The organism is Citrobacter sp. Cpo065 (assembly GCF_030332805.1).
In the GTDB taxonomy this organism is placed as follows: Bacteria; Pseudomonadota; Gammaproteobacteria; order Enterobacterales; family Enterobacteriaceae; genus Citrobacter; species Citrobacter portucalensis.
The window spans coordinates 57,389-476,439 of record NZ_JAOWHC010000019.1 but is presented as its reverse complement, the minus strand read 5'-3'; the positions used below and the strand labels follow the sequence as shown (position 1 = coordinate 476,439).

The 419,051-nt window shown below is 52.6% G+C and carries 379 protein-coding genes, 4 tRNA genes, 5 pseudogenes, 1 riboswitch and 1 other annotated feature (1 of these 390 cut by a window edge); of the genes and pseudogenes, 155 read left to right on the top strand and 233 right to left on the bottom strand.

Annotated elements, in window-relative coordinates; translation table 11 throughout:
- Nucleotides 1–109 precede the first annotated feature (109 nt).
- The 4 genes from tnpA to OGY68_RS02850 all read right to left on the bottom strand — a co-directional run bounded on the left by tnpA (nt 110) and on the right by OGY68_RS02850 (nt 2,445).
- Nucleotides 110–568: an IS200/IS605 family transposase gene (gene tnpA, locus OGY68_RS02865; protein WP_057069660.1), complete on the bottom strand. Its 459-nt coding sequence runs from the start codon at nt 566–568 to the stop codon at nt 110–112.
- Nucleotides 569–751: 183 nt separating this feature from the next.
- Nucleotides 752–1,450: an envelope stress response activation lipoprotein NlpE gene (nlpE, locus tag OGY68_RS02860; protein WP_286616824.1), complete on the bottom strand. Its 699-nt coding sequence runs from the start codon at nt 1,448–1,450 to the stop codon at nt 752–754.
- A gap of 30 nt (nt 1,451–1,480) precedes the next feature.
- Nucleotides 1,481–1,903: an alternative ribosome rescue aminoacyl-tRNA hydrolase ArfB gene (arfB, locus tag OGY68_RS02855; RefSeq protein ID WP_032942412.1), complete on the bottom strand. Its 423-nt coding sequence runs from the start codon at nt 1,901–1,903 to the stop codon at nt 1,481–1,483.
- Entirely contained in the window at nt 1,900–2,445 is a 546-nt protein-coding gene (locus OGY68_RS02850; protein ID WP_003018497.1) for a YaeQ family protein, read from the bottom strand. The genes arfB and OGY68_RS02850 overlap by 4 nt, the downstream gene beginning before the upstream one ends.
- A 188-nt stretch (nt 2,446–2,633) precedes the next feature.
- On the opposite strand from OGY68_RS02850, the gene OGY68_RS02845 reads away from it, so the two are divergent.
- Together OGY68_RS02845 and rof are read left to right on the top strand one after the other, a co-directional pair.
- A complete protein-coding gene (locus OGY68_RS02845; RefSeq protein WP_003018499.1) occupies nt 2,634–2,834 on the top strand; it encodes a YaeP family protein in 201 nt (66 codons plus the stop codon).
- Nucleotides 2,821–3,081: a Rho-binding antiterminator gene (rof, locus tag OGY68_RS02840; RefSeq protein WP_003018503.1), complete on the top strand. Its 261-nt coding sequence runs from the start codon at nt 2,821–2,823 to the stop codon at nt 3,079–3,081. Before OGY68_RS02845 ends, rof begins: the two co-directional genes overlap by 14 nt.
- A gap of 42 nt (nt 3,082–3,123) precedes the next feature.
- On the opposite strand, the gene tilS is transcribed toward rof, so the two are convergent.
- The 20 genes from tilS to rpsB form a co-directional block, all read right to left on the bottom strand.
- Nucleotides 3,124–4,419: a tRNA lysidine(34) synthetase TilS gene (gene tilS, locus OGY68_RS02835; protein WP_057067888.1), complete on the bottom strand. Its 1,296-nt coding sequence runs from the start codon at nt 4,417–4,419 to the stop codon at nt 3,124–3,126.
- Nucleotides 4,420–4,480: 61 nt separating this feature from the next.
- Nucleotides 4,481–4,870, bottom strand: coding sequence for a VOC family protein (locus OGY68_RS02830; protein ID WP_003829160.1), 390 nt, complete (start codon nt 4,868–4,870; stop codon nt 4,481–4,483).
- 66 nt (nt 4,871–4,936) lie between these two features.
- Nucleotides 4,937–7,075 (bottom strand): lysine decarboxylase LdcC, encoded by a 2,139-nt coding sequence (gene ldcC, locus OGY68_RS02825; RefSeq protein WP_057067890.1) that lies wholly within the window; start codon nt 7,073–7,075, stop codon nt 4,937–4,939.
- A 99-nt stretch (nt 7,076–7,174) separates the two neighbouring features.
- Nucleotides 7,175–8,134 (bottom strand): acetyl-CoA carboxylase carboxyl transferase subunit alpha, encoded by a 960-nt coding sequence (accA, locus tag OGY68_RS02820; protein ID WP_003829164.1) that lies wholly within the window; start codon nt 8,132–8,134, stop codon nt 7,175–7,177.
- A 12-nt stretch (nt 8,135–8,146) separates the two neighbouring features.
- Complete coding sequence (dnaE, locus tag OGY68_RS02815; protein ID WP_008786271.1) at nt 8,147–11,629, bottom strand: DNA polymerase III subunit alpha; 3,483 nt, start codon at nt 11,627–11,629, stop codon at nt 8,147–8,149.
- A 24-nt stretch (nt 11,630–11,653) separates the two neighbouring features.
- Nucleotides 11,654–12,250 (bottom strand): ribonuclease HII, encoded by a 597-nt coding sequence (gene rnhB / locus OGY68_RS02810; protein ID WP_003018518.1) that lies wholly within the window; start codon nt 12,248–12,250, stop codon nt 11,654–11,656.
- Entirely contained in the window at nt 12,247–13,395 is a 1,149-nt protein-coding gene (gene lpxB, locus OGY68_RS02805) for a lipid-A-disaccharide synthase (protein ID WP_003829168.1), read from the bottom strand. Before lpxB ends, rnhB begins: the two co-directional genes overlap by 4 nt.
- Nucleotides 13,395–14,183: an acyl-ACP--UDP-N-acetylglucosamine O-acyltransferase gene (gene lpxA, locus OGY68_RS02800; RefSeq protein ID WP_003018525.1), complete on the bottom strand. Its 789-nt coding sequence runs from the start codon at nt 14,181–14,183 to the stop codon at nt 13,395–13,397. Before lpxA ends, lpxB begins: the two co-directional genes overlap by 1 nt.
- Before the next feature lie 3 nt (nt 14,184–14,186).
- Nucleotides 14,187–14,642: a 3-hydroxyacyl-ACP dehydratase FabZ gene (gene fabZ, locus OGY68_RS02795; protein ID WP_003018528.1), complete on the bottom strand. Its 456-nt coding sequence runs from the start codon at nt 14,640–14,642 to the stop codon at nt 14,187–14,189.
- A 103-nt stretch (nt 14,643–14,745) separates the two neighbouring features.
- Nucleotides 14,746–15,771, bottom strand: coding sequence for a UDP-3-O-(3-hydroxymyristoyl)glucosamine N-acyltransferase (gene lpxD, locus OGY68_RS02790; RefSeq protein WP_003018531.1), 1,026 nt, complete (start codon nt 15,769–15,771; stop codon nt 14,746–14,748).
- 3 nt (nt 15,772–15,774) lie between these two features.
- Complete coding sequence (gene skp / locus OGY68_RS02785; RefSeq protein ID WP_016151765.1) at nt 15,775–16,260, bottom strand: molecular chaperone Skp; 486 nt, start codon at nt 16,258–16,260, stop codon at nt 15,775–15,777.
- A 122-nt stretch (nt 16,261–16,382) separates the two neighbouring features.
- Nucleotides 16,383–18,794, bottom strand: a complete 2,412-nt coding sequence (bamA, locus tag OGY68_RS02780; protein WP_057095094.1) for an outer membrane protein assembly factor BamA — start codon at nt 18,792–18,794, stop codon at nt 16,383–16,385.
- Between the two features lie 29 nt (nt 18,795–18,823).
- Nucleotides 18,824–20,176 carry a sigma E protease regulator RseP gene (rseP, locus tag OGY68_RS02775; protein ID WP_003829173.1) on the bottom strand — a complete coding sequence of 451 codons (1,353 nt, stop codon included), beginning with the start codon at nt 20,174–20,176 and terminating at the stop codon, nt 18,824–18,826.
- Nucleotides 20,177–20,187: 11 nt separating this feature from the next.
- Entirely contained in the window at nt 20,188–21,045 is an 858-nt protein-coding gene (cdsA, locus tag OGY68_RS02770; protein WP_008786267.1) for a phosphatidate cytidylyltransferase, read from the bottom strand.
- A 12-nt stretch (nt 21,046–21,057) separates the two neighbouring features.
- Nucleotides 21,058–21,816: a (2E,6E)-farnesyl-diphosphate-specific ditrans,polycis-undecaprenyl-diphosphate synthase gene (gene ispU / locus OGY68_RS02765; RefSeq protein ID WP_008786266.1), complete on the bottom strand. Its 759-nt coding sequence runs from the start codon at nt 21,814–21,816 to the stop codon at nt 21,058–21,060.
- A 187-nt stretch (nt 21,817–22,003) separates the two neighbouring features.
- On the bottom strand, nt 22,004–23,200 hold the full coding sequence (ispC, locus tag OGY68_RS02760) for a 1-deoxy-D-xylulose-5-phosphate reductoisomerase (RefSeq protein WP_048227063.1): 1,197 nt from the start codon (nt 23,198–23,200) through the stop codon (nt 22,004–22,006).
- A 183-nt stretch (nt 23,201–23,383) separates the two neighbouring features.
- Nucleotides 23,384–23,941, bottom strand: coding sequence for a ribosome recycling factor (gene frr, locus OGY68_RS02755; RefSeq protein WP_003018547.1), 558 nt, complete (start codon nt 23,939–23,941; stop codon nt 23,384–23,386).
- A gap of 139 nt (nt 23,942–24,080) precedes the next feature.
- Nucleotides 24,081–24,806 (bottom strand): UMP kinase, encoded by a 726-nt coding sequence (gene pyrH, locus OGY68_RS02750; RefSeq protein WP_003018549.1) that lies wholly within the window; start codon nt 24,804–24,806, stop codon nt 24,081–24,083.
- Between the two features lie 145 nt (nt 24,807–24,951).
- Nucleotides 24,952–25,803: a translation elongation factor Ts gene (gene tsf / locus OGY68_RS02745; protein ID WP_003018551.1), complete on the bottom strand. Its 852-nt coding sequence runs from the start codon at nt 25,801–25,803 to the stop codon at nt 24,952–24,954.
- Nucleotides 25,804–26,067: 264 nt separating this feature from the next.
- The gene (gene rpsB, locus OGY68_RS02740) at nt 26,068–26,793 is read right to left on the bottom strand and encodes a 30S ribosomal protein S2 (protein WP_003018553.1); all 726 of its coding nucleotides are present in this window, start codon (nt 26,791–26,793) and stop codon (nt 26,068–26,070) included.
- Between the two features lie 449 nt (nt 26,794–27,242).
- On the opposite strand from rpsB, the gene map reads away from it, so the two are divergent.
- From map to OGY68_RS02720, 4 genes are all read left to right on the top strand, one after another.
- A complete protein-coding gene (gene map, locus OGY68_RS02735) occupies nt 27,243–28,037 on the top strand; it encodes a type I methionyl aminopeptidase (RefSeq protein ID WP_057068237.1) in 795 nt (264 codons plus the stop codon).
- A 113-nt stretch (nt 28,038–28,150) separates the two neighbouring features.
- On the top strand, nt 28,151–30,823 hold the full coding sequence (glnD, locus tag OGY68_RS02730) for a bifunctional uridylyltransferase/uridylyl-removing protein GlnD (RefSeq protein ID WP_003829184.1): 2,673 nt from the start codon (nt 28,151–28,153) through the stop codon (nt 30,821–30,823).
- A 31-nt stretch (nt 30,824–30,854) separates the two neighbouring features.
- Entirely contained in the window at nt 30,855–31,679 is an 825-nt protein-coding gene (gene dapD / locus OGY68_RS02725; protein WP_003829186.1) for a 2,3,4,5-tetrahydropyridine-2,6-dicarboxylate N-succinyltransferase, read from the top strand.
- 109 nt (nt 31,680–31,788) lie between these two features.
- Nucleotides 31,789–32,175 (top strand): DUF3461 family protein, encoded by a 387-nt coding sequence (locus OGY68_RS02720; protein ID WP_005132126.1) that lies wholly within the window; start codon nt 31,789–31,791, stop codon nt 32,173–32,175.
- 94 nt (nt 32,176–32,269) lie between these two features.
- On the opposite strand, the gene cdaR is transcribed toward OGY68_RS02720, so the two are convergent.
- The 3 genes from cdaR to dgt all read right to left on the bottom strand — a co-directional run bounded on the left by cdaR (nt 32,270) and on the right by dgt (nt 36,656).
- Nucleotides 32,270–33,427: a DNA-binding transcriptional regulator CdaR gene (cdaR, locus tag OGY68_RS02715; protein ID WP_003829189.1), complete on the bottom strand. Its 1,158-nt coding sequence runs from the start codon at nt 33,425–33,427 to the stop codon at nt 32,270–32,272.
- A gap of 148 nt (nt 33,428–33,575) precedes the next feature.
- Nucleotides 33,576–35,009: a serine endoprotease DegP gene (gene degP, locus OGY68_RS02710; RefSeq protein ID WP_003829191.1), complete on the bottom strand. Its 1,434-nt coding sequence runs from the start codon at nt 35,007–35,009 to the stop codon at nt 33,576–33,578.
- A gap of 129 nt (nt 35,010–35,138) precedes the next feature.
- The gene (dgt, locus tag OGY68_RS02705; RefSeq protein ID WP_057068240.1) at nt 35,139–36,656 is read right to left on the bottom strand and encodes a dGTPase; all 1,518 of its coding nucleotides are present in this window, start codon (nt 36,654–36,656) and stop codon (nt 35,139–35,141) included.
- An 83-nt stretch (nt 36,657–36,739) separates the two neighbouring features.
- On the opposite strand from dgt, the gene mtnN reads away from it, so the two are divergent.
- Genes mtnN through OGY68_RS02690 form a run of 3 tightly spaced genes read left to right on the top strand, consistent with a single transcriptional unit; the run spans nt 36,740 to nt 38,892 of the window.
- Nucleotides 36,740–37,438, top strand: a complete 699-nt coding sequence (gene mtnN, locus OGY68_RS02700; RefSeq protein WP_003829195.1) for a 5'-methylthioadenosine/S-adenosylhomocysteine nucleosidase — start codon at nt 36,740–36,742, stop codon at nt 37,436–37,438.
- Nucleotides 37,431–38,231, top strand: a complete 801-nt coding sequence (btuF, locus tag OGY68_RS02695; RefSeq protein ID WP_003829197.1) for a vitamin B12 ABC transporter substrate-binding protein BtuF — start codon at nt 37,431–37,433, stop codon at nt 38,229–38,231. Before mtnN ends, btuF begins: the two co-directional genes overlap by 8 nt.
- 37 nt (nt 38,232–38,268) lie before the next feature.
- Nucleotides 38,269–38,892: a TRIC cation channel family protein gene (locus tag OGY68_RS02690; RefSeq protein ID WP_003829199.1), complete on the top strand. Its 624-nt coding sequence runs from the start codon at nt 38,269–38,271 to the stop codon at nt 38,890–38,892.
- Between the two features lie 119 nt (nt 38,893–39,011).
- Here the strand turns inward: OGY68_RS02690 and erpA are convergent, their stop codons facing one another.
- The 3 genes from erpA to clcA are packed head-to-tail and all read right to left on the bottom strand — an operon-like array spanning nt 39,012 to nt 40,859.
- Nucleotides 39,012–39,356, bottom strand: coding sequence for an iron-sulfur cluster insertion protein ErpA (gene erpA, locus OGY68_RS02685; RefSeq protein WP_032942401.1), 345 nt, complete (start codon nt 39,354–39,356; stop codon nt 39,012–39,014).
- Entirely contained in the window at nt 39,349–39,414 is a 66-nt protein-coding gene (gene yadW / locus OGY68_RS02680; protein ID WP_122973801.1) for a small protein YadW, read from the bottom strand. Before yadW ends, erpA begins: the two co-directional genes overlap by 8 nt.
- Before the next feature lie 23 nt (nt 39,415–39,437).
- Nucleotides 39,438–40,859, bottom strand: a complete 1,422-nt coding sequence (clcA, locus tag OGY68_RS02675) for a H(+)/Cl(-) exchange transporter ClcA (RefSeq protein WP_008786259.1) — start codon at nt 40,857–40,859, stop codon at nt 39,438–39,440.
- A 168-nt stretch (nt 40,860–41,027) separates the two neighbouring features.
- Here clcA and hemL point away from each other — a divergent pair, with 168 nt between their 5' ends.
- The gene (hemL, locus tag OGY68_RS02670) at nt 41,028–42,308 is read left to right on the top strand and encodes a glutamate-1-semialdehyde 2,1-aminomutase (RefSeq protein ID WP_057068242.1); all 1,281 of its coding nucleotides are present in this window, start codon (nt 41,028–41,030) and stop codon (nt 42,306–42,308) included.
- Nucleotides 42,309–42,421: 113 nt separating this feature from the next.
- On the opposite strand, the gene fhuB is transcribed toward hemL, so the two are convergent.
- The 10 genes from fhuB to hrpB form a co-directional block, all read right to left on the bottom strand.
- The gene (gene fhuB / locus OGY68_RS02665) at nt 42,422–44,461 is read right to left on the bottom strand and encodes a Fe(3+)-hydroxamate ABC transporter permease FhuB (RefSeq protein WP_100247232.1); all 2,040 of its coding nucleotides are present in this window, start codon (nt 44,459–44,461) and stop codon (nt 42,422–42,424) included.
- A 14-nt stretch (nt 44,462–44,475) separates the two neighbouring features.
- Nucleotides 44,476–45,366: a Fe(3+)-hydroxamate ABC transporter substrate-binding protein FhuD gene (gene fhuD, locus OGY68_RS02660; RefSeq protein WP_008786256.1), complete on the bottom strand. Its 891-nt coding sequence runs from the start codon at nt 45,364–45,366 to the stop codon at nt 44,476–44,478.
- Nucleotides 45,366–46,163, bottom strand: a complete 798-nt coding sequence (gene fhuC, locus OGY68_RS02655; RefSeq protein ID WP_057068246.1) for a Fe3+-hydroxamate ABC transporter ATP-binding protein FhuC — start codon at nt 46,161–46,163, stop codon at nt 45,366–45,368. Before fhuC ends, fhuD begins: the two co-directional genes overlap by 1 nt.
- 47 nt (nt 46,164–46,210) lie before the next feature.
- Complete coding sequence (gene fhuA / locus OGY68_RS02650; protein ID WP_048227070.1) at nt 46,211–48,460, bottom strand: ferrichrome porin FhuA; 2,250 nt, start codon at nt 48,458–48,460, stop codon at nt 46,211–46,213.
- Nucleotides 48,461–48,670: 210 nt separating this feature from the next.
- Nucleotides 48,671–49,669, bottom strand: a complete 999-nt coding sequence (locus tag OGY68_RS02645; protein ID WP_239693058.1) for a fimbrial protein — start codon at nt 49,667–49,669, stop codon at nt 48,671–48,673.
- 34 nt (nt 49,670–49,703) lie between these two features.
- On the bottom strand, nt 49,704–52,190 hold the full coding sequence (locus tag OGY68_RS02640; RefSeq protein ID WP_057066636.1) for a fimbria/pilus outer membrane usher protein: 2,487 nt from the start codon (nt 52,188–52,190) through the stop codon (nt 49,704–49,706).
- Between the two features lie 43 nt (nt 52,191–52,233).
- Entirely contained in the window at nt 52,234–52,947 is a 714-nt protein-coding gene (locus OGY68_RS02635; RefSeq protein WP_057066634.1) for a fimbrial biogenesis chaperone, read from the bottom strand.
- Between the two features lie 47 nt (nt 52,948–52,994).
- A complete protein-coding gene (locus OGY68_RS02630; protein ID WP_286616819.1) occupies nt 52,995–53,561 on the bottom strand; it encodes a fimbrial protein in 567 nt (188 codons plus the stop codon).
- Nucleotides 53,562–53,967: 406 nt separating this feature from the next.
- The gene (gene mrcB / locus OGY68_RS02625; protein WP_008786249.1) at nt 53,968–56,508 is read right to left on the bottom strand and encodes a bifunctional glycosyl transferase/transpeptidase; all 2,541 of its coding nucleotides are present in this window, start codon (nt 56,506–56,508) and stop codon (nt 53,968–53,970) included.
- A 135-nt stretch (nt 56,509–56,643) separates the two neighbouring features.
- Nucleotides 56,644–59,073, bottom strand: coding sequence for an ATP-dependent helicase HrpB (gene hrpB, locus OGY68_RS02620; RefSeq protein WP_057066632.1), 2,430 nt, complete (start codon nt 59,071–59,073; stop codon nt 56,644–56,646).
- A 73-nt stretch (nt 59,074–59,146) separates the two neighbouring features.
- Here hrpB and thpR point away from each other — a divergent pair, with 73 nt between their 5' ends.
- From thpR to OGY68_RS02540, 17 genes and pseudogenes are all read left to right on the top strand, one after another.
- Entirely contained in the window at nt 59,147–59,677 is a 531-nt protein-coding gene (gene thpR / locus OGY68_RS02615) for an RNA 2',3'-cyclic phosphodiesterase (RefSeq protein WP_057066631.1), read from the top strand.
- A 15-nt stretch (nt 59,678–59,692) separates the two neighbouring features.
- Nucleotides 59,693–60,397 (top strand): DNA/RNA nuclease SfsA, encoded by a 705-nt coding sequence (sfsA, locus tag OGY68_RS02610; protein WP_048214903.1) that lies wholly within the window; start codon nt 59,693–59,695, stop codon nt 60,395–60,397.
- A gap of 177 nt (nt 60,398–60,574) precedes the next feature.
- Nucleotides 60,575–61,030 carry an RNA polymerase-binding protein DksA gene (dksA, locus tag OGY68_RS02605; protein ID WP_003829221.1) on the top strand — a complete coding sequence of 152 codons (456 nt, stop codon included), beginning with the start codon at nt 60,575–60,577 and terminating at the stop codon, nt 61,028–61,030.
- Nucleotides 61,031–61,100: 70 nt separating this feature from the next.
- Entirely contained in the window at nt 61,101–61,997 is an 897-nt protein-coding gene (gene gluQRS, locus OGY68_RS02600; RefSeq protein ID WP_057066630.1) for a tRNA glutamyl-Q(34) synthetase GluQRS, read from the top strand.
- A 71-nt stretch (nt 61,998–62,068) separates the two neighbouring features.
- Nucleotides 62,069–63,466 (top strand): polynucleotide adenylyltransferase PcnB, encoded by a 1,398-nt coding sequence (gene pcnB / locus OGY68_RS02595; protein ID WP_204192014.1) that lies wholly within the window; start codon nt 62,069–62,071, stop codon nt 63,464–63,466.
- A gap of 51 nt (nt 63,467–63,517) precedes the next feature.
- The gene (gene folK / locus OGY68_RS02590) at nt 63,518–64,009 is read left to right on the top strand and encodes a 2-amino-4-hydroxy-6-hydroxymethyldihydropteridine diphosphokinase (protein ID WP_003829228.1); all 492 of its coding nucleotides are present in this window, start codon (nt 63,518–63,520) and stop codon (nt 64,007–64,009) included.
- A gap of 120 nt (nt 64,010–64,129) precedes the next feature.
- Nucleotides 64,130–64,921: a 3-methyl-2-oxobutanoate hydroxymethyltransferase gene (gene panB, locus OGY68_RS02585; protein ID WP_057066628.1), complete on the top strand. Its 792-nt coding sequence runs from the start codon at nt 64,130–64,132 to the stop codon at nt 64,919–64,921.
- A gap of 78 nt (nt 64,922–64,999) precedes the next feature.
- Nucleotides 65,000–65,854 carry a pantoate--beta-alanine ligase gene (panC, locus tag OGY68_RS02580; protein WP_008786233.1) on the top strand — a complete coding sequence of 285 codons (855 nt, stop codon included), beginning with the start codon at nt 65,000–65,002 and terminating at the stop codon, nt 65,852–65,854.
- A gap of 95 nt (nt 65,855–65,949) precedes the next feature.
- Complete coding sequence (gene panD, locus OGY68_RS02575; RefSeq protein WP_000621526.1) at nt 65,950–66,330, top strand: aspartate 1-decarboxylase; 381 nt, start codon at nt 65,950–65,952, stop codon at nt 66,328–66,330.
- Between the two features lie 271 nt (nt 66,331–66,601).
- On the top strand, nt 66,602–67,207 hold the full coding sequence (locus OGY68_RS02570; protein ID WP_057067429.1) for a fimbrial protein: 606 nt from the start codon (nt 66,602–66,604) through the stop codon (nt 67,205–67,207).
- 79 nt (nt 67,208–67,286) lie between these two features.
- Entirely contained in the window at nt 67,287–68,039 is a 753-nt protein-coding gene (locus OGY68_RS02565; protein ID WP_057067428.1) for a fimbrial chaperone, read from the top strand.
- Between the two features lie 23 nt (nt 68,040–68,062).
- Nucleotides 68,063–68,143, top strand: a pseudogene (locus OGY68_RS22900) (hypothetical protein); the annotation flags it as partial.
- A pseudogene (locus OGY68_RS02560) lies at nt 68,119–70,701 on the top strand (outer membrane usher protein); the annotation flags it as partial. The pseudogenes OGY68_RS22900 and OGY68_RS02560, both read left to right, overlap by 25 nt.
- A 34-nt stretch (nt 70,702–70,735) precedes the next feature.
- Nucleotides 70,736–71,317 (top strand): fimbrial protein, encoded by a 582-nt coding sequence (locus OGY68_RS02555; RefSeq protein ID WP_057067426.1) that lies wholly within the window; start codon nt 70,736–70,738, stop codon nt 71,315–71,317.
- A gap of 26 nt (nt 71,318–71,343) precedes the next feature.
- Complete coding sequence (locus OGY68_RS02550; RefSeq protein ID WP_057067425.1) at nt 71,344–71,907, top strand: fimbrial protein; 564 nt, start codon at nt 71,344–71,346, stop codon at nt 71,905–71,907.
- A 14-nt stretch (nt 71,908–71,921) separates the two neighbouring features.
- Nucleotides 71,922–72,521, top strand: coding sequence for a fimbrial-like protein (locus OGY68_RS02545; RefSeq protein ID WP_057067424.1), 600 nt, complete (start codon nt 71,922–71,924; stop codon nt 72,519–72,521).
- A gap of 8 nt (nt 72,522–72,529) precedes the next feature.
- Complete coding sequence (locus OGY68_RS02540; RefSeq protein ID WP_267445251.1) at nt 72,530–73,594, top strand: fimbrial protein StkG; 1,065 nt, start codon at nt 72,530–72,532, stop codon at nt 73,592–73,594.
- 1 nt (nt 73,595) lies between these two features.
- Here OGY68_RS02540 and OGY68_RS02535 read toward each other — a convergent pair whose 3' ends face one another.
- The 4 genes from OGY68_RS02535 to OGY68_RS02520 form a co-directional block, all read right to left on the bottom strand.
- Nucleotides 73,596–74,825 carry a polysaccharide deacetylase family protein gene (locus tag OGY68_RS02535; protein ID WP_048236119.1) on the bottom strand — a complete coding sequence of 410 codons (1,230 nt, stop codon included), beginning with the start codon at nt 74,823–74,825 and terminating at the stop codon, nt 73,596–73,598.
- Nucleotides 74,826–74,886: 61 nt separating this feature from the next.
- Nucleotides 74,887–75,327, bottom strand: coding sequence for a PTS sugar transporter subunit IIA (locus OGY68_RS02530; protein WP_057067422.1), 441 nt, complete (start codon nt 75,325–75,327; stop codon nt 74,887–74,889).
- A gap of 103 nt (nt 75,328–75,430) precedes the next feature.
- Nucleotides 75,431–76,201 carry an ABC transporter permease gene (locus tag OGY68_RS02525; protein ID WP_003829467.1) on the bottom strand — a complete coding sequence of 257 codons (771 nt, stop codon included), beginning with the start codon at nt 76,199–76,201 and terminating at the stop codon, nt 75,431–75,433.
- Nucleotides 76,198–77,124, bottom strand: coding sequence for an ABC transporter ATP-binding protein (locus OGY68_RS02520; RefSeq protein ID WP_003829469.1), 927 nt, complete (start codon nt 77,122–77,124; stop codon nt 76,198–76,200). The genes OGY68_RS02525 and OGY68_RS02520 overlap by 4 nt, the downstream gene beginning before the upstream one ends.
- Nucleotides 77,125–77,232: 108 nt before the next feature.
- Here OGY68_RS02520 and can point away from each other — a divergent pair, with 108 nt between their 5' ends.
- Nucleotides 77,233–77,895: a carbonate dehydratase gene (gene can, locus OGY68_RS02515; RefSeq protein WP_008786227.1), complete on the top strand. Its 663-nt coding sequence runs from the start codon at nt 77,233–77,235 to the stop codon at nt 77,893–77,895.
- A gap of 70 nt (nt 77,896–77,965) precedes the next feature.
- On the opposite strand, the gene hpt is transcribed toward can, so the two are convergent.
- The 3 genes from hpt to cueO all read right to left on the bottom strand — a co-directional run bounded on the left by hpt (nt 77,966) and on the right by cueO (nt 82,209).
- Nucleotides 77,966–78,502 (bottom strand): hypoxanthine phosphoribosyltransferase, encoded by a 537-nt coding sequence (gene hpt / locus OGY68_RS02510; protein ID WP_003018658.1) that lies wholly within the window; start codon nt 78,500–78,502, stop codon nt 77,966–77,968.
- Between the two features lie 251 nt (nt 78,503–78,753).
- Entirely contained in the window at nt 78,754–80,409 is a 1,656-nt protein-coding gene (tcp, locus tag OGY68_RS02505; protein WP_057067421.1) for a methyl-accepting chemotaxis citrate transducer, read from the bottom strand.
- A gap of 183 nt (nt 80,410–80,592) precedes the next feature.
- Entirely contained in the window at nt 80,593–82,209 is a 1,617-nt protein-coding gene (gene cueO, locus OGY68_RS02500; protein ID WP_057067420.1) for a multicopper oxidase CueO, read from the bottom strand.
- Between the two features lie 153 nt (nt 82,210–82,362).
- Here cueO and OGY68_RS02495 point away from each other — a divergent pair, with 153 nt between their 5' ends.
- Nucleotides 82,363–82,710, top strand: a complete 348-nt coding sequence (locus OGY68_RS02495; protein ID WP_032941691.1) for a YacC family pilotin-like protein — start codon at nt 82,363–82,365, stop codon at nt 82,708–82,710.
- 30 nt (nt 82,711–82,740) lie between these two features.
- Here OGY68_RS02495 and OGY68_RS02490 read toward each other — a convergent pair whose 3' ends face one another.
- The 6 genes from OGY68_RS02490 to acnB all read right to left on the bottom strand — a co-directional run bounded on the left by OGY68_RS02490 (nt 82,741) and on the right by acnB (nt 90,026).
- Nucleotides 82,741–83,508 (bottom strand): DeoR/GlpR family DNA-binding transcription regulator, encoded by a 768-nt coding sequence (locus OGY68_RS02490; protein ID WP_032942381.1) that lies wholly within the window; start codon nt 83,506–83,508, stop codon nt 82,741–82,743.
- Between the two features lie 9 nt (nt 83,509–83,517).
- A complete protein-coding gene (locus OGY68_RS02485) occupies nt 83,518–84,501 on the bottom strand; it encodes a D-threonate 4-phosphate dehydrogenase (protein WP_008786220.1) in 984 nt (327 codons plus the stop codon).
- The gene (dtnK, locus tag OGY68_RS02480; RefSeq protein WP_057067419.1) at nt 84,491–85,762 is read right to left on the bottom strand and encodes a D-threonate kinase; all 1,272 of its coding nucleotides are present in this window, start codon (nt 85,760–85,762) and stop codon (nt 84,491–84,493) included. The genes OGY68_RS02485 and dtnK overlap by 11 nt, the downstream gene beginning before the upstream one ends.
- Entirely contained in the window at nt 85,759–86,712 is a 954-nt protein-coding gene (locus tag OGY68_RS02475; protein WP_048214928.1) for a 2-keto-3-deoxygluconate permease 1, read from the bottom strand. The genes dtnK and OGY68_RS02475 overlap by 4 nt, the downstream gene beginning before the upstream one ends.
- Before the next feature lie 180 nt (nt 86,713–86,892).
- Entirely contained in the window at nt 86,893–87,255 is a 363-nt protein-coding gene (yacL, locus tag OGY68_RS02470) for a protein YacL (RefSeq protein ID WP_020996227.1), read from the bottom strand.
- A gap of 173 nt (nt 87,256–87,428) precedes the next feature.
- Nucleotides 87,429–90,026, bottom strand: coding sequence for a bifunctional aconitate hydratase 2/2-methylisocitrate dehydratase (gene acnB, locus OGY68_RS02465; RefSeq protein ID WP_057067418.1), 2,598 nt, complete (start codon nt 90,024–90,026; stop codon nt 87,429–87,431).
- A gap of 448 nt (nt 90,027–90,474) precedes the next feature.
- Here acnB and OGY68_RS02460 point away from each other — a divergent pair, with 448 nt between their 5' ends.
- Both OGY68_RS02460 and OGY68_RS02455 read left to right on the top strand, forming a co-directional pair.
- The gene (locus OGY68_RS02460; RefSeq protein ID WP_057067417.1) at nt 90,475–92,061 is read left to right on the top strand and encodes a DUF3300 domain-containing protein; all 1,587 of its coding nucleotides are present in this window, start codon (nt 90,475–90,477) and stop codon (nt 92,059–92,061) included.
- A 10-nt stretch (nt 92,062–92,071) separates the two neighbouring features.
- The gene (locus OGY68_RS02455; RefSeq protein WP_057067416.1) at nt 92,072–92,866 is read left to right on the top strand and encodes a DUF2950 family protein; all 795 of its coding nucleotides are present in this window, start codon (nt 92,072–92,074) and stop codon (nt 92,864–92,866) included.
- Nucleotides 92,867–92,929: 63 nt separating this feature from the next.
- Here OGY68_RS02455 and traT read toward each other — a convergent pair.
- The 6 genes and pseudogenes from traT to pdhR all read right to left on the bottom strand — a co-directional run.
- Nucleotides 92,930–93,292 (bottom strand): annotated as a pseudogene (gene traT, locus OGY68_RS02450) (complement resistance protein TraT); the annotation flags it as partial.
- A 59-nt stretch (nt 93,293–93,351) separates the two neighbouring features.
- The gene (locus OGY68_RS02445; protein ID WP_032942376.1) at nt 93,352–93,636 is read right to left on the bottom strand and encodes a hypothetical protein; all 285 of its coding nucleotides are present in this window, start codon (nt 93,634–93,636) and stop codon (nt 93,352–93,354) included.
- A 270-nt stretch (nt 93,637–93,906) separates the two neighbouring features.
- Nucleotides 93,907–95,331, bottom strand: coding sequence for a dihydrolipoyl dehydrogenase (gene lpdA / locus OGY68_RS02440; RefSeq protein ID WP_003829486.1), 1,425 nt, complete (start codon nt 95,329–95,331; stop codon nt 93,907–93,909).
- 175 nt (nt 95,332–95,506) lie between these two features.
- Nucleotides 95,507–97,396, bottom strand: coding sequence for a pyruvate dehydrogenase complex dihydrolipoyllysine-residue acetyltransferase (gene aceF / locus OGY68_RS02435; RefSeq protein WP_048236128.1), 1,890 nt, complete (start codon nt 97,394–97,396; stop codon nt 95,507–95,509).
- A 14-nt stretch (nt 97,397–97,410) separates the two neighbouring features.
- Complete coding sequence (aceE, locus tag OGY68_RS02430; protein WP_048236129.1) at nt 97,411–100,074, bottom strand: pyruvate dehydrogenase (acetyl-transferring), homodimeric type; 2,664 nt, start codon at nt 100,072–100,074, stop codon at nt 97,411–97,413.
- 163 nt (nt 100,075–100,237) lie between these two features.
- Complete coding sequence (gene pdhR / locus OGY68_RS02425; RefSeq protein ID WP_003018699.1) at nt 100,238–101,002, bottom strand: pyruvate dehydrogenase complex transcriptional repressor PdhR; 765 nt, start codon at nt 101,000–101,002, stop codon at nt 100,238–100,240.
- Between the two features lie 564 nt (nt 101,003–101,566).
- Between pdhR and aroP the strand changes: the two genes are divergently transcribed.
- From aroP to OGY68_RS02410, 3 genes are all read left to right on the top strand, one after another.
- Complete coding sequence (aroP, locus tag OGY68_RS02420) at nt 101,567–102,940, top strand: aromatic amino acid transporter AroP (protein ID WP_008786209.1); 1,374 nt, start codon at nt 101,567–101,569, stop codon at nt 102,938–102,940.
- A 159-nt stretch (nt 102,941–103,099) separates the two neighbouring features.
- Nucleotides 103,100–104,506: a glycoside-pentoside-hexuronide (GPH):cation symporter gene (locus OGY68_RS02415; RefSeq protein WP_003829494.1), complete on the top strand. Its 1,407-nt coding sequence runs from the start codon at nt 103,100–103,102 to the stop codon at nt 104,504–104,506.
- Nucleotides 104,506–105,456 carry a glycoside hydrolase family 43 protein gene (locus OGY68_RS02410; RefSeq protein ID WP_008786208.1) on the top strand — a complete coding sequence of 317 codons (951 nt, stop codon included), beginning with the start codon at nt 104,506–104,508 and terminating at the stop codon, nt 105,454–105,456. Before OGY68_RS02415 ends, OGY68_RS02410 begins: the two co-directional genes overlap by 1 nt.
- 91 nt (nt 105,457–105,547) lie before the next feature.
- Here the strand turns inward: OGY68_RS02410 and ampE are convergent, their stop codons facing one another.
- Together ampE and ampD are read right to left on the bottom strand one after the other, a co-directional pair.
- Nucleotides 105,548–106,402, bottom strand: coding sequence for a beta-lactamase regulator AmpE (gene ampE, locus OGY68_RS02405; protein WP_003829498.1), 855 nt, complete (start codon nt 106,400–106,402; stop codon nt 105,548–105,550).
- Nucleotides 106,399–106,962: a 1,6-anhydro-N-acetylmuramyl-L-alanine amidase AmpD gene (ampD, locus tag OGY68_RS02400; RefSeq protein WP_008786207.1), complete on the bottom strand. Its 564-nt coding sequence runs from the start codon at nt 106,960–106,962 to the stop codon at nt 106,399–106,401. The genes ampE and ampD overlap by 4 nt, the downstream gene beginning before the upstream one ends.
- Before the next feature lie 87 nt (nt 106,963–107,049).
- Between ampD and nadC the strand changes: the two genes are divergently transcribed.
- The 4 genes from nadC to hofC all read left to right on the top strand — a co-directional run bounded on the left by nadC (nt 107,050) and on the right by hofC (nt 111,211).
- Nucleotides 107,050–107,943, top strand: a complete 894-nt coding sequence (nadC, locus tag OGY68_RS02395) for a carboxylating nicotinate-nucleotide diphosphorylase (protein WP_003837454.1) — start codon at nt 107,050–107,052, stop codon at nt 107,941–107,943.
- Nucleotides 107,944–108,186: 243 nt separating this feature from the next.
- Nucleotides 108,187–108,624: a prepilin peptidase-dependent pilin gene (gene ppdD / locus OGY68_RS02390; RefSeq protein WP_003829506.1), complete on the top strand. Its 438-nt coding sequence runs from the start codon at nt 108,187–108,189 to the stop codon at nt 108,622–108,624.
- Nucleotides 108,625–108,633: 9 nt separating this feature from the next.
- Nucleotides 108,634–110,019 (top strand): type II secretion system protein GspE, encoded by a 1,386-nt coding sequence (gspE, locus tag OGY68_RS02385; protein ID WP_057067414.1) that lies wholly within the window; start codon nt 108,634–108,636, stop codon nt 110,017–110,019.
- Nucleotides 110,009–111,211, top strand: a complete 1,203-nt coding sequence (gene hofC / locus OGY68_RS02380) for a protein transport protein HofC (RefSeq protein ID WP_057067413.1) — start codon at nt 110,009–110,011, stop codon at nt 111,209–111,211. Before gspE ends, hofC begins: the two co-directional genes overlap by 11 nt.
- 57 nt (nt 111,212–111,268) lie before the next feature.
- Here hofC and OGY68_RS02375 read toward each other — a convergent pair whose 3' ends face one another.
- A complete protein-coding gene (locus tag OGY68_RS02375) occupies nt 111,269–112,312 on the bottom strand; it encodes a GMP reductase (RefSeq protein WP_003829510.1) in 1,044 nt (347 codons plus the stop codon).
- Between the two features lie 225 nt (nt 112,313–112,537).
- On the opposite strand from OGY68_RS02375, the gene coaE reads away from it, so the two are divergent.
- The 3 genes from coaE to yacG are packed head-to-tail and all read left to right on the top strand — an operon-like array spanning nt 112,538 to nt 114,105.
- The gene (gene coaE / locus OGY68_RS02370; RefSeq protein ID WP_003829511.1) at nt 112,538–113,158 is read left to right on the top strand and encodes a dephospho-CoA kinase; all 621 of its coding nucleotides are present in this window, start codon (nt 112,538–112,540) and stop codon (nt 113,156–113,158) included.
- Complete coding sequence (gene zapD, locus OGY68_RS02365) at nt 113,158–113,901, top strand: cell division protein ZapD (RefSeq protein WP_003829513.1); 744 nt, start codon at nt 113,158–113,160, stop codon at nt 113,899–113,901. Before coaE ends, zapD begins: the two co-directional genes overlap by 1 nt.
- Nucleotides 113,902–113,910: 9 nt before the next feature.
- Nucleotides 113,911–114,105, top strand: coding sequence for a DNA gyrase inhibitor YacG (yacG, locus tag OGY68_RS02360; RefSeq protein WP_003018740.1), 195 nt, complete (start codon nt 113,911–113,913; stop codon nt 114,103–114,105).
- A gap of 172 nt (nt 114,106–114,277) precedes the next feature.
- Here the strand turns inward: yacG and mutT are convergent, their stop codons facing one another.
- The 23 genes from mutT to leuO all read right to left on the bottom strand — a co-directional run bounded on the left by mutT (nt 114,278) and on the right by leuO (nt 141,489).
- Entirely contained in the window at nt 114,278–114,667 is a 390-nt protein-coding gene (mutT, locus tag OGY68_RS02355) for an 8-oxo-dGTP diphosphatase MutT (RefSeq protein WP_057067412.1), read from the bottom strand.
- 56 nt (nt 114,668–114,723) lie between these two features.
- Nucleotides 114,724–117,429, bottom strand: coding sequence for a preprotein translocase subunit SecA (secA, locus tag OGY68_RS02350; protein ID WP_008786199.1), 2,706 nt, complete (start codon nt 117,427–117,429; stop codon nt 114,724–114,726).
- A gap of 60 nt (nt 117,430–117,489) precedes the next feature.
- Nucleotides 117,490–117,996, bottom strand: a complete 507-nt coding sequence (gene secM / locus OGY68_RS02345; RefSeq protein WP_003829520.1) for a secA translation cis-regulator SecM — start codon at nt 117,994–117,996, stop codon at nt 117,490–117,492.
- A gap of 283 nt (nt 117,997–118,279) precedes the next feature.
- Nucleotides 118,280–119,197 carry a UDP-3-O-acyl-N-acetylglucosamine deacetylase gene (lpxC, locus tag OGY68_RS02340; protein WP_006686706.1) on the bottom strand — a complete coding sequence of 306 codons (918 nt, stop codon included), beginning with the start codon at nt 119,195–119,197 and terminating at the stop codon, nt 118,280–118,282.
- 100 nt (nt 119,198–119,297) lie between these two features.
- Nucleotides 119,298–120,449: a cell division protein FtsZ gene (ftsZ, locus tag OGY68_RS02335; protein ID WP_003018753.1), complete on the bottom strand. Its 1,152-nt coding sequence runs from the start codon at nt 120,447–120,449 to the stop codon at nt 119,298–119,300.
- A gap of 62 nt (nt 120,450–120,511) precedes the next feature.
- Nucleotides 120,512–121,774, bottom strand: a complete 1,263-nt coding sequence (gene ftsA, locus OGY68_RS02330) for a cell division protein FtsA (RefSeq protein WP_003018755.1) — start codon at nt 121,772–121,774, stop codon at nt 120,512–120,514.
- Complete coding sequence (ftsQ, locus tag OGY68_RS02325) at nt 121,771–122,604, bottom strand: cell division protein FtsQ (protein ID WP_003018758.1); 834 nt, start codon at nt 122,602–122,604, stop codon at nt 121,771–121,773. The genes ftsA and ftsQ overlap by 4 nt, the downstream gene beginning before the upstream one ends.
- 1 nt (nt 122,605) lies before the next feature.
- A complete protein-coding gene (locus OGY68_RS02320) occupies nt 122,606–123,526 on the bottom strand; it encodes a D-alanine--D-alanine ligase (RefSeq protein ID WP_008786198.1) in 921 nt (306 codons plus the stop codon).
- Nucleotides 123,519–124,994, bottom strand: a complete 1,476-nt coding sequence (murC, locus tag OGY68_RS02315; protein WP_048236139.1) for a UDP-N-acetylmuramate--L-alanine ligase — start codon at nt 124,992–124,994, stop codon at nt 123,519–123,521. The genes OGY68_RS02320 and murC overlap by 8 nt, the downstream gene beginning before the upstream one ends.
- A 51-nt stretch (nt 124,995–125,045) precedes the next feature.
- Nucleotides 125,046–126,113 carry an undecaprenyldiphospho-muramoylpentapeptide beta-N-acetylglucosaminyltransferase gene (gene murG, locus OGY68_RS02310; protein ID WP_003829528.1) on the bottom strand — a complete coding sequence of 356 codons (1,068 nt, stop codon included), beginning with the start codon at nt 126,111–126,113 and terminating at the stop codon, nt 125,046–125,048.
- Entirely contained in the window at nt 126,110–127,354 is a 1,245-nt protein-coding gene (gene ftsW / locus OGY68_RS02305) for a cell division protein FtsW (RefSeq protein ID WP_003829529.1), read from the bottom strand. The genes murG and ftsW overlap by 4 nt, the downstream gene beginning before the upstream one ends.
- Complete coding sequence (gene murD, locus OGY68_RS02300; protein ID WP_048214941.1) at nt 127,354–128,670, bottom strand: UDP-N-acetylmuramoyl-L-alanine--D-glutamate ligase; 1,317 nt, start codon at nt 128,668–128,670, stop codon at nt 127,354–127,356. Before murD ends, ftsW begins: the two co-directional genes overlap by 1 nt.
- A 2-nt stretch (nt 128,671–128,672) precedes the next feature.
- Nucleotides 128,673–129,755, bottom strand: coding sequence for a phospho-N-acetylmuramoyl-pentapeptide-transferase (gene mraY / locus OGY68_RS02295; RefSeq protein ID WP_003018774.1), 1,083 nt, complete (start codon nt 129,753–129,755; stop codon nt 128,673–128,675).
- On the bottom strand, nt 129,749–131,107 hold the full coding sequence (gene murF, locus OGY68_RS02290; protein ID WP_057067409.1) for a UDP-N-acetylmuramoyl-tripeptide--D-alanyl-D-alanine ligase: 1,359 nt from the start codon (nt 131,105–131,107) through the stop codon (nt 129,749–129,751). Before murF ends, mraY begins: the two co-directional genes overlap by 7 nt.
- Nucleotides 131,104–132,591 carry a UDP-N-acetylmuramoyl-L-alanyl-D-glutamate--2,6-diaminopimelate ligase gene (murE, locus tag OGY68_RS02285; protein WP_057067408.1) on the bottom strand — a complete coding sequence of 496 codons (1,488 nt, stop codon included), beginning with the start codon at nt 132,589–132,591 and terminating at the stop codon, nt 131,104–131,106. The genes murF and murE overlap by 4 nt, the downstream gene beginning before the upstream one ends.
- Nucleotides 132,578–134,344: a peptidoglycan glycosyltransferase FtsI gene (ftsI, locus tag OGY68_RS02280; RefSeq protein WP_057067407.1), complete on the bottom strand. Its 1,767-nt coding sequence runs from the start codon at nt 134,342–134,344 to the stop codon at nt 132,578–132,580. Before ftsI ends, murE begins: the two co-directional genes overlap by 14 nt.
- Before the next feature lie 15 nt (nt 134,345–134,359).
- Entirely contained in the window at nt 134,360–134,725 is a 366-nt protein-coding gene (gene ftsL, locus OGY68_RS02275; protein ID WP_000625651.1) for a cell division protein FtsL, read from the bottom strand.
- A complete protein-coding gene (gene rsmH / locus OGY68_RS02270; protein ID WP_003018789.1) occupies nt 134,722–135,663 on the bottom strand; it encodes a 16S rRNA (cytosine(1402)-N(4))-methyltransferase RsmH in 942 nt (313 codons plus the stop codon). The genes ftsL and rsmH overlap by 4 nt, the downstream gene beginning before the upstream one ends.
- Nucleotide 135,664: 1 nt before the next feature.
- Nucleotides 135,665–136,123 (bottom strand): division/cell wall cluster transcriptional repressor MraZ, encoded by a 459-nt coding sequence (gene mraZ, locus OGY68_RS02265; RefSeq protein ID WP_057067430.1) that lies wholly within the window; start codon nt 136,121–136,123, stop codon nt 135,665–135,667.
- Nucleotides 136,124–136,735: 612 nt separating this feature from the next.
- Nucleotides 136,736–137,740 carry a catabolite repressor/activator gene (cra, locus tag OGY68_RS02260; RefSeq protein WP_003018794.1) on the bottom strand — a complete coding sequence of 335 codons (1,005 nt, stop codon included), beginning with the start codon at nt 137,738–137,740 and terminating at the stop codon, nt 136,736–136,738.
- A 264-nt stretch (nt 137,741–138,004) separates the two neighbouring features.
- Nucleotides 138,005–138,496 (bottom strand): acetolactate synthase small subunit, encoded by a 492-nt coding sequence (ilvN, locus tag OGY68_RS02255; protein WP_003829566.1) that lies wholly within the window; start codon nt 138,494–138,496, stop codon nt 138,005–138,007.
- Between the two features lie 2 nt (nt 138,497–138,498).
- The gene (gene ilvI, locus OGY68_RS02250) at nt 138,499–140,223 is read right to left on the bottom strand and encodes an acetolactate synthase 3 large subunit (RefSeq protein WP_020996230.1); all 1,725 of its coding nucleotides are present in this window, start codon (nt 140,221–140,223) and stop codon (nt 138,499–138,501) included.
- Between the two features lie 318 nt (nt 140,224–140,541).
- The gene (leuO, locus tag OGY68_RS02245) at nt 140,542–141,489 is read right to left on the bottom strand and encodes a transcriptional regulator LeuO (protein WP_020996231.1); all 948 of its coding nucleotides are present in this window, start codon (nt 141,487–141,489) and stop codon (nt 140,542–140,544) included.
- A 654-nt stretch (nt 141,490–142,143) separates the two neighbouring features.
- Here leuO and leuL point away from each other — a divergent pair.
- The 5 genes from leuL (at nt 142,144) to leuD (ending at nt 147,002) form a co-directional block, all read left to right on the top strand.
- Nucleotides 142,144–142,230, top strand: coding sequence for a leu operon leader peptide (leuL, locus tag OGY68_RS02240; protein WP_048998978.1), 87 nt, complete (start codon nt 142,144–142,146; stop codon nt 142,228–142,230).
- A 90-nt stretch (nt 142,231–142,320) separates the two neighbouring features.
- A complete protein-coding gene (gene leuA / locus OGY68_RS02235) occupies nt 142,321–143,892 on the top strand; it encodes a 2-isopropylmalate synthase (protein WP_008786191.1) in 1,572 nt (523 codons plus the stop codon).
- Nucleotides 143,892–144,983, top strand: a complete 1,092-nt coding sequence (gene leuB / locus OGY68_RS02230; RefSeq protein ID WP_003829570.1) for a 3-isopropylmalate dehydrogenase — start codon at nt 143,892–143,894, stop codon at nt 144,981–144,983. The genes leuA and leuB overlap by 1 nt, the downstream gene beginning before the upstream one ends.
- Before the next feature lie 2 nt (nt 144,984–144,985).
- A complete protein-coding gene (gene leuC, locus OGY68_RS02225; protein WP_057067385.1) occupies nt 144,986–146,386 on the top strand; it encodes a 3-isopropylmalate dehydratase large subunit in 1,401 nt (466 codons plus the stop codon).
- A 10-nt stretch (nt 146,387–146,396) separates the two neighbouring features.
- Nucleotides 146,397–147,002: a 3-isopropylmalate dehydratase small subunit gene (gene leuD / locus OGY68_RS02220; protein ID WP_003829572.1), complete on the top strand. Its 606-nt coding sequence runs from the start codon at nt 146,397–146,399 to the stop codon at nt 147,000–147,002.
- Between the two features lie 45 nt (nt 147,003–147,047).
- On the opposite strand, the gene idnR is transcribed toward leuD, so the two are convergent.
- The 5 genes from idnR to sgrT all read right to left on the bottom strand — a co-directional run bounded on the left by idnR (nt 147,048) and on the right by sgrT (nt 151,923).
- The gene (idnR, locus tag OGY68_RS02215; RefSeq protein WP_286616812.1) at nt 147,048–148,040 is read right to left on the bottom strand and encodes a DNA-binding transcriptional regulator IdnR; all 993 of its coding nucleotides are present in this window, start codon (nt 148,038–148,040) and stop codon (nt 147,048–147,050) included.
- A gap of 82 nt (nt 148,041–148,122) precedes the next feature.
- A complete protein-coding gene (locus tag OGY68_RS02210) occupies nt 148,123–149,406 on the bottom strand; it encodes an MFS transporter (protein WP_057067386.1) in 1,284 nt (427 codons plus the stop codon).
- Between the two features lie 58 nt (nt 149,407–149,464).
- Nucleotides 149,465–150,229 carry a gluconate 5-dehydrogenase gene (gene idnO, locus OGY68_RS02205; protein ID WP_057067387.1) on the bottom strand — a complete coding sequence of 255 codons (765 nt, stop codon included), beginning with the start codon at nt 150,227–150,229 and terminating at the stop codon, nt 149,465–149,467.
- A gap of 278 nt (nt 150,230–150,507) precedes the next feature.
- A complete protein-coding gene (locus tag OGY68_RS02200) occupies nt 150,508–151,686 on the bottom strand; it encodes a sugar efflux transporter (protein ID WP_003829576.1) in 1,179 nt (392 codons plus the stop codon).
- Between the two features lie 108 nt (nt 151,687–151,794).
- Complete coding sequence (sgrT, locus tag OGY68_RS02195; protein ID WP_020996233.1) at nt 151,795–151,923, bottom strand: glucose uptake inhibitor SgrT; 129 nt, start codon at nt 151,921–151,923, stop codon at nt 151,795–151,797.
- 99 nt (nt 151,924–152,022) lie between these two features.
- Here sgrT and sgrR point away from each other — a divergent pair, with 99 nt between their 5' ends.
- The 4 genes from sgrR (at nt 152,023) to thiQ (ending at nt 157,131) form a co-directional block, all read left to right on the top strand.
- Nucleotides 152,023–153,678 (top strand): HTH-type transcriptional regulator SgrR, encoded by a 1,656-nt coding sequence (gene sgrR, locus OGY68_RS02190; RefSeq protein WP_057067388.1) that lies wholly within the window; start codon nt 152,023–152,025, stop codon nt 153,676–153,678.
- A gap of 47 nt (nt 153,679–153,725) precedes the next feature.
- Nucleotides 153,726–153,849: riboswitch (TPP riboswitch) on the top strand.
- A 30-nt stretch (nt 153,850–153,879) separates the two neighbouring features.
- Entirely contained in the window at nt 153,880–154,863 is a 984-nt protein-coding gene (gene thiB / locus OGY68_RS02185) for a thiamine ABC transporter substrate binding subunit (RefSeq protein ID WP_057067389.1), read from the top strand.
- Entirely contained in the window at nt 154,839–156,449 is a 1,611-nt protein-coding gene (gene thiP, locus OGY68_RS02180) for a thiamine/thiamine pyrophosphate ABC transporter permease ThiP (RefSeq protein ID WP_057067390.1), read from the top strand. Before thiB ends, thiP begins: the two co-directional genes overlap by 25 nt.
- Nucleotides 156,433–157,131 carry a thiamine ABC transporter ATP-binding protein ThiQ gene (gene thiQ, locus OGY68_RS02175; protein ID WP_032942352.1) on the top strand — a complete coding sequence of 233 codons (699 nt, stop codon included), beginning with the start codon at nt 156,433–156,435 and terminating at the stop codon, nt 157,129–157,131. The genes thiP and thiQ overlap by 17 nt, the downstream gene beginning before the upstream one ends.
- 29 nt (nt 157,132–157,160) lie before the next feature.
- On the opposite strand, the gene OGY68_RS02170 is transcribed toward thiQ, so the two are convergent.
- Nucleotides 157,161–157,928 (bottom strand): DedA family protein, encoded by a 768-nt coding sequence (locus OGY68_RS02170; RefSeq protein ID WP_003829584.1) that lies wholly within the window; start codon nt 157,926–157,928, stop codon nt 157,161–157,163.
- A gap of 119 nt (nt 157,929–158,047) precedes the next feature.
- Nucleotides 158,048–158,893, bottom strand: a complete 846-nt coding sequence (gene araC, locus OGY68_RS02165; protein WP_003829586.1) for an arabinose operon transcriptional regulator AraC — start codon at nt 158,891–158,893, stop codon at nt 158,048–158,050.
- 339 nt (nt 158,894–159,232) lie between these two features.
- Between araC and araB the strand changes: the two genes are divergently transcribed.
- From araB to araD, 3 genes are all read left to right on the top strand, one after another.
- A complete protein-coding gene (gene araB, locus OGY68_RS02160) occupies nt 159,233–160,942 on the top strand; it encodes a ribulokinase (protein WP_057067391.1) in 1,710 nt (569 codons plus the stop codon).
- 10 nt (nt 160,943–160,952) lie between these two features.
- A complete protein-coding gene (araA, locus tag OGY68_RS02155; RefSeq protein ID WP_003829590.1) occupies nt 160,953–162,455 on the top strand; it encodes an L-arabinose isomerase in 1,503 nt (500 codons plus the stop codon).
- Between the two features lie 105 nt (nt 162,456–162,560).
- Complete coding sequence (araD, locus tag OGY68_RS02150) at nt 162,561–163,256, top strand: L-ribulose-5-phosphate 4-epimerase (RefSeq protein WP_042312376.1); 696 nt, start codon at nt 162,561–162,563, stop codon at nt 163,254–163,256.
- Between the two features lie 40 nt (nt 163,257–163,296).
- Here the strand turns inward: araD and OGY68_RS02145 are convergent, their stop codons facing one another.
- Nucleotides 163,297–163,683, bottom strand: coding sequence for a DUF4751 family protein (locus OGY68_RS02145; protein ID WP_069683768.1), 387 nt, complete (start codon nt 163,681–163,683; stop codon nt 163,297–163,299).
- Nucleotides 163,684–164,257: 574 nt separating this feature from the next.
- Between OGY68_RS02145 and polB the strand changes: the two genes are divergently transcribed.
- The 3 genes from polB to rluA all read left to right on the top strand — a co-directional run bounded on the left by polB (nt 164,258) and on the right by rluA (nt 170,364).
- Nucleotides 164,258–166,609, top strand: a complete 2,352-nt coding sequence (gene polB, locus OGY68_RS02140) for a DNA polymerase II (protein ID WP_057068721.1) — start codon at nt 164,258–164,260, stop codon at nt 166,607–166,609.
- Nucleotides 166,610–166,786: 177 nt separating this feature from the next.
- The gene (rapA, locus tag OGY68_RS02135; protein ID WP_048236149.1) at nt 166,787–169,693 is read left to right on the top strand and encodes an RNA polymerase-associated protein RapA; all 2,907 of its coding nucleotides are present in this window, start codon (nt 166,787–166,789) and stop codon (nt 169,691–169,693) included.
- Nucleotides 169,694–169,704: 11 nt separating this feature from the next.
- Nucleotides 169,705–170,364 carry a bifunctional tRNA pseudouridine(32) synthase/23S rRNA pseudouridine(746) synthase RluA gene (rluA, locus tag OGY68_RS02130; protein ID WP_003018849.1) on the top strand — a complete coding sequence of 220 codons (660 nt, stop codon included), beginning with the start codon at nt 169,705–169,707 and terminating at the stop codon, nt 170,362–170,364.
- A 95-nt stretch (nt 170,365–170,459) separates the two neighbouring features.
- On the opposite strand, the gene djlA is transcribed toward rluA, so the two are convergent.
- Nucleotides 170,460–171,275, bottom strand: a complete 816-nt coding sequence (gene djlA / locus OGY68_RS02125; protein WP_008786173.1) for a co-chaperone DjlA — start codon at nt 171,273–171,275, stop codon at nt 170,460–170,462.
- Nucleotides 171,276–171,654: 379 nt separating this feature from the next.
- Between djlA and lptD the strand changes: the two genes are divergently transcribed.
- The 6 genes from lptD to apaH are packed head-to-tail and all read left to right on the top strand — an operon-like array spanning nt 171,655 to nt 178,394.
- A complete protein-coding gene (gene lptD / locus OGY68_RS02120; RefSeq protein ID WP_286616810.1) occupies nt 171,655–174,009 on the top strand; it encodes an LPS assembly protein LptD in 2,355 nt (784 codons plus the stop codon).
- A gap of 53 nt (nt 174,010–174,062) precedes the next feature.
- Nucleotides 174,063–175,349 carry a peptidylprolyl isomerase SurA gene (surA, locus tag OGY68_RS02115; RefSeq protein ID WP_003829603.1) on the top strand — a complete coding sequence of 429 codons (1,287 nt, stop codon included), beginning with the start codon at nt 174,063–174,065 and terminating at the stop codon, nt 175,347–175,349.
- Complete coding sequence (pdxA, locus tag OGY68_RS02110; RefSeq protein WP_008786171.1) at nt 175,349–176,341, top strand: 4-hydroxythreonine-4-phosphate dehydrogenase PdxA; 993 nt, start codon at nt 175,349–175,351, stop codon at nt 176,339–176,341. Before surA ends, pdxA begins: the two co-directional genes overlap by 1 nt.
- A complete protein-coding gene (gene rsmA, locus OGY68_RS02105; RefSeq protein WP_003829609.1) occupies nt 176,334–177,155 on the top strand; it encodes a 16S rRNA (adenine(1518)-N(6)/adenine(1519)-N(6))-dimethyltransferase RsmA in 822 nt (273 codons plus the stop codon). The genes pdxA and rsmA overlap by 8 nt, the downstream gene beginning before the upstream one ends.
- Before the next feature lie 2 nt (nt 177,156–177,157).
- Complete coding sequence (gene apaG, locus OGY68_RS02100) at nt 177,158–177,535, top strand: Co2+/Mg2+ efflux facilitator ApaG/CorD (RefSeq protein WP_003018867.1); 378 nt, start codon at nt 177,158–177,160, stop codon at nt 177,533–177,535.
- A gap of 10 nt (nt 177,536–177,545) precedes the next feature.
- Nucleotides 177,546–178,394, top strand: a complete 849-nt coding sequence (apaH, locus tag OGY68_RS02095; protein ID WP_003829612.1) for a bis(5'-nucleosyl)-tetraphosphatase (symmetrical) ApaH — start codon at nt 177,546–177,548, stop codon at nt 178,392–178,394.
- A gap of 90 nt (nt 178,395–178,484) precedes the next feature.
- Here apaH and folA read toward each other — a convergent pair whose 3' ends face one another.
- From folA to OGY68_RS02050, 9 genes are all read right to left on the bottom strand, one after another.
- The gene (folA, locus tag OGY68_RS02090; RefSeq protein ID WP_003018873.1) at nt 178,485–178,964 is read right to left on the bottom strand and encodes a type 3 dihydrofolate reductase; all 480 of its coding nucleotides are present in this window, start codon (nt 178,962–178,964) and stop codon (nt 178,485–178,487) included.
- Between the two features lie 198 nt (nt 178,965–179,162).
- Nucleotides 179,163–181,025: a glutathione-regulated potassium-efflux system protein KefC gene (gene kefC / locus OGY68_RS02085; RefSeq protein ID WP_003829616.1), complete on the bottom strand. Its 1,863-nt coding sequence runs from the start codon at nt 181,023–181,025 to the stop codon at nt 179,163–179,165.
- Nucleotides 181,018–181,548 carry a glutathione-regulated potassium-efflux system oxidoreductase KefF gene (gene kefF, locus OGY68_RS02080; protein ID WP_057068715.1) on the bottom strand — a complete coding sequence of 177 codons (531 nt, stop codon included), beginning with the start codon at nt 181,546–181,548 and terminating at the stop codon, nt 181,018–181,020. The genes kefC and kefF overlap by 8 nt, the downstream gene beginning before the upstream one ends.
- A gap of 103 nt (nt 181,549–181,651) precedes the next feature.
- Entirely contained in the window at nt 181,652–181,885 is a 234-nt protein-coding gene (locus OGY68_RS02075; RefSeq protein WP_003018880.1) for a YgdI/YgdR family lipoprotein, read from the bottom strand.
- A gap of 91 nt (nt 181,886–181,976) precedes the next feature.
- The gene (locus OGY68_RS02070) at nt 181,977–183,320 is read right to left on the bottom strand and encodes an MFS transporter (protein ID WP_020996234.1); all 1,344 of its coding nucleotides are present in this window, start codon (nt 183,318–183,320) and stop codon (nt 181,977–181,979) included.
- A gap of 147 nt (nt 183,321–183,467) precedes the next feature.
- The gene (fixX, locus tag OGY68_RS02065; RefSeq protein WP_000203736.1) at nt 183,468–183,755 is read right to left on the bottom strand and encodes a ferredoxin-like protein FixX; all 288 of its coding nucleotides are present in this window, start codon (nt 183,753–183,755) and stop codon (nt 183,468–183,470) included.
- Nucleotides 183,752–185,038 carry an FAD-dependent oxidoreductase gene (locus OGY68_RS02060; RefSeq protein WP_286616808.1) on the bottom strand — a complete coding sequence of 429 codons (1,287 nt, stop codon included), beginning with the start codon at nt 185,036–185,038 and terminating at the stop codon, nt 183,752–183,754. The genes fixX and OGY68_RS02060 overlap by 4 nt, the downstream gene beginning before the upstream one ends.
- A 48-nt stretch (nt 185,039–185,086) precedes the next feature.
- Nucleotides 185,087–186,028: an electron transfer flavoprotein subunit alpha/FixB family protein gene (locus OGY68_RS02055; protein WP_057069059.1), complete on the bottom strand. Its 942-nt coding sequence runs from the start codon at nt 186,026–186,028 to the stop codon at nt 185,087–185,089.
- A gap of 15 nt (nt 186,029–186,043) precedes the next feature.
- A complete protein-coding gene (locus OGY68_RS02050; RefSeq protein WP_032942343.1) occupies nt 186,044–186,814 on the bottom strand; it encodes an electron transfer flavoprotein FixA in 771 nt (256 codons plus the stop codon).
- 479 nt (nt 186,815–187,293) lie between these two features.
- Between OGY68_RS02050 and caiT the strand changes: the two genes are divergently transcribed.
- The 6 genes from caiT to caiE all read left to right on the top strand — a co-directional run bounded on the left by caiT (nt 187,294) and on the right by caiE (nt 194,436).
- Nucleotides 187,294–188,811, top strand: a complete 1,518-nt coding sequence (gene caiT / locus OGY68_RS02045) for an L-carnitine/gamma-butyrobetaine antiporter (protein WP_003829695.1) — start codon at nt 187,294–187,296, stop codon at nt 188,809–188,811.
- A 34-nt stretch (nt 188,812–188,845) separates the two neighbouring features.
- Nucleotides 188,846–189,988 (top strand): crotonobetainyl-CoA dehydrogenase, encoded by a 1,143-nt coding sequence (gene caiA, locus OGY68_RS02040; protein WP_057066985.1) that lies wholly within the window; start codon nt 188,846–188,848, stop codon nt 189,986–189,988.
- 123 nt (nt 189,989–190,111) lie between these two features.
- The gene (gene caiB / locus OGY68_RS02035) at nt 190,112–191,329 is read left to right on the top strand and encodes an L-carnitine CoA-transferase (RefSeq protein ID WP_003018901.1); all 1,218 of its coding nucleotides are present in this window, start codon (nt 190,112–190,114) and stop codon (nt 191,327–191,329) included.
- Nucleotides 191,330–191,390: 61 nt separating this feature from the next.
- Nucleotides 191,391–192,944 carry a crotonobetaine/carnitine-CoA ligase gene (gene caiC / locus OGY68_RS02030; protein ID WP_048214963.1) on the top strand — a complete coding sequence of 518 codons (1,554 nt, stop codon included), beginning with the start codon at nt 191,391–191,393 and terminating at the stop codon, nt 192,942–192,944.
- A 54-nt stretch (nt 192,945–192,998) separates the two neighbouring features.
- Complete coding sequence (gene caiD, locus OGY68_RS02025) at nt 192,999–193,784, top strand: crotonobetainyl-CoA hydratase (protein ID WP_008786162.1); 786 nt, start codon at nt 192,999–193,001, stop codon at nt 193,782–193,784.
- 55 nt (nt 193,785–193,839) lie between these two features.
- Nucleotides 193,840–194,436, top strand: coding sequence for a carnitine operon protein CaiE (gene caiE / locus OGY68_RS02020; RefSeq protein ID WP_008786161.1), 597 nt, complete (start codon nt 193,840–193,842; stop codon nt 194,434–194,436).
- A gap of 76 nt (nt 194,437–194,512) precedes the next feature.
- On the opposite strand, the gene caiF is transcribed toward caiE, so the two are convergent.
- The 5 genes from caiF to OGY68_RS01995 all read right to left on the bottom strand — a co-directional run bounded on the left by caiF (nt 194,513) and on the right by OGY68_RS01995 (nt 201,754).
- Nucleotides 194,513–194,908, bottom strand: a complete 396-nt coding sequence (gene caiF / locus OGY68_RS02015; RefSeq protein WP_003829705.1) for a carnitine metabolism transcriptional regulator CaiF — start codon at nt 194,906–194,908, stop codon at nt 194,513–194,515.
- Between the two features lie 277 nt (nt 194,909–195,185).
- Nucleotides 195,186–198,410, bottom strand: coding sequence for a carbamoyl-phosphate synthase large subunit (gene carB / locus OGY68_RS02010; RefSeq protein WP_003829707.1), 3,225 nt, complete (start codon nt 198,408–198,410; stop codon nt 195,186–195,188).
- A 17-nt stretch (nt 198,411–198,427) separates the two neighbouring features.
- Nucleotides 198,428–199,576 (bottom strand): glutamine-hydrolyzing carbamoyl-phosphate synthase small subunit, encoded by a 1,149-nt coding sequence (gene carA / locus OGY68_RS02005; RefSeq protein ID WP_003829709.1) that lies wholly within the window; start codon nt 199,574–199,576, stop codon nt 198,428–198,430.
- A 455-nt stretch (nt 199,577–200,031) separates the two neighbouring features.
- Nucleotides 200,032–200,853: a 4-hydroxy-tetrahydrodipicolinate reductase gene (gene dapB, locus OGY68_RS02000; protein ID WP_048227117.1), complete on the bottom strand. Its 822-nt coding sequence runs from the start codon at nt 200,851–200,853 to the stop codon at nt 200,032–200,034.
- Nucleotides 200,854–201,121: 268 nt separating this feature from the next.
- Nucleotides 201,122–201,754, bottom strand: a complete 633-nt coding sequence (locus OGY68_RS01995; protein WP_286616805.1) for an alanyl-tRNA editing protein — start codon at nt 201,752–201,754, stop codon at nt 201,122–201,124.
- A gap of 92 nt (nt 201,755–201,846) precedes the next feature.
- On the opposite strand from OGY68_RS01995, the gene OGY68_RS01990 reads away from it, so the two are divergent.
- Nucleotides 201,847–202,755, top strand: a complete 909-nt coding sequence (locus OGY68_RS01990) for a LysR family transcriptional regulator (protein WP_057066988.1) — start codon at nt 201,847–201,849, stop codon at nt 202,753–202,755.
- Here the strand turns inward: OGY68_RS01990 and rihC are convergent, their stop codons facing one another.
- From rihC to OGY68_RS01955, 7 genes and pseudogenes are all read right to left on the bottom strand, one after another.
- On the bottom strand, nt 202,756–203,670 hold the full coding sequence (gene rihC, locus OGY68_RS01985) for a ribonucleoside hydrolase RihC (RefSeq protein ID WP_219987412.1): 915 nt from the start codon (nt 203,668–203,670) through the stop codon (nt 202,756–202,758).
- A gap of 65 nt (nt 203,671–203,735) precedes the next feature.
- Nucleotides 203,736–204,686 (bottom strand): 4-hydroxy-3-methylbut-2-enyl diphosphate reductase, encoded by a 951-nt coding sequence (ispH, locus tag OGY68_RS01980; RefSeq protein WP_003018925.1) that lies wholly within the window; start codon nt 204,684–204,686, stop codon nt 203,736–203,738.
- Between the two features lies 1 nt (nt 204,687).
- On the bottom strand, nt 204,688–205,137 hold the full coding sequence (gene fkpB, locus OGY68_RS01975) for an FKBP-type peptidyl-prolyl cis-trans isomerase (protein WP_003018929.1): 450 nt from the start codon (nt 205,135–205,137) through the stop codon (nt 204,688–204,690).
- A 117-nt stretch (nt 205,138–205,254) separates the two neighbouring features.
- Nucleotides 205,255–205,752: a signal peptidase II gene (lspA, locus tag OGY68_RS01970; protein WP_003018932.1), complete on the bottom strand. Its 498-nt coding sequence runs from the start codon at nt 205,750–205,752 to the stop codon at nt 205,255–205,257.
- Nucleotides 205,752–208,568, bottom strand: a complete 2,817-nt coding sequence (gene ileS / locus OGY68_RS01965) for an isoleucine--tRNA ligase (protein WP_048236161.1) — start codon at nt 208,566–208,568, stop codon at nt 205,752–205,754. Before ileS ends, lspA begins: the two co-directional genes overlap by 1 nt.
- A 37-nt stretch (nt 208,569–208,605) precedes the next feature.
- Nucleotides 208,606–209,544: a bifunctional riboflavin kinase/FAD synthetase gene (ribF, locus tag OGY68_RS01960; protein WP_003829725.1), complete on the bottom strand. Its 939-nt coding sequence runs from the start codon at nt 209,542–209,544 to the stop codon at nt 208,606–208,608.
- A 7-nt stretch (nt 209,545–209,551) separates the two neighbouring features.
- Nucleotides 209,552–209,767: pseudogene (locus OGY68_RS01955) on the bottom strand (DUF2575 domain-containing protein).
- Nucleotides 209,768–209,872: 105 nt separating this feature from the next.
- Between OGY68_RS01955 and rpsT the strand changes: the two are divergent.
- The 3 genes and pseudogenes from rpsT (at nt 209,873) to OGY68_RS01940 (ending at nt 214,045) form a co-directional block, all read left to right on the top strand.
- Nucleotides 209,873–210,136 carry a 30S ribosomal protein S20 gene (gene rpsT / locus OGY68_RS01950; RefSeq protein WP_003018940.1) on the top strand — a complete coding sequence of 88 codons (264 nt, stop codon included), beginning with the start codon at nt 209,873–209,875 and terminating at the stop codon, nt 210,134–210,136.
- A gap of 459 nt (nt 210,137–210,595) precedes the next feature.
- A pseudogene (locus OGY68_RS01945) lies at nt 210,596–211,962 on the top strand (MFS transporter).
- A 43-nt stretch (nt 211,963–212,005) separates the two neighbouring features.
- Complete coding sequence (locus tag OGY68_RS01940) at nt 212,006–214,045, top strand: glycoside hydrolase family 31 protein (RefSeq protein ID WP_275148250.1); 2,040 nt, start codon at nt 212,006–212,008, stop codon at nt 214,043–214,045.
- A gap of 54 nt (nt 214,046–214,099) precedes the next feature.
- Here the strand turns inward: OGY68_RS01940 and nhaR are convergent, their stop codons facing one another.
- The 4 genes from nhaR to dnaK all read right to left on the bottom strand — a co-directional run bounded on the left by nhaR (nt 214,100) and on the right by dnaK (nt 219,546).
- Nucleotides 214,100–214,993: a transcriptional activator NhaR gene (nhaR, locus tag OGY68_RS01935; RefSeq protein WP_032942332.1), complete on the bottom strand. Its 894-nt coding sequence runs from the start codon at nt 214,991–214,993 to the stop codon at nt 214,100–214,102.
- 38 nt (nt 214,994–215,031) lie between these two features.
- The gene (gene nhaA / locus OGY68_RS01930) at nt 215,032–216,198 is read right to left on the bottom strand and encodes a Na+/H+ antiporter NhaA (RefSeq protein ID WP_008786152.1); all 1,167 of its coding nucleotides are present in this window, start codon (nt 216,196–216,198) and stop codon (nt 215,032–215,034) included.
- A 206-nt stretch (nt 216,199–216,404) separates the two neighbouring features.
- On the bottom strand, nt 216,405–217,538 hold the full coding sequence (gene dnaJ / locus OGY68_RS01925) for a molecular chaperone DnaJ (RefSeq protein WP_003829737.1): 1,134 nt from the start codon (nt 217,536–217,538) through the stop codon (nt 216,405–216,407).
- Between the two features lie 85 nt (nt 217,539–217,623).
- Complete coding sequence (gene dnaK / locus OGY68_RS01920) at nt 217,624–219,546, bottom strand: molecular chaperone DnaK (protein WP_003829739.1); 1,923 nt, start codon at nt 219,544–219,546, stop codon at nt 217,624–217,626.
- Nucleotides 219,547–219,930: 384 nt separating this feature from the next.
- On the opposite strand from dnaK, the gene OGY68_RS01915 reads away from it, so the two are divergent.
- Both OGY68_RS01915 and satP read left to right on the top strand, forming a co-directional pair.
- The gene (locus tag OGY68_RS01915) at nt 219,931–220,335 is read left to right on the top strand and encodes a DUF2541 family protein (RefSeq protein WP_057066993.1); all 405 of its coding nucleotides are present in this window, start codon (nt 219,931–219,933) and stop codon (nt 220,333–220,335) included.
- Between the two features lie 364 nt (nt 220,336–220,699).
- Complete coding sequence (satP, locus tag OGY68_RS01910) at nt 220,700–221,266, top strand: acetate uptake transporter (protein ID WP_003829744.1); 567 nt, start codon at nt 220,700–220,702, stop codon at nt 221,264–221,266.
- A 34-nt stretch (nt 221,267–221,300) separates the two neighbouring features.
- Here the strand turns inward: satP and OGY68_RS01905 are convergent, their stop codons facing one another.
- The 3 genes from OGY68_RS01905 to tal all read right to left on the bottom strand — a co-directional run bounded on the left by OGY68_RS01905 (nt 221,301) and on the right by tal (nt 224,384).
- Nucleotides 221,301–222,608: an MFS transporter gene (locus tag OGY68_RS01905; RefSeq protein WP_003829746.1), complete on the bottom strand. Its 1,308-nt coding sequence runs from the start codon at nt 222,606–222,608 to the stop codon at nt 221,301–221,303.
- A 124-nt stretch (nt 222,609–222,732) separates the two neighbouring features.
- Complete coding sequence (mog, locus tag OGY68_RS01900; RefSeq protein ID WP_003018973.1) at nt 222,733–223,320, bottom strand: molybdopterin adenylyltransferase; 588 nt, start codon at nt 223,318–223,320, stop codon at nt 222,733–222,735.
- Nucleotides 223,321–223,430: 110 nt separating this feature from the next.
- A complete protein-coding gene (gene tal / locus OGY68_RS01895; protein WP_003829752.1) occupies nt 223,431–224,384 on the bottom strand; it encodes a transaldolase in 954 nt (317 codons plus the stop codon).
- Between the two features lie 273 nt (nt 224,385–224,657).
- Here tal and OGY68_RS01890 point away from each other — a divergent pair, with 273 nt between their 5' ends.
- On the top strand, nt 224,658–226,088 hold the full coding sequence (locus OGY68_RS01890) for an alanine/glycine:cation symporter family protein (protein WP_057066996.1): 1,431 nt from the start codon (nt 224,658–224,660) through the stop codon (nt 226,086–226,088).
- Nucleotides 226,089–226,165: 77 nt separating this feature from the next.
- On the top strand, nt 226,166–226,939 hold the full coding sequence (yaaA, locus tag OGY68_RS01885; protein WP_032942329.1) for a peroxide stress protein YaaA: 774 nt from the start codon (nt 226,166–226,168) through the stop codon (nt 226,937–226,939).
- Nucleotides 226,940–227,023: 84 nt separating this feature from the next.
- Here yaaA and thrC read toward each other — a convergent pair whose 3' ends face one another.
- The 6 genes from thrC to yjjY all read right to left on the bottom strand — a co-directional run bounded on the left by thrC (nt 227,024) and on the right by yjjY (nt 233,290).
- Nucleotides 227,024–228,310: a threonine synthase gene (gene thrC, locus OGY68_RS01880; RefSeq protein WP_057066997.1), complete on the bottom strand. Its 1,287-nt coding sequence runs from the start codon at nt 228,308–228,310 to the stop codon at nt 227,024–227,026.
- A gap of 3 nt (nt 228,311–228,313) precedes the next feature.
- Nucleotides 228,314–229,243 carry a homoserine kinase gene (thrB, locus tag OGY68_RS01875; RefSeq protein ID WP_057067000.1) on the bottom strand — a complete coding sequence of 310 codons (930 nt, stop codon included), beginning with the start codon at nt 229,241–229,243 and terminating at the stop codon, nt 228,314–228,316.
- A 1-nt stretch (nt 229,244) separates the two neighbouring features.
- Nucleotides 229,245–231,707 (bottom strand): bifunctional aspartate kinase/homoserine dehydrogenase I, encoded by a 2,463-nt coding sequence (gene thrA, locus OGY68_RS01870; protein ID WP_057067002.1) that lies wholly within the window; start codon nt 231,705–231,707, stop codon nt 229,245–229,247.
- Between the two features lie 23 nt (nt 231,708–231,730).
- Nucleotides 231,731–231,857 (bottom strand) — a sequence feature (Thr leader region).
- A complete protein-coding gene (thrL, locus tag OGY68_RS01865; RefSeq protein ID WP_032337689.1) occupies nt 231,787–231,852 on the bottom strand; it encodes a thr operon leader peptide in 66 nt (21 codons plus the stop codon). Its footprint overlaps the feature before it by 66 nt.
- Nucleotides 231,858–232,063: 206 nt before the next feature.
- A complete protein-coding gene (locus OGY68_RS01860) occupies nt 232,064–232,750 on the bottom strand; it encodes a tRNA/rRNA methyltransferase (RefSeq protein WP_003829762.1) in 687 nt (228 codons plus the stop codon).
- Nucleotides 232,751–233,149: 399 nt separating this feature from the next.
- A complete protein-coding gene (gene yjjY, locus OGY68_RS01855; RefSeq protein WP_042998021.1) occupies nt 233,150–233,290 on the bottom strand; it encodes a YjjY family protein in 141 nt (46 codons plus the stop codon).
- A 95-nt stretch (nt 233,291–233,385) separates the two neighbouring features.
- On the opposite strand from yjjY, the gene arcA reads away from it, so the two are divergent.
- Nucleotides 233,386–234,102, top strand: a complete 717-nt coding sequence (gene arcA / locus OGY68_RS01850) for a two-component system response regulator ArcA (protein WP_001194359.1) — start codon at nt 233,386–233,388, stop codon at nt 234,100–234,102.
- 60 nt (nt 234,103–234,162) lie between these two features.
- On the opposite strand, the gene creD is transcribed toward arcA, so the two are convergent.
- From creD to creA, 4 genes are read right to left on the bottom strand one after another with little or no spacing between them, the layout of a single operon-like run.
- On the bottom strand, nt 234,163–235,524 hold the full coding sequence (creD, locus tag OGY68_RS01845; protein WP_057067003.1) for a cell envelope integrity protein CreD: 1,362 nt from the start codon (nt 235,522–235,524) through the stop codon (nt 234,163–234,165).
- Between the two features lie 57 nt (nt 235,525–235,581).
- Nucleotides 235,582–237,006 (bottom strand): two-component system sensor histidine kinase CreC, encoded by a 1,425-nt coding sequence (gene creC, locus OGY68_RS01840; RefSeq protein WP_048214983.1) that lies wholly within the window; start codon nt 237,004–237,006, stop codon nt 235,582–235,584.
- On the bottom strand, nt 237,006–237,695 hold the full coding sequence (creB, locus tag OGY68_RS01835) for a two-component system response regulator CreB (protein ID WP_008786140.1): 690 nt from the start codon (nt 237,693–237,695) through the stop codon (nt 237,006–237,008). The genes creC and creB overlap by 1 nt, the downstream gene beginning before the upstream one ends.
- A 12-nt stretch (nt 237,696–237,707) precedes the next feature.
- Entirely contained in the window at nt 237,708–238,181 is a 474-nt protein-coding gene (gene creA, locus OGY68_RS01830; protein ID WP_003018998.1) for a protein CreA, read from the bottom strand.
- A gap of 211 nt (nt 238,182–238,392) precedes the next feature.
- Between creA and robA the strand changes: the two genes are divergently transcribed.
- The gene (robA, locus tag OGY68_RS01825) at nt 238,393–239,262 is read left to right on the top strand and encodes an MDR efflux pump AcrAB transcriptional activator RobA (RefSeq protein ID WP_003829933.1); all 870 of its coding nucleotides are present in this window, start codon (nt 238,393–238,395) and stop codon (nt 239,260–239,262) included.
- Here robA and gpmB read toward each other — a convergent pair.
- A complete protein-coding gene (gene gpmB, locus OGY68_RS01820) occupies nt 239,259–239,906 on the bottom strand; it encodes a 2,3-diphosphoglycerate-dependent phosphoglycerate mutase GpmB (protein WP_003019006.1) in 648 nt (215 codons plus the stop codon). The two genes, robA and gpmB, sit on opposite strands and share 4 nt — an antisense overlap.
- A 52-nt stretch (nt 239,907–239,958) precedes the next feature.
- On the opposite strand from gpmB, the gene yjjX reads away from it, so the two are divergent.
- Complete coding sequence (gene yjjX, locus OGY68_RS01815) at nt 239,959–240,483, top strand: inosine/xanthosine triphosphatase (protein WP_057067005.1); 525 nt, start codon at nt 239,959–239,961, stop codon at nt 240,481–240,483.
- 89 nt (nt 240,484–240,572) lie between these two features.
- Here yjjX and trpR read toward each other — a convergent pair whose 3' ends face one another.
- Nucleotides 240,573–240,899 (bottom strand): trp operon repressor, encoded by a 327-nt coding sequence (gene trpR, locus OGY68_RS01810; RefSeq protein WP_032934222.1) that lies wholly within the window; start codon nt 240,897–240,899, stop codon nt 240,573–240,575.
- An 89-nt stretch (nt 240,900–240,988) separates the two neighbouring features.
- Complete coding sequence (sltY, locus tag OGY68_RS01805; RefSeq protein ID WP_057067007.1) at nt 240,989–242,926, bottom strand: murein transglycosylase; 1,938 nt, start codon at nt 242,924–242,926, stop codon at nt 240,989–240,991.
- A gap of 331 nt (nt 242,927–243,257) precedes the next feature.
- On the opposite strand from sltY, the gene ettA reads away from it, so the two are divergent.
- Entirely contained in the window at nt 243,258–244,925 is a 1,668-nt protein-coding gene (ettA, locus tag OGY68_RS01800; RefSeq protein WP_003829940.1) for an energy-dependent translational throttle protein EttA, read from the top strand.
- 199 nt (nt 244,926–245,124) lie between these two features.
- On the opposite strand, the gene nadR is transcribed toward ettA, so the two are convergent.
- From nadR to serB, 3 genes are all read right to left on the bottom strand, one after another.
- A complete protein-coding gene (gene nadR / locus OGY68_RS01795; protein ID WP_003829942.1) occupies nt 245,125–246,354 on the bottom strand; it encodes a multifunctional transcriptional regulator/nicotinamide-nucleotide adenylyltransferase/ribosylnicotinamide kinase NadR in 1,230 nt (409 codons plus the stop codon).
- Nucleotides 246,355–246,442: 88 nt separating this feature from the next.
- Nucleotides 246,443–247,825 (bottom strand): DNA repair protein RadA, encoded by a 1,383-nt coding sequence (radA, locus tag OGY68_RS01790; protein WP_003829944.1) that lies wholly within the window; start codon nt 247,823–247,825, stop codon nt 246,443–246,445.
- A gap of 83 nt (nt 247,826–247,908) precedes the next feature.
- Entirely contained in the window at nt 247,909–248,877 is a 969-nt protein-coding gene (gene serB / locus OGY68_RS01785) for a phosphoserine phosphatase (protein WP_003829946.1), read from the bottom strand.
- Nucleotides 248,878–248,992: 115 nt separating this feature from the next.
- On the opposite strand from serB, the gene OGY68_RS01780 reads away from it, so the two are divergent.
- Nucleotides 248,993–249,634, top strand: coding sequence for a YtjB family periplasmic protein (locus tag OGY68_RS01780; RefSeq protein ID WP_057067010.1), 642 nt, complete (start codon nt 248,993–248,995; stop codon nt 249,632–249,634).
- Nucleotides 249,635–249,671: 37 nt separating this feature from the next.
- Nucleotides 249,672–250,688 carry a lipoate--protein ligase gene (gene lplA / locus OGY68_RS01775; protein ID WP_057067012.1) on the top strand — a complete coding sequence of 339 codons (1,017 nt, stop codon included), beginning with the start codon at nt 249,672–249,674 and terminating at the stop codon, nt 250,686–250,688.
- Between the two features lie 150 nt (nt 250,689–250,838).
- Here lplA and deoD read toward each other — a convergent pair whose 3' ends face one another.
- The 4 genes from deoD to deoC form a co-directional block, all read right to left on the bottom strand.
- Entirely contained in the window at nt 250,839–251,558 is a 720-nt protein-coding gene (deoD, locus tag OGY68_RS01770) for a purine-nucleoside phosphorylase (protein WP_000224864.1), read from the bottom strand.
- A 204-nt stretch (nt 251,559–251,762) separates the two neighbouring features.
- Nucleotides 251,763–252,986: a phosphopentomutase gene (gene deoB / locus OGY68_RS01765; RefSeq protein ID WP_003019037.1), complete on the bottom strand. Its 1,224-nt coding sequence runs from the start codon at nt 252,984–252,986 to the stop codon at nt 251,763–251,765.
- 51 nt (nt 252,987–253,037) lie between these two features.
- Nucleotides 253,038–254,360: a thymidine phosphorylase gene (gene deoA, locus OGY68_RS01760; protein WP_003845626.1), complete on the bottom strand. Its 1,323-nt coding sequence runs from the start codon at nt 254,358–254,360 to the stop codon at nt 253,038–253,040.
- A gap of 135 nt (nt 254,361–254,495) precedes the next feature.
- Nucleotides 254,496–255,275 (bottom strand): deoxyribose-phosphate aldolase, encoded by a 780-nt coding sequence (gene deoC / locus OGY68_RS01755; RefSeq protein WP_003019042.1) that lies wholly within the window; start codon nt 255,273–255,275, stop codon nt 254,496–254,498.
- A gap of 261 nt (nt 255,276–255,536) precedes the next feature.
- Here deoC and OGY68_RS01750 point away from each other — a divergent pair, with 261 nt between their 5' ends.
- Together OGY68_RS01750 and OGY68_RS01745 are read left to right on the top strand one after the other, a co-directional pair.
- On the top strand, nt 255,537–257,087 hold the full coding sequence (locus OGY68_RS01750; RefSeq protein WP_057067014.1) for a YjjI family glycine radical enzyme: 1,551 nt from the start codon (nt 255,537–255,539) through the stop codon (nt 257,085–257,087).
- Nucleotides 257,059–257,922 carry a YjjW family glycine radical enzyme activase gene (locus OGY68_RS01745; RefSeq protein ID WP_032942315.1) on the top strand — a complete coding sequence of 288 codons (864 nt, stop codon included), beginning with the start codon at nt 257,059–257,061 and terminating at the stop codon, nt 257,920–257,922. The genes OGY68_RS01750 and OGY68_RS01745 overlap by 29 nt, the downstream gene beginning before the upstream one ends.
- A 130-nt stretch (nt 257,923–258,052) precedes the next feature.
- On the opposite strand, the gene OGY68_RS01740 is transcribed toward OGY68_RS01745, so the two are convergent.
- From OGY68_RS01740 to holD, 8 genes are all read right to left on the bottom strand, one after another.
- Entirely contained in the window at nt 258,053–258,829 is a 777-nt protein-coding gene (locus OGY68_RS01740) for a metal-dependent hydrolase (protein ID WP_057067017.1), read from the bottom strand.
- A complete protein-coding gene (locus tag OGY68_RS01735; protein WP_008786128.1) occupies nt 258,826–259,899 on the bottom strand; it encodes a patatin-like phospholipase family protein in 1,074 nt (357 codons plus the stop codon). Before OGY68_RS01735 ends, OGY68_RS01740 begins: the two co-directional genes overlap by 4 nt.
- Before the next feature lie 121 nt (nt 259,900–260,020).
- Nucleotides 260,021–260,182 carry a DUF1328 domain-containing protein gene (locus OGY68_RS01730; protein WP_003019081.1) on the bottom strand — a complete coding sequence of 54 codons (162 nt, stop codon included), beginning with the start codon at nt 260,180–260,182 and terminating at the stop codon, nt 260,021–260,023.
- 127 nt (nt 260,183–260,309) lie between these two features.
- Nucleotides 260,310–260,927, bottom strand: coding sequence for a molecular chaperone OsmY (osmY, locus tag OGY68_RS01725; RefSeq protein ID WP_003829980.1), 618 nt, complete (start codon nt 260,925–260,927; stop codon nt 260,310–260,312).
- Between the two features lie 308 nt (nt 260,928–261,235).
- Nucleotides 261,236–262,825: a peptide chain release factor 3 gene (gene prfC, locus OGY68_RS01720; protein ID WP_003829982.1), complete on the bottom strand. Its 1,590-nt coding sequence runs from the start codon at nt 262,823–262,825 to the stop codon at nt 261,236–261,238.
- A 92-nt stretch (nt 262,826–262,917) separates the two neighbouring features.
- Nucleotides 262,918–263,598 carry a pyrimidine 5'-nucleotidase gene (gene yjjG / locus OGY68_RS01715; protein ID WP_008786125.1) on the bottom strand — a complete coding sequence of 227 codons (681 nt, stop codon included), beginning with the start codon at nt 263,596–263,598 and terminating at the stop codon, nt 262,918–262,920.
- 14 nt (nt 263,599–263,612) lie between these two features.
- The gene (rimI, locus tag OGY68_RS01710) at nt 263,613–264,059 is read right to left on the bottom strand and encodes a ribosomal protein S18-alanine N-acetyltransferase (protein WP_057067019.1); all 447 of its coding nucleotides are present in this window, start codon (nt 264,057–264,059) and stop codon (nt 263,613–263,615) included.
- The gene (gene holD / locus OGY68_RS01705; RefSeq protein ID WP_057067021.1) at nt 264,028–264,441 is read right to left on the bottom strand and encodes a DNA polymerase III subunit psi; all 414 of its coding nucleotides are present in this window, start codon (nt 264,439–264,441) and stop codon (nt 264,028–264,030) included. The genes rimI and holD overlap by 32 nt, the downstream gene beginning before the upstream one ends.
- Before the next feature lie 103 nt (nt 264,442–264,544).
- On the opposite strand from holD, the gene rsmC reads away from it, so the two are divergent.
- The 4 genes from rsmC to OGY68_RS01685 all read left to right on the top strand — a co-directional run bounded on the left by rsmC (nt 264,545) and on the right by OGY68_RS01685 (nt 266,117).
- On the top strand, nt 264,545–265,576 hold the full coding sequence (gene rsmC / locus OGY68_RS01700) for a 16S rRNA (guanine(1207)-N(2))-methyltransferase RsmC (protein ID WP_048236179.1): 1,032 nt from the start codon (nt 264,545–264,547) through the stop codon (nt 265,574–265,576).
- Nucleotides 265,577–265,798: 222 nt separating this feature from the next.
- A tRNA-Leu gene (locus OGY68_RS01695) sits at nt 265,799–265,885 on the top strand.
- A gap of 28 nt (nt 265,886–265,913) precedes the next feature.
- A tRNA-Leu gene (locus tag OGY68_RS01690) sits at nt 265,914–265,999 on the top strand.
- Nucleotides 266,000–266,031: 32 nt separating this feature from the next.
- Nucleotides 266,032–266,117: transfer RNA gene (locus OGY68_RS01685), tRNA-Leu, on the top strand.
- Between the two features lie 39 nt (nt 266,118–266,156).
- On the opposite strand, the gene OGY68_RS01680 is transcribed toward OGY68_RS01685, so the two are convergent.
- On the bottom strand, nt 266,157–266,393 hold the full coding sequence (locus tag OGY68_RS01680) for a DUF1435 domain-containing protein (RefSeq protein WP_003019100.1): 237 nt from the start codon (nt 266,391–266,393) through the stop codon (nt 266,157–266,159).
- A 255-nt stretch (nt 266,394–266,648) separates the two neighbouring features.
- On the opposite strand from OGY68_RS01680, the gene OGY68_RS01675 reads away from it, so the two are divergent.
- Nucleotides 266,649–267,725, top strand: a complete 1,077-nt coding sequence (locus OGY68_RS01675) for a GGDEF domain-containing protein (protein WP_003829994.1) — start codon at nt 266,649–266,651, stop codon at nt 267,723–267,725.
- Between the two features lie 108 nt (nt 267,726–267,833).
- Nucleotides 267,834–268,622: a siderophore-iron reductase FhuF gene (fhuF, locus tag OGY68_RS01670; protein WP_057067023.1), complete on the top strand. Its 789-nt coding sequence runs from the start codon at nt 267,834–267,836 to the stop codon at nt 268,620–268,622.
- A gap of 29 nt (nt 268,623–268,651) precedes the next feature.
- Here fhuF and OGY68_RS01665 read toward each other — a convergent pair whose 3' ends face one another.
- Together OGY68_RS01665 and OGY68_RS01660 are read right to left on the bottom strand one after the other, a co-directional pair.
- Complete coding sequence (locus OGY68_RS01665) at nt 268,652–269,995, bottom strand: PTS sugar transporter subunit IIC (RefSeq protein WP_057067024.1); 1,344 nt, start codon at nt 269,993–269,995, stop codon at nt 268,652–268,654.
- The gene (locus tag OGY68_RS01660; protein WP_020996240.1) at nt 269,985–270,128 is read right to left on the bottom strand and encodes a hypothetical protein; all 144 of its coding nucleotides are present in this window, start codon (nt 270,126–270,128) and stop codon (nt 269,985–269,987) included. Before OGY68_RS01660 ends, OGY68_RS01665 begins: the two co-directional genes overlap by 11 nt.
- 235 nt (nt 270,129–270,363) lie before the next feature.
- Here OGY68_RS01660 and OGY68_RS01655 point away from each other — a divergent pair, with 235 nt between their 5' ends.
- Complete coding sequence (locus tag OGY68_RS01655; protein WP_003830001.1) at nt 270,364–270,822, top strand: YbaK/EbsC family protein; 459 nt, start codon at nt 270,364–270,366, stop codon at nt 270,820–270,822.
- 57 nt (nt 270,823–270,879) lie between these two features.
- On the opposite strand, the gene bglJ is transcribed toward OGY68_RS01655, so the two are convergent.
- Nucleotides 270,880–271,557 carry a DNA-binding transcriptional activator BglJ gene (gene bglJ, locus OGY68_RS01650; RefSeq protein WP_008786120.1) on the bottom strand — a complete coding sequence of 226 codons (678 nt, stop codon included), beginning with the start codon at nt 271,555–271,557 and terminating at the stop codon, nt 270,880–270,882.
- Nucleotides 271,518–272,243, bottom strand: a complete 726-nt coding sequence (locus OGY68_RS01645) for a helix-turn-helix transcriptional regulator (RefSeq protein WP_008786119.1) — start codon at nt 272,241–272,243, stop codon at nt 271,518–271,520. Before OGY68_RS01645 ends, bglJ begins: the two co-directional genes overlap by 40 nt.
- Nucleotides 272,244–272,701: 458 nt before the next feature.
- Here OGY68_RS01645 and OGY68_RS01640 point away from each other — a divergent pair, with 458 nt between their 5' ends.
- From OGY68_RS01640 to opgB, 6 genes are all read left to right on the top strand, one after another.
- On the top strand, nt 272,702–273,478 hold the full coding sequence (locus tag OGY68_RS01640; protein ID WP_032942309.1) for a threonine/serine exporter family protein: 777 nt from the start codon (nt 272,702–272,704) through the stop codon (nt 273,476–273,478).
- Nucleotides 273,469–273,942: a threonine/serine exporter gene (locus OGY68_RS01635; RefSeq protein WP_057067025.1), complete on the top strand. Its 474-nt coding sequence runs from the start codon at nt 273,469–273,471 to the stop codon at nt 273,940–273,942. The genes OGY68_RS01640 and OGY68_RS01635 overlap by 10 nt, the downstream gene beginning before the upstream one ends.
- A gap of 124 nt (nt 273,943–274,066) precedes the next feature.
- Nucleotides 274,067–274,606 carry a primosomal protein DnaT gene (gene dnaT / locus OGY68_RS01630; RefSeq protein ID WP_008786116.1) on the top strand — a complete coding sequence of 180 codons (540 nt, stop codon included), beginning with the start codon at nt 274,067–274,069 and terminating at the stop codon, nt 274,604–274,606.
- A gap of 2 nt (nt 274,607–274,608) precedes the next feature.
- Complete coding sequence (gene dnaC / locus OGY68_RS01625) at nt 274,609–275,346, top strand: replicative helicase loader DnaC (RefSeq protein WP_003019133.1); 738 nt, start codon at nt 274,609–274,611, stop codon at nt 275,344–275,346.
- Nucleotides 275,347–275,416: 70 nt separating this feature from the next.
- Entirely contained in the window at nt 275,417–275,908 is a 492-nt protein-coding gene (locus OGY68_RS01620) for a YjjA family protein (RefSeq protein ID WP_057067027.1), read from the top strand.
- Nucleotides 275,909–276,138: 230 nt separating this feature from the next.
- Entirely contained in the window at nt 276,139–278,430 is a 2,292-nt protein-coding gene (gene opgB / locus OGY68_RS01615; protein WP_008786114.1) for a phosphatidylglycerol--membrane-oligosaccharide glycerophosphotransferase, read from the top strand.
- A 105-nt stretch (nt 278,431–278,535) separates the two neighbouring features.
- Here the strand turns inward: opgB and OGY68_RS01610 are convergent, their stop codons facing one another.
- Nucleotides 278,536–279,981: a tagaturonate reductase gene (locus OGY68_RS01610; protein WP_128611301.1), complete on the bottom strand. Its 1,446-nt coding sequence runs from the start codon at nt 279,979–279,981 to the stop codon at nt 278,536–278,538.
- A gap of 13 nt (nt 279,982–279,994) precedes the next feature.
- Nucleotides 279,995–281,017, bottom strand: a complete 1,023-nt coding sequence (locus tag OGY68_RS01605) for a zinc-binding alcohol dehydrogenase family protein (protein ID WP_057067031.1) — start codon at nt 281,015–281,017, stop codon at nt 279,995–279,997.
- 137 nt (nt 281,018–281,154) lie between these two features.
- On the opposite strand from OGY68_RS01605, the gene OGY68_RS01600 reads away from it, so the two are divergent.
- The 3 genes from OGY68_RS01600 (at nt 281,155) to OGY68_RS01590 (ending at nt 284,212) form a co-directional block, all read left to right on the top strand.
- A complete protein-coding gene (locus tag OGY68_RS01600; protein WP_003830023.1) occupies nt 281,155–282,069 on the top strand; it encodes a GntR family transcriptional regulator in 915 nt (304 codons plus the stop codon).
- A gap of 213 nt (nt 282,070–282,282) precedes the next feature.
- A complete protein-coding gene (locus OGY68_RS01595) occupies nt 282,283–283,644 on the top strand; it encodes an MFS transporter (RefSeq protein WP_003845612.1) in 1,362 nt (453 codons plus the stop codon).
- Between the two features lie 52 nt (nt 283,645–283,696).
- On the top strand, nt 283,697–284,212 hold the full coding sequence (locus OGY68_RS01590; RefSeq protein ID WP_057067033.1) for a GNAT family N-acetyltransferase: 516 nt from the start codon (nt 283,697–283,699) through the stop codon (nt 284,210–284,212).
- Between the two features lie 30 nt (nt 284,213–284,242).
- On the opposite strand, the gene OGY68_RS01585 is transcribed toward OGY68_RS01590, so the two are convergent.
- Both OGY68_RS01585 and tsr read right to left on the bottom strand, forming a co-directional pair.
- Entirely contained in the window at nt 284,243–284,539 is a 297-nt protein-coding gene (locus OGY68_RS01585; RefSeq protein WP_286581152.1) for a hypothetical protein, read from the bottom strand.
- The gene (gene tsr / locus OGY68_RS01580; protein WP_057067035.1) at nt 284,511–286,172 is read right to left on the bottom strand and encodes a methyl-accepting chemotaxis protein; all 1,662 of its coding nucleotides are present in this window, start codon (nt 286,170–286,172) and stop codon (nt 284,511–284,513) included. The genes OGY68_RS01585 and tsr overlap by 29 nt, the downstream gene beginning before the upstream one ends.
- A gap of 191 nt (nt 286,173–286,363) precedes the next feature.
- Here tsr and OGY68_RS01575 point away from each other — a divergent pair, with 191 nt between their 5' ends.
- From OGY68_RS01575 to yjiA, 4 genes are all read left to right on the top strand, one after another.
- Nucleotides 286,364–286,906, top strand: a complete 543-nt coding sequence (locus tag OGY68_RS01575; protein ID WP_003830032.1) for a hypothetical protein — start codon at nt 286,364–286,366, stop codon at nt 286,904–286,906.
- Nucleotides 286,907–287,319: 413 nt separating this feature from the next.
- A complete protein-coding gene (gene btsT, locus OGY68_RS01570) occupies nt 287,320–289,470 on the top strand; it encodes a pyruvate/proton symporter BtsT (RefSeq protein WP_032942303.1) in 2,151 nt (716 codons plus the stop codon).
- A 50-nt stretch (nt 289,471–289,520) separates the two neighbouring features.
- The gene (locus OGY68_RS01565; RefSeq protein WP_003830038.1) at nt 289,521–289,715 is read left to right on the top strand and encodes a YbdD/YjiX family protein; all 195 of its coding nucleotides are present in this window, start codon (nt 289,521–289,523) and stop codon (nt 289,713–289,715) included.
- Between the two features lie 12 nt (nt 289,716–289,727).
- Complete coding sequence (yjiA, locus tag OGY68_RS01560; protein ID WP_057067037.1) at nt 289,728–290,684, top strand: GTPase; 957 nt, start codon at nt 289,728–289,730, stop codon at nt 290,682–290,684.
- 103 nt (nt 290,685–290,787) lie between these two features.
- On the opposite strand, the gene OGY68_RS01555 is transcribed toward yjiA, so the two are convergent.
- The 4 genes from OGY68_RS01555 to OGY68_RS01540 form a co-directional block, all read right to left on the bottom strand.
- Nucleotides 290,788–291,852: a DUF2955 domain-containing protein gene (locus tag OGY68_RS01555; protein WP_057067040.1), complete on the bottom strand. Its 1,065-nt coding sequence runs from the start codon at nt 291,850–291,852 to the stop codon at nt 290,788–290,790.
- On the bottom strand, nt 291,842–292,909 hold the full coding sequence (locus tag OGY68_RS01550) for an HlyD family secretion protein (protein WP_008786107.1): 1,068 nt from the start codon (nt 292,907–292,909) through the stop codon (nt 291,842–291,844). The genes OGY68_RS01555 and OGY68_RS01550 overlap by 11 nt, the downstream gene beginning before the upstream one ends.
- Nucleotides 292,910–292,915: 6 nt before the next feature.
- On the bottom strand, nt 292,916–293,380 hold the full coding sequence (locus OGY68_RS01545) for a MarR family winged helix-turn-helix transcriptional regulator (RefSeq protein ID WP_048215013.1): 465 nt from the start codon (nt 293,378–293,380) through the stop codon (nt 292,916–292,918).
- A 147-nt stretch (nt 293,381–293,527) separates the two neighbouring features.
- Nucleotides 293,528–293,692 carry a DUF1127 domain-containing protein gene (locus tag OGY68_RS01540; RefSeq protein ID WP_003019180.1) on the bottom strand — a complete coding sequence of 55 codons (165 nt, stop codon included), beginning with the start codon at nt 293,690–293,692 and terminating at the stop codon, nt 293,528–293,530.
- A gap of 177 nt (nt 293,693–293,869) precedes the next feature.
- Between OGY68_RS01540 and OGY68_RS01535 the strand changes: the two genes are divergently transcribed.
- The gene (locus tag OGY68_RS01535) at nt 293,870–295,282 is read left to right on the top strand and encodes an aminotransferase-like domain-containing protein (protein WP_057067041.1); all 1,413 of its coding nucleotides are present in this window, start codon (nt 293,870–293,872) and stop codon (nt 295,280–295,282) included.
- 51 nt (nt 295,283–295,333) lie between these two features.
- Here OGY68_RS01535 and OGY68_RS01530 read toward each other — a convergent pair whose 3' ends face one another.
- Nucleotides 295,334–296,320, bottom strand: a complete 987-nt coding sequence (locus OGY68_RS01530) for an Rpn family recombination-promoting nuclease/putative transposase (RefSeq protein WP_057067043.1) — start codon at nt 296,318–296,320, stop codon at nt 295,334–295,336.
- Between the two features lie 230 nt (nt 296,321–296,550).
- On the opposite strand from OGY68_RS01530, the gene OGY68_RS01525 reads away from it, so the two are divergent.
- The 3 genes from OGY68_RS01525 (at nt 296,551) to mdtM (ending at nt 299,632) form a co-directional block, all read left to right on the top strand.
- Entirely contained in the window at nt 296,551–297,366 is an 816-nt protein-coding gene (locus OGY68_RS01525; RefSeq protein WP_057067045.1) for an AraC family transcriptional regulator, read from the top strand.
- 48 nt (nt 297,367–297,414) lie between these two features.
- Nucleotides 297,415–298,065, top strand: coding sequence for a LysE family translocator (locus OGY68_RS01520; protein ID WP_057067047.1), 651 nt, complete (start codon nt 297,415–297,417; stop codon nt 298,063–298,065).
- Nucleotides 298,066–298,390: 325 nt separating this feature from the next.
- Nucleotides 298,391–299,632, top strand: coding sequence for a multidrug efflux MFS transporter MdtM (gene mdtM / locus OGY68_RS01515; protein WP_057067049.1), 1,242 nt, complete (start codon nt 298,391–298,393; stop codon nt 299,630–299,632).
- Between the two features lie 80 nt (nt 299,633–299,712).
- Here the strand turns inward: mdtM and metC are convergent, their stop codons facing one another.
- Both metC and OGY68_RS01505 read right to left on the bottom strand, forming a co-directional pair.
- Nucleotides 299,713–300,903 (bottom strand): cystathionine beta-lyase, encoded by a 1,191-nt coding sequence (gene metC, locus OGY68_RS01510; RefSeq protein ID WP_057067051.1) that lies wholly within the window; start codon nt 300,901–300,903, stop codon nt 299,713–299,715.
- A 30-nt stretch (nt 300,904–300,933) separates the two neighbouring features.
- A complete protein-coding gene (locus OGY68_RS01505; RefSeq protein ID WP_057067053.1) occupies nt 300,934–302,166 on the bottom strand; it encodes a dicarboxylate/amino acid:cation symporter in 1,233 nt (410 codons plus the stop codon).
- Between the two features lie 219 nt (nt 302,167–302,385).
- On the opposite strand from OGY68_RS01505, the gene OGY68_RS01500 reads away from it, so the two are divergent.
- From OGY68_RS01500 to OGY68_RS01465, 8 genes are all read left to right on the top strand, one after another.
- Nucleotides 302,386–303,312, top strand: coding sequence for a LysR family transcriptional regulator (locus tag OGY68_RS01500; RefSeq protein WP_057067055.1), 927 nt, complete (start codon nt 302,386–302,388; stop codon nt 303,310–303,312).
- Between the two features lie 75 nt (nt 303,313–303,387).
- Complete coding sequence (locus OGY68_RS01495; protein WP_032942292.1) at nt 303,388–304,668, top strand: DUF445 domain-containing protein; 1,281 nt, start codon at nt 303,388–303,390, stop codon at nt 304,666–304,668.
- Between the two features lie 13 nt (nt 304,669–304,681).
- Entirely contained in the window at nt 304,682–305,146 is a 465-nt protein-coding gene (locus tag OGY68_RS01490) for a GNAT family N-acetyltransferase (RefSeq protein WP_020996242.1), read from the top strand.
- Between the two features lie 95 nt (nt 305,147–305,241).
- A complete protein-coding gene (locus tag OGY68_RS01485) occupies nt 305,242–306,393 on the top strand; it encodes a double-cubane-cluster-containing anaerobic reductase (RefSeq protein WP_057067056.1) in 1,152 nt (383 codons plus the stop codon).
- Between the two features lie 9 nt (nt 306,394–306,402).
- Entirely contained in the window at nt 306,403–307,170 is a 768-nt protein-coding gene (gene yjiL / locus OGY68_RS01480) for a putative 2-hydroxyacyl-CoA dehydratase activator YjiL (RefSeq protein WP_057067058.1), read from the top strand.
- Nucleotides 307,167–307,418, top strand: coding sequence for a putative Se/S carrier protein (locus tag OGY68_RS01475; RefSeq protein WP_057067059.1), 252 nt, complete (start codon nt 307,167–307,169; stop codon nt 307,416–307,418). The genes yjiL and OGY68_RS01475 overlap by 4 nt, the downstream gene beginning before the upstream one ends.
- A 94-nt stretch (nt 307,419–307,512) precedes the next feature.
- Nucleotides 307,513–308,700 (top strand): MFS transporter, encoded by a 1,188-nt coding sequence (locus OGY68_RS01470; RefSeq protein ID WP_057067061.1) that lies wholly within the window; start codon nt 307,513–307,515, stop codon nt 308,698–308,700.
- A 191-nt stretch (nt 308,701–308,891) separates the two neighbouring features.
- Entirely contained in the window at nt 308,892–309,293 is a 402-nt protein-coding gene (locus OGY68_RS01465) for a hypothetical protein (protein ID WP_032942287.1), read from the top strand.
- 62 nt (nt 309,294–309,355) lie between these two features.
- Here OGY68_RS01465 and OGY68_RS01460 read toward each other — a convergent pair whose 3' ends face one another.
- From OGY68_RS01460 to uxuA, 4 genes are all read right to left on the bottom strand, one after another.
- Nucleotides 309,356–310,363, bottom strand: a complete 1,008-nt coding sequence (locus tag OGY68_RS01460) for a porin (protein WP_048227160.1) — start codon at nt 310,361–310,363, stop codon at nt 309,356–309,358.
- A 1,022-nt stretch (nt 310,364–311,385) separates the two neighbouring features.
- Nucleotides 311,386–312,159, bottom strand: a complete 774-nt coding sequence (gene uxuR / locus OGY68_RS01455; RefSeq protein ID WP_008786090.1) for a Uxu operon transcriptional regulator — start codon at nt 312,157–312,159, stop codon at nt 311,386–311,388.
- Nucleotides 312,160–312,334: 175 nt separating this feature from the next.
- A complete protein-coding gene (locus OGY68_RS01450; protein ID WP_057067063.1) occupies nt 312,335–313,810 on the bottom strand; it encodes a fructuronate reductase in 1,476 nt (491 codons plus the stop codon).
- Between the two features lie 80 nt (nt 313,811–313,890).
- Nucleotides 313,891–315,075, bottom strand: coding sequence for a mannonate dehydratase (gene uxuA / locus OGY68_RS01445; RefSeq protein ID WP_008786088.1), 1,185 nt, complete (start codon nt 315,073–315,075; stop codon nt 313,891–313,893).
- A gap of 261 nt (nt 315,076–315,336) precedes the next feature.
- On the opposite strand from uxuA, the gene gntP reads away from it, so the two are divergent.
- Entirely contained in the window at nt 315,337–316,680 is a 1,344-nt protein-coding gene (gene gntP / locus OGY68_RS01440) for a gluconate permease GntP (protein WP_003033260.1), read from the top strand.
- Nucleotides 316,681–316,729: 49 nt separating this feature from the next.
- Here the strand turns inward: gntP and OGY68_RS01435 are convergent, their stop codons facing one another.
- The 3 genes from OGY68_RS01435 to OGY68_RS01425 are packed head-to-tail and all read right to left on the bottom strand — an operon-like array spanning nt 316,730 to nt 319,575.
- Nucleotides 316,730–317,425 (bottom strand): LutC/YkgG family protein, encoded by a 696-nt coding sequence (locus tag OGY68_RS01435; RefSeq protein WP_057067064.1) that lies wholly within the window; start codon nt 317,423–317,425, stop codon nt 316,730–316,732.
- A complete protein-coding gene (locus OGY68_RS01430) occupies nt 317,418–318,845 on the bottom strand; it encodes a LutB/LldF family L-lactate oxidation iron-sulfur protein (protein WP_008786085.1) in 1,428 nt (475 codons plus the stop codon). Before OGY68_RS01430 ends, OGY68_RS01435 begins: the two co-directional genes overlap by 8 nt.
- Before the next feature lie 10 nt (nt 318,846–318,855).
- Nucleotides 318,856–319,575 carry a (Fe-S)-binding protein gene (locus OGY68_RS01425; protein WP_001102107.1) on the bottom strand — a complete coding sequence of 240 codons (720 nt, stop codon included), beginning with the start codon at nt 319,573–319,575 and terminating at the stop codon, nt 318,856–318,858.
- A 581-nt stretch (nt 319,576–320,156) separates the two neighbouring features.
- On the opposite strand from OGY68_RS01425, the gene OGY68_RS01420 reads away from it, so the two are divergent.
- Nucleotides 320,157–321,710 carry an L-lactate permease gene (locus tag OGY68_RS01420; RefSeq protein WP_057068974.1) on the top strand — a complete coding sequence of 518 codons (1,554 nt, stop codon included), beginning with the start codon at nt 320,157–320,159 and terminating at the stop codon, nt 321,708–321,710.
- Between the two features lie 500 nt (nt 321,711–322,210).
- Here OGY68_RS01420 and pdxY read toward each other — a convergent pair whose 3' ends face one another.
- The 8 genes from pdxY to OGY68_RS01380 all read right to left on the bottom strand — a co-directional run bounded on the left by pdxY (nt 322,211) and on the right by OGY68_RS01380 (nt 332,847).
- The gene (gene pdxY, locus OGY68_RS01415; RefSeq protein WP_057068977.1) at nt 322,211–323,068 is read right to left on the bottom strand and encodes a pyridoxal kinase PdxY; all 858 of its coding nucleotides are present in this window, start codon (nt 323,066–323,068) and stop codon (nt 322,211–322,213) included.
- An 11-nt stretch (nt 323,069–323,079) separates the two neighbouring features.
- The gene (locus tag OGY68_RS01410) at nt 323,080–324,345 is read right to left on the bottom strand and encodes an aromatic amino acid transporter (RefSeq protein ID WP_032942280.1); all 1,266 of its coding nucleotides are present in this window, start codon (nt 324,343–324,345) and stop codon (nt 323,080–323,082) included.
- A gap of 189 nt (nt 324,346–324,534) precedes the next feature.
- The gene (locus tag OGY68_RS01405; protein WP_016155590.1) at nt 324,535–325,905 is read right to left on the bottom strand and encodes a tyrosine phenol-lyase; all 1,371 of its coding nucleotides are present in this window, start codon (nt 325,903–325,905) and stop codon (nt 324,535–324,537) included.
- 810 nt (nt 325,906–326,715) lie between these two features.
- Nucleotides 326,716–327,726 carry an Ldh family oxidoreductase gene (locus OGY68_RS01400; protein ID WP_057095063.1) on the bottom strand — a complete coding sequence of 337 codons (1,011 nt, stop codon included), beginning with the start codon at nt 327,724–327,726 and terminating at the stop codon, nt 326,716–326,718.
- 11 nt (nt 327,727–327,737) lie between these two features.
- Nucleotides 327,738–329,339 carry an APC family permease gene (locus OGY68_RS01395; protein WP_048227169.1) on the bottom strand — a complete coding sequence of 534 codons (1,602 nt, stop codon included), beginning with the start codon at nt 329,337–329,339 and terminating at the stop codon, nt 327,738–327,740.
- An 11-nt stretch (nt 329,340–329,350) separates the two neighbouring features.
- The gene (locus tag OGY68_RS01390; RefSeq protein ID WP_057068527.1) at nt 329,351–330,958 is read right to left on the bottom strand and encodes an aldehyde dehydrogenase (NADP(+)); all 1,608 of its coding nucleotides are present in this window, start codon (nt 330,956–330,958) and stop codon (nt 329,351–329,353) included.
- Nucleotides 330,959–330,972: 14 nt separating this feature from the next.
- Nucleotides 330,973–331,893 (bottom strand): dihydrodipicolinate synthase family protein, encoded by a 921-nt coding sequence (locus OGY68_RS01385; RefSeq protein WP_003830108.1) that lies wholly within the window; start codon nt 331,891–331,893, stop codon nt 330,973–330,975.
- A gap of 138 nt (nt 331,894–332,031) precedes the next feature.
- Nucleotides 332,032–332,847, bottom strand: coding sequence for an AraC family transcriptional regulator (locus OGY68_RS01380; RefSeq protein ID WP_008786078.1), 816 nt, complete (start codon nt 332,845–332,847; stop codon nt 332,032–332,034).
- A 308-nt stretch (nt 332,848–333,155) separates the two neighbouring features.
- Between OGY68_RS01380 and OGY68_RS01375 the strand changes: the two genes are divergently transcribed.
- From OGY68_RS01375 to OGY68_RS01360, 4 genes are read left to right on the top strand one after another with little or no spacing between them, the layout of a single operon-like run.
- On the top strand, nt 333,156–334,097 hold the full coding sequence (locus tag OGY68_RS01375) for a 4-hydroxyproline epimerase (protein WP_008786076.1): 942 nt from the start codon (nt 333,156–333,158) through the stop codon (nt 334,095–334,097).
- Entirely contained in the window at nt 334,094–335,197 is a 1,104-nt protein-coding gene (locus OGY68_RS01370; RefSeq protein WP_057068531.1) for an NAD(P)/FAD-dependent oxidoreductase, read from the top strand. Before OGY68_RS01375 ends, OGY68_RS01370 begins: the two co-directional genes overlap by 4 nt.
- Nucleotides 335,194–335,448, top strand: a complete 255-nt coding sequence (locus OGY68_RS01365; RefSeq protein ID WP_057068533.1) for a (2Fe-2S)-binding protein — start codon at nt 335,194–335,196, stop codon at nt 335,446–335,448. Before OGY68_RS01370 ends, OGY68_RS01365 begins: the two co-directional genes overlap by 4 nt.
- The gene (locus OGY68_RS01360; RefSeq protein ID WP_057068535.1) at nt 335,435–336,691 is read left to right on the top strand and encodes an NAD(P)/FAD-dependent oxidoreductase; all 1,257 of its coding nucleotides are present in this window, start codon (nt 335,435–335,437) and stop codon (nt 336,689–336,691) included. Before OGY68_RS01365 ends, OGY68_RS01360 begins: the two co-directional genes overlap by 14 nt.
- A 96-nt stretch (nt 336,692–336,787) precedes the next feature.
- On the opposite strand, the gene OGY68_RS01355 is transcribed toward OGY68_RS01360, so the two are convergent.
- From OGY68_RS01355 to OGY68_RS01335, 5 genes are read right to left on the bottom strand one after another with little or no spacing between them, the layout of a single operon-like run.
- Nucleotides 336,788–337,384: an HvfX family Cu-binding RiPP maturation protein gene (locus tag OGY68_RS01355; RefSeq protein ID WP_057068537.1), complete on the bottom strand. Its 597-nt coding sequence runs from the start codon at nt 337,382–337,384 to the stop codon at nt 336,788–336,790.
- 4 nt (nt 337,385–337,388) lie between these two features.
- A complete protein-coding gene (locus OGY68_RS01350; RefSeq protein WP_081305654.1) occupies nt 337,389–338,120 on the bottom strand; it encodes an HvfC/BufC family peptide modification chaperone in 732 nt (243 codons plus the stop codon).
- The gene (locus OGY68_RS01345) at nt 338,083–338,946 is read right to left on the bottom strand and encodes an MbnB/TglH/ChrH family RiPP precursor modification enzyme (RefSeq protein WP_286616799.1); all 864 of its coding nucleotides are present in this window, start codon (nt 338,944–338,946) and stop codon (nt 338,083–338,085) included. The genes OGY68_RS01350 and OGY68_RS01345 overlap by 38 nt, the downstream gene beginning before the upstream one ends.
- A complete protein-coding gene (locus OGY68_RS01340; protein ID WP_057068544.1) occupies nt 338,934–339,254 on the bottom strand; it encodes a hypothetical protein in 321 nt (106 codons plus the stop codon). The genes OGY68_RS01345 and OGY68_RS01340 overlap by 13 nt, the downstream gene beginning before the upstream one ends.
- Nucleotides 339,255–339,257: 3 nt before the next feature.
- Nucleotides 339,258–340,223, bottom strand: coding sequence for an MBL fold metallo-hydrolase (locus OGY68_RS01335; protein WP_081305653.1), 966 nt, complete (start codon nt 340,221–340,223; stop codon nt 339,258–339,260).
- 407 nt (nt 340,224–340,630) lie between these two features.
- Between OGY68_RS01335 and OGY68_RS01330 the strand changes: the two genes are divergently transcribed.
- Nucleotides 340,631–341,503, top strand: coding sequence for a phosphorothioated DNA-binding restriction endonuclease (locus OGY68_RS01330; protein ID WP_057068546.1), 873 nt, complete (start codon nt 340,631–340,633; stop codon nt 341,501–341,503).
- A 181-nt stretch (nt 341,504–341,684) separates the two neighbouring features.
- Here OGY68_RS01330 and OGY68_RS01325 read toward each other — a convergent pair whose 3' ends face one another.
- The 13 genes from OGY68_RS01325 to OGY68_RS01265 form a co-directional block, all read right to left on the bottom strand.
- Nucleotides 341,685–342,674, bottom strand: coding sequence for a restriction endonuclease (locus OGY68_RS01325; RefSeq protein WP_490493735.1), 990 nt, complete (start codon nt 342,672–342,674; stop codon nt 341,685–341,687).
- Nucleotides 342,675–342,956: 282 nt separating this feature from the next.
- On the bottom strand, nt 342,957–343,298 hold the full coding sequence (locus OGY68_RS01320; protein WP_102014656.1) for a TA system toxin CbtA family protein: 342 nt from the start codon (nt 343,296–343,298) through the stop codon (nt 342,957–342,959).
- A 20-nt stretch (nt 343,299–343,318) separates the two neighbouring features.
- Nucleotides 343,319–343,660 (bottom strand): type IV toxin-antitoxin system YeeU family antitoxin, encoded by a 342-nt coding sequence (locus OGY68_RS01315; protein ID WP_114670187.1) that lies wholly within the window; start codon nt 343,658–343,660, stop codon nt 343,319–343,321.
- Between the two features lie 10 nt (nt 343,661–343,670).
- On the bottom strand, nt 343,671–344,213 hold the full coding sequence (gene radC / locus OGY68_RS01310; protein WP_286616796.1) for a RadC family protein: 543 nt from the start codon (nt 344,211–344,213) through the stop codon (nt 343,671–343,673).
- A 12-nt stretch (nt 344,214–344,225) separates the two neighbouring features.
- On the bottom strand, nt 344,226–344,666 hold the full coding sequence (locus OGY68_RS01305) for an antirestriction protein (protein ID WP_114670185.1): 441 nt from the start codon (nt 344,664–344,666) through the stop codon (nt 344,226–344,228).
- A 30-nt stretch (nt 344,667–344,696) separates the two neighbouring features.
- Nucleotides 344,697–345,518: a DUF932 domain-containing protein gene (locus tag OGY68_RS01300; RefSeq protein WP_049190336.1), complete on the bottom strand. Its 822-nt coding sequence runs from the start codon at nt 345,516–345,518 to the stop codon at nt 344,697–344,699.
- Nucleotides 345,519–345,616: 98 nt separating this feature from the next.
- Nucleotides 345,617–345,847, bottom strand: a complete 231-nt coding sequence (locus OGY68_RS01295) for a DUF905 domain-containing protein (RefSeq protein ID WP_112777522.1) — start codon at nt 345,845–345,847, stop codon at nt 345,617–345,619.
- 71 nt (nt 345,848–345,918) lie between these two features.
- A complete protein-coding gene (locus OGY68_RS01290) occupies nt 345,919–346,368 on the bottom strand; it encodes an IrmA family protein (RefSeq protein ID WP_014226752.1) in 450 nt (149 codons plus the stop codon).
- A complete protein-coding gene (locus OGY68_RS01285) occupies nt 346,365–346,817 on the bottom strand; it encodes a YfjS/YafY family lipoprotein (protein ID WP_049190329.1) in 453 nt (150 codons plus the stop codon). Before OGY68_RS01285 ends, OGY68_RS01290 begins: the two co-directional genes overlap by 4 nt.
- A gap of 36 nt (nt 346,818–346,853) precedes the next feature.
- Nucleotides 346,854–347,423 (bottom strand): hypothetical protein, encoded by a 570-nt coding sequence (locus tag OGY68_RS01280; RefSeq protein WP_286616823.1) that lies wholly within the window; start codon nt 347,421–347,423, stop codon nt 346,854–346,856.
- Nucleotides 347,423–348,127 carry a WYL domain-containing protein gene (locus tag OGY68_RS01275; protein ID WP_049190322.1) on the bottom strand — a complete coding sequence of 235 codons (705 nt, stop codon included), beginning with the start codon at nt 348,125–348,127 and terminating at the stop codon, nt 347,423–347,425. Before OGY68_RS01275 ends, OGY68_RS01280 begins: the two co-directional genes overlap by 1 nt.
- Nucleotides 348,128–348,327: 200 nt before the next feature.
- Nucleotides 348,328–349,203 (bottom strand): GTPase family protein, encoded by an 876-nt coding sequence (locus OGY68_RS01270; RefSeq protein WP_102014663.1) that lies wholly within the window; start codon nt 349,201–349,203, stop codon nt 348,328–348,330.
- Between the two features lie 100 nt (nt 349,204–349,303).
- Nucleotides 349,304–350,218: a hypothetical protein gene (locus OGY68_RS01265; RefSeq protein ID WP_286616784.1), complete on the bottom strand. Its 915-nt coding sequence runs from the start codon at nt 350,216–350,218 to the stop codon at nt 349,304–349,306.
- Nucleotides 350,219–350,720: 502 nt separating this feature from the next.
- On the opposite strand from OGY68_RS01265, the gene OGY68_RS01260 reads away from it, so the two are divergent.
- The 10 genes from OGY68_RS01260 (at nt 350,721) to OGY68_RS01215 (ending at nt 364,187) form a co-directional block, all read left to right on the top strand.
- On the top strand, nt 350,721–350,927 hold the full coding sequence (locus OGY68_RS01260) for a helix-turn-helix transcriptional regulator (RefSeq protein WP_286616782.1): 207 nt from the start codon (nt 350,721–350,723) through the stop codon (nt 350,925–350,927).
- Nucleotides 350,928–351,024: 97 nt separating this feature from the next.
- Entirely contained in the window at nt 351,025–351,624 is a 600-nt protein-coding gene (locus OGY68_RS01255) for a hypothetical protein (protein ID WP_073511312.1), read from the top strand.
- 216 nt (nt 351,625–351,840) lie between these two features.
- On the top strand, nt 351,841–352,413 hold the full coding sequence (locus OGY68_RS01250; protein ID WP_286616778.1) for a hypothetical protein: 573 nt from the start codon (nt 351,841–351,843) through the stop codon (nt 352,411–352,413).
- A gap of 149 nt (nt 352,414–352,562) precedes the next feature.
- The gene (locus OGY68_RS01245) at nt 352,563–352,952 is read left to right on the top strand and encodes a putative zinc ribbon protein (protein WP_286616776.1); all 390 of its coding nucleotides are present in this window, start codon (nt 352,563–352,565) and stop codon (nt 352,950–352,952) included.
- Nucleotides 352,953–353,129: 177 nt separating this feature from the next.
- Nucleotides 353,130–355,583: a type I restriction-modification system subunit M gene (locus OGY68_RS01240; RefSeq protein ID WP_286616774.1), complete on the top strand. Its 2,454-nt coding sequence runs from the start codon at nt 353,130–353,132 to the stop codon at nt 355,581–355,583.
- A gap of 8 nt (nt 355,584–355,591) precedes the next feature.
- Nucleotides 355,592–356,935, top strand: a complete 1,344-nt coding sequence (locus tag OGY68_RS01235; RefSeq protein WP_286616771.1) for a restriction endonuclease subunit S — start codon at nt 355,592–355,594, stop codon at nt 356,933–356,935.
- Nucleotides 356,932–358,365, top strand: coding sequence for a DUF262 domain-containing protein (locus tag OGY68_RS01230; RefSeq protein ID WP_286616767.1), 1,434 nt, complete (start codon nt 356,932–356,934; stop codon nt 358,363–358,365). Before OGY68_RS01235 ends, OGY68_RS01230 begins: the two co-directional genes overlap by 4 nt.
- Nucleotides 358,358–360,382, top strand: coding sequence for a DUF262 domain-containing protein (locus tag OGY68_RS01225; RefSeq protein ID WP_286616764.1), 2,025 nt, complete (start codon nt 358,358–358,360; stop codon nt 360,380–360,382). Before OGY68_RS01230 ends, OGY68_RS01225 begins: the two co-directional genes overlap by 8 nt.
- Nucleotides 360,379–363,474 (top strand): type I restriction endonuclease subunit R, encoded by a 3,096-nt coding sequence (locus tag OGY68_RS01220; RefSeq protein ID WP_286616762.1) that lies wholly within the window; start codon nt 360,379–360,381, stop codon nt 363,472–363,474. The genes OGY68_RS01225 and OGY68_RS01220 overlap by 4 nt, the downstream gene beginning before the upstream one ends.
- The gene (locus tag OGY68_RS01215) at nt 363,474–364,187 is read left to right on the top strand and encodes a M48 family metallopeptidase (RefSeq protein ID WP_097404700.1); all 714 of its coding nucleotides are present in this window, start codon (nt 363,474–363,476) and stop codon (nt 364,185–364,187) included. Before OGY68_RS01220 ends, OGY68_RS01215 begins: the two co-directional genes overlap by 1 nt.
- A 45-nt stretch (nt 364,188–364,232) precedes the next feature.
- On the opposite strand, the gene OGY68_RS01210 is transcribed toward OGY68_RS01215, so the two are convergent.
- The 5 genes from OGY68_RS01210 to OGY68_RS01190 all read right to left on the bottom strand — a co-directional run bounded on the left by OGY68_RS01210 (nt 364,233) and on the right by OGY68_RS01190 (nt 368,307).
- A complete protein-coding gene (locus OGY68_RS01210) occupies nt 364,233–365,714 on the bottom strand; it encodes an N-6 DNA methylase (protein ID WP_179373404.1) in 1,482 nt (493 codons plus the stop codon).
- Nucleotides 365,707–366,309, bottom strand: coding sequence for a restriction endonuclease subunit S (locus OGY68_RS01205; protein ID WP_102014686.1), 603 nt, complete (start codon nt 366,307–366,309; stop codon nt 365,707–365,709). The genes OGY68_RS01210 and OGY68_RS01205 overlap by 8 nt, the downstream gene beginning before the upstream one ends.
- A gap of 16 nt (nt 366,310–366,325) precedes the next feature.
- Nucleotides 366,326–366,514 carry a hypothetical protein gene (locus tag OGY68_RS01200; RefSeq protein WP_001003202.1) on the bottom strand — a complete coding sequence of 63 codons (189 nt, stop codon included), beginning with the start codon at nt 366,512–366,514 and terminating at the stop codon, nt 366,326–366,328.
- Between the two features lie 262 nt (nt 366,515–366,776).
- Nucleotides 366,777–368,024 carry a tyrosine-type recombinase/integrase gene (locus OGY68_RS01195; RefSeq protein ID WP_286616755.1) on the bottom strand — a complete coding sequence of 416 codons (1,248 nt, stop codon included), beginning with the start codon at nt 368,022–368,024 and terminating at the stop codon, nt 366,777–366,779.
- 198 nt (nt 368,025–368,222) lie between these two features.
- Nucleotides 368,223–368,307 (bottom strand) — tRNA-Leu (locus tag OGY68_RS01190).
- 220 nt (nt 368,308–368,527) lie between these two features.
- Here OGY68_RS01190 and ahr point away from each other — a divergent pair.
- Entirely contained in the window at nt 368,528–369,547 is a 1,020-nt protein-coding gene (ahr, locus tag OGY68_RS01185; protein ID WP_048236253.1) for an NADPH-dependent aldehyde reductase Ahr, read from the top strand.
- A 147-nt stretch (nt 369,548–369,694) separates the two neighbouring features.
- Nucleotides 369,695–371,197 carry a helicase HerA-like C-terminal domain-containing protein gene (locus tag OGY68_RS01180; protein ID WP_057066618.1) on the top strand — a complete coding sequence of 501 codons (1,503 nt, stop codon included), beginning with the start codon at nt 369,695–369,697 and terminating at the stop codon, nt 371,195–371,197.
- A gap of 103 nt (nt 371,198–371,300) precedes the next feature.
- Here the strand turns inward: OGY68_RS01180 and lptG are convergent, their stop codons facing one another.
- From lptG to OGY68_RS01165, 3 genes are all read right to left on the bottom strand, one after another.
- Nucleotides 371,301–372,383, bottom strand: coding sequence for an LPS export ABC transporter permease LptG (gene lptG, locus OGY68_RS01175; RefSeq protein WP_008786067.1), 1,083 nt, complete (start codon nt 372,381–372,383; stop codon nt 371,301–371,303).
- A complete protein-coding gene (gene lptF, locus OGY68_RS01170) occupies nt 372,383–373,483 on the bottom strand; it encodes an LPS export ABC transporter permease LptF (RefSeq protein WP_032942200.1) in 1,101 nt (366 codons plus the stop codon). Before lptF ends, lptG begins: the two co-directional genes overlap by 1 nt.
- 62 nt (nt 373,484–373,545) lie before the next feature.
- The gene (locus OGY68_RS01165; protein ID WP_212723231.1) at nt 373,546–373,596 is read right to left on the bottom strand and encodes a hypothetical protein; all 51 of its coding nucleotides are present in this window, start codon (nt 373,594–373,596) and stop codon (nt 373,546–373,548) included.
- Between the two features lie 153 nt (nt 373,597–373,749).
- Here OGY68_RS01165 and pepA point away from each other — a divergent pair, with 153 nt between their 5' ends.
- The 4 genes from pepA to OGY68_RS01145 all read left to right on the top strand — a co-directional run bounded on the left by pepA (nt 373,750) and on the right by OGY68_RS01145 (nt 379,389).
- A complete protein-coding gene (gene pepA, locus OGY68_RS01160) occupies nt 373,750–375,261 on the top strand; it encodes a leucyl aminopeptidase (RefSeq protein WP_003025870.1) in 1,512 nt (503 codons plus the stop codon).
- 119 nt (nt 375,262–375,380) lie between these two features.
- Nucleotides 375,381–375,824, top strand: coding sequence for a DNA polymerase III subunit chi (gene holC / locus OGY68_RS01155; protein WP_003830256.1), 444 nt, complete (start codon nt 375,381–375,383; stop codon nt 375,822–375,824).
- Nucleotides 375,824–378,679 (top strand): valine--tRNA ligase, encoded by a 2,856-nt coding sequence (locus OGY68_RS01150; RefSeq protein ID WP_008786064.1) that lies wholly within the window; start codon nt 375,824–375,826, stop codon nt 378,677–378,679. The genes holC and OGY68_RS01150 overlap by 1 nt, the downstream gene beginning before the upstream one ends.
- A gap of 206 nt (nt 378,680–378,885) precedes the next feature.
- Nucleotides 378,886–379,389 carry a GNAT family N-acetyltransferase gene (locus tag OGY68_RS01145; RefSeq protein WP_003025856.1) on the top strand — a complete coding sequence of 168 codons (504 nt, stop codon included), beginning with the start codon at nt 378,886–378,888 and terminating at the stop codon, nt 379,387–379,389.
- A gap of 26 nt (nt 379,390–379,415) precedes the next feature.
- On the opposite strand, the gene OGY68_RS01140 is transcribed toward OGY68_RS01145, so the two are convergent.
- The 3 genes from OGY68_RS01140 to rraB all read right to left on the bottom strand — a co-directional run bounded on the left by OGY68_RS01140 (nt 379,416) and on the right by rraB (nt 381,647).
- A complete protein-coding gene (locus OGY68_RS01140) occupies nt 379,416–380,246 on the bottom strand; it encodes a hypothetical protein (protein WP_032942198.1) in 831 nt (276 codons plus the stop codon).
- 165 nt (nt 380,247–380,411) lie between these two features.
- On the bottom strand, nt 380,412–381,170 hold the full coding sequence (gene miaE / locus OGY68_RS01135) for a tRNA isopentenyl-2-thiomethyl-A-37 hydroxylase MiaE (protein WP_057066547.1): 759 nt from the start codon (nt 381,168–381,170) through the stop codon (nt 380,412–380,414).
- A 51-nt stretch (nt 381,171–381,221) separates the two neighbouring features.
- On the bottom strand, nt 381,222–381,647 hold the full coding sequence (gene rraB, locus OGY68_RS01130; protein ID WP_057066548.1) for a ribonuclease E inhibitor RraB: 426 nt from the start codon (nt 381,645–381,647) through the stop codon (nt 381,222–381,224).
- Nucleotides 381,648–381,745: 98 nt separating this feature from the next.
- On the opposite strand from rraB, the gene argL reads away from it, so the two are divergent.
- A complete protein-coding gene (gene argL / locus OGY68_RS22940; RefSeq protein ID WP_373371225.1) occupies nt 381,746–381,841 on the top strand; it encodes a putative translational regulatory protein ArgL in 96 nt (31 codons plus the stop codon).
- Nucleotides 381,811–382,815 (top strand): ornithine carbamoyltransferase, encoded by a 1,005-nt coding sequence (argF, locus tag OGY68_RS01125; protein WP_057066549.1) that lies wholly within the window; start codon nt 381,811–381,813, stop codon nt 382,813–382,815. The genes argL and argF overlap by 31 nt, the downstream gene beginning before the upstream one ends.
- Before the next feature lie 106 nt (nt 382,816–382,921).
- On the opposite strand, the gene OGY68_RS01120 is transcribed toward argF, so the two are convergent.
- Nucleotides 382,922–383,374, bottom strand: coding sequence for a YhcH/YjgK/YiaL family protein (locus OGY68_RS01120; RefSeq protein WP_008786059.1), 453 nt, complete (start codon nt 383,372–383,374; stop codon nt 382,922–382,924).
- Nucleotides 383,375–383,612: 238 nt separating this feature from the next.
- Here OGY68_RS01120 and pyrL point away from each other — a divergent pair, with 238 nt between their 5' ends.
- From pyrL to OGY68_RS01095, 6 genes are all read left to right on the top strand, one after another.
- A complete protein-coding gene (gene pyrL, locus OGY68_RS01115; protein ID WP_003025819.1) occupies nt 383,613–383,714 on the top strand; it encodes a pyr operon leader peptide in 102 nt (33 codons plus the stop codon).
- Nucleotides 383,695–383,748 carry a pyrBI operon leader peptide gene (locus OGY68_RS22890; protein WP_106875647.1) on the top strand — a complete coding sequence of 18 codons (54 nt, stop codon included), beginning with the start codon at nt 383,695–383,697 and terminating at the stop codon, nt 383,746–383,748. Before pyrL ends, OGY68_RS22890 begins: the two co-directional genes overlap by 20 nt.
- A 2-nt stretch (nt 383,749–383,750) precedes the next feature.
- Entirely contained in the window at nt 383,751–384,686 is a 936-nt protein-coding gene (gene pyrB / locus OGY68_RS01110; RefSeq protein WP_057066550.1) for an aspartate carbamoyltransferase, read from the top strand.
- 13 nt (nt 384,687–384,699) lie between these two features.
- The gene (gene pyrI / locus OGY68_RS01105; RefSeq protein WP_003025816.1) at nt 384,700–385,161 is read left to right on the top strand and encodes an aspartate carbamoyltransferase regulatory subunit; all 462 of its coding nucleotides are present in this window, start codon (nt 384,700–384,702) and stop codon (nt 385,159–385,161) included.
- 76 nt (nt 385,162–385,237) lie between these two features.
- Nucleotides 385,238–385,624, top strand: a complete 387-nt coding sequence (ridA, locus tag OGY68_RS01100; RefSeq protein WP_000047544.1) for a 2-iminobutanoate/2-iminopropanoate deaminase — start codon at nt 385,238–385,240, stop codon at nt 385,622–385,624.
- A 72-nt stretch (nt 385,625–385,696) separates the two neighbouring features.
- Nucleotides 385,697–386,149: a transposase gene (locus OGY68_RS01095; protein ID WP_008786057.1), complete on the top strand. Its 453-nt coding sequence runs from the start codon at nt 385,697–385,699 to the stop codon at nt 386,147–386,149.
- 65 nt (nt 386,150–386,214) lie between these two features.
- Here the strand turns inward: OGY68_RS01095 and OGY68_RS01090 are convergent, their stop codons facing one another.
- The 5 genes from OGY68_RS01090 to mgtL all read right to left on the bottom strand — a co-directional run bounded on the left by OGY68_RS01090 (nt 386,215) and on the right by mgtL (nt 392,363).
- Nucleotides 386,215–387,501 (bottom strand): TRAP transporter large permease, encoded by a 1,287-nt coding sequence (locus tag OGY68_RS01090; RefSeq protein ID WP_057066551.1) that lies wholly within the window; start codon nt 387,499–387,501, stop codon nt 386,215–386,217.
- A gap of 30 nt (nt 387,502–387,531) precedes the next feature.
- Entirely contained in the window at nt 387,532–388,041 is a 510-nt protein-coding gene (locus OGY68_RS01085; protein WP_057066552.1) for a TRAP transporter small permease, read from the bottom strand.
- Between the two features lie 62 nt (nt 388,042–388,103).
- Nucleotides 388,104–389,081, bottom strand: a complete 978-nt coding sequence (locus OGY68_RS01080) for a TRAP transporter substrate-binding protein (protein WP_008786055.1) — start codon at nt 389,079–389,081, stop codon at nt 388,104–388,106.
- Between the two features lie 375 nt (nt 389,082–389,456).
- Nucleotides 389,457–392,165 carry a magnesium-translocating P-type ATPase gene (gene mgtA, locus OGY68_RS01075; RefSeq protein WP_032942195.1) on the bottom strand — a complete coding sequence of 903 codons (2,709 nt, stop codon included), beginning with the start codon at nt 392,163–392,165 and terminating at the stop codon, nt 389,457–389,459.
- Nucleotides 392,166–392,309: 144 nt separating this feature from the next.
- Complete coding sequence (mgtL, locus tag OGY68_RS22885; protein ID WP_223240846.1) at nt 392,310–392,363, bottom strand: mgtA regulatory leader peptide MgtL; 54 nt, start codon at nt 392,361–392,363, stop codon at nt 392,310–392,312.
- Between the two features lie 191 nt (nt 392,364–392,554).
- Here mgtL and treR point away from each other — a divergent pair, with 191 nt between their 5' ends.
- The 5 genes from treR (at nt 392,555) to nrdG (ending at nt 399,912) form a co-directional block, all read left to right on the top strand.
- Nucleotides 392,555–393,502 (top strand): trehalose operon repressor TreR, encoded by a 948-nt coding sequence (gene treR, locus OGY68_RS01070; protein WP_057066553.1) that lies wholly within the window; start codon nt 392,555–392,557, stop codon nt 393,500–393,502.
- A gap of 157 nt (nt 393,503–393,659) precedes the next feature.
- A complete protein-coding gene (treB, locus tag OGY68_RS01065; RefSeq protein ID WP_286616752.1) occupies nt 393,660–395,078 on the top strand; it encodes a PTS trehalose transporter subunit IIBC in 1,419 nt (472 codons plus the stop codon).
- Between the two features lie 49 nt (nt 395,079–395,127).
- Nucleotides 395,128–396,780 (top strand): alpha,alpha-phosphotrehalase, encoded by a 1,653-nt coding sequence (treC, locus tag OGY68_RS01060; protein WP_057066554.1) that lies wholly within the window; start codon nt 395,128–395,130, stop codon nt 396,778–396,780.
- A 408-nt stretch (nt 396,781–397,188) separates the two neighbouring features.
- Nucleotides 397,189–399,327, top strand: coding sequence for an anaerobic ribonucleoside-triphosphate reductase (nrdD, locus tag OGY68_RS01055; RefSeq protein ID WP_003830363.1), 2,139 nt, complete (start codon nt 397,189–397,191; stop codon nt 399,325–399,327).
- A gap of 120 nt (nt 399,328–399,447) precedes the next feature.
- Complete coding sequence (gene nrdG / locus OGY68_RS01050; protein ID WP_008786048.1) at nt 399,448–399,912, top strand: anaerobic ribonucleoside-triphosphate reductase-activating protein; 465 nt, start codon at nt 399,448–399,450, stop codon at nt 399,910–399,912.
- A gap of 33 nt (nt 399,913–399,945) precedes the next feature.
- On the opposite strand, the gene OGY68_RS01045 is transcribed toward nrdG, so the two are convergent.
- From OGY68_RS01045 to pmbA, 11 genes are all read right to left on the bottom strand, one after another.
- On the bottom strand, nt 399,946–401,859 hold the full coding sequence (locus tag OGY68_RS01045; protein WP_286616750.1) for a BglG family transcription antiterminator: 1,914 nt from the start codon (nt 401,857–401,859) through the stop codon (nt 399,946–399,948).
- A gap of 21 nt (nt 401,860–401,880) precedes the next feature.
- Nucleotides 401,881–402,621, bottom strand: coding sequence for a 2-dehydro-3-deoxy-phosphogluconate aldolase (dagF, locus tag OGY68_RS01040; protein ID WP_048215061.1), 741 nt, complete (start codon nt 402,619–402,621; stop codon nt 401,881–401,883).
- Entirely contained in the window at nt 402,618–403,736 is a 1,119-nt protein-coding gene (locus OGY68_RS01035) for a DgaE family pyridoxal phosphate-dependent ammonia lyase (protein WP_057066556.1), read from the bottom strand. Before OGY68_RS01035 ends, dagF begins: the two co-directional genes overlap by 4 nt.
- Nucleotides 403,720–404,853, bottom strand: a complete 1,134-nt coding sequence (locus OGY68_RS01030) for an amidohydrolase/deacetylase family metallohydrolase (protein WP_057066557.1) — start codon at nt 404,851–404,853, stop codon at nt 403,720–403,722. The genes OGY68_RS01035 and OGY68_RS01030 overlap by 17 nt, the downstream gene beginning before the upstream one ends.
- 113 nt (nt 404,854–404,966) lie before the next feature.
- Nucleotides 404,967–405,611 carry a DUF4310 family protein gene (locus OGY68_RS01025; RefSeq protein ID WP_003830379.1) on the bottom strand — a complete coding sequence of 215 codons (645 nt, stop codon included), beginning with the start codon at nt 405,609–405,611 and terminating at the stop codon, nt 404,967–404,969.
- A gap of 11 nt (nt 405,612–405,622) precedes the next feature.
- Nucleotides 405,623–406,399, bottom strand: coding sequence for a DUF4311 domain-containing protein (locus OGY68_RS01020; RefSeq protein WP_003025764.1), 777 nt, complete (start codon nt 406,397–406,399; stop codon nt 405,623–405,625).
- Between the two features lie 23 nt (nt 406,400–406,422).
- Nucleotides 406,423–406,722: a DUF4312 family protein gene (locus tag OGY68_RS01015; RefSeq protein WP_003025762.1), complete on the bottom strand. Its 300-nt coding sequence runs from the start codon at nt 406,720–406,722 to the stop codon at nt 406,423–406,425.
- Between the two features lie 2 nt (nt 406,723–406,724).
- Nucleotides 406,725–407,087, bottom strand: a complete 363-nt coding sequence (locus tag OGY68_RS01010; protein WP_003830384.1) for an SFCGS family glycine-rich protein — start codon at nt 407,085–407,087, stop codon at nt 406,725–406,727.
- A gap of 10 nt (nt 407,088–407,097) precedes the next feature.
- A complete protein-coding gene (locus OGY68_RS01005; RefSeq protein ID WP_003025758.1) occupies nt 407,098–407,406 on the bottom strand; it encodes a glycine dehydrogenase in 309 nt (102 codons plus the stop codon).
- Between the two features lie 332 nt (nt 407,407–407,738).
- Nucleotides 407,739–408,125 carry a cytochrome b562 gene (gene cybC, locus OGY68_RS01000; RefSeq protein WP_003025756.1) on the bottom strand — a complete coding sequence of 129 codons (387 nt, stop codon included), beginning with the start codon at nt 408,123–408,125 and terminating at the stop codon, nt 407,739–407,741.
- Nucleotides 408,126–408,211: 86 nt separating this feature from the next.
- Nucleotides 408,212–409,564 carry a metalloprotease PmbA gene (gene pmbA / locus OGY68_RS00995; RefSeq protein ID WP_003830385.1) on the bottom strand — a complete coding sequence of 451 codons (1,353 nt, stop codon included), beginning with the start codon at nt 409,562–409,564 and terminating at the stop codon, nt 408,212–408,214.
- 95 nt (nt 409,565–409,659) lie between these two features.
- Between pmbA and yjgA the strand changes: the two genes are divergently transcribed.
- Entirely contained in the window at nt 409,660–410,211 is a 552-nt protein-coding gene (gene yjgA / locus OGY68_RS00990) for a ribosome biogenesis factor YjgA (protein ID WP_008786039.1), read from the top strand.
- 99 nt (nt 410,212–410,310) lie between these two features.
- Here the strand turns inward: yjgA and mpl are convergent, their stop codons facing one another.
- On the bottom strand, nt 410,311–411,687 hold the full coding sequence (gene mpl, locus OGY68_RS00985; protein ID WP_003830388.1) for a UDP-N-acetylmuramate:L-alanyl-gamma-D-glutamyl-meso-diaminopimelate ligase: 1,377 nt from the start codon (nt 411,685–411,687) through the stop codon (nt 410,311–410,313).
- Between the two features lie 175 nt (nt 411,688–411,862).
- Here mpl and fbp point away from each other — a divergent pair, with 175 nt between their 5' ends.
- Nucleotides 411,863–412,861 (top strand): class 1 fructose-bisphosphatase, encoded by a 999-nt coding sequence (gene fbp, locus OGY68_RS00980; RefSeq protein WP_057066559.1) that lies wholly within the window; start codon nt 411,863–411,865, stop codon nt 412,859–412,861.
- A 76-nt stretch (nt 412,862–412,937) separates the two neighbouring features.
- On the opposite strand, the gene OGY68_RS00975 is transcribed toward fbp, so the two are convergent.
- The 5 genes from OGY68_RS00975 to ytfQ form a co-directional block, all read right to left on the bottom strand.
- Nucleotides 412,938–414,050: a methyl-accepting chemotaxis protein gene (locus OGY68_RS00975; protein WP_074439548.1), complete on the bottom strand. Its 1,113-nt coding sequence runs from the start codon at nt 414,048–414,050 to the stop codon at nt 412,938–412,940.
- Nucleotides 414,051–414,153: 103 nt separating this feature from the next.
- The gene (gene yjfF, locus OGY68_RS00970) at nt 414,154–415,155 is read right to left on the bottom strand and encodes a galactofuranose ABC transporter, permease protein YjfF (protein WP_286616747.1); all 1,002 of its coding nucleotides are present in this window, start codon (nt 415,153–415,155) and stop codon (nt 414,154–414,156) included.
- Nucleotides 415,142–416,164, bottom strand: a complete 1,023-nt coding sequence (ytfT, locus tag OGY68_RS00965) for a galactofuranose ABC transporter, ATP-binding protein YtfT (RefSeq protein ID WP_286616744.1) — start codon at nt 416,162–416,164, stop codon at nt 415,142–415,144. Before ytfT ends, yjfF begins: the two co-directional genes overlap by 14 nt.
- A gap of 13 nt (nt 416,165–416,177) precedes the next feature.
- Nucleotides 416,178–417,680, bottom strand: a complete 1,503-nt coding sequence (gene ytfR, locus OGY68_RS00960) for a galactofuranose ABC transporter, ATP-binding protein YtfR (protein WP_057066561.1) — start codon at nt 417,678–417,680, stop codon at nt 416,178–416,180.
- A 103-nt stretch (nt 417,681–417,783) separates the two neighbouring features.
- Nucleotides 417,784–418,740, bottom strand: a complete 957-nt coding sequence (gene ytfQ, locus OGY68_RS00955) for a galactofuranose ABC transporter substrate-binding protein YtfQ (RefSeq protein WP_008786033.1) — start codon at nt 418,738–418,740, stop codon at nt 417,784–417,786.
- 309 nt (nt 418,741–419,049) lie between these two features.
- Here ytfQ and ppa point away from each other — a divergent pair, with 309 nt between their 5' ends.
- Nucleotides 419,050–419,051, top strand: a 2-nt sliver of a protein-coding gene (ppa, locus tag OGY68_RS00950) for an inorganic diphosphatase (protein WP_003025726.1). The gene runs 526 nt beyond the window's last position; just 2 of its 528 coding nucleotides fall inside the window; its start codon straddles the right edge of the window (only 2 of its three bases are visible, at nt 419,050–419,051); the stop codon falls past the right edge of the window.

The window sequence follows — 419,051 nt, the reverse complement described above, 5'->3', positions numbered from 1 at the left end:
AATAAATATCCTCCGGCATAGCCGGAGGTTTTTCTGATGCGCCTATAAGGCTCTGTTACCAGCCGCGCCCTAACAGGCGCATACGATCTGACATTTGCATCAGACTTCGTTACTTACGGCCCGTAAACGGGCTACCCGGATAAGGGATCGATAACTGCTCGCCCATTTTATCCTCTGCAAGCTGGTGCTTTATGTATTCCTGTATCCTTGCTGTGTTCTTACCCACCGTATCTACGTAATACCCACGACACCAGAACTCCCTGTTCCTGTATTTAAACTTCATATCACCAAACTGCTCATACAACATCAGACTGCTTTTACCTTTCAGATAACCCATAAAACCGGATACGCTCATTTTGGGCGGGATTTCCACAAGCATATGGATATGATCTGCACAGCATTCCGCTTCCAGGATCCGCACGTTTTTCCACTCACACAGCTTTCTTAAGATGCTGCCTATCGCCCTACGTTTCTCCCCGTAGAATGCTTGTCTTCGGTATTTGGGCGCAAAAACTATGTGATATTTACAGTTCCATCGGGTGTGCGCTAAGCTCTTTTCGTCCCCCATTGGGACCCCCTTTTGATTTCTTGTTTAACCCTTGCAGTTGCCAGACCGCAAGGTGTTTTAACAAATCAAAAGGGGTTTTAATAACTGGCCCAAAGCTGAAAGCTTTCCGGAACCCCCAGCCTAGCTGGGGGTTTTCTGTGCACAACAAAAAGGCCCTGATTATCAGGGCCTTTTTTCTATCGATTAATTACACGCTTTACCAGGGATAAATTTCGCGTCTTTATCCGCCATCAACGTTTTCACTTTCTCACCCGTATCCGGGTTTGACTCCAGCGTGAAATGCGCCTCAAGCATCAACAGTACGGACTGTCCGTTTTCCGCACGAGCGGCTAAATAGTCGCGTTCAAGCTGAGCGTTATTCGCCACCGGCATCCGTTTACCCGTTGCGCAGTCGGTAAAGATTGCCGCGTCAGCCATATAGAAATACATGCCTCGCATCGGCATTGGCGTCACCGGTAAGCTGGCGGAAACCGGCTGGAGCGTGTAGTTAAACTGTGACTCAATCGGGTTACCTTCACGATCGAGCATTTCCAGCGCCTCGCCTTTAGCCCGGTAGTACGATTTTTCACCTTTGCTGTCGGTCAGCACCAGTTTGTCGGCTGTACGCGCCCATGTGCCATAAGAGGCAAATGAAGACGGTTCATCCCGCACGCCCTGATAGCGTTCGTTCATCACCCATGTACCGTCTTTTTCCAGAAACAGAGAGGTTTCAATCCCTTCGCAGTCCGCGCAAGGTAAGATGCCACGCCAGCTTTGCTGCATCGGTTTTAATTCTGCCGCCCGCGTCGGCTGTAGTACTTCAACTTCAGTACGGTTATTACAGCCGATCAAGGAAAAAAGCGTGCATGCAGCGACCACGGACAATATTGCTGTTTTCACTATCAATTCCTTATTAATTTTTATTCCCGCTCGTCAGTCTTGCGTTCGACGAACTCTCCCGCGCAGTGCTTTCACTGTGGATTTTTGCGCCTTCGATGACAACCTGCGCTCTTTCGAGGCGCGCGTAGGGCGAGTTGCCTGTCGGCTTTTTTGCACTGCGGTTAATTCTTTTATCACCGCCACCAGTCGGGAGATTGCCGCTTCCCGATTGAGCTCCTGGCTACGGTATTCCTGCGCCTTAATGATAATAATGCCATCGCCGCTAATCAGATGATGGCTGGCGGCCAGCAGGCGTTCCTTGTAATACTCTGGCAGGCTCGAGGCCCGAATGTCAAAGCGCAAATGGATAGCCGTCGAGGTCTTGTTAACGTGCTGACCACCCGCGCCTTGTGCCCGAATCGCCGTGATTTCCAGCTCATTATCAGGGATAGAGACGTTTCGGGAGAGAACAATCATGAACGCGGCTGCCACGCTGTCAGATGAATTTCCAGATTGTTCTGAGAGTCGGACAGCCAAATAGCGCCGTCCTGAATAGTCGCCTGCAGCGCCATTGTACGACCAGCAAAATCACTCAGTTGCGCCAGCTGTTCATCATCCAGATACCACACGGTGAGATTTTTAAACTGCGCACATTTGTTCTGGTTTTGCTGCCACCAGATCTGAGCCGCACGGCTGTTGTAGGCAAACAGAGCAACCTCACCAGACTGGGTACAGGCTTTCTTGATACGGCGCTCATCCGGCAGACCCAGCTCAATCCAAAGATCGATGCCCAGATGGTCGTTACGCAGCCATGCTTCAGGCTCGTCTTCCGCACTCAGGCCACGCGTGAACTGCAGCCGTTCATCGGCATATTTAATCCAGGCCAGCAGGCGCAGCATCATGCGCTCCTGGGTTTCAGAGGGGTGACGCGCCAGCGTCAAGGCCGCGTCAAGAAACTGGTTGCGGTCAAGATCCGCTACGTTGACGACGGCTTTATAAATTGTCGCTTTAAGCGCCATGGGAGAACTCCTTTCGAATCAGGCGCACATTGTAGCGAAAACTGCGGCAAAAGGCTGCTAACTGCTCATCTATCAAGGCGCTGATATTGCTTGAATGAGTATGGTATAGTCACCTTGCTAAACAGAGTTTATCTTCGTAGGCTTAGACTTGCATCCACGGTTAAGTCAGAGTGCTGACAGGAGGGCATGTGGAAAAATATTGTGAGTTAATACGCAAGCGGTACGCGGAAATCGCCAGCGGAGACTTAGGGTATATCCCGGATGCGCTGGGTTGCGTATTGAAGGTGCTTAATGAAGTGGCGGCAGACAGCGCCCTTCCAGAGTCGGTCAGGGAAAAAGCGGCCTATGCTGCCGCGAACTTACTGGTGAGCGATTATGTCAATGAATGAAACGTATCAACCCATCAATTGCGATGATTACGACAATCTTGAACTCGCCTGCCAGCACCATTTGTTACTGACGCTGGCGTTAAAAGATGGCGAAGTTTTGCAGGCGAAAGCGAACGACCTGGTTTCACGCAAAAACGTGGAGTATCTGGTCGCAGATGTCGCAGGTGAAACCCGGGAGCTTCGCCTCGACAAAATTGCCAGCTTCAGCCACCCGCAGATCGGTACCGTGGTGGTCAGCGAATCCTGATTATTTTGGTGCCGGATGACGGTGCAAAGCACCTTATCCGGCCTACTTTCCACGCCAAACCAGACTCACGCCTTCTTCATCTTCCGCCGCTCCCTCACGCGTCACGAAAACACCAGCAGCCGCAATCAACGTTTCGCCGTAAAACAGCAGCGGTGTGGTATCTCGTCGCCAGGGCGGGATCCCCTGCTCCTGCCAGATTTTCTTTAATTTCCGTCCACCGTTACGCCCGACAATATGCAATAACCCTGGTGCTTTGAAACGAATGCTGACGGCTTCATCCGCTTGCGGCATGCGCAATTCACCCGCAGAAATTAACTGAACCGAACCCAATCCGGCAGGCAGCGCCAACGGTGTTTTCCACTCTAACCATGGGATAACGGTTTCGCTTTGCCCATCGACTGACTTCACCCACCACAGCTGTGACTGATAACGACGGACCTCGTACTCCCCGAGGCGAAAACAGGGTGAGGCATCTTCCCGCGCCAGCGCCACTTCCTGCCAGATTCGTTCCAGTCCATCACGAGAAGGCATCGGCGCATTTAACCCCGCAAGCCAGCGACGAAGCAGCGCGGCACGACGCACGTCGCTCATCATCATTAACGGTACCAGTAGCAGTGTGCCGTGGGCTGTGATGCAATCGGCTAAATCGCTGGCCAGCAGTTCATCCAGTAAACTCTCCTGCTCAGCACACAGCGCGGCGCTGCGGGCTACGGCTTGCGCGAAGTGCGGCCAGCGCTGTTGCAGCAATGGGGTAACGCGCAATCTGAGGAAATTGCGATCGTAGGTATCATCCTGATTGCTTTCATCTTCAATCCAGCATAATTCATGCTGCCGCGCCCATGCTTCAAGCGCCTCACGCGTTTGCGCCAGCAGCGGTCGAATCAGCTGAGTTCCGGCGAACGGTGAACATTCCCCCATGGCGGAAAGTCCGGCAGGGCCGCTGCCGCGCTTAAGCGCCAGCAGAAAGGTTTCACACTGGTCATCGAGATGCTGGGCAGTCATTAGCACCTCGCCCGGTAGTAAGGTCTGCGCAAATGCCTGATAGCGCGCGCGTCGTGCCTGAGCTTCGATGCCCAGACCATCATCCTCAAGGTGTACCCGCTCAACCACCAGCGGCACCTGCCACTGCATACATACTGACTCACAGTGCTGCACCCAACTGTCTGCATGTGAGCTTAATCCGTGATGAATATGGATTGCGCGTAAAGCGACCTCAGGATGCTGCACTCGCCACTGCACCAGTTGATGCAGGAGTACGGTTGAGTCCAGCCCGCCGCTAAAGGCGACCAAAATCGATTGAGAATTCAGCAGTGAAGTGTTCAGCGTGAGTGTCGTCATGATGGTTACTTACAATGGCATTGCCCGGCACGTTACCGGGCTAACGCCACAATGACAAGCCTTACAGCTCGTACAGTTCGAGGGGCAATCCGTCCGGATCGTTGAAAAACGTAAAGCGTTTACCGGTAAATGGATCGATACGTATGGATTCACACTTCACGTGGTGTGCTTCCAGATGCGCGATCGACTTTTCCACATCCTCCACGCTGAACGCCAGATGACGCAAACCGCAGGCTTCCGGTCGGCTCGGACGGCAAGGTGGAAACGGGAAAGAAAAAAGCTCAATCACATACTGGCCGTTCAATGCCAGATCGCCTTTCCACGAATCTCTCTCTTCCCGATAGGCTTCGCTCATCAGTGTAAAGCCAAGCACATCGCAGTAAAATGCCTTACTTGCCGCGTAGTCCGTCGCAATAATGGCAATATGGTGAACCTGTTTTAATCCCAGCATAGCGTCATCGCCTCTTTCATTTTTCTGTCAGCACGTTACTCGTACGCCTTAGGGTCAGGCAAGTCGTTATGCCATTTTTAAGACTCTCACGCGATACACACCATCCTCGCCCAGTTTAGCGCCATGGATATCGGTTTCAAATCCCGGGTAGCGCTGCCCCACTGAACACAGCATCAGAAGAAAATCGAGGACAGCCCGGCTTTTGGCAGTGATCATTTCCCCGGGCATCAAGAGCGGCACGCCTGGAGGATAAGGCAGGATCATATTGGCGGACACGCGTCCTACCAGTTGATCAAGCGCCACGGTTTCCACCTCACCTTTGATCTGCCGCTGCCAGGCCTGGTGCGGTGTCATTTTCATTTCCGGCAAGGTATCAAATGCCCGCAGCATCAGTCCGGAGAGATCGTGCTGGCGGATCAGCTTATGGATCCCCTGTGCCAGATCCTGAATACGCATATTGCGATAGAAATCGGGATCTTCAGCATACAGATCCGGCAGCATATTTTTCACGCGTAAATTCAGATCGTACGAGCGCTTAAATTCCGTCAGGCCACGTAGCAGCCCCATCGCCCGGGTCTTATCTATGCCAATACTGAACAGGAACAACAGGTTATACGGTCCCGTTTTTTCGACGACGACGCCGCGTTCATCAAGGAATTTCGCCACCAGCGCCGCGGGGATCCCCTCTTCGCTCATATTTCCCTGTTCATCCATTCCCGGCGTCAGAATCGTGACCTTCACCGGGTCGAGGAACATGTGGTCGGCATCAGCATCAACAAATCCGTGCCAGTCTTCACCTGGCGCTACCGGCCAACATTCTGCTTCATCGACCTTTTCCGGCTGCCAGATATCAAAGAACCAGCCATCCGACTCTTCGCGCAGACGCTGCACTTCTTTACGGAAATGCAGCGCCCGTTCCACCGAACGATTGATTAACCGCTTGCCGGAATTGCCACGCAGCATTGCCGCCGCCGTTTCTATCGACGCCACAATCGGATAGCTCGGAGACGTGGAGGTGTGCATCATAAAGGCTTCGTTGAACGTGTCTTCATCATAGTCACCCTTAATGTGGATCAGCGAAGCCTGTGACAACGCCGCCAGCATCTTGTGGGTGGACTGGGTTTCAAATATCACCTTTCCCGGTACCCGTTCGCCGCTCATCCCGCTTTTCCCCTGATAGATCGGATGAAAATGGGTATACGGCACCCAGGCTGAATCAAAATGGATGGAGGGCACATCCAGGGTTTGCTTGATCCAGTTGGTGTTATAAAGCAGCCCGTCATAGGTGGAGTTGGTGATCACCGCGTGTACCGGCCATTGCGCCTGAGTCGTCTCTTCTACCTTGCGTTCAATACTTGCATGGGTAAATTCCCGACGGGGTATACCGCCGAGGATCCCCAACGCGTTACGCGTAGGCTTCAACCAGATTGGCACCACATCGCTCATCATCAGCAAATGCGCCAGCGACTTATGGCAGTTGCGGTCAATCAGTAGCGTACTTCCTGCAGGCGCAGCATACATACCGACAATCTTGTTCGATGTCGAGGTGCCGTTAGTCACCATATAGCTCTGTTCGGCACCAAAGGTGCGAGCGATGTACTCCTCCGCGTCGAGATGTGGTCCGGTATGATCAAGCAATGAGCCCAGTTCGGTTACGGAAATGGACACGTCGGCTTTCAGCGTATTGCCGCCAAAGAAATCATAGAACAGGCAGCCGACCGGGCTTTTCTGGTACGCCGTCCCCGCCATGTGCCCGGGCGTACAGAAGGTATACTTTCCTTCCTTCACATAGGTAAACAGCGCCTTGGTGAACGGAGGCGTGATGTTATCGAGGTATTCGCTGGTGTACTGGCGAATGCGGGTGGCAATGTCTTCAGACTGACCCAGCGCATACTCAAAAAACCACAGCGCCATGCGCAGGTCGTGCGCACTGACATCCATCGTCGAATGGGTATTAATAAAGGCGTAGAGCGGGAGATACTCGTTGAGCTGGTTGATGTCACTGCACAGCTCCAGGCTATATTCATCCCAGTCAAAAATGACGCCGCAAATTCGCGGGTTGTGTTCGATAAACTTCAGCAGGTCGACACTATTCTGCGGCCAGATAATCTGAAATCCCTGCTGTTGCAGCGCACGCTCAAGTTCCTTGATGGGCTCATCTTTATAAAAGACGCCATGCGGTCCCATGATGGCAATGATATTCATGCGTTCCTCCTGGAAAAACCTTAGTTAATCATAGCCTGGTCAAACCGCAGGTAAAAAAAAGGGCCACAACGTAGTGGCCCTTTTCAGAATAAATGCAGTTTACGCGTAACCGTAGCTCATCAGACGCTGGTAACGACGGTTTTTCAGATCGTCTTTGCTTAACACGTCGAGATCGGCGAGATCGGCCAGCAGCTGTGCTTTCAGGGACGCAGCCATCACTTCCGGATTGCGGTGTGCACCGCCTAACGGTTCCGGAATGATAGAGTCGATAAGCTTCAGCTCTTTCAGACGCGGGGCAACAATTCCCATCGCTTCTGCGGCCAGCGGTGCTTTGTCGGCGCTTTTCCACAGAATGGAAGCACAACCTTCCGGGGAGATAACGGAATAGGTGCTGTATTGCAGCATATTCACTTTATCGCCTACACCGATCGCCAGCGCGCCACCGGAACCACCTTCACCGATAACGGTGCAGATTACCGGTACGCTCAGACGCGACATTTCACGCAGGTTGCGCGCGATCGCTTCTGACTGACCACGCTCTTCCGCGCCCACGCCCGGGTAAGCCCCTGGGGTGTCGATGAAGGTAATGATCGGCATGTTGAAACGCTCGGCCATTTCCATCAGACGCAGCGCTTTGCGATAGCCTTCCGGCGCTGGCATGCCGAAATTACGGCGAATCTTTTCTTTGGTCTCACGGCCTTTCTGATGACCAATGATCATCACCGGACGGCCATCCAGACGCGCGATACCGCCGACAATAGCTTTATCATCCGCATAGGCACGATCGCCCGCCAGCTCATCAAATTCATCAAACGCCAGGCGGACATAATCCAGGGTGTACGGACGCTGTGGATGGCGCGCCAGTTGGGCTACCTGCCATGCGCCAAGATCGGCGAAGATTTTACGCGTCAGTTCTACGCTTTTTTCACGCAGACGATGCACTTCTTCATCGATGTTAATATCCAGTTTCTCATCCTGACGGCTAACCGCAGTCAAAGAATCGATTTTTGCTTCCAGCTCTGCAATCGGCTGTTCAAAATCAAGGAAATTCAGACTCATAGTATTCCTGTATTAGTCAAACTCCAGTTCCACCTGCTCCGAACCAATAAGGCCACGGAGATCGTTTAGCAAACGATCGCTCGGAGAGACACGCCACGTCGCGCCAAAACGCAACCGCGCACGTGCATCCGCCCTCTGATAGTAGAGATGTACTGGAATTGTCCCCGAGCGGTGGGGTTCCAGAGACTGACGGAGTCGGTTTAAAAGCTGGTCATCAATTTGCCTGTCCGTCAGCGAGATAGCAAGCCCGCGAGCATATTTTTCCCGGGCTTCGTCAATATCCATGACTTCACGGGCCATCATTTTAAGCCCGCCGCTGAAGTCATCAAAGCTGACCTGTCCGCTGACGATAAGTATGCGGTCTTTTTCCAGCAATTGCTGGTATTTATCCAGAGCATCGGTAAACAACATAACTTCCAGACGTCCGGAACGGTCATCCAGTGTACAGATGCCGATACGATTGCCGCGCTTGGTGACCATTACCCGCGCAGCAATGACGAGCCCCGCAGCCGTGGTGACTTTACCACGTTCTGTCGGATGCATGTCTTTCAGCCTGTAGCCTCCGACATAGCGCTCAATTTCTTTTAAATACTGGTTGATGGGGTGCCCCGTCAGGTAAAGCCCCAACGTTTCACGCTCACCATCTAATACCACCTGCTCCGGCCACGGTTGGCAACTGGCATAGGATTGTTCAATTTGCTCCGGTTCTTCCGCCAGCACGCCAAACATATCGGCCTGACCGATAGCTTCGGCTTTTGCATGCTGATCGGCGGCTTTTAGCGCATCGTTGAGCGAATTCATCAACGCCGCCCGATGCGGGCCAAGGCGATCAAACGCCCCGGACATAATTAGCTTTTCCAACACCCGGCGGTTAAGTTTTTTGATATCCGTGCGCGCGCAGAGATCAAACAGCTCACGGAAGTAACCGCCTTCGTTACGCGCCTCAATAATAGCTTCAATTGGTCCTTCACCCACGCCTTTTATCGCGCCGATGCCATAAACAATCTCGCCATCATCATTCACGTGAAAATGGTAAAGCCCGGAGTTGATATCCGGCGGCAGGATTTTGAGTCCCATACGCCAGCATTCATCTACCAGCCCGACCACTTTTTCAGTGTTATCCATATCGGCGGTCATTACCGCCGCCATAAACTCAGCAGGATAATGCGCCTTCAGCCACAGCGTCTGGTAAGAGACAAGCGCATAGGCTGCGGAGTGCGATTTGTTAAATCCGTAACCGGCGAATTTCTCCACCAGGTCAAAGATTTTCATCGCCAGTTCGCCGTCTACGCCGCGCTTTTTCGCCCCTTCTTCAAAGGTGCCGCGCTGCTTAGCCATCTCTTCCGGCTTTTTCTTACCCATCGCACGACGCAGCATATCCGCGCCGCCAAGGGTGTACCCGGACAACTCCTGGGCAATCTGCATAACCTGTTCCTGATACAGGATAATGCCGTAGGTCGGCTCCAGTACCGGTTTCAGACACTCATGCTGCCATTGTACGTCCGGGTAGGAAATCTCTTCGCGACCATGCTTACGGTCGATAAAGTTATCTACCATCCCCGACTGTAGCGGACCTGGGCGGAACAGAGCCACCAGTGCGATCATGTCTTCGAAGCAGTCAGGCTGCAGACGTTTGATCAGGTCTTTCATACCGCGGGATTCAAGCTGGAAGACCGCCGTGGTCTCCGAGCGTTGCAGCATATCGAAGCTTTTCTTGTCATCCAGCGGGATAGCCGCAATATCCAGCGGTGGCTCACCGTTCTTTTCACGGCGCGCGTTGATCATTTCCAGCGCCCAGTTGATGATGGTGAGCGTACGCAGGCCGAGGAAGTCGAACTTCACAAGACCGGCATATTCCACGTCGTTCTTATCAAACTGAGTAACCGGGTGCAGCCCCTGCTCATCGCAGTACAGAGGCGCAAAATCAGTAATTTTTGTCGGTGCGATAACCACACCACCGGCGTGCTTACCAGCGTTACGCGTGACGCCTTCCAGCTTACGCGCCATATCGATCAGCGCTTTAACCTCTTCATCTGCCTCATAGATTTCTGGCAGTTGGGGTTCGGCTTCAAAGGCTTTTGCCAGCGTCATGCCCGGGTCGGGCGGCACCAGTTTCGAAATACGGTCAACGAAACCGTACGGATGCCCCAGCACGCGGCCCACGTCGCGGATAACCGCTTTTGCAGCCATCGTACCAAAGGTAATAATCTGCGAAACCGCATCACGACCGTACATTTCCGCCACGTGCTCGATAACCTGGTCGCGTTTCTCCATACAGAAGTCAACGTCGAAGTCGGGCATTGAGACACGTTCCGGGTTAAGGAAACGTTCGAACAGCAGGTCAAACTCCAGCGGGTCGAGATCGGTAATTTTCAGCGCATAGGCGACAAGTGAGCCAGCGCCGGAACCACGTCCCGGGCCTACCGGTACGCCGTTATCTTTCGACCACTGGATAAATTCCATAACGATCAGGAAGTAGCCAGGGAATCCCATCTGGTTGATAACTTTAAGTTCAACTTCCAGACGTTCATCGTAAGGCGGGCGCTTCTGCGCACGAACTTCAGGGTCAGGGAACAAAAATTCGAGACGTTCTTCCAGCCCTTCGCGTGATTTCGCCACGAGGAAATCCTCGGTGGTCATATCGCCGGTCGGGAACTGCGGCAGGAAGTATTCGCCCAGACGCACCGTCACGTTGCAGCGTTTGGCTATCTCGACGGTGTTTTGCAGTGCTTCCGGAATATCGGAGAACAGCTCGCACATCTCATCTTCGCTGCGCATGTACTGCTGCGGCGAATAGTTACGCGGGCGTTTCGGGTCATCAAGGGTGAACCCGTCGTGGATCGCTACGCGGATTTCATGCGCATCGAAATCTCCGGTTTCCAGGAAGCGGACATCGTTAGTCGCCACCACCGGTAGACCACGCGTTTCGGCTAGCGCTACAGCTGCGTGCAGATAATTTTCTTCATCTTGCCTGCCGGTGCGAATCAGTTCGAGGAAATAGCAATTGGGAAAATGTTCTTCGTAAAACGCCACGCACTCGTCAACCAGTGCGCTATTGCCGCGCAGCAGGCTGCGTCCGACATCGCCCATGCGACCGCCGGAGAGCAAAATCAAACCTTCTTTTAGCTCAACCAACCAGTCCCGGTCGATAACCGGTCCTTCTGCGCCATAGCCGCGCTGATAGGCTTTCGAAATCAACAACGTCAGGTTCTGATAGCCGGTATTATTTGCGGCCAGCACGGTGAGCTGCGTGAGTTCATCACCCAACAGCTCACTGCGGACATGAAAATCTGCGCCAACTATCGGCTTGATACCCGCGCCGTGGCCCGCTCCGTAAAACTTCACCAGACCACACAGGTTGGTAAAATCGGTGATCGCCAGCGCAGGCATGCCTAACGCGGCCGCCTTTTTCACCAGCGGCCCGGTTTTCGCCAGCCCATCGATCATGGAGTAGTCGCTGTGCACCCGTAGGTGGACGAAACGTGGTTCAGACATCTTCAGATTCCTTCGACACAAGAATCAGGACGAGAGTCCCAGTGCGCGTTTGACGGGGCCAAAGCTGCGGCGATGGTGCTCAGTCGCACCATGCAGTGCCAATTTTTCCAGATGAAATGCGGTTGGATAACCTTTGTGCTGTGCAAAACCATACTGTGGAAAAACCGTATCCAGCGCCGCCATTTCAGCGTCACGGGTCACTTTTGCCAGAATCGATGCGGCGCTAATCTCCGCCACGCGGCTATCACCTTTGACCACCGCCATCGACGGTACCGGTAATGCCGGGCAACGATTGCCGTCAATCAGCACGTATTCAGGCGCAATATGCAGACCCGCAACCGCACGCTGCATGGCCAGCATGGTGGCATGCAAAATGTTCAGCTCGTCGATTTCATGCGGTTCCGCCCGACCCAGGCTCCAGCTTAACGCTTTTTCTTTAATTTCATCAAACAGCGCCAGGCGACGTTTTTCTGACAGTTTTTTTGAGTCGTTAAGACCGATAATAGGGCGAGCCGGATCCAGAATGACGGCAGCAGTGACGACTGCGCCAACCAAAGGGCCGCGCCCGACTTCATCCACACCCGCGACTAAATGCGTATGCGGATACACAAATTCAATCATTGCGCTAACTCCAGGACCGCATCCGCCGCCTGCTCATCAGCATTGCAACGGATCTGCTGGTGCAGTTCACGGAATGTGTCGTGCATCGCATGGCTGGTTTTACCATTTGCCAGCAACGGCAACAGCGCTTGCGACAGCGCCTGCGGTTCACACTCTTCCTGCAACAGCTCTTTAACCAGTTCTCTTCCCGCCAGCAGGTTAGGTAGCGAAACGTAATCCGTTTTCACCAGGCGCTTCGCCAGCCAAAAGGTGAAGGGTTTCATACGGTAGCCAACCACCATCGGGCATTTTGCCAGCATACATTCCAGCGCGGCGGTACCTGAAGCCAGCAGTGCGGCATCGCTGGCCACCATTGCTTCACGTCCCATCCCATTGAGCAGATGTACAGAAAGCTCCGGTGCAACTTCCGCTTTAATGCGTTCAAACTGCTCGCGACGTTTGGCATTCACCAACGGCACCACCACTTCGAGATCCGGATAATGCTGGCGTAATAGCTGCGCCGTTTTCAGAAAATCGGCGCTGAGCATCTCCACTTCTGCACCACGGCTTCCTGGCAGTAGCGCCAGGCAGTGAGCGTCATGAGGAATACCCAGAACATCACGGGCCGCATTTTTATCCGGGTCCAACGGCATGGCATCTGCCATGGTATGACCGATAAAGCGGCACGGGACGTTAAATTTGTCATAAAACGCCTTTTCGAAAGGCAGAAAGGCCAGCACCATGTTGGTGGATCTGCCTATTTTGAAAACGCGTTTCTGTCGCCACGCCCAGACGGACGGACTGACATAATGAATGGTTTTAATGCCCTGTTTTTTCAAGTTCCCTTCGAGGGTAATATTGAAATCAGGCGCATCAATGCCGACGAAAACATCCGGCTTTAAGTCGGTGAATCGGCGAGTGAGGTCGGCACGAATATGCAGTAAACGGCGCAGGCGTCCGAGCACTTCAACAATGCCCATGACCGCCAGCTCTTCCATTTCGTACCAGGCTTCACAGCCTTCAGCCTGCATCAGCGGACCCGCCACGCCAACAAAGCGCGCATTGGGAACGCGAGCCTTGAGTGCACGGATTAACCCTGCACCAAGAATATCGCCGGAGGTTTCTCCGGCGACGAGGGCAATCGTTAAAGGACGCTGTTCAGTCATTAACGAATCAGGCCACGCGTTGAGCGTTCAAAGAAGTCGCTGAAAGCCTGAACTTCGGGGTACTGTTTCGCCAGTTCCGCGATTTCTGGTTTCACTTCTTCCAGCGTTTTACCGCTACGGTACAACGCTTTGTAGGCGTTACGAATCGCGGTAATCGCTTCGCGGGTGAATCCACGACGCTTCAGACCTTCGATATTGACGCCAAACGGCGTCGCGTGGTTGCCCTGGGCGATAACGTACGGAGGCACGTCCTGGGCTACACCAGAACAGCCGCCAACCATCACATGAGCACCGATGATGCAGAACTGATGCACCGCAGTCATGCCGCCGATGATAACAAAATCATCAAGCGAAACATGTCCGGCAAGCGTGGCGTTATTCGCAAGAATACAGCGGTTGCCTACCGTACAATCATGCGCGACGTGCGCATTAATCATCAGTAAGTTATCGCTGCCCACCTTCGTCACTCCACCGCCCTGCACTGTGCCACGATGAATGGTGACGCTTTCGCGGATGCGGTTGCGATCGCCAATTTCCACACGGGTCGGTTCACCAGCATATTTAAGATCCTGGTTAACTTCACCGATGGAGGCAAACTGATAGATCTCGTTATCGCGACCAATTTTTGTATGGCCATTCACGACAACGTGAGACTTCAGTACGGTACCCTCACCAATTTCAACATGGGGTCCAACAATACAAAATGGGCCAATGTGAGCATTGGCACCAATGCTGGCGCCCTCTTCTACAATGGCGGTCGGGTGAATAAAGGCGGATTTATCAATCACGTATCAGGCCTCCCGGCTACGGGCACACATCATCGTTGCTTCGCACACAACTTTACCGTCGACCAGCGCAACCCCTTTAAAACGGGTCAGGCCACGGCGCGTTTTCTCGAAAGTCACTTCCATGATCATCTGATCGCCAGGCACAACAGGACGCTTAAAGCGTGCTTCATCAATACCCGCGAAATAATACAGTTCGCCTGGTTCCAGTTTTCCTACGCTTTTAAACGCGAGGATACCGGTAGCCTGTGCCATCGCTTCCAGAATCAATACGCCAGGGAAAATAGGTTTACCCGGGAAGTGGCCCTGAAAGAAAGGCTCGTTAACGGATACATTTTTCACTGCGCGCAGAAAACGACCTTCTTCAAAATCCAGCACGCGGTCAACCAGCAGAAACGGAAAACGGTGCGGCAGAAGTTCTAAAATCTCTTCAATATGCAGAGTATGAGTGTTAGTAGTCAAAATACTCTTCCTGTCAAAATATACTAAAAGGCAATAATAACACGGCCTGTCGCAATCGTATGAATGGGACAGGCCGAAAAGTCAGACATGCAAAAACGGTGCTTTAGTCTTGTTGATTAACCTTGCGCTCAATCGCTTTGAGGCGCTTGCTCATATCATCAATATTCATCACCAGTGCAGCTGTTTTACGCCATACCTTGTTGGGTTGTAGCGGAATGCCTGAGGAGTAGACGCCAGGTTCAGTGATAGGACGCATCACCATACCCATGCCAGTTACCGTAACTTTGTCGCATATTTCCATATGCCCATTGATCACACTGGCACCGCCAATCATGCAATAACGGCCAATCTTCAGGCTACCCGCCATAATGACGCCACCGGCTACCGCCGTATTGTCGCCAATCACAACGTTATGCGCAATCTGGCACTGGTTATCAATGATAACACCATTACCGATCACAGTATCGTCCAGAGCACCACGGTCAATGGTGGTACAAGCGCCGATCTCGACGCGATCGCCGATAATCACGCGACCAAGCTGGGGGATCTTCACCCAGTTACCACGATCGTTCGCGTAACCAAATCCATCAGATCCAACGACAGTGCTGGACTGGATCAGGCAATTTTCACCGATCTGGATGTCGTGGTAAATCGTCACATTCGCCCACAAGCGTGAACCTGCACCGATTTTGGTATTTTTTCCGACGAAGCAGCCTGCACCGATAACCACGTTATCGCCCAGTTCTACGCCAGACTCAATGACCGCATTTGCGCCCACAGAGACATTATTACCCAGCTTCGCCGTTGCATCGATCACTGCACTGGGTGCAATGTTCTGTGCAGGCTGAGGCGTGGTATCTAAAATTTGCGCCATACGTGCATAGGTCAGGTAGGGATTCTTCACTACCAGCGCCGCACTCTTAGCAAAAGGAAGATCGTCCTGCGTCATCACAACGGCAGACGCCTGGCATACGCCTAAATGTTCACGGTATTTAGGATTCACCATGAACGTGATATTGCCAGTTTGCGCAGATTGCATGGACGCTACGCCGGTGATGACGATATCGCCATCACCGTGTAATTCTGCATCCAACTGCTCTGCTAAATCAGCCAGTCGAATTGAAGGCATTACTTATTTAACCTGTTTCAGTACGTCAGCGGTGATGTCTTTTACATCGCTGCTGTTGTATGCAACGGTGTTTGCGTCAACGACCAGATCAATGCTCTGGCTGTTAGCAACAGATTTCACCGCTGTCTGGATACGAGTAACCAGTTTGCCACGTTCTTCGTTGGAACGACGTGCACGATCCTGCTCGAAAGCCTGAGCTTTCTGAGAGAAAGTCTGGCGCTGAGCCATAACGTCTTTTTCCAGCTTGGTACGATCGCTACCCGCTTTCATTGATTGCAGACGCTGCATTTTAGATTGCAGATCGGATTCCATACGCTGCAGTTCGCTGGCACGGCCTTTGAACTCGTTTTCCAGAGTAGCAGAAACACCCGTCTTCTGTGCAACCTGTTGGAACAGGCTACCCATATTGACGATTGCAATTTTGTCAGCAGCCTGTGCGGACGTTGCCATCGCTAAACCGAGACCTGCAGCTAATAACCACTTTTTCACAATTAACTCCTTACCATCCCATTTGCACCCGAAGGTGCAGTTCTTTGCGTGGCCAGGCGATCCCATGCAAGATCGCCTAAAGTCATCGCTACACTACCACTACATTCCTTTGCGAAGAACAGTTACCAGGTTTTACCAATGTTAAACTGGAACTGTTCCGCTTTGTCTCCATCGTACTTCTTGAACGGCTGGGCGTAGGAGAAAACCAACGGCCCCAATGGGGACATCCATTGTAACGCGATACCCGCTGACATACGGATATTGCTCGGATCACTATAGTCCGGCACATCCGACGGCGCAGATGACGGATCCCAGTTCGTATCCCAAACGGTACCCATATCCCAGAAGAAGGAGGTACGGACCGAGTTAGCATACTTATCGCTGATGAACGGCGTCGGGGTAATAAATTCCAGGCTGGCGACAGCCATGGCGTTACCACCTACCGCATCATCTGATTTACAGCCTGAATCCTGAGTACATTCTTCGTTATCGCCGTCATTCCAGTCTGTGCTAGCACCCTTTTTATAGACCGCTTTCGGACCAATGGTGTTGGACTGGAAGCCACGCACGGTACTGGAACCACCGGCGTAGAAGTTCTCGTAGAACGGCATCTCTTTGCTGCCAATGCCATCCCCATAACCTACCTTGGTACGCCCCAGAACAACCCACTTGTGATCGTCATCGATCGGCACATAGGTCGCGGTATCCATCGACAGTTTGTAGTATTCGTTGTCTGAACCCGGAATGGTGACTTTACCGTTCAGGTTGACACGCGAGCCGTCTGTCGGGAAATAACCACGGTCTAACTTGTTGTATGTCCAACCGTAGTTAAAGGTGAAATCATCAGCGGCAAAACTGCTGGTATCAGCGGATTGTCCCATCGACTCAAGATAACGATCCATCGCAACCTGCGGCTGCATATTGGACAGTTTGTTATGTACATAACCCAGGCCCGCACGCAACGTGTTGTATTCGTTGACCGGGAAGCCCAGCGTCACGTCTGTACCATAACTTTTGTTGGTATAGTCGGACAGGTCTGCATCATCCGCTTCAAAGTCGTTATAGAAGACGCGGCCACCAAGGCTCACACCATCAACAGTGAAGTACGGGTTAGTGACAGACAACTCAGTATAGGTTTGGTAGTCGTTTTTGGTGCCGTTAATCCCAACAGAATAACCGGTACCTAACCAGTTATCCTGCTGAACGCCAGCCTGGAAGCTCACGCCGCTCTCGGTACCGTAACCGACGCCGAAGTTAAAGCTACCGGTGTTACGCTCTTTAACCTTGTAGACCACATCAACCTGATCTGGACGGCCCGGAACACGCTGAGTATCGGTATCAACGGTTTCAAAGTAACCCAGACGGTTCAGACGCTCTTTACCCTGGTCGACCAGATCGCTGCCCAACCATGCGCCTTCCATCTGACGCATTTCGCGACGCAGAACGGAGTCTTTAGAAGTGTCGTTACCTTCAAAACGGATCTTACGCACATAGAAACGGTTACCCGCATCCACGTTTACACGTAATTTAACGGTTTTGTCGGCGTCGTTGATTTCAGGCTGCGACTGAACGCGCGGATAGGCATAGCCATAGCGACCCAGAAGCTTCTTGATGTCATCTTCCATTTTGGTCACTTTGGTGCCGTTATAGAGTTCACCTGGCTCGATCTTCGTCAGGGTCTCAATTTCGGCGGAGTGCCCGGCCAGGTTACCGCTCACCTGAACCCCAGAAAGCTTGTACTGCTCGCCTTCAGTGATATTAACGGTGATGTAGATGCCTTTTTTATCCGGCGTCAGGCTGACCTGAGTGGAATCAATATTGAAGCGAGCATAACCGCGATCCAGATAGTAGCTACGCAGGGTTTCAAGGTCGCCCGCCAGCTTCTGTTTCTGGTATTTACGATCGCCCACCACGTTCCACCACGGCACTTCGTCACGCAACTGGAAGTGAGAGATAAGTTCGTCAGTCGAGAAGGCATGGTTGCCGACGATATTGATCTGTTGGATCTTCGCCGAAACACCTTCCTGGAAGACCAGCTTGAGGTCAACGCGGTTACGCGGCAACGGCGTCACCACCGCTTTCACACTGGCGCTGTACTTACCGACGCTATAGTAGAAATCTTCCAGGCCCTTTTCGATATCGGCAAGCGTTGTGCGATCCAGAGACTCGCCAACACGCACGCCAGACGCCTCGAGGTTTTGCTTCAGCATGTCATCTTTCACCGATTTGTTACCGGAGAAAGTGATGCTGGCAATCGTCGGACGTTCTTTTACCTGAACCAGAAGGGTATCACCATCGCGCAGGACGCGGACATCCTCAAAGTTTCCGGTGGCGAACAGAGCACGAATGGTATTACTGATGTCTTCATCATTAACCGTGTCGCCTGTGCGCACCGGCATACTGAGGAGAGCCGCACCAACGGCGACTCGCTGTAGGCCTTCGAAATGAATGTCCTTCACTACGAACCCTTCAGCACCGTATACGGTGGCGCTGCTAAACAGCAGCGACGCTATGAGCAACTTTTTCATCGCCATCGTTATTATGCGTTCTTCCTAACACTCTCTTACAACCGAGAGAAATCATTGAAAAGTGCAAGCCCCATTAACAACACCAGCAAGATAGAGCCAATGCGATAACTAAAGTCTTGAACCCGCTCGGATACCGGACCGCCCTTCAGCTTTTCAATCGCCAGGAACAGCAGATGCCCCCCGTCAAGAACGGGCAACGGAAACAGGTTGATTATCCCTAAGTTCACGCTGATAAGCGCAAGGAACATCAGGTAATAAATAATCCCGAACTCCGCTGACATCCCAGCCCCCTGGGCGATAGAAATCGGCCCACTGAGGTTGTTCAGTTTTACATCACCGGTAATCAATTTTCCCAGCATACTGACCGTCAGCTTCATCAACTGCCACGTTTTATCCGAGGCTTCGAGGATGGCGCTGAATGGCCCATACTGGCGTACAGTCTTATACTCATCAGGCAGAGGAATAACTTTAGGCACCACGCCCGCAAACCCTTCTGCCTTACCGTTAACCTGTTTTGAATCTGGGGTTAACGTTAAAGACAAGGAACTTCCTTGTCTTTCAATATCTAGCGCTAACGGCGTATCCGGATTATCGCGCACCAGCGTCACGAACGTCATCCATTGCGTCAGCGACTGACCATTGACTTTAACGATCCTGTCGCCAGCTTGCAAACCTGCCTTACTTGCAGCGGAGTTAACCTGCACTTCTGACAGTACCGGTTCAATCTGCGGACCACGCGGACGCATGCCCAAACTAGAGACAGGATCCTCTTTGTCTGGCTCAAATGCCCAATGGCGTAAATCCAGCGTTTTGTCCTGTCGCTGGTTACTGCCAAACTGCGCCACGCTGAGGGTCGTATGCTCATCGCCAATTTTGGATACCAGTTGCAATCGCACGGCATCCCAATCAGGGGTTTCGATGCCATCAACCGCTTTTAGTTCCGTACCCGGCTGAATTTGCGCCTGTGCAGCAATCGAGTTGGGTGTTATTTCACCAACAACCGGACGAACGCCAGGGACACCAATGATAAACACCAGCCAATAAGCAAAAATAGCAAAAAGGAAGTTTGCAATCGGACCCGCGGCGATAATGGCAGCACGTTGTCCAACCGTTTTATTGTTGAAGGCGTAATGGCGCAATTCCGGTGCGACCGGTTCAGCGCGCTCATCCAGCATTTTGACGTAACCGCCGAGGGGAATCATGGCGATGACGTATTCCGTACCTGATTTATCGGTACGCCGCCAAAGCGCTTTTCCAAAGCCAATGGAAAAGCGTTCGACGCGGACTCCGCAGCGCCGCGCAACCCAGAAATGACCAAATTCATGCACGGTGATAAGCACACCAAGTGCGATGATGAATGCAGCCAAATTCCAGAGAATACTCAGCATAAGACCATCCGTTAGAGCGTCCTGAACACCAGTAACAACAGGCAGGCAAAGACCGGTACCGCAGCCGTCAGGCTATCAATACGATCCAGAATACCGCCGTGTCCTGGAATTAAGTGACCACTGTCCTTAATACCTGCTTCACGCTTAAACATACTCTCGGTCAGGTCACCCAGCACGGAGGCCAGGGCTGCAACGATGGAGCAAATGAGCAAGGTGACAGGCGCAACTTCAAGATTCGCCCACATGCCATAACCCCATGAGATTACGGCCGCAGTGGCGAGTCCGCCAAAAAAACCCTGCCAGGTTTTTCCAGGAGAAACCTTCGGTGCCAGCTTATGTTTGCCAAACAGCTTACCAAACATATACGCACCAGAGTCCGCTCCCCAAACGAGGATCATGACATACAGCAGCCATAGCGCGCCACTATAATGATTCTCATCATAGTGCCATGCACGTAGCGCCAGCATTCCCCAAAAGAACGGGACAATGGTTAACACGCCGAAAATTATGCGTAATGTTTTGGAATTACGCCAGACCGACGCAGACCCTGGGTAAAACAATACCAGTAACAGCGCTACGACCCACCAGCCCAGCGACGCCCACAGCGATACTTCAACCAGCGGTTGATGGATATCGCGATGGTATTCTGGCAGCAAAAATAGCATCAGTGCCAGCAATAGCCCGCACAAAACCGCCAGCCAGACTCGCTGCGTACGCGTGGTAAAACCGCTTAACTGTCCCCATTCCCAGGCGGCCAACATACAGACGACCAACGTAACAATGGCGAACCCCACCGGCGGCAGCAAAAACAGCGCCGCGATGACAACGGGTATTAAAACAAAAGCAGAAATCAGGCGATACTTCAGCAAAAGCGACCCCCATCAGGCTTTTTCATCACCGGGTTCGGTGCCGCCGAAACGACGCTCACGATTAGCAAAGGCATGCAGCGCACCTTCAAAGTCTTGTTCATCGAAATCGGGCCAGAGAACATCGGTAAAGTAAAGTTCGGCATAGGCAATTTGCCACAACAGAAAATTACTAATTCGGTGCTCTCCCCCAGTCCTTATCACTAAATCCACAGGAGCCAGCTCATGCATACAAATTTGCTGCCCAAGCATCTCTTCATCGATTTGCTCAGGATGCAGCACACCGTCCTGCACCTGTTGTGCCAGTTGCCTGACTCCCTGGACAATATCCCACCGTCCACCGTAATTCGCTGCAATATTCAGCGTCAACCCGGTATTCTGGGCGGTAATCGCTTCTGATTTGCGAATCCGTTCTTGCAAACGTGAGTTAAATCGACTGATATCCCCGATAATACGCAGGCGTACGTTATGGCGATGCAGGTTTTTCACTTCGCTATCAAGTGCCCACACAAACAGTTCCATTAACGCGCTCACTTCCTGCGCAGGTCGGTTCCAGTTCTCACTGCTAAAGGCATACAGCGTTAACGCATCAATACCGTTATTTGCAGCAAAAGAGACAGCCCGGCGGACGGATTTAGCTCCAGCCTTATGCCCAAAGGCGCGAATCTTCCCTTGCTTTTTCGCCCAGCGGCCATTGCCATCCATGATAATTGCGACATGGCGACAACCATGTGCTGGCAAATTTTCGCTTAATGGTTTAGTTGCAGACAACATAACGCGTTATTAGTCCCTGAAAGGATTTACGGTACTCAGGAATACTGAAGCCTATCCACAAAAAAGCCGTGTCAAACCACGGCTTACCCGACCGAAAAAAAGCAAATACCCGCGATCGGGTGGCGCAGACTATATCACTGAAGCCCAACGCTAACAAATAGCACGATTCTCCGTAGAGGGATTATCATCAGCTTGAGAGTCGCATCACTTCTTTTCTGGCGACTTCCCGCGCGATGGCATCGACCTTCAACACGTCGTCAACGCTCTGCGGTTCCTGCAAATCCATCTTATCCAGTACAGATAAATTGAGATCGGCAATATCGGTAAATCGGATCTGCTGCGCCAGGAATGCGGCAACGGTAATTTCATTCGCGGCATTGAGTGCGGTCGTCGCCGCCTGACCTTGCTCAAACGCATCCATCGCCAGTTTCAGGCACGGATAACGCTGGTAATCAGGTGCGGAAAACGTCAACGCACTGAGTTTGCAAAAGTCGACAGGCTTAACACCGGACGTCACACGTTCTGGCCATGCCATCGTATGGGCAATAGGTGTACGCATATCAGGTTCACCCAACTGCGCCAGAACACTACCATCCTGATAACGGACCATCGAATGAATAACCGACTGCGGATGAATCAGCACTTCCATCTGGCTTGCACTGGCATTAAATAACCAACGCGCTTCAATGTATTCCAGACCTTTGTTCATCATGGTGGCGGAATCGACAGAGATTTTTCGTCCCATCGACCAATTCGGATGACGGCATGCCTGATCGGGGGTCATAGAGACCAGATCGCGCAATGGCGTTTCACGGAATGGGCCACCAGACCCGGTAAGCAGAACTGACATGACGCCGTTTTGCTCAAGGTCAGCGTATCCCAGATTGTGTTGGATAGGTTGCGGTAAACTCTGAAAAATCGCGTTATGCTCGCTATCTACCGGCAAAAGCTGCGCTTTGTGGCGTTTCACGTCGTCCATAAACAGACGACCGCAGGTCACCAGCGATTCTTTATTCGCCAGTAAAATGCTTTTGCTCGCACGAATTGCCGCCAGCGTCGGCAGCAAACCCGCTGCGCCAACAATCGCCGCCATGACCTGATCAACATCATCCAGCGCAGCCATATCACAGGCAGCCTGCTGCCCGCTCATCACCTCGGTACGGCTACCCTGTGCCAAAAGAGTAGCTTTTACCTGTGCCGCGCTTTTTTCATCATCCATTACCGCATAGCGAGGCGCAAACTCCAGGCATTGCTCTACCATACGGGCAACATTTTTACCCGCCACCAACGCAGCAACACGAAATTTTTCCGGGTTATGGCGTACTACATCCAGCGTACTGCAACCAATGGAACCGGTTGATCCCAGGATGGTTAATTGCTTCATCGGACATCCAGAAGAATTTTACTCGTCATACTTCAAGTTGCATGTACGTTGGCTTTACTCGGCCTTTGGCGTCACCGCCTTCCTGCAACTTGAATTATTTAGAGTATGTAGACAGAAAAAAGCAAAACGCCGCCATCCAGCCTTCTCAGGCCTTCTAAGCGGCGTTTTTAGCGTACAGGCGAATCAGAACTGCATCAGTTCTGCTTCTTTCTCTGCCAGCGCCGCATCAACTTTCTTGATTGCTGCGTCAGTCAGTTTCTGTACGTCGTCCTGAGAACGGCGATCGTCATCTTCGCTGATCTCTTTTTCTTTCAACAACGCTTTCACTTTGTCGTTTGCATCGCGGCGTACGTTACGTACCGCAACACGCGCGCCTTCAGCTTCACCACGTACGATCTTGGTCAGATCTTTACGACGTTCTTCGGTCAGCGGCGGCAGCGGAACGCGGATGTCAGAGCCCGCAGAGCTTGGATTCAGACCGAGGTCGGAAGCCATGATTGCTTTTTCAACGGCTGGACCCATAGAACGGTCAAATACGTTGATTTTCAGGGTACGGGAATCTTCAACCGTTACGCTTGCCAGCTGGCGCAGCGGAGTCGGCGTGCCGTAATATTCCACGACAATACCATCCAGCAGGCTAGGAGAAGCACGACCCGTGCGAATTTTGCTGATTTGGTTTTTGAACGCTTCGACGCATTTGTCCATGCGTACTTCAGCATCTTTTCTGATATCGTTGATCACGTTACGAATCCTTGAAAGCTTGTTTCAGTCAGACCATACCCGCCACGCAAGATGTGACAAGTATAGTCTTGATTAATTTTGAGGGACGTATCCCGCGACATTAAAGCGGAATATTACCTGCATTTAGCCGCAACGGGAATTATTCCGTGATTAACGTGCCTTCTTTTTCACCCATAACAACACGGCGCAGTGCACCTGGTTTGTTCATGTTAAAGACACGAATCGGTAATTTGTGGTCACGAGCCAGCGTGAACGCGGCAAGATCCATTACTTTCAGCTCTTTATCCAGTACTTCAGTGTAGGTCAACTGTTCGTACATAGTCGCCGTTGGATCTTTAGCCGGGTCGGCAGTAAATACGCCATCGACTTTGGTGGCTTTCAGAACCACATCCGCTTCAATTTCAATACCGCGCAGGCAGGCTGCAGAATCGGTGGTGAAGAACGGATTGCCGGTACCCGCAGACAAAATAACAACGCGGTTGTTACGCAGCAGGCTGATAGCTTCGGCCCAGCTGTAGTTATCACACACGCCATTCAGAGGAATTGCGGACATCAAGCGAGCGTTCACATAGGCGCGGTGAAGCGCATCGCGCATCGCCAGACCGTTCATTACGGTGGCTAACATGCCCATGTGGTCGCCCACAACGCGGTTCATCCCCGCTTTCGCCAGACCAGCGCCACGGAACAGGTTACCACCACCAATCACTACGCCAACCTGAATACCCAGCTCAACCAGCTCTTTGATTTCCTGAGCCATGCGGTCGAGGATGCTTGCATCAATACCGAAGCCTTCTGAACCTTGCAGAGCTTCGCCACTTAACTTAAGCAGAATACGTTTGTAGACGGGTTTTGCATTGGTAGCCATGTTTCTTTCCTGAGACTGTCAACGAATGAGATGAGTTAATTCCGGCGACATTGTATGTCGCTTTTCAGCATGACCACTATAGCGGTTCGCTGAATTTACAAGCCAGACACAAAAAGAAGCCGCCCTCAGGCGGCTCCTTTAAAAATTAAGACTGCTTGGACATCGCAGCAACTTCTGCTGCAAAGTCAGTCTCAACTTTCTCGATGCCTTCACCCACTTCAAAGCGGATGAAACCAGTTACGTCAGCGTTATGCTCTTTCAGCAGCTGACCAACAGATTTGCTCGGTTCCATGACGAAAGGCTGACCGGTCAGAGAAACTTCGCCGGTGAATTTCTTCATGCGGCCTTCAACCATTTTCTCTGCGATTTCTTTCGGCTTGCCAGACTGCATAGCGATGTCCAGCTGAACCTGGTATTCTTTTTCTACCACTTCAGCGGAAACGTCTTCCGGTTTAACGAATTCTGGTTTGCTTGCAGCAACGTGCATTGCCAGCTGTTTAACCAGTTCTTCGTCAGCGCCAGTTGCAGCAACCAGAACACCGATACGAGCACCGTGCTGGTAGTTACCCAGAACTTCGCCTTCCAGGGAAGCAACGCGACGGATGTTGATGTTCTCACCGATTTTAGCAACCAGAGCAACACGTTCTTCTTCGAACTGTGCTTTCAGAACTTCAACGTCAGTGATTTTGCCAGCAACGGCAGCGTCCAGTACTTTGTCAGCAAATGCCTGGAAACCAGCATCTTTAGCAACGAAGTCAGTCTGGCAGTTAACTTCCAGAATGAAAGCGATGTTGCCGTCGATTTTGGTTTTGATTACGCCGTCAGCAGCAACGTTGCCTGCTTTTTTCGCCGCTTTGATTGCACCGGACTTACGCATGTTTTCGATTGCCAGCTCGATGTCGCCATTAGCTTCAGTCAGTGCTTTTTTGCAATCCATCATGCCTGCGCCAGTACGCTCACGCAGCTCTTTTACCAGGGATGCGGTAATTTCAGCCATTCTAAAATCCTCGGAAGATTTGATCTGCCCGGCATGAAACCGCACAGATTTAAAAGTGAAAAAGGGGGCCATATACAGGCCCCCTAACCAAACGTGATACTACCTGGCCTATATCCGTCATTCTTCCAGCTGCAGGTGCGTTGTTTTCCTTACTCACCCCAGTCACTTACTTATGTAAGCTCCGGGGGATTCGTTGCGTCAACGCCTTCCTGCAACTCGAATTATCTTGGATATATAAGGGGTCGCTCTAACGAGCGTGCCTTATTATTCAGCTTCTACGAAGCTTTCTTCCGCCTGGGAAGCCAGATCCTGAGAACGGCCTTCACGAACGGTAGTAGCTACAGCGCCCAGGTACAGGGTCACAGCACGGATTGCGTCGTCGTTACCCGGGATAACGAAGTCAACACCGTCCGGATCAGAGTTGGTATCAACGATAGCAAATACTGGGATACCCAGGTTGTTTGCTTCTTTGATAGCAATGTGCTCGTGGTCAGCATCGATTACGAACAGAGCGTCCGGCAGACCGCCCATATCTTTGATACCGCCCAGGCTGTTTTCCAGTTTCTCAAGCTCACGAGTACGCATCAGCGCTTCTTTCTTGGTCAGCTTTTCGAAAGTACCGTCCTGAGACTGAGTTTCCAGATCTTTCAGACGTTTGATGGACTGACGAACGGTTTTCCAGTTAGTCAGCATACCGCCCAGCCAGCGATGGTTCACGAAGAACTGGTCGCAGCTGTTAGCAGCTTCTTTCACCGCTTCGCTTGCAGCGCGTTTAGTACCAACGAAAAGGATTTTACCTTTACGAGCAGAGATCTTGTTCAGTTCAGCCAGAGCTTCGTTGAACATCGGTACAGTTTTCTCAAGGTTGATGATGTGAACTTTGTTACGCGCACCGAAGATGAACGGCTTCATTTTCGGGTTCCAGTAACGGGTCTGGTGACCGAAGTGAACACCAGCCTTGAGCATGTCGCGCATGGAAACAGTTGCCATGATTAAAACCTCTATATATAAAAGTTGGGGTTAAGCCTCCACGCATCCCATATTACCGACCCCAAAGGGCACCCCGGAATATGTGCCGATACGTGTGTGTTGTTACACAAAGTGAGATTTGTCGCTCCCGTCCATCGTGTGTAGTCTTCGAATGGATCGGAAGTCCGGCGCGCTTTATACCACAAATACGCCACCGACACCAATAATTGTTGGCGGTCTGTGCTGAATGAACGATGAATTTCGTGTTACAGGAAGGCGGCAAATTTTTGAATCCCCGGGAGCTTACAACCAGTAAGTGACTGGGGTGAAAAAATGTAGCCAACGCATCTGTGGCACGAAAGGCGAAGTTCAGAATGATTCTCAATTTGGCAGCATGTATGCGGGACTGATACCATTGACAGCACTTACACAATTATTGTCGAAATAATCGACACTGATGGACAGAATTCATGGCTATCTCAATCAAGACCCCTGAAGAAATCGAAAAAATGCGCGTCGCTGGCCGCCTGGCCGCTGATGTACTGGAAATGATCGAACCGTTTGTTAAACCGGGCGTCAGCACCGGCGAGCTGGATCGCATCTGTAATGACTATATCGTGAATGAGCAACAGGCTATTTCCGCCTGCCTGGGCTATCACGGCTATCCGAAATCCGTATGTATCTCTATTAATGAAGTCGTGTGCCACGGGATCCCGGACGACGCCAAACTTCTGAAAGACGGCGACATCGTCAACATCGACGTAACCGTGATTAAAGACGAGTACCACGGCGATACCTCCAAGATGTTTATCGTCGGCAAACCTACTATTCTGGGCGAGCGTCTGTGCCGCGTCACACAGGAAAGCCTGTATCTGGCGCTGCGAATGGTAAAACCGGGAATTCGCCTGCGCACGCTGGGCGCTGCAATTCAGAAATATGCGGAAGGCGAAGGTTTCTCTGTTGTTCGTGAATACTGCGGTCACGGTATCGGTCGCGGCTTCCATGAAGAGCCACAGGTTCTGCACTACGATGCAGACGACGGTGGTGTGGTACTGCAGCCGGGCATGACGTTCACCATAGAACCGATGTTGAATGCCGGTGATTACCGCATCCGCACCATGAAAGACGGCTGGACGGTGAAAACCAAAGACCGGAGCTTGTCTGCACAGTACGAGCATACTATTGTAGTGACGGAAAACGGCTGTGAAATTCTGACGTTACGCAAGGATGACACCATCCCGGCGATCATCAAACACGGCGAATAATGTTTTGCCTGATGGCGATGCATTCGCATCTTATCAGGCCTACAAATTGTACTACTTAGTAGGCCGGATAAGGCGTTCACGCCATCATCCGGCTTTTTAATGGGTGGCGCATAATGAATACTCTTCCTGAACAGCACGCAAATACTGCCCTCCCCACCCTGCCTGGCCAACCGCAAAACCCAGGGACATGGCCACAGCAAGATCTCAACTGCTCCGGCATTAAAGCGCATATCGACACCTTCCAGAACTGGTTAGGCGAAGCGTTTGACAGTGGAATTTCCGCAGAACAGCTCATTGAGGCCCGCACCGAATTTATTGACCAACTGCTACAGCGTTTGTGGATAGAAGCAGGGTTCGGGCAAATAGCCGATCTAGCGCTGGTTGCCGTTGGCGGCTACGGGCGAGGCGAATTGCACCCGCTTTCCGATATTGACCTGCTGATCCTGAGTCGTAAAAAGCTGCCTGATGCGCAGGCCGAGAAAGTCGGTGAGCTGTTAACGCTGCTATGGGACGTGAGGCTGGAGGTTGGGCATAGCGTGCGTACGCTGGAAGAGTGTCTGCTGGAAGGATTGTCAGATTTAACCGTCGCCACCAACCTGATTGAAACTCGCCTGCTGATCGGCGATGTGGCGCTGTTTCTGGAGCTGCAAAAGCATATTTTTAGCGAAGGTTTCTGGCCTTCCGACAAGTTTTACGCTGCCAAAGTGGAAGAGCAGAATCAGCGCCACCAGCGCTATCACGGCACCAGCTACAACCTGGAGCCGGACATCAAAAGCAGTCCCGGCGGCCTGCGCGATATCCATACCCTGCAATGGGTGGCCCGCCGCCATTTTGGTGCCACCTCACTGGACGAAATGGTCGGCTTCGGCTTTTTGACACTGGCAGAACGCGCCGAGCTAAATGAATGTTTGCATATCCTGTGGCGGATTCGCTTCGCCCTGCATCTGGTCGTTAGTCGTTACGACAACCGCCTGCTGTTTGACCGCCAGCTCAGCGTGGCGCAACGGCTAAACTACGGCGGCGAAGGCAACGAGCCTATCGAGCGGATGATGAAAGACTATTTCCGCGTCACCCGACGGGTCAGCGAACTGAATCACATGCTGTTGCAACTGTTCGACGAGGCGATCCTCGCCATGCCCGCCGATGAAAAACCGCGCCCGATTGATGACGACTTCCAACTGCGCGGCACGTTGATCGATCTGCGCAACGACGATCTGTTTATCCGCAAACCCGAAGCGATACTGCGGATGTTTTACATCATGGTGCGTAACAGCGCGATCAGCGGGATTTACTCCACCACGCTGCGCCATTTGCGTCATGCCCGCCGTCATTTAACGCAGCCGCTGTGCTACATCCCGGAAGCGCGATCGCTGTTTCTCAGTATGTTACGCCATCCGGGCGCGGTGAGCCGCGGTCTGCTGCCGATGCATCGCCACAGCGTGTTGTGGGCCTATATGCCGCAATGGTCGCATATTGTCGGCCAAATGCAGTTTGACCTGTTTCATGCCTATACGGTGGATGAACACACCATCCGCGTAATGCTCAAGCTGGAAAGTTTTGCTAACGAAGAGACCCGTCAGCGCCATCCGCTATGCGTGGATCTATGGCCGCGTCTGCGACAGCCGGAGTTGATTCTGATTGCCGCGCTGTTCCACGATATCGCCAAAGGTCGCGGCGGCGATCACTCGGTGCTCGGCGCTCAGGACGTGCTCAAATTCGCCGAACTGCACGGCCTGAATTCCCGCGAAACGCAGCTGATCGTGTGGCTGGTGCGCCAGCATTTGCTGATGTCGGTGACCGCTCAGCGCCGCGATATTCAGGATCCCGAAGTAATTAAGCAATTCGCCGAAGAGGTACAAACGGAACACCGTCTGCGCTTTTTGGTGTGTCTGACCGTCGCGGATATTTGCGCCACCAACGAAACGCTGTGGAATAGCTGGAAGCAAAGCCTGCTACGCGAGCTGTACTTCGCAACGGAAAAACAACTCCGTCGTGGCATGCAAAATACGCCGGATATGCGTGAGCGTGTACGCCATCATCAGCTTCAGGCGCTGGCGCTACTGCGAATGGACAACATTGATGAAGAAGCGTTGCACCACATCTGGTCACGCTGTCGCGCCAACTACTTCGTGCGTCACAGCCCAAATCAGCTGGCCTGGCATGCGCGCCATCTGTTGCAACACGATCTCAGCAAGCCGCTGATCCTGCTCAGCCCACAGGCCACGCGCGGCGGGACGGAGATTTTCATCTGGAGCCCTGACCGCCCTTACCTGTTTGCCGCCGTCTGTGCTGAACTGGACAGGCGTAATCTTAGCGTCCACGATGCGCAGATTTTCACTACCCGCGATGGGATGGCGATGGATACGTTCATCGTGCTGGAACCGGACGGCAGCCCGCTGTCTTCAGACCGACATGAAGCGATCCGTTTTGGACTGGAACAGGCCATCACGCAGCGCAGTTGGCAGCCACCGCAACCGCGTCGCCAACCGGCAAAATTACGCCACTTTACCGTCGATACTGAAGTTACCTTTTTGCCGACCCATACCGACCGAAAATCATTCCTGGAGCTTATCGCTCTCGACCAGCCCGGCCTGCTGGCGCGGGTCGGGCAGATTTTTGCCGATCTGGGAATTTCGCTGCATGGCGCCCGAATTACAACCATTGGCGAGCGAGTAGAAGATTTATTCATAATCGCCACCGCCGACCGGCGCGCCCTTAATAATGAGCTGCAGCAGGAAGTGCATCAACGGTTGACAGAGGCCCTCAATCCAAACGATAAAGGGTGATGTTTTTATTTATTATGGAAAGAGTTTAACAATGCAGCAGTTACAGAACGTTATTGAGTCCGCTTTCGAGCGCCGTGCCGACATTACTCCGGCAAATGTAGATACCGTAACCCGCGAAGCGGTGAATCAGGTTATTTCTTTACTGGATTCCGGTGCACTGCGCGTCGCAGAGAAGATTGAGGGTCAGTGGGTCACGCATCAGTGGCTGAAAAAGGCGGTCCTGCTCTCTTTCCGTATTAACGATAATCAGGTCATCGAAGGTGCGGAAAGCCGTTACTTCGATAAAGTACCGATGAAATTCGCCAACTACGACGAAGCGCGCTTCCAGAAGGAAGGATTCCGCGTAGTTCCGCCTGCGGCCGTGCGTCAGGGTGCGTTTATCGCCCGTAACACCGTGCTGATGCCATCTTACGTAAACATCGGCGCTTATGTTGATGAAGGTACGATGGTTGATACCTGGGCAACAGTCGGTTCCTGTGCGCAAATCGGTAAAAACGTACACCTGTCCGGCGGCGTTGGCATCGGCGGCGTACTGGAGCCGTTGCAGGCTAACCCGACCATCATCGAAGACAACTGCTTCATCGGCGCGCGCTCTGAAGTGGTTGAAGGCGTGATCGTCGAAGAAGGTTCTGTTATCTCCATGGGCGTGTACATCGGTCAGAGCACCCGTATTTACGATCGCGAAACTGGCGAAGTGCATTATGGTCGCGTTCCGGCAGGCTCCGTGGTCGTCTCCGGCAACCTGCCGTCGAAAGATGGTAAATACAGCCTGTACTGCGCGGTGATTGTGAAGAAAGTCGATGCCAAAACGCGTGGCAAAGTGGGAATCAACGAACTGTTGCGCACTATCGACTAACAGCGATTTGAAAAAGCGGGCTTAGCCCGCTTTTTTTACATCTGCGAGTGGCATAAACAAGGCTTTTCGTTAATTATTCAATGGTTATAGTGAGCTTAAGGGTACCGCTATGTATGACAATCTGAAAAGTCTGGGCATTACTAATCCTGAAGAGATCGATCGTTACAGCCTGCGGCAAGAAGCCAACAACGATATCCTGAAAATCTATTTCCAAAAGGATAAAGGCGAGTTTTTTGCCAAGAGCGTGAAGTTCAAATATCCCCGTCAGCGCAAAACGGTGGTAGCTGACGGCATCGGCCAGGGTTACAAAGAAGTGCAGGAGATCAGCCCCAACCTGCGCTATGTGATCGATGAACTGGATCAGATCTGCCAGCGCGATCGCAGCGAAGTCGATCTTAAACGCAAGATCCTTGATGATTTACGCCATCTCGAAAGCGTCGTGACCAACAAGATCAGCGAAATTGAAGCCGATCTGGAAAAACTGACGCGTAAATAAGCCGTTTGTTGCCGGATGGCGGCGTCTTACGCCTTATCCGGCCTACAGGTATATCCTCGTAGGCCTGATAAGCGTAGCGCCATCAGGCAATTAATCAATGCTGTTCATCCAGTTGTAACGCCACATACAGCAGCAGTCGGTCGTCAAAATTCCCCAGATCCAGCCCGGTCAGTTCTGAAATACGATTCAGGCGATATTCCAGCGTATTGCGGTGAATAAACAGTGCCTTTGAGGTGGCCAGCGGCTGGACGTTATGACGAAACCATGCCGCCAATGTCCGACGCAGCAACCCATTGTTATCCATCGCTTTCAGTCTCACCAACGGACGCGCCAGCTCATTAGCCTGCCAGCCACCGCGCAGGCTGTCCAGCAGTACTGGCAGCATCAAATCCTGATAGAAATAGCTACGGCTTTCCGGCATCCGCTGCTTGCCGACCATCATGGTGGTGCGCGCCGTACGATACGAACGGGCAATGCTACCGGGCCCGGTAAAATAGTTGCCCAGCGACACGCGAAAACGCAGCTGTCCGTTCTCTTTCATACGGGCAATAAGCTGCTCAACGCGCTTACGATGATCTTCAGCGTCCCAGCGGCCAAACTGATTGAGCGCCGGTTTCAGCACCACCATCTCGGTCAGAGAGACAATCGCAATCAGATTATTACGTTCGGGTGTGGTCAACGCATTCTGCAATTGCTGTAACTCCGCCATCGCACTGTCAACGCCAAGCTGGCCACTATCGACCTCCAACACCGCCACCACGCGTGGCTGGTTCAGATCAATGCCCAGCCGCTGGGCCCATTCCATCAGCGCCGGTGTATTCTCTTCCGCCTGAATCAGGTTCATCACCAGCTCTTCACGCAGACGGCTATCCTGCGCTAACAGATGCATCAAGCGCGACTGTTCCAGCATCATTTCGGCGGTCATACACACTAACTCGCCGTATTTGCGCAGATGCTCCGGCTCGCCGGTAAGGCCGATAACGCCAACGATTTCGCCTTCAAGACGCAGAGGCAGGTTTATCCCCTGTCGTACACCGTGCAAGTGACGTGCCACCGCATCGTCGATATCGACCACCCGACCCTGCGAAAGCACCAGCAGCGCCCCTTCGTGCAATTCACCAATACGTTCGCGATCGCCGCTGCCGATTATCCGCCCACGGGCATCCATTACGTTGATATTGGTATCAATGATGCGCATGGTACGCGCCACGATATCCTGCGCCATTTTGGTATCAAGATGCCAACCAGCCATAAACCCCTCCTGTGAGCAGAGCTCAAGCATAGGGAAGATAATAAGCGGCGACATTGTGCAATTGCACAAAGCGAAAGGGAGAAGTATGGAGTTGTGGGAAGTATCACAAAAAGAAACCCCTTCCTGTGCAGGAAGGGGTTGAGGGAGATTACTGCATCAACAGATAGATGGAGCTGTCACCGCGCTGAATGTTCAGCGCCAGTACAGCCGGTTTGCTGTCGAGGATTTTGCGCAGTTCAGCGATGTTTTTCACCGGCTGCTGGTTCGCGCCGATAATCACATCCCCTTTCTTCAGGCCAATCTGTGCAGCCGGAGAATTCGGTTTCACGTCGCTTACCACGACACCTTTGTCCTGGCCTTTGTTGCTCATATCGGCACCTTCGATGCCTTTAAAGATAGAGCTGGAGTCAACCTGAGTCTGGCTGCTCTGCTGCAATTCCAGGTTCACGGTGACCGGCTTACCGTCACGCAGCAGACCCAGGGTGATTTTGCTGCCAACCGGCATCGTACCGACCTGCGCACGCAGGGCGGCGAAGCTGCTGATAGGTTTGCCGTTCAGGGAGGTAATCACATCCCCGGCTTTAATCCCCGCTTTCGCTGCGGAAGAGTTCGGCATCACCTGGCTGACGAATGCGCCACGCTGGGCGTCAACTTTCATCGCTTTCGCCAGCTCAGAGCTCAGCTCGGTACCCATAATGCCCAGCTCACCGCGTTTAACCTGGCCAAACTCAACCATCTGCGAGGTCAGGTTTTTCACCATGTTGCTTGGGATCGCAAAACCGATACCGATGTTACCGCCGTCCGGTGCGAGGATCGCGGTGTTAATACCGATCAGCTCACCGTTCAGGTTGACCAGCGCACCACCGGAGTTACCCCGGTTGATCGCAGCATCCGTCTGAATAAAGTTTTCGTAGTTCTCCGCGTTCAGGCCACTACGTCCCAGCGCAGAAACAATACCAGAAGTCACCGTTTCACCAAGGCCAAACGGGTTACCAATTGCCACGGTGTAATCACCCACGCGCAGCGCATCGGAATCTGCCAGCTTAATCGCCGTCAGGTTTTTCGGATCCTGAATTTGGATCAGCGCGATATCGGAGCGCGGATCTTTACCCACGATCTTCGCGTCAAATTTACGACCATCGCTCAACTGAACTTTAATCACCGTGGCGTTATCTACCACGTGGTTATTGGTCACGACATACCCTTTCGCGGCATCAATAATTACGCCGGAACCGAGTGCCATAAATTTCTGCTGCTGGCCGCCGCCATTGTCAGCGCCCGGTGCGCCGCCCTGGCAGAACGGAGAACTCTGGAACGGAGAACCGTCCTGGCAGAACGGTGAATTATCACCGAAGAACTGCTGGAAATTACGCGGCATGCGCGGCGTATTTACCGTCGTGCTCCCCTCGACGTTAATACTTACCACCGATGGCATCACTTTTTCGAGCATCGGGGCCAGGCTTGGCATCTGTTGGGCGGTCATTGCTGAAGACGACGTCTCAGCCGCTGTAGCAGACAGGGGGGACAACGCCAAACCTAAACTCAGAGCCAGTGCACTCATTGCTAATGTGGTTTTTTTCATGTGTTTCGTTCTCGATTAACAGGTAACGCAAAATTGCTGTATACGTCAGAGTCGTTTTATAGCGCTAAGTTCCAGAATTAAGTTTAAGGAAAAAGTAAAATTTTATTGTCCGTCTTTACAAATGAGTATTTATTGTTCTACGGCCATCAAGCGACGATATTCATCCCAGGCATACAAATCTGTCATTCCGCTGATATAATCCTGAATCAGCCGGCAGCGATAATAATATTCCAGAACCGAATACTCGGCGCACCCCGTCGATATTTTACTAACCGCCTCAACATACGCAAGACGATGGCGGGTAGACAACTTCTGAAATAAACGGGACTCGATAGGAAAACGTTTTACTCTTTCATTGTCGACCAGTTCAGAAAAATCTGACTGAGACATTTTTAATAACGGCTGATAGATCTCCAGCAACCCGCTGATCACCCGATAGCCCTGTAGTTCCAGTTGTTCAACATCCGGATGGCTAAACACATGTTTTACCGCCACATTTTTATAAACACCCAGTAACTGGCTGAAGCTACTTGCATCTTCTAGCAGCGCATGATTAAAGCTGCCTTCATAAATCTGCGGCAAATTATCAATAAACCGCTGGGCCGCATATGGCACCAGTTTATTCAGCGTATTGACGCGTAAATACATAAAGAACTGATCTTCGGTACTCCGGCTTAATGTATTTGAACGTGACTTCTCCCAGGCGTTCTCAACAACCTGGCTAAACAGGGAACCTTTTTCAGGCTGCCCCCACGCCTCATACAGGTGGTGATAAAGTTGCTCGACGCTAAAGATTCTTTTCTCAACGGCATCTTCCAGATCCGCCACGCAATAAGAGATATCATCGGCAGCTTCCATAATCCAGGTTAATGGAAAGCGACTGTAAGGCTCTAATGATAATTCTTTACGCAACCGCTCAATATACGGTTCTTCAGAAAGGTAATAACCCGGCTTCTTCATTAAATAGTTGTGTGTCTCGGGTGCACTGCCGCGCCACCACGCCGGACGGGTATATTTTAAAATACCGCCAACCTGCGCCCAGGTAAGGTTCATACGCATCAACGTATGCACAAGGCGAATACCCTGCGCATTGCCTTCAAAATGGCACAGGTCCTGGCGTACCTTACGGCGAATATCATTCAGCGACTCTTCGCCTTCACGCAACCGTAATGCCGTCACCTGGCAACGGTCATCACTTAGGGGCTGACTTTCTGCGTCTGCGGGATACAGCCGCTGGCGAAACCAGTCATTAATTGCCGCCTCCCCAAAATGGCCAAACGGCGGATTACCAATGTCATGCATCAGGCAGGACATTTCGACAATACTCTCAAATGGCCCTGTCAGTTCATCCAGGCCATACTGCTCCAGCAGCTTTAGTTCTTTCAGTCGGCTGAGGATCTCTTTCGCGATATAGCGCCCAACCTGCTGAACCTCCATCGAGTGCGTCAAGCGCGTGCGTACTGCCGCATTACGCTCCAGCGGAAAGACCTGCGTTTTTTGTTGCAGTCGGCGAATGGCCGGTGAATTGATAATACGTCCGCGATCGCTTTCGAAAATACGCAGGATCTCATGCTCAGTCTTCACGCCCTGCGGCGAACGGTAACGACGATGCCAGTTTATTTTTTTTCGGAAATCGATCTGTGCCATGTCCTCTCCCGCCTGAGAAATGCGCTACCCCTTAAGCGCATGATAGACTATGCCCTCAAATCTGGCTTATCGCGAGTAAATCTATGAAAATCGGCATCATTGGTGCAATGGAAGAAGAAGTTACGCTGCTGCGTGACAAAATCGAAAACCGTCAGACCATCGCGCTCGGCGGTTGTGAAATTTACACCGGCCAACTGAACGGTACAGAGGTTGCGCTGCTGAAATCGGGTATCGGTAAAGTGGCTGCGGCACTGGGCGCTACGCTGCTGCTTGAACGCTGCAAGCCGGACGCCATCATTAATACCGGTTCTGCGGGTGGCCTGGCCTCTACGCTGAAAGTCGGGGATATCGTAGTTTCTGACGAAGCGCGCTATCACGACGCCGACGTCACTGCCTTTGGCTATGAATTTGGTCAGCTACCGGGCTGCCCGGCTGGTTTTAAAGCCGATCCTGCGTTGATTGCTGCCGCAGAGTCTTGCATCGCCGAACTCAATCTGAACGCCGTTCGCGGACTTATCGTCAGCGGCGACGCATTCATTAACGGTTCCGTGGGGCTGGCTAAAATTAAGCATAACTTCCCACAGGCGATTGCCGTTGAGATGGAAGCGACCGCAATTGCGCACGTTTGCCACAACTTTAACGTGCCATTTGTCGTGGTTCGCGCTATCTCTGACGTTGCCGATCAGCAGTCCCATCTCAGCTTTGACGAATTCCTGGTGGTTGCCGCGAAGCAGTCAAGCCTGATGGTTGAAACGCTGGTACAGAAACTGGCGCATGGCTAAATTACTCTCCAGGGCGCTGGTCGCCCTGCTTTTCACTCTCCCGGCGTTCCTTTACGCCGCGCCGCGTGTTGTGACGCTTTCTCCTGCCAATACTGAACTCGCTTTTGCCGCTGGCATTACCCCCGTTGGCGTCAGCAGCTATTCAAACTACCCGCCAGAAGCCAAAAATATTGAGGAAGTCTCAACCTGGCAAGGGATGAATCTTGAACGTATTGTGGCGCTGAAACCTGATTTGGTCGTCGCCTGGCGCGGGGGAAATGCTGAGCGGCAGGTGAATCAACTGACCTCTCTGGGAATTAAGGTCATCTGGGTGGATGCCGTTACCATTGAGCAGGTTGCCGATGCGCTACGCCAATTAGCAGCATGGAGCCCCAAGCCTGAACAAGCTAAACAGGCGGCGCAAACCATGCTTGATGACTATGCTTTACTTAAATCTCAGTATGCCAACAAACCGAAAAAACGCGTGTTTCTCCAGTTTGGTGCCAATCCTCTGTTTACCAGTGGAAAAGGTTCTATTCAGCACGAAGTTCTTGAGGTATGCGGCGGAGAAAACATCTTTGCCGGTAGTCGGGTTCCCTGGCCGCAGGTTAGCCGTGAGCAGGTCCTGGCACGAGCCCCCCAGGCTATTGTTGCCACAGGCGGTCCGGGTGAAACTCTGAAAATTGAGCAATACTGGGGAAACCAGCTAAAAATACCCATTATTACACTTAATAGTGACTGGTTCGAACGCGCGAGCCCGCGTATTATCCTCGCCGCAAAACAACTCTGTAATGCGCTTTCACAGATAAATTAGCGCCTGCCCCCACCAGGTCTGTTGTGAGGATTTAAAAATGCTCGTCTATTGGCTTGATATTGTCGGCACCGCGGTATTTGCAATCTCTGGCGTATTACTGGCCGGAAAATTACGTATGGATCCGTTTGGCGTCCTGGTACTCGGCGTGGTTACCGCCGTTGGTGGTGGAACGATCCGCGATATGGCGCTGGATAATGGACCGGTTTTTTGGGTTAAGGATCCGACCGATCTGGTGGTGGCGATGATCACCAGCATGCTGACGATCCTGTTGGTACGTCAACCAAGACGCATACCGAAATGGATCCTTCCGGTGCTGGATGCCGTTGGTCTGGCTGTGTTCGTGGGTATTGGGGTCAACAAGGCATTTCTCGCAGGAACAGGGCCTCTGGTGGCGATTTGTATGGGGGTGATTACCGGCGTTGGTGGTGGGATCATTCGTGATGTGTTAGCTCGTGAAGTCCCGATGATTTTGCGCACCGAGATCTACGCCACAGCCTGTATTATCGGCGGGATCGTGCATGCGACAGCGTTTTATACCTTTGATGTTTCACTGGAAAACGCCAGTATGATGGGGATGATTGTCACGCTGCTGATTCGGCTTGCCGCCATTCGCTGGCATCTGAAATTGCCGACGTTTGCGCTGGATGATAACGGGCGTTGATATGACGATACAGAACATGTAGGCCGGATAAGGCGTTTACGCCGCTATCCGGCACATTGCCCGGTGGCGCTACGCTTACCGGGCCTACAACATCAGACCATCAGTATTACAGACAGCAATCAGATGCTGAAAGAAGAACCACACCCGCAGGTGCTTTTCGCATTCGGGTTAGTCACAACGAAGCGGGAACCTTCCAGACCTTCGGTATAGTCAACCGCGCCGCCCACCAGATATTGCAGACTCATCGGATCAACGACCAGACCAACACCTTGTTTCTCAATGGTCATATCACCTTCATTGATCTGATCATCAAAGGTGAAACCGTACTGGAAACCGCTGCAACCACCGCCAGTGATATACACGCGTAATTTCAGATTCGGGTTATCTTCGTCAGCGATCAGGCTTTTAACTTTATTGGCTGCTGCTTCAGTAAATTGCAGTGGCAGCGCTACGTCATCACTCATATTTTGCTCCAAACGACATCGGCAATTGGGTAAATTTCAACCCAATATTTTGGGCCATTATCTAATACCCTGGTATTTCGTTCAAGTATTCTCGCCAGCGGCAGTACCCTGGCTTTTTGCCGCCTGCTCCGCTTCCTGTTTTGCCAGCGTACGAGCGAGGATAGTCGAGTATAGCGGCTTTCCGCCCATAAATTGGGCTAATAGTGTTGCGCCAAGACAGGTAATAATCATTGGCAAAATGAGCTGATAGTTATCGGTCATCTCCAGCACCAGTACAATACCTGTTAGCGGCGCACGCACCGAAGCAGCCAACAAAGCCCCCATTCCGGCAATGGCAAAGGTTCCGGCCTCCAGATGATACTGCGGAAAAGAGGCCGCCGCAGCCATACCGAACGCCGTACCAAGCAACGTCCCCAACGCCAGCATCGGGGCAAAGATCCCACCGGGCGCGCCGGATGAGAAGCACAGCAGCGTGGTGACGACCCGGGTGATAAATATAAACAGCAGTAGACCGACGCTAAAATTGCCTGCTGCGGCAATCGGGATCAGGTTAAAGCCACCGCCTGCCGCTTCAGGTTGAATTAATCCCAGGATACCGCACAGACCGCCGATCGCGCCGCCCATCAGCACCCATTTTTTAATTTCACCGCCGTGAAAGCGCTGGAACATATCCTGGGTGCGCAACACCATGGTGTTGAACAATGGCCCGACACAGCCAAAAATAAGCCCGAGCACGAGATACAGCCACAGCGTATTCACCGGCGCATTAGACAGTTTCCCGACTTCAATTATCGGGGCTTCACCGTTGAAAACACGAAACACAATGCTAGACATAATAACGCCGGTAAACACGGCTTTGATCGACACAAGGTTATAGCGAAACTGCGGGCGCATCTCTTCAATGATGAACAGGATCCCCGCCAGCGGAGCGTTAAACGCCGCCGAAAGGCCCGCAGCCGCACCGGTAGCCAATAAGGTATGTCGCGCTTCGGCGCTACGCATGCGGAAAATATCCAGCACCATGCGCCCGAGGTTACCGCCAATCTGCACGGTCGGACCTTCACGCCCAAGCACCATGCCAGCACCCAGCGTGCCCATGCCGCCGATAAATTTCACCGGCAGGACACGCCACCAACGCACAGGTCGCAGCTCTTCCAGCGCACCTTCAATCTCTGGGATCCCCGAACCACCGGCTTCCGGCGCAAATTTACGCACCAGGAAATAGCCGACCATCGCCAGCAACGCCGAGAGAATAAACGCCAGCGGCCACAGCAGAATGTCATGGTCCGCAACCTGAGCCAGCGTGCCAATGCGCTGATTCTGCACCCAGGTCACCGCTTTCTCAAATGCCACGCCAACAAGCCCTGTCACAGTACCCACTACTGCAGCCATCAACAGGATCGCCAACGGCGTTTTGTCTCGTTCCAGGAGACGACGAATTTGATCCCTGCGGCGTAAACGCACAATTTGCTGTGCTTCAAAAGAGGGAGTGTCTGTCTTCATCAGATGATCATTAATTGGTAATACAAATACGGAATCGGCATTCTACTCGCACATTTCGCGAAAATCCCCTGCAAATCGCATTGTTTCAAATGCGTAAAACTTTCATAACCTTCTCTGAATAACTAGAATAGCGGGCATTTACTTTTTCTACGAACCAGGACCCCATCCATGAGTAAGTCTGAAAATCTCTACAGCGCAGCACGCGAACTTATCCCAGGCGGCGTTAACTCCCCCGTTCGCGCCTTTACTGGCGTGGGTGGTACTCCGCTGTTTATCGAAAAAGCGGACGGCGCGTATCTGTACGATGTCGATGGTAAAGCCTATGTCGATTACGTCGGTTCCTGGGGACCGATGGTACTGGGTCACAACCACCCGGCAATCCGTAATGCGGTGATTGAAGCTGCGGAGCGCGGTTTAAGCTTCGGTGCACCGACCGAGATGGAAGTGAAAATGGCGGAGCTGGTCACCGAATTAGTGCCGACCATGGACATGGTGCGCATGGTGAACTCCGGTACGGAAGCGACAATGAGCGCAATCCGTCTGGCGCGCGGTTTCACCGGTCGCGATAAAATCATCAAATTTGAAGGCTGCTATCACGGCCATGCCGACTGCCTGCTGGTTAAGGCCGGTTCCGGCGCATTAACGCTGGGCCAGCCGAACTCCCCAGGCGTTCCGGCAGATTTCGCGAAACACACCCTGACCTGCACCTACAACGATCTCGCTTCAGTACGTACGGCATTTGAACAGTACCCGCAGGAGATCGCGTGCATCATCGTTGAGCCGGTCGCCGGCAACATGAACTGCATCCCGCCGCTGCCGGAATTCCTGCCGGGCCTGCGTGCGCTGTGCGATGAGTTTGGCGCACTGTTGATCATCGATGAAGTGATGACCGGTTTCCGCGTAGCGCTGGCCGGAGCACAGGATTATTACGGCGTCGTGCCGGATCTGACCTGCCTGGGTAAAATCATCGGTGGCGGAATGCCCGTTGGCGCATTCGGCGGTCGCCGCGATGTGATGGACGCACTGGCGCCGACCGGTCCGGTTTACCAGGCGGGGACGCTTTCCGGTAACCCGATCGCGATGGCGGCAGGTTATGCCTGTCTGACCGAAGTCGCCCAACCGGGTATTCATGAAACGCTGAACGAACTGACGACGCGTCTGGCGGAAGGTCTGTTGGAAGCTGCCGAAGAAGCGAATATTCCGCTGGTGGTTAACCATGTGGGCGGGATGTTCGGGATTTTCTTCACCGATGCAGAAACCGTAACCTGCTATCAGGATGTGATGGCATGCGACGTCGAACGCTTCAAGCGCTTCTTCCACATGATGCTGGATGAAGGAATTTATCTGGCGCCGTCTGCTTTCGAAGCGGGCTTTATGTCCGTGGCGCACAGTGAAGACGATATCAATAACACCATCGACGCCGCGCGCCGGGTGTTTGCGAAATTGTAAAAAAGAGAACGTGCAGAAATGTAGGCCGGGTAAGGCGAAGCCGCCACCCGGCTTTTTTATTGCCGGATGTCGACGCAAAGCGTCTTATCCGGCCTACATAAAAGGAGTCAGCCTCAGCGGCTCTGCTTTCTCAGCAGATAGATAAAGTACGGCGCACCAATAAACGTCGACAATAATCCCGCCGGGATCTGATACGGAAACAGCACCATCCTGCCGCACCAGTCAGCAAAGACCAGCAACACGCCACCCGCCAGCGCCGAAATCAGCATATGCGGCATCGCCCGACGAAAACCCATCATACGGGCAATATGCGGAGCCATCAGCCCGACAAAACTCAACGGTCCAATAGTCATGGTGGCTGTCGCCGTCAGCCCTGCCGCCAGCAGCAGTAACCCCACGCGTGATGGCGTGATAGCCATACCTACAGCCCGTGCCGTATCGCCGCCGAGCGGTAAAATTGTCAGCCAACGGCGGCACAGAGGCGTCATCGCCAGCAGAATCACCATCACAATCCCGGTACGCAGTACTTGCTCTCCGCTCGCGTTATAGGTTGAACCGGAAATCCAGGTCAACACGCCCGCCATGCGCGGATCGCCGCTGGCCTGCAGCATCATCAGCAGCATAGTAAAGGCCGTACTGAGCGCCATACCGGCCAACAGCATACGGTGCGGTGAAAAACCACCGCGCCCGGCAGCTATCATAATGATAAGCAGAGTAGCCGCGGCCCCGAGGCTTCCGGCAGGCAGCAGCCAGCCAAAAGCATTTCCGGGGACCAAAAACAGCATGAGCACCACGCCAAATGCCGCACCGGAGCTAATGCCCAGCACTTCCGGGCTGGCCATCGGGTTGCCCGTCAGACGTTGAATAATACAGCCCGCTACCGCCAGCATCACCCCGGCAATCAGGGCCGCCAGAATGCGAGGCCAGCGCCAGGGCATCAGCTCATCCAGCATCGCGCCGCTGGCCCATGTCCAGCCATGTGCGTCGCGGCCAAACGACAGCGCCACCACGAGGGTTAGCAGCAAGATTACGCCACCTGCCAGCGCAAACATCAGCACATTCTGACGCTCAGCGGCGATGCGATTACTGGCGTTCATATCCGGGGCGCTCATACTCCTCAAGCGCGGCAACAACCACAGTAGCAACGGTGCGCCAATCAACGCGGTCACTGAACCGGTGGAGACTTCCATCCATACGCGGGTCAGCCACAGAATGATTTGGTCGGAGAGCCAGAGGATCAACGCACCAATCAGCGGGGCAAGCACCAGACGTGCCAGCAAACGACGCGCACCGAGCATTTTCGCCAGCAGCGGTGCAAACAGGCCAATAAAGCCGATAATCCCAACCGCGTTAACCAGTAAAGCGCTGATGACAATGGCCAGCGATAACGCCGCCAGACGTGCCAGCGACAGCGCCAGACCGAGGTTACGCGCCACGCCGTCATCCAGTCCCATCAGCGTCATTGGGCGTAATAACAACAGAGTCAGCATCACACCGCCCAACAGCTGCGGCCACAGACGCTGTACGCCGCTCCAGTCGGTTTGCGTTAACGTACCGCTGCTCCATAAAAACATGCTTTGCAGCTGATCGTGATGGAAGATAACCATCAACTGGTTAATCGCCCCGCAGTACAGGCTGACCACCAGCCCGGCAAGGATTAACGTCACCGGAGAAAGACGTTTGCCCCAGGCAACGCCAAACACCAGCGCCCCAACGACACATGCTCCCGCCAGCGCCGCAAATTGCGTGGTCAGCGCACCAGGAATAGCCCACAGCGTGGTAACCGTAATGCCCAACTGCGCACCAGTCGCAACGCCCAGCGTGGTTGGCTCCGCCAGCGGGTTACGCAACACCTGCTGAAACAACACGCCGACCAGGCCCAGCCCGGCGCCGACCAGTAGCGATATCGCCAGCCTCGGCAGCAGGCTATAGTGAAAAACCATCTGCTCAATGATGTCGATATCCGGTGACCAGATAGCCTGTTGCCACTGACTGCGCGGTAGCGCAACGGAGAAGTTAACCCATGTCAGCCAGCAGGCAGCAACAAACAGCACCAACAACAGCAACGCCGGATGGCGGCTTCGCCTTATCCGGCCTACAAAGCGCCCAAACCGTAGGTCGGATAAGGCGTTTTTCGCGCCGCCATCCGGCATTTCAAGTTTCCTGCTCACGCTTTGCCTCCCAACGCATTATCCAGAATACGGGCAAAATGCATGGCCGATAGCGTTGCGCCATAGAACCAAACGGCAGGCACACGTTGAAAACGTCCGCCACGGACAAACGGCATCGCCTGCCATAATGGCGTAGACATCAGCGCAGCCATCTCTTTATCGTTGCCGTGATCAAAGCACAGCACATCGACATCCTTATAAGCAGCCAGACGGTCAATACTCACGGCAGTGCTGCCCCAGAAGTTTGTTTCTCCCTGCCAGGCGTTAGGGATCCCATATTCGTCCAGTACGTCCTGGAACAGGCTGTTTGAACCAAACACCAGCATATGCCGCGAATCAAGCAGGGATGTCAGGAGCACGGGACGCGCGCCGCGTTGCATAAAGCGCGGTTTCAGGCTGGCGATAAAATGATCGTACTCAGTCAAATGGCGTTCAGCAGAAGCTTGCAGATTGAACAATTGCGCCATTTCCTGCAGCGACTGTCGCGCAACGGCCAGCGGCTTTTTGCCATCGCTGAAGTTAAATCCCCGGCCTGGTGCAATCCGCGCCAGCTTTTCAGGAGAAGGACCGTAACCTGCCGACCAGAGCAGAAATGAGGGCTTCATTTCGGTCAGCAGTTCGAGATTGGGTTCCGTACGTAGCCCGACATCAATTACCGAGTCCGGTAGAGGAGGCTCACTGACCCACAGCTTGTAGTTAGGGATGTCTGCGATGCCATACGGCGTAATACCCAGCGCCAGCAGCAGCTCTACCGGCAGCCATTCCAGCGCTACAATGCGCTGTGGATCAACCGCCGCGGCGTGCGCCGTATTCATCCGCCACAGCAGAGGCGACAGCGCCATCGCCGTAAGCAGCCGCCGACGGGTAATATGATGTAATCCGATCATTAATAGACAAAACTCACGGGTGCGGCACCGGCCGGATGCGGCAAAATGCCCATCGGGATACCGTAAATTTGTTCCAGAGTTTCACTGCGCATCAGTTCAGCAGGCGTTCCTTGAGAAATCATCTCACCGCCGCGCAGCGCAACGAGGTAATCGCAGTAACGGGCCGCCATATTGATATCATGCAGCACCGCAACCACCGTCAGCCCGCGCTGCTGGCTTAAGCGGTGCACCAGCGCCAGCACGTCAACCTGATGGGCGATATCCAGCGCGGAAGTCGGTTCATCAAGCAGCAGACAGCGGCTGTCCTGTGCCACCAGCATGGCAATCCACGCGCGTTGGCGTTCCCCACCGGACAGGCTATCGACCAGACGGTGCGCCAGCGGCTTTAAACCTACCAGCGAAATTGCTTCTTCTACCTTCTCTCTGTCGGCAACGCCAAAACGCCCCAGCGCCCCGTGCCACGGATAACGACCAATCGCCACCAGTTCGCGTACCGTCATCCCTTCTGCCTGCGGCAGCTGTTGCGGCAGATAGGCGACCTTGCGGGCAAACGCTTTGCTACTCCAGCTCTCCAGCGGCTGTTCGTCGAGCAGGATTTCACCTTCTGACGCCGGCTGATGACGTCCCAGCATTTTCAATAATGTCGATTTACCGGAACCGTTGTGGCCGATAAGACCCGTCACTTTCCCTACAGGAAAAGTTAATGAGAGAGGATGCAAAAGCGTGCGGCCAGGCACACGAAAGGAGACATTACGCAACGCAAAAGTGGTGTCGGGATGGGATCTGTTTTCCTGCATAGCAGCCAACTTGTAAAACGGGCACGCAAAGCGTGCCCAAAGAGAAATTAGAAACGGAAGGTTGCAGTTGCAACGACCTGACGTTCTGCGCCCCAGAAGCAGCCATAAGTATTGAAGCAGCTGGCGACGTATTCACGGTCAAACAGGTTGTTCACATGCAGCGCCACGTTGGAGCCAGCCATACCAACACGCGCCAGATCGTAACGTACTAACGCATCTACCAGCGTGTAGCTTCCCACTTTGAAGGAGTTTGCCGGATCGCCATAGCTGGAACTAGTATAACGAACACCCGTACCCAACGTCAGCCCGGAAAGCGCGCCATCATAGAGGGTGTAATCCCCCCACAGTGATGCCATATGTTTTGGCACCTGAGCAGGCGTATTGCCTTTGTAGTTGGTGTCGGTGGTGTATTCCGCATCGGTGTAGGTATAAGAACCCACCACGTTAACGCTGGCAGACAGTGCCGCTTTCGCTTCGATTTCCACACCGCGTGAACGAATTTCACCGCCTTCAACTGACCAGATCGATCCATTCGGATCGGCCATCAGGTTGTTGGTTTTGGTCAACTGGTAAACGGCACCAGTCAACACGATCGGACGATCGCTCGGTACGTACTTCACGCCCGCTTCGTACTGCTTACCTTTAGATGGCGCAAAGATATTGCCGCTTTCCCCAACCTGAGAATTTGGTTCAAACGATTCGCTGTAGCTGAAATACGGGGTTACACCGTTATCGAACAGGTAGTTAACACCGCCACGCCAGGTGAACTGTCGGTCATCACGGGAGTCCAGCACACCAGAAACGCGGTTCAGAGAGTCCTGCTTAGCCCAGTCGTAACGACCGCCCAGAGTGACCAGCACCTTATCCCACTGCATCTGATCCTGAGCGTACAGGCCCGTTTGTTCCTGTTTATTCAGAACGCGATAAGCTGCGCCAGGTCCAGGGTGCGAGCCAAAGTCAAAATCGCTACGGTCAAGATTATAGATATCAGACGGCGCTACCGAACCAGCCCAACCGAACCAGGAGTTGATATCGTTACGCATACGCATATAGTCAACGCCGGTCAGCAATGTGTGATCCAGGGAACCGGTGGCGAATGTGCTCTGCAACTGGGTATCAACAGAGAAATTCTGCAATTTTTCATTGTCGTCAACGTACTGACGAGTCAGCGTGTGATCCCAATCTGACTGAGGGATGCTGGCGCAAGGACTGTTAGCCGGATCTTTGGTATACAGCGGATCGGAGCACATGCCGTAGCCGTACACGCTTTTCTGCGACACTTTGTTTTGCGCATAACGCAGGTTCTGACGTACGGTAAAGGTGTCGTTAAATTCGTGGTCGAAGCTGTAGCCCACCATCTTCTCGTTACGAGAGTAGGTATTGTTGTCCGCACCTTCGTTGAAATCGGTCGGCAGACGTGAACCATTTGGCAGCTTAGACACGGTCCCCTCTTTCGGCAACCAGCCGTAATAACCGGTTTCCGGCTCGTTCTGGAAGTAGGAGAGGAAGGTGAAATTCGTCTTATCATCCGGACGCCATGTGAAAGATGGCGCGATAGCATAACGCTGTTCTTCTGCGCCCTGCTGCTGCGCATTCGCGGAACGCGCCAGGCCGGTCAGGCGGTATGAGTACACACCATCGTCATCCAGCGCATCGCTGAAGTCAAAACCGGTCTGGAACAGGCTGTCAGTGCCCATTTTGAACTGAACTTCTTTCAGCGGCTCCGTTGTCGGGCGCTTGCTGACCATGTTCAACAACCCACCCGGGTTGCTCTTTCCGTACAGAACGGAAACCGGACCGCGCATCACTTCGGCGCGCTCCAGCATATAAGGGTCGATGACCGCATCATTGTAGAAGTTGCCCTGCATCTTCAGGCCATTCAGATAGTTATTCTGACTTTGGCCGTCTGCGGCAAATCCGCGAATAATCAGGTAGTCATAGGTATTGGACGCGCCACGCGTACCCACGGCAACGCCCGGGGTGTAGCTGAGCGCCTCTTTGACCGATTTTGGTTGATGCAACGCCATCTCTTCGGCGGTGACCACTGAAATAGACTGAGGAACTTTTTGAATCGGAGTGTCGGTTTTGGTCGCCGTAGCAGACTGTCGTGCAGCGATGGTTGCCGCAGGCCCCCATGCGCTTTCCTGCGGAGCAGGTGCAGCAGTTACGGTGATGGTTTCTTCTTTCGGGTCAACCGCCGCCTGTGCATAGACAGACATGCCGCTAACCGCTGTGGCTACCACTACTGCGATTTTACGCAGTGATGAACTTGGCTGAGCAGTTTTAAGACGCGCCATTGGTATTTCTCTGATGAAAGTGAATGATAACGTAAACGAGAATTATTATTATAACGGCAGCATAATATTCGAAACTCTGGCGAGATAGCAAGCAATACACGTCCCTACTAAAACTGAGGGGTTAAGAAATAACCAGATGAAAAGAAAGGGTTAATAAATTAGGCTGGAATGTTGAAAAGAAAAGCCTGCAAATACACAGGCTATTTTTGGCTAGCGGTAAAAAACGTTAAATGTCGCAACAGAGTCAACCTTTCCCGCTTTTACAGTTCCTGTTTGTACATATCTTGCTTTCAAAGGGATAGTGACAGACTGCCTATCGGTTGTTTGCGCTACCGCGTTGTAATCTTGATCAAATTTCAGCACATTATTGTTGCTGTCGAGAATTTGTAATCCGACCCCTTCGGCTGCGTCATTACCACTGGCGATCTCCAGGATGTCGCTATTGCCACTCACGCCAGTTGAACCGGCAGTGGTGAATTTATAATCAAGTTTGATGCCCGCGACACACTGTTCCAGCTGAATCTTGAAACTATCATCAGACACAACATCGGAATAACCGTCCACAATATCGCTAGTCATGATTCTCTTAAGTGGCACAGTGATATTTTTTTCAACCAAATTGCAGGTGTTAGCAGTAACGTTAATCGCTATTGGCGCAAAGCGAATTTGAGCAATAACCTGCGAATCATAAATCCAGTCCGCATTGAGCATGTTGACGTCAATAACTCCTGACTGCACAACACCAGTGACGACAAATTCAGCTCTCGCACGTGATTGAATACTATAGTCACTTAAGTGGGTTGTTTTTGCCGTCCCTAGATGCATAGGGGTAACCACCGAACCTTCTGTTAGGGCGGAAGCGTTATCTTTAACCCAGGCGACCCGAAAACCTATTCCCGGAACATTTGTTTGATAAACGCGGCTAAGGGGATTATCCGTGCGGGCATCGCTACTCGTGAATACGGTATAGCCTGTATAGATATCGCCATTATCTGTACAGTCCACGACTTTAATAAGATCGCCAGTCACTTCCTGGGTTGCAATGATCGTACCTGGAGCAGCGTCCGCATTTACCGTAAACGACGGCATATTGAACGTAGAGGTTGACGGCGACGCATCATTCTCAATTTTGCAGGATGCCTGAACTGATTGCTGTGCGAACAATAGACCGCAACATAGAATCAATCTAAAAATCATATAATTATTCATATTCCCACAGTCCATTTTATGTTTTCCCTTTACACTATCGACACTCAACCGCAGCCTGGTAAATAGAGGACTCGATATCGTCTGGGATCTGCGCATTTCCTTCACAGCGCTGTTCTGGAGCACTACCCCACTGTACTTTAAACGGTACATTACCTTTCAAACCGGTCAGATAAACTTCGCCACCATCTCCGACTATTGAGGAGCCCCCCTCAATTGACAGTACCGCGCCGAAAGGCACAAAACTCGATCCATGGTGAAGTGTTAATAAGGCGCGAATACCCTGGCGGGCAGAGAAATTAGCTGCGACAACTGCCCCTTTCGTAGGTACGACATCTTTGGCCGGTTTTTCGATATCCAGATCGTCGCGTTCCCCGCTGTTCACCGTGACGGTATTACGACGATAATTAGTTAGATATGGTACGACCGCATTTCCCCAGTAGTCAGTGTAAATACCTTGCATATTCTGGACCTTAACATCTGCTCCCTCGTCAATATGGACAATAGCAAAAGCATCCTGGACAGATTGCCCCAGCGTAATACCATAAGGATGTGCGACGACGGATCCTTGCGCGCTGTAGTTCCACTGTTTGCTATCTTTGGCATAGCTATAGTTCGCCCCAATTTCACCGTATGAGCCACGATAACGCCCCGTCATGCTCGCACCATATCCAGTATCGTGATCGGTATAGCTTTGCTGCAGGTTATAACTTAAGTTGTTATCTTCCAGCGCAGTCCCGCCAATCCCAACCTGATGCACGGTATTGCCATTTTTAGCGCTGTTTAGGTTATAGGTCGCCCAACTGTTTGACAGCCAACGTGACAAGGGAATATTGACGGAAAATGCAACCTGCTGGTCATTATCGCTGTTTGGTGTTTTTGTCAGGCTATAGTTCACAGACCAGGTGATGTCCTGCCAACTGGAGCTGAATCCCATACTGGCACTGCGCTCATGCCCACTCATATCCCAGTAATCTTGTTGATAACCATTGATATACACAGACCCTACAGAGCCCAATGATTGCGACATACTCAACTGTAATCGGCTACGACGGTTGTTTGTTTTACGGTAATTGTAGATTCCATCATCTTCACCTCTATCGCGCTGATCGAGTGCTTCCTGGAAGGTATAAAAACCAGAAGTGGAATAACGGTAACTGGCCAGCGTCACCGTGGTATCTGTTGCAGAAAAGTCTTTGGAATATTGTGCACGCCAGGATAAACCATTGGCATTACCACGCCCATCGTCAAACTGAGTTCTGGCCGCAGTAACATCTACAGACACAGAACCAAGCTCACCGAGATCGGCCCCCGCCCCGACCAGACCGGCACGATAAATTGATGCTTCGAGCGCTCCGCCATACAGCGTAATGCCATGAGGCATGCCGTAGATTACCGTCGCCTGACCAAACCCAGGTTCCTCGCCGTTATCGCTATCGCGGTATTTTCCACCAGCAAGGCTATATTTCAGCGCACCTTCACGCTGTAAGATGGGTACCGAAGCGCTTGCCTGAATAAACGAATGCTCGCTTCCATCAGCCTCTTTAACGGTAACTTGTAGATCTGACCCTGCTGTTACCTGACTGAGATCTCTGATTTCAAAGGGGCCGCTGGAGACATAAGTCTGATAAATCGTGTAGCCATTTTGCTTAATCGTTACTTTTGCATCGCTATTGGCAATTCCGCGCACAACAGGCGCAAACCCTTGTAAGCTATTGGGTAACATGCTTGTATCGGTTTCCAGCTTCACCCCTGTCATCTGTACGCTGTCAAACAGTTCGCCGTTGGTATATGTCTGGCCAATTTCAAGCTGGCTTTGCAGAAATTTAATATCCCGCTCCAGCGTGGTGCTGATCGCATCCCAGCCATCCGAATTGCTGTAGGTACTTGAATTACGAAGCCGCCAGGCGCCAAGATTTAGACCGGAATTAAGGCTTGCCCAGTTCGAGTTATCGTTCTCGCCATTTACTTGCTGGCGGTTGCCGCTAATGTAATAGCTGCTCCATGCCGCAGGAATGCCATCGTCCCAGTCTTTAATAGGGATAGCGCCAGCGACTTGCTGGTCGCGATAAATTTGCGGGATCCGCACGAAAAGAGTTTGGCTATCGAGTTGAAAATCAAACTTTGCTCCCGATATGTACTGGGCGATGTCGCCAACTGGAGCCGTATCAGCCAATGATTTCAAGCCGGGAAGGCTATCGACCTTCACCCCCAGCTCTCTGAGATCCCCTTTGCTGAACTGCGGGAGTAATTGCGTCTTATCCTGTGATAGTACGTAAGTAATATTTCGCTTATCAATGCGATCATAATCCCACATCACTTCAGTCAAATAAGTCCCTGGTTGTAACCCATTATTTTGCAAAAAGGTTTCCAGTATTGACGTATTCTCTAACGGTGTACCGAGTTCCAGAATATGCAAATTGAATTCATCTTCAGCACTCGCTGGGTGCAAAAATGAGCATAATGCCAGCGTAATGCTGTTGAGCAAAAAGAGTCGGCAAGATCGCAAAGGATAAGGCTGCATATAATAAAGTCCCTTTAATTTTTACCCATACGCGTCATTGCGTTTATAGTTGTTGGCGCTTTTTCACCGTTGCAGCACCATAGTCATTCACTGCAGCCCATGACACATCACCTACTGCAGCTGCAGGTATTGAAAATATCTGTTCCCCAAAGGGAGGAACCGTCATTGACAATGACTCAGGTACAGAACTGTCTGCGAGAGGTTTTACCTGCTTTCCGCCAACAGAGAGTTCTAATAACGAAATATGAAATGGCGTTGGATTTTTTGCGGTTAATTGAGAACCCTGACGGCTAAACCGTAATTTTTCCCACGCACCGACAGCGGCCGATTCTTTAAGACCCACTGGCCGCCAAAAAAGTTTCAGCTGTGTTTTCATCGCAAACTGCAACGTATTTTTATCTTTTAATTCATCAGGCATAGCCGAAACAGATTTAAAGTTGGCAACAAACATCGATTCACGGTCTTGTGGTAGAGATCCTTTATCGCCAATAAAGACGATATGCAGCAGAGCCTGGCCATTAGCATCCATTTTATAAATCGGCGGAGTGATAATAAAAGGCGCTTTTGTGTTATCTGTCTTTGTTACCCAGCTTTGTATCAGATATTTATTGGCATCTTCTTTATTCTTAATAGATATCTGTACTTCTTTTTTATTCTCCGGGTAAATGATTCTAGTTCCTCCCAGGACAATGCTGGCCTGTGCATTTATGGCAATAAGCCCAATGATGGCAAAACAAATTCGCGCATATAATTTCACCCGCAATACTCCCTGGTCAGGCAGCCCTGAAGGGCTGCCTGTCATACTTAACGATAGAACACGGTAAAATTCGCGGAGGCGTGATATTTACCTGCAGTCGGTTTTTCATCACCAATCTGAAGCACTTTCGCGGTATAGTTGAAAATAGAAGGTGTTGCTTCATCGCCAGTATTCACCACATCCGTGGTTGATACCGGAACGGAGTCATCAAACACAACGTCAGTATTACCACCATTATTATTGGTTACGGTAATACCTACATTTGTTGCAGCACTCGCATCACTAAGGTCGTTCTTCAGGCGTAAATTCTCGCCGTCAGTAGTGTCACCACTGAACCTCAGGTTTAAACTTGCTATGGCAGGGTCACATTTAGCCAGAGAAATCTGGAAATCTTTTGTCGGGCCAGGGGTCCCATCACCATCAAAATTATCCGGATAAGCATCCGCAAAAGTAACCACGGTATTTGCTCCTGCGCCATCGACATCAATAACGCAAGTGTCGGCAACAATACGGCCAGAAAACTCTACCTTACCCGTATCTTCTGCAAATGCAGAAGTATTTACAGCGGCAATCAGGCTTCCGGCCATCAGCACAGTAAGAAGCTTTTTATTCATTAGAATCCCTTAATCAGAACGATTGAATGACAAAGTCCCATTGCCAATAATAAATTACTGGTGAGAAATATTGAGGGTGAGCACGGAGAGAAAAGAATAAAGATATGCAAAAAACATGATCTTCTGAAATCCCTTCATCAAATCAATACAATGAATCGTGTATAGTGTTCACTCGCGGATTAAATCAAACCACCGGAGAGACTGTCTATAGCCTGCAATTTTTCACACATCATAAAAGAAGTTAACTATTTAATTTCCAATGTTTTTTGCAAACATTTATTTTACTTAATCTGTTCTTAATTAAAATTAAATCAATACAATTACATCATGGAAAAATAAAACTCATTTTACCCAGAAATAAAAACACCCGCTAATAGCGGGTGTTTAGGTCTAATTTACTACTGAATTAATTACTACCAAACATCTCTTTAATCCAACCGGCTACGCCATCGCCGTCCTTCTTCTCTTGCTGCGGCGGTTGCTGCTGTTGAGGCTGCTGTTGCTGCGGCTGCTGAGAAGATTGATCGAACGGATTACCCGACTGCTGCAGCATCTCACCTTGCTGACACAGTGAATCCGGATCGGTGGTCCATACAGGAAGCGTGCGCATCCCGCCGCTACAAACGAAGTTACCGTCGTAGTCTACGCCCATATCCACCACATCCTCCGGCGGCGTCAACACCAGCGGTGTTGGCGTCTGGTTGGCCAGATAACGCTGATAAATCGACATCGCGCCGCTGGCACCGTACAGCTTGGTTGGCTGGTTATTATCGCGGCCCACCCAAGTGATGGTCACCTGGCTGCCGTCGATCCCAGCAAACCAGGTATCCACGTTGTTGTTGGTGGTCCCGGTTTTCCCTGCCAGATGCAGACCCGGATACTTCGCGCCAAGCTGGCGACCTGTACCACGCTGAACCACCTGCTGCATAGTCCACAGCGTCATATACGCTGCTTGCGCCGGAACGGCACGCTCGGCCTGTGGGAAACTCTGGTACAGTACGGTTCCATCTTCGGCAATCACCGAACGCAGCGCCGACAGCGGCGCGCGGTTCCCGCCGCTGGCGATAGTCTGGAATGCCTGCGCCACTTCGATTGGCGTCAGGTTCAACGCCCCCAGCAGCATGGCCGGAACCGGGTTAAGCTGATCTTTCGGCGCCCCCAGCTTCAACCAGGTATCGGTTACAGCAGGCAGGCCCAGCGCCATCCCCAGATTTACCGTTGGCACGTTCATTGAACGCGTTAACGCATCCACCAGCATCACTTTACCGCTTTCGCTATAGCGACGGTCATCGTTCTGCGGTGACCACACCTGGCCGTTCGGCTGACGCAGCGCAATCGGCGCATCGGCAATCCAGGTATTCAAGCGGTACAACTTCGGCTGGCTGAGCGCGGTCAGATAGGTCGCAGGCTTGGCCAGAGAACCAATCGAACGACGCGCCTGCATCGCACGGTTATAGCCCGCAAACTGCGGTTCTGCTCCGCCGACCATGGCGCGAACTTCGCCGCTAAAGCGGTCAACAACCACAATCGCGGTTTCCAGATCGCTCAGCTTACGCTGTTTCTTCAGTACCGGAATGCCTTCCACCGCCGCTTTTTCTGCGGCGTCCTGCGCCACGGAATCAAAGGTGGTGAAAATCTTCACGCCGGAGAGATCTTTAACTTTATCGCCCAGCTTCGCCTGGAGCTCCTGACGCACCATCTGCATAAAGGCAGGCTGCGGGGAGATCACCCCACCACGCGGCTGTACGCCTAACGGACGCGCACTCAGCATGTCATACAGATCCTGGTCGATAATCTGCTGCTGTTGCAGCAAACGCAGAACCAGGTTACGACGCTCCAGCGCCAGTTTCGGGTTACGCCACGGGTTGTAGATCGACGCCCCTTTAACCATCCCCACCAGCAGCGCCTGCTGGTCGAGGCTCAGCTCTTCTACCGGACGACCGAAATAATAGAGGCTCGCCAGCGGGAAGCCGCGAATCTCGTTATCACCGCTTTGGCCGAGATAGACTTCGTTCATGTACAGCTCAAGAATGCGGTCTTTGCTGTAACGCGCATCCATGATCAGCGCCATATAGGCTTCGTTGGCCTTACGCCAGTAGGAACGTTCGCTGGACAGAAACAGGTTTTTCACCAGCTGCTGAGTCAGCGTACTGGCCCCCTGTACCGTACGACCAGCTGTCAGGTTCGCCAGCACCGCACGGCCAATGGAATAGAGACTGATACCGTCATGCTCATAGAAATGACGATCTTCGGTCGCCAGCAGCGTGTCCACCAGCAGATCCGGGAAGCCGCTACGCGGAACAAACAGGCGCTGCTCACCGTTAGGTGAAGAGAGCATGGTGATCAGACGCGGATCGAGACGGAAGAAACCGAACTGGCGGTTGTTATCCATATTCTCGATGGTGTCCAGATGATCGCCGTCAAAGGTCAGACGCGCACGCACCTGCCCTTCTTTGCTGTCCGGGAAATCAAACGGACGGCGAATCATCTCGATGCTCTTCGCCTGCACGGTAAATTCGCCCGGACGCGTCATCTTCGTCACCTGACGATACTGCGTGGCCTCCAGCAGCTTCACCATCTCGTTTTTGCCGATAGGCATTTCTGGCTCAAGGTTAACCATACGGCCATAAACTGCCGCAGGAAGCTGCCAGACTTTGCCATCAATACGGCTACGGATTTTTTGGTCCAGATAAACGCCGTAAATGGCAATCAGCACCAAAAAGACAATCGACAGTTTTACCAGCAGCCAGAACCAGCCGCGCTTACCACGAGGCTTACGCCCTTTGCCTTTACCCTTACGCGGCATCGGTTCTTCATCCTCATAGTCATCATCATCATAATCGTCGTCATACTCATCATCTCTGAGTTGACGACGGCTCACCTTTTGTTTCACCGGACGCGAGGGTTTTCCTTTACGTCCAATTGGCTCGCGGTCATTCCCCGCCATGCTTTTTCTCCGCAACATTCAGGCGCAAGGGCCCGATTCTCTGTTCTTCCGTCCTGCGACAGAAGAAGAAATCTCTCAATTATTACCGCTCTTTCGCCGGATGCGGCATAACGCCTTATCCGGCCTAAAGTTACATTACGAATACTTTTTGGTGCGCCGCGTTGGCGCGGTATTCGCCGGATCGTCCGGCCAGACATGTTTGGGATAACGCCCTTTCATCTCTTTTTGCACCTCGCGGTACGATCCCTGCCAGAACGCGCTCAGATCGCTCGTCACCTGTAGCGGTCTTTGGGCTGGAGACAGCAGCTCCAGCACCAGCGGCGCGCGCCCCTGGGCAATGGTTGGAGTCTTTGCTTCACCAAACATTTCCTGCATCCGAACCGCCAATACTGGAGGATTATCCTCATGATAGCGAATGGCAATCCGGCTTCCCGTCGGCACAGTGTAATGCGCAGGCAGCTCACTATCCAGACGTTGCAACATTGACCAGTCCAGTAAACCGCGCAACGCCTGTCCCACATTGAGTGCTTTTAATGCGCGTAACGAGTGCACACCGCTCATGTGCGGCAGCAGCCAGGTCTCCAGCGACGCCAGCAGAGAATCCTCATCTACCGCGGGCCAGTCGTATTCTGGCAACCAGTTTGCCGCACATTGCAGACGCAGTCGAAACTGCTCGGCTTCCGGCGTCCAGTTGAGCACACTTAGCCCTTTATCGCGAATGCCATTCAACATCGCCTGATGCAACTCCTCTTCCGAGGGTTTGGCCAATGGCTGTACTTTTACCGTGAGCTGACCAATGCGCGACCGACGCAATGCCTTTAACGTTCCCTGGGTTTCATCCCATTCGATGGTGTCGGACTGTTGTAGCAGCTCAGGACATGCCTGCATCAGCGACTCGATATCCAGCGGCAGAGCCAGCAAGATACGCGCGTCTGGCGAAGCGCTGCCCTGCAACAAAAGTGGCGCTATCAGCCATTCATGGCGTCCTGAGGCATCATCGGCATCCAGCATGGCGCCCATGCCATTCGCCAGTTGATAGCGCCCTTCCTGCCCGCGTCGACGCGCGATCCGATCTGCAAACGCCCGCGCCAGCAATGAGGGGAGCAGCGTGCTGTCGGGCTGCCCGCTGCTAACGTTAAGCCGTTTCAGCAACTGTTGACTGCGCTGCTGCCAGGCGGGCTGATTTCGTGAAAACGCCACGGTCAGATCGGTACTTCCGCCGCGCGGCGGCTCTTCCAGAATCGCGGCCAGTTTTGCCGCCGTAGCCGCTTCGGTATTATTTTTGGCACCGACCAGCATCGCCGCTAAACGAGGATCGTTACCCAATGCCGCCATTTTCTGCCCGCGGGCACTGAGCCTGTCGCCCTCAAGCGCGCCCAGCATCTGCAACAGCCGTTTTGCCGCCTGCAGGTTGATGGCGGGCGGCGTATCCAGCCAGTTCAGTTGTTCAGGTTCGGTACATCCCCATTGCAGCAACTCCATCAGTAGCCCGGACAGATCGCTCTGCAATATCTCCGCTTCCCCCTGCGCTGCCGCTCTTTCTGCCTGCTCTTTGGCAAGCAGATGCAGGCAAATACCGGGCTCCAGACGACCCGCACGTCCCGCGCGCTGAGTCATCGAAGCCTGGCTGATGCGCTGGGTAATCAGTCGCGTCAGACCGGTACGCACGTCATAGCGCGCCACGCGTTCCTGGGCGCAGTCCACCACCAGTCGGATGCCTTCGATCGTCAAGCTGGTTTCAGCAATATTGGTGGCCAGCACCACTTTGCGTTTGCCTTGCGGCGCGGGCACAATCGCCTGACGCTGCTCGGAAAGCGTTAACGCGCCGTACAGTGGACACAGCACAACATCGCTGCCTACACGCGTAGCCAGCTGCTCCTGTACACGCAGGATTTCGCCCACACCCGGTAAAAATAGCAGCAGTGACCCGCTTTCATGGCGCAATAGCTCCGCCGTCGCTATCGCCACCGCTTCATCAAAACGCAAATGCGCCGCCAACGGCAGATACCGCCGCTCAACGGGAAATGCGCGGCCTTCAGAAACGATCGTCGGCGCATCGGGCAACATCTGCTGCAAACGCCCGTTATCCAGAGTGGCGGACATAATCAACAGTTTCAGATCGTCCCGCAGCCCTTGCTGCACATCCAGCAATAGCGCCAGCGCCAGATCAGCCTGTAAACTCCGTTCGTGAAATTCGTCGAGGATCACCAGCCCGACGCCTGTCAGTTCAGGATCGCGTTGGATCATCAGCGTCAGGACGCCCTCTGTTACCACTTCCAGCCGGGTCTGCGGCCCTACGCAACTTTGTGCGCGCATGCGATAGCCCACAGTTTCACCTGGCTTTTCGTTCAGCAATTCCGCTAATCGTTGCGCCACATTGCGCGCTGCCAGGCGGCGCGGCTCCAGCAAAATAATCCGCCCCGTGATACCGCAATGCTCAAGAAGTCGCAACGGCAGCCAGGTCGATTTCCCGGCACCGGTCGGCGCCGTCAGCAGAACCTGCGGCGAGGCATCAAGGGCGGTAAGCAGTTCAGGCACTACGGCAGCAACGGGCAACAACGTCACAAATGGCTCCAGAGGGTTAACATTCTTCGCGCTGCATTGTAGCATCGCGTTAATTCATAACCGAGTATCCATCATGTCTGAGCCAAAAAGGCTGTTCTTTGCGATTGAATTGCCAGCCGGGGTTCGGGAGCAGCTAATCCACTGGCGGGCCGCGCAGTTCCCCCCTGAAGCGGGTCGCCCCGTCGCGGCTGATAATCTGCATCTGACGCTGGCCTTTTTAGGCGACGTCAGCGCTGAGAAGCAACAGGCGCTGTCGCAGCTCGCGGGGCGTATTCGCCAGCCAGGTTTCACGCTCAAATTCGATGATGCCGGGCAATGGCTGCGCTCCAGGGTCGTGTGGCTGGGTATGCGTCAGCCGCCGCGCGGGTTGCTGCAACTGGCGAATATGCTACGGGCGCAGGCAGCGCGTAGCGGGTGCTATCAAAGCCCGCAGCCGTTTCACCCACATATCACGCTGCTGCGCGATGCCGGTCACGCGATTCCAATCCCTCCACCGGGCTTTGGCTGGTCATTTCCGGTAACGGAGTTCGCACTTTACTCCTCCTCATTTTCACGAGGACGCACGCGTTATACGCCGCTGCAACGCTGGACGCTGACTGAATAATTAAAGGGACTGCTTATGCAATTTTCTCCACCTTTACAACCTGCAACGCTCATTCAGCGCTATAAGCGCTTTTTAGCGGATGTGATCACACCCGATGGCACTGAGTTAACGCTACACTGCCCAAATACCGGTGCGATGACCGGATGCGCAATGCCAGGTGACACCGTTTGGTATTCGACATCAGAAAATACTAAACGCAAATATCCACATACCTGGGAATTAACGCAAACCCAATCCGGTGAATTTATTTGTGTTAACACGCTGTGGGCCAACAGATTAACGAAAGAGGCGATTCAGCAGGCGTTAATTTCGGAAGTTTCAGGCTACAGTACTTTGAAAAGTGAAGTAAAATACGGCGCCGAAGGGAGCCGCATCGACTTTTTGTTACAGGCAGATTCCCGACCTGACTGCTATATTGAAGTGAAATCAGTCACGTTGGCGGAAAAAGAGCAGGGTTATTTTCCCGATGCCATCACTGAACGAGGTCAGAAGCATCTTCGGGAATTGATGAGCGTAGCGGCTGAAGGCAAGCGGGCAGTGATATTTTTCGCCGTGCTACATTCAGCCATTACACGGTTTTCACCCGCGCGCCATATCGATGCAAAATATGCGCAATTATTAGTTGAAGCACAGCTTAAGGGGGTTGAAATTCTGGTTTATAAAGCGGAACTTTCTGCCCACGGTATGACTCTTAAAGAGCCGTTGCCCATTACCTTGTAATGGTGTAAATATCTGGTCAATTAGTATTCTGGGCGCGTGGGCAAATACGCTTTTCCTCACAGGGTTGTCAAGTGTTACGTTTAGATAATTGCTATCCGGAAAAGCATCTGCTATTTATAGCGACCTGATTTTTCCCCCGAACATGGGGATCGATAGTGCGTGTTAAGGAGAAGCAACATGCAAGAAGGGCAAAACCGTAAAACATCGTCCCTGAGTATTCTCGCCATCGCTGGGGTGGAGCCGTACCAGGAGAAACCGGGCGAAGAGTATATGAACGAAGCCCAGCTGTCGCACTTCAGGCGTATTCTTGAGGCATGGCGCAATCAACTTAGGGATGAAGTCGATCGCACCGTAACTCATATGCAAGACGAAGCGGCTAACTTCCCTGATCCGGTGGACCGCGCCGCACAGGAAGAAGAATTCAGCCTTGAGCTGCGTAACCGTGACCGTGAGCGCAAACTGATCAAAAAGATCGAGAAGACGCTGAAGAAAGTAGAAGACGAAGATTTCGGCTACTGCGAATCATGCGGCGTAGAAATTGGTATTCGCCGTCTGGAAGCGCGTCCGACAGCCGATCTGTGCATCGACTGTAAAACGCTGGCAGAAATCCGCGAAAAACAAATGGCAGGTTAATTCCGGTCATTTTTACCACGTTTACTACAGGCGGGAGCTTCTCCCGCCTTATTATTTGTTAGTCCGCAAAATGAGCGATTCACACTATATTGGCCGCTTCGCCCCTTCCCCTTCCGGCGAACTGCATTTCGGCTCACTAATTGCCGCCCTCGGGAGTTACCTGCAGGCTCGTGCCCGGCGTGGAATCTGGCGAGTACGCATTGAAGATATTGACCCCCCTCGTGAAGTTCCCGGTGCTGCAGATACGATTCTGCGTCAGCTGGAACATTACGGACTGCACTGGGATGGCGATATTTTATGGCAATCCCAACGTCATGATGCCTACCGCGAGGCGCTCGCCTGGTTACATCAACAGGATCTGAGCTATTACTGCACCTGTACGCGGGCGCGTATTCAAAGCGTCGGCGGTATTTATGACGGCCACTGCCGTGAGTTACGCCTCGGACCAGAGCAGGCGGCAGTCCGCATAAAGCAACGTCACCCGGTGATGCAGTTTACTGACCAACTGCGCGGTGAAATTCAGGCAGATCCACAGGTTGCAGGCGAAGATTTTATCATTCACCGTCGCGACGGGCTGTTTGCCTATAACCTCGCCGTGGTGGTTGATGACCACTTTCAGGGCGTAACGGAGATTGTACGCGGCGCCGATCTTATCGAACCCACGGTGCGGCAAATCTCTTTGTATCAGCAGTTTGGCTGGCAAGCGCCTGACTATATTCATCTTCCGCTGGCGCTCAACGAACAAGGCGCTAAACTTTCAAAACAAAATCATGCACCTGCGCTGCCGCAAGGCGATCCGCGTCCGGTGATTATTGCCGCGCTGCGCTTTCTCGGCCAGCGTGCCGATATCCCGTGGCAGGATATGCAGGTTGATCAGATCCTGGAGTTTGCCGTTGAGAATTGGCGTCTGACAACGGTGCCTGAATCGGCGATCTTAAATCCGGCATTCTCAAATGCATCATGCTGAGCTATGATTAGCCGCTATTTTTACACAGCAACACTTGTTCTGATTGAAGTTTGACACTACCGAGGTGCACTATTTTTACCCGAGTCGCTAATTTTTGCCGCAAGGTGCTAAGCCGCGAGGAGCGCGAGGCTGAGCTCGCCGTCGCCCGTCCACATATGACGGTAATTCCGCGTGAGCAGCACTCTATCTCCCGCAAAGATATCAGTGAAAATGCCCTGAAGGTAATGTACAGGCTCAATAAGGCCGGATACGAGGCATGGCTGGTTGGCGGTGGTGTACGCGATCTTTTGCTGGGCAAAAAGCCGAAAGATTTTGATGTCACCACTAACGCAACGCCGGATCAGGTGCGCAAACTGTTTCGTAACTGTCGCCTGGTCGGTCGCCGTTTCCGTCTGGCCCATGTCATGTTCGGCCCTGAAATTATCGAAGTGGCGACGTTCCGCGGCCATCATGAAGGCAGCGAATCCGATCGCACAACATCGCAGCGCGGGCAAAACGGTATGCTGCTGCGTGACAACATCTTCGGCTCCATCGAAGAAGATGCACAGCGTCGCGATTTCACGATTAACAGCCTGTATTACAGCGTGGCCGATTTCACCGTACGTGATTACGTTGGGGGAATGCAGGATCTCGAAGAGGGCATCATTCGCCTGATCGGTAATCCGGAAACGCGCTATCGCGAAGATCCTGTGCGCATGCTGCGCGCCGTACGCTTTGCCGCCAAGCTCGACATGCGTATCAGCCCGGAAACCGCAGAGCCGATCCCACGTCTGGCAACCTTGCTTAACGATATTCCTCCTGCACGCCTGTTTGAAGAAGCGCTCAAGCTGTTACAGGCGGGCTATGGGTACGAAACCTATAAAAAACTGCGTGAGTACAGCCTGTTCCAACCGCTGTTCCCAACCATTACGCGCTACTTCACCGAAGACGGTGACAGCCCAATGGAACGCATCATTGCCCAGGTACTGAAGAATACCGATAACCGCATTCACAATGATATGCGCGTTAACCCGGCGTTCTTGTTTGCTGCCATGTTCTGGTATCCGTTACTGGAAGCCGCACAGAAAATTGCGCAAGAAAGCGGTCTGGCCTATTACGATGCTTTCGCGCTGGCAATGAACGACGTGCTGGACGAAGCCTGCCGCTCGCTGGCGATCCCGAAACGTTTGACCTCACTGACCCGCGATATCTGGCAGTTGCAGTTACGTATGTCCCGTCGACAGGGCAAACGCGCCTGGAAGCTGATGGAGCATCCAAAGTTCCGCGCAGCTTACGACCTGTTAGCGCTGCGTGCTGAAGTCGAACACAACGCGGAATTGCAGCGACTGGCGAAATGGTGGGGTGAATTCCAGGTTTCTGCGCCGCCAGAACAAAAAGGCATGCTGAACGAGCTGGATGAAGAGCCAGACGCACGTCGTCGCCATCGTCGCCCGCGTAAACGCGCGCCACGCCGTGAAGGCTCCGCATGACCTATCACGTATACCCAACAAATTTCGAGTCGCATCAAGGTGGTGACACAGATGCAGCTTGAAAAACGACGGGTATATATCGCCCTCGGCAGTAATTTAGCCTCCCCTCTGGAGCAGGTTAATGCTGCCGTGAAAGCGATCGGGGAAATCCCTGACAGCCGAATCGTGGCTGTCTCCTCATTTTACCGTACGCCACCATTAGGCCCACAGGATCAACCCGATTACCTGAACGCCGCCGTCGCACTGGAAACCACCCTCGCGCCGGAAGAATTACTCAATCACACCCAACGCATTGAGTTACAGCAGGGTCGGGTGCGCAAAGCCGAACGCTGGGGACCACGAACGCTGGACCTCGACATTATGCTGTTTGGCGATGAAGTGATTAACACCGAACGTCTGACCGTACCGCACTACGACATGAAAAACCGTGGTTTTATGCTGTGGCCGTTATTCGAAATTGCCCCTGAGCTTATCTTTCCAGATGGTATCAGCCTGCATCAGCACCTCACCCATCTTGGTGCTGCAAAACCTGCACACTGGTAAAGTATCTTCTCCCCTTTAGCGTTTACTGCTTTAGCGCCAAACGATTGCTTAAAACAATTGCCCCCCTGAATGTGACTGTTAGAATGCCGATAAATATGACTTTCATCATCAGGAAATGTTATGAAACCCACCACTATTTCACTGCTGCAGAAATGCAAGCAAGAGAAAAAGCGCTTCGCGACTATCACCGCCTACGACTACAGCTTCGCTAAGCTGTTTGCCGATGAAGGCATCAACGTGATGCTGGTCGGTGATTCGCTGGGCATGACGGTACAGGGGCACGACTCCACCCTGCCCGTCACCGTTGAAGACATTGCTTACCACACCCGAGCAGTGCGTCGCGGCGCACCGAATTGTCTGCTGCTCTCCGACCTACCGTTTATGGCTTATGCCACTCCGGAGCAGGCGTTTGAAAACGCTGCGGTAGTTATGCGCGCGGGCGCTAATATGGTCAAAATCGAAGGCGGCGCCTGGCTGGTAGATACGGTGAAAATGCTCACCGAACGCGCGGTGCCGGTTTGCGGCCATCTGGGATTAACGCCCCAGTCGGTGAATATCTTCGGCGGCTATAAAATTCAGGGCCGCGGCGACGCCGGGCAGGTACTGCTGGATGATGCGCTGGCCTTAGAAGCCGCTGGCGCTCAGTTGCTGGTGCTGGAGTGCGTGCCGGTTGAACTGGCGAAGCGCGTCACTGAAGCGCTGTCGATCCCGGTGATTGGTATCGGCGCCGGTAACGTCACCGACGGACAAATCCTCGTCATGCATGATGCCTTTGGCATTACCGGTGGCCATATCCCGAAATTTGCGAAGAATTTCCTCAATGAAGCAGGCGACATGCGCGCCGCAGTGCGGCAGTATATGGCTGAAGTGGAGTCCGGCGTTTATCCGGGTGAAGAGCACAGCTTCCACTAATTTTCTGACCGTGCCGGATGACGACGCTACGCGTCTTATCCGGCCCACGGTACCTCAGGCAACTCAAGGAGTCTTGTCGTGTTAATCATTGAAACCCTGCCGCTGCTGCGCCAGCATATTCGTCGTCTGCGTCAGGAAGGCAAACGCGTCGCACTGGTTCCCACCATGGGCAACCTGCACGACGGCCATATGAAACTGGTCGATGAAGCAAAAGCGCGGGCTGATGTGGTGTTCGTCAGCATTTTCGTTAACCCGATGCAGTTTGACCGACCAGACGATCTGGTGCGCTATCCACGCACCCTGCAGGAAGATTGCGAAAAGCTGAACAAGCGTAAAGTCGATTATGTCTTTGCTCCGGCCGTTGAAGAGATCTACCCGCAGGGTCTGGAAGGCCAGACTTTCGTTGATGTTCCCGGCCTCTCTACCATGCTGGAAGGCGCCAGCCGCCCAGGCCACTTCCGTGGTGTTTCCACTATCGTCAGCAAGTTGTTTAACCTGATCCAACCCGATATCGCCTGCTTTGGTGAAAAAGATTTCCAACAGCTGGCGCTGATCCGCAAAATGGTAGCGGACATGGGTTATGACATTGAGATCGTGGGCGTACCGATTATTCGCGCCAAAGACGGTCTGGCCCTCAGCTCACGTAACGGGTATCTAACGGCAGAACAGCGTAAAATTGCGCCAGGCCTGCACAACGTGATGAACGGTATCGCTGAAAAGCTGATTGCGGGTAATCGTGAGCTGCAAGAAATTATTACCATTGCCGAACAAGAACTGAATGAAAAAGGCTTCCGCGCCGACGATATTCAAATTCGTGATGCCGACACGCTGCTGGAGTTGACTGAAACCAGTAAACGCGCGGTGATTCTGGCCGCAGCATGGCTGGGTCAGGCTCGTCTGATCGATAATCAAAGCGTTACATTAGCCCAGTAGACAGGGGTTAAAAATCGGGCAATACTGCCTGAAGATTTCTCAAAGCAGGCCAGTCGCGCCTGCTTAGCCAAGGTAAACGACAGGGTATAGAAGTTATGATTCGCACCATGCTGCAAGGCAAGCTCCACCGCGTAAAAGTCACGCAGGCGGACCTGCATTACGAAGGCTCCTGCGCCATCGACCAGGATTTCCTCGATGCCTCAGGTATTCTGGAAAACGAAGCTATTGATATCTGGAACGTGACCAATGGTAAACGTTTCTCAACCTATGCCATTGCGGCTGAACGCGGCTCCAGAATCATCTCGGTGAACGGTGCAGCGGCGCACTGTGCTGAAGTTGGCGACATTGTGATTATCGCCAGCTTCGTCACTATGTCTGACGAAGAAGCCCGTACATGGCGTCCGAAAGTGGCCTATTTCGAAGGCGACAACGAAATGAAACGTACTGCAAAAGCCATTCCGGTACAGGTCGCCTAGATCTCACCACTAATACAACTCATCAAGATAAACATATTTTTGATGAGTTGTATTTAAAACCTATAAATAATATTATTTATTATCTATCTTATTTATTAAGTAATACACTTTAATTATACTTAAAAGAACTTAAAGCATTTCTAATAATCTCCCAATTCCCTTTCGTCATCGCCCTCTATAAAATACGCTCCGAAATTCAATATTTCAAAAAATAAGATATATGAAATTATATCTTATGTTTATATTTAAAAACTAAATATGGATATTAGAAATGTCTTTTAGAAAATATGGTATGGCAGCCGCTGTTGCAATGATTTTGAGCGCAGGCTCTGCAATGGCATCGAATTCAGATACGGGTACAATTACTTTCCACGGCCTGGTTTCTAACAACACCTGTAAAATCTCTCTCGATAATAAAATCGATCAAGACGGTAACGATTTTGACGTTAATCTGGATACCGTTTTCGTTAAAAACTTTGCGGACGCGCTGGGTGAGAACAGTACTCTGGGCGAAAAACAATTCGCTCTGAACCTGAGCGAATGTGATAACGCAACGGTAAAAGATGCCTCCGCTCAGTTTGATTCCTGGGGTGGTTCCAGTTCTACGTCTGGTGGCCTGTTAGTACCGCCGGCTAACCTACAGGGTGCGGCAGAAAACGTTAACCTGGTGCTGTCTAACAACGGCAACGGCGCTACCGATCTGATCAAAGTTGACCAGACTAACAACACGCAGAAAGCCACTATTTCCGCTGATGGTACCGGTGACCTGTTCTACCGCGTAGCCTACACCCAGGGCCAGAAGTGGAATGCAGAAAGCAGCCCGGTAACGGCAGGGACAGTACAGGCGCAGGTTGCCTTCACCGTTGTTTATAACTAATCCTTTTATTTAAAAAGATTAGCCAATCCCTCAGCGACTGTGCTGGGGGATTTTAAAGTGTAGCTACAGGGAGGGTAAAATGGTCAATACGGTTATTACAAAGGGATTTAAAGCCACCGGCTTCGCTGCTGCGGCCTTCTCGGCATTTACAGCGTTCCAGGTCAACGCGGATATCGTCATTTCTGGAACACGTATTGTGTACCCGCAGTCATCAAAAGACGTGATTGTGAATCTGGATAACCGGGGGAATAAACCACTACTGGTGCAAACCTGGTTGGATGACGGGCGTGACGGTGTTGATCCTCAGGAGCTAAAACTGCCATTTGTCATTACTCCCCCGGTATCTCGTATCGATCCACAAAAAGGACAATCCTTACGCATTACGTATATGGGTAGCGCATTACCTCAGGATCGGGAATCACTGTTTTGGTTTAACGTGCTGGAAATCCCGCCAAAATCAAAAGCGAAAGAAGGCGAAAATTTAAATCAACTTCAACTCGCCTTTCGCACGCGTATCAAATTATTTTTTCGTCCAGATGGTCTGAAAGGCACGCCTGGCGATGCGGCTGAAAATCTAAAATGGTCGCAGAAAAAAGAAGGCAATACGTTTTCACTGTTTGCCCAGAATGATAGCCCGTACAATGTTTCCATTTCCAACGTTAAATTTAAAGTGGGCGGCAAAGAATATACCGTCGACAGTAAATCTGTCTTGCCCTTCAGCGGGATAGGCATGCCCGTAAAAAATCTTTCGAGTAATACCAGTGGTACAGTTATCTATAACACCATTAATGATAATGGCGGTACAGATAAGCGAGAAGCCAAAATCGACTAATTAATAATAATTACGCTTCAATATTGTGGGCAACAATAGCCCACATCAATTATTCGGATAAAGAATGCTATTTCAACGCTCATTACTATGCCTTGCTATTGGCGCTGCGCTCCCTTTTTCTGTTTCTGCTGCAAATTCAGAATCAGCTAAAACCATTGTCGAGTCAGATGAAGCCGTAGAATTTAACGAGCAATTTTTACTTAACAGCGGTGCGAATATCGATATTAGCCGGTATACGTATGGCAACCCGGTACTAGCCGGAACCTATCGTGTAAAAGTAAACCTTAACAATGCGTTGAAATCCACCTCTGAAATTACCTTTAATGAAAACGGTACGCCGCGCGCCAGCGCGTGCCTGACGCCACTTTTACTCACCCTGGCAGGTGTTGATCCCACCTCGATGAGCGATGATTTCGAGGCCGATGACAACACTTCATGCCTGGATATAAAAAAATACTACCCTGGAGCTACGGCAACTTATGATTCCGGCAAACAGGCAATGGATCTTAACTTCCCGCAAATTTATATCCTGAAGCGCCCCGCCGGGTATGTTGACCCTTCTCTGTGGGAGGATGGTGTTCCAGCAGCAATCGTCTCTTATGATATGAACGCGTGGCACAGTGAAGGCAATGGTACGACATCCGATACCGCCTACATGGGCCTGCGTTACGGTTTAAATATGGGGCCGTGGCGTTTGCGTTCCCGAGGTAGCCTTAACTGGAACAAAGAGACCGGTAGCGAATACAACAATCAGGACGTTTATTTACAGCGAGATATCACGGCGCTGAAAGCGCAAATGGTGATAGGCGATTCCTATACCCGTGGCGATGCGTTTGACTCCTTCAGTCTGCGCGGGACACGCATGTATAACGACGATCGCATGCTGCCGATGGGCTCCAGCAACTATGCGCCCGTCATCCGCGGCGTAGCCAACAGCAACGCCAAAGTCACGGTGATGCAAAGTGGCAATAAAATCTACGAAACGACCGTACCGCCGGGCGCGTTTGAGATTAACGACCTCAGCACCACGGGCTACGGTAACGATCTGCTGGTTACCGTAGAAGAAACCGACGGCAGCAAACGCAGCTTTTCTGTCCCCTTTTCTTCTGTCACCCAAATGTTACGCCCCGGCGCGACACGTTGGGATATCGGCGTCGGTGAACTGAACGATGATTCTTTGCATGATAAACCACAGGTGGGTTACGCGCAGTTTTACTATGGCCTGAACAACACCTTTACCGGCTATATTGGCGCGCAATATACCGATATGGATTTCTATGCCGGGTTATTAGGCCTGGCAATGAACACCGGCATTGGCGCATTCGCCTTTGATGTGACGCAATCTCACGCCAGCATTGATGATCTAGGCACGCTCAGTGGGCAAAGCTACCGACTGACATACAGCAAAATGATAGAAGCGACCAATACCTCGTTTAACGTCGCCGCTTATCGCTTTTCCACCGAAGATTACCTCAGCCTGAATGACGCTGCGTCTCTGCAAGACAGTGTTAAACACCGGCAATACGCCCAGCAAAGTTACCAATCAGGTGATGAGCTTTATGCTGATTACCAGCGCACCAAAAACCAGGTGCAGGTCAGTATCAACCAGCCCTTAAACCAGGGAGAAACTGCCTGGGGTTCTGTGTATGTCAGCGGAACATGGCAAGATTACTGGAATGATGCGGGATCAACGGCCAACTATAGCGTGGGTTACAACAACAGTTTTGCCTACGGCAGCTATAGCCTGTCGGTACAACGCGCCTATGACCAGAACGGCAATAAAGACGACAGCATCTATGTCAGCTTCAGTATTCCACTGAGTATGTTTTCCCACAGCGGAGAACGCTCTGGCGGCTTCTCCAATATCAACATGGGCCTGCGCTCTGACATGAAGGGCGGTACTAACGTCAACTCCACCGCCAGCGGTAACACCAAAGATAACGACATCAGCTACTCCGTTAGTGCCGCCTCCAGTAGCGGTAATTACGGCAATCTGAATCAGGTGAGCGGCTTTGGTTCCCTCAACAGCAGTTACGGCCCATTAGGGCTTTCCGCTTCTTTTGGCGACGACAATAGCCAGCAATATTCCGCCAGCTACAGCGGTGGCATGGTGCTGCATTCTGGCGGTATAGCGTTCGCGCCGGGCAGCATTGGCGAGAGCGACGCCGTCGCGCTGGTAAAAGCCAGCGGCGCGAAAGGTGCAGGGTTAGGTTACAGCAGCAGTGAAATCGGCAGCTCAGGCTACGGCATTTTGCCGTATATGTCGGCCTACCGCGAGAACCGGGTGTCGCTGGATATCAGCACGCTGGAAAACGATGTTGAAATCAAAAGTACCAGTACCGTTACCGTACCGCGTAGCGGTGCCGTCGTGCTGGTCAATTTTGAAACCAATGAAGGGCGCTCACTGATTCTGGAATTACTGCGCAGCGATAAAGGTTTTATTCCTTTAGGCGCAGATGTCCTTAACGAGAAAAATGAAACTGTCGGTACCGTAGGCCAGGCCGGGCAAGCCTACGTGCGCGGCGTAGACCCACAAGGCGAACTTCGCGTGGTGTGGGGCAGTGGTAAAGAAAGCACCTGTACGGTGCATTATCAGTTAACCGCAACCACGGCAAAAGCGGGGCTAACGCCCGTATTAAGTAACCAACTTTGCCACATGTAATGACCTGTTTAGGGAAAAACTAATGAGAGTTTATATGAAAAGAAACCGCCTCAGTCTTCCCATCGCGGCCTTTGTCGCGATGGCAGCCTCTGGAAACGCGCTTGCTGCTAATTCCACTAACCTTGATGTTAATTTCACGGCCACTATTTTAGAGACGACGTGTAACATGAAGTTAGTCGGTGGTCAGGGTAGCGACACTGTGCAAACCTTAACAATAGGCAATGCTAACGGTGAGGTTAGACTCGATGATGTGCGAAATAATGCGGCAACGGCGAATTTCCAGATTGTGATCGTCGAATGCCCGGCATCGCTCAGCTCATTAAAAACAACGGTCACCGGTACGCCGTCAGGCTATCTGCTCACCGGGATAACCAACTCACTGGCGAAAGGCACTGGCGTTTCAGATTACTCCGCCGTCACCATCGCGCGACAAACCGCATCAACCACCCCTTTTGTCATTAACTCAACCGCTGATGCAGAACGTTTGGTCTGGACGGAAACGGAGATCTCGAATAAATCCGTACCGTTGGTCGCTTCTCTGCAAGAAACCAAGGCCAGTTCACTGACCGTGGGTAGATTTGAAGCCACCGCTGTATTCGAATTTGAATACGATTAATTCGCGCAGAATAACGGAGAACTCCTATGAAATTTAACTCAGCATTACTCGCTTTATCCGTTTCTGCCATTTTATTTTCCGGCATGGTTAATGCGGCAATTAGCGGCACCGACAGCGTGCAAATGACCTTCACATCAACGGTAACCACCGGTACCTGTAACGCTAGCGTGGTTAATGGAGCGGGGACAGAAACCGCAGAAATCGGTTTTGGCGATGTTTATATCTCCGATATCGCGAATAAAACACGTATTGAACCCCTGAAAATTAAATTCACTAACTGCTCCGGGGTCGACATCGCCACTGTAGCCGCCAAGCCGGGTTCTGGCGGGGGATGCTCTGGCCCAAATAGCAATGGAGATTCCTTTGCGGCTGGCTTGGGCACAGGTTTTGAAGTGTGGTCCGGCGAGGCGGACACCGGCCTTATGCTGAGCTGCAAAAGGCCGCCAGCAGCGCAGGAAGTGACTATTACCGAAGGTGTCGGCGAGTTTCCCATGAATTCACGTATCGTTGTCGCGCAAGACAGAACGATAAGTGATGTGAAAACAGGCTCCGCGTTCGCACCGGTCACCTTCACCGTTACCTACCCGTAAAGCAGGTAATGCACATGCAACAATTACCGTTCTTTTTTCGCCAGCCCGGTCTTGTGTTGCTTGCGGGCCTGACGAGTGGGCTGGCGTCTGGGGTAAGCCAGGCAAGTGCTGGTTTGGATATCAACCTAACGGCCAATATCATCAACAACACTTGTCAGCTGAGTCTGGAAAACGGAGGGGAGATTTATCTCCCCACTGTTGCACGGGCATGGTTTTACCATAGTGACGGCAGCAGTAAATATGCACCAACCGATGATGCTGGCGGCACACCTTTTAACGTGCGGCTCGAAGACTGCGCAGATAACAGCAGTATCAAGCAACTGATGTTCAGTTTTACGCCGCAATCTGGCTTCTGGAGCAACCAGAACCAGGTTTTCAAAAATGATGCCACGGTGGATGCCGCGCAAAACGTCGGTATCGTCATTTTTTCTGCGGACGCTAAAACTAACGTCTTAAACAGCGATGGCAGTTCAAATGTTGTTTACGACGTCAGCGAGAAAAGCAGTTCACAGTATTTAACGGATTATCAGTTTTACGCGCGCTATCAGAATACGGGCGCAGTTGTCAGCGGCGTTGTCACTAGCAACGTCTTGGTTGACGTCAGCTACGAATAAAAGGATTTATGATGAAGCTCTCCCCTCACCTGGCCGCGTTGTTACTGTTGGGCGCATCCGGTGCAGCATATGCTGACCAGGAATGTAAATTTTACAATGATACAACGCGAGAAATCATGTCTCCTGGTACTGCACCGACGATCACCTTCCTGCCTTCCGTGCCTAGCGCTACGTTGCTGGCGAGCAATATCATTATGGAACTCACCCCGCAGATGCAAAGCCACTGCATGATGGGGATTGATGGCGAAGATGTCTTCTCAATGACGGACAGCAGCTTATTAATCGGCTCTGTCGATGGGAAGGCGTTGTTTCGTACTAACATTCCGGGCATTGAGTACACCATCGGGCTCTACCCCGACGGACGACCGCTAACCGCATGGTTCCTCACCAACACCAGCTCATATACCGAATCTGCGATATCTAATGATAATGAAAGCTACTTCAGTGAAAAAAAATGGCATGCGGTCATGGATATCTACCAGCTACCGGGCTTTAGCGGCGTGCCTGAAGGCATCGGTTTTCTTAGCGCCGTCGGCGGCCCGATCGGTCATATTGTGCTGGGAAACCCCAGTAGCTCTGATGGCAGCGACCATCCTCGTCCACTGATTACGATGTCAGATGCCACATTTTACATTCCATTCTCCGAACCGACCTGCATTCTTACAGCCCCCACCACCGTGAATTTAGGCGACTGGTACCGAAGTGACGTGGAGAAAGACCAAACCACCGAGGTGCCTTTCCAGATTAGCGGCACCTGTACCGGGACGATTGAAGTCTCGTTCGTGGCTAAATCATCGTACACCACAGCGGATAAAAGCTTATTCACCAATTCGATCACCAGCAACGCCAGCATCACCGCGGCTGGCGGCGTCGGCGTGAAAATAAGCTCTCCAGCCTATTCACAAATGCATGCCGACAGCACAGCTGAAGTCATTGCCGTGGGTGAGACAATCGGAATGCCTGTAACCTCGGTAAACGCTAACTTTAAGGCAAAGCTTGTCAAAACAGGGACGGAAGCCGTAACCCCTGGCATTTTCGGAACGTCTGTCACCTTCCAGATAACCTACCAGTAAACTACCCCTGCGGCTGATTGACTATCAGCCGCGACATTGTTTCCAGCGAATCCGTCCGCAGGATATACAGCCGCTTTAGCAACATCGGGTTATCGCCAGGCTTCACCTTCCCTTTCACCGTCGTCACCGCCAAATGAAAACCGGCATCATGCGCCGCTTTCACCGCCGTCGCGTTATAGCCGCCAAACGGGTAGGAAAGATAGAGCACATGCGGATTAAATTGCCCGAGCGCCCGACGGGAGTGTTCAAAATCAAACAGAATATTGTGATAGTTACGGCTGAGTAAAATTGGTCGTCGCTGGCCATCCACCCGATGCAAGAAATGGGTGTGCGACTGGAAGTCGAAAACATCTTTAATCCCTTCCAGCTCGGAAATACTCATAAACTGCAGCGATTTCGGATCCCACTTCTGTGGGTGGCGCTTGATACGTGAGCTAATGATAAACGCCGTCGCCTTAAAGCCATACTGCTTGAGGACGGGATGCGCATAGCGGCTAACGGACTTCAGGCCATCATCGAACGTAATAACGACCGAACGCGCCGGAAGGTTTGCGCGATTATTGAGGTAGTCTTCTAACTGATACATCGTCAGCGTGGTATAGCCCATATCTCGCAGCCAGGTCATCTGGTTACTGAACGCGCGCACTGATGTGGTGGTGGAGGTATGACGAAAACGCGTGTTCTCTTCATCGCGCAGAATATGATGGTAAGTCAGAATCGGGATACCGTTATCCTGCTGAGCATCCAGCGCGCTGATATAGGCCAGCCGCTCGCCGATGCGAATCTGATACCAGGTCTGATTCAGTCTGTCTTTCAGCCGACTGAGCACCGGGTAGCGTAGATTCTCAGCCAGCGTACCAAACGGCGCACTGCCTACGTCCGGCGCGTTATAGACCGGAGTATCTTTCCAGGTAATCAGGTTCTGGTTACTCAACGGTTTATTTAAGTCACCCAGGCCGTCTTCCACACGCTGACGCCCCTGCACAGATTCCAGGTGCCCTTTGTCGATGTAGCCTTTGCCAAAGCCGAAGTTGAAGGTGTAGTAATCCTTTGCATCCGGTTCAACGGCAATAATCTGTCCCGCGCGTAAATTACCGACAGTCTCCGTCTTATTGCCAATATGCGCCCAGATCACCGCATCTTCCGTGGTTTGCATATAGCGAGCGGGCAAGGCCGCACCTACGCCACCAGAAAACAGGAGCAACAGAACAAACAGAACGCGCATAACCATATGATTTAACCGAGGCGAGAAACCTCGGTTATTGTAGCAAAAGCATCATCAATACCAATGATTAATACTCATACAAATCATGCTTCAACACGAAGGGGGGATTTTTTTGTTGTTGATGCCAGAGGCTGGAGACTTCGGGGCCGCCAAGCGCGACGATGCAATCGCGAAACGCAGAACTGCTCAGCGATTCCCGTGACGAAATCATTCGCTCAAGCAATGGATAGTTGATACCTGAAATCACTTCGCACTGGGGATGTTTATGACTCATTAACGAAGCCACACGGTAAGGCGCAGCCCCGGCCATATCCGTCAGGAATACTACCCCTTCACCAGAGTCTGTGGCATGCAGAGCATGGCACATCATGCGGCTTAACATATTCGAGCTGAGCCCACGCCAGAAACTTACCGCCTGACATTGCTCCAACGGACCGTACTTTTTCTCCAGACGATGCAGCATATCCTGTGCCTTATCGTCATGACAGGTAATTACCCAACCTAACATTGCCTACCTCCTTAGCAGGCAAGTAGTTTATCAGGGTGATAAATCGGTAATGGTGATAAGCATCAAAAGTCTTCCTCTCCCGAGTCAGGAGAGGAAGAAAGAATTAGCTACGCAGGCCGCGTCCGCGCTGAATCAGGTACCAGCACAGCAAGTAAAACGCCGCAATGAACACCACCAGCACGCCAAACGTGGTGACCAGCGGAACATCGTGAATACCCAGGAAGCCGTAGCGGAAGCCGCTAATCATGTAGACAATTGGGTTCAGATGCGACAGTCCTTGCCAGAACGGCGGCAGCAGCGTTAACGAATAGAACACGCCACCCAGATAGGTCAGCGGTGTCAGCACGAAGGTGGGGATCAGGCTGATATCGTCAAAGGTTTTTGCAAAGACTGCGTTCAGCAAACCGGCCAGCGAGAACAGTACCGCCGTTAACACCAGCGTGAGCGCCACAAAGACCCAGGAATGCACCTGGAACGGCACGAAGAACAGTGAAATAGCCGTCACCAGAATGCCTACGCACAGGCCACGCGCCACGCCGCCGCCGACAAAACCGGCGATAATCACGTGCGTCGGCACCGGGGCGACCAGCAGCTCTTCGATATTGCGTTGAAACTTGGCGCTAAAGAACGACGAGGCCACGTTGGCATACGAGTTGGTGATCACTGCCATCATAATCAGCCCCGGTACAATAAACTGCATGTAGCTAAAGCCATGCATTTCGCCGATACGCGAGCCGATCAGGTTACCAAAGATAATAAAATAGAGCGTCATGGTGATGACGGGAGGCACCAAAGTCTGGACCCAGATACGCATAAAGCGGTGGATCTCTTTCGCCCAGATGCTTTTCAGCGCAACCCAGTAAAGCTGCATCATGCGCGATCTCCTTGTTTTTCATGCACCAGAGAAACAAACAGTTCTTCCAGTCGGTTCGCTTTGTTACGCATACTCAATACCTGAATGCCCTGTGCGCTCAGCTGAGAGAAGACGCTGTTGACCCCTTGTTCACGCAGAACCTCCACTTCCAGCGTGGAAGTGTCGACCAGTCGGTACTGATAACCTTCCAGTTTCGGCAGCGGACTTTTTGGTGCCAGATCGAGGATAAAGGTCTCGGATTTCAGCTTGGAGAGCAGACTCTTCATCGAGGTGTTTTCCACCAGCTCGCCGTGCTGAATAATGCCGATATTACGACACAGCATTTCCGCTTCTTCGAGATAGTGAGTGGTCAGAATAATGGTGGTGCCTTTGTCGTTTAAATCCTTTAAAAAGCCCCACATTGAACGACGCAGCTCAATGTCAACGCCCGCCGTTGGTTCATCCAGAATGAGTAATTTCGGCTCGTGCATCAGCGCACGGGCAATCATCAGACGACGTTTCATCCCACCAGACAGCATGCGCGCGCGCTCGTTACGTTTTTCCCATAAATCGAGCTGCTTTAAATATAGTTCGCTGCGTTTGACCGCTTCTTTATGCTCAACACCGTAGTAACCCGCCTGGTTGACCACGATCTGCTGCACGGTTTCAAACGGGTTAAAGTTAAACTCCTGCGGTACCAGGCCAAGCTGGCGTTTCGCGTTAACCGTATCTTTTTCAAGATCGTATCCGAAGACACTCACCCGCCCGGAGGTTTTATTCACCAGCGAGCTGATTATTCCAATGGTGGTGGATTTTCCTGCGCCATTCGGTCCCAAAAGCGCATAAAAATCACCCGCTTCGACTTGCAAATCTATCCCGCGTAACGCCTGAACGCCACCGGGGTAAGTTTTTTTAAGTTGTTGAAGTTCCAGAGCAATGGTCATGTTTTTATACTTACCTTACGTTCTGACATTTTATATATAGTTTAAATAATGATGGAGTTACCCTATATTAGCCCATCGAATTTATCTGGCTTCGGGTCGTGCTACTCCATGAAAGACATAGATACACTCATCAGCAACAATGCACTATGGTCAAAGATGCTGATAGAAGAAGATCCCGGATTTTTTGAAACGCTGACACATGCCCAGAATCCGCGTTTTCTATGGATTGGATGTTCCGATAGCCGCGTTCCCGCTGAACGATTAACCGGTCTTGAACCGGGTGAATTATTTGTTCACCGCAATGTTGCCAATCTGGTTATTCACACCGACCTGAACTGTCTCTCAGTGGTTCAGTATGCGGTGGATGTGCTGGAAGTGGAACATATTATTATATGCGGCCACTATGGATGCGGCGGCGTCCAGGCGGCGATTGAAAATAAAGAACAGGGGCTGATTGATAACTGGTTACTGCACATCCGCGATATCTGGTTCAAACACAGCTCACTGCTGGGCGAAATGCCGCAGGAACGTCGTATGGACACCCTGTGCGAACTAAATGTCATGGAACAGGTCTATAACCTGGGCCACTCAACCATTATGCGTTCAGCCTGGAAGCGCGGTCAGAAAGTGACCATTCACGGCTGGGCTTACGGTATTCATGATGGCCTGCTGCGCGATCTCGACGTCACCGCCACCAGCCGCGAAACGCTGGAACAGCGCTATCGCCAGGGGTTGTCTAACCTGAGTCAGAAACACAGTAACCATAAATAATGTGACATTGCCGGGAGGCGGCGACGCCTTACCCGGCCTACAAACCTGCGCCATCAGGCGCTCCAGCCAGTTACTCGTCCAGCAGCACCACTTTGCCAACATACGGCAGATGGCGATAACGCTGGGCATAGTCAATGCCGTAACCGACCACAAACTCATCAGGAATTGAGAAGCCGATAAACTCGACCGGAACATTCACTTCACGACGAGAAGGTTTGTCCAGCAGCGTACAAATAGCCAGGGATTTCGGCTCGCGCAGGCTCAGAATTTCACGCACTTTGGACAGCGTATTGCCGGAGTCGATGATGTCTTCGACAATCAGCACGTCCTTGCCACGAATGTCTTCATCCAGGTCTTTCAGAATTTTAACATCACGCGTGGTAGACATTCCGCTACCGTAGCTGGATGCCGTCATGAAATCGACTTCGTGAGAGACATGCACTTCACGGCACAGATCCGCCATAAACATAAATGAGCCACGTAACAGACCAACCAGCACCATATCGCTGCCGCTGTCCTTGTAACGTTCGTTAATCTGGCGCCCCAGTTCAGCAATACGCGCTTTGATCTCCGCTTCCGGGATCATCACTTCAACAGTATGTTTCATAAACCCTATAACTCACTGATTTTTATCAGTTGACACATCATGCAGATCGAAAGAAAGCGCTTACGTTGATACACCGACTGACAGACGGCGACCCGCTCTAACCACAAAACTTGCGACAGCATACAAACAATTCAGTTGATGAAGTATACCAGTAAAGAGAGCGGGTTCCTCTGATAGTTCACAGGAGAACCCGTTTGCGTCGTTTTTTGTACGCTTATTAATCAAAACCAGGAGCGCACGGCAGCCTGTGGCTAAAACGTTTCCCAGTGCGGGTCTTGTGGCGAACTCCCCGCAGAGGTCGATCGTGGAGTATCCTTAGGTGGTTTTCGATGCTCACTGTTGGAGGCATCGCGAGTGATGCGAAATGCCGCCACGGCCAGGCGTAACTGTTCAGCTTGTTGTTCCAACGAAGCGGCTGCGGCGGCAGACTCCTCTACCAGCGCGGCGTTTTGTTGTGTGACACTGTCCATCTGCGAGACCGCGAGACTCACCTGCTCAATCCCCCGACTCTGTTCCTCCGAGGCTGAGGCGATTTCCCCCATGATGTCCGTCACGCGGGTGACCGCTGCGACAATCTCTTTCATCGTTTTACCCGCGTCCGACACCTGCTGAGATCCCATCCCCACGCTGTGGGTTGAGTTATCAATCAACGCTTTGATCTCTTTGGCTGCCTGAGCGCTACGGCTTGCCAGGGTACGGACTTCACCCGCCACAACAGCAAATCCGCGTCCCTGCTCTCCTGCTCTGGCAGCCTCAACCGCCGCGTTGAGCGCCAGGATATTGGTCTGGAAAGCAATACTGTCGATGACGCTGGTGATCTGCGCAATTTGCTGTGAACTACCGGCAATTTCACTCATCGTGTGCACGACAGTATCAACAACCCGTCCACCACGTGCGGCAGTATCAGACGCATTCTTAGCCAGTTGAGTCGCCTGTTTCGCATTGTCCGTATTTTGCTTCACGGTCGCGGTAAGCTGTTCCATGCTGGCGGCTGTCTCTTCAAGTGAAGCAGCCTGCTGCTCAGTACGCGAAGACAGATCGTTGTTACCTGATGAGATTTCCGTTGCGCCGCTATGAATCGTTTCTGAGCTGTTACGCACCGACGTGACTGTCGAAATCAGCGACTGTCGCATTTCATCTAAGCCCGTGGCCAAACGTCCCATTTCATTACGTCCCTGGACGTCGAGTTGATGGGTCAGATCACCACGGGTAATAATGCGGATATGCTCCATGATCTGCGCCAGGGGTTTAAGCAGCATATGCTGCAACCCACTCCAGATCATGCCCAGAACGATGAGCACAGCGACGACAATTGCCCCTAACGTCCATTGCATGCGGGTAAAGCTGTGCTGATTCTCCGCCGCCGCGTGTTGCAGCAACGCGTTGTTTTCGTTACGCCACTGGTCATAGCTGGCTTCCATTTCATCCTGCGCCTTCTGAGCATCAAGATCGCCATAGGCCTGATAGTTATTCGCGCGCAGATACTCTATCGATAACGCCATCACGTCGTGCATCTGCCGATACTGTTTTTCCATTTCAGATGCAATTTGCGGATTCTGCCCCGACACCTGCGGCAATGACTGATAATGCGCGAAGTATCCCTCAGCCTTCTTCATCGACTCACTCGCCGTCTTTAGCAAAGTATCAATGGCCGCCAGTGAGGCCGGATCGCGTTGATTCTTTAAGAAACGAATTGCTACGCGGGTTACCGTTACTCGGGTTTTAATCAGCGTATTGACGCTATCACTCAGATTTTCCTGTTGGGCATTCAGGGTGCCTGAGTTCTGAAAATTATGGCGATCATTGTTTACCGCAGAATAAAAAAAGCTTCCTGTCACGACCTGTAGCAAACAGAAAATGGCGAGAACCAGAAGAATGCCGGTAATAACACGCACATTTTTAATCATAGTATTTCATCCATTGAACTCACATTGGGTACCCAATGATTATCGGCTTCAAAGGCGATTACTTTATGTGCAATAGCAGAATTTGCAGGAGGAGGGAGTCGTGCGGTGAAACGCTGTAAAGAGACTGTGTCTTATCCGGCCTACGAGAGATTTCTGCAGGCCGGATAAGCACAGCGTAATTTTTTAGACGGTGAAGCCGAGCATCATCCCGGTATCTTCATGCTCTAACAGATGGCAGTGCGCCATATAGGCATGCTCTTTTGGCGCGTCGTGGTCAAACTTCACTAACACCTCGCTCACGCCGCCTTCTACCCGCACAGTGTCCTTCCATCCCGCGCGGTGTGCGGCAGGCGCTTTGCCATTCTCAGACAGAATGCGGAACTGCGTGCCGTGAATGTGGAACGGATGCAGCATCATGTCGCCCTGGCCGGAAATCACCCAGCGTTCGTGCTGACCTTTCGCCGCGGCAAACATCGGTTTATTCATATCAAATGCCTGGCCATTAATCCGGTTGGCATTATGGAAGTCGAATGTTCCATGCTTCATGTTGCCCATGTCGCCATGCTGCATATTCCCCATCTCACCGTGGTTCATATTGCCATGATTCATATTGCCGTGGCCCATATTGTCATTATTCATATGGCCCATCATCTTCCCATGATCCATACCCGCCATGGCCTGACCGCCGTATTTCTTCATCAGCATTTGCATGCCCATCATATCGAGCATCGGATCCATCGACAGCTGCAGCTTGCGCACCGTCAGCCCTTCCAGTGACGGCAGCGATGGCATGGATGTCAGCGAATCTGGCAGCGTGCCGGAAGCGGTAATCAGCAACGGTTGAACGCGCATCACCGGGTGCGGCTTATCGAATGGCGCAATCGCCATCCCCATCTGACTGACTGGCAGAGTGACCAGATCAAAAGCTTTGCCGTCACTGACATCCACCAGCACTTCAAAGCGCTCGCCCATCAGCATAGGAAGCTCGGTCACTTTTACCGGTTCAGCCAACAGTCCACCGTCGCTGGCAATGACGTACAAAGGACGATTGTCGCTGGCCGCAATGTTCAGTGAGCGTGCATTACAACCATTCAACAGGCGTAGACGCAACCAGCCACGCGGTGCGGCATGCTGAGGATAAATCGCCCCGTTGGTCAGCAGCGTATCGCCAAACCAGCCGACTGCGGCGGTCATGATGTCCAGTTGATAATCAACCTGCCCATCAGCAGAGAACTGTTTATCCTGAATAATCACCGGCACATCATCAATGCCCCACTGCTTAGGCAGCATCAGCTTGCGAATCTCTTCATCTTCAATCAGCACCAGTCCGGCCAGTCCCATAGCTACCTGACGGCCGGTCTTTCCATGCTGATGCGGGTGGAACCAGCAGGTCGCCGCCCGCTGATCCGGCGTGAAGGTCACTGAACGTTTCCCGCCCGCCGGGATAATGCCTTGCGGCCCACCGTCGACTTCACCGGGGATTTCCAGACCGTGCCAGTGCAACGTCGTCTCTTCGGCAAGCTGGTTATGGATATCCACGGTCACCGACTGCCCTTTGTTCAGCTTGACCGCAGGTCCGAGTAAATTGCCGTTATATCCCCAGGTCGTCGCTGTTTTACCAGCAAAGCTCGATTTTCCGGCTTGCACCACCAATTGCATACGGTTTGAGGCATCCGCGGTTAACAGGTCAGGAATGGGCAATGCAGGGCGGTCTGCGGCAAATACGCTCCGGCTCCACAGAGGTAACGCTGACGCGACGCCCAGCGCCACGGAGTACTTTAAAAAGTCACGACGTTGCATAATCACTTCCTTATATTCAGCAGCTTAAGCAGGCTATCTTTTAAGCATAAGCCTTCCCCTTACGGGAAGGTCAAGTGAACGGCTAATAATAAAGGTCGTCGCTTCGCTCGCAGTATGCTAACGTTTAAATTCCGTGATGCAGTGGTAGAAGCAATGAAGACGTTTTTCAGAACAGTTTTGTTCGGCACCCTGATGGCCGTATGCGCAAATAGCTACGCGCTCAGCGAGTCCGAAGCCGAAGATATGGCCGATTTAACGGCAGTTTTTGTTTTTCTGAAAAATGACTGTGGATACCAGAATTTGCCTAATGGGCAGATTCGTCGCGCACTGGTCTTTTTTGCCCAGCAAAACCAGTGGGACCTGAGTAATTACGACACCTTCAATATGAAAGCGTTGGGTGAAGACAGCTACCGCGATCTCAGCGGTATCGGTATCCCAACAGCAAAGAAATGCAAAGCGCTGGCGCGTGACTCTCTGAGCCTGCTGGCCTACGTTAAATAATCTCCGGCGCAATCAGGGTTGAGAGTGCAGTTACTCTGGCTGTACCAGCGTCAGGGCAACGGATTGCGCTTTTAATTCAGCCTGCGCGTTTGGCGGTAGATTCACATCGGTAACAACATCGGTAAAGCAACTAAGCGGCGCGACGTTAAATAACGAATGTGCGCCGTACTTACTGCTATCCGCCAGCAATACCTTCCGTTGGGCATTCGCAATAATTTCCTGCTTTAATCCCGCTTTGTCTTCCGTTGGCGTGGTTACACCCTTTTCCATACTCCAGGTGTTACAGCTCATAAAAGCAATATCAGGATAGACGCTGCGCAACATTTTCCGGCCAAACTCACCAATACAGGACTGGCTGCTGTCATCGATGCGTCCACCGACGATCGTCACCTCTATCTGACGGAATTCTGACAAAAACAGGGCAATATGCAGATCAACGGTAATCACTCGCAGCGGCAAATGCGTCAGACATTTTGCCAGCTCCAGCATTGTGGTACCGGCATCAAGCACCACGGCATCGCCCGCACGCACCATTGAGGCGGCAAAACGCGCAATCGCCCGTTTCTCAGCAGGCGATCGCAGTTGCTTTTCGTTTGTGGTTGGCTGCGCCGCTTCAAAGCGTCGTAACGCAACACCGCCGTGGCTGCGGCTGATCACACCCTGTTCATCCAGCTTGATGAGATCGCGCCTGATCGTTGCTGGAGAGGCGTCAACCGCGTCAACCAACTGTTCCACGGTAACCAGCGTATGATTTTTCAAATACGCCACAATCTTATCCAGACGGTGTTGCCCTTTCATAACAGTAAATTACGCCAGTTGCATTGCCAGTTTGATCGATACGGCCATGCTCTCAGATTTTGCTTTTCCCGTCCAGGCGATATCAAATGCCGTACCGTGATCGGCAGAGGTACGAATAAACGGTAAACCTGCTGTGATATTTACACCATCATAGAAACCCAGCAATTTCAGCGGGATATGCCCCTGATCGTGGTACATCGCCACCACCATGTCATACTGACCTTCATAAGCCTGTAAAAACACGGTATCCGGAGGGCACGGACCGTAAACATCCATCCCCTTCGCTTTCATATTCTCAATCGCGGGTCCGACAATACGAATTTCCTCATCGCCAAACAGGCCATTCTCTCCGGCATGTGGATTCACCCCCGCAACGGCAATACGCGGGTGTGCAAAGCCTACGCGCTTCAGGAAGGTATCCGCGATACCAATCACCGTTTCGACACGTTGCCCATTGAGCGTATCAAGGAATTTGCGCAGTGCGATATGCGTCGAAACATGGATAACTTTCAGCTTATCGGTGTACAGCACCATCGCATAGTCGCGGCTTTCGGTCAGCGTTGCCAGCAGTTCGGTATGCCCAGGATAATTGTGTCCGCCGAGATGCAGCGCTTCTTTGTTCAACGGCGCGGTCGCGATGGCATGTACATCCCCCTTCATCGCCAGTTCAGTCGCCCGCTTCACACAGCGATAGGCCAGATCGCCCGCCTGCGCCTGCACTGTACCAGGGACCAGTTCGTCAGGTTTCGCCAGCGGTTCATCAATCACATGAATCGTATCTGGCGTGAATCTGGCATCGGCGACCTGTTCAATAGCGCGAAATGTTACTCCGTCAGCCAGCCCCTGAGCCTGTAACCGCTGCAGCGTTTTTAGGCACCCAACCACCACCAGCGGTGCACCATTAAGTTCATCTTCGCGTAGCGCTTTAACAATAATTTCCGGACCAATCCCCGCCGGATCTCCCATCGTAATCGCAATTGTTTTAGTTACCACGGTACATCTCCTCAATAAAATACAGCGCATCGCAAAGGGTCGTATCAGAACCGAATCCACCCGCTTTGGTAATAACCGGCAAGTCGTCAATCTCGCTATTCACAAACGTTCCGCACGGAATACAGGGGGCGACCTCACTGTGGATGCGATACCCTTCAGCACCCAACGCACTGGCGACCGCCGTGGCAATATCGCCTCCGGTCAGGAACAATCCGCCGATACGTGCTTGTTCAATAATGCGCAGCGTTATCTCCCCTAGACGCTGACTCAGCAGTTCTCCCAACTGCTGGCGACTCATCCCCACGTTGAAACACAGCGTGTCGATCATGTCCCGGTCTTCTGCACATCGACTGGTGCGTAAGATCGTGTGCTGCTGCTGGCTCAGTTGCGCGCAAGCCTGTTCAATAACAGAGTCCATTTCCGGTGCAAATGACGATGCAACCAACCGCGCGGCATCGATATCAACGACTTTTGCCCGACCTTGACACACTGCTTTTTCCACCTGACGTCGCGTTGCCTCACTCATTGAGCCAGCCACAACCAACACCGGTAATTCCTGCTTTTCTTGCATAAACGTTGCGGCCGGTAGCGCATTGGCCAGCCCTGCCGCCCCTACGAGCAGCGGCATCTGTTTTTGCTCACAAACCGCCTGCGCAATGAGCGCGAGATCTCGCTCTTCCACGGCATCCACCACCACCATACATTCGCCGGCTTTTGCAAAAGCACTCAGCAGCGCACTCAAACTTCCCCGACGCACATCCACCAGCGACACCTCATGTACAGGGACATCGCTTTGCAGCGCGACCAGTTCAGCAATACGCGAAGAGTGAATAGGCGTTTTTGGATCGCTGGCGAATTCCGTTTCCAGCAGCGGCACACCATGGACCAGGCACAAGCCATCCTGCGTGGTGCGCCCGGCAGCAGGAATTGCCGCCGCAATCACGGCCAGCGTCCGACCGGCTGTACGCATGGCTGCAGTGACTTCAGCCCCCACATTGCCACGAAATGTCGAGTCTATTTTTTTGTATACCAGCGGTGTTGCTTCGCCCTCACACCATGGTGCTAACGCTTGTTGTACAGCCGCGGCGGCCTGCGTTGCCGGCATCGCCCGGCTTTCCGTATTGATGACCAGAACATCGGCGCGGCGCGACGGTTTCTGCGCTGGGGTCAGCATTACTTCGGTACGCGCCCCTTTTTTCGCCAACTGTACGCCGGTATCGTTAGAGCCCGTAAAGTCATCGGCGATAACGATCATTTTCATGCTTTCTTCTCCTGCACGGTCTGACGAGACTGCCTTTTCGCGACCCACGACGTAAGAATTGGCGTCAGAATAGCGGTTGTAATGACTGACGCAGCGATCAGCGGCGCTGCCGCAGCGGCAACCTCTGCCAGCGAGGGATCGGCCTGTGCTATGGCCAGTGGCGTCGCGACGGCGTTCCCCGCCGTACTGGATGCCGCAGCACCAGCAATACCACTCCCGCCTACCAGACGATCGGCACGAATGTTAAAGAAGCCGCCCACAAAGGTGGTCAGCACACCCAGCAGAATGCCCGCCAGACCACCTTGCAGCAGCATTTCCAGGTTAATACCGGCTCCAAGTGCAAACGCAAAGAAAGGAATGAGCAGTGGACCGCCTTTGGTCAGGAAGTCACGCATATTGGCGTCGAGGTTACCGAGGATCATGCCAACCACCAGCGGAACAAGAACCGCCACCAGCGCCATGATAGGAATATTTGCCATACCCGCCGCGCCCAGCGCGATCATGGTAAAGAAAGGCCCGTCATTCAGAGACAAAATGGAGATCGCACCGACATCACGTTCATTGCCAAACTCGCCAACCAGCGCCGCGTAAAGCCCGCCATTGGAGTTACTCATTGCCGCAATAATGGCAACACCGCTTAAGCCAAAGATGCCCTCCGCGCCAAACAGGTGTTCAACCCCGAGACCAATTGCAATCGCGACCAGTAACTTGGTCAGCGTAATCGTGCCGCCTTGTAGCAAAGCTTGCGGCGCCGCCTTTACGCTAATTCCCGCCCCCATACAGAGCAGGAACGCGCCAATCAAGGGAGCCGCGCCATTTTTAAATAAAGCCGTGGTGAATCCACCGATCTGCAACGCCTGCGGGGCAAAAGTGTTGATAATGGCACCGATAACCAACGGCACAACCATCATGCCGCCGGGTACGCGTTCTATTGCCTTCTTGATGTTCATGGTCTTCCCGCCTGTTGTTATGTTGTGATTAAATAAAATCACAACGATTATATTCAATCAAAATCAGATCACAAACGCGGCAGATCACAGTTTTTGAATGATTAATAAAAATCAAATAATCATTCGGATGAAAAAAAAGCCGGGTTTGTCTCACCCGGCTTCATTGATATCTGAAATATCTCAGGATTGATGCACAAATTCGCGGTATGCCGCCACAACCTGAAGAAAGTCCTCTACACCACAGAGCGAAAAACTTTCTTCGTCGTAGTAGCTCATCCCCTCTTCCATCTCATCGCCAGAGAACTCCAGCTGATTAGCGCGAACCATCACTTCTTCGCCATCCAGCCAGAGCGTGTATTCATGCCCTGCTCGCTGCCAGGAGCGCTCACTGCCCTTAACCGCACGCGCTGCCTGTTCCACTTCATCAAGTAAGGCCAGGTTTTCTTTCACTTCCTCATTAAACCAGTGCCCCACCACCTCGTGGCCCATGGACATACGCACTTTTACCACCCCGGTAATATCGCGCAGAAATTCGTAATCCATAATGTCTTCCTCTACTCCCGGCAATGCGCCAATACCGCATTGCGCCTTGCTGTAATTATCGCAGCAGCGCGGCAGAAAAAAAGGTAGTGGGTATAAGGAATAGAAATAAAAATGCCCGGAGAAGCAGACTTCTCCGGGCATTGATGCGTTTTTACACAAAATGCTTTAGGGCATTACACCGCGGTCTGGAAAATCACACCATCGGCTTTCTCGGTGTACTGAGACAGCTGGTCGAAGTTCAGATAACGGTAAGTATCTACGGCCGTTTTATCTACCTGCGCCACATAGGTCTGGTACTCTTCCGCCGTCGGCAGTTTGCCGATCAGCGCCGCAACCGCCGCCAGCTCCGCAGAAGCCAGGTAGACGTTCGCTCCGGTACCTAAACGGTTCGGGAAGTTACGGGTAGAGGTCGACACCACCGTTGCGCCGTCGGCTACACGCGCCTGGTTACCCATGCACAGAGAGCAGCCTGGAATTTCGATACGCGCACCGCTCTTACCGAACACGCTGTAATAACCTTCTTCGGTCAGCTGTGCCGCATCCATACGGGTTGGTGGAGCCACCCACAGACGCGTTGGCAGTTGGCCTTTGTGCGCATCCAGAAGCTTACCAGCGGCACGGAAGTGGCCGATGTTAGTCATGCAGGAGCCGATGAACACTTCGTCGATCTTCTCGCCCTGTACGTCAGACAGCAGACGCGCATCGTCCGGATCGTTCGGTGCACACAGGATTGGCTCTTTGATATCCGCCAGATCGATGTCGATCACTGCCGCGTATTCTGCGTCAGCGTCGGCTTCCAGCAACTGCGGATCCGCCAGCCATTTTTCCATGCCCTGCACACGACGTTCCAGCGTACGGCGATCGCCGTAACCTTCTGCGATCATCCACTTCAGCAGAACGATGTTAGAGCTCAGATACTCAACGATCGGCTCTTTGTTCAGCTTGATGGTACAACCGGCAGCAGAACGTTCAGCGGAGGCATCGGTCAATTCGAACGCCTGCTCTACTTTGAGATCCGGCAGACCTTCGATTTCAAGAATGCGGCCAGAGAAGATGTTCTTCTTACCTTTCTTCTCAACGGTCAGCAGACCCTGTTTGATCGCGTACAGCGGGATGGCGTGTACCAGATCGCGCAGGGTGATACCCGGTTGCATTTTGCCTTTGAAACGCACCAGAACGGATTCCGGCATATCCAGCGGCATCACGCCGGTCGCCGCAGCAAACGCCACCAGACCAGAACCTGCTGGGAAGGAGATCCCGATAGGGAAACGGGTATGGGAGTCACCACCGGTACCTACGGTATCCGGCAGCAGCATGCGGTTCAGCCAGGAGTGAATAACGCCGTCGCCCGGACGCAGCGACACACCGCCGCGGTTCATGATGAAGTCTGGCAGCGTGTGATGCGTGTTCACGTCCACCGGCTTCGGATAGGCCGCGGTGTGGCAGAAGGACTGCATCACCAGATCAGCAGAGAAGCCCAGACACGCCAGGTCTTTCAGTTCGTCACGGGTCATAGGGCCAGTGGTATCCTGAGAACCGACGGAGGTCATCTTCGGTTCGCAGTACGCGCCCGGACGGATACCTTTTACGCCGCAGGCGCGGCCAACCATTTTCTGTGCCAGGGAGAAGCCACGGCTGCTTTCCGCCACGTCTTTCGCCTGACGGAATACGTCGCTGTGCGGCAGGCCCAGCGCTTCGCGCGCCTTGGTGGTCAGGCCACGACCGATGATCAGCGGGATACGGCCACCGGCGCGTACTTCGTCGATCAGGACTTCGGTTTTCAGCTCAAAGCTTGCCAGCAGTTCGCCGGTTTCGTGGTTGCGTACTTCGCCTTTGAACGGGTAAACGTCAATCACGTCGCCCATGTTCATGTTCGACACGTCCACTTCAATCGGCAGTGCGCCCGCATCTTCCATGGTGTTGAAGAAGATAGGTGCAATTTTGCCGCCGAGGCACAGGCCACCGCCACGCTTGTTCGGCACATGAGGAATGTCGTCACCCATGAACCACAGCACGGAGTTGGTTGCGGATTTACGCGAAGAACCGGTACCGACAACATCACCCACATAAGCCAGCGGGTAACCTTTTTTCTGCAATTCTTCGATCTGTTTGATCGGGCCAACCACGCCCGGCTGATCCGGTTCGATACCTTCACGGGCGTTTTTCAGCATCGCCAGCGCGTGCAGAGGGATATCCGGGCGAGACCATGCATCCGGTGCCGGAGAAAGGTCATCGGTGTTGGTTTCGCCCGTCACTTTAAAGACGGTAACGGTGATTTTTTCAGCCAGAGCTGGACGGTTCAGGAACCATTCGGCATCAGCCCAGGATTGCATTACCTGCTTCGCATATTCGTTGCCCGCTTTGGCTTTTTCTTCTACATCGTAGAAGTTATCGAACATCAGCAGCGTTGAAGAGAGCGCTTTGGCGGCAATCGGCGCCAGTTTTGCATCGTCCAGCGCGTCGATCAGCGGATGAATGTTGTAGCCACCCTGCATGGTGCCCAGCAGTTCAATGGCTTTTTCTGGGGTAACCAGCGGGGAGGTAGTGTCGCCTTTTGCGACAGCGGCGAGAAAACCAGCTTTAACATAAGCGGCTTCATCTACGCCAGGAGGAACACGGTTGATCAACAGGTCTAACAGGAATTCTTCTTCGCCCACAGGCGGGGTCTTCAGCAGCTCGACAAGTGCAGCCATTTGGGTTGCGTCTAAAGGTTTTGGCACAATCCCCTGGGCAGCACGCTCAGCTACGTGCTTACGGTATTCTTCTAGCACGACGATATCTCCTCGCTCTCATTGTCATAATGCGGCGCTTTTGTAGATGGGCGATTCTCTTCACGCTCCTGTGAGACAGTAGTTAGTAGGGTAAATGCCCGGTACCGCATAAGGCACAATAACAGGATTTTCATTAAGTGTTAATCCGTTTACAAAAAAGCAACATAAAAAATTGGCTGAATCGTTAAGAATGGTATAGCGACAAGGCGAGGTGAAATTAAGTCAGCTTAAAACCACCCATAAACGGTTAATTTTTAAGCGTGATCGGCTGAATATTCCAGCGATTTTTCCGCCATCACATATAATTGTGTAATAAATACTCACACTCTTTTTTCGGACCTACCTGGTGAATCAACCATAAAAGTCAAAACTGTCTAACACGGGTGAATAATACTCGCGGCAACAGGAACGCCTCACGGCACAGCGCTCGTCTCGTTGGAGTCATTTTATGAAGTTGCCCCTTAAGCCACATCTGCTTGTCCTTTTGTGCAGTGCCGGGCTGTTTGCCGCCTCTGGCGTGATGTTTGTTAAAAGTCGCACAACGGAGCCTGCTGCTCCGGCCCCCGTTGCGCAGCAACCGTCAACACCGGCCCCAGCTCCCGTAGCGACCCCTGCCCCGGCCGACCAAACAGCGCCCGCCGTGGCACCAACCTACTCAGCAGCACAAATCGATCAGTGGGTTGCACCTATCGCGCTCTATCCAGACTCGCTGCTGTCGCAAATTTTGATGGCCTCAACCTATCCGGCTAACGTCATCCAGGCCGCACAGTGGTCAAAAGACAATCCCAAAATGCAGGGCGATGCCGCCATTCAGGCCGTTGCCAGCCAGCCCTGGGATCCCAGCGTGAAATCGCTGGTCGCTTTTCCTCAGTTGATGTCGCTGATGGGTGAAAATCCGCCGTGGGTACAAAGCCTGGGCGATGCTTTCCTCGCACAGCCGAAGGACGTCATGGATTCCGTTCAACGTCTGCGCGCGCTGGCGCAACAAACCGGCGCGCTGCAATCAACACCGCAACAGACCGTCACCACCGTGACCAAAGCGGCACCGGCGAAAACCGCCACCAGCACGTCGACGACCAGCACTACCACCACGACAAGCCCTACTGTCATCAAGATTGAATCCGCCGATCCGCAGGTGGTGTACGTTCCAACCTATAACCCGAACACGGTTTACGGTACCTGGCCGAATACCGCCTATCCGCCAACCTATCTGCCACCAACGCCCGGTGAGCAATTTGGTAACAGCTTCGTCAATGGTTTAGGCTTCAGCCTTGGTGTCGCCACAACCTATGCCATCTTCAGCAACATCGACTGGGATGACGACGACGACCACCATCATAATGATGACTGGGATAACCATGGCGGCTATAACCGCAACGGTGATAACAACATAAACATTAACGTTGATAACTTCAATAAAATCAGTGGTCAGCGCCTGACAGATGCCAACCGTACCTGGCAGCATAACCCGGCCTACCGTGAGGGTGTACCTTACCCAAATAGCCAGCTCAATAACCGCTTCCACTCCACTAACACGGCAACCGGGTTAAGTTCGACCCAGCAAAGACCGGTCAACCGTGATAGCCAGCGTCAGGCAGCCCTGAGCCAGATGGAAAAATCGACGGGGAAAACATTCCCGCAAACGGCGCGTACGGGCACGAGAGACGCCCAGCGTCAGGCATCGAATCAACAACTGAAGCAAATTTCCCAACGTAATAACTACCGCGGTTACGATACCAAACCGCAAACCGCGAAGCGGACGAGCACTCAGCAGCGGGAGAATCGCCAGGCAGTCGCCCAGCGACAGGAGAAACGGGTCACGCAACCGGCGCAGCAACGCAATGTACAACAGCGCAATCTTCAACAGCGAACCAGCCAGCCACGCGCCAATGCGCTGAGCGGTAACGACAGTCGCTCCGCCAACTGGCAGGCACAGCAACAGCGAGGTGTCCAGAGCCGCCAGGTCGCCCGTAATCAGCCATCGCGCCAGCCTTCTGGCGGGCGTGCTGAACACCGTGAATTCCGTCATCGTTAAGGGAACCGACATGAAAAATAAACTACTCAGTGGAATGGTGTTGTTCATGGTTTCGGCCACCGGGATGGCACAACAATCCTTCAGCACACCAGACCAGGCAACAGATGCGCTGGCAAACGCTATCAGTGAGCAAAATGAAAGTGCAATGAGCAACCTGCTCGGGGAAAACTGGCGTGATTTTCTGCCGCCAGAAGGCGTCGATCCTGATGCGGTTGATCGCTTCCTGCGTGACTGGAAGGTACGCCATAGCACTGTCATCGACGGCAATACGGCGCATCTTGTGGTTGGAGACAGCGACTGGCAACTGCCAATCCCGGTCGTCAAAAACGCTTCAGGCTGGCAATTTGATATCAAGGAAGCGGCCGAAGAGATCCTGACCCGTGAGATTGGACGCAACGAACTTGCTGCCATTGAGGCGTTGCACGCCTATGTGGATGCTCAGCAGAGCTATTTTGCGATGAACCAGAAATACGCGCAAAAGATTGTCAGTTCTGAAGGGAAAAAGGATGGTCTGTACTGGCCTGTTTCGCCGGGCGAAGCGCCAAGCCCGCTTGGCCCAGCCTTCAGCCCACAGGAGCCGGGCATGGGCTATCACGGCTATCGCTTCCGGATCCTTCCCGATAAAACCAGCGGTTTTGCCATGGTAGCCTGGCCCGTTAGCTACGATCACACCGGCGTGATGAGTTTTATCATTAACGGTGAAGACAAAGTCTACCAGGCCGATCTCGGTGTTGAATCACAGCAGAAAGCACAAGCGTTAACCACATTCCATCCGGATAAAAACTGGCAACCTGTAGCGCCCTGATACCGAGTCGGAAGGTTAGTAGGCCGGGTAAGGCATAGCCACCCCCCGGCAACCCGCAACAAATTACAGGATGTTAGCGACAGATTTCGCCAATTGAGCTTCCAACACCGGCTTCGCTTCTTCGAACTTCAGATTCACTTTGTTAGCATTAGACACAACGCGGGTCTGGTATTTTGCGCGATCGCCTTGCGCGCTGCTGGTTTGCAGCTTGATGCCAGATGTCCCTTGACGCAATGCAGCAACATTATCCGTTGTCACTTTCGCTTTGCTGCGTTCAGAGATTTGCAGGTCAGTAACCATGGTGTAGTTAACGTCTTCCACCATCGCATCCGCGGCCATGCCGATCAGCCCCGCCGCGATACCACCACCCAGCGTCGCACCAGAGGTGTTGCTGTTATAAGCGGTGGTTATCGCACCACAACCAGCCAGCGTCATTGCCCACACGCTCACGTCAGCGTGGATTTGTCTGACGTGAGCTCGGAGAGTTAATTCTGATGCGGCATTAATTCAGGATAACCTTTAAACGCCGGCTTAGTGCTGATAAGTGCTATTTCGTCAGCTCGAATGCTGCCAGAGTTTGTTGCCCATACACCTTCCTGTGTCTGGTTAATCTGCTGATGCTGCGCATTCAAATTTTGTCCCATTGCCGCAATATGTGTGCTTTCGGTACCACCGCTGTTGGTAGCCCATGGAATGACGGCATCCTGCGCCAGCGCCATGCCGGAAATAAACACGGTAGTTATTACTGCTGCTTTTAAAAAACGTTTCATCATTTCCCCTCCCAATTTATTATCACGCTATTAGTTTACAGGGTTATTAATTTCATCTGATGACAAGATAAGGTGATTTATTTCTTGTGAAACAGTATGTTGATTTGGAATGCTGATTTCATGCGGTTCGGGAGTTTGATGCAGTACGGTAAAAAACATTTTCTGGCAATTCGGCTAGTTACCTTAATCGTTGCCAGATCTTGACACTATTATGTAACAAATACATAAAAAAAAGCGGCCATTCAGCCGCTTTTTATCATTTCGGAAAAATTACTTTTTCTTCGCTTTCGGGTTTGGCAGGTCGGTAATGCTACCTTCAAAGATTTCTGCCGCCAGGCCCACGGACTCGTGCAGAGTCGGGTGCGCGTGGATGGTCAGCGCGATATCTTCTGCGTCACAACCCATTTCGATCGCCAGACCGATTTCACCCAGCAGCTCGCCGCCGTTGGTACCGACAATCGCACCACCGATAACACGGTGAGATTCTTTGTCGAAAATCAGTTTGGTCATACCGTCTGCGCAATCGGAAGCGATAGCACGGCCAGAAGCAGCCCACGGGAAGGTGGCGGTTTCGTAGCTAATGCCTTTTTCTTTCGCTTCTTTCTCGGTCAGACCAACCCATGCAACTTCTGGTTCAGTGTATGCAATGGATGGGATAACTTTCGGATCGAAGTAGTGTTTCTTGCCGGCGATAACTTCAGCGGCAACGTGACCTTCATGAACACCTTTGTGTGCCAGCATCGGCTGACCGACGATATCGCCGATAGCAAAGATGTGCGGCACGTTGGTGCGCAGCTGTTTGTCAACGCGGATGAAGCCACGGTCGTCAACTTCCACGCCAGCTTTGCCCGCGTCGAGGTTTTTACCGTTCGGTACACGACCGATAGCGACCAGCACAGCATCGTAACGCTGAGCTTCGGCAGGGGCTTTTTTGCCTTCCATGGAAACGTAGATACCGTCTTCTTTCGCTTCAACGGCGGTCACTTTGGTTTCCAGCATCAGGTTGAATTTCTTGCTGATACGCTTGGTGAAGACTTTAACCACGTCTTTGTCGGCAGCCGGGATAACCTGGTCGAACATTTCAACCACGTCGATCTCTGAACCCAGCGCATGGTACACGGTACCCATTTCCAGACCGATGATACCGCCGCCCATTACCAGCAGGCGCTTAGGAACAGTTTTCAGTTCCAGTGCATCGGTGGAATCCCACACGCGCGGATCTTCATGCGGAATAAACGGCAGTTCGATCGGACGGGAACCCGCCGCGATGATTGCGTTGTCGAAGTTGATCACGGTTTTGCCGTTTTCGCCTTCAACTTCCAGGGTGTTTGCCCCGGTAAATTTACCCAGACCGTTAACCACTTTCACTTTACGGCCTTTGGCCATACCCGCCAGACCGCCGGTCAGCTGAGTGATAACTTTTTCTTTCCAGGTACGAATCTTGTCGATATCGGTTTTCGGCTCGCCAAAAACGATACCGTGTTCAGCCAGCGCTTTGGCTTCTTCGATAACTTTTGCTACGTGCAGCAGCGCTTTAGAAGGGATACAGCCGACGTTCAGACAAACACCGCCAAGGGTGCTGTAACGTTCTACGATGACGGTCTCCAGACCTAAATCTGCGCAACGGAAGGCAGCAGAGTAACCTGCAGGGCCTGCCCCAAGTACCACGACCTGAGTTTTGATTTCAGTGCTCATCATGACCTCTTAATTTATACCCGTCGTCCAGCGGGTCGTTCTATCCGCCCGTATTTTACAAAATTGTTAACAATTTTGAAACAACAAACGGCAACCGATTTGTCTTTCGCACAATAACCTCACTGACTTCATGAGATTACCAGAAAAAAGCCGGCCGTCGGGCCGGCTTTTTCGCTTACATCACCAGGCGGCGAATGTCAGACAGCATGTTGTTGATGATGGTGATAAAGCGCGCACCATCCGCACCGTCAATTACACGGTGGTCGAAGGAGAGCGAAATCGGCATCATCAGACGCGGCATAAACTCTTTACCGTTCCACACTGGCTCCATAGAGGACTTGGAGACACCGAGGATAGCCACTTCCGGCGCGTTCACAATCGGCGCGAAGTGGGTAGTACCCAGGCCACCGATGCTGGAGATGGTGAAGCAACCGCCCTGCATTTCGCCAGCGGTCAGCTTGCCATCACGCGCTTTCTTGGAGATCACGGTCAGTTCACGAGACAGCTCGGTAATGCTCTTCTTGTTCACGTCTTTGAAGACCGGAACAACCAGACCATTCGGAGTATCAACCGCTACACCGATGTTGATGTATTTCTTCAGGGTCAGGCGCTGACCGTCTTCAGACAGGGAGCTGTTGAAGCGCGGCATCTGTTCCAGAGCTGCGGCAACGGCTTTCATGATGAAGACTACTGGGGTGAATTTCACGTCCAGTTTACGTTTTTCAGCTTCGGCGTTCTGCTGTTTACGGAACGCTTCAAGATCGGTGATATCGGTCTTATCGAAGTGAGTAACGTGCGGGATCATCACCCAGTTACGGCTCAGGTTAGCACCAGAGATTTTCTGGATACGGCCCAGTTCCACTTCTTCGATTTCACCAAACTTGCTGAAGTCCACTTTCGGCCAAGGCAGCATGCCCGGGATACCGCCACCTGCTGCTGCAGCCGGAGCCGCTTCAGCACGCTTGATAGCGTCTTTCACGTAAGCCTGAACGTCTTCACGCAGGATACGACCTTTACGGCCAGAACCTTTCACTTTCGCCAGGTTCACACCGAATTCGCGCGCCAGGCGACGAATCAGCGGCGTTGCATGAACGTAAGCGTCGTTTTCAGCAAACTCAGATTTGCCTTCCGCTTTTGCGGCCGGAGCTGCGGCTTGCGCAGGCGCTGGTGCAGCGGCCGGAGCCGGAGCTGCTGCTTGTGCAGGAGCGGCTGCAGGTGCTGCGCCTTCGACTTCGAAGACCATAATCAGAGAACCGGTTTTAACTTTGTCGCCGGTGCTGATTTTGATTTCTTTCACGGTACCCGCGAACGGTGCCGGAACTTCCATCGACGCTTTATCGCCTTCAACGGTGATCAGTGACTGCTCAGCGGCAATTTTATCGCCCACTTTAACCATCACTTCAGTGACTTCAACTTCGTCACCACCGATATCCGGTACGTTAACTTCTTTCGAGCCGGAAGCAGCCGGGGCCGCCGCTGCTGCTGGAGCAGCCGCCTGAGCCGGTGCAGCAGCAGGCGCTGCGCCCGCCACTTCGAAGACCATAATCAGGGAACCGGTAGACACTTTGTCACCCGTGTTGATTTTGATCTCTTTGACGGTACCTGCGAACGGCGCCGGAACTTCCATAGAGGCTTTGTCACCTTCAACGGTGATCAGAGACTGTTCAGCCGCAACGGTGTCGCCCACTTTAACCATGATCTCGGTAACTTCTACTTCGTCGCCGCCGATGTCAGGTACGTGTACGTCTTTCGCCGCAGAGGCAGCAGGTGCTGCTGCCGGAGCTGCTTCTTTCTTCTCTTCTGCCTGAACAGGTGCAGCAGCTGCTGCACCGTCGGCGGAATCGAAAATCATGATCAGTTTGCCGGTCTCAGTTTTGTCGCCAACAGAGACTTTGATCTCTTTAACGATACCCGCCTGAGGGGACGGAACTTCCATAGAGGCTTTGTCGCCTTCTACGGTGATCAGCGACTGTTCAGCTTCAACTTTGTCGCCTACTTTGACCAGGATCTCGGTGATTTCAACTTCATCAGCCCCGATGTCCGGTACATTGATTTCGATAGCCATTATTCTTTTACCTCTTACGCCAGACGCGGGTTAACTTTATCTGCATCGATGTTGAATTTGATGATTGCGTCAGCAACCACTTTCTTATCGATTTCGCCACGTTTAGCCAGTTCGCCCAGGGCCGCTACAACCACGTAGGAAGCATCAACTTCGAAGTGGTGACGCAGGTTTTCACGGCTGTCAGAGCGACCGAAACCGTCAGTACCCAGTACGCGATAATCATCAGCTGGTACATAAGTACGAACCTGTTCGGCAAACAGTTTCATATAGTCAGTAGATGCCACTGCCGGAGCGTCGTTCATCACCTGAGCGATGTACGGAACGCGCGGAGTTTCCAGCGGGTGCAGCATATTCCAGCGCTCACAATCCTGGCCATCACGCGCCAGTTCAGTGAAGGAGGTTACGCTGTAAACGTCAGAACCTACACCGTAGTCGTTCGCCAGGATCTGTGCTGCTTCACGCACGTGACGCAGGATAGAACCGGAGCCCAGCAGCTGAACTTTACCTTTCTTACCTTCGAGGGTTTCGAGTTTGTAGATACCTTTACGGATACCTTCCTCGGCACCTGCTGGCATTGCCGGCATGTGGTAGTTTTCGTTCAGCGTGGTGATGTAGTAGTAAACGTTCTCTTGTTTCTCACCGTACATACGCTCCAGACCATCGTGCATGATGACCGCAACTTCGTACGCGTAAGACGGATCGTAAGAGATACAGTTCGGGATAGTCAGAGACTGAATATGGCTGTGACCATCTTCGTGCTGCAGACCTTCACCGTTCAGCGTCGTACGACCAGAAGTACCACCAATCAGGAAGCCACGAGCCTGTTGGTCGCCTGCCTGCCAGCACAGGTCACCAATACGCTGGAACCCGAACATGGAGTAGTAGATGTAGAACGGGATCATCGGCAGATCGTTGGTGCTGTAAGAAGTCGCAGCAGCCAGCCAGGATGCGCCTGCACCCAGTTCGTTGATACCTTCCTGCAGGATCTGACCTTTCTCATCTTCTTTATAGTAAGCAACCTGCTCACGGTCCTGCGGGGTGTACTGCTGACCGTTCGGGCTGTAGATACCAATCTGACGGAACAGACCTTCCATACCGAAAGTACGCGCTTCGTCAGCGATGATCGGAACCAGACGATCTTTGATCGACTTGTTCTTCAGCATCACGTTCAGGGCACGAACGAAAGCGATAGTGGTGGAGATTTCTTTGTTCTGCTCTTCCAGCAGCGCACCGAAGTCTTCCAGAGCTGGCAGTTCCAGCTTCTCGGTGAAGTTCGGCTGACGAGCTGGCAGGTAGCCATGCAGTTTCTGACGCTGAGCGTGCAGATAAGTGTGCTCTTCAGAACCTTCCGGGAAGGTGATGTAAGACAGGTTTTCAACCTGCTCATCGGTCACAGGAACGTTGAAACGGTCGCGGATATAACGCACGCCGTCCATGTTCATTTTCTTAACCTGGTGAGCGATGTTTTTACCTTCAGCAGTGTCACCCATGCCGTAACCTTTGATGGTATGGGCTAGGATTACAGTTGCTCTGCCTTTGGTTTCCTGCGCTTTTTTCAGTGCAGCGTAGACTTTCTTCGGATCGTGACCACCACGGTTCAGAGCCCAAATCTGCTCGTCAGTCCAGTCAGCAACCAGTGCTGCGGTTTCCGGGTATTTACCGAAGAAGTGCTCACGTACGTATGCGCCATCTTTGGATTTGAAGGTCTGGTAGTCGCCGTCAACGGTTTCGTTCATCAGCTGGATCAGTTTACCGCTGGTGTCTTTACGCAGCAGCTCATCCCAACGACCGCCCCACATGACTTTGATAACGTTCCAGCCAGCGCCCGCGAAGATGCCTTCCAGTTCGTTAACAATCTTGCCGTTACCAGTTACCGGGCCGTCAAGACGCTGCAGGTTACAGTTGATAACAAAGACCAGGTTGTCCAGTTTTTCACGGGTTGCGATGGTGATCGCACCTTTAGATTCTGGCTCATCCATCTCGCCGTCGCCCAGGAAGGCGTAAACGGTCTGTTTAGAGGTATCTTTCAGGCCACGGTGTTCCAGATATTTCAGGAATTTAGCCTGGTAGATAGCACCGATTGGGCCCAGACCCATAGATACGGTCGGGAACTGCCAGAATTCTGGCATCAGTTTCGGGTGCGGGTAGGAAGACAGGCCTTTGCCATGTACTTCCTGACGGAAGTTGTTCATCTGCTCTTCAGTCAGACGACCTTCCAGGAATGCGCGTGCGTAGATGCCCGGAGAGATGTGACCCTGGAAGTACACCAGATCGCCGCCATCTTGCTCGTTGCGTGCGCGGAAGAAGTGGTTGAAGCAAACATCATATACCGTTGCGGAGGACTGGAAGGATGCCATGTGGCCACCCAGCTCGAGGTCCTTTTTAGACGCGCGCAGTACGGTCATAATGGCGTTCCAGCGGATAGCAGAACGAATACGACGTTCCAGCTCCAGATTGCCCGGGTATTCCGGTTCATCTTCAACGGCAATAGTGTTTACATAATTGCTGGCCCCTGCACCTGCCGCTACTTTCACGCCGCCTTTGCGAGCTTCTGAAAGCAGTTGGTCGATCAGATACTGAGCACGCTCAACACCTTCTTCACGGATGACCGATTCGATCGCCTGTAGCCAGTCGCGAGTTTCGATCGGATCCACGTCATTTGGGAAACGTTCTGACATGGGGGTATTCCTTATCTATCTAATACGTTGAGTTATCTGGAACCTGTCCCATTACGTTCTCGCCAGAGAGCGTAATAAGACAGGTTCTGCGTTTAGTTGCCGCGCACTTTATATGGCGCTTGATTTACAACATCTTCTGGTTAACGTTCTACCAGAAAAATCACTAATTCTTTCGTTGCTCCAGACGGCGTAAGGCGCGTTCACGACGGCTTTCCTCACGGCTTCTGTCCAGCAGGATCTCTTCGATAAACGCCAGGTGACGGTGGGACGCTTCACGCGCCTCTTCCGGCTTCCCGGCAATAATTGCTTCAAAAATACGGGTACGGTGACTGCTAACCAGTGGCAGCATTTCACGACGCGCATACAGCAATTCGAAGTTTTGCCGAACGTTCTGGGCCAGCATCGGCTCCATACACCTTAGCAAATGGAGCAGCACCACATTGTGTGCCGCTTCGGTGACAGCAATTTGATACTGGAGTACCGCATCAGATTCGCCGTCAAGATCGCCGGACTGTTGAGCAAGCTCGATCGCATGGTGGAGTTCACGGATACGCGTTTTGTCTTCATCCGTGCTGCGCAGTGCAGCGTAATAAGCCGCAATACCTTCCAGCGCATGGCGCGTCTCAAGCAGGTCAAACTGGGATTCAGGATGGTCGGAGAGCAGCTCTACCAGTGGGTCGCTAAAGCTCTGCCACAGGCTGCTCTGAACAAAAGTGCCACCGCCCTGACGACGAAGCAGTAAGCCCTTCGCTTCAAGGCGTTGGATCGCCTCGCGTAAGGAGGGGCGGGAGACGTCGAACTGTTTTGCCAGCTCGCGTTCCGGTGGGAGTTTTTCTCCGGGGCGAAGTGTCCCCTCAAGAATTAAAAACTCCAGCTGCTGCTCAATCACATCGGAGAGTTTTGGTTGGCGGATTTTGCTGTAGGCCATGATTTCCTGTCTTAAGCCATTTGCCCGGAGTCAATTGGTCTTACCAATTTCATGTTCTTGACGCTAAAGTAACAAAGTATTCACCTTCTGTCCATACAGGTTTTGATTGAAATCAGTAAAGGAGGCATATTTTAACAACATTACAGAAATAACGTTTCAAACATGTAACTATGCACAAATGTTAAATTTACCCACCTCGGGGTAGTTTTAACGGAATTGAAACGAAAAATTATCTCATCTGAACCGATTCACCTGCTTATTTATCGATATATCAACCACTATTAATGAATAGAAATTCAAAATGGAAATTTTGTGGTAGATAAACTCGCATTTACAAATGGTTTCTTTTTATTCAACTCGTCATCTTCCCCGCATAAAGCAGGTGCATTCGCGCTCGCATATCATTATTCTGATCAAGACAAAAGTATTAAGGCAACATTTTATCAAAAGCATCTGTAAACAAATTAATACAACAAACGGAATTGCAAACTTACACACGCATTGCTGCGTAGTTCAAAAAATAAGCACTCGAAATATGAAGAGTAAAACCACACACGAGGTTTCATGATGGAAAGTCAACAGCATGGCGATCAGCTCAAGCGCGGCCTTAAGAACCGCCATATACAGCTAATCGCACTGGGTGGCGCGATTGGTACCGGGTTATTCCTCGGTAGCGCATCCGTTATCCAGTCTGCAGGACCGGGTATTATTCTGGGTTACGCTATTGCCGGCTTTATCGCCTTTTTGATTATGCGTCAGTTAGGTGAAATGGTGGTTGAAGAGCCCGTTGCAGGCTCATTTAGTCACTTTGCTTATAAATACTGGGGCGGTTTCGCGGGGTTCTCTTCCGGCTGGAACTATTGGGTGCTGTACGTGCTGGTTGCCATGGCTGAGCTAACTGCCGTGGGTAAATACATCCAGTTCTGGTACCCGGAGATCCCAACATGGGTGTCTGCGGCTGCCTTCTTTGTGCTGATCAACGCCATCAACCTGACCAACGTGAAAGTGTTTGGTGAGATGGAGTTCTGGTTCGCCATTATTAAAGTCATTGCCGTCGTAGCGATGATCCTGTTCGGCGGCTGGTTACTGTTTAGCGGTAACGGCGGCCCGCAGGCCAGCGTCAGCAACCTGTGGGACCAGGGAGGCTTCCTGCCGCATGGCTTCACCGGTCTGGTGATGATGATGGCTATTATCATGTTCTCTTTCGGTGGGCTGGAGCTGGTCGGGATCACCGCAGCAGAAGCGGATAACCCGGAGCAAAGCATTCCCAAAGCGACTAACCAGGTTATCTACCGTATCCTGATTTTCTATGTGGGTTCGCTGGCGGTTCTGCTTTCCCTGATGCCGTGGACGCGTGTCACGGCGGATACCAGCCCGTTTGTCCTTATTTTCCACGAGCTGGGCGACACCTTTGTTGCTAATGCCCTGAACATCGTAGTGCTGACTGCCGCCCTTTCTGTCTATAACAGCTGCGTATACTGCAACAGCCGTATGCTGTTCGGTCTGGCACAGCAGGGCAATGCGCCGAAAGCGCTGATGAACGTCGACAAACGCGGTGTACCGGTGAACACCATTCTGGTTTCCGCACTGGTGACGGCTCTGTGTGTGCTGATCAACTACCTGGCACCGGAATCCGCCTTTGGCCTGCTGATGGCGCTGGTGGTTTCCGCACTGGTGATCAACTGGGCAATGATTAGCCTGGCACACATGAAGTTCCGCAAAGCCAAACAGCAGCAGGGTGTTACCACCCGCTTCCCGGCGCTGCTCTATCCGCTGGGTAACTGGGTGTGCCTGATTTTCATGGCTGCAGTACTGGTGATTATGCTGATGACGCCGGGCATGGCGATCTCGGTGTACTTAATCCCTGTATGGATTGCCATTCTTGGCATCGGCTACCTGTGTAAACAGAAAACGGCCGGCGCGGTTAAAGCGCATTAATCCCCCCCTCCCCCCACCTGCGTCAGGTGGGGGTTGTTACCTGTCTCACACTTTCCCACTCACGACTGTTTAGTCCATATCAGCGGCGTTATCCTGCAACGCAAAAACACCGGTGCCGGACAATAATTCTCTCCATATCTCATTAATGGAGTGCAGTTGATGGAAACCAGTAAGCTCACGGTGAAAGAAAAGATCGGCTATGGAATGGGCGACGCCGGATGCAACATCATCTTTGGCGCCATCATGTTGTTTGTTAACTATTTTTACACCGACATTTTTGGTCTGGCACCTGCACTGGTCGGCGTATTACTGCTCTCAGTACGCGTTATCGACGCCGTTACCGACCCTATAATGGGCGCGATGGCCGACCGCACCCGTAGTAAATATGGTCGATTTCGTCCATGGCTTTTATGGATGGCTTTTCCGTACGCGTTATTCAGCGTACTGATGTTTACCACTCCAGAGTGGACCTATAACAGCAAAGTTATCTATGCGTTCGTTACCTACTTCCTGCTATCTATTACTTATACAGCGATCAACATTCCCTACTGCTCGCTCGGCAGCGTCATCACCAACGATCCGAAGGAACGCGTCGCCTGCCAGTCATATCGCTTTGTGTTGGTAGGCATTGCAACCCTGCTGCTGTCCCTCACCTTGCTGCCAATGGCCGACTGGTTCGGCGGGGAAGACAAAGCCAAAGGGTATCAGATGGCGATGGCGGTTCTGGCTTTCATCGGCATGTGTATGTTTCTGTTTTGCTTCGCTACGGTCCGTGAACGCGTACGCCCTGCTGTCCAGACCAATGACGATTTAAAAGCCGATCTGAAAGACGTGTGGAAGAACGATCAGTGGGTAAAAATTCTGCTGTTAACACTGTGCAACGTCTGTCCGGGCTTTATTCGCATGGCTGCCACCATGTACTACGTGACATGGGTTATGCAGCAAAGCACGCAGTTCGCAACGCTGTTTATCAGTCTTGGTGTGGTCGGCATGATGATCGGCAGTATGTTGGCGAAGGTATTAACCGATCGCTGGTGCAAACTGAAAGTCTTCTTCTGGACCAATATTATCCTGGCGATTTTCTCTGCCGCGTTTTACTTCTTCGATCCGAAAGCCACCATGATGATTATGGTGCTCTACTTCCTGCTCAACATCCTGCACCAAATTCCTTCTCCGCTGCACTGGTCGCTGATGGCGGATGTCGATGACTATGGCGAGTGGAAAACCGGTAAACGCATCACCGGAATCAGCTTCTCCGGTAACCTGTTCTTCCTGAAACTGGGCCTGGCGATTGCCGGAGCGATGGTCGGCTTCCTGCTCTCCTGGTACGGTTACGACGCTGGGGCGAAAGCGCAAAGCGACTCTGCCATTAACGGTATTATGCTGCTGTTTACCATCATACCGGGCGTAGGCTACCTGATTACCGCAGGCGTGGTTCGTCTGCTTAAAGTTGACCGCGAGTTTATGCAGCAAATCCAGACAGATTTAGAAAAGCGCCGCGCCAACTACCGTGAACTGAATGAATACCACGATATAAAAACGACTGAAACCGTAAGGAAAGCCTAATGAATCAGTGGCCAAATCCCTTTATTGAACAGCGTGCCGATCCGTTTATCTTACGTGACGGTAGCCACTATTATTTCATTGCTTCAGTACCCGAATATGACCGACTGGAGATACGCCGGGCCGACTCGCTGGAGGGGTTGCGCACCGCCGCCCCGGTTGTCGTCTGGCGCAAACCAGAAAGCGGCCCCATGAGCCAACTCATCTGGGCACCCGAAATCCATCATCTGGCAGGCAAGTGGTACATCTATTTTGCTGCCACCCACACACAGTCGCTCGACAAGCTGGGGATGTTCCAGCATCGCATGTTTGCGCTCGAATGTGCCGACGCCGATCCGTTGACCGGGCAGTGGACGGAGAAAGGTCAGATTAAAACGCAGTTTGATACCTTTGCGCTTGATGCCACCACCTTTAACCATCAGGGAAAACAGTGGTACCTCTGGGCGCAGAAGTCGCCCGATATCGCCGGAAACTCCAATATCTATCTCGCTGAGCTGGAAAATCCATGGACGATTAAAGGCGAGCCGGTCATGCTAAGTCATCCTGAGTATGACTGGGAATGCCGGGGTTTTTGGGTCAATGAAGGTCCTGCCGTCATGGTTCATGGCGATAAGCTGTTTATCAGCTATTCCGCCAGCGCCACCGATGAGAACTACTGTATGGGATTATTGTGGATTGACCTCAACGCCGATCCGCTCAAACCGCAGAACTGGCACAAATCACCGCGTCCGGTCTTTACCACCAGTTATGAAAACCGCCAGTTTGGGCCAGGACACAACAGCTTTACACAAACGCCGGAAGGTGAAGATGTACTGGTGTATCACGCGAGAAACTACACCGAAATCGAGGGCGATCCGCTGTACGACCCAAACCGCCACACTCGTCTGAAGCTCGTGCGTTGGGACGAAAACGGCATGCCAGATTTTGGCGTGCCGCCTGCTGATACGAACTAAACCGTTGCACTGCCCGGTGGCGCTAACGCTTACCGGGCCTACACGTTTTTCATTGTAGGCCGGATAAGCATTAGCGCCATCCGGTACAACGCTATACTAATGCCCCATAAATGGTGAGCACCGCAATAACCACCACCACCACAAACGAGGTTTTCTTCGCCAGCGAAACGGCGGCTTTTGGCGTTTCGACTTTATCGGTGTGCGGTTCACGCGCCAGCGAGAACTGCGCCAGACGCGTAAGCACCTGATATTGCGACGTGTGCAGATCCGCAAGCGAGGCAAACCAGGCCGGCAGCGCTTTCTCACCATGTCCCAACAGCGCATAGACCACGCCCGCCAGACGCACCGGGATCCAATCCAGAACATGCAGGATCGCATCAATGCCTGATTGCAGACGCTGGTGCGGTGTCTGATAGCGCGCCAGCCAGGACTGCCAGGCGCGTAAAAAAGCATAACCAACCAGCGTCACAGGTCCCCACGGACCACCGACAATCAGCCAAAATAACGGCGCCAGATAAAAGCGGAAGTTGTTCCATAACAGCGCGTTCTGCAGTTCGCGCAAGAATTCACGCTCATCGCAGTCCGGCGGAACCCCATGGATAAGCGTCAGCTCGCTGGCCATCGCATCACGGGCGTGAGCATCATCGCGAGCAGCCGCATTCAGGTAAGCGTGATAGTGAAGGCGCGCCTTGCCAGCACCGATGCACAGCAAGCCAATTAAGATCCACGCCACCAGCAACGGAACATTAAACAACAGCCCATGAAGTGCGCGCAGTAGCAGAAATGTCACTCCCATCGCAATAAGAGTCATGCCTACCGTACGCATCATCGAAAAATGCTTAATCCGGCGGAAAAAAGCTTCAATCCGGTGATCAAGCTGCCAGTGCTCACCCAGCTTAAACAGGCGTTCAACAATCAACACCAATAATGTTGTAAACAGCGTCATGTCATCTCCTTGTGCGACGAGGGGGTGACCAGGGCGCGGAACCTTGCCCAGTCAAAGGACGGCCCGGGATCGGTCTTACGCTCGGGCGCAATATTGCAATGTCCTGTCATGTTGTTAGCAATGGCCGGATAACGCGTAATCAGAGTATTCGTCACGGCAGCCAGTTGCTGGTACTGCGCATCGGTATAGGCCAGCGTATCCGTCCCTTCCAACTCAATACCAATTGAAAAATCATTACAGCGTTCTCGCCCTTGATAGCTCGACACACCCGCATGCCAGGCGCGTTTATCAAAAGGCACATATTGCACGATTTCACCGTCACGGCGAATCAAACAATGGGCCGAAACACGCAGATGGGCGATCCCGGCAAAATAAGGATGGGCGTTGGGATCAATCGTGCCCGTAAACAGCGCGTCTATCCACGGGCCGCCAAACTCGCCGGGCGGCAGGCTGATATTATGCACCACCAGCAGAGAAGGGTTTTCGTCATCCGGGCGGCAATCGTAATGCGGAGAGGGGACGCGTCGCGCCTCTGCCAGCCAGCCCTCGTCTAACAACATGCAGAATCTCCTTATTGGTGGTGCTCATATCAGGTTCAGGGTAGCATGTTTCCACCTTATGATTCGTTAGCAATTTGGAGTTTTATCATGCCGCCTCGCCGCTATAACCCTGACTACCGACGTGACGCGCTGTTGGAACGCATAAATCTGGATATCCCTGCCGCTGTAGCTCAGGCGCTGCGTGAAGATTTAGGCGGAGAAGTTGATGCCAATAACGATATCACCGCACAGCTTTTACCCGAAGACATGCGCTCCCATGCCACCGTAATCACCCGCGAAGATGGCGTTTTTTGTGGAAAACGTTGGGTGGAAGAGGTCTTTATTCAGCTGGCTGGTGATGATGTCAACATCACATGGCATGTCGAAGATGGCGACAGCATAAAGGCCAATCAGCCGCTGTTTGAACTGGACGGCCCTTCCCGCGTTTTACTGACCGGTGAACGTACTGCGCTGAATTTTGTGCAGACGCTTTCAGGTGTAGCGAGCGAAGTGCGTAAATACGTCGACCTGTTAGCGGGAACCAAGACCCAACTGCTGGATACGCGCAAAACCCTGCCGGGACTGCGTACCGCGCTAAAATACGCCGTATTGTGCGGCGGCGGCGCGAATCATCGTTTGGGGCTGTCCGACGCCTTCCTGATTAAAGAAAACCACATTATTGCTTCCGGCTCGGTACGTCAGGCCGTCGAAAAAGCCTTCTGGTTGCACCCGGATGTGCCGGTTGAAGTCGAAGTAGAAAGCCTGGATGAACTGGACGACGCGCTGAAAGCCGGGGCCGATATCATCATGCTCGATAACTTCGAAACTGACCAAATGCGCGAAGCGGTAAAACGCACCAACGGCCAGGCGCGTCTGGAAGTGTCGGGCAACGTCACCCATGAAACGCTGCGCGAATTTGCCGAAACCGGTGTGGACTTTATCTCCGTTGGCGCGCTGACCAAACATGTTCGCGCACTCGATCTCTCCATGCGATTTCGCTAATTGCTGATTGTATTGCCCGATGACGCTTCGCTTATCGGGCCTACTACACAGGTTTATTCCGTAAGCCGAATACGGCATTTACACCACCACCCGGCAGTTTCTTCGAGTCTCTTCGCAAATACATTGTCTGACTCTGTAATTTCGTAAAAATCCTCTGAACCCGCTTTCCCGTTTTGTTTTTTGTCTCTCGCCGTCCTCCCCTCGGTTTGCCAAAGTAGCGCCAGCAAACTCAAGGAGCGAACGATGAACAAGCAACGAGGCTTTACGCTTATCGAACTCATGGTGGTGATTGGCATTATTGCCATCCTTAGCGCCATCGGCATTCCGGCATATCAAAACTATCTACGCAAAGCCGCGCTGACAGACATGCTGCAAACCTTTGTCCCCTATCGCACGGCGGTTGAGCTCTGTGCACTGGAGCATGGCGGAACAGATACCTGCGATGCCGGAACGAATGGTATTCCCTCTCCAACAACTACCCGTTACGTCTCAGCCATGAGCGTTGAAAAGGGAGTTGTCAGCCTTAGTGGGCAGGAAAGCCTGAACGGGCTAAGCATCACCATGACGCCAGGTTGGGACAATGCCAACGGCATTACCGGCTGGAACCGAAACTGCGTCATCCAGAACGACAGCGCATTGCAGCAGGCCTGTGAAGACGTTTTCCGCTTTGATACCCACTAAGGAACAGAGATGAATACCACCCAACTTACGGCACTATGCCAACGTTATCAGGCAATATTACTGGATGCAGACAATGAAGTGGTGCATATCGCCGTCGTAGACGCCCCATCACACGAACTGCTGGATGCGCTGCATTTTGCCACCACCCGACGCATCGACATTGTCTGCTGGACACGTCAGCAAATGGAAGGCCACACGCATACACCGCAGAAAATGCTCCCGGCAGTAGTCACGAAAAGCAGCGCCAGCGCAGCAGACTTGCTGAATCAGACGTTTCATTCCGCTCTGACGCAACGGGCTTCTGATATTCATTTTGAACCCGAGGAAAATCACTATCGAATCAGATTGCGCGTAGATGGCGTGCTTCACGCTTTACCGGAAGTCACGACCGAGATGGGCATTGCCATCACCGCAAGGTTAAAAGTATTAGGCAGCCTGGATATCGCCGAGCATCGGCTTCCACAAGACGGACAATTTACCGTTGAGATTTCAGGAGAGCCGGTCTCGTTTCGCATCGCCACCCTACCCTGTCGCTACGGCGAAAAAGTCGTGTTACGGCTACTTCATCAGGTCGATCAGTCACTGGAGATCGCGGCGCTGGGAATGCAAGACGCGCAGCTGGCCGCATTTTCGCAAGCCTTGCAGCAGCCTCAGGGGTTGATTCTGGTCACCGGACCTACCGGAAGCGGCAAAACGGTCACGCTGTACAGTGCGCTGCAAACCCGAAACACCCCGGATGTGAATCTTTGTAGCGTGGAGGATCCGGTAGAGATCCCGATCGCAGGCCTCAACCAGACGCAAATTCACCCACGCGCCGGTTTGACTTTTCAGGGAGTCTTACGTGCTCTGCTGCGCCAGGATCCCGACATTATCATGGTGGGTGAAATCCGCGATGGCGAAACGGCCGAAATAGCCCTTAAAGCAGCGCAAACCGGCCATCTGGTTCTTTCTACGCTGCATACCAATTCCACCAGTGAAACGCTGGTGCGCCTGCAACAAATGGGTGTCGCACGCTGGATGATCGCCTCCGCGCTGACGCTCGTTATTGCACAGCGGTTGGTCAGAAAGTTGTGCCCCCATTGCCGACAACGTCAGAGTACGCCTATCACGCTCCCGAAAACTGTCTGGCCTACACCACTACCGAATTGGCAGGCCCCTGGCTGCAAACATTGTTATCACGGATTTTATGGCCGTACGGCATTGTTTGAAGTGCTCCCTGTTACTCCGGCATTACGTCAGAGTATTGCCAGTGGCACATCAGTAGACGAAGTGGAATCTGATGCTCAGCAATCAGGAATGAGAACGCTTTTCGAGAATGGCTGTCAGGCCGTCAAGCAAGGGTTAACGACATTTGAAGAGCTGATTCGTGTACTGGGCATGCCTCATGTCCGCTAAACAGCTTTGGCGATGGCAAGGCATTAACAACGAAGGTAAATCGCTGGAAGGAACGGTATGGGCCGATACCCGACCGTCATTGATGCTGGCTCTTGAGGAACAACAGATTACGCCGCTGCGCATTAAACGTATGCGTGTCAAAATCTCGCACTGGAGCCGTACAAGAAGTGCCGAAACCATACACCAGTTGGCGACATTGCTAAAGGCAGGGTTAACGCTCTCAACAGGTCTAGCTCTGCTTGCTGAACAGCATCCCAGCAGTCAATGGCAGGCGCTACTGCGTACGCTGGCTGACGATATGAAACAGGGCATTACCCTCTCCGCCTCGTTATCACAATGGCAACACGTTTTTCCGCCCCTTTACCAGGCAATGATCCGTACCGGAGAACTTACGGGTAAGCTGGACGACTGCTGTTTTGAACTCGCCTACCAGCAAAAGAAACAACAGCAACTTGCTGATAAAGTTAAAAAATCCCTGCGCTATCCGATCATCATCATAACAATGGCGGTGATGGTCGTATTTGCGATGCTGCAGTTTGTACTCCCTGAGTTTGCCGCTATCTACCAGACGTTCAACACCCCGCTACCGGCGCTCACTCAGTGGATTATTACCATCGCACACTGTAGCAGCCAATGGGGATGGCTGGCGGTAGCGCTTGGCCTGGTAGCAGTTGCCACACATCATTTGATAAAGCAGAAACCGTACTGGCTCATTCTGCGCCAGAAATTGCTGCTCAGCCTCCCGGTCATAGGGCCGATGGTGAGAGGGCAAAAACTCACGCAGATCTTCACTGTTCTGGCGTTAACGCAAAATGCAGGCATTCCCTTTTTGCAGGGGCTTGAGAGCGTTACCGAAACGCTGGCTAACCCTTTCTGGTCTCAACGTTTAGCACTGGTTCAGCAGGACATCAGCTCTGGAAAACCGATCTGGTTAGCGCTTAAAAATAGTGGTGAATTCAGCCCATTGTGTATACAGCTGGTCAGAGCTGGTGAAGCTTCCGGCTCGCTGGATGCAATGCTGCGCAATCTTGCTCATCACCATGGCGAGAAAACCCTGGCTCAGGCTGAGAATTTGGCTGCATTACTTGAGCCTGCGTTGCTGGTCATTACGGGGCTTATCATCGGTACGCTGGTCGTCGCGATGTATTTACCGATTTTCCATCTGGGAGATGCGATGAGCGGGGTGGGATAGATTCAAATGCCTGATGACGGCGTAACGCCATCAGGCATTTCACAGAACTAGCTGTTATTACAGGCTATTGAAAACACGGTTTTCTTGTTCCTGTACACGAATAAACGTTGTACGTTTGGTCAGCTCTTTCAGACGGGATGCGCCCACATAGGTACAAGCAGAACGCAAACCGCCGAGGATATCGCGAGCGGTATTATCAACCGGGCCGCGCAGTGGCAGCTTGACGGTTTTACCTTCTGCAGCGCGGTACTGTGCAACACCACCTACGTGACGCGTCATGGCAGATTCAGAGCTCATACCGTAGAACAGCATGAATTTCTCACCGTTCTCTTCAACAATTTTGCCGCCACTTTCTTCATGACCAGCCAGCATGCCGCCGAGCATCACGAAGTCTGCGCCGCCACCGAACGCTTTTGCCACGTCACCCGGCATTGTGCAGCCGCCGTCGCTGACAATCATGCCCCCCAGACCGTGGGCTGCATCGGCGCATTCAATAACCGCAGAAAGCTGTGGATAGCCAACGCCGGTTTTTACACGCGTGGTACATACAGAACCTGGGCCAATGCCAACTTTGACAATATCAGCACCGGAGAGCACCAGCTCTTCGCACATTTCACCGGTGACCACATTGCCCGCACAGATCGTTTTTGTCGGCCATGCTTCACGCGCTTTTGACACGAACTGAACAAAATGCTCTGAGTAGCCATTGGCCACATCAATGCAGATAAAGTTCAACGCGGGGTTGAGCGCCAGAATCTGTTTAGTTTTTTCGAAATCTGCATCAGACGTACCGGTTGAAACCATTACGTGTTTAAGCACATCGGCAGAGCTCTCTGCGATGAAGGCGGCCCAGTCTTCAACAGAATAGTGTTTGTGCACGGCGGTCAGGATGTCGAAGGATGCCAGTGCCGTTGCCATGGCAAACGTCCCGACAGTGTCCATGTTCGCGGCAATAATAGGTACGCCGGACCAGGTCTGACCTGAATGCTTAAAGGTAAATTGACGTTCCAGTTCAACATCGGAACGGCTTTTGAGAGTAGAACGCTTAGGGCGGATAAGAACGTCTTTGAAACCTAACTTCAGATCTTCTTCGATACGCATGTGCGGATTCCTGGGGTTAATGGCGAAAAATCGAAACTCACAACTCCAGTGACGCTATCATACGCACTAATCAATGCCGCGCAAGACTGCGAAATTCTCTTTTTTTACGCTACAATCCCATAAATTTACCTGGCGAATAGTAGGTTAATCCTGCAGCAGCCTCGCCTTCGCACGCATAACTTTTAACTGTTTGATAATCAAACTTAAACTCCAGGATCGGCATCTATGAGGTATACGGTAGCCTTAACCGGCGGCATTGGCAGTGGTAAAAGCACCGTTGCAAATGCGTTCGCTGACCTCGGAATAAACGTCATTGATGCAGATATTATTGCGCGCCAGGTGGTTGAACCCGGCACACCTGCTCTTAAGGCGATCGAAGAACATTTTGGTTCCGACGTTATAGCCGCAGACGGATCGTTGCAGCGACGCATTTTACGCGAACGCATTTTTTCCAATCCTGAGGAGAAAAGCTGGCTGAATGCTCTGCTTCATCCGCTTATTCAGCAGGAAACCCAGCGTCAGTTTCAGCAAGCAACCTCTCCTTATCTGCTATGGGTTGTCCCTTTGCTGGTGGAAAATTCGCTGTATAAAAAAGCCGACCGCGTACTCGTGGTGGATGTCACCCCCGAAACCCAGCTCAGACGCACCATGCAGCGTGATGACGTCACGCGTGAGCATGTTGAACAAATTCTTGCTGCCCAGGCAACGCGTGAAGCGCGGCTGGCCGTGGCAGACGATGTTATTGATAATAATGGCGCACCGGAAGCCATCGCCTCGGATGTCGCCCGCCTGCACGCGCTCTATTTGCAATGCGCGTCGCAGTTTGTCTCACAGGAAAAACCGTAATGCACACCCAGGTCCTTTTTGAACACCCTCTCAATGAGAAGATGCGTACATGGCTGCGCATTGAGTTTTTAATCCAACAGCTCTCCGTTAATTTGCCCATTGCTGACCATGCCGGCGCTCTGCATTTTTTCCGCAATATCGGAGATTTACTGGATGTATTTGAACGCGGCGAAGTCCGTACCGAACTCCTCAAAGAACTGGAGCGACAGCAGCGTAAACTCCAGGCCTGGGTCGAAGTTCCCGGCGTCGATCAAAGCAGAATAGACTCTTTGCGTCAGCAGCTAAAAAGTGCAGGCAGCATTCTGATTTCTGCCCCGCGTATTGGACAGACGCTGCGCGAAGATCGTCTGATTGGTCTCGTACGTCAGCGTTTAAGTATTCCTGGCGGGTGCTGCAGTTTCGATCTGCCGACTCTGCATATCTGGTTACACCTGGCACAGTCGCATCGTGACGCGCAGGTTGAAACCTGGCTTGCCAGCCTGAATCCGCTCAATCAGGCGCTGTCGCTGGTACTGGATTTAATTCGCAACTCAGCGCCGTTTCGTAAGCAAACCAGCCTGAATGGTTTTTATCAGGACAACGGCGAAGATGCAGATCTGCTACGCTTGCAGTTGCCGCTTGATTCGCTGCTTTATCCGCAAATTTCTGGTCATAAGAGCCGTTTTGCCATCCGCTTTATGCCGCTGGATAGCGAGAATGGTCAGGTGCCTGAGCGCCTCGATTTTGAACTGGCGTGCTGTTAAGGAGTCAACATGTCTGAACAAACCATCGTCAACTGCCCAACCTGCGGCAAGCCTGTAGTATGGGCTGAGGTCAGTCCGTTTCGCCCATTCTGCAGCAAGCGCTGCCAGTTAATCGATCTGGGAGAGTGGGCCGCAGAAGAGAAACGCATCCCAAGCTCTGGTGATCTGTCAGAAAGCGACGACTGGAGTGAAGAGCAGAAGTAATTCTGCTAAAACGGTGGGTCGGAAAAGGCACGCCGCATCCGACATTTTATGTTGTTTTGCCTGATGGCGCTGCGCTTATCAGGCCTACGAACTAAAACGTAGGGCGGGCAAGCGTAGCGCCCCCGCCATAATTTGCCGGATGCGGCGTTGCCTTATCCGGACTACAGCACCATTAGTCAGCTATCAGCTTTTCAATGACCGGTGCATTCGCGGGCGGGAAATCCTGCGCATTCAGAGCATCTTGCGCAATCCACTGCGCCGGTTGCCCCTCTTTTCCCCACGGCTCGCCTTCCCAGCTTTCAACCAGCCAGAACCACAGAGTGATATGCCTGTCCGGAAACTGATACTCCAGCTTTTCGAACAATGAGCTTTGAGTCGGTGTGATCCCCACTTCTTCCTGTAGCTCGCGAATCAGCGCCTGCTCCGGCGTTTCGCCCGCTTCAATTTTCCCGCCGGGAAACTCCAGCTTATTGGCCATGTGGGCATCAGCCGCACGCTGGGTGATAAAAATTTCATGTTGCTGATTACGAATAATCCCGACGGCGATTTGCAGTATTTTCATCTTTATCGTCCATAAAAAAGGCGCAGAATTCTGCGCCTTTTCAGTAAGTTATTTTCTTAGCTCAGACGGCCGTGGCACTGTTTGTATTTTTTGCCAGAGCCGCAAGGACACGGATCGTTACGACCCACTTTACGATCGCCGGTTTGTGCTGCCAGCTCTTCTGCTGCGGCAGAATCGTCGCCTTTATGACTCAACTGCTGCATCTGCGCTAAGCGCTCAGCTTCTTCACGACGCTGCTGCTCCATGGCTTCGACTTCTTCAGGCATACGCACCTGAACTTTGCTCAGGGTGCTGATCACTTCGTATTTCAGTGATTCCAGCATTGACGCAAACATAGAGAAGGATTCACGCTTGTATTCCTGCTTCGGATCTTTTTGCGCATAACCACGCAGGTGGATACCCTGGCGCAGATAGTCCATCGCAGCAAGGTGCTCTTTCCACAGGGAGTCGAGAGTTTGCAGCATCACGCCTTTTTCGAAGTGACGCATCATCTCCGCGCCCACAACTTCTTCTTTACGCTGATAAACTTCGATGGCGTTTGCCAGGATACGTTCACGCAGCGTTTCTTCGTGCAGCTCAGGCTCTTTATCCAGCCACTCAGAAATCGGCATCTCAAGATCGAAGTCGTTTTTCAGACGTTCCTGCAGACCCGGGATATCCCACATTTCTTCCAGAGACTGCGGCGGAATATAGGCATCAATAGTTGCTTTGAAGACATCTTCACGGATGCTGTTGATGGTTTCGCTAACGTCAGTTACGTCCAGCAGTTCGTTACGCTGGGTGTAGATAGCACGACGCTGATCGTTGGCAACGTCATCATATTCCAGCAGCTGCTTACGAATATCGAAGTTGCGGCTTTCCACTTTACGCTGCGCGTTAGCAATTGCTTTGGTCACCCATGGGTGTTCAATGGCTTCGCCAGGCTTCATACCCAGTTTACGCATCATGCCTGACACGCGGTCAGAGGCAAAAATACGCATCAGCGCATCTTCCATCGACAGATAGAAACGGGAAGAGCCCGCATCACCCTGACGACCCGAACGACCACGCAGCTGGTTATCGATACGGCGAGATTCGTGACGCTCGGTACCGATAATATGCAAGCCACCGGCAGCTAATACCGCGTCATGGCGAACCTGCCAATCGGCTTTAATCTGCGCGATTTGTTCAGGAGTTGGGTTTTCCAGCTCGGCAACTTCCGCCTGCCAGCTACCGCCCAGTACGATATCGGTACCACGACCGGCCATGTTCGTCGCGATAGTCACGGCTGACGGGTAACCCGCCTGGGCAACGATTGCAGCTTCGTTGGCGTGGAACTTGGCGTTCAGAACATTGTGTTTGATACCCGCTTTGCTCAGCTCGTTAGACACTACTTCCGATTTTTCAATGGAGATAGTACCTACCAGTACCGGCTGGCCATTTGCGGTACGCTCTTTAATATCTTCAATGATCGCCTGAATTTTTTCCGCTTCGGTCATGTACACCAGATCCGGTAAATCCTTACGGATCATCGGACGGTTGGTCGGCACAACCACGGTATCCAGTTTGTAGATGGAGCTAAATTCAAACGCTTCAGTGTCGGCTGTACCGGTCATACCGGCCAGTTTTTCGTACAAACGGAAGTAGTTCTGGAAGGTAATAGATGCCAGCGTCTGGTTCTCGTTCTGGATCTCTACGCCTTCTTTAGCTTCAACAGCCTGGTGCAGACCATCGGACCAGCGACGCCCCTGCATGGTACGACCGGTGTGTTCATCGACGATGATAACTTCGCCGTCTTTCACGATGTAGTCTACGTCGCGGGTAAACAGCACGTGCGCACGCAGTGCGGCAGTCACGTGGTGCATCAGCATAATGTTGCCTGGAGAGTACAGTGACTCGCCCTCGTCCATAATGCCTTCGTTAACCAGCAGCTCTTCAATCAGTACCAGACCACGCTCGGTCAGGTTAACCTGGCGCGCTTTCTCATCAACAGAGAAGTGGCCTTCGCCCTGGAACGTGTCGGAATCTTCCTTCTCCTGACGGATCAGGTGCGGGATGATTTTGTTCACTTTTTTGTACATTTCCGAGCTGTCTTCAGCCGGGCCGGAAATGATCAGCGGCGTACGCGCTTCATCGATCAGGATGGAGTCGACTTCATCGACCAGCGCATAGTGCAGTTTACGTTGAACACGCTCTTCCGGACTAAACGCCATGTTGTCACGCAGGTAGTCAAAGCCGTATTCGTTGTTGGTACCGTAAGTAATATCGGCGTTGTAGGCTTCACGCTTGGCTGGCGCAGGCAGGCCAGACATGTTGATACCAACGGTCATGCCGAGGAATTCAAACAGCGGGCGGTTATTTTCGGCATCACGCTGAGCCAGATAGTCGTTCACGGTAACCACGTGTACGCCCTTCCCGCTTAATGCGTTCAGGTAGGCTGGCAGCGTCGCGGTAAGGGTTTTACCTTCACCAGTACGCATTTCCGCGATGCAGCGATCGTTAAGCACCATACCGCCCAGCAGCTGAACGTCGAAGTGACGCATACCGAACACACGCTTACTCGCTTCACGCACTACGGCGAACGCTTCCGGGATCAGGCTCTCAACGCTGGCACCTTTTTCCAGACGGGCGCGGAATTCAGCGGTCTTCGCTTTCAGTTCATCATCGGAGAGCTTTTCCATCTCCGGTTCCATCGCGTTGATGACATTGACCACTTTACGCATACGACGCAGCGTACGCTCGTTACGGCTACCGAATACTTTCGTTAATAATTTGATTAGCATAATAAAATCTCAAACGCCCCGCGGTGCGGAGTCAAAAATTATAAGTTGGAAGGTTCTTTTTTAGCTGAGGCGTTGAGGACCAGCGCGGATACCCTGCAGCTGGCTGATCCAGACCGGAACGCTAAACGCGGCCTGAGAGGTAAAGTGTGCGTATGTCACGCGACTTACTGTCGCGGGCGGAGTGCCTTCTTGCGTCAGCATCGCGCTGAGCGTATTCAGTAACGCAAGATGATGCGCCTGGATTGGCAATGGCTCTTCAGCAACGGGCAACGCCTGAGGCGCCATGGCAAAAGAAAGATGGCGGATAACCGTACGAATGGCATGTTGATGCCAGTAATCGACGGTAAAATTTGGGCGGCGATTAGTCGCTTCCAGCAAAGCAAGCTGGCTAAAGTTAACTTTAGCGCCTTGATCGTGATTGCTGGCGGTCGCCTTCGCGGGGGTATTAGGCTCAGCAGCATTACCGAGCGCGGGCAGGCCAAAACTAGCCGCGACCATCCCCAACAGGAGATGCGGCCAGAAGTACCGTCTGCCTAACTGTCGCCAGCGCGTCAGTATTCCACTCACGTTATTGCCACCTGATATACCCTGCGTTTGGGGTTACAAATGCAAAACCATTTTTTGCGCACAAATCTTACCATTAATGCGTTCGCACCACAGCAGTAATGACAGCAAGTCGCGGGTAAATATGCTTAAGAAAGCAGCGATCGAACGGTATTTTAATCTACCTGTGGGGAAAAAGTCGCTTCAGATAAGGTGGTTTGCACTCGGAAGATAAAAAAACGACTGGCTCACCTGGCCGGAGAGAGTGCCAGATTAACCAGTCGAATTTATGCGACAGCGTATGTCGTTATGCCAGTACGGTCGATGGTGCTTTGAACGCCAACGGCAGTTCTGCATCGTCCTGGAAGGTCACATATTCCCAAGCTTCCTGTTTTGCCAGGACCGCCTGCAACAGTTTGTTATTCAATGCATGACCGGATTTATACGCGGTAAATGCACCAATAATGTTGTGACCACACATGAACAAGTCACCGATCGCGTCGAGCATTTTGTGACGAACGAATTCATCTTCAAAACGCAGGCCGTCTTCGTTCAATACGCGATAATCGTCAACAACGATGGCACAATCGAAGCTGCCGCCCAGGCACAGGCCGCGGGACTGCAGATATTCGATATCACGCATGAAGCCGAAAGTACGCGCACGGCTGATCTGACGCATGAACGCATCCGCAGAGAAGTTCATCGCGTAGCGCTGTGTGCTGGAGTCGATCGCCGGATGGTTAAAGTCGATGGTGAAATCCAACGTAAAACCATTATACGGCTTAAACTCAGCCCACTTATCGCCATCTTCGACACGAACGGTCTCTTTGATGCGAACAAATTTTTTGGCGCTGCTCAGTTCTTCAATACCTGCATCAAGCAGCAGATAAACGAACGGAGCGGCACTGCCATCCATGATCGGGATTTCCGGTGCGTTAACTTCAATAACGATGTTATCGATACCTAAACCCGCCAGAGCAGCATTAAGGTGCTCTACGGTTGAAATCCGTACATCATGCTCATTGACCAGACACGTACAGAGCATGGTATCACGCACAGATTTGGCATCGGCCGGGAAATCTACCGGAGGATTCAAGTCGGTGCGACGATAGATGACCCCGGTGTTGGCCGGCGCAGGGCGTAATGTCAGGGTGACTTTTTTGCCGGTATGCAAACCGACGCCAGTCGCCTGAACGATACGTTTAAGAGTCCTTTGTTTGATCATCGTATAATCTCGCCAAATTACCTATCCAACCGAAGTGTACTATACATTCGGTGGGCCAGTTTAGCACAAAGAGCCACAATTCCCAAATTCCAGCTAATTCTTAATCAGCTTGCTTACGCAGGAATGCTGGGATATCCAGATAATCCGGCTCTTTGGTGGTTTGCGGCGTATTGTCGTTAACCACTTTCGCTACCGGTTTCTGCTCTTGCGTCAACGGCGCCATGCCGTGCTGCTGGTAACGATCCATTACCGGCTGCTGTACCTGCTTGTTGGTCACCAGAGTGATTTCAGGACGTTTGTCCATACCAATTCCAGTTGCAACAACGGTCACGCGCAGTTCGTCGTTCATATCCGGGTCCAGGGAGGTACCGATTACCACGGTCGCATTATCCGATGCAAAGGCACGAATCGTGTTACCGACGGTTTCGAACTCATCCAGACGCAGGTCGAAGCCCGCAGTAATGTTGACCAGCACGCCGCGCGCACCAGACAGATCGATGTCTTCCAGCAGCGGAGAAGAGATAGCCATTTCAGCCGCTTCTTCTGCACGGTCTTCACCGCTTGCCACGCCTGAACCCATCATCGCGTAGCCCATTTCGGACATCACGGTGCGCACGTCTGCAAAGTCGACGTTCATCAGGCCCGGACGAGTAATCAGTTCAGCGATACCCTGGACTGCGCCTTTCAGCACATCGTTCGCTGCGCCAAACGCATCCAGCAGGGAGATACCGCGACCCAGCACTTTCAGCAGTTTGTCATTCGGAATAGTGATCAGAGAGTCCACATGTTTGGACAGCTCGGTGATACCCTGCTCCGCGAATGCCATACGCTTCTTACCTTCAAAGTTGAAAGGCTTAGTCACGACAGCAACGGTCAGAATACCTAAATCTTTTGCTACTTCAGCAACCACTGGCGCTGCACCGGTACCGGTACCGCCGCCCATGCCAGCTGCGATAAACACCATGTCTGCGCCGTCAAGCGCTGCACGCAGAGCTTCACGATCTTCGTCTGCCGCATTACGGCCTACTTCCGGGTTTGCACCCGCGCCCAGACCTTTGGTGATGCCGCTACCAATCTGAATGGTCTGTCCAACCGCCGTTTTACGCAACGCCTGAGCGTCGGTATTCACCGCGAAGAATTCAACACCTTCGATGCGCTCGCGCACCATGTGTTCAACGGCATTACCGCCGCCGCCGCCGACGCCGATGACTTTAATCACCGCGTCATTGGTAAGTTCCATAGGTTCAAACATAGTTTCTCTCTCCGTTGTGCCTGTCGCCTGAGACCGTTAATGTGCGTTGGTCTCTTTAAAAATTAAAACTCTTTTCGCAGCCAGCTATTGAGTCGTTTGATCCACGAGCCAACTGATGCCGTAACGCGTTTTTCTACTTCAGCCTCACCACTCAAATGGGATTCTTTCCCGTAGTGAAGCAGCCCCACTGCCGTTGAATAATAAGGCTCCTGGGCATAATCCGTCAGACCAGTGATATTCAGCGGTGCGCCAATACGTACTTGCGTATGGAACACGCGCTGTGCGCAGGCCGCAAGACCTTCAATTTGCGCAGCGCCACCGGTTAACACAATCCCCGCCGCCAGATGATGTTTCACACCCTGCTGGCGAAGCTGTTCTTGTAATTGCAAAATTTCTTCGTTGACCAGGTTGAGCAGCTCGGTATAACGCGGCTCAATGACCTCTGCCAGGGTCTGACGTTGCAGGCTACGCGGTGGACGACCACCTACGCTTGGCACTTCAACGCTTTCGTCTTTACCCACGATGGAGCCCAGCGCGCAACCATGACGCACTTTGATGGCTTCAGCATCGCTCGGCGGCGTACCAAAGGCATACGCGATATCGCTGGTCACTACATTCCCTGCATAAGGGATAACTTTAGTGTGGCGCAACGCCCCGCCAGTATAAACGGCGATGTCCATTGTACCACCACCAATATCCACCACGCAGACACCCAGCTCACGTTCATCTTCCGTCAACACGGAATAACTGGCTGCCAACCCGGCAAAAATCAGTTGGTCAACTTTCAGACCACAACGTTCAACGGCTTTGACAATGTTCTTCGCCATGTCGTTGTGGCAGGTAATAAGATGGACTTTTGCCTGCATACGCACGCCGGAAAGACCGACCGGATTTTTAATGCCTTCCTGGTAGTCGATGGCGTATTCCTGCGGAATAACGTGCAGAACACGATGTTCATCGCGAACGCGTACGGATTTTGCCGTATGTACCACGTTTTCCACATCTTCCTGCGTCACTTCCTCTTCGGAAATGGGCACCATACCAATTTCATTTTGACAGCTAATATGTTTACCGGAAAGTGCCAGATACACCGAGGAAATCTGGCAATCTGCCATCAGTTCAGCCTGGTCAATGGCGCGCTGTACGCACTTCACCACTGACTCAAGGTCATTCACCCCGCCTTTATCCATACCTCGCGATGGGCAACTGCCCACGCCAATGATATTGACCATACCGTCGGGCAGAACTTCCCCTACTAAAGCGGCTACCTTCGCGGTGCCAATCTCCAGTCCAACTACCAGTTTTCTGTCCGTCGCCTTGATCATTGTTGTTCTGCCTGTGCCTGATTCTGTTGCTGATTAGATTCCTCAGGAGGCAAGGGAACCCAGCCTACTGCCGCTCCTGAGTCATAACGCAAATCAACGTAGCTAATCCGTTTGCCATCGGTTTGCGCCTGCTGCTGTAAAACCGGGTAGAGTTCCACAAAGCGAGCCAAACGTTTTATCGTATCGCCCCTGCCCAGATTCAGCTTAATATCGTTATTCAGCGTCAACTGCCAGGAACGACGAGCGGTCATCGCCGCTTCCTTCAGGGTGAATCTATCCTTAGCCAGCACCTGCCCCATATCGCGGAACCCTTGCAACACTTCACTTGCGCTGCCTTCCGGTCCATACAACATGGGTAATACCTGCTTATTGGCCCGACCGGTTGGAACACTGAATGTATTTCCTTCAGCATCCACCATATGTTGGTCATTCCAACGCGCAATGGGCACATATTCAACCAGATGAATCTTCAATTCATCGGGCCATTGCTTTCTGACGCTCGCCTGTTTAATCCAGGGGAGGCGTTCAATTTGACTCTGAATGATATTCACATCCTGAGTCATAAAGGTTCCCGGAGCGCCCAGCGCCAAAATGGACTGACGAATATCGTCATTGCGCGTGTAATGTCGTTCGCCGGTTAACACCAGTTTCGATAAAGGCAAACGTTGCGCATCTTCCATCCATCCCAACACTACCCAGCCGCTGACAAACACGGTGCACAGCACTGTCAGCAGGAACAATATTCCTGCAAGACGCGTTCCATTATTGCGGCGTGAGGAGTTTACTTCTTCTTCATCACCGTTTCGCGTGTTCAGCGCAGCCTGCGACATATCAGTCCGCCAACTCCAGAATTCTTACCACCAACTGCGAGAAGCTCAGGCCCGCCTGACGCGCCGCCATCGGCACCAGACTGTGGCTGGTCATACCCGGAGAGGTATTCGCTTCCAGCAGATAAAACTGGCCATCGCTGTCCAGCATGACATCAATGCGACCCCAACCTTTACAGCCCAATGTGGTCCACGCTTTCAGAACTAATTCCTGTAAACGGGCCTCTTGTTCGACTTCCAGACCGGCAGGGCAGAAATATTGTGTCTCATCAGAGAGATACTTCGCCTCATAATCATAGAAGGTTCCCGCGGGTTGGATACGTATTGACGGTAAAATTTCTTCACCAAGTATCGCAACTGTAAATTCCGGGCCACTTAGCCATTTTTCGATCAGTACTTCTTCATCATGCTGAAAAGCCAATGCTAATGCACCATGCAAAGCATTTTCTTCTTCAACTTTTGACATCCCTACGCTTGAGCCTTCACGGCTTGGCTTCACAATCAGCGGCAAACCTAGCGCAGAAATCTCCGTAACCACCTCATCACTAAGGCCTTTTTCGAACTCAGCGCGGGTCAATGCGACCCAAGGTGCGACCGGTAAACCGGCCCCCTGCCACAGTAGTTTGCTGCGCAGTTTGTCCATCGAAATCGCAGAAGCCATGACGCCACTACCGGTGTACGGCAGACCAATCAGCTCCAGCATGCCCTGCAACGTGCCATCTTCACCACCACGACCGTGCAGCGCAATAAACACCTTTTGAAAACCCATCGATTTCAAAAGCGTGACATCGACCTCTTTTGGGTCAATTGGATGAGCATCCACACCACCTTCGCGTAACCCTGCCAGTACGGCCGCGCCGGAATTCAGCGAAACGTCACGCTCTGCGGAGGTTCCCCCTAACAGGACCGCGATTTTATCAGCCATGTTGTTCTTCCTCCGGGTTTTGCGGCTTCAGTTTGATTTCAGCTAAGGAACGCGCGATTTTGCCGATATTTCCAGCGCCCTGCACCAAAATCAGATCGTTGCCGGTTAATACCGGCGCCAGCATATCTGCCACCTGAGCCGGATCGGATACCAGAATCGGGTCGATCTTACCGCGACCACGAATCGTACGGCACAGCGAGCGGCTGTCGGCTCCTGGAATCGCGGCTTCACCCGCGGCGTACACATCCAGCATCAACAGCGCATCGACCTGAGTCAGCACGTTGGCAAAGTCGTCATACAGATCGCGAGTACGCGTAAAGCGGTGCGGCTGGAACAGCATCACCAAATTTTTGTCCGGCCAGCCCGCGCGTGCAGCTTTAATCGTGGCATCCACTTCCGTAGGGTGATGACCATAATCATCCACCAGCATCGCAGTCCCGGTTTTACCGTTTACCGGCTCAAGTGGGAATTCGCCGAGGAAGTCAAAACGTCGTCCGGTGCCCTGGAAACTTTCCAGCGCGCGCAGAATTGCGTCGTCTTCAATGCCTTCTTCTGTTGCAACTGCTACCGCCGCCGCCGCGTTCAGCGCATTGTGACGGCCCGGTGCGTTCAACGTCACGCGTAAATCGGCCATCCCCTGACGCAGCAGCGTGAAGTGCCCTTGTGGGCCAATCTGCTGATAATCTTCGACGCGCACATCAGCATCATCGCTGAAACCATAGGTTGTGGTTTGACGACCGACTCGCGGCAACAACTCGCGGATCACTGGGTCGTCAACGCACATCACCGCACGACCATAAAACGGCAAGTTATGCAGGAAATTAATAAACGTCTGCTTTAAATTTTCGAAGTCGCCATGGTAGGTATCCATATGATCGGCTTCGATATTGGTAACAATCGCTACCATCGGCTGCAAATGCAGGAACGACGCATCGCTCTCATCCGCCTCCGCTATTAAATAACGGCTATGACCCAGACGCGCATGGACGCCTGCGGCCTTCACCAGACCGCCGTTGACAAACGTCGGATCCAGCCCCGCTTCCGCGTAGATACTGGAGACCATCGCTGTGGTCGTGGTTTTACCGTGCGTCCCGGCAATGGCGATACCGTGACGAAAACGCATTAACTCCGCCAGCATTTCAGCACGACGGATCACCGGAATGCGCGCTTCATGCGCCGCAACAATTTCCGGGTTATCCGCAGAAATGGCGCTGGATACCACCACCACGCTCGCATCACGCACGTTTTCCGGGCGATGGTTGAAGAAAATCGTGGCGCCCAGATTCGTCAACTGCTGCGTCACCGGGTTCGGCGCTAAGTCAGAACCGCTGATCTGATAACCTTCGTTGGCCAAAACTTCGGCAATACCGCCCATACCAGCACCACCGATGCCGACAAAGTGAATGTGCCGAACGCGACGCATTTCGGGCACGATGGAACGCAGTTTTGCCAGTTGTTGTGTATTCATTCTTTAGCCATTAACTTCTTAGTTCATGCGATGCAAAAGGCATCACCACAATTACGCCCGGGCAGCCCGGCTCACTTCATTAGCAACACGCTCTGTAGCATCCGGAATGGAAGCGGCGCGCGCACGTTCTGCCATGGTTAATAAAGTTTCTCGCGACCACCCGGAAAGGGTGTTAGCGACGGCATCCACAGTAAACTGCGGCTGCTCAAGAATTTTGGCGGCGCCCGCTTTCTCCAGCGGCAGCGCATTCCAGTACTGCTGTCGGTCTTTATGCTGAAAAGGCACAAACAGCGCAGGCAAACCTGCGGCGGCAATTTCGCTTACCGTCAGCGCGCCGGAGCGACAAACTACAACATCCGCCCACGCGTAGGCAGCTGCCATATCATCAATAAACTCAGTGACCTTGTGCTGCGGTTGTCCCGCGTCGGCATACGCCTGTTCAACGGTTTGCTGCGCGCCTTTGCCACTCTGATGCCAGATAGTCACCGCGTCACCAAGCTTTGCGGCAACCTGCGGCATCGTCTGGTTCAATACGCGTGCGCCCTGAGATCCCCCGACGACCAGCACGCGAACCGGGCCTTCACGCCCCGCCAGACGCGCTTCGGGCAACGGCAGCGCCAGAACGTCGGTGCGTACTGGGTTACCCACCACTTCCGCATTCGGGAAAGCGCCAGGAAAAGCCTGCATCACCTTCGTTGCAATCTTCGCCAGCCACTTGTTAGTTAATCCCGCAATGCCGTTCTGCTCATGCAGGACAACCGGAATGCCTAATGACCAGGCAGCCAGACCGCCAGGGCCGGACACGTAACCGCCCATCCCCAGCACCACATCAGGCTTAAACTGCTTCATGATGGCGCGCGCCTGACGCCAGGCATTAAAAATACGCACGGGGGCGGCAAGCAGCGCGTTGACACCTTTGCCACGCAAACCGGAGATGCGAATAAAGTCAATTTCAATGCCATGCTTCGGCACTAAGTCCGCTTCCATACGATCGGCGGTGCCCAGCCAACGAACCTGCCAGCCCTGGGCCATTAAATGATGCGCGACCGCCAGCCCCGGGAACACATGCCCTCCGGTACCGCCTGCCATCACCATTAACCGCTTCGGTTGACCACTCATCGTGCACCTCGTGTAAACGCCTGGGCTTTTTCCAGACGCGTTTCATAATCAATACGTAACAAAAACATGATGGCCGTCGACATAATCAACAAACTGGAACCACCATAACTGATCAGCGGTAACGTCAGACCTTTTGTTGGCAGCATGCCTGCTGCCGCGCCGACGTTTACCAGCGCCTGGAAGCTAAACCAAATCCCGATGGAGCAGGCTAAAAAGCCTGAAAAACGGTGGTCAATTTCCAGCGCTTTGCGGCCAATCGACATCGCGCGAAAAGCGACGAAGAATACCATTAAAAGTGCCAATACCACACCGATATAACCCAGCTCTTCCCCAATGATGGCGAAGATGAAGTCGGTGTGCGCTTCCGGTAAATACTCCAGTTTTTGCACCGAATTACCTAACCCCTGACCCCAAACCTCACCGCGACCAAAAGCCATCAGCGATTGCGTTAACTGATAGCCGCTGCCAAACGGATCTTCCCATGGGTTCCAGAAGGAGGTTACGCGGCGAATACGATACGGTTCGGCAAGGATCAGCAGCACCACCGCCGAAATCCCCATGCCGATAATGGCAATGAACTGCCACAGTTTCGCGCCAGCGAGAAACAGCATCGCCAGCGTCGTGACAAACAGCACCACCACCGTACCAAGGTCAGGCTGCGCCAGCAGTAAGACTGCCAGCACCAGAATCACACCCATCGGTTTTAAGAAGCCGCGCAGGTTATTACGCACTTCATCGACTTTACGCACCAGGTAGTTAGCGAGATAACAGAACAGCGACAGCTTGGTGAATTCCGCAGGCTGAATACGCAGTGGACCCAGCGCGATCCAGCGCGATGCCCCGTTAACTGAGCTCCCCACCACCAGCACGATCAACAACATGATGATCGAGGCGATCAGCATCGTCGTGCTGTACTTTTGCCAGAACTCCATCGGCAGACGCAGCGTCACCATCGCCAGACAGAACGCGAGGAAGATATACAGCGCGTCACGCTTAGCAAACAGGAAAGGATCGCCTGCCAGGCGTTGCCCTACGGGCATCGATGCCGATGTCACCATCACAAAACCGATCGCTGCCAGACCAAAAGTCAGCCACAGCAGCATGCGGTCATACATGATCAGGCTGTCCGCGTCTTTATCACGCGAAGCCATCACCCAGCCTTTAAGTGCCGCGAAGATCCACGCCAGGACACCCAGTCCCGGTACGCGCGGCATTTTCAGACGAGGGAGAGAGAATCGCATCAACCCAACTCCTTCGCTAAACGGGTAAAGACGTCACCGCGTTGCTCAAAGTTCTTGAACTGGTCAAGGCTGGCGCAGGCTGGCGACAGCAGCACCATATCGCCCGACTTCACACGCGGTGCGAGCAGACGCATTGCCTGCTCCATGGTTTCAGTGTGTTCCGCAACCTCAGGACGCAGAGCGGCAAGCTGCGCGCCATCGCGACCAAAGCAGTACAGACGAATGTTGTCGCCAGTCAGGTAGCGTTGCAGCGGCATAAAGTCGGCGGATTTCCCATCGCCGCCCAGCAGCAGGTGCAACGTACCGTCAACGTGCAGACCATTCAGCGCCGCTTCGGTGCTGCCAACGTTGGTGGCTTTTGAATCGTTGATCCAACGCACACCGTTATGATTCAGTACCAACTGGAAACGATGCGCCAGACCGGTAAAGGTAGTCAGCGCTTTCAGGCTGGATGCCCGCGGCAGACCCGCAGCATCCGCCAGCGCCAGCGCCGCCAGGGCGTTGGTATAGTTATGCTGACCGGTAAGCGTCATCTCTTTCACGTTCAGGACTTTTTCGCCCTTCACCCGCAGCCAGGTTTCACCCTGCTGACGATTGAGATGATAGTCACCCATGTTGATGCCAAAGCTCACGCAGCGCTCATCCGCCCCGCGAATCGGCATGGTCAACGCATCATCGGCATTAACCACACACACTTTCGCATTCTCATAGACGCGCAGTTTGGCTGCACGGTACTGCTGCAAGCCAAACGGATACCTGTCCATATGATCTTCGGTGACGTTCAAAATAGTGGCGGCTACGGCCTGTAAGCTGGAGGTTGTCTCCAGCTGGAAGCTCGACAACTCCAGTACATACAGCTCACGTTCGTCATCCAGCAACATCAGCGCGGGCAGGCCGATATTTCCGCCAACACCCACGTTCACACCAGCCGCTTTCGCCATTTCTCCCACCAACGTGGTGACGGTGCTTTTCCCGTTGGAACCGGTGATCGCGACGATCGGCGCCTGCGCTTCACGACAGAACAGCTCGATGTCACCGACAATTTCGATCCCTACATCAGCAGCGGCGCTCAGCGAAGGATGCGCCAGGGCAATACCAGGGCTGGCGACGATAAGATCGGCGGCCAGCAGCCAATCATCATTCAGGCTGCCAACATGACGCTCAACCGCTTCCGGCAATTTATCCAGGCCAGGTGGCGTTGCGCGGGTATCCATCACACGCGGCGTCACGCCGCGCGCCAGAAAGAAATCCACGCAGGACAGCCCGGTCAATCCCAGACCGATAATGACGACTTTTTTACCCTGGTAATCAGCCATGATTAACGTACCTTCAGCGTTGCCAGGCCAATCAGCACCAGCATCAGCGAAATAATCCAGAAGCGCACAATTACGCGCGGTTCCGGCCAGCCTTTCAGTTCATAGTGATGGTGAATCGGCGCCATACGGAAGATGCGCTGCCCGCGCAGCTTAAAGGAGCCAACCTGCAGAATGACCGACAGCGTTTCCACAACAAATACGCCGCCCATGATTACCAGCAGGAACTCCTGACGCAGCAGCACGGCAATAATGCCCAGCGCGCCGCCCAGCGCCAGCGAACCGACGTCTCCCATAAAGACCTGCGCCGGATAGGTGTTAAACCACAGGAAGCCTAACCCCGCACCAACAATCGCCGTACAGACGATCACCAGTTCGCCGGCATGGCGTAAATAGGGAATGTGCAGGTAGTTGGCAAAGTTCATGTTACCGGTCGCCCACGCCACCAGCGCAAAACCTGCGGCCACGAACACGGTCGGCATAATCGCCAGACCATCCAGGCCATCGGTGAGGTTTACCGCGTTGCCAGTGCCCACAATCACGAAGTACGCCAGCAGCACGTAGAACAGCCCCAATTGCGGCATGACATCTTTAAAGAACGGCACCACCAGCTCGGTAGCCGGGGTATCTTTACCGGCGAGGTACAGCGCAAAGGCTACACCCAGCGCAATCACCGACATCCAGAAGTACTTCCAGCGGGCAATCAGCCCCTTGGTATCTTTGCGCACCACTTTGCGGTAGTCATCGACAAAACCGATAATGCCGTAGCCAATCAATACCACCAGCACGCACCATACGTACGGGTTCGACGGATATGCCCACAACAGAACGGAGATAACAATCGCGGTGAGGATCATGATCCCGCCCATGGTTGGCGTACCACGTTTACTAAAGTGCGATTCAGGACCGTCGTTACGTACAACCTGTCCAAAGGACATTTTTTGCAAGCGGGCAATCATGCGCGGGCCCATCCACAAAGAGATGAACAGCGCGGTCAGCAGGCTGACGATGGCGCGAAACGTCAGATAGGAAAAGACGTTAAAGCCGGAATAATATTTGACCAAATGTTCGGCCAGCCAAACTAACATGTCCCATTCTCCTGTAATGCGCGTACTACCTCTTCCATGGCGGCACTACGTGAACCCTTCACTAAAATCGTCATGACCTGATGTTCTGCAATCAATGCTTTAAGATGCGCGGCCAGCGCGCTTTTATCCGCAAAATGTTCGCCAACGCCGCTGGCGTCGCTAATTGCCTGACTCAGTTTTCCTGTACTCAGTACACGATCGATACCTGCTGCTTTCGCAGCAACACCTACCTGTACATGGCATGCTTCACTTTCTGCGCCAAGCTCTGCCATATCGCCAACGACCAGTACGCGATAGCCCGGCATTTCAGACAGCACCTGCACCGCTGCGGTCATCGAACCGACGTTCGCGTTATAGGAGTCGTCCAGCAGCAGCTGATTTTCTGCGAGTTGAATCGGGAACAGACGTCCCGGTACCGCTTGCAGATCCTTCAAACCCGCTTTGATCGCCTCGTGCGTCGCGCCTACCGCCATAGAAAGCGCCGCCGCCGCAAGGGCGTTAGCGATATTGTGGCGACCCGGCAACGGCAGCAGGACATCAATGCTTCCGGTCGGCGTTTGCAGAGAAAATTCTGTGCCATGCGAGGTCACATGAACGTTGGTAGCAGAAAAGTCGCTGTTGGCCGCATTCGGGGAGAAGCGCCAGACTTTGCGTTCGCCGATGATGCTTTGCCAGTTCAACCAGTCGTTGTTGTCGGCATTCATAATGGCGATACCATTCTCAGACAGGCCGGTAAAAATCTCACCTTTTGCCTTCGCAACGCCCGCCAGAGAGCCGAAACCTTCCAGGTGCGCGGCGGCCAGATTGTTCACCAGCGCCGCTTCCGGACGCGTCAGGCCGACGGTCCAGGCGATTTCGCCCTGATGGTTGGCGCCGAGCTCAATCACGGCATAGTCGTAATCGTTAGTTAAGCGCAGCAGCGTCATCGGTACGCCGATGTCGTTATTCAGATTGCCCGCGGTATATAGGGTGTTACCACACTGGCTCAGAATGGCAGCCGTCATCTCTTTGACGGACGTTTTACCGGATGAGCCGGTCAGCGCGACAACGCGCGCCGGAACCTGAGCGCGAACCCACGCCGCCAGTTCACCAAACGCCAGACGCGTATCTTTAACAATCAGCTGCGGCAGGTTGGTGTCCAACGGGCGGCTGACCAGCAGCGCACCCGCCCCGCTCTCTTGCGCTTTGTCTGCAAAATCATGGGCATCAAAACGTTCGCCTTTCAGCGCCACAAACAGGCAGCCCGGCGTCACTTTACGCGTATCGGTTGTTACGGCATCAAGGGTCAGATCGGCCCCTTTCAGTTCGCCACGGAGGATCTCCGCCAGTTGGCTGAGCGTTACGCTAATCATGCGATAACCCCCAGCAGACGCGCTGCGGTCACGCGGTCAGAATAGTCGAGACGCTGCGAGCCGACGATCTGGTAATCTTCGTGACCTTTCCCGGCCACCAGCACCACGTCGTTTTCTTTCGCCTGCATAATGGCGTTTGTCACGGCTTCTGCGCGCCCTTCCATCACCTTCGCCTGTCCGGCATCCAGCATACCCGCCAGAATGTCGTTAATAATGGCGCGCGGCTCTTCGGTACGCGGGTTGTCATCAGTCACCACGACAACATCTGCAAACTGCTCGGCGATTGCGCCCATCAACGGACGTTTGCCTTTATCGCGATCGCCGCCGCAGCCAAAGACGCACCACAGTTTGCCAGTACAGTGCAGACGTGCAGCCTGCAGCGCTTTTTCCAGCGCATCTGGCGTATGAGCGTAATCAACCACCACGGTGGTTTTACCCGGCGCGCTGAACACTTCCATACGTCCGCAAACCGGCTGCAATTGTGTCGCCGTTTTCAGTAAATCAGCTAACGGATAGCCCAGTGCCAACAGCGTTGCCAGCGCCAGCAAAAGATTGCTGACGTTAAACGCCCCCATCAGGCGGCTTTCAATTTCGCCGTCGCCCCATGAGGAGGTAAAACGAATCGTTGCCCCACTGTCGTGATACTTCACGTCAACCGCTTTTAACCAACGACCATGACAGTTCGGGTTGATGTGGTCTTCCATCGAAACGGCAACCGCATCCGGGAGTTTCGCCAGCCAGCGACGCCCGACTTCATCATCCGCATTGACGATGGCCTGACCGCAATGGTGCGTGGAATACAGCAGCCATTTCGCGGCTTCGTAATGTCCCATGTCGCCGTGGTAGTCGAGATGGTCGCGGCTTAAGTTAGTAAATACTGATGCGGCAAACTTCAGCGCCGCCACGCGATGCTGAACCAGGCCGTGTGAAGAGACTTCCATCGCGCCAACCGTTGCGCCCTGCGCAGCCAGCCCCGCCAGCACATGCTGGACATCAACGGCTGAACCGGTGGTATTTTCCGTCGGGATCACTTTGCCCAGCAGGCCATTACCTACTGTTCCCATTACCGCGCTGGTTTCGCCAAGCAGTTGGCTCCACTGGGCCAGCAATTGGGTGGTGGTGGTTTTACCGTTAGTCCCGGTTACACCGACCAGACGCATTTTCTCAGAAGGCTCGTGGTAAAAACGGCCCGCCAGTGCAGATAAACGTTCGTTAAGCTGACTGAGATAGATGACCGGAACGCCATGCATTTCACGGATTTCACCATCAGTAGCTTCATCTTTTGCTTCTGCAATAATGGCAGCCACACCTTGCGCTATCGCCTGCGGGATATACCGACGCCCGTCCGCCTGATGACCCAATACTGCGACAAAGAGATCGCCTGATGCAGCCACACGGCTGTCAAGCGTCATCTCCCGCAGTGCTCGCTCCGGTGCACCCGGCACCCATGGAGCAAGAAGGTCGCGCAAATTACGATCTGCCACCTGTTGCCTCGCCTTGATTATTCACAAATTCATTTTTATCGCCCGTTGTCAGCGCATCCGGCTCGATGTTCATGGTGCGCAGTACGCCGCCCATGATGGCACCAAAGACCGGCGCGGAAACGGCGCCACCGTAGTATTTACCCGCCTGCGGATCGTTGATAACAACAACCAGCGCGAAGCGCGGCTGACTCGCAGGCGCAACGCCTGCGGTATAAGCAATGTATTTGTTGATGTAACGGCCATCCGGCCCTACTTTTTTCGCTGTACCGGTTTTAATAGCGATGCGATAGCCTTTAATCGCCGCCTTCACGCCGCCGCCGCCCGGCAGCGCCACGCTTTCCATCATATGCACGACGGTACGCACGGTATCTTCCGGGAAGATACGCTCACCCGGAACAGGAGGGTCAACTTTGGTAATCGACAGTGGACGATAAACGCCGTAACTGCCGATCGTTGCATAGACTCGCGCTAACTGTAACGGCGTTACCATTAGCCCGTAGCCGAAAGAGAAGGTGGCCCTCTCTATGTCAGACCACCGTTGTTTTTGAGGATATAAGCCACTGCGTTCTCCGACCAACCCCAAATTGGTCGCTTTTCCCAGCCCAAAACGTGAGTAAGTATCTACTAACGCTGAGGACGGCATCGCTAACGCCAGCTTAGAAACACCGACGTTACTCGACTTCTGCAAAACCCCGGTAAGGGTCAATTCGCTATAACGCGCCACGTCTTTGATTTCGTGGCCATTAATTCGGTAAGGAATCGTATTAAGTACGGTATTTTCGCGTACCACGCCACGCTGCAGCGCCGTCATTACCACCATTGGTTTGACGGTAGAACCCGGTTCAAACACGTCGGTAATGGTACGGTTACGCATGACATCTTTTTGCGTACCGGAGAGATTATTGGGGTTGTAGGACGGGCTGTTGGCCATCGCCAGCACTTCACCGGTGTTGACATCCACCAGCACGGCGCTGCCGGATTCCGCTTTGTTGAACGCCACGGCATTATTCAGTTCACGGTAGACCAGCGCCTGTAAACGCTCATCAATACTCAACGCGAGGTTATGCGCCGCCTGGCTGTCGGTAGAGGAGATATCTTCAATGACGCGGCCATAACGGTCTTTACGTACAATACGTTCGCCCGGTTGTCCGGTGAGCCACTTGTCGAAGCTCTTCTCAACGCCTTCAATCCCCTGGCTGTCGACGTTAGTAAAGCCGATGAGGTGAGCAGTCACTTCTCCGGAAGGATAGTAACGGCGGGATTCTTCGCGCAGGTGGATACCTGGCAGCTTCAGTTTCTTGATGTAGTCAGCCATGTCAGGGTTTACCTGACGCGCCAGATAGATGAAGCGCCCTTTCGGGTTGGCGTTAATGCGGGAAGCCAGCTGGTCGAGCGGGAGATTCAGCGCGGTTGACAGCGCTCTCCAGCGTTCGCCAACGCTCACGCCACCTGCATCATGTACTTCTTTCGGGTCGGCCCATATAGCTTTAACCGGAACGCTCACCGCCAGCGGACGACCGGAACGGTCGGTAATCATCCCGCGCGATGTAGACACTTCCTGGACGCGTAGAGAGCGCATATCACCCTGACGCACCAGCATGTCCGGCGCGATGATTTGCAGCCAGGCAACGCGCCCCAGCAGAAAACCCAGTGCCAGCAAAATACAGCCGCACAGTAACGCAAAACGCCAACTGACAAAGTTGGCTTGTTCTTCCTGGCGTTTTGGTTTGTGCGTTTTTGCCGCTGCTTTCATGCGTCGCGTTTATCCTTATTTTTGTACTACGATATTTTCTTGTGAGGGATCGACATGCTGCATTTGCAGCTTTTCCGTTGCGATCCGTTCAACACGGCTATGGTCGCCGAGCGCGTTCTCCTCAAGGATCAAGTTGCGCCATTCGATATCCAGCGCATCTCGCTCCAGAACCAGCTGCTCACGCTGCGCAGTCAGTAACCGCGTATGGTGTGCTGTTGTCACGACGGTAACCGCCGTCAAAATAATGCAAATGAACAGGCAGAGTGGCAGCTTCCCAAACCGCAAAAGATCGTCACCGATCACGCCAGGCAAGGCATGGCGCTCGTTGCTTCCTATCGATCCTTTAACTTTGCTGAGGGCTTCTGTCACTCTGCTGATCATGCGTTCGTCCTCTCTGCAATACGCAGAACTGAACTACGGGCACGAGGATTCTCAGCTACCTCTTCTTCACCCGGCATCATCTTGCCTAGTGCTCTTAACTCACGGCCGCCCAGCTTTTTGATCTGCGCTTCGGTCATCGGTATTCCAGCCGGTACCTGAGGACCACGGCTTTGTTCACGCATAAAGCGTTTCACAATGCGGTCTTCAAGCGAATGGAAACTGATGATCGAAAGGCGACCACCTGGAGCCAGCACGCTGAGCGAGCTTTTTAGCGCCTGCTCTATCTCCTCCAGTTCACTGTTCACCCAAATGCGCACCGCCTGGAAGGTACGGGTCGCGGGATGTTTGAATTTGTCTTTCACCGGCATTGCCGCTGCAATAACTTCCGCCAGCTCTTTGGTGCGGGTCATCGGTTCGATGCGGTTGCGCTCCACGATGGCGCGCGCAATGCGTTTGCCGAAGCGCTCTTCGCCAAAGGTTTTAATCACCCAGGCAATGTCTGCTTCATCGGCGGTTTGCAGCCATTCGGCCGCTGACTGACCGCGTGTTGGGTCCATACGCATATCTAACGGACCGTCACGCATAAACGAGAAACCGCGCTCTGCATCATCGAGCTGCGGTGAAGAAACGCCGAGATCGAGAAGAATCCCGTCGATCTTACCGGTCAGTCCACGCTCGGCGACATAGTCAGCCAGCGCAGAGAAAGGTCCATGTACGATGGAGAAACGGGGATCGGTAATCGTTTTTGCAACGGCAATAGCCTGCGGATCGCGATCGATTGCCAGTAAACGTCCCTCTTCGCCAAGCTGGGAGAGGATCAGACGTGAGTGACCGCCGCGACCAAATGTCCCGTCAATGTAGATGCCGTCTGGACGAATATTCAGGCCGTTTACGGCTTCATCCAGCAACACCGTTGTATGTTTATAATTTTCCGTCATTTTATAGAGACAAATCCTGCAATCGTTCCGACAACGCGCCAGTAACAGACTGCTCAGCGTCGATATCTTCCTTGACCTGTTGATACCAGGTCGTTTCATCCCACAGCTCAAACTTATTGAACTGCCCAACCAGCATCACTTCTTTCGTTAGCCCTGCGTGTTGCCGCAGAATGGGTGCTATCAGTAATCGACCAGCGTTATCCATCTGACATTCGCTGGCATGACCCAACAATAAGCGCTGTACGCGGCGCTCAACTGGATTCATGCTCGACAGACGCGATAGCTTCTGCTCGATTATTTCCCATTCAGGCAGGGGGTACAGCAGCAGGCACGGGTGATGGATGTCAATGGTGCAAACCATTTGACCGGTAGCGCTCTCAATCAGTTGATCCCGATAACGGGTAGGCACGGATAAGCGCCCTTTACTGTCGAGATTAACTAACGTTGCTCCCCGGAACATGCCAGTCTCACCCCCAATTACCACTTTATCCCACAAATTCCCACTTAAAGGAGTTTACGGAGCGGAGGAAAACCTTGTCAAGCAAGTCGCGGCGCTTAGCGGAGCAAAAAACCCATTGTTTACGGCTAATATCAGCGTTGAACAAATTCCGTACAGCAAACGAAGCAAATTAACGTCATGAATATTTGTAAGAAAAAAATCCAACAACTCATCATTGTTTAAAACAACTGAATATCATCCAAAGAAAATATAAAGTGTCAGTTTGCGACGCGAGCGGCATTTTAGGACAATATGCAGCGAGTTAACAGTACCAGTTAATCGGTCTGTACGCCGCGCAGAGCCGAGGAAAGCACCAGATGGCCGCAATACGAGAGCAAAGTGTTTGTTAATTCGGCAAATCCATACAAGCATGTAACAAAATAATACAAGCGTAACGCGTCGTTACGTATCAATAACCCAAAAATGGATAGTTGCATTTTTAATTCGGGGTATTTCAAGAATGATTTCAGATAATTCTAAAGAATATTCTTAAATATAATGCGGTTATTTCTGAGAATAGAAAAATTGAAGACGTCAGAGGCTTATCCCGCCGACGTCATCAATTGAGGAAACTTAGTTACGGCTGAGAATACCGCGACGGTACAGATTACGCCGTATACGCGTTAAACCTGGTTTTGGTTTACGCGGTTCGTCCAGACTTGCCAGTACAATCTCCAGCACGCGTTCTGCGACATCACGATGGCGCTGTGCCACTGCCAGTACCGGGCACTGCAGGAAGTCGAGCAGTTCGTGATCGCCAAAAGTCGCAATCGCTAAATCAGACGGCAGTTGCCCATCACGACGCAGGGTCACATCCATCACGCCCTGCAACAGGGCAAACGACGTGGTAAACAACGCCTGAGGCATTGGGTGCGTTTCCAGCCATTTATCAAACAGCTGCGCAGCCGCTTCCCGCTCATAGCTGTTGGCGTACAGGAAATGGACTTCACGCGGATCGTCCTTCCACGCGGTACGAAAACCCTGCTCGCGCAGGAAACTGACGGATAATTCAGGAAGCGCGCCCAGATAGAGGACGGTTTCAGCAGGGAATTTGCGTAACTCCTCTGCCAGCATTTCGGCATCATCCTGATCCGCACCCACAACGCTGGTAAAATGTTCGCGGTCCAGTGCACGGTCCAGCGCCACAATCGGGAATGAACTGTTTGCCCAGCGTTGGTAGAACGGATGCTCAGGCGGCAATGAAGTCGACACAATAATGGCATCGACCTGGCGCTGTAAAAGATGCTCAATACAGCGCATTTCGTTATCCGGCTGATCTTCAGAGCAGGCAATCAACAGCTGATACCCTCGCTGACGCGCCTGGCGTTCCAGATAGTTTGCGATCCGGGTATAGCTTGTGTTCTCAAGATCCGGGATCACCAGCCCGATAGAACGTGTGCGTCCAGCACGCAGCCCGGCCGCCACGGCATTCGGGTGGTAATTATGCTCACGCACCACCGCCATGACTTTTTCAACCGTTTTGTCGCTTACGCGATATTGCTTTGCTTTGCCATTAATAACGTAGCTTGCAGTCGTTCGCGAAACGCCGGCCAACCGAGCGATTTCATCCAGTTTCACAATTGCCCCTTGCGTAAAATGTACAAACCATAACCTTTTAGATGGCATGGGTTAAACTTCTTAACATCTAAGCGCAGAATAATGACTGCGGCAACCGCTTTTGTCTCTGGTTACTGCTGATTTCGCAAAAAAAAGCGCAGCAGGTAGCATCAGCGAAAGCGGGTTCGTTACCTGCAGGCAGGATAAGGCGTTTATGCCGCTATCCGGCATGACCTCCACGATGAGGCCTGATAGCGCTTTGCTTACCAGGCCTACGGTTGACGATTAGCGCATAATTTTATCGCCACGGGAGAGTCCCACCACACCGGAACGAGCAACTTCCACAATTTTGGCGACTTCACGCAAGGTTGCCAGAAACGCATCCAGCTTGTCGCTGGTGCCCGCCAGTTGTACGGTGTAGATAGACGGCGTCACATCGATGATTTGCCCGCGGAAAATCTCCGTGTTGCGTTTCACCTCCTCCCGGCCATAACCGCTGGCCTGGATTTTCACCAGCATGATTTCTCGTTCAACGTGGGCACCCTGCCCCAGCTCGCTAACGCGCAGAACATCCACCAGTTTGTGGAGCTGCTTTTCGATCTGCTCAAGGACTTTCTCATCCCCTACCGTCTGAATCGTCATCCGCGATAAGGTCGGGTCGTCGGTCGGCGCGACGGTCAGGCTTTCAATGTTGTATCCACGCTGGGCGAAGAGGCCAATCACCCGCGACAATGCACCCGACTCATTTTCCAGCAATACTGATAATATCCGGCGCATAATCAGGTCCTCTCCGTTTTGCTTAGCCACATTTCATCCATCCCGCCCCCACGAATCTGCATCGGATAGACATGCTCACTGCCGTCGACGGTGACGTCGACAAACACCAGGCGATGGTTACGCACATGCTCCAGCGCTTCACCCAGCTTGCTCTCCAGTTCATCTGGATGATTAATCTGGATACCGATATGCCCATAAGCCTCAGCAAGGCGCACAAAATCGGGCAGCGACTGCATGTAAGACTGGGAGTGACGCCCGGAGTAGATCATGTCCTGCCATTGTTTGACCATGCCGAGATAACGGTTGTTAAGGTTGAGCACCAGCACCGGCAGTTCATACTGCAGCGCCGTCGACAGCTCCTGGATGTTCATCTGAATGCTGCCATCCCCAGTGACGCACACTACCGTTTCATCCGGCAATGCCATTTTCACCCCTAACGCCGCAGGTAAACCGAATCCCATCGTGCCGAGGCCGCCTGAGTTAATCCAGCGACGCGGTTTATCGAACGGATAATAAAGTGCGGCAAACATCTGATGCTGGCCAACGTCAGAGGTCACATACGCTTCCCCTTTCGTCAGACGCCAGATGGTTTCAATCACCGCCTGCGGCTTAATGCTTTCGCTTTGCGTGTCGTATTTCAGACACTGACGGGCGCGCCAGTGCTCAATCTGTTGCCACCAGTCACGGTTATCATCCAGTGGCTGCTGTGATTTCTCCTGCTCCAGCAGTTCGAGCATTTGATCCAGCACCAGACGGGCATCACCCACAATCGGAATATCCGCAGTAACGGTTTTAGAAATAGAGGTCGGATCGATGTCGATATGCAGCACGGTCGCATTCGGACAATATTTTGCCAGGTTATTCGTCGTTCGATCGTCAAAGCGAACGCCGACAGCAAAGATCACATCGGAATGATGCATGGTCATATTCGCTTCGTAGGTACCGTGCATCCCTAACATGCCCAGCGCCTGACGATGCGTGGCCGGAAACGCGCCCAACCCCATTAGCGAGGAGACAACCGGCAGATTCAGCGCTTCAGCAATCTGAGCTAACTGCTCATGGCAAGCAGCATTGACCGCGCCACCGCCCACATAGACAACCGGTTTCTTCGCCGCAACCAGCGTCTGTAGCGCCCGTTTGATCTGTCCTTTGTGCCCCGTCGTCGTCGGATTATACGAGCGCATACTCACCGAGTCCGGCCAGCTATAAGGCAGTTTCTTCGCCGGATTCAGAATATCCTTCGGCAAATCCACCACCACCGGCCCAGGACGACCGCTTGCTGCCAGCCAGAAGGCTTTTTTCAGCACCTGCGGGATATCTTCCGTTTGTTTGACCAGGAAGCTGTGTTTTACCACCGGGCGGGATATACCTACCATGTCGCACTCCTGGAAGGCATCGTAGCCAATCAGCGACGTTGCGACCTGTCCGGAGAGGATCACCAGCGGAATGGAATCCATGTATGCCGTTGCGATTCCGGTAATCGCGTTGGTCGCCCCCGGTCCGGAGGTAACTAATACGACCCCCACTTCTCCCGTGGCACGCGCCAGGCCATCAGCCATATGTACCGCCGCTTGTTCATGGCGGACCAGCACATGATCAATACCTCCGACCGTATGCAGCGCATCATAAATATCGAGGACGGCCCCCCCGGGATAACCGAATACCTGCTTCACACCCTGATCGATGAGCGATCGGACGACCATCTCGGCTCCAGACAACATCTCCATGGCTTGCCTCACTCTTATAATGAATTACGGTTTAACAACACATTAACCGCTGACGATGACGCATGGCAATTGACTCCGAAGGGGTGTCACTGGAGTAAATAAGAATAAAAAGGAGGAAAGACGCGAATAAACGGAGAATTAAACCAGCATAAGCAATCAGTATGATAAATAATCGCTTAAAAATGAGAACTTACAGCAATTACTCTATTTTTTGACACTTTTGGACAGACGTAAAAAATAGAGTTCAGCATAAAATTTCAGTTATAAAGACAAAAGCAGAATAAACAGGATGTATTGTCCGGTTTACTCTGCCGAGTGCTACTGCTTACAAACGGAGACTAACAGCTCTTCCATCCATTGATGTCCTTTATCCCGGCCCGCGGCTTCATGCCAGGAAAGATAGCATGTGCGGCTGTTCAATTTTAACGGTAAAGGTAAGATCTGTAGTTCTAAAGAATCGGCAAATTCTTCTGCTAACCAACGCGGCGCAATAGAGACCAAATGCGTTTGCGACACAATATTAAGAACGCTAATTAATGCCATGCCCTGATAAGCTACGCAGGATTGTTTATCCGGTGTGTCATACCACGGTTGGCTGAATGATGCGAAGCGATCAAGTGACACCACCGCATGCTGTTCATTATAGACATCGCTTTCCAGTAACGGACCACTAATGCGCGGATGCTTTTTACTTGCGACTAACACCATTTCGTCATTGAATAACGGAATACTGGTAAATTCAGGACGACGGAATTCTTCATAGCTAATAACGAATTCTGTTTCCTGGTAACGTAATTGATGCTCTGTATTTTGATTGAGTGAAGATTTAAATACGACATGAATGTTTGGCGCTACTTGCTCAACCCGATTATAAATCAACGACGTCAGAATATTATCCAATGGGCTGCATACGCAAAGATTGAATACGCGCTCGCTGCTGGCTGGCTCAAAACCCGATCCAGGCAGTTCATTTTGCACTAATTGCAATGCCTGGCGAACAGAACCAAATAGCTGGAAAGCTCTTGCTGTCGGCTGGATACCGCGTCCATAACGAACAAAAAGCTCATCATTAAACATCACTTTCAGGCGCGCGACCGCATTACTGACAGCAGGTTGCGACATTCCTAAAGTATGCGCGGCACGGGTAATATTTTGTTCTTGCATCACCGCATCAAAGACGGTTAATAAATTAAGATCAACCATGCGAAGCTGTGGCTTCCCCATATCTATAATATTTGTTTTATCTATTATTTTTACTTCTGGCATATTTAACTCCACTGTCACTCTAAACTCCCTTTTCCCAGACGGAGTGAAGAAATAATCTCCGTTAATATGATTTACCATACATATAAGATGAGAAAAAGAAAAAACATTAAAATTAGGAAAACATAAAGGTACAAACCTAAATGAACAAAAGACCAATGCGAGCGCAGTGTGGCAGGTGTCACTGCACGGTGATTCATATGTTTAAATTTCAAAAACAATATAACCATAAGCATGGCGAATATACAATCATACGTATCGTGAATACGTATTTAAGTTTTAATTAAATGTTTATATTATTAATACATTAAAAGTTAACATTAATTTATCAATTATGTGGAGTCATACCGCACATAGCCATTCACGATTACTATAAAAACAGTCAAATCATAAAGATATGAAATCCCAAGAGCGACCTTTTCTTCAGTTCGCCGTTACAATAAATGCAAATAATTATGCTCAAATATGTCAAACCATGAAAAGTATGTACAACCATCAACTGATTAATTTTATGTACTCCGAAAAATTCAGCACAATTCGCTTAAGTTTTGCAGAAACTTCTCCCCTCAAGTAAGGCATTTGCAGGGGTGAGGGTTGACATCAGTCTTCATATCCAGTACCACTAAAAGCATATCGCATTCGCCTGGAGCTTAATTGATGACTTACATTGCTCGTTTTAACGGTCTACTACTACTAAACGCATCTTCATTGCGCGGTAGACTGGTGGACGACATTCAGCATTAAGTCAGCTCCAGTTAAGACAAAAACCCGCGCCGTTGCGCGGGTTTTTTTATGCTCGAAGCAAGGCGCCCTAAGAAACCAAGGACCTAAACCATGAGCCAGCAAGTCATTATTTTCGATACCACCTTACGCGATGGTGAACAGGCGTTACAGGCAAGCCTGAGTGTGAAAGAAAAACTGCAGATTGCGCTGGCCCTTGAGCGTATGGGCGTGGACGTGATGGAAGTGGGTTTCCCCGTTTCTTCACCGGGCGACTTTGAGTCAGTTCAGACCATTGCTCGTCAGGTTAAAAACAGCCGCGTTTGCGCCTTAGCACGCTGCGTAGAAAAAGATATCGACGTCGCAGCAGAATCGCTGAAAGTCGCTGAAGCTTTCCGTATTCATACGTTTATCGCCACCTCGCCGATGCACATCGCGACGAAATTACGCAGTACGCTGGATGAGGTCATTGAGCGCGCGGTCTACATGGTTAAGCGTGCGCGTAATTATACCGATGACGTGGAGTTCTCCTGCGAAGATGCAGGCCGTACCCCTATCGCCGATCTGGCTCGCGTTGTTGAAGCTGCTATTAACGCGGGTGCCAAAACCATTAACATCCCCGATACCGTCGGTTACACCATGCCTTTCGAATTTGGGGCAATCATTTCTGGCCTGTATGAACGCGTACCAAATATCGATAAAGCCATCATCTCCGTACACACCCATGATGATTTAGGTTTGGGCGTCGGCAACGCGCTGGCAGCCGTTCACGCCGGAGCGCGTCAGGTGGAAGGCGCGATGAACGGTATCGGCGAACGCGCCGGTAACTGCTCACTGGAAGAAGTGATCATGGCGATCAAGGTGCGTAAAGATATCCTGAATGTACAGACCCGCATCAATCACCAGGAGATCTGGCGTACCAGCCAGTTAGTTAGCCAAATCTGCAACATGCCTATTCCGGCAAACAAAGCCATTGTCGGTAGCGGCGCCTTTGCCCACTCCTCCGGCATCCATCAGGACGGCGTACTGAAAAACCGTGAAAACTACGAAATCATGACGCCTGAATCCATTGGTCTGAACCAGGTACAGCTGAACCTGACCTCCCGTTCCGGACGCGCCGCGGTGAAACACCGTATGGATGAGATGGGATATAAAGAAAATGAATACAGCCTGGACAACCTGTATGACGCATTCCTGAAACTGGCGGATAAAAAAGGTCAGGTATTTGATTACGACCTGGAAGCGCTGGCCTTCATTAATAAACAGCAGGAAGAACCAGAGCATTTCCGTCTGGATTACTTCAGCGTGCAGTCCGGCTCAAACGACATCGCCACCGCCTCCGTCAAGCTGGCCTGCGGTGACGAAGTCAAAGCCGAAGCGGCGAACGGTAACGGTCCGGTCGATGCTATTTATCAGGCCATCAACCGTGTAACTGAGTACAACATCGAACTGGTGAAATACAGCCTGACCGCCAAAGGGCACGGTAAAGATGCGCTGGGTCAGGTGGATATCGTTGCCAACTATAACGGTCGTCGTTTCCACGGCGTCGGTCTGGCGACAGATATCGTCGAATCTTCTGCTAAAGCGATGGTGCATGTGCTGAACAACATCTGGCGCGCCGAAGAAGTCGAAAAAGAATTGCAACGCAAAGCTCAGAACAACGAGAACAACAAGGAAACCGTGTGATGTCGAAGAATTATCATATTGCTGTTTTGCCGGGTGACGGTATTGGCCCGGAAGTGATGGCGCAAGCCCTGAAGGTACTGGACGCAATCCGTAACCGTTTTAACATGCGCATTACCACCAGCCACTACGACGTGGGTGGTGCCGCGATCGATAACCACGGTCAGCCGCTGCCACCTGCAACAGTTGAAGGCTGTGAACAAGCTGACGCCATTCTGTTTGGCTCCGTTGGCGGCCCGAAATGGGAAAACTTACCGCCAAACCAGCAGCCAGAGCGTGGCGCACTGCTGCCATTGCGTAAGCACTTCAAATTATTCAGCAACCTGCGCCCGGCTAAGCTCTACCAGGGGCTGGAAGCGTTTTGCCCTCTGCGCGCAGATATTGCCGCGAACGGTTTCGACATCCTGTGCGTACGCGAACTGACTGGCGGGATTTACTTCGGTCAACCAAAAGGCCGCGAAGGCAGCGGACAACATGAAAAAGCCTTTGATACCGAGGTTTATCACCGTTTCGAGATCGAACGTATTGCGCGTATCGCGTTTGAATCCGCTCGCAAACGTCGCCGTAAAGTTACGTCGATTGATAAAGCTAACGTACTGCAAACGTCTATTCTGTGGCGCGAAATCGTCAATGAAATTGCTAATGAATACCCGGACGTTGAACTGGCGCATATGTACATCGACAACGCGACTATGCAATTAATTAAAGATCCATCCCAGTTCGACGTGTTGCTGTGCTCTAACCTGTTTGGTGACATTCTGTCTGATGAGTGCGCCATGATCACCGGTTCAATGGGCATGTTACCGTCCGCCAGCCTGAATGAGCAGGGCTTCGGTTTGTACGAGCCTGCTGGCGGCTCCGCTCCGGACATCGCCGGGAAAAATATTGCCAACCCTATCGCCCAGATCCTGTCGCTGGCGCTGCTGCTGCGCTACAGCCTGGATGCCAATGATGCGGCAACCGCAATTGAGAGCGCCATCAACCGCGCATTAGAAGAAGGCATTCGCACCGGTGACTTAGCCCGTGGCGCTGCCGCAGTCAGTACCGATGAAATGGGCGACATCATTGCCCGTTACGTCGCAGAAGGGGTGTAATCATGGCCAAAACGTTGTACGAAAAATTGTTTGATGCGCACGTCGTCTTTGAGGCACAAAACGAAACCCCACTGTTGTACATCGACAGGCATCTGGTGCATGAAGTGACCTCTCCGCAGGCGTTTGATGGTCTGCGCGCGCATGGCCGTCAGGTGCGCCAGCCAGGTAAAACCTTTGCCACCATGGATCACAACGTCTCTACCCAGACCAAAGACATCAACGCGTCGGGTGAGATGGCGCGCATCCAGATGCAGGAGCTGATCAAGAACTGTAACGAATTTGGCGTCGAGCTGTACGACCTGAACCATCCGTATCAGGGTATCGTTCACGTGATGGGGCCAGAACAAGGCGTGACGTTGCCGGGTATGACCATCGTCTGCGGCGATTCCCACACCGCTACACACGGCGCGTTCGGCGCACTGGCGTTTGGCATTGGCACCTCTGAAGTTGAACACGTTCTGGCGACGCAGACCCTGAAACAGGGGCGCGCCAAAACCATGAAGATTGAAGTCAACGGTAAAGCAGCCCCTGGCATTACCGCCAAAGATATTGTGCTGGCGATTATTGGTAAAACCGGTAGCGCAGGCGGTACCGGACACGTGGTTGAGTTTTGTGGCGAAGCTATCCGTGCATTGAGCATGGAAGGCCGGATGACCCTGTGCAACATGGCCATTGAAATGGGCGCCAAAGCGGGTCTGGTCGCACCGGATGAAACGACCTTTAACTATGTTCAGGGTCGTTTACACGCACCGAAGGGCGAGGATTTTGACCACGCGGTTGCATACTGGAAAACCCTGAAAACCGACGACAACGCGACGTTTGATACCGTCGTTACCCTGCAGGCAGAAGAGATCGCTCCGCAGGTCACCTGGGGAACAAACCCAGGTCAGGTCATCTCGGTGAACGATAATATTCCCGACCCGGCGTCATTTACCGATCCCGTTGAGCGTGCATCAGCTGAAAAAGCGCTGGCGTATATGGGGCTGAAACCGGGTATTCCGTTAACGGAAGTGGCTATCGATAAAGTGTTCATCGGTTCCTGCACCAACTCGCGTATTGAAGATTTACGCGCCGCGGCAGAAATCGCCAAAGGGCGCAAAGTTGCGCCGGGCGTGCAGGCACTGGTGGTGCCGGGCTCTGGTCCGGTGAAAGCGCAGGCGGAAGCAGAAGGTCTGGATAAGATCTTTATCGAAGCCGGTTTTGAATGGCGTTTACCGGGCTGTTCCATGTGCCTGGCGATGAACAATGACCGCCTGAACCCAGGCGAACGCTGCGCATCCACCAGCAACCGTAATTTTGAAGGTCGTCAGGGCCGCGGTGGTCGCACGCATTTAGTCAGCCCGGCCATGGCCGCCGCTGCCGCCGTTACCGGTCATTTTGCCGACATTCGCAGCATCAAATAAGGAAACTACCATGGCAGAGAAATTTACCCAGCATACCGGCCTGGTTGTCCCACTGGATGCCGCCAACGTTGATACCGACGCAATTATCCCTAAACAGTTTTTGCAGAAGGTTACGCGCACCGGTTTTGGCGCCCATCTGTTTAACGACTGGCGTTTCCTGGACGAAAAGGGCCAACAGCCGAATCCTGAGTTCGTTTTAAACTTCCCGGAATATAAAGGGGCATCAATTCTGCTCGCACGGGAAAACTTTGGCTGCGGCTCTTCACGCGAACATGCGCCGTGGGCACTGACCGATTACGGCTTTAAAGTGGTGATCGCACCAAGCTTCGCCGACATCTTCTACGGCAACAGTTTCAATAACCAACTGTTGCCGGTGACCCTGAGCGACGCGCAGGTTGATGAAATGTTCGCGCTGGTGAAAGCCAATCCGGGCATTAAATTTGAAGTGGATCTGGAAGCGCAGGTGGTGAAAGCAGGCGATAAGTCCTACAGCTTTAAAATCGACGACTTCCGCCGCCACTGCATGCTCAACGGTCTGGACAGCATCGGGCTGACGCTGCAGCATGAAGCGGCCATCACCGAGTACGAAGACAAACAGCCAGCGTTTATGCAGTAATCTCTTCCGCTGGTCACCGCACGGTGGCCAGCCCTTTCTCTTCGCCTAAAGCGTATCGCCGTAATAGATTTGGTAGCCAAGATTGACGCTGCCCGGCGCATCTTTCCCGTTCAAACGCTTAATCAGAATATCCGCCGCCGTTTTGCCAATCTCAAAGCGTGGCGTAATCACGCTGGCGATTTTTTGCAGCCGCGCACGGCCAATTTCCAGCCCGTGGAAACCGGCAATCGCCATTTTTCCCGGCACATCGTACTGCTGTGCCTGACACTCCAGCAGCGCGCCAACCGCCAGGTCATCGTTGGTACAGAAAATAGCGTCAATATCCGGCTTTTCCGCCATCGCCTGCTGGAACATCTTGCGTCCAAGCGCCACCGACGAAATAGTTTTTGGCGCCAGGTGGTACGCTTCCAGTCCCTGCTCCGCCAGCGCTTTCTCGGTGCCGCGAAAACGGCTAAGGTCTCGGGGGTCATCCATCGAGCCAAAGAAAGCAATGCTGCGTTTGCCGCTGTCGATAAAAGCCTGCGTCATTTCAAACGCGGCTTTTTCGTTATCAAACCCAACCTGAATATCAAGATACTGGCCGCTAATATCCATCAGTTCCGCCACCGGTACGCCGCTGGCGCGCACGTACTGGATCATTCGCTCTGTATGCAGCTTTCCCGTGAGGATCAGGCCGTCGATATTGTAAGAGAGCAGGTTCAGCACCTCGCGTTCTTCACGCTCGGCATCATATTCGTAGTTGGCGATCAGCGTCTGGTACTGGCAGGCCGAGGTGACGGATTCAATCCCTGCAAGCACGTCGGCAAAGATCTGATTACGAAACGAGGGGATCAGCACACCAATGGTTTTGCTGCGTGCGTTGAGCAGAATTTCCGGGGCGCGGTTGGGGATGTAGTTGTTCTCTTCCATCACTTTCGAAATCAATTCGCGGCTGCGTTGCGACACCTGATTCGGGTCACGCAGATAACGGCTGACCGTCATCTTATTCAGCCCGGCCAGATTAGCGATATCCTGTAATGTCATCCGATTGTTTTTCATGAGGTTCTCTACGACCAACAGCCCATTATGCTCGCAGAGAACCTTATCACAGCCGGTTAGCGACTGCACTCCTCGCTCAACCTTAACGCGTAGCCATCTCAGCCGACGGCGACGTGGTTTCATTTTGCGCACGAACGCAGTACATCAGCACCACCGACGCCAGCAGAGCAATCGCCATGAAGGTGTAGGAAACGCCCGGCCCGCCGGTCACGCCGTTGAGGTAACCCACCAGCCACGCGCCGAGGAATGCCCCTAACGCGCCAAAACTGTTGATCATCCCCATCGACACGCCGGAGACGTTGCGCGGCAGCAGTTCGGGGATCAGCGCAAAGAACGGCCCGTAAGGCGCATACATACAGGCAGCGGCCACAACCAGCAGCGCGTAGGAGAGCCAGAAGGACTGGTTGCCCAACAGCCACGAGGCAAAGAACGCGATGGCGGCAATCAACAGCAGCGGCCAGATAAACAGCTTACGGTTCTGGAACTTATCGGACAGCCAGGAGACGGTCAACATCAGGCAGATCGCCGCCAGATACGGTACCGCTGCCAGCCAGCCCACCGCCACGATGTCCATCTGCGCCGCATTTTTGAGGATTGACGGCATCCACATCATGAAGCCATACACCCCGATGCTCCACAGCGCATGCACCGCGCAAAGCATAATGACGCTGCGTGAACGCATCGCTTCACCGTAGTTACGCATCGGTTTGATGTCGCGCTGCTCGCGATCCATCGCCTGCTGTAATGCCTGTTTCTCCTGCTCGCTCAACCAGCCCGCATCCGCCGGTTTGTCCCGTACCAGAATCACCCAGCAGAACGCCCAGATCACCGCCGGGATACCTTCGATAATAAACATTTCGCGCCAGCCCCAGGCTTCAATCAGGTAGCCGGAGACAATCGACATCCACAGCACTGTGACCGGGTTGCCGAGAATTAAAAAGGTGTTGGCGCGCGAGCGTTCAGTTTTGGTAAACCAGTTGCTGATATAAATCAGCATCGCGGGCATTACCGCCGCTTCGACGATGCCGAGAATAAAGCGGATCGCCATCAGCGTTGGGATATTGCTGACAAAGCCGGTCGCCGCGGCACAAAGCCCCCAAAGGATCAGGCTGTAAAAAATCATTTTGCGCACGCTATGCTTTACGGCGTACATCGCGCCCGGCACCTGGAAAAAGAAATAGCCCAGGAAGAATAACGCGCCAATTAACGATGCTGTTTCCTGAGTAATCCCTAAGTCATGTTCAATACCGGCGGCAGCGGCAAAGCCGTAATTGGCGCGGTCGAGATAAGCTAAGCTGTAGGTAATAAAAATAATCGGCATTAAATACCACCAGCGACGCGCTGGCAGTTTTGCGAGCATATTCATACTCACTCCTTGGATTATTGTTTTATCGCTCAGGCCGCGCGTTGCGGCCCATTATTGATCAGACCGCGGCCAGCATGCCGCCGTCCACAAACAGAAGATGCCCATTCACAAAGTCAGAAGCGGGCGCGGCAAGATAAACCGCCGCGCCGATCAGCTCCTCCGGGTTACCCCAGCGAGCGGCGGGCGTGCGCTGGAACAGCCAGGCGGAGAATGCTTCATCGTTGACCAGCGCGGTGGTCATGTCGGTGGCGAAATAGCCGGGAGCAATGCCATTGACCTGAATATTGTATTCCGCCAGTTCCACGCACATGCCACGGGTTAACATTTTGACCGCACCTTTTGACGCCGCGTATGGAGTAATGGTTTTACGACCTAATTCGCTTTGCATTGAGCAGATATTAATAATCTTCCCGCGGCGGCGTTGCACCATGTAGCGGGAAACCTGCTGCGACACCAGAAAGACCGATTTCTGGTTTACATCAATCACTTTGTCCCATTCAGCCTCCGGGAATTCGGTGAAGGGAAAACGACGCTGAATTCCGGCGTTGTTAATTAAAATATCAATGGCCCCAACTTCCTTTTCGATTTGCGCGATGGCGTGCGCAACCTCTTCCCCGTTGGTGACATCAAATCCATAGCCAACGGCGCGATAGCCTTCGGTCACCAGTTTGTCCGCCGCCGCCTGAGCGCGCTGCTGGGTAATATCGTTAATCACAATCTCAGCACCGTGCGCCGCCAGACCGTTGGCCAGCAGGTTACCAATGCCCTGAGCGGAACCGGTAATCAGCGCGCGTTTACCGGTCAGGTCGAATAGGTTCTTCATAAAAAAATCCTTTTTTAATAACTGTTACGCGTAACTGTATACGCGTAACAGTAGAAAAAAGAAGATCCAGGAAGAGGAAAATGATCGTTATGTGATCAACATTGCATTTACGTGCAAGATGAAAAAAAGAGGGATTGGCCTGATAAGCGTAACGCGATCAGGCCGTAAGGACAGGTTGCCGGATGGCGGCGTAAACGCTTTATCCGGCCTACAAAAACGACAAAAGCGAATACGAAATGTCGCCCGGTCGAGCACAGCAACGCCGGGACTGCACCGGACTAAACATCCTTCACCCGCCCGGTCATCCACAGCGTCACCACCGAAATCACCGCAATCACCCAATAGACGGCATAGTGACCGTAGCTTTGCGCAACAGCCCCCTGAATCACCCCTGCCAGAATGACTCCCGTTGAAATACTGTTGGTAAATAATGTGGTCGCTGATCCCGCACGTCCGGGCATCAGATCCTGAAACCACAGCATGCCTATCCCGGCGATAATACCGATAAATACCGCGTTAAACAGTTGCAGCACCAGCAGCGCCGTACGGCTGTGAAAGAAGATCAAACCAAGATAAAACAGCACACCTGCCGCTACGGCCGCGATCATCATTCGCCGTTTGCCAAAGCGCTTCACGTAATAGCCCGCCAGAATCATCGCCGGAATTTCCAGCCCAGCCGCCGTCCCCATTAGAATCCCGGCCAGCTTGTCCGGCAAGCCCAGTTCGAGGCTTATCCACAGCGGCATATCGATGATGTACATGGTGTTGCAGGTCCACATCAGCGTGGAGGCAATAAACAACATACGCACATTTTTGTCCTGCCAACCGCCGGTCTGTTCCAGCGGCACGTCTACAGGCTGCTCCACCCGAGCAACTGACGGCAGTATCAGCGCAATCAGCACCAGGCTAATGGCAAAAATCCCCGCAGCAATGGAAAACATCGCCGTAAAGCCGTAATTCAGCGCCAGCATAAAAGCCAGCGGTGGGCCAATTACCCAGGCCAGTGAAAGCTGCGCACGCATCACCGAGCTAAACATCACCACTTCACGCGCGGAGTTATCAGCATATTCCCGCGCCAGCGCAAACAGCTGCGGCATGGCGGTGTTCGCCAACGAGGCCAGCAGCACACCACAGGTGATCAGCGTAAGATAGTGACGATTAAAGGCAAACAGCAACGCATTGCCAATTGCCATCAGGCAGCAGAACATGATCAACTTACGTCGATCGCCCTGGCTGTCGGATCGTTTCGCGAGGCCAAGGCTGACGACGATCCCGACAATCGCATTGACGGTGTAAAACAGCCCGACCCAAAATGGCTGCGCCCCGACTTCACGGCTCAGGAACAGACTCAGCGTGGGTGCCTGCAATGCCCCCGCCACGCCCATCATAAAAGCGACCAGCATAAATGCCGCGTAAACGCCGTTGAGGCGCCGTCCCATGGTCATAATCCAGAGCATATCTTTCCTTTTAAGCGCAGCTGAAACGAAAAAAGCCAGCAGATGATACCTGCTGGCGCGGCGATTAACACCAATACTCAGTCACACATGATGTCTGCAATTCTCAATTCAGGAGTCAGATGTCATCTCCCACTGCATCAGCTCTTCGAGCATCTTTAAGCGCTGCGGGGCACTCAGGCAAGCCAACCAGGACGATTTTTCTGTCGCGGTAAAGTACTTCAACCAGAACTGACGCATAGATGACCCCTTCGTTGTCTCATCGCTTCATCGGAATCTATTATTGGCTTAATATAGGGATTATAAAATTGCTGAGTTTTCCGCAGGAGTTCCCCTTTTATGTCTTCTGGTCGTTTGCAACAACAGTTCATCCGTCTGTGGCAATGCTGTGACGGCAAGACGCAAGAAACGACGCTCAACGAGCTGGCGGATCTGCTGAGCTGCTCGCGCCGCCATATGCGTACGCTGCTTAATACCATGCAGGATCGTGGCTGGTTAACGTGGGAAGCTGAAGTTGGACGAGGCAAACGCTCGCGACTGACATTCCTCTATACTGGGCTGGCGCTCCAGCAGCAGCGCGCGGAAGACCTACTGGAACAGGATCGCATCGATCAACTAGTGCAGCTTGTCGGTGACAAAACGGCCGTCCGGCAAATGCTGGTCTCCCACTTGGGCCGCAGCTTTCGCCAGGGTCGGCATATCATGCGCGTTCTCTATTATCGCCCGATGCACAACCTGCTCCCCGGTACGGCATTACGCCGCTCCGAAACCCATATCGCCCGCCAAATTTTCAGTGCCTTAATTCGGGTAAATGAGGAAAATGGGGAACTGGAAGCGGACATTGCCCATCACTGGCAGCAAATTTCACCTTTGCATTGGCGATTCTTCCTGCGCCCGGGGATCCATTTTCATCATGGCCGCGAGCTGGAAATGGAAGATGTTATCGCCTCGCTGAGGCGCATTAACGCCCTACCACTGTACTCACACATCACGCAGATCGTCTCTCCCACGGCCTGGACGCTGGATATCCATCTGGCCCAGCCAGATCGCTGGCTTCCCTGGCTATTGGGGCAGGTCCCCGCCATGATCCTGCCGCGAGAATGGGAAACGCTAAACAACTTCTCCAGTCACCCGATTGGTACCGGTCCGTATGCGGTAATGCGCAACACCAATAACCAACTGAAAATTCATGCATTTGATGATTACTTTGGCTACCGGGCCTTGATCGACGAAGTTAACGTTTGGGTATTACCCGATATCGGAGAAGAGCCTGGCGGCGGGTTGACGCTAAAAGGCCCCACAGAGGATGAAAAGGCGATCGAAAGCCGCCTCGAAGAAGGCTGCTACTACCTGCTGTTTGATGCGCGTAGCCACCGTGGCGCTAATCAGGAGGTTCGCGAGTGGGCAAGCCGCGTTCTCTCGCCAACAAATTTAATCTGCCACGCCGATGAACAGTACCAGCGGTTGTGGTTTCCCGCCTACGGTTTGCTTCCCCGCTGGCATCACGCCAAACCTGGCCATGGTGAAAAACCCGCCGGGCTGGAAACGCTGACGATCACCTACTATCGCGATCATATCGAACACCGGATTATCGCGCAGATCATGAAAACGTTGCTGGCGCAGCATCAGGTACAGTTGAATATTCAGGAGATCGACTACGATCAATGGCATGCAGGTGAAATCGTCAGCGATATCTGGCTCAACAGCGCCAACTTTACCCTCCCGCTGGACTTCTCACTGTTCGCACATTTGTGCGAAGTCCCTTTGCTGCAAAACTGTATCTCGCGGGACTGGGAAAACGATGCGGCTCGCTGGCGAACGGGCGAAATGAGCCTGGCAGCATGGTGCCAACAGTTGCTCGCCACAAAGGCCATTGTGCCATTAATCCACCACTGGCTGATCATTCAGGGACAGCGCAGTATGCGCGGGCTGCGCATGAATACCCTCGGCTGGTTTGATTTTAAATCGGCGTGGTTTGCGCCGCCGGATCCATAAGAGCCAGCTCTTAATTGCTGCCCGGCAACAAAATCACTACACTAACGCCGTTCTCAACGGGGTGCTAAATAAAAACATACACAAAATCATTCGATCTGTGTATGGGCTGAGAGATACCCGTCGAACCTGATCCGGATAATGCCGGCGAAGGGATTTGAGGCTTATCTCAAGTCCTTTGCCACCCAACTCTTGAGGTGCAAAGTGTTTAAAAAATGTCTTCCGCTTTTACTGCTGTGCGCAGCGCCTGCTTTCGCTAAACCTGTACTGACCGTCTATACCTACGACTCGTTCGCAGCTGACTGGGGCCCGGGCCCGACAATCAAAAAAGCCTTTGAAGCTGACTGCAACTGCGAGCTAAAACTGGTCGCGCTGGAAGATGGCGTTTCGCTGCTTAACCGCTTGCGCATGGAAGGAAAAAACAGCAAAGCCGACGTCGTACTGGGTCTGGATAACAACCTTCTGGAAGCCGCTACACAAACCAAACTGTTTGCCAAAAGTGGTGTTGCAAACGACGCCGTTAACGTACCCGGCGGCTGGAAAAACGATACCTTCGTTCCGTTTGATTACGGCTATTTCGCCTTCGTTTATGATAAGAACAAGCTGAAGAATCCGCCCAAAAGCCTGAAAGAACTGGTAGAGAGCGACCAAAAATGGCGCGTCATTTATCAGGATCCGCGCACCAGCACGCCGGGATTGGGTCTGCTGCTATGGATGCAGAAAGTCTATGGCGATAAAGCGCCAGAGGCGTGGCAGAAACTGGCAGCCAAAACCGTCACCGTCACCAAGGGCTGGAGCGAAGCCTACGGCCTGTTCCTGAAAGGTGAAAGCGATCTGGTGCTCAGCTACACCACCTCTCCGGCCTATCACATCATTGCCGATAAAAAAGACAACTACGCCGCGGCCAACTTTAGCGAAGGCCACTATTTACAGGTGGAAGTTGCCGCCCGTACCGCAGCCAGCAAGCAGCCGGAACTGGCCGAGAAATTCCTGAAGTTTATGGTATCCCCGGCATTCCAGAATGCGATTCCGACCGGCAACTGGATGTATCCCGTGACGCAAGTCGCCCTACCGCCAGGATTCGAGCAACTGAATAAACCGGCCACCCCGCTGGAATTTACGCCGCAGCAGGTTGCGGCTCAACGTCAGGCATGGATTAGCGAATGGCAACGCGCCGTCAGCCGTTAATCCCCGGCTGGCTGGTTCCAGGGCTTACCGCCGCCACGCTGATGGTGGCCGTTGCCCTGGCCGCATTTTTGGCACTGTGGTTTAACGCCCCGCAGGGAGAGTGGCTCTCGCTGTGGCAAGATGACTACCTGTGGCACGTGGTGCGCTTTTCTTTCTGGCAGGCTTTTTTATCCGCAGTGTTGTCGGTTGTCCCGGCGATTTTCCTTGCCAGAGCGCTCTATCGTCGCCGTTTTCCAGGACGTCTGGCGCTGCTGCGTCTGTGCGCAATGACGTTAATCCTGCCAGTGCTGGTCGCGGTATTCGGTATTCTTAGCGTCTACGGCCGCCAGGGTTGGCTGGCCTCGCTCTGGCATACATTCGGGCTGGAGTGGACGTTTTCGCCATACGGTTTGCAGGGCATTCTGCTGGCGCATGTCTTTTTCAATCTGCCGATGGCCAGCCGCCTGCTGTTACAGTCGCTGGAGAATATTCCCGGCGAACAGCGGCAGTTAGCCGCTCAGTTGGGTATGCGTGGCTGGCATTTCTTCCGTTTTGTTGAATGGCCGTGGCTGCGTCGTCAGATCCTGCCCGTCGCGGCACTCATCTTTATGCTGTGCTTCGCCAGCTTCGCCACCGTTCTGTCGCTGGGCGGCGGGCCACAGGCCACCACCATCGAGCTGGCTATCTATCAGGCGCTGAATTTTGATTACGATCCTGCCCGCGCAGCCATGCTGGCGTTGATCCAGATGGTTTGTTGTTTGGCGCTGGTGCTCCTCAGCCAACGTCTGAGCCGGGCGATTGCTCCCGGTGCTACCCTGTTACAAGGCTGGCGCGATCCCGACGATCGCCTGCACAGCCGACTGGCTGACGCAATCCTGATTATTCTTGCCCTGTTGCTGTTACTGCCGCCGTTGCTGGCGGTGATTGTCGATGGCTTAAACCGCCATGTTCTGGATGTACTGATGCAGCCAGTGCTGTGGCAGGCGCTGGGAACCTCGCTGCGCATCGCATTAGCAGCAGGAGCGTTATGCGTCGTGCTCACTATGATGCTGTTATGGAGCAGTCGTGAACTTCGTGCCCGACAGCAACTGCTGGCAGGTCAGATGCTGGAGTTGAGCGGCATGATGATCCTCGCCATGCCGGGCATCGTGCTGGCAACCGGCTTCTTTCTGCTGCTCAATAACACCATTGGTCTTCCTGAATCTGCCGACGGCATTGTCATTTTTACCAATGCATTGATGGCGATCCCTTACGCACTGAAGGTACTGGAAAACCCAATGCGTGACGTCACTGCGCGCTACAGTATGTTGTGCCAGTCGTTGGGCATTGAGGGATGGTCGCGCCTGAAAGTGGTTGAACTGCGCGCCCTGAAGCGCCCGCTGGCGCAGGCGATGGCGTTTGCCTGCGTCCTGTCGATTGGCGATTTTGGCGTAGTGGCGTTATTTGGTAATGAGGATTTCCGTACCCTGCCGTTTTATTTATATCAGCAGATTGGCTCTTATCGCAGTCAGGATGGCGCGGTTACGGCGTTATTACTGCTGATCCTGTGCTTTACGCTGTTTACCGTTATTGAGAAATTGCCGGGTCGAAATGTTAAAACTGATTGATATCACATGGCTTTATCACCATTTGCCTATGCGCTTTACGCTGTCGGTCACGCGCGGTGAGCAAATAGCTGTACTCGGGCCCAGCGGCGCCGGGAAAAGTACGCTGCTGAATCTGATTGCCGGCTTTCTCACGCCTGCCAGCGGTACCATGATGATTGACGGTGAAGATCACACCACCACGCCGCCCTCACGCCGTCCCGTTTCCATGTTGTTTCAGGAAAATAACCTGTTCAGCCATCTGAGCGTACAGCAAAACATCGGCCTGGGCCTGAATCCGGGATTGAAGCTGAACACATCGCAGCGGGAGAAAATGCACCACATCGCTCAACAAATGGGACTCGACTCTCTGCTGGAACGCCTCCCCGGTGAGCTTTCCGGCGGGCAGCGGCAGCGCGTGGCGCTGGCGCGTTGTCTGGTGCGAGAACAACCTATTTTACTGCTTGATGAACCGTTCTCAGCGCTCGATCCCGCGCTGCGCCAGGAGATGCTAACGCTGGTCGCCGAAGTCTGTCGCGAGAAGCAGCTGACGTTGCTGATGGTTTCTCACAGCGTAGAAGATGCCGCGCGAATTGCGTCCCGCTCGATTGTGGTCGCCGACGGGCGCATCGCGTGGCAGGGCAAAACGGACGATCTGTTAAGCGGCAACGCCAGCGCCTCGGCGCTATTGGGCATTAAAGCATAATGCGAAGCCGCCATCCGGTAAAGGTATCGTCAGTAACCTACAACCTTACGCAGAATGTCGATATACACCGGCATCAGCGGATGGCGCAGTAACGCCACCAGCGCGACCACGCCGATCCCGAGCGTTAACGGCGCCAGATACAGCAAACGGCTGCGGGGGAAATACGCCGTTAAGCGATCAACAGCCGCTTTGCCACTGCGCCATAGCCGCCAGCAAAACCAGCCGCCCACCCAGAGCAACACCGCCGTCGCCAGCAGCAACCATTTAAAATCCCCGCTCTGCATATCAGAAGGGATATCAATTGCCGCTCCCGCCAGGATCCCCGGCAGGAAGTAGAACGGTGGCCACAGCACGCAGCCAATAATATTCGGGACGATAAATTTAGCGACAGGCAGATCCAGCATGCCTGCTACCATCGGCACCAACGGGCGCGTCGGTCCGACAAAACGCCCCACCAGAATAGTAAACATGCTGTGCTGATGCAGGGCGTGCTCGGTTTTATCCAGCAACGCTTTGTTCTTTTTCATGAACGACCAACGGTGCAATGGCTTTTTAAAGCGCCAGCCCAACCAGAAGGAGATCCAGTCCCCCAACAGGCAGCCGACGATGCCCGCAAGCCAGGCATGCCAGAAGTTCAGTTCGCCGCTGCCAATCAGCGCGCCCAACCCCGCCATCATCACGGTCCCGGGCAGAATCAGACCAACCAGCGCCAGCGACTCCAAAAAAGCCACCAGAAGTACGGCGATCAGAGAGTACAGGGCGGACTGGAGAATAAAGTGTTCCAGCAATGCTTGCATAATGTGTCCGTCAAATTTACGAAGCAGGGATTTTGATAACCCCTCTCAACTTCGTCAAGCCATCAATTGTCTGAATAGATTGCGAGTTATGACAACTTTCAGGATACATCATTCACTTTTTATTCACATCCAGCGCGAAACTCGCTCGGACTGGCACCGGTACATTTTTTGAAAACACGAGAGAAATAGAGCTGGTCGTCAAAACCAACATTGCGACCTACGGTGGCGATAGGCATACGTGTGGTACTCAGCAGTAGCTTCGCCTGGCTGATGCGCTGGTCCTCGCGCCAGCTTAATACGCTGATCCCCAACTGCTGACGGAACAGATGCGACAAACGGGAAGGCGACAGGCAGACGTGCTGCGCGACGCTGGCGATATCAAAATTGCTGTCCGCCAGGTGATCGCTGATGTACTGGCAGGCATCGCGGACGCGGTTGTCCATGGGCGGGTGTAGCGATTCATTGATGGCTTCCATACGTCGGAGCAACAACTGCTCCAGTAAATTAATCGCCAGCAGTTCGGAATAACGACCTTCTCCCTGCCCGGCGTTAATTATTTGCCCAAACAGCTCGTTAAAATGCGGCTGATGTGCTTCATCCGGGCGGAAAAAACCGGTCTGTCCAAAAATGGCCGGCCAGGTCAGCCACTCCTGCCAGTAGGCGCGCGGTCGAAAGTAAACCCACTGGTGATACCACTCGCTAGCATCAGGATGGCGCCCGTAGTGGTGAATTTCTCCAGGTGGAAACAACAGAATATCGCCAGGCCGGCAGACAAACTGCTTGCCCTGATTATTGATAACCCCTTCGCCACGGATGGTGAGATTGAGGATATAACCCTTCATACCCAGCGGCCTGTCGATAAAAAAATCCAGGTATCCGTTCGCCTCAATGGGGGTTAATCCGGCCACCAAATGCGCGTTAAACGAATAACCTGGCAACAGGGGATCGTTTTGCGTTTCAGCCATAATTTCAATACTCCCTATGTCCTGCCAAGAAACAATTTGTCCATATTACGCCAGACATCATCGCTGTCGCCCCTGCGGGCCGCTGTATTTGCGGCAATGGACCACCAACCCCGCTTGTGAAAAGCTCTTTGTAAAAAACATGTACTACGCCAACGTCAAAATCGGCTAACAAAAGTGTCTATAACTACGGCAGAAATGTCCACATTGATTATTTGCACAGCGTCACACTTTGTGATGTCACAGCATTTTAGTCCATAAGATTAGCGGATCCTGCCTGACGGTTTTTATCGCTACTCACTACTGTTTATCCATACCCGTATTTTTGGATGGAGTAAGACGATGGCGATTGCAATTGGCCTCGATTTTGGTAGTGATTCAGTACGCGCTTTGGCGGTGGAATGTGCCACCGGCGAAGAGATCGCCACCAGCGTTGAGTGGTACCCACGTTGGCAGGAAGGGCAGTATTGCGATGGCCCAAACAACCAGTTTCGCCATCATCCGCGCGACTACATTGAATCCATGGAAGCGGCGCTGAAAACCGTCCTGGCCGAGCTGAGCGCGGAACAACGCGCGGAAGTGGTCGGGATTGGCGTTGACAGTACCGGCTCAACCCCGGCACCCATCGATGCAGACGGTAATGTACTGGCGCTGCGTCCGGAGTTCGCGGAAAACCCGAATGCGATGTTTGTCCTGTGGAAAGATCACACCTCAGTAGAAGAAGCCGAAGAAATCACCCGCCTGTGCCATACATCGGGCAAGATCGATTACTCCCGCTATATCGGTGGCATTTATTCCAGCGAATGGTTCTGGGCCAAAATCCTGCATGTAACTCGTCAGGACCACGCAGTTGCCGAAGCTGCGGTTTCGTGGATTGAGCTATGCGACTGGGTTCCAGCCCTGCTCTCCAACACCGTACGCCCGCAGGATATTCGTCGCGGTCGCTGCAGCGCCGGGCATAAATCCCTGTGGCATGAAAGCTGGGGGGGTCTGCCGCCAGCCAGTTTCTTTGACGAACTCGACCCCATCCTCAACCGCCATCTGCAATACCCAATGTTTACCGATACCTTCACCGCGGATCTACCGGTTGGCACCCTGTGCGCCGAGTGGGCACAGCGTCTGGGGCTACCGGAGAGTGTGGTGATTGCAGGCGGTGCTTTTGACTGCCATATGGGCGCGGTCGGCGCAGGTGCACAGCCTAACACGCTGGTGAAAGTCATCGGCACGTCAACCTGCGACATTCTGATTGCCGACAAGCAAAGCGTTGGCGAGCGTGCGGTGAAAGGCATTTGCGGCCAGGTTGATGGCAGCGTGGTACCTAATTTTATTGGCCTTGAAGCTGGTCAGTCTGCATTCGGTGACATCTATGCCTGGTTTAGCCGCGTGCTGAGCTGGCCGCTGGGACAGCTTGCCGCACAGCATCCGGAACTGCAGACCCAGATTAAAGCCAGTCAAAAACAGCTGCTGCCTGCACTCACCGAAGCATGGGCGAAAAATCCATCACTGGAGCATCTGCCGGTCGTGCTCGACTGGTTCAACGGTCGCCGTACGCCCAATGCCAACCAGCGTTTGAAAGGGGTGATTACCGATCTGAACCTGGCAACCGACGCGCCAGCGCTGTTCGGTGGCCTGATTGCCGCCACCGCCTTTGGCGCGCGCGCCATTATGGAATGCTTCACCGAACAAGGCATTGCGGTTAACAACGTGATGGCGCTTGGCGGTATCGCGCGCAAGAACCCGGTCATCATGCAGGCCTGCTGTGACGTGCTGAACCGTCCGCTACAGATTGTCGCTTCAGACCAGTGCTGCGCACTCGGTGCGGCTATCTTCGCCGCCGTTGCCGCGAAAATACACGCCGATATCCCTGCCGCTCAGCAGCAGATGGCAAGCGCCGTGGAAAACACGCTGCAACCTCGCCCAGAGCAGGCTCAACGTTTTGAACAGCTTTACCGCCGCTATCAGCAGTGGGCAGTAAGCGCTGAACAGCAATACCTTCCGACTGCCGCTCCGGCGCAACAAGCCCCGGTAGACCTGGCAACCCTGACACATTAAGGACACGACAATGACGATTTTTGATAACTATGAAGTGTGGTTTGTGATTGGTAGCCAGCATCTGTATGGCCCTGAAACCCTGCGTCAGGTAACCCAACATGCCGAGCACGTCGTTAACGCACTGAATACTGAAGCCAAACTGCCCTGCAAGCTGGTATTAAAACCGCTGGGCACTTCCCCTGATGAGATTACCGCTATCTGTCGTGACGCGAACTACGACGATCGCTGTGCAGGGATGGTGGTCTGGCTGCATACCTTCTCCCCGGCCAAAATGTGGATTAACGGCCTGACTATCCTCAACAAGCCGCTGATGCAGTTCCACACCCAGTTCAATGCCGCCCTGCCGTGGGACAGCATTGATATGGACTTTATGAACCTGAACCAGACTGCGCACGGCGGTCGTGAGTTCGGCTTCATCGGCGCGCGTATGCGTCAGCAGCATGCCGTGGTCACCGGTCACTGGCAGGATAAACAAGCGCACGAACGCATTGGCTCCTGGATGCGCCAGGCCGTGTCCAAACAGGATACCCGCCACCTGAAAGTCTGCCGTTTTGGCGACAACATGCGTGAAGTTGCGGTCACCGATGGCGATAAAGTCGCTGCGCAGATCAAGTTCGGCTTCTCGGTAAACACCTGGGCCGTGGGCGATCTGGTGCAGGTAGTGAACGCAATTAGCGACGGTGAAATCAACGCGCTAATCGATGAGTACGAAAGCACATACACCATGACGGCGGCGACGCAAGTCCACGGTGAAAAACGTCAGAATGTCCTGGAAGCGGCCCGTATTGAACTGGGGATGAAGCGCTTCCTGGAACAGGGCGGATTCCACGCCTTCACCACCACATTTGAAGATTTACACGGCCTGAAACAGCTCCCGGGTCTGGCCGTACAGCGTCTGATGCAGCAAGGCTACGGCTTTGCGGGCGAAGGCGACTGGAAAACCGCCGCTCTGCTTCGCATCATGAAGGTGATGTCAACCGGTCTGCAGGGCGGCACCTCATTTATGGAGGATTACACCTACCACTTCGAGAAAGGCAACGATCTGGTGCTCGGCTCGCACATGCTGGAAGTGTGCCCGTCCATCGCGGTGGAAGAGAAACCGATCCTCGACGTACAGCACCTCGGCATTGGTGGTAAAGACGATCCTGCCCGTCTGATCTTCAACACCAAAACCGGCCCGGCAGTGGTTGCCAGCCTGATCGATCTCGGCGATCGCTATCGCCTGCTGGTTAACTGCATCGACACGGTACAAACGCCGCACTCCCTGCCAAAACTGCCCGTCGCTAACGCACTGTGGAAAGCTCAACCGGATCTGCCAACCGCTTCTGAAGCCTGGATCCTGGCCGGTGGCGCGCACCACACCGTGTTCAGCCACGCGCTGGATCTGAACGACATGCGTCAGTTCGCTGAAATGCACGATATCGAGATCGCGGTGATCGATAACGATACCCGCCTGCCGGCCTTTAAGGACGCGCTGCGCTGGAACGAAGTGTATTACGGCTTCAAACGTTAACAACTGCCGGATGACGGCGTAAACACCTTATCCGGCCTACAAGAATGTGCGATTTGTAGGCCGGATAAGCGTAGCGCCATCCGGCAAGATTCATCGGAGAGCATCATGTTAGAAGATCTTAAACGTCAGGTACTGGAAGCGAATCTGGCGCTGCCAAAGCACAACCTGGTGACGCTGACCTGGGGAAACGTTAGCGCCGTCGATCGCGAACGCGGCGTGTTTGTGATTAAACCTTCCGGTGTCGATTACAGCGTCATGACCGCAGACGATATGGTTGTTGTCAGTATCGCCACTGGGGAAGTCGTTGAAGGCACGAAAAAGCCCTCCTCCGATACTCCAACACACCGTTTGTTATATCAGGCATTCCCGAGCATTGGCGGTATTGTTCATACCCACTCGCGCCACGCGACAATCTGGGCGCAGGCGGGTCAGTCAATTCCAGCGACAGGCACCACCCACGCGGACTATTTCTACGGCACGATTCCCTGTACGCGGAAAATGACCGACAGCGAGATTAACGGTGAATACGAGTGGGAAACCGGAAATGTAATCGTTGAAACCTTCGAGAAACAAGGCATTGACGCAGCGCAGATGCCTGGCGTACTGGTGCACTCTCACGGTCCGTTCGCCTGGGGAAAAAATGCCGAAGATGCGGTGCATAACGCCATCGTGCTGGAAGAAGTAGCCTATATGGGGATTTTCTGCCGCCAGCTCGCGCCGCAGCTGCCGGATATGCAGCAAACCCTGCTAGATAAACACTACCTGCGCAAACACGGTGCTAAAGCGTATTACGGGCAGTAAAAGAAATAAGCGCGCAGATAATCTACGCGCTCCTTTATAGTTATTCGCTATAATATTCGGCGAATGAACCTTGGTATACACAATCATTTGAACAGATATAATTAATTACATTATCATAGTGTCCATGAGACTTATTTCCTTCCAGACAATGGAAAAAGACATAATCTGTAATCGTCGCCTGCCACTTCTGCCCGTTCAGCAGATAATTAATCACTGTATCTTTGTGCCCCTTACTTTTGTCATTACCCTGCCAGTGAAAAAAAGCGCTACCATTTTCAATAATTTCAGCATTCCACAACTTACCGTCCCATGTTTTATATAAAATATACTTGCTCACAGTTTTAATCACTGGATTAGAAATCATTGTGTTAACAAACATATAGTTCTGATATTTAATGCCAAGCTGATGTTTGGAAAGAACGTTCATAAAAACTCCATTTTTTCAAAATTAATATCAAAAAGACAAAAAAATGCACAAGCCATCGAAAAAAAATGAAATTATATTCACAGAGAATTTCCCGACAAAATTGAATTGAAACTGTTTATTTAGAACAATAACAATCCCATTTAAATATATTATATTTAAGATGATGACCCAAACATTTCGAATGAAAGTTTTACACTAACAGCTAATAAAAACAAATAAAAATATAATTTTTTCACTAATCCGAGAAATATGTAGCAAAATCAAATGAGCACTATTCCTAAAAATAGAAAAAGTATGAAAGCGAACTTGTAATTAACAATTAAAACATAAACAACGTAATTAATGGAAACTAATGTACAAATACCAGCTATAACATATCTATCTGTAGCCTATCAAAGCTATTTGATTCATATATTGCATATGAAGATAACATTGTCAGGTAGGAATAATTATTTTACTCAGGAAAGCGTATTACGGACAGTAACCTCTTTTGAGCATGACAACTGTATAAAATCACAGCTAATCTATCAGAACCAGGCTATAATCATGCCTGGTTTTTTAATGGATACACAGCGTGGCGCAGGCAGGCTTTATTTTAACCCGGCACTGGCGGGACACCCCGCAGGGAACTGAGGTCTCATTCTGGCTGGCTACAGACGATGGGCCGCTGCAGGTCACGCTCGCGCCTCAGGAGTCGGTCGCGTTTATTCCCACCAGTCAGGTTCCTCGCGTAATGTCATTATTACGCACTGAAAACGGCTATCGCCTGAAATCGCTGCAATTGCAAGACTTCCACCGCCATCCTGTTTCCGGCCTGTATTGCCGCTCACATCGCCAGCTCATGCGGTTGGAAAAACTGCTGCGCGAAAACGCAGTCACCGTCTATGAGGGCGATGTACGCCCACCTGAGCGGTATCTGATGGAGCGCTTTATCACGTCCCCTGTTTGGGTTGAAGGCGACAGACATAATGGCACGCTGGTGAATGCCCGCCTGAAGCCGAACCCTGACTATCGACCACCGCTAAAATGGGTATCGCTGGATATCGAAACCACGCGCCACGGCGAACTCTATTGCATCGGTCTTGAAGGCTGCGGGCAACGTATTGTCTATATGCTCGGCCCGGCAAACGGCGACGCCTCTACGCTTGATTTTGAACTTGAGTACGTTGCAAGCCGCCCGCAGTTGCTGGAAAAACTCAATGACTGGATTGCCCGTCACGATCCTGATGTGATAATCGGCTGGAACGTCGTGCAATTCGATTTACGCGTCCTGCAAAAGCACGCCGAACGTTACCGCATTCCCCTGCGTTTTGGTCGTGATAGCAGCGAGCTTGAGTGGCGCGAGCATGGCTTCAAGAACGGCGTATTCTTCGCTCAGGCTAAGGGGCGCCTGATTATCGACGGTATTGAGGCGCTAAAATCAGCGTTCTGGAATTTCTCGTCATTCTCGCTGGAAACGGTGTCGCAAGAATTGCTGGGTGAAGGCAAGTCGATTGATAACCCGTGGGACCGAATGGACGAAATTGACCGTCGGTTTGCCCAGGATAAACCCGCGCTCGCCACCTACAATCTCAAAGACTGTGAGCTGGTCACGCGCATTTTTCACAAAACCGAGATCATGCCATTTCTGCTGGAGCGCTCGACGGTCAACGGTCTGCCGGTCGACCGTCACGGTGGTTCGGTTGCCGCCTTCGGCCACCTCTACCTTCCGCGCATGCACCGGGCGGGTTATGTGGCGCCGAATCTGGGTGAAGTCCCCGCGCACGCCAGTCCCGGCGGCTATGTGATGGACTCGCGCCCGGGATTGTACGACTCCGTACTGGTGCTGGATTACAAAAGCCTGTATCCCTCAATAATTCGTACTTTTTTAATCGATCCGGTGGGGCTTATCGAAGGCATGGCGCAGCCGGATCCGGAACACAGCACCGAAGGTTTCCTTGACGCCTGGTTTTCACGCGAAAAGCACTGCCTGCCGGAAATCGTTACTCAGATCTGGCACGGGCGCGAAGAAGCAAAACGCCGCGGCAATAAGCCACTCTCGCAGGCGTTGAAAATCATCATGAATGCATTTTACGGCGTGCTGGGCACCACCGCCTGTCGCTTTTTCGACCCGAGACTGGCCTCGTCCATTACCATGCGCGGCCATGCGATCATGCGCCAGACCAAAGCGTTAATTGAGGCTCAGGGTTACGATGTCATTTATGGCGATACCGATTCCACCTTTGTCTGGCTGAAAAAGGCGCACTCAGAAGACGATGCAGCCCGAATTGGTCGGGAACTGGTGAGCTATGTCAACACCTGGTGGGCGCAATCGCTGAAGCAACAAAATCTGACCAGCGCGCTGGAGCTGGAATTTGAAACCCATTTTTGTCGCTTTCTGATGCCGACCATTCGCGGTGCAGATACCGGCAGTAAAAAACGCTATGCGGGGATGATTCAGGACGGTGCAGAGCAACGTATGGTGTTTAAGGGACTGGAAACAGTACGAACCGACTGGACGCCGCTGGCCCAACAATTTCAGCAGGAGCTATACCTGCGAATTTTTCGTAACGAACCTTATCAGGAGTTTGTTCGCGAGACTATTGCCCGTCTGATGGCCGGTGAAATGGATGAACAACTGGTGTACCGCAAGCGCCTGCGCCGCCCGTTAAGCGAATACCAGCGAAATGTTCCACCACACGTTCGTGCCGCGCGACTCGCCGATGAGCAGAATGTAAAGCTGGGGCGTCCACCGCAGTATCAGAATCGCGGAACCATAAAATATGTCTGGACGGTCAATGGCCCAGAACCTGTTGATTATCAGCTATCTGCGCTCGATTACGAGCATTATCTGACCCGCCAGATCCAACCCGTTGCTGAGGGAATTCTTCCCTTTATTGACGATAATTTTGCTACACTACTCACAGGACAACTGGGGTTATTTTGACGCGTGACGAAACCGCCGCCATCCAGTACCATAGCGCCCTTTCCATTCCTGGACCCATTTAACACCACTACCACTGATTTATTAGCCTGGTAGCGGGGTCGTATGCTCTCAATAACGGGGATTAGCCCGGAAAATGACGAGTATTGCCTGCAATTAAAGATATAGAGCCGAACATATATGCCTTTTACACTTGGTCAACGCTGGATCAGCGATACAGAAAGCGAATTGGGACTTGGTACTGTTGTCGCCATGGATGCGCGAACCGTCACTTTACTTTTCTCATCGACGGGCGAAAACCGTCTGTATGCGCGCAGTGATTCCCCCGTGACCCGCGTGATGTTCAATCCTGGCGATACGATAACAAGCCATGAAGGCTGGCAACTGCATGTCGATGAAGTAAAAGAAGAAAACGGCCTGCTTGCCTATATCGGAACCCGCCTGGATACTGAAGAAACCGGAGTCATGCTGCGTGAAGTACTGCTCGACAGCAAACTGGTATTCAGCAAACCACAAGATCGCCTGTTTGCCGGCCAGATTGACCGCATGGATCGCTTTGCTCTGCGCTATCGCGCCCGTAAATTTCAGAGCGAACAATACCGTATGCCGTGGAGTGGGTTGCGTGGTCAACGTACCAGCCTGATTCCTCACCAGCTGAACATTGCCCATGATGTTGGCCGTCGTCATGCTCCTCGCGTTTTACTGGCAGATGAAGTGGGTTTAGGTAAAACCATTGAAGCCGGGATGATCCTGCATCAACAACTGCTGTCCGGCGCCGCAGAGCGCGTGCTGATCATCGTCCCGGAGACATTACAGCACCAGTGGCTGGTCGAAATGCTGCGCCGCTTCAACCTGCGTTTTGCGCTGTTTGATGATGAGCGTTATGCAGAAGCGCAGCACGACGCCTACAACCCGTTTGAAACCGAACAACTGGTCATCTGCTCGCTGGACTTTGCCCGTCGTAATAAACAACGTCTGGAGCACCTGTGTGACGCCGAGTGGGATCTGCTGATTGTCGATGAAGCCCATCACCTTGTGTGGAGCGAAGACGCGCCCAGCCGCGAATATATGGCCATTGAACAACTGGCAGAACGTGTGCCGGGCATCCTGCTGCTAACCGCGACACCGGAGCAGCTGGGCATGGAAAGTCACTTTGCCCGCCTGCGCCTGCTGGACCCTAGCCGTTTCCATGATTTCGCCCAGTTTGTTGAAGAGCAAAAAAATTATCGTCCGGTCGCCGACGCCGTCGCCATGCTGCTGGCAGGTAACAAGCTGAGTAACAATGAGCTGAACATGTTAGGCGACATGATTGGCGAGCAGGACATTGAGCCGCTATTGCAGGCGGCAAACAGCGACAGCGAAGACGCCCAGAGCGCACGTCAGGAGCTGGTTTCGATGCTGATGGACCGCCATGGCACCAGCCGTGTGCTGTTCCGTAACACCCGTAACGGTGTGAAAGGCTTCCCGAAACGCGAGCTGCATACCATCAAGCTGCCGCTGCCGACCCAATACCAGACGGCGATTAAAGTCTCCGGCATTATGGGCGCGCGTAAAAGTGCAGAAGACCGGGCGCGCGACATGCTCTACCCGGAACAGATTTATCAGGAATTCGAAGGCGACACCGGCACCTGGTGGAACTTTGACCCGCGCGTGGAATGGCTGATGGGCTACCTGACCAGCCACCGCTCACAAAAAGTGCTGGTCATCTGCGCGAAAGCCACTACCGCGCTTCAGCTGGAGCAGGTACTGCGCGAGCGCGAAGGCATCCGCGCCGCCGTATTCCATGAAGGGATGTCGATCATTGAACGTGACCGCGCCGCAGCATGGTTTAGCGAAGAAGATAGCGGCGCCCAGGTAATGCTGTGTTCTGAAATCGGCTCCGAAGGGCGTAACTTCCAGTTCGCCAGCAATCTGGTGATGTTTGACCTGCCGTTCAACCCGGATCTGCTGGAACAGCGTATTGGCCGTCTGGACCGTATTGGTCAGGCGCATGATATTCAGATTCACGTTCCGTACCTGGAAAAAACCGCGCAATCTGTGCTGGTGCGCTGGTACCACGAAGGTCTGGATGCGTTCGAACACACCTGTCCGACCGGCCGTACTATCTATGACACGGTCTATAACAATCTGATCGGCTACCTGGCTGAACCAGAAAATACCGAGGGCTTTGACGATCTGATCAAAACCTGCCGCGAACAGCATGACGCGCTGAAAGCACAGCTAGAGCAAGGTCGCGATCGCCTGCTGGAGATCCACTCTAACGGCGGCGAAAAAGCACTGGCGCTGGCTGAGAGTATTGAAGAACAGGACGACGATACCAGCCTGATCGCCTTCGCCATGAACCTGTTTGATATCGTCGGTATTAATCAGGATGACCGTGGCGACAATTTAATCGTGCTGACGCCGTCCGATCATATGCTGGTGCCGGATTTTCCTGGGCTGCCGGAAGATGGCTGCACCATTACGTTCGAGCGCGATGTCGCCCTGTCGCGTGAAGATGCACAATTTATTACCTGGGAGCATCCGCTGATCCGCAATGGTCTGGATCTGATCCTCTCCGGCGACACCGGAAGCAGCACTATTTCGTTGTTGAAAAACAAAGCATTACCTGTTGGTACACTGCTGGTTGAGCTGGTCTATGTTGTTGAAGCGCAAGCGCCGAAACAACTGCAGCTAAACCGCTTCCTGCCACCAACGCCGGTACGCATGCTGCTGGATAAAAACGGCAATAACCTTGCCGCGCAGGTTGAATTCGAAACCTTTAACCGTCAGCTCAGCGCCGTTAACCGCCACACCGGCAGCAAACTGGTCAACGCCGTGCAGCAGGATGTTCATGCCATTTTGCAACTCGGTGAAGCGCAGGTGGAAAAATCAGCCCGCGCGCTGATCGACGCAGCGCGTAAAGAAGCTGACGAGAAGCTGACGGCAGAACTTTCCCGTCTCGAAGCGCTGCGTGCCGTTAACCCGAACATCCGTGATGACGAACTTAGCGCAATTGAAAGCAACCGTCAGCAGGTGATGGAAAGCCTGGATCAGGCGGGCTGGCGTCTCGATGCCCTGCGCCTGATCGTCGTGACGCATCAGTAACGGAGCCATACATGGGGATGGAAAACTACAATCCGCCGCAGGAACCCTGGCTGGTCATCCTGTATCAGGATGAACACATTATGGTGGTCAACAAGCCGAGTGGCTTGTTGTCTGTGCCAGGTCGTCTGGATGAGCACAAAGACAGCGTGATGACACGTATTCAGCGCGATTATCCGCAGGCTGAATCCGTGCATCGTCTGGATATGGCAACCAGCGGCGTGATTGTAGTCGCGCTAACCAAAGCGGCAGAGCGCGAGCTAAAACGTCAGTTTCGCGAGCGCGAACCGAAAAAACAGTATGTCGCACGCGTCTGGGGGCATCCTGCTCCGGCCGAGGGTCTGGTTGATTTACCGCTGATTTGCGACTGGCCAAACAGGCCAAAGCAAAAAGTATGTTATGAGACCGGGAAATCGGCGCAGACCGAGTATGAAGTCGTGGAGTTCGCGGCGGATAACACCGCCCGGGTAGTGCTCAAGCCCATTACCGGACGCTCCCACCAGCTGCGTGTGCATATGCTGGCTTTAGGGCATCCTATCCTGGGCGACCGCTTCTATGCTCCGCCGGAAGCTCTGGCGTTAGCGCCGCGCCTGTTGCTGCATGCAGAGATGTTAACCATCACGCATCCCGAATACGGCAACAGTATGACGTTTAAAGTCCCGGCGGATTTTTAAATTCTGAGCCAATTTATGCCGGGGGCGCTTCGCTTACCCGGCATACATTCATTAACGTAGGCCGGATAAGGCGCTAGCTGCATCCGGCAATTCAATCACTTGAATCCTTTTTGATCCTTAATCAGCTCGTAAGCTTTTTGGATTTCCTGCGCTTTTTGCTTCGCCATTTCCATCATCTCTGGCGGCAGACCTTTCGCAACCAGTTTGTCCGGATGGTGCTCGCTCATCAGCTTACGGTAAGCCCGCTTGATGGTGGTCGCATCGTCGGTCGTTTTCACACCCAGCACATTACAGGCGTCTTCCAGCGTCGGGCCTCGTTGCGCCTGCTGCCAGCCACCGCCGCCAGACTGCTGCTGATATCCGCCGCCAAACTGTGCGCCGCCCTGCATCATGCGCAGGAACTGATCAAATTGGGTGCGTGAGATCCCCAACTCTTCAGCAATCACATACAGCACTTCACGTTCGTTAGGATGCAACGACCCATCGGCAAATGCCGCCTGGATCTGAATCTCCAGAAACATGCGGATCAGATCGAATCGACCAAAACAGACGCTGCGAAACTGACGCATCTTTTCACGTAATGGGTAATTATCCGATTTTCCTACCCGGAAGGCATGTTGTGCAGCCGTTCGCGAGTCACCGTGCAAATTCATCCGATCCATCAACTGGCTGGCGATATGTATATCGGCTTCCGTGACGCGACCTTTGGATTTGGTCAGATGTCCCATCACCTCAAAAGTGGTGGCAAAAAACAGCGCCTGGCGTTCACGTTGGTTGGCGAACCACGCCATTTTGCGCATGCGGGCTTTGTCGAACATGTGGCCAACTAACAGCCCCAGAACCACACCCCAGAAGCCGCCGCCCATCATTAAGGCCACGGCTACACCAATTATCTTTCCCCAATACTGCATAGACTCCCCAAATCTTTCCGCTCTCAGCCAGGCTATGTCCCACAATATAAGGTGCTTTTACCGATTTACGGCTGCGGTCAATTGTGGGACATCGCCTATAATTTGCATTATCATACCTGTCATTCAATGCCGTGCCTAACACCACAAACGCTATACTCGTTGGATTTCGAGTTGCAGCAAGGCGGCAACGTAGTGAGTCCCCTGGAGCTTACCCATGTAAGTGACTGGGGTGAACGAGGAAGACAACGAAGATGCAGCTTGAAAGGTGGCGGGTATAAAATGGGCAGGATTAATACTAGCGAAGTGAAGATGAGATAAGTTAGGCTGTGACCGTTTGTCACGCGCGACGCTACTGATGATGGAACAATAAATACAACGTATGAAAAAACGTATTCCCACTCTTCTGGCCACCATGATTGCCAGCACCCTCTATAGCCATCAGGGCCTGGCAGCCGATCTCGCCTCACAGTGTATGCTGGGCGTGCCGAGCTATGACCGTCCTCTGGTACAGGGCGAGACTAATGAGTTACCCGTCACCATCAATGCCGACAACGCAAAAGGGAATTATCCCGATGACGCGGTGTTTACCGGCAACGTGGATATCGCACAGGGTAACAGCCGCCTGCAGGCCGACGAAGTACAGCTTCATCAGAAGCAGGCTGAAGGCCAGCCGGAGCCAGTACGTACCGTCGATGCGTTGGGCAATGTCCATTATGACGACAATCAGGTTATTCTGAAGGGGCCGAAGGGCTGGTCCAATCTGAATACCAAAGATACCAACATCTGGGAAGGTGATTACCAGATGGTGGGCCGTCAGGGGCGCGGGAAAGCCGACCTGATGAAACAGCGTGGGGAAAACCGTTATACCATTCTGGAAAACGGTAGCTTTACCTCCTGTCTGCCAGGTTCAGATACCTGGAGCGTCGTCGGTAGCGAAGTTATCCACGACCGTGAAGAACAGGTCGCGGAGATCTGGAACGCCCGTTTTAAACTGGGTCCGGTTCCGGTCTTTTACAGTCCTTATTTACAGTTACCCGTCGGCGATAAGCGCCGTTCCGGTTTCCTGATCCCGAACGCAAAATATTCCACCAATAACTATTTTGAGTTCTACCTCCCGTATTACTGGAACATTGCGCCCAATATGGACGCCACCATCACGCCACATTATATGCACCGTCGTGGCGGGATCATGTGGGAGAACGAATTCCGCTACCTCACCCAGGCGGGTGCGGGCTTGATGGAGTTTGACTATCTGAATTCCGATAAAGTGTACGAGGACGAACATCCGAAGGATGACAATTCACGTCGCTGGCTGTTCTACTGGCAGCACGCTGGCGTAATGGACCAGGTGTGGCGTTTCAACGTCGACTACACCAAGGTCAGCGACTCCAGCTACTTTAACGACTTTGACAACAAGTACGGTTCCAGTACCGATGGCTACGCCACGCAAAAATTCAGCGTCGGATACGCGGTGCAGAACTTTGACGCCACGGTATCGACCAAGCAGTTCCAGGTCTTTGCTGATCAGAACAACAGTAGCTACTCCGCTCAGCCACAGCTAGACGTTAATTTCTATCAGAATGACGTCGGTCCGTTCGATACCCGGATTTATGGGCAAGCGGTGCATTTCGTTAATACCAAGGATTACATGCCGGAAGCAACGCGTGTTCACCTGGAACCGACGATCAATCTGCCGTTGTCGAATAACTGGGGCAGTGTCAATACCGAAGCGAAGCTGCTGGCAACGCACTACCAGCAGACCAACCTGGATTGGTATAACACCAATAATGCCACTAAGCTTGATGATTCCGCCAACCGCGTCATGCCGCAGTTTAAAGTCGACGGCAAGATGGTATTCGAGCGTGACATGCAAATGCTGGCGCCGGGTTATACCCAGACGCTGGAGCCGCGCGCGCAGTACCTGTACGTCCCGTATCGCAACCAAAGTCATATCAATAACTATGACTCCTCCCTGCTGCAATCTGACTACAGCGGCCTGTTCCGTGACCGCACCTATAGTGGTCTGGACCGCATCGCTTCTGCCAACCAGGTAACGACCGGGGTCACATCTCGCGTTTATGATGACGCGGCAGTTGAACGTTTTAATATTTCTGTGGGTCAAATCTACTATTTCACCGAGTCTCGCACTGGCGATGACCATACAGAATGGGAGAATGACGACAAAACAGGTTCACTGGTATGGGCTGGCGATACCTACTGGCGCATCTCCGAGCGTTGGGGTTTACGCAGTGGGATCCAGTACGACACGCGTCTGGATAGCATAGCCACCAGCAATAGCAGTATCGAATACCGACGCGACGAAAACCGTATGCTGCAGTTGAACTACCGTTATGCCAGCCCAGAGTATATTAAGGCCGCTGTACCTTCACGTGATGTAACTAACGCCCAGTATGAAAACGGGATTTCGCAGGTGGGCGCAGTGGCAAGCTTCCCGATCGCCGATCGTTGGTCGATTGTTGGTGCTTACTACTTCGATACCAACGTGAACAAAGAAGCAGATTCAATGTTGGGCTTACAGTACAACTCCTGCTGTTACGCCATTCGCTTTGGCTACGAGCGTAAGCTGAACGGTTGGGATGACAAAATGCAGCACGCGATTTATGACAACACGATCGGCTTTAATATCGAACTCCGCGGCCTGAGCTCAAACTACGGTCTCGGCACGACTCAAATGTTACGTTCGAACATTTTGCCGTATCAAAGCGCTTTATGATCTGATTGATTTACAACGTAATCCGCATTGCGGTTAATTGAAATGGAAAAAGTATGAAGAACTGGAAAACGCTGCTTCTCGGTATCGCCATGATCGCGAATACCAGTTTCGCTGCCCCACAGGTAGTCGATAAAGTCGCAGCCGTCGTCAATAACGGCGTCGTTCTGGAAAGCGACGTCGATGGCTTAATGCAGTCAGTAAAACTGAATGCAGGTCAGGCAGGTCAGCAATTACCGGATGACGCTACGCTGCGTCATCAGATCCTGGAACGTTTGATCATGGATCAAATCCTCCTGCAAATGGGTCAAAAGATGGGGGTGAAAATCTCTGACGAGCAGTTGGATCAGGCTATTGCCAACATCGCCAAGCAGAACAACATGACGCTGGATCAGATGCGCAGCCGTCTGGCACAGGATGGCTTAAGCTATTCAACCTATCGTAGCCAGATCCGCAAAGAGATGACCATCTCCGAAGTGCGTAACAACGAAGTTCGCCGTCGCGTCACTATCCTGCCTCAGGAAGTGGATGCCCTGGCGCAGCAGGTAGGCAACCAAAACGATGCCAGCACCGAGCTGAACCTGAGCCACATTCTGATCCCATTACCGGAAAACCCAACGTCTGACCAGGTTAACGCGGCTGAAAGCCAGGCGCGCTCTGTTGTTGATGAAGCGCGTAACGGTAGTGATTTCGGCAAACTGGCTATTACTTATTCCGCTGACCAGCAGGCGCTGAAAGGCGGTCAGATGGGTTGGGGACGTATTCAGGAGCTGCCGGGTATCTTTGCCCAGGCGTTAAGCACTGCGAAAAAAGGCGATATCATTGGCCCAATTCGTTCCGGTGTCGGCTTCCACATCCTGAAAGTCAACGATATGCGTGGCCAAAGCCAGAGCATCTCCGTGACTGAAGTTCATGCTCGCCACATTCTGCTTAAGCCGTCGCCGATCATGACCGATCAGCAGGCGCGTCTGAAGCTGGAACAAATCGCGGCAGATATTAAGAGCGGTAAAACTACCTTCGCGGCAGCCGCTAAAGAGTTTTCTCAGGATCCAGGCTCTGCCAACCAGGGCGGCGATCTGGGCTGGGCTGCAGCGGATATTTTCGACCCTGCTTTCCGCGATGCACTGACCAAACTTAACAAAGGCCAGATGAGCGCCCCGGTGCACTCCTCTTTCGGTTGGCATCTGATCGAACTGCTGGATACGCGTAACGTTGATAAAACTGACGCAGCGCAGAAAGACAGAGCTTACCGTATGCTGATGAACCGTAAATTCTCGGAAGAAGCAGCAACCTGGATGCAGGAACAGCGCGCCAGCGCTTACGTTAAAGTTCTGAGCAACTAATGACTCGAGCTCAACGCGTTGTTATCACTCCCGGCGAACCTGCCGGGATTGGCCCGGACCTGGTGGTTCAGCTCGCCCAGCGCGATTGGCCTGTAGAACTCGTTGTCTGTGCGGATGCAGCACTCCTCAATGACCGGGCAGCGATGCTCGGTTTACCGCTTTCACTCCTCCCCTACTCTCCAGATACCCCAGCCAAACCGCAATCAGCAGGCACATTGACGCTGTTACCGATTGCGCTGCGGGCACCTGTTGTCGCGGGTCAGTTGGCGGTAGAAAACGGGCAATATGTGGTGGATACGCTGGCTCGCGCCTGCGATGGCTGTCTGCAAGGTGAGTTTGCGGCGCTGATCACCGGCCCGGTTCACAAGGGCGTTATCAATGACGCTGGCGTCCCGTTTACCGGACATACCGAGTTTTTTGAAGAGCGCTCACAGGCAAAGAAAGTTGTTATGATGCTGGCGACCGAAGAGCTGCGCGTTGCCCTGGCAACCACGCATTTGCCGCTCAGAGCCGTTGCCGACGCCATTACGCCCGCCCTGCTTCAGGAAGTGATCGGCATTTTGCATCATGATTTACGCACCAAGTTCGGCATTGCCGATCCGCATATTCTGGTGTGCGGTCTTAACCCGCATGCTGGTGAAGGCGGTCATATGGGAACGGAAGAGATAGATACCATCATTCCGGTACTCGATGAACTGCGTGCGCAGGGAATGAAATTAAACGGTCCGCTGCCCGCAGATACGCTGTTTCAGCCCAAATATCTCGACCACGCGGATGCCGTGCTGGCAATGTACCACGATCAGGGTCTCCCCGTGCTAAAATACCAGGGATTTGGTCGCGGTGTGAATATCACGCTGGGCCTGCCCTTTATTCGCACATCCGTCGATCACGGCACCGCACTTGAACTCGCGGGCCGTGGACAAGCAGATGTCGGCAGTTTTATTACGGCGCTTAATCTCGCCATCAAAATGATTGTTAATACCAATGAATAATCGAGTCCATCAGGGCCATTTAGCCCGTAAACGTTTCGGGCAGAACTTCCTCAACGATCAGTTTGTGATCGAAAGTATTGTCTCTGCTATCAACCCGCAGAAAGGTCAGGCTATGGTCGAAATCGGCCCGGGCCTGGCGGCATTGACCGAACCAGTAGGCGAACGTCTGGACAAGCTCACGGTCATTGAACTCGACCGCGATCTGGCAGCACGCCTACAGACACACCCGTTTTTAGGGCCTAAGCTGACGATTTATCAGCAAGATGCCATGACCATGAACTTCGGCGAACTGGCACAAACGATGGGACAGCCGCTGCGCGTATTCGGCAACCTGCCGTACAACATCTCCACGCCGCTCATGTTCCATCTTTTTTCCTATACTGATGCCATTGCCGACATGCATTTCATGTTGCAAAAAGAGGTGGTGAATCGTCTGGTTGCAGGGCCAAACAGTAAAGCGTATGGTCGATTAAGCGTCATGGCGCAGTATTACTGCAATGTGATCCCGGTACTTGAAGTACCGCCTTCCGCATTTACGCCAGCGCCTAAAGTTGATTCAGCCGTTGTGCGTCTGGTCCCTCATACGACGATGCCGTACCCGGTTAAAGATGTTCGTGTGCTGAGCCGTATTACCACCGAAGCGTTTAATCAGCGCCGTAAAACGGTACGTAACAGTCTCGGCAACCTGTTTAGCGTTGAAGTACTGACAGAGCTGGGCATTGATCCGGCGATGCGAGCGGAAAATATCTCTGTCGCGCAATACTGCCGGATGGCTAACTATCTGTCAGAAAACGCGCCATCGAAGGAGAGTTAAACATGATCAATTCGCCCCGAGTGTGCATTCAGGTACAAAGCGTCTACATTGAGGCGCAATCCTCACCTGATGATGAACGTTACGTTTTTGCTTACACCGTAACTATCCGCAATTTGGGGCGAGCGCCTGTGCAGCTGTTGGGGCGTTATTGGTTGATCACTAATGGTCATGGCCGCGAAACCGAAGTTCAGGGTGAAGGCGTGGTTGGCGTCCAGCCCCACATCGAACCCGGCGAAGAGTACCAGTACACCAGCGGTGCGGTGATTGAAACACCGCTGGGCACCATGCAGGGTCATTACGAAATGATCGATGAACAAGGCATCGCCTTTACCATCGATATTCCCGTATTCCGACTCGCCGTTCCAACACTCATTCATTAAAACAATAACTATGGCGACATACCTTATTGGCGACGTTCACGGTTGTTACGATGAACTGGTAGCCTTGCTGCATCAGGTAGACTTTAATTCCGAAAAAGACACCCTATGGCTCACCGGCGATCTGGTCGCTCGTGGACCGGGCTCGCTGGACGTTTTGCGCTACGTGAAATCACTGGGCGACAGCGTGCGGTTAGTATTGGGTAATCACGATTTACACCTGCTGGCCGTATTTGCTGGTATCAGTCGTAATAAACCTAAAGACAGGGTCACATCGCTGCTCGAAGCACCGGATGCCGACGAATTACTTAACTGGCTCCGCCGTCAACCGCTGTTGCAGGTAGATGAAGAGAAGAAGCTGGTGATGGCGCATGCCGGTATCACCCCACAGTGGGACCTGCAGACGGCAAAAGACTGTGCTCGCGATGTTGAAGCCGTGCTGTCGAGCGACTCGTATCCCTTCTTCCTTGATGCGATGTACGGCGACATGCCCAATAACTGGACCCCGGAACTGACCGGGCTGGCGCGCCTGCGTTTTATTACCAACGCCTTTACCCGCATGCGTTACTGCTTCCCTAACGGTCAGTTGGATATGTACAGCAAAGAGTCACCAGAAGACGCACCTGCTCCGCTGAAGCCGTGGTTTGCCATTCCTGGACCTGTCAGTGAAGCATACAGCATTGCATTCGGGCACTGGGCATCGCTGGAGGGTAAAGGCACGCCAGAAGGTATTTACGCGCTGGATACGGGGTGTTGCTGGGGAGGGGATCTCACCTGTCTGCGCTGGGAAGACAAACAGTACTTCGTGCAGCCGTCAAATCGCCATCTGAATCTGGATCCTGGCGAAGCGGTCAACGCCTGATAGTCGTTTGCCGGATGCGGTGCTCGCACCTTATCCGGCCTACATAAGCTGGATGATAAGGCGTTTCGCCGCCATCCGGCACTTACAGTATTAACGACGTTCCAGAATCTCGAAGCAGTAGCTGTGAGAGTTTTGCGCGTCGGCATCGTGGAATTCACTGAACACCGATTCCCAGTCATCCGGTTCGTAGTCCGGGAAATGCGTATCCCCTTCCACTTCCGCATCAATGTGCGTCAGATACAGTTTCTGTGCTTTTGGCAGGAACTGCTCATACACACGCCCACCGCCAATTACCATAATTTCAGGTTCATCGCCGCAGGCCGCAATTGCTTCATCCACAGACTTCACCCACTGCACGCGATCGTCGGTGCCAGGCTTACTGCTGATGACGATATTTTTACGCCCAGGTAACGGTCGCCCGATGGATTCCCAGGTGTGGCGTCCCATGACAACCGGCTTGTTTAAGGTATTACGTTTAAACCAGGCGAGATCGGCAGGGAGGTTCCACGGCATGGCGTTCTCCATACCGATGACGCGATCTACCGCTAACGCCGCAATCAGACTGATCATTGAATATTTCCCGGATACAAAAAAATTGTCGCCACTATACGGAAAGCGCAATCTTTCGTCGACTGGCGGAAAGAGGATGAACAGGAAAATTTTCCGTTCTGCTGGCGAACCGACCTATTTAAGGTGGTACGCCAGCATTACAGTAGTTCAAAAACAGCCAATTAGCAGTAAAGTTTGCAGAACATCACATTTTTTACCCTATGCTGACGGTTTCACTTCCGGCTCATCGGCGACGTCGCCCGTATGCTTACCTTCATCCGTGCCTTGCCAGCCATGGCGTTGAATTAACGATAAGTGCTGACGATCTTCCGCAATAATTTCACTCAGCATTGCGCTGGTGCGTTTATAAACGGCCGCGCGGGAAGTCGCGTCATTTTCCCCTTTCACCATCTCCTCTACCATCATGGTATTGAATCGGCGGAATACGTCAGCCCGCTCACGTGCCTCATAGCGCCCTAGCCCGAGACCTTCCAGCGCCAGACGTCCGGTCTTCAGTGCACCTTCAAAGGTTTCACGTTCCGGCATATCCACGCCCGCCTGGCGCAGGCGGATGTAATGATCCACGTCGCGCGCACGAGCAATAATTTGCAGATGCGGGAAATGCTCTTTCACCATTTCGGTTAACTGCAGGCTGGTTTGCGGATCGTCAATGGCATTAATAATAACTTCAGCTTTCGCCGCCCCGGCAGATTCCAGCAGATCCATCCGGGTCGCGTCGCCATAGAAAACCTTCATCCCGAATTTACGCAGCGTTTCGATATGGTCCGGGTCATGATCAAGAACCACCATTTTGACCCCGCTCGACAACAGCAAACGACCGGTTATCTGGCCAAATCGCCCAAACCCGGCAATGATCACCCTAGGTTGTTCCTCATCGATTTCATCGGCTTCGCGCTCTTCCTCAGTCGCCGATTTTTCCAGACGCGTCAAAATCACCAGCAAAATCGGCGTAGCCGCCATCGACAACGCCACCGCCAGCGTCAGCGATTTCGCCCAGTCAGGATCGAGCACATTTGCCATTTGCGCCGCGCCAAACACCACAAAGGCAAACTCACTGCCCTGCCCTAATAATACGGCAAACCAGCGACGCTGCTTGTTCGGCACCTGCAACGGTTTCGCTATCAACCACAGCATGACGGTTTTGATAACCAGGAAACCGACCAGTAGAATGATAATGCGCAAGGGATTATCAATCAGCGTACCAAAGTCGATAGACATCCCTACACCGATGAAAAACAGCCCCAGCAGCAGTCCTTTAAATGGTTCAATGTCGCTTTCCAACGCGTGACGATACTCAGAGCTTGCCAGCAGCACCCCGGCCAGGAATGCCCCCATCGCCATCGACAATCCAACCTCTTCCAACAGCAGACCGAAGCCAAACACGAGGAACAGCGCAACGGCACTGAACACTTCCCGCAGGCCCGAACGGGCGACAAAACGCAAGGCAGGACGTGTGACATAACGACCTAACAGCACCACCAGCACCAGTGCGCCCGCTACCTTAAGGGCAGACAATGCAAACGCCCCAAGCGTTGTTGATGCGCCACTCGCTGCCAATAATGGGATCATCGCCACCAGTGGAATGGCCGCGATATCCTGGAACAGCAGCACGGCAAACGCGCTGCGGCCCATTTGCGACACCATCAGGTTGCGTTCATTCATCGCCTGCATAGCGATAGCCGTAGAGGAAAGCGCCAGCGTCATGCCGATCAGCTCCGCTACCTGCCAGCGCAGGCCGAGGAACATACAGAACACACCAATCAGGCCTCCGCAGACCACCATTTGCAATGCGCCGCCGCCGAACACCGATGCTCGCAGTTTCCACAAACGTTGCGGATCCAGCTCCAGACCAATGACAAACAGCATCAGCACCACACCGATCTCCGCAAAATGCAGGATGGATTCAGCGTCCGTCACCAGCCTCAGGCCCCAGGGGCCGATAATGCACCCGGCGATGAGATACCCCAGTACCGACCCGAGTCCCAGCCGTACGGCGATGGGGACAATCAGCGCCGCCGATCCGAGATAAATCAGCGCCTGTATCAGCGTATGGCTATCCATGGTGTGCCTCCTGCCATTCCATCAGACGCTGTTTGTAGTGACGAGCCTGCGCTTGCAGGGTTTCATCATCACAGATAAACGTACAGTGCATCGCAAACGGCGGTAGCCATTTGAGGCCACAATAAAGTGCCGTCGCCTGTAAGGGTTGAGAAAGCACATCAAATCCGGGATGGGAGCCAATATCGAAGTGGTTTTCACCGCCGCCGGTCGTCACCGCCCACAACAGATGTTTACCGTGCAGCGCAGTACCGCCATGACCATACGCCCAGCCGTGCGAAAGGACCTTGTCCATCCACAGCTTGAGTAATGGAGGTATGCTGTACCACTGCATCGGATGCTGCCAGATGATCAAATCAGCGCGTGCCAGCGCATCCTGTTCAGCGGCAATATCGATATTGAAGTCGGGGTAGAGCTGGTAGAGCGAGCGGATCTCCACGCCCTCCAGCGTCCTTGCCTGTTCAAGCATCCGCTTATTCGCATGCGAATGCTGCGGATAGGGATGCGCATAAATGATGAGGATCATGATTAGCCTGTTTCACTGCATTATTGTAATAACAGTGAGTTTAGTCACTTAATCCACAGGCTAACAGTCAATATTATTGAGTGGCTGAATGGAGAAAACTGAACTAGTTATCCAGTTCACTCATATCTTTAACCTGATCGCGGTTAATCTGTTCCGTCTTACCCGTTTGCGCATTTTTATACGACACCAGGCCAGTATCATCATCGACTTGCGGTTTGCCGTCAGTGACGATTGTTTTACCATCGGTGGTTTTAACCGCCTGGTTTGAGGAACAACCGGCCACGGTAAACAGTGCTGCTGCGGTAAAAATTGAGGTGATCAGGATATGTTTTTGCATGGTGTTCTCCCTGCTTTTCAGTTGTTTTCTGTGATATACCCAGTTAACTGTAGGCTAACTGACTGAGTTGCAGGGAAAATACAGAACACTCCTAATAACTCGCTCTGGTCACGGGCTTACTGCGAATCGTCATTTGACTGGTTTGCGCCAGCGTCAGACCTCGCGTTTCCGGGGCGAAAGCGATGGACACCAGCAGGCCAATCAGCGAAATTCCTGCGCCCATCAGCATGACATTGCTGATCCCGTATTTGGTAATGAACACCGGCAGCGCCCAGGTTGAAACAATGGTGCCGATGCGGCTTAAGGACATAATCACCCCGACGGCAGATGCGCGAATGTCGGTAGGGAACAGTTCATTTGGGTACAGCCACTGAAGATTTCCCGGTCCCCCCGAGAAAAAGGCGTACACGGCAAACGCCAGCACCACCAGCCACGCTCCCATATCAGGAATTAACCCCAGCACGGCCAGCGCCAGCGTCATCATAATAAAGCTGCCAATTAACAATGGCCGACGGCCCGCGCTATTAAGCCAGAACATGGGTGGAATGCACCCCAGCATAAAGCACAGGCTTATCACCACATTGCCCAACGCCGCGCTTTTCCCGGCACCAAGCCCCAACAGTCCAACAATCTGCGGACCAAAGGTATAAATGGCGAACATCGGGATCACCTGACAGGTCCAGATAGCGGCAACAAACAGGACAAACGGGAAATGACGGCGGTTAAACAGCTGTAGGAAGCGCGTCTCCTGCGGCGCCTCTTCGTCGAACACCACCGGTTCGCCGAACAGTTTGATCATCATCGCTTCACACTCTTTCACCCGACCTTTACGCAACAGCCAGCGCGGCGACTCAGGAAGATCGAAGCGCCCAATCAGGATCAAAATACAAGGGATCACCGCGCTGCCCAGCATCCAGCGCCATCCTCCTTCAACATCATACAGCCAGTAACCGACCAGATCGGCACAGGTGGCGCCGACATACCACATCGCGGCGATAAAACCGATGGAGAAAGCGCGCTGGCGGGTATTGGAGAACTCAGTAATCATCGAGGTAGCAATCGGATAATCGGCACCAATCACAATGCCGATCAGCACACGCATTACCAACAGCTCAATGGGTGAGGAAACAAACATGGTTGCCGCCGATATCACGCCAATGGCGATAATATCGATGATGAACATTTTGCGCCGCCCGACCTTATCGGAAATGTAGCCAAACAGCGACGTCCCCACAAACAGACCGGCGAGCGTGCCGGCACCCAGCAGACCAATCCACTGTGCGTCCAGTTTCAATGCCGGCGTGAGCTGTTCCAGCGCCACGCCAATCATCACCAGCACATAACCATCCAGAAATGGCCCACCGCTTCCCCACAGCATTATCCGGCGGTGAATAGAGGTAAATTTGATGTCATCAAAGTTCCTGGGCTGCTGCATAGCGACTTCCTGTTTCAACACGGGCAAAGCGTCATCTGTAGGCCGGATAAGGCGTTTACGCCGCCATCCGGCATTGGCGCCACATGATTGCCGGATGGCAACGCTACCACGTCTTATCCGACCTACGGGTGCACAACCTCGTACTTATTAGCCGTAGCGAAACTCCACGCCAAATGTCCCGCGCGGGTATTCCCACTTTTCCAGCGCTGTATCAAGTCCGAGAATGCGGCACGTTCCGCATTCCAGGCATCCGGCGTAATCAAAACGGACGCTGCCGTCGTCCTGCTTTTTATACAGTCCGGCTGGACAAGCCTTAATCAGTACTTCCAGCGCCTGTTTATCAGGATCGGTTTTGAGAATGATATGCGGGCTGTCTTCATCCACATTGAACTTATTGACGCCCAGTTTGACGTCCACATTGACGGGAGATGTCATAATACGGTCACTCCTTTCAGGCCATCTTTCATCAGGTTGATGAAGCCCACTTTCTTCGCATGACGCAGGATTTTTTTGCGCATTGGCACCGGAGCAGAGCCATCTACGGTGAACAGGTCGCGCGCGATGCTGACCGCCATTTCGGGATAGGCGGTAAACATGCGTGGGTTATCAAGGAAAGCGGGAAGCTTCTGATACATGCGCATATCGCGCATTGGACCATCATCGAGATGCTGACGGTATTCGCCCAGCGACTGTTTGCTGAAGTCGTCGCGCTTCATTGCGGAAAGCACCGTTTTCGCCGCCGCTTCGCCTGCAGATATGGCGAGATCCATACCGCGGATGGTAAAGCCGAGGTTCATACACATTCCGGCAGCATCACCGGCAATCAGCACACCGTCACCCACCAGTTCAGGCTGCATATTCATACCGGCCTCCGGTACGACGTGCGCGGCATATTCCACCAGCTTGCCACCGGCGATCAGTGGGGCAACCGCCGGATGCTGTTTGAAATCTTCCAGCATTTGTGGGACCGATTTTTTAGCATCTTTCAGATGATGAAGACCGCAGACCAGCCCCAGAGAAAGGGTCGTTTCATTAGTATAGAGGAAGCCCCCGCCCATCAACCCATCGGTTGGAGAACCGGCAAACAGGCAAGCTGCACCTTCGTTCCCCTGTAACTGGAAACGATCTTCAATCACCGATTTTGGCAATTCGATCAGCTCTTTTACGCCAACGGCAACATGCGATGCCTCAACGCGCTTTGCCATGCCCAGTTTTTCTGCCAACAAAGAATTCACCCCGTCAGCGAGGATCACCACTTTGGCTTCCAGAATATCGCCGTCGGCTTCCACGCCCACGACTTTGCCTTCGCGCTGCACAACGTTATCCACCCGAATACCGGTGATAAGCTGGGCTCCCGCCTCCTCGGCCTGCTCCATCAGCCAGGCGTCAAATTTGCTGCGTAAGACGGAATAAGAAACCTGCGACGATGCAGCCTCTTCACCATTGCAATAGTCGATGGTCATCGCCGCTTTATCGGTCATAAAGGCGAGTTTTTCGTGGGTGATTATGCGTTCAATGGGGGCCTGCTCAGCAAAGCCGGGAATGAGGCGTTCCAGGCTATGGGCATACATGCGCCCACCGGTGACATTCTTCGCGCCAGCAGAATTGCCGCGCTCGATGACCAGCACCTGTGCACCTTCCCGAGCCAGCACCAGCGCCGCAACCGAACCGGCCAGACCTGCACCCACGATGATGGCATCAAAGATATCTTCGGACATACGTACTCCTGTCAGTGGCAGGATACTTTCGCACCCTGCCCGAATGGTTTAACGCGCCAGAGCAGCCGTCAGCGCAGGCAGGATCTTCAGCGCATCGCCAACGATGCCAAAATCTGCGTACTGGAAGATCGGCGCATTTTTATCTTTGTTGATGGCGAAAATCGTCTGCGCGCCGTTGGCGCCGACCATATGTTGGATCTGCCCGGAGATTCCCACGGCCAGGTACAGTTCTGGTTTGAGCATCAGGTTGGAAATGCCGACGTAGCGTTCGTGCTCCATCCACTTCTCGTTTTCCGCCACTGGACGGGAACAGGCCAGCTCAGCGCCAATCGCCTGGCACAGCGCTTCGGCCAGCGAGATATTTTCTTTGCTACCAATACCGCGTCCCACGCTGACCACCAGACGGGCTTTGTCGAGATCGACGCTGTTGCTCTGACGCGCCTGCGTTGCCGTACGGGTCACGGCAATAGTCGGAGCCTGCCACTGAACGGTGTGCACCTCGCCGCTGCAGGCGGTATCCGGTTGCTGCGCGTCAAACGTTCCGCTGCTGAGAGTGATCACGGCAAACGGTGAAGCGATTGTTTCTGCTCCCATCGCCAGGCCGCCGTAGACCATATGTTTGACCGCCGCTTTTCCGTCCTGCACCGCGACTGCGCTGGCGTCGTTTGAGACCGCAGCCGACAAGCGAAAGCCCAGCTTTGCCGCTAACAGCTTGCCCCGACGCGTATTCGGCAGCAGCACCGCGCCGCCCTCGCTGTGCTGACGAATGGTTTCGGCCATCGCATCGGCGTAGTCTTCAACCATACGGTCTTCTGGTTTGCCGCTGAGCAGCCAGACATGATCCGCACCTAAATGGCATGCCGCCGCGCTGTCCTCATCGCTGAGCACAAACGTGTTAACGTTTTCACCTAAAGCCTGCGCACCATTCATCAGTTCCGGCAGACGAGAAGGGGTATCGCTGAATACCCAGACACTGGAAAATTTGTTCATAACATCCCCTGATAATTAAATGATTTTGCGAAGATTCTCGACAAACGCGGCAATCTGTTCTTCACCGTCACCTTCAATCACAACGCGCTGACGCTCGCGCTGCTTCGGTGCGGCAACCTGTTGTTCGGAATACGCTTGCGCGCCGTTCAGCCCAATGTCCGCAGACGACCAGACCTGGACCGGTTTTTTCGCCGCGCCAAGGATGGCTTTCATGGAAGGGATTTGAGGGGTGTTGATGTCGGTAGAGACCGCGATCACCGCCGGAAGCGGGATACTCAGGGTTTCAACTTCATCTTCCAGTTCACGCTCTACCGTCAGCGTGCTGTCGGTAAGAGAGAGGATTTTACTCACGCCGTTAATCGCCGGCACGTTCAGCATTTCGCCCACCAGCAGACCAACCTGCTGAGCATAAAGGTCGGAAGAACCGTCGCCGCAAATAAGCAGATCAAAACCTGATTTTTGTGCGGCGGCAGCCAGCGCAGTGGCGGTTTGTTGTGGCAGCGCCTGTTCAAATTGATCGTCAATGACAACAATCAGTTCATCAGGGCCACGGGAGAGCACATCTTTGCGCCCTTTTGCATTGGTCAGCGCTTTGCCGCCGACGCTCATGGCCACAACCTGAGCCTCTCCCACCTGCTGTTTTAACTGGCAAGCCGCTTCGATCGCATTCAGATCATATTGGCTGATTTTGCCATCTGCTTTGCTGAAATCGAGTGTTCCATCAGCATTATTAATCGCAATATCCTGCTCATCAGGTACGCATTTGTAGCAAGTAATTATCTTCATTGCATCTCCAGAAATCATGAAGGAAACGTATTTATATCGGCGGTGTTAAATACAGATATCACGCTCTTTAATTCGGAAATAAAACATTAATCACCAATATTGAAAATGTCACACATTGATATTCGTAACTTTCAATAGTGTTATGCACCTCACCAATATTGAAAGAAACATGTCAAATACGAAAATTTTCAATATTGTTTGCTGGTTCAACAATATTGAACGCCAGTCACTTAAAAAAGTTAAAAAAGAAACATCAACATTATGATTAATAAGAGAATTATTTGTATTTTCAGACAAAATAACCAGCATAAGAAAGTGTGATACAGATAACAGAATAGCCGGAAATGAATACCCATTATGAGTTACTCACTGAGGCGCCCAGAGGTTAAAAGGTTATCAACAAATCATTAATAATAAATAAACAAACGATCACATACGGGCACGCTAAATAAATTTCGTTTTCACACTGGAATTCACTTATGAAAAATGAAAAGAGAAAGTCGGGAATTGAACCGAAGGTTTTTTTTCCGCCATTAATAATTGTTGGGATACTTTGTTGGTTAACAGTAAGAGATCTTGATGCCGCTAACGTCGTTATTAATGCGGTATTCAGTTATGTCACCAACGTCTGGGGTTGGGCATTCGAATGGTATATGGTCGTCATGCTCTTCGGCTGGTTCTGGTTGGTCTTTGGCCCGTATTCGAAAAAGAAATTAGGCGACGAAAAACCTGAGTTTAGTACCGCCAGCTGGATTTTTATGATGTTCGCTTCCTGTACATCCGCCGCGGTGCTGTTCTGGGGTTCCATCGAGATCTACTACTATATCTCTACCCCGCCGTTTGCTCTCGCCCCCAACTCCGTTGGCGCAAAAGAGATAGCCCTGGCGTACAGCTTGTTCCACTGGGGACCGCTGCCGTGGGCGACCTACAGCTTCCTTTCAGTCGCGTTCGCCTACTTCTTCTTTGTACGCAAAATGGACGTTATCCGCCCCAGTTCCACGCTGGTACCGTTAGTTGGCGAGAAGCATGCTAAGGGCTTGTTCGGCACCATCGTCGATAACTTCTATCTGGTGGCGCTGATCTTCGCGATGGGCACCAGCCTCGGTCTCGCTACCCCGCTGGTAACCGAGTGTATGCAATGGCTGTTCGGTATTCCGCATACGCTGCAACTCGACGCCATCATCATTACCTGCTGGATCATATTGAACGCCATTTGCGTGGCCTGCGGCCTGCAAAAAGGGGTCAAGATCGCCAGCGACGTACGTAGTTATCTGAGCTTCCTGATGCTCGGCTGGGTGTTTATCGTCAGTGGCGCCAGCTTCATCATGAACTACTTCACCGACTCGGTCGGCATGCTGCTGATGCATCTGCCGCGCATGCTGTTCTATACCGATGCCATCGGCAAAGGCGGCTTCCCGCAGGGCTGGACTGTTTTCTACTGGGCGTGGTGGGTTATTTACGCTATCCAGATGAGTATCTTCCTGGCACGTATTTCTCGGGGTCGTACCGTACGTGAACTGTGTTTCGGGATGGTACTGGGCCTGACCGCTTCCACCTGGATCCTGTGGACCGTCCTTGGCAGCAACACGCTGCTGCTGATGGATAAAAACATTCTCAACATCCCGCAACTGATTGAACAACACGGCGTGGCGCGCGCCATTATCGAAACCTGGGCTGCTTTACCGCTCAGCACCGCCACCATGTGGGGATTCTTTATCCTCTGCTTTATTGCCACCGTCACGCTGATTAACGCCTGCTCCTACACCCTGGCGATGTCCACCTGTCGCGAAGTTCGTGATGGTGAAGAACCGCCGCTGTTGGTGCGTATCGGTTGGTCCGTTCTGGTCGGCGTCATCGGTATCGTTCTGCTGGCGCTGGGTGGGCTGAAGCCCATTCAGACCGCAATTATCGCCGGGGGATGTCCGCTGTTCTTCGTCAACATCATGGTGACGCTGTCCTTTATTAAAGACGCCAAAGTGCACTGGAAAGACAAGTAATTCTTATTAACCCAATTGATCAAGAGGCTGAAAGATGGATTTCAACTTAAATGACGAGCAGGAACTGTTTGTCGCCGGTATTCGTGAACTGATGGCCAGTGAGAACTGGGAAGCTTATTTTGCCGAGTGCGATCGCGACAGCGTCTACCCTGAGCGTTTTGTAAAAGCGCTGGCGGATATGGGCATCGATAGCCTGTTGATCCCGGAAGAACACGGCGGGCTGGAAGCCGGTTTTGTCACCGTTGCCGCCGTCTGGATGGAACTCGGACGTCTTGGCTCACCGACTTACGTGTTGTACCAATTACCGGGAGGTTTTAACACTTTCCTGCGTGAAGGGACTCAGGAGCAAATTGATAAAATCATGGCGTTCCAGGGCACCGGTAAGCAGATGTGGAACTCTGCTATCACCGAACCGGGAGCGGGATCGGATGTTGGCAGTCTGAAAACCACTTATACACGCAAAAATGGTAAGGTTTATCTTAATGGCAGTAAGTGCTTTATCACCAGTAGCGCCTATACCCCGTACATCGTAGTGATGGCGAGAGATGGTGCATCACCGGATAAACCTGTTTATACCGAGTGGTTTGTTGACATGAGCAAAGCGGGTATCAAGGTCAACAAACTGGAGAAACTCGGTCTGCGCATGGATAGCTGCTGTGAAATCACCTTTGATGACGTTGAACTGGACGAGAAAGACATGTTCGGTCGGGAAGGTAATGGCTTCAACCGTGTGAAAGAAGAGTTTGACCATGAACGCTTCCTCGTCGCGCTGACCAACTACGGTACGGCAATGTGCGCTTTTGAAGACGCCGCGCGCTACGCCAACCAACGCGTACAGTTTGGCGAAACGATCGGCCGTTTCCAGCTGATCCAGGAGAAGTTCGCACACATGGCGATCAAACTGAACTCCATGAAAAACATGCTGTTGGAAGCCGCATGGAAAGCGGATAACGGCACCATTACTTCTGGTGACGCGGCAATGTGTAAATACTTCTGCGCCAACGCCGCGTTTGAAGTGGTAGACACCGCCATGCAGGTACTGGGAGGTGTTGGTATCGCGGGCAACCACCGCATCACGCGTTTCTGGCGTGACCTGCGCGTTGACCGTGTTTCTGGTGGTTCTGACGAAATGCAGATCCTGACGTTGGGTCGTGCGGTACTCAAGCAATACCGATAGAACGACGCAACCTGTAGGCCTGATAAGACGCCTTAGCGTCACCATCAGGCAATCAATGCCGGATGGCGGCGCGAGCGCCTTATCCGGCCTACATGGACACCCATAAATGCCAGGAGAAAAATGATGAATCATTTACCAATGCCAGCCTTCGGCCCGCTTTCCGGGGTACGCGTTGTCTTTTCAGGGATCGAAATTGCCGGTCCGTTCGCCGGACAGATGTTCGCCGAATGGGGTGCCGAGGTTATCTGGATTGAAAACGTCGCATGGGCCGATACCATCCGCGTACAGCCTAACTATCCGCAGCTCTCACGCCGTAACCTGCACGCTCTGTCGCTGAATATTTTCAAAGATGAAGGCCGGGAAGCGTTTCTGAAGCTGATGGAAACCACCGATATTTTCATTGAAGCCAGTAAAGGTCCGGCCTTTGCCCGCCGCGGTATTACCGATGAAGTGCTGTGGGAACATAACCCGAAACTGGTTATCGCCCACCTTTCCGGCTTCGGCCAGTTTGGTACCGAGGAGTACACCAATCTTCCGGCGTATAACACCATCGCGCAAGCGTTCAGCGGCTATCTGATCCAAAACGGCGACGTTGATCAGCCAATGCCCGCCTTCCCGTACACCGCCGATTACTTCTCCGGGATGACCGCAACGACAGCAGCGCTGGCGGCCCTGCACAAAGTGCGCGAAACGGGTAAAGGTGAAAGCATCGATATCGCTATGTACGAAGTGATGCTGCGCATGGGTCAGTATTTCATGATGGATTACTTCAACGGCGGCGAAATTTGCCCACGCATGACCAAAGGCAAAGACCCGTATTACGCTGGCTGCGGCCTGTATAAATGCGCCGATGGCTATATCGTTATGGAGCTGGTCGGCATCACGCAAATCAACGAATGCTTCAAGGATATTGGCCTCGCCCACATTCTTGGCACACCGGAAGTCCCGGAAGGCACCCAGCTTATCCATCGTGTGGAATGCCCTTACGGCCCGCTTGTGGAAGAGAAACTGGACGCCTGGCTGGCAACGCACACCATCGCCGAAGTCCAGGCGCGCTTTGCTGAGCTGAACATCGCCTGCGCGAAGGTGCTGACTATTCCTGAACTGGAAGGCAACCCGCAGTACGTTGCCCGTGAATCTATTACTCAGTGGCAAACAATGGATGGCCGCACCTGCAAAGGGCCAAACATCATGCCGAAATTTAAAAACAATCCGGGGAAAATCTGGCGTGGCATGCCGTCACATGGCATGGATACTGCCGCCATTCTGAAAAATATTGGTTATAGCGAAGCAGACATAAATGAGCTGGTCGGCAAAGGCCTGGCCAGAGTTGAGGAATAAACGCGACGCGCTGACCCCTCGATGGTTAGCGCTCACGCCTGATTTCAGTGGATAAAGCAATATGGATATCGTTGGCGGACAAAACTTACGTCAGATGTGGGACGACCTGGCCGGGGTGTACGGAGATAAAACGGCGTTAATTTTCGAATCCTGCGAAGGAGTTGTTCGGCAGTTTAGCTATGCCTCGCTCAATGAAGAGATTAACCGCACGGCAAACCTGTTCCATTCCTTAGGGATCCGCAAGGGCGATAAGGTCGCATTGCATCTGGATAACTGTCCGGAATTCATTTTTTGCTGGTTTGGGCTGGCAAAAATTGGCGCCATCATGGTACCGATTAATGCCCGCTTGCTGGGTGAAGAAAGTGCCTGGATCCTGCAAAACAGCCAGGTAAGTCTGCTGGTCACCAGCGCCCAGTTTTATCCTATGTACCGCCAGATACGACTGGAAAATAGCACCCCGCTTAATCATATCTGTCTGATTGGCGAACAGCTTCCGGCTGACGACGGTGTGAGTCACTTTACCCAACTGCAATCCCGCCAGTCCACCACGCTGTGCTATACGCCCGCGTTATCCACTGACGATACGGCGGAAATTCTGTTTACCTCAGGCACCACCTCGCGGCCTAAAGGGGTGGTAATTACCCACTACAACCTGCGTTTTGCAGGCTACTACTCTGCCTGGCAAATCGCCCTGCGCGATGATGACGTCTACATGACGGTGATGCCCGCGTTTCATATCGACTGTCAGTGTACCGCCGCAATGCCCGCATTCTCCGCTGGCAGCACCTTTGTGCTGCTAGAGAAGTACAGTGCCAGGGCGTTCTGGAATCAGGTGCATAGATATAAGGCGACGGTTACCGAATGCATTCCGATGATGATCAGAACGCTAATGGTGCAGCCCGCTGCACCAACCGACAGACAGCATCACCTGCGCGAAGTGATGTTCTACCTCAATTTATCCGAGCAGGAAAAAGACGATTTTACCGAACGCTTTGGCGTCAGGCTGCTGACCTCCTACGGTATGACTGAAACCATCGTCGGTATTATCGGCGACCGTCCCGGTGACAAACGACGCTGGCCCTCCATTGGCCGCGTGGGATTTAGCTATGAAGCCGAAATCCGTGACGATCACAACCGTCCCCTGCCCGCCGGAGAAATTGGCGAAATCTGTATTAAAGGCGTGCCGGGCAAAACAATCTTCAAAGAGTACTACGCGCAGCCGGAGGCTACCGCCAAAGCGCTGGAACCTGAGGGCTGGTTACATACCGGTGATTCGGGCTATCAGGATGAGGATGGCTATTTTTATTTCGTCGACAGGCGCTGCAACATGATTAAACGCGGCGGAGAAAATGTCTCCTGCGTCGAGCTGGAAAATATTATTTCTGCGCATCCCAAAATTCAGGACATTGTGGTTGTCGGTATTAAAGATTCAATCCGTGATGAAGCCATTAAAGCGTTTATCGTCCTTAATGAAGGTGAAACATTAAGCGAAGCCGAGTTCTTCAGCTTCTGCGAAAACAATATGGCGAAATTCAAGGTTCCCTCTTTTATGGAGATAAGAACCGACCTGCCGCGCAATTGTTCAGGAAAAATAATCAAAAAAAATCTGAAATAACCCTTCCGACAGGAACTCCTCCTGCCGGGAAATCTATTTATCTGGAGATGAACTATGAGTGATTCATTACATCTGACCCGTAACGGCCCGATCCTGGAAATTACCCTCGACCGGCCTAAAGCCAATGCCATTGACGCCAAAACCAGCTTTGCCATGGGTGAAGCGTTTCTTAATTTTCGTGACGACCCGGAATTACGCGTAGCGATTATCACCGGCGGCGGTGAGAAATTCTTTTCTGCGGGCTGGGACTTAAAAGCGGCAGCTGAAGGTGAAGCGCCAGATGCCGATTTTGGCCCAGGCGGCTTCGCCGGTTTAACCGAAATTTTCGACCTCGATAAGCCGGTCATCGCTGCGGTAAACGGCTATGCGTTTGGCGGTGGTTTTGAGCTGGCGCTGGCGGCGGATTTTATTGTCTGCGCGGAAAATGCCAGCTTCGCACTGCCGGAAGCCAAGCTCGGGATCGTGCCTGACAGCGGCGGCGTACTGCGTCTGCCTAAGCTGCTGCCACCGGCAATCGTCAACGAAATGGTGATGACCGGCAGACGAATGAGCGCCGAAGAAGCGCTGCGTTGGGGCATCGTCAACCGCGTTGTCAGCCAGGGCGAACTGATGGATAGCGCGCGTGAACTGGCGCAGCAGTTGGTCAATAGCGCCCCGCTGGCTATCGCCGCACTGAAAGAGATCTATCGCACCACTAGCGAAATGACGGTGGAAGAAGGCTACCGCTACATCCGCAGCGGCGTGCTGAAGCACTATCCATCTGTACTGCATTCGGAAGATGCGCTTGAAGGACCGCAGGCGTTTGCCGAAAAACGCGACCCGGTGTGGAAAGGTCGTTAATGTGCCGATGCCGGATAGCGATTCGCTTATCCGGCAATAAAACCGAGATAAAACGATGAGCTACTACGCCTTTGAGGGCCTGATTCCGGTGGTACATCCGGATGCCTTTGTCCATCCCAGCGCCGTGCTGATTGGCGATGTCATAGTGGGTGCCGGAGTTTATATTGGCCCGCACGCGTCATTGCGCGGTGACTATGGTCGCTTGATCCTGGAGGCTGGTTCTAATTTGCAGGATGGCTGCATCATGCACGGCTACTGCGACACCGACACCATCGTGCATGAGAACGGACACATCGGCCATGGCGCAATCCTGCACGGTTGCGTGGTGGGCAGAGATGCGCTGATCGGCATGAACAGCGTCATTATGGACGGCGCAGCGATTGGCGAAGAGAGCATTGTCGCCGCCATGAGCTTTGTCAAAGCCGGATTTCAGGGAGAGGCAAGGCAGATGCTGGTTGGCTCACCCGCTCGCGTATTGCGTGAAGTCACGGACCAGGAACTGCACTGGAAACGGCTAAACACCAAAGAGTATCAGGATCTTGCAACTCGCTGCCACACAGGTCTACACGAAACACTACCCTTAACGCGGGTCGAAGAAAACCGGCCACGCCTGAAAGGCACAACGGACGTAAAACCCAAATCAGCACAGTAATTGATGCCGGATGCGCTCACGCTTATCCGGCCTACGCGTCAATCACCGTTTATGCCGCCATCAGGCAAACTGATTATTAGCGACGCATACTCTTGGAGAGCATCATCTGCCATTTCTGCTCACGGTTGAGCTCTGTTGGAGGAACGGCAGACAGGCGTGGCGTTTTCGCCATGCTCACCTTTTTCTCCTGCAAATTGTGATTCAGTCGGCTGTAGAGATGAGAGTCAATACTCACGACTTTCACCAGACGCTGGCACTGACAACCCCGACCGGCAATCTGATTAGGGATCATCTTAACTTCACAAACAATTTCTCCCACTTCCGACAGAATATAAGAGAGCGTATTAATTGCTTTGCAGTGCTCGATATCAAAATGGCGGGAAATTTCCTTTGCGGTGATCCAACGATCCTCGGCCATCATCCAGTCAGCAATTAACAAATAAAGCGGTCTTTCAACATATTTTTCACACATAAGCACACCATTTTCACAAATTAAAAATCTGGCTACGGCCTGTCCAAATTAATAAAAACTAAGCCATATTCAAATTGTGGATATAAAGGATAGTATGCGACTTGAATGTTGATTAGTGTGAGCAATATCGTGCTTATTACATTGAAAATGTGGTTACGGAAACGGACTTGTCCAGGAATGACCTTACGCAAGACAAAAAAAGGGTTTCTTTACAGAAACCCTTTCAAAATTATATTACACATCCGGTTAGAGCAATATTCACCGGACCTTTTGTTTATTACTTTTTGATCTGCGCGTGCATTTCCTGCACCGAGGTTACCTTCTCGGTGGCATCGGCATTCAACGCCATCGCTGTGGCGAAACCGCCGTTCAGCGTAGTGTCATAATGCACTTTGTACTGCAGCGCGCTGCGGCGAATAAGCTTGGAGTCTTCAATCGCCTGACGACCTTCGGTGGTGTTGATGATATAGGTGTACTCGCCATTCTTGATACGGTCCTGAATGTGCGGACGACCTTCATGCACCTTGTTCACCAGACGTGGATTGATACCCGCTTCACCCAGCACAATCGCGGTCCCGTGCGTCGCATCCAGCTCGAAGCCAAACTTCAGCAGTTTCGCTGCCAGGTCAACCACGCGCTCTTTATCGCCTTCGCGAACGGAGAGCAGCGCACGACCCTGTTTTTTCATGGTGGAGCTGCTGCCCAGCTGTGCCTTGGCGAACGCTTCCGCGAAGGTACGGCCCACGCCCATCACTTCCCCGGTAGAGCGCATTTCTGGCCCTAACAGCGGGTCAACGCCCGGGAATTTGTTGAACGGCAGCACCACTTCTTTTACCGAGTAATACGGCGGGATAACTTCTTTGGTTACGCCCTGCTGTGCCAGCGTTTTCCCGGCCATCACGCGCGCCGCGACTTTCGCCAGCGGTACACCAGTTGCCTTGGAGACGAACGGAACGGTACGCGCTGCACGCGGGTTCACTTCAATCAGGTAAACTTCGTTATTCTTCACTGCAAACTGGACGTTCATCAGACCGCGAACCTGCAGTTCGAAAGCCAGTTTCTGCACCTGTTGGCGCATCACATCCTGAATTTCCTGGCTCAGGGTGTAAGCAGGCAGAGAACATGCGGAGTCACCGGAGTGCACGCCCGCCTGTTCGATATGCTCCATGATGCCGCCAATCAGCACCATTTCACCGTCGCAGATAGCGTCCACGTCCACTTCAACCGCGTCATCAAGGAAACGGTCCAGCAGTACCGGCGCATCGTTAGAAACGCTGACTGCGGTCTGGAAGTAGCGACGCAGGTCGGCTTCGTCGTAGACGATTTCCATCGCGCGACCACCGAGAACATACGACGGACGCACCACCAGCGGGTAGCCAATCTCTTTCGCCTTCTCAACAGCCTGTTCGATAGCCGTTACGGTAGCATTCGCCGGTTGTTTCAGCTTCAGACGGTCAACCGCCTGCTGGAAACGCTCGCGGTCTTCCGCGCGGTCGATGGCATCCGGGCTGGTACCGATAACCGGTACACCTGCCGCTTCCAGCGCACGCGCCAGCTTCAGCGGGGTCTGTCCGCCGTACTGTACGATGACGCCTTTCGGCTTCTCGATACGAACGATTTCCAGTACGTCTTCCAGCGTGACCGGCTCGAAGTACAGGCGGTCGGAGGTGTCGTAATCAGTTGAAACGGTTTCCGGGTTACAGTTGACCATGATGGTCTCGTAACCGTCTTCGCGCAGCGCCAGCGAGGCGTGTACGCAGCAGTAGTCAAACTCAATGCCCTGACCGATACGGTTTGGACCACCGCCCAGCACCATGATTTTATCGCGGTCAACGGACGGGTTCGCTTCGCACTCATCTTCATAGGTGGAGTACATGTAAGCGGTGTCGGTGGCAAATTCTGCTGCACAGGTATCCACGCGTTTGTAGACCGGGTGCAGATTGTACTGGTCGCGCAGTTTGCGGATTTCCGCTTCGCGAACGCCGGCCAGTTTCGCCAGACGCGCATCGGCGAAGCCTTTGCGCTTCAGTACGCGCAGGAAGTCAGCGTCGAGGCCGTTGATGCCAAGGTCGGTGACTTTTTCTTCCAGACGTACCAGCTCTTCGATCTGCACCAGGAACCAGCGGTCGATGTTGGTCAGGTTGAACACGCCATCGACGGACAGGCCAGCACGGAAGGCATCGGCGATGTACCAGATACGCTCAGCGCCAGCGTCTTTCAGTTCGCGACGGATTTTAGTCAGTGCTTCCGGGTCGTCCAGGCTTACTTTCGGGTCGAAGCCGGTTGCGCCCACTTCCAGACCGCGCAGCGCTTTCTGCAACGATTCCTGCTGGGTACGACCAATCGCCATCACTTCACCGACAGATTTCATCTGCGTGGTCAGGCGGTCGTTAGCACCAACGAATTTCTCGAAGTTGAAGCGTGGTATTTTCGTCACAACGTAGTCGATGGACGGTTCAAACGAGGCCGGAGTACGACCACCGGTGATGTCGTTCATCAGTTCGTCGAGGGTGTAACCTACGGCCAGCTTGGCGGCAACTTTCGCAATCGGGAAGCCGGTAGCTTTGGACGCCAGCGCCGAGGAGCGGGACACGCGCGGGTTCATCTCGATGACAATCAGGCGACCGTTTTTCGGGTTTACCGCAAACTGGACGTTAGAGCCGCCGGTTTCTACGCCGATTTCACGCAGTACCGCCATCGAGGCGTTACGCATGATTTGATATTCTTTGTCGGTCAGCGTCTGGGCAGGTGCTACGGTGATGGAGTCACCGGTATGGATGCCCATCGCGTCGAAGTTTTCGATGGAGCAGACGATGATGCAGTTGTCGTTTTTATCACGCACCACTTCCATCTCGTACTCTTTCCAGCCAATCAGTGATTCATCAATCAGCAGCTCGTTGGTTGGGGAAAGATCCAGACCGCGTTCGCAGATTTCTTCGAACTCTTCGCGGTTATAGGCGATACCGCCACCGGTGCCGCCCATGGTGAAGCTAGGGCGGATAATGCACGGGAAGCCAACGTCAGCGGCAACCGCCAGCGCTTCTTCCATGGTGTGAGCGATGCCTGAACGTGCGGTGTCGAGACCAATCTTTTTCATCGCGATATCGAAGCGACGACGGTCTTCCGCTTTATCAATGGCATCCGCCGTTGCGCCAATCATGGTCACGCCGAATTCAGCCAGTACGCCCTGGCGTTCCAGTTCCAGCGCACAGTTCAGCGCTGTCTGACCGCCCATGGTTGGCAGCACCGCATCCGGGCGTTCTTTCTCAATAATTTTGCGCACCACTTCCCAGTGAATCGGCTCGATGTAAGTGGCATCGGCCATTTCCGGATCGGTCATGATGGTTGCCGGGTTCGAGTTCACCAGAATAACGCGGTAACCCTCTTCACGCAGGGCTTTACACGCCTGCGCGCCGGAATAGTCAAACTCACACGCCTGACCGATAACAATCGGACCCGCGCCCAGAATCAGGATACTTTTTATGTCTGTACGTTTTGGCATGGCTCTATTACTCCTGATTATTTCGCGGACTGACGGTATTGCTCAATTAACTCGATAAAGTGGTCGAACAACGGTGCAGCGTCGTGCGGACCCGGACTCGCTTCAGGGTGTCCCTGGAAGCTGAACGCCGGTTTGTCGGTACGATGAATCCCCTGCAAGGTGCCGTCGAACAGTGACTTGTGGGTCACGCGCAGGTTGGCAGGCATGGAAGCTTCATCTACAGCAAAACCGTGGTTCTGTGCGGTGATCATCACGGTATTGTTATCAATATCTTTTACCGGATGGTTACCGCCGTGGTGGCCAAACTTCATCTTAATGGTCTTCGCACCGCTCGCCAGCGCCAGCAGCTGATGGCCGAGGCAGATGCCAAATACCGGAATATCGGTTTCGAGGAATTTCTGAATCGCGGTAATTGCGTAGTCGCACGGCGCCGGGTCGCCAGGGCCGTTGGACAGGAAAATACCGTCCGGATTCATCTTCAGAACGTCTTCTGCTGAGGTTTTCGCCGGTACAACCGTCAGGCGGCAGCCGCGGTCCGCTAACATACGCAGAATGTTACGTTTGGCGCCGAAATCGTAAGCCACAACGTGGAACGGCATTTCATCGGCAGATTTCGCTTCCGGCAGGTCACCGGCTAGTGTCCAGCTCCCCTGCGTCCAGCTATAAGGCTCCGCGGTGGTTACCTCTTTCGCCAGATCCATACCGTTCAGGCCAGGGAAAGCTTTTGCTTTTTCCAGTGCCAGCGCCGCATCCGGGTTATCGCCCGCGATGATGCAGCCGTTCTGTGCGCCCTTTTCACGCAGCAAACGCGTCAGCTTACGGGTATCGATATCAGCAATCGCCACAATGTTATGGCGCTTGAGGTAAGAAGAGAGGTCTTCAGTATCGCGGAAGTTGCTGGCAATCAGCGGCAGGTCGCGGATGACCAAGCCTTGCGCATGTACCTGAGAAGATTCTGCATCGGCTTCATTGGTGCCGACATTACCGATATGAGGATAAGTAAGAGTGACGATTTGGCGGGAATAGGAAGGATCAGTGAGGATTTCTTGATAACCGGTCATTGAAGTATTGAAAACGACTTCCCCAACCGCCGAACCTGTTGCCCCTATGGCCCGACCGTGAAACTGGGTTCCGTCTTCCAGAACCAATAGCGCTGACTTAATCAAAACACCCTCCAGAGAATATTCACTCACTTTATTTGCATATTAATTCATTAACACCTCATGAATCAATGCAAATTTGCTTACCTATGGATTTCTGGCAAACGGCGGCATTCTAGAGACAGCTCACACAAAAGTCTACCCAAAAGGGCTTTTTTTATTATTATTTTGCGCCACTGGGATAAAACACACGATTTAACAGGCAAAAAGATCAGCTAACTCAGGGTGGAAAACGCTTGCGGCAGACAAAGAGTGTAAAAACAGAATGCGGGAGAGAAAAAAGTGGACCATTTGGTCAAAATTTACATTGAGATAACAGAATCACCCAACAAAACATAGACAAATAACCAATTAAAAGAAAAAACACATTCAGAAGCCAAAAATAAAAGGGCAATAAAATATTGCCCTATGTAATCAAATAATTATGATTACAATAACCACATCACGAAGGGTAATGAAAGCTATAAACTGCGTAAATCAAGCACATCTTTCATGTCAAAAAGACCATTTGACTTTGATTTTAGCCAAATTGCCGAACGCACTGCGCCATTGGCAAAAGTCATGCGGCTGGACGCTTTATGCGTGATCTCAATACGCTCGCCAATATCAGCAAACATCGCGGTATGCTCACCGACGATATCCCCCGCCCGCACCGTGGCAAAACCGATCGTGCCCGGTACGCGCTCGCCGGTGTAACCTTCACGCGAATAGACCGCGCATTCTTTTAAATCTTTATCCAGCGCCCCGGCAATCGCCTCGCCCATCGCCAGCGCAGTGCCTGACGGCGCATCCACTTTATGGCGGTGGTGGGCTTCAATAATCTCAATATCGGTGTAATCGCCCATCACTTTCGCCGCCTTCTCCAGCAGCTTAAGCATAACGTTCACGCCGACGCTAAAGTTCGCGGCGAAAACAATCGCAATCTCCTGCGCGGCATCACGAATAGCCTGTTTACCGGCATCGTCAAAGCCGGTGGTGCCAATCACCATCCCTTTACCGTGCTGGCGGCAAAACGCCAGATGCGCCAGCGTGCCTTCCGGGCGGGTAAAATCGATGAAAACATCGAAATCATCTTTCACCGCGTCAAGGCTGCTTTGCACGGTAACGCCCGTTTTTCCGGCCCCCGCTAATTCTCCGGCATCGCTTCCCAGTAAGGACGAGCCTTCGCGCTCTAACGCGGCACCGAGCTGTACGCCTTCCATGCCGAGAGTGGCCTGAATCAACTGACGCCCCATGCGTCCTCCGGCTCCCGCGATGGCAACGCGGATTTGTGCATCATGCATAGCTATTCTCTTTTATAAAAATTGCGTAAACCGTTTTCAGAGTAACCAGCGCGCCCGGAGGCCGCTAGCTGAAAACACCCATAATTAGAATTTAATGATAAACAGAGGGGAATATCAGTAAAAGACATGATTCATCCCGCAGGATGAATCATTGCTGGAGCACAGGAAAGAAGTCAAACTTACTCAGTATGGCGCAAAATGATGGTAAAACGACGGAAATACGAGCAGAAATCAGCCAGTCTGCGTAGATATTTTCGCGAGTGTGGTTTTATGGCACGAGCGTGTAGTTGACGATCATTTGCCCTTTTTTCATCTTCACCTGAGTAATCGTCACCGGTCCAATCTCAGAGAGATGGGCAACATGCGTCCCTCCGCAGGGATAAGCGAGGAGATGACCAAATCCAACCTGCCGCAACCCGTCGGTGAATGTCACTTGTCTGGCGAGATTGTCTGCCTGCCAGGCGTTGATTTTCTCCTGCAACGATAGCGTATCCGGTAACGTACCGTTTTCACCGGCGGCGAAAGTAATGCGCCCCTCATTGGGCCAATGATGTGCTTTCTCCGGGAGCCAGCCAAACGCTGTACCCGCCAGGCCGATAAGATGTCCTGCCGAGTGCAGGCGGGCGTGCAGTTGACGCAACGCGACATCCACACGCAGGTTCACGATGCCGGGGAGGAGCGGTTTTGCCACGATGTGCACCACATCGTCACCGCGCGCGAGGACTGTTTCAACCCGCTCACCATCAATCCAGCCCGCATCCGCAGGCTGCCCGCCTCCCTGCGGGTGAAAAAGGGTTCTATCCAGTACCACCGCGTACCGTCCATCCAGCTCAGCCGAGCAACTCAGTAAGTTAGCCTGGCCTTCAGTGTTATCGCTGGTGTAATAAAGACGTTCAGTCATGATTGCTCTCCTCTTGATGGGAAGAGTATATTCACTTTACTGACGGCGATAATCCTGCGCTGGTTCAATGCATCTTTGCCTGGTACGCACAAATGAATCCTAACCTTCTTCCCGACCTTGCCACCTTTGTGTTGATTATCGACCAGGGGAGCTTCTCCGCTGCCGCCAAAGCCTCGGGTGCTACGCCTTCCGCTATTAGCCGCAGCGCTTCACGCCTCGAGAAGGCGTTGGGCACTAAGCTGCTGCACCGTACGACGCGCAAGCTGGCGCTCAGCGAAACGGGCAAAATTGTGTATGCACATGCGCAGGAAATGCTGCATGCGGCGCAAATGGCCGTCGACTCAGGCAGCAGTCGACAAACCATCGCGCAAGGGCAACTGACCCTCAGCGTGCCGAAAGCGGTGGGGCGATTTGTCATTCATCCACTGATGGCCGAATTCTTTACGCGCTACCCGCAAGTGGACGTCTGCCTTCGGCTGGAAGACCGGTATATGGATTTAATCGACGACGGCGTCGACCTTGCACTGCGCATCAGTCAGTCGCCCTCCCCGGGCCTGTACGGGAAACCGCTGATGCCGGTCAGCCATGTGATATGCGCAACCCCCGAATACTTACGCAAGCACGGTACGCCCGAGCACCCGCAGGCACTGCGAGAGCATAGCTGTATCAGTCTTGGCGAGACACCTGCGGATTCACGCTGGAAGTTTCGACGCGGTGAGCGCATGGAGACCATTCAGACTCATGGCCGCTACGCCGCCAACCACACCGGTGTACGTCTGGACGCGGTAAAAAAGGATCTGGGAATCGGCAGCCTGCCACTGTTCACCGCCAGCGAGGCACTCGCCAATGGCGAGATTGTCCAGGTACTGCCAGAATGGGAATTTATCAGCGACTACAGCGGGGAACTGTGGCTGCTATGGACGCGCAATCAACATATGCCCGCCAGAATGCGGGCGATGATTGATTATCTCAGCGAGAAGGTGCCGTTGCACAACACCTGATTACAGCGCGCGGGCAAATACCTCTGCCACCCACTGCTGGAAACCTTCAACGTTCAGGCCCAGCGCAACCTGCGCATTTGCCGGATGCCCCAAGCGTCCTTCAATGTCCACTACCGTCGTACCCGAGGTATATTCGCCCTGGGTTTCAACCGCCACGAAACACGGCTGCAGGGTAAACAGTTCCGGGCGCACCAGCCAGGCAATGGCACACAGATCGTGCATTCGCAGCCCCGTATTCATACTGCCGCTACGGTAATGGCTAAACAGCGCATGCAGCATTTTTCCCGTCTGGTTAAGCTGGGGGAGCGTTGCCAGATAGTCCGGGGCGAGCATGGCCTGATTAGTGACATCCAGCCCACACATCACAATCTCCAGCCCGCTCTGGAAGACTTTCGCGGCGGCCTCGGGATCGATAGCAATATTAAACTCGGCGTTGGGTGTGAAGTTCCCGCGTCCGGCAGAGCCGCCCATAATCACCAGACGGTGAATGTTGAATACGCATTCAGGATAATGGGTCAGCAGCAGCGCAATGTTGGTCAGCGGACCAATCGCCACCAACGTCACGGGCTGCGGGGCATGCATCAGCGCATCGCGAATCGCCTGGAAGGCGGGTTTTGCCATCACCTGGCGGTCGTGTTCGACAAATTCATACCCTTCCATACCGGACTCGCCGTGCACGGAAGCGGCATCACGCAGCGGCCGCACCAGCGGCATTGATGCTCCCTGCGCCAGCGGAACATCCGCATTCCAGAAGTGCAGCAGTTGCAACGCATTACGAGTGGTTTTTTCAACCGACACATTGCCTGCTACCGTGGTCATCAGTTGCAGATCCAGCTCAGGGGCAAACAGCGCGGCGGCAATGGCCGCGGCATCATCAATGCCGGGATCGGTATCAAGAATGATCGGTAAGCGCATGGTTTCTCCATAAAAAATGCCAGACGTTAAGTCTGGCATCTTCTCATAATCGTAACCGGAAAGACTTACTCTACTTCACGAACATCCACACGCAGCTCTTTCGGCACTTCGAAAACGATGTTCTCTTCGCGGCCTTCCAGTGGGATCGCTTCCCCACCGCCAAGCTCTTGCAGGCGAGCAATCACGTTTTGCACCAGGATATCCGGCGCCGAGGCTCCGGCCGTCACGCCCACACACTTCGCTTCTTTCACCCACGCTTCCTGAATGTCGGTCGCATCGTCAATCAAATACGCCGCTTTCCCCATTCGCTGGGCCAGTTCAGCCAGACGGTTGGAGTTAGAGGAGTTCTTCGAGCCGACCACCAGCACAACATCAGCCTGTTCCGCCAGCGCGCGAACCGCTTCCTGACGGTTGGTGGTGGCATAACAGATATCGTCTTTGCGCGGCCCGACAATTTTCGGGAAGCGTTGACGCAGCGCATCAATAACGTCAGAAGTGTCGTCAACGGAAAGCGTTGTCTGCGTCATGAAGGATAATTTTCCTTCATTTTTCACATTCAGTTTCAGCACATCATCCGGTGATTCAACCAGATACATTCCCCCTTGCGGGTTGCTGTACTGGCCCATTGTGCCTTCGACTTCCGGGTGCCCGGCGTGCCCAATCAGAATGGATTCTTCGCCACGACGACTGGCGCGGGCAACTTCCATATGCACTTTAGTTACCAGCGGGCAGGTCGCATCAAAAACCGTGAGGTCACGGCCTTTGGCTTCGTTACGCACCGCCTGAGATACGCCATGAGCGGAGAAAATCAGGATCGCGCCATCCGGCACTTCGCTGATTTGCTCGATAAAAATAGCGCCGCGCTCGCGCAGGCTATCCACCACATAGCGGTTATGCACCACCTCGTGACGGACATAAATCGGCGCGCCATAAATAGCCAGCGCGTTTTCCACAATGCTGATAGCGCGGTCTACGCCAGCGCAAAAACCGCGCGGGTTGGCCAACAGGATCTGCATTTTACGCCTCCAGTGCCGGTTCGACTTCCAGCACTTCAATATCAAAATGAACGGTATGCCCGGCCAGCGGATGGTTGAAATCTACCGTGATCGAGTCACCGTTGATTTCGCGGATCACGCCAGGCATCTCACTGCCGTCCATTGCGGTAAAGAGCATGATAGCGCCAATTTCTGGCTCGCCCGCGTCCATAAATTCCCGACGCGAGAAATACTGAATTAAGTCCGGACTTGACACGCCAAAGGCGGCATCCGGTTCCAGAGCAAAAGTGGTTTTATCACCTTCTTTTAGCCCCAGCAGGTGTTGTTCCAGTCCTTCAGACAGAGAACCGTCGCCCAGGCGAAACAGCGCTGGCTTGCCGTTATTGCGGGTTGACTCTGCGGTTGAGCCATCGTCGAGCTTAAGGGTGAAGTGCACCAGCACCGCACTGTTACTCTGTACTGATTTAGACATGCAGGTTGCTCTTTAAAATTGCTGCCGCCTGTTTGCCCGGTGGCGGTACGCTTACCGGGCAAACAAGGATCGCAGTATATTGTAGGCCGGATTAGCATAGCGCCATCCGGCATTTTTTTATGCGGCTTTTTTCTCTTTCGACGGCAGGAAGCCTTCGAGCACAATCAACGCCGCGCCGATACAGATAGCAGTATCGGCCAGATTGAAGGTCGCGAAATGCCAGTCGCCGACGTAAAAGTCAATCATATCAACCACGAAGCCGTGCCACAGGCGGTCGAACAAGTTGCCCAGTGCACCGCCAATGATTAACGCATACGCGATGTTGTTCAGCTTCTGCGTCGCCTTCGAGCGATACATCATCACCATCAGGATGACGCAAATACCGATGGCGATGCCGGCAAAGAACCAACGTTGCCAGCCGCCGCTGTCGGCTAAGAAGCTAAACGCCGCACCATAGTTACGCGCGTAGTGCAGATTAAGCGACGGAAACAGCGACACCGTATCCCCCAGAGCAAAGTTCTGGAGGATCAGGTATTTGCTGCCTAAATCGATAATCAGCACGACTACCACCAGCCACAGCCAGCGTAGTCCTGTTGAACAAAGAGGCTTACTCATCAGGCAAACTTACGTTGTTCGCCATCACCGGCGATGTTGCTGACACAGCGTCCGCAGATATCTGCATGTTCCGCCACCTGGCCGACGTCGGTAGTGTAATGCCAGCAGCGCGGGCATTTCTCACCTTCGGCTTTGCTCAGTACGATTTTCAGACCTTTGAGCAGTTCGCTCTGCTGAGCATCAGCAGGAGCCGCTGCATAATCCGCAACCGTCGCACCAGAGGTCAGCAGTACAAAACGCAACTCTTCGCCCAGCGCGGTCAGTTTCGCCGCCAGCTCAGGTTCAGCGTACAGGGTGACTGAAGCCTCCAGAGAACCACCGACTTTCTTATCCGCACGCGCCTGTTCGATGACTTTGTTCACTTCGCCACGCACTTTCAGCAGCTCGTCCCAGAAGGCATCGTTCATCGCCTCGGTTTCGCCTAGGCCAAACAGACCTTCGTACCATTCACCGGTAAAGACATACTTCTCACGATCGCCCGGCAGGTAGCCCCAGATTTCATCGGCGGTGAAGGACATGATCGGCGCCATCCAACGAACCAGCGCTTCAGCGATATGGAACAGCGCAGTCTGGCAGCTACGACGCGCCACGCTGTCCGCTTTCGCGGTGTACTGACGGTCTTTGATGATGTCGAGGTAGAACGAACCCATTTCGACGGAGCAGAAGCGCATCAGGCGCTGTACCACTTCGTGGAAGTCATAGGCTTCATAGGCTTTCAGGATTTCGTCCTGCGCCGCTTGCGCACAACCTACCGCCCACCTGTCCAGCACCACCATCTCTTCCGGTTTCACCATGTCTTTAACCGGATCGAACCCGTTCAGGTTCGCCAGCAGGAAGCGCGCGGTGTTACGGATACGACGATAGCTGTCGGCAGCACGTTTCAGAATTTCGTCAGAAACGGCCATTTCACCGGTATAGTCGGTTGAAGCCACCCACAGACGCAGAATATCCGCGCCCAGTTTGTTCATCACATCCTGCGGAGAAACGGTGTTACCGATAGACTTGGACATCTTACGGCCCTGACCATCAACGGTGAAACCGTGAGTCAGTACCTGGCGATAAGGTGCTTTGCCTTTCATGGCGGTGGAGATCATCAGAGATGACATGAACCAGCCACGGTGCTGGTCAGAGCCTTCCAGATACATATCGGCCGCATGGCCTGCAAACTCAGGACGCACGTCCACGACGGAGGAGTGGGTTGAACCAGAGTCGAACCACACGTCCAGCGTATCCGGGACTTTGACATACTGGTCAGCTTCGTCGCCGAGGATATCTTTCGGATCGAGATCCCACCACGCCTGGATGCCGTCAACTTCAACGCGTTTAGCCACTTCTTCCATCAGTTCGATAGCGCGCGGATGCAGCTCTTCGGTGTCTTTGTGAACAAACAGAGACATCGGCACACCCCACGTACGCTGACGGGAGATACACCAGTCAGGACGGTTAGCAACCATCGATTCAATACGCGCCTGGCCCCAGTCCGGGATCCACTGCACGCCTTTGATCTCTTTCAGCGACTGTGCGCGCAGGCCTTTTTGATCCATGCTGACGAACCACTGTGGGGTTGCGCGGAAGATGATCGGTGACTTGTGACGCCAGCAGCATGGGTAGCTGTGCTGCATCTTCTCAACGTGCAGCAGCGCACCTTTTTCGCTCAGCAGCGCAACAATTTTGTCGTTGGCTTTAAAGACGTTCACGCCGTCCAGATCCGGATAGGTACCCGCCAAGTATGCGCCGTCCGGGCCAACCGGGTTAGCGATTTCCAGACCGTATTTCTGGCTGATGACGTAGTCATCCGGACCGTGACCGCCAGCGGTATGAACCGCACCGGTACCCGCATCCAGCGTAACGTGATCGCCAAGGATAGCCGGTACATCGAAGCCCATAAACGGATGGGTAAAGCGCAGCAGTTCCAGCTCAGCGCCTTTAACGGTGCCGAGAATGGTGTATTCAGCCGCGCCAATACGCTGCATAACGCTTTCAACCAGATCTTTCGCCAGAATCACAGCCTGGCCGTCAATCTGCACCAGCGCATAGTCAAAATCAGGTGCCAGAGAGATTGCGCGGTTCGCCGGTAACGTCCACGGGGTAGTGGTCCAGATAACCAGAGAGATCGGGCCGTTGACGTCAGAAACGCCAAATTTCGCTTTCACCGCATCCTGATCGGCGGCGTGGAACGCCACGTCGATGGACGGGGAGGTTTTGTCATAATACTCAACTTCCGCTTCCGCCAGCGCGGAACGGCAGTCAACGCACCAGTGCACCGGCTTCGCACCTTTGTGCAGGTGACCGTTACCGATGATTTTACCCAGCGCACGAATGATGTTGGCTTCGGTTTTGAAGTCCATGGTCAGGTACGGATGCGACCAGTCGCCCAGTACGCCAAGACGGATAAAGTCTTTACGCTGACCGTCAACCTGGGTCGCTGCGTATTCGCGGCACTTGGCACGGAACTCAGCGGCGGTAAACTTCTCGCCCGGTTTGCCGTATTCCTGCTCTACTTTCAGCTCGATCGGCAGACCGTGGCAGTCCCAGCCCGGAACGTAAGGCGAGTCATAACCCGTGAGTCCTTTGGACTTCACGATAATGTCTTTCAGAATCTTGTTAACCGAGTGACCAATATGAATGCTGCCATTCGCATAAGGAGGGCCATCATGCAGAATGAAGGTTTTTTTGCCTTTTTTGGCCGCACGAATGATGCCGTACAGGTCATCATCAGTCCAACGCGCCAGCATTCCCGGTTCGCGCTTGGCGAGATCGCCGCGCATCGGGAACCCTGTTTCCGGCAAATTCAGGGTTGATTTATAGTCACTCATCAGATTCTCGGTTCCGTATTTAAAACTCGTATAGGCATTAAGCCGGTTTTGTTAGCCCAAAAAATTCACGGGCAGTCAACTCATCACGCGCAATCTGCGCTTTTAGTTCATCCAGCGAGGCAAATCGCTGTTCGCTGCGTATTTTTTTACGCAGTACTACATCTATATGGCGACCATACAGGTCCATTACAACGTCCAATAGATGCACTTCCAACTGTTGGCGTACGCCTGCTACCGTCGGGCGGGTGCCGATATTGGCGACGCCTGGCAACGGTTTATCGCCCAGTCCCATCACTTCAACCGCATAAACCCCTTTCACCGGAGAAACCTGGCGACGCAGCGGTAAGTTTGCCGTCGGAAAACCGATGGTGCGCCCTAATTCATCACCGTGAACGACACGTCCTGAGATAGTAAAAGGATGCCCAAGCAGGCTTTCGGCCAGTTGCAGGTTATCTTCTGCCAGCGCCTGACGTACCGCGGTGCTGCTAATGCGCACACCGCCTTCGCAGAAGGTTTGGGTGCTGGTGATATCAAAACCATACTCAGCGCCCGCTTCCTGTAATAACAAGAAATCGCCCGCACGGCTAGCGCCAAAGCGGAAATCATCACCAACGGCAAGAAATTGTACACCAAGGCGCTTAACCAGCAGATCGCTGATGAAGGTCTGCGCCGTTAATGCCGCAAAGCGCCTGTCAAAACGCACGCACAGCACGTAGTCCACGCCGCATTCCGCCAGATAACGCAGTTTTTCGCGCAGGCGAGTGAGGCGCGCAGGTGACTTGTCGGTCGCAAACAGCTCTAGCGGCTGCGGCTCGAAAATCATCACCATCACCGGTAAATTGCGTTTGCGCCCTTCTTCCCGTAAACCCTGCAGCAACGCACGGTGGCCACGGTGCACGCCGTCGAAATTACCAATAGTCAGCACACACCCATGCGGGGCCTGACTGAGATTATGTATGCCTCGTATCAGCTTCATGTCTGGCTCAAAACAGTGAAAATCGTGAAAGTATACCCTGTACCGCGGTCAACGTTAACCGGCGATTGTTTCTACGAAACAGAAAGAGGATTGTTTTCATTGTTATGAAACAAATTGCAGACCTTCATGGGCACGCCAATGCAATTTTTCTCGTGGAAAAGCTGTATTCACGCCACGCAAGCTGGTAGAATCCTGCGCCATCACTACGCAACGAGTGCTGCAATTTAAACGGCGCTTATTTGCACAAATCCATTGACAAAAGAAGGCTAAAAGGGCATATTCCTCGGCCTTTGAATTGTCCATATAGAACACATTTGGGAGTTGGACCTTGGCTAATATCAAATCAGCTAAGAAGCGCGCCGTTCAGTCTGAAAAGGCCCGCAAGCACAACGCTAGCCGTCGCTCTATGATGCGTACTTTCATCAAGAAAGTATACGCAGCTATCGAAGCTGGCGACAAAGCTACTGCACTGAAAGCATTTAACGAAATGCAACCAATCGTGGACCGTCAGGCTGCTAAAGGTCTGATCCACAAAAACAAAGCTGCACGTCATAAAGCAAACCTGACTGCACAGATCAACAAACTGGCTTAATCGCCTGCTTGTTGTCGCTTTGTGAAAAAACCCGCGCAAGCGGGTTTTTTTATGCCTGCTATCTGACGTTTTTCTCTTTAGCCACTGATGTTGTTCTCGCTCGTTCACACTCTTCCTGACCAGCCTGTTTTTTCAGCTATTCCTTCCTCAGTCGCGTCGCGTAATACTTGAAAGTTATTTTCTTTCACTGTTTTCCTTTTTTTATTTCATTATTAAAAAAACTGTGACCACCTTAGCAAATAGAAACATCGTTCATTCAAAAACGAATAAACGCAATCCTGATGTAAGATTTGATAATTGATTGCTTCGGTAGGGTTAACTACTTTTCATGTACACCTTACTCACTCATTTTAATCTGAGGTTAAATTCAGTAACGACATAAAAAATAATATTTAAAACTTGCTTGGAAAGTAGAAGCTGTTTTTCTGGGCGTATCGTTCCAGTATCGGAGTTATTATTATGAGTTCTGTTATTGAGGATACCCAGTCATGCGGGTCAACATCATTATCTTTACTACAGCGTATTAGCTACGGCTCTTTGGATGTGGCGGGTAATCTGCTGTATTGTTTCGGTTCAACTTACATTTTATATTTCTACACAGACGTTGCAGGTATTAGCCTCGCCGTAGCAGGCGTCATCCTGCTGCTGGCGCGTATTGTCGATGATGATCCCCCATATGGGGGATCATCATCGATAAAACGCGTTCGCGTTACGGTAAATGCCGCCCCTGGTTTTTATGGTTGCCATTACCTTTTGCTGTATTCAGCGCCCTGTCATTTTGGTCTCCTGATATCAGTATGACCGGAAAAGCTATCTATGCAGCAATATCTTATATGATTGCCAGCATTCTATTTACCGGACTTAATACACCGCTCAGTGCAATATTACCCCTGATGACCTTATCTCCTAAGGAAAGACTAGTTTTAAATTCCTGGAGAATGACCGGTGGGCAAATTGGGGTTTTATTAATGAATGCGACCGCACTGCCGTTAGTTGCTTTTTTAGGTAACGGAAATGATCATGCGGGTTTTATTTATACGGCGATTATATTTGCCGTAATATCCTGTTCGTTAACGCTTTTCGCCTTTAAAAATATCCGAGAAATGAATACGGATAAAATCCAACAAGAACCTAAATTGCCGATGAAAAAGAGTTTTGCGGCAATGAAAGGCAACTGGCCATGGATCCTGATGGTGCTGGCAAACCTGATCTTCTGGATTGCCCTACAACAACGCTCCACAACGATTGTTTACTATCTGACCTACAACCTCGACCGCAAAGATCTGGTTCCGCTGATTAACAGCCTGGCGACAATTCAGATCCTGTTTATCATCGCTATCCCCTTCTTTAGCAAATACCTGGCTAAAACGTGGATATGGGTAGGCGGTCTGCTGGTCGCCACGCTTGGCGGCATCATGATGTGGCTGGCAGCGGACAACATTCCTTTTCTCATCGCCGCCTGGGTACTCGGCAATATCGGCAGCGGTATCGCCTGCTCAATGCCGTTTGCCATGCTGGGCTTCGCCGTCGATTTCGGCGCATGGAAGACGGGTATTAAGGCTACCGGCATTCTTATCGCCTTCGGCAGCACCTTCTGCATCAAGATGGGTAGTGGCCTCGGTACCGCTTTCGCTGCCTGGATCATGAACAGTTTTGGCTATGTCCCCAACCATGCCCAGAGTGCTGCGGGTCTGGAGGGAATTACCTGGGCCTTTATCTGGGCACCCGCCCTACTCTTCGCGCTCGCAGCGATCCCACTACTTTTCTTTCGTAAATACGAAGCGATGGAAGAGAAGATTCGCCACGATCTGGAAACCATCAACTAAAAACGATCTTTACCTTCACCCTCGAAATATAGGAGGCACCACCATGCCATTTATGCAACATGACCCGCGTCGCCTGGTCTGGCAGCAAAACGATCGCTATTTATGGATTGAACCCTGGGGCGAGAACAGCCTGCGCGTACGCAGTGGCCGTCATCTGCCGGTAATGAGAAATGAAGACTGGGCATTGACTGAGCCAGTCGCAGAAAGCCACTGCCACATTGATTATGAGCACCACCAGGCGACGCTGACCAACGGCAAAATTATCGCTATCGTCAATCAAAAAGGACAAGTTACCTTTTACCGCCATCCACACAAACCTCTGTTGCAGGAGTTCTGGCGCCTGCGGGGCGAAATTGGCGAGGATGAATCTTCTCACGGCCAGTACGTCAGCGCACTCAACCTTGAAGGGCGCGAATTCCGCCCTATTCAGGGTGGAAAATATTCACTTAAAGCCCGCTTCGAAGCCAGCGAAGGGGAAAAAATTTATGGTATGGGGCAGTATCAACAGGCTAACCTGGATCTCAAAGGATGCGTTCTTGAGCTGGCGCAACGTAACTCCCAGGCCTCAGTACCGTTTATGCTCTCCAGTCTGGGCTACGGATTTTTATGGAACAACCCGGCAGTCGGGCGCGTAACCTTTGCCCACAACGTTACCGAATGGGAAGCACAGGTCAGCGAACAGCTGGACTACTGGATCACGGCTGGCGATACCCCGGCAGAAATTAGCCGGGCATATGCGCTGGCTACCGGCACACCGCCGATGATGCCGGGCTACGCCATGGGCTTCTGGCAGTGCAAACTCCGCTATCGTACGCAGGCAGAACTGCTGGAGGTTGCCCGCGAATATAAGCGCCGCAATCTGCCTATCTCGGTGATCGTTATCGACTTCTTTCACTGGCCGAATCAGGGTGACTGGATGTTCGATGCGCGCGACTGGCCCGACCCTGATGCCATGATTGCCGAGCTGAAATCGCTGGGAATTGAGCTGATGGTCTCCGTCTGGCCGACGGTGGATAACCGCACCGAAAGCTATCGGGAGATGCGCGAAAACGGCTGGCTGGTACAGACGGAACGTGGCTTGCCGATCAATATGGATTTCCTCGGCAACACCACTTTCTTTGATGCAACCCATCCGGGTGCGCGGGACTACGTCTGGGGCAAAGCCAAACGCAACTATTATGATAAGGGCGTGAAGCTATTCTGGTTAGACGAAGCCGAACCTGAGTTCAGCGTTTATGACTATGACAACTATCGCTACCATGCCGGGCCGGTACTGGAAGTGGGCAATATCTACCCGCGAATGTACGCCAAAACCTTTTTTGATGGCATGAAAGCCGATGGTGAAGACAAGGTTATCAACCTGCTACGCTGCGCCTGGGCCGGCAGTCAAAAGTATGGCGCACTGGTCTGGTCAGGTGATATTCACTCCTCGTTTAGATCGCTACGCAACCAGTTTGCCGCCGGACTCAATATGGGAATCGCGGGGATACCGTGGTGGACGACGGATATCGGTGGTTTTCATGGCGGTAATATTCACGACCCGCGTTTCCATGAACTGCTGATCCGCTGGTTCCAGTGGGGCGTATTTAGCCCGGTGATGCGTCTGCACGGCAACCGCGATCCGCAGATTTTACCGGAACAACCGTACCGGGATGGCATCGCCCAGTGTCCTACCGGTGCACCGAACGAAGTCTGGAGCTACGGTGAGGACGTGTGCGACGTACTGACGGGTTGCCTGGCGTTGCGAGAGAAACTGAAGCCCTATATCAAAGCGCTGATGGAGGAAACCCATAAGCACAATACGCCAGTGATGCGCCCCCTGTTTTTTGATTTCCCCGAACAGGAAACAAGTTGGGCAATCACCGACCAGTACTGTTTTGGTCCTGACCTGCTGATTGCCCCCGTAATGCATGAAGGTATGCGCGAACGTGATATCTGGCTACCGGAAGGGGAAACATGGACGGATCTTACGACCGGCGAGAGTTATTCGGGAGGGCAAACGTTGCACTATGCCGCACCATTGAACAGAATTCCGGTATTTATCCGCGAAGGTGGGCAGTATCGTAGCTTATTGAGGCTATAGCATGAAACCGGCTGCGGGTGAGTACCGCAGCCGGAAGTATTACGGTAAGTATGTCTACTGTGGCTTGAACAATGCCGAGTAGTCCGCATTGCAAATACGCTGCACCGCCGGATGCTGGATCATTCTTTCCGCAAATATGGCGTGATACTCTTCCATCACATTTTCTACGCGTCCAATTTCAACAATAGAATCATCAGCATAGAAATTGTGCGAATACAGAGTAGGTGCAACAAAAATAGCATTATGCGTTGCCCCAAACGCTTTCATCAGCGCAGCGTCATCAAATTCGCCGAGGATTTCGACATTCAATCCTTGTGAGTTGATCCAGTTCAGCAGCTTACGTCCGAGCATCGAACGACGTCCAGGGATCAGCAACCGACGTTCCTCAAGGCAGGCCGGGAATGGTTTTTCAGGCAGCGGTTTGGTGCACCAAAAACTCACGCTGCACTCGCCTATCCGCACTGAGAACAACCCTTCCTGCTGCGTAGAATCAATCGGACAGTCGGAGATAATCATATCCAGCTTATGCTGGCTGAGTTGATCCAACAGCATCTCGTGCGTTGACTCAAAACAACGCAGATGGATTTGTTCATCTTCAACCACAGCGGCATCCAGTACGCTGCTGACCAACTGCTTCGATAGCGCATCCGCCACGCCGACATCGAACAGCAAATTAGACTCTTTGCGGTAGTTCACGATATCCAGCATTTCCTGGCTTAAGGTGAACATCTTATCCGCGTAACGAAAAACCAATTCGCCTAACTCACTGGGCTCCAGCCCACGTCCCTTCCGCTTAAACAATTTTCCCTGTAAGCGTTCCTCAAGCGCTTTAATCTGCCCGGTAATGGTCTGCGGTGTCAGATAAAGCGCTTCTGCTGCACCAACCACTGACCCTTCTTTATAGACATGCCAAAAGTAGTACAGATGGTTGTAATTTATATGAGACATACTCTCTCCCTGAAAATTGTCACGAAAGGGTTATCCCGTCAGGCTGATGCGTTCAACCGGGCACGTAACCAGCAGTAACCTATCACTGCCGACAACAAGGAGCCGATCAGGATCCCCAGTTTTGCCCAGTTAATCAGCTCAGGATCGACGTTGCCAAACGCCAGGCTGGCAATAAAAATCGACATCGTAAAGCCAATGCCGCAAAGAATACCGACCGCCATAATCTGCTGGAAATTCGTTCCTTCCGGCAATTGCGCCACCTTGAGGCGTAACGCCAGCCAGCAAAACAGACTGATACCCAACGGCTTACCGATCAACAAACCCGCAATGATCCCCAGCGGTAATATCGAGGTCAGTCCATCAATAGTGACGCCCTGCAGTGAAACGCCCGCGTTGGCGAAAGCAAACAGTGGCAGGATCAGGTATGCCACCCATGGATGCAGAACATGCTCCAGTCGCTTCGCCGGTGAACGCCCGTGTTTTTCCTTCAATGGAATGAAGAAGCCCACGATCACGCCCGCCAGCGTTGCATGCACGCCAGACTTCAGTACGGCAGTCCACAGCACTACGCCGACCAGAATATAAATACCGGTGCGCCTCACTCCGCACAGATTCAATCCTGCCAAAACAAGGATTGCGCACGCGGCAACGCCCAGCGACAGCAGCGAGAGATCGCTGGTATAGAACAGTGCGATGATTACGATAGCGCCGAGGTCATCAATAATCGCCAGCGCCATCAGGAAGATTTTCAACGCCAGTGGTACACGACTGCCCAACAACGCCAGCACACCTAACGCAAAAGCGATATCCGTTGCCGCCGGGATCGCCCACCCTTCACGGGTGATGGGATCGGCATAGTTGAATGCCAGGTACAGCAGCGCCGGGACAATCATGCCCCCGATAGCAGCAATGATTGGGAACGCCGCCTGACGCAGACTGGCCAGCGAACCTTGCATTAACTCGCGCTTTACTTCCAGACCAATCAACAGGAAGAACACCGCCATCAACGCGTCGTTGATCCACAGCAGCATATTTTTGTTGATCTCAAGCGCGCCAACCCGCAGTTGAACGGGCGTTTCCAAAAAGGCGTGGTACCATCCACTGGTAACCCCGATATTTGCCATCAGCATAGCGACCACGGCTGCGATGATCAGAATGATGCCCCCCGAGGCGTCACTACTAAAAAAACGATGCAGATGTTTCACTTTTATTCTCTCTATTGGGTGAATACTTCGTAAATACTATCTTACACCCTCAAAAAGCTCGTTAAAATTAGATTATTCATGATGGATAAATCGGTTTTTACGATCTATACAGAGTAAGTCGATAAAGATTTTCCGAGCGGAAAACAGAAATAAAAAAGCCTGAGACTTTTCAGTCCCAGGCTTTTTATTCGAGATAAAACTGCGAATTAGCGAGTCAGATCGTCAAAGAACTTCTTCACACCGTCGAAGAAACTTTTGGAGCGCGGACTGTTTTGTTCGCCGGTCGGGCCGCCAAAGCTGTCCTGCAGATCTTTGAGCAGTTGCTTCTGCTTGTCGTTCAGGCCCACAGGGGTTTCAACCACCACTCGGCACAGCAGATCGCCCTGAGCGCCACCGCGTACAGACTTGACGCCCTTTCCACGCATGCGGAAAAGTTTGCCAGTTTGCGTTTCGCCCGGAATTTTTAGCTTCACGCGACCGTCCAGCGTTGGGACTTCAATCTCGCCGCCCAGCGCAGCCATCGCAAAGTTAATCGGTACTTCGCAGTACAGGTTATTGCCTTCACGTTCGAAAATTGGGTGCTGTTTTACCTGCACCTGAACGTACAAATCACCTGCTGGCGCACCATGTTCACCGGCTTCACCTTCGCCCGCTAAACGAATACGGTCGCCGGTATCAACCCCTGCCGGGATCTTAACGGACAGCGTTTTGCTTTTCTCAACACGACCATGACCGTGGCATTTGTTGCACGGATCTTTGATCAGCGTACCGCGGCCCTGACAGTGTGGACAGGTCTGCTGTACGGCAAAAAAGCCCTGACGCATCTGTACCTGACCAGAACCGTGACAGGTTGGACAGGTCTGTGGCTGAGTACCTGCCTTCGCACCGCTACCGTGGCAGACGTCACACTCTTCCAGAGTCGGAATACGGATCTCTTTGGTGACGCCACGCACGGCTTCTTCCAGAGTGAGATCCATGTTGTAACGTAAATCAGCACCACGTGAGGCGCGCTGACGACCACGACCGCCGCCAAAGATATCGCCAAACACGTCACCAAAGATATCGCTGAAGTCAGCCCCGCCGCCAAAACCGCCGCCGCCGCCCATGCCGCCTTGCTCAAACGCAGCATGACCGTACTGATCGTAAGCCGCACGTTTTTGCGCATCGGTCAGGATTTCGTACGCTTCTTTGATCTCTTTAAACTTGGCTTCGGCCTCTTTATCACCCTGGTTGCGGTCCGGGTGAAATTTCATGGCCAGGCGCTTGTAGGCCTTTTTGATTTCACGCTCTTCCGCTGACTTGGAAACGCCTAAAATCTCGTAATAGTCTTGCTTAGCCATCTCTTTTTATCTGCCCCTAACATGCGTGCACGGGCGGAGAGGAAACCTCTTCGCCCGTGCCAGTAATTACCCGTTCAAAGGGCGATTATTTTTTGTCTTTCACTTCTTCAAACTCGGCGTCGACAACGTCGTCATCTTTCGCGTTGTTTGCAGAAGCATCAGCGCCTGCTGCACCAGCCTGCTGCTGTGCGTGCTGCTGCTGAGCGATTTCCATCAGTTTCTGGGAAACCTGTGCCAGCGCCTGCATTTTCGCTTCGATATCCGCTTTGTCTTCGCCTTTCAGAGAAGTTTCCAGCGCGGTCAGTGCAGACTCGATGGCAGTTTTGTCGTCAGCTGGCAGTTTGTCGCCTGCTTCTTCAACCTGCTTACGAGTGCTGTGCAACAGATGGTCACCCTGGTTACGAGTCTGAACCAGCTCTTCAAACTTACGGTCAGATTCTGCGTTCGCTTCTGCTTCGCGAACCATTTTCTGAATTTCTTCTTCGTTCAGACCAGAAGAAGCCTTGATGGTGATCTTCTGCTCTTTACCGCTGTTTTTGTCTTTCGCGGAAACGTGCAAGATACCGTCGGCATCGATGTCAAAAGTAACTTCGATCTGCGGCATACCGCGCGGAGCCGGGCTGATACCATCCAGGTTAAATTGACCCAGATCTTTGTTATCAGCGGCGCGTTTACGTTCACCCTGCAGCACGTGGATGGTTACCGCAGACTGGTTGTCTTCAGCGGTAGAGAACACCTGGCTGTGCTTGGTCGGGATAGTGGTGTTTTTCGCGATCAGTGGAGTCATCACGCCACCCATGGTTTCGATACCCAGAGACAGCGGGGTAACGTCCAGCAGCAGCACGTCTTTCACATCACCGGTCAATACACCACCCTGAACGGCAGCACCGATTGCCACTGCTTCGTCCGGGTTAACGTCTTTACGCGGCTCTTTACCGAAGAACTCAGCAACTTTCTTCTGTACCATCGGCATACGAGTCTGACCACCGACCAGGATAACGTCCTGAACGTCGGAAACAGACAGACCAGCATCCTGCAGAGCAACTTTCAGCGGCTCGATAGAACGGTTAACCAGGTCTTCAACCAGGCTTTCCAGTTTCGCACGGGTCACTTTGATGTTCATGTGTTTCGGACCAGTCGCGTCTGCAGTAATGTACGGCAGGTTCACGTCGGTCTGCTGAGCGGAAGACAGTTCGATCTTCGCTTTCTCAGCGGCTTCTTTAAGACGCTGCATCGCCAGCGGGTCATTACGCAGATCGATACCCTGATCTTTCTTAAATTCGTCAACCAGGTAGTTGATCATACGGCTGTCGAAGTCTTCACCACCCAGGTGGGTATCACCGTTGGTTGCCAGAACTTCGAAGGTTTTTTCGCCGTCAACTTCGTCGATTTCGATAATAGAGATATCGAAAGTACCACCACCGAGGTCATAAACCGCGATAGTACGGTTGCCGACTTCTTTATCCAGACCGTAAGCCAGTGCCGCTGCGGTCGGTTCGTTGATGATACGTTTTACTTCCAGACCTGCGATACGGCCAGCATCTTTGGTTGCCTGACGCTGAGCATCGTTGAAGTATGCAGGTACGGTGATAACCGCTTCAGTTACCGGTTCGCCCAGGTAATCTTCAGCCGTTTTCTTCATTTTTTTCAGCACTTCAGCAGAAATCTGCGGCGGTGCCATTTTCTGACCTTTTACGTCAATCCATGCATCACCGTTGTCAGCACCGATGATTTTGTACGGCATGATGGCTTCATCACGCTGTACTTCTTCGTCCTGGAAGCGGCGGCCAATCAGGCGTTTAATCGCAAACAGGGTGTTTTGCGGGTTTGTCACTGCCTGACGTTTAGCCGGCTGACCAACCAGAGTTTCACCATCCTGGGTATAAGCAATGATAGAAGGCGTGGTGCGATCGCCCTCGGCGTTCTCCAGCACACGTGCAGTAGTGCCATCCATAATCGCTACACAAGAGTTGGTAGTACCCAGGTCGATACCAATAATTTTACCCATCTAAACGTCTCCACTAAAAATTCGGTCATCATGTGGTTGTGAATCTGTAATAAGGGCGAAACGTGCGGTTTCAACTGCCCTGAATCGTTTTTTTTCAGACTCACCACTGCGGTTGTCTACAAGATGGGGTCGTAACCCACGTCATCAAGGGGGGCATGAAAATTTTTTTTAGCACAGTGGCGATAAAATTAAGGTAAAAAGGCAGAAAGGCAAAAAAACGAATAGTTTCCAATCAAAATCAATTCACAAAACAAATCAAAACCAGCACGGCCATTCATGTGAAAATTGTAATAAAAAGAAAAGATTACGACCATGAAACGGTTTCCCGTCGGCGGTAAGATGGTCTGATGTCACACACTTTTACAGCCGTCAAAGAGAAATTCCATGAAATCCGTGTTAACCCTTTCCACCAGCCTGCTTATGGGCCTGCTGCTGAGCAGCGCCGCGCACGCTAACGATCATAAAGTTCTGGGTATGATTGCGATGCCCCGCAATGCAACCAACGACCTCACGCTGAGAATTCCCGTTTGCCGGGTGGTGAAGCGCATTCAGCTCACCGCCGATCGCGGCGATATTAAACTTAACGGCGCATCCGTCTACTTCAAAGCAGTACGCACTTCCAGCCAAAGCCTGAACGTCCCGTCATCCATTAAAGAGGGACAAACGACTAATTGGATCACTATTAATAGCGATAACGACAATAAACGTTGCGTGTCTAAAATCACCTTCTCAGGCCAGTCAGTAAACTCCTCTGACATGGCAACGCTGAAAGTTATTGGCGACGATTAATTCCGCACATTTTGATTCAGAAGCCATAGAAAACATGCGGGGCAGACACGCGGTTGATGTGAAAGCCTTTGATCTGGAATAACCACTGCCGCGCCCATGAAGCAGCGCCATCTGGCGATGGGTATTTCTCACCAGATCGTCCACCAAATCCCTCAGCTCCCGGCGGTACTTCAAATCGTCTGTCTTAGCAAAATGATCAACCACGCGTAAGCGTGATGCCCATCACAGGGAAAATAATTCATTTTCCCTTCGTTAGATCATAGACAGTGCCCTCTCCCCTGATTATCATGCCGCGCCCCGAAGACAGTGATCGTTATTTGGGTAAACTATTTCACCATTCAATCAATGATGATTTTGAGGAATTATGGGCAACACTAAGTTGGCTAATCCGGCACCGCTGGGCCTGATGGGCTTTGGCATGACCACCATTCTGCTTAACCTGCACAACGCGGGTTTCTTCGCCTTTGACGTTATTATTCTGGCGATGGGCATTTTCTACGGCGGTATCGCGCAAATATTTGCCGGTCTGCTGGAATATAAAAAAGGCAACACCTTCGGTTTAACCGCCTTTACCTCCTACGGTTCGTTCTGGCTGACGCTGGTTGCAATCCTGATCATGCCGAAAATGGGCCTGGCGGATGCAACCAATGGTCAGTTCCTGGGCGTATACCTGGGTTTGTGGGGCGTGTTTACACTGTTCATGTTCTTCGGCACGCTGAAAGCTAACCGCGCGTTGCAGTTTGTCTTCCTGAGCCTGACAGTGCTGTTCGCACTGCTGGCGGTCGGCAACATTGCAGGTAACGAAGCGATCATTCACGTTGCTGGCTGGATTGGCTTAGTGTGTGGCGCAAGCGCCATTTACCTGGCGATGGGTGAAGTGCTTAACGAACAGTTTGGCCGTACCATCCTGCCGATCGGTGAAGCGCACTAATCTGACGCTATCCCCCCAAACGGGGGGATATTCCTTACAAGCGCTGTAACTCTCCCTGCACGCTTGTATCGCGATGATAAATATCCTGTCGCAGCCAAATCCCCAGACCTAGCCCCACCAGCGATAACGCCAGCACATACCAGGCCGGAGCCATTGGCGACACGCTCATTAACATCGTCACGGCGATTGGCGTCAGACCACCAAAAATGGCGTACGACACGTTGTAAGAAAAGGAGATTCCGGTAAAGCGGACCTCCGCCGGAAACGCCCGCACCATCACATAAGGCACAGCCCCCACCACGCCAACGCACAACCCTACCAGCCCGTATAACAAGAACAAGTGCTGAGGATGGCTGCCGGTCAGATGATAGAAAAACCAGCTTGAACAGGCCAGCAGCAGGCTGCCGACAATAAAGGTTTTGCTGGCGCCGACCCGATCGACAATAAACCCGGCCAGCAGACAGCCGACACACAGCATAATGGTCGCGACACTGTTGGCTTGTAACGTCAACGCCGGTGCAAAACCATACTGCTTCTGCAACCAGACTGGCGACATCAGGATCACCACCACAATCCCGGCCGATAACAGCCAGGTCAGCAGCATGGAAATAACCACCGCTTTTTTATGTTTGCTCACCACCGACTTCACCGGTAGCTCTTGCGCCAGCGCTTTACGCTGCTGCATTTCGAGGAAGATGGGCGTTTCCTGCAACCAGCGACGCAGGTACATCGCCACCAGCCCAAACACGCCCCCCAGCAGGAACGGGATACGCCAGCCATAGTCATGCACAGCCTGTTGCGTCAGGCTGGTATTCACCAGCGTCGCAACCACCGATCCCAGCAGAATCCCCACCGTCAGCCCGGCGGTCAGCGTGCCACAGGCAATGCCGATGCGGCGCTCCGGTACGTGCTCTGCCACGAACACCCACGCGCCCGGCACTTCTCCGCCGATGGCAGCGCCTTGCAAAATGCGCATCAGGAGTAACAGCAGCGGCGCGAGGATCCCCATTGAGGCGTAGGTAGGCAAAAGACCAATCGCCAGCGTCGGTATCGCCATCAGCAAAATGCTCAGGGTGAACATTTTCTTACGCCCGACCAGATCGCCAAAGTGCGCCATGATGATGCCACCCAGTGGACGCGCCAGATATCCAGCGGCAAAAATGCCGAAGGTTTGCACCTGACGTAGCCATTCAGGAATGTCTGCCGGGAAGAAGAGTTCGCCAACAACAGCGGCAAAGAAGACGAAGATAATGAAATCATAAAACTCAAGCGCACCGCCGAGGGCAGCAAGCGTAAGAGTTTTATAATCCTGGCGATTCAGCGGTCGAGTGTGTTGTGACATAGCAAACCATGAGTCAGTGGAGTTATTGAATCTGTCTGTCGATATATGTAAAGCAAAAATTACTATATCGTAAACAATTCAATACTCCACTGTCATTGGCACTTATGTCACGATCGGGCTACTTTCAGGCGTTTGTATCGCGGATTGCGCTTTTAGGACGAAAAGATGCTACAACAGCCGGTGCGGTTTCCACATACGGCCCATCCAGTAACTGTATACAATACGGTACACTTGCAAAAATACCCGGCACGATAACCTTACCGTCGGCATCTTTCACGCCTTCCAGCGTTTCTTTGATCGATTTCGGCTGCCCTGGCAGATTCAGAATCAACGCCTGTTTGCGAATCACACCAACCTGGCGGGAGAGAATAGCCGTTGGCACAAAGTGCAGGCTTATCTGGCGCATCTGCTCGCCAAAGCCCGGCATCTGGCGGTCGGCTACGGCCAGCGTGGCATCAGGCGTTACATCGCGGCGGGCCGGACCCGTTCCGCCGGTAGTCAGCACCAGATGACAGCTCATTTCATCCACCAGCTCACATAAGGTCTGTTCGATGATCGCCTGTTCATCCGGGATCAGTCGCGTTTGCAGCTCAAAAGGGGTGGTAAGGGCAGATGCCAGCCACTCTTCAAGGGCCGGGATACCTTTATCCTGGTAAACGCCGCTGGAAGCACGGTCAGAAATGGAAACCAGGCCAATGCGTAAAGTATTCATGATTATTCCGTTTAAACAGTCTCGTTAAACAGAATGATACACTGCGAAGGGAAGGACAGACAGGTTTCAGAAGAGGTAGCGTGACCCATATCAGGGCCACGCATTAATGATTACAGCAGATCGCCGATCATTTTTTCCAGTTTACCCTGGTCTACAGCAAACTTACGGATACCGTCCGCCAGTTTGTCTACAGCCATCGGATCCTGGTTGTGCTGCCACAGGAACTCAGCTTCGGTGATGCGTGCAGGGCGCGCTTTCACTTCGCCAGAGAAGGACAGTTTACGTTCGATAGTGCCTTCGCTTTCCGCCAGTTCTTTCAGCAGTGCCGGAGCAATAGTCAGACGATCGCAGCCTGCCAGCTCAATGATTTCGCCGACGTTACGGAAGCTCGCACCCATCACCACGGTTTCGTAACCGTGCTGTTTGTAGTACTCATAGATTTCCGTTACGGAAACCACACCCGGATCTTCTGCCGGCGCATACTCTTTCTTGTCAGTGTTGGCTTTGTACCAGTCCAGAATACGACCAACAAACGGAGAAATCAGGTATACGCCAGCTTCTGCACATGCGCGCGCCTGCGCGAAGGAGAACAGCAGAGTCAGGTTACAGTTGATACCTTCTTTTTCCAGCTGCTCAGCGGCACGGATGCCCTGCCAGGTTGAAGCCAGTTTGATCAGAATGCGATCGTTGCTGATGCCAGCATCGTTGTACATTTTGATCAGACGTTTTGCTTTCGCGATGGACGCGTCGGTATCGTAAGACAGACGAGCGTCAACTTCAGTAGAGATACGGCCCGGGACCAGTTTCAGGATCTCCAGACCGATATTTACTGCCAGTTTGTCGGTCGCGTCGACGATCTGCTGTGCGCGGTCGTTGCTCTGCTGCTTAGCCCAGGCTACAGCGTCATCAATCAGCTTGCGGTATTCTGGGATCTGCGCTGCGTTAAGAATGAGAGAAGGGTTAGTTGTGGCATCCTGAGGCTGATACAGCTTCATTGCCGCGATGTCTCCGGTGTCGGCCACTACTGTGGTGAACTGACGAAGGGAGGTCAATTTGTCCGTCATGATAGCGATTCTCTTTAAACAGCTTGTTAGGGGGATGTAACCGATCTTCCCTGATGATAGCACGACGCACTCTCAGCGCAACCGCCTGGATTGTCCGACCCGCCGCTCAGCCCTGATTACGCATCTCACAGCTCGTGATGCGCAATTAAGGATATACCTATTGTTATGGTAAACTCCCGCAATCAATCACCTTATAAGGTATATACTGGTCGATAATTGGTAGCGCTTACACGGGATTATTCGCGCTTACCGGCATCAACAAGAGGGATGTTAATGCCTGATTTTTTCTCATTTATTAATGAAATACTCTGGGGATCGGTGATGATCTACCTCCTGCTTGGCGCAGGATGTTGGTTCACCTGGCGTACAGGGTTCGTGCAGTTCCGCTATATTCGCCAGTTTGGCAAAAGTCTTAAAAACAGCATCAGCCCGCAGCCGGGCGGTTTAACTTCTTTTCAGGCTCTGTGCACCAGTCTTGCCGCGCGCGTCGGTAGCGGAAATCTGGCGGGTGTGGCGTTGGCGATCGCTGCCGGCGGCGCGGGAGCCATTTTCTGGATGTGGGTCTCGGCGGTCATTGGTATGGCAACCTCATTCGCCGAATGTTCCCTTGCCCAGCTGTATAAAGAGCGCGACAGCAAGGGACAGTTTCGCGGCGGTCCTGCATGGTATATGGCCCGTGGATTGGGCATGCGCTGGATGGGCGTGCTGTTTGCCATCTTTTTACTCATTGCCTATGGCCTGATTTTTAACAGCGTGCAGGCAAACTCAGTCTCTCGTGCGTTGACCTTTGCTTTTGACATCCCTCCCCTCTTCTCCGGTATCGCACTGGCAATAGTGTCATTACTGGTCATCGTCGGCGGCATTAAAGGCGTTGCCCGCCTGATGCAATGGTTTGTTCCGATGATGGCGCTGCTGTGGATCGGTTGTAGCCTCGTCATCTGCCTTTGGCATTTCGGACAGCTCCCCGGCATTATCATGACCATCATAAAAAGCGCCTTTGGCTGGCAGGAAGCCGCGGCCGGTGCAGCCGGGTATACGCTAAGCCAGGCCATTGCCAGCGGTTTTCAGCGCGGTATGTTCTCTAATGAAGCCGGAATGGGCTCTACCCCGAACGCAGCCGCCTCGGCAGCATCCTGGCCGCCACACCCTGCAGCACAAGGCATTGTGCAAATGATTGGTGTATTGGGCGATACGCTAATTCTTTGTACGGCCAGCGCAATGATCATTTTACTGGCGGGTAATGGCACCACTTATGTGCCAATGGAAGGCATCCAGTTGCTGCAACGAGCCATGGTCTCGCTGACGGGTGAATGGGGGGCCGGATTCGTTGCCTTAATAGTGATTCTGTTTGCCTTTAGCTCTATCGTCGCCAACTACATTTATGCGGAAAACAACCTCATTTTCCTGAAACTGGACAATATCCGGGTTATCTGGTTATTACGTATTGCCACCGTTTGCACCGTCATTGGCGGTACGTTAATCAGTTTTCCGCTGGTCTGGCAACTTGCCGACATCATCATGGCCTGTATGGCCATTACTAACCTGACGGCGATTCTGCTGCTTTCTCCGGTTGTCCATACCATCGCCAGCGATTATCTGCGCCAGCGAAAACTCGGGGTGCGCCCGGAATTCGATCCGTGCCGTTATCCTGATATCAGACAACAGCTTGCGCCCGATAGCTGGGATGAAACGCCGCGCGAATAGCGCGGCAATCGCAACCATCGATCAATTCAGTCGTTTTTTTTGCTAAAGTCGCAGTAAATTTCCTGCAAGGACTGGATATGCTGATTCTGATTTCACCTGCAAAAACGCTCGACTACCAAAGCCCGCTGGCAACGACACGTCATACGCTGCCCGAGTTGCTGGATCACTCTCAGCAGCTTATTCACGTGGCACGCCAACTCTCTGCACCGCAGATTGGCAAGCTGATGGGGATTAGCGACAAGCTGGCGGATCTGAACGCCACCCGTTTCCATGACTGGCAGCCTGACTTCACACCGGACAATGCACGTCAGGCCATTCTGGCGTTTAAAGGCGACGTCTATACAGGGTTGCAGGCTGAAACCTTCAGCGAGGCGGATTTCGACTTCGCTCAACAGCATTTACGGATGCTGTCCGGGTTGTACGGCGTTTTGCGTCCGCTGGATTTGATGCAGCCTTACCGTCTGGAGATGGGCATTCGTCTGGCCAATGCGAAGGGTAAAGATCTCTACCAGTTCTGGGGAGATACCATCACCGATAAACTTAACGAAGCGCTGGAAGCGCAAGGCGACAGCGTGGTGATCAACCTCGCCTCGGATGAGTATTTTAAATCCGTGAAGCCGAAAAAACTCAACGCTGAGCTTATCAAACCGGTCTTCCTCGACGAGAAGAACGGCAAGTTTAAAGTCATCAGCTTCTATGCCAAAAAAGCGCGCGGCCTGATGAGTCGCTACATTATTGAGAACCGCTTAACGCAACCGGAACAGCTGACCGCATTTAACAGCGAAGGCTACTTCTTTGATGAAGAAGCATCAGGAAACGGAGAACTGGTGTTTAAACGCCACGAGCAATAGTAAAAAGGCCGGATGACGGCTAACGCCTTATCCGGCCTACAGGTTTTGTCGGCCCGCTATGCAAAGCGCCAGCGGGCGCAACCGTTAACCGCGGGTCATCATCAGCTTGCGCAGTTCAGCAAAATCAGCTGGCAGGTGATGAGAAAGCAGCGGCAGGTCCGCGCGTTCCGCCAGTTCTTTTGGCAACGCCAGCGTCAGGTCAAGAATCTCTTCAACGCTTTCTTTAAACTTCGCCGGATGCGCAGTACCAAGGAACAGGCCGTACTCGCCAGGATTCAGTTGGTCACGCAGCGCTCGGTAAGCCACCGCCGCATGCGGTTCTGAGGTGTAGCCTATCTCATGTAACTCACGCATCGTGTCCTGAGTTGTCGCATCGTCAACAGCGGCATAATCCAGCTCATTCAGACGCCAGATTTTACGGCGGAACAGTTCTTCCACGCGCGGCCAGTTGTTCGGCTGGCTGACATCCATCGCATTCGACAACGTTGCCTGGGTCGCTTTCGGCGCCCACTCACCTTCTGCAAGGAAACGCGGAACCGTATCGTTAACGTTAGTCGCCGCGATAAAACGCTTCACCGGCAAGCCCAGTGATTTCGCCAGCAGCCCGGCGGTCAGATCGCCAAAGTTACCGCTGGGAACGGAAATCACCAGTTGATTACGCGCCTCTTGCGGCAGTTGGGCCACAGCCTCAAAGTAGTAACAGATTTGCGCCAACAGACGGCTGATGTTAATTGAGTTAGCCGAGTTCAGTCCCAGGGCTACCTTCAGCTCTTCGTCATCAAACGCCTGTTTCACCAGCGCCTGGCAGGCATCAAAATCGCCATCAATCGCCACAGTTTCAATATTACCGCCCAGCGTACAGAACAGTTTTTCCTGTAATGGGCTGATCTTGCCGTTCGGGTAGAGGATCACCACGCGCACATTTTTCAGGCCATAAAAGGCATGCGCAACCGCCGCCCCGGTGTCTCCGGAGGTCGCCGTCAGAATCGTTACCGGTTTGTCGCCACTGATGTGCGTCAGCATCTGCGCCATAAAGCGCCCGCCAAAGTCTTTAAATGCAAGCGTAGGGCCGTGGAACAGTTCCAGACAGCCGACATCCGCGGCAACCTGGGCAACCGGAGCCGGAAAGGCAAATGCCGCACGCACGCGCTCTTCCAGAATTTCCTGAGGGATCTCATCACCAATAAATGCGGACAGGATCTTCGCGCTGCGGCTAACGAAGTCCTGGTTCAGCATCTCATCCACTTCTGTCAGATTGAATTCCGGTAGATCGTGCGGAAAAAACAATCCCTGATTCTTGCCCAGTCCTTGCGTAACAGCCTGTGCAAAGCTGACCTGTTCGTTGTGATCTTTCAGATTATACAGTTTCATTGATTATCCCAGTACCCGTGCGCCCGCCGTGTCCAGCCGGCAAATATGAACAAAGCCTTCCTGATTTTGTAGGTAATTTTTACCCAGCCAATCTGCTACGCGCTGTGCCGTATCCGGCTTATCGCACAAAGCGAACAGCGTCGGCCCTGACCCGGATATACCGCTGGCCAGCGCGCCAATTTCTGCGACCGCCTGACGCGCCTGGCTAAAGCCTGGCAGCAAGCGGGTACGATACGGCTCAGCAATGACATCTTTCATCAGCTTCGCGGCCAGAAGAGGCTGACGGGAATAGCAGGCATGGATGAATCCCGCCAGATGCCGCCCGTGAGCGATACAGTCCTGACGGCGATACTGCGCTGGGAGAATCGCCCGCGCTTCTGCCGTCGACACTTTAATCCCCGGATACGCCAGTACCCACAGCCACTCATCAAAGCCTGGCACCTGCTGGCTAATAATGCCGTTTTCTTCAATCATTAACTGCATGCCGCCCAAAAAGCACGGGGCGACGTTATCGTAATGAATACTGCCGGAGATACGCCCTTCCAGCTCGCCCATTATCGCTAACAGGCGCGTATCGTTGAGCGGCTTGCCGCAGTGTTCGTTCATAGCGACCAGCGCCGCCACGACGGAACAGGCACTGGAGCCTAACCCGGAACCAATCGGCATATTTTTTTCCAGCGTCATCGCCACCGGAACGGTTTTACCCAGCTCCTGGCAGAATCGCTCCCAACACTGGTAGACAATATTTTCACGTGGCTCGGACGGCAGTTTGTTGGCAAAGCGCCCAAGGTTGTTCAGGCTGAACTGGTCAGCCGACTCAACGGACACCACATCACCCAACAGCGAACCGTCCACCGGAGTTACCGCCGCACCGAGTACATCAAACCCGACGCTCATATTGGCACTGGAAGCCGGGGCATAAACTCTCACCATGTCAGACTCCTAACTTCCATGAAAGGGTGCGTAGCAGGTCGGCAAAGACGCCCGCCGCCGTCACATCGTTACCCGCGCCATATCCGCGCAGAACTAACGGTAACGGCTGATAGTAGTGGCTATAGAACGCCAGCGCGTTTTCACCGTTTTTCACTTTAAACAGCGGATCGTTGCCGTCTACTGCATCAATTTTCACGCGACAAACACCGTCCTCTTCGATATTGCCAACATAGCGCAATACTTTTCCCTCATCACGGGCTTTCGCCACGCGCGCGGCAAAGACGTCATCCAGCTGCGACAATTTCGCCATAAACGCGGAAACATCACCGGAGTCATCAAACTCTTTCGGCAGGACCGGCTCAATGACAATGTCAGAAAGCTCCAGCTCACGACCGGTTTCACGGGCCAGGATCAGCAGCTTACGCGCCACGTCCGTACCGGAAAGATCGTCACGCGGATCGGGTTCGGTATAGCCCATCTCACGCGCCAGGGTGGTGGCCTGCGAGAAGCTCATGCCTTCATCCAGCTTGCCGAAAATAAACGACAGTGAGCCAGAAAGGATGCCTGAAAAACGTTGCAGTTCATCACCTGCGCTGAGCAGATTTTGCAGGTTTTCAATAACCGGCAAGCCCGCGCCCACGTTGGTGTCGTACAGGAATTTACGACGAGACTTCGCGGCGGCAAAACGCAGCTGATGATAGTAATCCATCGACGACGTGTTGGCCTTTTTGTTCGGCGTAACCACGTGGAAGCCTTCACGCAAGAAGTCGGCATATTGATCCGCTACCGCCTGGCTTGACGTACAGTCGACAATCACCGGATTGAGCAGATGGTATTCTTTCACCAGACGAATTAAGCGCCCAAGGTTGAAAGGCTCTTTCGCGCTCTCCAGCTCCGACTGCCAGTTTTCCAGATTCAGACCGTGGACGTTGGTCAGCAGGGCCTTCGAGTTCGCCACGCCGCACACGCGCAGATCGATATGCTTCTTTTTGAGCCAGGTTTGCTGACGTTTAAGCTGCTCCAGCAGCGCACCGCCCACGCCGCCTACGCCAATCACAAACACTTCAATCACCTGGTCGGTGTTGAACAGCATCTGATGGGTAACGCGTACGCCGGTGGTCGCGTCATCGTTATTCACCACCACCGAAATAGAACGCTCAGACGAGCCCTGGGCGATCGCTACAATATTGATGTTCGCACGAGCCAGCGCGGCAAAGAACTTCGCCGAGATGCCGCGCAGGGTGCGCATACCATCGCCAACAACAGAGATGATGGCCAGACGCTCAGTCACCGCCAGCGGCTCCAGCAGGCCTTCTTTCAGCTCGAGGTAGAATTCATCCTGCATAGCGCGTTGTGCACGCGCGCAGTCGCCCTGCGGGACGCAGAAGCTGATGCTGTATTCAGAAGAGGATTGGGTGATCAGCACTACCGAGATGCCCGCACGCGACATTGCGGCAAAAACGCGCGCCGCCATGCCCACCATGCCTTTCATTCCAGGGCCGGAAACGCTAAACATCGCCATGTTATTGAGGTTAGAAATACCTTTTACCGGCAAATCATCGTCATCACTGCTGGCACCGATCAGCGTACCGGGCGCTTGCGGATTGCCGGTATTTTTAATCAGGCACGGGATCTGGAACTGGGCAATAGGGGTAATGGTGCGCGGGTGCAGCACTTTAGCGCCGAAGTAAGAAAGCTCCATCGCTTCCTGATAAGACATCGACTTAAGCAGTCGGGCGTCGGGTACCTGACGCGGATCGCAAGTATATACGCCGTCGACATCGGTCCAGATTTCACAACAATCGGCACGCAAACAGGCGGCCAGTACGGCGGCAGAGTAGTCAGAGCCATTACGCCCCAACACCACTAACTCACCTTTTTCATTTCCAGCGGTAAACCCTGCCATCAGAATCATGTGGTCCGCAGGAATACGGCTGGCGGCGATGCGGCGCGTAGATTCGGCGATATCAACGGTAGATTCGAGGTAATGGCCGACAGCCAGCAATTTCTCCACCGGGTCGATGACCGTTACGTTATGCCCGCGTGCTTCCAGCAGGCCGGCCATGATAGCAATCGACATTTTTTCACCACGGCAGATAAGCGCGGCATTGATACTGTCCGGGCACTGTCCCAGCAGGCTGATGCCGTGCAGGACGTGCTTAATCTGGGCAAATTCTTGTTCAACAAAGGCTTTGAGCGGAGCCAGGGGGAAACCCGGCTGTGCGGCGGCCAGACCCACCAGCAGTTCAGAGAAAATGCGTTCGGCGTCGCTGATGTTGGCTAAAGCATCCTGACCACCGATGGTCTTTTCAATCATCGCCACCAGATGGTTGGTAATTTTTGCGGGGGCAGAGAGTACGGTCGCGACCTGCCCCTGTCTGGCATTGCTTTCCAAAATATCGGCAACCCGCAGAAAGCGTTCTGCATTTGCCACTGATGTACCGCCGAACTTCAACACTCGCATGGTTTACCTCATTGCCTTTGGTCGAAAAAAAAGCCCGCACTGTTTAGGTGCGGGCTTTTTCTTGTGTTTCCTGTACGCGTCAGCCCGCACCGTTACCTGTGGTAATGGTGATGGTTGTGGTAATAGTGATGCTGATGCGTTTCATGATGTTGTGTGCTCTGTAATTATTATCTGTCTGTGCTGTATTCTTTTAGGGTTAAAGTATCTGCTGACCTAAGTCAATAAATTTTTAAATTGATCACATTCCGAAACTTGTTCACGAGCGACTGCTTGCCCTTTTACTTTCAACCAATACAGCATGTTGAGCCCACTTGAACCAAGAACAAAACACTACACAACAAAAATTGTTCAACATTTTATTTTGTGATGTTTTTTTCAATATCATGTAAAAAACGGTGCAACATTGCCGTGTCTCGCTGCCCCAACAGACCCATTCGCTGTTGCAACCAGTCCGTCAGCTTGATGTCGTCAGAAACGTTCAGCGTGGCTAATAAACGCAAAACGCGTGCGCGCAATGCCTGCAGCTGAAGCTCATCCGTCACCTCAACGTTTTTGGCCGGTTGTTGTATTAAACCTGCTAATTGATAGCAATACACCATCACCGCCTGCCCCAAATTGAGTGAAGGATAGTCAGCGACCATCGGTACACCAGTGAGTACATCTGCCAGCGCTAATTCTTCATTGGTCAGCCCCGAATCTTCACGACCAAACACCAGCGCTGCATGTTCCATCCACGTGGATTTCTCCTGTAACAGGGGAACCAGTTCGACCGGGGTGGCGTAATAATGGAACTTCGCCCGGCTACGCGCGGTGGTCGCAACGGTAAAATCAACGTCGTGAAGCGCATCGGCTAACGTTGGAAAAACGTTAATATTATCAATAATGTCGCCAGATCCATGCGCGACCCATCGCGTGGCGGGTTCCAGGTGCGCCTCGCTGTCAACGATACGTAATTGAGTGAATCCCATGGTCTTCATCGCACGGGCAGCCGCACCAATATTTTCCGCTCTGGCAGGGGCAACCAGAATAATTGTTAAACGCATTTCGATACTCTTTTTGGTCAGTCTGCAAGTAATAATGTGACGCACGTCAACATATTACGCAGCGCAAATTTACATTTTTTTAACAGAAGTCACTGAAAAAGGATTTCGCATCCGGTAAAAAATGCTAAACTATTTCCAAACTGTACTATTGCTTTTTATGTTAACAAAAGTTGTGTATCCCTCTGTTTATCCATGATAATTTATTTTAAAATGGATCGCATTGGTTGGATTCATTACATTTATTAATTAGCTCGTGCAACTAGTTGTAATATTGCAATTTTGTGATGAAAGCAAACATTTGGATACGTTGATTTCATCAAACTGTTAACGTGCTACAATTGAACTTGATATATGTCAACGAAGCGTAGTTTTATTGGGTGTCCGGCATGTCTTAGCCTGTTATGTTGCTGTTAAAATGGTTAGGATGACAGCCGTTTTTGACACTGTCGGGTCCAGAGGGAAACTACCCACGACCAAGCTAATGATGTTGTTGACGTTGATGGAAAGTGCATCAAGAACGCAATTACGTACTTTAGTCATGTTACGCCGATCATGTTAATTTACGGCATGCATCAGGCAGGTCAGGGACTTTTGTACTTCCTGTTTCGATTTAGTTGGCAATTTAGGTAGCAAACATGCAGACCCCGCACATTCTTATCGTTGAAGACGAGTTAGTAACACGCAACACGTTGAAAAGCATTTTCGAAGCAGAAGGCTATGATGTATTCGAAGCGACAGATGGCGCGGAAATGCATCAGATTCTCTCTGAATATGACATCAACCTTGTGATTATGGATATCAATCTGCCTGGGAAAAATGGCCTCCTGTTAGCGCGCGAACTTCGCGAACAAGCTAACGTTGCGCTGATGTTCCTGACGGGCCGTGATAACGAAGTCGATAAAATTCTCGGCCTCGAAATCGGCGCAGACGATTACATCACCAAGCCGTTTAACCCGCGCGAACTGACTATCCGTGCTCGTAACCTGCTGTCCCGTACCATGAACCTGGGTACTGTCAGCGAAGAACGCCGTAGCGTCGAAAGCTACAAGTTCAACGGCTGGGAGCTGGACATTAACAGCCGCTCTCTGATTGGTCCTGACGGCGAGCAGTATAAACTGCCACGCAGCGAATTCCGTGCAATGCTTCACTTCTGTGAGAATCCGGGCAAAATCCAGTCTCGCGCAGAACTGCTGAAAAAAATGACCGGTCGTGAACTGAAGCCGCATGACCGTACCGTTGACGTGACTATCCGCCGCATTCGTAAACATTTCGAATCTACGCCGGATACGCCAGAAATCATCGCCACCATTCACGGTGAAGGCTACCGTTTCTGCGGCGACCTGCAGGATTAATTCAATCCTCACAGGTAAAAAAACGGCGCGTTATGCGCCGTTTTTCATTTCCCCACCGCCCTATTTCCATAAGCGAAACTCGTCACTCTGCGCAGGCAGAGGCTCCGGAATTTCTGTCGGCTTTGGTTTTGACTGTGCCAGCGAGTGCCAGTCAAGATGACGCGTCAGGAACATCACGCCACACAACGCGACCAACAGCACGCCGGTTCCCAGCAGTAAAGAGCTGTCCTGTGAACGTAGCAGCACCCACATCACCCCATCCAACCCCAGCAGCGCCACGGTGAATAAAATACTGTTCCGCCAACTCTGTAATATCGCCTGCAGATACACCCCGTTCATTAACGCGCCTACCAGGCTTGCCGTAATCCACGCCGCCGTAAACCCAATGTGCTCAGACAATGCCAGCAGCAGCAGATAAAACATCACCAGCGATAGCCCCACCAGCAGATACTGCATCTGGTGCAGACGCAGGCTGGTCATACTTTCAAGCACGAAGAAAGACATAAAGGTCAGTACAATCAGCAGGATGGCATACTTGGTAGCCCTGTCCGTTAACTGATACTGATCCGCTGGCGTGGCGACGGCAACGCTAAATGCAGGCATTCCCTTCCAGCCAATCTTTTCGCCATCAAAGCGTTCGCCGAGGTTATTCGCGAACCAGCTGCTTTGCCACTGGGCCTTAAATCCTGACTCGCTTATTTCGCGCTTCGCCGGGAGGAAATCCCCCAGAAAATTGGGATGCGGCCAGTTGCTGGTTAAAGTCATTTCACTGTTACGGCCAACCGGAACAACGGAGAAATCTCCGGTTCCGCTCAAATTCAACGACAGCACCATGCTCAGGTTTTGCTCTGCCCAGCTCGCGTCAGGTAGCGGAATGTGGATCCCTTGAGCTCCTCCATCCAGCCCCGTCCCTGGCTCAACGGCCAGCGATTCCCCATTGACCTGCAGCGCTTGCACCACGCCGATCCCGCGCGCATCCCCCACGCCAACCACGATAAACGGTTTGCCGACGCTGACGTTGGGATGGTTTAAATCACGCAAGCGTTCAGCGTTAAACTCGGCCTTCACCGAGAGGTCATTGTGCCAGACCTGGCCTTCGTAAATACCTATTTTACGCGCTTCAACGTTCTGATTCCCCTCAACCACCAACGACTCCGGCAGCCAGAAATGGATATAGCTGCGCTTACGCTGGATCTGTTTGTCGCCTTCCAGCTCGATATACAGTTCCGTCACCGGGACGGCAATCAGCGGCCCGACCATCTTTTGCGGCCCGCTGGTGCTCTGACGAATAGCATCTTCGACTTCATCACGATAATCCGATCGCTCAACGATTATCTGCCTGACCATGGTCAGTGGAATTAACAGCAGTAATATGGCGCCGCCTAAGGTGACGATTTTCCAAAACAGGGGTGATTTAAACATAGCGTTCTCCTTTGCAATATCAGCAAGGTAGAACAGCTATGTGCGGAGAATTTGAAGTTATGTGAAGTGACGGTGAAGCGTAAACGAGGCCTGTGCACCGCCCTCTGGTCGGTTAGATAATGTCACCGTACCTTCATGCAGTCGTGCAACTTCACTGACAAACGCCAGCCCCAAACCGCTGCTCTTGTGTCCATTCTCGCGGGGCAGCGAGTAGAAGCGCTCAAAAATACGCGGCAACGCAAAATCAGGGATCCCGCTACCGCTGTCGGTAACCTGCAATGTGACCAGCTCCTCCTGCTGATGCGCGCTCAACGTAATCGTCCCGCCCTGTGGCGTGAAGTCGATAGCGTTGTCGAGCAAGTTCCCCAATGCCTGCTCCAGTAACGCGGGATCGGCAGCGACGCTAAGCGATGAAGGCAGAATGGTCAGCGTAATGTTTTTTGCCGCCAGCTGCACGCTACGCGCCTCTTTGAGCTGAGCAAAAAGCGTATCTACCTCCACCGCCGTCAACGTAATGTCCTGTCGATTCTCCAGTCGCGCCTGGCGCAGCAAAGTTTCGACCAGCGCCTGCATGCGCGCATTTTGCGTCAGAATATTATCGGTAAAACGCGCTACCACGTTTGGCGGCGGGCCTTCGCGCAATATCTCTGCCGCGCCACGAATGGCCGCCAGCGGACTTTTCAGCTCATGCGTTAACGCGTAGACATACTGCTCAATGTAGTTCTTGCCTTCGAGCTTCAGGCGCATACTTTCCAGCGCCTGCGCCAGTTTGCGTAACTCGCTGCTGCCTAAATCAGGCAGTGGGACGGGGCGATTCTCGGTAACGGAGTCGGCATAACGCGCCAGCCGGGCAATAGATCGGTTTATCCACCATACCATCCCGAAGCCAATCACCAGGGCAATACCCAGCAATACTGCGCTGGCCCACAGCATTCGCCGTTCACTGCGCTTAATCACCGGTGCCATCGCCGCATTTGGTTTGCCGACACTGAGCACACCGATAATACGACCACCATCTACGATCGGCGCGGCAACGTACATCACCGAGCTTTCCGGATCGTTCGGGTTTTGCGGCGTGCTGCGGGCGCCATACTGCCCACGCAGCGTTAACCACACATCGTTCCAGCGGGAGTAGTCCTGACCGACGGCCTGGTTAGCTGAATCAAACAACACCTTGCCCTGCGCGTCCGTCATGTAGACATGGTATTCATTACGCACTTTGTTAATGCCGCTGATGTTGGCATTAAATGGGCGGTTATGCAGCTGCGCAAATGCCTGCGCCAGCTTGCCGTTAGCCGGTGAGTCAGAGAGCACGTCATCACGCGCCAGTGCAGCCAGCAGCGTGGCGGTATCAATTAGAGTACCTTCGGTCGCCCGACGAACGCCTGGCTTAATTTCCTGCACAAAGATCGACAGAACAAACCAGGCGGCGACCGCGACAATCAGAAAATAGCCGAGCAGCAAACGCATGCCAATGCGCATCAGCAATTCCTCAGGCTGTATCCCATACCGCGATGTGTATTGATGGGGGAAAGCTCCGGATTGATAGCCCGCAGCTTGGCGCGCAGCGTTTTGATGTGAGTATCAACCGTTCTGTCAAAGGTATCCTGTGCGTCTGCCCAGACTAAATCCATCAGTTGCTGGCGAGAGTAAATACGTCCCGGCGACATCAGCAATGTTTTCAGCAGCAGGAATTCATAACGCGTCAGGTTCAACGGTATGCTGAACCAGGTAATCTGCGCGGCCAGCTCATTAAGTTCAAAATCCCCACAGCGTGTCATCGATGAAGGCGTGGAGAATTTTTGCACCCGCCGCAGCAGCGTACGCACACGAGCGCACACCTCGCGCGGCGAGAAAGGCTTGGCAACATAGTCATCTGCGCCAATTTCCAGCCCCAACAGGCGATCCACTTCATCGCTGCGCGCGGTCAGAAAGAGGATCGGCAACGCCGGGTGGCGTTCCAGTAAACGTCGGCACAGTTCAAAACCGCTGATATCCGGTAGCCCGACATCCAGAATGATGGCATCAGGGCATTGCTGGCGAGATTTCTCCAGCACTGGAAATCCGCGCTCAAACGCCTCTACGCTAAACCCTTCCTGTTGCAGCATGTAGATAAGCGTATCAGCGATTCCCTGCTCATCCTCAACCAACCAGATCAACGGCTGTTGCATTGTGCTTCCTTGTTATTGCCGCCACGGCATGATGGGTACCGCACTGATGGCATTTTTGGGCGATCCATCGACAACTTTATCTGAATACGCCAGATAGGCCAGCGCATTACGTTTCGCATCGTAAAAACGCACGACCTGTAAAGATTTAAACACCAGCGAGGTACGTTTCTTAAATACCACTTCGCCCTGAGCTTTACCGTTCTTGATTCTGTCGCTCAGTTCTACCGGCCCAACCTGCTGGCAAGAGATGGCGGCATCGGAAGTATCTTCCGCCAGCCCCAGTCCACCTTTGATGCCGCCGGTCTTCGCACGACTCACGTAACAGGTCACATTGGTAACATCCGGATCGTCAAACGCTTCGACCACAATTTTATGATCCGGCCCAAACATTTTGAACACTGTATCGACAGATCCAATCTGCTCCGCATGGGCGACCTGCGCCAACATCAGCAGAATTGAGGAAATGACTAAGCTCTTATATTTCATATTGTTACCATTCTTAAAAGTTGTTCTGCGTGATTATTAAACATTTTAAGATAAAATGTATACAGATCACAGGATTACAATAATCACGCTTTCGTATGTCCGAAAAAAGCACTTATGAGCAAAAAAAACACTGAATGCTAAAACAGCAAAAAATGCTATTATCCTCATACCTGACGTCAGGTACTCGTTGTTGAAAGGATGAGGATATTTTATGGATCAGGCTGGCATTATTCGCGACCTATTAATCTGGCTGGAAGGTCATCTGGATCAGCCTTTGTCGCTTGACAATGTGGCGGCAAAAGCGGGCTATTCCAAGTGGCACCTGCAGAGAATGTTTAAGGACGTGACGGGCCATGCTATTGGCGCCTATATCCGCGCCCGTCGTTTATCGAAATCCGCAGTGGCGCTGCGCCTGACTGCGCGTCCAATTCTGGATATTGCGCTGCAATATCGCTTCGACTCTCAACAAACTTTTACTCGCGCATTCAAGAAACAATTTTCCCAAACGCCTGCGCTGTATCGTCGCTCCCCGGAATGGAGCGCATTCGGTATTCGCCCACCAATGCGACTGGGGGAATTTACGATGCCTGCGCACGAGTTTGTCACCCTGGAAGATACGCAACTGCTCGGCACCACGCAAAGCTATTCCTGCTCGCTGGAACAGATTTCAGATTTCCGTCATGAAATGCGTATTCAGTTCTGGCGCGACTTCCTTGCTCAGGCTCCGGCGATCCCGCCAGTGCTGTACGGGCTTAACGAAACGCGTCCGAGCATTGAAAAAGATGACGAACAGGAAGTGTTTTACACCACAGCACTGACGCCGGAACAGGCCAATGGCTATGTGCCGTCGGCGCAGCCTATCCTGTTACAGGGTGGCGAGTACGTGATGTTTACCTACGAAGGGCTGGGAACCGGTGTGCAAGAGTTTATCCTGACGGTTTACGGCACATGCATGCCAATGCTGAACCTGACGCGCCGTAAAGGACAGGATATCGAGCGATACTACCCGGCAGAAGATGCCAAAGCGGGAGATCGCCCGATCAACCTGCGCTGCGAATTCCTGATTCCGATTCGCCGCTAGCGCTGCAGTTCATCCAACGCAGGGGCGTCCAGATGTGAGATGTCCCCTGCCGTTTCAACGACCCATCCCGGCGCCAGCCATAAGCTTTCCTGGTAATCAACTCGAGAAATAGAACAGTTGCGCAGACGCAAGCGACGTTCAGCCCATGCCGGTAATCCCAGAATTGTGCTCACCAGGCAACCCAGCGCGATACCGTGACTGACCAGCAGCGGACGACTTCCCGGCGGCAATTCCAGACAGGATGCCAGCGCCGCGTTGACGCGATCGCTCAATTCCTGCATCGATTCCCCTTCCGGGATACGACCATCCACCGTGCCGTTCACCAACTGGCGACGCCAGCCCTCTTCCTCTGGCGTCAGCGTATCGATGTGACGTTTTTCCAGCACTCCCATATTTAGCTCGCGCAGACGGGAGTCATAGGTGATATCACAGCCGCAGGCCTGGGCGATGATTTCTGCGGTGCGTCGTGTACGACCAAGATCGCTACTGATGACATGCGTAATACCAAACGAGCGGGCGCGTTCACCCACCTGCATGGCTTGTTGTTCACCTTTAGCGGTTAGTGGGCTGTCTGACTGGCCTTGAATACGTCGCTCGGCGTTCCACTGCGTTTCGCCATGGCGAACAAGGTATACCTGTAACATGCTTTTTTTCCGTTATACTGCGATGCGATGAATTTTCAAACTGAGCTTAATTATGCACAAGGTTATCTCTGCGACCACCAATCCTGCCAAAATTCAGGCAATTCTGCGGGCATTTGAAGAGATTTTCGGGGAAGGATCCTGCCATATTGAACCCGTCGCCGTCGAGAGTGGCGTGCCGGAACAACCTTTCGGAAACCAGGAAACGCGCACTGGCGCACGAAATCGCGTTGATAACGCTCGCCGCCTGCACCCGCAGGCTGATTTCTGGGTCGCCATTGAAGCAGGAATTGACGACGATGCCACCTTCAGTTGGGTGGTGATTGATAACGGCATTCAGCGCGGTGAAGCCCGTTCAGCAACGCTGCCATTGCCGACTGTCATTCTCGACAGAGTCCGTAAAGGTGAAGCGCTCGGCCCGGTGATGTCGGACTATACGGGTATTGATGAAATTGGCCGTAAAGAAGGCGCAATCGGCGTTTTTACCGCGGGCAAGCTGACGCGCTCAAGCGTCTATCACCAGGCGGTGATTCTGGCGCTCAGCCCGTTTCATAACGCGATATACGATGAGTCATTGTAATTTGTAGGCCTGATAAGCGTAGCGCCATCAGGCAAGCAGCGCGCACCATTGCCGGATGGCGGCTTCGCCTTATCCGGCCTACGAGAAAATCAGACACTTTTCAGCAACACCTGCTCCAGCCACTGACGCAAATCCACCGGTGCGGATTTGAGGCTGTTCGACCCCCGCGTAATAGTGGCAATCCCCGCCCCGAGCTCGTTTTTAAGCTCACGCTGGCTCATCTCGCCGCGCAGCAGCTCTTCAATGATACGCACACGCGTGCCCAACGCTTCACGCTCATCCGGCGTTAACATCAAATTGAGCAGCGGCAGGTGTAAATCTTGTTCGTAGGCGTGTTTAAGCAGATCGACAAAACGTAACCACTCCTGGTGACGTTGTTCTGCCATCTCTGCTGAATAGGGTGATTGCTGAGTCATAAGATATCGCCATCGTTGCGGGGGAAGCGTGCTTGCTTCCCCCTTTTGTACTCTTTAACGAGTACGATAGCATAACACAATCGACACGATCAGTAACGACGTTGCCATTCTGCGTCGCTCATCAACTCCGGTTTATCGCCGAGGAAATAGCGATAGTACGCATCATAAGCCAGCACATTCTTCACGTAACCACGCGTCTCTGAGAATGGAATACTTTCGACAAACGCCACAGCATCAATGCGGCCAGCGCTATTGCCAAGCCAGGTGCGAACGCGTCCCGGACCGGCGTTATAGGCTGCCGACGCAAAGATGCGGTTATTGCCGAATTGCTGATATACGTACTGCAAATAGCTGGTACCAATGTTGATGTTGGTATCAGGATCCAGTAGCTGGCTCGGACTGCTGTAACCTGGAATCGAGAACATTTTCACCGTATGCGTCGCCGTGCCCGGCATAATCTGCATCAGCCCGCTGGCGCCGACCGGTGATTTCACTTTCGGGTTCCAGGCGCTTTCCTGACGCGCTATCGCCATCGCATAACTTGGCTGAATATCCTTGCCGCTGGTGTAACGGGTAAACAGATCTTTATAGGCCAATGGGAAGCGCTCTTCCAGATGATCCCACAGCTTACCGGCGATCGTCGCCTGAACGCTCAGATCCCACCAGTGATTGTTGAACGCGTAACGCGCCAACTGAGCCTGCTCGGACTTGGTACGGCTGGTAACCAGATTCGCCCATTCACTGCGCGCGGTATTATCCATGTTCCAGTACATTAGCTCGCGTACACGTGCCATTTCTGGCCCCTGAGTCAGCGCAGAATCAACGTTCGCTGGCGCTTTATCCACTTTCAGCTCGTACTCTTCGCCCAGCCGCTGTGCCGCCACCATCGGATAGAAACCACGCTGCTGCATGAGCTGGTGTAGGATCTCTTTGGCTTCCGCATCACGTCCGCGCTCCAGCAGCAGATCAGCCTGCCAGTAGCGCCACTCGTCTTTTTCTTTTGCTTCCATTGGCAGACGCGCCAGCCACGTATTCAGGCCACGACGATCGCCGGTTCCCAGCGCCATGCGCACGCGACGCTCCACAAGCGAGGTGGAATTGGAGCGCATAATCGCATCATCACGCCATTTGGCCTGCTCGTCGGTGACGTCATTGCCCATCAGACGCCAGGCAACAATATCGCGTAGCTCCTGGGTTTGCTCGTCATTAAGCTGTTGCGCCTGTACCAGGGACGGGATCATCAGGCGGGCGTTTTCCACATCCTGACGCGCCACGCTGGCAAAGGCGACCGCCGCCATCTGTCGGGTGAAATCCGTGGCACCAGTGGTGCGAGCAAAAGTCATCACCGAATTCGGATCGTTGGCCAGCGAGATGATCGCAGAGGCAATGGTTTGGTATTGTGCGGGCATCTGTCCGGCCAGCGCCGTCACCAGACCGGTATTCCCGGCTTTCATCGCCAGACGAATACGCTCCAGATACGCCAGCGGATCCTGAGTGCCTGAGGCGCGCCATACGCCAAATAATTTGTCACAGGCGTTCGGCTGACTTTTCCCGGTCAACCACAGTTCTTTCGCGCCCTGCCAGGCTTCTTCGGTTTGCCCGGTACTCCATTTCGCGAAGTAATAGTTACATTGCGCTTCCGTGGTACCCGGTTTTTCCGGGCTGAACGCCAGCAGTCCGCGCCAGTCTTCGCGGCGCGCCAGTTCATTCACGAAACGCGATTGCAGCGTACGCGCAGGGGGCAGTGTCGGATTGGCACGCACAAAATTGGTAACGGTAATGGTGGGCTGATTCATCAGATCGTCAGTGATCTGACGATATTCCAGATACGGGTACAGAGGATAGTTCTTCAGGCCGGGCATCATCTGCTCTACGACATCCATCTGTCGGTTGTCCCAGGCTTGCTTGATTTGCGCATAACGATTGCGCTGCTCATCCAGGGAGTCGGCTCGCGCCACCTGACTTACCGTCAGCAGACATACGCTGGCTGCCAGCAGGCGCCAGGTAAATTGATTGGCTTTGTCCACAAGCTCTTCCTCTTCTCATGTTACGTCTGTGCAGCATCATGCCGCTTAATTAATTCATGCTAACCAGACATTGCAGAATGCGCCACGTCACGGACACTTTTTTACTTTTGTTGCGAGTGGGATCTGCTGGCTGGGATTGGGCAATGAAAAAGGCTACACTTCGCCTTTGATAACTATTTACCAATAATTAGCCCTAAATAATTCAAGTTGCAGCAAGGCGGCGAGGAAGTGAATCCCCTGAGCGTACAAAAGTACGTGACTGGGGTGAACGACACAGCCAACGCATCTGCGGCTTGAAGTATGACGGGATAAACATAGAGGCGAGTCCAACGTGGCCCAATTCGTTTATACCATGCATCGTGTCGGCAAAGTCGTTCCGCCGAAACGTCATATTCTTAAAAACATCTCACTGAGCTTCTTCCCTGGCGCCAAAATCGGTGTTCTCGGTCTGAACGGTGCGGGTAAATCTACCCTGCTGCGCATCATGGCCGGTATTGATACCGATATCGAAGGTGAAGCTCGCCCACAGCCAGGCATTAAAATCGGTTACCTGCCGCAGGAACCAAAACTGAACCCAGAACATACCGTTCGTGAATCCGTTGAAGAAGCGGTTGCCGAAGTGGTTAGTGCACTGAAAGGTCTGGATGAAGTTTACGCCAAGTACGCCGAGCCGGACGCCGACTTCGATAAACTGGCCGCACAACAGGGCAAGTTTGAAGAAATTATCCAGGCGCACGACGGCCATAACCTGAACGTGCAGCTTGAGCGTGCCGCTGACGCCCTGCGTCTGCCGGACTGGGACGCTAAAATTGAGAATCTCTCCGGTGGTGAACGCCGCCGCGTTGCGCTGTGCCGCCTGCTGCTGGAAAAACCAGACATGCTGCTGCTCGACGAACCGACCAACCACCTGGATGCGGAATCCGTCGCGTGGCTGGAACGCTTCCTGCACGATTTCGAAGGCACCGTAGTGGCGATTACCCACGACCGTTACTTCCTCGACAACGTTGCGGGCTGGATCCTGGAGCTGGACCGTGGTGAAGGTATTCCGTGGGAAGGTAACTACTCTTCCTGGCTGGAGCAGAAAGATCAGCGTCTGGCCCAGGAAGCCTCTCAGGAAGCGGCTCGCCGTAAATCCATTGAGAAAGAGCTGGAGTGGGTGCGTCAGGGCGCTAAAGGTCGTCAGTCTAAGGGCAAAGCCCGTCTGGCACGCTTTGAAGAGCTGAACAACACCGAATACCAGAAACGTAACGAAACCAACGAACTGTTTATTCCACCTGGAGCACGTCTGGGCGATAAAGTCGTTGAAGTCACCAATCTGCGTAAATCCTACGGCGATCGCGTTTTGATCGACGATCTAAGTTTCTCCGTACCGAAAGGCGCAATTGTCGGCATCATCGGTCCGAACGGCGCGGGTAAATCTACCCTGTTCCGTATGATGTCCGGTCAGGAACAGCCTGACAGCGGCACCATCACGCTGGGTGAAACCGTCAAACTGGCCTCCGTTGACCAGTTCCGTGACGCCATGGACAACAGCAAAACCGTGTGGGAAGAAGTTTCCGGCGGGCTGGATATCATGCGAATCGGCAACACCGAGATGCCAAGCCGTGCCTACGTGGGCCGCTTCAACTTCAAAGGTGTGGATCAGGGCAAACGCGTCGGCGAGCTGTCCGGTGGTGAGCGTGGTCGTCTGCACCTGGCGAAGCTGCTGCAGGTTGGCGGCAACATGCTGCTGCTCGATGAACCAACCAACGACCTGGATATCGAAACCCTGCGCGCGCTGGAAAACGCCCTACTGGAATTCCCGGGCTGCGCGATGGTTATCTCGCACGACCGTTGGTTCCTCGACCGTATCGCCACCCACATTCTGGATTACCAGGATGAAGGTAAGGTTGAGTTCTTCGAAGGTAACTTTACCGAATACGAAGAGTACAAGAAACGTACGCTGGGCGCCGATGCGCTGGAGCCGAAACGTATTAAGTACAAGCGTATTTCTAAGTAATTAGCGTTAAGTGCCGGATGGCGGCGTTACGCCTTATCCGGCCTACGAGGTTAGTGCGACTTGTAGGTCGGATAAGCGCAGCGCCATCCTGTCTATGAGGTTAGTGCGACTTGTAGGCCGGATAAGCGCAGCGCCATCCTGTCTATGAGGTTAGTGCGACTTGTAGGCCGGATAAGCGCAGCGCATCCGGCATTAAAACCTAACGCTGCTCGCCCATCAACTCTTTCACCAGCTCCACGCAGCGCAGGAAGCGGCCGTCGTAGTCAGGCTCCTGAACGTGCACGAAATTGATATTGTTTTCCTGCAGCATCTCGACCAGCAGCGTCTGAAACGCTTTTCTGTCAACTGAGCTTCCAAGGCTGCGTAAGCCATCCGCCACCCACGGGGTGTTGTTTTCCAACAGAATCACCAGGTCGAAGCGATACTCATCAATAAGCGCTTGCACAAACGGATGTTCACGCCCTTCATACTTTTTACAGAAGGCCTGAGTGGTTACGAAATCGGTGTCGATGAACGCCACTTTATTTGCGTACTTAACAGCAAAGTCAATGTATTGCGCTTGTCCTAAGGCGATTTTATCGTAGTCAGAATACTGCAACGCCATCTCATCGCCGCCCAAATGGGAGAAGACATAATCACGCCCGTATTCCCACGCACTGGTGGTATTAAAAATATTGGCGAGCTTGTTCACCAGCGTCGATTTACCGCTCGACTCCCCGCCGAGGATCGCCACGGTGCGCACGAAAAACGGCTTCACTTCGGTCGGAATGTACTCCCAGTAGCGAAACGGGTTTTCACGGATTTGCCCGCCGCTGATGCTCATGAACGTCCGCTTAGGATCCACCAGCACGGTTTCGATCCCCAAATGTTCGAGATACTGCGGGGCATCTGATTCTTCAGAGGTGTAGATCCAGTTTGGCTGGATCCCTTTCTCCTGCATAAACGTTTTGATCCCGTTGCTCCACACGTCCCAGCCGTGCGGATACGGCTCCATGCCTTCTTCGTTGAAGGCATGAATACGGATATTTTTCTGATACTTAAAGGTTTGCAACAGCCAGCGTAAACGATCGGGCACCGTAGGCTGTTGCGACATGGCACTGTCTTCAAACAGGCTGCGATCGCGCGTGTCGTCATAACCCATGATGATATGCAGTTCATCGACCTGACTACAGGCGCGCTGGATAAGATAGATATGGCCGGTGTGCAGCGGATAAAACTTGCCGAATACCACACCGATATTTTTCTGCTGGCGCGGAAACTCCAGACCGAGAAAGCGGTGCAACGCCTCCAGCTTCTGCGCGCTGGGGCTTTTGATTTTGGCATTCAGCAGTTGGCTTAGGTATCCCTTGGTCATGCCACTGGCATCCGCCACCTGTTGCAGGGTACAGCCCTTTTGCTTTATGGCGGTTTTCAGATATTCAAATGACACAAGAGCCTCCTGCTGGAAAAATCGCGTAACACTGCCTGATGGCGCTTCGCTTATCAGGCCTACAAAATCAGTATGTACGGGTATTTGATTATAGGTCGTCAAACACGCTTAACGCATCCGCAAGCTTCTTAACGCCAAAGACCTGCATGCCTTCCGGTACTTTTTTCGGTACGTTAGCGGCAGGGACAATCGCCCGGCGAAAGCCGTGCTTCGCCGCTTCCGAAATACGCTCCTGCCCGCTGGGTACCGGACGGATTTCGCCCGCCAACCCCACTTCGCCAAAGACCACTAAATCCTGTGGCAGCGGTCTGTCACGCAGGCTGGAGACCATTGCCAGCAGCAACGCCAGGTCGGCGCTGGTTTCGGTGACTTTTACGCCGCCGACTACGTTAACAAACACGTCCTGATCCGCCATCTGCAAGCCACCGTGACGATGCAGCACCGCCAGCAGAATCGCCAGACGGTTCTGTTCCAGACCGACCGCCACGCGACGCGGGTTCGCCATCATTGAGTGATCGACCAGCGCCTGAATCTCTACCAGCAGCGGGCGCGTACCTTCCCAGACCACCATCACCGAACTGCCGGAGGTGACCTCATCGCCACGGCTTAAGAAGATAGCGGAAGGGTTGCTGACTTCACGCAGGCCCTGTTCGGTCATGGCAAAGACGCCCAGCTCATTCACCGCACCAAAACGGTTTTTATGGCTACGCAGAGTACGGAAACGAGAATCGGCGTCACCGTCGAGCAGTACCGAACAGTCAATACAGTGCTCCAGCACCTTCGGCCCGGCCAGCGAGCCGTCTTTGGTGACGTGGCCGACCATGACAATCGCCACGCCGCGCGTTTTGGCAAAACGCGTCAGGTAAGCCGCCGTTTCGCGCACCTGCGCCACACTGCCCGGCGAAGACTGGATATCCGCCATGTGCATTACCTGAATGGAGTCGATCACCATCAGCTTCGGCTGTTCTTCTTCGGCAATCAGGCAAATTTGTTCGATACTGGTTTCCGACAGCATATTCAGATTCGCGGTCGGCAAGCCAAGCCGGTGCGCGCGCATCGCCACTTGCTGCAGTGACTCTTCACCGGTGACGTACAGAGTTTTCATCTGCTCAGCGAGCTTGCACAGCGTTTGCAGCAGCAGCGTTGATTTCCCCGCGCCGGGGTTACCGCCAATCAGAATAGCGCTGCCGGGTACCACACCGCCGCCCAGTACGCGGTCAAATTCTTTAAATCCAGTGGAAAAACGCGGCAGTTCTTCAAGGCTGATGTCAGACAGCTTCTGCACTTTTGCCACGCCCGCATTCCCGGCATAGCCACTGAGCCGCTCGTTACGCGCCACCGTTGGCGATGCGGCAAGGCGCACCTCGGTAATGGTATTCCAGGCCTGACAGGCGCTGCATTGCCCCTGCCAGCGCGGGTAATCGGCCCCGCATTCATTACAAACAAAGGCGCGTTTTGGAGCTTTGGCCACGTTTTACCTCTTTCGTTAACGCTTTTGCCGGATGGCGCAGGCGCTTATCCGGCCTACGGACACCTTGCCATCGGGCAATTTAATCATTTCTGGTTCATGCTGCCGGAGAGAATGCAGAACACGCCCATCAGGTCAGCGTGGCGGATAGTAATCTCCGTCTTTTCATTCACTTTCGGTTTAGCATGATACGCAATACCCAGCCCAGCCGTTTTGATCATCGGCAGATCGTTAGCACCGTCGCCGATCGCCACCGTCTGCGCCATCGGGATCTCATATTCTTGTGCCAGGCGGGTCAGGGTATTGGCTTTGTACTGGGCATCGACGATATCGCCGATCACGTTGCCGGTAAATTTACCGTCCATGATCTCCAGCTCGTTTGCTACAGCCGCCGTCAGACGCAGTTTATTACGCAGGTAATCGGCAAAGAAGGTAAAGCCGCCAGAGGCAATAGCCACTTTCCAGCCGAGCGTTTCCAGTTTTAACACCAGCTGTGTCAGGCCTGGCATCAGCGGTAGCGTTTCGCGCACCTGGTGCAGAATATTGGCATCAGCGCCCTTCAGCGTCGCCACGCGACTACGCAGGCTGGCGGTAAAGTCCAGTTCGCCGCGCATTGCGCGTTCCGTGACTTCCGCAACCATCTCACCGGTTCCAGCCAGTTTAGCAATTTCATCAATGCATTCGATCTGGATTGCCGTTGAGTCCATGTCCATCACCAGTAAACCCGGTGTGCGCAGATGCGGAATTTTGCCTAACGGGGCAACATCCAGTTTGGCATCATGCGCCAGTTTTGCCGCGCGCGGCGTTAACGAACCCGCCAGGCGAATCACCTGATAATCCTCGACGCACCAGGCAGCAACAATCACCATCGCTGCACCCAGTTTGCTCTGGTATTGCGTTAAACGTTGTTTATCCAGCCCACGACCGTACAGCAGCCAGCCACTGCGGCCCGCGTGGTAGTCCAGCGGCATGACTTCATCGCCACTTAAAGAGAGAGGCAGACCTGGCCACAGAGAAACATCTTCAGGTAGATCGCACCAGGTTATGTTAGGCATTAAAGCTCCTGTAAAATCGTTCGGGTCGGAATCATCAGGGGAAAATAACGCATGAGGCTACCCTGTAACCAGCGCTTCTGGCAACATTAAGTCTCAAATTTTCAGCAGGTGGAATATGGCTCGCGCAAAACTGAAATTCCGACTTCATCGTGCAGTGATTGTATTGTTCTGTCTTGCGCTGCTCGTCGCCCTGATGCAGGGCGCATCCTGGTTTAGTCAAAGTCACCAGCAGCAGCGTAATCCGCAGCTCGAAGAGCTGGCCCGTACGCTGGCCCGCCAGGTGGCGCTAAATGTTGCTCCGCTAATGCGTACCGAAACGCCGGATGAAAAACGCATCAAAGCGGTACTCACACAGTTGACGGAAAGTAGCCGTATTCTGGACGCTGGCGTATACGATGAACAGGGAGACCTGATTACGCGCACCGGCGAGAGCGTCAACGTTCGTGACCGACTGGCGCTCGACGGCAAAAAAGCCGGGGGTTATTTTAACCAGCAGATTGTCGAACCCGTTCAGGGGAAAAATGGTCCGCTGGGCTATTTGCGTCTGACGCTGGATACCCACACCCTCGCCACCGAGGCGAAGCAGGTAGATAACACCACCAATATCTTACGCCTGATGCTGCTGCTGGCGCTGGCGATTGGCGTCGTGCTCACCCGTACCTTATTGCAAGGCAAGCGTACCCGCTGGCAGCAATCCCCTTTCCTGTTGACCGCCAACAAACCGGTGCAGGAAGAAGACAACGAGAAAAAAGAGTAAAAGCAGTAAAAACTGTAAAACAGAAGGGAAATCAACCATGACTACACTACGCCTGCTTATCTCAGACTCTTATGATCCGTGGTTTAACCTCGCGGTCGAAGAGTGCATTTTTCGCCAGATGCCCGCCACGCAGCGCGTCCTGTTCTTGTGGTGTAACGCCGATACGGTGGTGATTGGCCGGGCGCAAAACCCGTGGAAAGAGTGTAATACCCGCCGTATGGAGGAAGACAACGTGCGGCTCGCCCGCCGTAGCAGCGGCGGCGGCGCGGTGTTCCATGACTTAGGTAATACCTGCTTTACCTTTATGGCCGGTAAACCGGAGTACGACAAAACCATTTCCACCGCGATTGTCCTCAACGCATTGAATTCTCTGGGAGCGACGGCGGACGCCTCCGGGCGTAACGATCTGGTTGTGAAAACGCCAGACGGCGATCGCAAGGTTTCAGGCTCTGCTTATCGGGAAACGAAAGATCGCGGCTTCCACCACGGCACGCTGCTGCTAAATGCCGATCTCAGCCGCCTGGCAAATTATCTCAATCCCGACAAAAAGAAACTCGCGGCAAAGGGGATCACCTCTGTCCGCTCACGGGTGGCGAATTTGACGGAGCTGTTACCGGGCATCACCCATGAACAGGTCTTTCAGGCCATCACGGAAGCCTTTTTTGCTCATTATGGCGAACGCGTTGAAGCGGAAGTGATCTCACCAGATAAAACGCCGGATCTGCCAAATTTTGCCGAAACCTTTGCCCGCCAGAGCAGTTGGGAATGGAATTTTGGTCAGGCACCTGCTTTCTCGCATCTGCTGGACGAGCGTTTCACCTGGGGTGGCGTTGAGCTGCATTTCGACGTCGAAAAAGGTCATATCACGCGCACACAGGTGTTTACCGACAGTCTCAATCCCGCGCCGTTAGAAGCGCTGGCGGAGCGGCTACAGGGCTGCCAGTATCGCGCCGATGTTTTACAGCAGACTTGCGAAGCGCTGGTTACGGAATATCCGGATCAGGAAAACGAGCTGCGTGAACTGGCGGCGTGGGTGGCGAAGGCCGTGCGTTAAGCGATTAGTGGCGAATTGCCGGATGGCGGCTGCGCCTTATCCGGCCTACAAGACCGCTCCTGCACGCCTGATAAGCGAAGCGCCATCAGGCATTAATAGCGGCATTCCCATAGGCCCGGCCAGCGCAGCGCCACCGGGCCATAACAACCCTTACTCTTTATCGCCCAGCAGAACGGATTCCAGCGCGATTTTGATCATGTCGTTGAAGGTCGTCTGACGTTCAGCGGCAGTGGTCTGCTCGTGAGTACGGATATGGTCGGAAACGGTGCAGATGGTCAGCGCTTTTGCACCAAATTCCGCAGCAACACCGTAGATGCCCGCCGCTTCCATTTCCACGCCCAGCACGCCGTATTTTTCCATCACGTCGAACATTTCACCGTCCGGAGAGTAGAACAGGTCAGCAGAGAACAGGTTGCCCACGCGCGCGTCTACACCCAGTGCTTTTGCCGCATCAACCGCGTTACGCACCATGTCAAAGTCAGCGATAGCAGCGAAGTCATGATCTTTAAAACGGATACGGTTAACTTTGGAGTCGGTGCAAGCACCCATACCGATAACCACGTCACGCAGTTTAACGTCCATACGCACAGCGCCGCAGGAGCCTACGCGAATGATTTTCTTCACGCCGAAATCGGTGATCAGCTCTTTGGTGTAGATGGAGCAGGACGGGATACCCATACCGTGACCCATAACGGAGATCTTACGGCCTTTGTAAGTACCGGTGAAACCTAACATGCCGCGAACGTTGTTCACTTCACGAACATCTTCGAGGAAAGTTTCAGCAATATGCTTTGCACGCAGCGGGTCGCCCGGCATCAATACGACGTCAGCGAAATCACCCATTTCTGCATTAATATGTGGAGTTGCCATTTTTTGTCCTTATTTCGTTGTTATTGCCTGATGGAGGCTACGCCTTATCAGGCCTACAAAACGTATGCAAAACAGTGAAATACCCTAAGGATTTCGCGTTATAGGAGGGCGACGAATTCATGAATCCCCGGGAGCATAGATTTACTATGTGACCGGGGTGAGCGAATGAAGTCAACGCATCTACAGCGCGAAAGACAACGGGTATTACAGCATGTTTTTACCGTAGTCCATCGGTGACGTACCAAAGTAGCTCGCCAGCGTCTGACCGATATCCGCGAAGGTTTCACGGTGACCTAAAGAACCTGGTTTCACTTTCGGGCCGTAGACCAGTACCGGGATGTGTTCACGGGTGTGGTCAGTGCCGGTCCAGCTTGGGTCGCAGCCGTGGTCAGCGGTCAGGATCAGAATGTCATCTTCACCCACCAGCTCCATCAGCTCAGGCAGACGGCGGTCGAACAGTTCCAGGCCCGCAGCATAACCGGCGATATCGCGACGATGTCCCCAGGAAGAGTCGAAATCAACGAAGTTGGTGAAGACGATGGTCTTATCACCTGCTTCTTTCATCTCTTTGATGGTGGCGTCGAACAGCGCGTCCAGACCGGTGGCTTTCACTTTTTTGGTGATGCCGCAGTTAGCGTAGATATCCGCGATTTTACCGACGGAAACCACGTGACCGTCTTTTTCGTCGACCAGTTTCTGCAGCACGGTCGGTGCTGGCGGCTCAACGGCCAGGTCGTGACGGTTACCGGTACGCTGGAAGTTACCGGCTTTATCACCGATAAACGGACGTGCGATAACACGACCGATGTTGTAACCACCTTCGGTCAGCTCTTCACGTGCGATTTCGCACAGCTCGTAGAGTTTATCCAGGCCAAACGTCTCTTCGTGGCAGGCAATCTGGAACACGGAGTCAGCGGAGGTATAGAAAATCGGCTTGCCGGTTTTCATATGCTCTTCACCCAGCTGATCCAGGATCACGGTACCGGAAGAGTGGCAGTTGCCGAGGTAGCCTGGCAGGTTGGCACGTTTTACCAGTTTATCCAGCAGTTCCTGCGGGAAGCTGTTTTCATGATCGGAGAAATAACCCCAATCAAACAGAACCGGGACACCCGCGATTTCCCAGTGGCCAGACGGCGTGTCTTTCCCGGAAGAAAGTTCATGCGCCCATGCGTAGGCACCAATCACTTCCGCGTTACCGTCCATACCAGCAGCAATTTTACCGGTAGAACCTTCGTGAGCTTTCACCAGGCCCAGACGGGTCAGGTTAGGCAGATTCAGTGGACCTTTGCGACCATTGTCAGCCTCACCTTTCGCACAGGCTTCTGCAATGTGTCCCATAGTGTCTGAACCTACGTCGCCAAAGCGATCCGCATCTTCAGTCGCACCAATACCAAAGGAGTCCAGCACCATAATAAATGCACGTTTCATCTTGTTCTCCATACATCTGCGCCGCAAAAAAGCGATCAGATCAGTATACAGTTATTCGGTAATACGACGATAGACTGTCGGTGTAATTTCTGGCGCTTTATCGTCAAGGCTAATTGCCGCTTTGACCGCTTTCGCCGCTTCCTGCCAGCTGGCTTCGTCTTTCGCGTGGATCACCGCCAGCGGGCGTTGTCCGTCTACGCTGTCGCCCAGACGCGCCATATCGCTAAAGCCAACGCTGTAATCAATGGTGTCCGAAGCCTGACGACGACCGCCGCCCATGGAAACGACCGCCATCCCCAGCGCGCGGGTATCCATCGCGCTGACAAAGCCTTCGGTATCAGCATATACCGCTTTGCTGAGCATTGCCGTCGGCAGATACTTCGCATAATTTTCGACGAAATCGGTCGGGCCTTTTTGCGCCGCAACCATGCGACCAAAAATCTCTGCCGCTTTACCGTTGTCCAGCACGGTCTGCAATTTCGCACGGGCTTCGGCGTCATCTTTCGCCAGATTACCGGAGATCAGCATTTCCACGCACAGCGCCATGGTGACGTCTAACAGACGTGGATTGCGGTATTCACCGGTCAGGAACTGCACCGCTTCGCGAACTTCGACCGCGTTACCTGCGCTGGAGGCCAGCACCTGGTTCATATCGGTTAACAGCGCAGTGGTACGTACACCCGCACCGTTTGCCACACCGACAATCGCTTCAGCAAGAGCTTCAGAAAGCTCGTAGGTCGGCATAAAGGCGCCGCTGCCCACTTTCACATCCATCACTAGCGCATCCAGCCCTTCCGCCAGTTTTTTCGCCAGAATGGAACCGGTAATCAGCGGGATGGAATCCACCGTCGCGGTAATATCGCGGGTGGCATAAAAACGTTTATCCGCCGGTGCGAGCGAGCTGGTTTGCCCAATAATCGCCACACCCACGTCTTTAATAATTTCACGGAAGCGCGCGTCGTCCGGGAAGATGTCAAATCCAGGAATCGCTTCCAGTTTATCGAGCGTACCGCCGGTATGCCCCAGGCCACGCCCGGAGATCATCGGAATATAGCCGCCGCACGCTGCGACCATCGGGCCTAACATCAGTGACGTTACGTCACCCACACCGCCGGTAGAGTGTTTATCCACAATCGGGCCGTTCAGCTGCAGGCTTTTCCAGTCCAGCACGGTTCCTGAATCACGCATTGCCATGGTCAGCGAAACTCGCTCAGGCATTGTCATATCGTGGAAGAAAATGGTCATCGCCAGGGCGGCGATTTGCCCTTCAGAGATGGTGTTGTCGCGAATACCATTGATAAAGAAACGAATTTCTTCATCGCTCAGCGCATGACCATCACGTTTTTTACGAATAATTTCTTGTGCGAGAAACACGGTAACCCCCAGGGGAAAAGAGTAGAAGGCCGTTGTAGGCCGGGTAAGCAACGCGCCACCCGGCAGTCGTCTTAATGCCGGATGGCGGCTACGCCTTATCCGGCCTACGTCGCTACAGCTCCGGCAATATAAGGCTTAGTAGCTGCTTGCGCTCTTGCCGTCGCCGTGACCCAGCGCTTTCAGCAGGCTCGCCAGCAGGCTGGATGCGCCAAAACGGTAGTGACGAGAATCAGCCCAGTCAGCGCCAAACAGTTCATCGGCAATCGCCAGGAACTGCTGTGCATCTTCTGCAGTGCGCACGCCACCAGCCGGTTTGAAACCTACAGTTTTAGAAACACCCATGTCGCGGATCACTTCCATCATGATGCGTGCGCTTTCCGGCGTCGCATTGACCGGCACTTTACCGGTAGAAGTTTTGATGAAATCAGCACCGGCTTTGATGGAGATTTCAGACGCTTTGCGAATCAGTGCTTCTTCTTTCAGCTCACCGGTTTCGATGATGACTTTCAGCAGCACGTTTGCCGCCGCACACGCGTCTTTGCAGGCTTTAACCAGATCGAAACCAATCTGCTCGTTACCGGCGATCAGCGCACGGTACGGGAACACCACGTCAACTTCATCTGCGCCGTAAGCAATCGCCGCGCGGGTTTCAGCCAGCGCAATCTCGATGTCGTCGTTGCCGTGCGGGAAGTTGGTTACGGTTGCAATGCGGATGTCCGGCGTGCCCTGCTCTTTCAGGGTCTTACGCGCAATAGGGATGAAACGCGGATAGATACAGATTGCGGCAGTGTTGCCAACCGGGGTCTTCGCCTGATGACACAGCGCGATCACTTTTTCATTGGTGTCGTCGTCATTCAGGGTAGTCAGGTCCATCAGTTTCAGTGCACGCAGGCTGCTTGCTGTTAAATCGGTCATAACATTCTCCAACGGCATCGCCGTATAAAATTTCACCTTGCGAGTTTGTTAGTATTCTAACATCCGCTCGCTATTACACTTCGATATACATCACAGTTAATGAAAACCACATACAGATTTGCATTACTCTAATGAGATCTACTTCAAATAAATCACCTTTTCTAAAGGGATGCGGTGGCATCAGGCGCATCCGGATCAAAGGTTGCGGCGGCGTTGCTTTCTACAATGGCGTTACACCTTCGGGATAAAAAGGAATCAACGATGCCCACTTCAAGCGAACTCGCGCTGCAACAGCGTTGCCAACAAATCGTGACCAGCCCAGTGCTCAGCCCTGAGCAGAAACGCCACTTTCTGGCGCTGGAAGCTGAAAACGCGCTGCCTTACCCGCAACTGCCTGCACAGGCACGTCAGGCGCTGGATGATGGGGTAATCTGCGATATGTACGAAGGTCATGCCCCGTTCAAACCGCGCTATGTTTTACCCGATTACGCGCGTTTTCTGGCCAATGGCTCATCGTGGCTGGAGCTGGAAGGCGCCAGGGATCTTGATGGCGCGTTGTCCTTACTCACTATTCTTTACCACCATGTTCCGTCAGTGACGTCGATGCCGGTTTATCTCGGTCAGCTCGATGCCCTGCTGCAACCGTATGTTAGAATTCTAACACAAGACGAGATCGATATTCGAATAAAACGTTTCTGGCGTTATCTCGACAGAACCCTGCCAGACGCGTTTATGCATGCCAATATCGGCCCCGCCGATACACCAGTCACCCGTGCAATTTTACGCGCAGATGCAGAGTTAAAGCAGGTTTCGCCTAATCTGACATTCATTTATGACCCGCAAATCACACCTGACGATCTGCTGCTCAACGTGGCGCAAAATATCTGCGAGTGCAGTAAGCCGCATATTTCCAACGGCCCTGAAAATGATAAAATTTTCACAAAAGGTCAGTATGGCGTCGTCAGTTGTTACAACTCTTTGCCGCTCGCCGGGGGTGGAAGCACGCTGGTCAGGCTTAATCTGAAAGCCATCGCAGAGCGCAGCACCTCTGTCGATGACTTCTTTACGCGCACCCTACCGCACTACTGCCAGCAGCAAATCGCCATCATTGATTCACGATGTGAATTCCTCTATGAGAAATCACATTTCTTTGAGAATAGCTTCCTCGTGCAGGAAGGGTTGATTGATCCCGAACGTTTTGTGCCTATGTTCGGGATGTATGGTCTGGCGGAGGCGGTGAACCTGCTGTGCGATAAGGCGGGACAGAATGCGCGCTATGGGAAAGATGAGTTCGCCAATCAGCTCGGCTATCGTATTAGCGCCTACCTGGCTGAGTTTGTCGAAAACACCCCGGTGAAATATGGCTGGAAGCAGCGCGCGATGCTGCATGCACAGTCGGGGATCAGTTCTGACATCGGCACCACGCCAGGGGCACGCCTGCCTTACGGCGATGAGCCGGATCCGATCACCCATCTGCAAACCGTCGCGCCACATCACGCGTTTTATCACGCCGGGATCAGCGACATTCTCACGCTGGATGAAACCATCAAGCGTAATCCTCAGGCGCTGGTGCAGTTGTGCCTCGGGGCGTTTAAAGCCGGAATGCGCGAGTTTACCGCCAACGTGAGCGGCAACGATCTGGTTCGCGTTACGGGTTACATGGTGCGCCTGTCGGATCTGGAAAAGTATCGCGCCGAAGGGTCACGAACCAACACCACCTGGCTTGGCGAAGAAGCCGCGCGCAATACGCGCATTCTGGAACGACAACCTCGCGTGATTAGCCATGAACAGCAGATGCGCTTTAGTCAGTAGGCTGATTCCTTTCTCCTGCGTCGATGGGCCGGGCAGTCGTCTGGCTCTGTTTCTGCAAGGATGTAATCTGCGCTGTAAAAATTGCCACAATCCGTGGACGATGGGACGCTGCAACGACTGCGGGGAGTGTGTGCTGCATTGCCCGCATGAGGCGCTGAGCCTGAGCGCAGGGAAAGTGTGGTGGCAGTCCGATGTGTGTCAGCAGTGTGACACCTGCCTGCACATGTGCCCCCAGCAGGCCACGCCGATGGCGCAGAGTATGAGCGTTGATGAAGTGCTGCAACATATTCGTAAAGCGTCACTGTTTATCGAAGGGATAACCGTTAGTGGCGGTGAAGCGACTACCCAGCTCCCCTTTATTGTGGCGCTATTTACCGCGATAAAAACCGATCCGCAGTTGCAACACCTGACCTGCATGGTCGACAGCAACGGCATGCTGAGTGAAACCGGCTGGCAGAAGCTGCTGCCGGTGTGCGACGGCGTAATGCTGGATTTAAAAGCCTGGGACAGCACGTGTCATCGACAGCTTACCGGCCGCGATAACACGCTGATTAAACAAAGCATTACCTTTTTGTCCGGGCAGAGCAAACTGGCGGAACTCCGCCTGCTGGTTATTCCTGGTCAGGAAGATTATCTACAGCATATCGATGCGCTGGCGGCGTTTATCAAACGCACCGGCGACGTACCGGTACGGTTGAATGCCTTTCATGCGCACGGGGTGTATGGCGAAGCGAAGGACTGGCCGAGCGCCACGCCGAAGGATGTGGAACACCTGGCGCAAAGATTGCGCGAGCGCAGGGTGGATAATTTGATCTTCCCGGCGCTGTACCTGTGATTGCCGGATGCGGCAACATCATTTGCAGGCCGGAGAAAACACAGCCACCATCCGGCAAAGTTATGCCTGATGCGCTTCGCTTATCAGGCCTACGAAGCGGACACTTTTGTCGGCTGGCTACGCCACCCAATCACACGTTAAACAGCGCCGTGGTATTACGATACAGCGCGTCAGCGATCACGTCCGCAGGTTCCGGGCGCAGTTCGCATAAGACGTCGAAGACTCTGACTACCTGCTCCGGGCGGTTAGGCTGCCCCTGAAAGCCGTTGAGCGGCATATCCGGCGCGTCGGTTTCCAGCAACAGCGATTCCAGCGGCAGTTGCGCTATTACCTCGCGGGTTTTACTGGCGCGCGGATAGGTAATGGTGCCTCCCACGCCAATTTTGTATCCCAGTTGCACAAAGCGCTCTGCCTGCTGCACGCTCCCGGAAAAACCATGCACCACGCCAGTTCGCGGCAAAGCATGACGTTTCAAGTGCATCGCCAGCTTGTCATGGGTGCGCCGCGAATGCAGGATCACCGGCAATTCATACCGCTTCGCCAGCTTTAGCTGCGCTTCCAGCACCCGCTCTTGCTTATCGAATTGCGGATCGTCCCGATACAGATCCAATCCAATCTCGCCTAGCGCCACCAGCTTTTGTGGGCGCTTATCCAGCTCCTGTTGCAACTGGTCCAGGCAGTCATCGCTATGTTGTTCAATAACAATGGGATGCAGACCAAGCGCGGCAAACAATGGAGGATAATTTTCCACTAACGCCAGTACGCGGGGAAAATTCGCCGCCTGGGTGGCCGGAACGATAATGCTCTGTACACCAACCTCCGCCGCGCGCTGAATGCTGGCAGATTCATCGCCGGTAAACGGCGGGAAATCAAAGTGACAATGCGTATCGATAAAACGATAACTCACGCCAAATCCTCATTATCAAACGTCGTGTCGTTCGCCTGAGGCGCATCGGTCACCACTGGCACATGGGCATCGTTGGCCACCGGCGCGGGAGGAACTACCACCGGCCCCGGCACCACAATCTTCGGCGTCTGACGAGGCAGCGGCGCATTTTTCGCCAGCAGTTTGCCGACTGTCGCCAGAAAGTAACGACCGCACAGGCGTCCGGTTTTGTAATCTTCCCTCAGTGCCGGAATACGGCTGCCCAACGCCATGCTATGGAGTGGTTTTGGCGGATAGATCTCAAAAATACGCAGCTTGCCCGGCGGCTTCTCAATAAAACTCTGGATAGCACGATAGCTGGTCTCATGATGCTGCACCAGATTCAGAAACGGTTGCAGGCTACTTTCACCCAACCAGCGCTCCATACGTTTGAACCACTGCGGGGTGTAGTACATTTGCGAAGGCACAGTGCGAATCACTACCAACGTTTTTGCCCCCTGCTTCGCTGCCTCCTGCACAGGTATGGCATCACTAACTCCTCCATCCAGATAGTTCACGCCGTCCAATACAACCCCTGTGCGGTAGAACCCGGGAATCGCGCTGGAGGCTCGAATGAGGTCGAGCCAGTTTTGCCGGTTCGGCGAAAAATAGCCGGGCGTGTAATCATCGCCCCGACAGGCGCACATATAAAACGCTTTTCCTGCGGCAAACAGGCGCTCGGCGTTATCCATTGCCAGCGGCATCTGGGACGCAGTCGAATCCACCAGCCAGTCGAGATCGATTAAGTTTCCCCCGCGCACAAAGCGCACCGGGTCAAAAAATTCGCGTCGGGTGGTGTATCGCATAATAACTTTGCGACCGTAACCGGGCTGGTTACAGAGATAGGCTGAAAGGTTTTGCGCGCCAGCGGACGTCCCGTAGAAGAGCTCAAAAGGATTAAACTGCGCGCGCATGAATTCATCCAGTACGCCAGCGGTAAAGATACCTCTTTGTCCCCCACCCTCGCACACCAGCGCCATATTGCCTGGTTGAAACGGACGTAACGATAACGGCGCAATATTACCGAGCGTGACGGGTATTCTCTGCCCCACCTCTGCCTTCCTGTTGTTTTTGTAATAGAGCAACAAAGTAACGCAAATCGCCTGACGCTAAAACCGTAAAAGCCAGTCCAATGGACTGGCTTAGTAGCAAGATATCTTTACGGGTTACTTACTAGGGTCGTTTACGCCCTGTAAACAGGCTGACCAGAAACAGGATGATCCCCACCACGAAAACAATTTTCGCTGCGCCGGCTGCAGTACCCGCCAGTCCACCAAAACCGAGTGCGGCGGCAATTAACGCGATAACCAGAAATATGATGCCCCATCGAAACATATGCTTCTCCTTTACCATAGTTAATTTCACCGCTTGATATGAGCGCTCAGGCTGCCCATCGGCGATATTTTCAGTGTGGTGCACAATACGCCTCCCGACAAACGTCAGGAGGACGAATTAAGTCTAATTACTGAGTTTTGAGATCGTTTTTGACGCTTTTCACGCCATCAATCGCTTTGGCGATGCTCTCAGCACGATCGCTTTGAGCCTGTGAATCGACGGTGCCTGAAAGTTGCACAACGCCATCGGTGGTCTCAACTTTCACCTTGCGGGAAGGGACGATATCATCGGCCAGCAGCTTGGCTTTTACCTCACTGGTGATTGCCGTATCGCCCGCATAACCTTTTACAGAGGTTTCTTTACTATCACGCACGTGCAGTTTGTCGCTAACGGAGGTCACACCCTCAACGCCTTTCGCCACTTTCACCGCTTCTTCGGCCTGTGCCTGGCTTTCAACAAACCCGCTTAGTGTCACCACCTTTTGATCTGTTTTGACGGAAATATCGGTGCTCTTAATACTTTCGTGGTCCACCAGCGCGGCTTTTACTTTCGCGGTGATGGTGCTGTCATCCATGAAATTACCGACTTTGTTCATAGAGCTATCGACTTTCTGCCCCGCACTTTCGACGCCGGATTGCGCTTTATCCATCGTGGCGTTTTCTGCATAAGCAGAACCCGTTGCAACAGCGGAGGTCAGCATCACGGCCAGCAGCGTTTTAGAAATCTTAAGTCCTGTCATTGTCATCGATGTATTCCTGTATGTTTTGCTAAAAGCTATGCTCTGCCGTTACACGGCCTGAACCAGCAACTAATCTTGTAAGTGGAATAAATATCAGCAATAGACGCTGCAACAGGCAGCCTAAAAAGCATTTAACGCCGATATTTATGTCATCACATTGTTAAATATAGTTCACGATTTCGTGATCGCAGTCAAAATTGATTAAAAAACAGGCAAACAAAAGAAAAACGCGAGGTTTTAAGAACATTCCGCAAGGGATTTAAAAGACAGGAAAAGTTGCAGGACACGGCGGATACCGTGCCCTGGAAGGTCGATTAGTGTTCGCGTGTTTTACGGAACTGAACGTCCGGGTAACGTTCCTGGGTGAGATTCAGGTTAACCATGGTTGGTGCGATATAGGTGAGGTTATCGCCGCCATCCAGCGCCAGCTGAATTTCGTTCTTACGCTTAAACTCTTCGAATTTCTTCACGTCAGAACATTCTACCCAGCGCGCAGTCGCCACGTTGACAGATTCATAAATCGCTTCAACGTTGTACTCGCTCTTCAGACGTGAAACCACCACGTCAAACTGCAGCACACCGACAGCGCCCACGATCAAATCGTTATTGGCGATCGGACGGAATACCTGCACTGCGCCCTCTTCTGACAGCTGAACCAGCCCTTTCAGCAGCTGTTTCTGCTTCAATGGATCCTTCAGGCGAATACGACGGAACAGCTCCGGTGCGAAGTTCGGAATACCGGTGAACTTCATCATTTCGCCCTGGGTAAAGGTATCACCGATCTGGATAGTGCCGTGGTTATGCAGACCGAGAATATCACCCGGATACGCTTCTTCCACATGAGAACGGTCACCGGCCATAAAGGTGAGTGCGTCGGAGATCACCACGTCTTTACCAATGCGCACCTGGCGCATTTTCATGCCTTTCTCATACTTGCCGGATACCACACGCATGAACGCCACGCGGTCACGGTGTTTCGGGTCCATGTTGGCCTGAATTTTAAACACGAAACCGGTGAACTTCTCTTCTGAGGCTTCGACGACGCGGGTGTCGGTTTTACGCGGCATCGGCGCAGGCGCCCACTCCACTAAGCCGTCCAGCATATGGTCAACGCCGAAGTTACCCAGCGCGGTACCGAAGAAGACCGGGGTGATTTCGCCCGCGAGGAACAGCTCATGGTCGAACTCATTGGACGCGCCCTGCACCAGCTCCAGCTCGTCACGCAGCTGCTGCGCCAGGTCTTCACCCACGGCAGCATCAAGTTCCGGGTTGTTCAGACCTTTAACAACACGCACTTCCTGAATGGTGTGTCCTTTACCGGTCTGATACAGGTAAGTTTCATCTTTATAAAGGTGATAGACACCTTTGAACAACTTACCGCAGCCAATCGGCCAGGTGATTGGCGCACAGCCGATTTTCAGTTCGTTCTCGACTTCATCCAGCAGCTCCATCGGATCGCGGATGTCACGGTCGAGTTTGTTCATAAAGGTCAGGATCGGCGTATCGCGCAGACGGGTAACTTCCATCAGCTTACGGGTACGATCCTCGACGCCTTTTGCGGCATCGATAACCATCAGGCAGCAGTCCACCGCCGTCAGAGTACGATAGGTATCTTCGGAGAAGTCTTCGTGCCCCGGGGTGTCCAGCAGGTTCACCAGGCAGTCATGATACGGAAACTGCATCACAGAGGTGGTAATGGAGATACCACGCTGCTTTTCCATTTCCATCCAGTCAGATTTTGCATGCTGGCTGGAGCCACGGCCTTTTACCGTACCGGCGGTCTGAATGGCCTGTCCGAATAACAGTACCTTTTCAGTAATTGTCGTTTTACCGGCATCCGGGTGAGAAATAATGGCAAAAGTGCGGCGTTTGGCCACCTCTTGCAAATAAGGAGACAACGTCATAGTCAAATCTTCTTAGGTAAGCACGGCAACGGGCCGGGCAAGTTGAATACGAAAAATTGCGGCTATTTTACCCATCAACGGGGGGGAGGCAATCAGTGTTTACACAGGAGCTGCTCCAGTTCGCTTAATGACGCTACGGTCCAGGTCGGCTGAATGCCCGCTGGCTGCTCGCGGTGGTGCGTATTTAGCCAGCAGGTGGATAGCCCGGCGTTAATGCCGCCAAGAATATCGGACTCTGCGGTGTCACCCACCATCAGCACGCGAGAACGGTCAGGATTACCCGCCTGCTCCAGCGCATGGTCAAAAATACGGGGGTCGGGTTTTGCCACCCCAACCTGCTCAGAAATCACCAGCAGGTCGAAATAGTCGCGCAGCCCCGTCCGCTCAAGGCGGATTTGCTGCAACGCGGTAAAGCCGTTAGTAATGATGCCGATTTTCGTTTTATCACGAATCGCATTGAGCAGAGAAACCGCCCCCGGCAACGGTGAGCAGATCTCCGCCATCGCATTGATGAATGCGTCATTAAGCTGGCCCGGTTCAACCTTCAGGCGTTCGGCCCAGCTCTGAAAACGGGCATGCTGCAGTTGTAATGAGGTAATCGCGCCGTTTTGGTAATCCACCCACAGCGGTTTATTCACGGCCTGGTAGTCCTGAAAATCTTCAGCGGTAAAGGTAATGCTATAGTCGAGAAACATCCGCTGTAAGCCGGTAAACGAGTCAAACGTAAACAGCGTTTCGTCGGCATCAAAGAAAATCCAGTCCCACTTCTTCATCATTACACCTTATCTTACATACTGATTGGCAACGCCATGATGATGGCGTCTTCGTGACCATCGGCCGTTGGATAGTAGTTGCGACGGATCGTCGCCTCGTTAAAGCCTAAGCTTTCGTACAGCGCGATAGCGGCCGCATTCGAGGCGCGCACTTCAAGCCACAGGGTCAAAATGCCACGCTTTTCCAGCTCATCGATCAGGTGCTCCAGCAGCTCACGCCCCAGGCCCCGGCGCTGAAAGTCAGGATCGACGGCGATATTGAACAACGTCGCTTCATCCAGTACGACCTGCGTAATTGCAAAGGCGGCCATCACGTCGTCAACCCTCAACTGAAAATTGAGGTAGCGATCGCCCTGGTTGCTGGCAAATGTTTTTTCACTCCACGGAAAAGCGTGGGCGCGTTTTTCAATCTGAAATGCTGCGGGTAAATCATTCGGCTCGAGGGAAGAAATCGTGTTCATATGCGCAGATTTGTTGCCATAACGCGGCGCGTGCCGCTGGGTTTTCCCGTAATTCATTAAACGCAGGACTCTCGACCTGAGCGCCCTCCAGCAGCAGCGGCTCTTCGGTTCCCAGCCGCCAGCTATTACAGCGACTGCCTTGCGGCAGCATGGCGACACGGTCAGGCGTCAGTTGTAAAACCTGATCCGGGCTAACGGTTAATGCGCGTAAAATATCGCTGATCAACGGTTCGGTTAGCGCGGGTAACTGTGCAGCAACCATCACCAAACGGACATGCGCAGGAATGGAAATCGCGATCTCGCCCTGCAGTGCGCCAGGACGACGCAACGACCACTGCGTAATGCCCAGTTGCTGTAACTGCCAGTCTCGTCGGGATGTCATAGCGAAACACTCCTGTCTATCAGGGGCGCAAATATAGCAAATTTGTCGAATCCGTGCCATCAAACAACTATAATCCCCCGCTGTACAATTTAAGGAGCATTCCATGTCTGCTTTTACCCCGGCAAGTGAAGTCTTGCTGCGCCACAGTGATGATTTCGAACAAAGCCGTATTCTGTTTGCCGGTGATTTGCAGGATGACCTGCCTGCCCATTTTGAAAGCGCCGCCAACCGTGCGCACACCCAGCAACTTCACCACTGGCAGGTGCTTAACCGCCAGATGGGCGACAACGTCCGCTTCAGCCTCGTCGCGCAGGCCGATGACGTTGCCGATAGCGATACGCTGATCTACTACTGGCCGAAGAATAAGCCGGAAGCCCAGTTCCAGTTGATGAACATTCTGTCGCTGTTACCGGTGGGCACCGATATTTTTGTTGTCGGCGAGAATCGCAGCGGCGTACGTAGCGCAGAGCAGATGCTTGCCGAATACGCACCGTTAAACAAAGTCGACAGCGCACGTCGCTGTGGCCTGTACCACGGTCGTCTGGAAAAACAGCCGGTCTTTGATGCAGAAAAATACTGGGATGAATACCAGACAGAAAATCTGACCATCAAAACGCTGCCGGGCGTCTTCAGCCGTGACGGCCTGGATGTTGGCAGCCAACTGCTGCTCTCCACGCTGACGCCGCACACCAAAGGCAAAGTGCTGGATGTCGGCTGTGGCGCAGGCGTTCTCTCCGTCGCCTTAGCCAGCCACTCGCCGAAAGTGCGCTTAACCCTGTGCGATGTTAGCGCCGCCGCCGTTGAAGCCAGCCGCGCAACGCTTGCAGCCAACGGCATTGAAGGTGACGTCATCGCCAGTAACGTCTTTTCTGACGTGACGGGTCGTTTTGATATGATCATCTCCAACCCGCCGTTCCACGACGGTATGCAGACCAGCCTTGATGCCGCACAAACGCTGATTCGTGGCGCAGTGCGTCATCTCAACAGCGGTGGTGAACTGCGTATTGTGGCGAACGCCTTCCTGCCTTATCCGAAGGTTCTGGATGAAGTGTTTGGCTTCCATGAAGTTATCGCGCAGACCGGACGTTTCAAGGTCTATCGCACTGTGATGACGCGCCAGGCGAAAAAAGCCTAACGGCTGTAGGCCAGATAAGGCGTTTACGCCGCCATCCGGCGTGACACCGAGCAACGCCGGATGGCGCTATCGCTTATCCGGCCTGCATAAAACGCCAAAAACCGAAGAAACGCCTTTTTTTTCGGCAATCACGTTAAGTTCGAAAATTAACTGTTGACGCCCTGCATAAAATCTCTAGAATTCGCCCCCGTGGTAACGATACTTTTTGAGTGTCGATGGTATGCGAAGGTGGCGGAATTGGTAGACGCGCTAGCTTCAGGTGTTAGTGTCCTTTCGGACGTGGGGGTTCAAGTCCCCCCCCTCGCACCATAATCCACGTTGATATTGCTCGCACTGGGCGAAGGTGGCGGAATTGGTAGACGCGCTAGCTTCAGGTGTTAGTGTCCTTAGGATGTGGGGGTTCGAGTCCCCCCCCTCGCACCAACGAGGCGATATCAAAAAAATAAGATGACTGTGCGAAGGTGGCGGAATTGGTAGACGCGCTAGCTTCAGGTGTTAGTGTCCTTAGGATGTGGGGGTTCGAGTCCCCCCCCTCGCACCAATTATCTTATTTCCCTCTCGATTTCCTTCTCTGTTTTGTTCATCCCTGATTCCAGTTCATCATTACCAAAACAATGCCACCAATCAGTGCCGCGCATGAAGGTAACAAAACAAAGTGCCGTAAACGTTTGTGGTACAGCATGAGCGAAGTCAGCAGTAATCCTAATACAATCATCACCTTCCATACGTAGACCGACAGGTCGCTATATGCCATCCCGGCAATCAGCATTCCCGGCAGCAGAACACCCCATCCACTGCCCAGCGTACGTTGCAACATGATTTCACCTATGACATTGATAATGATAACCAATATCATATGATAAAATTTCTCATTTGTCAGCCGTGAAGCACTATCAATTATATGAGTTTTACTTAACGATTGATGACATGAATAATCCAAGGTGATAAATTGCTCAGCGGTTAGCTCTTCAACTAAAAACAATAAAAACCTCTGCGAATGATACCCCGTTCGTTATTTGTTTTATTTACCAACACACCTTCGTACATTGCAGATAACTAACAATATTTACCTATGACAGTACAATCCTGGCGAACTCTGCGCACAAAAAAATACCAACTCTCTTTACGACTGTTTCTGCTGCTCAACGCAGTCTCCGCGCTGTTTACGCTTTTTTTCCCACTGTTTGCGGTCAAAGCCTTATCAGTACCGGCGTTGCTGATGCTGGTGATGAGTACACTGCTGCTGGTATGGCATGGGAAATACGCGGATAAAAGAATTAATCTCCCTTTTATTTCAATCGTTTTTGGCTTGTTATGGGCGTTACATATATTCTTGAAATATAATGCTCTAGGTCAGAATGATTATTATTTCCTGTTAATAGCGCTGCTCAGCGTACTGTTTATTGGCTCTATCGCTTTTGCCAATAATATCATCGCGTTTACGCTCCACTCACTCCCCTCCGTCGCCGTTTGTTTATGGCTTAACGGCAGCGAACATGGTTTGCGGATTTTCTATTTTATGGCGCTGCCTATGGCCGGTATCGCCATTCAGCATGTGATACAAAAGCGCTACGATGGATTCGCTCAGCAACTGATGTACAAACTGCTGGAGGAAAGGGAAACCCTGAACGGGCTCAGCATGCTCGACCCGCTAACCGGTTTGTATAATCGCCGGGGGCTGCAACACCGGCTCGATACGCTGTTGGCTCTGAGTAATTCGAGGCACTTCGTTCTGCTGCTGGATATCGACCATTTCAAATCCTATAACGATCATTACGGACATATGATGGGCGACCAGGCGTTGATCCGTGTTTCTGCCGCCATCCGAGACTCCGTACGCTCCCGGGACGTGGTGGCGCGTTTTGGCGGTGAAGAGTTTATGATTTTGCTGACCGCGGTCGATCCACAGCAGGCCCAGGCTGCCGCCGAACGTATCCGCCAGAAAGTGTACGACCTTAAAATCCCTCACATGTTTAATGAGAGCGTGGCAACCAACGTAACCGTCAGTATCGGCATTGCACCTCTGGTAGAACAGGATATTGATGCTGCTATCGCCAAAGCGGATAAAGCCCTTTACGAGGCCAAGAATCTTGGGCGTAACAATACCCTGGTCAGCGATGAGCTGCGGGTAAACTGCCCTTCTACCTGAGCTTTCTGTGCGCTGCCGCTCGGGATGGCGACAAAGATCTTGCCATCGCTCAATGTCAATTATAGGATTGGCAATCATTATCATTAAGATTAACATCCTTATATCGACATGGCTTATCGTTCCGCACCGATCGTTGAAGATGTCATCTGGCGTAGCCATCTCCCCTCAGAGATGCCCTCGCTGGCTGCTGCCGTACGCGCAACGATAGCCAAAACTCGCGAGCACCTGCTGGACTTCATTCGTCTTGACGAAACGCCTGTGCCAGGTGCAATGACGCTGCATGAATGGACGCAACCGGCGACGCTTAGCTCGCTGCTGGCCGTTTATTCAGACCATATCTATCGCAACCAACCCACGCTATCCCGCGAAAATAAGCCCCTGATTTCTCTTTGGGCGCAATGGTATATCGGCCTGATGATGCCTCCGTTAATGGTGGCCCTACTGATGCAAAAAGAGGCTATCGACGTCTCTCCTGAACATATGCGCGTAGAGTTTCACGAAACGGGCCGTGCGGCCTGCTTCTGGATCGACGTCCATCAGGATCACCAGGCTACAGCCCTGTCTCCTCAACAACGCATGGAAACGCTGATTCTCTCAGCGCTGACGCCGGTTGTGCAGGCGTTGGAAGCAACTGGCGAGATCAACGCGAAGCTTATCTGGAGCAACACCGGATATTTAATTCACTGGTATTTAACGGAAATGAAGCCGTTGCTAGGTGAGGAACTGCTGACCACGCTGCGCCAGACCTGCTTTTTTGAGAAACAACTCTCCTGCGGTCAGGATAACCCTCTGTGGCGAACCGTTGTTCCGCGCGAGGGGCTGTTAGTACGCAGAACCTGCTGCCAACGCTATCGCCTGCCTGACGTTCAGCAATGCGGAGACTGCACGCTGAAGTAAGCGAGGAGCCGTAGCCCCTCGCCAGATATTTATGCAACCTGCTGGTTTTCCTCTTCCATACGCTGCGCTTCTTCTTTTTCCTGCGCCAATAGCTGCTTTTCGTAGACCTTAAAGAATGGGAAGTAGATAACGGCCGACACCAGCGCCAACAGCACCACCAGAATAGCCGCACGATAATCCCAGCCTAATGCCCATGCCGCGCCAACCGGTGCCGGTGCTGTCCAGGGAACCACTGAAATGACCCGCCCAATTAAATCCAGTTTCATCGCCGCCCAGGCCAGTACCGCATTCACCATTGGGGCCAGCAGGAAGGGGATAAAAAACACCGGGTTCATGACAATCGGCGTACCAAAAATCACCGGTTCGTTAATATTAAAAATGCTGGGGACTACGCTCAGACGCCCAATCGAGCGTAGATGAGCCGAACGACTACGCAGATAGCAAATCACCAACCCCATCGTTGCACCTGACCCTCCGACCACAATAAAGAACGTCCAGAACGCTTCCATAAAGATATGCGGTAACGGCGCGCCCTGCGCCAGCGCCGACTGGTTCATCCCAAGATTAGTTAGCCAGAACATTTGCAGCATTCCCGACACAATTGCCGCGCCGTGAATACCCGCAAACCACAATAGATGTCCAATCAATACCGCCAGAAGTATCGCCGGGAGAGAATCTGCAGCCGACACCAGTGGTTTAAAGATGGCCATAATGGCCTGAGGGATCAGCATGTCAAACTGCGACTGTATCACCAGACTCAGCGGGTACAGCGTCAGTACTACCACCAGCACCGGGATCAGCAGATCGAAAGAGTTTTTGATCATCGGCGGCACCTGATCGGGTAAACGGATGCCGATGTTGTGCGCCTTCAGGAAGCGCATCATTTCAACACAGTAAATGGCCACCAGGATGGCGGTGAAAATCCCCGTTCCTCCCAGGCTTTCAACCGGCATTGTGCCTTTGGTTTTTGGCGCGGCAATCAGCAAAAAAGCCATGATTGATAGCATCGCACACATAAACGGATCTAACTGATGCGACTTCACATAGTGCTTGCCCAGGTTATAAGCAATAGCCGCACATATGTAGACCGACATAATCCCCATCGTCATATCAAACGGTGTGAGGATTTGGCCTTCAAACTGTTTTGCCAGATCCAGCCACGCGCGAGCAAATCCCCAGGTGGTATCCGGAGAAAAAGGCGGGTAGGCAAAAACCAGCAGAAAAGAGCCTACAATCATAAAAGGCATCGCCGAAATAAAACCGTCGCGAATGGCCATTACATGTCGTTGCGAAGAGATGCGCCCGGCAACAGGGCTGACGTAATTTTCAACAAAGCGGAAAATCACGTTAAACACAGCATGGTTAGTAGACATAGCCGTTCTCCCGTTGTGCAAAACCCTGCAACCGCGCTGGCATCAACACCGCCACCACGTAAAGCCCATTACCACTTTTCGCAACCGTGCCGGGAGGAACACCAGCGCTACCGCTTTTCGAGTTAAGTTTCATAGATGGCTCTTATTATGTGATACAGAGGAAGTGACAACTTCAGTATTAATCGTCATTTCAGCATTCTGCAACCGGTTACTGTAACCGGTTTCTTTGATTGTGAAGACGATCGAAAAACTGTTAATGTTGCTATGTTGTTACAATAAAATATTTACAGTGTGGTTGCCCCTATGACAAATTACATCCTGCAGTTTTCTGCTGTGCAGGGCTATCTGTAAGCGATAGGGAGAGAAGAATGAGTTTGCAATCAGTACGCCAATTCCTGGCGCAACATGCACCAGATATCGAGATCATCGAATTAAACCAGAGCACAGCAACCGTTGATCTGGCAGCAAAAGCCCATAACGTTGAACCTGGCCAAATAGCTAAAACACTTTCACTAAAGGTGAAGAACGATATCATCCTGGTCGTGGCAAAAGGCGATGCCCGACTGGATAATAAAAAGCTAAAGAGTACGTTCGGCGCCAAAGCCCGAATGTTAAGTAGTGATGAGGTCGTGAACGCGACGGGGCACCCCGTTGGCGGCGTTTGCCCCTTCGGATTAGAAACACCGATATCAGTGTACTGTGATGTTTCTCTGAAGCACTACGCTGAAGTGCTGCCTGCCGCAGGTGCCATCCACAGCGCAGTTCGCATCACGCCTGAAAGGATGGCTGAACTGACTTCTGCCACCTGGGTTGACGTGTGTCAGTAATGTTCCACACACTAAACCGGCGACCAAGCCCGGCAAGAAACACGTCAACGTTGCCCGTCACGAAACCGCCTGCATAAAAGGCGCTGGCTCGCCGGCACGCAGATACAACAGGATGTCGGCGGCATCCAATAACCCGGCATCCGAGCTGACCCCCAGTTTGGACATCACATTAAATTTGTGTGCCCGAATGGTTTTGATGTTCCGTTCAAGCTGAACAGCAATCTGTGGCATCGAATAACCATTCGACATAAAGCGCAGTATTTCTCGTTCTGTCGGGCTGAGCATACGGCTTTGATTAATATACCAATGGTTTTTCGTGCCTTCGGTTCCCCGGCCAGGGCTGCTTAACGCCGTAAATAACGCGTCCTGCAACACCGTTAACGAAGAAGCTTTACTCACAACGCCATCTAACGGCAAGGGGGACAGGGAACCAATTAAACGCGCTTCAGCGTCATCATCGGCAATCACCACACGGCGAATCCGCGGATAATTTATCGCCAGCTCCGTTAAATAGGTCAACCCTGCTCTTCGATCGGTTCTGATTGCAGAGAGGGAAAAAATAACTGCCGAAAACGACATCTTTAACATTGCCTGGCTAAAAGCGGGCTGGTTTGAAAAGAGATGAAGTTTATATTGGTCATCCGGCATGGTATTAAATAAACTCTTAATACCCACGCTGCTCATCGTGCACTTTTCTACCAGTGCAACGTTTCTTTTGATGATTCTGCTTTCCATTCCGTGGTTTCTCCATAAACTGAAGGTAAATTAAGTTCTCGCGATCCTTGAGAACTATTTATCCAGGCATACATTTCTGCATTGCTATTTATCGACAAGCGACGCATAGCGCTATTCTTTTGGGCACTGATTGTTTTATTGCTTTTTTTCAGCAACGCCGCAATCTGGTTAATCCCCCATCCTTTCCCAAGGAGGCGCAATACTTTTCTTTCAGAGAGAGTGAGAACGATAGATCGTGCGCTATGGTCTAACAATTGCGGCATAGCAGGCGGAGAGAGCAGCGCCTTGCTTATTCTCTCTGCTCGTGTATTTCCCGCGTGAATGACATTCACTAAACTTTCAATCGGCTCGGCGTCAGAGAGCAGCGAGCTGACAGGACACATCAGTAGTTCAACCGCCAGAGGATAAAAGATACGAGATACGAGAAATACCCAGTGAATATCACGGTATTGAGATAATAAAGAATAATATTGTTCGCAAACTGCACGTGGATGATTGCAGTCTCCGGTTAAATCAGCAATTACCAAATCAGCACACCGTAGCTGTAATAATGTCAGTTCTTCAACAGAACGACAGTAGGTAAGTTCGTAATCGGAGAACTTTCCCTGCATTATACCTTTAAGCCCAGTTTGTATAATCGGTGATTTACTAATAATAATTGCGTTTTTGCAGCGTCCTGGCAACATATCCCCTCCACACTCACCAGTCCGCAATCGTACTTAATTAAATTCTCCCGGGTGGATTAATAATCTTAACTCACAGGAAAATACTCCGAACAATAAGCGGGGTGAATTGTTATCCTTGGTATTTATTTCAAAAAGTATTGACGGCACCATCCAAATAGCGCCAAATTCTAAGCTATTATTGCACAATTACGTATAAATACATTATCTGTACAATTATAATAACTACAATAGATCGTTAGCATGGCTTACGTATTTGCCATCCGGGAAAATAGCGCTACATTTCAATCATGTCTCCCTCTCGTACCTTAGCGAACGGGGGCGTTAAGATGCCACAACCGTATCACCTGTGTCTTTTTTCGACACAAAGATTGATCTTAGCCAGAGCCAGCGGGCTCATGCTTCATGATAAAAAGAAGACATTCGTCACTCAAAGAGATCCTTTTCAGTCAGAGCGAGCCATGCAAACAGAGCAGTCGTCACAGCGAACGGTTACACGGTTATGTATTCAATGCGGACTTTTTTTACTTCAGCATGGGGCAGAAAGCGCTCTGGTTGACGAGTTATCCACCCGACTCGGGCTGGCACTTGGCATGGATAGCGTAGAAAGCGCCATCTCCTCTAACGCTATCGTCCTGACCACCATTAAAGACGGGCAATGCCTGACATCAACGCGAAAAAATCAGGATCGCGGCATTAATATGCACGTCGTGACGGAAGTGCAGCACATTGTCATTTTGGCGGAACATAAACTGCTGGATATTAAAGGGGTAGAGAAACGCTTTAGCCAGATTAAGCCGCTACGCTATCCAAGATGGCTGGTCGCCTTCATGGTCGGTTTGTCCTGCGCCTGCTTTTGTAAACTCAATAACGGCGGATGGGATGGTGCGGTGATCACCTTTTTCGCCAGCATGGTGGCAATGTATATCCGTCAGATTCTGGCATCCCGGCATTTGCACCCACAAATTAACTTTTGCATCACCGCGTTTGTGGCGACAACGATTTCTGGTCTGCTGCTGACGCTACCGACGTTTAGCCACACCCCGACCATCGCCATGGCCGCCAGCGTGCTGCTACTGGTTCCGGGCTTTCCGCTGATCAACTCCGTCGCGGATATGTTTAAGGGACACATTAATACCGGGCTCGCCCGCTGGGCAATTGCCAGTTTGCTTACACTGGCGACCTGCATTGGCGTAGTCATGTCGATGACCTTATGGGGGCTACGCGGATGGGCGTGATCGATTTCATGTTGGCGTTAATGCAGGACATGATCCTGTCGGCGATCCCGGCGGTAGGCTTTGCCATGGTATTTAATGTCCCTCATCGGGCGCTCCCCTGGTGTGCGTTACTCGGCGCGCTCGGCCACGGTTCGCGAATGGTGATGATGAGCGCAGGGTTTAATATCGAATGGTCGACCTTTATGGCGTCGCTGCTGGTCGGCTGCATTGGGATCCAGTGGTCGCGTTGGTATCTGGCACATCCGAAAGTCTTTACCGTTGCGGCAGTGATCCCGATGTTCCCTGGGATCTCCGCCTACACCGCCATGATCTCGGCGGTAAAAATCGGTCATTTTGGCTACAGCGAAGCGCTGATGATCACCCTGCTGACCAATTTCCTGAAAGCCTCATCGATTGTCGGCGCGCTCTCCATCGGGCTATCCGTGCCAGGATTATGGCTGTATCGCAAACGCCCACGCGTTTGACGGTGCACTTTCTTTAATACCCTGCAGAGAGGGGAATCTCCCCCTCATCTGCTGCTCTCCTTCTTCTCTGTGTTACTATAAAAGCAGTCCCCTTCTCGGTTGTTGTTCAGTATTGAGAAACATTATGCCCTGCAAAATTTTGACGCCAGACGTCACTAGCATTGACGCCTTACTACACGATCACCACGCCGTGCTGGCCAAGTCTGCGGGTGGCGCCGTAGCCGTATTCGCTAACAATGCGCCAGCGTTTTACGCGGTGACGCCTGCGAGACTGGCTGAGCTGTTGGCGCTTGAGGAGAAACTGTCACGCCCGGGAAGCGATGTGACATTAGATGATCAATTTTATGAAGAGCCGCAAGCCGCTCCCGTTGCCGTACCAATGGGGAAATTTGCGATGTACGCTGCCTGGCAGCCTGATGCCGACTTTCAGCGTCAGGCTGCTTTATGGGGCGTAGCGTTGAGAGAGCCGGTTACTGCTGAAGAGCTGGCCTCATTTGTTGCCTACTGGCAGGCTGAAGGAAAAGTCTTTCACCATATTCAGTGGCAGCAAAAACTGGCGCGCAGCATTCAGATTGGACGGGCCAGCAATGGCGGAATGCCAAAGCGCGATGTGAACAGCGTCAGTGAACCTGACAGCCACATTCCACCGGGTTTTAGAGGATAACGATGAAAAACGTTGGCGACCTGATGAAACGTCTGCAAAAAATGATGCCACCTAATGTCGAGCCCGCCTTTAAAACGGGCGAAGAGCTGCTGGCATGGCAAAAAGAGCAAGGTGAAATTCGTGCCGCAGCGCTGGCCCGCGAAAACCGGGCTATGAAAATGCAGCGCACATTCAACCGCTCCGGTATCCGTCCGCTGCATCAGAACTGTTCGTTCGAAAACTATCGGGTAGAGTGCGAAGGTCAGATGAACGCCCTGAGCAAAGCCCGCCAGTATGTTGAAGAGTTTGACGGCAACATCGCCAGCTTTATCTTCTCCGGCAAACCCGGCACCGGCAAAAACCATTTAGCCGCCGCCATCTGCAACGAACTGCTGCTGCGCGGCAAGTCGGTATTGATCATTACCGTGGCCGATATCATGTCGGCGATGAAAGAAACGTTCAGTAATCGTGAAACCAGCGAAGAACAGCTGCTCAACGATCTGAGCAATGTGGATCTGCTGGTGATCGACGAGATCGGCATGCAGACCGAATCCCGCTATGAAAAAGTGATCATTAATCAGATTGTCGATCGCCGTTCGTCCTCAAAACGTCCGACCGGTATGTTAACTAACAGCAATATGGATGAAATGAACAAGCTGCTGGGTGAGCGCGTGATGGATCGTATGCGCCTTGGCAACAGTCTGTGGGTCATTTTTAACTGGGAAAGCTACCGTAGTCGGGTAACCGGTAAAGAGTATTAACGTATTAGGACCACTCCTAAGACTGCCAGCGCTATACTGCGCTGAAAAGGCATAACACGAGTTGCATATAATGATGAAAACTACCAAACGTCTGCTGTGCTGTGCGCTTGCCGCCAGCACGCTCATCTCCACCAGCGTTTTCGCCGCCTCCTGGCAAGATTCGCTCTCCAGCGCAGCCAGTGAGCTGAGCAAACAAAGCTCCGGCTCGCAAAGCAGCTCGTCACTCTCTTCCCTGACCAGCCTGCTGAATGGCAGCAATCAGTCGTTGACCTCCAGCAGCATGAATAACGCCGCCGGGATCCTGGAATATTGCGCGAAACAGAAACTGGCCTCGGTCACCGACGCGCAAAACGTCAAAAACCAGGTGCTGGATAAACTGGGACTCAGCGCGCCAGAGCAGAAACAAGATACCAACTATATCGACGGTATTCAGGGTCTGCTCAACGCCAAAGATGGTCAACAGCTGAACCTGAGCACGATCGGTAACAGCTCACTGGCACAGCAGGTAAAAACCAAGGCCTGCGATCTGGTGTTAAAACAGGGCATGAACTTCATTTCCTGACGCACGACATGCCGCGTATAACCTGCGCGGCATCTATTTATTTTCGACAATACATTCACATTCCAAATAAACAGTATTTCTCCACAAAAACGCGCATATCTAAACCAATTCTGAATAACAACGTAATTTAATGTCACTACAATTGCAGCAATGTAACAACGCTATTACATTGTTCTATCACCAAATGATTAGCCTGCCAGGCAATTGCCCGGTTTACTGAGGATCGACCGTTGTCAGAATTAATCTCCATCACTCTGTTTCTCGCTTCAGTGCTGATTTATGCCTGGAAAGCGGGTCGCAACACCTGGTGGTTTGCCGCCACGTTAACGGTGCTGGGGATTTTTATTGTCTTGAATATCACGCTTTATGCCAGTGACTATTTCACCGGCGACGGGATCAATGACGCGGTTCTCTATACGCTGACCAACAGCCTGACCGGCGCAGGCATCGGCAAATATATCCTGCCGGGCGTTGGGATCGCGCTGGCGCTGACGACCGTTTTTGTCGCTCTCGGCTGGATCCTACGCCGCCGTCGCCATCATCCACATCATGTGGGTTACAGTCTGCTGGCCCTGCTGCTGGCGCTGGCCTCCGTTGACGCTAGCCCGGCATTTCACCAGATAACCGAACTGGTGAAGTCGCAGTCACGCGATGGCGACCCGGATTTCCCGACGTATTATAAAGAGCCATCGAAAACCATTCCCAATCCGAAGCTGAACCTGGTGTATATCTACGGTGAGAGCCTCGAACGCACCTATTTTAATAACGACGCATTCCCGGATCTGACCCCGGAACTCGGCGCGTTGAAAAACGAAGGTCTGGATTTCAGCAACACCATGCAGCTGCCGGGTACGGATTACACCATCGCGGGCATGGTCGCCTCCCAGTGCGGTATTCCGCTGTTTGCGCCGTTTGAAGGCAACGCCTCTGCGTCGGTTTCAAGTTTCTTCCCTAACAATATTTGTCTGGGCGATATCCTGAAAAACTCCGGCTATCAGAACTACTTTGTGCAGGGTGCCAACCTGCGCTTTGCTGGCAAAGACGTGTTCCTGAAATCTCACGGCTTTGACCATCTGTATGGTGCGGAAGAGTTAAAAAGCGTGGTGGCGGACCCGACCTATCGTAACGACTGGGGCTTCTACGACGATACCGTGCTGGACGAAGCGTGGAAAAAATTCGAAGAGCTTTCGCGCTCGGGCCAGCGTTTTTCACTGTTTACCCTGACCGTGGATACCCATCATCCGGATGGATTTATCTCCCGTAGCTGCAACCGTAAACGTTATGACATCGACGGGAAGGCCAACCAATCGTTCAGCGCGGTCAGCTGCAGCCAGGAAAACATTGCCGAATTTATCAATAAAATCAAAGCATCGCCGTGGTTTAAAGATACCGTTATCGTGGTTTCTTCCGATCATCTGGCGATGAACAACACCGCATGGAAGTATCTGAACAAGCAGGACCGCAACAACCTGTTCTTCGTACTGCGCGGCGATCAACCGCAACAGGACACGCTGGCGGTAAAGCGTAACACGATGGATAACGGCGCAACGGTACTGGATATTCTCGGCGGCGATAACTTTATCGGCCTTGGCCGCAGCAGCTTGTCGAGCGAATCCGTCTCGGAAGTGTTCCTGAACATCAAAGAAAAAATGCTGGCGTGGAAGCCCGATATCATTCGCCTGTGGAATTTCCCGAAAGAGATGAAAGAGTTCACCGTCGACCAGGACAAAAATATGATCTCTTTCTCCGGCAGTCATTTCCGCCTGCCGCTGCTGCTGCGCGTATCGGACAAACGCGTCGAGCCGCTGCCGGAAAGCGAATACTCGGCCCCGCTGCGCTTCCAGCTGGCAGATTTCGCCCCACGCGATAACTTCGTCTGGGTCGATCGCTGCTACAAAATGGCGCAACTGTGGGCGCCGGAGCTGGCACTTTCTACCGATTGGTGCGTATCACAGGGGCAGCTGGGCGGACAGCAAATCGTACAGCACGTCGATAAAGCCAAGTGGAAAAGTAAAACCGTATTTAAAGACACGGTGATCGACATGGAGCGCTATAAAGGTAACGTCGATACGCTGAAAATTGTCGATAACGACATTCGCTACAAAGCAGATAGCTTCGTTTTCAACGTGGCGGGCGCGCCGGAAGAAGTCAAACAGTTTAGCGGCATTTCACGCCCCGAATCCTGGGGACGCTGGTCCAATGCGCAGCTCAGCGAAGAAGTAACGATTGAGTACAAAGCCCCGCTACCGAAGAAATTCGATCTGGTCATTACCGCGAAAGCCTTCGGTGACAATGCCAATCGTCCGATCCCCGTGCGCGTTGGCAACGAGGAGCAGACGCTGGTGTTAGGCCATGACGTCAGCACCACCACCTTACATTTTGATAACCCGGCGGATGCCGATACGCTGGTAATTGTTCCACCCGATCCGGTCGCCACCAACGAAGGCAATATTCTCGGTCACTCACCGCGTAAGCTGGGGATCGGGATGGTTGAAATCAAAGTAGTGGCTCAGGGTTCGTAACATGAAAGGCCTGATAGCGCTTTGCTTATCAGGCCTATCGTGAACCGAATGTATTGTCTGAAAAAAAACAGCGCCCAACACCACACCGGGCGCTGCATGGCAACCTTATTCCAGACCGTTCACCGCCTGGCGCATACCCTGCACCAGAATCATCTCCAGATTGGCCGTCACCTGCCCGGCGAGCCCAGGTAACAACGTCAAATCCTCTCCCCAGTGCGCCGCATCGCCGAGCACGGCATCCACCAGTTCACGCAGCGTTAAATCATTGCCAACTCGCGGCCACAGGCTGGCATACAGGCTTACCCACTGCTCATCATCCTGTATCGGATAGCGTTCCCCATCGCGCTCTGCACGATAAAACGCCAGCAGCGCAGCGAGGGCAAACGTTAACCGCACGGGCCAGCGCCCATTGTGCTGACCCGCCAGCAGCTGCGGCAAAATTCGGGTGCGGAATTTGGTCATCCCGTTAAGCGCAATGGAAAGCAACTGGTGGCGAATGTAGGGGTTCTGAAAACGCCCGCTCACAGCATCGGCAAATTCACGCAATTCGTCCGCTGGGAGATCCAACACCGGAATAATCTCCTCACTAATCGCCCGCTCGACAAAGCGGCGGACATCAGCATCCTGCATCGCCTCGCCAACGGTCTCCAGCCCGCACAGCCACGCGACCGGCACCAGAGCCGTATGCGCACCATTGAGGATAGCGACCTTGCGCTCTTTGTACGGTTTGATATCGCTCACCACACGGATATTCAGCGGACACTGCGCCAGCTTCAGCTCCTCTGCCAGCCACTGCGGCCCCTGGATCACAAACAGGTAAAAATGCTCCGCGGTATCGAGAAACGCATCGTGATAGCCAAGCGTAGCCTCCAGCGTAGCGGCTTCTTCGCGCGGGTAGCCGGTGACAATGCGGTCGACCAGCGTGGAACAGAACGTGTTTGCCGTCTCCACCCAGTCGGCAAATGCCGGAGGAAGCTGCCACTCCTGCGCATACCGCAACACCAGCGTTTTGAGCGCCTCACCGTTATAGTCGATAAGCTCGCACGGGATAATTACCCAGCCCTTATCCACCGCGCCCGCAAAGTGGTTAAAACGCTCCAGCAGCAGGCGTGTCAGCTTGGCCGGAAAACTCACCGGCGGCTCATCATCCACACGGTCAGCTGCGTGATAGCTAATTCCGGCTTCGGTGGTATTCGAAAACACAAAACGGATGTCCGCATTGTGCGCCAGCGCCAGATACGCCGCGAAATCCTGATACGGGTTGATTTCGTTATTCACCGAACGGATAAGCCGTGCCTCACTCACTGCCTCACCCTGCTCGTTAAGCCCGCGTATCAGCGTGGTATACAGCCCGTCCTGGGTATTCAGCGACGGCGGAAAATCGGTATTGATCGGGCGAACGATGGTCACGCCAGCGTTCAGATCGGTTTGCTCGTTGAGGATATCCAGTTGCCAGTCAACAAACGCCCGCAGGAAGTTACCTTCACCAAACTGGATCACGCGCGTTGGGTAGCAGGCCCCCGGAAAATCACGTCGATTCAATGTCTTCATCACATTTCCCCTCTCAGAACGTGATCACGCCTTTAATCAGTTCACGGTTGTTAATCACATCCCGTTCGTAGATTTCTGCCAGTGTGGCAAACGCGTAACGGTGCGTGAGCATCATGTCGGCGGTAAGTTTGCCTTCCGACATCAGACGGCCCACTTTGGCGAAATCTTCCGGCGTGGCGTTGCGACTGCCCATCATGGTGGTCTCTTTCTTGTGGAACTCAGGGTCAGAGAACTGCAAATCGCCTTTGAACAGCCCAACGAAAACGATGCTGCCGCCATGACGAATCAGATTCACCGTGTTGTTCATCGCATGCTGATTCCCCGTGGCATCAATAACCTTTTGCGCCAACGAACCGCCAAACTGGCCACGCAACTGCGTATCAAAATCTTCAGCGGATGGGTCGATAACCGGGAGTCCCAACCGGGAAGACACGTGCTCCCGGCGTGCTGGACTGGTATCGGCGACCACCACCTGTGCGCCATCGGCTTTGGCAATCGCTGCCGCCCCCAGACCAATCGGACCCGCGCCGACCACCAGCACCTGCTCACCCGGAGCCACCGCCGCCCGGCGTACCGCATGAGCGCTGATAGCATAAGGCTCAATCAGCGCCGCCGCCTGCGGGTCAATCCCCTGCGCGTCCAGCAGATTGGTCACCGGAACGGACAGATATTCACTGAAACCGCCATCCTGGTGCACGCCAATCACTGAAATCTTCTCGCAGCAGTTGGTGCGCCCGCTCAGGCATGCCGGACACTGCTGGCAGGCCACGTAAGGAATAACCGCCACCTGCTGACCATTTTTCAGATTCTGTATATTCTTACCCAGACCGACGATTTCCCCACATATTTCATGCCCTAATACACGCGGGTAGCTGAAAAAAGGCTGATTGCCACCCCAGGCATGAATATCGGTACCACAAATTCCTACCGACTTAATTTTAATTAATGCTTCACCCTCACCCGGAATAGGTATTTCACGCTCTTTCCAGATTAATTTTTTAGGTTCCTGGCAAATCAACGTATTCATCGTAGACATGATTCTGCTCTCCTGTTTTTTTGTTGCCTCAGATATCAACGAAAATAAAAAGGACGGAGAAAGCAGAAACACAATCTGTGAATTCCAGCGCATAAAAATGTTTTAAATCGGGTTTTAATAGATAAAAAGGAGAAACCATGAGCCGTTCGCAGAACTTACGCCACAATGTGATTAACCAGATAATCGATGATATGGCGCGTGGTCATATCCCTTCCCCACTCCCCTCACAAAGCGCACTGGCGGAGATGTACAACATCAGCCGCACCACCGTGCGCCATATGCTGAGCCACTTAGGCGAGTGCGGCGTGCTGACCCAGGTCGGCAGCCACTATGTCATCGTGCGAAAACCCGACCATGACGACGGTTTTGCCTGCACCACCGCCTCCATGACCGAGCAAAACCGGATTTTTGAGCAGGCGTTTTTCACCATGATCAACCAGCGACAGCTGCGCGCAGGCGAGAGCTTCTCCGAACTGCAGCTTGCCAGAGCCGCAGGCGTCAGCCCGGTGGTAGTGCGGGAATATCTTTTAAAATTCGAACGTTACAACCTGATTAAAAACGAAAAACGCGGTCAGTGGAGCATGAAGCAATTCGATCAGGCCTATGCTGAACAGCTGTTTGAACTCAGAGAGATGCTGGAAACGCATTCTCTGCAGCATTTCCTCAATCTGCCTGACGATGACCCGCGTTGGTTGCAGGCTAAAACGCTACTGGAGCGCCATCGGATCCTGCGCGACAGCATTGGCAGCAGCTTTCGCATGTTCTCGCAGTTAGATCGTGAGTTCCATGCTTTGCTACTCTCTGCTGCCGATAATGTATTTTTTAATCAATCACTTGAAATCATCTCCGTGATTTTCCACTTCCACTATCAGTGGGATGAGAGCGACCTCAAGCAGCGTAACATCATTGCCATTGATGAGCACATGACCATCCTCAGCGCGCTGATATGTCGCAGCGACCTGGATGCCACCCTGGCGCTCTGTAACCATTTGAATTCAGCCAAACAATCGATGATTCGCTCCATCAACCAGGGTTGTAACGTCGCTCATTAAGTACCGATAAAAAACAGCAAATCATTACCGGGAGCACGATTTTATAAAAATAAAAACGCCTGAAAAATACCTCTTGCCTATGCTCACGCTAAGTCGACTGCATTAAAAACTTTTGTGAGCGGTGATGAGCAAATTGATTCATCACTGGTATTTTTTCAATACTGCACAGTCCTGCTGTGTGAAAAATAAATTATTGAGGTTCAGGAGTCCGGCGTGGAAAAAAATAATATTACCCTCGACCCAAGTTCTTCGTTTGGCACGTCGTCATCTGCGGATATTAATGTTCCGCCTGAGGGCATGGTGCAACGCAGTAGCCGAATTAAACGTATCCAGACCACAGCAATGATTTTATTATTTTTTGCTGCGGTGATTAATTACCTCGACCGCAGCTCACTGTCGGTCGCCAACTTAACGATTCGTGAAGAACTGGGGCTGAGCGCCACGCAAATCGGCGTGCTGCTGTCGGTATTCTCTCTCGCTTACGGTATTGCGCAACTGCCCTGCGGTCCGCTGCTGGACCGCAAAGGTCCGCGCATTATGCTGGGACTGGGGATGTTCTTCTGGTCGCTGTTTCAGGCGATGTCCGGCATGGTGCACAGCTTCACCCAGTTTGTGTTGGTGCGTATCGGGATGGGGATCGGCGAAGCGCCAATGAACCCGTGCGGCGTAAAGGTCATCAACGACTGGTTTAACATCAAAGAGCGCGGCCGCCCGATGGGATTATTCAACGCCGCCTCCACCATCGGGGTTGCCATTAGCCCGCCGATTCTGGCTGCCATGATGCTGGTAATGGGCTGGCGCTGGATGTTCATCACCATTGGCGTGCTGGGTATTTTCCTCGCCATCGGCTGGTACATGCTGTATCGCAACCGCGAGCAAATTGAGCTGAGCGCCACGGAACAAGCGTACCTGAACGCCGGTAGCGTCAATGCCCGCCGCGATCCGCTGAGCTTTGCCGAATGGCGCAGCCTGTTCCGCAACCGTACCATGTGGGGCATGATGCTGGGCTTTAGCGGCATCAACTACACCGCATGGTTATACCTGGCCTGGCTGCCGGGCTACCTGCAAACCTCCTACAACCTGGATTTAAAAAGCACCGGATTAATGGCGGCGATCCCATTCCTGTTTGGCGCAGCCGGCATGCTGATTAACGGTTTTGTCACCGACTGGCTGGTGAAAGGTGGTATGGCGCCGATTAAGAGCCGTAAGATTTGTATTATCGCCGGGATGTTCTGCTCCGCGGCCTTCACCTTCGTCGTGCCACAGGCCACAACGTCAATGGCCGCCGTGTTACTGATCGGTATGGCGCTGTTCTGTATCCACTTCGCAGGTACCTCGTGCTGGGGTCTGATCCACGTCGCCGTCGCCTCACGTATGACAGCTTCCGTGGGCAGTATCCAGAACTTTGCCAGCTTTATCTGCGCGTCGTTCGCACCGATCGTCACCGGTTTTATTGTTGATACCACCAACTCTTTCCGCCTGGCGCTGATCATCTGCGGCTGCGTCACCATGGTGGGTGCCCTCGCCTACATCTTCCTGGTTCGCCAACCCATCAGCGATCCGCGTAAAGATTAATCCTCCAGATGCCCGATAACACCGCGTTTATCGGGCATGTTATGCTCCTCGTATGAACATCACCTTGCGCGCTACTACTCTGGCAGACACTGCCGCTCTTCCCGCCATCGAACGATCTGCGGGGCAACGTTTTTTACGCATCCCCGAACTGGCGTGGATTGCTGAAGACCAGATTTTATCGGCTGCTCAGCATCAAGCTTTTGCCGCCGCAGGCATGAGCTGGCTGGCGCAGGTCGATGCGCTTCCGGTCGGTTTTTTGGTTGCCGAAACGCTGGGGTCATCGCTGTTTATTGCTGAACTGTCGCTGCATCAAGAGTGGCAGGGAAAAGGAATTGGCCGCAGATTGATTGAGTATGTTGCCGAACAGGCGCGCGAGAAAGGTTATACGTCGCTCACGCTGACCACCTTCCGCGATGTGACGTGGAATGCGCCATGGTACGCGCGACTGGGATTTGAAATGCTGGCTGACGAGACGCTGCCTGCAAAGTTGCGCCAGAAAAGAGAAGATGAAGCGGTGCATGGACTGGCATTTGAATCGCGCTGCACCATGCACCTGATGTTGCGCTAATTGCCCGATGGCGGCTACGCCTTATCGGGCCTACGTAACATTTCCGGCAACCACGTAACTTTCCCGTAGGCCGGATAAGCGATAGCGCCATCCGGCAACCACGTTACTTTCCCGTAGGCCGGATAAGCGACAGCGCCATCCGGCAACCACGTTACTTTCCCGTAGGCCGGATAAGCGACAGCGCCATCCGGCAACCACGTATCTTTCCCCGTAGGCCGGATAAGCGATAGCGCCGTCCGGCAACCACGTAACTTTCCCGTAGGCCGGATAAGCGATAGCGCCATCCGGCATCACAGGCTTAGAACGTTTCCCAGTTGTCCCCGGCATCCGTTACCGCGGCTTTGCGCGGCTGGACCGTTGAAACCGGTTTAGCGGCCGCAACGTCACGCGCGCGCTGTTGGTCATGCTGGATACGGAACACGGCAACGGCCTGAGTCAGGCGGCTGGCCTGCTCTTCCAGCGCCGCAGCGGCGGCGGCGGATTCTTCCACCAGCGATGCGTTCTGCTGCGTCACGCGATCCATCTCGGCAACGGCCAGACCCACCTGGTCAATACCGCGGCTCTGTTCATCAGAAGCAGAGGCGATTTCACCCATGATATCGGTCACGCGGGTTACCGCATTGACGATCTCATCCATGGTTTCACCGGCACTTTCTACCAGCGTTGAACCAACATCCACGCGGCTGACCGAGTCTTCAATCAGGCTCTTAATCTCGCGCGCGGCCTGCGCACTACGCTGGGCCAGGTTACGCACTTCACCCGCAACCACCGCAAATCCACGGCCCTGCTCACCCGCACGTGCTGCTTCTACCGCGGCGTTGAGCGCCAGAATGTTAGTCTGGAAGGCAATGCCGTCGATGACGCTGATAATGTCGGCGATTTTCTGCGAACTGGACGCGATGTCACGCATGGTTTGCACCACGTTATCCACCACTTTGCCGCCTTTCTGCGCGGTTTCAGAAGCACTCAGCGCCAAATGGCTGGCCTGACGCGCATTTTCGGCGTTCTGCTTCACGGTCGCCGTCAGCTGTTCCATGCTGGCTGCGGTTTCTTCCAGAGATGCAGCCTGCTGCTCGGTACGAGAGGAGAGATCGTTATTGCCCATCGCAATCTCGCTGGCTCCGCTGTAAATCGCGTTGGCACCGTTACGCACGTCACCCACGGTATTCATCAGCTCACCCTGCATGTGACGCAGGCTTTCCGCCAGCTGTCCAATCTCGTTGGACCCTTCCACTTCAATACGTTTCACCAGGTCACCGCTGGCGATATGACGAATGCTGTCGATCAGACGGTTCATTGGAGAGATAAGGGTCAGCTTGATACCAAACCACACCGCAATAATCGCCGCCAGTACGGTAATCAGCACACAAACCAGTACCCACATCGCCTGGCTGTAAGAGCTGTTGTTATCTTCCACCGCGATGTCATACAAGCGATCATTCTGCTGCATGTAGTTGATATATTGCTTCTCAAAGCCATCCTGATAGCTCTGTGTCGGTTGATCAAAGAATGCGTTGATCTTCCCGTCACCCAGTAACTGGATCAGCTCCGCCAGCGCACCGTGATAGATGTCATAGGTGCGATTGATCTCCTGGAAAGCGGCTTCGCTTTGACGCGGATCGCGCGGGAGCGATTCGTAAATCGCCCAGTTTTTTTCCGTCAGCTTCAGCGCCGTGCTGGCTACCTGCATCAGTTCGGCAACGGTCGCGCCGCTGCCAATATTGCTCTGATCCATCATGTAGCGAATGCCTGCCCGGTTCAGGGTGTTACGCGTTTGCAGCAGCTCAACCCAGGTGGCGTTCAGCGCAGACTGTTGCTGGCGAATGGTTTGCAGAACAGTAAAGTTCTCTTTGTCATTCTTAAGTGAGTTAAAAAACAAGCCGCCCGAGGCGAGCTGTAAAAGGCCAAATAACGCCAATACCAGCAGTAAGCTGGTAACAATCTTCATTCGTTTTAACATGTTTTCTCTTTCCGCTAGACAGATACTCTGGTTTTCGGCCTAGAAAGAGAAAACTTTATGGTGCCAGCAATTGCCACAGAATTATCGTTTTCACATTAAATACCGTTCCCTATGACAAATTACGCAAAAAATTAGTCGTTCCATTACGTCTTAGGTGTAGGATTCCGTTTTTTGAAGGAAAGGATGCTTCTATGTTAAATCGCGATTTTGATCACCTATCCACCCTCGCACACCACTTTTTTGAACGTGAAGATATTCGCCAAAAGCTCAATATCATCGATCAGTACAACATCTCCGGTTGGGAAGTCTGGATGCAGATAGAATTTGCCAATCTGCTAGCTTCGACGGGTCATGAATGGTGGCGTGAGCAAACTCTTGCTTGCGATCTCCGGAAAAATCCACAGCGTTTGTCTGTACGTGCAGATTTCTTGTTGCGGAAAAAAGGCTGGACGCAGGATAGCTACATTGCGCTTGAACTCAAACAGAACCAGGATCCGACAAGCTGCGTCAGAAATATGATTGCTGATTTGGTTAAAAGCGCAAAAATCAAACGTTCGGAATTAGAGCTGCGTAGCTTCTGGACGCTGGGGGTAACGCCTCGCATAGATAAAGAGCGCCTCGATGAACTCATTGACTACTATCTGGATGAAAAATATTACCTGACTAAATCACGTAAGAAACATGTGTTGCTCAGAGACATCGAACATACGCCTTACTGTTATATCGTAATCTGAGTCTCTCAGTGAGGTGCTTTGTCAGTGGGAAAACACGGCATGTAGACAGGCAAACGCTATAATGCCGTGATCTCAATCACATAAATTTCCCCGTTCCCCCCGCAGTTTACCGCTCACTGACACTTGAGACCGCTTAAGCTGACATACAACCGCTCACTTATTTACCTTACTTTACGCGCGTAATTCTCTGGCAAGATCCCCCCAACATAGCAGTCAATTTACCTCCTCAAACACAAGATCAAACCCACGCGGCTTCGGCCAATTATTAATAGGTACCCTAGATAATTCGAGTTGTAAGAAGGCGGCAAATGAGGGAATCCTCAGGAGCTTACAAAAGTAAGTGACTGGGGTGAGCGAATGAAGCCAACGCACATACAACTTGAAGTATGACGGGTAAAAAACCAGGTTTTACTATGGATACGAAAAAGTTATTCAAGCACATACCCTGGGTGATTCTCGGAATCATCGGTGCATTCTGCCTCTCGGTAGTGGCATTACGTCGGGGTGAGCACATTAGTGCCCTGTGGATCGTTGTCGCCTCAGTTTCTGTTTATCTGGTGGCCTATCGTTACTACAGCCTGTACATCGCCCAAAAGGTGATGAAACTTGACCCAACGCGTGCCACGCCGGCGGTCATCAACAATGACGGTCTGAACTACGTTCCAACCAACCGTAACGTCTTGTTTGGTCACCACTTTGCCGCTATCGCAGGTGCTGGTCCGCTGGTTGGGCCGGTACTGGCTGCGCAGATGGGCTACCTGCCTGGTACGCTGTGGCTGCTGGCAGGCGTCGTGCTGGCCGGTGCGGTGCAGGACTTCATGGTACTGTTTATCTCTTCCCGCCGTAACGGTGCATCTCTGGGTGAGATGATCAAAGAAGAGATGGGCCCGATCCCAGGCACCATTGCGCTGTTCGGCTGCTTCTTAATCATGATCATCATCCTCGCAGTACTGGCGCTGATCGTGGTAAAAGCGCTGGCGGAAAGCCCGTGGGGTGTGTTCACCGTCTGCTCAACCGTACCTATCGCGTTGTTCATGGGGATCTACATGCGATTCCTGCGACCGGGACGCGTGGGCGAAGTGTCGGTGATTGGTATTGTGCTGCTGGTTGCTTCTATCTACTTCGGCGGCGTGATTGCGCACGACCCGTACTGGGGCCCGGCGCTGACCTTTAAAGACACCACCATTACCTTTACCCTGATCGGCTACGCATTTATCTCTGCGCTGCTGCCGGTATGGCTGATCCTCGCCCCGCGCGACTATCTGGCTACCTTCCTGAAAATCGGCGTTATCGTCGGTCTGGCTGTGGGGATTGTTATCCTCAACCCGGAACTGAAAATGCCGGCAATGACGCAGTACGTTGATGGTACTGGCCCGCTGTGGAAAGGCGCTCTGTTCCCGTTCCTGTTCATCACCATCGCGTGTGGTGCGGTATCTGGCTTCCACGCGCTGATTGCTTCCGGTACCACACCGAAGCTGCTGGCCTGTGAAACCGATGCACGCTTTATCGGTTACGGCGCGATGCTGATGGAATCCTTCGTCGCAATTATGGCGCTGGTTGCCGCGTCTATCATCGAACCAGGTCTGTACTTCGCGATGAACACCCCGCCTGCGGGCCTTGGCATCACCATGCCGAACCTGCATGAAATGAGCGGCGAAAACGCACCGCTGATTATGGCGCAGTTGAAAGACGTCACCGCACATGCGGCAGCGACCGTCAGCTCCTGGGGCTTCGTCATTTCGCCTGAGCAGATCCTGCAAACCGCGAAAGACATCGGTGAACCGTCAGTTCTGAACCGCGCAGGTGGCGCACCGACGCTGGCTGTTGGTATCGCTCACGTGTTCCACAAAGTGCTGCCGATGGCTGATATGGGCTTCTGGTACCACTTCGGTATTCTGTTCGAAGCGCTGTTCATCCTGACCGCACTGGATGCCGGTACCCGTTCTGGCCGCTTTATGCTGCAGGATTTACTGGGTAACTTCGTGCCGTTCCTGAAGAAAACCGACTCCCTGGTTGCGGGTATCATCGGTACTGCGGGCTGCGTAGGCCTGTGGGGTTACCTGCTGTATCAAGGCGTTGTTGACCCGCTGGGCGGCGTTAAGAGCCTGTGGCCGCTGTTCGGTATCTCTAACCAGATGCTGGCTGCCGTGGCACTGGTTCTCGGCACCGTGGTACTGGTTAAAATGCAGCGCACCAAATACATCTGGGTTACCGTTGTTCCGGCTGTATGGCTGCTTATCTGCACCACCTGGGCGCTGGGTCTGAAACTGTTCAGCACCAACCCGCAGATGGAAGGCTTCTTCTTCATGGCGAATCAGTACAAAGAGAAGATTGCTAACGGCGGCGAACTGACCGCTCAGCAGATTGCCAACATGAACCACATCGTCGTCAACAACTACACCAACGCAGGTCTGAGCATTCTGTTCCTGGTGGTGGTGTACAGCATCATTTTCTACGGGTTCCGTACCTGGCAGAAAGCCCGCGCCATCAACGGTCGCTCTGATAAAGAGACACCGTATGTACCGGTGCCGGAAGGCGGCGTGAAGACCTCTTCACATCACTAAGATGTATTCAGCCCCGCTCCGGCGGGGCTTTTCGCTTATCAGGATTGTTTATGTTTGGTACTTTAGGGCAAGCTAAAAAATATCTCGGTCAGGCGGCGAAGATGCTGATTGGCATTCCGGACTACGACAACTATGTCGAGCACATGAAGACCAACCATCCCGATAAGCCGTACATGACCTACGAAGAATTCTTCCGCGAGCGCCAGGAAGCCCGCTACGGTAGCGGCGGAAGCAGTTGCTGTTAGAAGGAGAAGTGAATGACCCCGATTGCAGTTACCCTACTCACCGGTTTTCTTGGCGCGGGTAAAACCACCCTGCTGCGCCATATTCTCAACGAGCAGCACGGTTACAAGATTGCCGTTATCGAAAACGAATTCGGCGAAGTCTCGGTGGACGATCAGCTGATTGGCGATCGCGCCACGCAGATCAAAACCCTGACCAACGGCTGTATTTGCTGTACCCGCTCCAGTGAACTGGAAGACGCATTGTTAGATCTGCTCGACAACCTCGACAAAGGCGCCATCAATTTCGACCGTCTGGTGATCGAGTGCACCGGCATGGCCGACCCCGGCCCGATCATTCAGACCTTTTTCTCCCATGAAGTGATTTGCGAACGCTACCTGCTGGACGGCGTAATTGCGCTGGTTGACGCGGTACATGCCGACGAGCAGATGAACCAGTTCACCATCGCCCAGTCGCAGGTAGGCTACGCAGACCGGATCCTGCTGACCAAAACCGACGTCGCAGGTGAAAGCGAAAAGCTTCGTGAACGCCTGGCGCGCATCAACGCCCGCGCCCCGGTGTATACCGTCACGCATGGCGACATCGACCTCTCCCTGCTGTTCGACACCAACGGTTTTATGCTGGAAGAGAACGTGGTCAGCGCCAAACCGCGCTTCCACTTTATTGCTGACAAGCAAAACGATATCTCCTCGATCGTCGTCGAGCTGGATTACCCGGTCAACATCAGCGACGTATCGCGAGTGATGGAAAACCTGCTGCTGGAATCCGCCGAGAAGCTGCTGCGCTACAAAGGTATGCTGTGGATTGAAGGTGAGCCAAACCGCCTGCTGTTCCAGGGCGTCCAGCGCCTGTACAGCGCCGACTGGGACCGCCCGTGGGGCGATGAGCAACCGCACAGCCTGCTGGTGTTTATCGGCATTAACCTGCCGGAAGACGAGATCAGAGCCGCGTTTGCGGGATTGAAGAAGTAATCCCCTGCTGAATTGCCCGGTGGCGCTACGCTTACCGGGCCTACAAATGGCACTTTCCCGTAGGCTGGATAAGGCGCAGCCGCCATCCGACACTTGCCCCCACTCACTCGGTAATTACAAACCGCGTCGCGGCAAAGCAGTTCAAAACCCGGTGCACCAGAAATACCATGGTGAGCGTTGCCACCAGCGCGACGGTGACGGAGGTGATGCGGTACAGATCGCTGAATACCAGGTCCTGATCCGGGTGCAGGTTCTGACCAAACATAATGCCGATAGTAGTGATACTTGCAAAACCCACGCCCGCCCCGACTTTTTCCATTACGTGCAGGCGGGCGCTGAACGCCAGCCCGAGGCCAATCAGCGGCATCATCAGCAGCATATGGTTGCTGAAATCATAGATAAGCAGCTGCACCAGCAGAATATACAGGCAGGCCAGCACCACGCCGACCACGCGCCAAATCGAGCTGATCACCGCCCCGCGGTAGTGCATCGGAAACAGGATCAAAATGCCGGCCATCAGCGCCGACAGCGAATCACTCAAATCGCAGATCTGGAAGACCACAAAAATCATCGTTGCCACCGTACCGGAAAGCAGCGACTCGTGGCGAACCCGGGCGACATCTTTCTCAATGCGCGGCGGTGGCTGGCGGGGTTCCACGTCCGGGATCAGATAATGCAGCAGCGCGCTCAGCGCCACCGCCATGACGCAGGCTTCCATATTGGAGAACATCAGCGTATGCCAGTTGGTGGTGGGATAGCTCATAAAGTTGAGCATCGTGCTCTGGCACACCACGCCCATCGAACCGAGCAGAAACAGCGGTCCTTTGCTCATAAAACGAAAACGCATCACGTACAGGCCGAACACCACCAGTGTCATAACCAGCGGCCACTGTGAAAGATAGCCGACGATCAGCACCATTTCGACACAGTTCACCGCCGCGCTGAACACGAACTGTGTTGCCACATGGCGGTTGAATACCGGCACCAGCGACAGCAGCATCAGCGGATAAACCACAAAAAATACGCCGTACTGCACGTTGTAGAAGGTCGAGATACTCAGCGCGATTGTCCCGGCAACGGAGATACGCAGGGTCTGGCGAAAATCATTGGCGGTGTAGACAATGTTCCCGTGCGGCGTAAAGACGTGGGCCAGCGTGTTAATAGACATAGTGCAGCCAGCTGACGAGGTGGATCTGTGCCCCGGCAAAGGTGCGGGCGAACATCCCCTCGCTGTTATACAGCTGTACCGTAGCGCGCGCCCCGGTCGGTAACGGCGTGTCGAGCGGTTCGTTCAGCGCGACGTGAATGCGCATACGCTGGGCATCGCGCACCCAGCGGGTAGACTGTTCCGGTTGCGACAACTGGCCATTAACCTGTTCCTGGCCCGCCAGAATACCGGCATCGCTGCTGGTGACGCGGGCAGAGAAAACCTTGCCCGGCAAGGCATCGAACACCACGGCAGCATCAGTATCCACTTTAGTGTGGCGCAGACTTTTCTCGCGAAAGTCGGCCACGATATCGGTCTGATGGCTGACCAGCGCCAGCAGCGGCGTGGCGGCCGTGGTGTAAAGTCCTGGGCTAAGCTGGAGGTTACTCACCGTGCCGTCGGTCTGGGCATATACTTTGCTCCAGCCGAGGTTCAGCTGCGCCTCTTCCAGCGTGTTACGGTATTTTTGCAGCGTTACGTTACGTTTGTCATCGCGCTCGCCGCGCTGGATCAGCAGGTTCTGAATACTGGCATTCAGCGCCGCCACCGACTGCTCGCTGGTTTGCCAGGCAGTACGCACCTTGTCGAGATCGGATTGCGACACGTTCTGCATGGCGCTCAGGCGCTGATAGCGGTCGAAGGTGGTCTTATCGTTGCGGGCGTTGAATTGCGCGGTGCGCAGGTTGGCGCGGGCAGAGGCGATCTGCGCATCCAGCTGTTGGTTACTCAGCTTCGCCTGCTCAAGGGCAATTTGCGCAGCCTCGACCTTATTGATAAATGGCGTCGGATCCAGTTCGTACAGCAAATCGCCCTTCTTCACCTGGCTATTATTGTGTACATGCACCTGCGAGACGTAGCCGGAAACGCGTGAGGAAACGGGCGTTACCACACGCATCACCGTGGAGTCCGGCGTCAGCGGGATCCAGATATCGGCAACGATAAACCAGGCGAATATTACCAGGAAAGCGGCAATACTCACCCTTACCCAACGGGCAAATTTTTGTTCTGGGGTCATCATAGTTTTTTAGTGTTGATTGTCTTCTTCGCGGATTGTCCGCAAATTGCAGGCGAGTTGATTTAACGTCGTGCTAAAGGCGGCAAGCTCTGCTTCAGGAATGGTGCAGGTGACGCGATGTTGGTATGTCTCAATCACCCGGTTAAGTTCTTCAAGCCTTGAGCGGCCTTGCGCGGTCAGCGTTAACAGTCGGATGCGTTTGTCATAAGGCGATGTGGAACGCAGCAGGTAGCCCTGCTTTTCCAGTAGTGTGAGGGTGCGCATCAGCGGCGGCAGTTCAATGCCCTGCACCTCCGCCAGTTCACTGACCGAGACGTTGTCTCCTAGTTGATACAGCTGCATCAATACCGTCCAGCTTGATTGCGTCAGGCCAGTATCGGTGATGGCAGCATCAATAATGGCCCGCCACTGGCGCACCACCATCGCCATGCGCATCCCCATCGGACGGCGGGCAAACAGTTCATCTTCAGTCATCTTACTTCCCCTCATCGCTGAAAAGAAAATAATACTTATCAGGATAAGTATCAAGAAACAGACTATCAACAAGCATGAATTGATAAACACCGTGAATATAAAAGAGGCCGGATGCGCTAACACCCGGCCTCGGTCGATAGAAAATAATTACTCCACCTGATCGCGTCGCAGCCCGACGTCCCGCAACCGCTCATCGCTCATCTGTTGCAATAGGCGCCGCGTTTGCGCTCGCAGCCGCCACGCCTTGTATGCCCGCCAGATCAGTACAAACCCAATAAACGGCTGTTTTGCTTTATTCTCGTGAAATTCCATACCTTGCCTCCCCGCCTTGCCAGAGGCTTTATCTTCACGGATTTGGCCCAAAACAATACAGACTCAAAAAGTACTTTTATTTAACATACAGATTGGTTAAAAAGAGTTCTGCATCGCTTTTTTCACGCCATTCTGTACTGGTTTTTTAATCTGTATGGTACCCATGAGGGATACAGCATGACGCGTTACCAACATCTGGCCAATCTGCTGGCCGAACGCATTGAGCAGGGGCTGTATCGCCATGGCGAAAAACTGCCCTCGGTTCGCAGCCTGAGCCAGGAGCATGGGGTCAGCATCAGCACCGTCCAGCAGGCGTATCAGACGCTGGAACAGCGCCAGCTGATCACGCCCCAGCCGCGCTCCGGTTATTTTGTCGCGCCACAAAAAGCGCAGCCACCCGTGCCACCGATGTCGCGTCCGGTACAGCGTCCGGTCGAAATAACCCAGTGGAATCAGGTGCTGGATATGCTGGCAGGTCATGCGGACAAATCGATAATCCCGTTTAGCAGCGGCGTGCCCGATATTAATCAACCCAGCCTGAAGCCGCTGTGGCGCGAGCTAAGCCGCGTGGCACAGCATAATCTCAAGGCGGTGCTGGGTTACGATGAATTACCTGGCTGCCTGGAATTGCGTCAACAGATTGCACGGCTGATGCTGGACGGCGGTTCGGTGGTTAATGCAGATGATATTGTGATCACCAGCGGCAGTCAGAGCGGAATGTCGCTGGCGCTGCTGACGGTCTGTCAGCCCGGAGATATTGTCGCCGTTGAATCACCGGCCTACTACGGCACGATGCAGCTACTGCGCGGCCTAGGGATCAAGGTGATTGAGATCCCAACCGATCCGGATACCGGGATCAGCATTGAAGCGCTGGAGCTGGCGCTGGATCAGTGGCCGATCAAAGGTGTGCTGCTGGTTCCCAACTGCAACAACCCGCTCGGATTCATTATGCCGGATGCGCGTAAACGGGCGGTGCTCGCCCTCGCCCAGCGTCACGACATCGTCATTTTTGAAGACGATGTGTATGGCGAGCTGGCCACAGAGTACCCGCGCCCGCGCACGATCCACTCCTGGGACAGCGACGGCCGCGTAATACTCTGCAGTTCGTTTACCAAATCCGTCGCCCCCGGTCTGCGCGTGGGTTGGGTGGTGCCCGGTCGTTATTACAACAAACTGCTGCACATGAAGTACGCCGTCATCGGCACTAACGTTCCCGCTACGCAACTGGCGGCGGCGACCTTTGTGCGCGAAGGTCATTATCATCGGCATATCCGGCGTATGCGCCAGATTTATCAGCGCAATATGGAGATCTACACCTGCTGGGTACGGGAATACTTCCCCTGCGGGATCTGCGTCACCCGACCGAAAGGCGGCTTTATGCTGTGGGTCGAGCTGCCGCTCCAGGTCGATATGGTCTGTGTCGCTAAGCAGCTCTGTCGCCTCAAAATCCAGGTTGCACCGGGTTCTCTGTTCTCCGCATCGGGGAAGTATCGCAACTGTGTGCGCATCAACTGCGCATTGCCGCCAAACGACAAGCATCGGGAAGTAATGCAGAAGCTCGGAGAGGCGGTAAAAACAGCAATAGAGTAGATCGAGCTGCCCGGCGCTTCCGGGCAGGCAATTAGGCAGTTTAAGCTATATCTAATGGCTTAAACCCTGAATATCTTCAGCGGAAAGTCGGGTGATTTTTTGTACCGTGCTGATATCGATGCCATCTGCCAGCATGGTGCGGGCAATACGCAGTGCCTCATCACGTCGCCCCTTTATCAGTCCTTCCTGTTTGCCTTCCTGTTTGCCTTCCTGTTTGCCTTCTTTTTTGCCTTCTTGTTTACCTTCCAGCTTGCCTTCAAGCCATCCTTTTTGAAATCCTGCCTCATGTAATCTGTCTGCGATCGTCATCAAATGCTCCTTGTGCTGCGGTGAACGTTCGGCAACCCCGCGAATAAACTCACTGAATCGAGGTGCATCGCCAGTTCGTAAAATATAATTAAACAGCGTCTTTATCTGAGTGTCATTAGTCAGTCCGGTAAGTAGCAGGGAAACAATTTGCTCGACCAACCCCATAAGATCGCGTTGACGGATATGTTTTTGGATTAACTCCAGCAGCGCCATACGTCGATGCTGCACAATTTCGTCATCCGGAATAACCGTAATATCCACCAGCGGAAACGCCGCAGCATACAGCTGACGAGCCAGCTTCGGGTTGGCAAACTCATCCAGCCAGCACAGCGAATAAGGGTACGGGCTTTTAGCGCCGTGATAAAACAGCATCGGCACCACCAGCGGCAACTGCTGATGCCCGGCATCTAAATGTTTCTGCATGGCCGCTACCGCATAGCGCATCAGTCTGAATGCCATATGCGCATCCGGTGTGCTTTGGTGTTCAATCACTACATAAATATATCCATCCCCATCCGTCGTTTTCACCGACCACAGCACATCGGAATAGTACGCACGTAAATTCTCTTCGATAAAACTGTCTGACTCGAGTTTAAGCGTCTGAAGATCGCAAAGCTCGCGCAGCGAAGCGGGAAGATGTATTTGTAGGAAATCCCGTGCAGTCTCAGGGTGACGTAAAAATGTTTTAAAAACCGCATCATGCGGTGTTGAAGCGGAAGCTTTGTTCATGGCGATCCTTCACCTGAAAATAAGATGCCATGACTGTAGCGCCGGAAAACCACATCCTCACCTGCAACTTTCTCTCTTTGCGAGGCGATTTCCGGGATAACAACGCCCTTATGTAACGTCTACATTTGTCTGGAACACGTCACGCAGAATCGCCATCTCAATGCGCATTCCCACTTTTTCACCTCCCGGCCTGTGCTATAACAAACCATCACTTTCAGGGAAGACACGATGTGACGCATACCCGAGATATTCCACAATCATTCTGGCGTGATGAGCAGTTGCCGTGGCTGGAACTGCGCAGCACCTGGCAGAGCCAGCAGGCCTATAAGCGGCATCACCACTCTCAGCTCTCGATTGGAGCAATTCTCGAGGGGGAAACGTGCTGTCTGTGCGATGGCGAGGAATACCATCTGCAGGTGGGCGATCTGATTGTGATACCGCCGCTGGCACCTCACAGCTGTAATCCTGTTAACGGACAGTTTCGCAGCTATCATATGCTTTATCTTGATACCCAGTGGTGTCTTGCTAATCTGCCTGCACAGAACACCAATAAGCGGCTTTGCACGCCTGCCCCCGTTATCCGCGATGCGCAATTATTCCAGCGTTATATGCACCTTGTGGCGCTCATGCCGCAACGCCAAACCGCGCAAATAACGGATGCCGCACAAGCATTGCTGCACACGCTGCCGTTGCAGTCGGTCACACCAGAAAACCTAAGCGCCACCAGCCAGTATCTGCGCGAACGGTTGCAGTCCAGCCTGCTCGCGCCGCCCTCACTCGATGAGCTGGCACATGAGTGTCATATGCGTAAAGAGACGCTGATCCGTACCTTTAAGCAGGACACCGGGCTGACGCCAGGAAGTTATCTGAACATCATACGGATTGACTATGCTCGCCAGCGGCTGCGGGCCGGAGACGAAATTGCCGATGTCGGCTACCAGAGCGGGTTTGCCGACCAGAGCCATTTCCATCGCACCTTTGTTCGCTACACCGCCGCCACACCGCGCCAGTACGCGTTGGGACGATCAATATCAGACAATAATTAGCGCTGCGTCAGGCGTACGGTGATCTCAGATTCATTCTCTGAGGTCGCTATGTCGCTGCTTTCTGTACTTTTTCCTTCTGCTTTTCCCGCGCTGGCGCTGGCGCATTTCGTCGCATTGCTTAGCCCCGGGCCGGACTTCTTTTTACTGGTCGGTTACGCCGCACGATACCGGATGCGCGGCAGCGCCGGGTTGTGCGTGGGGATCGCTTTCGGCAACGGGCTGTATGTCCTGCTGGCAATTATCGGTTGGGGGATCCTGCGCCAGCTTCCCCTGTTGTTTACGGTTATTGAGCTGCTGGGCGTGCTCTATTTATTGTGGATTGGCAGCCTGCTGGTACGCAGCCGCCCGCAAACGCTGACCGGAACAGACGCCCAGTCTACCTGTCCAGGATTTGGCAAACAGCTACTGCTGGGATTGGGTTCGTCACTGCTCAACCCAAAAAATGCACTGTTCTATCTGGCACTAATGACCGCCCTGCTCGGCCCGTCGGTGACGCTGCTGCAACAAACCATGAGCGGGATCTGGATGACCAGCGTAGTGCTGTGCTGGGATCTGCTGATCGTGATGTTCATCGGTTTACCGCAGATCCAGCGACGGTTATCCAGAGGGATATTATGGGTAGAACGTATCGCTGGCGGTGTATTGATTATCTTCGGTTGTGCCATCGCTCTGCGGTTTTTGCAGAGCATCGTAGTCTGATTTGCAGGGCGATTTTCTGCACATAAACCGGATAAACTCGTTTAATTAATATCCAATCCGCATTACACTGCGGATGGTAATTACCCGTTCAACTTACTCTTCCTGAGGTGCGATGTGCTGATTGTTACCTGTAATCGTTACGTTTTCTGACCCCGCGTCAGTGAGCGTATCTTCTGTTTGCGCTTCGCGCAGACAGCGTTTTTGATTACATGAAATTCAGTACATTTGCAGTCTGCTTTTTTTCTGTCATCGGTCTGACGTCTCAAAGACGGTATTGAATTTCGCTATTCCCGTTGAGGGTTTTCTCCCGACAAGGAGCTGTTTTATGCAACGGATTCTCGCGTTTTTCTCCCAACGCGCCACAACGCTTTTTTTTCCTGTCGCATTGATTTTATATGACTTCGCCGCCTATCTGTCGACGGACTTGATCCAGCCCGGCATCATTAATGTCGTACGCGATTTCAACGCCGACGTCAGCCTGGCGCCCGCGGCGGTCAGCCTCTATCTGGCGGGCGGCATGGCGCTGCAATGGCTGCTGGGGCCGCTTTCCGACCGAATTGGCCGTCGACCCGTGCTGATTGCGGGGGCGTTAATCTTTACCCTCGCCTGTGCTGCCACATTGTTCACCACCTCGATGACGCAATTTCTGGTAGCCCGATTTGTGCAGGGCACCAGCATCTGCTTTATCGCGACCGTTGGCTATGTCACGGTGCAGGAGGCGTTTGGGCAAACGAAGGCCATTAAGTTAATGGCGATAATCACTTCCATTGTGTTGGTTGCACCGGTTATCGGCCCGCTCTCCGGAGCGGCGCTAATGCACTTTGTACACTGGAAGATCCTGTTTGCCATCATTGCCGTCATGGGGCTTATCGCCCTGATTGGGTTAATGTTAGCCATGCCGGAAACCGTCCAGCGCGGCGCGGTGCCGTTCAGTGCCCGCGGCGTAGTGCGTGATTTCCGCGACGTTTTCCGCAACCGGGTGTTCCTGTTTGGCGCAGCCACGCTGTCGTTAAGCTATATTCCGATGATGAGCTGGGTGGCGGTCTCACCGGTTATTCTGATCGATGCTGGCGGCATGACCACATCGGAGTTTGCCTGGGCACAGGCCCCGGTGTTCGGCGCAGTGATCGTCGCCAATATGGTGGTGGTTCGTTTCGTGAAAGATCCGACCCGACCGCGCTTCATCTGGCGGGCCGCACCTATACAGCTGAGCGGGCTGGCGGTGCTGATTGTCGGCAATTTACTGTGGCCGCACGTCTGGCTGTGGTCGGTGCTGGGGACCAGCCTGTATGCGTTTGGTATTGGGATGATCTTCCCGACGCTGTTCCGCTTTACGCTGTTTTCCAACAAGTTACCTAAAGGAACGGTCTCGGCATCGCTGAATATGGTGATCCTGACGGTGATGGCGGTTTCTGTCGAAATTGGACGCTGGCTATGGTTTAACGGCGGCAGGATTTCGTTTCATCTGCTGGCGGTTGCGGCAGGGATAGCTGTCGTGTTCACGCTGGCAGGCTTACTCAAACGGGTACGCCAGCATGAGGCAACGACGTTAGCCACTGAAAACTAACCTGCCCGCTTATCCGGCCTACGACAACTATGTAGGCCGGATAAGGCGCTAGCGCCGCTTCCGGCTACGGTCACCTCACCTTACGCAATGCGTGCAAATCCCGCGTCTAGATCGGCAATCAGGTCGTCGATATCCTCAAGGCCGATATGCACCCTGACCAGCGTGCCGCTGAAATCTACCTCTCCGGCCGGGCGAATGCTGTTCAGCTCTTCCGGCTGGTTCGCCAGAATGAGCGACTCAAATCCGCCCCACGAATAGGCCATATGGAACAGCGAGAAGTTATCGAGGAAATTCGCCATCTGTTCGTCGGTCAGTCTCTTTTTCAGCACAAACGAAAACAGGCCTGAGCTTCCGATAAAATCACGCTGAAAATACTCATGGCCCGGACATTCCGGTAATGCCGGATGATTCACCCGTGCCACTTCCGGCCTTGCCGACAGCCAGCGGGCAATATGGATGCTGCTCTCCTGATGCTGCTTAAGGCGTACCGCCAGGGTGCGCAATCCGCGGCTGCCGTTGTAGGCCGTATCGGCATCCAGCGTTTGCCCCATCAGATAGGAGTTCTCGCGCAGGCGATCCCAACAACGGGCGTTCGACACCGCCGTGCCCAGCATGGCGTCCGAATGGCCGATGGTGTACTTCGTTCCCGCCTGAATGGAAATATCCACGCCATAATCCAGCGCTTTGAACAGCACGCCCGCCGCCCAGGTGTTGTCGATCATAATGACAATCTCCGGATTCATCGCGCGGATAGCCTTCACCATCCCCGGCACGTCCTGGACTTCCATGGTGATAGAACTTGGTGACTCAAGGAATACAACCTTTGTTTCCGGACGCAGAAGATCGACGATACCTGCACCAATCAGCGGATCGTAATACGTTGTTTCCACGTTGAATTTACTCAGGATCTTATTGCAAAAATCCTGGGTTGGTTCATAGGCCGCACCCGTCATCAGAATATGATCGCCACCCTGAACAAACGCCAGAATCGCATTGGTCACCGCCGCAGCACCACATGGGTACAGCGCGCAGCCAACGCCGCCTTCCAGTTCACTCATTGCCTTCTGGAAGGCAAAGTGGGTATAGGTTCCGCGACGACCATAAAACAGCTCGCCGTTCGCGCGATTGGCGGTGGCATATTTCTTGTCCTTCACGGTATCAAATACCAGTGACGATGCGCGTTGGATAACCGGATTCACCGCTCCCTGGGTGTAGCGTTTGTCGCGACCAGCAACAACCAGGTGCGTTTCAAGCTTCATTGCGTCTTTCATAACATCTCCTGTTCTTAATCCGTGAGAAACCTATACCACCGCAGCAGTTGAGTTTATTTCAGTGTTGGTCTGCTTTTTTCCAGCGAACCGTTCGACAATCTGCGCCGCATTCAAATCATGGATAACGTTGATCAGTGTGGCCGGCGCATCGGTAATGGTGCCCAGCACCACCAGCATCGGGATTGCTTCCATCGGCAGGCCCAGCGTGGTGACGATAAAGATTTCCCCGAGGAACGCCCCGCCCGGCACGCCACCAACGATAATGGCGGAGAGCACCGCAATCAGCATCGTCAGGAAGAAGGTTTCGGTGGTGAATTCCATGCCCAGCACGGAATAGATAAAGACAATTTTTAGCGCGGCAATCATCGCCACGCCGCCCTTGTTGAGGTTAACCAGCAGCGGAATGGAGACATCAACGATTTCCGGGTTAATCCCCATCGCCTTACCGGCACGCAGCGTCACCGGGAGCGTCCCCAGTGAAGAGCAGGTACCCAGCGCGGTCGCAGACGGTTCAATCGCGTTACGCCAAAAGGCTTTGACCGCCGGAATACCGCCGCCAATATACGAATAGAGAATCGAGCCAAAGACAAAGTAGACCAGCGTGGCAACCATAAACAGGCCGATGGCGCGGGCAAAGGTTAACAGTAGTGCAGAGTCCTGACTGGCCATGGTGGCGGCGAAGTAGCAGCCCAGACCAATCGGCGCGACCTTCATAATGATCGAAACGATCTTCATGATCACGGTATTGGCGTCTTCCAGCAGCGACGCAATACGTTTACCGGCCTGATCCGACTGGCCAATTGCGACACCGGCGATGATCGCCATTACGATCAGCGCCAGAATATTGGACTTAGAAAACAGTCCGATAAAGTCGCTGGTGGTGATCATACTGACAAAATCCATCTTACCGCTGCCCGCCTGTACCGACTGCGAGAGATCGATAGTGACGCCCTGCGCCGGGTTATACCAGAGCGCCAGCGCGACGATCCCGGCGGCTGGAATAAAGGCCATGGCGATCGAAACAATAAAGATAATCGCCATAATGCGCCCCAGCCTTTTTAGGTCGGTCATACTGGAGATCGAAGACATAACGCTGATCCCCACCAGCGGCACAATAATCATAAATAGCAGGTTTAAGAATATCTGACCTATTGGCTGGAGTTTACTTGCAAACGATGGGGCATAAATACCTAATAAGCCGCCAATCACCAGAGCAACTAATAAAATAATCGACGATTTGTAGGGTTCGAGTCGTGACCACATAATCGGTACCTTTGGAATAATAATTAATGAGATTAAATTCACAATGTGATGAGTTTCCGTTTCGCCTCCTTTTATTTTGTGACGTAACTCACCTAAGTTGTTATTTTTTCATTTTGCCAGCAAGTTGTTTCCTGTGATTCAATAGTTGCATGTTTAAAATGCGAATGTAACGGCCTATTCGTACCGTTTTTGCAAATCACTTGTGAATTAAAGGAAACTATGAGTACGCCGATTTCACTCAAGCATCTGGAGTTTTTTACTAAAATCGTCGACTGCGGAGGATTGTCAGAAGCCGCGGCGCAGCTCAACGTATCGCCGTCTGCGGTCAGCAAAAGTCTGGCTGCGATGGAAGACACGCTGGGCACGACATTAATTAAACGCACCACCCGCAGTATTACCCTGACCGACGCAGGGCAATATCTCTTCAACCGCGCTAATAAGCTTTTGAAAGAATTCGATGAAACGCTGAATACCACTTCCGGTTATTACCACGGCCCGCAGGGTGAATTACGCATAACCTGCTCAATTGCGTTTGGTTATTCCCGGCTGGTGAACCTGGTGGATAAATATCGCTCCCAGTTCCCGGATGTAAATCTGTATATCGATCTCAACGATAACTTTGTGAATCTGAACGAAACAGATTTCGACATCGCCCTGCGCATCTCCACCGCACCGCCGCAAAACTATGCGATGCGCAAGCTGGTGCCTGTTCGCTGGGCGTACTGTGCCTCACCCGGCTACCTCGCCAAAAAAGGCATGCCCCAGCGTCGAAGCGATCTGGTGGATCATGATTGTCTGGTTTATCCCGGCCTCACACCGGTGCTGAAGGTGGCGGATGAACAGGATCGTCTGCATCAGTTGAAACTGCATATGCCGATCCAGGCCAACAGCAGTCTGGTATTGCTGAAGTCAGTGTTAGAAGATCAGGGAGTGGCGTATTTGCCCACCTATCTGATTGGCGATCATATTCAAAAAGAAGAGATAACGCCGCTGATGCTCGACGGCACTATCACCTGTGAAACTCACGCCCTGTATGCGCTGTACTTTCCCAGCAAGTACAGCAATCCGAAGGTGCGATCGTTTATCGATTTTCTGGTGGCGGAACTCGGCCCCTTGCCCGCCTGGGACAACTGGATCCCTGAGTAAGCCCAGCCCACCTGAAAATGGGAGGCGCTCCACATTTTTTGCGCGATCCCCCCGTCTGGCTCTATCCTTAAGCCTATGAATAAAATTGCTGAACTCAAACGCGCCAAGCGACTGGCACTCTCATTGCTGCTGATTGCCGCTGCCACCTTCGTCATCACGCTGTTTCTACCGCCTAACTTTTGGGTACTGGGGATCAAAGCGATCGCCGAAGCGGCGATGGTCGGCGCACTGGCGGACTGGTTTGCCGTGGTGGCGCTTTTTCGCCGGGTGCCGATCCCGTTTATCTCGCAGCACACGGCGATTATCCCGCGCAATAAGGATCGGATCGGCGAAAATCTCGGGCAATTTGTCCAGGAAAAATTTCTCGATACCCAGTCGCTGGTCGCGCTGATCCGCCGCCATGAACCGGCGCTGTTGATCGGCAACTGGTTCAGCCAGCCGGAAAACGCCCAGCGCATCGGCCAGCATCTGCTGCAAATTATGAGCGGTTTTCTCGAACTGACCGACGACTCGCGCATTCAACGGCTGATCAAGCGGGCGGTGCACAAGGCCATCGACAAGGTCGATCTCTCCGGTACCAGCGCGCTGATGCTGGAAAGCATGACCAAAAACAATCGCCATCAGGTGCTACTCGACACGCTGATCGCCCAACTGATCGCCCTGCTCCAGCGCGACAGCTCGCGAGCGTTTATCGCCAGACAGGTCGTGCACTGGCTGGAAACCGAGCATCCGCTGAAAGCGAAGATCCTGCCAACCGAATGGCTGGGCGAGCACAGCGCCGAGCTGGTGTCTGATGCCGTTAACTCCTTGCTGGATGACATCAGCCACGATCGCGCACATCAGATCCGCCATGCCTTCGATCGCGCCACGTTTAAGCTCATCGATAAGCTCAAACACGATCCGGAGATGGCCGTGCGGGCCGAAAGCCTGAAAAGCTATCTGAAGGAAGATGAAGCCTTCAACCGTTATCTTGGCGAGCTGTGGGCAGACCTGCGTCAGTGGGTGAAAACCGACATTAACGCCGATGATTCCCGCGTGAAGCAGCGCATCGCCAGCGCCGGGCAGTGGTTCGGCGAAACGCTGGTAGCCGACAGTGCCCTGCGCACCTCACTGAATGGGCATCTGGAGCAGGCCGCACATAAAGTAGCGCCAGAGTTCGCCACCTTCCTGACGCGCCACATTAGCGACACGGTGAAAAGCTGGGATGCACGCGATATGTCGCAGCAAATCGAGCTGAACATCGGTAAAGATTTGCAGTTTATCCGCGTCAACGGCACGCTGGTTGGCGGTTCTATTGGGCTGGTGTTATATCTGTTGTCGCAAATTCCTTCCCTGCTGACGCTGGCGAATTTTTAAGGAGAAAAATTCAATGACGATGAACATCCGCATTTTTTCCCTGCGCGAAACACCGGAAAAACTGCACGAGGTCACCGCTTACTTTCAGCAACAATGGGCCTCAGAAGACTCCATGAGAGTTTACGAGGATGCACTGCATCGTTGTATTGGCGCAAAGAACCCGCTACCGCAGTGGTACTGGATGCAGGACGGCGACAGCATTGTTGGCTGCGCCGGATTGATCACCAATGATTTTATCAGTCGCGGCGAACTGTGGCCGTGGCTATGCGCACTCTATATCGATCCTCGCTATCGTGGTCACGGTCTGGCGTTTCGCCTGATTGAACATATTGCGCAGCAGGCCAGACAGTTAGGCTTTATGCGGCTTCATTTGTGTACTGACCTGGAAGGTTTATACGAGAAAGCGGGATTTTACTTTGACGGGCCGGGCTATCATCCGTGGGGGGAAGTCTCACGGGTCTACAGCCGTAATCTGTAAGCGCACAATTGTTGTACATCAATAAAGCCAGATAAATTGCATGGTTATAATGCGACGTCTTTTTACTGTCTCCCGTGTTACGGGGAAGGAAAATCATGTCGCTAATCACCGATTTACCCGCCATTTTTAATCAATTCTCCGACGCCCGTCAGAAAGGTTTTCTCACCGTAATGGATCTTAAAGAGCAGGGTATCCCGCTCGTTGGGACCTATTGCACCTTTATGCCGCAGGAGATAGCGATGGCGGCAGGCGCGGTCGTCGTTTCACTATGCTCAACCTCTGATGAAACCATAGAAGAGGCCGAAAAAGATCTGCCACGTAACCTGTGTCCGCTGATCAAAAGCAGCTACGGATTTGGTAAAACGGATAAATGTCCGTATTTCTACTTCTCTGACCTAGTGGTGGGCGAAACGACCTGCGATGGTAAAAAGAAGATGTACGAGTACATGGCTGAATTTAAAGCGGTACATGTGATGCAACTGCCCAACAGCACCAGTGATGCGGCTTCACGGGCGCTGTGGAAAGCCGAGATCCTGCGTTTGCAGCAGGTTATCGAAGCCCGTTTTGGCACCCCGATTACCGAAACTGCGCTACGTGAAGCTGTTATTCTAAAAAACCAGGAACGTCGTGCACTGGCAAACTTCTACCGCGTTGGTCAGCTCAACCCACCCGCACTCAGCGGCAGTGACATTCTGAAAGTCGTCTACGGTGCAACCTTCCGCTTTGATAAAGCAGCACTGATCGACGAGCTTAATAGCATGGCCGAGCGGGTACATCAGGAATGGCAGGCCGGGAAACGTCTGGCGTCGCGTCCACGCATACTGATAACCGGCTGCCCCATCGGCGGCGCGGCAGAAAAAGTGGTTCGTGCCATTGAAGAAAACGGCGGTTGGGTGGTGGGCTATGAAAACTGCACCGGGGCGAAAGCCACTGAACAGTGCGTGGAGGAAACTGGCGACGTCTACGACGCGCTGACCGATAAATACCTCGCCATCGGCTGCTCATGTATTTCCCCTAACGATCAACGTCTGAAAATGCTCAGCCAAATGGTTGAAGAGTACCAGGCTGACGGCGTCGTCGATGTCATTTTACAGGCTTGCCACACTTACGCCGTTGAATCACTCGCCATCAAACGCCACGTCCGCCAACAGCACAACATTCCCTACATCGCCATTGAAACTGACTACTCCAGCGCGGATATCGGCCAGCTTAGCACTCGTGTCGCCGCGTTCATTGAAATGTTGTGAGGAACAGGGATGACATACTCAATAGGGATAGATTCCGGCTCCACAGCGACTAAAGGTATTTTGCTGGAAAGTAACGTCATCAGACGTCGCTTTCTCTGCCCAACACCTTTTCGCCCTGCCGAAGCAATCGCGCAGGCATGGGAAACACTGCAGGCGGGGCTGGACGTTAGACCATTTTTAACCCTCACTGGCTACGGACGGCAGCTCGTGGATTATGCTGACAAACAGGTCACTGAAATTTCCTGCCACGGACTGGGGGCACGCTTGCTGGCTCCCAGTACCCGCACAGTGATTGATATCGGCGGTCAGGACAGTAAAGTCATCCAGCTAGATGATGATGGTAACCTCAGCGATTTCTTGATGAACGACAAATGTGCGGCTGGGACCGGACGATTTCTGGAAGTCATCTCACGCACGCTCGGCGCCAGCGTAGAGCAGTTAGATGCGATTACCGCTGGCGTCGAACCACATGCCATCACCAGCATGTGCACGGTTTTTGCCGAGTCAGAGGTTATCAGCCTGCGCTCTGCGGGTGTCGCGCCGGAGACCATTTTAGCGGGTGTGATCAACGCGATGGCCCGACGCAGCGCGAATTTCATCGGACGGCTTTCAGGGCAGGCTCCACTGTTATTTACCGGGGGAGTAAGCCACTGTCACGCCTTTGCTCGTATGCTTGAAGGCCACATTGGCATTCCCGTACACACGCATCCCGACGCGCAGTTTGCTGGGGCGATTGGGGCCGCGTTAATTGGTCAGCGTCAGGGGAAACGTGAGTGAAGGAAACACTGTTCTTGTTTCATACTACCCTCGGCGTCATCAAAACGCGTAAAGCGCTACAGGCTGCGGGTATGTGCTTTCGGGTGGCAGATATTCCCCGCGAGCTACGCGGTGGCTGCGGGCTGTGCATTTACATCGACTGTGTTGCTGGCAAGGAGGATGAGTGGATAATTGCGGGTCATACCGAATCTATCTACCGTCTTGAAAACGGAGACTGGCGCTGCCTTGCCACTTTTCCTCCTTCCTGAACGTGCCAGGGGACTTATTTTTATTTTACTTTTCATTATCATTTACACATGTAATATAACAATTATCAGCTAACAGCGCGAAATGAGAGTCCGTATGTCCCAGGGAAGCCCAGATTCAAATCGTCATGCCATCAGCGTCGCGCTTTTTGGCATGCTGGTCTTAACACTGGGTATGGGAATTGGGCGCTTTCTGTATACGCCAATGCTGCCGGTGCTGCTGTCGGAAGGTCAATTTACATTTGACCAACTCTCCTGGATTGCCAGCGCCAACTACGCCGGGTATCTGGCAGGAAGTCTGCTCTTCTCCTTCGGGCTCTTCCATCTTCCCTCTCGCTTACGCCCGATGTTGCTAACGTCCGCGCTCGCTACCGCAGGGCTGATTCTGGCGATGACCAGCTTTACGCAGCCCGCGCTGGTGATGCTGATCCGCTTTCTGGCGGGCGTCGCCAGTGCCGGTATGATGATCTTTGGCTCAATGATCGTTCTGCATCATACCCGGCATCCCTTCGTGATCGCGGCGTTGTTCTCCGGCGTTGGTGCAGGTATTTTGCTGGGCAATGAATATGTCATTAGCGGTCTGCATTTTGCGCTTTCATCGCACACGCTCTGGCTGGGCGCAGCGGCAGCCTCGGCTCTGTTCTTCGTGCTACTGGTTATACTCCTGCCATCTCGCGATCACGTGCTCCCCGCTGCGGCCCCGGTAAAAACAGAGCATCAGCCTATGTCCTGGTGGCTGCTGGCTCTACTGTACGGGCTGGCCGGATTTGGCTACATCATTGTCGCCACCTACCTGCCGCTAATGGCGAAAAGTGCCGGTTCGCCGCTGTTGACTGCCCATCTCTGGTCGCTGGTCGGCATATCGATAATTCCGGGGTGTTTCGCCTGGCTGTGGGCCGCCCGACGCTGGGGAGTATTGCAATGCCTGACGGCGAATTTGCTGATTCAAAGCGCCTGCGTGGTCATGACGCTCGCCAGCGGCTCCTTGCCGCTGCTGGTGATAAGCAGCATGGGGTTTGGCGCAACGTTTATGGGAACCACTTCACTGGTGATGCCGCTTGCCCGTCAACTAAGCGTACCGCGCAATATTAATCTGCTGGGCCTGGTCACTCTGACTTACGGCATTGGACAAATACTTGGTCCGCTATTAACCAGCCTGCTGGGAAGCGGCGCACAGGCGATCGTTAACGCCACGGTGTGCGGCGCGGTCGCGTTGTTTATTGCGGCACTTATCAGCCTCACGCAATTATACAAACAGCGTTTCGCCTCGCCCAAAAGGGTATAACCGGCTAACGTCTAAAGAAGATATATTCGGATTAGTCCGCAATTAAATGTCAGCATTTAATAAACCGCAAATAATCGGCAATTACCCGCCAGACAATTTATAATCCCCAGTTGTTCATTTATAAACTCAATTTAAAATGCGTAAAAATGGACATATTAATTCAACATCAACACCATCTTCGGGAAAAGTTTATGTCGTGGTTTAAAAAAATACTACTGGGGTTAATTATTTTGGCGGGTTTAATTGGCACGCTAAAGGATTATAAAGACTTTGGCCTGTTTGGCGCACTGGGATTGTTTATTATCTTCCTGTTATCAACAACATTCTTATGGCAATGGGCCTCTGGCAAGTTACCGGAGATAACAAAGTTACATGCCATACTTATTTTACTGGCCAGCGCGGTAGCCTCTATTTTTGTTATCAATATGGCAATTGCCGGAAATTTGCATGTGGATTTAATGGAAGTCATGCGCGTTACCATTACCCATAATCCGCTTTTTTATCTGATCCTCTGCGTGGTCGCATGGGTAAAAGTGGGCATCTGGCAATGGCTGTTTAGCGGTGTACAGATGAAAGAAAGTCAGCCGGTTTAAACTCCAACAGATGTAAAAATGGCGTCTTAACCAAGACGCCTTTTTCGTACTAGTATAACTACTTAGAACTGATAGGTCAGACCCGCAACAACCTGATTGTCGCCGTCTTTGCCATCGAGCAGGTTAATTTTGTAACCCACATCAGCAACCATGTTTTTGTTGAAGTAGTAGTCTGTGCCCAGCGCAACGTATTCGGTCAGATCAGTGTTGTTGTTATCACGCGCATGAACGTAAGCCACGTTCGGACGCAGACCAAAATCAAACACATACGCCGCCATCGCTTCAAAGTGCTGCGCTTTGTCCGCATCCTGAATCAGGTTATGGGATTCACCGTACATGGTCGCAACGTAGATAGCGTTTGCATCATATTTCAGGCCAGCACCCCAGAATTCTGCGTTTTCGCCATCCCAACCATTTTGTTTCTGCTGAGCAGTCACAGAACTGTTGGTGTAGGCTGCAATGGCAGATACGCCGGAATCAGCGATATTGTCGTAGCCCAGGGAGAAGCCGTAGCCATTGCCGTGCTGTTTCGTCGGATCCTTATCGGAATCATCCTGACCCTGATATTGCGCGCCCAGGCTCAAGCCATCAACGGCACCAAACAGATTTTTGGTGCGGAGTGTTGCAACGCCAGAAGTGCGTGTAGTAAGGAAGCGGTCAGTATTTTCATAGGAGTCACCGCCGAACTCTGAGAGAGTGTCAGTGTAAGCTCCCACGTCGTAAGCGATACCGTAGTTACGACCGTAGTCAAAGCTAACGTCATGGCCATAATCCAGACCAGCAAACGCCAGACGTGTATTAACACCATTCTGAGAACCTTCTGCTTTAGCGGCATCAAATTGACTTTCAAACTGACCATAGCCAGTCAGTTGATCGTTGATTTGAGTCTCACCGCGAAAACCCAGACGTGCGTAGGTGCCGTCAGCATCGGTGCCGTCAGTCCAGGAGTGGACCGCTTTCACTTTGCCGTACAAATCAAGTTTGTTGCCATCTTTATTATAAATTTCCGCTGCATGAACGGAAGTGACGCCTAATGCCATCACTGCTAATACCACTGCTGACTTTTTCATATTTTTACTCACTTTTAATTGTGAATTTTGCTATCAACTTTGTTATGAAGGCAGGAAGTCCTCATAAAAAAGCCCCCTGAATATCAAGGGGAGAAATCAATAACACACCAATAAAGGCAATAATGAAGTGGCAATAAATAATTCACTACTCAGATTTCAGTTAAATCCAGGCTAAGAGCAGATATGTTTACTCTTGATTCTCACTCTGATTAATAGAGCGATGTAACATTAACGCCTCAGCGATAATATCTTGTTTACTTTTTCGCGTTTCAAATGCCAGCGTCCGGACATATTCCCACAGAGAAGTATCAACACGGGCACTTAAAAGAACCATATCTTTAGATCGGGTACCCCTGGCTTTTCGGATATCGGGATAATCTCGAGAAGGCATCGTCATCATCTCCTGAACGCAATAAGACACTTATGGCGATGAAATATGCAGTCAGTGTAAAAACATGTCAACGGTAAAAAACATTCACAATCGTAATAAAACTGTTAATAAAAGAAAGTAAAATGGAATGATATTTCAAGTGAAAGATAACTTGTTTATAGAATAATATGTAATTTTAACTTTACATATATTCATTTTTATTCATTTGATTAAAAACACATGAGGCATTGACAAAAATCAGCACATGCAGTCAAAACATCATTACAGCCAATAAGTTACACACCGTTATTAATGTCTACTTTTACGCGAACTGCTTGTTTTTATGTACTGTTATGCAAAGAGATCGCACCCAAAGCACTACGGGAATCACTTTGATTCTCACTTAATACAGACCAGTTTTGTCTAAAAATACGCACGAAAAGGTAAAAATAAGGTAAATAACGCATTTTTTCGCATGCGAAATTAAGTTGTTATTAATTGATGTAAATCAAATTACATCACACAGGGGCAGCGAAAAAATGATCATTGAAGACTATGGAAACCATTTTTTACATGAGGTTTAAGACGTGAAAAGAAAGGTTGCTATGCAATGCCGAGCGGGCCGGAACAGCCCGCATGAGAGGTGGTAAAATCAAGCGTTAACTTTATCCAGCGGCCAGGAGTCAAACAGATAGCCATCGAAGTCGATGTCATCAACATTTGAAAACTCCAGCAGGCGCTGTTTGACGTTTTCCAGATGCTGCCACATCGCCAGCTTGGCCGCGCGGGCATCCTTTTTGATTAACGCCGCCAGGATCTGTTTATGGTCGCCCATCCACTCTTTACGATAGTGGGTATCATCGAGATGGCTATGAAGCTGGATCCACATCGGGTTGTTCTCGCGCCACTGCCATGACTGGCGAAACAGCTCCACCAGCATGCTGTTATGCGTGGCCTCGGCGATAGCGAGATGGAACTGCATGTCACCGCTTTCAGAACCGTTCGGTTCGCTGGAGGCCAGCTCCCGCTCTTCCAGTTGCAACGCCTGACGCATTTTGACGATATCTTCGCGGGTGGCCTGCAGCGCGGCAAATTCGGCGATGTTGCTTTCCAGCAGCTGTCGCGCCTGGAGCAGCTCAAACGGGCCGGCATCATTGCAATGATTCACATCCGAACTGTCGATGGTCTGAGCTTCTGCATTGTCGAGCACGTAGATCCCGGCGCCACGACGCACGTCCACCAGACCTTTAATTTCCAGCATGATTAACGCTTCGCGCACCACCGTGCGAGTGACATTGAGTCTCTCGGCAATTTCACGCTCCGGCGGCAAGCGCTCACCAGGCTGGTACGGCGTCTGGACAATCAGATCGCGGATCATTGCACCCACTTCCTGGTAGGGTCTTTGCTGAGAAGTGTTTGATTTCATCGTGTTATGTCCGTCAGATGCGTCAATTCAGAATCCGGAGGCTGGATGACTGCGCACACCTTATCCGGCCTACCAATAACGTTTTTTCGCCTGAACTATAGCATTTGCGGGAAGCCAAAAACAGAAAACGGGTCAACCAAATTAGTATTTTGATTGACCCGTCATACCTGGGAGGTTATTCGTCAGCGCTTAACGCGGCAACACTCTCACGCGCGCCCAGCTCGCACAGTTGTTGATACATGGCGGTAACCGTCGCAACAAAGTCGGTGTTTTCCGCCAGATCATGACCAAAAATGCCGCTCAACCCCAGCAGCGCCGTCACGCGTTCGGCTCCCTGGAACTGTTGGTTAATGCGCTGGAATTCGGCCTGCATTGGGTCGACAACATCAATGACCTGCCCCTGTTCATCCACACCGTGGGTGTAGCGCATCCAGCCCGCGATGCCCAGTGCCAGATGACGCCAGCCGCTGCCGTTTTGCAGATGCAGACGCACCGGATCCAGCAGGCGCTGCGGCAGCTTCTGGCTGCCGTCCATCGCAATCTGCCAGGTACGGTGGCGCAGAGATGGGTTGCTGAAACGCTCGATCAGCAGCGTCGCGTAGGCGTTGAGATCGGTACCTTCCGGCATCGAAAGCGTCGGCGCTTGCTCCTGCATCATCAGTGCAAACGCCGCTTTGCGGTATGCTGGATTGGTCATGGTGTCAGCGATGGTTTCATAACCGCCGAGATAGCCCAGATAAGCGAGGAAAGAGTGGCTGCCGTTGAGCATGCGCAGTTTCATCATTTCAAACGGTACTACGTCGGCAACAAACTGTGCGCCGACTTTGTCCCAGTCAGGGCGACCGTTAACAAAGTTGTCTTCAATCACCCACTGGCGGAACGGTTCGCAGGCGATAGCGCACGGATCGTAAACGCCCAACTGGTCGGCAATCTCCTGCAACGTTTCTGGCGTTGCCGCCGGAACAATGCGGTCTACCATGGTGCACGGGAAAGTGGCGTTTGCTTCAATCCACTGCGCCAGCTGCGGGTCACGCGCCTGCGCCAGGCCCAGCACCGCGACTTTCGCCACATGCCCATTTTCACGCACGTTATCGCAGGACATCACGGTAAAGGCCGCCAGCCCCTGCTCACGACGCAGATGCAGCGCCTGTACGATGTAACCAATCGCCGATTTCGGCGCGGATGGATTTGCCAGATCGTGTTTAATCAGCGGGTTATTGAGATCTAACTGGCCACTGGCAGCATCGGTGCAGTAGCCTTTTTCCGTGACCGTCAGCGAGACAATTGCCGTCTGCGGGCGTGCCATGGCCTGTAAAATACCATCACAGCCGTCAAGCTCTGGGTGCAGCGCTTCTTTCATCGAGCCGATCACTTTCAGCACGGTGTTGTCCGCGCCTTTTTCCGCCACGGTATACAGCAATTGTTGCTTGCGCAGGTTTTCAATCAGTATGCAGTCATTACCCGGCATCAGGTTAACTTCACAGATACCCCAGTCGCTGTCGGTGGTTTCCAGCAGATGGTGGGTGTACAGCGCCTGATGCGCGCGGTGAAAAGCGCCGCATCCCAGGTGAACAATGCGGGATTGCAGACGAGAGCTGTCCCATGCAGGGCGTGCAACCGGCAGGTTGCTATTGGCAATTGTCGTTGTCATTGTGAACTCCAGATCCCGTCGGAAAGACCAACGGAGAGAAAAGAAAAAAGCCGGCCAGACAGGCGACCGGCAACACTGCTTTAGCGGCTAAAGAAAGCGCGCTGGATAGCCATCTCAACGCCACGCACTTCCGCCAGGCCTTTCAGGCGACCAATCGCGGAGTAACCTGGGTTGGTTTTCTTTTTCAGGTCGTCAAGCATCTGGTGACCGTGGTCCGGGCGCATAGGGATCAGATCCTCTTTGCCCTCGGCTTTACGGCGCTGTTCTTCCTCAACGATCGCTTTCACCACTTCGTACATGTCAACGTCGCCATTTAGATGCGCCGCTTCATGGAAGGTTTTCGGGTTATCTTCACGCAGCGTGGAGCGCAAATGGGTGAAGTAAATGCGCGGGCCAAACTGTTTGATCATGTCGACCAGGTCGTTATCCGCACGAACGCCGTAGGAGCCGGTACACATGGTGAAACCGTTCGCCATGCTGTTGACCGTATCGACCATCCACTGCATATCTTCCACGGTGGAAACAATGCGTGGCAGGCCAAGGATTGGGCGCGGCGGATCGTCCGGGTGTACCGCCATGCGCACACCAACCTCTTCTGCTACAGGAATAATCGCCTTCAGGAAGACGGCAAAATTCTCACGCAGCGCAGCTTTATCGATATCCTTATAGCGTTCAAGATGCTGGCGGAACTGGTCGAGCGTGTAGCCCTCTTCCGCGCCCGGCAAACCGGCGATGATATTGCGGGTCAGACGTGCTTTGTCTTCTTCGCTCATGGTGGTGAAGCGTTCATTCGCCTGCGCAATCTCTTCGGCGGTGTAGTCCGCTTCCGCGCCAGGGCGTTTGAGGATATGCAGCTCAAAGGCGGCAAATTCAATTTGATCGAAACGCAGCGCTTTGGAGCCGTCCGGCAGGACGTATTCCAGGTCGGTACGGGTCCAGTCGAGAACCGGCATAAAGTTGTAGCACACGGTACGAATGCCGCACTGGGCCAGGTTACGCAGGCTTTGCTGGTAGTTGGCAATCCACTGCTGATAGTTGCCGGAACGGGTTTTAATGTCTTCGTGGATCGGTACGCTTTCGACGACCGACCATACCAGGCCCGCCTGCTCAATAATGGCTTTGCGTTTCAGGATCTCATCAACCGTCCACACTTCCCCGTTCGGGATATGGTGCAAGGCAGTGACAACGCCCGTTGCACCCGCCTGACGCACATCCGCTAAGGTGACCGGATCGTTAGGACCATACCAGCGCCATGTCTGTTCCATGTTTTATTCCTCGTTTACGTTATGGACTCGACGATATGGCACATAAATTCCTCCTTTTGGTATTACATGTCAACCTGAAGCGATAAATTGGTTAACCAAATCACGATATCTGCTGACCATACCGCTAATTAACGGCCATACAACCCAGTATTAATGTAAACATGTAACGCAATGTGACATCCATCGCATCATAGGTTGACCTATATATGTAACATCTCAACCAAAATCATAATAGTTCAACCAAAGTAAGGTAGACGTTATATGCACGTTCTCAATATTCTGTGGGTTGTATTCGGCATCGGCCTGATGCTGGTGCTCAATTTAAGATTCAAGATAAACTCGATGGTCGCTCTGCTGTTGGCGGCACTCTCGGTCGGTATGCTGGCGGGAATGGATTTAATGGAACTGCTGCATACCATGAAATCCGGTTTTGGCAGCACGCTGGGTGAGCTGGCGATTATCGTGGTATTCGGGGCCGTCATCGGTAAGCTGATGGTTGATTCCGGGGCAGCGCATCAGATTGCCCATACGCTGCTGGCGCGACTCGGTCTACGTTACGTGCAGCTGTCGGTGATCATTATTGGTCTGATCTTCGGCCTGGCGATGTTCTATGAAGTGGCGTTTATTATGCTGGCACCGCTGGTGATCGTCATTGCCGCGGAAGCGAAGATCCCGTTCCTTAAGTTGGCGATTCCTGCGGTTGCCGCCGCCACCACCGCTCACTCACTGTTCCCACCGCAGCCGGGTCCGGTCGCGCTGGTTAACGCCTACGGCGCTGACATGGGCATGGTTTACATCTACGGTATCCTGGTGACCATTCCGAGCGTGATCTGCGCCGGACTTATCCTGCCGAAATTCCTCGGCAACCTCGATCGTCCAACGCCGTCATTCATGAAGGCCGACGTACCGGTTGACCAGAACAACCTGCCGTCCTTCGGCGTGTCTATTCTGGTGCCGCTGATCCCGGCGATCATCATGATCTCCACCACCATCGCCAACATCTGGCTGGTGAAAGGGACGCAGGCGTGGGAAGTGGTCAACTTCTTAGGCTCCTCGCCGATTGCAATGTTTATCGCCATGGTTGTCGCCTTCGTGCTGTTTGGTACCGCGCGCGGTCACGACATGCAGTGGGTAATGAACGCCTTTGAAAACGCGGTGAAAAGCATCGCCATGGTGATCCTGATCATCGGCGCGGGCGGCGTACTGAAGCAAACCATTATCGATACCGGCATCGGCGATACCATCGGCATGCTGATGTCGCACGGCAATATTTCTCCCTACATCATGGCGTGGTTGATAACCGTGCTGATTCGTCTGGCAACGGGTCAGGGCGTGGTCTCAGCCATGACGGCGGCGGGGATTATTAGCGCAGCGATCCTCGACCCGGCAACCGGTCAACTGGTGGGCGTCGACCCGGCGTTGCTGGTGCTGGCAACAGCGGCCGGCTCCAACACCCTGACCCATATCAATGATGCTTCGTTCTGGCTGTTCAAAGGCTACTTTGACCTGTCGGTGAAGGATACGCTGAAAACCTGGGGTCTGCTGGAGCTGGTAAACTCCGTGGTTGGCCTGATAATCGTGTTGATCATCAGCATGATTGCATAACGTCGATACCGCTCTGGCCTATAGCGCCAGAGCGGTTTTCCATCCTGCCTCAACAATCCTCAATAATCAGATACACCGCTTTCACCGGGCCATGCACCCCAACCACCTTGATAAGCTCAATATCCGCCGTCGAGCTGGGTCCACTGATGATATTAATGCATGATGGCATACGCTCACCGGCCTGTGCTTTCTGATGCAGCTTTTCTGCCAGCTGCGCCACGCGCGGCAGGATGGTGCTTTTACGCAGCACGAAAATCGAGGACTCCGGCAACAGGCTCAGGGAGCGCCCGCGCTCTGGTGCGGAAAACAGTACCACGCCGCCGGACTCGGTCAGACCATACTCGGCATACACCACGCCCACTTTCGCCTGCTCGGCCTGAGTAATATTTTCGCTACCACGCGCTGGGTCCCAGACCACAGCGTGGCATTCCTGCTGTAAGCGTTCGGTGATACCCAGATCCACCAGCCGGCTGTCGCCGCTCAGCACCACAGGCTGCTGACCCAATTCTTTACACAGGCGCAGCGCCGCGTCTGCGGCCTGGTCCTCGCTGGTCAGTTCGCAGCGGGCCAGCATCACTTCGCTGGCAAACTGGATAAACGCAGAGCAGCGCTGCTCGGGGCTAAGCTCGGTCAGGCGCTCGTTGGCATAGTTGTTAACCGGCGCGGCATCTGCTTGCGGCTCGAAGCGCAGCGGGCGACCCAGCGCCTGGGCGATGGTGTTTAAAAACGCGGTACGGTTATCCATTCTTTTTCTCCTGCGCCTGATGTTTCTTAAACCAGCTACGGAAGCTCTCGCCGTCAGCATCAGGCAGATCGCGCGCCTCCATCCAGTCACCAATCGCGCCAACCTTGAGCGGGGTTTTGCCGCCATTGATAAACCAGCTCGCCGCATGCGCGCCCGCCATCATCCCGACTTTCCACAGCCCCGGATGGCTATTGGCATAGGCGAACATCTTGATCGCCCGTCGCTCGGCTTTCGGCGTAATGCCCTCCTCGGCCATCACCCGGCGATGACGCAGGATCAGTTTTGACAACGGAATACGCACCGGGCAGACGCTGTCACAGGCCGTGCATAAAGAACAGGCGTACGGCAGGTCTTTAAAATCTTTATAGCCGCCGAGCAGCGGAGAAATCACCGCGCCGATAGGTCCAGGATAGATAGAGCCATAGCCGTGTCCGCCGATGTGGCGGTACGCCGGACAGGTATTCATACAGGCTCCGCAGCGGATGCAGCGCAGCACATCGCGAAACTCTGAGCCCAGCACCTGCGAGCGACCGTTATCGACAATCACCAGATGGAACTCTTCCGGTCCGTCAACGTTATCCGCCTCACGCGGGCCGGTCAGCCAGGTGTTGTAGCCCGTGAGACGTGCGCCCACGGCGCTGCGCGCCAGCATGGTGATCAGCACATCCACCTCGGCAAAGGTCGGCGCGATACGCTCCATGCCCATCACCGCAATGTGCGTTTTCGGCAGCGTGGTGCACATGCGCGCGTTGCCTTCGTTGGTCACCAGACACACCGAGCCGGTTTCCGCCACGGCAAAGTTACAGCCAGTAATACCGATTTCGGCACTGAGGAAATCCTCGCGGATCTTCTGACGAATGAACAAAGTCATAGCTTCCGGGGTTTCCGGGCCGTCATACCCCAGACGTTCGTTCAGCACGCGGCGGATCTGGTAGCGATCTTTATGAATCGCCGGGACCACGACGTGCGAAGGCGGATCCTGATCCAACTGCAGGATATATTCCCCGAGATCGGTTTCGATCACCTGGATTCCGGCATCCTGCAGCACGTGGTTGACGCCGATTTCTTCGGTCACCATCGACTTGGACTTCACCACCTTCTTCGCATTTTTACTCTGCGCGACCTGCAAAATGTAGCGAGTGGCGTCTTCTTTGGTTTTGGCGAAATAGACGTGTCCGCCGTTTTCCGTCACTTTCTCAGAGAGTTGGTACAGGTAAGCGTCGAGGTTGCTCAGAACGTGATCGCGGATCTGGCTGGCACGATCGCGCCAGTCTTCCCAGTGGCCTAACTCATCGACCATTTTTTGCCGATTCGCGCCGATACGCTCCTGCGCATTAGCCACGGCTTTGCGCATGATCGGATCTTCTATCTGCTGACGAATACGCAGTTTAAATTCTACATCGCTGGTTTTTATCGACATCTCTTTCCCCTCAGCGGCTCATCAGCACTTCAGCAATATGCATCACTTTGACCGGCTGGCCTTCCCGTTGCAGTCGGCCGCCAATGTTCAGCAGGCAGCTAACGTCTGCGCCAATCAAATATTCCGGCTTTGCATCCATCAGATGTAAGACTTTCTCTTTCACCATCTCACCGGATATCTCGGCCATCTTGACCGAGAACGTCCCGCCAAAGCCGCAACAGGTATCCTGATCGGCAAACGTCAACAGCTCCAGTCCGCGCACATTTTTCAGCAGCGTAAGCGGCTCTTCCTTCACTCCCAGTTTGCGGGTCAAGCTACAGGAAGGATGATACACAGCGCGGCCCTGGAGGCTGGCACCAACGTCAACCACGCCCAGTTTGTTGACGATAAAGGAGGTGAGATCCTGCATACGCGCGGAAACTTTTTCAGCACGCAGCGCCCATTCCGGTTCATCGGCCAGATACGTCGGGTAGCTTTTTACCGCGTAGGTGCAGGAGCCTGCCGGGGAGATAATCGGATCGTCGTTGTCTTCCAGCGCGGCGATCAGGTTTTTCATCCCGGGGATCGCCTCTTTGATGTATCCGCTGTTGATGGCTGGCTGACCGCAACACCCTTGCTTCTCGGGGAAATTCACGCGACAACCCAGTTTTTCCAGCAGCAATACGGAGTCTCGTGCCATCCGTGATTTCAGTGCGTCACCAATGCAGGTAACAAAGAAATTTACATTCACAATAACTACTCCATTGCTTCATTTCTGTTTATTGCGCTTGATATCGCGATATCAAGCAAAGATTCAGCTGTATTTCACGCCCAGTTTTTGTATTTGCTTGTTTTACTAATGTCTGGGTTCATTATGATGCACGGATCGTTTTCCTTTGATAGCGACTCTCCTCCTCTTATATCAGGACAATCGCAAATGTCTGTATTTTCATTTGTATGACAAAACCAAATAATCCCCTAATCAACATGCATATGCAATACCCATGTTTATTTATTTCGGACTTGCTCACATTTTTATATTGAAAACAACAGTGTTATTAACACCTTATAAAATAGTTTCGAATGATTACTACCTTCGTCACTACCATTATTAAAAATGTTATTAAATAACCACTTATGGGTATTTACCTTGCTCTTAAGTATATTTATCTGGCATTGAATTTTAATTAAAAGATTACAATAGTTACAAAACCATAAATCATAATTACTTTATTCACTGAAGCGATTCAGTTTACATATTTTATTTACACGGCAATGTAGCCTTCCCGCCATAAATATAAATCAGGTTTAATGAACCAATCAGGAATAGCAATGAACGAATATTTTATGTTTGCCCTGGCACTCTCTCCTTTACTACTTATGGTATTTTTAATACTGAAATTAAAAATGCCCATCCATTATTCCGTACTGATTTCTTTGGTATTCACCGCTGCACTATCGGCAATATTCTGGGAAATGCCCGTACAAAATCTGAAAGCCGCGATAGGCTATGGCGCACTGAAGGGGTTATGGCCGATTGTGATTGTGATCCTCGGCGCTATCTTCAGTTATAACGTCATGCAGGCGACCAAAGCGCTGGATATTTTGCGCGATATTCTCGCCAGCATTAGCGAAGATAAGCGTATTCAGGTGCTGCTGATTTCATGGTGTTTTGGTGGATTTCTTGAAGCCGCAGCGGGCTATGGCACGGCGGTCGCTATTCCGATCGGCATTCTCATTGCGCTGGGATTCAACCCGCTGAAAGCAGCGATTGCTTCTCTCGTGGCGAATACCGTTCCCACCGCATTCGGCGCGGTCGGGATCCCGGTTTCTATTCTGGCTGAACAGGTTAATCTGCCGGTTTATACCTTAGGCGGAACCATTATTTTGCAGCTCGCGCTGTTTAATATCCTGCTGCCGTTTGTGATTGTCTGCATTATTGGCGGCGGCCTGAAAGCCATTCGTGGCGTATTTCTGATCACGTTGATTTGCGGCATTTCCACGCTGATTCCGCAATACTTTGTCGCCATCCATCTTGGCGCGGAATTACCCGCTTTTGCCGGTAGCCTGGTCAGCCTGTTTGCCGTGGCGATGGTCAGTCGCCTGCGCAAAGGGAAAACCGATCCAGAGTGGCGCATTGAGGTCAGCCATACCCGCGAAACCACGCCGCGCTCGGCAAAAGTGCTGTTCCGGGTTGGCTCTATCTATCTGTTTATTTTTGTGTTTATCCTGCTGTGTTCGCCGCTGTTCCCGACAATAAAGGGCGCGGCGTCCCAACTGGCTTCGGTGCTGCATTTCACGTTGGCTGACGGCAAAACGATGGCACTGAAAGTTGAATGGGTGACCACACCAGGTATGCTGATCATCTTTGCGACCATTATCGGCGGTTTTATTCAGGGGGCGTCCGCACGCGGGATGCTGGAAGTATTTATCAAAACCATTTTCCAGCTTAAAAACTCTATCGTCGCAATTATGGCGATCGTCGCGCTGGCCACGGTGATGGATCTCAGCGGGATTATCTCCACGCTGGCGCAGTCGATTGTCGATCTGACCGGCAGTTCGTACGTCTTCCTCGCCCCGGTGATTGGCGCGCTGGGCACGTTCGTTACCGGCAGCGATACTAACTCGAACATTCTGTTCGGCAAGCTGCAAACCATTGCTGCCAGCAAGTTGCATATCGATCCTAACTGGCTGGCGGCGGCCAATACCTCTGGCGCTACGGGGGGGAAAATGATTTCGCCGCAAAGCATCGCCATCGCGGTTTCTGCCACAAAAATGGACGGTCAGGCCAACCAGATTATGTCTGGCACCATGAAATACTGTTGCGCCTACATTGTGATCCTCGGCTTAAAGGTTGGTCTCTTTTATTACTGGTTTATGGCGTAAGCCATTGTCAACCCCGTCAAATTCGCGGCAATCGTATTTGACGACACAGTGACCAAAAAGGTTTACACCGCCCCAGAAACGGAACAAGGCGACAGGCTTTACGATTTGTCGGCGCTGACTAAAATAGCGCCGATGTTTCAAATCGAGGATTGTTGTTATGTTGTTCTGGAAAAAGATGGTGAAGAAGTTCGACGCCTTTTCCGCGTTGATTCCACCACGCTACTTCCGCGTGTAATACCTGGCACTTATGCCTGATGGCGCTTCGCTTATCAGGCCTACATTTCACACTCATTTGTAGGCCTGCGTTTCACGCTCATTTGTAGGCCGGATAAGGCGCGAGCCGCATCCGGCAGCGACAGCAGCGTAAAATGCTCACCCCTTCCTCTTACGCAGACCGCATGCTCTTAACACCGCCACCCACAGACGAAGCCACGCGAAACGGTAGACCAGAGGATGCTGAAGCCGCAGCAATGTCAGAAACATAGAGCCCCCTCGTGGCGCTACAGTACCGCTGCCCGATAGCGAATTTGCGGATCCATTATCTGGTGACGCGCATCTATCAGCCGCAGTTCATACGAATCATGCTCTTTCGTCAGTCGCATCACCGCATCGACGACACTGGTGGTCCGCTCCAGCGCCTGCTTGTCCTCATAACCATTGAGCAGTGAAGCCAGCATCACGCTGCAAATCAGATCCCCAACGCCCACCGGCATTTTGGCAAAGGTATACAGCGGCCGGGCAATGTGTAACGTCTGTTCCGGCGTCACCAGCAGCATTTCAAACGCCTGTTTGTCCCGCGAACAGTCACCGAGATGCTTCACCAGCACCTTCTTCACACCCCACGACACCAGTTGCCGCGCCGCTTCCACTACCTCGTCAAAACCACGCAGTTGTCTGCCCGTCAGCACGCCCAGCTCATAGAGATTCGGTCCCATGATGTCGGCCAGTTGAATGGCATCATCGACAAAAAAGGACTCTACGCCTTGCGCGACAATGCAGCCTTTTTGCGGATCGCCCATCACCGGATCGCAAAAATAGAGCGCCTGCGGATTACGCTGACGAATGGTGGTGACCGCGTGCTTCACCTCTTCACAATGACGTTTATCTCCAAGATACCCGGACAGCACGGCGTCGCATTGCGCCAGCTTTTGCAGGTCATCCAGCCCACTGATGATGGCACTCAGCTCGCCGTGCGGCATCGCCATGCCCTGCCACATCCCGTACTGGGTGTGGTTGGAAAACTGTACGGTGTAAAACGGCCAGACATCGATCCCCGAAAGCTGCATCGGCAGCACAGCGGCTTTATTTCCGGCATAGCCATAAACGACTGACGACTGAACAGACAACACGTTTTTCATTTTGACTCCGTCTAACGAAACGTTGGCAGCAGACCAAATACGTCCAGAACAACCGTCAGATAGACAACCGCTCCACAGACAATCACCAGGTTAAGCACGGTGTTATTACAGGGCGCGGTATAGCTGGCGGTCGGAAAACGTTTCCGCGCGGCTTTCACCAGGAACGGCGGCAGGATCACGCTCCAGATGGTAAAGGCCAGACCGGCATAGCCAATCGCGTGCACAAAACCGTTCGGGAAGAAGAAGCACACGGCGGCTGGCGGGAAGTAGGTCACCAGCGCGGTTTTCAGTCGGCCCATGCCGTCATCCGGGAAGTGAAACAGGTCGGCGATGTAATCGAACAAGCCAAGCGTCGCCGCCAGCAGAGAACTGGCTACTGCGAAGTTGCCGAAGAAGGTCAGGATCAGATCCATATACCGGCTGGTGAACAGCTCGCTGATGGCTTCAACAAACACGTCGATATTGCCGCCTTTGGCGATAATTGGCGGGAACGCGGAACGGCTGATGTTACCCATCGTGACGCCCAGCCAGAAGATGTACAGCAGCAGGGCAAACAGCGTACCGATGATAATCGAACGCGTGATATTCGAGACCCCACTCTTGCCATACAGCTTGACCAGGCTCGGCACGTTACCGTGAAAACCAAACGAGATAATACAGAACGGCAGCGTCATCAGAATGTAAGGCAGGTACTGTGAGTTGGGCAGCGCCACCGCCACGCTGTCGACAAGTTTCGCCACTTCAATATGACCAACCAGCCCGGAGAAAGTAGCAAAGAACGCGATAAACTTACCGATAATCAACACGGTAGTGATGCGTCCGACCAGCAAGGAGCTGTACCAGGCAATCGCGCCGACCAGCATACTGACGATCACCACCGAGATATTCGCCGGAAAGCGCACACCGCTGTATTTGAACACGGTTTGCGCCATCACCGCTGACGATCCGGAAATATAGGCATAAGTCAGAATATACAGCACAAAGCCGAAAGCGATACCGACAACGATATTCCACTTACGGCCTAATAAATCCTGAGTAAAGGTATTAAAACTGGCACCGGCGCCATAATGCAGGTTGACTTCAACCAGCATCAGACCGGTTAATAACATCATGATGGCGATAAACAGAAGAATAACAGACGCACCGGGGAACCATACGCCGGCCATCGCAATCGGCAGGGAGAACATCCCGCCACCCACTACGGTCGCGATAACCAACATGGTTCCGCTAATCAGTCCGGGGGTACTACTCTGTCGCTCAATGGCATTAATATCCATGATAAATGTTCCTGTAGACTATTCGTTATAATTACAGCTGTCATTTGTACATCATGCGGATAATAAAAATGTCGGAGTCAGGGTTTACTTTTTTTAGTTATGTCACGGTAACGGGCACCGCAAAGGCTTCCTGTTCATGGAAAAGGAATACAAAAAAGCCCCATCACGTGATGGGGCCATAACTATTTTTTAGATGTAATCAAAGCGTGCAGTAAAGAAACGTAACTGCTTCGGCTCGTAAATAAACTTCAGCCCGCGAATATCTTCTTTGTGCTGGTAAAGTTTAATAATACCGTCAGCCACGACATCCATATGTGCGTAGGTATAAACACGGCGTGGAATAGTCAGACGCACGGTTTCCAGTTTCGGTCTGTGGTGTTCACCGGTCACGTTATTACGGCCCGCAGAGATAATTCCACGTTCCATACTACGTACACCGGTTTCCACATAGATGCTGGCGGCCAGACTTTGTGCCGGGAACTCGTCCTGCGTCAGATGCTCGCAGAAGCGACGCGCATCGAGGAATACCGCGTGACCACCCACCGGTTCAACAATCGGTACGCCAGCGGCTTTCAGCTTATCGCCCAGGTAGCGAACCTGCTTCACGCGGTGCTCGATGTACTCGTACTGCATGGCTTCGCGCAGGCCAATCGCCATCGCTTCCATGTCGCGTCCGGCCAGGCCGCCGTAGGATGGCATACCTTCGTAAACTACGACTAACTCTTTGGCAGAAGAGAACATTTCGTCATCGTTCATGCACAGGAAACCGCCGATGTTCACCAGACAGTCTTTTTTACCACTCATGGTACAACCGTCGGCGTAGCTGAACATCTCATGCACGATCTCGGCGATGCTCTTGTTCTCAAATCCCTGCTCTTGCTCTTTGATAAAGTAGGCGTTTTCTACGCAGCGGGTAGCGTCGTAGAACACTTTAATGCCGTGCGCTGCCGTCAGTTCACGCACCGCACGCATGTTCGCCATCGAGACCGGCTGCCCGCCCGCGAGGTTAACCGTCACCGCCAGGCAGATATACGCAATATTCTCTGCGCCTTTTTCATCAATCAGTTTTTGTAATTTTTTAAGATCGATATCACCTTTAAACGCAATATTCAGACCGGCATCGTGCGCTTCGTCACGAACGATATCGACAAACACCGCACCATTTTTTTCCTGATGATAACGGGTGGTAGTGAAATACATATTCCCGGCAACATATTGCCCTGGTTTAATAGCCAGTTGCGATAACAGGTTTTCTGCGCCGCGGCCCTGGTGAGTCGGAACAATATGTTTAAAGCCGAACAGTTCCTGCACGGTTCTTTCCAGATGATAGAAGTTTTCGCTGCCCGCGTAAGCTTCATCACCCATCATCATTCCGGCCCACTGCTTGTCGCTCATTGCGTTGGTGCCACTGTCGGTCAGCAGGTCAATATAAATATCTTTCGAATTTAACAGGAAAGTATTGTAACCCGCTTCCTGCATTTTCTTAAGGCGCTCATCACGCGGGATCATAGATACAGTTTCAACGCTTTTAATACGGAAGGGTTCTGCCGGATAATTCATTTTGTTTCTCCAGTAACAGTGGTCATGTACGTATTAATGTGAAGTAAATCATACCTGGTTCATCAATAAAGTCTGATGAAATATAACTATTCGCCTCCTGAGCCAGGGGGAGAAATAATGTGGAGGCACTATGCAAGATTTGATTGATTATGGAAATAGCCCGGTCAACATTAATCACTGGCAATAATTTAAAAAGCTGTAAATATGAGTGATGCAAATCACACGTCATTTTTTTACCCGTTCATATTCAACGAGTTTTTTTTGCGTGTTGAATTGCCCTTCACCGTTGCATGTCACTGGAGAGGGAAAATACTGAAAACTTAACTTTCCAGGCTGTTCTCATAATGTATTGCTCAATGAGTACACCCCAATTTGTGAGAGTCGGATCACTTCGCGGGTTTATATTTGTGATTCACATCACTAAAAGTGTAAAGCAAAGTGTACAATTAAGCGTTGTTTCAGAGTTTGCTATTTGCTTCAGTGAGTTAGATCGCATTTTTGGTCTGATGCCGACAGGCGTTGTTTTCTGGAGCGTGGGGATATTCAGGCGCGTGAAAGATAATGAATAAATACGATTAATAATACCGGATTTATTGGGATGAAGGCGTTTTCTATTTATTCCAAAAGCATGCTATTCGCGCTTATTTCATCTTATTTACATCTGGGCTTACCGAAGATCACTGGGGGAATTTACAGGGGTTTTATTAGCTAGATACGAAGGTGCGCCAACACCTGCGCATCGCTAATCACAGTAACTATTTATATAAACGTATAACAGGAGGGACATCATCCCTCCTGTTCTCGCGATAATTATTTCACTAACGCAGATATATCCTTGAACAGCGAATGGGTTATTTCTACACCGTCACGAGTTGTACGCATACGGGAATGATAGCGACGCTCGCCCGGCAAACGCGCTCCTTGCCGCTGCATATCGGCAAAGAGTCTCTCGGCACGTGCCAGATGCTGCGGAGCCTCCCGTCCCAGAAAGCGGGCCGTGTCCAGGGCCAGAATCAGCTCGCCACCATAGGGCAACCCGCCCGCCCCTTTATCCCACGCCAGCGATTCCGCGCTGGTCATATCGCCGATGAGCGGTCCGGCAAGCAGTTCCACCATTGCCGCCAGTGCAGACCCTTTATGCCCGCCAAACGTCAACATCGCACCGTCGAGGATCGCCTGCGCGTCGGTGGTGGCCTGACCGTCACCGTCAATCCCCCACCCTTCCGGCACCGCTTTTCCCGCCCGTTGATGGAGTTGGATCTCTCCCCGTGCCGCCGCACTGGTGGCCATGTCGAAGATAAACGGGGGTTTTTCTTCACGCGGCCAGCCAAATGCTATCGGGTTAGTGCCAAAAAGCGGCTGCGTCCCGCCTGCGGGAGCAACCCACGCATGGCTGGGCGTCGTCGCCAGCGCCACCAGCCCCGCCTCCGTGAGCGGCTCAACGTCGGCAAACAGCGCCGAAAAGTGCACACAGCGGTTAATCGCCAGGGCTGCAATACCGCTGTGGCGCGCCTTTTCTATCAGCAGTGGAAGCGCGCGCTCGAATGCCAGCAGGGAAAATGCCCCACCGGCGTCCACCTTCACAATGGCCGGCGCGGTATCGGTGATAACCGGCTCAGCGTCAGGTGACACCTTTCCTTTACGTCGCGTCTCCACAATCCCCAGCAACCGCCACAAACCATGCGAGGCACAGCCATCACGCTCACCGTGGGTCACGTTTGTCGCGATCGCCACGGCATGCGCTTCACTGAATCCGTTCCCGCGCAGCACCTTATATGCCAGCGCATAAGCCTCTGTTAACGAGAGGTTTACCATCTCCATGACCGACTCCTTTACTCTTCTTCATCACCGGTAAAGTTAGCCCGCGGCAGACAGGTTCGCTCACCCCAGTAGTAAATTCCCAGCGACATCACCGCTACCACCACCGTATCCCACGGATGACCAATCACCCCTGTGCCCCCAAAACTGCCCAGCCAGGAGAAGAGCATAATCAGCGCGTAGAAGGCGATAAGCCACAGAGACGATTTCACCTGCTGCGCCAGACTCACGGTGTGTACCGGCACTTTTGATTTGCAAAGCACATAGACGACAAACATCACAATCTGCAGTCCCAGCAGCCATGACAGCGTGCCCCAGCCAGACCAGAATACAATCAGCGCCGAAATCACAAACGACACCGGACCGATAATCCCGAAGGCACGCACGCGGAATGGGCGCGGCAAATCCGGTGCATTACGGCGTAGCCCCGCCGCCGTGACCGGGGCAATGGCGTAGCTCAGTACCAGCGCCGCCGACACCACGCTTATCAGCTGTTCCCATGACGGGAACGGCAATGTCCAGAAGATAGACAATGCAAAGGTCAGCCACAGCGCCGGACGCGGAATGCCAGACTCTTTATCGATGTGGGTAAACGTCTTAAAGAAGGTGCCTGCTTTCGCCCAACCATAAATCACGCGCGGCGTGGCGTTCATGTAGATATTGCCGGTACCACTTGGGGAGACAATCGCGTCGCACACCACCATAAACGCCAGCCAGCCCATACCGAGCGTAATGGCGATATCCCGGTACGGCAGCGAGAATTGCTTGCTGATCTCTGCCCAGCCGCCACCCAGCATATCGGTCGGAATACTGCCAAGAAATGCCAACTGCAACAGCACGTAAATAATCGTCGACAGCACCACGGATAAAATCAGCGCCACCGGGATGGTACGCTGCGGATTCTTTACTTCACTCGCCACCGAAATAATTGGCGTCAACCCCAGGTAGGCGAAGATGATCCCACCGGCGCTAATCGCAGCCTCAACGCCCGACATACCAAAGGGTGCAATTCCCTGAACGTGCAGGTTCTCAGGTTTGAAAAAGGTAAAGAGCGTCACAACGACCGCCAACGGCACCAAAAATTTCAGAATACTGATGATGTTATTGGAACGGGCAAACGTTTTTACACTGTAGTAATTCAGCCCGAAGAACAAACACAGCAGCAAAAACTGCACTACCCATCCCAGCAACGTTGGGTCGCTTGAACCAGTTTGAGTCAGCATCGGGAACCATGCTGCCGCATACTGCCGCGCGGCAACAATCTCTATGGAGATGAGGCTTGAAAACGCAATCAGCGTAATAAATCCAAGCAGATACCCCATCAACTCACCGTGGGAAAAGACCGGATAACGGATAATCCCCCCGGCACGAGGCAGTGCCGCGCCTAGCTCACAATAGACAATCCCTAACAGCAGAACGGCAATCCCGCCGATGACCCACGAGGCAATGCCCGCAGGTCCGGCAATCGATGCCACATGGCTTGCGGCAAACAGCCAACCGGAACCGAAGATAGCCCCAAGCCCAATAAACGTCAGGTCGGTTAGCGTTAGCTGCTTTTTAAATTTACCCACCTCAGCAACGCGGGCCTGTGTTTGGTGCGTAGAGTGAATCGTCATGGTCATGCCCTTCAGTCAACAGAGGGGGAAATGGCTTCCCGGGTCCACTGCCCGTTAATCAGGCGCAGCAGGTTCAGAGGGTTGTCATCCTGGACAGCAGGCGGAAGCAGCGCGGCAGGCACATTTTGCAGGCATACCGGGCGTAAAAAACGGTCGATGGATTGCGTCCCTACCGAGGTACCGCGAGCATCGGTGGTGGCAGGCCACGGACCACCGTGCACCATGGCATCACAAACCTCGACACCGGTCGGATAACCGTTAAACAAAACGCGTCCCGCTTTTTCGGTGAGGGCTGGCAGCAGGCGCTGCGCCAGCGGCCCATCATCAGATTCGGCGTGCACAGTAGCCGTCAGTTGGCCCGGAATCACGCGCAAAATGGACTGCAACTCCGCCTCATCGGCCACCTCGACCAACACCGCCAGCGGGCCAAACACCTCCTGCTGTAGCAGCGGATCCTGTGCCAGCAGCAGCGAAGCCGGAGCCTGATACAACCGGGCCTGCGCGCGGCCGATAACCGATTCATCAGACCCAGCCAGACGCTGAATATGCGGATGTGCCTCAAGCGCGCTGACACCCTCTTCATAATGGGCAAGCGTCGGGGCATTCAGCATGATCTGTGCCGGTGCCTGGTCAACCGCGACCTTCAGCGCCTGCGTGAAGCGGGACATACCCTCGCCGCGTAAGACAAGGATCAGCCCCGGCTTGGTACAAAACTGCCCACATCCCAAAGTGAAAGAGGACACCAGCTCATTGGCCAGCGTTTCTGCCCGCGTGGCGACGGCCTGCGGCAGAATAATCAGCGGGTTAATGGCCGACATTTCCGCAAAGACGGGGATCGGCTGCGGACGCTGCTGCGCCAGCTGCCAGAGCGCCTTACCGCCGCGCAGCGAACCGGTAAAACCCACCGCCTGAATCGCCGGATGGCGAACCAGATCCGCGCCAATATCGGTGCCGAAAATCATGTTAAAAACGCCCGCAGGCAGGCCAGATGCCGCGACCGCACGCACAATCGCCTGGGCAGTCAATTCCGCCGTCGCCATATGTCCGGGATGGGCTTTCACCACCACCGGACAACCCGCCGCCAGCGCGGATGCGGTATCGCCTCCCGCCGTAGAAAAGGCCAGCGGAAAATTGCTGGCCCCGAACACCGCCACCGGGCCAAGCGCGGTCAGATACTGACGCAGGTCCGGGCGTGGCAGCGGCTGGCGGTCAGGGAGTGCGGTATCAATGCGTACGCCAAAGGCATCGCCCCGACGCAGCACCCCGGCAAACATGCGCAGCTGATTACTGGTACGAGTGCGCTCTCCCTGTAACCGCGCCAGCGGCAGTGCCGTTTCCTGGTGGGCTATGGCGAAAAAATCCTCGCCGAGCAAATCCAGCTCGTCGGCAAGGGTGTCGAGAAAGCGGGCACGCACGTCTGGCGCTGTCTGTGAATAGACAGGAAACGCCTGGTCAGCCGCCTCCGCCGCGGCGGCGGCCTCCTCATGAGAGGCCGGGTAAAAATGGTATCCGGTCAGCTTGCCGTCAGCGGCACGTAGGCTTGGCAGCGTCGCCTCACCGCTTGCCACGCGGCGTCCGGCGATAAACTGCTGACCCGAAACAGAGAGAGGTAGCGTCATCATCACTCCTTTACTTAAAGGCCGACATCCGGCAGCTGTGGACGGGTCGCCAGCGCCTTCTCAACAATCGCCACCACTTGCGCACGGGTATCCCCTTCCAGCGCCAGACGCGGTGGACGGGTAATGGCGCTGCCACGCCCCAGCAATTCTTCACAGAGCTTGATGCACTGCACCAGATCCGGGCGCGCATCCAGATGCAGCAACGGCATAAACCAGCGGTAAAGCGCCATCGCTTCCTCATAACGCTGTTGTTTCGCCAGGCGGAACAACGTCTCCCCTTCACGCGGGAAGGCGTTCGACATTCCGGAGATCCAGCCTTCCGCCCCAACGGCAATGCTCTCGACCACCACATCATCCAGCCCAGCGAACAGCACAAAGCGGTCGCCAACAGAGTTACGCAGGTCGATAAAACGGCGGGTATCGCCGGAGGAGTCTTTGAAACAGACGATGTTGTCGCAGTCGGCAAGCGTCGCCAGGATATCCGGCGTCACGTCGTTTTTGTAAATCGGCGGGTTGTTGTACACCATGATAGGCAGGTCGGTAGCCGTAGCCACACTGCGGAAGTGGGCCGCTGTTTCATGCGGTTTTGAGGAATACACCAGCGCAGGCATCACCATAATACCGTCGACGCCCACGCGCTCTGCCTCTTTCGCCATCTTCTGTGCAAACGCGGTGGTGAATTCGGCCACCCCCGCAATGACTGGGATCTGACCGCCCGCTGCATCTTTCGCTACTTCGATGATCTGCAGCTTTTCCTGCGTGGTCAGAGAGGTGTTCTCCCCCACGCTGCCGCACACCACCAGGCCAGAAACACCATCCTTGACCAGATTTTTCATCACCGTATGGGTGGCATCCAGATCCAGGGAATAATCGCTACGAAACTGGGTGCTGACTGCCGGGAATACACCGCTCCAGTGAATGGCTTTCTTGCTCATGTTCGGTTCCTTGTCGTCAATTTGTTAATTTAAAGTGAATTAATGGTGAATATTCACTGACAGATTGACGTTTCAGGCGACCGACTGCTTGGTGGTTTTCTTCCTCTTTGATGACGAAATTAGCACAGTGAGTGTGTCTTACCCGGCAAGCGTAATGCGAAAATCACGCGGCGTAGAGCCCGTCATCGCCTTAAACTGGCGGCTAAACGCGCTGTGATCGGTATAACCGCACTGCAACGCAATATCGGTAATCGGCGTATCGCCCGCCAGCAGTTCGGTGGCTTTTTCCAGCCGAACTTTGTGGATCATCTGGCGCGGCGTGAGATGAAAAATACGCTTACAGTAGCGCTCAATTTGCGCCACCGACATGCCGCTCAGGGCGGTTAACTCCTCCATCGCGATAGGACGGTGATAATGGTTGCGGATATGATCGTCGACGATCGCCAGCCGCTGCCACGCCGGGTGACGCGCCTGCGCTTCCTGCAGATCGTGTGAAATCCCCGCCATACCGATGACCTGGCCCTGCGCATCCCGCAGTGCCAGCTTCTGGGTCAAACACCAGCCGCGTTCACGACCGTTGTAGAGATGCATTTCCAGCTGATCGCGCAGCGTTACCCCTTCGCGCAGCACCCGCATATCCTGCTCGGTATAGCCCAGCCCAAGCGCTGAAGGGAAAACATCAGCAGAGGTTTTACCCAGCAGAGAAACGACCGTCTTAAACCCGCAGCGTCGTGCCAGGGTCATATTGACCATCAAATAGCGGGCCTGCACATCTTTGATAAAAAAAACCACATTCGGAATAGCATTGAGCAGCGGCGCAATCAATGCCATCGCATGGAGCAACGTCTGGATATTGTCCGGACGCTGACGCGCCAACCCCTCACATATCTGGCTAAGTTCAGCCACTTCAGGCACCGGCGACGGGGCCCGCACATCATTAATCACACAGGACATCACGCTTCCTCCCGATTAGTGATCTGAATATTTATTAACTTTTTGTTAACTCAGCAAGCATCCTTACTGCGTTTTGCGATCCTGCCGTAGATTTATAATTTCCCCTTTTCCAGCCACTGGCGCGGTTGCCTTTTTTGGTTTACCACACCACTAACAAAATGATTAATAACAAATAAATATGATATCGCCTTAACGATGACAGCGACCATTATGCTGATTTCGTCATTTACGGTGACGAAAGCGATCAAGCCGGGACGCAGGGCTTGCGTCAGCATTTAGCAACAAAATATTAACTTCCCGGAGATCCTATGACAGCACAGTACAGTGAACTGAGAGTGATTGATTCTCACACCGGCGGTGAACCCACTCGCCTGGTCATCGACGGCTTTCCGGATCTGGGAGCGGGGAACATGAGCGAGCGTCGCGAGCGCTTTTCCCGCGACTACGACGACTGGCGTAAAGCCATTATTCTTGAGCCGCGCGGTAACGACGTTCTGGTCGGTGCATTGCTCTGTGAGCCAGTTTCGCCACAGGCCACGGCGGGAGTCATCTTCTTTAACAACTGCGGCTTTCTGAACATGTGCGGTCACGGCACCATCGGGCTGATTGCCTCGCTGGCATGGCTTGGGCGCATTCAGCCCGGTAAACATCTGATTGAAACGCCGGTGGGCGATGTGACCGCCACGCTGCACGAAGACGGCAGCGTCTCGGTCGAAAACGTGCCGGCCTACCGCTGGCGTAAGCAGGTACAGGTTGAAACCATCCACGGTACGGTAACGGGTGATATCGCCTGGGGCGGCAACTGGTTCTTCCTCGTCAACGATCATCCGTTCGCGGTCTCGCCGGAAAAGATCCCTGAATTGACGGAGTACGCATGGGCAATCCGTGAAGGGTTAGATCGTGCAGGCGTCCGTGGCGAACATGACGGTATTATCGATCACATCGAACTGTTTGCAGAAGATGATCGCGCGGACAGCCGCAGCTTTGTACTCTGCCCCGGTAAAGCCTGGGATCGATCGCCCTGCGGCACCGGCACCAGCGCTAAGCTGGCCTGTCTGGCAGAGGACGGAAAACTCAAATCCGGAGAATCCTGGCGGCAGGCGAGCATCATCGGCAGCGAATTTACGGCGCATTTCGTGCCGCATGGCGACAAGATAGTCCCGACGATCCGCGGAGAGGCATGGGTCTGTGGTGATAATAAGCTGATCCTCAATCCTGAAGATCCGTTCTGCTGGGGGATCTCGCTGTGATCGAAAGTGACGTCATCGTCATCGGTGCCGGGATTATCGGGGCCGCCTGCGCCTGGCAACTGGCCGCTCGCGGACAGCGAGTCACGCTGGTCGATGACGGCAATGCGGGCGCGACGGCGGCGGGTATGGGTCACCTGGTGTGCATGGATGACGATCCTGCGGAGCTCGCACTCTCCGCCTGGTCTCTGGAGAGCTGGCGCAAACTGACGCCCCGGATGCCGGAAAGCTGTGCCTGGCGCGGATGCGGCACGCTGTGGCTGGCGGAAACGCCGCAAGAGCTTGCGCTGGCAGAAGAAAAAAAACAACGGATGGCACAATACCAGGTTGTCAGCGAAATGCAGACCCGCGATCGGCTTGCCGCACGCGAACCGCTGCTCACCGCCGGACTCGCTGGCGGGCTGTGGGTCCCCGGCGACGGGATAGTTTACGCCCCAAACGTCGCCCGCTGGTTTATTAACGATGCCGATTTAACGCACCTTCGGGATAGCGCCCTCTCTGTTGATGCCCCTTACGTCACCCTACACAGCGGTAAACGACTGCGCGCGCGCGCCATCGTCATCGCCAGCGGTCAGGGGGCCAATATGCTGCTGGACGAAAACTGGCTCAGACCCAAAAAAGGCCAGTTGGCGATTACCGACCGCTACGGCCCCTTGCTCAGCCACCAGCTGGTAGAGTTGGGATACGGTGCCAGCGCCCATGCAGGCGGCACCTCAGTGGCATTTAACATTCAGCCACGCCCCACCGGACAGTTGCTGATTGGCTCATCCCGCCAGTTTGATAACACCGACCGCGAGGTTGACCTCCCCCTGCTGGCACAGATGCTGGCGCGCGCGCGCCATTTTTTACCCTCTCTGGAGACGCTAAATATCATCCGTTGCTGGAGCGGTTTTCGCGCGGCATCGTCTGACGGTAACCCGCTGATTGGCCCACATCCTGCGCGTCCAGGTATCTGGCTGGCGCTGGGACATGAAGGACTCGGCGTCACAACCGCGCCAGCAACCGCCGAGTTACTTTGCGCCCAGATCCTTGGCGAGCGCCCGGCGGTGTCCCCGGATGCCTGGCTTCCCGCTCGCCTGCACAAGCAGGAGGCCATCGCATGACGACCCTGAACGTAATTATCGACGGCCAGACCTGTGAGGTTCCCGTCGGAATGAGTATTGCAGCAGCACTGGCCCTGGTGGGCAACGGCGTGACCCGTCGTTCGGTGAGTGGTCAACTGCGCGCGCCCTTCTGCGGAATGGGAGTATGCCAGGAGTGCCGCGTCACGGTGAACGGACACCGGGTGCTGGCCTGCCAGACGGAATGCCAGCCCGAAATGGTGATTGAAAGGAGCCATCATGCAAAGCGTTGACTGTGAGATCCTGATCCTTGGCGCAGGGCCAGCCGGGTTGTCGGCGGCACTGGCTGCCGCACGCTGTGGAAAATCAGTGATAATCCTTGATGACAACCCGCGCCCCGGCGGGCAAATCTGGCGCGACGGGCCGCAGGTCTCACTCCCCCGGGACGCCAGACGGCTTCGTCAGGCGGTAGCTGAACATCCCAACATCACACTGCTGAGCGGTGCCCGGCTGATTGCCCGCCCCAACCCACATTCCGTAGTCTTCGAAACCGCAGATGACTGCGGCGAAATCCGCTGGCAGCGGCTGATTTTATGCTGCGGCGCCAGAGAACTCTCGCTGCCTTTTCCCGGCTGGACACTACCCAATGTGACGGGGGCCGGAGGCCTGCAGGCGCAGATAAAACATGGCCTGCAACTCAAGGGGGAACGCGTGGTCATTGCAGGCAGCGGTCCTCTTCTGCTGGCGGTCGCCAGTACGGTGAAACGCGCTGGCGGGAATATCGTCGCCATCATCGAACAGGCCCCGATGACCGCACTGGCCCGTTTCGCAACCGGGCTATGGCGCTGGCCTGAAAAATTGCGCCAGTTCGGCGAGCTCTTTCCAGCCCGATATCATTCGGCAAGCCAGGTCATCCAAGCGCAGGGTGATACCTGTCTGCAGTCAGTGACCGTGCGCCACCAGGGGCAAACCCGGGAGATCGCCTGCGACAGGCTGGCCATTGGCTATGGGCTGGTACCGAATACAGAACCTGGCGCAATCTTTGGCTGCAAAACAGAAAATCAGGCTATTTGGGTCGATGCGGAGCAACGCACCAGCGTGCAGGATATCTATGCGGCAGGAGAATGCACCGGCTTTGGCGGCAGCGAGCTGGCGTTAGCCGAGGGAGAAATTGCCGGCTACGCCGCCGCAAATTGTCCGCAAAAGGCCCAAAGCGCCATCTCCGCGCGCACCCGCTGGCAGCGTTTTGCCCAGGCGTTGCATACGACGTTTGCGCTGCCGGAGTCGCTAAAAGCCGCGACCACCGCAGATACGCTGCTCTGTCGTTGTGAGGATATTCGTTGTGGCGACGTGCAAAACGCCGAAAGCTGGCAGGCGGCAAAGCTCGCCTCACGCTGTGGAATGGGGGCTTGTCAGGGGAAAGTCTGCGCCACCAGCGCCCGCTGGCTGTACGGCTGGCCGCTGCCGCAGCCGCGCGAACCGCTCTCCCCTGCGCGTGTCGACACGCTTATCCATCTCGCAAAACCAAAGGGGTGATGGTCAGGTATAAAGGCGCCCACTGGCGCCTTTTTTGATGTGGTGTATCCGTAGACCGTTTCGTCGTGGACCGAATTTGAGCAGAGCGATATCGCGTTACTGATAGCGCCAGGCGAGAGTCGCTTTTTTTAACCAATAATCGACGCTGACATACCTGCCGCCACCGTAGATCAGCAACACCAACAGCATGATGAAATAGGTCGCAGAGAATTCAATGCCGTTATTCAGGATAATCGGGTCACCCAACTGCGTAATATAATTATAACGCCCTGGGAAATTCTCCATTAACCACTGAAGAAACGCAGACATACGTTGGCTGGATTCCATACTGTTACTGGCAATCGCCAGCCAACCGTGCGACCAGTGCACCATCAGGCTGGCAACGCTCATAACTATCATCATGGGAATGGCTATAATGCGTGTGAAAAGTCCCAGCGTAATACAAATCAATCCCAGTACTTCGGTCGACGTTGCCAGAAACGCCAACAGCCAGGGAAAAGGTAATCCCAGTCCCCCCTCTGCGGTAGGTTGTGAAAACCAGGCAACCGTTCCGCTAAACCCCATAACCTTTGAGTGCGCACCTGCAAAAATCACTGGAATTAAAAAAAGGCGAATCAAAAGCAGCGGAATAAAGTCTGCTTGCATTAATTTTGATACCACGAGCTTGTACCACGACATTACGGTTATCAACATAGCATCACCCTATATATTTTAAAGACAAGATTTCGTCGTTATTGTTGGTTTCCAGCCACGAGCGTAAAGATATATCCGCTAAAGAAAGTGCCGCGTTAATTAGCATTTGCTCTGCTGAAATAATCTGTTCGTGAATTGCCGATAACAGCTGCACATCTAGCTGGCTGAGTTGCTTCTGGTACAGCGTATTATTATGTTTGCGATACAGTGCGTAATATTTCAACTGTTCGCCATCCTCATAACAGGGTTCCCCTTCCTGAATCAGAAAGGGCAGAGCCACCATTTTCAATGTAGGATTGCACGCCACATCAACCTCAGCAGCCTTTCCCAACGGCAGCGATATTTTCTGCGGAAATGGAACGTTGCTATCATCAATTTCCACGGCATACATCAACCATTCATATTCGAGCAGCGCCAGATCGTGAGGCGAGATCGGATAGTGTTGACGCATAAAAAGCAGCAATTCCGTCGCCACCTGATGAAATTCCGGCTGGCTGGCCGAATGTCGGGAGAGATAAACCTCCACCAGTTCCCGTATTTCAGCCTCATTGAGACATCGACAAAATAAGGGAAAGACACTGCGCAACACCCCGCCAATATTGTCTCTGATGATTTTCCTGTACAGCGACATACCGGATGAGCATGTCCCACCTATTGGTGTTCTGGCTCGTAGTTGAGCGGAAAATTCAGCTTCCATTTCAACTAACAACGCAGGTACTACAGTATTTGTCGCCATGGGTGCTCCCTTGTGAAAGATACTCCCTGATTTGCGTTAATTCGGCACAGAGCGCGTCCAGCGGTGGAACGTTGTTATCTCGTTCCAGCAGCAACGGTCGGGCACCATGAAACTCAACCGTTTGTTTTGCCAGCGCTAATACCTCTTCTATGACTGGCATACCATACGTGTCGAGTCTGAATTCGCCATACTCCAGGTGACCAGCGATGTGGTAATAAACAACCGATGACGAAGGAATGCTGCGGATATAGTCAAAGGCATCAAATCCGTGATTACAGGCATTCACATAGACGTTATTAATATCCAGCAGCATGCCGCAACCGCTCAGATGAAGGAGTTCTCCCCAAAACTCCGCCTCCGGCATTTCACCGGCGTAGCGATGATAAGAGGAGATATTTTCAAGAACCAACTGTCGCCCCACTATGTTTTGTACCTGCTCGATACGTGCCGCCAGATAAGGCAACACCGCACGAAAACCGGGGATCGGAAGCAGGTCATGGAAATACCCCTGAGCATCCCGTGAGAAACACAAATGATCGCTGTAGATATCAATATGGTACTCATCAAGAAAACGCCGAATATCATGCATATATTCTTCGTTTAAGGGACACGTATCTCCAATGGATAAACTCAGTCCATGCGCCAGTAACGGATATTTTTTCCTGATATCGGTTAACTGTTCCCGCTTCGCTCCGCCAAGGTTCATCCAGTTATCCGGGGCCAGTTCGAGAAAATCGATATCCTGGCGGCAGGGCTGCTGCAACAGCGTTGCGATATGCTCGCTACGCAAGCCAATGCCCGCTCCGTCTGCACTTATTTCCCGCATACGCCACTGACACTCTTTTCAGCATTCAGCGGCTGAGAGGCTTCATTTTTAGCGATACCGGCCCCTGTCAGACCACATTTCCCATCTCTGGCACGCACCAGTTGATCCTGAGGATCATGTTGAAGGGTCGCCTGGCTGTAGATCTTCTCTGTTCCACATTTACCACTGGCACATTTACCGCTACTGGTTGGCGCTTTACTCTGAACCTGACTGGCCTTGCCGCTTGCCTCTGCTGCGCAGGCGGTGTTGACCATTCCTGCGGCTACAAGGGAACCCACGACGATTGAAAGTACGATATCTTTTTTCATCGCTTATTCCTTCGTATTAGCTAATGAAATGGGGAAACAGGAGAGATCGCGGCTGCTATAGACCGGACCGTGGTAATACTGCTTCACAATATCAATCGATTGATCTTTAAGGCGTAGTCCTTTGCCCATAAAATGATTCAACACCAGTACTTTGGGATTGATTTGCGCAGCCACCTTGCCCACGACGTCCGGCGCAGCATGAATAAATTTCGAGGTGTCATCCGTGTCTTCATCAATGGCTAACGGCATCACCAGCATATCCGCGCCTTTGGCGAAATGAATAAATGCGCTATTACTGCCATTCTGATCGGCGGAAACAACAATCGTGCCTTTCGCCGTATCAATACGAAATGCCAGGCAAGGAACATCGCCATGAGGGATTCCTAAAGCGGTCACTTTCATTTCATCGTCCTGATATACCAACTGTGGTTCAGAAGCAGTGTAATTAATGTCCTTAATATTCATCGCCAGCTGTAAGCCATCGGTTGCGTTATATAGACCGTTCAGATAGGCGTAGGCCCCCTTTTCTTTTTTAAACAGCGCGTCAAAATATTGCGTCATGGAGGGGAATGCGCCACCGCCCTGTGGGCCCGCGAGATTAATACTCTCCTTATCCTTCAGGAAATATCCCCCTTTTAAAATTGGTGCCAAATCTGAGACATGATCCGTGTGGAAATGGCTGATGGCGATAAGTTTCAAATCCTCCAGCCGGGCACCTGATTGACCAAAGCGTAAAAAAATTCCCCCGCCCGCATCAATAAGAATTGCCGATTTCCCATTTAACCAAATAACCTCTCCCGATGATGCCCGCTGATCGTCTGTAATTGGCCCACCGGTACCCAGCGTTTGCAAAGTGAAATCCTTATTTTCACATTGCAGTCCTGCCGCCAGCACATTGATAGAAAAAAACATCGACAATGTGAGTAATAGCGTCTTCCTCAAAGGGAATAATTTTTTATCTTCATCCATATCTATTTCGCTCTGTGTATTGGGAACCGAGTATCCTATTTCTGCAAAATCTCAAAAATGTAAAAAGAATGTAATGCATGTTTAAAATATGATAAAACCAATATTTCAACTTACCGATATCGATTTTATTAATAAACAGTAACCAGCATAACACCCCAGGAAATAACCTTTTTTTTCGTATAGTTAGCTAAAAATAACATTAATAAAATAAGGGTTAATTTTTATAAATAGACCGGTATAAATAAGCATGAATAGCTTAAAAACAACATAGCGATAAAAGTGTTCTATTTAATCTGGGGATTCGATAAGGAATATCGTTTTAGTGTTAGCCGTAATAGATACAGCAACGCTTGATTAAGTGATATTTTGCGAGCATCATCGCAATTATTTACCAAAAAATGAAATCAATGACTTCCAGTAAATCCCTGCAGCAGGCAATTGCCGACATCACCATCTGGCGTAAAGGCGAACAGCGTGCGCCGCACAAGCCTCTGCTGCTGCTTCACGTGCTGGCGAGTTATCAGCAGGGTCACGGTCGCCTGTTTGACTACGGTTCAGAAGTTCGCGACCCCTTGCATAGCCTGCTGGAGCGATTTGGACCACAGCGCGCGCAGTACCGCCCGGATATGCCCTTCTGGCGCTTACAGGGCGATGGATTCTGGGAGCTCCAAAACGCCGAGCATTGCTCAACATCCGGCAGCAGCAAACAGCCCCCTGCCGGAGAACTGGTGGCGCACAACGTTGCCGGAGGCTTTGATGAACAACATTTTGCCCTGCTGAAAAAGAGCAACAGTCTCATTAACACCCTGGCACAGCAAATTCTCGAGGCTCACTTCACCGAAAGCATCCAGGAAGAGATCGCAGATGAACTGGGATTTGATATCCTGCAAATCCGCAAACAGCGGGACCCGTTGTTCCGCCAGCAGGTTCTGCGTGCCTATAACTATGAATGCGCCATTTGTGGCTTCAATATGCGCCACGACAGCACTTCGGTTGCCCTGGAAGCCGCCCATATCAAATGGAAACAGCACGGCGGCCCATGCGAGATTTCAAACGGCCTGGCGCTGTGTGCAATCCACCATAAAGCATTTGATAAAGGTTCGATTGGGCTGGATGAGAGTATGCGAGTTCAGGTGTCACCCGCAGTAAATGGCAGCGGCATGGTGGGTAGACTATTCTGGGATTTCGACGGTAAATCGATAGCGCTGCCGATGATGCGCGAGAATTATCCAAAAGAAGGATTTGTGGAGTGGCACAGGAAGGAGGTGTTTAGGGGGTGAGTGCGAAGGCCGGACTCGAATTTAACACACAATAGACTGATATCAATGTAGTTTAAAATCAGGAATAAATGGTTGTACCCGCACTTGTACCCACAAGTTAAAATCCGTACAAAAAATAGACATTACTAGTGGGGTATAAAGCCATACCAGTAGAACACCGATATGGCTGTCAAAGCAAGATTCAGGCAGGTAGGAAAGTTTTCTTCAGAGGCACCAAGAGTTTGGTCTCGATATCGACTTGCTCGTAGTTCTCAATAAGAGCACGGACGAGATCATCAAGCGTCCAAAGCGTCAGAGGTATCGTTGAACGATCGGCCTCATAGCGAGCATCTTTCGTAAAGCCCCCCGTACTGACATAAAGCCCGCGATCGTCTTTATGGCGACCGCCGATAAAGCTACGGATTTGTTGGCTTCCCATTTGTTCCCTGCGGTGCTTTACCTCAACGATAATACGCGGATTTTCAAAACCGAACCCATCAGGTGAAGCTATGATGTCTTTACCCCGATCAGCTCCCGCAGGTGAAACCTGCGTTTTATAGCCCATACTGCGTAAAACTCCGGCAACAAGATTTTGCATCTCGTCCCAATCAAGAGAATTGATACGATCTTTGATACCCTCAAACGCCAGCATTTCCATATCGCGAAGCGGATCAGAAACGACCTCATCTTCATCCATCGCAACTGGATTCTGAGTAATCACATCTATAGTGGGTTTCTTATCCTGTAAAAGCTCTTCTAGCGCATATTCTGGAAGCTGGAAAACCGTCAGCGTAGAACCCAATGTGTTCTTGGTAGCTACAGACAGTCGATCGCGATCGATTTCTTGAGTATTCCATTTAACCTGCCGAGCGATACCCATACCCTCTTCCACCCATTCAGGATGATACTGGAAGTCTGAAGTAACTTTACCTAGCAAATAAGTACGGTTGGCTGGCGAATAGGTAATAACCCAATCACCCTTTTGGATTTCGTTCACAAAACGCCAGACCTGCGATGCACCAGAACGCGCAGTTCCCAGCTTTGTTAAAGGGTCTGCCTCCTGGTATAAGGCGAGTAACTGGGCTCGGGATAGGCCGGGTTTGACTAATGGAGCCAGCTGAGACCAACCGATGCCTACAATTTGCTTATCGCGAAAATCGTCATAGAGCTTGCCGCCGTCACCGCGGATCATCCACATTCTGTTGCCCATACCCGTCCCTTTATGAGGAAAAGAAATTAAGCTGGATCATAAGCTTGTTCGCCGCATGCGTCAAAACCATCAACAACGACGGTCCAGCATTCCCGGATTGTGTTTTGCGATGATGTGCCCAGTTATAATTACAGCTTCTATTTGCATGATATTTCGTCCATATAAGTAAAAGCACCAACCAGCATCGGCAGGTGCTTTTTGGAATGAGTAAATTAAATAAGTAAGGAAAGCTGCAGTGTGAATCAGGAAGGCTATTCCCAATGTTCACCGTGCCGCGCTAATACGATTTCTTTTCAATAAACCTGTTGCCTGTCGCGCCCGCAGAATATCGACTGCCCGCAGATATGGGGACTGTTCTTGCCAGTCGAATCCCCTGCGATCAATACGAACCAGCCCGTACTTTTCCACCAGAAAATTAACGGCATCGGCCAAAGATATACCGGCATCGATATGTTCCTGAATTACCGTTTCATCACTGAATGGCGTATCGTTGAGTGTCAGGCCATAATGTTGTTCCAGCAGGCGTGCAAGCAGCATTTGCCAGACAGCCACGGGCGACAGACATAGCTTCGCCGCCTGCGGATTTGTTGCAGGTAGAGTTTTCATATTTGCTCTTGTGAAAGTAGTTAACGATGGGTGGAGTAAACGGCGATGTATACGTAGCCGCAACTGCCAAGGGTATCGGCTTCGCAGGTGAAACCATTGTGGTACAGGGTGACACAGTGGGCATGGCGAGGATTCATTTCACCAGTAGTCAGCATCGATTCCATCTGGCTGATAAAATGCGGGAATGCCACATCCAGCTTAAGACATTCTGTTTCGCTGAACTTACCGGTGATACTGGCCCGGTCAGCCAAATAGTGCAGCCGGTTTCCCTCCTGTACCAGACGAACGCCAAAGCAAGGTGCCACATTACGATTCAGACCCCACTTGAGAAATGAATCGTTCTCTGAGTCAGTAGATTTCATTGAAGTGCCCTCATATCCAGCCTCGCTCTGCAAACGACACAATTCCATCTGAACCGATAACCAGATGATCGAGAGTGTTCACATCAACCAGTGCCAGCGCTTCTTTAAGCCTGCCCGTAATGTTGCGGTCACATTGGCTGGGCTCCGGATCACCGGATGGATGGTTATGCGCCAGCACAACAGCAGCAGCATTGAAGCGAAGCGCTGACTTCACCACCTCACGGGGATGGACCTGGACATGGTTAACCGAACCGGCAAATAGCGTTTCAATCTCTAGTAAACGGTGCTGGTTATCGAGATAGAGCACCATAAACACTTCCCGTTCTTGTCCTGCCAGCTGTAACCGAAGCCAGTCACGGGCAGCCGTGCTTGAGGTAAAGGACATGCCGGGCTGGCGCAGATATTTATCCAGCAGGTTGATAGCACGTCGAATGGTCCGTTGGGCATAAGGTGTCAATCCGGAGGTCGCGGGGAGCAGGCAACCATGCTGGGCCATAACCGCCAGCGGAAAGAGTTCAGGCTGCGATGACTCTGGGGATAATACAGTATTCATGTTAGGCATTCCTTAGTCGATAAGATGCATAATGGCGCTGCATTCCGGATGGTTTAGCGCGTAGTCGCGTAAGCGATAATAGTGTCCAGTCATAGCGTCACACTCGGTGCGGCAGGCGTGGTGGCTGTAAGCCATTAGGCAGACTGCTACACCGGCAGCCTCTCCGCTCATCTCCGCATCGTTGCCATTCATCGGGTTGAACAACGTCCATTTCTCACCGTCAGGCTCCGGAGCCATAAATGCGCCGCTATTGCTGAGTGTGTAAAAGCTCCAGACGCCGCCGCTGTAATCAGCGCACAGGCGATCCATCCAGCCGAAGATTTGGGGCTCAAGGGTTATCCATTGTGGTATGGATCCAAAGTGCTGCGGCCAGAAGCCGATGCGTAGCTCGTCAGGGACCACCGAGGCAGTAATTGCTGCCTGCTCAGCGAACTCAGGGTTGTGTGTATCCATTAAACTATCTCCTTATGCCGGAACGGTTGTTTAACGCTCGAAAAACGCGAGCATGTTTTCTGCCATTACCCACAGGGCGCGATTGAGCTTCACATCGCCATCAATACCGGTAACAGCACGGGTGCGGCTGCTTTTCCCCTGAGCTGTTCGCCCCGACAATCCACCTTTCATCAGGTTCTCCTGCACGCGCTGGTATACGGTCCACAGGTCATCGCTGTAGTCCTCCCGGCGACGTGGGGTCAGCAACTGCGATACCGTGACCGGCTGGTGGTCTTCACCAAAGCGATACTTAAGCGCGGCATTCGCCAGGGCGTTACGGGCTGGTTCTGGCAGTGCCAGTGACTGCATTGCATCGCGCTTCTCCTCCACCCGGTCAAACACACCGAGTACTTCGTAAGCCCCTTCAATCACCTTCTCGACGACATTACCTTTATGCGGGACCCGCACTTCTCCGAACGACTGACCACAGACCAGGCCGTTGGTGCAGACACCACGAAATAGTCCCGGCAGCATCTGGTAGCTTGATGAGCCGTCATGGCTGTTCAGCAAAATAATTTCCGGCACCTGATGCCCGGTCAGTTGACCGGCACGGCGCAGGCGCAGCATGTGTTTGGTGTGCTCCCGCTTACTCAGGTCACGAACCTTCGTCTGGCAGGCAAAGAACGGCTCAAAGCCTTCACGCTGCAGGCTTTCGAGGATGGTGATGGTCGGGATGTAGGTGTAACGGTCTGAACGAGATTCATGCTTGTCACTCCCGAACACGCTGGGGACATGACTCAACAGCTCTTCGTGGGTCAAAGGCCGGTCACGGCGTATCTGATTTATACGGCCAAAGCGGCTGGCTAATCGCATGGATAACTCCTTATGAAGTGGGTAAAAATACAAAAGGCCACACTTCCCGAAGGAGGTGTGGCCTGACTTTGTTTATAGCGGTGATGTGCTGGTGGTGGTTATGCAGGGAATTTGCGGATGCCATAACGAGCGATATACCTGTTTAGCCAGTAACCAGCATCCGGCTCAAAGTTCCAGGCTCGCCAGACCATGCAACGCTCATGATGGATAACCAGACGGAAATGTGTCCCCAGGTCGTCCTCTATAGCAACGTTGGAATCTTGAGACGCAACCGCCTCTGCCTGCTGGCGAGTAAACGGTCCATCAGGCAATTCAGTGAGTTCAGTCATACAGGCTCCCTAAAATAAAAAGCCCCTGTGGCATTAGCGACAGGGGCTGAATCAAACAGATGGCGAATCGGCTAAGATGCCTTACCACCGACAACCGTGACTTGTACAGGTCGGTAGTACTGCGGGTCGAAAACGGAAAGTGGCAGGTCAATCTGGTAACCATTACGCTCTTCCGTTGCCTTCATGATTTCGACAGAGCTGACGTTTTCCACGCATTCGTTCTCCAGCGAGGCTTCCTGAGAGCGAGTGGCATCGCTGTCGCCAAATGCAGCCACTGCCATATTCCCCATGGCCAGCGTGTTCCCCCCTTTATCTTTCAGACGCAGGGAAAGTGTCAAAGGCCCGAATCCTTCACCACTTCCGCCGTTGTCCAGGCGAAACTGCCAGACGCAGACATTGCCTGGCACCCAGACCATGTCTGTGTTGCGGATACTGATGTAACGCTGTTCTTCGGCCTGAGCCGGTGACAGCAGACAAAGGCTCAGAGCGAAAACTGAGATAACGCCTTTCAGCTTCTTCATGGATTTTTCTCCTGATTCTCCGGCAGATAGAGTTTTCCCATTTCCTTGCCATCGTGCGAATACACCACCGATTTTTCACCCGTATAGCTGTCGGTTTCAATTCTGAAACTCAGAGTGATATTGTCCGCAAGGCACAGGGCTGCCATCAGTGGCTGCACCGTTTTCTGCTGCATATCAGCAATGTAGTAATAATTGCCTGACTCACATCCTTCCGGTGACTGGCGGATTTTCATCACCGTATATTGCGGTGTACCGAAGGCATCCTTTTTTACCCATTCCTGGGCAATATCGGATTTATGCGAGACAACCTTGCTGAATGGTGGTGGAGTCAGGTCTTTAAACCTGGCTATCGCTTTCACGCCAGCATCTTCCTTGCTGTCGCAGCCAGAGGCACTCATTGCACCGATAACTGTCAGAACGGCAAGCACAGGTGGATACAATTTCTTCATGGTGCAGATTCCTTATTATTCGTCCGTTCCGTTGCTTCAGCAGTTGCCAGTTCGTCGGCACAACTCAGCCAGACTCTGTTGGGCTACCCACTGCTGCAATTTCTGCTCTGAGGCAGAACGCTTCGCCGCCAGGGCAGCCTGCTGCTGTTTGTTGACACAGTTTTCCGGAAATGCAGCAAGCACCTGCTTGCTGTGAGGTTCATTAACCAGCTCCAACTGATACTGGGTGTCGATGATAGTGAAGTAACACCCTTTCCCCTGGTCTTCACCCTGATAGACCGATGTCAGGTCGGAATAATAACCGCTGGCAGGTTTCAGATTCAGCTTGCGCACGGTATGTGTTTTCTTGTCGGCGAGAAAATAAGCACCACCACCCCGCTGACGCAGCAGAAATTGTTTAGTCCAGGGGTAATTGCCAATGACACTGGCCTGGTAGAGCGTATTGTTCAGCGTATCGTCGTCCATGCCATCGGCTGATTTCCAGCCATCCGCCTGCATGTACTGCCAGAATTTGACGGTACCCACGACAGTTTCGGCAGACGCCGGAAAGGTAGCGCCAGCGCAGAGACTGATGGCCAGTGCCGTTGTGGTCAGTAATTTCTTCATCATGATTCCTTATGAGGTAAAAGACCGTCGCCGGTTCTGGCGAGCAGTGAGTGAAAAACGTGAAAATGGGGAAGGGCTCTGAGGAATTCTGGTTCGGCGAGAACGTTACGAATCTGAAGGTCAGGCACGAACAGTTCCGGGTGTAAGGTAACCGCATGGATATCGTTCAGCGGAAACACTGCCACGCGATGATGATGCTCTCCAGTCAGGTACCATTGTCCGCCGCAGAGTACGAGGCGGTATGGTGCGAGCCCTAAACAGCGACAACCTTCAGCCAGCAGCGTCACACGGCGATGCTCTGATATGGCCCTGACAAGGCGTGTAAATATGCCTGGACTGGGTGGCGACAATGGCTCCGATTCTGCCCATATGAGGCAAGGAGACTCACCTGGCCCACTCAGCAGTGAGCTGATCATGTGGTTATCCATGTCAGGAAACAAAGCCTCCACGCCTGACTGACGAACAAAAGTCAGTACAGCCAGTTCGCGTTGATGGCTACCAGAGAGCAGACGACAGGTGCCATCGCGATATTCCAGATCCAGGTACATCAGTCGCTCACGAAAATCCCGGCGGAGGGTACGGAGCGATACACCAAACTCTGCGGCAAGAAGGCCCATATCCAGTGTTTCGCCAGCAACAAGGCGAGTGATAATGAGGGACAGCCGAACCGCCAGCCGCTCATGGCGACGCTCAGTCTGGGACATTAGATTTTCTCCATCCTGTTAACAGGCTGAAAATTAAGTGATTAGTGTAACGAAGGGGCCGGACAGGGTATGGACATGGGAAGGCGTATTTTTTCAGTACGTGGATTTCAGCCGTGATGCGGCTTTGCGCCTGATTGATGGATTAGTAGTACATTAATCGAGCAAGGTAAGGACAGGGAGTGTCCGCCATAAGCGGTTTGTCAGAAGAAAATCCAGTCCCAGACGGCACGGGCAACAGTCACCACTGCTTCCCGTACGGTTCGAATCACAGCCCTTACAGGCTCTGGCAGAAAAGATGATGACTCCACAGTGCCAATCATTTCATCCACTGCATTACCAAAGCGCTCGCGTGCCTGCTTTTTTACTGGCTCTGTGCAGAGCCTGCCATGCAACTGTGTCGTTAGTGGACTGGTGGCCCGGTCAGGCAGGCTATTCATCATGGTATCTACCAGAGATTCTATACCCCACCCGGTTCGTGCTGACACCACACAAACAGGGTGATGCGGCAGAAACTGCTGTTGTACGGCATTTCGCTTCGCCTTAATCGTCGACATCTGAGCCGGGGAAGGCAGGTTATCGGCAACACTCCACTGATGGCAGGGCTCGGCCTTGTCAGCCTGATTAACAACAAACAGCACCCGGCGCTGATACGCCAGCATCACTTTGTGATAAAAGTGTTCATCCACTGACAGAGCCCGATCATCAGCTTTGATGACCCATAACACCAAATCCAGCTCGGGTAGGATGCGACGATACAGTGCGGTGTATTCTTCGTCACGTTGCTCGCTTTCACCAACACCAGGTAAATCAACAATCATCAGGCTGTGATTGCCATTGCGAAACCGGAAGCGCAGCACATCGCGCGTGCAGGCCGCCACATCGCTGACAGGCGTGACTTCGCCCTGGAACAGGGCATTGCAGAGAGACGATTTACCTGACCCACTTTTGCCCATAATGCCAATAACCGGCTCGTACTGTGTGAGACTACGAAGGCGTTTAAGAATAAGACTGCGAAGAGTAGGAGGCAGTGAAGCCAGAGGCTTCTCAATGGCCAGAAGGCCGTCAGTTTTTTGCATACGGAGATCTCAATGTGAAAAATAAAAAGACCCGCGGTCCTGTAAAGGATGCGGGGGATTCACTGAGATAATATCTGTCTGAAATTATTTGGAGTGAATGCTATTTACCTTCTGCATATCTGGCATCGTGCCAGGCATTCATAATGATAACTTCCAGCTCTTCGTTAATTTTTCGACCATTTTTCTTTGCCAGCATATCGAGCTTTTCTTTAATGTCCTTCTGGACATAGGTGTTAATGACTTTTTTATCAGCAATGTTTTCCCGGAATACATTCTGATTGTATGTTTTTTTCATCCGTTGCATCATCAGACGCCGAGTATCGGGATGCGCTGGCCAGGAATACAGCACGGCCGTGAGAAACGTAATCACCTGTTGTTGTCTGATTTCAGTCATAAATGCAGGCATATAATCGGGTTTGATATGCTCCATAACATATTTAAAAGTCCATGCACATTGTTTATGATTTTTAAGGTCAATCCATTTAAATGGTTCTGGTAACTCCCGGTTTCGCTGAATCCAGATATTTTTTAATGAAGAGAGTGTTTTGATCTTAAAAATTAACTCGACATCCCAGCTATCGAAACAGGTGTAGAGTACTAAAAGTGCATGCTGATAGGTTTCTGGAATAACAGCTAATGAGCCATGCCGAATAACCGGAGGCCGTTCACGATAAAAATCGACCTCAAGTGGATTGATTTCCTTAGGGCCCATGGTTGAAAGTATATTCCATGCAAAGTAAGCGGAGCTATAGTCCTTTATCCATTCAAAATTCGTCTCCGGGACGATACTGGATAATAACTCATTTTTCATTTGCCGTACGAACTTATTGTACTCATGGGTATTTTTAAATTCATTATTAAGGTCTCTCAGAATCATGTCCATAACCTCCTGATTTTTATAATCAGTTATGAGGATTAGCGGAGTTCGCTCCCGGTATCCTTCGATGTTTTTCTTCATGTATTCGATATAAAACCGGCACGCTCTTTCTGTTCTATCCGTCAGCTGTTCTTTCATAATTACATTTTCATTGATTTTAAAGTGAGTATCACTACGTAGGTTAATGCGTGTGTAATGCGTAGTCAAATGCGTTGTTTAATGCGTCGATATATGCGTAATAAAAAGTGTAGTGAAAGTTATGTCTTATGTAATGCGTAGTGATGCAGGATTAGATGGTTTTCTATTTAAAACAAGAGGATAAACTACTCACTGACCTTCGGAAAAGTAAGAAGGGCTTTTTCAAAGGACAGGTAGTCCGGTGACTATAAGCCCATGAAGACAAAAGAGGAAGGATAACGGTTACCTGAGCGGTTGATGTCTGCAACAGATGAGGTAACAGAAGAATGTAAGACAGTCATGCACATGAGCGCGTCGAAATACATCTCAGAACCGGTTGACCCCTAGAGGTCAACATAACCCGCTTTTTTTTACGTATCTCCCCATGGGTATGCCCCGGAGCAGTGACCGCAATTAAATATCACTCATCCGGGTTACATTTCTTAACCGGAGATACCAAATCATGACCACGCATCCCTTACTTACCGAAGACCAGTTGATTGACATGGCATTTATTACCAGCGTGCTGCAGATGACAGACAAGTGGATTTACAAGCTTATTAAGGACGGATCCTTCCCCAAACCTATCAAGCTGGGGCGAAGCTCCCGATGGCGGAAGAGCGAGGTGGAGTCCTGGCTTCAGGAACGTGTCGACCAGTCCCGTAAATAACCTCACTCTTAACTAATCCCACTGGCAAGAAAATAACTATCCGGCTCATCCGGAGGTTTTCTGCTGCCTGTCATTTGCCCCTGAAGGAATAAGCATCATGAAAGACTATAAACCGCGTTACGAAGAACTTCACAAATACTACCAGACCTGGCTGACCGACTTTACGAAGTTAACGGTCAGGTCGGGCATGTGTCACCAGAATATCTACCATCACCATACCCTGACGGTTGGCAGCCTTAAGTTTCCGGGAGAGGAAGAGGTTATTGCTGTTGTTCCCCAGTGCCTGCACCGGATTATTTATGGCAGAGCAGCAGCCCCACTGACTGTTAATGATGACCTGAGCGTCAGTTTATTTACTCAGGAACATCTGCTGGCTCACCATCCCATGCTGGAAGGTATTCTGCTGTCTGAGTGCGTGCGGTTAAAACAGCGTCCTGTGGCAAATAAACTCATCAGTTTGTTTCGGCAGTTCAGCGGTAGCGAGCTGCGTCTGAAGCTGGTCTGGCTGTGCTGGTACGATTTGATGCTGGGTAATTGCCTGGATGACTGGACCGACCATCTCAGATTCAAAAAAGATAAAGAGATGGATATCTGGGTAAATGACCGGCAGGCAGAAAACTCTGCGCTGACCAGTCTGATGGACGAGTACGTCTGCTTTGCATGGCGGACGACAGCCGAGCCACTGAATCAGGCCTGATGCCTTGCCCTGCAAGGTTTCTGAAGGCACTAGTGAGTGTGATTATTAATATCGGTTATTAGTATTATTAATAGGCATGCCCTCTTAATCCTTCACCCTGATTAATCCCAGTATTACCAGATCTTTCAGTAGCCCTGTCAGAAACTGCGTCATAGCCTCCCCTCCGGAGGCTTCCTCACATCTGCTGATCTTTGTCAGCACGAAGGAATCTGTTCTATGCAAATCAAACCGCAATGGGAGCCAGACTGGTATCTGGAATCTCTTCTGAACATCCATATTGACGAAATGGTTGATCGCTATGCCTGCCTGCGGGCACTCCGAATCGACTTGTTCTATCAGCATCACACCGCTAAGTACTACCTGCAAAACCACAATCATCTTGAATGGGATCTCCGGTTACTCATGGATCACATGATGCAAATGGGCGCAGTCGTGGGTTATTTCTGGGTTATCGAATGGACAGAAGACCATCACTACCATGCGCACGTAGTCTTCTGGGTAGATGGCAACCGCAGTCGGAAGGTTTATCCCTGGGCTGAGAAGGCCCGTGAGTTCTGGACGTTAATTACCGAAGGTGACGGGGGCTTCCATCGTAGTGAATACAAAAAATATTACAGAGCCAATATCAATATCCCGGTGCGTTACAGCGAACCAGACAGTATTGACAACATCCGACAGGTGTTGGCGTATATGACCAAAATTCAGCAGAAACATGGCCTGCTGCTGTTCGGCTGCAACGATGTCCCTGAACGACCAGCAACCGGGCGACCACGCAAGACTGACTTCTGAGTAAGGCAGTTTTTTACGCCAGCAATTCATAGTGTGACTACCACACCGCTATTTACCTCGCAACACCTTTAAACCTTCCAACCGCATGGCTTCTGTCTGCCCTTTAGGGACGGCTTATGCCTGCGTGTTGGCTGGCTGGAGCCTAGAATATGTTTGCCAAATCCTTTCTCGCTCTCGACGGTAACGGTGGTCTGAACGGTGCACGTACCGCGCAGATAGCCCCTTATGATAGCGATACCTACCACCTCTGCGGTTGTGCGCTGCAATGCCATCCTGAGTACAACAACGAATGCCCGTGGTTCGAACACACCGAAACGGGTCTCACCAGCAATGGTCGACAGCATTGTCCCTATACCAATCCGAATACCAGTGAACAGCAACTGGTCAGACGGTTGCAGCACCTCCTCCCTGATGCCACTCCCAGGGTCAGTAAAGACGACTGGCAATGCACACAATGCGAGAGCAATTACTATGGTGAACATTACTGCCTAACCTGTCGTACCAGAGACTTCAGCCAGTCAAAATGGGTGACATCATGAGAATGTTGAAGTGTTTCTCGTCACCAACGCACTGGGTATTTATATCGCCACTGACATGGTCGAAGCCCCACCAACTTGATAAACTCTCTCGTAAATTCTTACGGGGCAGAAACTATTTGGACGATTGTGTCGTCACCTCTTTGCCGCGTTACATGCATTGTTTTCACCGGACACCATATGGCTATCAAGAAGAACGAACTTTACTCCTCCCTTTGGGCGAGCTGCGACGAGTTGCGTGGCGGAATGGATGCTTCACAGTACAAAGACTATGTGTTGACCCTACTGTTTATGAAGTACGTCTCTGACAAAGCTAAGGGCAACCCTTACGCGATGATTGAAGTGCCGGAAGGTGCAAGTTTCGACGATATGGTTGCTCTCAAGGGCAACAAAGAAATTGGCGAAAAAATTAACAAAACTATCAGATTACTGGCCGAAGCTAATGACCTGAAAGGTGTTATCGACATTGCCGACTTCAATGATGAAGACAAGCTGGGTAAAGGCAAGGAAATGATCGACCGCCTTTCCAAGCTGGTGGCAATCTTCGAAGGGTTGGATCTCTCAGCCAACCGCGTTGATGGAGACGATCTGCTGGGTGATGCCTACGAATATTTAATGCGTCACTTTGCTACAGAGTCAGGTAAATCCAAGGGGCAGTTTTACACCCCGGCAGAGGTGTCACGCATTCTGGCGAAAGTGATTGGCATCAGTAAACAGACACCACAAGATGCTACCGTTTATGACCCTACCTGTGGCTCAGGATCACTATTGTTGAAAGCTAGTGACGAAGCAGGTCCGAAGGGGCTGACCATTTATGGCCAAGAGATGGATTATGCGACCAGCGCACTGGCACGCATGAATATGATCCTTCATGACAACGCCACCGCTAAAATATGGAAAGGCAACACCCTAGCCGATCCGCACTGGAAAGATGGCAACGATAATCTGAAAACCTTCGACTTTGCTGTAGCTAACCCCCCTTTCTCCAACAAAAACTGGACCAGCGGACTGGATGCTGCGAACGATACTTTTGACCGATTTGTCTGGGGTACACCACCAGAAAAGAACGGCGACTATGCTTTCCTGTTGCACATCATCAAAAGCCTGAAAAGTACCGGCAAAGGTGCTGTGATCTTACCTCACGGCGTTCTGTTCCGTGGCAATGCTGAAGCACGTATTCGTGAGAATCTGCTCAAACAGGGTTATATCAAAGGCATCATTGGCCTGCCCGCTAACTTGTTCTACGGCACGGGTATCCCAGCATGCATCATTGTCATCGATAAAGAAGATGCTCAGCTCCGAGCGTTCAACGCTAATGGCGAGAGTCAGCAAGGCATCTTTATGATCGATGCCAGTAAGGGCTTTATTAAAGACGGCAATAAAAATCGCCTACGCGCCCAGGACATCCATAAAATTGTCGATGCGTTTAATCGCGAGCAGGAAATCCCCCGCTTCAGTCGCATAGTCCCACTGTCAGAAATTGCGGCCAACGACTTCAACCTCAATATCCCTCGCTATATCGACAGCAGCGATCCGGAAGATCTGCACGATCTTTCTGGCCATTTGGCTGGTGGCATTCCCAATCGCGATATTGATGCTCTCAGTGCTTACTGGAACATTTTCCCGACTTTACGACAGGATCTATTCGAACCCGCCCGCCCTGGCTATAGCAATGCCCGAGTCGAGGCAGGTAAAGTTAAGAGTACTATCCTGGCACATCCGGAATTTGCATCTTTCAGAGATGGAGCACTGATACCCTTTGAAAATTGGTATGCAGAATGTCGACTTGATGAAATTGCTCGTGGTGATTCGCCGAAACAGCTTATTGAAGAGATTGGCGAGAGTCTCCTTGCTGCCTATGCTTCTGAAGCCACAGTTGACGTCCCTCTACTTGAGAACTACGCCATCTATCAGTTACTGATGGACTACTGGATGGATGTCATGCAGGACGATGTTTATGTCCTGAGTCAGGATAGCTGGCAGGCGGGCAAAGTGCTTCGTGAACTTATTGTCGAAAAAGGGGAAAAACTCAAAGAAACACCAGATCTAGTAATAGGCAAGAAAAAGTATAAGGCTGAACTTTTGCCGCCTGCACTTTTAGTAACTCGCTATTTTGCTACCGAGAAGCTGGAACTGGATCAACTTCAGGTCGCTTATGATGAAGCTGCACAAGCACTTGAAAGTTTCCTTGAAGAAAACAGCGGAGAAGATGGATTACTTGCTGATGCGATGAACGACAAAGAGAAAGTGACTGCTGCCAGCGTTAAAGCACGACTTAAAATTGCCACGGATAAAGAAGAAAAGGCGACACTGAAAGCCGCTCAAGCATTGTTCGATGCCGAAACCCAAGCCAAGAAAGCGCATAAAGAAGCGCAGGAAAAACTGGATCATGCTGTATTTGCTCATTATCCAAAACTCACTGATAACGAAATTAGAAATCTTCTGGTACAGGACAAATGGCACGCTAGTTTAATTAGTGCTTTAGAAGCAGAGATCGAGAGTGTTACGCAGCGGTTGGCAAATCGAGTGAAAGAGCTCGAAGAACGTTATAGCTCAACTATGCATGAACTCACACAATTAGTGGCTGAGTTAGAGGCCAAAGTTGCGGTTCATCTTAAGTCGATAAAGCTGTGAGCATGACAATGAAAACGAATAAATCACAGAATTTGAAATCGATCCCAACTGGTTATAAACAGACTGAGGTGGGAATTATTCCTGAGGATTGGAAAGTTAGTAGTATTGGAGACTTATGCGTTATTTTTGGACGCATAGGTTTTAGAGGTTATACAAAAGCTGATATTGTATCACAAGACCAAGGAGTGCTAAGCATTAGTCCGTCTAATATATTTGATGGGCGTACAAACTTCACGCATGGAACATATATTACTCGTCAGAAGTATGAAGAGTCACCTGAGATAAAGATATACGAAGACGATATTCTGCTAGTTAAGACTGGTTCTACCTATGGAAAAATAGCGTTAGTAAAAAATTTAAAAGAGGATGCAACCCTAAACCCTCAGGTAGTAGTCTTTAAGAGACTAAAAAGCCCTGCTGCATTTCTGGCATACATAATGCAATCTGATATTGTGCAAAATCAGATTGAGGAAACAATTGTTGGTGGAGCGATTCCCACATTATCTCAAAAGGTAGTTTTAAGTTATAAAATCCCGCTCCCTACTCCAAGAGAACAGCTTGCGATTGCTAACGTGCTCTCTGATACCGATGCACTGATTATCGCGATTGAGCAATTAATTGCTAAAAAAAAGGATATCAAAACCGCAACCATGCAGCAACTGCTGACTGGTCGTACCCGCTTACCACAATTCGCTAAACACCCGGATGGGGTACTCAAGGGTAATAAACCTAGTGAGCTAGGGCTCATTCCTGAAGATTGGATATGCGTAAAATTGGGAGAAATAGGTCAATGTATCATTGGCCTTACATATAGCCCTCGAGATGTTTCCGATACAGGTACATTAGTATTGCGTTCATCAAACGTTCAGAATAACAAGCTAGCATATCAAGATAACGTTTTTGTAAATATGGACTTACCCGAGAGAGTCATCGTAAGGAAAGGCGATATTTTAATTTGCGTCAGAAATGGGAGCCGCAAACTAATCGGAAAATGTGCTTTAATCGATCACGCGGCTGAAGGATGCGCTTTTGGTGCCTTTATGGCTATATATAGAACAAAAGCTCATGATTTTATTTTCTACCAATTTCAATCTAATTTAATTCACAACCAAATAGATGAAACCATGGGGGCGACTATTAACCAGATAACAAATAAAGACCTATCTGGTTTTATAATATCAATGCCATCCTGCGATCAAGAACAAACTGCTATCGCCACCATCCTCTTAGATATGGATGCTGAACTCGAGGCATTAGAGCAAAAACTCGCCAAGATTCGCGATATAAAACAGGGCATGATACAACAGCTGCTGACCGGGCGTATTCGTTTACCGTTGGAACAGCAGCCATGAAACACACCCTTGATAAGACAGTTCTGTCCGTCAAGGGTCTTTTGAGCCTGACTGACGTAGCCATTCCGGTCTATCAACGTCCTTATAAATGGACGGTAAAAAATATCAGTGAACTGTTTGCGGACATAAACAGTCATCTCGATAAATCGGCCTACCGCTTGGGCTCAGTAGTGTTTCATCAGCCTGAGAGCAATGAAGAACATAGACTGGATATCGTCGATGGTCAGCAACGAACTTTAACATTAATACTGGCAGTATGGGCCATTATCGAAACCCGACTTGCTGAATTGGAACGTCAGGATTTGCAGAAAGCGCTAACCCAGCTAAAGCCCTCCGTTGAAGGTTTTATGGGACGGCAACGCTTTGCCAGTCAGGTATCGGAATACAATCTGTACCAGAATTATCAGGAGCTAAAACGCAGGGTTAGCCATCGAGAATTCAGCGAGCAACATATTGATTTTCTCCTCAACCGCTGCCAGTTGGTGGTCTTTGTGCTGACTGACCTGTCTGAAGCCTTTCAGTTCTTCGACTCACAAAATGCCCGAGGGCGGGATCTGGATCCACACGATCTGCTTAAGGCCTTCCATCTACGTGAATTCGCCAGCCATGAGGTAGAACTGAAAGCTGCTTCCGTTGCCCATTGGGAAGGATTACCCAGCGATGACCTGGCTAATCTTTTCGCATCCTATCTCTACAGGGTACGTCAGTGGTCGCAGGGAAATTCAGCTCGTTTCTTTGGTAAGGATGAAGTCGGCCTATTCAAAGGGATCAACCTTGATCAGATTGGTCAGTTCCCTTATGTGGAATCTTTGCGCATAGCTCACCATTTTGTAGATGATTATAACAATCAGTATCAGCGCAAGATTGATGGCCAGAAAATGCGTTTCCCTTTCCATCTGGATCAAATGGTCATCAATGGAAGACGTTTTTTCGAAATGGCAGAACACTACCAGCAACAGGTATCGGCAATTATCACCAGTGAGTATGTCAGCACGCACACTCAAAAGTCGTTAATGATTCAGGGCACAGTCCTTGGTGAAATGGCAACCCAGATACTAAGAACGTTAAATAGCTATAGAAATCGCTATCGAACAGGGGATCAATATATACGCACTATGTTTGATTGCGCTCTGATCTTTTATATCGACAAATTTGGTGGGCAGTCGTTATCTGCAGCGATTGAAAAAAGCTTTATCTGGGCCTATAGATGCCGAATCCGACAGCAGGTGGTACAGTTAGCGACTATGGATAAGTACGTACTGGAAAATAATCTGTTCCGGGTAATCAAAGAAGCCAGAGTACCTAGTGATGTGCTATCTATACCATTACTCACCATTCGGGCTTCAGAAAATAATAATAACCGCCGTACCGGTAACCATGAGCAAGACGAGCTGGTGAGGCTGTTCAAGGAGATGAACTACTATGAGTGATGCAAAGGTAACATCCTTTACGGTCAGATCATTGCTGGGTGATGCATCTCGTTATCTTATCCCAATGTACCAGCGTAATTATGCCTGGGGAGAGGGTGAAATCACTCAACTTGTGCAGGACATACTAGACTACCAACAAAAAAGCCTGCATAGCCTATACCCTCAAACTTACTACATCGGTACTTTAGTCGTATTCACCCGTCCTGATGGGGACGCAGAGATAATCGACGGGCAGCAGCGTTTCACTACCCTATCCCTTCTTGCCACTTGGTTAAAAAAACACGCTGGGTCCACGCTGGATATGAGCTGGTACCAAAGGATTAACTTAGGGTTTGAGAGCAGACCTAAGTCTGGCGAAACCTTTGCTCGACTCTGGCAAGGCGTGGAACCGCATAAACTGCGGAGCAAAGAATTTAATGACGGGCTGATCAACGGCTATGAACTTATTGGCAAGGTACTACGCGACTTGAAGCTGATTGGTGAGTCATTAAATCATTTCTGTACCTACCTTTTCGACCATGTACAAATTGCCCGAATAGAAGTGCCTGCCGATACCGACCTCAATCATTTTTTTGAGGTGATGAACAATCGAGGTGAGCAACTCGAAAAGCATGAGGTGGTAAAAGCTCGACTAATGGCGGTGCTCAACGAGATAACGGACCTGCAAGATCGACAGAGCAACCTTAACACCCTCTCACGCGTTTGGGATGCTTGCTCCAACATGGAACGTTATGTCCAGTACGGTTTTACACCAGCCGAACGTCATCAATTATTTGGGCAGGAAAATTGGGGGCAATTTGTGCCTGCTGATTTTAATTCTCTAGCTGGCATGCTTATCCCATCGACTTCGGAGCTTGGCACAAGAGAAAACCAAACAAACCGCACACTGGCTGACATTATCAAGTCATCTTCAACCTTAAGTGGTGATAGAGGTGAAGAAGATGAAGGTAGCTCAGAGCGTTTTAATAGTGTTATCAATTTCTCCAATTTCCTGCTCCATGTGTTGCGTGTCTGTAGCCAAACTGGAAAGGACAGAGTGGATGTTCCGCTAGATGACAAACAATTAATCGACCAGTTCGAACTTCGACTGTTAAAGCAGAATGACCCGGTTAAAGCGGTACAGAATTTCGTCTTTGCACTTCTCAAATGCAAATACCTTTTTGATCAGTTCGTGATAAAACGAGAGTTCGCGAAAGGTAGCGATAGCTGGAGTTTGAAGCGCCTGCGTTGGTATTCGGAAAAGAGCACCAGCTACACCAATACGTTTAATGAAGATGATGGTAGCTATGTAGACATCAACCGACAGATTCTGATGCTGCTTTCCGCATTCCACGTTTCAACCCCTACTCTGGTTTATAAACACTGGTTGAATGGGGCTTTGTACTATCTGTTTAATGCCCATTCCGCTGAAAACCAGATAGATGCAAGGAAGTACCTCGGTTATCTGGAGCATCTCGCCTCCGCGTTTATCTTTCAAAACTTCCTGGCAGAACAAGAACCAAAATCATATTTTGAGATTATCTACGGTAAAGAAGCACCTCTCCATCCTGTGGAACTGTCGGACAAGACTCAGAAGAAAATGCGCTTTGGCATGATAGCAAACAACTTGGTATTCAATTACCTGGACTACTTACTGTGGTGTCGTGACAGAAATAAAGCTGAGGTAGTGAAACGTTTTGAATTTACCTTCCGAAGTTCATTAGAGCATTTCTACCCTCAGCACCCCATGGATGGCTTTAGGACATTACCAGATACATCGTTGCATTCCTTCGGCAACCTTAGCCTGATTAGCCACAGCAAGAATTCGCGACTTAGTAATTTCCAGCCAAAACAAAAGCAAGAGTACTTCGAAGCGAGCCTTGAACGTAATGAAATTGATAGTCTGAAACTGCTCGCCATGATGGAGCTGATGAAGAAGAACAATCAGTGGGGGGAAGAAGAAATCGCCACTCACGAAGCGGAAATGCTGGCAGTGTTAACCAGTGGTAGTGATAGCGTATTTAGGGAGGTGTTATGAACAGTGTTGGTCAACGTGAACGCATGACACAAAAACGTGTTATCCAGTTATTCACCGATCATCTCGGTTATCACTATCTTGGTAACTGGCACAAAAGAGAAGACAACCGGAACATCGAACCAAGCTTAGTTTCTGCCTGGCTAACAAAGCGCGGCGTTTCAGAAGTCCTAATCGCCCGAGCATTACGGCAACTGGATCGAGCCGCAAGCCTCGGTGAAGGGCGTATCCTCTATGATGCAAACAAAGAGGTGTATCGCCTGCTACGCTACGGAGTGAAGGATAAAGAAGGTGCTGGTGAGCAGAATCAAACCGTGTGGTTGGTGGACTGGAAAAATCCAGAAGCCAATGATTTTGCGATAGCTGAAGAAGTGACCTACAACGGTGAAAATAAAAAGCGCCCGGATTTGGTGCTGTATGTTAATGGTATTGCGCTTGGTGTCATTGAGCTAAAACGTTCTACAGTGTCAGTTTCAGAGGGCATCCGCCAAAACCTCGATAATCAGCAAAAAGCCTTCATCCGCAACTTCTTCACTACCATCCAACTGGTAATGGCCGGCAATGATTTAGAAGGGCTTCGCTATGGTGTAATCGAAACGCCGGAGAAATATTACCTTCAATGGAAAGAAGCCGCGGAATCACCTCACGCCTACATGCTTGATCGTCACCTGGCTCAGATATGCAATAAACAGCGCCTGCTGGAATTGATCCACGACTTTATCGTTTTCGATGCTGGAGTGAAAAAAACCTGCCGTCATAACCAATATTTTGGTGTCACTGCAACAAAACCGTTTATTCAACGCAATGAAGGCGGGATTATCTGGCACACCCAGGGCAGCGGTAAAAGCCTGACAATGGTTTGGCTGGCAAAGTGGATCAGAGAAAATATTACCGATAGCCGAGTTTTAATCATTACCGACCGTACAGAACTTGATGAACAGATCGAGAAAGTGTTTAACGGTGTGGAAGAAGAGATCCTTCGCACTCGGAGCGGTGCGGACCTGGTGACTCGCCTGAATCAAACCAAGCCCTGGCTTATATGCTCGTTAGTGCATAAGTTTGGTCGTCAGGAGGAGGATGACAAAGACGCTGACACGGACGATTTTATCGAACAAATAACACGAAATATCCCTGCCGATTTTAGCCCGAAGGGAAAATTATTCGTGTTTGTGGATGAGTGCCACCGAACCCAATCCGGCAAATTGCATGCGGCAATGACAAGCATTTTGCCAGATGCACAATTTATCGGTTTCACCGGTACCCCGCTGATGAAGAAAGATAAGAAGAAGTCAGTGGAGGTCTTCGGGCCTTATATCCACACTTATAAATTTGATGAAGCAGTCAATGATGGGGTTGTACTGGACCTGCGCTACGAAGCTCGTGACATTGATCAGCGGGTCAAATCTCAGAAAAAAGTCGACCAGTGGTTTGATGCTAAGACATCTAAACTTTCTCGCCTTGGCCAACAGCAACTCAAGCAGAAATGGGCTTCGATGCAGAAGCTGTTGTCGAGCCGCTCGCGGCTGGAACAGATTGTGGCTGACATCCTTCTCGATTTTGAACAAAAACCACGGCTCGCCGACAGCCGAGGTAACGCCATGCTGGTCTGTTCCAGCGTCTATCAGGCCTGCAAATGCTATGAGATGTTTAGTGACGCAGGTTTTGCCGGTAAATGTGCGATTGTGACGAGCTACCAGCCAAATGCCAGTGAGATTAAAGGCGAAGAGAGCGGTGAAGGACTGACTGAGAAACTAGCCAAGTACAACATCTACCGCAAAATGCTTGCGGAATATTTTGAACAACCTGAGGCTGAAGCAGCCAAACGTGTGAGTGATTTCGAAAAAGAGGTCAAACAACGCTTCATCAAAGAACCGGGCCAGATGCGCCTTCTAATAGTCGTTGATAAGTTATTGACTGGCTTTGATGCCCCGTCAGCCACTTACCTCTATATCGACAAGAAAATGGCCGATCACAACCTTTTCCAGGCGATATGTCGCGTTAACCGGTTGGATGGTGAGGATAAAGAATACGGCTATATTGTCGACTATAAAGACCTTTTCCGCTCATTGGAAAAAACCGTTCAGGACTACACCGCAGAAGCCTTTGACGGCTACGACAAAGAAGATGTAGCCGGGTTACTGAAAGATCGTTTGCAACAAGCCAAAATCGATCTTGATGGTGCTCTGGATGCCGTTCGCACCCTTTGCGAACCAGTAAAAATGCCACGCAATCAACTTGATTATCAGCATTATTTTTGTGGGGAATCAGGGGCGTCGATAGAGCAATTATCTGAGAAAGAAGCTTTACGTCTGACATTGTATCAATCCGTGGCGAAGCTTATCCGTGCTTTTACCAATCTGGCAGGTGAGCTAACAGATGCTGGTTATAGCGAGCAGCAGGCAAATCAAATCCGCATCGATGTTGAGTTTTACACAAAAGTCCGCGATGAAATAAAAATAGCCAGTGGCGATTTCGTGGACATGAAGCAGTTTGAGCCAGGTATGCGGCAGATGCTGGATCTTTGGGTAGATGCCGATCCAAGTGAAACCCTCATGGATTTTGAGGAACTAGGACTGCTTGAGTTGATTATTGAACGCGGAGAAGAAGCACTGGATGGACTTCCAGCCGACATGCGTGGCAACCAGGAGGCGATGGCTGAAGCGATTGAAAATAACGTTCGCAGAACCATTGTTGATGAAAACCCAGTCAACCCGAAATACTACGAAAAAATGTCGGTGTTGCTTGATGAACTGATCGCACTTCGACGTCAACAGGCGATCTCCTATCAGGAGTATCTGGAGCACGTACGTGAACTGGCGAAGCAGGTGAAACATCCGCAGTCAGGTAGTAAAAGTACTTATCCAGCAAGTATCGATACCCTCGCCAAGAAAGCGTTGTTTGACAACCTCGGTCAGGATGAAGTCTTGGTGACAAAGATAGATGCTGCAGTCCGTCACACCAAAAAGGCCGACTGGTATGGGGATCGTTTTAAAGAACGCGAGATTAGTTTCGCTATCGCGGAAGAAATCAAAGGTTATTCAGTGACGGTCGCAGATGTAATGGCCCTAGTGAAGGCACAGAAGGAGTATCGCTGATGCCATTGGTTACCTTTGGTGAGCTCACTCTAGATTTGCAGCGTAAGCCAATCAAAAACTTGCATATCAGTGTACTGCCTCCAGATGGCCGAGTAAGAGTATCAGCTCCCATCTCTCTGTCAGACACAGCTATCAGGATGGCTGTTGTCAGAAGGCTAGTATGGATCCGACAGCAGCAAACACAATTTCAGGCTCAGCCGCGCCAGAGTGAACGAGAAATGTGTAGTGGCGAAACACACTATCTTTGGGGAAGAGGATATCGGCTGGATGTAGTTTTAGTAGATAAGCCCGCTGAAGTGAAACTTCAGGGTGGTTGGATACGTATGAAAGTACCTCCACATTATGATACGGCCCAGCGGGAAGCGGTTCTCAACCAGTGGTATCGTGGTATTTTAAAACAAAGACTGCCTAAGTTAATGGCAAAATGGCAGCAAGAGGTAAAGGCTGAAGCCAGTTTTGTTGGCATCAAGCGAATGAAGACCAAATGGGGTAGCTGTAATCCACAGACAGCACGTATCTGGATCAATCTCGAACTGGTAAAAAAACCACCTGAATGCCTTGAATTCATTGTGGTTCACGAGCTAGTTCATCTACACGAACGCAAGCACAATGAGCGTTTTATCGGCCTGATGAGTATTCATTTGCCAAACTGGCGTGAACACAGAGCTAAGTTGAATAAAATGCCCTTGGCTTATAATCATTGGGGATATTGAAATTTAATCAGAAAATGGTTGATACTATTGCATCAACCATTTCCATCAATTATCAATAAAACCTTTCATTTCTCTTTCTAATTCGTGCAATGTTGATAGTAGTTCTTCACGCTGTTGACGTAATATCTCAAGATCAACAAAAACCTGCTCCTCATGCTTCTTAACATACCGAGATATATTTAAGTTAAAATCATTTAATTGTATTTCATCATAAGAAGCCACATGTGAAAAATCATCGACACTACTCCTTTCAAAGTAGCATTTTGATACTTTTTCAATGATTTCATTTGTTATCAAATTGCGCCCTTTTACGGGTTTAGCCAAATCAGATGCGTCAATAAATACGACATCAGAATTGTTTCTATCTCTCCTGAATATCAAAATGGCAGTTGGTATCGCTGTCCCAGGAAGCAACCTATCTGGTAGACCTATTACCGCATCTAACAACCCTTCACTGATTAAATTTTTCCTTATACTCTCCTCTTGACCTCCACGGAACAATACCCCGTGAGATACCAGTATGGCCATTCTACCAGTTGCACTTTTAAGTGTTGAAACCATGTGCAAAATAAAGGCATAATCACCCTTAGACTGAGGTGGGAAACCTAAATTAAAGCGACCATAATCATTACGTACTAAATCATCATGATTCCAACCGATAATATTTAACGGAGGGTTAGAAGCAACTACATCAAACTGCATCAATCTATTATCTGTATCCAGAAGCTGAGGGTTAGATATTACATCCCCCCATTCTATCCGACTATTAATTTCGTTATGCATAATCATATTCATTTTAGCCAAGGCCCAAATGGATCTATTAACTTCTTGACCAAATAAAGTATAATTATTGCTTCTAAAGGATTTTTTTATTTTTTCCCCTAGGGTAATTAAAAGAGAACCAGACCCACAAGTAGGATCACAAATACTATCTCCATCCCTAGGCTGCAATAACTCTGCAAATAGTAGTGAAATACCTTCGGGAGTATAAAATTCTGCCCCCCTCATAGCCGAGTCAGATGCAATTTTTTCAAAAAGATATCTACATGCTACTTCTATCTTTTTATTACCATCCTGGGTATAATCAAATTTCATTTCAGGACTTGCAAAAATATCGAGTAATTCATTAAGCATCCGGTCTCTTTCTGATTTTGCACCAAAATTAACCGTCGCAAATTTTATCGACTCGAATAAATAACCACCTCTACTTTGGCAGACCGAATCAATAGCCTGATCAATTAATCTCAGCGAATCATCAATCCTCTCTCCGATATAATCACCATGATTCTTAGCATCATGATATATTTTATAAAAACTAGCATCCTCTGGTACTCGAGAAACAATTTCTAACAACTCAGAATATTCTTCATTGATTAAATCGTATTCATAATCAGCCTTAACATCAGAAATATATTTCAGCAATAACATTGAAAATATATAATCTTTATAAGAAGATGAGTCAACTTTCCCTCTAAACAAATCACAAGCAAGTAAAAGTGATTTATGAAGCACCTTCATTTCACTCATTTTCTAACTCCTCGCTATTAATGATACTTTCACATATACCATCAAAGAGCACATCGCCATTTTGTATTAGTGAATTATAGACTATTTTTTGTTTATTCCAGTTTCTATTAATAGAACCAATCTTTTCTTGAAACCCCAAATTTGGGAGTTTAACAGTCATTTTAGAAACCGTTTTTGAATTAATTTTACTAATACTAGTACCTTCACTCAAACTGCGAATATATTTACTTCCAGAAGTAGAGTTTATATACCAATGTAAATAATGTGGTAGTATTAGATTTTCATTACATCTAATTACTGCTAACTGATTGGACGTAATGATTGGTTTGCCTAGATTCCCTTCGATAATCCCAGCTGAAAACACAGGTCCCCGCAGACGTAATAAAATATCATTAGGGAAAAGATAATGCTTCTCAGGATTACCCTCTGGGATAACAGAGGTTAAAGCACCTAGATCTAAACTGCCGTCCAGCCCAATATCTTTCGTCTGGATGAGATAACAGGAGCCTTGCTCACCAGCATCTTGTATTGCCGATTTAAAGGGCATCCCTAAGCGGATCTCAGCAATACTCTCTAATGTAACAATTTTATGCATAAGTAAGTTAGGGAGATTACTCTCCCTTTCCTCCAGTAGTTTTAAGCACAATCGAGTGTTTCCAATTCACATCCCCCACACGTACATCTAAATCCATCTGCAATGAGGAAAAGGAGAGCGCGTGTACCAGCATAACAATACAAGCCATATTCCCCCCCTTACTTATTGACTTTTTACGCAGGGATTGATATTTTTTCTCGTTCATTTTGTTAGAGCCTCTCATAGCGGTTTTGGCCAGAATGTTTCGGGTAAATAGCAGTTGCCGCTGCTATTTACTCCCTCTCTTACCTAGGTAGTAGCGTCGTACTAGGTCAGTGAGAAGACTATAACAGGTTACAGAGAATTTATGCAACAGTAGCGTCGTACTACTTTTTCACGATGTCATTGTCGCTATGCATCATGAGCTCACTAACCTCATGATTATTCTCATTTATCTTGCGAATTCATGATAGAAAAATATTTTGGTGTTACTTTCCAAAATCAAACGGACTTACCCCTATCTCCCGATTCGCATCCAGATAATCCGCCCACCACTGCAGCATCAACCTGCGCTCCCCCAGATGTTCCGCTTTATGGATGTAGGCAGCCCTAACAGAGCTACGCTCCTGATGGCTCATCTGCCGCTCTACGGCATCCCTCGACCATAGACCCGATTCAATCAATGAGCTACAGGCCATTGTCCTGAAACCATGCCCACAGACTTCCGTTTTCGTGTCATAGCCCATCACTCGTAGAGCCTTGTTCACCGTGTTCTCACTCATGGGTTTACGCGGATCGTGATCTCCTACGAAGATCAGGTCACGGTTCCCATTCATGCTTTTGATCTTTTCCAAGATAGCGAGAGCTTGTCGCGACAAAGGAACGAGATGAGGAGTCCTCATCTTCGAACCACGTTGAGAATGCTTAACACCTTCCAGCGGTTCACGCTCACCAGGAATCGTCCACATAGCCGTTTCAAAATCGACTTCTGACCAGCGGGCAAAACGCAGTTCGCTTGAGCGGATAAAGACTAACAAGGTAAGTTCGACAGCCAGTCGGGTTAATGGTCTTCCGGAATAGTGATCGATGCGGTGAAGCAATTCAGGAATGCGGTTAAGTTCCAGAGCAGCACGGTGCTGTCTTTTTGCCGTAGCAACCGCACCGGCAATCTCTTGCGCGGGGTTATAGTCGATTAAGCCGCTCTGAACAGCAAAGCGCATAATCGCGGTAGTTCGCTGTTGTAAACGGGCGGCGACTTCGAGTCGTCCGGATGATTCCACAGCCTTAATGGGCACAAGCAGATCTCGTGTCTTCAGGTCAGCAATATTGCGTTTGCCGATAGCAGCAAAGAGATTATCCTCAAGACTTTTCAATACACGAGCACTATGCGATTCGGACCACTTCTGATTGCTGGCATGCCATTCTCGGGCAACCACTTCAAACGTTATCGCTTCCTGCTCTTGTTCTACCTTAACAGCTTTCTTATTCTCACTAGGGTCGACGCCGTTAGCTAATAGCTTACGGGCCTCATCCCGGCGTGCCCGGGCATCCGCCAATGACACTTCGGGGTATTTACCAAGCGCCAGCATCTTCTCTTTGCCGCCAAAGCGATAACGAAGCCGCCAGTATTTTGAGCCATTCGGGTGAACCAGCAAAACCATGCCTTCACCGTCGGTCAGCTTATAGGCTTTTGCTTCAGGCTTAACCGAACGAACCTTCACATCACTCAGAGCCATGATGAGTATCCTTTCAAGGGTTCTGTGTGGGTACAAACATTATCGAACCGGGATATACCCGTAGTTGTACCCGCATCAGTAAGTTGATGTAGATTGAATCAGGTTGACTTAGGTTGAGTGAAAAAGCGAGGAAAGCCTTGCGGATACTGGATTTCAGGCACAAAAAAAGACGTCCGTTGACGTCTATTGATGTTCCGATGGTGCCGAAGGCCGGACTCGAACCGGCACGTATTTCTACGGTTGATTTTGAATCAACTGCGTCTACCGATTTCGCCACTCCGGCACGGAAGGGATGCGGAAAACGTTGTGGATTATACCTGTCATGCGCCACCATGCAAGCGCCAGCGTGTGTCTGGCTCGCTAAGTGTTGAAAATTTCAGCATTACCTTTCTTAGCTGTAACCCTCATCACAGTTTGCCCCCTCCTTAATCCCCACTTCTGCGAAGCGTCCCGTTTCCCCATGCTCTACACTTCCAGTTCAACACCATACTGAGGGAAACACGATGTCGATGATAAAAAGCTACGCTGCAAAAGCGGCGGGCAGCGAACTCGAACTCTATGAATATGATGCGGGCGAGCTTAAGCCGGAAGATGTCGAAGTCCAAGTCGATTACTGCGGTATCTGCCATTCCGATTTGTCGATGATCGACAACGAATGGGGGTTCTCTCAGTATCCGCTGGTTGCCGGGCATGAGGTGATTGGTCGCGTGGCGGCGCTCGGCAGCGCGGCGCAGGATAAAGGTTTGAAAGTTGGTCAGCGCGTCGGCGTTGGCTGGACGGCGCGCAGCTGCGGGCACTGCGATGCCTGTATCAGCGGTAATCAGATCAACTGCCTTGAAGGGTCTGTTCCCACAATTCTTAATCGCGGTGGCTTTGCCGAGAAGCTGCGGGCCGACTGGCAGTGGGTGATCCCGTTGCCGGAGAGTATCGATCTGGCGGCCGCTGGCCCATTACTGTGCGGCGGCATCACGGTGTTCAAACCGCTGCTGATGCACCATATCACCGCCACCAGCCGCGTCGGGGTGATCGGCATCGGCGGCCTGGGGCATATCGCCATTAAGCTGTTACACGCGATGGGTTGCGAAGTGACCGCGTTCAGCTCCAATCCGGCGAAAGAGCAGGAAGTGCTGGCAATGGGGGCGGATAAGGTGGTCAACAGCCGCGATCCGGATGCGCTAAAAGCGCTGGCGGGCCAGTTTGATCTCATTATTAATACGGTTAACGTCGATCTCGACTGGCAGCCCTATTTTGAAGCGCTGGCCTACGGCGGTAACTTCCATACCGTCGGTGCGGTGCTGAAACCGCTGCCGGTTCCGGCGTTCACCTTAATAGCCGGCGATCGCAGCATCTCCGGTTCGGCGACCGGTACGCCGTTCGAACTGCGCAAACTGATGAAGTTTGCCGGGCGCAGCAAGGTGTCGCCCACCACCGAACTGTACCCGATGTCGCAAATTAACGAAGCCATCCAGCACGTGCGTGACGGTAAGGCCCGCTACCGCGTAGTGCTTAAAGCCGACTTCTGATCGTCTTTGCCGGGTGGCGTAAGCTTCCCGGCTATTCTCCCCGCTATTCCAGACAGGTTAAATTCTCCTCACAATCTCCGTAATTTAGCGGTGAAGAGTGCGTCACGGTTGCCTATACTCCAGGCAGGATAAATGGAGGAAATCTCAATGAGCGCACCCCTGCTAATTGCCCGCACGCCGGACACCGAACTGTTTTTACTGCCAGGTATGGCCAACCGTCACGGGCTGATTACCGGCGCGACCGGGACCGGTAAAACCGTCACGCTACAGAAGCTGGCCGAATCGCTGTCCGAGATTGGCGTACCGGTATTTATGGCCGATGTGAAAGGTGACTTAACCGGCGTGGCCGAGGAAGGACAAGCCTCTGAAAAGCTGCTCGCCCGCCTGAAAAATATCGGCATTACCGACTGGCAACCGCATGCTAATCCGGTCACGGTGTGGGATATCTTCGGCGAAAAAGGTCACCCTGTGCGGGCCACGGTATCAGACCTCGGGCCGCTGCTGCTGGCCCGTCTGCTGAACCTCAACGACGTGCAGTCCGGCGTGCTGGATATAATCTTCCGCATTGCCGATGACCAGGGTCTGTTGCTGCTCGATTTCAAAGACCTGCGGGCCATCACCCAGTACATTGGCGATAACGCTAAATCCTTCCAGAATCAGTACGGCAATATCAGTAGCGCCTCGGTCGGGGCGATCCAGCGCGGACTGCTGTCGCTGGAGCAGCAGGGAGCGGCACACTTCTTTGGCGAACCGATGCTGGACATCAAAGACTGGATGCGTACCGATGCCAACAGCAAAGGGATGATTAATATCCTCAGCGCCGAGAAGCTCTACCAGATGCCAAAACTGTACGCCGCCAGCCTGCTGTGGATGCTCTCCGAGCTGTATGAACAGTTGCCGGAAGCGGGCGATCTGGAGAAGCCAAAACTGGTGTTCTTCTTCGATGAAGCGCACCTGCTGTTCAACGATGCTCCGCAGGTGCTGCTGGATAAAATCGAACAGGTGATCCGCCTGATCCGCTCGAAAGGGGTCGGCGTGTGGTTCGTCTCGCAAAACCCGTCGGATATTCCGGACAACGTGCTTGGTCAGTTGGGGAACCGCGTGCAGCACGCCCTGCGCGCGTTCACCCCGAAAGATCAGAAAGCGGTGAAAACCGCGGCGCAAACCATGCGCGCCAACCCGGCATTTGATACCGAAAAAGCCATTCAGGAGCTGGGAACCGGTGAGGCGCTGGTGTCGTTTCTGGACGCCAAAGGCAGCCCGTCGGTGGTTGAACGGGCGATGGTGATTGCGCCATGCTCACGGATGGGACCGGTGACGGACGACGAACGCAACGGACTGATTAATCACTCTTCGTTGTACGGTAAATATGAAGAAGATATCGACCGCGAGTCCGCCTATGAACGTTTGCAGCAAGGCGTGCAGGCCAGTACCGAGCAGCAAAATACACCTCCCGCCAACGGTAAAGCTGTCGATGTGGACGGCGGTATTCTCGGTGGGTTGAAGGATATTCTGTTTGGCAGCACCGGACCGCGCGGCGGTAAGCGCGATGGCGTAGTGCAGAGCGTGGCGAAAAGCGCGGCGCGACAGGTTACCAATCAGATAATTCGCGGCATGTTGGGGAGTTTGATGGGCGGGAGAAAACGCTAGCCCCGTGTTACGTTGCCGGATGGCGGCGTAAACGCCTTATCCGGCCTACGGCTCCGGAGTAGGCCTGAAAAGCACAATGCCATCAGGCCTACGATTACTGTGATTACGACTTACGTAGCATCAGCCACAGGCTTATCAGGAAGAAGCTGGCGCTTGGCAGCAGCGCACCGATAATCGGCGGAATGCCGTACACCAGCGTCAGCGGGCCAAAGATTTGGTCCAGCACATAGAACACAAAGCCGAAGCTAATCCCTGTCACCACGCGCACGCCCATCGGGACGCTACGCAGCGGACCAAAGATAAACGACAGCGCCATCAGCATCATGACCGCCACAGACAGCGGCTGGAAGACTTTGCTCCACATATTGAGCTGGTAGCGTCCGGCATCCTGGCCGCTCGACTTCAGGTACTTCACGTAGTTATGCAGACCGCTAATCGATAGCGCATCAGGATCCAACGCCACAACGCCGAGCTTGTCGGGTGTCAGGTTGGTTTTCCAGGTGCCGCTCACCGTTTGCGAGCCGGTGATTTGCTTCGGATCGGTCAGGTTGGATTCATCCACCTGCGACAAACGCCAGACCTTCTGTTCCGGGTCAAACGTCGCGCTCGCAGCGTAGCGTACAGACTGCAGACGGCGCTTGTCGTTAAACGAGTAGATGCTAATCCCGCCTAACTCTGCGTCGCCTTTCACCCGCTCGATGTAGACAAAGCTGTCACCGTCTTTCGCCCACAACCCCTGCTGGGTAGAGAGCAACGAGCCGCCGTACATCTGCTGCGCACGGTAGTTACGCGCCATCTGTTCGCCTTGTGGCGCGACCCATTCGCCGATAGCCATCGTCAGCAGCACCAGCGGAATCGCGGTTTTCATCACCGACAACGCCACCTGCATACGGGTAAAGCCAGAAGCCTGCATCACCACCAGTTCACTGCGCTGGGCCAGCATGCCCAACCCCAGCAATGCCCCCAGCAGTGCCGCCATCGGGAAGAAGATCTGGATATCTTTAGGCGCACTGAGCAGGGTATACAGCCCGGCGCCCATCGCATCGTAGCTCCCCTGCCCGGCTTTTTTCAGCTGGTCAACGAACTTGATGATCCCGGAGAGCGACACCAGCATGAACAGCGTCATCATGATGGTGGTGAAAATGGTTTTACCGATATAGCGGTCAAGTACACCAAAAGGCTGCATTATACCGCTCCTTTACGCATAAAACGGGCACGCAAGCGGCGCATCGGCACCGTATCCCAGAGGTTAAGCACAATCGCGAGCGCCAGATACGCCAGGTTAACCGTCCACATCCAGAACACTGGATCCAGCTTACCTTTACCGCCGTTCGACTTCAGCGACGTCTGAACCAGGAAGAACAGCAAATAGAGCAGCATTGCTGGCAGCATCGACAGCACGCGCCCCTGACGCGGGTTCACCACGCTCAGCGGTACGACCATCAGCGCCATCATAAATACGGTGAATACTAACGTGATACGCCAGGTTAGCTCCGCGCGGGCACGATCGGTGTCGGTCGTCCACAGCGTACGCATGTTCATCTGGTCGGTATCATTTGGATCCAGTGCCACGGCCTGATGACCGATAATCGCCTGATAATCCTGGAAGTCGGTAATGCGGAAATCGCGCAGCAGCGCGGTACCTTCAAAGCGCGTCCCCTGGTTCAGCGTCACGACCTGAGAGCCATCACGCATCTGGGTAAGATGTCCGGAATCGGCTACGACGACCGAAGGACGAGCGTTGCCTTTCGGGCGGATTTGCGCGAGGAACACGTCTTTGAAGTTGCTGCCGTCAACGCTTTCGATAAACAGCACCGAACTGCCGTTGGTCGCCTGCTGGAATTGCCCCTGAGCAAGCGCCGCCATACCGGGGTTCGCTTTCGCCTCCGCCAGAACTTCGTCCTGATGTCTGGAGGACCACGGCCCGGCCCACATCACGTTGACCGCCGCAATAATACTGGTAAACAGCGCCAGCACCATCGCCGCTTTCACGAGCACTGCCTTGCTCAGCCCGCAGGCGTGCATGACCGTAATTTCGCTTTCGGTATACAGTTTGCCCAGCGTCATCAACAGCCCGAGGAACAGGCTTAAGGGCAAGATAAGTTGCGCCATTTCTGGCACGCCCAGCCCCAGCAGCGAGAGCACCAGATTTGCCGGGATATCACCGTCAACCGCCGCACCAAGGATCCTGACCAACTTTTGACAAAAGAAGATCAAAAGCAGGATGAATAGGATCGCAAGTTGGCTTTTGAGCGTTTCCCGAACCAGATATCTTATGATTATCACTTTAAATACGCCCGTAAAAACCCGTCTTTTGCCGGAATTTAGCTTGTTTCATGGCTTAAACGTCATTTATTCTCTTGAGTCGTCGAAATCGTCGCTAAGATCATTATACTCAACGGATCCACCTCTCAGAAATTGTTCTGACGTGCCAATGCCGTAATAACGTTAAGATTAACACGAAGTCACCGCAACAGCGGGTATGAGTTACGAAAGCTTGCAATTCTATCCGTAGCCACCGCCGTTGTCTTTAAGATTCAGGAGCGTAGTGCATGGAGTTCAGTGTAAAAAGCGGTAGCCCGGAGAAACAGCGGAGTGCGTGCATCGTCGTGGGTGTCTTTGAACCACGCCGCCTCTCTCCGATTGCAGAGCAGCTCGACAAGATCAGCGACGGGTACATCAGCGCACTGCTGCGTCGCGGCGAACTGGAAGGCAAACCGGGTCAAACCCTGTTGCTGCACCATGTTCCTAACGTTCTGTCTGAGCGAATTCTCCTTATTGGTTGTGGCAAAGAGCGCGAACTTGATGAGCGCCAGTACAAGCAGGTCATTCAGAAAACCATCAATACCCTGAATGATACAGGCTCAATGGAAGCCGTCTGCTTTCTGACTGAGCTGCACGTCAAAGGGCGCAATAACTACTGGAAAGTGCGTCAGGCCGTTGAGACGGCACAGGAAACGCTGTACAGCTTTGATCAACTGAAGACCAACAAAAGCGAGCCACGTCGCCCGCTGCGTAAAATGGTCTTTAACGTGCCGACCCGCCGCGAACTGACCAGCGGTGAGCGTGCGATCCAACACGGTCTGGCGATCGCCGCCGGCATTAAAGCGGCAAAAGATCTTGGCAACATGCCGCCGAACATCTGTAACGCCGCCTACCTGGCCTCTCAGGCGCGCCAGCTGGCAGACAGCTACAGCAAAAATGTTGTGACCCGAGTGATCGGCGAGCAGCAAATGAAAGAGCTGGGCATGCACTCTTATCTGGCCGTCGGTCACGGCTCGCAGAACGAGTCGCTGATGTCGGTCATCGAGTACAAAGGCAATCCGTCCGAAGACGCGCGTCCGATTGTGCTGGTCGGTAAAGGATTAACCTTTGACTCCGGCGGTATCTCCATCAAACCAGCCGAAGGCATGGATGAGATGAAGTACGACATGTGCGGCGCAGCAGCGGTATACGGCGTGATGCGCATGGTGGCCGAGCTTCAGCTCCCCATCAACGTTGTCGGCGTGCTGGCGGGCTGTGAAAACATGCCGGGTGGCCGTGCGTATCGCCCAGGCGACGTGCTGACCACGATGTCTGGACAGACCGTTGAAGTGCTCAATACGGATGCCGAAGGCCGTCTGGTGCTGTGCGACGTGTTAACCTACGTCGAGCGCTTTGAGCCAGAAGCAGTGATTGACGTCGCAACCCTGACCGGCGCGTGCGTGATTGCGCTGGGCCATCACATCACCGGCCTGATGTCTAACCACAACCCGCTGGCGCATGAGCTGATCGGTGCGTCCGAGCAGGCTGGTGACCGCGCGTGGCGTTTGCCGCTGGGTGATGAATACCAGGAGCAGTTAGAGTCCAACTTTGCGGATATGGCGAACATCGGCGGACGTCCTGGCGGTGCCATTACCGCGGGCTGCTTCCTGTCACGTTTTACCCGTAAGTACAACTGGGCGCACCTGGATATCGCTGGTACAGCATGGCGTTCAGGGAAAGCCAAAGGCGCAACCGGTCGTCCGGTCGCGCTGCTGTCGCAGTTCCTGCTCAATCGTGCCGGTTTTAACGGCGAAGAGTGATGTAAAACGCCGGGTGGCGGCTTCGCCTTACCCGGCCTACAACGTCACTCAACCGTAGGCCGGGTAAGCGTAGCGCCACCCGGCTTTGCATTTAAATCCACAACAAGAAGCCCCATATCATGAGAAACGCAACGTTCTATATTCTGGACAATGACAACACCGTCGATGGCTTAAGCGCCGTTGAACAACTGGTGTGTGAAATTGCCGCAGAACGTTGGCGTGCTGGCAAGCGCGTGCTGATCGCCTGTGAAAACGAAAAGCAGGCTCTTCGACTGGATGAAGCTCTGTGGGCGAGACCGGCAGAAAGTTTTGTTCCGCATAATCTGGCGGGAGAAGGCCCCAGAGGTGGCGCGCCGGTAGAGATTGCCTGGCCGGAGAAACGCAATAGCAGCCCGCGCGACCTGCTCATCAGTTTGCGCGTTGGCTTTGCAGATTTTGCCACCGCTTTCACAGAAGTGATAGACTTCGTTCCTTACGAAGATTCTTTGAAACAATCGGCACGCGATCGCTACAAAGCTTACCGCGTGGCTGGTTTTAACCTGAATACGGCAACCTGGAAATAATGGAAAAGACATACAACCCACAAGATATCGAACAGCCGCTTTACGAGCACTGGGAAAAGCAGGGCTATTTCAAACCTAACGGCGATGAAAGCAAAGAGTCCTTCTGCATCATGATCCCGCCGCCGAACGTCACCGGCAGTTTGCATATGGGTCATGCTTTCCAGCAAACCATCATGGATACCATGATTCGCTACCAGCGCATGCAGGGTAAAAACACCCTGTGGCAGGCCGGTACCGACCACGCGGGTATCGCTACCCAGATGGTGGTTGAGCGTAAGATTGCCGCTGAAGAAGGTAAAACCCGTCACGACTACGGTCGCGAAGCGTTTATCGACAAAATTTGGCAGTGGAAAGCGGAATCCGGCGGCACCATTACCCGTCAGATGCGCCGTCTCGGCAACTCCGTTGACTGGGAGCGCGAGCGCTTCACTATGGACGAAGGTCTTTCCAATGCCGTGAAAGAAGTCTTTGTTCGCCTGTACAAAGAAGATCTGATCTACCGTGGCAAGCGTCTGGTCAACTGGGACCCGAAACTGCGCACCGCTATTTCTGATCTGGAAGTGGAAAACCGCGAGTCTAAAGGCTCCATGTGGCACATCCGCTATCCGCTGGCTGACGGCGCGAAAACCGCAGACGGTAAAGATTACCTGGTCGTCGCCACCACCCGTCCGGAAACCGTACTGGGTGATACCGGCGTGGCTGTGAACCCGGAAGATCCGCGCTATAAAGATCTGATTGGCAAATTCGTTGTTCTGCCGCTGGTTAACCGCCGCATTCCGATCGTCGGTGATGAACACGCCGACATGGAAAAAGGCACCGGCTGCGTGAAGATCACCCCGGCGCACGACTTTAACGACTACGAAGTCGGGAAACGTCACGGCCTGCCGATGATCAACATTCTGACCTTTGACGGCGACATCCGCGAAACCGCGGAAGTGTACGACACCAAAGGCGAAGAGTCCGACGTTTACTCCAATGAAATCCCGGCTGAATTCCAGAAGCTGGAACGTTTTGCTGCGCGTAAAGCGGTGGTTGCCGCCGTTGATGCGCTGGGCCTGCTGGAAGAAATTAAACCGCACGACCTGACCGTACCTTACGGGGACCGTGGCGGCGTGGTTATCGAACCGATGCTGACCGACCAGTGGTACGTCCGTGCCGACGTGCTGGCAAAACCAGCGGTTGAAGCGGTTGAGAACGGCGACATTCAGTTCGTACCGAAGCAGTACGAAAACATGTACTTCTCCTGGATGCGCGATATTCAGGACTGGTGTATCTCCCGCCAGCTGTGGTGGGGCCACCGTATCCCGGCATGGTATGACAACGACGGCAATGTCTACGTTGGCCGCACCGAAGACGAAGTGCGTCAGGAAAACAACCTCGGCGCCGACGTTGCGCTGCGCCAGGACGAAGACGTTCTCGATACCTGGTTCTCTTCTGCACTGTGGACCTTCTCTACGCTGGGCTGGCCGGAAAATACCGACGCGCTGCGTCAGTTCCACCCAACCAGCGTGATGGTTTCCGGCTTCGACATTATCTTCTTCTGGATTGCCCGCATGATCATGATGACCATGCACTTCATCAAAGATGAAAACGGCAAGCCGCAGGTTCCGTTCAAGACCGTCTACATGACCGGTCTGATTCGTGACGACGAAGGCCAGAAGATGTCCAAATCCAAGGGTAACGTGATTGACCCGCTGGATATGGTCGATGGTATCTCTCTGGCAGAACTGCTGGAGAAACGTACCGGCAACATGATGCAGCCGCAGCTGGCTGAGAAAATTGCCAAGCGTACCGAGAAGCAGTTCCCGGACGGCATCGAGCCGCACGGCACCGACGCCCTGCGTTTCACCCTGGCAGCGCTGGCCTCTACCGGTCGCGATATCAACTGGGACATGAAGCGTCTGGAAGGTTACCGTAACTTCTGTAACAAGCTGTGGAACGCCAGCCGCTTCGTGCTGATGAACACCGAAGATCAGGATTGCGGCTTCAACGGCGGCGAAATGACCCTGTCTCTGGCAGACCGCTGGATCCTCGCTGAATTCAACCAGACCATCAAAGCGTACCGCGAAGCGCTGGATAACTTCCGCTTCGATATCGCCGCGGGCATTCTGTACGAGTTCACCTGGAACCAGTTCTGCGACTGGTATCTGGAGCTGACCAAGCCGGTCATGAACGGTGGTTCCGAATCTGAACTGCGCGGCACTCGCAATACGCTGGTTACCGTGCTGGAAGGTCTGCTGCGCCTGGCGCACCCAATCATTCCGTTCATCACCGAGACCATCTGGCAGCGCGTTAAAGTGATTTGTGGCAACACTGCAGATACCATCATGCTGCAGCCGTTCCCGGAATATAACGCAGCGCAGGTTGATGAAGCGGCGCTGGCTGATACCGAATGGCTGAAGCAGGCGATCGTTGCCGTACGTAACATCCGTGCGGAAATGAACATCGCCCCGGGCAAACCGCTGGAGCTGCTGCTGCGTGGTTGCAGCGCTGATGCGATGCGTCGTGTGAACGACAATCGCAGCTTCCTGCTGAACCTGGCACGTCTGGAAAGCATTACCGTGCTGCCAGCCGATGACAAAGGTCCGGTCTCCGTGACCAAAATCATCGACGGCGCCGAGCTGCTGATCCCGATGGCAGGCCTCATCAACAAAGAAGATGAGCTGGCGCGTCTAGCGAAAGAAGTGGCGAAAATCGAAGGTGAGATTGCCCGTATCGAAGGCAAACTTTCCAACGAAGGTTTCGTTGCCCGCGCACCGGAAGCAGTCATCGCCAAAGAGCGTGAGAAGCTGGATGGTTACGCAGAAGCCAAAGCGAAGCTGATTGAACAGCAGGCGGTCATCGCCGCGCTGTAATTGCCTATGCCGGATAGCGCTGCGCTTATCCGGCAAACGGGCACCGTCATCGTAGGTCGGATAAGCGTAGCGCATCCGACACCACAGACGATAAAGCCTCTGACGCATATGCTCAGAGGCTTTTTATTGAATTATCCTCGCTTGCGCTTCCCCTCGCCGCAGTGGTATTAACTGCATATGTCTCACTTTTATGTCATGAGTTCGCTATGAGTGCCATTACCTCCGTCGCGGCAACGCTGCGCCGAATTTCTGCCGATGATAACGCCGCCATTGCCCGCGTGATCCGCAAAGTTTCCGCTGAATACGGGCTTACCGCCGATAAGGGGTATACCGTTGCCGACCCTAATCTGGACGAACTGTTCCAGGTTTACAGCCAGCCGGGCGCGGCCTACTGGGTGGTTGAGCAAAATGGTGAAGTCGTGGGCGGCGGCGGTGTTGCACCATTAGGATGTAGTGAACCGGACATTTGCGAGCTGCAAAAGATGTACTTCCTGTCGAGCGCGCGCGGTCAGGGGCTGGCGAAAAAACTGGCGCTGATGGCGCTCGAACATGCCCGCGAGCAGGGTTTTAAACAGTGCTATCTGGAGACCACAGCGTTTCTGACAGAGGCAATCCGCCTGTATGAGCATTTAGGCTTTGAGCATATCAGCGAAGCGCTGGGCTGTACCGGGCACGTGGATTGTGAAGTGCGGATGTTAAAGCCCCTCTGACCTTACGCCGAGAGGCTTTAGCCGCGTTACTGCATCTCGGCTGAGAGCATCAGTCGAATAACGCCAGCCGCGCGGGCGGTTGGCAGCTTCAGTACCTGTGACCAGAGATCCTGCACTATCTCACAGGCAATCTTCTCTTTGCCGATCGCTTTAGTCGGATCGGCCATGATCTGAATATCCGGCCCATAGCGCTGTACTAACCCAGGGCTTATTGCTTGCAGATCCTGCAACGCCAGCTGTTTCTCTTCTGCCGTGACCGTATGTTTGTTCGGACCATAGGCAGCACGCATCATACTCATATCACTCGCCATACGACGGTTCATGATCTCATGCGGAACCAGACGTGCCGGGTTAATCCCCCCTTTCACTGCCGGAAACAGAAAGCGGAAGCATTCGTCATCACCGATTTTGGCCACAGCAGCGATCTGCTCAAGGTTAATTTTCATATATTCAATGACATTGGCATCTGGCGCCTGCTGCAATCTTGCCATTTGCAACTGAAGAATTTGCGGCTGTATCGCGTCGATAACCTGCTGTTCGCTACTCCCTGCTTTCTTCATCTGCGCTGCCTGGCTGATAATTTTTTGTGTCAGCTCAGGTTCCTGCTCCTTAATCACCTGAAACGCCGGATTGGAGAGCATCGCCTTTTCAAATTGCTGCTCTTCGGTCAGACCATAATCCGGGCTTTCGCGTGGGATCAGGTAGTGCACATCAAACAGATTCCACGCGATAATCGCCACCACAAAAACCACCGCGCCGGAGATCTTGCCCAGCCAGCCTTTTTTGCGAAACATGCCGACGACGATAGCAATCACCGCCCCGATATAACCTGCCAACAAAACGTGTGCCCAGTTCATTAACCATCCTTATGCCAAATCATCTCTGTTACGGGGATATATTTCCCCTTCGTGTGTTTTGATTATTACGGCAGCAGCGAGCGATTTCCAGCCACCAGATTTTGCTAACAGAAACAGGAAGGATTAATCCGCGCGGCGATGGACACCGCGCGTCAAACAAAGGAACTAAGCTGGCACACCGCTGTGGAAGCGGAATTCATCGTCACGAGAGGTGATCAACGCGGCTTCTACTTCGCCAAAAAACTGCACCCGACTACTGATATCATCGGTTGAAACCTGCTGGGCCAGCGCCAGGTAATCCTGATAGTGTCGGGCCTCGGATCGCAGCAGCGACAGATAAAACGCCTGCAAATCGTCATCCAGATACGGTGCCAGCGCGGCGAACCGTTCGCAGGAACGCGCCTCAATGTAAGCCCCGCAAATCAGTTTATCGATTAGCGTCAGCGGCTCGTGGGTGCGTACCTCTTTGAGCATGCCTTTGGCGTAACGGCTGGCGGTAATCTTGATATAGGGAATATTGCGGCTCATCATCGCCTCACGCACCTGCCAGAAATGATGCAGCTCTTCTTTGATCAGCAAAACCATGCTGTCGATAAGCTTGCGTCCCCACGGGTCGTCGGTTTGCGGCATCACGCTTTTGCTTATCTGTTTATTCAGCGCGATAAAATCCGGCTCATCCCCTTCTCTGAAAGCAAACGCTTCATAGGGTTTCAGCCAGTCCAGCAGCGCCTGCGATCCCTGTTTATCCGCGACATACTTACGCACCAGCAGCATCGCCGTTTGCGCCGCTTTCAGCTCACAGACGAGGTGATCGGTCAATAACAGAGGCAGATTTGCCGGGTCCCGCGCTTTATCAAGCCAGGCCTGGGGTGTTTTACAGTGCAGGAAGTTGTGGATCGGGGAGAGTATTTGCAGGTAATCCATACGTTGTCCTTGGCCTGCGGCAGCCTGGGCTACCGCAGGTCAGTTGATGACTTAGTGACGCACGCCGTCATCATCTTCGTCGACGAGGTCTTCATCGTCGCCTTCTTCACCTTCTTCGCCGTTCGGGTCTTCAAAATAGGTGCCCCAACCGTCGTATTCCACATCGTATTTTTCAGCCAGGTTCATCAGTTGCTCAACCTGAGCATCGATCAACTCCGCATTCAGTGCACATTCGCTCAGAATGTCACAGCAAATAACCGTGTCGCCTTCTTCCACTTCCAGCTCTTCCGGCTCGGTCACTTCATAACCCAGCTTGAAGGCTTCTACTGCCGCTTTTTCCAGGGTTTCGAAGTCATCCGCGGAAAGGTGATGCTCGATGGTGTACAGCGCGTCTGGATCGCTGCCATCTTCGAGTAACTCTTCAATAATCAAGCGTGTTTCTTCACGCTGTTCTTCCAGTAGTTCCGGGTTTGCCATGGCTCGTTCCTCATAATGTCCTGCCGATACTCTTATTGTCACATACCGCTGTCATTGCCTCCACCTTTCCAGGAAAGATTTGTTAAACAAGGTTGCAAATGAATAAACATACATATAAATTGAATTTTAATTCAATAAATGGCCTAAGCCATGTGAGGGAACCATGTCTGCGTTTTATCAGAAACATTTTTTGAAACTGCTTGATTTCACCTCTGCTGAACTCATGTCACTGCTTCAGCTCGCCGCACAGCTGAAGGCGGAAAAGAAAAACGGCACTGAAGTCGCAAAGCTCACCGGTAAAAACATCGCGCTCATCTTCGAAAAAGACTCAACCCGTACCCGTTGCTCTTTCGAAGTTGCCGCATACGATCAGGGCGCGCGCGTGACATACCTCGGGCCAAGCGGCAGCCAGATTGGCCATAAAGAGTCGATCAAAGACACGGCCCGCGTGCTCGGCCGCATGTACGACGGTATTCAGTATCGGGGCCACGGTCAGGAGATTGTCGAGACGCTGGCGGAATATGCCGGAGTTCCGGTGTGGAACGGATTAACCAACGAGTTTCATCCCACCCAGCTCCTGGCGGATCTGTTAACTATGCAGGAACACCTGCCAGGTAAAACGTTTAATGAAATGACGCTGGTCTACACCGGTGATGCCCGCAACAATATGGGCAATTCCATGCTGGAAGCCGCCGCGTTAACCGGGCTGGATCTGCGTCTGGTTGCACCGCAGGCCTGCTGGCCGGAGGAAAGTCTGGTTGCGGAGTGCAAAGCGCTGGCACAGAAAAACGGCGGCAATATTACGCTGACCGAAGATGTCGCCACAGGCGTGAAAGACGCAGACTTCATCTATACCGACGTCTGGGTATCAATGGGCGAAGCAAAAGAGAAGTGGGCCGAACGTATTGCGCTGCTGCGTAAGTACCAGGTTAATAGCGCGATGATGGCGTTGACCGGCAATCCGCAGGTGAAATTCCTGCACTGCCTGCCCGCGTTTCATGACGATCAAACCACGCTTGGCAAACAAATGGCACAGGAATATGGTCTGCACGGTGGAATGGAAGTGACCGATGAAGTCTTTGAATCCCCCGCCAGTATCGTATTTGATCAGGCAGAAAACCGGATGCACACCATCAAAGCGGTGATGGTGGCGACGCTGGCGAAGTAAGAGCATGGATGAAAAGAATGCCGGATGGCGATGCTAAGCATCTTATCCGGCCTACAACCGCGCTCCCGTAGGCCGGGTAAGGCGAAGCCGCCCCCGGCAAATACGCTTATGCCACCCGCATTTTCACCACGGCTTTGCGTACCAGCGCTGGTGCACCGACCGCGCACAGCGGTTTATGCACTTCGCCCGGATAGAACACCACGAAATCACCTTCGTTCAGCACCACCGTTTTTTCCTGTACCCCTTCCGGTAGGAAGGCGATATCTTTATCCGCCAGCCAGTCAGTTTCCGGCGCGCCCGCAGGCTGCGTGCTGAAGGTCATGCCTTCCTGACCTTTGAGCAGGATCTGAATATCCAGATAGCGCGCGTGATACTCGGCACGGCGCTGTGCAAACGGCTCCGTCATATCTTCAGCAATCAGATAAAACAGACGATCGCCGTCGATGTCGTGCTTACCTTTTTCCGTCGCATCCGTCACATGCGCTTTAATGTGTTCAATCGCCTGACGCAGCTCTTCCGGCAGCCAGGCATCCAGGTTGTGAATATTGCCGACAATCATCTCAAACCCCTTAATTAAAACATCGTTTCATTTTAGTTGTTATACGAAAAAACGGTCTGCCATACTACTGCTATTTGCCAATATTTTGCGTCAACGCATGTTTATCTCATTGTTGCTGTTTGGCATTCAGGGTGAATGAATATTCATGAGAATCGTTTGCGATGAATAATTTGTGCATTTTTCGCTTGATCCCATAACGGAGCTGAGTATAATCGCGGACAATTTGCCGGGAGGATGTATGGTTCAGTGTGTACGACATTTTGTCTTACCGCGTCTGAAAAAGGACGCTGGCCTGCCGTTTTTCTTTCCGTTGATCACCCATTCCGAGCCCCTCAATTGAGGGGCTTTTTTTTTGCCCAGGCGTCAGGAGATAAACATGGCTAACCCGCTCTATCAAAAACACATCATTTCCATAAACGACCTCAGCCGCGATGACCTCAATCTGGTCCTCGCAACAGCGGCGAAATTAAAAGCTAACCCACAGCCGGAGCTGTTAAAGCATAAGGTTATCGCCAGCTGCTTCTTTGAAGCCTCAACCCGCACCCGTTTATCCTTTGAAACCTCCATGCACCGCCTGGGCGCCAGCGTGGTGGGTTTCTCTGACAGCAGCAATACCTCTCTGGGCAAAAAAGGTGAAACACTGGCCGACACTATTTCCGTCATCAGCACCTATGTCGACGCCATCGTAATGCGCCATCCGCAGGAAGGCGCCGCGCGTCTGGCTACGGAGTTCTCCGGTAACATTCCGGTACTGAACGCAGGCGACGGCTCCAACCAACATCCCACCCAAACGCTGCTGGATCTGTTCACCATTCAGGAAACTCAGGGTCGCCTGGACAATCTGCACATCGCCATGGTGGGTGACCTGAAATATGGCCGCACCGTCCATTCCCTGACCCAGGCGCTGGCGAAGTTCGAAGGTAACCGTTTCTACTTCATCGCCCCGGACGCGTTGGCCATGCCGCAATACATTCTGGATATGTTGAATGAAAAAGGTATCGCCTGGAGCCTGCACGGCACTATTGAAGAGGTGATGGCGGAGGTCGATATCCTCTACATGACCCGCGTACAAAAAGAGCGTCTGGACCCGTCCGAATACGCCAACGTGAAAGCGCAGTTTGTTCTGCGCGCCAGCGATCTGAACGGCGCCAGAGCAAACATGAAGGTACTGCATCCGCTGCCGCGTATCGATGAGATCACCACCGACGTCGACAAGACGCCGCACGCCTGGTATTTCCAGCAGGCTGGCAACGGCATCTTCGCCCGCCAGGCGTTACTGGCACTGGTACTGAATAGCGAACTGGCACTGTAAGGGAGAAAAAGAGATGACACACGATAACAAACTGCAGGTTGAAGCCATCAAACGTGGCACCGTGATTGACCATATTCCCGCACAGGTTGGTTTTAAGCTGCTGACGCTGTTCAAACTGACGGAAACCGACCAGCGTATCACCATCGGTCTGAACCTGCCGTCAGGCGAGATGGGCCGTAAGGACCTGATTAAAATTGAAAACACGTTCCTGACCGATGAGCAGGTAAACCAGCTCTCCCTGTACGCCCCGCAGGCAACGGTAAACCGCATTGACGATTACGACGTGGTGGGTAAATCTCGTCCGAGCCTGCCTGAGCGTATCGACAATGTACTGGTTTGCCCGAACAGCAACTGTATCAGCCATGCTGAGCCGGTTTCCTCCAGTTTTGCAGTGAAAAAGCGTGCTGATGACATCGCACTCAAATGCAAATACTGTGAAAAAGAGTTTTCGCATTATGTGGTGCTGGCCAACTAATTGGGGTTGGTTATGAGATCCCGGCTCCCTATAATGAGCGGGAACATTCTACTACCGCTGTAATTCAGGAGAAATCATGAGCAAGACTATCGCGACGGAAAATGCACCAGCAGCAATCGGCCCATACGTTCAGGGCGTTGATCTGGGTAGCATGGTAATCACTTCCGGTCAGATCCCGGTCGATCCGAAAACCGGTGCCGTAGCGGAAGACGTGTCCGCTCAGGCACGTCAGTCGCTGGAAAACGTAAAAGCTATCGTTGAAGCAGCAGGCCTGAAAGTGGGCGATATCGTAAAAACGACCGTCTTCGTAAAAGACCTGAACGATTTCGCAACTGTAAACGCGACCTACGAAGCGTTCTTCACCGAACACAACGCGACCTTCCCGGCGCGTTCTTGCGTGGAAGTTGCCCGTCTGCCGAAAGACGTGAAAATCGAGATTGAAGCGATCGCCGTTCGTCGCTGATTTCTAGCGCAAAGATAATCCAGGCGACGTTCTGGATTATCTCAAGGTTGACCGCGCCATGGAGGGCCGGTAATGACAAAAGCTCGTTTTACCGCAGAACAAATCGCCGATTTTCTTCAGCAGTCTAAAAACGGCGTATCCAATAAGGTATTATGTGAAAAATACGAATTTAGCGTCAGCACGCTCCGTCGCTGGCAGGAGCAGCACGCCGAAGGCATCCGCCGTGAGTTAAAACAATTAGAATCGACGGGCGCAATCGTATTCTTGTTCTTTTTCATTTCGGCCACATTACTCGCCATTATGTTCTCTAAATCCCTCTCCGCATGTGTGATGTTCTTTTTCCTCGCGTACTGCGTTGGCTACATCCGTCAATTTCGCAAGATATCTGCAAAACACATCCAAGAAGAAAATATCTTTCTCGCCCGCTCCGGACGTGGAGCGAGAAATGCGTTTTATCATTTCAGTTGGGCCTACATTGCTCTTTTTGTCTTTGCCGTTGGGTATATAATTGTGCGCATGGTCTGAAAGATTATCGGCCTGGCGAAGCATAGTTTGCAGGCCCGGTAAGCGCAAGCGCCACCGGGCATTTATCACATCACACCAAACAGTTTCGGCAGGAACAGCGAAATCGCCGGAATGTACGTCACTAATAACAGCACCAGGAATAGCACGAGGTAGAACGGCAGCATCGCCTTCACCACCTGCTCTATTTTCTGTTTACTCACCGCACTGGCCACAAACAGCACCGACCCTACCGGCGGCGTAATCAGGCCGATCCCTAAGTTCACCAGCATGATCATGCCAAAATGAACCGGATCAATGCCGAGCGCGTTGGTCACCGGCAGCAGAACCGGCGTCAGAATGAGGATCAGCGGTGCCATATCCATCAGCGTACCGATCAGCAGCAGCATGATGTTAATACACATCAGGATGACGTATTTGTTGTCCGAGATGCTGGTGAAGGCTTCAGTGATACGCATCGGCAACTGCATATAAGTCATGACAGCACCGAACGCGGCGGCAAAGCCTATCAGGATCATGACGATAGTGACCGTTTTCACCGTGCGGAACATCAGCTTCGGCAGCTCAGACCATTTATAGTCACGATAGATAAACATGGTGACAAAGAAGGCCCACAGGCAGGCAATTGCCGCAGACTCCGTTGCGGTAAAGATACCTGACAGGATACCGCCCATGATGATCACAACGGTCATCAGGCCCCACAGCGTATCAACGAAAATCTTCAGCGCCTGGCGAAACGGTACACGTTCTCCTTTTGGATAACCGCGCTTGTGTGCGAACGCCACGCACATCACCATCAGGCTGAGGCTTAACAGCAGCCCCGGCAGGATCCCGGCGATGAACAGCGCGGCAATCGACACCGTGCCGCCGGTCGCCAGCGAGTAAATAACCGAGTTATGGCTGGGCGGCGTAAGAATCGCCTGTACCGAACCACTAGCCGTTACCGCTGCGGCAAAGTCACGCGGATAACCTTTTTTATCCATCTCCGGGATCATTACCGAACCGATGGACGCGGTATCCGCCACGGACGATCCGGAAATAGCGCCAAAAAAGGTTGATGCCACAATGTTTACCAGCGACAGTCCGCCGCGGATAAAACCAACAAAAATATAGGCAAAGTTCACCAGTCGCCGCGCAATTCCCCCTTCGGCCATAATAGCCCCGGCCAGAATAAAGAATGGGATCGCTAACAGAGAGAACTTGTTCACCCCGCTGGTCAGTTGGATCATTACCGCTTCCAGCGGAATATCAATATACCAGGCCCCAATGATGGCGCTAATGCCAACCGCGTACGCTACCGGTACCCCAATCGCCAGCATAATGCCGAGCGTAAAGACGAGAATAAATGCATCCATCTGCTTTCCTTTCTGAAATGGGGGCGGTAACTAGCTGGTCGATCCCAGCATGACAACGGGACGTTGGTACTGCGGACCACGGAAAATCTTTTCAGCGATAAACAGCAGCGTTATGGCAGAGCCTATCGGCAATGGAAGATAGTTTTGCCCGGCGCTTAAAAGCGGGAATTCCGCCACGGGCTGGTCCCACAGTTCAAGACAGAGATTGGTTCCGTACCACAGAATGAACAGACTTATCGCCACCAACATAACGTCAGCGATTACCGAGCAATAACGGCGGGAAGTATCCCCCAGACGGTCAATCACCATGCTCACCGCGATATGCGAGCCTGCACGATAGCTCACCGCCGCGCCAATAAAGGTGAATGTCACCATACAGAGAATAGCGACGGGTTCAGGCCATGACAGGGCGTTATTCAGAACATAACGCGCGAATATGCCAATGGGGATAATGGCGACCATGACCAATAATGCGATACCGGCAATCCACATTGACACCCGATAAAGAAAATCCATTACCGATGAATAGCATTCACCCATAATTATCACCTCGAATTAATCAAAAGATTCAGGCGGAGGGTTGATATCCTCCACCTGATGAATTACTTCACATCCTGAATACGTTTGATCAAATCCTGGTGGTCTTTACCATAATTATCCCGCACTGACTGCGTGGCTTTATAGAAATAATCCGTATCAATATCGTGGAACTGAACGCCGTTGGCTTTCATGGTCTCCAGTGATTTCGCATTATAATCCTGCCAAAGTTTTCGTTGCTCTATCTGTGCTTCCTTGGCGAGTTTAATAATGAGATCCTGATCTTCTTTTTTCAACTTATCCCATTTAGCTTTCGAAAACAGAAAAAGCTCAGGAATAATAAAGTGTTTGCTCCAGGTATAGTTTTTCACGACCGGCAAATAGTTATGCGCAACAAACGTTGGCGGGTTATTTTCCGTGCCATCAATAACGCCGGTCTGCATGCCGCTAAATACTTCACTGACGCCCATGACAACGGAGTTAGCGCCCATCGCTTTCAGGGTATCCAGCGCTATCGGACTTCCTTGAACGCGGATTTTCATACCGTGTAAATCTTCCGGTTTCACCACCGGATTTTTGGTGATCAGGTTACGCGTGCCGGCATCCATCCAGCCGAGAAACACCAGCCGCGATTTGGTATTAGCCGTCAGACGGTCGCCAATTTCCTGCCCGATCATGCCGTCGAGAACCTTATGCAGATGGTCCTCATCGCGGAAAATATATGGCAGGGTAAACACGTTAATTTCAGGGAGAATGGCGGCAACAGGCGTCATTGAGACACGAATAATATCGATAGCGCCTAATTGCGCCTGTTCAATCATCTGTTTTTCATCGCCTAACACGCCACCAGGAAATGTTTTAATCTCCAGACGCCCGTCGGTCGCGGCGCTAAGTTTTTCCCCCATATGTTTCACTGCAACAACGTTCGGGTAATCAGCCGGATGCACATCTGCGGCGCGAAAAGTTTGTGCCAGCGTTGCATGACTCATCAGTAATACAGACGCGCCAATACACAGACTTAACAGGTTTTTTGTCAGTTTCATTTGTCCTTCTCCAGAAGTTCATAATATCCATTAACAGGAATAGCTTGCAGAGCAAATGACTGCCGGAATTAAAAACGGGCAGCGAGAAACTTTCTTAACGACGTTACCTGCGCAGACTAACTGGTGTAACAATTTATTTCGATGACTGCGTTCACAAAAAATCGCAGACGCTTAAAATTTTTAGCACACTGTTTCATTTTTGCAATGCAGATCGTTTTATTGATAAAAAAACAACGCAAGGAAGGCGATTTGATACTAATAACACCCGTTAGCATTTCAATAAAAATAAAACACTAATGTTGTGAGGTAATATCTTCGAATGAAAATGAGGAATGCAGGATGGTATTAACACCATCCTGCTGAGGCGTTTTATGTTTACTGCCAGCCGTAGCGACGGCTATAAAAACCTTTCACTAATTGAGTCAATGTCATGTAACCCGCCAGAATCGCAATCAGCCACGGGAAGTAGCTCAGCGGTAATGCCTGCAATTGCAGATAGCTGGCCAGCGGCGAGAAGGGTAATGCAATGCCGACGACCATCACCACCAGCGTCATCAGCATCAGCGGCCACGCGGCGCGGCTCTGGATGAACGGCACGCGACGGGTACGAATCATATGCACAATCAACGTTTGCGACAGCAGGCCCACCACGAACCAGCCAGACTGGAACAACGTCTGATGTTCAGGCGTATTGGCATGGAAGACGAACCACATCAGGCAAAAGGTCAGAATGTCAAAGATCGAGCTGATCGGTCCAAAGAAGATCATAAAGCGGCCCAATTCGCTGGGATTCCAGCGCTGCGGCTTTTTGATCTGCTCTTCGTCGACGTTATCAAACGGAATCGCCACCTGGGATACATCGTACAGCAGGTTCTGAATCAGTAAGTGCAGCGGTAACATCGGCAGGAACGGTAAGAAGGCGCTCGCCACCAGTACGCTAAACACGTTACCGAAGTTTGAACTGGCCGTCATTTTGATGTACTTCAGCATGTTAGAGAAGGTACGGCGTCCTTCAATCACCCCTTCTTCCAGCACCATCAGGCTCTTTTCCAGCAGGATGATATCCGCCGCTTCACGTGCAATATCAACCGCGCCGTCAACGGAGATACCAATGTCCGCCGCGCGCAGCGCCGGGGCATCGTTTATACCATCGCCCATAAAGCCGACCACATGGCCTTCGCGCTTGAGCAGCGTGACAATGCGCTCTTTATGCATCGGCGTCAGACGAGCAAACAGCGTGGTACGCTGGGCAAGTCGGGCCAGCTCATCGTCACTTAACCCCTCAATGCTGCTGCCGATAACCACATCGCCCGCATCCAGCCCCACTTCATGACACACTTTCGCCGCCACCAGCTCGCTATCGCCAGTGAGAATTTTCACCGTAATACCGCTGGCTTTTAGCGCTTTGAGCGCCGGCGCAGTGGTCTCTTTCGGCGGATCGAGGAACGCAATATAGCCTTCGAGGATCAGATCTGATTCATCAATACGCTGGTAATCACCCTCACGCGCTGGCAGGTATTTCGTCGCCACCGCCACCACACGCAGCCCCTGGCGGTTCAGCGTGTCCGTAACGCGTTTCACCCGACGCAGCATGTTGTCATCTAACGGGACAATCTCACCGTTGTGACGCACCTGGGTACATACGCTGAGGATCTCCTGTAGCGCCCCTTTACAGACCAACTGGTGCACATCGGTTTCTTCTGCCACCACTACCGACATGCGGCGACGTTCGAAATCAAACGGGATCTCATCGATTTTCTGCCAGCGAGTCGAGAGCTGGCGGGCTGATTCTTCGTCCACACCTTCCAGCACCGCCGTATCCAGCAGATTCTTCAGCCCGGTCTGATAATGGCTGTTCAGCCACGCAGAATGCAGGACGTGTTCGCTGGGCTTTCCTGAGATATCCGTATGATTCTCAAGTACAATTTTATCCTGAGTCAGGGTGCCGGTTTTATCGGTGCACAGGATATCCATCGCGCCAAAGTTCTGGATAGCGTCGAGATGTTTAACGATAACCTTTTGTTTTGACAGCTTCACCGCCCCACGCGCCAGCGTTGAGGTGACGATCATCGGCAGCATTTCTGGAGTCAGTCCCACCGCCACAGACAGGGCAAACAGCGCCGCTTCCCACCAGTCACCTTTGGTGTAACCGTTGATAATAAGCACGATGGGCGCCATCACCAGCATAAAGCGGATCAGCAGCATGCTGACGCGGCTGATCCCTTTCTGGAAGGCATTCTGCTCGCTTTCCTGCTCGCTGACGCGACCCGCCAGTTGCCCGAACCAGGTATTGGCGCCGGTTGAAATCACGATGGCCTGCGCCGTGCCGCTCACCACGTTGGTACCCATAAAGCACAGGGTATCGCATTCCAGCGGGTTGCTTTGCTGCGGATCGCGGCTGGTTGCCACTTTCTCCACCGGCAGCGATTCACCGGTCAGCGAAGCCTGGGCGACGAACAGGTCACGAGCCTGCACCACGCGCAGATCGGCCGGGATCATATCCCCTGCCGCCAGCTTGATGACATCGCCGGGAACCAACTGGTCGATCGGCAGTTCAACCCAGCCGTTCTCCCCTTTCTCGTTGATGACGCGCAGCACCGTGGCGGTGTTGCTGACCATCGCTTTCAGCGCATCAGCCGCTTTGGTGGAACGCGCCTCTTGCACAAAATTCAGCAGCGTAGAGATGACGACCATCAGGGCGATGACGCCAGCGGCAAACAGATCTTCGGTGGCATAGGAAATCGCCCCGAGAATGGTCAGCAGTATATTAAACGGGTTGCGATAGCAGACCCACAGATGCACCCACCAGGGTGACGGCTTCTGCGCCGGCAACTGGTTCTCGCCATGTATTTCGCGGGCGTTCTCGACTTCTGCGGCGTTTAAGCCTTCCGGATGAGCGCCGAACGTTTTCCACAGCGCGTCTTCGTCCATCAGCGCCATTTTCAGGCAATGTTCGCTCAGCGATGGCGGGATCGGTGTGCTGGCAACGGTCTGAGCATTCGGCAACGGATCGCGATGCACCAGACGATGTGGTAAATGGCGGCTTAGCCGGGCAAACAGCTGGCGGGTCATATTTTTGAACATAGGCAGTCCCTCTGCACCAGTATAAACAGGCGCAGTAAATCCTTCAGGCGTGGCAAAGCCTTGCCTGGTGGCAATATTAAAATCACAACAGGGACGTCAGAACGTCACTGTCTTACTGTTCCGGTAAGACAGTGAAAGACAGGCTTACCGGAAAGGGTTGTTTCTCCATCTCGGGAGAGGGGTGGGATCGGGATCCATATAGCCTCCGGTAAGTGAATGATTTGCGCCGCGGATTATACGCAGAAAACCATAAGGTTTGTGGCAATTATGGCGGTATGATAAACCATGGAAACTAAACCAAACGTATACCAGACTTTGCCCATTGCGCCGCGCTTGAGTAAAGTTATTCTCTATTTGGCATAACTTCACACGCAACACGGGAAAACAGGATGCAAAATCGGCTGACCATTAAAGACATCGCCCGCTTAAGCGGTGTGGGAAAATCAACCGTTTCCCGTGTGCTCAACAATGAAAGCGGCGTGAGTGAACGCACCCGCGAACGCGTTGAGGCGGTGATGAATCAGCACGGTTTTTCCCCTTCCCGCTCCGCACGCGCCATGCGCGGACAAAGCGACAAGGTGGTGGCGATTATCGTCACGCGTCTGGACTCGCTTTCGGAAAATCTCGCCGTGCAGACCATGCTGCCCGCCTTTTATGAACAGGGCTACGATCCGATCATGATGGAAAGCCAGTTCTCGCCCGAGCTGGTTGAAGAACATCTCGGCATGCTCAGACGCCGCAACATTGATGGCGTGGTGCTGTTTGGTTTTACCGGCATTACTGAAGCCATGCTCGCCTCCTGGCAAGATTCTCTGGTGCTGCTGGCAAGAGATGCAAAAGGCTTTGCCTCCGTCTGCTATGACGATGAGGGTGCCATTCGTACCCTGATGCAGCGTTTATACGAACGAGAGCATCGCCATATTAGCTTTCTTGGTGTTCCGCATAGCGATGTGACCACTGGTAAACGCCGCCATGAGGCCTACCTGGCATTCTGTAAAAAACACAAACTACATCCTGTGGCCGCGCTGCCGGGTCTGGCCATGAAGCAGGGCTATGAGCAGGCCGCCAACGTCATCACCCCGGAAACCACCGCTTTAGTCTGTGCGACGGATACCCTTGCCCTTGGTGTCAGCAAATACCTGCAGGAGCAGCGGATTGAGAACCTGCAGCTGGCGAGCGTGGGCAGCACGCCGCTGATGAAATTCCTCCATCCGGAAATTATCACCGTCGATCCAGGATACGCCGAAGCCGGGCGACAAGCGGCCTCGCAGCTGATCGAACAGATCAACGGCCGCAGCGAACCACGACAAATCGTTATTCCTTCCGCCCTCTCCTGATCGCTTTCTGAGCATTAATTTGTGATCTTCGCTGCGTTTCGGGAACGTTCCCATTTTTAAATATTCATCGAAGATATACTCTGGCGCCAACAACGAGAGAGTTGCCGAATGACGACGCAACAGCGTCTTTTCCGGTCTACGGGGAACACACACCATCATGAGCAAAATAAAACAAGCAGACATCGACCGGCTGATTGAGCTGGTTGGCGGGCGCGACAATATCGCTACGGTGAGTCACTGCATTACTCGCCTGCGTTTTGTGCTGAATCAGCCTGCAAACGCCAGACCGAAAGAGATCGAATTGTTGCCAATGGTCAAAGGCTGCTTCACCAACGCCGGGCAGTTTCAGGTGGTAATTGGCACCGAGGTGGGCGATTACTACAAAGCGCTGTTGGCGACCACCGGACAAGCCAGTGCCGACAAAGAGCAGGCAAAGAAAGCGGCGCGGCAGAACATGAAGTGGCACGAGCAGCTGATTTCTCACTTCGCGGAGATCTTCTTCCCGCTGCTGCCAGCGCTGATAAGCGGCGGCCTGATCTTAGGTTTCCGTAACGTGATCGGCGATCTGCCCATGAGTAACGGGCAGACGCTGGCGCAGATGCATCCTTCGCTGAAAACCCTCTATGACTTCCTGTGGCTGATTGGCGAAGCGATCTTCTTCTATTTGCCGGTCGGGATTTGTTGGTCGGCGGTCAAGAAAATGGGCGGTACGCCGATCCTCGGTATTGTGCTGGGCGTGACCCTGGTTTCTCCGCAACTGATGAACGCCTATTTGCTCGGTCAGCAGGTGTCGGACGTGTGGAACTTCGGCCTGTTCAGCATTGAAAAAGTGGGCTACCAGGCGCAGGTCATTCCGGCACTGTTGGCCGGGCTGGCGCTCGGGTTTATTGAAACACGCATGAAGCGCATCGTCCCGGATTACCTGTATCTGGTGATCGTCCCGGTGTGCTCGCTGATCCTTGCGGTATTCCTTGCGCATGCCTTTATCGGTCCATTTGGCCGCATGATTGGCGACGGTGTCGCGTTTGCGGTCCGTCATCTGCTGACCGGCAGTTTTGCTCCGATTGGCGCGGCGCTGTTCGGCTTCCTGTATGCCCCGCTGGTGATCACCGGTGTGCATCAGACCACGCTGGCTATCGACATGCAGATGATTCAGAGCATGGGCGGTACGCCGGTATGGCCACTGATCGCACTGTCGAATATCGCTCAGGCCTCTGCGGTGGTCGGGATCATTATCTCCAGCCGCAAACACAACGAACGTGAAATCTCCGTTCCAGCCGCGATCTCCGCCTATCTCGGGGTAACTGAACCAGCGATGTACGGGATCAACCTGAAATACCGCTTCCCAATGCTGTGCGCGATGATCGGTTCCGGTCTCGCCGGACTGCTGTGCGGCCTGAACGGTGTGCTGGCGAACGGGATTGGCGTCGGCGGTTTGCCGGGCATCCTCTCCATCCAGCCGACTTACTGGCAGGTCTTTGGTATGGCGATGGTCATTGCGATTGTCATCCCAATGATACTGACCTCATTCGTTTACCAGCGTAAACACCGTCTGGGCACATTACAGATTGTCTAACTTTTCTTCGGGGCGCAATTGCGCCCCAGCGTATTTCCAGGAAACAACCATGACTATTCCCCACTGGTGGCAAAACGGCGTTATCTATCAGGTTTACCCCAAGAGTTTTCAGGACACCACCGGCAGCGGCACCGGAGATTTACGCGGCGTGACGCAGCGCCTCGACTATCTGCAAAAGCTGGGCGTTGATGCCATCTGGCTGACGCCGTTCTATATTTCGCCGCAGGTTGATAACGGTTACGACGTCGCAGACTACACGTCTGTCGATCCGGCCTACGGCACGCTGGAAGACTTTGATGAACTGGTGGCGCAGGCGAAAGCGCGCGGCATCCGTATTATTCTCGACATGGTGTTTAACCACACCTCAACCCAGCACGCCTGGTTTCGTGAAGCGCTGGATAAAGACAGCCCGTATCGTCAGTTTTATTTCTGGCGCGATGGCACGCCAGACTGCCCGCCAAATAACTGGCGCTCCAAGTTTGGCGGCAACGCCTGGGGCTGGCACGCCGAAAGCGAGCAGTACTATCTGCACCTCTTTGCTCCGGAGCAAGCCGACCTGAACTGGGAAAACCCGGCGGTACGCGCCGAGCTAAAGAAAGTGTGCGAGTTCTGGGCCGATCGCGGCGTGGACGGATTGCGCCTCGACGTGGTGAATCTTATCTCTAAAGATCAGGACTTCCCGAACGATCCCGACGGCGATGGACGGCGTTTTTATACCGACGGCCCGCGCGCGCATGAATTTTTGCGTGAGATGAACCGCGATGTTTTTACCCCACGCAACCTGATGACGGTCGGTGAAATGTCTTCCACTACGCTTGAACATTGCCAGCAGTACGCCGCACAAGATGGTAGTGAACTGTCGATGACCTTTAACTTCCACCACCTGAAAGTGGATTACCCCAACGGTGAGAAGTGGACGTTAGCAAAACCCGATTATGTGGCGCTAAAAACCCTGTTCCGCCACTGGCAGCAGGGCATGCACAATCAGGCATGGAACGCGCTGTTCTGGTGTAACCACGATCAGCCGCGCATCGTGTCGCGTTTTGGCGATGAAGGTAAATACCGCGTTCCGTCGGCCAAAATGCTGGCGATGGTGCTGCATGGCATGCAGGGCACCCCCTACATCTACCAGGGTGAAGAGATTGGCATGACCAACCCGCACTTCCGCCAGATTACCGATTATCGCGATGTGGAAAGCCATAACATGTTTGCCGAGTTGAACGGCCAGGGACGCGATGCGCAAGAACTGCTGGCGATCCTCGCCAGTAAATCACGCGATAACAGCCGCACGCCGATGCAATGGGATAGCAGCAAACACGCGGGCTTCACCTACGGCGAGCCGTGGATCAATCTGTGTGACAACGCAGCAGACATCAACGTGGCGGCAGCACTGAACGATACCGACTCGGTGTTCTACACCTATCAGAAGCTGATCGCCTTGCGCAAAGCGGAGCCGGTTATCACCTGGGGCGACTACCAGGATCTGCTACCGGACAGCCCGCATCTGTGGTGCTATCAACGAGAGTGGCAAGGGCAGCGGCTGCTGGTCATTGCCAATCTGAGCGGTACCTTTCAGAGCTGGCAGCCAGCCCAGACCGACGGAAACTGGCAGGTGCTGATGCACAACTATGCCGAGGTTGCCAGCCAACCTGGGGACATGACACTGCGTCCTTTTGAGGCCGTCTGGTGGTTGCAAAAATAGCTTGCAATTATGTTCAGGCCCGGTACGCATAGCGCTACCGGGCGTTGCTATATACGCTTAGCTTAGCTTCCTGTTTTTGTTGAATAATTAATCAGAATTTTCTGCCCACAATTTACAATCGCTGTACTGCCCGTCATCTGTACGCTCCGATTTTTACTTTGCGCTACATCAAATAAATCGTAAACATCCTTGATGCAAATCACTACATATAGAACTTAAAATGCACGCCGACCCAATATGTTGTATTAATCGACTACAATTGCTACAACTACAGTGCACCGTTTAACGGTGGAATTGTGGATAAAGTGGGTCAGGATTGCGGGAAGTCATTGGCCAGATAGATGAATAAAGCCATGGCCGCTTCTCCAACCTCTGTGGATAACCTGTTCTTATAAATATGGAGTGATCATGACACCGCATGTGATGAAACGAGATGGCTGTAAAGTGCCGTTTAAATCAGAGCGCATCAAAGAAGCCATTCTGCGTGCAGCTAAAGCAGCGGGAGTCGATGACGCAGATTACTGTGCCACCGTCGCAGAAGTCGTTAGTAGCCAGATGAATGAGCGCAGCCAGGTCGATATCAACGAGATCCAGACAGCGGTAGAAAACCAGCTGATGTCTGGTCCGTACAAACAACTCGCCCGTGCGTACATCGAATATCGCCACGACCGTGATATACAGCGTGAAAAACGTGGCCGTCTGAACCAGGAAATTCGTGGTCTGGTTGAGCAAACCAACTCTGCTCTGCTGAACGAAAACGCCAACAAAGACAGCAAAGTGATCCCGACCCAGCGCGACCTGCTGGCCGGTATCGTCGCCAAACACTATGCGCGTCAACACCTGCTGCCGCGTGATGTCGTCCAGGCGCACGAGCGTGGTGATATTCACTATCACGATCTCGACTACTCTCCGTTCTTCCCAATGTTTAACTGCATGCTGATCGACCTGAAAGGTATGCTGACGCAGGGCTTTAAGATGGGTAACGCGGAGATTGAGCCGCCAAAATCCATCTCCACCGCGACGGCCGTCACCGCGCAAATTATCGCGCAGGTTGCCAGCCATATTTATGGCGGTACCACCATTAACCGTATTGACGAAGTTCTCGCACCGTTCGTGACCGAGAGCTTTAATAAGCATCGCAAAACCGCTGAAGAGTGGCAGATCCCAGATGCCGACGGTTATGCGCATTCCCGTACCGAGAAAGAGTGCTACGACGCATTCCAGTCCCTTGAGTATGAAGTGAATACCCTGCATACCGCCAACGGTCAGACGCCGTTCGTTACCTTCGGTTTCGGCCTGGGAACCAGCTGGGAATCGCGTTTGATCCAGCAGTCCATTCTGCGTAACCGCATTGCTGGCCTGGGTAAAAATCGTAAAACCGCCGTGTTCCCGAAACTGGTGTTTGCGATTCGTGACGGTCTGAACCACAAGTTTGGCGATCCGAACTATGACATCAAGCAGCTGGCGCTGGAGTGCGCGAGCAAGCGTATGTATCCGGACATCCTGAACTACGATCAAGTGGTTAAAGTGACCGGCTCGTTCAAAACGCCAATGGGCTGCCGTAGCTTCCTGGGCGTATGGGAAAACGAGAACGGCGAACAGGTTCACGATGGCCGTAACAACCTCGGCGTTATCAGCCTTAACCTGCCGCGTATCGCGCTGGAAGCTCATGGCGATGAAGCCACCTTCTGGAAACTGCTCGACGACCGTCTGATCCTGGCACGTAAAGCGCTGATGACCCGCATTGCGCGTCTGGAAGGCGTGAAGGCCCGCGTTGCACCAATCCTGTATATGGAAGGGGCCTGCGGCGTACGTCTGAAAGCAGACGATGACGTGTCTGAAATCTTTAAAAACGGCCGCGCGTCGATTTCTCTGGGTTACATCGGCATTCACGAAACCATCAACGCGCTGTTTGGCGACAAACACTTGTACGACAGCGAGCAGCTTCGCGCTAAAGCTATCGCCATTGTGGAACGTCTGCGTCAGGCGGTCGATCAATGGAAAGACGAAACCGGCTACGGCTTTAGCCTGTACAGTACACCAAGTGAAAACCTGTGCGATCGTTTCTGCCGTCTGGATACCGCCGAGTTTGGCGTGGTGCCGGGTGTTACCGACAAAGGTTACTACACCAATAGCTTCCACCTCGACGTGGAGAAAAAGGTTAACCCGTACGACAAGATCGATTTCGAAGCGCCGTACCCGCCGCTGGCGAACGGAGGCTTCATTTGCTACGGCGAGTACCCGAACATTCAGCACAACCTGAAAGCACTGGAAGACGTCTGGGATTACAGCTATCAGCACGTGCCGTATTACGGGACCAACACGCCAATCGATGAATGCTACGAGTGCGGCTTTACCGGTGAGTTCGAGTGCACCAGCAAAGGCTTTACCTGCCCGAAATGTGGTAACCACGACGCCGCGCGCGTGTCGGTCACCCGCCGCGTATGCGGTTATTTAGGCAGCCCGGACGCTCGTCCGTTTAACGCCGGTAAGCAGGAAGAAGTGAAGCGCCGCGTTAAGCATTTAGGTAATGGGCAGATAGGTTAATTTCCGTTTGCAAAGGCCGTAGGCCTGATAAGACGCAGTCGCGTCGTCATCAGGCATCACAATGTTGCCGGATGCGGTGCAAGCACCTTATCCGGCCTACATGCTTTCTGGACACCCGCTATGCGCTACCATCAATACTATCCCGTCGATATCGTTAACGGCCCCGGCACTCGCTGCACCCTGTTTGTGTCGGGATGCGTGCATGAATGCCCTGGCTGCTATAACAAAAGCACCTGGCGACTCAATTCCGGCCAGCCGTTTACCAAAGAGATGGAAGACAAGATCATTGCCGATCTGAACGACACGCGAATCCCTCGCCAGGGTATTTCGCTGTCCGGCGGCGATCCGCTGCATCCGCAAAACGTGCCGGATATCCTGCAACTGGTACAGCGTATTCACGCTGAGTGTCCGGGGAAAGATATCTGGGTGTGGACCGGCTACAAGCTTGATGAACTCAACGCCGCACAAATGCAGGTGGTGGATCTCATCAACGTGCTGGTCGATGGTAAATTTGTGCAGGATCTTAAAGACCCGTCGCTGATCTGGCGCGGTAGCAGCAACCAGGTTGTACATCATTTGCGTTAACTTTCAGGCGGTAAACATTCTGTTATCCGCCTCTCAAAAACGGCTCACACACTCCATCGCAACCGCTTTGAACTCGGTGAAATTGCGACACGCGCAGAGTCGCGTCATCGCGCGTTCGCGAAGGAAGGTGACGAAGATATCGTAGATAGCCATCGCCTCTTCGTATTCACTCTTGCTGATGGCGAGCAAGAAGATCACGTGGGCCGTTTCATCGCCCCAGGCGATACCCTGTGGGGCGAGGATGGTGTAGACCACCGTTTTCTTTGCCAGCAGACCAAGGGCGTGCGGCAAGGCAATGCTGTCACCCAGCATGGTGCTGACGATGGCCTCACGCTCAACCACCGAATCAAGAAACTCCGCATCGACAAAACCTTCATCCTGCAACTGACGGCATAAGGTTTTGAACAACGTTTGTTGATCCATTGACTCGTCAATCACACGAAAATGGGCGGCATCGAAGAATTTGTTCAACATCCACGGACGGGTTCTGTCGACCAGCACCAGTTTGCCAATCTGCTCCAGCTGATAATCGGTAGGGAATGGCGCAATCATCACCACCGGCTTATCTTTTTCACCAATCCGCGCGGTTGAGATGACAAAATCTTCGCTGATGCTTTCCCGCTGTTCGTAGTCGCGAAGCGTTACGGTATCGACGATCTCTATCTGCGGATACTTACGCGCCAGTACCGCTTCAATCATCCGCGCCATCGCATTTCCGGCATCGCATACCAGCAGAACCTTCGGCTGCCTCTGGTAACCGATGTTGTAACTACGCTCCAGCCCGACGCCAATATGCAGCACGAGGAAGCCAATCTCATTTTCACTGATGGTGTACGGCGTATATTTTCCCCATCCCGAGACGGCGGCCAGCGTCATGTCCCACGCCATGGGGTAGTGCTGTTTAATATTTTCCAACAACGGATTGGGGATCATTATCTGGTAACGCACCCGGGTGATCATCGTCTTAATATGCGTCAGCAGGTCAGCATGCAACTGTTTATCATTCAACAGGTTGTAGTTGTACTGGGTGTTGATAAAACGCAGGATGTAATTGACCAACGCTTCGTCATCATCCGCATTGATAGCACTGGGCGCGATCTCCTGAACCTGGCGGGCAGCAATATGCACCTGTAGCCAGTTTTCTTCGGAAACGGAAAGCGGTTTGTCTGCCAGGCGGTGCAGTACCGCCGCGATTTCCCGCGTGGCCAGGCACACCGATTGATCGGCCTCTTCTGCGGCAAAATCCGGGAGTGGATATCCTTCGCTAATCCGCCGTACCGCCACCGCGCAGTACAAGCGTAAAAACAGCTCGCCCTCATCGGTCAGACGAATATGGAAACGGGCAAAAATGTCCTGCAAAACAGGTTGCAACTGTTCAGGGAGCCCCGCATTCAGCGCTTCTTGCATCACTAACGGGTGCTGCGGATCCTGCTGCGCCAGCGTCCACAGCAGATCGGTCAAACAGGCGCGGATCGCCATTTCGCTGCCGAACAGCTTCATGCCGTGACGGGGACGCGTTTCCAGCGTCAGATGATAACGTTGCAGATGCTCGCGCACCTCAGCCATATCGTTTTGCAGCGTCGCTCGGCTGATAAACCATTCATCAGCTAAATCTTCCAGCTTCAGTGAGAAAGCCGATGTCAGAAAACGTACCACCAGCCAGTGTATCCGTTCCTGGCTGGTGCGTGGGATGCTCAGCAACGTATTGGGCTGCAGCGTTTGCAGGGTGTGAAAGCTTGCCGGGTCGTCAATTTTGAGCTGATATCCATTACCCCGGCTGAGGACAAACTGTGCGCCATACTGGGTGAGCAGCGCGTTTAGCGCGGTGATATCCGCCCGTACGGTGCGTGTGGAAACCGACAACCGCTGCGCCAGCTCGTCCTGTGGAAGCGCTTCGTTTTGCAACATGGCAAACAGCTGTGCTAAACGTTGGTTGGGGAATCGCACGTCAGTTTCCTCATCAGTCAGTTAGCCTACGCAGGCCCGGGTCATCGCCATCAGTTGGCGTACGTCGTCCGGACGAGTGTTACCACTCACCTTATCAATAATCGAACTATAGATGTGAGGAATGATTTTACTCACTCCGGCATCGAGGGCAATTTGCAGGATTTCAGTGAAATTATCCAGATCGATACCGCCGGTTGGCTCAAGCCAGAAGTCATGACGGGCGCAGGCCTGCGCGACCGCAATGTACTCGTCACGGCATTTCAGGCCGCCCATCGGGAAGTATTTAATTGAGCTACCGCCCATGTCTTTGAGCAGCGCAATCGCGGTTTCTACCGACACAATACCGTCCGGCGACTGGCTGCTTAGCGGACCAGTGGAGATTTTCACCCTGCCCGGCGTGCCGGTTGGCGAGACCAGACCGTTGACCACTGTCTCCTGCTGGCCCAGCAGTGCGCGACTGGTAGCCACGCCGGTAAAGACCTGATTGACATGCTGTGGCTGCACCTGACGGGAGATTTCACTGACCATCGCCGACTGGTTAGGATCGCCCGCCCCCAGCCCCACGGAGAGCGCATTGTCGATAAGGGCCGCGTATTCACGCATATCCGCTACCGCGCTTGCGACATCCGGGTAATTTTTTGACAACACGCCAACCAGCACGTGTCCTTCCGCCGCCGCATAAATATCCCGGGCATTTTCTTTGGAGCCTGCCAGCACGTTCAGGCAGACGCGGTCGCGATAAAAGTTAGGGGTCAGTTTCATGCGTTTTTCTCCTGCGAAATCACTTCACCAATTCGACGGGCCACAATCTCCAGTTGCGCGCGATCGACGCTGCGCACATCGGCTTCGATAATGCCTTCATTGGCTTTGTAACCACGGAAGTAAATCGCGTACTCCCCCTGTTTCAGCGCGTCGACCAGTTCCCCCGTGGCGATCCCGGTTACCGCTTCATCAAACTTAATTTCCGTGCGTGCGATGTCGCGCCCTGCACTATCCCACACCACGCGGGCGCTCACGCCGTTAAGCTGGTTCAACGCATTAATGAACGGCGTCATTTTCTCGACCATCTCCGCGCCGCTCTCTTTCTGCGCGTTCAGATACAGTTCGATGGCACAGGTCAGTCCAAGAATTCCCTCTTTGCCCACCTTCATCGCCCGGCCAATCCCCGCCGTCTGGCGCTTCACCCACTCAACATATTGGGTTTTACCAATCACCAGACCGCTGGTTGGTCCTTCTATCGCCTTGGCGCCGCTATAAATCACCAGATCTGCACCAACCCGGTAGTAGCACTGCAAATCCTCTTCCGCCGCCGCGTCCACTATCAGCGGCAGATTATGCGTACGCGCCACCACCGCAGCCTGCTCCACGCTGAGCATACTTTTCTGGACGCAGTGGTGAGATTTGATATACAGAATGGCCGCCGTACGCGGTGTAATGGCCGCCGTCAGCTGTGCCGCGGAACATTCGTTGGCATAACCGGCTTCCACTAACTTGCCGCCGCCAAGCGCTACCATGGTGCCCACCGGTGCGCCAAAGTTGACGTTGTGACCTCTGGGCAGCACGATTTCGTTGTTCTCGATGGGCGTGACGTGCAGGTTCTCCAGCAGCCAGTCGCTGTCTTTAACCAATACGCCAGCCACCGACAGGGCGATCCCGGCCGATGCGCAAGAGACAACCGTTGCCCCCTCCACTTCCAGTAATTTCGCGATGTAGTCGCCGGTTTTATTGACCAGGTCTTTCATCTCGAAATATTGGTTCATCCCCGCCATCGCGGCTTCAACCACTTCTGGTCGCGGCGTGGAAACGCCGAGCGCCGTCATGCGGCCGGAGGTATTAATCACCTGTTTTAAATCGTATTTCTCAAAAATCGAAGGCATGTTCCGCGCTCCCTTGTTCGGTCATATAGCCCTTGCCCGCACGTATTGCGGCAAGCGGCACCAGCAGTTGTTCAGCCTGCAGGCTGTCGTTTTCTGCATCTACCAGCACGGTTGGCTGGCGCTTAAGCGTAAAGAGGGTTAAATCGGCATCCAGACCGATCTGCAGCCGCCCCTTCTGTTTCAGGCGCAGACCATCGGCGGCATTGGCGGTAACGCATTCAATGACCTGCGGAAGCGACATCCCAATGGCGAGGAATTTCGACATCACATTCGCCAGGGAATGCACCGGGCCGCTGATACGGTTACGACAGTAAATATCGGAGCTGATGGTGTGCGGCAAAATACCCAGTTCGATAGCGCGTTTTGCCACCGCAAAGCTCAGGCTGGCGGTGCCATGCCCAACGTCCAGACGCACGCCGCGTGAAATTGCCCGCATCACTGACGCCCGCAGCTCGCCTTGCGGCGTCAGAATGCGATTCGGCTTACCGTTGTAACAGTGGGTAATGATGTCACCCGCGCTCAGGCGTTCGGCGATCTCATCCAGATCCGGCGGGTTGTTGCCGATGTGCACCATCAGCGGCAGATCACCGTTCTGCGCTTGCATCGCTTTGGCGCGATCCAGCGGCGTGATGCCATTTTCACCGACTACGCTGCTGCTCATACGTGCCTTCAGACCGACGATAAAATCAGGGTGGCGTTTCACCGCCTCTCGCACCGCATCAGCGTCAATATTGACCATGTTGGCCAGCTCGTTCTGGGCAATAAGCCCAACGCGGGAGATATTCAGCAACGCGTACACTTCGGTGGCAGCTTCCCGGGTCAGGGTGTAAAAATCGTCGATGTCATCCGCCCCGGTGCTGCCCGCATCCACTACGGTAGTGACACCGGTCGCAATACCAACGCTATCCGGCTGGTCGTGGTAAATCGGGGATTTCGGGTAGCAATGAACGTGGGAGTCAATCCAGCCTGCGCTGACGTAGCACTCACCGCCCAGCTCGATGGTTTTCAGCGCCGGACCATCAACGTCACCCAACGCCGCTATCTTGCCGTCTTTGAGCGCAATATCGCTCACCGTATCGTCAACGAGGCGCGCACGGCGCAGGAGTAAATCAAACATGTCTCTCTCCTGTTGAAATGGGGGCGGTCGTGTAGGCCTGATAAGGCGCAGCCGCCATCAGGCGTCATTGCCGGATGGCGGCTGCGCCTTATCCGGCCTACAACGACACACCATCAACTAATGGCAATCGGGAAGATGGACCCGAGGATCATTGCGCCGAGGATCGCCCCGCCGGTAATCGGTTTTTGCCACAGGTAAAACAGCAGCGCGCCAGCCAGAGAACCGATTCCGATCGGAATAGAAGCCGTCATCGCGCTGAGGATAATCAACGGTCCGAGGAAGCGTCCGGAGGCGTTACCGGCCCCCATCATGACGTCCGCACCGTAGGTCGAGTCGCTTTGGTTGATGGTGAACTTACGCGCCAGAATGATGATGTAGCCAATCGCCAGACCAATCACCAGACCGGTGACCAGCGAGGCGGCGAAGTTGGCGACCGGGAAGATAATGCCCGCACCCAGCAGCAGCGCCGGAACACCTAACCCAACACCGGTTTGAATCGCCCCACCGATATCCAAAATCCCCACCAGCGAACCTTCAATGATGCGGGCAAACAGGAAGCTTGCGCCAAATGCCGCCACCGCTCCGTAGGAGCCGGTATCCATTCCCGCCTTCAGCATCGCCACAAAAGCCACTTCGTTAAATGCGCCAATACCGTACAGGTAGTACATGTGTGTTCCGGCAAACACGCCAGAGGAGAGCAGGCCCACAAAGATCGGGAATGACCAGTCAGCGAACCAAAAACCTTTATTCTGTTCCATGATGACCTCCGTTATTTGCCGCTGAGCGAGTTGTGGATAAGTTCGAGCCAGTTAGGCACGGTCAGATGGAAGGATTCGATCATCTTCATGTCGAAGCCACGGAAGAAGCCGCTCAGGACAAACAGCGCGACGATAGCCACCATCATCACTTTAGTGACGTGGTTCCAGCCGCTCTCTTCAACACCTTTGCCGATCAGAATGCCGAGAACCAGACCCGGAACGGCGTTACCCATGATCAGCTGCGCCGCGCCGCCAAAAACGGTGGCCCAGAAGCCAGATTTCTTACCGGCATCGATCGCCGCCAGCCAGAAGATTACTGGCATCACGGTGTTAACCAGCAGGTTAGCCGCGGGCACCAGCACCTTGACGGCGGTAACCTGCAACGCTTCCGGTACGGATGATGCGGTGAGGTTCAGGAAGGTCACCACGATCATCCCGATAACGCCGCAGGCAATTGCCATGCGTTTGGGGTCGTGCAGCGTTTCACCGACGTTGCGATTTTTAATCATCAGCGCGGCGGCGCCCCAGTTGGGGATGATGCGATGGTCGACGTCCTGCGTGAACGCCCCCGCCGCAACAGAGGAAGCCCAGGCATTAAAGAAGAAGCCCAGGCCGAACGAGAAGTGAGAAGCCGGATCCCCTTCGCAGGAATTCAGTTCTCCCAGAGTACGAAACGCGCCCATCCCTTGAGTGGTAGGCGCATGAAACATGCGTGCAGCCCCAGCGCCGACACCAACGCCAACCAACGCGCCGATGATGAGCGATTTTATTAATATTATCAGGAACATAATTATGCCTTTTAATAGAAAAATCAGCGTTGCGTAACGAAATCCACCTTGTCGAGATTGATGGCAGTCACGTTGACGGTCACGTCCAGCTCCACGCTGAAAGTGCGTCTTTCCCGGCGCAAAAAGAGGAATAAAAACGCCTCTTTACGCACCGATTCACGCGCTTGAACAACCTGCACATCCTGTGGCTCAATACGCAGTAATATATGCGGCGACGCTTTCATCACCGCAGCCTGAACGTGGTTCAGGGCATCGGCAAAGGCGCGAGCTTTGGTCTCGCCCTTACCCGTGACTCTCACCGTGGTGGTGAATTGCTCTTTCATGCTTAAGCGCCGTGTTTCTTTTGCCACGCCTGCACCAGGCGCTCGCCGAGCTCTTCTTTGTCCATAAAGCCGAATCCCAGTACGTTGCACCCTTCGTTGATGGCGGTTACCCCTTCATCGACCGAGCGCATGCCGTATTTCGCCTTGTAGCCGTATTTGGTCTGCGCGGTAATCGCACCCGCACCACCGCTGCCGCAAAACGAGATACCAAAGGTGGCGTTTTCCGCTTTCATCACGTCACCCAGCTTCATATCTGCTGCAACACCCGGCACCACAACGGCACGGCCACCCGCTTTCTCTACGCCTGCCGCCACTTTCTGGCCTTTACCCAGACGATCGCCAATCACTACGGTAATCTGTTCCATCTTTTGCTCCTTAAAGGTTGTCTTTCGCGACTTCGAAGTGCACCGACAGCAGCCAGGCCTCTTCCTCAGGAAGATTGCCAAACTCGGCGACCACGTCGCGGGCAAGCGCCATTGATTCGGCAGATATTTCATCAAACAAGCTGGCATCGACCTCTGGTAAGGGTTCACCCGTTACCGAGCGGTGCGCCATGGCGCGAACATGCGACGTCAGCATCTGTTCCTGTACGGCGTTGGGAATAATGTTGCGTTCACGCAGCAAGGCATACACCTGCGCCAGCATGCGGTCGGCCAGTTCCACCGATTCCCCCATGTCATTCATTACAGCTCCGTTATTCACTCGTCTTACCCCGTTAATGTCTCTGAGGATAAATTAGCGACGGAGGTTATGAGTTTGTAGCGAGTTGTTTTCCACTTCGAAGTGGAAAGGTGTGCAGCGATAGTGATCTGTGCCGCAAAAAGAGCTGGAACCACGATTTATCACTGGAAGAATGTGATTGAGATCGCAAGAGCGAGCAGAAAAATGGAAGGAAGTGCGAACAATGAATGGGCGATAAAAATGAAAAAATGTGATGGGGATAGCGTTTACTTATGGGACGTGCAGTAGCGGGGTGTTGTATCCGACCTACGGGTATGCAGGCCGGATAGCGCAGATTAGCGGAACTTCTTGTGGTTTTCGTTGCGCGTGGTTTTCAGCTCTTCCGCAACGGCTTTCGCCTCTTTAACTTTACCTTCGTTCGCCAGCTTCAGCGCGCCGTCAATCTGGCCGATCAGCGTGTCAAAACCGTGACGGAAATCCTTCATCTCCGGGCTATCCGGGGATTTGTTTTCCAGCTTCGGCGGCGTTCCCTTTTGTGCGTCCAGCGCAGCTGCACGCATTTTGGTTAACGCATCTTTCAGTTCGGTCGCATTATCCGTTTTTTCGACGATTTTCAGGTTGTCGTTGAGGATCCCCATATCGTCTTCAAGATCGGCTGCAAACGCAGAAGAACCAAGAACCAGCGTTGAAGCTGCGACGATCGCTAACAGGTGTTTACGCATTGCTCACTTCCTTTTTTATTATTCAAAAATAAACAAACGCCAGATACCCTCAATAATTCACGCCACAGCTTGAAGTATGACGGATATTATTGCCCGGCGATCTTCATCTCCGGCAACAGGACCGAACCACACTGAATATTACTGCGCGTTTCAATATCGTTGCCGACGGTGACGATATTACGCCACATCTCTTTTAAGTTACCGGCGATGGTAATTTCACTCACCGGGTACTGAATTTCACCGTTTTCGACCCAGAAGCCCGCCGCGCCGCGCGAGTAATCGCCGGTAATGCCGCTTACGCCCTGTCCCATCAGCTCGGTAACCACAAGACCTGTGCCCATCTCTTTGAGCAACTGCTCGAAGCTTAGACCCTGTCCCGGAATTCGCCAGTTGTGGATCCCGCCTGCATGACCGGTGCTCTTAAGCCCCAGCTTACGTGCAGAATAATTGGTCAGCAGCCACTGAGTCAGCACACCGTCTTTAATAATGTCGCGGCGTTCAGTCCGTACGCCTTCGCTGTCGAACGGTGAAGACGCCAGCCCTTTCAGCAGGTGCGGATGTTCTTCAATGGTCAGCCATTCCGGCAGAATTTGCTTGCCCAGCGAGTCGAGCAGGAAGGTGGATTTGCGGTACACCGAGCCGCCTGCAATGGCGCCAACCAGGTGTCCGAACAGTCCGGTCGCCACTTCATTGGCGAAAATCACCGGCGCTTTCATGGTGGAAAGCTTACGCGGAGACAGGCGAGATAAGGTACGGCGAGCACAATCTGCCCCCACCCATTCCGGCGTTTGCAGATCGCCCATCGCCCGGCCAATGGTGTAGGCGTAATCACGCTCCATATCACCATTTTCTTCTGCGATTACGCAGCTGGAAAGAGAATGGCGCGTGGAGCAGTAGCCCTGCAGCATACCGTGGCTGTTGCCAAACACTTTGATGCCATAGTGGCTGTTAAAGCTGCCGCCTTCGGTATTGGTGATGCGTTTGTCGGCCTGTAGTGCCGCCTGTTCAGCGCGGGCAGCCAGTTCGATAGCTTCGTCAGGGGAAACTTCCGCCGGGTGGAACAGGTCCAGATCGGGCGCATCAAAGGCCAGCAGTTCTTTATCTGCCACGCCCGCGCACGGGTCCGGCGAAGTGTAACGTGCAATGTCCAGCGCGGCCTGCACGGTGCGTGCAATCGCCTGCGGGCTTAAATCGGTGGACGATGCGCTGCCTTTACGGTTCTGGTGGTAAACCGTAATCCCCAGTGCACCATCGCTATTGAATTCGACGTTCTCCACTTCACCATAACGGGTGCTGACGCTAATACCCGTGGTCTTGCTTACAGCGACTTCCGCGCCATCCGACTTACCTGACGCTAATTCCAGTGCCGTCGAGACTGCTTCTTCCAGAATCTTACGCTGCGCTTCAACTTGTGAGATTACTTTCATCGCAAATGCCATAATGTAGAGAGAGTTTCTCTGAAGTCTAACAGAGAACCGTTTTTCAGTGCGCATCTTAACTGGTAACATTAGCCTCTTTTTTTAAGGAGCCTGACATGACTAAGCAGCCCGAAGACTGGCTCGACGACGTTCCCGGTGATGACATCGAAGACGAAGACGATGAAATTATCTGGGTCAGTAAAAGTGAAATAAAACGTGACGCCGAGGAGTTAAAACACCTGGGTGTGGAACTGGTAAAACTGGGGAAAAACGCGCTGGATAAAATCCCGCTCGATGCGGATTTACGTGCCGCGATTGAGCTGGCCCAGCGTATTAAGATGGAAGGTCGCCGTCGTCAGCTGCAGCTGATTGGCAAAATGTTGCGCCAGCGCGATGTTGATCCTATCCGTCAGGCGTTGGACAAGCTGAAAAACCGTCACAACCAACAGGTCGTTGTCTTCCATAAGCTGGAGCAACTGCGTGACCGTATGGTTGACGGTAGCGATGAAGCTATCGAAGAAGTGATGAACCTGTGGCCTGACGCCGACCGTCAGCAACTGCGTTCGCTGGTGCGTAACGCCAGGAAAGAAAAAGCGGGCAACAAACCGCCAAAATCTTCCCGCCAGATCTTCCAGTATCTGCGTGAACTGGCGGAAAACGAGGCCTAACCTCTTCGTCCGCCGAAAGTGCCGGATGGCGGTGCAAATACCTTATCCGGCCTACGATCCGTTGTAGGCCCGGTAAGCGTAGCGCCACCGGGCATTTTTTTACTCTTCTTCTGCCTGAGCTTTCTTCGCCAGACCATCCAGCAGTTTTTGATGAATACCGCCAAACCCGCCGTTGCTCATCACCAGAATGTGATCGCCAGGCTGTGCGGTTTTCACCACCATATCTGCCAGTGCATCCACATCGCCGCTCCAGTGTGCCGGCTGAACGCAGGCTTCAGCGACTTCTGCTACCTGCCACGGAATGTGCGGGGGTTGCAGCAGGAACACTTCGTCTGCACGCCCTAACGACGGCGCCAGGTCATCTTTGCACAAACCCATTTTCATGGTGTTCGAGCGAGGTTCCAGCACCGCGATGATGCGCGCCGTGCCGCCCACTTTACCGCGCAGTGCCGCAAGCGTTGCCAGAATGGCCGTCGGGTGATGGGCAAAATCGTCATACACCGTCACGCCATTGGCTTCACCGCGCAGCTCAAGACGGCGACGGGCGTTGATGAACGAGCCCAATGCATTGGCCGCATCCGCAGGCACGACGCCAACATGACGCGCGGCTGCAATCGCCATCAGGCCATTGTGCATGTTGTGCTCGCCCACCAGGCCCCACTTCACTTCGCCGACTTTTTCACCGTCCAGCCACACTTCCCACTCGGAGGCATCGGTGGTCAGCTTTTTCGCCTGCCAGTGACCTTGTTCGCCCACCAGCTCTTGTTCGCTCCAGCAGCCCATCGCCATCGTCTGTTTCAGATTGATGTCGTTTTCCGGGTAGATGATGCGTCCCTGGCCCGGCACGATACGCACCAGGTGGTGGAACTGTTTCTGAATAGCTTTCAGATCGTCAAAGATGTCCGCGTGATCGAACTCAAGGTTATTGAGGATCAGCGTGCGCGGGCAGTAATGCACGAATTTAGAACGCTTGTCGAAGAACGCGCAGTCGTACTCATCCGCTTCAATCACGAAGAAGTCGCTCTCGCCGAGGCGCGCGGAAACCTCAAAGTTGCCCGGAACGCCGCCGATCACAAAGCCAGGTTTATAGCCGCAGGCTTCGAGGATCCAGGTCGCCATTCCGGCGGTAGTGGTTTTGCCGTGCGTACCCGCAACCGCCAGTACCCAGCGATCGCGCAAGACAAAGTCATGCAGCCACTGCGGGCCTGACATGTACGGAATGTTCTTTTCCAGCACCGCTTCCACGCACGGATTACCACGGGTCATGGCATTGCCAATGATCACCAGGTCCGGCTGTGGGTCGAGCTGGCTGGCATCGTAACCCTGAATCAGATCAATGCCTTGCTTCTCAAGTAAGGTACTCATCGGCGGATACACATTGGCGTCCGAACCGGTTACTTCATGACCGAGCGAGCGCGCCAGCATCGCCAGACCGCCCATGAAAGTGCCACAAATTCCCAAAATATGAATGCGCATACGTCACTATCCTTTTTTAATCTGGGGGCCATTTTACGCACATGTCCGGCAAGTGAGAAACGCATTTCAGGATATTCCGCAGTTTGCTGGCGCGATTCACCTAAGCGCAACAAAGGAAATATTTGTTAATATTGTTGCGGTCGCTTTACTCCACATAAATTGCAGGGAAAGTGTTATGAAAACGTTAGGTGAATTTATTGTCGAAAAGCAGCACGAGTTTTCTCATGCTACCGGTGAGCTCACTGCTTTGTTGTCGGCAATAAAGCTGGGCGCCAAGATCATCCACCGCGATATCAATAAGGCCGGTCTGGTCGATATCCTGGGTGCCAGCGGTGCTGAGAACGTGCAGGGAGAGGTTCAGCAAAAACTCGATCTGTTCGCGAACGAAAAACTGAAAGCTGCACTGAAGGCGCGCGACATTGTGGCGGGCATTGCCTCAGAAGAAGAAGATGAAATCGTCGTCTTTGAAGGCTGTGAACACGCTAAATACGTTGTGCTAATGGATCCGCTGGATGGCTCATCCAACATCGATGTTAACGTCTCTGTCGGTACGATTTTCTCTATTTACCGCCGCGTAACCCCAGTCGGCACACCGGTCACGGAAGAGGATTTCCTGCAACCGGGCAACAAGCAGGTTGCTGCAGGTTACGTTGTTTATGGTTCTTCCACCATGCTGGTGTATACCACCGGCTGTGGCGTACATGCCTTCACCTACGATCCTTCTCTGGGCGTATTCTGCCTCAGCCAGGAACGTATGCGCTTCCCGGCGAAAGGCAGCACGTACTCCATTAACGAAGGTAACTACATCAAATTCCCGAACGGCGTGAAGAAGTACATTAAATTCTGCCAGGAAGAAGATAAGCCAACCCAGCGCCCGTATACCTCGCGCTACATTGGCTCTCTGGTTGCGGATTTCCATCGCAATCTGCTGAAAGGCGGGATCTACCTGTACCCAAGCACCGCCAGCCACCCGCAAGGGAAACTGCGTCTGCTGTATGAATGCAACCCGATGGCCTTCCTGGCCGAGCAGGCGGGCGGCAAAGCCAGCGATGGTAAAGAACGCATTCTGGATATCACCCCAGAAAGCCTGCACCAGCGCCGCTCCTTCTTCGTGGGTAACGACCATATGGTTGAAGATGTAGAACGCTTTATCTGCGAGTTCCCGGACGCGTAAGTATCATTCATCGCACGGACGTAGGCCGGATAAAACGCGTAGCGTTGCCATCCGGCCTACAAAATCCATCGTCCGGTTACGCTTTCTGTAGCTTAAATACGGCCATTGCTTCGATTAGCGCTGAAGACTGCTCTTCCAGCGAGCGGGTAGCCGCTGAAGACTGCTGCACCAGCGCCGCGTTTTGCTGCGCCGTTTCATCCATCTGAATTACCGCGATATTCACCTGCTCTATGCCGCGACTCTGTTCCTGGGACGCACTGGCAATTTCACGCATCAGTTTGGTCATACGCATAACCTCGGTCGCGATTTCATCCATGGTTTCGCCCGCCTGCTGCGCCAGTTCACTGCCTTCCCCCACATGGGTGTGCGAATCGCTGATTAGCGTACGGATCTCTTTGGCCGCCTCGGCGCTGCGGCTGGCCAGATTACGCACTTCACCTGCCACAACCGCAAAGCCCCGCCCCTGCTCACCAGCTCGCGCCGCTTCAACGGAAGCATTGAGCGCCAGAATATTGGTCTGGAAAGCAATGCCATCAATCACGCTGAGGATATCGGCGATTCGGCTGGAACTGCCTGAAATATCGCGCATTTTCTCGATCACATAGCATACCATTTCGCTACCGCGATCGGCGGTATCCGACACCGATTTTGCCAGTTGGTGCGCCTGTTCCGCGTTCTGCGCATTCTGTTTCACCGTCGCCGTGAGTTCTTCCATGCTGGCGGCGGTCTGCTCCAGCGAAGTGGCTGTCGATTCAGTGCGTTGCGCCAGATGCTGGTTACCGGCCGTCAGTTCACGACTGCCAATATCAATTTGCGAGCTGGCATCGCGTACGCGCTGTACCGAGTCGCCCAGCGCATGGCGCATGTCATCCATTGCCGCATTCAGGCGGTTGAATTCGGCGCTGGCCGACAACGCGTTAACCGGCGACAAATCCCCCGTTGCCAGACGTTCCAGTTGCTCAACCATGTTATCCAACGGTTTGAGAAACTTATTTCGCAGCATAAACCAAATGACCGCCAGCAATGCGATAGCAGCCAACATCGCAGCGCTCATAATACCGTGATAAATCAACGATGTAATGACACGGGTAGAAGCATATAGTCCCATGCCACCGGTCAGTAGCAGAAGGAACGTCAGCAGAGACAATAACACCAACAAAGTTGATCGAATTGAAAGGGATTTTGGCATCGTTATATTTCCGGTTGTAGGGTTAAAACAGACCTGTACAGAACCTATCGACTACAACCGGAAAAAGTTTAGGTATTTAAATGTTTTGTGCAAAATCAGTATGTTACTTTGGTGTTGCCGCCGTACCCACTCGGGTAACCGGCGAGCTTTGACGATTTTCCCAAAGCACCGTCAGACCGCGTTGTAACGCTATAAAAATAAACAATAAAATGCCAATCGCGATCTTCGTCCACCAGGAACTTAATGTGCCGTCAAAATTAATGTAGGTCTGGATCAGCCCCTGAATAGCGACGCCAAACAACGTCCCCAACACTGTACCGACCCCACCGCTGAGCAGCGTTCCGCCAATCACAACTGAGGCTATCGCATCCAGTTCGACGCCAACGCCCGCCAGCGCATAGCCCGCCTGGGTGTAAATGGAAAAGACAATGCCGGCAAGCGTCGCAAGCCCGGTAGACAGCATATAAATGCGGATGGTGGTGCTGCGGGTTGAGATGCCCATCAGGTTGGCAGAAGTGGCGTTGCCGCCAATCGCGTAAACCTGATTACCAAAGCGCGTACGGTGCACCAGGAATATGCCGATGACGACAACCGCCAGCATCAGCAATCCCATCGCGCTCAGGCGACCACCGCCGGGAATTTTCCATGCCAGGCTTGAGAGCATGTCATAAACCGGATGGTTAATTGGGATGGATTCTTCTGAGACCAGATAGCTGACGCCGCGCAGGAAGAACATTCCCGCCAGAGTGATAATAAATGCCGGGATCTTCAGCGCATCAATCAGTAACCCCATAAACGCACCAAACGCGCAGCCCATCAGCAAAACCAAAGGGAACGCCAGCAGCGGAGAAATGCCCCAATAGCCAATGGCCTTTGCCAGAAATACGCCGGTAAAGGCGATCACCGAGCCAACGGAAAGGTCGATCCCGCCAGAGAGGATCACGAAGGTCATGCCCACGGCAATAATGGCCAGAAAGGCGTTATCGGTCAGGATATTGCAAATGACCCGGGTGGAAGCAAAAGCGGGAAACTGCGTCAGGCAGTAGAGATAACCCAGCACAAACACGCCGAGGGTGATCATCAGCGGTAAATTACGTTTTATCATGACCACGCACTCCTTTTATCAGGCTGATAAAGCGTTGCGACTGCACGACCAGCACACACAACACCACCACGGCTTTGACCACCTGATTCAGTTCCGGCTGGAAGCCCGACAGCAAAATCCCGGTGTTCATGCCCTGAATAATCAATGCGCCTACCACCGACAGCAGCAGGTTAAAGCGCCCGCCCATCAGCGAACCGCCGCCGATAACCACCGCCAGGATGGCATCCAGCTCCAGCCATAATCCGGCGTTATTGGCATCCGCCCCGCGAATGTCTGCCGTGACGATAATGCCAGCGATAGCCGCGCACAGGCCGCTCAGCACATAGGTGAGCATCACGATAATGCGGGTGTTCACCCCGGCGTTTTTTGCCGCACGAATGTTGATACCCACCGCTTCGATAAACATACCCAGCGCCGTTTTCCGCATCAGCAGCCAGAACACCACCAGCGTGAGCAGTGCAATAATTACCGGCGTAGGGAACAGTAAGAGCGAGCCGCTGCCAAACCATGACAGTTCGGGCGAGTTAAAGGTGACGATCTGCCCGGAGGTGATAAGCTGCGCCACCCCGCGCCCGGCCACCATCAGGATTAGCGTGGCGACAAACGGTTGGATCTTGAGGATGGCCACCAGAATCCCGTTCCACAGCCCAGCCAGAATGCCGGAGCCTAAGGCGGCAAGCAGCACTACCGGCAGACTGTGCCCGGCCACCGTCATCGCCGCAGTAGTAGCGCCAGCAATAGCCATGACTGCCCCCACGGAAAGGTCGATGCCGCCGGTAGCAATCACCAGCGTCATACCAATCGCCAACAGCGCCACGGGCGCGGCACGGTTGAGAATATCAATCGGGCTACCGAACAGCCGACCATCCTGCAAAATCACCTGGTAGAAATGCGGGGCGACCAGGCTATCCACCAGCAGCACCAGCAGTAACGCCACCAGCTGTGGCATCCCCTTTGGCCAACGGAACCGCCGTTTAGACGGATTGGATTGAGGGAGAGATTGAGGCATCACCATAGTCTCCTTAGGCCGCAATGGCGTTCATGATCGCCGGTACGGACAGTTCAGCCAGGGGGATCTCGGCCACCTGTTTGCGATCGCGCATAATAATGACCCGATCGGCATAGCCCACTAACTCTTCCAGTTCGGATGAAATGACCAGCAGCGCCAGACCATCCGCGCACAGCGTTTCGATCAGGCGGATGATCTCCGCATGCGCGCCAACGTCGATCCCACGCGTGGGTTCATCGAGGATCAGGAACTGCGGTTTGGTCAGTAACCAGCGCGAGAGCAGTACTTTTTGCTGATTGCCGCCGGAGAGAAATTCGATCGGCTGCTCAGCGTTCGGAGTACGAATACCAAGCTGGCGGATAAAACGCTCGGCAATCTCGTTTTGCTCTTTCCGAGGAATAGGCCGCAGCCAGCCGCGCTGTGCCTGCAATGCCAGAATGATGTTTTCCCGCACCGAAGCGGCGGCAATAATGCCATCCGTTTTGCGATCCTCCGGACAGAAACCGATCCCCAGACACGAAGCCTGATGTGGCGAGCGCAAAGTCTGCGGTTTGCCTTTGATCAGCGCACTTCCGCTGTCGGCGGGTTTAATACCGAAGATCACCTCCGTCGTTTCCGTTCGCCCGGATCCCAGTAGTCCGGCGAGACCGACGATCTCACCGGGACGCACCTGTAGATCAAATGGCGCGATGGTGCCTTTTTTGCCAAAGCCGCTGAATGCCGCCACCGGTTTATCACTCAGCAACGTGCGGCCCGCACGCTGTAGCGCATGGGTATCCAGTTCACGGCCCAGCATCATTTTGACCAGTTCGATCTGAGGCAGTTCTCGGGTTTCACGGCAGCCAACGAAGCCGCCGTTACGCAGAACGGTAATGCGATCGCTGACCTGATAAACCTGATCAAGAAAGTGGGTGACGAAGATCAGACTGACGCCCCGATCGCGCAGATGTCGCATCAGGCCAAACAGCATTTCAACTTCCTGGGTATCAAGGCTGGCGGTCGGCTCATCGAGGATCAGCACTTTCGCAGAGAGATCGATCGCCCGACAGATGGCGACGATTTGTTGCATCGCCACGGAAAAGCGGTTCAGCGGCTCGCGCACGTCGAGGGAAAAACCGTATGACGCCATCAGCTCCGTCGCACGTTTTTCCATCTGCTTGCGCTGGAGCAGGCCAAAGCGCCGCGGTTCACGACCAATAAATAAGTTATCGGCAACCGACATATTGGGCAGGAGGTTCACTTCCTGGTACACGGTGCCAATCCCCAGTTGTTGGGCATGGGCGGTGTTTTTGGGGGTGATCGGTTGGCCTTCGAGCCAGATAGTGCCGCGATCGGCATGGTAAACGCCGGTCAGCGCTTTGATGAGCGTCGATTTGCCGGCTCCGTTTTCTCCCAGCAGCGCCATAATCTCGCCACGACGCAAGCTGAAATCCACGTTATCCAACGCTTTGACGCCGGGAAAGAATTTGCTTAATCCTTCGGTGCGGAGGATTTCCTGATGTTGGTCGGTGGTCATGGTTCCCCCTGCATCACGCCGGATGGCGCTACGCTTATCCGGCCTACAAAAGAGCGTAATGTAGGCCGGGCAAGCGCAGCGCCCCCGGCATTTTCATGAAGGCTTAGTAGCCCATGTTTTTCTTCTTCTCTAACTCTTCTTTCGCCGTATCCGGCAGATAGAGGATCGACTTGGTAATGGTCAGCTTCTCAGGCATCGTGCCGTCTTTTTTGAATTTCTCCAGCGCGTCGAATGCCGGACCAGCCATATTCGGCGTCAGCTCGACGCTGGCGTTGGCTTCGCCGTCAATCATCGCTTTGTAGATATCCGGTACGCCATCGATGGAACCGGTGAGAATATCTTTGCCAGGTTTCAGGCCCGCTTCTTTGATGGCCTGAATCGCACCGATCACCATGTCATCGTTGTGGGCGTAAACCATACAGATGTTCTTGCCGTTGTTTTCCGCTTTGATAAAGCTCTCCATCACTTCTTTCCCTTTACTGCGGGTGAAGTCACCGGACTGAGAGCGAATAATTTTGATGTTTGGCGCATTAGCGATAGCTTCAGCAAAGCCTTTTTTACGATCGATCGCCACGCTGGCCCCAACGGTCCCTTGCAGCTCAACGACGTTACACGGCTTGCCGTCCACTTGTTTAATCAGCCAGTCGCCGATCAATTTACCTTCCAGCACGTTGTCGGCGGTGACGGTGGTCATATAGAGAGATTTGTCTTTTACATCGATGGAACGATCGAGCAAAAAGACCGGAATGTCGGCATCTTTAGCTTCTTTTAAAACCGGCTCCCAACCCGTTGCCACGACCGGCGCAATAAAGATGGCGTCGACGCCCTGCGCAACAAATGAGCGGACTGCTTTAATCTGGTTTTCCTGCTTTTGCTGGCCATCAGCGATTTTCAGCGTAATTCCCCGCTTTTCGGCCTCGCTTTTCGCGACGTTGGTTTCTGCGGCGCGCCAGCCGGATTCAGAGCCAACCTGCGAAAATCCTACGGTTAAAGGGGCTGCCATTGCCATAGACGACATGGCTGCCGAAACTGCTGTGACTAAAAGTAAGCGCTTCCACATAAGTGCGTCCTCGTAGGGTGATTATTGTTGGTTAATTAACCGTTGCGAAAAAACTATAGACAATTGAGCATGTAACGGATTGCGTTACATCACACTTCAAAAAAGTAAATAAAACGTTAATCACAACTTTGTAATCGCTTTCATCTCGCTATGAAAAATGCGGCTGAAGATATGGATTTTTCTGTCACGAGAGAGAGGTAAAAAGAAGAAAATGCACGCAGAGAAAGCGAAAACAAGCGGAGACATTCCGCGCGAGTTGGCTATAATACCCGCCACTTGTTTGCCATAGCTTATTTAAAGGAAACAGACAT

What these genes read in the sequence shown, in the direction of transcription:
- secA (WP_008786199.1), bottom strand. Translation starts at nt 117,429, where the DNA reads ATGCTAATCAAATTATTAACGAAAGTATTCGGTAGCCGTAACGAGCGT.
- OGY68_RS01410 (WP_032942280.1), bottom strand. Translation starts at nt 324,345, where the DNA reads ATGGATATTAATGCCATTGAGCGACAGAGTAGTACCCCCGGACTGATT.
- murG (WP_003829528.1), bottom strand. Translation starts at nt 126,113, where the DNA reads ATGAGTGGTCAACCGAAGCGGTTAATGGTGATGGCAGGCGGTACCGGA.
- caiA (WP_057066985.1), top strand. Translation starts at nt 188,846, where the DNA reads ATGGATTTCAACTTAAATGACGAGCAGGAACTGTTTGTCGCCGGTATT.
- OGY68_RS01195 (WP_286616755.1), bottom strand. Translation starts at nt 368,024, where the DNA reads ATGGCTCTGAGTGATGTGAAGGTTCGTTCGGTTAAGCCTGAAGCAAAA.
- deoC (WP_003019042.1), bottom strand. Translation starts at nt 255,275, where the DNA reads ATGACCGATTTAACAGCAAGCAGCCTGCGTGCACTGAAACTGATGGAC.
- gluQRS (WP_057066630.1), top strand. Translation starts at nt 61,101, where the DNA reads ATGAGCGATTCACACTATATTGGCCGCTTCGCCCCTTCCCCTTCCGGC.
- pyrL (WP_003025819.1), top strand. Translation starts at nt 383,613, where the DNA reads ATGGTTCAGTGTGTACGACATTTTGTCTTACCGCGTCTGAAAAAGGAC.
- coaE (WP_003829511.1), top strand. Translation starts at nt 112,538, where the DNA reads ATGAGGTATACGGTAGCCTTAACCGGCGGCATTGGCAGTGGTAAAAGC.
- OGY68_RS01905 (WP_003829746.1), bottom strand. Translation starts at nt 222,608, where the DNA reads ATGTCACAACACACTCGACCGCTGAATCGCCAGGATTATAAAACTCTT.
- nadC (WP_003837454.1), top strand. Translation starts at nt 107,050, where the DNA reads ATGCCGCCTCGCCGCTATAACCCTGACTACCGACGTGACGCGCTGTTG.
- folK (WP_003829228.1), top strand. Translation starts at nt 63,518, where the DNA reads ATGCAGCTTGAAAAACGACGGGTATATATCGCCCTCGGCAGTAATTTA.
- OGY68_RS02075 (WP_003018880.1), bottom strand. Translation starts at nt 181,885, where the DNA reads ATGCAAAAACATATCCTGATCACCTCAATTTTTACCGCAGCAGCACTG.
- OGY68_RS01940 (WP_275148250.1), top strand. Translation starts at nt 212,006, where the DNA reads ATGCCATTTATGCAACATGACCCGCGTCGCCTGGTCTGGCAGCAAAAC.
- OGY68_RS02630 (WP_286616819.1), bottom strand. Translation starts at nt 53,561, where the DNA reads ATGAATAAAAAGCTTCTTACTGTGCTGATGGCCGGAAGCCTGATTGCC.
- tcp (WP_057067421.1), bottom strand. Translation starts at nt 80,409, where the DNA reads ATGATTAAAAATGTGCGTGTTATTACCGGCATTCTTCTGGTTCTCGCC.
- OGY68_RS01120 (WP_008786059.1), bottom strand. Translation starts at nt 383,374, where the DNA reads ATGATTGTCGGCAATATTCACAACCTGGATGCCTGGCTGCCGGAAGAG.
- can (WP_008786227.1), top strand. Translation starts at nt 77,233, where the DNA reads ATGAAAGACATAGATACACTCATCAGCAACAATGCACTATGGTCAAAG.
- yjiA (WP_057067037.1), top strand. Translation starts at nt 289,728, where the DNA reads ATGACCCCGATTGCAGTTACCCTACTCACCGGTTTTCTTGGCGCGGGT.
- OGY68_RS02375 (WP_003829510.1), bottom strand. Translation starts at nt 112,312, where the DNA reads ATGCGTATCGAAGAAGATCTGAAGTTAGGTTTCAAAGACGTTCTTATC.
- OGY68_RS02455 (WP_057067416.1), top strand. Translation starts at nt 92,072, where the DNA reads ATGAAAAATAAACTACTCAGTGGAATGGTGTTGTTCATGGTTTCGGCC.
- fkpB (WP_003018929.1), bottom strand. Translation starts at nt 205,137, where the DNA reads ATGTCTAAATCAGTACAGAGTAACAGTGCGGTGCTGGTGCACTTCACC.
- carB (WP_003829707.1), bottom strand. Translation starts at nt 198,410, where the DNA reads ATGCCAAAACGTACAGACATAAAAAGTATCCTGATTCTGGGCGCGGGT.
- OGY68_RS01220 (WP_286616762.1), top strand. Translation starts at nt 360,379, where the DNA reads ATGAACAGTGTTGGTCAACGTGAACGCATGACACAAAAACGTGTTATC.
- ilvI (WP_020996230.1), bottom strand. Translation starts at nt 140,223, where the DNA reads ATGGAGATGTTGTCTGGAGCCGAGATGGTCGTCCGATCGCTCATCGAT.
- thrA (WP_057067002.1), bottom strand. Translation starts at nt 231,707, where the DNA reads ATGCGAGTGTTGAAGTTCGGCGGTACATCAGTGGCAAATGCAGAACGC.
- OGY68_RS01640 (WP_032942309.1), top strand. Translation starts at nt 272,702, where the DNA reads ATGCAAACAGAGCAGTCGTCACAGCGAACGGTTACACGGTTATGTATT.
- ispU (WP_008786266.1), bottom strand. Translation starts at nt 21,816, where the DNA reads ATGTTGTCTGCAACTAAACCATTAAGCGAAAATTTGCCAGCACATGGT.
- idnO (WP_057067387.1), bottom strand. Translation starts at nt 150,229, where the DNA reads ATGAAGAACCTATTCGACCTGACCGGTAAACGCGCGCTGATTACCGGT.
- bglJ (WP_008786120.1), bottom strand. Translation starts at nt 271,557, where the DNA reads ATGGAAAGCAGAATCATCAAAAGAAACGTTGCACTGGTAGAAAAGTGC.
- OGY68_RS01395 (WP_048227169.1), bottom strand. Translation starts at nt 329,339, where the DNA reads ATGACGATTCACTCTACGCACCAAACACAGGCCCGCGTTGCTGAGGTG.
- leuB (WP_003829570.1), top strand. Translation starts at nt 143,892, where the DNA reads ATGTCGAAGAATTATCATATTGCTGTTTTGCCGGGTGACGGTATTGGC.
- OGY68_RS01530 (WP_057067043.1), bottom strand. Translation starts at nt 296,320, where the DNA reads ATGAACAAAGCTTCCGCTTCAACACCGCATGATGCGGTTTTTAAAACA.
- creC (WP_048214983.1), bottom strand. Translation starts at nt 237,006, where the DNA reads ATGCGCATTGGCATGCGTTTGCTGCTCGGCTATTTTCTGATTGTCGCG.
- OGY68_RS01320 (WP_102014656.1), bottom strand. Translation starts at nt 343,298, where the DNA reads ATGAAAACTCTACCTGCAACAAATCCGCAGGCGGCGAAGCTATGTCTG.
- OGY68_RS01915 (WP_057066993.1), top strand. Translation starts at nt 219,931, where the DNA reads ATGAAATCCGTGTTAACCCTTTCCACCAGCCTGCTTATGGGCCTGCTG.
- OGY68_RS00975 (WP_074439548.1), bottom strand. Translation starts at nt 414,050, where the DNA reads ATGCCAAAATCCCTTTCAATTCGATCAACTTTGTTGGTGTTATTGTCT.
- OGY68_RS02445 (WP_032942376.1), bottom strand. Translation starts at nt 93,636, where the DNA reads ATGAAACGTTTTTTAAAAGCAGCAGTAATAACTACCGTGTTTATTTCC.
- gspE (WP_057067414.1), top strand. Translation starts at nt 108,634, where the DNA reads ATGAATACCACCCAACTTACGGCACTATGCCAACGTTATCAGGCAATA.
- OGY68_RS01200 (WP_001003202.1), bottom strand. Translation starts at nt 366,514, where the DNA reads ATGAACGAGAAAAAATATCAATCCCTGCGTAAAAAGTCAATAAGTAAG.
- rluA (WP_003018849.1), top strand. Translation starts at nt 169,705, where the DNA reads ATGGGGATGGAAAACTACAATCCGCCGCAGGAACCCTGGCTGGTCATC.
- treR (WP_057066553.1), top strand. Translation starts at nt 392,555, where the DNA reads ATGCAAAATCGGCTGACCATTAAAGACATCGCCCGCTTAAGCGGTGTG.
- serB (WP_003829946.1), bottom strand. Translation starts at nt 248,877, where the DNA reads ATGCCTAACATAACCTGGTGCGATCTACCTGAAGATGTTTCTCTGTGG.
- lptD (WP_286616810.1), top strand. Translation starts at nt 171,655, where the DNA reads ATGAAAAAACGTATTCCCACTCTTCTGGCCACCATGATTGCCAGCACC.
- djlA (WP_008786173.1), bottom strand. Translation starts at nt 171,275, where the DNA reads ATGCAGTATTGGGGAAAGATAATTGGTGTAGCCGTGGCCTTAATGATG.
- araD (WP_042312376.1), top strand. Translation starts at nt 162,561, where the DNA reads ATGTTAGAAGATCTTAAACGTCAGGTACTGGAAGCGAATCTGGCGCTG.
- leuA (WP_008786191.1), top strand. Translation starts at nt 142,321, where the DNA reads ATGAGCCAGCAAGTCATTATTTTCGATACCACCTTACGCGATGGTGAA.
- OGY68_RS02530 (WP_057067422.1), bottom strand. Translation starts at nt 75,327, where the DNA reads ATGTTAGGTTGGGTAATTACCTGTCATGACGATAAGGCACAGGATATG.
- OGY68_RS02520 (WP_003829469.1), bottom strand. Translation starts at nt 77,124, where the DNA reads ATGACCATTGCTCTGGAACTTCAACAACTTAAAAAAACTTACCCCGGT.
- panD (WP_000621526.1), top strand. Translation starts at nt 65,950, where the DNA reads ATGATTCGCACCATGCTGCAAGGCAAGCTCCACCGCGTAAAAGTCACG.
- OGY68_RS01230 (WP_286616767.1), top strand. Translation starts at nt 356,932, where the DNA reads ATGAAACACACCCTTGATAAGACAGTTCTGTCCGTCAAGGGTCTTTTG.
- OGY68_RS02320 (WP_008786198.1), bottom strand. Translation starts at nt 123,526, where the DNA reads ATGGCTGATAAAATCGCGGTCCTGTTAGGGGGAACCTCCGCAGAGCGT.
- OGY68_RS01260 (WP_286616782.1), top strand. Translation starts at nt 350,721, where the DNA reads ATGACCACGCATCCCTTACTTACCGAAGACCAGTTGATTGACATGGCA.
- mrcB (WP_008786249.1), bottom strand. Translation starts at nt 56,508, where the DNA reads ATGGCGGGGAATGACCGCGAGCCAATTGGACGTAAAGGAAAACCCTCG.
- OGY68_RS02495 (WP_032941691.1), top strand. Translation starts at nt 82,363, where the DNA reads ATGAAGACGTTTTTCAGAACAGTTTTGTTCGGCACCCTGATGGCCGTA.
- creB (WP_008786140.1), bottom strand. Translation starts at nt 237,695, where the DNA reads ATGCAACAGCCGTTGATCTGGTTGGTTGAGGATGAGCAGGGAATCGCT.
- OGY68_RS01285 (WP_049190329.1), bottom strand. Translation starts at nt 346,817, where the DNA reads ATGAAGAAATTGTATCCACCTGTGCTTGCCGTTCTGACAGTTATCGGT.
- clcA (WP_008786259.1), bottom strand. Translation starts at nt 40,859, where the DNA reads ATGAAGACAGACACTCCCTCTTTTGAAGCACAGCAAATTGTGCGTTTA.
- ftsI (WP_057067407.1), bottom strand. Translation starts at nt 134,344, where the DNA reads ATGAAAGCAGCGGCAAAAACGCACAAACCAAAACGCCAGGAAGAACAA.
- OGY68_RS01240 (WP_286616774.1), top strand. Translation starts at nt 353,130, where the DNA reads ATGGCTATCAAGAAGAACGAACTTTACTCCTCCCTTTGGGCGAGCTGC.
- OGY68_RS01015 (WP_003025762.1), bottom strand. Translation starts at nt 406,722, where the DNA reads ATGAAAGAGCAATTCACCACCACGGTGAGAGTCACGGGTAAGGGCGAG.
- fhuF (WP_057067023.1), top strand. Translation starts at nt 267,834, where the DNA reads ATGGCTTATCGTTCCGCACCGATCGTTGAAGATGTCATCTGGCGTAGC.
- ispH (WP_003018925.1), bottom strand. Translation starts at nt 204,686, where the DNA reads ATGCAGATCCTGTTGGCCAACCCGCGCGGTTTTTGCGCTGGCGTAGAC.
- rof (WP_003018503.1), top strand. Translation starts at nt 2,821, where the DNA reads ATGTCAATGAATGAAACGTATCAACCCATCAATTGCGATGATTACGAC.
- OGY68_RS01540 (WP_003019180.1), bottom strand. Translation starts at nt 293,692, where the DNA reads ATGGAATTTCACGAGAATAAAGCAAAACAGCCGTTTATTGGGTTTGTA.
- mog (WP_003018973.1), bottom strand. Translation starts at nt 223,320, where the DNA reads ATGAATACTTTACGCATTGGCCTGGTTTCCATTTCTGACCGTGCTTCC.
- OGY68_RS01405 (WP_016155590.1), bottom strand. Translation starts at nt 325,905, where the DNA reads ATGAATTATCCGGCAGAACCCTTCCGTATTAAAAGCGTTGAAACTGTA.
- ftsA (WP_003018755.1), bottom strand. Translation starts at nt 121,774, where the DNA reads ATGATCAAGGCGACGGACAGAAAACTGGTAGTTGGACTGGAGATTGGC.
- aroP (WP_008786209.1), top strand. Translation starts at nt 101,567, where the DNA reads ATGATGGAAAGTCAACAGCATGGCGATCAGCTCAAGCGCGGCCTTAAG.
- ispC (WP_048227063.1), bottom strand. Translation starts at nt 23,200, where the DNA reads ATGAAGCAATTAACCATCCTGGGATCAACCGGTTCCATTGGTTGCAGT.
- tal (WP_003829752.1), bottom strand. Translation starts at nt 224,384, where the DNA reads ATGACGGACAAATTGACCTCCCTTCGTCAGTTCACCACAGTAGTGGCC.
- OGY68_RS01890 (WP_057066996.1), top strand. Translation starts at nt 224,658, where the DNA reads ATGCCTGATTTTTTCTCATTTATTAATGAAATACTCTGGGGATCGGTG.
- OGY68_RS01085 (WP_057066552.1), bottom strand. Translation starts at nt 388,041, where the DNA reads ATGGGTGAATGCTATTCATCGGTAATGGATTTTCTTTATCGGGTGTCA.
- lpdA (WP_003829486.1), bottom strand. Translation starts at nt 95,331, where the DNA reads ATGAGCACTGAAATCAAAACTCAGGTCGTGGTACTTGGGGCAGGCCCT.
- araB (WP_057067391.1), top strand. Translation starts at nt 159,233, where the DNA reads ATGGCGATTGCAATTGGCCTCGATTTTGGTAGTGATTCAGTACGCGCT.
- leuD (WP_003829572.1), top strand. Translation starts at nt 146,397, where the DNA reads ATGGCAGAGAAATTTACCCAGCATACCGGCCTGGTTGTCCCACTGGAT.
- rsmH (WP_003018789.1), bottom strand. Translation starts at nt 135,663, where the DNA reads ATGACGGAAAATTATAAACATACAACGGTGTTGCTGGATGAAGCCGTA.
- OGY68_RS01385 (WP_003830108.1), bottom strand. Translation starts at nt 331,893, where the DNA reads ATGAGCAAGAAAGCCATTCACTGGAGCGGTGTATTCCCGGCAGTCAGC.
- OGY68_RS01730 (WP_003019081.1), bottom strand. Translation starts at nt 260,182, where the DNA reads ATGTTTCGATGGGGCATCATATTTCTGGTTATCGCGTTAATTGCCGCC.
- OGY68_RS01565 (WP_003830038.1), top strand. Translation starts at nt 289,521, where the DNA reads ATGTTTGGTACTTTAGGGCAAGCTAAAAAATATCTCGGTCAGGCGGCG.
- OGY68_RS02170 (WP_003829584.1), bottom strand. Translation starts at nt 157,928, where the DNA reads ATGCAAGCATTGCTGGAACACTTTATTCTCCAGTCCGCCCTGTACTCT.
- yjjG (WP_008786125.1), bottom strand. Translation starts at nt 263,598, where the DNA reads ATGAAGAAGTGGGACTGGATTTTCTTTGATGCCGACGAAACGCTGTTT.
- kefF (WP_057068715.1), bottom strand. Translation starts at nt 181,548, where the DNA reads ATGATCCTCATCATTTATGCGCATCCCTATCCGCAGCATTCGCATGCG.
- OGY68_RS01090 (WP_057066551.1), bottom strand. Translation starts at nt 387,501, where the DNA reads ATGGATGCATTTATTCTCGTCTTTACGCTCGGCATTATGCTGGCGATT.
- arfB (WP_032942412.1), bottom strand. Translation starts at nt 1,903, where the DNA reads ATGATTGTTCTCTCCCGAAACGTCTCTATCCCTGATAATGAGCTGGAA.
- ldcC (WP_057067890.1), bottom strand. Translation starts at nt 7,075, where the DNA reads ATGAATATCATTGCCATCATGGGACCGCATGGCGTCTTTTATAAAGAT.
- OGY68_RS02645 (WP_239693058.1), bottom strand. Translation starts at nt 49,669, where the DNA reads ATGAATAATTATATGATTTTTAGATTGATTCTATGTTGCGGTCTATTG.
- lpxC (WP_006686706.1), bottom strand. Translation starts at nt 119,197, where the DNA reads ATGATCAAACAAAGGACTCTTAAACGTATCGTTCAGGCGACTGGCGTC.
- OGY68_RS01620 (WP_057067027.1), top strand. Translation starts at nt 275,417, where the DNA reads ATGATGAAAACTACCAAACGTCTGCTGTGCTGTGCGCTTGCCGCCAGC.
- caiF (WP_003829705.1), bottom strand. Translation starts at nt 194,908, where the DNA reads ATGTGTGAAAAATATGTTGAAAGACCGCTTTATTTGTTAATTGCTGAC.
- OGY68_RS02535 (WP_048236119.1), bottom strand. Translation starts at nt 74,825, where the DNA reads ATGGTTATGCGCGTTCTGTTTGTTCTGTTGCTCCTGTTTTCTGGTGGC.
- araA (WP_003829590.1), top strand. Translation starts at nt 160,953, where the DNA reads ATGACGATTTTTGATAACTATGAAGTGTGGTTTGTGATTGGTAGCCAG.
- rraB (WP_057066548.1), bottom strand. Translation starts at nt 381,647, where the DNA reads ATGGCAAACCCGGAACTACTGGAAGAACAGCGTGAAGAAACACGCTTG.
- pepA (WP_003025870.1), top strand. Translation starts at nt 373,750, where the DNA reads ATGGAGTTCAGTGTAAAAAGCGGTAGCCCGGAGAAACAGCGGAGTGCG.
- panB (WP_057066628.1), top strand. Translation starts at nt 64,130, where the DNA reads ATGAAACCCACCACTATTTCACTGCTGCAGAAATGCAAGCAAGAGAAA.
- mdtM (WP_057067049.1), top strand. Translation starts at nt 298,391, where the DNA reads ATGCAACGGATTCTCGCGTTTTTCTCCCAACGCGCCACAACGCTTTTT.
- OGY68_RS02200 (WP_003829576.1), bottom strand. Translation starts at nt 151,686, where the DNA reads ATGCTCTGGATTATGACCATGGGACGGCGCCTCAACGGCGTTTACGCG.
- OGY68_RS01095 (WP_008786057.1), top strand. Translation starts at nt 385,697, where the DNA reads ATGACAAAAGCTCGTTTTACCGCAGAACAAATCGCCGATTTTCTTCAG.
- mgtA (WP_032942195.1), bottom strand. Translation starts at nt 392,165, where the DNA reads ATGTTCAAAAATATGACCCGCCAGCTGTTTGCCCGGCTAAGCCGCCAT.
- fhuB (WP_100247232.1), bottom strand. Translation starts at nt 44,461, where the DNA reads ATGCCGGATGGCGGCGCGAAAAACGCCTTATCCGACCTACGGTTTGGG.
- hpt (WP_003018658.1), bottom strand. Translation starts at nt 78,502, where the DNA reads ATGAAACATACTGTTGAAGTGATGATCCCGGAAGCGGAGATCAAAGCG.
- OGY68_RS02640 (WP_057066636.1), bottom strand. Translation starts at nt 52,190, where the DNA reads ATGCAGCCTTATCCTTTGCGATCTTGCCGACTCTTTTTGCTCAACAGC.
- lpxB (WP_003829168.1), bottom strand. Translation starts at nt 13,395, where the DNA reads ATGACTGAACAGCGTCCTTTAACGATTGCCCTCGTCGCCGGAGAAACC.
- mraZ (WP_057067430.1), bottom strand. Translation starts at nt 136,123, where the DNA reads ATGTTCCGGGGAGCAACGTTAGTTAATCTCGACAGTAAAGGGCGCTTA.
- sfsA (WP_048214903.1), top strand. Translation starts at nt 59,693, where the DNA reads ATGCAATTTTCTCCACCTTTACAACCTGCAACGCTCATTCAGCGCTAT.
- OGY68_RS02055 (WP_057069059.1), bottom strand. Translation starts at nt 186,028, where the DNA reads ATGAACAAATTTTCCAGTGTCTGGGTATTCAGCGATACCCCTTCTCGT.
- sgrR (WP_057067388.1), top strand. Translation starts at nt 152,023, where the DNA reads ATGTCTTCTGGTCGTTTGCAACAACAGTTCATCCGTCTGTGGCAATGC.
- fbp (WP_057066559.1), top strand. Translation starts at nt 411,863, where the DNA reads ATGAAAACGTTAGGTGAATTTATTGTCGAAAAGCAGCACGAGTTTTCT.
- hemL (WP_057068242.1), top strand. Translation starts at nt 41,028, where the DNA reads ATGAGTAAGTCTGAAAATCTCTACAGCGCAGCACGCGAACTTATCCCA.
- OGY68_RS01080 (WP_008786055.1), bottom strand. Translation starts at nt 389,081, where the DNA reads ATGAAACTGACAAAAAACCTGTTAAGTCTGTGTATTGGCGCGTCTGTA.
- yjjX (WP_057067005.1), top strand. Translation starts at nt 239,959, where the DNA reads ATGCACAAGGTTATCTCTGCGACCACCAATCCTGCCAAAATTCAGGCA.
- OGY68_RS01205 (WP_102014686.1), bottom strand. Translation starts at nt 366,309, where the DNA reads ATGCATAAAATTGTTACATTAGAGAGTATTGCTGAGATCCGCTTAGGG.
- OGY68_RS01990 (WP_057066988.1), top strand. Translation starts at nt 201,847, where the DNA reads ATGAATCCTAACCTTCTTCCCGACCTTGCCACCTTTGTGTTGATTATC.
- mutT (WP_057067412.1), bottom strand. Translation starts at nt 114,667, where the DNA reads ATGAAAATACTGCAAATCGCCGTCGGGATTATTCGTAATCAGCAACAT.
- OGY68_RS01265 (WP_286616784.1), bottom strand. Translation starts at nt 350,218, where the DNA reads ATGAAAGAACAGCTGACGGATAGAACAGAAAGAGCGTGCCGGTTTTAT.
- OGY68_RS01550 (WP_008786107.1), bottom strand. Translation starts at nt 292,909, where the DNA reads ATGATGACCCCAGAACAAAAATTTGCCCGTTGGGTAAGGGTGAGTATT.
- ampE (WP_003829498.1), bottom strand. Translation starts at nt 106,402, where the DNA reads ATGACGCTGTTTACAACATTATTGGTGTTGATTGTTGAACGCCTGTTT.
- OGY68_RS01665 (WP_057067024.1), bottom strand. Translation starts at nt 269,995, where the DNA reads ATGTCTACTAACCATGCTGTGTTTAACGTGATTTTCCGCTTTGTTGAA.
- dapB (WP_048227117.1), bottom strand. Translation starts at nt 200,853, where the DNA reads ATGCATGATGCACAAATCCGCGTTGCCATCGCGGGAGCCGGAGGACGC.
- dnaK (WP_003829739.1), bottom strand. Translation starts at nt 219,546, where the DNA reads ATGGGTAAAATTATTGGTATCGACCTGGGTACTACCAACTCTTGTGTA.
- OGY68_RS01025 (WP_003830379.1), bottom strand. Translation starts at nt 405,611, where the DNA reads ATGGAACAGAATAAAGGTTTTTGGTTCGCTGACTGGTCATTCCCGATC.
- yaaA (WP_032942329.1), top strand. Translation starts at nt 226,166, where the DNA reads ATGCTGATTCTGATTTCACCTGCAAAAACGCTCGACTACCAAAGCCCG.
- OGY68_RS01635 (WP_057067025.1), top strand. Translation starts at nt 273,469, where the DNA reads ATGGGCGTGATCGATTTCATGTTGGCGTTAATGCAGGACATGATCCTG.
- OGY68_RS01435 (WP_057067064.1), bottom strand. Translation starts at nt 317,425, where the DNA reads ATGGATAACCGTACCGCGTTTTTAAACACCATCGCCCAGGCGCTGGGT.
- gpmB (WP_003019006.1), bottom strand. Translation starts at nt 239,906, where the DNA reads ATGTTACAGGTATACCTTGTTCGCCATGGCGAAACGCAGTGGAACGCC.
- OGY68_RS01020 (WP_003025764.1), bottom strand. Translation starts at nt 406,399, where the DNA reads ATGTTCCTGATAATATTAATAAAATCGCTCATCATCGGCGCGTTGGTT.
- rpsB (WP_003018553.1), bottom strand. Translation starts at nt 26,793, where the DNA reads ATGGCAACTGTTTCCATGCGCGACATGCTCAAGGCTGGTGTTCACTTC.
- OGY68_RS01590 (WP_057067033.1), top strand. Translation starts at nt 283,697, where the DNA reads ATGAACATCACCTTGCGCGCTACTACTCTGGCAGACACTGCCGCTCTT.
- OGY68_RS01600 (WP_003830023.1), top strand. Translation starts at nt 281,155, where the DNA reads ATGAGCCGTTCGCAGAACTTACGCCACAATGTGATTAACCAGATAATC.
- folA (WP_003018873.1), bottom strand. Translation starts at nt 178,964, where the DNA reads ATGATCAGTCTGATTGCGGCGTTAGCGGTAGATCGCGTCATCGGTATG.
- nrdD (WP_003830363.1), top strand. Translation starts at nt 397,189, where the DNA reads ATGACACCGCATGTGATGAAACGAGATGGCTGTAAAGTGCCGTTTAAA.
- OGY68_RS01555 (WP_057067040.1), bottom strand. Translation starts at nt 291,852, where the DNA reads ATGTCTATTAACACGCTGGCCCACGTCTTTACGCCGCACGGGAACATT.
- fixX (WP_000203736.1), bottom strand. Translation starts at nt 183,755, where the DNA reads ATGACATCTCCCGTCAATGTGGACGTCAAACTGGGCGTCAATAAGTTC.
- creA (WP_003018998.1), bottom strand. Translation starts at nt 238,181, where the DNA reads ATGAAATATAAGAGCTTAGTCATTTCCTCAATTCTGCTGATGTTGGCG.
- prfC (WP_003829982.1), bottom strand. Translation starts at nt 262,825, where the DNA reads ATGACGTTGTCTCCTTATTTGCAAGAGGTGGCCAAACGCCGCACTTTT.
- OGY68_RS01325 (WP_490493735.1), bottom strand. Translation starts at nt 342,674, where the DNA reads ATGATCCGCGGTGACGGCGGCAAGCTCTATGACGATTTTCGCGATAAG.
- glnD (WP_003829184.1), top strand. Translation starts at nt 28,151, where the DNA reads ATGAATACTCTTCCTGAACAGCACGCAAATACTGCCCTCCCCACCCTG.
- kefC (WP_003829616.1), bottom strand. Translation starts at nt 181,025, where the DNA reads ATGGATAGCCATACGCTGATACAGGCGCTGATTTATCTCGGATCGGCG.
- satP (WP_003829744.1), top strand. Translation starts at nt 220,700, where the DNA reads ATGGGCAACACTAAGTTGGCTAATCCGGCACCGCTGGGCCTGATGGGC.
- OGY68_RS01375 (WP_008786076.1), top strand. Translation starts at nt 333,156, where the DNA reads ATGACAGCACAGTACAGTGAACTGAGAGTGATTGATTCTCACACCGGC.
- lpxD (WP_003018531.1), bottom strand. Translation starts at nt 15,771, where the DNA reads ATGCCTTCAATTCGACTGGCTGATTTAGCAGAGCAGTTGGATGCAGAA.
- ridA (WP_000047544.1), top strand. Translation starts at nt 385,238, where the DNA reads ATGAGCAAGACTATCGCGACGGAAAATGCACCAGCAGCAATCGGCCCA.
- caiD (WP_008786162.1), top strand. Translation starts at nt 192,999, where the DNA reads ATGAGTGATTCATTACATCTGACCCGTAACGGCCCGATCCTGGAAATT.
- OGY68_RS01995 (WP_286616805.1), bottom strand. Translation starts at nt 201,754, where the DNA reads ATGACTGAACGTCTTTATTACACCAGCGATAACACTGAAGGCCAGGCT.
- aceF (WP_048236128.1), bottom strand. Translation starts at nt 97,396, where the DNA reads ATGGCTATCGAAATCAATGTACCGGACATCGGGGCTGATGAAGTTGAA.
- rsmC (WP_048236179.1), top strand. Translation starts at nt 264,545, where the DNA reads ATGTCTGCTTTTACCCCGGCAAGTGAAGTCTTGCTGCGCCACAGTGAT.
- miaE (WP_057066547.1), bottom strand. Translation starts at nt 381,170, where the DNA reads ATGGATTACCTGCAAATACTCTCCCCGATCCACAACTTCCTGCACTGT.
- mraY (WP_003018774.1), bottom strand. Translation starts at nt 129,755, where the DNA reads ATGTTAGTTTGGCTGGCCGAACATTTGGTCAAATATTATTCCGGCTTT.
- thrC (WP_057066997.1), bottom strand. Translation starts at nt 228,310, where the DNA reads ATGAAACTGTATAATCTGAAAGATCACAACGAACAGGTCAGCTTTGCA.
- OGY68_RS02545 (WP_057067424.1), top strand. Translation starts at nt 71,922, where the DNA reads ATGCAACAATTACCGTTCTTTTTTCGCCAGCCCGGTCTTGTGTTGCTT.
- OGY68_RS01520 (WP_057067047.1), top strand. Translation starts at nt 297,415, where the DNA reads ATGTCGCTGCTTTCTGTACTTTTTCCTTCTGCTTTTCCCGCGCTGGCG.
- ahr (WP_048236253.1), top strand. Translation starts at nt 368,528, where the DNA reads ATGTCGATGATAAAAAGCTACGCTGCAAAAGCGGCGGGCAGCGAACTC.
- OGY68_RS01465 (WP_032942287.1), top strand. Translation starts at nt 308,892, where the DNA reads ATGTCGTGGTTTAAAAAAATACTACTGGGGTTAATTATTTTGGCGGGT.
- OGY68_RS02490 (WP_032942381.1), bottom strand. Translation starts at nt 83,508, where the DNA reads ATGAAAGGGCAACACCGTCTGGATAAGATTGTGGCGTATTTGAAAAAT.
- OGY68_RS01245 (WP_286616776.1), top strand. Translation starts at nt 352,563, where the DNA reads ATGTTTGCCAAATCCTTTCTCGCTCTCGACGGTAACGGTGGTCTGAAC.
- deoB (WP_003019037.1), bottom strand. Translation starts at nt 252,986, where the DNA reads ATGAAACGTGCATTTATTATGGTGCTGGACTCCTTTGGTATTGGTGCG.
- OGY68_RS01345 (WP_286616799.1), bottom strand. Translation starts at nt 338,946, where the DNA reads ATGCGGGAAATAAGTGCAGACGGAGCGGGCATTGGCTTGCGTAGCGAG.
- zapD (WP_003829513.1), top strand. Translation starts at nt 113,158, where the DNA reads ATGCACACCCAGGTCCTTTTTGAACACCCTCTCAATGAGAAGATGCGT.
- OGY68_RS01215 (WP_097404700.1), top strand. Translation starts at nt 363,474, where the DNA reads ATGCCATTGGTTACCTTTGGTGAGCTCACTCTAGATTTGCAGCGTAAG.
- OGY68_RS02555 (WP_057067426.1), top strand. Translation starts at nt 70,736, where the DNA reads ATGAAAAGAAACCGCCTCAGTCTTCCCATCGCGGCCTTTGTCGCGATG.
- OGY68_RS01180 (WP_057066618.1), top strand. Translation starts at nt 369,695, where the DNA reads ATGAGCGCACCCCTGCTAATTGCCCGCACGCCGGACACCGAACTGTTT.
- OGY68_RS01495 (WP_032942292.1), top strand. Translation starts at nt 303,388, where the DNA reads ATGAATAAAATTGCTGAACTCAAACGCGCCAAGCGACTGGCACTCTCA.
- surA (WP_003829603.1), top strand. Translation starts at nt 174,063, where the DNA reads ATGAAGAACTGGAAAACGCTGCTTCTCGGTATCGCCATGATCGCGAAT.
- OGY68_RS01270 (WP_102014663.1), bottom strand. Translation starts at nt 349,203, where the DNA reads ATGCAAAAAACTGACGGCCTTCTGGCCATTGAGAAGCCTCTGGCTTCA.
- treC (WP_057066554.1), top strand. Translation starts at nt 395,128, where the DNA reads ATGACTATTCCCCACTGGTGGCAAAACGGCGTTATCTATCAGGTTTAC.
- OGY68_RS01280 (WP_286616823.1), bottom strand. Translation starts at nt 347,423, where the DNA reads ATGAAGAAATTACTGACCACAACGGCACTGGCCATCAGTCTCTGCGCT.
- cdaR (WP_003829189.1), bottom strand. Translation starts at nt 33,427, where the DNA reads ATGGCTGGTTGGCATCTTGATACCAAAATGGCGCAGGATATCGTGGCG.
- map (WP_057068237.1), top strand. Translation starts at nt 27,243, where the DNA reads ATGGCTATCTCAATCAAGACCCCTGAAGAAATCGAAAAAATGCGCGTC.
- OGY68_RS01330 (WP_057068546.1), top strand. Translation starts at nt 340,631, where the DNA reads ATGACTTCCAGTAAATCCCTGCAGCAGGCAATTGCCGACATCACCATC.
- pdhR (WP_003018699.1), bottom strand. Translation starts at nt 101,002, where the DNA reads ATGGCCTACAGCAAAATCCGCCAACCAAAACTCTCCGATGTGATTGAG.
- tsf (WP_003018551.1), bottom strand. Translation starts at nt 25,803, where the DNA reads ATGGCTGAAATTACCGCATCCCTGGTAAAAGAGCTGCGTGAGCGTACT.
- argF (WP_057066549.1), top strand. Translation starts at nt 381,811, where the DNA reads ATGTCTGCGTTTTATCAGAAACATTTTTTGAAACTGCTTGATTTCACC.
- erpA (WP_032942401.1), bottom strand. Translation starts at nt 39,356, where the DNA reads ATGAGTGATGACGTAGCGCTGCCACTGCAATTTACTGAAGCAGCAGCC.
- OGY68_RS01275 (WP_049190322.1), bottom strand. Translation starts at nt 348,127, where the DNA reads ATGTCCCAGACTGAGCGTCGCCATGAGCGGCTGGCGGTTCGGCTGTCC.
- OGY68_RS01485 (WP_057067056.1), top strand. Translation starts at nt 305,242, where the DNA reads ATGTCGCTAATCACCGATTTACCCGCCATTTTTAATCAATTCTCCGAC.
- murD (WP_048214941.1), bottom strand. Translation starts at nt 128,670, where the DNA reads ATGGCTGATTACCAGGGTAAAAAAGTCGTCATTATCGGTCTGGGATTG.
- caiE (WP_008786161.1), top strand. Translation starts at nt 193,840, where the DNA reads ATGAGCTACTACGCCTTTGAGGGCCTGATTCCGGTGGTACATCCGGAT.
- dtnK (WP_057067419.1), bottom strand. Translation starts at nt 85,762, where the DNA reads ATGAAAATGATCGTTATCGCCGATGACTTTACGGGCTCTAACGATACC.
- OGY68_RS01035 (WP_057066556.1), bottom strand. Translation starts at nt 403,736, where the DNA reads ATGCCTTCGATTTTTGAGAAATACGATTTAAAACAGGTGATTAATACC.
- creD (WP_057067003.1), bottom strand. Translation starts at nt 235,524, where the DNA reads ATGTTTAAATCACCCCTGTTTTGGAAAATCGTCACCTTAGGCGGCGCC.
- OGY68_RS01005 (WP_003025758.1), bottom strand. Translation starts at nt 407,406, where the DNA reads ATGAATGACATGGGGGAATCGGTGGAACTGGCCGACCGCATGCTGGCG.
- radC (WP_286616796.1), bottom strand. Translation starts at nt 344,213, where the DNA reads ATGAATACTGTATTATCCCCAGAGTCATCGCAGCCTGAACTCTTTCCG.
- arcA (WP_001194359.1), top strand. Translation starts at nt 233,386, where the DNA reads ATGCAGACCCCGCACATTCTTATCGTTGAAGACGAGTTAGTAACACGC.
- OGY68_RS01750 (WP_057067014.1), top strand. Translation starts at nt 255,537, where the DNA reads ATGCCCACTTCAAGCGAACTCGCGCTGCAACAGCGTTGCCAACAAATC.
- dnaJ (WP_003829737.1), bottom strand. Translation starts at nt 217,538, where the DNA reads ATGGCTAAGCAAGACTATTACGAGATTTTAGGCGTTTCCAAGTCAGCG.
- dgt (WP_057068240.1), bottom strand. Translation starts at nt 36,656, where the DNA reads ATGGCACAGATCGATTTCCGAAAAAAAATAAACTGGCATCGTCGTTAC.
- pyrB (WP_057066550.1), top strand. Translation starts at nt 383,751, where the DNA reads ATGGCTAACCCGCTCTATCAAAAACACATCATTTCCATAAACGACCTC.
- rihC (WP_219987412.1), bottom strand. Translation starts at nt 203,670, where the DNA reads ATGCGCTTACCGATCATTCTTGATACCGATCCCGGCATTGATGATGCC.
- trpR (WP_032934222.1), bottom strand. Translation starts at nt 240,899, where the DNA reads ATGACTCAGCAATCACCCTATTCAGCAGAGATGGCAGAACAACGTCAC.
- OGY68_RS01315 (WP_114670187.1), bottom strand. Translation starts at nt 343,660, where the DNA reads ATGAAATCTACTGACTCAGAGAACGATTCATTTCTCAAGTGGGGTCTG.
- OGY68_RS01585 (WP_286581152.1), bottom strand. Translation starts at nt 284,539, where the DNA reads ATGCCGGGGACAACTGGGAAACGTTCTAAGCCTGTGATGCCGGATGGC.
- OGY68_RS01335 (WP_081305653.1), bottom strand. Translation starts at nt 340,223, where the DNA reads ATGGATGAAGATAAAAAATTATTCCCTTTGAGGAAGACGCTATTACTC.
- OGY68_RS02415 (WP_003829494.1), top strand. Translation starts at nt 103,100, where the DNA reads ATGGAAACCAGTAAGCTCACGGTGAAAGAAAAGATCGGCTATGGAATG.
- OGY68_RS02550 (WP_057067425.1), top strand. Translation starts at nt 71,344, where the DNA reads ATGAAATTTAACTCAGCATTACTCGCTTTATCCGTTTCTGCCATTTTA.
- apaG (WP_003018867.1), top strand. Translation starts at nt 177,158, where the DNA reads ATGATCAATTCGCCCCGAGTGTGCATTCAGGTACAAAGCGTCTACATT.
- murC (WP_048236139.1), bottom strand. Translation starts at nt 124,994, where the DNA reads ATGAATACACAACAACTGGCAAAACTGCGTTCCATCGTGCCCGAAATG.
- uxuR (WP_008786090.1), bottom strand. Translation starts at nt 312,159, where the DNA reads ATGAAATCAAACACTTCTCAGCAAAGACCCTACCAGGAAGTGGGTGCA.
- OGY68_RS01365 (WP_057068533.1), top strand. Translation starts at nt 335,194, where the DNA reads ATGACGACCCTGAACGTAATTATCGACGGCCAGACCTGTGAGGTTCCC.
- yacL (WP_020996227.1), bottom strand. Translation starts at nt 87,255, where the DNA reads ATGGATTACGAATTTCTGCGCGATATTACCGGGGTGGTAAAAGTGCGT.
- rnhB (WP_003018518.1), bottom strand. Translation starts at nt 12,250, where the DNA reads ATGATTGAATTTGTGTATCCGCATACGCATTTAGTCGCGGGTGTGGAT.
- pdxY (WP_057068977.1), bottom strand. Translation starts at nt 323,068, where the DNA reads ATGAAAAACGTGTTGTCTGTTCAGTCGTCAGTCGTTTATGGCTATGCC.
- accA (WP_003829164.1), bottom strand. Translation starts at nt 8,134, where the DNA reads ATGAGTCTGAATTTCCTTGATTTTGAACAGCCGATTGCAGAGCTGGAA.
- araC (WP_003829586.1), bottom strand. Translation starts at nt 158,893, where the DNA reads ATGGCTGAAACGCAAAACGATCCCCTGTTGCCAGGTTATTCGTTTAAC.
- OGY68_RS01145 (WP_003025856.1), top strand. Translation starts at nt 378,886, where the DNA reads ATGAGTGCCATTACCTCCGTCGCGGCAACGCTGCGCCGAATTTCTGCC.
- tsr (WP_057067035.1), bottom strand. Translation starts at nt 286,172, where the DNA reads ATGTTAAAACGAATGAAGATTGTTACCAGCTTACTGCTGGTATTGGCG.
- thpR (WP_057066631.1), top strand. Translation starts at nt 59,147, where the DNA reads ATGTCTGAGCCAAAAAGGCTGTTCTTTGCGATTGAATTGCCAGCCGGG.
- rseP (WP_003829173.1), bottom strand. Translation starts at nt 20,176, where the DNA reads ATGCTGAGTATTCTCTGGAATTTGGCTGCATTCATCATCGCACTTGGT.
- OGY68_RS01575 (WP_003830032.1), top strand. Translation starts at nt 286,364, where the DNA reads ATGTTAAATCGCGATTTTGATCACCTATCCACCCTCGCACACCACTTT.
- OGY68_RS01680 (WP_003019100.1), bottom strand. Translation starts at nt 266,393, where the DNA reads ATGTTGCAACGTACGCTGGGCAGTGGATGGGGTGTTCTGCTGCCGGGA.
- thiQ (WP_032942352.1), top strand. Translation starts at nt 156,433, where the DNA reads ATGTTAAAACTGATTGATATCACATGGCTTTATCACCATTTGCCTATG.
- OGY68_RS02475 (WP_048214928.1), bottom strand. Translation starts at nt 86,712, where the DNA reads ATGAACATCAAGAAGGCAATAGAACGCGTACCCGGCGGCATGATGGTT.
- apaH (WP_003829612.1), top strand. Translation starts at nt 177,546, where the DNA reads ATGGCGACATACCTTATTGGCGACGTTCACGGTTGTTACGATGAACTG.
- ytfT (WP_286616744.1), bottom strand. Translation starts at nt 416,164, where the DNA reads ATGCCTCAATCTCTCCCTCAATCCAATCCGTCTAAACGGCGGTTCCGT.
- OGY68_RS01225 (WP_286616764.1), top strand. Translation starts at nt 358,358, where the DNA reads ATGAGTGATGCAAAGGTAACATCCTTTACGGTCAGATCATTGCTGGGT.
- fhuD (WP_008786256.1), bottom strand. Translation starts at nt 45,366, where the DNA reads ATGATCGGATTACATCATATTACCCGTCGGCGGCTGCTTACGGCGATG.
- degP (WP_003829191.1), bottom strand. Translation starts at nt 35,009, where the DNA reads ATGAAAAAAACCACATTAGCAATGAGTGCACTGGCTCTGAGTTTAGGT.
- holC (WP_003830256.1), top strand. Translation starts at nt 375,381, where the DNA reads ATGAGAAACGCAACGTTCTATATTCTGGACAATGACAACACCGTCGAT.
- OGY68_RS01360 (WP_057068535.1), top strand. Translation starts at nt 335,435, where the DNA reads ATGCAAAGCGTTGACTGTGAGATCCTGATCCTTGGCGCAGGGCCAGCC.
- ftsQ (WP_003018758.1), bottom strand. Translation starts at nt 122,604, where the DNA reads ATGTCGCAGGCTGCGCTGAACACGCGAAACGGTGATGAAGAAGAAGTA.
- OGY68_RS01500 (WP_057067055.1), top strand. Translation starts at nt 302,386, where the DNA reads ATGAGTACGCCGATTTCACTCAAGCATCTGGAGTTTTTTACTAAAATC.
- OGY68_RS01430 (WP_008786085.1), bottom strand. Translation starts at nt 318,845, where the DNA reads ATGTCGATAAAAACCAGCGATGTAGAATTTAAACTGCGTATTCGTCAG.
- caiT (WP_003829695.1), top strand. Translation starts at nt 187,294, where the DNA reads ATGAAAAATGAAAAGAGAAAGTCGGGAATTGAACCGAAGGTTTTTTTT.
- OGY68_RS01450 (WP_057067063.1), bottom strand. Translation starts at nt 313,810, where the DNA reads ATGACAACGACAATTGCCAATAGCAACCTGCCGGTTGCACGCCCTGCA.
- OGY68_RS02720 (WP_005132126.1), top strand. Translation starts at nt 31,789, where the DNA reads ATGTATGACAATCTGAAAAGTCTGGGCATTACTAATCCTGAAGAGATC.
- OGY68_RS02830 (WP_003829160.1), bottom strand. Translation starts at nt 4,870, where the DNA reads ATGCTGGGATTAAAACAGGTTCACCATATTGCCATTATTGCGACGGAC.
- deoD (WP_000224864.1), bottom strand. Translation starts at nt 251,558, where the DNA reads ATGGCAACTCCACATATTAATGCAGAAATGGGTGATTTCGCTGACGTC.
- osmY (WP_003829980.1), bottom strand. Translation starts at nt 260,927, where the DNA reads ATGACAATGACAGGACTTAAGATTTCTAAAACGCTGCTGGCCGTGATG.
- ribF (WP_003829725.1), bottom strand. Translation starts at nt 209,544, where the DNA reads ATGAAGCTGATACGAGGCATACATAATCTCAGTCAGGCCCCGCATGGG.
- OGY68_RS01535 (WP_057067041.1), top strand. Translation starts at nt 293,870, where the DNA reads ATGACGCGTTACCAACATCTGGCCAATCTGCTGGCCGAACGCATTGAG.
- yjiL (WP_057067058.1), top strand. Translation starts at nt 306,403, where the DNA reads ATGACATACTCAATAGGGATAGATTCCGGCTCCACAGCGACTAAAGGT.
- OGY68_RS01660 (WP_020996240.1), bottom strand. Translation starts at nt 270,128, where the DNA reads ATGAAACTTAACTCGAAAAGCGGTAGCGCTGGTGTTCCTCCCGGCACG.
- caiB (WP_003018901.1), top strand. Translation starts at nt 190,112, where the DNA reads ATGAATCATTTACCAATGCCAGCCTTCGGCCCGCTTTCCGGGGTACGC.
- lptG (WP_008786067.1), bottom strand. Translation starts at nt 372,383, where the DNA reads ATGCAGCCTTTTGGTGTACTTGACCGCTATATCGGTAAAACCATTTTC.
- robA (WP_003829933.1), top strand. Translation starts at nt 238,393, where the DNA reads ATGGATCAGGCTGGCATTATTCGCGACCTATTAATCTGGCTGGAAGGT.
- dnaT (WP_008786116.1), top strand. Translation starts at nt 274,067, where the DNA reads ATGCCCTGCAAAATTTTGACGCCAGACGTCACTAGCATTGACGCCTTA.
- OGY68_RS01150 (WP_008786064.1), top strand. Translation starts at nt 375,824, where the DNA reads ATGGAAAAGACATACAACCCACAAGATATCGAACAGCCGCTTTACGAG.
- OGY68_RS02525 (WP_003829467.1), bottom strand. Translation starts at nt 76,201, where the DNA reads ATGATGCAGCTTTACTGGGTTGCGCTGAAAAGCATCTGGGCGAAAGAG.
- OGY68_RS01645 (WP_008786119.1), bottom strand. Translation starts at nt 272,243, where the DNA reads ATGTTGCCAGGACGCTGCAAAAACGCAATTATTATTAGTAAATCACCG.
- OGY68_RS01675 (WP_003829994.1), top strand. Translation starts at nt 266,649, where the DNA reads ATGACAGTACAATCCTGGCGAACTCTGCGCACAAAAAAATACCAACTC.
- OGY68_RS01290 (WP_014226752.1), bottom strand. Translation starts at nt 346,368, where the DNA reads ATGAAGAAGCTGAAAGGCGTTATCTCAGTTTTCGCTCTGAGCCTTTGT.
- fhuA (WP_048227070.1), bottom strand. Translation starts at nt 48,460, where the DNA reads ATGGCGCGTCTTAAAACTGCTCAGCCAAGTTCATCACTGCGTAAAATC.
- ftsW (WP_003829529.1), bottom strand. Translation starts at nt 127,354, where the DNA reads ATGCGATTCTCTCTCCCTCGTCTGAAAATGCCGCGCGTACCGGGACTG.
- pmbA (WP_003830385.1), bottom strand. Translation starts at nt 409,564, where the DNA reads ATGGCATTTGCGATGAAAGTAATCTCACAAGTTGAAGCGCAGCGTAAG.
- sgrT (WP_020996233.1), bottom strand. Translation starts at nt 151,923, where the DNA reads ATGCGTCAGTTCTGGTTGAAGTACTTTACCGCGACAGAAAAATCGTCC.
- btsT (WP_032942303.1), top strand. Translation starts at nt 287,320, where the DNA reads ATGGATACGAAAAAGTTATTCAAGCACATACCCTGGGTGATTCTCGGA.
- leuL (WP_048998978.1), top strand. Translation starts at nt 142,144, where the DNA reads ATGACTTACATTGCTCGTTTTAACGGTCTACTACTACTAAACGCATCT.
- OGY68_RS02070 (WP_020996234.1), bottom strand. Translation starts at nt 183,320, where the DNA reads ATGCAGCAGCCCAGGAACTTTGATGACATCAAATTTACCTCTATTCAC.
- cybC (WP_003025756.1), bottom strand. Translation starts at nt 408,125, where the DNA reads ATGCGTAAACACCTGTTAGCGATCGTCGCAGCTTCAACGCTGGTTCTT.
- OGY68_RS01305 (WP_114670185.1), bottom strand. Translation starts at nt 344,666, where the DNA reads ATGGATACACACAACCCTGAGTTCGCTGAGCAGGCAGCAATTACTGCC.
- idnR (WP_286616812.1), bottom strand. Translation starts at nt 148,040, where the DNA reads ATGAAAAACAATCGGATGACATTACAGGATATCGCTAATCTGGCCGGG.
- OGY68_RS01655 (WP_003830001.1), top strand. Translation starts at nt 270,364, where the DNA reads ATGAGTTTGCAATCAGTACGCCAATTCCTGGCGCAACATGCACCAGAT.
- OGY68_RS01605 (WP_057067031.1), bottom strand. Translation starts at nt 281,017, where the DNA reads ATGTCTACGATGAATACGTTGATTTGCCAGGAACCTAAAAAATTAATC.
- OGY68_RS02210 (WP_057067386.1), bottom strand. Translation starts at nt 149,406, where the DNA reads ATGAATATGCTCGCAAAACTGCCAGCGCGTCGCTGGTGGTATTTAATG.
- ftsZ (WP_003018753.1), bottom strand. Translation starts at nt 120,449, where the DNA reads ATGTTTGAACCTATGGAACTTACCAATGACGCGGTGATTAAAGTCATC.
- nhaR (WP_032942332.1), bottom strand. Translation starts at nt 214,993, where the DNA reads ATGTCTCATATAAATTACAACCATCTGTACTACTTTTGGCATGTCTAT.
- OGY68_RS02060 (WP_286616808.1), bottom strand. Translation starts at nt 185,038, where the DNA reads ATGTCCGAAGATATCTTTGATGCCATCATCGTGGGTGCAGGTCTGGCC.
- OGY68_RS02050 (WP_032942343.1), bottom strand. Translation starts at nt 186,814, where the DNA reads ATGAAGATAATTACTTGCTACAAATGCGTACCTGATGAGCAGGATATT.
- rapA (WP_048236149.1), top strand. Translation starts at nt 166,787, where the DNA reads ATGCCTTTTACACTTGGTCAACGCTGGATCAGCGATACAGAAAGCGAA.
- OGY68_RS01235 (WP_286616771.1), top strand. Translation starts at nt 355,592, where the DNA reads ATGAAAACGAATAAATCACAGAATTTGAAATCGATCCCAACTGGTTAT.
- btuF (WP_003829197.1), top strand. Translation starts at nt 37,431, where the DNA reads ATGGCTAAATTACTCTCCAGGGCGCTGGTCGCCCTGCTTTTCACTCTC.
- OGY68_RS01460 (WP_048227160.1), bottom strand. Translation starts at nt 310,363, where the DNA reads ATGAAAAAGTCAGCAGTGGTATTAGCAGTGATGGCATTAGGCGTCACT.
- yacG (WP_003018740.1), top strand. Translation starts at nt 113,911, where the DNA reads ATGTCTGAACAAACCATCGTCAACTGCCCAACCTGCGGCAAGCCTGTA.
- OGY68_RS02850 (WP_003018497.1), bottom strand. Translation starts at nt 2,445, where the DNA reads ATGGCGCTTAAAGCGACAATTTATAAAGCCGTCGTCAACGTAGCGGAT.
- OGY68_RS01380 (WP_008786078.1), bottom strand. Translation starts at nt 332,847, where the DNA reads ATGTCCTGTGTGATTAATGATGTGCGGGCCCCGTCGCCGGTGCCTGAA.
- dapD (WP_003829186.1), top strand. Translation starts at nt 30,855, where the DNA reads ATGCAGCAGTTACAGAACGTTATTGAGTCCGCTTTCGAGCGCCGTGCC.
- gntP (WP_003033260.1), top strand. Translation starts at nt 315,337, where the DNA reads ATGCACGTTCTCAATATTCTGTGGGTTGTATTCGGCATCGGCCTGATG.
- OGY68_RS01355 (WP_057068537.1), bottom strand. Translation starts at nt 337,384, where the DNA reads ATGTTGATAACCGTAATGTCGTGGTACAAGCTCGTGGTATCAAAATTA.
- OGY68_RS01745 (WP_032942315.1), top strand. Translation starts at nt 257,059, where the DNA reads ATGAACAGCAGATGCGCTTTAGTCAGTAGGCTGATTCCTTTCTCCTGC.
- OGY68_RS01030 (WP_057066557.1), bottom strand. Translation starts at nt 404,853, where the DNA reads ATGTTTGATTTACTCCTGCGCCGTGCGCGCCTCGTTGACGATACGGTG.
- yjfF (WP_286616747.1), bottom strand. Translation starts at nt 415,155, where the DNA reads ATGATAAAACGTAATTTACCGCTGATGATCACCCTCGGCGTGTTTGTG.
- lplA (WP_057067012.1), top strand. Translation starts at nt 249,672, where the DNA reads ATGACTACACTACGCCTGCTTATCTCAGACTCTTATGATCCGTGGTTT.
- ppdD (WP_003829506.1), top strand. Translation starts at nt 108,187, where the DNA reads ATGAACAAGCAACGAGGCTTTACGCTTATCGAACTCATGGTGGTGATT.
- uxuA (WP_008786088.1), bottom strand. Translation starts at nt 315,075, where the DNA reads ATGGAACAGACATGGCGCTGGTATGGTCCTAACGATCCGGTCACCTTA.
- OGY68_RS01255 (WP_073511312.1), top strand. Translation starts at nt 351,025, where the DNA reads ATGAAAGACTATAAACCGCGTTACGAAGAACTTCACAAATACTACCAG.
- OGY68_RS02540 (WP_267445251.1), top strand. Translation starts at nt 72,530, where the DNA reads ATGATGAAGCTCTCCCCTCACCTGGCCGCGTTGTTACTGTTGGGCGCA.
- leuC (WP_057067385.1), top strand. Translation starts at nt 144,986, where the DNA reads ATGGCCAAAACGTTGTACGAAAAATTGTTTGATGCGCACGTCGTCTTT.
- OGY68_RS01010 (WP_003830384.1), bottom strand. Translation starts at nt 407,087, where the DNA reads ATGGAACAGATTACCGTAGTGATTGGCGATCGTCTGGGTAAAGGCCAG.
- ytfR (WP_057066561.1), bottom strand. Translation starts at nt 417,680, where the DNA reads ATGACCACCGACCAACATCAGGAAATCCTCCGCACCGAAGGATTAAGC.
- OGY68_RS01490 (WP_020996242.1), top strand. Translation starts at nt 304,682, where the DNA reads ATGACGATGAACATCCGCATTTTTTCCCTGCGCGAAACACCGGAAAAA.
- OGY68_RS01140 (WP_032942198.1), bottom strand. Translation starts at nt 380,246, where the DNA reads ATGAACTGGGCACACGTTTTGTTGGCAGGTTATATCGGGGCGGTGATT.
- OGY68_RS01350 (WP_081305654.1), bottom strand. Translation starts at nt 338,120, where the DNA reads ATGGCGACAAATACTGTAGTACCTGCGTTGTTAGTTGAAATGGAAGCT.
- OGY68_RS01210 (WP_179373404.1), bottom strand. Translation starts at nt 365,714, where the DNA reads ATGAGTGAAATGAAGGTGCTTCATAAATCACTTTTACTTGCTTGTGAT.
- ytfQ (WP_008786033.1), bottom strand. Translation starts at nt 418,740, where the DNA reads ATGTGGAAGCGCTTACTTTTAGTCACAGCAGTTTCGGCAGCCATGTCG.
- cueO (WP_057067420.1), bottom strand. Translation starts at nt 82,209, where the DNA reads ATGCAACGTCGTGACTTTTTAAAGTACTCCGTGGCGCTGGGCGTCGCG.
- OGY68_RS01400 (WP_057095063.1), bottom strand. Translation starts at nt 327,726, where the DNA reads ATGGAGATGGTAAACCTCTCGTTAACAGAGGCTTATGCGCTGGCATAT.
- holD (WP_057067021.1), bottom strand. Translation starts at nt 264,441, where the DNA reads ATGACATCCCGACGAGACTGGCAGTTACAGCAACTGGGCATTACGCAG.
- OGY68_RS02570 (WP_057067429.1), top strand. Translation starts at nt 66,602, where the DNA reads ATGTCTTTTAGAAAATATGGTATGGCAGCCGCTGTTGCAATGATTTTG.
- ilvN (WP_003829566.1), bottom strand. Translation starts at nt 138,496, where the DNA reads ATGCGCCGGATATTATCAGTATTGCTGGAAAATGAGTCGGGTGCATTG.
- thrB (WP_057067000.1), bottom strand. Translation starts at nt 229,243, where the DNA reads ATGGTGAGAGTTTATGCCCCGGCTTCCAGTGCCAATATGAGCGTCGGG.
- dagF (WP_048215061.1), bottom strand. Translation starts at nt 402,621, where the DNA reads ATGAAACTGACCCCTAACTTTTATCGCGACCGCGTCTGCCTGAACGTG.
- OGY68_RS01780 (WP_057067010.1), top strand. Translation starts at nt 248,993, where the DNA reads ATGGCTCGCGCAAAACTGAAATTCCGACTTCATCGTGCAGTGATTGTA.
- argL (WP_373371225.1), top strand. Translation starts at nt 381,746, where the DNA reads ATGAATAAACATACATATAAATTGAATTTTAATTCAATAAATGGCCTA.
- OGY68_RS01545 (WP_048215013.1), bottom strand. Translation starts at nt 293,380, where the DNA reads ATGACTGAAGATGAACTGTTTGCCCGCCGTCCGATGGGGATGCGCATG.
- metC (WP_057067051.1), bottom strand. Translation starts at nt 300,903, where the DNA reads ATGAAAGACGCAATGAAGCTTGAAACGCACCTGGTTGTTGCTGGTCGC.
- ftsL (WP_000625651.1), bottom strand. Translation starts at nt 134,725, where the DNA reads ATGATCAGCAGAGTGACAGAAGCCCTCAGCAAAGTTAAAGGATCGATA.
- yjjY (WP_042998021.1), bottom strand. Translation starts at nt 233,290, where the DNA reads ATGACTAAAGTACGTAATTGCGTTCTTGATGCACTTTCCATCAACGTC.
- OGY68_RS02690 (WP_003829199.1), top strand. Translation starts at nt 38,269, where the DNA reads ATGCTCGTCTATTGGCTTGATATTGTCGGCACCGCGGTATTTGCAATC.
- OGY68_RS02565 (WP_057067428.1), top strand. Translation starts at nt 67,287, where the DNA reads ATGGTCAATACGGTTATTACAAAGGGATTTAAAGCCACCGGCTTCGCT.
- OGY68_RS02410 (WP_008786208.1), top strand. Translation starts at nt 104,506, where the DNA reads ATGAATCAGTGGCCAAATCCCTTTATTGAACAGCGTGCCGATCCGTTT.
- fhuC (WP_057068246.1), bottom strand. Translation starts at nt 46,163, where the DNA reads ATGCAGGAAAACAGATCCCATCCCGACACCACTTTTGCGTTGCGTAAT.
- dnaE (WP_008786271.1), bottom strand. Translation starts at nt 11,629, where the DNA reads ATGTCTGAACCACGTTTCGTCCACCTACGGGTGCACAGCGACTACTCC.
- bamA (WP_057095094.1), bottom strand. Translation starts at nt 18,794, where the DNA reads ATGGCGATGAAAAAGTTGCTCATAGCGTCGCTGCTGTTTAGCAGCGCC.
- murF (WP_057067409.1), bottom strand. Translation starts at nt 131,107, where the DNA reads ATGATTAGCGTAACGCTCAGCCAACTGGCGGAGATCCTCCGTGGCGAA.
- lspA (WP_003018932.1), bottom strand. Translation starts at nt 205,752, where the DNA reads ATGAGTAAGCCTCTTTGTTCAACAGGACTACGCTGGCTGTGGCTGGTG.
- ileS (WP_048236161.1), bottom strand. Translation starts at nt 208,568, where the DNA reads ATGAGTGACTATAAATCAACCCTGAATTTGCCGGAAACAGGGTTCCCG.
- OGY68_RS01390 (WP_057068527.1), bottom strand. Translation starts at nt 330,958, where the DNA reads ATGACGCTACCTCTCTCTGTTTCGGGTCAGCAGTTTATCGCCGGACGC.
- OGY68_RS01610 (WP_128611301.1), bottom strand. Translation starts at nt 279,981, where the DNA reads ATGAAGACATTGAATCGACGTGATTTTCCGGGGGCCTGCTACCCAACG.
- aceE (WP_048236129.1), bottom strand. Translation starts at nt 100,074, where the DNA reads ATGTCAGAACGTTTCCCAAATGACGTGGATCCGATCGAAACTCGCGAC.
- OGY68_RS01340 (WP_057068544.1), bottom strand. Translation starts at nt 339,254, where the DNA reads ATGAAAAAAGATATCGTACTTTCAATCGTCGTGGGTTCCCTTGTAGCC.
- mpl (WP_003830388.1), bottom strand. Translation starts at nt 411,687, where the DNA reads ATGCGCATTCATATTTTGGGAATTTGTGGCACTTTCATGGGCGGTCTG.
- OGY68_RS02460 (WP_057067417.1), top strand. Translation starts at nt 90,475, where the DNA reads ATGAAGTTGCCCCTTAAGCCACATCTGCTTGTCCTTTTGTGCAGTGCC.
- thiP (WP_057067390.1), top strand. Translation starts at nt 154,839, where the DNA reads ATGGCAACGCGCCGTCAGCCGTTAATCCCCGGCTGGCTGGTTCCAGGG.
- rimI (WP_057067019.1), bottom strand. Translation starts at nt 264,059, where the DNA reads ATGAACACGATTTCTTCCCTCGAGCCGAATGATTTACCCGCAGCATTT.
- yjgA (WP_008786039.1), top strand. Translation starts at nt 409,660, where the DNA reads ATGACTAAGCAGCCCGAAGACTGGCTCGACGACGTTCCCGGTGATGAC.
- leuO (WP_020996231.1), bottom strand. Translation starts at nt 141,489, where the DNA reads ATGCCAGAAGTAAAAATAATAGATAAAACAAATATTATAGATATGGGG.
- OGY68_RS02145 (WP_069683768.1), bottom strand. Translation starts at nt 163,683, where the DNA reads ATGAACGTTCTTTCCAAACATCAGCTTGGCATTAAATATCAGAACTAT.
- OGY68_RS01860 (WP_003829762.1), bottom strand. Translation starts at nt 232,750, where the DNA reads ATGCGTTTAACAATTATTCTGGTTGCCCCTGCCAGAGCGGAAAATATT.
- OGY68_RS01300 (WP_049190336.1), bottom strand. Translation starts at nt 345,518, where the DNA reads ATGCGATTAGCCAGCCGCTTTGGCCGTATAAATCAGATACGCCGTGAC.
- tilS (WP_057067888.1), bottom strand. Translation starts at nt 4,419, where the DNA reads ATGACGACACTCACGCTGAACACTTCACTGCTGAATTCTCAATCGATT.
- dnaC (WP_003019133.1), top strand. Translation starts at nt 274,609, where the DNA reads ATGAAAAACGTTGGCGACCTGATGAAACGTCTGCAAAAAATGATGCCA.
- mtnN (WP_003829195.1), top strand. Translation starts at nt 36,740, where the DNA reads ATGAAAATCGGCATCATTGGTGCAATGGAAGAAGAAGTTACGCTGCTG.
- pdxA (WP_008786171.1), top strand. Translation starts at nt 175,349, where the DNA reads ATGACTCGAGCTCAACGCGTTGTTATCACTCCCGGCGAACCTGCCGGG.
- OGY68_RS01250 (WP_286616778.1), top strand. Translation starts at nt 351,841, where the DNA reads ATGCAAATCAAACCGCAATGGGAGCCAGACTGGTATCTGGAATCTCTT.
- rsmA (WP_003829609.1), top strand. Translation starts at nt 176,334, where the DNA reads ATGAATAATCGAGTCCATCAGGGCCATTTAGCCCGTAAACGTTTCGGG.
- ampD (WP_008786207.1), bottom strand. Translation starts at nt 106,962, where the DNA reads ATGTTGTTAGACGAGGGCTGGCTGGCAGAGGCGCGACGCGTCCCCTCT.
- treB (WP_286616752.1), top strand. Translation starts at nt 393,660, where the DNA reads ATGAGCAAAATAAAACAAGCAGACATCGACCGGCTGATTGAGCTGGTT.
- tnpA (WP_057069660.1), bottom strand. Translation starts at nt 568, where the DNA reads ATGGGGGACGAAAAGAGCTTAGCGCACACCCGATGGAACTGTAAATAT.
- pyrH (WP_003018549.1), bottom strand. Translation starts at nt 24,806, where the DNA reads ATGGCTACCAATGCAAAACCCGTCTACAAACGTATTCTGCTTAAGTTA.
- pyrI (WP_003025816.1), top strand. Translation starts at nt 384,700, where the DNA reads ATGACACACGATAACAAACTGCAGGTTGAAGCCATCAAACGTGGCACC.
- OGY68_RS01295 (WP_112777522.1), bottom strand. Translation starts at nt 345,847, where the DNA reads ATGACTGAACTCACTGAATTGCCTGATGGACCGTTTACTCGCCAGCAG.
- nrdG (WP_008786048.1), top strand. Translation starts at nt 399,448, where the DNA reads ATGCGCTACCATCAATACTATCCCGTCGATATCGTTAACGGCCCCGGC.
- OGY68_RS01420 (WP_057068974.1), top strand. Translation starts at nt 320,157, where the DNA reads ATGAACGAATATTTTATGTTTGCCCTGGCACTCTCTCCTTTACTACTT.
- caiC (WP_048214963.1), top strand. Translation starts at nt 191,391, where the DNA reads ATGGATATCGTTGGCGGACAAAACTTACGTCAGATGTGGGACGACCTG.
- hofC (WP_057067413.1), top strand. Translation starts at nt 110,009, where the DNA reads ATGTCCGCTAAACAGCTTTGGCGATGGCAAGGCATTAACAACGAAGGT.
- OGY68_RS01470 (WP_057067061.1), top strand. Translation starts at nt 307,513, where the DNA reads ATGTCCCAGGGAAGCCCAGATTCAAATCGTCATGCCATCAGCGTCGCG.
- dksA (WP_003829221.1), top strand. Translation starts at nt 60,575, where the DNA reads ATGCAAGAAGGGCAAAACCGTAAAACATCGTCCCTGAGTATTCTCGCC.
- OGY68_RS01505 (WP_057067053.1), bottom strand. Translation starts at nt 302,166, where the DNA reads ATGTGGTCACGACTCGAACCCTACAAATCGTCGATTATTTTATTAGTT.